The 461,373-nt window shown below is 53.6% G+C and carries 436 protein-coding genes, 6 tRNA genes, 4 rRNA genes, 1 other RNA gene and 15 pseudogenes (2 of these 462 only partly in view); 272 read left to right on the forward strand and 190 right to left on the reverse strand.

The genetic code is table 11. The annotated features are described in order from the left end of the window. From glgX to glgP, 4 genes are all read left to right on the forward strand, one after another. Window positions 1-1,252, forward strand: partial view of a glycogen debranching protein GlgX gene (gene glgX, locus MY052_RS01570; protein WP_248538110.1) — the 3' portion only. 725 nt of this gene lie to the left of the window's left edge; the window shows 1,252 of its 1,977 coding nt (coding positions 726-1,977); the start codon falls outside the window, past its left edge; the stop codon is at window positions 1,250-1,252. 81 nt (window positions 1,253-1,333) lie between these two features. Continuing rightward, window positions 1,334-2,629: a glucose-1-phosphate adenylyltransferase gene (gene glgC, locus MY052_RS01575; RefSeq protein WP_248538111.1), complete on the forward strand. Its 1,296-nt coding sequence runs from the start codon at window positions 1,334-1,336 to the stop codon at window positions 2,627-2,629. Then, window positions 2,629-4,062, forward strand: a complete 1,434-nt coding sequence (gene glgA, locus MY052_RS01580) for a glycogen synthase GlgA (RefSeq protein WP_035892145.1) — start codon at window positions 2,629-2,631, stop codon at window positions 4,060-4,062. The genes glgC and glgA overlap by 1 nt, the downstream gene beginning before the upstream one ends. 17 nt (window positions 4,063-4,079) lie before the next feature. After that, window positions 4,080-6,527, forward strand: coding sequence for a glycogen phosphorylase (gene glgP, locus MY052_RS01585; RefSeq protein WP_248538112.1), 2,448 nt, complete (start codon window positions 4,080-4,082; stop codon window positions 6,525-6,527). Between the two features lie 50 nt (window positions 6,528-6,577). Here glgP and glpD read toward each other — a convergent pair whose 3' ends face one another. Beyond that, the gene (gene glpD / locus MY052_RS01590; RefSeq protein WP_035892141.1) at window positions 6,578-8,086 is read right to left on the reverse strand and encodes a glycerol-3-phosphate dehydrogenase; all 1,509 of its coding nucleotides are present in this window, start codon (window positions 8,084-8,086) and stop codon (window positions 6,578-6,580) included. Between the two features lie 201 nt (window positions 8,087-8,287). Here glpD and glpE point away from each other — a divergent pair, with 201 nt between their 5' ends. The 3 genes from glpE to MY052_RS01605 all read left to right on the forward strand — a co-directional run bounded on the left by glpE (window position 8,288) and on the right by MY052_RS01605 (window position 10,351). Further along, window positions 8,288-8,623 (forward strand): thiosulfate sulfurtransferase GlpE, encoded by a 336-nt coding sequence (glpE, locus tag MY052_RS01595; protein ID WP_035892140.1) that lies wholly within the window; start codon window positions 8,288-8,290, stop codon window positions 8,621-8,623. A 121-nt stretch (window positions 8,624-8,744) separates the two neighbouring features. After that, window positions 8,745-9,575: a rhomboid family intramembrane serine protease GlpG gene (gene glpG / locus MY052_RS01600; protein WP_035892139.1), complete on the forward strand. Its 831-nt coding sequence runs from the start codon at window positions 8,745-8,747 to the stop codon at window positions 9,573-9,575. A 17-nt stretch (window positions 9,576-9,592) separates the two neighbouring features. Continuing rightward, window positions 9,593-10,351: a DeoR/GlpR family transcriptional regulator gene (locus MY052_RS01605; RefSeq protein WP_035892137.1), complete on the forward strand. Its 759-nt coding sequence runs from the start codon at window positions 9,593-9,595 to the stop codon at window positions 10,349-10,351. Between the two features lie 41 nt (window positions 10,352-10,392). Here the strand turns inward: MY052_RS01605 and MY052_RS01610 are convergent, their stop codons facing one another. Both MY052_RS01610 and malT read right to left on the reverse strand, forming a co-directional pair. Then, window positions 10,393-11,760, reverse strand: coding sequence for a glycoside-pentoside-hexuronide (GPH):cation symporter (locus MY052_RS01610; RefSeq protein WP_035892136.1), 1,368 nt, complete (start codon window positions 11,758-11,760; stop codon window positions 10,393-10,395). Window positions 11,761-11,964: 204 nt separating this feature from the next. Further along, entirely contained in the window at window positions 11,965-14,670 is a 2,706-nt protein-coding gene (malT, locus tag MY052_RS01615) for an HTH-type transcriptional regulator MalT (RefSeq protein ID WP_202217053.1), read from the reverse strand. 620 nt (window positions 14,671-15,290) lie between these two features. On the opposite strand from malT, the gene malP reads away from it, so the two are divergent. Together malP and malQ are read left to right on the forward strand one after the other, a co-directional pair. Further along, window positions 15,291-17,681, forward strand: a complete 2,391-nt coding sequence (gene malP / locus MY052_RS01620; protein ID WP_202217054.1) for a maltodextrin phosphorylase — start codon at window positions 15,291-15,293, stop codon at window positions 17,679-17,681. A 9-nt stretch (window positions 17,682-17,690) separates the two neighbouring features. Continuing rightward, on the forward strand, window positions 17,691-19,775 hold the full coding sequence (gene malQ / locus MY052_RS01625; protein ID WP_248538113.1) for a 4-alpha-glucanotransferase: 2,085 nt from the start codon (window positions 17,691-17,693) through the stop codon (window positions 19,773-19,775). 140 nt (window positions 19,776-19,915) lie between these two features. Here the strand turns inward: malQ and gntT are convergent, their stop codons facing one another. The 3 genes from gntT to gntX form a co-directional block, all read right to left on the reverse strand. Then, window positions 19,916-21,232 carry a gluconate transporter gene (gntT, locus tag MY052_RS01630; protein WP_248538114.1) on the reverse strand — a complete coding sequence of 439 codons (1,317 nt, stop codon included), beginning with the start codon at window positions 21,230-21,232 and terminating at the stop codon, window positions 19,916-19,918. A gap of 414 nt (window positions 21,233-21,646) precedes the next feature. Next, a complete protein-coding gene (nfuA, locus tag MY052_RS01635) occupies window positions 21,647-22,222 on the reverse strand; it encodes a Fe-S biogenesis protein NfuA (protein WP_035892128.1) in 576 nt (191 codons plus the stop codon). A 58-nt stretch (window positions 22,223-22,280) separates the two neighbouring features. After that, window positions 22,281-22,955 (reverse strand): DNA utilization protein GntX, encoded by a 675-nt coding sequence (gene gntX, locus MY052_RS01640; RefSeq protein WP_248538115.1) that lies wholly within the window; start codon window positions 22,953-22,955, stop codon window positions 22,281-22,283. A gap of 38 nt (window positions 22,956-22,993) precedes the next feature. On the opposite strand from gntX, the gene bioH reads away from it, so the two are divergent. Both bioH and MY052_RS01650 read left to right on the forward strand, forming a co-directional pair. Further along, window positions 22,994-23,776, forward strand: a complete 783-nt coding sequence (gene bioH / locus MY052_RS01645; protein WP_248538116.1) for a pimeloyl-ACP methyl ester esterase BioH — start codon at window positions 22,994-22,996, stop codon at window positions 23,774-23,776. A 109-nt stretch (window positions 23,777-23,885) separates the two neighbouring features. Further along, the gene (locus tag MY052_RS01650) at window positions 23,886-24,155 is read left to right on the forward strand and encodes a YdgH/BhsA/McbA-like domain containing protein (RefSeq protein WP_035892124.1); all 270 of its coding nucleotides are present in this window, start codon (window positions 23,886-23,888) and stop codon (window positions 24,153-24,155) included. Window positions 24,156-24,204: 49 nt separating this feature from the next. Here the strand turns inward: MY052_RS01650 and feoC are convergent, their stop codons facing one another. The 5 genes from feoC to greB all read right to left on the reverse strand — a co-directional run bounded on the left by feoC (window position 24,205) and on the right by greB (window position 30,369). Continuing rightward, window positions 24,205-24,441, reverse strand: a complete 237-nt coding sequence (gene feoC / locus MY052_RS01655) for a [Fe-S]-dependent transcriptional repressor FeoC (RefSeq protein WP_035892123.1) — start codon at window positions 24,439-24,441, stop codon at window positions 24,205-24,207. 8 nt (window positions 24,442-24,449) lie between these two features. Further along, the gene (gene feoB, locus MY052_RS01660; protein WP_248538117.1) at window positions 24,450-26,768 is read right to left on the reverse strand and encodes a Fe(2+) transporter permease subunit FeoB; all 2,319 of its coding nucleotides are present in this window, start codon (window positions 26,766-26,768) and stop codon (window positions 24,450-24,452) included. 31 nt (window positions 26,769-26,799) lie between these two features. Next, a complete protein-coding gene (gene feoA / locus MY052_RS01665; RefSeq protein WP_035892120.1) occupies window positions 26,800-27,024 on the reverse strand; it encodes a ferrous iron transporter A in 225 nt (74 codons plus the stop codon). Between the two features lie 438 nt (window positions 27,025-27,462). Next, window positions 27,463-29,796, reverse strand: a complete 2,334-nt coding sequence (locus MY052_RS01670; RefSeq protein ID WP_248538118.1) for a Tex family protein — start codon at window positions 29,794-29,796, stop codon at window positions 27,463-27,465. Between the two features lie 99 nt (window positions 29,797-29,895). Then, window positions 29,896-30,369 carry a transcription elongation factor GreB gene (greB, locus tag MY052_RS01675; RefSeq protein ID WP_035892118.1) on the reverse strand — a complete coding sequence of 158 codons (474 nt, stop codon included), beginning with the start codon at window positions 30,367-30,369 and terminating at the stop codon, window positions 29,896-29,898. A 229-nt stretch (window positions 30,370-30,598) separates the two neighbouring features. Between greB and ompR the strand changes: the two genes are divergently transcribed. Next, entirely contained in the window at window positions 30,599-31,318 is a 720-nt protein-coding gene (ompR, locus tag MY052_RS01680) for an osmolarity response regulator transcription factor OmpR (RefSeq protein WP_001157751.1), read from the forward strand. Then, a complete protein-coding gene (gene envZ / locus MY052_RS01685; protein ID WP_202217059.1) occupies window positions 31,315-32,667 on the forward strand; it encodes a two-component system sensor histidine kinase EnvZ in 1,353 nt (450 codons plus the stop codon). Before ompR ends, envZ begins: the two co-directional genes overlap by 4 nt. A 137-nt stretch (window positions 32,668-32,804) precedes the next feature. Here envZ and pckA read toward each other — a convergent pair whose 3' ends face one another. Further along, complete coding sequence (gene pckA, locus MY052_RS01690) at window positions 32,805-34,421, reverse strand: phosphoenolpyruvate carboxykinase (ATP) (protein WP_123650868.1); 1,617 nt, start codon at window positions 34,419-34,421, stop codon at window positions 32,805-32,807. 368 nt (window positions 34,422-34,789) lie between these two features. On the opposite strand from pckA, the gene MY052_RS01695 reads away from it, so the two are divergent. Continuing rightward, entirely contained in the window at window positions 34,790-36,508 is a 1,719-nt protein-coding gene (locus tag MY052_RS01695) for a DUF4153 domain-containing protein (protein WP_248538119.1), read from the forward strand. Between the two features lie 84 nt (window positions 36,509-36,592). Here MY052_RS01695 and hslO read toward each other — a convergent pair whose 3' ends face one another. From hslO to MY052_RS01715, 4 genes are all read right to left on the reverse strand, one after another. Beyond that, on the reverse strand, window positions 36,593-37,471 hold the full coding sequence (gene hslO, locus MY052_RS01700; RefSeq protein WP_248538120.1) for an Hsp33 family molecular chaperone HslO: 879 nt from the start codon (window positions 37,469-37,471) through the stop codon (window positions 36,593-36,595). Between the two features lie 23 nt (window positions 37,472-37,494). Then, window positions 37,495-37,896, reverse strand: coding sequence for a ribosome-associated heat shock protein Hsp15 (gene hslR, locus MY052_RS01705; RefSeq protein ID WP_123650866.1), 402 nt, complete (start codon window positions 37,894-37,896; stop codon window positions 37,495-37,497). 10 nt (window positions 37,897-37,906) lie between these two features. Continuing rightward, window positions 37,907-38,575, reverse strand: a complete 669-nt coding sequence (yrfG, locus tag MY052_RS01710; protein ID WP_035892109.1) for a GMP/IMP nucleotidase — start codon at window positions 38,573-38,575, stop codon at window positions 37,907-37,909. Between the two features lie 67 nt (window positions 38,576-38,642). Next, entirely contained in the window at window positions 38,643-40,790 is a 2,148-nt protein-coding gene (locus MY052_RS01715) for an intracellular growth attenuator family protein (RefSeq protein ID WP_248538121.1), read from the reverse strand. Between the two features lie 303 nt (window positions 40,791-41,093). Here MY052_RS01715 and nudE point away from each other — a divergent pair, with 303 nt between their 5' ends. After that, window positions 41,094-41,657 carry an ADP compounds hydrolase NudE gene (gene nudE / locus MY052_RS01720; RefSeq protein WP_123650864.1) on the forward strand — a complete coding sequence of 188 codons (564 nt, stop codon included), beginning with the start codon at window positions 41,094-41,096 and terminating at the stop codon, window positions 41,655-41,657. A gap of 143 nt (window positions 41,658-41,800) precedes the next feature. On the opposite strand, the gene mrcA is transcribed toward nudE, so the two are convergent. Next, window positions 41,801-44,353: a peptidoglycan glycosyltransferase/peptidoglycan DD-transpeptidase MrcA gene (gene mrcA / locus MY052_RS01725; protein ID WP_248538122.1), complete on the reverse strand. Its 2,553-nt coding sequence runs from the start codon at window positions 44,351-44,353 to the stop codon at window positions 41,801-41,803. Window positions 44,354-44,473: 120 nt separating this feature from the next. Here mrcA and MY052_RS01730 point away from each other — a divergent pair, with 120 nt between their 5' ends. From MY052_RS01730 to trpS, 12 genes are all read left to right on the forward strand, one after another. After that, window positions 44,474-45,253 (forward strand): pilus assembly protein, encoded by a 780-nt coding sequence (locus MY052_RS01730; protein WP_248538123.1) that lies wholly within the window; start codon window positions 44,474-44,476, stop codon window positions 45,251-45,253. Further along, window positions 45,250-45,789, forward strand: a complete 540-nt coding sequence (locus MY052_RS01735) for a PilN domain-containing protein (RefSeq protein WP_248538124.1) — start codon at window positions 45,250-45,252, stop codon at window positions 45,787-45,789. The genes MY052_RS01730 and MY052_RS01735 overlap by 4 nt, the downstream gene beginning before the upstream one ends. Next, complete coding sequence (locus tag MY052_RS01740; protein ID WP_248538125.1) at window positions 45,776-46,243, forward strand: HofO family protein; 468 nt, start codon at window positions 45,776-45,778, stop codon at window positions 46,241-46,243. The genes MY052_RS01735 and MY052_RS01740 overlap by 14 nt, the downstream gene beginning before the upstream one ends. Then, a complete protein-coding gene (locus MY052_RS01745) occupies window positions 46,233-46,670 on the forward strand; it encodes a HofP DNA utilization family protein (RefSeq protein ID WP_248538126.1) in 438 nt (145 codons plus the stop codon). Before MY052_RS01740 ends, MY052_RS01745 begins: the two co-directional genes overlap by 11 nt. Then, the gene (hofQ, locus tag MY052_RS01750; RefSeq protein WP_248538984.1) at window positions 46,552-47,784 is read left to right on the forward strand and encodes a DNA uptake porin HofQ; all 1,233 of its coding nucleotides are present in this window, start codon (window positions 46,552-46,554) and stop codon (window positions 47,782-47,784) included. Before MY052_RS01745 ends, hofQ begins: the two co-directional genes overlap by 119 nt. A gap of 281 nt (window positions 47,785-48,065) precedes the next feature. Next, window positions 48,066-48,587, forward strand: a complete 522-nt coding sequence (gene aroK / locus MY052_RS01755; RefSeq protein WP_035892101.1) for a shikimate kinase AroK — start codon at window positions 48,066-48,068, stop codon at window positions 48,585-48,587. Window positions 48,588-48,643: 56 nt separating this feature from the next. Beyond that, the gene (aroB, locus tag MY052_RS01760) at window positions 48,644-49,738 is read left to right on the forward strand and encodes a 3-dehydroquinate synthase (RefSeq protein WP_123650858.1); all 1,095 of its coding nucleotides are present in this window, start codon (window positions 48,644-48,646) and stop codon (window positions 49,736-49,738) included. A gap of 84 nt (window positions 49,739-49,822) precedes the next feature. Beyond that, entirely contained in the window at window positions 49,823-51,097 is a 1,275-nt protein-coding gene (gene damX, locus MY052_RS01765) for a cell division protein DamX (RefSeq protein ID WP_248538127.1), read from the forward strand. 111 nt (window positions 51,098-51,208) lie between these two features. Further along, window positions 51,209-52,042 (forward strand): adenine-specific DNA-methyltransferase, encoded by an 834-nt coding sequence (gene dam / locus MY052_RS01770; protein ID WP_035892098.1) that lies wholly within the window; start codon window positions 51,209-51,211, stop codon window positions 52,040-52,042. A gap of 34 nt (window positions 52,043-52,076) precedes the next feature. Further along, complete coding sequence (gene rpe / locus MY052_RS01775) at window positions 52,077-52,754, forward strand: ribulose-phosphate 3-epimerase (protein ID WP_035892097.1); 678 nt, start codon at window positions 52,077-52,079, stop codon at window positions 52,752-52,754. Then, window positions 52,747-53,496: a phosphoglycolate phosphatase gene (gene gph, locus MY052_RS01780; RefSeq protein ID WP_202217069.1), complete on the forward strand. Its 750-nt coding sequence runs from the start codon at window positions 52,747-52,749 to the stop codon at window positions 53,494-53,496. The genes rpe and gph overlap by 8 nt, the downstream gene beginning before the upstream one ends. A 4-nt stretch (window positions 53,497-53,500) precedes the next feature. Continuing rightward, a complete protein-coding gene (gene trpS, locus MY052_RS01785; protein ID WP_123650855.1) occupies window positions 53,501-54,505 on the forward strand; it encodes a tryptophan--tRNA ligase in 1,005 nt (334 codons plus the stop codon). Between the two features lie 84 nt (window positions 54,506-54,589). Here trpS and cysG read toward each other — a convergent pair whose 3' ends face one another. The 4 genes from cysG to tsgA form a co-directional block, all read right to left on the reverse strand. Next, on the reverse strand, window positions 54,590-55,963 hold the full coding sequence (cysG, locus tag MY052_RS01790) for a siroheme synthase CysG (protein WP_123650854.1): 1,374 nt from the start codon (window positions 55,961-55,963) through the stop codon (window positions 54,590-54,592). A gap of 143 nt (window positions 55,964-56,106) precedes the next feature. Beyond that, window positions 56,107-56,433 carry a nitrite reductase small subunit NirD gene (gene nirD / locus MY052_RS01795; protein ID WP_035894394.1) on the reverse strand — a complete coding sequence of 109 codons (327 nt, stop codon included), beginning with the start codon at window positions 56,431-56,433 and terminating at the stop codon, window positions 56,107-56,109. Further along, window positions 56,430-58,973: a nitrite reductase large subunit NirB gene (gene nirB, locus MY052_RS01800; protein ID WP_123650852.1), complete on the reverse strand. Its 2,544-nt coding sequence runs from the start codon at window positions 58,971-58,973 to the stop codon at window positions 56,430-56,432. The genes nirD and nirB overlap by 4 nt, the downstream gene beginning before the upstream one ends. Window positions 58,974-59,281: 308 nt before the next feature. Then, window positions 59,282-60,463 carry an MFS transporter TsgA gene (gene tsgA / locus MY052_RS01805; RefSeq protein ID WP_035894392.1) on the reverse strand — a complete coding sequence of 394 codons (1,182 nt, stop codon included), beginning with the start codon at window positions 60,461-60,463 and terminating at the stop codon, window positions 59,282-59,284. A 278-nt stretch (window positions 60,464-60,741) separates the two neighbouring features. Between tsgA and ppiA the strand changes: the two genes are divergently transcribed. The 3 genes from ppiA (at window position 60,742) to argD (ending at window position 63,265) form a co-directional block, all read left to right on the forward strand. After that, a complete protein-coding gene (gene ppiA / locus MY052_RS01810) occupies window positions 60,742-61,314 on the forward strand; it encodes a peptidylprolyl isomerase A (RefSeq protein ID WP_035894391.1) in 573 nt (190 codons plus the stop codon). Window positions 61,315-61,399: 85 nt separating this feature from the next. After that, complete coding sequence (pabA, locus tag MY052_RS01815) at window positions 61,400-61,963, forward strand: aminodeoxychorismate synthase component 2 (protein WP_248538985.1); 564 nt, start codon at window positions 61,400-61,402, stop codon at window positions 61,961-61,963. A gap of 84 nt (window positions 61,964-62,047) precedes the next feature. Continuing rightward, window positions 62,048-63,265: a bifunctional acetylornithine/succinyldiaminopimelate transaminase gene (gene argD / locus MY052_RS01820; protein WP_123650851.1), complete on the forward strand. Its 1,218-nt coding sequence runs from the start codon at window positions 62,048-62,050 to the stop codon at window positions 63,263-63,265. On the opposite strand, the gene MY052_RS01825 is transcribed toward argD, so the two are convergent. Next, window positions 63,258-65,333 (reverse strand): YccS/YhfK family putative transporter, encoded by a 2,076-nt coding sequence (locus MY052_RS01825; protein WP_035894388.1) that lies wholly within the window; start codon window positions 65,331-65,333, stop codon window positions 63,258-63,260. The genes argD and MY052_RS01825 overlap by 8 nt on opposite strands. 55 nt (window positions 65,334-65,388) lie before the next feature. Then, window positions 65,389-66,021, reverse strand: coding sequence for a cAMP-activated global transcriptional regulator CRP (gene crp / locus MY052_RS01830; RefSeq protein ID WP_000242758.1), 633 nt, complete (start codon window positions 66,019-66,021; stop codon window positions 65,389-65,391). 304 nt (window positions 66,022-66,325) lie between these two features. On the opposite strand from crp, the gene MY052_RS01835 reads away from it, so the two are divergent. Next, window positions 66,326-66,730: an OsmC family protein gene (locus MY052_RS01835; RefSeq protein WP_035894387.1), complete on the forward strand. Its 405-nt coding sequence runs from the start codon at window positions 66,326-66,328 to the stop codon at window positions 66,728-66,730. A gap of 96 nt (window positions 66,731-66,826) precedes the next feature. Here the strand turns inward: MY052_RS01835 and MY052_RS01840 are convergent, their stop codons facing one another. From MY052_RS01840 to MY052_RS01850, 3 genes are all read right to left on the reverse strand, one after another. Continuing rightward, window positions 66,827-67,690 carry a phosphoribulokinase gene (locus tag MY052_RS01840; RefSeq protein ID WP_035894386.1) on the reverse strand — a complete coding sequence of 288 codons (864 nt, stop codon included), beginning with the start codon at window positions 67,688-67,690 and terminating at the stop codon, window positions 66,827-66,829. Window positions 67,691-67,755: 65 nt separating this feature from the next. Continuing rightward, window positions 67,756-67,974, reverse strand: coding sequence for a YheU family protein (locus tag MY052_RS01845; protein ID WP_185668968.1), 219 nt, complete (start codon window positions 67,972-67,974; stop codon window positions 67,756-67,758). Further along, entirely contained in the window at window positions 67,971-68,993 is a 1,023-nt protein-coding gene (locus MY052_RS01850; protein ID WP_202217072.1) for a hydrolase, read from the reverse strand. The genes MY052_RS01845 and MY052_RS01850 overlap by 4 nt, the downstream gene beginning before the upstream one ends. 248 nt (window positions 68,994-69,241) lie before the next feature. On the opposite strand from MY052_RS01850, the gene mdcA reads away from it, so the two are divergent. From mdcA to mdcH, 8 genes are all read left to right on the forward strand, one after another. Next, on the forward strand, window positions 69,242-70,897 hold the full coding sequence (gene mdcA, locus MY052_RS01855; RefSeq protein ID WP_035894383.1) for a malonate decarboxylase subunit alpha: 1,656 nt from the start codon (window positions 69,242-69,244) through the stop codon (window positions 70,895-70,897). Continuing rightward, window positions 70,897-71,754, forward strand: a complete 858-nt coding sequence (locus MY052_RS01860) for a triphosphoribosyl-dephospho-CoA synthase (protein WP_123650848.1) — start codon at window positions 70,897-70,899, stop codon at window positions 71,752-71,754. Before mdcA ends, MY052_RS01860 begins: the two co-directional genes overlap by 1 nt. 9 nt (window positions 71,755-71,763) lie before the next feature. Then, the gene (mdcC, locus tag MY052_RS01865) at window positions 71,764-72,063 is read left to right on the forward strand and encodes a malonate decarboxylase acyl carrier protein (RefSeq protein ID WP_035894381.1); all 300 of its coding nucleotides are present in this window, start codon (window positions 71,764-71,766) and stop codon (window positions 72,061-72,063) included. After that, window positions 72,056-72,889 carry a biotin-independent malonate decarboxylase subunit beta gene (locus MY052_RS01870; protein ID WP_248538128.1) on the forward strand — a complete coding sequence of 278 codons (834 nt, stop codon included), beginning with the start codon at window positions 72,056-72,058 and terminating at the stop codon, window positions 72,887-72,889. The genes mdcC and MY052_RS01870 overlap by 8 nt, the downstream gene beginning before the upstream one ends. Then, complete coding sequence (gene mdcE, locus MY052_RS01875) at window positions 72,889-73,689, forward strand: biotin-independent malonate decarboxylase subunit gamma (RefSeq protein WP_035894397.1); 801 nt, start codon at window positions 72,889-72,891, stop codon at window positions 73,687-73,689. The genes MY052_RS01870 and mdcE overlap by 1 nt, the downstream gene beginning before the upstream one ends. A gap of 122 nt (window positions 73,690-73,811) precedes the next feature. Continuing rightward, window positions 73,812-74,771 carry an AEC family transporter gene (locus MY052_RS01880; protein WP_035894379.1) on the forward strand — a complete coding sequence of 320 codons (960 nt, stop codon included), beginning with the start codon at window positions 73,812-73,814 and terminating at the stop codon, window positions 74,769-74,771. A 3-nt stretch (window positions 74,772-74,774) separates the two neighbouring features. Then, a complete protein-coding gene (locus tag MY052_RS01885; RefSeq protein ID WP_248538129.1) occupies window positions 74,775-75,392 on the forward strand; it encodes a malonate decarboxylase holo-ACP synthase in 618 nt (205 codons plus the stop codon). Further along, window positions 75,392-76,288, forward strand: coding sequence for a malonate decarboxylase subunit epsilon (gene mdcH / locus MY052_RS01890; RefSeq protein ID WP_035894377.1), 897 nt, complete (start codon window positions 75,392-75,394; stop codon window positions 76,286-76,288). The genes MY052_RS01885 and mdcH overlap by 1 nt, the downstream gene beginning before the upstream one ends. Window positions 76,289-76,377: 89 nt before the next feature. On the opposite strand, the gene MY052_RS01895 is transcribed toward mdcH, so the two are convergent. Then, a complete protein-coding gene (locus tag MY052_RS01895; RefSeq protein ID WP_035894375.1) occupies window positions 76,378-77,310 on the reverse strand; it encodes a LysR family transcriptional regulator in 933 nt (310 codons plus the stop codon). Between the two features lie 16 nt (window positions 77,311-77,326). Then, window positions 77,327-79,234, reverse strand: a complete 1,908-nt coding sequence (locus MY052_RS01900) for an ABC transporter ATP-binding protein (RefSeq protein ID WP_248538130.1) — start codon at window positions 79,232-79,234, stop codon at window positions 77,327-77,329. A gap of 172 nt (window positions 79,235-79,406) precedes the next feature. Between MY052_RS01900 and kefG the strand changes: the two genes are divergently transcribed. The 4 genes from kefG to slyD all read left to right on the forward strand — a co-directional run bounded on the left by kefG (window position 79,407) and on the right by slyD (window position 82,666). After that, window positions 79,407-79,958 carry a glutathione-regulated potassium-efflux system ancillary protein KefG gene (kefG, locus tag MY052_RS01905; RefSeq protein WP_035894373.1) on the forward strand — a complete coding sequence of 184 codons (552 nt, stop codon included), beginning with the start codon at window positions 79,407-79,409 and terminating at the stop codon, window positions 79,956-79,958. Beyond that, window positions 79,958-81,763 (forward strand): glutathione-regulated potassium-efflux system protein KefB, encoded by a 1,806-nt coding sequence (kefB, locus tag MY052_RS01910; RefSeq protein ID WP_202218061.1) that lies wholly within the window; start codon window positions 79,958-79,960, stop codon window positions 81,761-81,763. Before kefG ends, kefB begins: the two co-directional genes overlap by 1 nt. A gap of 9 nt (window positions 81,764-81,772) precedes the next feature. Continuing rightward, the gene (locus MY052_RS01915; RefSeq protein ID WP_035894371.1) at window positions 81,773-81,973 is read left to right on the forward strand and encodes a YheV family putative zinc ribbon protein; all 201 of its coding nucleotides are present in this window, start codon (window positions 81,773-81,775) and stop codon (window positions 81,971-81,973) included. 96 nt (window positions 81,974-82,069) lie between these two features. Then, complete coding sequence (gene slyD, locus MY052_RS01920) at window positions 82,070-82,666, forward strand: peptidylprolyl isomerase (RefSeq protein WP_248538131.1); 597 nt, start codon at window positions 82,070-82,072, stop codon at window positions 82,664-82,666. 62 nt (window positions 82,667-82,728) lie between these two features. On the opposite strand, the gene MY052_RS01925 is transcribed toward slyD, so the two are convergent. After that, a complete protein-coding gene (locus MY052_RS01925; protein ID WP_035894369.1) occupies window positions 82,729-82,947 on the reverse strand; it encodes a protein SlyX in 219 nt (72 codons plus the stop codon). A 223-nt stretch (window positions 82,948-83,170) separates the two neighbouring features. Between MY052_RS01925 and fkpA the strand changes: the two genes are divergently transcribed. The 11 genes from fkpA to bfr all read left to right on the forward strand — a co-directional run bounded on the left by fkpA (window position 83,171) and on the right by bfr (window position 91,397). Further along, window positions 83,171-84,016, forward strand: coding sequence for an FKBP-type peptidyl-prolyl cis-trans isomerase (gene fkpA, locus MY052_RS01930; RefSeq protein ID WP_035894368.1), 846 nt, complete (start codon window positions 83,171-83,173; stop codon window positions 84,014-84,016). 165 nt (window positions 84,017-84,181) lie between these two features. After that, on the forward strand, window positions 84,182-84,904 hold the full coding sequence (locus tag MY052_RS01935) for a helix-turn-helix transcriptional regulator (protein WP_035894367.1): 723 nt from the start codon (window positions 84,182-84,184) through the stop codon (window positions 84,902-84,904). Further along, window positions 84,904-85,290, forward strand: a complete 387-nt coding sequence (gene tusD, locus MY052_RS01940; RefSeq protein ID WP_035894366.1) for a sulfurtransferase complex subunit TusD — start codon at window positions 84,904-84,906, stop codon at window positions 85,288-85,290. Before MY052_RS01935 ends, tusD begins: the two co-directional genes overlap by 1 nt. Continuing rightward, complete coding sequence (gene tusC / locus MY052_RS01945) at window positions 85,290-85,649, forward strand: sulfurtransferase complex subunit TusC (protein ID WP_035894365.1); 360 nt, start codon at window positions 85,290-85,292, stop codon at window positions 85,647-85,649. Before tusD ends, tusC begins: the two co-directional genes overlap by 1 nt. Window positions 85,650-85,656: 7 nt before the next feature. Next, the gene (tusB, locus tag MY052_RS01950) at window positions 85,657-85,944 is read left to right on the forward strand and encodes a sulfurtransferase complex subunit TusB (protein ID WP_202217079.1); all 288 of its coding nucleotides are present in this window, start codon (window positions 85,657-85,659) and stop codon (window positions 85,942-85,944) included. Window positions 85,945-86,068: 124 nt separating this feature from the next. Next, window positions 86,069-86,443 (forward strand): 30S ribosomal protein S12, encoded by a 375-nt coding sequence (rpsL, locus tag MY052_RS01955; RefSeq protein WP_000246815.1) that lies wholly within the window; start codon window positions 86,069-86,071, stop codon window positions 86,441-86,443. A 90-nt stretch (window positions 86,444-86,533) separates the two neighbouring features. Continuing rightward, entirely contained in the window at window positions 86,534-87,004 is a 471-nt protein-coding gene (gene rpsG, locus MY052_RS01960) for a 30S ribosomal protein S7 (protein WP_035894363.1), read from the forward strand. A 96-nt stretch (window positions 87,005-87,100) separates the two neighbouring features. Continuing rightward, window positions 87,101-89,215 carry an elongation factor G gene (fusA, locus tag MY052_RS01965; protein WP_035894362.1) on the forward strand — a complete coding sequence of 705 codons (2,115 nt, stop codon included), beginning with the start codon at window positions 87,101-87,103 and terminating at the stop codon, window positions 89,213-89,215. Window positions 89,216-89,284: 69 nt separating this feature from the next. Then, window positions 89,285-90,469 carry an elongation factor Tu gene (gene tuf, locus MY052_RS01970; RefSeq protein WP_046491013.1) on the forward strand — a complete coding sequence of 395 codons (1,185 nt, stop codon included), beginning with the start codon at window positions 89,285-89,287 and terminating at the stop codon, window positions 90,467-90,469. A 184-nt stretch (window positions 90,470-90,653) separates the two neighbouring features. After that, the gene (gene bfd, locus MY052_RS01975) at window positions 90,654-90,848 is read left to right on the forward strand and encodes a bacterioferritin-associated ferredoxin (RefSeq protein WP_035894970.1); all 195 of its coding nucleotides are present in this window, start codon (window positions 90,654-90,656) and stop codon (window positions 90,846-90,848) included. Window positions 90,849-90,920: 72 nt separating this feature from the next. Continuing rightward, the gene (gene bfr, locus MY052_RS01980; RefSeq protein ID WP_123650842.1) at window positions 90,921-91,397 is read left to right on the forward strand and encodes a bacterioferritin; all 477 of its coding nucleotides are present in this window, start codon (window positions 90,921-90,923) and stop codon (window positions 91,395-91,397) included. Here bfr and MY052_RS01985 read toward each other — a convergent pair. Then, entirely contained in the window at window positions 91,381-91,860 is a 480-nt protein-coding gene (locus tag MY052_RS01985) for a prepilin peptidase (RefSeq protein WP_276522982.1), read from the reverse strand. The two genes, bfr and MY052_RS01985, sit on opposite strands and share 17 nt — an antisense overlap. A 380-nt stretch (window positions 91,861-92,240) precedes the next feature. Between MY052_RS01985 and rpsJ the strand changes: the two genes are divergently transcribed. The 31 genes from rpsJ to MY052_RS02140 all read left to right on the forward strand — a co-directional run bounded on the left by rpsJ (window position 92,241) and on the right by MY052_RS02140 (window position 107,071). Continuing rightward, window positions 92,241-92,552, forward strand: a complete 312-nt coding sequence (gene rpsJ / locus MY052_RS01990; protein WP_001181005.1) for a 30S ribosomal protein S10 — start codon at window positions 92,241-92,243, stop codon at window positions 92,550-92,552. A gap of 32 nt (window positions 92,553-92,584) precedes the next feature. After that, complete coding sequence (gene rplC / locus MY052_RS01995; RefSeq protein WP_035894971.1) at window positions 92,585-93,214, forward strand: 50S ribosomal protein L3; 630 nt, start codon at window positions 92,585-92,587, stop codon at window positions 93,212-93,214. Window positions 93,215-93,224: 10 nt separating this feature from the next. Continuing rightward, entirely contained in the window at window positions 93,225-93,830 is a 606-nt protein-coding gene (rplD, locus tag MY052_RS02000; protein ID WP_035894974.1) for a 50S ribosomal protein L4, read from the forward strand. After that, the gene (rplW, locus tag MY052_RS02005) at window positions 93,827-94,129 is read left to right on the forward strand and encodes a 50S ribosomal protein L23 (protein ID WP_035894975.1); all 303 of its coding nucleotides are present in this window, start codon (window positions 93,827-93,829) and stop codon (window positions 94,127-94,129) included. The genes rplD and rplW overlap by 4 nt, the downstream gene beginning before the upstream one ends. Window positions 94,130-94,146: 17 nt before the next feature. After that, entirely contained in the window at window positions 94,147-94,968 is an 822-nt protein-coding gene (gene rplB, locus MY052_RS02010; protein WP_035894977.1) for a 50S ribosomal protein L2, read from the forward strand. A gap of 16 nt (window positions 94,969-94,984) precedes the next feature. Continuing rightward, window positions 94,985-95,263, forward strand: a complete 279-nt coding sequence (gene rpsS / locus MY052_RS02015) for a 30S ribosomal protein S19 (protein WP_001138117.1) — start codon at window positions 94,985-94,987, stop codon at window positions 95,261-95,263. 14 nt (window positions 95,264-95,277) lie between these two features. Then, on the forward strand, window positions 95,278-95,610 hold the full coding sequence (gene rplV, locus MY052_RS02020; RefSeq protein ID WP_035894978.1) for a 50S ribosomal protein L22: 333 nt from the start codon (window positions 95,278-95,280) through the stop codon (window positions 95,608-95,610). A gap of 17 nt (window positions 95,611-95,627) precedes the next feature. Continuing rightward, window positions 95,628-96,326, forward strand: a complete 699-nt coding sequence (gene rpsC / locus MY052_RS02025) for a 30S ribosomal protein S3 (RefSeq protein ID WP_006817277.1) — start codon at window positions 95,628-95,630, stop codon at window positions 96,324-96,326. Window positions 96,327-96,338: 12 nt separating this feature from the next. Further along, window positions 96,339-96,749 carry a 50S ribosomal protein L16 gene (gene rplP, locus MY052_RS02030; RefSeq protein ID WP_035894979.1) on the forward strand — a complete coding sequence of 137 codons (411 nt, stop codon included), beginning with the start codon at window positions 96,339-96,341 and terminating at the stop codon, window positions 96,747-96,749. Continuing rightward, a complete protein-coding gene (gene rpmC / locus MY052_RS02035) occupies window positions 96,749-96,940 on the forward strand; it encodes a 50S ribosomal protein L29 (protein ID WP_002919754.1) in 192 nt (63 codons plus the stop codon). The genes rplP and rpmC overlap by 1 nt, the downstream gene beginning before the upstream one ends. Continuing rightward, a complete protein-coding gene (gene rpsQ, locus MY052_RS02040; protein WP_035894980.1) occupies window positions 96,940-97,194 on the forward strand; it encodes a 30S ribosomal protein S17 in 255 nt (84 codons plus the stop codon). The genes rpmC and rpsQ overlap by 1 nt, the downstream gene beginning before the upstream one ends. Window positions 97,195-97,357: 163 nt before the next feature. Then, window positions 97,358-97,729 (forward strand): 50S ribosomal protein L14, encoded by a 372-nt coding sequence (gene rplN, locus MY052_RS02045; protein ID WP_000613954.1) that lies wholly within the window; start codon window positions 97,358-97,360, stop codon window positions 97,727-97,729. A gap of 10 nt (window positions 97,730-97,739) precedes the next feature. Then, window positions 97,740-98,054, forward strand: a complete 315-nt coding sequence (gene rplX / locus MY052_RS02050; protein WP_035894981.1) for a 50S ribosomal protein L24 — start codon at window positions 97,740-97,742, stop codon at window positions 98,052-98,054. Window positions 98,055-98,068: 14 nt separating this feature from the next. Further along, complete coding sequence (gene rplE / locus MY052_RS02055; RefSeq protein WP_035894982.1) at window positions 98,069-98,608, forward strand: 50S ribosomal protein L5; 540 nt, start codon at window positions 98,069-98,071, stop codon at window positions 98,606-98,608. 14 nt (window positions 98,609-98,622) lie between these two features. Then, entirely contained in the window at window positions 98,623-98,928 is a 306-nt protein-coding gene (gene rpsN, locus MY052_RS02060) for a 30S ribosomal protein S14 (RefSeq protein WP_035894983.1), read from the forward strand. 30 nt (window positions 98,929-98,958) lie between these two features. Next, complete coding sequence (rpsH, locus tag MY052_RS02065) at window positions 98,959-99,351, forward strand: 30S ribosomal protein S8 (RefSeq protein WP_003031127.1); 393 nt, start codon at window positions 98,959-98,961, stop codon at window positions 99,349-99,351. Between the two features lie 12 nt (window positions 99,352-99,363). Further along, window positions 99,364-99,897 carry a 50S ribosomal protein L6 gene (rplF, locus tag MY052_RS02070; RefSeq protein WP_035894984.1) on the forward strand — a complete coding sequence of 178 codons (534 nt, stop codon included), beginning with the start codon at window positions 99,364-99,366 and terminating at the stop codon, window positions 99,895-99,897. A 9-nt stretch (window positions 99,898-99,906) separates the two neighbouring features. Next, window positions 99,907-100,260, forward strand: a complete 354-nt coding sequence (rplR, locus tag MY052_RS02075; protein ID WP_000358960.1) for a 50S ribosomal protein L18 — start codon at window positions 99,907-99,909, stop codon at window positions 100,258-100,260. 14 nt (window positions 100,261-100,274) lie between these two features. Further along, window positions 100,275-100,778: a 30S ribosomal protein S5 gene (gene rpsE / locus MY052_RS02080; protein WP_015962744.1), complete on the forward strand. Its 504-nt coding sequence runs from the start codon at window positions 100,275-100,277 to the stop codon at window positions 100,776-100,778. A gap of 3 nt (window positions 100,779-100,781) precedes the next feature. Then, the gene (rpmD, locus tag MY052_RS02085) at window positions 100,782-100,961 is read left to right on the forward strand and encodes a 50S ribosomal protein L30 (protein ID WP_003863301.1); all 180 of its coding nucleotides are present in this window, start codon (window positions 100,782-100,784) and stop codon (window positions 100,959-100,961) included. Window positions 100,962-100,964: 3 nt separating this feature from the next. Continuing rightward, a complete protein-coding gene (gene rplO, locus MY052_RS02090) occupies window positions 100,965-101,399 on the forward strand; it encodes a 50S ribosomal protein L15 (RefSeq protein WP_035894986.1) in 435 nt (144 codons plus the stop codon). A gap of 7 nt (window positions 101,400-101,406) precedes the next feature. After that, the gene (gene secY, locus MY052_RS02095; RefSeq protein ID WP_035894987.1) at window positions 101,407-102,738 is read left to right on the forward strand and encodes a preprotein translocase subunit SecY; all 1,332 of its coding nucleotides are present in this window, start codon (window positions 101,407-101,409) and stop codon (window positions 102,736-102,738) included. Between the two features lie 31 nt (window positions 102,739-102,769). After that, the gene (gene rpmJ, locus MY052_RS02100) at window positions 102,770-102,886 is read left to right on the forward strand and encodes a 50S ribosomal protein L36 (protein WP_000868187.1); all 117 of its coding nucleotides are present in this window, start codon (window positions 102,770-102,772) and stop codon (window positions 102,884-102,886) included. 146 nt (window positions 102,887-103,032) lie between these two features. After that, a complete protein-coding gene (gene rpsM / locus MY052_RS02105; protein ID WP_013364454.1) occupies window positions 103,033-103,389 on the forward strand; it encodes a 30S ribosomal protein S13 in 357 nt (118 codons plus the stop codon). A 16-nt stretch (window positions 103,390-103,405) separates the two neighbouring features. Further along, window positions 103,406-103,795 (forward strand): 30S ribosomal protein S11, encoded by a 390-nt coding sequence (gene rpsK / locus MY052_RS02110; protein WP_001029758.1) that lies wholly within the window; start codon window positions 103,406-103,408, stop codon window positions 103,793-103,795. 33 nt (window positions 103,796-103,828) lie between these two features. Next, a complete protein-coding gene (gene rpsD, locus MY052_RS02115) occupies window positions 103,829-104,449 on the forward strand; it encodes a 30S ribosomal protein S4 (protein WP_035894991.1) in 621 nt (206 codons plus the stop codon). A 25-nt stretch (window positions 104,450-104,474) separates the two neighbouring features. Further along, window positions 104,475-105,464: a DNA-directed RNA polymerase subunit alpha gene (locus tag MY052_RS02120; protein ID WP_002919219.1), complete on the forward strand. Its 990-nt coding sequence runs from the start codon at window positions 104,475-104,477 to the stop codon at window positions 105,462-105,464. A gap of 40 nt (window positions 105,465-105,504) precedes the next feature. Then, window positions 105,505-105,891: a 50S ribosomal protein L17 gene (rplQ, locus tag MY052_RS02125; protein ID WP_035894993.1), complete on the forward strand. Its 387-nt coding sequence runs from the start codon at window positions 105,505-105,507 to the stop codon at window positions 105,889-105,891. Window positions 105,892-106,000: 109 nt separating this feature from the next. After that, entirely contained in the window at window positions 106,001-106,369 is a 369-nt protein-coding gene (locus MY052_RS02130; RefSeq protein WP_035894994.1) for a DnaJ family domain-containing protein, read from the forward strand. Between the two features lie 2 nt (window positions 106,370-106,371). Then, window positions 106,372-106,785 carry a Zn(2+)-responsive transcriptional regulator gene (zntR, locus tag MY052_RS02135; protein ID WP_035894995.1) on the forward strand — a complete coding sequence of 138 codons (414 nt, stop codon included), beginning with the start codon at window positions 106,372-106,374 and terminating at the stop codon, window positions 106,783-106,785. 70 nt (window positions 106,786-106,855) lie between these two features. Beyond that, complete coding sequence (locus MY052_RS02140; RefSeq protein WP_035894997.1) at window positions 106,856-107,071, forward strand: alternative ribosome-rescue factor A; 216 nt, start codon at window positions 106,856-106,858, stop codon at window positions 107,069-107,071. On the opposite strand, the gene mscL is transcribed toward MY052_RS02140, so the two are convergent. From mscL to def, 5 genes are all read right to left on the reverse strand, one after another. Beyond that, a complete protein-coding gene (gene mscL, locus MY052_RS02145) occupies window positions 107,072-107,482 on the reverse strand; it encodes a large-conductance mechanosensitive channel protein MscL (protein WP_035894999.1) in 411 nt (136 codons plus the stop codon). Between the two features lie 148 nt (window positions 107,483-107,630). Further along, window positions 107,631-109,007 carry a Trk system potassium transporter TrkA gene (gene trkA, locus MY052_RS02150; RefSeq protein WP_035895001.1) on the reverse strand — a complete coding sequence of 459 codons (1,377 nt, stop codon included), beginning with the start codon at window positions 109,005-109,007 and terminating at the stop codon, window positions 107,631-107,633. Between the two features lie 21 nt (window positions 109,008-109,028). Continuing rightward, complete coding sequence (gene rsmB / locus MY052_RS02155) at window positions 109,029-110,318, reverse strand: 16S rRNA (cytosine(967)-C(5))-methyltransferase RsmB (RefSeq protein ID WP_248538132.1); 1,290 nt, start codon at window positions 110,316-110,318, stop codon at window positions 109,029-109,031. Window positions 110,319-110,371: 53 nt separating this feature from the next. After that, window positions 110,372-111,319 (reverse strand): methionyl-tRNA formyltransferase, encoded by a 948-nt coding sequence (fmt, locus tag MY052_RS02160; protein ID WP_248538133.1) that lies wholly within the window; start codon window positions 111,317-111,319, stop codon window positions 110,372-110,374. Between the two features lie 14 nt (window positions 111,320-111,333). Next, entirely contained in the window at window positions 111,334-111,843 is a 510-nt protein-coding gene (def, locus tag MY052_RS02165; protein ID WP_035895006.1) for a peptide deformylase, read from the reverse strand. Between the two features lie 129 nt (window positions 111,844-111,972). Between def and dprA the strand changes: the two genes are divergently transcribed. From dprA to MY052_RS02195, 6 genes are read left to right on the forward strand one after another with little or no spacing between them, the layout of a single operon-like run. After that, window positions 111,973-113,097, forward strand: coding sequence for a DNA-protecting protein DprA (dprA, locus tag MY052_RS02170; RefSeq protein ID WP_202217085.1), 1,125 nt, complete (start codon window positions 111,973-111,975; stop codon window positions 113,095-113,097). Further along, window positions 113,069-113,542: a DUF494 family protein Smg gene (smg, locus tag MY052_RS02175; protein WP_123650834.1), complete on the forward strand. Its 474-nt coding sequence runs from the start codon at window positions 113,069-113,071 to the stop codon at window positions 113,540-113,542. Before dprA ends, smg begins: the two co-directional genes overlap by 29 nt. 26 nt (window positions 113,543-113,568) lie before the next feature. Beyond that, window positions 113,569-114,123, forward strand: coding sequence for a DNA topoisomerase family protein (locus MY052_RS02180; protein WP_072011405.1), 555 nt, complete (start codon window positions 113,569-113,571; stop codon window positions 114,121-114,123). After that, a complete protein-coding gene (tsaC, locus tag MY052_RS02185) occupies window positions 114,116-114,688 on the forward strand; it encodes an L-threonylcarbamoyladenylate synthase type 1 TsaC (RefSeq protein WP_248538134.1) in 573 nt (190 codons plus the stop codon). The genes MY052_RS02180 and tsaC overlap by 8 nt, the downstream gene beginning before the upstream one ends. A 3-nt stretch (window positions 114,689-114,691) precedes the next feature. Next, entirely contained in the window at window positions 114,692-115,510 is an 819-nt protein-coding gene (gene aroE / locus MY052_RS02190) for a shikimate dehydrogenase (RefSeq protein WP_248538135.1), read from the forward strand. Further along, window positions 115,507-115,764 (forward strand): DUF1488 family protein, encoded by a 258-nt coding sequence (locus tag MY052_RS02195; RefSeq protein WP_035895012.1) that lies wholly within the window; start codon window positions 115,507-115,509, stop codon window positions 115,762-115,764. Before aroE ends, MY052_RS02195 begins: the two co-directional genes overlap by 4 nt. Here MY052_RS02195 and MY052_RS02200 read toward each other — a convergent pair. Next, a complete protein-coding gene (locus MY052_RS02200; protein WP_035895013.1) occupies window positions 115,740-116,294 on the reverse strand; it encodes a gamma carbonic anhydrase family protein in 555 nt (184 codons plus the stop codon). The genes MY052_RS02195 and MY052_RS02200 overlap by 25 nt on opposite strands. Window positions 116,295-116,761: 467 nt before the next feature. Between MY052_RS02200 and MY052_RS02205 the strand changes: the two genes are divergently transcribed. From MY052_RS02205 to rrf (MY052_RS02230), 6 genes are all read left to right on the forward strand, one after another. Continuing rightward, window positions 116,762-118,301: ribosomal RNA gene (locus MY052_RS02205) — 16S ribosomal RNA — on the forward strand. Window positions 118,302-118,386: 85 nt separating this feature from the next. Beyond that, window positions 118,387-118,462 (forward strand) — tRNA-Glu (locus MY052_RS02210). Between the two features lie 219 nt (window positions 118,463-118,681). Continuing rightward, window positions 118,682-121,589: ribosomal RNA gene (locus MY052_RS02215) — 23S ribosomal RNA — on the forward strand. Window positions 121,590-121,683: 94 nt separating this feature from the next. Beyond that, window positions 121,684-121,799: ribosomal RNA gene (rrf, locus tag MY052_RS02220) — 5S ribosomal RNA — on the forward strand. A 14-nt stretch (window positions 121,800-121,813) separates the two neighbouring features. Next, a tRNA-Thr gene (locus MY052_RS02225) sits at window positions 121,814-121,889 on the forward strand. 39 nt (window positions 121,890-121,928) lie between these two features. Beyond that, window positions 121,929-122,044: ribosomal RNA gene (gene rrf / locus MY052_RS02230) — 5S ribosomal RNA — on the forward strand. Together the 16S, 23S and 5S rRNA genes with 2 tRNA genes alongside form the textbook arrangement of a ribosomal RNA operon. Window positions 122,045-122,489: 445 nt before the next feature. Here the strand turns inward: rrf (MY052_RS02230) and MY052_RS02235 are convergent. The 3 genes from MY052_RS02235 to MY052_RS02245 all read right to left on the reverse strand — a co-directional run bounded on the left by MY052_RS02235 (window position 122,490) and on the right by MY052_RS02245 (window position 127,292). Then, complete coding sequence (locus MY052_RS02235; protein ID WP_035891258.1) at window positions 122,490-122,711, reverse strand: lipoprotein; 222 nt, start codon at window positions 122,709-122,711, stop codon at window positions 122,490-122,492. A gap of 318 nt (window positions 122,712-123,029) precedes the next feature. Next, entirely contained in the window at window positions 123,030-126,140 is a 3,111-nt protein-coding gene (locus MY052_RS02240; protein ID WP_248538136.1) for an efflux RND transporter permease subunit, read from the reverse strand. 12 nt (window positions 126,141-126,152) lie between these two features. Further along, entirely contained in the window at window positions 126,153-127,292 is a 1,140-nt protein-coding gene (locus MY052_RS02245; protein ID WP_248538137.1) for an efflux RND transporter periplasmic adaptor subunit, read from the reverse strand. Window positions 127,293-127,647: 355 nt separating this feature from the next. Between MY052_RS02245 and envR the strand changes: the two genes are divergently transcribed. Further along, the gene (gene envR / locus MY052_RS02250) at window positions 127,648-128,301 is read left to right on the forward strand and encodes an acrEF/envCD operon transcriptional regulator (protein WP_248538138.1); all 654 of its coding nucleotides are present in this window, start codon (window positions 127,648-127,650) and stop codon (window positions 128,299-128,301) included. A gap of 121 nt (window positions 128,302-128,422) precedes the next feature. Beyond that, the gene (locus MY052_RS02255) at window positions 128,423-129,256 is read left to right on the forward strand and encodes an MBL fold metallo-hydrolase (protein ID WP_248538139.1); all 834 of its coding nucleotides are present in this window, start codon (window positions 128,423-128,425) and stop codon (window positions 129,254-129,256) included. A 71-nt stretch (window positions 129,257-129,327) separates the two neighbouring features. On the opposite strand, the gene fis is transcribed toward MY052_RS02255, so the two are convergent. The 12 genes and pseudogenes from fis to acuI form a co-directional block, all read right to left on the reverse strand. Next, complete coding sequence (fis, locus tag MY052_RS02260) at window positions 129,328-129,624, reverse strand: DNA-binding transcriptional regulator Fis (RefSeq protein WP_000462905.1); 297 nt, start codon at window positions 129,622-129,624, stop codon at window positions 129,328-129,330. Window positions 129,625-129,647: 23 nt separating this feature from the next. Next, window positions 129,648-130,613 (reverse strand): tRNA dihydrouridine synthase DusB, encoded by a 966-nt coding sequence (dusB, locus tag MY052_RS02265; RefSeq protein WP_123651690.1) that lies wholly within the window; start codon window positions 130,611-130,613, stop codon window positions 129,648-129,650. Between the two features lie 265 nt (window positions 130,614-130,878). Beyond that, window positions 130,879-131,100 (reverse strand): annotated as a pseudogene (locus MY052_RS24225) (carbonic anhydrase family protein); the annotation flags it as partial. 268 nt (window positions 131,101-131,368) lie between these two features. Continuing rightward, entirely contained in the window at window positions 131,369-132,250 is an 882-nt protein-coding gene (gene prmA / locus MY052_RS02275) for a 50S ribosomal protein L11 methyltransferase (RefSeq protein WP_035891243.1), read from the reverse strand. A gap of 11 nt (window positions 132,251-132,261) precedes the next feature. Next, window positions 132,262-133,713 (reverse strand): sodium/pantothenate symporter, encoded by a 1,452-nt coding sequence (panF, locus tag MY052_RS02280; protein WP_248538140.1) that lies wholly within the window; start codon window positions 133,711-133,713, stop codon window positions 132,262-132,264. Next, complete coding sequence (locus MY052_RS02285; protein WP_248538141.1) at window positions 133,703-133,948, reverse strand: YhdT family protein; 246 nt, start codon at window positions 133,946-133,948, stop codon at window positions 133,703-133,705. The genes panF and MY052_RS02285 overlap by 11 nt, the downstream gene beginning before the upstream one ends. Window positions 133,949-134,058: 110 nt before the next feature. Further along, window positions 134,059-135,408 carry an acetyl-CoA carboxylase biotin carboxylase subunit gene (gene accC / locus MY052_RS02290; protein ID WP_035891229.1) on the reverse strand — a complete coding sequence of 450 codons (1,350 nt, stop codon included), beginning with the start codon at window positions 135,406-135,408 and terminating at the stop codon, window positions 134,059-134,061. 10 nt (window positions 135,409-135,418) lie between these two features. After that, on the reverse strand, window positions 135,419-135,877 hold the full coding sequence (gene accB, locus MY052_RS02295; protein WP_035891227.1) for an acetyl-CoA carboxylase biotin carboxyl carrier protein: 459 nt from the start codon (window positions 135,875-135,877) through the stop codon (window positions 135,419-135,421). Between the two features lie 22 nt (window positions 135,878-135,899). Further along, window positions 135,900-136,352: a type II 3-dehydroquinate dehydratase gene (gene aroQ / locus MY052_RS02300; RefSeq protein ID WP_248538142.1), complete on the reverse strand. Its 453-nt coding sequence runs from the start codon at window positions 136,350-136,352 to the stop codon at window positions 135,900-135,902. 234 nt (window positions 136,353-136,586) lie between these two features. After that, window positions 136,587-137,186, reverse strand: a complete 600-nt coding sequence (gene msrQ, locus MY052_RS02305) for a protein-methionine-sulfoxide reductase heme-binding subunit MsrQ (RefSeq protein ID WP_123651686.1) — start codon at window positions 137,184-137,186, stop codon at window positions 136,587-136,589. After that, entirely contained in the window at window positions 137,186-138,184 is a 999-nt protein-coding gene (gene msrP / locus MY052_RS02310) for a protein-methionine-sulfoxide reductase catalytic subunit MsrP (protein ID WP_035891270.1), read from the reverse strand. The genes msrQ and msrP overlap by 1 nt, the downstream gene beginning before the upstream one ends. A gap of 76 nt (window positions 138,185-138,260) precedes the next feature. Then, window positions 138,261-139,235 carry an acrylyl-CoA reductase (NADPH) gene (acuI, locus tag MY052_RS02315; protein ID WP_248538143.1) on the reverse strand — a complete coding sequence of 325 codons (975 nt, stop codon included), beginning with the start codon at window positions 139,233-139,235 and terminating at the stop codon, window positions 138,261-138,263. Window positions 139,236-139,455: 220 nt separating this feature from the next. On the opposite strand from acuI, the gene csrD reads away from it, so the two are divergent. From csrD to tldD, 8 genes are all read left to right on the forward strand, one after another. Beyond that, a complete protein-coding gene (gene csrD, locus MY052_RS02320) occupies window positions 139,456-141,396 on the forward strand; it encodes an RNase E specificity factor CsrD (protein WP_035891220.1) in 1,941 nt (646 codons plus the stop codon). Between the two features lie 305 nt (window positions 141,397-141,701). Then, window positions 141,702-142,745, forward strand: coding sequence for a rod shape-determining protein MreB (mreB, locus tag MY052_RS02325; protein ID WP_000913396.1), 1,044 nt, complete (start codon window positions 141,702-141,704; stop codon window positions 142,743-142,745). A gap of 68 nt (window positions 142,746-142,813) precedes the next feature. After that, window positions 142,814-143,821, forward strand: coding sequence for a rod shape-determining protein MreC (gene mreC, locus MY052_RS02330; RefSeq protein WP_035891216.1), 1,008 nt, complete (start codon window positions 142,814-142,816; stop codon window positions 143,819-143,821). Beyond that, the gene (gene mreD / locus MY052_RS02335; RefSeq protein ID WP_035891213.1) at window positions 143,821-144,309 is read left to right on the forward strand and encodes a rod shape-determining protein MreD; all 489 of its coding nucleotides are present in this window, start codon (window positions 143,821-143,823) and stop codon (window positions 144,307-144,309) included. The genes mreC and mreD overlap by 1 nt, the downstream gene beginning before the upstream one ends. Window positions 144,310-144,316: 7 nt before the next feature. Further along, window positions 144,317-144,910: a Maf family protein gene (locus tag MY052_RS02340; RefSeq protein WP_123651682.1), complete on the forward strand. Its 594-nt coding sequence runs from the start codon at window positions 144,317-144,319 to the stop codon at window positions 144,908-144,910. Then, window positions 144,900-146,369, forward strand: a complete 1,470-nt coding sequence (rng, locus tag MY052_RS02345) for a ribonuclease G (RefSeq protein ID WP_035891210.1) — start codon at window positions 144,900-144,902, stop codon at window positions 146,367-146,369. The genes MY052_RS02340 and rng overlap by 11 nt, the downstream gene beginning before the upstream one ends. 33 nt (window positions 146,370-146,402) lie before the next feature. After that, window positions 146,403-150,209 carry an AsmA2 domain-containing protein YhdP gene (gene yhdP / locus MY052_RS02350; RefSeq protein WP_202217097.1) on the forward strand — a complete coding sequence of 1,269 codons (3,807 nt, stop codon included), beginning with the start codon at window positions 146,403-146,405 and terminating at the stop codon, window positions 150,207-150,209. Between the two features lie 101 nt (window positions 150,210-150,310). Continuing rightward, window positions 150,311-151,756, forward strand: a complete 1,446-nt coding sequence (gene tldD / locus MY052_RS02355) for a metalloprotease TldD (protein ID WP_115073702.1) — start codon at window positions 150,311-150,313, stop codon at window positions 151,754-151,756. Window positions 151,757-151,807: 51 nt separating this feature from the next. Here the strand turns inward: tldD and MY052_RS02360 are convergent, their stop codons facing one another. Both MY052_RS02360 and aaeR read right to left on the reverse strand, forming a co-directional pair. Then, a complete protein-coding gene (locus tag MY052_RS02360) occupies window positions 151,808-152,422 on the reverse strand; it encodes a YagU family protein (protein ID WP_035891208.1) in 615 nt (204 codons plus the stop codon). 239 nt (window positions 152,423-152,661) lie between these two features. After that, window positions 152,662-153,588 (reverse strand): HTH-type transcriptional activator AaeR, encoded by a 927-nt coding sequence (gene aaeR, locus MY052_RS02365; RefSeq protein ID WP_035891206.1) that lies wholly within the window; start codon window positions 153,586-153,588, stop codon window positions 152,662-152,664. A gap of 129 nt (window positions 153,589-153,717) precedes the next feature. Between aaeR and aaeX the strand changes: the two genes are divergently transcribed. From aaeX to aaeB, 3 genes are read left to right on the forward strand one after another with little or no spacing between them, the layout of a single operon-like run. Next, window positions 153,718-153,921 (forward strand): p-hydroxybenzoic acid efflux pump operon protein AaeX, encoded by a 204-nt coding sequence (gene aaeX / locus MY052_RS02370; RefSeq protein WP_035891204.1) that lies wholly within the window; start codon window positions 153,718-153,720, stop codon window positions 153,919-153,921. A 7-nt stretch (window positions 153,922-153,928) separates the two neighbouring features. Further along, the gene (gene aaeA, locus MY052_RS02375; protein ID WP_035891203.1) at window positions 153,929-154,861 is read left to right on the forward strand and encodes a p-hydroxybenzoic acid efflux pump subunit AaeA; all 933 of its coding nucleotides are present in this window, start codon (window positions 153,929-153,931) and stop codon (window positions 154,859-154,861) included. Window positions 154,862-154,866: 5 nt separating this feature from the next. After that, on the forward strand, window positions 154,867-156,834 hold the full coding sequence (gene aaeB, locus MY052_RS02380; RefSeq protein WP_035891202.1) for a p-hydroxybenzoic acid efflux pump subunit AaeB: 1,968 nt from the start codon (window positions 154,867-154,869) through the stop codon (window positions 156,832-156,834). Window positions 156,835-156,911: 77 nt separating this feature from the next. On the opposite strand, the gene MY052_RS02385 is transcribed toward aaeB, so the two are convergent. Then, window positions 156,912-158,240: a CoA transferase gene (locus MY052_RS02385; RefSeq protein ID WP_248538144.1), complete on the reverse strand. Its 1,329-nt coding sequence runs from the start codon at window positions 158,238-158,240 to the stop codon at window positions 156,912-156,914. A gap of 148 nt (window positions 158,241-158,388) precedes the next feature. Here MY052_RS02385 and MY052_RS02390 point away from each other — a divergent pair, with 148 nt between their 5' ends. Beyond that, window positions 158,389-159,843, forward strand: a complete 1,455-nt coding sequence (locus tag MY052_RS02390; protein WP_123651677.1) for an NAD-dependent succinate-semialdehyde dehydrogenase — start codon at window positions 158,389-158,391, stop codon at window positions 159,841-159,843. A gap of 26 nt (window positions 159,844-159,869) precedes the next feature. Beyond that, window positions 159,870-160,145: a barstar family protein gene (locus MY052_RS02395; protein ID WP_035891198.1), complete on the forward strand. Its 276-nt coding sequence runs from the start codon at window positions 159,870-159,872 to the stop codon at window positions 160,143-160,145. 54 nt (window positions 160,146-160,199) lie between these two features. Here MY052_RS02395 and yhcN-B read toward each other — a convergent pair whose 3' ends face one another. From yhcN-B to argR, 3 genes are all read right to left on the reverse strand, one after another. After that, the gene (yhcN-B, locus tag MY052_RS02400) at window positions 160,200-160,466 is read right to left on the reverse strand and encodes a DUF1471 family stress response protein YhcN-B (RefSeq protein WP_035891197.1); all 267 of its coding nucleotides are present in this window, start codon (window positions 160,464-160,466) and stop codon (window positions 160,200-160,202) included. A gap of 107 nt (window positions 160,467-160,573) precedes the next feature. Next, the gene (gene yhcN, locus MY052_RS02405; RefSeq protein WP_035891196.1) at window positions 160,574-160,837 is read right to left on the reverse strand and encodes a peroxide/acid stress response protein YhcN; all 264 of its coding nucleotides are present in this window, start codon (window positions 160,835-160,837) and stop codon (window positions 160,574-160,576) included. A 377-nt stretch (window positions 160,838-161,214) separates the two neighbouring features. After that, on the reverse strand, window positions 161,215-161,685 hold the full coding sequence (gene argR / locus MY052_RS02410) for a transcriptional regulator ArgR (protein WP_035891195.1): 471 nt from the start codon (window positions 161,683-161,685) through the stop codon (window positions 161,215-161,217). Between the two features lie 455 nt (window positions 161,686-162,140). Here argR and mdh point away from each other — a divergent pair, with 455 nt between their 5' ends. Next, complete coding sequence (gene mdh / locus MY052_RS02415; protein ID WP_035891194.1) at window positions 162,141-163,079, forward strand: malate dehydrogenase; 939 nt, start codon at window positions 162,141-162,143, stop codon at window positions 163,077-163,079. Between the two features lie 54 nt (window positions 163,080-163,133). Here mdh and degS read toward each other — a convergent pair whose 3' ends face one another. The 4 genes from degS to zapG all read right to left on the reverse strand — a co-directional run bounded on the left by degS (window position 163,134) and on the right by zapG (window position 167,589). Next, window positions 163,134-164,201: an outer membrane-stress sensor serine endopeptidase DegS gene (gene degS, locus MY052_RS02420; RefSeq protein WP_248538145.1), complete on the reverse strand. Its 1,068-nt coding sequence runs from the start codon at window positions 164,199-164,201 to the stop codon at window positions 163,134-163,136. A 181-nt stretch (window positions 164,202-164,382) separates the two neighbouring features. Continuing rightward, the gene (locus tag MY052_RS02425) at window positions 164,383-165,534 is read right to left on the reverse strand and encodes an integrase core domain-containing protein (protein WP_248537482.1); all 1,152 of its coding nucleotides are present in this window, start codon (window positions 165,532-165,534) and stop codon (window positions 164,383-164,385) included. Between the two features lie 141 nt (window positions 165,535-165,675). Further along, the gene (gene degQ / locus MY052_RS02430; protein ID WP_248538146.1) at window positions 165,676-167,052 is read right to left on the reverse strand and encodes a serine endoprotease DegQ; all 1,377 of its coding nucleotides are present in this window, start codon (window positions 167,050-167,052) and stop codon (window positions 165,676-165,678) included. A gap of 138 nt (window positions 167,053-167,190) precedes the next feature. Continuing rightward, a complete protein-coding gene (zapG, locus tag MY052_RS02435; RefSeq protein WP_035891191.1) occupies window positions 167,191-167,589 on the reverse strand; it encodes a Z-ring associated protein ZapG in 399 nt (132 codons plus the stop codon). Window positions 167,590-167,787: 198 nt separating this feature from the next. Between zapG and zapE the strand changes: the two genes are divergently transcribed. From zapE to sspB, 5 genes are all read left to right on the forward strand, one after another. After that, on the forward strand, window positions 167,788-168,912 hold the full coding sequence (zapE, locus tag MY052_RS02440; protein ID WP_248538147.1) for a cell division protein ZapE: 1,125 nt from the start codon (window positions 167,788-167,790) through the stop codon (window positions 168,910-168,912). 324 nt (window positions 168,913-169,236) lie between these two features. Next, complete coding sequence (rplM, locus tag MY052_RS02445; RefSeq protein WP_035891189.1) at window positions 169,237-169,665, forward strand: 50S ribosomal protein L13; 429 nt, start codon at window positions 169,237-169,239, stop codon at window positions 169,663-169,665. Between the two features lie 15 nt (window positions 169,666-169,680). Beyond that, the gene (gene rpsI / locus MY052_RS02450; RefSeq protein WP_000829815.1) at window positions 169,681-170,073 is read left to right on the forward strand and encodes a 30S ribosomal protein S9; all 393 of its coding nucleotides are present in this window, start codon (window positions 169,681-169,683) and stop codon (window positions 170,071-170,073) included. Window positions 170,074-170,372: 299 nt separating this feature from the next. Further along, a complete protein-coding gene (gene sspA, locus MY052_RS02455) occupies window positions 170,373-171,011 on the forward strand; it encodes a stringent starvation protein SspA (protein ID WP_185667785.1) in 639 nt (212 codons plus the stop codon). A gap of 4 nt (window positions 171,012-171,015) precedes the next feature. Next, window positions 171,016-171,516, forward strand: a complete 501-nt coding sequence (sspB, locus tag MY052_RS02460) for a ClpXP protease specificity-enhancing factor (RefSeq protein WP_035891185.1) — start codon at window positions 171,016-171,018, stop codon at window positions 171,514-171,516. Window positions 171,517-171,552: 36 nt separating this feature from the next. Here sspB and MY052_RS02465 read toward each other — a convergent pair whose 3' ends face one another. The 3 genes from MY052_RS02465 to gltB all read right to left on the reverse strand — a co-directional run bounded on the left by MY052_RS02465 (window position 171,553) and on the right by gltB (window position 178,726). Continuing rightward, complete coding sequence (locus MY052_RS02465; protein ID WP_248538148.1) at window positions 171,553-172,638, reverse strand: PDDEXK nuclease domain-containing protein; 1,086 nt, start codon at window positions 172,636-172,638, stop codon at window positions 171,553-171,555. Window positions 172,639-172,837: 199 nt separating this feature from the next. Further along, window positions 172,838-174,256 (reverse strand): glutamate synthase subunit GltD, encoded by a 1,419-nt coding sequence (gene gltD, locus MY052_RS02470; protein ID WP_035891183.1) that lies wholly within the window; start codon window positions 174,254-174,256, stop codon window positions 172,838-172,840. Between the two features lie 9 nt (window positions 174,257-174,265). Beyond that, entirely contained in the window at window positions 174,266-178,726 is a 4,461-nt protein-coding gene (gene gltB / locus MY052_RS02475) for a glutamate synthase large subunit (protein ID WP_202217104.1), read from the reverse strand. Between the two features lie 685 nt (window positions 178,727-179,411). On the opposite strand from gltB, the gene mnmL reads away from it, so the two are divergent. The 3 genes from mnmL (at window position 179,412) to mtgA (ending at window position 183,801) form a co-directional block, all read left to right on the forward strand. Further along, window positions 179,412-180,335 (forward strand): tRNA modification radical SAM protein MnmL/YtqA, encoded by a 924-nt coding sequence (gene mnmL / locus MY052_RS02480; RefSeq protein WP_248538149.1) that lies wholly within the window; start codon window positions 179,412-179,414, stop codon window positions 180,333-180,335. Window positions 180,336-180,517: 182 nt separating this feature from the next. Then, window positions 180,518-182,857, forward strand: a complete 2,340-nt coding sequence (gene arcB, locus MY052_RS02485) for an aerobic respiration two-component sensor histidine kinase ArcB (RefSeq protein WP_248538150.1) — start codon at window positions 180,518-180,520, stop codon at window positions 182,855-182,857. Between the two features lie 224 nt (window positions 182,858-183,081). Next, on the forward strand, window positions 183,082-183,801 hold the full coding sequence (gene mtgA / locus MY052_RS02490; protein ID WP_248538151.1) for a monofunctional biosynthetic peptidoglycan transglycosylase: 720 nt from the start codon (window positions 183,082-183,084) through the stop codon (window positions 183,799-183,801). A 111-nt stretch (window positions 183,802-183,912) separates the two neighbouring features. On the opposite strand, the gene npr is transcribed toward mtgA, so the two are convergent. From npr to MY052_RS02545, 11 genes are read right to left on the reverse strand one after another with little or no spacing between them, the layout of a single operon-like run. After that, window positions 183,913-184,185, reverse strand: a complete 273-nt coding sequence (npr, locus tag MY052_RS02495) for a PTS phosphocarrier protein NPr (protein WP_035891174.1) — start codon at window positions 184,183-184,185, stop codon at window positions 183,913-183,915. Continuing rightward, window positions 184,182-185,036, reverse strand: coding sequence for an RNase adapter RapZ (gene rapZ / locus MY052_RS02500; RefSeq protein WP_035891172.1), 855 nt, complete (start codon window positions 185,034-185,036; stop codon window positions 184,182-184,184). The genes npr and rapZ overlap by 4 nt, the downstream gene beginning before the upstream one ends. Window positions 185,037-185,069: 33 nt before the next feature. Then, a complete protein-coding gene (gene ptsN / locus MY052_RS02505; protein WP_035891171.1) occupies window positions 185,070-185,558 on the reverse strand; it encodes a PTS IIA-like nitrogen regulatory protein PtsN in 489 nt (162 codons plus the stop codon). Between the two features lie 55 nt (window positions 185,559-185,613). Then, window positions 185,614-185,901, reverse strand: coding sequence for a ribosome hibernation promoting factor (gene hpf / locus MY052_RS02510; protein ID WP_035891170.1), 288 nt, complete (start codon window positions 185,899-185,901; stop codon window positions 185,614-185,616). Between the two features lie 22 nt (window positions 185,902-185,923). Continuing rightward, entirely contained in the window at window positions 185,924-187,357 is a 1,434-nt protein-coding gene (gene rpoN, locus MY052_RS02515; protein ID WP_248538152.1) for an RNA polymerase factor sigma-54, read from the reverse strand. A 45-nt stretch (window positions 187,358-187,402) separates the two neighbouring features. Beyond that, window positions 187,403-188,128: an LPS export ABC transporter ATP-binding protein gene (gene lptB, locus MY052_RS02520; RefSeq protein ID WP_035891167.1), complete on the reverse strand. Its 726-nt coding sequence runs from the start codon at window positions 188,126-188,128 to the stop codon at window positions 187,403-187,405. 6 nt (window positions 188,129-188,134) lie between these two features. Further along, a complete protein-coding gene (gene lptA / locus MY052_RS02525) occupies window positions 188,135-188,689 on the reverse strand; it encodes a lipopolysaccharide ABC transporter substrate-binding protein LptA (protein ID WP_035891165.1) in 555 nt (184 codons plus the stop codon). After that, complete coding sequence (lptC, locus tag MY052_RS02530) at window positions 188,658-189,233, reverse strand: LPS export ABC transporter periplasmic protein LptC (RefSeq protein WP_035891163.1); 576 nt, start codon at window positions 189,231-189,233, stop codon at window positions 188,658-188,660. The genes lptA and lptC overlap by 32 nt, the downstream gene beginning before the upstream one ends. Next, entirely contained in the window at window positions 189,230-189,796 is a 567-nt protein-coding gene (gene kdsC, locus MY052_RS02535) for a 3-deoxy-manno-octulosonate-8-phosphatase KdsC (RefSeq protein WP_035891161.1), read from the reverse strand. The genes lptC and kdsC overlap by 4 nt, the downstream gene beginning before the upstream one ends. 15 nt (window positions 189,797-189,811) lie before the next feature. After that, window positions 189,812-190,798 carry an arabinose-5-phosphate isomerase KdsD gene (gene kdsD, locus MY052_RS02540; RefSeq protein WP_035891159.1) on the reverse strand — a complete coding sequence of 329 codons (987 nt, stop codon included), beginning with the start codon at window positions 190,796-190,798 and terminating at the stop codon, window positions 189,812-189,814. A 14-nt stretch (window positions 190,799-190,812) separates the two neighbouring features. Next, window positions 190,813-191,787, reverse strand: coding sequence for a calcium/sodium antiporter (locus MY052_RS02545; protein ID WP_035891156.1), 975 nt, complete (start codon window positions 191,785-191,787; stop codon window positions 190,813-190,815). A 188-nt stretch (window positions 191,788-191,975) separates the two neighbouring features. Between MY052_RS02545 and mlaF the strand changes: the two genes are divergently transcribed. The 7 genes from mlaF (at window position 191,976) to murA (ending at window position 196,799) form a co-directional block, all read left to right on the forward strand. Continuing rightward, on the forward strand, window positions 191,976-192,788 hold the full coding sequence (mlaF, locus tag MY052_RS02550) for a phospholipid ABC transporter ATP-binding protein MlaF (protein ID WP_035891154.1): 813 nt from the start codon (window positions 191,976-191,978) through the stop codon (window positions 192,786-192,788). A gap of 7 nt (window positions 192,789-192,795) precedes the next feature. Next, a complete protein-coding gene (gene mlaE, locus MY052_RS02555) occupies window positions 192,796-193,578 on the forward strand; it encodes a lipid asymmetry maintenance ABC transporter permease subunit MlaE (protein WP_035891153.1) in 783 nt (260 codons plus the stop codon). A gap of 4 nt (window positions 193,579-193,582) precedes the next feature. After that, window positions 193,583-194,137 (forward strand): outer membrane lipid asymmetry maintenance protein MlaD, encoded by a 555-nt coding sequence (gene mlaD / locus MY052_RS02560; RefSeq protein WP_123651666.1) that lies wholly within the window; start codon window positions 193,583-193,585, stop codon window positions 194,135-194,137. Between the two features lie 18 nt (window positions 194,138-194,155). Continuing rightward, window positions 194,156-194,791, forward strand: coding sequence for a phospholipid-binding protein MlaC (mlaC, locus tag MY052_RS02565; RefSeq protein ID WP_035891146.1), 636 nt, complete (start codon window positions 194,156-194,158; stop codon window positions 194,789-194,791). Then, window positions 194,791-195,081: a lipid asymmetry maintenance protein MlaB gene (mlaB, locus tag MY052_RS02570; protein WP_035891143.1), complete on the forward strand. Its 291-nt coding sequence runs from the start codon at window positions 194,791-194,793 to the stop codon at window positions 195,079-195,081. The genes mlaC and mlaB overlap by 1 nt, the downstream gene beginning before the upstream one ends. Window positions 195,082-195,219: 138 nt before the next feature. Next, complete coding sequence (ibaG, locus tag MY052_RS02575) at window positions 195,220-195,474, forward strand: BolA family iron metabolism protein IbaG (protein ID WP_035891140.1); 255 nt, start codon at window positions 195,220-195,222, stop codon at window positions 195,472-195,474. 65 nt (window positions 195,475-195,539) lie between these two features. Then, window positions 195,540-196,799 carry a UDP-N-acetylglucosamine 1-carboxyvinyltransferase gene (gene murA / locus MY052_RS02580; protein WP_035891138.1) on the forward strand — a complete coding sequence of 420 codons (1,260 nt, stop codon included), beginning with the start codon at window positions 195,540-195,542 and terminating at the stop codon, window positions 196,797-196,799. Between the two features lie 54 nt (window positions 196,800-196,853). Here the strand turns inward: murA and sfsB are convergent, their stop codons facing one another. Together sfsB and ispB are read right to left on the reverse strand one after the other, a co-directional pair. After that, complete coding sequence (gene sfsB, locus MY052_RS02585) at window positions 196,854-197,126, reverse strand: DNA-binding transcriptional regulator SfsB (RefSeq protein WP_035891135.1); 273 nt, start codon at window positions 197,124-197,126, stop codon at window positions 196,854-196,856. Between the two features lie 194 nt (window positions 197,127-197,320). Next, entirely contained in the window at window positions 197,321-198,292 is a 972-nt protein-coding gene (gene ispB, locus MY052_RS02590; protein WP_035891132.1) for an octaprenyl diphosphate synthase, read from the reverse strand. 256 nt (window positions 198,293-198,548) lie between these two features. On the opposite strand from ispB, the gene rplU reads away from it, so the two are divergent. The 4 genes from rplU to cgtA all read left to right on the forward strand — a co-directional run bounded on the left by rplU (window position 198,549) and on the right by cgtA (window position 201,407). Next, entirely contained in the window at window positions 198,549-198,860 is a 312-nt protein-coding gene (gene rplU / locus MY052_RS02595; RefSeq protein ID WP_003025032.1) for a 50S ribosomal protein L21, read from the forward strand. Between the two features lie 19 nt (window positions 198,861-198,879). After that, window positions 198,880-199,137 (forward strand): 50S ribosomal protein L27, encoded by a 258-nt coding sequence (gene rpmA, locus MY052_RS02600; RefSeq protein WP_035891128.1) that lies wholly within the window; start codon window positions 198,880-198,882, stop codon window positions 199,135-199,137. 113 nt (window positions 199,138-199,250) lie between these two features. Next, window positions 199,251-200,216, forward strand: coding sequence for a DMT family transporter (locus MY052_RS02605; RefSeq protein WP_248538153.1), 966 nt, complete (start codon window positions 199,251-199,253; stop codon window positions 200,214-200,216). A 15-nt stretch (window positions 200,217-200,231) separates the two neighbouring features. After that, complete coding sequence (gene cgtA, locus MY052_RS02610) at window positions 200,232-201,407, forward strand: Obg family GTPase CgtA (protein ID WP_248538154.1); 1,176 nt, start codon at window positions 200,232-200,234, stop codon at window positions 201,405-201,407. Window positions 201,408-201,529: 122 nt separating this feature from the next. Here the strand turns inward: cgtA and dacB are convergent, their stop codons facing one another. Continuing rightward, a complete protein-coding gene (gene dacB / locus MY052_RS02615; protein WP_248538155.1) occupies window positions 201,530-202,963 on the reverse strand; it encodes a serine-type D-Ala-D-Ala carboxypeptidase in 1,434 nt (477 codons plus the stop codon). Window positions 202,964-203,209: 246 nt separating this feature from the next. Here dacB and greA point away from each other — a divergent pair, with 246 nt between their 5' ends. Then, window positions 203,210-203,686 (forward strand): transcription elongation factor GreA, encoded by a 477-nt coding sequence (gene greA, locus MY052_RS02620; protein ID WP_035891119.1) that lies wholly within the window; start codon window positions 203,210-203,212, stop codon window positions 203,684-203,686. 153 nt (window positions 203,687-203,839) lie between these two features. On the opposite strand, the gene yhbY is transcribed toward greA, so the two are convergent. Further along, complete coding sequence (gene yhbY / locus MY052_RS02625; RefSeq protein ID WP_035891263.1) at window positions 203,840-204,133, reverse strand: ribosome assembly RNA-binding protein YhbY; 294 nt, start codon at window positions 204,131-204,133, stop codon at window positions 203,840-203,842. A gap of 126 nt (window positions 204,134-204,259) precedes the next feature. Between yhbY and rlmE the strand changes: the two genes are divergently transcribed. The 6 genes from rlmE (at window position 204,260) to MY052_RS02655 (ending at window position 209,853) form a co-directional block, all read left to right on the forward strand. Continuing rightward, on the forward strand, window positions 204,260-204,886 hold the full coding sequence (rlmE, locus tag MY052_RS02630) for a 23S rRNA (uridine(2552)-2'-O)-methyltransferase RlmE (protein ID WP_035891117.1): 627 nt from the start codon (window positions 204,260-204,262) through the stop codon (window positions 204,884-204,886). A 103-nt stretch (window positions 204,887-204,989) separates the two neighbouring features. After that, window positions 204,990-206,921 carry an ATP-dependent zinc metalloprotease FtsH gene (ftsH, locus tag MY052_RS02635; RefSeq protein WP_035891115.1) on the forward strand — a complete coding sequence of 644 codons (1,932 nt, stop codon included), beginning with the start codon at window positions 204,990-204,992 and terminating at the stop codon, window positions 206,919-206,921. 95 nt (window positions 206,922-207,016) lie between these two features. Beyond that, a complete protein-coding gene (gene folP, locus MY052_RS02640) occupies window positions 207,017-207,865 on the forward strand; it encodes a dihydropteroate synthase (protein WP_115073705.1) in 849 nt (282 codons plus the stop codon). Then, window positions 207,858-209,195 carry a phosphoglucosamine mutase gene (glmM, locus tag MY052_RS02645; protein ID WP_035891112.1) on the forward strand — a complete coding sequence of 446 codons (1,338 nt, stop codon included), beginning with the start codon at window positions 207,858-207,860 and terminating at the stop codon, window positions 209,193-209,195. The genes folP and glmM overlap by 8 nt, the downstream gene beginning before the upstream one ends. Before the next feature lie 225 nt (window positions 209,196-209,420). Next, complete coding sequence (secG, locus tag MY052_RS02650) at window positions 209,421-209,753, forward strand: preprotein translocase subunit SecG (RefSeq protein ID WP_035891109.1); 333 nt, start codon at window positions 209,421-209,423, stop codon at window positions 209,751-209,753. Window positions 209,754-209,766: 13 nt separating this feature from the next. Next, window positions 209,767-209,853: transfer RNA gene (locus MY052_RS02655), tRNA-Leu, on the forward strand. Window positions 209,854-210,003: 150 nt separating this feature from the next. Here MY052_RS02655 and MY052_RS02660 read toward each other — a convergent pair. Further along, a complete protein-coding gene (locus MY052_RS02660; RefSeq protein ID WP_248538156.1) occupies window positions 210,004-210,540 on the reverse strand; it encodes a carboxymuconolactone decarboxylase family protein in 537 nt (178 codons plus the stop codon). A 116-nt stretch (window positions 210,541-210,656) separates the two neighbouring features. Between MY052_RS02660 and MY052_RS02665 the strand changes: the two genes are divergently transcribed. Next, entirely contained in the window at window positions 210,657-211,562 is a 906-nt protein-coding gene (locus tag MY052_RS02665) for a cupin domain-containing protein (RefSeq protein WP_248538157.1), read from the forward strand. Window positions 211,563-211,621: 59 nt separating this feature from the next. On the opposite strand, the gene argG is transcribed toward MY052_RS02665, so the two are convergent. Next, window positions 211,622-212,965, reverse strand: a complete 1,344-nt coding sequence (gene argG, locus MY052_RS02670; RefSeq protein WP_035891104.1) for an argininosuccinate synthase — start codon at window positions 212,963-212,965, stop codon at window positions 211,622-211,624. Between the two features lie 334 nt (window positions 212,966-213,299). Here argG and MY052_RS02675 point away from each other — a divergent pair. The 12 genes from MY052_RS02675 (at window position 213,300) to mtr (ending at window position 227,163) form a co-directional block, all read left to right on the forward strand. After that, window positions 213,300-213,376: transfer RNA gene (locus MY052_RS02675), tRNA-Met, on the forward strand. Window positions 213,377-213,584: 208 nt separating this feature from the next. Continuing rightward, entirely contained in the window at window positions 213,585-214,037 is a 453-nt protein-coding gene (gene rimP / locus MY052_RS02680; RefSeq protein ID WP_035891101.1) for a ribosome maturation factor RimP, read from the forward strand. A gap of 28 nt (window positions 214,038-214,065) precedes the next feature. Further along, on the forward strand, window positions 214,066-215,553 hold the full coding sequence (gene nusA / locus MY052_RS02685) for a transcription termination factor NusA (RefSeq protein WP_202217112.1): 1,488 nt from the start codon (window positions 214,066-214,068) through the stop codon (window positions 215,551-215,553). A 24-nt stretch (window positions 215,554-215,577) separates the two neighbouring features. Next, entirely contained in the window at window positions 215,578-218,271 is a 2,694-nt protein-coding gene (gene infB, locus MY052_RS02690; RefSeq protein WP_248538158.1) for a translation initiation factor IF-2, read from the forward strand. 101 nt (window positions 218,272-218,372) lie between these two features. Next, a complete protein-coding gene (gene rbfA / locus MY052_RS02695) occupies window positions 218,373-218,777 on the forward strand; it encodes a 30S ribosome-binding factor RbfA (RefSeq protein WP_035891095.1) in 405 nt (134 codons plus the stop codon). Continuing rightward, window positions 218,777-219,721 (forward strand): tRNA pseudouridine(55) synthase TruB, encoded by a 945-nt coding sequence (gene truB / locus MY052_RS02700; RefSeq protein WP_035891093.1) that lies wholly within the window; start codon window positions 218,777-218,779, stop codon window positions 219,719-219,721. The genes rbfA and truB overlap by 1 nt, the downstream gene beginning before the upstream one ends. Window positions 219,722-219,873: 152 nt before the next feature. Continuing rightward, entirely contained in the window at window positions 219,874-220,143 is a 270-nt protein-coding gene (gene rpsO / locus MY052_RS02705; RefSeq protein ID WP_035891092.1) for a 30S ribosomal protein S15, read from the forward strand. A gap of 357 nt (window positions 220,144-220,500) precedes the next feature. Continuing rightward, window positions 220,501-222,636: a polyribonucleotide nucleotidyltransferase gene (gene pnp / locus MY052_RS02710; RefSeq protein ID WP_248538159.1), complete on the forward strand. Its 2,136-nt coding sequence runs from the start codon at window positions 220,501-220,503 to the stop codon at window positions 222,634-222,636. A 111-nt stretch (window positions 222,637-222,747) separates the two neighbouring features. Beyond that, a complete protein-coding gene (gene nlpI, locus MY052_RS02715; RefSeq protein ID WP_035891088.1) occupies window positions 222,748-223,632 on the forward strand; it encodes a lipoprotein NlpI in 885 nt (294 codons plus the stop codon). Between the two features lie 106 nt (window positions 223,633-223,738). Then, window positions 223,739-223,819 carry a protein YrbN gene (gene yrbN, locus MY052_RS02720; protein WP_100249910.1) on the forward strand — a complete coding sequence of 27 codons (81 nt, stop codon included), beginning with the start codon at window positions 223,739-223,741 and terminating at the stop codon, window positions 223,817-223,819. Continuing rightward, window positions 223,812-225,773, forward strand: coding sequence for a DEAD/DEAH family ATP-dependent RNA helicase (locus MY052_RS02725; protein WP_202217114.1), 1,962 nt, complete (start codon window positions 223,812-223,814; stop codon window positions 225,771-225,773). Before yrbN ends, MY052_RS02725 begins: the two co-directional genes overlap by 8 nt. Window positions 225,774-225,918: 145 nt before the next feature. Then, on the forward strand, window positions 225,919-227,163 hold the full coding sequence (gene mtr / locus MY052_RS02730; RefSeq protein WP_123651651.1) for a tryptophan permease: 1,245 nt from the start codon (window positions 225,919-225,921) through the stop codon (window positions 227,161-227,163). Window positions 227,164-227,250: 87 nt separating this feature from the next. On the opposite strand, the gene MY052_RS02735 is transcribed toward mtr, so the two are convergent. The 3 genes from MY052_RS02735 to ubiU form a co-directional block, all read right to left on the reverse strand. Beyond that, window positions 227,251-228,258 (reverse strand): luciferase-like monooxygenase, encoded by a 1,008-nt coding sequence (locus MY052_RS02735; RefSeq protein ID WP_123651650.1) that lies wholly within the window; start codon window positions 228,256-228,258, stop codon window positions 227,251-227,253. 135 nt (window positions 228,259-228,393) lie between these two features. Beyond that, window positions 228,394-229,272, reverse strand: a complete 879-nt coding sequence (locus tag MY052_RS02740; protein ID WP_035891078.1) for a U32 family peptidase — start codon at window positions 229,270-229,272, stop codon at window positions 228,394-228,396. An 8-nt stretch (window positions 229,273-229,280) separates the two neighbouring features. Beyond that, a complete protein-coding gene (gene ubiU / locus MY052_RS02745) occupies window positions 229,281-230,276 on the reverse strand; it encodes a ubiquinone anaerobic biosynthesis protein UbiU (RefSeq protein ID WP_035891076.1) in 996 nt (331 codons plus the stop codon). A gap of 220 nt (window positions 230,277-230,496) precedes the next feature. On the opposite strand from ubiU, the gene ubiT reads away from it, so the two are divergent. Then, a complete protein-coding gene (gene ubiT / locus MY052_RS02750; RefSeq protein WP_035891075.1) occupies window positions 230,497-231,021 on the forward strand; it encodes a ubiquinone anaerobic biosynthesis accessory factor UbiT in 525 nt (174 codons plus the stop codon). After that, window positions 231,015-231,518 (forward strand): GNAT family N-acetyltransferase, encoded by a 504-nt coding sequence (locus MY052_RS02755; protein WP_035891073.1) that lies wholly within the window; start codon window positions 231,015-231,017, stop codon window positions 231,516-231,518. The genes ubiT and MY052_RS02755 overlap by 7 nt, the downstream gene beginning before the upstream one ends. On the opposite strand, the gene MY052_RS02760 is transcribed toward MY052_RS02755, so the two are convergent. Further along, window positions 231,505-231,789, reverse strand: coding sequence for a GIY-YIG nuclease family protein (locus tag MY052_RS02760; protein WP_035891072.1), 285 nt, complete (start codon window positions 231,787-231,789; stop codon window positions 231,505-231,507). The genes MY052_RS02755 and MY052_RS02760 overlap by 14 nt on opposite strands. A 54-nt stretch (window positions 231,790-231,843) precedes the next feature. On the opposite strand from MY052_RS02760, the gene MY052_RS02765 reads away from it, so the two are divergent. Continuing rightward, on the forward strand, window positions 231,844-232,269 hold the full coding sequence (locus MY052_RS02765) for a YhbP family protein (RefSeq protein WP_248538160.1): 426 nt from the start codon (window positions 231,844-231,846) through the stop codon (window positions 232,267-232,269). On the opposite strand, the gene MY052_RS02770 is transcribed toward MY052_RS02765, so the two are convergent. From MY052_RS02770 to MY052_RS02780, 3 genes are all read right to left on the reverse strand, one after another. Further along, window positions 232,266-233,711 carry a Cu(+)/Ag(+) sensor histidine kinase gene (locus MY052_RS02770; protein WP_248538161.1) on the reverse strand — a complete coding sequence of 482 codons (1,446 nt, stop codon included), beginning with the start codon at window positions 233,709-233,711 and terminating at the stop codon, window positions 232,266-232,268. The genes MY052_RS02765 and MY052_RS02770 overlap by 4 nt on opposite strands. After that, the gene (locus tag MY052_RS02775) at window positions 233,701-234,384 is read right to left on the reverse strand and encodes a copper/silver response regulator transcription factor (protein WP_035891067.1); all 684 of its coding nucleotides are present in this window, start codon (window positions 234,382-234,384) and stop codon (window positions 233,701-233,703) included. The genes MY052_RS02770 and MY052_RS02775 overlap by 11 nt, the downstream gene beginning before the upstream one ends. Window positions 234,385-234,494: 110 nt before the next feature. After that, window positions 234,495-235,781, reverse strand: a complete 1,287-nt coding sequence (locus tag MY052_RS02780) for an ABC transporter substrate-binding protein (protein ID WP_248538162.1) — start codon at window positions 235,779-235,781, stop codon at window positions 234,495-234,497. A 509-nt stretch (window positions 235,782-236,290) separates the two neighbouring features. Here MY052_RS02780 and MY052_RS02785 point away from each other — a divergent pair. The 5 genes from MY052_RS02785 to MY052_RS02805 are packed head-to-tail and all read left to right on the forward strand — an operon-like array spanning window position 236,291 to window position 243,122. Next, window positions 236,291-237,676 carry a Cu(I)/Ag(I) efflux RND transporter outer membrane protein gene (locus MY052_RS02785; RefSeq protein WP_248538163.1) on the forward strand — a complete coding sequence of 462 codons (1,386 nt, stop codon included), beginning with the start codon at window positions 236,291-236,293 and terminating at the stop codon, window positions 237,674-237,676. Window positions 237,677-237,700: 24 nt separating this feature from the next. Beyond that, window positions 237,701-238,045, forward strand: coding sequence for a copper-binding protein (locus MY052_RS02790; protein WP_035891064.1), 345 nt, complete (start codon window positions 237,701-237,703; stop codon window positions 238,043-238,045). Further along, the gene (locus MY052_RS02795; protein ID WP_248538164.1) at window positions 238,045-239,280 is read left to right on the forward strand and encodes an efflux RND transporter periplasmic adaptor subunit; all 1,236 of its coding nucleotides are present in this window, start codon (window positions 238,045-238,047) and stop codon (window positions 239,278-239,280) included. The genes MY052_RS02790 and MY052_RS02795 overlap by 1 nt, the downstream gene beginning before the upstream one ends. A 10-nt stretch (window positions 239,281-239,290) precedes the next feature. After that, window positions 239,291-242,434, forward strand: coding sequence for a CusA/CzcA family heavy metal efflux RND transporter (locus MY052_RS02800; protein WP_248538165.1), 3,144 nt, complete (start codon window positions 239,291-239,293; stop codon window positions 242,432-242,434). A 49-nt stretch (window positions 242,435-242,483) separates the two neighbouring features. After that, on the forward strand, window positions 242,484-243,122 hold the full coding sequence (locus MY052_RS02805; protein ID WP_248538166.1) for an NAD(P)H-binding protein: 639 nt from the start codon (window positions 242,484-242,486) through the stop codon (window positions 243,120-243,122). Window positions 243,123-243,146: 24 nt separating this feature from the next. Here the strand turns inward: MY052_RS02805 and dolP are convergent, their stop codons facing one another. Genes dolP through MY052_RS02825 form a run of 4 tightly spaced genes read right to left on the reverse strand, consistent with a single transcriptional unit; the run spans window position 243,147 to window position 246,779 of the window. Beyond that, window positions 243,147-243,722, reverse strand: a complete 576-nt coding sequence (dolP, locus tag MY052_RS02810) for a division/outer membrane stress-associated lipid-binding lipoprotein (protein WP_035891058.1) — start codon at window positions 243,720-243,722, stop codon at window positions 243,147-243,149. Between the two features lie 9 nt (window positions 243,723-243,731). Next, window positions 243,732-244,322: a DnaA initiator-associating protein DiaA gene (gene diaA / locus MY052_RS02815; RefSeq protein WP_035891056.1), complete on the reverse strand. Its 591-nt coding sequence runs from the start codon at window positions 244,320-244,322 to the stop codon at window positions 243,732-243,734. A gap of 16 nt (window positions 244,323-244,338) precedes the next feature. Next, window positions 244,339-244,728 carry a YraN family protein gene (locus MY052_RS02820; RefSeq protein WP_248538167.1) on the reverse strand — a complete coding sequence of 130 codons (390 nt, stop codon included), beginning with the start codon at window positions 244,726-244,728 and terminating at the stop codon, window positions 244,339-244,341. Beyond that, window positions 244,686-246,779 carry a penicillin-binding protein activator gene (locus tag MY052_RS02825; protein WP_248538168.1) on the reverse strand — a complete coding sequence of 698 codons (2,094 nt, stop codon included), beginning with the start codon at window positions 246,777-246,779 and terminating at the stop codon, window positions 244,686-244,688. Before MY052_RS02825 ends, MY052_RS02820 begins: the two co-directional genes overlap by 43 nt. Before the next feature lie 62 nt (window positions 246,780-246,841). Here MY052_RS02825 and rsmI point away from each other — a divergent pair, with 62 nt between their 5' ends. Both rsmI and MY052_RS02835 read left to right on the forward strand, forming a co-directional pair. Then, a complete protein-coding gene (gene rsmI / locus MY052_RS02830) occupies window positions 246,842-247,705 on the forward strand; it encodes a 16S rRNA (cytidine(1402)-2'-O)-methyltransferase (RefSeq protein WP_035891050.1) in 864 nt (287 codons plus the stop codon). 2 nt (window positions 247,706-247,707) lie between these two features. Next, entirely contained in the window at window positions 247,708-248,709 is a 1,002-nt protein-coding gene (locus tag MY052_RS02835) for a Fic family protein (protein WP_248538169.1), read from the forward strand. 44 nt (window positions 248,710-248,753) lie between these two features. Here MY052_RS02835 and MY052_RS02840 read toward each other — a convergent pair whose 3' ends face one another. Together MY052_RS02840 and malX are read right to left on the reverse strand one after the other, a co-directional pair. Further along, entirely contained in the window at window positions 248,754-249,920 is a 1,167-nt protein-coding gene (locus tag MY052_RS02840; RefSeq protein ID WP_248538170.1) for a MalY/PatB family protein, read from the reverse strand. A 13-nt stretch (window positions 249,921-249,933) separates the two neighbouring features. Continuing rightward, window positions 249,934-251,352 (reverse strand): annotated as a pseudogene (gene malX, locus MY052_RS02845) (maltose/glucose-specific PTS transporter subunit IIBC); the annotation flags it as partial. Window positions 251,353-251,407: 55 nt separating this feature from the next. On the opposite strand from malX, the gene MY052_RS02850 reads away from it, so the two are divergent. After that, a protein-coding gene (locus MY052_RS02850) for an IS1 family transposase (protein ID WP_248537139.1) occupies window positions 251,408-252,105 on the forward strand; the annotation gives its coding sequence in 2 pieces (ribosomal slippage) (window positions 251,408-251,657 and window positions 251,657-252,105; 699 coding nt in all). Window positions 252,106-252,119: 14 nt separating this feature from the next. Here the strand turns inward: MY052_RS02850 and MY052_RS02855 are convergent. From MY052_RS02855 to kbaZ, 9 genes and pseudogenes are all read right to left on the reverse strand, one after another. Beyond that, window positions 252,120-252,281: pseudogene (locus MY052_RS02855) on the reverse strand (PTS maltose transporter subunit IICB); the annotation flags it as partial. A 122-nt stretch (window positions 252,282-252,403) separates the two neighbouring features. Further along, window positions 252,404-253,276 carry a tagatose-bisphosphate aldolase subunit KbaY gene (gene kbaY / locus MY052_RS02860; RefSeq protein ID WP_035891042.1) on the reverse strand — a complete coding sequence of 291 codons (873 nt, stop codon included), beginning with the start codon at window positions 253,274-253,276 and terminating at the stop codon, window positions 252,404-252,406. Between the two features lie 12 nt (window positions 253,277-253,288). Continuing rightward, the gene (locus MY052_RS02865) at window positions 253,289-254,443 is read right to left on the reverse strand and encodes an SIS domain-containing protein (RefSeq protein WP_248538171.1); all 1,155 of its coding nucleotides are present in this window, start codon (window positions 254,441-254,443) and stop codon (window positions 253,289-253,291) included. 301 nt (window positions 254,444-254,744) lie between these two features. Beyond that, window positions 254,745-255,878, reverse strand: coding sequence for an N-acetylglucosamine-6-phosphate deacetylase (gene nagA, locus MY052_RS02870; protein WP_248538172.1), 1,134 nt, complete (start codon window positions 255,876-255,878; stop codon window positions 254,745-254,747). After that, window positions 255,875-256,309 carry a PTS galactosamine/N-acetylgalactosamine transporter subunit IIA gene (agaF, locus tag MY052_RS02875; protein WP_035891037.1) on the reverse strand — a complete coding sequence of 145 codons (435 nt, stop codon included), beginning with the start codon at window positions 256,307-256,309 and terminating at the stop codon, window positions 255,875-255,877. Before agaF ends, nagA begins: the two co-directional genes overlap by 4 nt. 17 nt (window positions 256,310-256,326) lie before the next feature. Beyond that, complete coding sequence (agaE, locus tag MY052_RS02880) at window positions 256,327-257,205, reverse strand: PTS N-acetylgalactosamine transporter subunit IID (RefSeq protein WP_123652330.1); 879 nt, start codon at window positions 257,203-257,205, stop codon at window positions 256,327-256,329. Beyond that, window positions 257,195-257,974 (reverse strand): PTS N-acetylgalactosamine transporter subunit IIC, encoded by a 780-nt coding sequence (gene agaW, locus MY052_RS02885; protein WP_035891034.1) that lies wholly within the window; start codon window positions 257,972-257,974, stop codon window positions 257,195-257,197. The genes agaE and agaW overlap by 11 nt, the downstream gene beginning before the upstream one ends. 10 nt (window positions 257,975-257,984) lie before the next feature. Continuing rightward, window positions 257,985-258,458 (reverse strand): PTS N-acetylgalactosamine transporter subunit IIB, encoded by a 474-nt coding sequence (agaV, locus tag MY052_RS02890; protein WP_035891033.1) that lies wholly within the window; start codon window positions 258,456-258,458, stop codon window positions 257,985-257,987. A 19-nt stretch (window positions 258,459-258,477) separates the two neighbouring features. Then, window positions 258,478-259,755, reverse strand: a complete 1,278-nt coding sequence (gene kbaZ / locus MY052_RS02895; protein ID WP_248538893.1) for a tagatose-bisphosphate aldolase subunit KbaZ — start codon at window positions 259,753-259,755, stop codon at window positions 258,478-258,480. Between the two features lie 281 nt (window positions 259,756-260,036). On the opposite strand from kbaZ, the gene MY052_RS02900 reads away from it, so the two are divergent. Then, window positions 260,037-260,846: a DeoR family transcriptional regulator gene (locus MY052_RS02900; protein ID WP_035891030.1), complete on the forward strand. Its 810-nt coding sequence runs from the start codon at window positions 260,037-260,039 to the stop codon at window positions 260,844-260,846. A gap of 54 nt (window positions 260,847-260,900) precedes the next feature. Here MY052_RS02900 and garD read toward each other — a convergent pair whose 3' ends face one another. Continuing rightward, complete coding sequence (gene garD / locus MY052_RS02905) at window positions 260,901-262,472, reverse strand: galactarate dehydratase (protein ID WP_248538173.1); 1,572 nt, start codon at window positions 262,470-262,472, stop codon at window positions 260,901-260,903. A 412-nt stretch (window positions 262,473-262,884) separates the two neighbouring features. On the opposite strand from garD, the gene MY052_RS02910 reads away from it, so the two are divergent. The 7 genes from MY052_RS02910 to MY052_RS02940 all read left to right on the forward strand — a co-directional run bounded on the left by MY052_RS02910 (window position 262,885) and on the right by MY052_RS02940 (window position 270,794). Beyond that, window positions 262,885-264,225 carry an MFS transporter gene (locus MY052_RS02910; protein ID WP_035891026.1) on the forward strand — a complete coding sequence of 447 codons (1,341 nt, stop codon included), beginning with the start codon at window positions 262,885-262,887 and terminating at the stop codon, window positions 264,223-264,225. A 26-nt stretch (window positions 264,226-264,251) separates the two neighbouring features. Further along, window positions 264,252-265,022: a 2-dehydro-3-deoxyglucarate aldolase gene (garL, locus tag MY052_RS02915; RefSeq protein WP_035891260.1), complete on the forward strand. Its 771-nt coding sequence runs from the start codon at window positions 264,252-264,254 to the stop codon at window positions 265,020-265,022. A gap of 30 nt (window positions 265,023-265,052) precedes the next feature. Then, a complete protein-coding gene (gene garR / locus MY052_RS02920; protein WP_035891024.1) occupies window positions 265,053-265,943 on the forward strand; it encodes a 2-hydroxy-3-oxopropionate reductase in 891 nt (296 codons plus the stop codon). 95 nt (window positions 265,944-266,038) lie between these two features. Beyond that, window positions 266,039-267,184 (forward strand): glycerate 2-kinase, encoded by a 1,146-nt coding sequence (garK, locus tag MY052_RS02925; protein ID WP_123652326.1) that lies wholly within the window; start codon window positions 266,039-266,041, stop codon window positions 267,182-267,184. A 32-nt stretch (window positions 267,185-267,216) separates the two neighbouring features. Then, window positions 267,217-267,597: RNase P RNA component class A (gene rnpB / locus MY052_RS02930), an RNA gene on the forward strand. 547 nt (window positions 267,598-268,144) lie between these two features. Beyond that, window positions 268,145-269,470: an SLC5/6 family protein gene (locus MY052_RS02935; protein WP_035891018.1), complete on the forward strand. Its 1,326-nt coding sequence runs from the start codon at window positions 268,145-268,147 to the stop codon at window positions 269,468-269,470. A gap of 19 nt (window positions 269,471-269,489) precedes the next feature. Beyond that, on the forward strand, window positions 269,490-270,794 hold the full coding sequence (locus MY052_RS02940; RefSeq protein WP_248538174.1) for an L-cysteine desulfidase family protein: 1,305 nt from the start codon (window positions 269,490-269,492) through the stop codon (window positions 270,792-270,794). 34 nt (window positions 270,795-270,828) lie between these two features. On the opposite strand, the gene MY052_RS02945 is transcribed toward MY052_RS02940, so the two are convergent. Both MY052_RS02945 and MY052_RS02950 read right to left on the reverse strand, forming a co-directional pair. Further along, complete coding sequence (locus MY052_RS02945) at window positions 270,829-270,990, reverse strand: hypothetical protein (RefSeq protein WP_167540424.1); 162 nt, start codon at window positions 270,988-270,990, stop codon at window positions 270,829-270,831. A 26-nt stretch (window positions 270,991-271,016) separates the two neighbouring features. Continuing rightward, complete coding sequence (locus tag MY052_RS02950; RefSeq protein ID WP_035896411.1) at window positions 271,017-271,718, reverse strand: pirin family protein; 702 nt, start codon at window positions 271,716-271,718, stop codon at window positions 271,017-271,019. A gap of 104 nt (window positions 271,719-271,822) precedes the next feature. Here MY052_RS02950 and MY052_RS02955 point away from each other — a divergent pair, with 104 nt between their 5' ends. After that, window positions 271,823-272,719, forward strand: a complete 897-nt coding sequence (locus tag MY052_RS02955; RefSeq protein WP_035896412.1) for a LysR family transcriptional regulator — start codon at window positions 271,823-271,825, stop codon at window positions 272,717-272,719. A 114-nt stretch (window positions 272,720-272,833) separates the two neighbouring features. Here MY052_RS02955 and MY052_RS02960 read toward each other — a convergent pair whose 3' ends face one another. The 11 genes from MY052_RS02960 to MY052_RS03010 all read right to left on the reverse strand — a co-directional run bounded on the left by MY052_RS02960 (window position 272,834) and on the right by MY052_RS03010 (window position 280,073). Then, window positions 272,834-273,199 (reverse strand): DUF805 domain-containing protein, encoded by a 366-nt coding sequence (locus MY052_RS02960; protein ID WP_035896413.1) that lies wholly within the window; start codon window positions 273,197-273,199, stop codon window positions 272,834-272,836. A 130-nt stretch (window positions 273,200-273,329) separates the two neighbouring features. Next, window positions 273,330-274,316 (reverse strand): glutathione S-transferase family protein, encoded by a 987-nt coding sequence (locus MY052_RS02965; protein WP_248538175.1) that lies wholly within the window; start codon window positions 274,314-274,316, stop codon window positions 273,330-273,332. A 72-nt stretch (window positions 274,317-274,388) separates the two neighbouring features. Next, window positions 274,389-274,781, reverse strand: a complete 393-nt coding sequence (locus MY052_RS02970; RefSeq protein WP_035896415.1) for a DoxX family protein — start codon at window positions 274,779-274,781, stop codon at window positions 274,389-274,391. 194 nt (window positions 274,782-274,975) lie between these two features. Beyond that, window positions 274,976-275,266, reverse strand: coding sequence for a YqjK-like family protein (locus MY052_RS02975; protein WP_123652323.1), 291 nt, complete (start codon window positions 275,264-275,266; stop codon window positions 274,976-274,978). Further along, a complete protein-coding gene (locus MY052_RS02980; protein WP_035896417.1) occupies window positions 275,263-275,661 on the reverse strand; it encodes a phage holin family protein in 399 nt (132 codons plus the stop codon). Before MY052_RS02980 ends, MY052_RS02975 begins: the two co-directional genes overlap by 4 nt. A 2-nt stretch (window positions 275,662-275,663) precedes the next feature. Next, entirely contained in the window at window positions 275,664-275,969 is a 306-nt protein-coding gene (locus MY052_RS02985) for an ElaB/YgaM/YqjD family protein (protein ID WP_035896418.1), read from the reverse strand. A gap of 26 nt (window positions 275,970-275,995) precedes the next feature. Further along, window positions 275,996-276,364: a DUF1090 domain-containing protein gene (locus tag MY052_RS02990; protein WP_035896419.1), complete on the reverse strand. Its 369-nt coding sequence runs from the start codon at window positions 276,362-276,364 to the stop codon at window positions 275,996-275,998. A gap of 147 nt (window positions 276,365-276,511) precedes the next feature. After that, on the reverse strand, window positions 276,512-276,892 hold the full coding sequence (gene mzrA / locus MY052_RS02995; RefSeq protein WP_202217144.1) for an EnvZ/OmpR regulon moderator MzrA: 381 nt from the start codon (window positions 276,890-276,892) through the stop codon (window positions 276,512-276,514). A gap of 2 nt (window positions 276,893-276,894) precedes the next feature. Further along, complete coding sequence (gene yqjA / locus MY052_RS03000) at window positions 276,895-277,557, reverse strand: DedA family general envelope maintenance protein YqjA (RefSeq protein ID WP_185667873.1); 663 nt, start codon at window positions 277,555-277,557, stop codon at window positions 276,895-276,897. Between the two features lie 305 nt (window positions 277,558-277,862). Then, window positions 277,863-278,639: a transcriptional regulator ExuR gene (gene exuR, locus MY052_RS03005; protein WP_035896422.1), complete on the reverse strand. Its 777-nt coding sequence runs from the start codon at window positions 278,637-278,639 to the stop codon at window positions 277,863-277,865. A 129-nt stretch (window positions 278,640-278,768) separates the two neighbouring features. Next, the gene (locus tag MY052_RS03010; RefSeq protein ID WP_035896423.1) at window positions 278,769-280,073 is read right to left on the reverse strand and encodes an MFS transporter; all 1,305 of its coding nucleotides are present in this window, start codon (window positions 280,071-280,073) and stop codon (window positions 278,769-278,771) included. A gap of 476 nt (window positions 280,074-280,549) precedes the next feature. On the opposite strand from MY052_RS03010, the gene uxaC reads away from it, so the two are divergent. The 3 genes from uxaC (at window position 280,550) to MY052_RS03025 (ending at window position 284,097) form a co-directional block, all read left to right on the forward strand. Beyond that, window positions 280,550-281,962 carry a glucuronate isomerase gene (gene uxaC / locus MY052_RS03015; protein ID WP_185667876.1) on the forward strand — a complete coding sequence of 471 codons (1,413 nt, stop codon included), beginning with the start codon at window positions 280,550-280,552 and terminating at the stop codon, window positions 281,960-281,962. Between the two features lie 14 nt (window positions 281,963-281,976). Next, the gene (locus MY052_RS03020) at window positions 281,977-283,464 is read left to right on the forward strand and encodes a UxaA family hydrolase (protein WP_248538176.1); all 1,488 of its coding nucleotides are present in this window, start codon (window positions 281,977-281,979) and stop codon (window positions 283,462-283,464) included. An 81-nt stretch (window positions 283,465-283,545) separates the two neighbouring features. Further along, window positions 283,546-284,097 carry a YgjV family protein gene (locus tag MY052_RS03025; RefSeq protein WP_123652317.1) on the forward strand — a complete coding sequence of 184 codons (552 nt, stop codon included), beginning with the start codon at window positions 283,546-283,548 and terminating at the stop codon, window positions 284,095-284,097. A 19-nt stretch (window positions 284,098-284,116) separates the two neighbouring features. Here MY052_RS03025 and sstT read toward each other — a convergent pair whose 3' ends face one another. The 4 genes from sstT to MY052_RS03045 all read right to left on the reverse strand — a co-directional run bounded on the left by sstT (window position 284,117) and on the right by MY052_RS03045 (window position 288,449). Beyond that, window positions 284,117-285,364, reverse strand: a complete 1,248-nt coding sequence (gene sstT, locus MY052_RS03030; protein ID WP_202217146.1) for a serine/threonine transporter SstT — start codon at window positions 285,362-285,364, stop codon at window positions 284,117-284,119. Between the two features lie 284 nt (window positions 285,365-285,648). Continuing rightward, window positions 285,649-286,617 carry a TerC family protein gene (locus tag MY052_RS03035; RefSeq protein WP_248538177.1) on the reverse strand — a complete coding sequence of 323 codons (969 nt, stop codon included), beginning with the start codon at window positions 286,615-286,617 and terminating at the stop codon, window positions 285,649-285,651. A gap of 272 nt (window positions 286,618-286,889) precedes the next feature. Further along, entirely contained in the window at window positions 286,890-287,876 is a 987-nt protein-coding gene (locus MY052_RS03040; RefSeq protein WP_202217147.1) for a Gfo/Idh/MocA family protein, read from the reverse strand. 72 nt (window positions 287,877-287,948) lie between these two features. Then, the gene (locus MY052_RS03045; RefSeq protein ID WP_248538178.1) at window positions 287,949-288,449 is read right to left on the reverse strand and encodes a YgjP-like metallopeptidase domain-containing protein; all 501 of its coding nucleotides are present in this window, start codon (window positions 288,447-288,449) and stop codon (window positions 287,949-287,951) included. A gap of 82 nt (window positions 288,450-288,531) precedes the next feature. Between MY052_RS03045 and rlmG the strand changes: the two genes are divergently transcribed. Beyond that, window positions 288,532-289,668: a 23S rRNA (guanine(1835)-N(2))-methyltransferase RlmG gene (rlmG, locus tag MY052_RS03050; RefSeq protein ID WP_248538179.1), complete on the forward strand. Its 1,137-nt coding sequence runs from the start codon at window positions 288,532-288,534 to the stop codon at window positions 289,666-289,668. A gap of 70 nt (window positions 289,669-289,738) precedes the next feature. Here the strand turns inward: rlmG and MY052_RS03055 are convergent, their stop codons facing one another. Together MY052_RS03055 and ygjG are read right to left on the reverse strand one after the other, a co-directional pair. After that, the gene (locus MY052_RS03055) at window positions 289,739-291,757 is read right to left on the reverse strand and encodes an NADPH-dependent 2,4-dienoyl-CoA reductase (protein WP_248538180.1); all 2,019 of its coding nucleotides are present in this window, start codon (window positions 291,755-291,757) and stop codon (window positions 289,739-289,741) included. A gap of 144 nt (window positions 291,758-291,901) precedes the next feature. Next, window positions 291,902-293,293, reverse strand: coding sequence for a putrescine aminotransferase (gene ygjG / locus MY052_RS03060; protein ID WP_248538181.1), 1,392 nt, complete (start codon window positions 293,291-293,293; stop codon window positions 291,902-291,904). A gap of 365 nt (window positions 293,294-293,658) precedes the next feature. Here ygjG and MY052_RS03065 point away from each other — a divergent pair, with 365 nt between their 5' ends. Continuing rightward, window positions 293,659-295,179, forward strand: a complete 1,521-nt coding sequence (locus tag MY052_RS03065) for a methyl-accepting chemotaxis protein (RefSeq protein WP_248538182.1) — start codon at window positions 293,659-293,661, stop codon at window positions 295,177-295,179. On the opposite strand, the gene MY052_RS03070 is transcribed toward MY052_RS03065, so the two are convergent. Continuing rightward, entirely contained in the window at window positions 295,176-295,757 is a 582-nt protein-coding gene (locus tag MY052_RS03070; RefSeq protein WP_035897187.1) for a PadR family transcriptional regulator, read from the reverse strand. The genes MY052_RS03065 and MY052_RS03070 overlap by 4 nt on opposite strands. A gap of 236 nt (window positions 295,758-295,993) precedes the next feature. Here MY052_RS03070 and MY052_RS03075 point away from each other — a divergent pair, with 236 nt between their 5' ends. The 3 genes from MY052_RS03075 (at window position 295,994) to MY052_RS03085 (ending at window position 299,265) form a co-directional block, all read left to right on the forward strand. Next, entirely contained in the window at window positions 295,994-296,758 is a 765-nt protein-coding gene (locus MY052_RS03075) for a siderophore-interacting protein (RefSeq protein WP_202217152.1), read from the forward strand. Window positions 296,759-297,208: 450 nt separating this feature from the next. Then, on the forward strand, window positions 297,209-298,762 hold the full coding sequence (locus MY052_RS03080; RefSeq protein WP_248538183.1) for a peptide MFS transporter: 1,554 nt from the start codon (window positions 297,209-297,211) through the stop codon (window positions 298,760-298,762). A 203-nt stretch (window positions 298,763-298,965) separates the two neighbouring features. Then, on the forward strand, window positions 298,966-299,265 hold the full coding sequence (locus MY052_RS03085) for a DUF1889 family protein (protein WP_221181515.1): 300 nt from the start codon (window positions 298,966-298,968) through the stop codon (window positions 299,263-299,265). A 99-nt stretch (window positions 299,266-299,364) separates the two neighbouring features. Here MY052_RS03085 and prpR read toward each other — a convergent pair whose 3' ends face one another. Beyond that, window positions 299,365-300,966, reverse strand: coding sequence for a propionate catabolism operon regulatory protein PrpR (gene prpR, locus MY052_RS03090; protein WP_248538184.1), 1,602 nt, complete (start codon window positions 300,964-300,966; stop codon window positions 299,365-299,367). A 247-nt stretch (window positions 300,967-301,213) separates the two neighbouring features. Here prpR and prpB point away from each other — a divergent pair, with 247 nt between their 5' ends. From prpB to prpE, 4 genes are all read left to right on the forward strand, one after another. Further along, window positions 301,214-302,095, forward strand: a complete 882-nt coding sequence (gene prpB / locus MY052_RS03095; RefSeq protein ID WP_248538185.1) for a methylisocitrate lyase — start codon at window positions 301,214-301,216, stop codon at window positions 302,093-302,095. A 108-nt stretch (window positions 302,096-302,203) separates the two neighbouring features. Then, window positions 302,204-303,373 carry a bifunctional 2-methylcitrate synthase/citrate synthase gene (gene prpC, locus MY052_RS03100; RefSeq protein ID WP_248538186.1) on the forward strand — a complete coding sequence of 390 codons (1,170 nt, stop codon included), beginning with the start codon at window positions 302,204-302,206 and terminating at the stop codon, window positions 303,371-303,373. Window positions 303,374-303,413: 40 nt separating this feature from the next. Beyond that, window positions 303,414-304,865, forward strand: coding sequence for a bifunctional 2-methylcitrate dehydratase/aconitate hydratase (locus MY052_RS03105; protein ID WP_248538187.1), 1,452 nt, complete (start codon window positions 303,414-303,416; stop codon window positions 304,863-304,865). A 39-nt stretch (window positions 304,866-304,904) separates the two neighbouring features. Next, entirely contained in the window at window positions 304,905-306,794 is a 1,890-nt protein-coding gene (prpE, locus tag MY052_RS03110; RefSeq protein ID WP_248538188.1) for a propionate--CoA ligase, read from the forward strand. Between the two features lie 58 nt (window positions 306,795-306,852). Here the strand turns inward: prpE and MY052_RS03115 are convergent. Further along, window positions 306,853-306,928: transfer RNA gene (locus MY052_RS03115), tRNA-Ile, on the reverse strand. Window positions 306,929-307,054: 126 nt separating this feature from the next. Between MY052_RS03115 and mug the strand changes: the two genes are divergently transcribed. Further along, window positions 307,055-307,561, forward strand: a complete 507-nt coding sequence (gene mug, locus MY052_RS03120; protein WP_248538189.1) for a G/U mismatch-specific DNA glycosylase — start codon at window positions 307,055-307,057, stop codon at window positions 307,559-307,561. Between the two features lie 93 nt (window positions 307,562-307,654). Here the strand turns inward: mug and rpoD are convergent, their stop codons facing one another. The 3 genes from rpoD to rpsU form a co-directional block, all read right to left on the reverse strand. Beyond that, window positions 307,655-309,499: an RNA polymerase sigma factor RpoD gene (gene rpoD / locus MY052_RS03125; protein ID WP_035893681.1), complete on the reverse strand. Its 1,845-nt coding sequence runs from the start codon at window positions 309,497-309,499 to the stop codon at window positions 307,655-307,657. Between the two features lie 153 nt (window positions 309,500-309,652). Beyond that, window positions 309,653-311,395, reverse strand: coding sequence for a DNA primase (dnaG, locus tag MY052_RS03130; RefSeq protein ID WP_248538190.1), 1,743 nt, complete (start codon window positions 311,393-311,395; stop codon window positions 309,653-309,655). A 238-nt stretch (window positions 311,396-311,633) separates the two neighbouring features. Next, on the reverse strand, window positions 311,634-311,849 hold the full coding sequence (rpsU, locus tag MY052_RS03135) for a 30S ribosomal protein S21 (RefSeq protein ID WP_001144069.1): 216 nt from the start codon (window positions 311,847-311,849) through the stop codon (window positions 311,634-311,636). A gap of 236 nt (window positions 311,850-312,085) precedes the next feature. On the opposite strand from rpsU, the gene tsaD reads away from it, so the two are divergent. Continuing rightward, a complete protein-coding gene (gene tsaD / locus MY052_RS03140; RefSeq protein ID WP_202217157.1) occupies window positions 312,086-313,099 on the forward strand; it encodes a tRNA (adenosine(37)-N6)-threonylcarbamoyltransferase complex transferase subunit TsaD in 1,014 nt (337 codons plus the stop codon). A 94-nt stretch (window positions 313,100-313,193) separates the two neighbouring features. Here the strand turns inward: tsaD and plsY are convergent, their stop codons facing one another. Beyond that, a complete protein-coding gene (plsY, locus tag MY052_RS03145; RefSeq protein WP_123652351.1) occupies window positions 313,194-313,814 on the reverse strand; it encodes a glycerol-3-phosphate 1-O-acyltransferase PlsY in 621 nt (206 codons plus the stop codon). Between the two features lie 107 nt (window positions 313,815-313,921). On the opposite strand from plsY, the gene folB reads away from it, so the two are divergent. Then, entirely contained in the window at window positions 313,922-314,281 is a 360-nt protein-coding gene (gene folB / locus MY052_RS03150) for a bifunctional dihydroneopterin aldolase/7,8-dihydroneopterin epimerase (protein ID WP_035893690.1), read from the forward strand. 92 nt (window positions 314,282-314,373) lie between these two features. Further along, the gene (gene bacA / locus MY052_RS03155) at window positions 314,374-315,195 is read left to right on the forward strand and encodes an undecaprenyl-diphosphate phosphatase (RefSeq protein ID WP_035893692.1); all 822 of its coding nucleotides are present in this window, start codon (window positions 314,374-314,376) and stop codon (window positions 315,193-315,195) included. A gap of 10 nt (window positions 315,196-315,205) precedes the next feature. Here the strand turns inward: bacA and MY052_RS03160 are convergent, their stop codons facing one another. Together MY052_RS03160 and MY052_RS03165 are read right to left on the reverse strand one after the other, a co-directional pair. Next, window positions 315,206-316,447, reverse strand: coding sequence for a multifunctional CCA addition/repair protein (locus MY052_RS03160; RefSeq protein ID WP_248538191.1), 1,242 nt, complete (start codon window positions 316,445-316,447; stop codon window positions 315,206-315,208). A gap of 68 nt (window positions 316,448-316,515) precedes the next feature. Continuing rightward, on the reverse strand, window positions 316,516-317,136 hold the full coding sequence (locus tag MY052_RS03165) for a TIGR04211 family SH3 domain-containing protein (protein WP_035893696.1): 621 nt from the start codon (window positions 317,134-317,136) through the stop codon (window positions 316,516-316,518). 234 nt (window positions 317,137-317,370) lie between these two features. Here MY052_RS03165 and MY052_RS03170 point away from each other — a divergent pair, with 234 nt between their 5' ends. From MY052_RS03170 to hldE, 3 genes are read left to right on the forward strand one after another with little or no spacing between them, the layout of a single operon-like run. Then, entirely contained in the window at window positions 317,371-318,672 is a 1,302-nt protein-coding gene (locus MY052_RS03170) for a CYTH domain-containing protein (RefSeq protein WP_248538192.1), read from the forward strand. A 21-nt stretch (window positions 318,673-318,693) separates the two neighbouring features. After that, window positions 318,694-321,534: a bifunctional [glutamate--ammonia ligase]-adenylyl-L-tyrosine phosphorylase/[glutamate--ammonia-ligase] adenylyltransferase gene (glnE, locus tag MY052_RS03175; RefSeq protein WP_248538193.1), complete on the forward strand. Its 2,841-nt coding sequence runs from the start codon at window positions 318,694-318,696 to the stop codon at window positions 321,532-321,534. 47 nt (window positions 321,535-321,581) lie between these two features. Beyond that, window positions 321,582-323,015 carry a bifunctional D-glycero-beta-D-manno-heptose-7-phosphate kinase/D-glycero-beta-D-manno-heptose 1-phosphate adenylyltransferase HldE gene (hldE, locus tag MY052_RS03180; protein ID WP_035893702.1) on the forward strand — a complete coding sequence of 478 codons (1,434 nt, stop codon included), beginning with the start codon at window positions 321,582-321,584 and terminating at the stop codon, window positions 323,013-323,015. A 71-nt stretch (window positions 323,016-323,086) separates the two neighbouring features. On the opposite strand, the gene ubiK is transcribed toward hldE, so the two are convergent. After that, window positions 323,087-323,356, reverse strand: a complete 270-nt coding sequence (ubiK, locus tag MY052_RS03185) for a ubiquinone biosynthesis accessory factor UbiK (RefSeq protein ID WP_035893703.1) — start codon at window positions 323,354-323,356, stop codon at window positions 323,087-323,089. Between the two features lie 499 nt (window positions 323,357-323,855). On the opposite strand from ubiK, the gene ribB reads away from it, so the two are divergent. Continuing rightward, entirely contained in the window at window positions 323,856-324,509 is a 654-nt protein-coding gene (gene ribB, locus MY052_RS03190) for a 3,4-dihydroxy-2-butanone-4-phosphate synthase (protein WP_035893704.1), read from the forward strand. 64 nt (window positions 324,510-324,573) lie between these two features. On the opposite strand, the gene zupT is transcribed toward ribB, so the two are convergent. Beyond that, the gene (zupT, locus tag MY052_RS03195) at window positions 324,574-325,347 is read right to left on the reverse strand and encodes a zinc transporter ZupT (RefSeq protein ID WP_202217162.1); all 774 of its coding nucleotides are present in this window, start codon (window positions 325,345-325,347) and stop codon (window positions 324,574-324,576) included. 195 nt (window positions 325,348-325,542) lie between these two features. Between zupT and ygiD the strand changes: the two genes are divergently transcribed. Further along, entirely contained in the window at window positions 325,543-326,331 is a 789-nt protein-coding gene (ygiD, locus tag MY052_RS03200) for a 4,5-DOPA-extradiol-dioxygenase (protein ID WP_248538194.1), read from the forward strand. Between the two features lie 3 nt (window positions 326,332-326,334). On the opposite strand, the gene MY052_RS03205 is transcribed toward ygiD, so the two are convergent. The 3 genes from MY052_RS03205 to tolC all read right to left on the reverse strand — a co-directional run bounded on the left by MY052_RS03205 (window position 326,335) and on the right by tolC (window position 329,786). Further along, window positions 326,335-327,495, reverse strand: a complete 1,161-nt coding sequence (locus tag MY052_RS03205) for a glutathionylspermidine synthase family protein (protein WP_035893708.1) — start codon at window positions 327,493-327,495, stop codon at window positions 326,335-326,337. A gap of 5 nt (window positions 327,496-327,500) precedes the next feature. Beyond that, window positions 327,501-328,181, reverse strand: coding sequence for a DUF1190 family protein (locus MY052_RS03210; RefSeq protein WP_035893710.1), 681 nt, complete (start codon window positions 328,179-328,181; stop codon window positions 327,501-327,503). Between the two features lie 180 nt (window positions 328,182-328,361). Continuing rightward, window positions 328,362-329,786 (reverse strand): outer membrane channel protein TolC, encoded by a 1,425-nt coding sequence (tolC, locus tag MY052_RS03215; protein ID WP_035893723.1) that lies wholly within the window; start codon window positions 329,784-329,786, stop codon window positions 328,362-328,364. A gap of 210 nt (window positions 329,787-329,996) precedes the next feature. Between tolC and nudF the strand changes: the two genes are divergently transcribed. From nudF to MY052_RS03255, 8 genes are all read left to right on the forward strand, one after another. Then, entirely contained in the window at window positions 329,997-330,629 is a 633-nt protein-coding gene (nudF, locus tag MY052_RS03220; RefSeq protein WP_035893711.1) for an ADP-ribose diphosphatase, read from the forward strand. Beyond that, a complete protein-coding gene (locus tag MY052_RS03225; RefSeq protein ID WP_035893712.1) occupies window positions 330,626-331,051 on the forward strand; it encodes a DUF1249 family protein in 426 nt (141 codons plus the stop codon). Before nudF ends, MY052_RS03225 begins: the two co-directional genes overlap by 4 nt. Window positions 331,052-331,143: 92 nt before the next feature. After that, entirely contained in the window at window positions 331,144-331,971 is an 828-nt protein-coding gene (cpdA, locus tag MY052_RS03230; RefSeq protein ID WP_248538195.1) for a 3',5'-cyclic-AMP phosphodiesterase, read from the forward strand. Beyond that, window positions 331,971-332,546 (forward strand): esterase YqiA, encoded by a 576-nt coding sequence (gene yqiA, locus MY052_RS03235; protein ID WP_035893716.1) that lies wholly within the window; start codon window positions 331,971-331,973, stop codon window positions 332,544-332,546. The genes cpdA and yqiA overlap by 1 nt, the downstream gene beginning before the upstream one ends. A 27-nt stretch (window positions 332,547-332,573) precedes the next feature. After that, complete coding sequence (gene parE, locus MY052_RS03240; RefSeq protein WP_035893717.1) at window positions 332,574-334,469, forward strand: DNA topoisomerase IV subunit B; 1,896 nt, start codon at window positions 332,574-332,576, stop codon at window positions 334,467-334,469. A 287-nt stretch (window positions 334,470-334,756) separates the two neighbouring features. After that, on the forward strand, window positions 334,757-335,734 hold the full coding sequence (locus MY052_RS03245) for a TRAP transporter substrate-binding protein (RefSeq protein ID WP_202217165.1): 978 nt from the start codon (window positions 334,757-334,759) through the stop codon (window positions 335,732-335,734). A 57-nt stretch (window positions 335,735-335,791) separates the two neighbouring features. Next, the gene (locus tag MY052_RS03250) at window positions 335,792-336,340 is read left to right on the forward strand and encodes a TRAP transporter small permease (protein WP_248538196.1); all 549 of its coding nucleotides are present in this window, start codon (window positions 335,792-335,794) and stop codon (window positions 336,338-336,340) included. 12 nt (window positions 336,341-336,352) lie between these two features. Then, window positions 336,353-337,642, forward strand: coding sequence for a TRAP transporter large permease (locus MY052_RS03255; RefSeq protein WP_248538197.1), 1,290 nt, complete (start codon window positions 336,353-336,355; stop codon window positions 337,640-337,642). On the opposite strand, the gene MY052_RS03260 is transcribed toward MY052_RS03255, so the two are convergent. Continuing rightward, complete coding sequence (locus tag MY052_RS03260) at window positions 337,639-338,496, reverse strand: AraC family transcriptional regulator (protein ID WP_035896935.1); 858 nt, start codon at window positions 338,494-338,496, stop codon at window positions 337,639-337,641. The genes MY052_RS03255 and MY052_RS03260 overlap by 4 nt on opposite strands. Before the next feature lie 152 nt (window positions 338,497-338,648). Between MY052_RS03260 and MY052_RS03265 the strand changes: the two genes are divergently transcribed. The 3 genes from MY052_RS03265 to MY052_RS03275 all read left to right on the forward strand — a co-directional run bounded on the left by MY052_RS03265 (window position 338,649) and on the right by MY052_RS03275 (window position 343,069). Next, window positions 338,649-340,487, forward strand: a complete 1,839-nt coding sequence (locus MY052_RS03265; protein WP_248538198.1) for a DUF2264 domain-containing protein — start codon at window positions 338,649-338,651, stop codon at window positions 340,485-340,487. 97 nt (window positions 340,488-340,584) lie between these two features. Next, window positions 340,585-341,853, forward strand: coding sequence for an oligosaccharide MFS transporter (locus tag MY052_RS03270; RefSeq protein WP_123652364.1), 1,269 nt, complete (start codon window positions 340,585-340,587; stop codon window positions 341,851-341,853). A gap of 25 nt (window positions 341,854-341,878) precedes the next feature. After that, window positions 341,879-343,069 carry a glycoside hydrolase family 88 protein gene (locus MY052_RS03275; RefSeq protein WP_248538199.1) on the forward strand — a complete coding sequence of 397 codons (1,191 nt, stop codon included), beginning with the start codon at window positions 341,879-341,881 and terminating at the stop codon, window positions 343,067-343,069. Window positions 343,070-343,186: 117 nt separating this feature from the next. Here MY052_RS03275 and MY052_RS03280 read toward each other — a convergent pair whose 3' ends face one another. Then, window positions 343,187-343,501, reverse strand: coding sequence for a putative quinol monooxygenase (locus MY052_RS03280; protein WP_035896943.1), 315 nt, complete (start codon window positions 343,499-343,501; stop codon window positions 343,187-343,189). A gap of 30 nt (window positions 343,502-343,531) precedes the next feature. Continuing rightward, window positions 343,532-344,113: an NAD(P)H-dependent oxidoreductase gene (locus tag MY052_RS03285; RefSeq protein ID WP_035896944.1), complete on the reverse strand. Its 582-nt coding sequence runs from the start codon at window positions 344,111-344,113 to the stop codon at window positions 343,532-343,534. Between the two features lie 234 nt (window positions 344,114-344,347). Here MY052_RS03285 and MY052_RS03290 point away from each other — a divergent pair, with 234 nt between their 5' ends. From MY052_RS03290 to MY052_RS03300, 3 genes are read left to right on the forward strand one after another with little or no spacing between them, the layout of a single operon-like run. Further along, entirely contained in the window at window positions 344,348-344,827 is a 480-nt protein-coding gene (locus tag MY052_RS03290) for an Hcp family type VI secretion system effector (RefSeq protein WP_248538200.1), read from the forward strand. Window positions 344,828-344,829: 2 nt separating this feature from the next. After that, window positions 344,830-345,540 carry a hypothetical protein gene (locus MY052_RS03295; protein ID WP_248538201.1) on the forward strand — a complete coding sequence of 237 codons (711 nt, stop codon included), beginning with the start codon at window positions 344,830-344,832 and terminating at the stop codon, window positions 345,538-345,540. Between the two features lie 6 nt (window positions 345,541-345,546). Beyond that, window positions 345,547-345,879: a DUF2645 family protein gene (locus tag MY052_RS03300; RefSeq protein WP_202217171.1), complete on the forward strand. Its 333-nt coding sequence runs from the start codon at window positions 345,547-345,549 to the stop codon at window positions 345,877-345,879. A 50-nt stretch (window positions 345,880-345,929) separates the two neighbouring features. On the opposite strand, the gene qseC is transcribed toward MY052_RS03300, so the two are convergent. Both qseC and qseB read right to left on the reverse strand, forming a co-directional pair. Further along, complete coding sequence (gene qseC, locus MY052_RS03305) at window positions 345,930-347,279, reverse strand: quorum sensing histidine kinase QseC (protein WP_248538202.1); 1,350 nt, start codon at window positions 347,277-347,279, stop codon at window positions 345,930-345,932. Further along, window positions 347,276-347,935 carry a quorum sensing response regulator transcription factor QseB gene (gene qseB, locus MY052_RS03310; protein ID WP_115073713.1) on the reverse strand — a complete coding sequence of 220 codons (660 nt, stop codon included), beginning with the start codon at window positions 347,933-347,935 and terminating at the stop codon, window positions 347,276-347,278. Before qseB ends, qseC begins: the two co-directional genes overlap by 4 nt. 150 nt (window positions 347,936-348,085) lie before the next feature. Between qseB and MY052_RS03315 the strand changes: the two genes are divergently transcribed. From MY052_RS03315 to MY052_RS03340, 6 genes are all read left to right on the forward strand, one after another. Beyond that, window positions 348,086-348,478 (forward strand): YgiW/YdeI family stress tolerance OB fold protein, encoded by a 393-nt coding sequence (locus MY052_RS03315; RefSeq protein WP_035896950.1) that lies wholly within the window; start codon window positions 348,086-348,088, stop codon window positions 348,476-348,478. Between the two features lie 74 nt (window positions 348,479-348,552). Next, complete coding sequence (locus MY052_RS03320) at window positions 348,553-349,419, forward strand: AraC family transcriptional regulator (protein WP_248538203.1); 867 nt, start codon at window positions 348,553-348,555, stop codon at window positions 349,417-349,419. A 110-nt stretch (window positions 349,420-349,529) separates the two neighbouring features. After that, the gene (gene parC, locus MY052_RS03325) at window positions 349,530-351,788 is read left to right on the forward strand and encodes a DNA topoisomerase IV subunit A (protein WP_123652368.1); all 2,259 of its coding nucleotides are present in this window, start codon (window positions 349,530-349,532) and stop codon (window positions 351,786-351,788) included. A gap of 180 nt (window positions 351,789-351,968) precedes the next feature. Beyond that, the gene (plsC, locus tag MY052_RS03330; RefSeq protein ID WP_035897533.1) at window positions 351,969-352,706 is read left to right on the forward strand and encodes a 1-acylglycerol-3-phosphate O-acyltransferase; all 738 of its coding nucleotides are present in this window, start codon (window positions 351,969-351,971) and stop codon (window positions 352,704-352,706) included. A gap of 99 nt (window positions 352,707-352,805) precedes the next feature. Beyond that, window positions 352,806-354,218 (forward strand): cell division protein FtsP, encoded by a 1,413-nt coding sequence (gene ftsP, locus MY052_RS03335; protein WP_035897532.1) that lies wholly within the window; start codon window positions 352,806-352,808, stop codon window positions 354,216-354,218. Window positions 354,219-354,366: 148 nt separating this feature from the next. Further along, window positions 354,367-356,538, forward strand: a complete 2,172-nt coding sequence (locus tag MY052_RS03340; RefSeq protein ID WP_123652370.1) for a YgiQ family radical SAM protein — start codon at window positions 354,367-354,369, stop codon at window positions 356,536-356,538. A 120-nt stretch (window positions 356,539-356,658) separates the two neighbouring features. Here the strand turns inward: MY052_RS03340 and dkgA are convergent, their stop codons facing one another. Beyond that, the gene (gene dkgA / locus MY052_RS03345; protein ID WP_123652371.1) at window positions 356,659-357,486 is read right to left on the reverse strand and encodes a 2,5-didehydrogluconate reductase DkgA; all 828 of its coding nucleotides are present in this window, start codon (window positions 357,484-357,486) and stop codon (window positions 356,659-356,661) included. 103 nt (window positions 357,487-357,589) lie between these two features. Further along, window positions 357,590-358,753 (reverse strand): alcohol dehydrogenase, encoded by a 1,164-nt coding sequence (yqhD, locus tag MY052_RS03350; protein WP_123652372.1) that lies wholly within the window; start codon window positions 358,751-358,753, stop codon window positions 357,590-357,592. Window positions 358,754-358,950: 197 nt separating this feature from the next. Between yqhD and MY052_RS03355 the strand changes: the two genes are divergently transcribed. Beyond that, the gene (locus MY052_RS03355; protein WP_035892087.1) at window positions 358,951-359,844 is read left to right on the forward strand and encodes an AraC family transcriptional regulator; all 894 of its coding nucleotides are present in this window, start codon (window positions 358,951-358,953) and stop codon (window positions 359,842-359,844) included. Window positions 359,845-359,886: 42 nt separating this feature from the next. Here the strand turns inward: MY052_RS03355 and yghB are convergent, their stop codons facing one another. Beyond that, window positions 359,887-360,546, reverse strand: a complete 660-nt coding sequence (yghB, locus tag MY052_RS03360) for a DedA family general envelope maintenance protein YghB (protein ID WP_035892085.1) — start codon at window positions 360,544-360,546, stop codon at window positions 359,887-359,889. 247 nt (window positions 360,547-360,793) lie between these two features. Beyond that, window positions 360,794-361,981 (reverse strand): cystathionine beta-lyase, encoded by a 1,188-nt coding sequence (gene metC / locus MY052_RS03365; RefSeq protein ID WP_202217175.1) that lies wholly within the window; start codon window positions 361,979-361,981, stop codon window positions 360,794-360,796. A 250-nt stretch (window positions 361,982-362,231) separates the two neighbouring features. Here metC and exbB point away from each other — a divergent pair, with 250 nt between their 5' ends. The 5 genes from exbB to MY052_RS03390 all read left to right on the forward strand — a co-directional run bounded on the left by exbB (window position 362,232) and on the right by MY052_RS03390 (window position 368,202). After that, window positions 362,232-362,963, forward strand: a complete 732-nt coding sequence (exbB, locus tag MY052_RS03370; RefSeq protein WP_035892083.1) for a tol-pal system-associated acyl-CoA thioesterase — start codon at window positions 362,232-362,234, stop codon at window positions 362,961-362,963. Window positions 362,964-362,969: 6 nt separating this feature from the next. After that, complete coding sequence (gene exbD, locus MY052_RS03375) at window positions 362,970-363,395, forward strand: TonB system transport protein ExbD (protein ID WP_035892082.1); 426 nt, start codon at window positions 362,970-362,972, stop codon at window positions 363,393-363,395. A 231-nt stretch (window positions 363,396-363,626) separates the two neighbouring features. Continuing rightward, window positions 363,627-365,078 (forward strand): methyl-accepting chemotaxis protein, encoded by a 1,452-nt coding sequence (locus MY052_RS03380; protein ID WP_420828629.1) that lies wholly within the window; start codon window positions 363,627-363,629, stop codon window positions 365,076-365,078. Window positions 365,079-365,279: 201 nt separating this feature from the next. Beyond that, entirely contained in the window at window positions 365,280-366,659 is a 1,380-nt protein-coding gene (locus MY052_RS03385) for a glycoside-pentoside-hexuronide (GPH):cation symporter (RefSeq protein WP_369708641.1), read from the forward strand. 10 nt (window positions 366,660-366,669) lie between these two features. After that, the gene (locus MY052_RS03390; protein WP_248538205.1) at window positions 366,670-368,202 is read left to right on the forward strand and encodes a glycoside hydrolase family 43 protein; all 1,533 of its coding nucleotides are present in this window, start codon (window positions 366,670-366,672) and stop codon (window positions 368,200-368,202) included. On the opposite strand, the gene MY052_RS03395 is transcribed toward MY052_RS03390, so the two are convergent. Together MY052_RS03395 and MY052_RS03400 are read right to left on the reverse strand one after the other, a co-directional pair. After that, a complete protein-coding gene (locus tag MY052_RS03395) occupies window positions 368,175-368,618 on the reverse strand; it encodes a hypothetical protein (RefSeq protein WP_051910718.1) in 444 nt (147 codons plus the stop codon). The two genes, MY052_RS03390 and MY052_RS03395, sit on opposite strands and share 28 nt — an antisense overlap. A 2-nt stretch (window positions 368,619-368,620) precedes the next feature. Next, on the reverse strand, window positions 368,621-369,016 hold the full coding sequence (locus tag MY052_RS03400; RefSeq protein ID WP_035892078.1) for a hypothetical protein: 396 nt from the start codon (window positions 369,014-369,016) through the stop codon (window positions 368,621-368,623). 103 nt (window positions 369,017-369,119) lie between these two features. On the opposite strand from MY052_RS03400, the gene MY052_RS03405 reads away from it, so the two are divergent. Beyond that, window positions 369,120-369,629, forward strand: a complete 510-nt coding sequence (locus MY052_RS03405; protein WP_248538206.1) for an ESA_00282 family adhesion-associated protein — start codon at window positions 369,120-369,122, stop codon at window positions 369,627-369,629. 70 nt (window positions 369,630-369,699) lie between these two features. After that, window positions 369,700-370,194: a TIGR00645 family protein gene (locus MY052_RS03410; protein ID WP_035892075.1), complete on the forward strand. Its 495-nt coding sequence runs from the start codon at window positions 369,700-369,702 to the stop codon at window positions 370,192-370,194. A 117-nt stretch (window positions 370,195-370,311) separates the two neighbouring features. Here MY052_RS03410 and MY052_RS03415 read toward each other — a convergent pair whose 3' ends face one another. After that, window positions 370,312-371,352: an aldo/keto reductase gene (locus MY052_RS03415; RefSeq protein WP_123652377.1), complete on the reverse strand. Its 1,041-nt coding sequence runs from the start codon at window positions 371,350-371,352 to the stop codon at window positions 370,312-370,314. A gap of 202 nt (window positions 371,353-371,554) precedes the next feature. Here MY052_RS03415 and MY052_RS03420 point away from each other — a divergent pair, with 202 nt between their 5' ends. Next, a complete protein-coding gene (locus tag MY052_RS03420) occupies window positions 371,555-371,845 on the forward strand; it encodes a DUF2623 family protein (RefSeq protein ID WP_035892073.1) in 291 nt (96 codons plus the stop codon). A 28-nt stretch (window positions 371,846-371,873) separates the two neighbouring features. Here MY052_RS03420 and yghU read toward each other — a convergent pair whose 3' ends face one another. Both yghU and MY052_RS03430 read right to left on the reverse strand, forming a co-directional pair. Further along, window positions 371,874-372,743: a glutathione-dependent disulfide-bond oxidoreductase gene (gene yghU, locus MY052_RS03425; RefSeq protein WP_248538207.1), complete on the reverse strand. Its 870-nt coding sequence runs from the start codon at window positions 372,741-372,743 to the stop codon at window positions 371,874-371,876. A 51-nt stretch (window positions 372,744-372,794) separates the two neighbouring features. After that, window positions 372,795-373,343 carry a DsbA family protein gene (locus MY052_RS03430; protein ID WP_248538208.1) on the reverse strand — a complete coding sequence of 183 codons (549 nt, stop codon included), beginning with the start codon at window positions 373,341-373,343 and terminating at the stop codon, window positions 372,795-372,797. A gap of 156 nt (window positions 373,344-373,499) precedes the next feature. Between MY052_RS03430 and gss the strand changes: the two genes are divergently transcribed. Beyond that, a complete protein-coding gene (gss, locus tag MY052_RS03435) occupies window positions 373,500-375,365 on the forward strand; it encodes a bifunctional glutathionylspermidine amidase/synthase (protein WP_248538209.1) in 1,866 nt (621 codons plus the stop codon). Window positions 375,366-375,496: 131 nt separating this feature from the next. Next, complete coding sequence (locus tag MY052_RS03440) at window positions 375,497-376,678, forward strand: aminotransferase-like domain-containing protein (RefSeq protein WP_035892067.1); 1,182 nt, start codon at window positions 375,497-375,499, stop codon at window positions 376,676-376,678. A gap of 160 nt (window positions 376,679-376,838) precedes the next feature. Here the strand turns inward: MY052_RS03440 and MY052_RS03445 are convergent, their stop codons facing one another. Continuing rightward, window positions 376,839-377,024, reverse strand: coding sequence for a P-loop NTPase family protein (locus MY052_RS03445; RefSeq protein ID WP_035892066.1), 186 nt, complete (start codon window positions 377,022-377,024; stop codon window positions 376,839-376,841). A gap of 333 nt (window positions 377,025-377,357) precedes the next feature. On the opposite strand from MY052_RS03445, the gene MY052_RS03450 reads away from it, so the two are divergent. The 10 genes from MY052_RS03450 (at window position 377,358) to MY052_RS03495 (ending at window position 388,866) form a co-directional block, all read left to right on the forward strand. Next, window positions 377,358-379,646, forward strand: a complete 2,289-nt coding sequence (locus MY052_RS03450) for an FdhF/YdeP family oxidoreductase (RefSeq protein ID WP_248538210.1) — start codon at window positions 377,358-377,360, stop codon at window positions 379,644-379,646. Between the two features lie 151 nt (window positions 379,647-379,797). After that, the gene (locus MY052_RS03455) at window positions 379,798-380,139 is read left to right on the forward strand and encodes a TehB family protein (RefSeq protein WP_035892065.1); all 342 of its coding nucleotides are present in this window, start codon (window positions 379,798-379,800) and stop codon (window positions 380,137-380,139) included. A gap of 248 nt (window positions 380,140-380,387) precedes the next feature. Further along, window positions 380,388-381,017 (forward strand): deoxynucleoside kinase, encoded by a 630-nt coding sequence (locus MY052_RS03460; protein WP_248538211.1) that lies wholly within the window; start codon window positions 380,388-380,390, stop codon window positions 381,015-381,017. Between the two features lie 1,305 nt (window positions 381,018-382,322). Continuing rightward, window positions 382,323-382,874, forward strand: coding sequence for a type 1 fimbrial major subunit FimA (gene fimA / locus MY052_RS03465; protein WP_035892063.1), 552 nt, complete (start codon window positions 382,323-382,325; stop codon window positions 382,872-382,874). Window positions 382,875-382,943: 69 nt separating this feature from the next. Then, window positions 382,944-383,483, forward strand: a complete 540-nt coding sequence (gene fimI, locus MY052_RS03470) for a type 1 fimbrial minor subunit FimI (RefSeq protein WP_248538212.1) — start codon at window positions 382,944-382,946, stop codon at window positions 383,481-383,483. Window positions 383,484-383,500: 17 nt separating this feature from the next. Then, on the forward strand, window positions 383,501-384,217 hold the full coding sequence (locus tag MY052_RS03475; RefSeq protein ID WP_081918521.1) for a fimbria/pilus periplasmic chaperone: 717 nt from the start codon (window positions 383,501-383,503) through the stop codon (window positions 384,215-384,217). A gap of 72 nt (window positions 384,218-384,289) precedes the next feature. After that, window positions 384,290-386,890: a fimbrial biogenesis usher protein gene (locus tag MY052_RS03480; RefSeq protein WP_248538213.1), complete on the forward strand. Its 2,601-nt coding sequence runs from the start codon at window positions 384,290-384,292 to the stop codon at window positions 386,888-386,890. A 10-nt stretch (window positions 386,891-386,900) separates the two neighbouring features. Then, entirely contained in the window at window positions 386,901-387,428 is a 528-nt protein-coding gene (gene fimF / locus MY052_RS03485) for a type 1 fimbrial adaptor subunit FimF (RefSeq protein WP_248538214.1), read from the forward strand. A gap of 12 nt (window positions 387,429-387,440) precedes the next feature. Continuing rightward, the gene (gene fimG, locus MY052_RS03490) at window positions 387,441-387,944 is read left to right on the forward strand and encodes a type 1 fimbrial minor subunit FimG (RefSeq protein WP_248538215.1); all 504 of its coding nucleotides are present in this window, start codon (window positions 387,441-387,443) and stop codon (window positions 387,942-387,944) included. Window positions 387,945-387,960: 16 nt separating this feature from the next. Further along, complete coding sequence (locus MY052_RS03495; RefSeq protein ID WP_248538216.1) at window positions 387,961-388,866, forward strand: fimbrial protein; 906 nt, start codon at window positions 387,961-387,963, stop codon at window positions 388,864-388,866. A gap of 74 nt (window positions 388,867-388,940) precedes the next feature. Here the strand turns inward: MY052_RS03495 and MY052_RS03500 are convergent, their stop codons facing one another. The 21 genes from MY052_RS03500 to MY052_RS03595 all read right to left on the reverse strand — a co-directional run bounded on the left by MY052_RS03500 (window position 388,941) and on the right by MY052_RS03595 (window position 399,809). Continuing rightward, window positions 388,941-389,177 carry a hypothetical protein gene (locus tag MY052_RS03500; protein WP_181638371.1) on the reverse strand — a complete coding sequence of 79 codons (237 nt, stop codon included), beginning with the start codon at window positions 389,175-389,177 and terminating at the stop codon, window positions 388,941-388,943. Between the two features lie 11 nt (window positions 389,178-389,188). After that, window positions 389,189-390,034 carry a DUF4942 domain-containing protein gene (locus MY052_RS03505; protein WP_181638370.1) on the reverse strand — a complete coding sequence of 282 codons (846 nt, stop codon included), beginning with the start codon at window positions 390,032-390,034 and terminating at the stop codon, window positions 389,189-389,191. Between the two features lie 69 nt (window positions 390,035-390,103). Then, a complete protein-coding gene (locus tag MY052_RS03510) occupies window positions 390,104-390,307 on the reverse strand; it encodes a hypothetical protein (RefSeq protein WP_181638369.1) in 204 nt (67 codons plus the stop codon). A 32-nt stretch (window positions 390,308-390,339) separates the two neighbouring features. After that, window positions 390,340-390,831: a DUF5983 family protein gene (locus MY052_RS03515; RefSeq protein ID WP_181638368.1), complete on the reverse strand. Its 492-nt coding sequence runs from the start codon at window positions 390,829-390,831 to the stop codon at window positions 390,340-390,342. After that, window positions 390,828-391,205: a TA system toxin CbtA family protein gene (locus MY052_RS03520; RefSeq protein WP_181638367.1), complete on the reverse strand. Its 378-nt coding sequence runs from the start codon at window positions 391,203-391,205 to the stop codon at window positions 390,828-390,830. Before MY052_RS03520 ends, MY052_RS03515 begins: the two co-directional genes overlap by 4 nt. A gap of 51 nt (window positions 391,206-391,256) precedes the next feature. Beyond that, the gene (locus MY052_RS03525; RefSeq protein ID WP_181638366.1) at window positions 391,257-391,616 is read right to left on the reverse strand and encodes a type IV toxin-antitoxin system YeeU family antitoxin; all 360 of its coding nucleotides are present in this window, start codon (window positions 391,614-391,616) and stop codon (window positions 391,257-391,259) included. A gap of 22 nt (window positions 391,617-391,638) precedes the next feature. Next, window positions 391,639-391,860, reverse strand: coding sequence for a DUF987 domain-containing protein (locus tag MY052_RS03530; protein WP_181638365.1), 222 nt, complete (start codon window positions 391,858-391,860; stop codon window positions 391,639-391,641). A gap of 13 nt (window positions 391,861-391,873) precedes the next feature. Next, window positions 391,874-392,353, reverse strand: coding sequence for a RadC family protein (gene radC, locus MY052_RS03535; protein ID WP_181638364.1), 480 nt, complete (start codon window positions 392,351-392,353; stop codon window positions 391,874-391,876). A gap of 10 nt (window positions 392,354-392,363) precedes the next feature. Next, window positions 392,364-392,849, reverse strand: a complete 486-nt coding sequence (locus MY052_RS03540; RefSeq protein WP_181638363.1) for an antirestriction protein — start codon at window positions 392,847-392,849, stop codon at window positions 392,364-392,366. A 16-nt stretch (window positions 392,850-392,865) separates the two neighbouring features. After that, window positions 392,866-393,120 (reverse strand): hypothetical protein, encoded by a 255-nt coding sequence (locus MY052_RS03545; protein WP_101700259.1) that lies wholly within the window; start codon window positions 393,118-393,120, stop codon window positions 392,866-392,868. Continuing rightward, entirely contained in the window at window positions 393,120-393,938 is an 819-nt protein-coding gene (locus MY052_RS03550; RefSeq protein ID WP_181638362.1) for a DUF932 domain-containing protein, read from the reverse strand. Before MY052_RS03550 ends, MY052_RS03545 begins: the two co-directional genes overlap by 1 nt. Window positions 393,939-394,049: 111 nt before the next feature. Further along, window positions 394,050-394,283, reverse strand: coding sequence for a DUF905 domain-containing protein (locus MY052_RS03555; RefSeq protein ID WP_101700257.1), 234 nt, complete (start codon window positions 394,281-394,283; stop codon window positions 394,050-394,052). A 56-nt stretch (window positions 394,284-394,339) separates the two neighbouring features. Further along, the gene (locus tag MY052_RS03560) at window positions 394,340-394,561 is read right to left on the reverse strand and encodes a hypothetical protein (RefSeq protein WP_101700256.1); all 222 of its coding nucleotides are present in this window, start codon (window positions 394,559-394,561) and stop codon (window positions 394,340-394,342) included. A gap of 79 nt (window positions 394,562-394,640) precedes the next feature. Beyond that, on the reverse strand, window positions 394,641-395,153 hold the full coding sequence (locus MY052_RS03565) for a DUF4234 domain-containing protein (RefSeq protein ID WP_181638361.1): 513 nt from the start codon (window positions 395,151-395,153) through the stop codon (window positions 394,641-394,643). A gap of 45 nt (window positions 395,154-395,198) precedes the next feature. Beyond that, window positions 395,199-395,669: a hypothetical protein gene (locus MY052_RS03570; RefSeq protein ID WP_181638360.1), complete on the reverse strand. Its 471-nt coding sequence runs from the start codon at window positions 395,667-395,669 to the stop codon at window positions 395,199-395,201. A gap of 46 nt (window positions 395,670-395,715) precedes the next feature. After that, the gene (locus MY052_RS24175) at window positions 395,716-395,844 is read right to left on the reverse strand and encodes a hypothetical protein (protein WP_276522979.1); all 129 of its coding nucleotides are present in this window, start codon (window positions 395,842-395,844) and stop codon (window positions 395,716-395,718) included. Window positions 395,845-395,884: 40 nt separating this feature from the next. Continuing rightward, a protein-coding gene (locus MY052_RS03575; RefSeq protein ID WP_154298512.1) for an IS3-like element ISEc36 family transposase occupies window positions 395,885-397,113 on the reverse strand; the annotation gives its coding sequence in 2 pieces (ribosomal slippage) (window positions 395,885-396,798 and window positions 396,798-397,113; 1,230 coding nt in all). Window positions 397,114-397,201: 88 nt separating this feature from the next. After that, complete coding sequence (locus tag MY052_RS03580; protein ID WP_248538217.1) at window positions 397,202-397,363, reverse strand: hypothetical protein; 162 nt, start codon at window positions 397,361-397,363, stop codon at window positions 397,202-397,204. A 12-nt stretch (window positions 397,364-397,375) separates the two neighbouring features. Then, window positions 397,376-397,933: an HTH domain-containing protein gene (locus tag MY052_RS03585; protein WP_248538218.1), complete on the reverse strand. Its 558-nt coding sequence runs from the start codon at window positions 397,931-397,933 to the stop codon at window positions 397,376-397,378. A gap of 261 nt (window positions 397,934-398,194) precedes the next feature. After that, window positions 398,195-398,491, reverse strand: a complete 297-nt coding sequence (locus MY052_RS03590) for a hypothetical protein (protein WP_181638359.1) — start codon at window positions 398,489-398,491, stop codon at window positions 398,195-398,197. Window positions 398,492-398,840: 349 nt separating this feature from the next. Next, window positions 398,841-399,809: a hypothetical protein gene (locus tag MY052_RS03595; protein WP_181638358.1), complete on the reverse strand. Its 969-nt coding sequence runs from the start codon at window positions 399,807-399,809 to the stop codon at window positions 398,841-398,843. A gap of 1,660 nt (window positions 399,810-401,469) precedes the next feature. On the opposite strand from MY052_RS03595, the pseudogene MY052_RS03600 reads away from it, so the two are divergent. Next, a pseudogene (locus MY052_RS03600) lies at window positions 401,470-401,586 on the forward strand (transposase); the annotation flags it as partial. A 225-nt stretch (window positions 401,587-401,811) separates the two neighbouring features. On the opposite strand, the gene MY052_RS03605 reads toward MY052_RS03600, so the two are convergent. Continuing rightward, window positions 401,812-402,828 carry an IS110 family RNA-guided transposase gene (locus tag MY052_RS03605; RefSeq protein WP_181638724.1) on the reverse strand — a complete coding sequence of 339 codons (1,017 nt, stop codon included), beginning with the start codon at window positions 402,826-402,828 and terminating at the stop codon, window positions 401,812-401,814. A gap of 66 nt (window positions 402,829-402,894) precedes the next feature. Between MY052_RS03605 and MY052_RS03610 the strand changes: the two are divergent. Beyond that, a pseudogene (locus tag MY052_RS03610) lies at window positions 402,895-403,877 on the forward strand (IS3 family transposase); the annotation flags it as partial. A gap of 139 nt (window positions 403,878-404,016) precedes the next feature. On the opposite strand, the gene MY052_RS03615 reads toward MY052_RS03610, so the two are convergent. Continuing rightward, window positions 404,017-404,829: a hypothetical protein gene (locus MY052_RS03615; RefSeq protein WP_181638473.1), complete on the reverse strand. Its 813-nt coding sequence runs from the start codon at window positions 404,827-404,829 to the stop codon at window positions 404,017-404,019. Window positions 404,830-405,126: 297 nt separating this feature from the next. Here MY052_RS03615 and MY052_RS03620 point away from each other — a divergent pair, with 297 nt between their 5' ends. The 7 genes and pseudogenes from MY052_RS03620 to MY052_RS03650 form a co-directional block, all read left to right on the forward strand. Further along, entirely contained in the window at window positions 405,127-405,696 is a 570-nt protein-coding gene (locus MY052_RS03620; protein ID WP_181638474.1) for an inovirus Gp2 family protein, read from the forward strand. A 152-nt stretch (window positions 405,697-405,848) separates the two neighbouring features. Beyond that, window positions 405,849-406,088 (forward strand): helix-turn-helix transcriptional regulator, encoded by a 240-nt coding sequence (locus MY052_RS03625; RefSeq protein ID WP_028016384.1) that lies wholly within the window; start codon window positions 405,849-405,851, stop codon window positions 406,086-406,088. Between the two features lie 288 nt (window positions 406,089-406,376). Continuing rightward, the gene (locus MY052_RS03630) at window positions 406,377-406,799 is read left to right on the forward strand and encodes a putative zinc ribbon protein (RefSeq protein ID WP_181638475.1); all 423 of its coding nucleotides are present in this window, start codon (window positions 406,377-406,379) and stop codon (window positions 406,797-406,799) included. Next, window positions 406,787-407,203: a putative zinc ribbon protein gene (locus MY052_RS03635; protein WP_181638476.1), complete on the forward strand. Its 417-nt coding sequence runs from the start codon at window positions 406,787-406,789 to the stop codon at window positions 407,201-407,203. The genes MY052_RS03630 and MY052_RS03635 overlap by 13 nt, the downstream gene beginning before the upstream one ends. 78 nt (window positions 407,204-407,281) lie before the next feature. Further along, window positions 407,282-407,830, forward strand: a complete 549-nt coding sequence (locus tag MY052_RS03640; protein WP_181638477.1) for a YagK/YfjJ domain-containing protein — start codon at window positions 407,282-407,284, stop codon at window positions 407,828-407,830. Window positions 407,831-407,921: 91 nt separating this feature from the next. Beyond that, window positions 407,922-408,578 carry a DUF2913 family protein gene (locus tag MY052_RS03645; RefSeq protein ID WP_248538219.1) on the forward strand — a complete coding sequence of 219 codons (657 nt, stop codon included), beginning with the start codon at window positions 407,922-407,924 and terminating at the stop codon, window positions 408,576-408,578. A gap of 27 nt (window positions 408,579-408,605) precedes the next feature. After that, a pseudogene (locus tag MY052_RS03650) lies at window positions 408,606-408,976 on the forward strand (ECs1377 family protein); the annotation flags it as partial. Between the two features lie 454 nt (window positions 408,977-409,430). On the opposite strand, the gene MY052_RS24230 reads toward MY052_RS03650, so the two are convergent. Further along, complete coding sequence (locus MY052_RS24230; RefSeq protein WP_420828635.1) at window positions 409,431-409,604, reverse strand: helix-turn-helix transcriptional regulator; 174 nt, start codon at window positions 409,602-409,604, stop codon at window positions 409,431-409,433. A gap of 1,619 nt (window positions 409,605-411,223) precedes the next feature. Here MY052_RS24230 and MY052_RS03655 point away from each other — a divergent pair. The 13 genes and pseudogenes from MY052_RS03655 to MY052_RS03715 form a co-directional block, all read left to right on the forward strand. Further along, a pseudogene (locus MY052_RS03655) lies at window positions 411,224-411,535 on the forward strand (transposase); the annotation flags it as partial. Continuing rightward, window positions 411,536-411,763, forward strand: a pseudogene (locus MY052_RS03660) (transposase); the annotation flags it as partial. It abuts the pseudogene before it with no gap. A 45-nt stretch (window positions 411,764-411,808) separates the two neighbouring features. Beyond that, window positions 411,809-412,747, forward strand: a pseudogene (locus MY052_RS03665) (group II intron maturase-specific domain-containing protein); the annotation flags it as partial. Window positions 412,748-412,827: 80 nt separating this feature from the next. Continuing rightward, window positions 412,828-413,304, forward strand: a pseudogene (locus MY052_RS03670) (IS3 family transposase); the annotation flags it as partial. Window positions 413,305-413,672: 368 nt separating this feature from the next. After that, the gene (locus MY052_RS03675) at window positions 413,673-414,653 is read left to right on the forward strand and encodes an IS5-like element ISKpn26 family transposase (RefSeq protein ID WP_248538220.1); all 981 of its coding nucleotides are present in this window, start codon (window positions 413,673-413,675) and stop codon (window positions 414,651-414,653) included. A gap of 271 nt (window positions 414,654-414,924) precedes the next feature. Next, window positions 414,925-417,933 carry an autotransporter outer membrane beta-barrel domain-containing protein gene (locus tag MY052_RS03680; RefSeq protein ID WP_248538221.1) on the forward strand — a complete coding sequence of 1,003 codons (3,009 nt, stop codon included), beginning with the start codon at window positions 414,925-414,927 and terminating at the stop codon, window positions 417,931-417,933. A gap of 2 nt (window positions 417,934-417,935) precedes the next feature. After that, window positions 417,936-418,520, forward strand: coding sequence for an OmpA family protein (locus MY052_RS03685; protein ID WP_248538222.1), 585 nt, complete (start codon window positions 417,936-417,938; stop codon window positions 418,518-418,520). A 520-nt stretch (window positions 418,521-419,040) separates the two neighbouring features. Next, a pseudogene (locus MY052_RS03690) lies at window positions 419,041-419,948 on the forward strand (IS3 family transposase); the annotation flags it as partial. 90 nt (window positions 419,949-420,038) lie between these two features. Further along, window positions 420,039-420,479 (forward strand): transposase, encoded by a 441-nt coding sequence (locus MY052_RS03695; protein WP_004189163.1) that lies wholly within the window; start codon window positions 420,039-420,041, stop codon window positions 420,477-420,479. After that, a complete protein-coding gene (gene tnpB / locus MY052_RS03700) occupies window positions 420,476-420,826 on the forward strand; it encodes an IS66 family insertion sequence element accessory protein TnpB (protein ID WP_127791836.1) in 351 nt (116 codons plus the stop codon). The genes MY052_RS03695 and tnpB overlap by 4 nt, the downstream gene beginning before the upstream one ends. Before the next feature lie 30 nt (window positions 420,827-420,856). After that, window positions 420,857-422,449, forward strand: coding sequence for an IS66-like element ISKox1 family transposase (locus MY052_RS03705; RefSeq protein WP_004902302.1), 1,593 nt, complete (start codon window positions 420,857-420,859; stop codon window positions 422,447-422,449). A gap of 32 nt (window positions 422,450-422,481) precedes the next feature. Continuing rightward, window positions 422,482-422,898: pseudogene (locus MY052_RS03710) on the forward strand (transposase); the annotation flags it as partial. Between the two features lie 318 nt (window positions 422,899-423,216). Continuing rightward, the gene (locus MY052_RS03715; RefSeq protein WP_248538224.1) at window positions 423,217-423,429 is read left to right on the forward strand and encodes a KTSC domain-containing protein; all 213 of its coding nucleotides are present in this window, start codon (window positions 423,217-423,219) and stop codon (window positions 423,427-423,429) included. 511 nt (window positions 423,430-423,940) lie between these two features. On the opposite strand, the pseudogene MY052_RS03725 reads toward MY052_RS03715, so the two are convergent. From MY052_RS03725 to MY052_RS03740, 4 genes and pseudogenes are all read right to left on the reverse strand, one after another. Next, window positions 423,941-424,246: pseudogene (locus tag MY052_RS03725) on the reverse strand (TA system toxin CbtA family protein); the annotation flags it as partial. Between the two features lie 24 nt (window positions 424,247-424,270). After that, entirely contained in the window at window positions 424,271-424,681 is a 411-nt protein-coding gene (locus MY052_RS03730; RefSeq protein WP_248538225.1) for a hypothetical protein, read from the reverse strand. 50 nt (window positions 424,682-424,731) lie between these two features. Continuing rightward, window positions 424,732-424,917, reverse strand: a pseudogene (locus tag MY052_RS03735) (IS3 family transposase); the annotation flags it as partial. Between the two features lie 165 nt (window positions 424,918-425,082). Beyond that, window positions 425,083-425,487: an acyl-CoA thioesterase gene (locus tag MY052_RS03740; RefSeq protein WP_050849761.1), complete on the reverse strand. Its 405-nt coding sequence runs from the start codon at window positions 425,485-425,487 to the stop codon at window positions 425,083-425,085. A 145-nt stretch (window positions 425,488-425,632) separates the two neighbouring features. Between MY052_RS03740 and MY052_RS03745 the strand changes: the two genes are divergently transcribed. Continuing rightward, window positions 425,633-426,556 carry an IS5 family transposase gene (locus MY052_RS03745; RefSeq protein ID WP_248538226.1) on the forward strand — a complete coding sequence of 308 codons (924 nt, stop codon included), beginning with the start codon at window positions 425,633-425,635 and terminating at the stop codon, window positions 426,554-426,556. A 55-nt stretch (window positions 426,557-426,611) separates the two neighbouring features. On the opposite strand, the gene MY052_RS03750 is transcribed toward MY052_RS03745, so the two are convergent. Then, entirely contained in the window at window positions 426,612-427,550 is a 939-nt protein-coding gene (locus tag MY052_RS03750) for a hypothetical protein (RefSeq protein WP_248538227.1), read from the reverse strand. Between the two features lie 674 nt (window positions 427,551-428,224). Between MY052_RS03750 and MY052_RS03755 the strand changes: the two genes are divergently transcribed. The 13 genes from MY052_RS03755 to MY052_RS03810 all read left to right on the forward strand — a co-directional run bounded on the left by MY052_RS03755 (window position 428,225) and on the right by MY052_RS03810 (window position 451,188). Then, window positions 428,225-428,800 carry a rolling circle replication-associated protein gene (locus tag MY052_RS03755; protein WP_142515619.1) on the forward strand — a complete coding sequence of 192 codons (576 nt, stop codon included), beginning with the start codon at window positions 428,225-428,227 and terminating at the stop codon, window positions 428,798-428,800. A 140-nt stretch (window positions 428,801-428,940) separates the two neighbouring features. After that, complete coding sequence (locus tag MY052_RS03760) at window positions 428,941-429,147, forward strand: helix-turn-helix transcriptional regulator (protein WP_142515618.1); 207 nt, start codon at window positions 428,941-428,943, stop codon at window positions 429,145-429,147. A gap of 401 nt (window positions 429,148-429,548) precedes the next feature. Further along, window positions 429,549-429,653, forward strand: coding sequence for a hypothetical protein (locus tag MY052_RS24235; protein ID WP_420828636.1), 105 nt, complete (start codon window positions 429,549-429,551; stop codon window positions 429,651-429,653). Window positions 429,654-429,891: 238 nt separating this feature from the next. Then, entirely contained in the window at window positions 429,892-431,352 is a 1,461-nt protein-coding gene (locus MY052_RS03765; protein WP_142515616.1) for a DUF262 domain-containing protein, read from the forward strand. Beyond that, window positions 431,353-433,374 carry a DUF262 domain-containing protein gene (locus tag MY052_RS03770; RefSeq protein ID WP_142515615.1) on the forward strand — a complete coding sequence of 674 codons (2,022 nt, stop codon included), beginning with the start codon at window positions 431,353-431,355 and terminating at the stop codon, window positions 433,372-433,374. 462 nt (window positions 433,375-433,836) lie between these two features. Then, window positions 433,837-434,889 carry a DNA cytosine methyltransferase gene (locus tag MY052_RS03775; protein ID WP_142515614.1) on the forward strand — a complete coding sequence of 351 codons (1,053 nt, stop codon included), beginning with the start codon at window positions 433,837-433,839 and terminating at the stop codon, window positions 434,887-434,889. Between the two features lie 49 nt (window positions 434,890-434,938). Beyond that, window positions 434,939-438,079 carry a DISARM system SNF2-like helicase DrmD gene (gene drmD, locus MY052_RS03780; protein ID WP_142515613.1) on the forward strand — a complete coding sequence of 1,047 codons (3,141 nt, stop codon included), beginning with the start codon at window positions 434,939-434,941 and terminating at the stop codon, window positions 438,077-438,079. After that, on the forward strand, window positions 438,076-442,155 hold the full coding sequence (locus MY052_RS03785; protein WP_182014160.1) for an Eco57I restriction-modification methylase domain-containing protein: 4,080 nt from the start codon (window positions 438,076-438,078) through the stop codon (window positions 442,153-442,155). Before drmD ends, MY052_RS03785 begins: the two co-directional genes overlap by 4 nt. Continuing rightward, the gene (locus MY052_RS03790; RefSeq protein WP_142515612.1) at window positions 442,155-444,278 is read left to right on the forward strand and encodes a KAP family P-loop NTPase fold protein; all 2,124 of its coding nucleotides are present in this window, start codon (window positions 442,155-442,157) and stop codon (window positions 444,276-444,278) included. Before MY052_RS03785 ends, MY052_RS03790 begins: the two co-directional genes overlap by 1 nt. Window positions 444,279-444,290: 12 nt before the next feature. Further along, window positions 444,291-448,268, forward strand: coding sequence for a DISARM system helicase DrmA (drmA, locus tag MY052_RS03795; protein ID WP_142515611.1), 3,978 nt, complete (start codon window positions 444,291-444,293; stop codon window positions 448,266-448,268). Window positions 448,269-448,270: 2 nt separating this feature from the next. Then, window positions 448,271-450,130, forward strand: a complete 1,860-nt coding sequence (gene drmB, locus MY052_RS03800; RefSeq protein ID WP_142515610.1) for a DUF1998 domain-containing protein — start codon at window positions 448,271-448,273, stop codon at window positions 450,128-450,130. A gap of 1 nt (window position 450,131) precedes the next feature. Continuing rightward, a complete protein-coding gene (gene drmC, locus MY052_RS03805) occupies window positions 450,132-450,893 on the forward strand; it encodes a DISARM system phospholipase D-like protein DrmC (RefSeq protein WP_142515609.1) in 762 nt (253 codons plus the stop codon). 46 nt (window positions 450,894-450,939) lie between these two features. After that, window positions 450,940-451,188, forward strand: a complete 249-nt coding sequence (locus tag MY052_RS03810) for a hypothetical protein (protein WP_248538228.1) — start codon at window positions 450,940-450,942, stop codon at window positions 451,186-451,188. Here MY052_RS03810 and MY052_RS24200 read toward each other — a convergent pair. The 3 genes and pseudogenes from MY052_RS24200 to MY052_RS03820 all read right to left on the reverse strand — a co-directional run bounded on the left by MY052_RS24200 (window position 451,095) and on the right by MY052_RS03820 (window position 453,553). Continuing rightward, window positions 451,095-451,352: pseudogene (locus MY052_RS24200) on the reverse strand (hypothetical protein). The gene MY052_RS03810 and the pseudogene MY052_RS24200 overlap by 94 nt on opposite strands. Next, on the reverse strand, window positions 451,289-452,269 hold the full coding sequence (locus tag MY052_RS03815; protein WP_048269854.1) for an IS5-like element ISKpn26 family transposase: 981 nt from the start codon (window positions 452,267-452,269) through the stop codon (window positions 451,289-451,291). The pseudogene MY052_RS24200 and the gene MY052_RS03815 overlap by 64 nt, the downstream one beginning before the upstream one ends. 163 nt (window positions 452,270-452,432) lie before the next feature. After that, window positions 452,433-453,553 (reverse strand): IS3-like element ISSen4 family transposase gene (locus MY052_RS03820; protein ID WP_248537866.1). Its coding sequence is split into 2 segments (ribosomal slippage): window positions 452,433-453,295 and window positions 453,295-453,553, totalling 1,122 coding nucleotides; the frame shifts between segments, so codons are not numbered across the junction. A gap of 21 nt (window positions 453,554-453,574) precedes the next feature. On the opposite strand from MY052_RS03820, the gene MY052_RS03825 reads away from it, so the two are divergent. Beyond that, a complete protein-coding gene (locus MY052_RS03825) occupies window positions 453,575-453,934 on the forward strand; it encodes an HNH endonuclease (protein ID WP_248538229.1) in 360 nt (119 codons plus the stop codon). A gap of 181 nt (window positions 453,935-454,115) precedes the next feature. Here the strand turns inward: MY052_RS03825 and MY052_RS03830 are convergent, their stop codons facing one another. The 4 genes from MY052_RS03830 to MY052_RS03845 form a co-directional block, all read right to left on the reverse strand. Then, on the reverse strand, window positions 454,116-455,375 hold the full coding sequence (locus MY052_RS03830) for a tyrosine-type recombinase/integrase (protein ID WP_181522345.1): 1,260 nt from the start codon (window positions 455,373-455,375) through the stop codon (window positions 454,116-454,118). 308 nt (window positions 455,376-455,683) lie between these two features. Next, entirely contained in the window at window positions 455,684-456,868 is a 1,185-nt protein-coding gene (locus MY052_RS03835; RefSeq protein ID WP_248538230.1) for a tyrosine-type recombinase/integrase, read from the reverse strand. A 175-nt stretch (window positions 456,869-457,043) separates the two neighbouring features. Further along, window positions 457,044-457,119 (reverse strand) — tRNA-Phe (locus MY052_RS03840). Between the two features lie 105 nt (window positions 457,120-457,224). Further along, a complete protein-coding gene (locus MY052_RS03845) occupies window positions 457,225-457,932 on the reverse strand; it encodes a DUF554 domain-containing protein (RefSeq protein ID WP_202217187.1) in 708 nt (235 codons plus the stop codon). 418 nt (window positions 457,933-458,350) lie between these two features. Between MY052_RS03845 and MY052_RS03850 the strand changes: the two genes are divergently transcribed. Then, window positions 458,351-460,486, forward strand: a complete 2,136-nt coding sequence (locus MY052_RS03850; protein WP_248538231.1) for an ornithine decarboxylase — start codon at window positions 458,351-458,353, stop codon at window positions 460,484-460,486. 29 nt (window positions 460,487-460,515) lie between these two features. Here MY052_RS03850 and MY052_RS03855 read toward each other — a convergent pair whose 3' ends face one another. Continuing rightward, window positions 460,516-461,208 carry a response regulator gene (locus MY052_RS03855; RefSeq protein WP_248538232.1) on the reverse strand — a complete coding sequence of 231 codons (693 nt, stop codon included), beginning with the start codon at window positions 461,206-461,208 and terminating at the stop codon, window positions 460,516-460,518. Further along, window positions 461,198-461,373 carry the final stretch of an ATP-binding protein gene (locus MY052_RS03860; protein ID WP_248538233.1) on the reverse strand. Its footprint extends 1,462 nt past the window's final position, so only the last 176 of its 1,638 coding nucleotides appear in the window; its start codon lies off the right edge, out of view; the stop codon is at window positions 461,198-461,200. Before MY052_RS03860 ends, MY052_RS03855 begins: the two co-directional genes overlap by 11 nt.

The raw sequence follows: 461,373 nt of genomic DNA on the forward strand, positions 1-461,373 counted from the left end.
TGAGTTTCGCGATGCGGTAAAAGCGCTGCACAAAGCCGGTATTGAAGTGATCCTGGATGTGGTGTTGAACCACAGCGCCGAGCTGGATCTGCATTGCCAGACCTTCTCGCTGCGGGGGATTGATAATCGTAGCTATTATTGGTTACGGGAAGACGGCGATTATCACAACTGGACGGGCTGCGGTAACACTCTGAACCTCAGTCACCCTGGCGTCGTGGAATACGCGCGTCAGTGCCTGCGTTTCTGGGTCGATGTCTGCCACGTTGACGGTTTTCGTTTTGATTTAGCGCCGGTGATGGGCCGTACGCCGGGCTATCGGCAGGATGCGCCGCTGTTCAACGCGCTTCATGACGACCCGGTGCTCTCCACGGTGAAGCTGATTGCCGAACCGTGGGACATCGGTGAAGGCGGCTATCAGGTAGGGAATTTCCCGCCGGCCTTCAGCGAATGGAACGACCATTTCCGGGATGCCATGCGTCGCTTCTGGCTTGAAGAGTCGCTGTCGCTGGGGGATTTTGCCCAGCGCTTCGCCGCTTCTAGCGACGTGTATGCGCATCAGGAGCGTCGCCCTCGCGCGACGATAAATCTGGTGACCGCCCACGATGGATTCACCCTGCGCGACTGTGTCAGCTTTAACGGCAAGCACAACGATGCTAACGGTGAAGAGAATCGTGACGGCACTAGCAATAACCATAGCAATAATCATGGTATCGAAGGATTGGAAGCAAACCTGGAAGTAATGGCACGTCGGCAAAAAAGCGTTCAGGCGCTGCTGACAACGCTGCTGTTATCGCAGGGAACGCCAATGTTGCTGGCCGGTGATGAACACGGTCACAGCCAGCAAGGTAACAACAATGCCTACTGTCAGGACAATACGTTGACCTGGCTCGATTGGGAAAACGCAGATGACGCGCTGACGGACTTTACCGCCGCCCTGATTCACCTGCGCCAGCAGATCCCCGCGTTGACGGACGACTGCTGGTGGCAGGAAGGAGATGGCAATGTCCAGTGGCTCAATCAGGATGCGCAACCGCTGTCTGCCGAGGAATGGCAGCACGGCGCGCGCCGGATGCAGATTCTGCTTTCCGATCGTTGGCTCATTACGCTCAATGCGACGCAAGACGCGACAAACTTGACGTTACCCAAGGGGGAATGGTGCGCCGTTCCTCCATTCACCGACGCTGGCACGTCGGTCGTCGTGGCTGTCTGGCATGGGCCCGCGCACGGAGTGTGCGTATTTCAAAGGTCATAGTCTCTGAATTACCCGGAACCCCGCGTTATCGCGCGAGGACACCTCATTACCCGGAAGGACGAGCAACAAAAGGAGTTAATCATGGTTAGGCTAGAAAAAAACGATCCCTTAATGCTGGCTCGCCAGTTACCTATTAAATCCGTCGCCCTAATTCTGGCAGGCGGACGCGGTACGCGACTCAAGGATCTGACCAACAAGCGGGCAAAACCCGCAGTACACTTTGGCGGCAAATTCCGCATTATCGACTTTGCTTTATCTAACTGCTTGAACTCCGGGATTCGCCGTATTGGCGTTATCACCCAATATCAGTCCCACACGCTGGTCCAGCACATCCAGCGCGGATGGTCCTTCTTCAGTGAACAGATGAACGAATTTGTGGATCTGCTGCCCGCTCAGCAGCGGATGCACGGTGAAAACTGGTATCGCGGTACCGCTGATGCGGTGACCCAGAACCTCGATATTATTCGCCGCTACAAGGCGGAGTATGTGGTTATCCTGGCCGGTGACCACATCTACAAACAAGACTACTCGCGCATGCTTATCGACCACGTCGAAAAAGGCGCGCGCTGCACCGTAGCGTGCATTCCGGTGCCCATTGAAGAGGCAACGGCGTTCGGCGTGATGGCGGTTGACGAAAACGACAAGATTATCGACTTCGTGGAAAAACCGGCGAAGCCACCGGCCATGCCAAGCGACCCAACCAAGGCGCTGGCGAGCATGGGGATCTATGTCTTTGATGCTGATTACCTTTATGAGCTGCTGGAACGCGACGATGTAAACGAAAACTCCAGCCACGACTTTGGCAAAGATTTAATTCCGCTGATTACCAAAGCTGGCGCGGCTTATGCACATCCATTCCCGCTGTCCTGCGTACAGTCTGACCCGCAAGCGGAACCGTACTGGCGCGATGTGGGTACGCTTGAAGCGTACTGGAAAGCGAACCTTGACCTGGCATCGGTGACGCCTGAGCTGGATATGTACGACCAGGACTGGCCTATTCGCACGCACATGGAGTCTCTGCCGCCGGCGAAGTTCGTCCAGGACCGCTCTGGTAGCCACGGTATGACCCTGAACTCACTGGTTTCCGGTGGCTGTATTATTTCCGGCTCCGTGGTGGTGCAGTCAGTGCTGTTCCCACGCGTGCGCGTGAATTCATTCTGTAACATTGATTCGGCAGTCTTACTGCCAGATGTCTGGGTTGGTCGTTCCTCACGCCTGCGTCGCTGCGTTATCGATAGGGCCTGTGTGATCCCAGAAGGGATGGTGATTGGTGAAGATGCGGAAGAGGATGCACGCCGCTTTTACCGCTCGGACGAAGGGATCGTGCTGGTGACGCGCGAGATGCTGCGTCAGCTTGGCTACAAACAGGAGCGATAATGCAGGTCTTACATGTTTGTTCTGAGATGTTCCCGTTATTAAAAACGGGCGGTCTGGCGGATGTGATTGGCGCGCTGCCGGCGGCACAGATTGCCGAAGGAACCGATGCACGTGTGCTGTTACCTGCATTCCCGGATATCCGTCGCGGTATCCCGGATGCCAAAGTGGTTAGCCGTCGCGATACCTTTGCCGGGCGCATGACGCTGCTGTTTGGACATTATAACGGCGTGGGCATCTACCTGATTGATGCGCCTCACCTCTACGATCGTCCGGGGAGTCCGTATCACGACACCAACCTGAACGCCTACGTGGATAACGTGAAGCGCTTTGCGCTGTTAGGCTGGGTCGGCAGTGAAATGGCCTGCGGTCTGGACCCGTTCTGGCGACCTGATGTTGTTCACGCCCATGACTGGCATGCGGGCCTGGCTCCGGCCTATCTGGCGGCGCGCGGGCGTCCGGCGAAGTCGGTCTTTACCGTACACAACCTGGCCTATCAGGGGCTGTTCTACAGCCACCACATGGAAGAGATTCAGCTGCCAGGTGAGTTCTTCAACATGCATGGCCTCGAATTCCACGGACAGATTTCGTTCCTGAAAGCGGGGCTCTACTACGCCGACCACATTACGGCGGTGAGCCCGACCTATGCGCGAGAAATTACCGAACCGCAGTTCGCCTACGGGATGGAAGGACTGCTGCGTCAGCGCCATCAGGAAGGGCGTCTGTCGGGGATCCTCAACGGCGTTGATGACAACGTCTGGAGTCCGGAAAAAGACCTGCTGCTACCGGCAAGCTACAGCCGCGACACGCTGGAGCGGAAAGCGGAAAACAAACGCCAGCTTCAGACGGCGATGGGGCTGAAGGTGGATGACTCCGCGCCGCTGTTTGCGGTGGTGAGTCGACTGACCAGCCAGAAAGGGCTGGATCTGGTGCTCGAAGCGCTGCCGGGCCTGCTGGAGCAGGGCGGTCAGCTGGCGCTGCTTGGCGCGGGCGACCCGGTATTGCAGGAAGGTTTTCTCGCCGCCGCCGCGGAACATCCGGGGCAGGTGGGCGTACAGATTGGCTACCATGAAGCGTTCTCGCACCGCATTATCGGCGGCGCAGATGTGATTCTGGTGCCGAGCCGCTTTGAACCGTGTGGCTTAACGCAGCTTTATGGGTTGAAGTACGGCACGTTGCCGCTGGTTCGCCGTACCGGTGGCCTGGCCGACACCGTTGCGGATAGTTCGCTTGAGAACCTTGCCGATGGCATCGCCAGCGGCTTTGTGTTCGAAGACAGCAATGCCTGGTCGCTGCTCCGCGCTATCCGCCGTGCTTTCGTATTATGGTCTCGTCCGTCTCTCTGGCGCTACGTGCAGCGTCAGGCGATGAACATGGATTTTAGCTGGCAGGTTGCTGCGCACGCGTATCGTGAGCTTTATCAACGCCTGATCTAACTACGGGGATCTTAGTTATGAATGCACCTTTTTCGTATGCATCACCGACTCTCAGCGTTGAGGCACTGAAGCACTCTATTGCCTATAAGCTGATGTTTACCATCGGGAAAGATCCGGCTATCGCGAATAAACACGAATGGCTGAACGCCACGCTGTTTGCCGTGCGCGATCGCTTGGTTGAACGCTGGCTGCGCTCTAACCGCGCGCAGCTTTCCCAGGAAACTCGCCAGGTTTACTACCTGTCGATGGAGTTTTTGATTGGCCGCACGCTTTCCAATGCGCTGTTGTCGTTAGGTCTTTATGACGACGTGAAAAACGCGCTGGAAGGAATGGGGTTAGACCTGGAAGAACTGATCGACGAAGAGAATGACCCAGGGCTTGGCAACGGTGGCTTAGGTCGTCTGGCAGCCTGCTTCCTCGACTCGCTGGCAACCCTGGCGCTGCCGGGCCGCGGCTACGGCATTCGCTACGATTACGGCATGTTCAAACAGAATATCGTCGACGGTCGTCAGAAAGAGTCTCCGGACTACTGGCTGGAATACGGTAACCCGTGGGAGTTCCCGCGCCACAACACGCGCTATAAGGTTCGCTTCGGCGGCCGCGTGCAGATGGAAGGCAAAACCAGCCATTGGCTGGAAACAGAAGAGATTCTGGCGGTGGCTTACGACCAGATTATCCCGGGCTACGATACCGACGCGACCAACACGCTGCGTCTGTGGAACGCTCAGGCCAGTAGCGAAATCAACCTCGGTAAGTTTAACCAGGGCGACTATTTCGCGGCGGTGGAAGATAAAAACCACTCCGAGAACGTGTCCCGCGTGCTCTACCCGGATGACTCGACCTACTCTGGACGCGAACTGCGTCTGCGTCAGGAGTACTTCCTGGTTTCGGCCACGGTGCAGGATATTTTAAGCCGCCACTACATGTTGCATAAAACCTATGACAACCTGGCGGATAAAATTGCCATTCACCTCAACGACACCCACCCGGTGCTGTCGATTCCTGAGCTGATGCGCCTGCTGATTGACGAGCACAAGTTTAGCTGGGATGAGGCGTTTACCGTCACCTGTCAGGTCTTCTCGTACACCAACCACACGCTGATGAGCGAGGCGCTGGAAACCTGGCCGGTCGATATGCTTGGCAAGATTCTGCCGCGTCACCTGCAGATTATCTTCGAGATTAACGACTACTTCCTGAAAACATTGCAGGAGCAGTACCCGAACGATACCGGGCTGCTGAGCCGCACGTCGATCATCGATGAGTCCAACGGTCGTCGCGTGCGTATGGCGTGGCTGGCGGTGGTGGTGAGCAAGAAGGTCAACGGCGTTTCCGAGCTGCACTCGAACCTGATGGTGCAGTCGCTGTTTGCTGACTTCGCCGCCATCTTCCCGATGCGCTTTACCAACGTGACCAACGGCGTGACGCCACGTCGCTGGCTGGCGCTGGCGAACCCGGCGCTCTCTGATGTGCTGGATGAAAATATCGGTCAGACCTGGCGTTCTGACCTGAGCCAGCTGCAAGAGTTAGAGCAGCATATCGACTATCCGAAAGTGAATCAGGCGGTGCATCACGCCAAGCTTGAGAACAAAAAGCGTCTCGCGGCCTTTATCGCCCAGAATCTCAACGTGGTGGTGAACCCGAATGCGCTGTTCGACGTGCAGATAAAGCGTATTCACGAGTACAAGCGTCAGTTGATGAACGTGCTGCATGTGATTACCCGCTACAACCGCATCAAGGCCGATCCGGATGCGAAGTGGGTACCGCGTGTGAACATCTTCGCGGGTAAAGCGGCTTCCGCGTACTACATGGCGAAGCACATTATCCACTTGATCAACGATGTGGCGAATGTGATCAACAACGATCCACAAATTGGCGACAAGCTGAAAGTGGTCTTTATCCCGAACTACAGCGTGAGCCTGGCGCAGATGATCATCCCGGCGGCGGATCTCTCCGAGCAGATCTCGCTGGCGGGCACCGAGGCATCCGGCACCAGTAACATGAAGTTCGCGCTTAACGGGGCGTTGACGATTGGTACGCTGGACGGGGCCAACGTTGAGATGCAGGAGCACGTTGGGGCGGATAACTTCTTTATCTTCGGTAACACCGCTGAAGAGGTGGAAGCGCTGCGTCGCAAAGGCTATAGCCCGCGCGACTACTACGAGCAGGATGAAGAGCTGCGTCAGGTTCTGACGCAAATCGGCACTGGCGTGTTCAGCCCGAGCGAGCCTGGCCGCTACCGTGACCTGGTGGATTCGCTGATTAACTTCGGTGACCACTACCAGGTGCTGGCGGACTATCGCAGCTACGTGGACTGCCAGGACAAGGTTGACGAGCTGTATCAGGAACCTGAAGAGTGGACCACCAAAGCGATGCTCAACATCGCCAACATGGGCTACTTCTCTTCTGACCGCACGATTAAAGAGTATGCTGAGCATATCTGGTATATCGAGCCGGTGAGGCTGTAAAAATAAAACGGGGCCGATTGGCCCCGTTTTTTTCCCGGCGTCACATTACCTCACGACGCCAACGACATTTCAGGCTTTCCCAGCGTTTTCACCAGCCATTCGCTAATACGCGACTGCTGCTCGGCGTTGAGCCACATCCCCTGTTTGGTCCGACGCCAGATTGCATCGTCCAGACGGCGGACCCACTCGTGTTCGACCAGGTAGCGCAGCTCGGCTTCATAAAACTCATGGCCGAAATCTTCACCCAGCCCGGCGATATCCTTCGCCTCGCCAATAATCAGCTCACTGTTGCTGCCGTAGGTACGGGCAAAGTGGCGGGCCAGCGATTCGGTAATGAATGGATAGCGACGGCGCAGCTTCGCCGCGTAGTCATCGCGGTCATTGCCAATCTCACCGCCCGGCAGCACGGCGCCTTTGGTCCAAGCTGGGCCAATGCCGCTGTAGTACGGCGCCAGTTTCTCCAGCGCGTGCTCGGCGAGCTTACGATAGGTGGTGAGCTTACCGCCAAAGACCGACAGCAGCGGGGCTTTACCGTGGTCGTCGTGAATGTCCAGCGTGTAATCGCGGGTGATGGCCTGTGGCGAATCGGACTCGTCATCGCACAGTGGGCGCACGCCGGAGTAAGTCCAGACGATATCTTCACGGGCGAGCTGCTTTTTAAAGTGGCCGTTGTAGACCTTCAGCAGATAGTTAATTTCGCTCTCGTCGATCTCAACGTTTTTCGGATCGCCGTGGTACTCCACGTCGGTGGTGCCGATGATCGAGAACTCATCCATCCACGGGATCACGAAGACAATACGCTTATCTTCGTTTTGTAAAATATAGGCCTGCTTCTGGCTATGCACGCGCGGTACCACGATATGGCTGCCTTTAATCAGGCGAATGCCGTACGGCGATGGCAGGTGCATGCCGTCGTCAAAGAACTGTTTCACCCATGGACCGGTGGCGTTCACCAGGCCGCGAGCCTGCCAGCGGAATTTTTCACCGCTGTCGATATCTTCCGCTTCGACGACCCACAGGCCGTTTTCACGTTTTGCCGAGATGGCGCGGGTGCGGGTACGGACTTCACCGCCTTTCTTAACCACCATCTGCGCGTTGGCGAGCACCAGGCGCGCATCGTCGACCCAGCAGTCGGAATATTCGAAACCGCGCACGATCTCCGGCTTCAGTACGGATTCTGCGCCAAAACGCAAACCGGTAGAGGCCGGCAGACTGGTTCGTTTGCCCAGATGATCGTACATAAACAGGCCGGTGCGAATCATCCACGCCGGGCGCAGGTGTGGGCGATGCGGCAGGCGGAAACGCATCGGGATAGCGATATGCGGGGCCATTTTCAGCAGGACTTCACGCTCGGCCAGCGCTTCGCTTACCAGGCGGAATTCGTAGTGTTCAAGGTAGCGCAGACCGCCGTGGATCAGTTTTGAGCTCGCGCTGGAGGTGGCGCAGGCCAGGTCTCTGGCTTCCAGCATCAGTACGGATAACCCGCGTCCTGCTGCATCTGCCGCAATGCCTGCACCGTTAATGCCGCCACCTATCACAATCAGATCTTTGGTTTCCATTATTGCTACCTCTGAGACTTTCGTTATAGCTCATTAATGTTCGTTATCGCTCATAATAGCAAGTAAACGCGCTTTTGGTAACATAGAAAAAACATTTTAGAGTGATGTGCATAACATATTGGCGTTTACGCACCGTGAAGACGTACACTTGGCGGTAAAATGTCGTCAGCAAGACACCTGCCATAACGATAAGAGAGCACCATGGATCAGTTTGAATGTATTAACGTAGAACAGGCGCACCAGAAGCTTCAGCAGAATAATGCGGTGCTGGTGGATATTCGCGACCCGCAGAGCTTTGCCATGGGTCATACCCCAGGCGCATTCCATCTGACCAACGACACGCTTGGCGCGTTTATGCGCGATAACGATTTCGAAACCCCGGTGATGGTGATGTGCTATCACGGCAACAGCAGTAAAGGTGCGGCGCAGTACCTGTTACAGCAGGGCTACGACCAGGTTTACAGCGTCGACGGTGGCTTTGATGCCTGGCATCGCCACTTCCCGGCTGAAGTGGTACACGCCGGTTTCCAGGACTGAACTCGTTTTTCCCTTCCAGATGCCGTCTCCCGTTGGGCGGCCTTTGCACGCCGCTGCAACGCATCCGTAAGGGTTTGGGTATATACTGTCCCCTTTTGTGTGGAATAGAAGCGACCTGCTGATGTTGATGATCACCTCTTTTACCAACCCTCGTGTTGCCCAGGCTTTTGTTGACTATATGGCAACACAGGGCGTTATTCTGACTATCCAGCAGCATGCGCGAAGCGATGTCTGGCTTTCCGATGAATCGCAGGAAACGCGCGTACGCGAAGAGCTGGAACGTTTTCTGGCGAATCCGGCCGATCCGCGTTATCTGGCGGCAAGCTGGCAATCCGGGCAGACCAACAGTGGCCTGCACTACCGTCGTTTCCCTTTCCTGGCCGCGCTAAAGGCCGGTGCTGGTCCGGTGACGATGACCATCATGGCAGCCTGCATTCTGGTGTTTATCCTGATGAGCGTGCTGGGCGATCAGGCGGTGATGATCTGGCTTGCCTGGCCGTACGATGATTCGCTGAAATTTGAGCTCTGGCGCTACTTTACCCACGCGTTAATGCATTTCTCATTCGTCCATATCCTCTTCAACCTGCTATGGTGGTGGTACCTCGGCGGTGCGGTTGAAAAGCGCATTGGCAGCGGCAAACTGGTGGTGATTACCGTGATAAGCGCCTTGTTGAGCGGCTTTATTCAGCACCAGTTCAGTGGCCCGTGGTTTGGTGGCCTTTCCGGTGTGGTGTATGCCTTAATGGGCTATGCCTGGCTGCGCGGCGAGCGTGACCCGCAGAGCGGTATTTTCCTGCCGCGCGGGCTGATTATGTTTTCACTCATCTGGCTGGTTGCCGGATGGTTTAACGTTTTTGGGATGTCCATTGCGAACGGCGCGCACGTCACCGGGCTGGTGATTGGCCTGGCTATGGCTTTCGTCGATACGATTAATGTGCGCAAGCGAGCATAATTTTCCAGGGATTCATCATGAAACAAACACAACGTCATGACGCGATAATCGAGCTGGTAAAACTTCAGGGGTACGTGAGTACCGAAGAGCTGGTGGAGCATTTTTCCGTTAGCCCACAGACCATTCGTCGTGATTTGAATGACCTTGCGGATCAGAAAAAGATCCTGCGTCACCACGGTGGTGCGGCGCTGCCGTCCAGCTCGGTGAACGCCTCCTGGCATGACCGTAAGGCGACCCTGGCGTTAGAAAAAGAGCGTATTGCCCAGAAGGTGGCAAGCCAGATCCCGAACGGCTCCGCGCTGTTCATCGATATCGGCACCACGCCGGAAGCGGTGGCTCATGCGCTGCTCAATCACAGCGATCTGCGTATTGTGACCAACAACCTGAACGTGGCCAACACGCTGATGGTGAAAGAAGATTTCCGCATTATCCTGGCTGGCGGCGAGCTGCGCAGCCGGGACGGTGGGATCATCGGGGAAGCGACGCTCGACTTTATCTCTCAGTTCCGCCTGGATTTTGGCATTCTGGGGATAAGCGGTATCGACAGCGACGGTTCGCTGCTGGAGTTTGACTACCACGAGGTGCGCACCAAGCGCGCGATTATCGACAACTCCCGCCACGTGATTCTGGTCGTCGACCATTCGAAATTTGGTCGTAACGCGATGGTAAACATGGGCAGCATCAGCCTGGTGGACGCCGTCTTTACCGACGTTTTGCCACCGCCGGGCGTGATGCAGGTGATTGCGGAAAATGATGTGCAGCTAGAGCTGTGCTGAATTTTGTAGCCCGGCGTCACGACGTGACGCCGGGCTATATTTTAAGACATTTGCTGCTGGAATTTACCTTCGCTGAGATCGGCCACAATGTGGTTCATGCGGTCTTCCGTCAGGCGGTAGTAGCGGATAGAGATAGCGGTAATCAGATAGAAGATGGCCGGCAGTACCGTAAACAGGATTAATACCCCGCGGATGGCTTCCGCTGATTGTTGCTCAACCCCCGCCTGATACCCATAGAACGCCAGGCCCCAGCCGGTCAGTGCACCGCCGATGGCGACGCCCAGTTTGATAATAAAGATATTTGCTGCCACGTTCATGCCGGTAATACGACGCTGGGTTTTCCATTCACCGTAGTTATTTGCATCGGTAATCATTGACCACTGCAGCGGAGCGTTAATGCCCTGAAGAATATTAAGGACGACGTGGACGATAAACGCGGGCATCCAGTATTCTGTTGGCAGTACAAGGAACAGCAAACCAAATAACGCGCTGAGGATATTAACCCACACCGAGGCGCGGATTTTACACATCCACGAGCCAATATATTTTGCCATCAGGCTGCCAACGACGGCGGCAATAGTGGTGGCTAGCATAAAAATGGAAATAACGCTGCTGCCTTGTTGCAAAATATATTGTACGAAATAAACCAGCAGGCTACCGCGAACCACGACGCCACAGAGCATTGCCAGGTTATATACCGACAGCACGCACCACTGATCGTTTTTCATCAGAATGCGCACATCGCGCAAAATGTTCAGGTTCTCCTCTTTCACCGGCGTAATACGTTCGCGGGTGGTCATAAAGCAGATCAGGAACATGATGCAGCCGATAACGCCGAAAATCCCCATCGCCCACTGCATACCGGTCGCTCTGTCGCCGGGAGCAATCAGGTCTGCCAGCGGCAGAATCAGCGCGGTGCCCATTGCGCCGCCAATTGGCGCGACGGCAAAGCGCCAGGATTGCAGGGAGAGGTTTTCTCGTGGGTCTGCGGTAATGGCCGCGCCCAGCGAGCAGTATGGAATATTAATTGCCGTATACATAAGGGTCATAAATATATAGGCAATAACGGCGTAGACAATTTTCCCGGTTTGTTCGAAGTTTGGCGTGGAATATACCAGTACGCAGCTAACGGCAAACGGAACGCAAATAATCAGCAACCATGGGCGGAAACGGCCCCAGCGGCTTTTGGTCTGGTCAGCAATGGCGCCCATAATCGGGTCGGTAATGGCGTCCAATACCCTGACAACTAAAAATAACGTCCCCATTACCGCTGGGGGTAATCCATAGATATTCGTATAGAAATAAGCAAGAATGGCAACGGAAGAGTCGAATACGATATGGCTGGCGGCATCGCCCAGACCAAATCCAAACTTCTCTTTGTTACTGATTTTTTCGGTTAATGCCGACATAGGGTCACCTTTTATTATTACGTGCCAACATACGACACTATTTATAAAAGGTGGCCTTCAGCCTGAGTATTCTAATTTTTCACTTTGGGCTTATGTTAATTCTCTAATGTGACGCAGCTATCTCTTTGCTATTTGATGTAAGCCACGTCTTATCGGGGCTACAACGTATGTAGGCCCGATAAGCGCCGCGCCATCAGGCACAAATTACACGCCGTAGCCCATCATCTTCAGCAGGTTCTGTGCGTGCTGTACCGCGTCCTGACGGTGCGCCACGCCGAGCTTCTGATAGAGATTGCGGATATGCGTTTTGATGGTGGTTGCCGCCACATCCAGCTCGCCGGCAATCTGCTCGTTGCTGTAGCCCGAGTAGATAAGCCCCAGAACCTGCCACTCACGCTGGGTGAGCGGGCTGGTGCGGATAAGCTCCGGCACTTCCGGATGATTCAGCAGGCGTTCGACGAAGCTTTCATCGAAGTGGGCAAACTTGTGACGGTGGTGCTGGTTAATCTCACGCAGAATGCGCTGGGCGCGGTGCTGGTCGAGCTCCGGCAGCGTATTGAGCTGAATTAGCTGACGTAGCTGCTGCGCCATCGCTTCACCTTCAATCACGAAGTGACTGATAAACCCGGTGCGGTTAGCAAGCTGCAACGCTTCCAGCAGTACGCGCTGGGCTTCATTCTTGTTACCCGCCTGCCAGTGCAGCTGGTTGAGCAGCAGCAGGTTGCGGTTGAGATCGCTCATTAAGCGCAGCGCGCGCGCATTCTCGTTTAACTCTTCCAGCACCATCTCGGCGGAGTCGAACTCGCCAAGCAGGATCTGCGCACGGGCGATGTTACGCCACTGGCCCTGCAGGAAGTGGTTATTGGCAAACTCTGGCTTTGGCGTATGGCGCAGCCAGTTAGCCGCCGCTTTTTTGTCGCCAACCATCTGCCAGTAAATGACCCGTACTTTATCGGCGTTGGAGACCCAATCGCTGTGGTACGCGCCGTTACCGAGCAGGTTTTCAAGGCGGTTCAGGTGATTGCGGGCATTATCCAGGTCGCCGCGTGCCAGCGAGCACTGTACCTGTAGCGTTAGACACTGGAGCTGCTGCTGCGGCTGGAATCCGCTCAACACTTCGATACCGGTACGTGCAGCGGTTTCGGCTTCATCTAGACGCGCCCAGGCCCACAGCAGCTGTGCGCGGATGCGCAACAGGAATTCATGCATTGGCAGCTGTTCAAGATGCTGCTCGTGGATCAGCTGGAAGCCTTTTTCCTGACACTCCCAGGCGGCCTGCAGGAAGCCCTGAGCAAACAGGATTTCGCTTTGCTGGATAAGGCTCCACAGCGCGTAATGCCAGATATCATGGCGGCGCGCCATCTGTTCGGTTTGCTGCATCACGGCAATAGACTGGCTCAGCAGACCTTTGCAATGCAGCACCTCACCGTGTACCGAGGTGGCAACGATGCGGCTATAAAAGTTCGCCAGCGGCAGCTCTTCGAGCGCGACCGTAGACAGGCGTTCCGCTTCGTCCTGGTCACCGTCGTTAATCGCCACCTGGGCGCGCAGGGCGTTGAAATCGCCGTGCAGGGAGGAGTCCATTTCAAAGGTCATCTCCTGCTCGGCGCGGGCCAGCAGGGTGTTGACTTCGCTGTAGCGGTGCTGGCTCTGCATCAGCCAGGCTTGCAGCAGCACCAGGCGCGGGTTCTCCAGCAGGCTTTCCCACGGCAGAGCCGAGAGTGACTCTTCCAGTAGAGCCAGTTCGCTATGGTGGAACAGGCCCCAGGCGTGGTTGAGCAGAATATCGCGCAGCATGGTTGGGTCGCCCGCCGCCAGCGCGTGATGAATGGCCTCGCTTGGGAAGCCTTGCGCCATCCAGCTTTCCGCCGCCGCGCGGTGAATGTCCGGCAGCTCGGCGGCCAGTTCCCACTGGCAGCGTTGGCGCAGGAAACTACAAAACAGCGGGTGGTAGTTGAACCACTCGCCGGAATTATCCATGCGCTGCACAAACAGCCCCTGACGCTCAATTTCCTCCAGACGCATCTGACCATTCTCTTCACCGGTTACCCGGGCGATCAGCGAGTCGTTCATTGAACGTAGCAGCGAGCTTTTCAGCAGGAAGTTGCGGGTCTGTGGATCAACGTTATCCAGCACTTCATCCACCAGATAATCGGACAGGTGGCTGGCGTTAATGCCTGCCAGACGACGCGCGGAGTGCTGCGTGGCGTTGTTACGCTGACGTGCGGAGAGCGCAATCAGCTGAAGCGCGGTGGCCCAGCCGGCAACGTCATCGCACAGACGGCTGCTTTCTGCGGCCTCAATCGGCGCGGCTAAGCGGCAGTCGAAGAACTGTTTGGTTTCTGCATGAGTAAACGACAGCTGTTGGCTGCCAATTTCCAGCAGTTGGTCACGCACGCGAAGGTTGGCAATACCCAACTGCGGCAGGTTACGTGACAGCACCACCAGCGTCAGATTTTCTGGCTGATGACGCAGGAAAAAGCGCATCGCGTCGTGGATGACAGGGTTCGTTATCAGGTGATAGTCATCAATGACCAGGTATAGCGGTCGCTGCCATTCGCTTAATTCAATGAATAGCTGAGAGAATAGGGAGCTCAGGCTGGCGTACTGGCGCTTTTGCACCATATTTTCGCTGGCCTCGCAGTGTCCTCCAGTTGCCTGCTGGATAGCGGCAATGAGGTAACTGGCAAAACGTTCCTGCTGGTTATCGCCTTCATCGAGAGAATACCAGCCCAGGTCGCTCATCCCTGCTGCCCATTGTGAAATAAGCGTTGTCTTTCCATAGCCAGCCGGACTGGTAATCAGCGCCAGACGATAATTGTTCGCGCCGGAAAGTTTCGCCAACAGCCTGTCGCGAATCACGGTGTGATCGAGACGGACGGGTCGACTGAGTTTTGACGGAATCAACATAGCTAATCACTTCACTGTGAGGATTGGAAAACGAGATTTTTTTTGCGCTTCGTAATTAATCCATACAAAGGTCGGTCAAATGACTATGTATTGCAAGTTATGTCCTGTTTTGATGTCTTCTAATTTGCTATATGTCACAATTTTTTCTATTTAATGCCATCTTCGTAGAATGCCGCTCAGGGTGCGTAAACCTTGGCTTACATAACCTGTTGTAGTTACGAGTGAAATAATATTTGAGAAAGAACTCAAATAAATGGCGTTAAAAAAAATTCAGTTCACGTAAATTTCCGTAGAAATAATACGTATTAATTTGTTGCTTATTTAGTGACGAAATCATTTCCTTATTTACATATTTATCGCAAAACGCCATTTCATTTTATGACCCGGCCCGAAGATATCTTTGATGCGATCCGCGACACTGACCTCCTGAACAAGGATGCTCCTTGCTGTTTGAAAGTTGAGCGAAATTACCGCCAACGGCTAACGTTATAGTGGCGGCGATCACACTTTTCGCTCATCCCTGCGACTCCTCCCTGTCTAATCCTGGACGGGATGAGGAAGTCCATCATTCAGCCAGGCACACTAACGCCAATGTCTATGTAAAAGGATTCGAATTCGCTATGTCACAGCCTACTTTCAATCACGATTCATTCCAGGCTGCCCTGACGCGTCAGTGGCAGCGATTTGGCCTGCAGGCCGCCACCGAGATGACGTCCCACCAGTGGTGGCAGGCTGTGAGCGGTGCGCTGGCAGAACAGCTCTCCGCGCAGCCGGTAGCGAAACCGGAGAAAGGTCAGCGCCACGTGAACTACATCTCAATGGAGTTCCTGATTGGCCGCCTGACCGGCAACAACCTGCTTAACCTCGGCTGGTATGAAGGGGTGAGCGAGGCGCTGAAAGCCTACAACATCAACCTGACCGACCTGCTGGAAGAAGAGACTGACCCGGCGCTCGGCAACGGTGGTCTGGGCCGTCTGGCCGCCTGCTTCCTTGACTCGATGGCGACCGTGGGCCAGTCGGCGACCGGCTATGGTCTGAATTATCAATATGGCCTGTTCCGTCAGTCCTTCGACGACGGTCATCAGATGGAAGCGCCGGATGACTGGCAGCGCGGCAGCTACCCGTGGTTCCGTCATAACGCCGCGCTGGACGTGCAGGTGGGCATTGGCGGTAAAGTTGTCAAAGGGGAATGGCAGCCGGCGTTCACCATTACCGGTGAAGCCTGGGATCTGCCGGTGCTGGGTTACCGTAACGGCGTAGCGCAGCCGCTGCGTCTGTGGCAGGCCAAGCACGCGCATCCATTTAACCTGACCAAATTCAATGACGGTGATTTCCTGCGCGCTGAGCAGCAGGGTATCGACGCCGAAAAGCTGACCAAAGTGCTGTACCCGAACGACAACCACACCGCGGGTAAAAAGCTGCGCCTGATGCAGCAGTACTTCCAGTGCGCCTGCTCCGTGGCTGACATTCTGCGCCGTCACCATCTGGCGGGCCGTAAGCTGCATGAACTGGCTGATTTTGAAGTTATCCAGCTTAATGATACGCACCCAACCATCGCCATTCCTGAACTGCTGCGCGTGCTGATTGATGAGCACCAGATGAGCTGGGACGATGCGTGGGCGATTACCAGCAAAACCTTCGCCTACACCAACCACACCCTGATGCCAGAAGCGCTGGAGTGCTGGGATGAGAAACTGGTGAAAGCGCTGCTGCCGCGTCACATGCAGATTATCAAAGAAATTAACGACCGCTTTAAGAAGCTGGTTGATGCCACCTGGCCGGGCGATGAAGCCGTCTGGGCGAAACTTGCCGTGGTGCACAACAAGCAGGTGCGCATGGCGAACATGTGCGTGGTGAGCGGTTTTGCGGTTAACGGTGTCGCAGCACTGCACTCTGACCTGGTAGTGAAAGACCTGTTCCCGGAATATCACCAGCTTTGGCCGAACCGTTTCCACAACGTGACCAACGGCATCACGCCGCGTCGCTGGATCAAACAGTGCAACCCGGCGCTTGCCGCGCTGCTGGATAAATCGCTGAAAAAAGAGTGGGCGAACGATCTCGATCAGCTGATCAATCTGGAAAAATATGCGGACGATGCGAAGTTCCGTAAGCAGTACCGCGACATCAAGCTGGCGAACAAAGAGCGCCTGGTGAAGTTTGTTAAGGCACGCACCGGCATTGAGATTTCCAGCAACGCGATTTTTGATATTCAAATCAAACGCCTGCACGAGTACAAACGTCAGCATCTGAACCTGCTGCACATTCTGGCGCTGTACAAAGAAATCCGTGAAAACCCAGAGGCCGACCGCGTACCGCGCGTGTTCCTGTTCGGGGCGAAGGCGGCACCGGGCTACTATCTGGCGAAGAACATTATCTTTGCTATCAACAAAGTGGCCGAAGCCGTCAACAACGACCCGAAAGTGGGCGATAAGCTGAAAGTGGTCTTCCTGCCGGATTACTGTGTATCCGCGGCGGAGATGCTGATTCCGGCGGCGGATGTCTCTGAGCAGATCTCCACGGCGGGTAAAGAAGCTTCCGGTACCGGCAACATGAAGCTGGCGCTCAACGGCGCGCTGACCGTCGGTACGCTGGACGGTGCGAACGTGGAAATCGCCGAGCAGGTCGGTTCTGAGAACATTTTTATCTTCGGCCATACCGTCGAGCAGGTGAAAGAACTTAAAGCCAAAGGCTACGATCCGCTGAAATGGCGTAAAGCCGACAAGCTGCTGGACGCGGTGCTCAAAGAGCTGGAAAGCGGCAAATACAGCGACGGCGACAAACACGCTTTCGACCAGATGCTGCACAGCATTGGCAAGCAGGGCGGTGACCCGTACCTGGTGATGGCGGACTTTGCGGCTTATGTTGAAGCGCAGAAGCAGGTTGATGTGCTCTACCGCGATCAGGACGCGTGGACCCGTGCGGCAATCCTGAACACCGCTCGCTGTGGCATGTTCAGCTCTGACCGTTCTATCCGCGATTATCAGAAACGCATCTGGCAGGCAAAACGCTAAGGACAGGCCATGGAGAGCAAACGCCTCGATAATGCCGCGCTAGCGGCGGGTATTAGCCCAAATTACATCAATGCCCACGGCAAGCCGCAGTCTATTGGTGCCGACACCAAACGGCGTTTGCTTGACGCAATGCATCATACCGCCGCCACGGACGTGGCGGCCACGCCGATACCCAACGTGATGGTCTGGACGTATGGTAAGAAGATGACGCTGGCGGTGGAGGGGAAGGGCGAGTTTAGCTGGATCCTCACCACCGAAGAGGGCAAGCAGTATCATGGTCAGGCGGCGGGCGGTAAAACGCTCAGCCTGCCGACCCGGCTGCCGGAAGGGTATCACTCGTTAACCCTGACCCAGGGCGATCAGCGCTGGCACTGCCGGGCGATTATTGCTCCCGAACGTTGTTATGAACCGCAGCCGCTGAAAGAGGCGAAAAAGCTGTGGGGTGCCTGCGTGCAGCTCTACACCCTGCGTTCGGATAAAAACTGGGGTATCGGCGACTTCGGCGACCTGAAGGCGATGCTGCCGGAAGTGGCGAAGCGCGGCGGGTCGTTTATCGGCCTCAACCCGATTCATGCGCTCTACCCGGCCAATCCGGAAAGCGCCAGCCCGTATAGCCCATCTTCGCGCCGCTGGATGAACGTTATCTATATCGACGTGAACGCCGTGGAAGACTTTGCGCTGAGCGACGAGGCGCAGGCATGGTGGAAGCTGCCGGCAACTCAGAAGAAGTTGAAAGCGGCACGCGACGTGGAGCAGGTGGATTACACCGCGGTGACCGAACTGAAAATGACGGCGCTGCGTATGGCGTGGAAACGCTTTGCCAAACGCAACGATGAGCAGATGGCGACCTTCCGTTACTTTGTCGATAAAGAAGGGGAGAGTCTTTACTGGCAGGCGGCGTATGACGCGCTGCACGCCCATCAGGTGAAAGAAGATAAGCTGCGCTGGGGCTGGCCTGCCTGGCCGAAGGCATATCAGAATATTGAAAGCTCGGACGTGCAGTCGTTCTGTAAGAAGCATGCCGATGACATAGATTTCTACCTGTGGCTGCAATGGCTGGCGTATACCCAGTTTGCCGACTGCTGGGAGACCAGCCAGAGCGATGCCATGCCGATTGGCCTCTACCGCGACCTGGCGGTGGGTGTGGCCGAAGGCGGCGCGGAAACCTGGTGCGACCGCGAGCTGTACTGCCTGAAAGCCTCCGTCGGCGCGCCGCCGGATATCCTCGGCCCGCTGGGGCAAAACTGGGGCCTGCCGCCGATGGATCCGCATATCATCGCCGCGCGTGCCTATGAGCCGTTTATCGAACTGCTGCGTGCCAACATGAAGAACTGCGGCGCGCTGCGTATTGACCACGTGATGTCGGTGCTGCGTTTGTGGTGGATCCCGTATGGTGAAACCGCCGATCACGGCGCTTACGTGCAATATCCGGTGGATGCGCTGCTGTCGATTCTGGCGCTGGAGAGTAAACGTCATCGCTGTATGGTGATTGGCGAAGACCTTGGCACCGTACCGGTGGAGATTGTCGGTAAGCTGCGCAAAAGCGGCGTTTACTCGTACAAAGTGCTCTACTTTGAAAATGATAGTGAGAAGAACTTCCGCGCGCCGAAAGCCTATCCGGAGCAGTCGATGGCCGTGGCAACCACCCACGACCTGCCGACGCTGCGCGGTTATTGGGAAGGTGACGACCTGGCCCTCGGAAATACATTAGGGCTTTATCCTGATGCGGACGTGCTGCTTGGGCTTTATCAGGATCGCGCCCGGGCGAAGCAGGGCCTGCTAGATGCATTGCACAAGTACGGCACGCTGCCGAAACGTGCGGGGCATAAGGCGTCATTGATGTCGATGACGGCAACGCTGAGTCGCGGAATGCAACGCTATATCGCCGACAGCAACAGCGCGCTGCTTGGGCTTCAGCCGGAAGACTGGCTGCAGATGTCCAGCCCGGTCAACATCCCTGGTACCAGCTCTGAATATCCGAACTGGCGACGCAAGCTCTCCACTTCGCTGGAGGCGATGTTTGCCGATGACGGGGTGAACAAGCTGATTAAGGATTTGGACAAGCGGCGGAAAGCGGCGAGTAAGAAGAAGTAAAAAGAAAAACGCCGGGGATTTCCCCGGCGTTTTTGTATCTGTTGTTTCTGAACCTCCCCGGAGTCGGTGCTATTGCACCTCGTCCGGGCTATGACCGTAACGGTAGCCCGGACGAGCGGAGCGACGGCGGGAATGCAGCGTTACACCACCATCCCCAGCAGCAGACAACCTACCAGACCGCAAACCGAGATAATGGTTTCCAGCATCGACCAGGACTTGATGGTCTCGCCGATAGTCAGGTTGAAGTACTCCTTGAACAGCCAGAAGCCTGGATCGTTCACGTGGGAGAAGATAACGGAGCCGGAACCGACGGCGATAACCATCAGCTCAGGGCTAACCCCGGTGGTGGCAATCAGCGGCGCGGCGATACCGCCAGCGGTAATAGCGGCAACGGTGGCAGAACCCAGCGCAATACGCAGCACGGCGGCGATAGACCAGGCCATAAACAGCGGAGAAACGTTGGACTCGTGCATGATAGACGCGATGTACTTATCAACACCGGAGTCGACCAGTACCTGCTTGAAGGCACCGCCACCACTGATGATCAGCAGCATCATGGCGATAATTTTAATGGAGGAGATCAGCGTATCGTTGATGTCATCCATAGAACGGCCACGGTTCAGGCCGAAGGTGAAGATAGCAATCAGCACTGCAATCAGAGTTGCCATCACCGGGTCGCCGAAGAACTCAGCGGCAGGCAGCAGGGCGTGGCCCTTTGGCAGCACCATTTCAGCGATAGCGCGCAGCGCCATCAGGATGACCGGCACCAGAGAGGTCCAGACGCTCACGCCGAAGGACGGCATCTCTGCATCGGTGAAGGTTTTCGGGTTGTGCAGACCTTCCGGGATCGGCTTGTCGATGCTTTTCAGGCAGCGCGCATAAACCGGGCCCGCCAGGATCACGGTTGGGATGGCCAGCAGCGTACCGTACAGCAGGGTTTTACCCATATCCGCGTGGAAGATGGTGGCGATAGCCGTAGGGCCCGGGTGCGGCGGCAGGAAGCCGTGGGTCACGGAGAGCGCCGCGGCCATTGGCACACCAACGTACAGCAGCGGAATACGTGCGTTAGCGGCGATGGTGAATACCAGCGGCAGCAGCAGCACGAAGCCCACTTCATAGAACAGCGCGAAGCCGACGGTGAAGCCGGTCAGGACGACGGCCCACTGAATGTGCTTACGACCAAATTTGTCGATAAGGGTGGTGGCGATACGCTGTGCGCCGCCGCAGTCTGCCAGCATCTTACCGAGCATGGCGCCGAAGCCCATAATCAGCGCCAGGCTGCCGAGGGTGCCGCCGACGCCGTTTTTAATGGAGACGATAACTTTGTCCAGGGGCATGCCCTGCATTAGCCCGACGGCCAGAGCCACCAGAACCAGAGCGATAAACCCGTTCATTTTGAAACGGATCATCAGCAGTAATAAGAGGATAACCCCGATAGCTACGATGATTAATGGCATAATTTATCCAGCCTTTAATTTGTTATGGGTAACGTCACTGTTGTTGCGACAACGTCCAATTGCCCCTACAGAGGGAATAGGTACTGACTTCTCCACGCCACCTTGATGTTGTATGACTCAGCAAAGAATAGCTGGCTATTTATTTAACGCGGTGGTGTGTGTTGCGATGATACGGGTAACATGTGGAGGTTGAGAATAACCCTGGGCATGGAAATGTGAAATCTGCGACGGTAGTCAAATTATTGGTAGGGTTATTGCAGTGCGTCGAGCGGGAATTTGGGAGGAATGTTGCGCGGTAACATGATGTCGTGGGGAGAAGTACATCCCCGTGGTCGGCGTAAACGCCTCGTCCGGGCTACAAACATAGGTAGCCCGGCCAAGCGAAGCGCCGCCGGGGATGAGCGCGGAGCGAACTTAGTAGTAAGAGTGCTCGCCGCGCTGGTGCTCGGTCAGATCGCGCACGCCTTTCAGTTCCGGGAATTCAGCCAGCAGCTGCTTTTCGATACCGTCTTTCAGGGTGACATCAATCATTGAACAACCGTTACAGCCGCCGCCAAATTGCAGGATGGCGTAGCCGTCGTCAGTGATTTCCATCAGCGACACGCGACCACCGTGGCCAGCCAGCTGAGGGTTCACCTGCGACTGCAGCATGTATTCAACGCGCTCCATCAGCGGTGCATCGTCGGACACTTTACGCATTTTCGCGTTTGGCGCTTTCAGGGTCAGCTGAGAACCCAGCTGATCGGTGACGAAATCAATTTCCGCATCTTCGAGATACGGAGCGCTCAGCTCGTCGACATAGGCGGTGAGCTGTTCAAATTTCAGGGCAGTATCACTTGCTTCCACCGCATCCGGCGGGCAATAAGAAACGCCGCATTCTGCGTTAGGCGTACCAGGGTTAATCACAAATACACGGATCTGTGTCCCTTCTTCCTGATTTTGCAGAAGTTTGGCAAAGTGCGCTTGCGCAGTATCGGAAATACGGATCATAGCTTTGACCTAATAGTTGACTACTTTAGTTGGTTATAATACGCCCATAGATGGGGGTCTACAAGGTGCGACACAGACACCATACCTGAACGCTCGCCGCGCCATTTCGCAAAAGAAGCCGGGAAATCTCGGCAACGGTGCTGCCCGTGGTGACGACATCATCCACAACAACCATATGGCGACCCTGAACCGGTAATTCAAGCTGGAACGCATTTTTCAGGTTCTTCTTGCGCAGCCGCGCGCTGAGCTGATGCTGCGTCGCCGTTGGGCGGGTACGGGTAAGCGCGCGCGAGTTGAACTCACAGGGCAGCCATTTTGCCAGCGCCTGGCAGAGCAGCTCGCTCTGGTTATACCCCCGACGCCAGTGACGGCGTTGCCACAGCGGCACGCTGATAAGCTGTTGCGGCATAGGTCGCGTGGCGTTTTGCCGCACGGCCAGCAGCAGTAGGCGCGCCAGTGCAGGAGCCAGCTCTGCCTGACCGCTAAACTTGAAGTGATGAATCAAGGTACTGAGCGGCGGTTGATAGTCGTTAATCGCGACCAGCCGTTGCCAGGGCGGCGGTTTTTGCAAGCAGCGCCCGCAGGGGACGTTTCTGTCGGCTGAAGGTAACCCGCACTGTGGACAAAGACAAATGCGGAGAGTGACCGCGCCGGTGCAGCGCGAGCAGATACCCCACGCCGGTAGCGCCAGCGGCATTTTGCATAGCCAGCACGAGCCGTGGACTGTTAGCATAATCGCCTCCTGAACTGATAAAACGAGAACAATAGCTGATGAACGACATCTGGTGGCAAACCACGGGCGAAGGAAATTGTCATCTTGTGCTGCTGCACGGATGGGGGCTGAATGCCCAGGTCTGGGATTGCATCACGCCGGAATTAGGCGCGCATTTTACGCTGCATCTGGTGGACCTACCGGGCTATGGTCGCAGCGGCGGATTTGGTGCACTTTCGCTGGAAGAGATGGCCGATCGCGTGCTGGAAAAAGCGCCAGCAAAGGCTATCTGGCTTGGCTGGAGCCTGGGAGGACTGGTGGCAAGCGAAGTGGCATTACGCCACCCGGAACGCGTTGAGGCGCTGGTCACCGTCGCATCGTCACCATGTTTTAGCGCGCATGAAGAGTGGCCGGGCATTAAGCCTGAGGTGCTCGGCGGGTTCCAGCAACAGCTTAGCGAAGACTTCCAGCGCACCGTAGAGCGTTTCCTGGCGCTGCAAACGCTGGGCACTGAAAGCGCCCGTCAGGATGCCCGTGCGCTGAAGCAGACGGTGCTATCCCTGCCGATGCCCTCTTCCGAGGTACTGAACGGCGGGCTGGAGATCCTTAAAACCGCTGACCTGCGCCAGCCGCTCGCCGCGCTGACGGTACCGTTCCTGCGTCTATACGGTCGGCTTGATGGATTGGTTCCAAGAAAAATTGTACCGCTGCTGGATGCCCAGTGGCCGCAGAGCGAATCGCTGGTGTTTGATAAGGCGGCTCATGCGCCGTTTATTTCGCATCCGCAGGCATTCTGCGAACCGTTGCTGGCGCTCAAACAACGCTTACGGAATAATTTTTAGCCTGACGTGGTAAATGGCAAATTTGTAGCAATACTTAACTTGTTACGGTGGCTGGCTATTTCGGCGGGCCACTGTCACCTACGAAAATAACTGAATGGAGTGTAGGCCTATGAAACTTGTTACAGGTATTGTTGCATCTCTGGTTATCGGTTCGCTTTCATTTGGCGCATTTGCGGCCAAGGAAATCACTAAAGAAGACGTTGCTAAGATGAATCTGACCAAAATCGGTAACATCACTACGTCAAACACGACCTCGCCAATGGATGCTAAACACGATCTGTCTAAAAAGGCGGATGAGCTGGGCGGCAAGTACTATGTGATCATTGCGGGTGAGAAGAACGAGAAAACCGTTCACGGTAATGCGGACGTCTATAAGTAAGTCGGTCGAACATGTTATTCCCGGCGTTTGTTCACGCCGGGAATACGTTTTAGCGTAGCGCCCACCACTGACGTAAGCAGGCTTTTCCTTCCGGGCAGCTTTTACAACTGCCGGTCAGACATCCATCAGGTTCTTCGTCAATTTTCATGACTTTCCCCATGGCTTCCAGGCGACTCAGCATGGCATCGATCAGCGGCTGCGGCGTATGCAGTTGGGCGCTGAGCTGTGAAGCTTCCATGCGTCCCTGCAATGCCAGCATATCGCGTACTTCAATCAATGATGCCATGTTGACTCCTAGTGACAATCGCCTGCCGGGCTAGAGCAGCAGGATGTCGGGGTTTTGCTTGTCGCCAGCAGGGAAACATCCACCCGGCTACGGGCACGGCGCAGCAGACCAATCACCACCACGTTGAACAGAATCACCGCCAGGATGCACACCAGGCTGTAGCGTGGGTGCTGGCTGAAGCTCACCGCCTGGTAGTACAGAGTAGACAGTGAGTAGGCGATGTTCAGACCCCACAGAATGGAGAAGGTCATCCAGCCGCGGCTCGACTCACGGGCAATCGCCCCCATCACCGAGATGCACGGAACATAGAGCAGAACGAAAATCAGGTAGCTGTAGGCTGCTGCCGCGCTGCCGAATTTACTGCTCATCACGCCCATGGCACCGGTTTCCATATTACCGTCGCCTTTACTGGCTTCGATTGGGTTAGCCAGTACGCTCAGACTAAAGGTGCCTTTCAGCCCTTGCCAGGTTTCATCCGCTGCGGCGAGCAGCTCTTCACCGAGGCTGAATTCCTGTGGATTAAACTCTTCGTTCTGAATGTTTTCGGCGGTGTAGAGGGTGTTCAGCGTACCGACCACCACTTCTTTCGCCATCGCACCGGTAAACAGACCCACGGTGGCCTGCCAGTTATCATCATGCACGCCAATCGGTTTAAACACCGGGGTGATCGCGCGGCTGACGGAGGCCAGTGCGGAATCGTTGATGTTGTCGACGATTTTGCCGCTGAACGAGAAGCTGTTCAGCGCGCTCAGGAAGATACTGACGATAACGATAACTTTACCGGCGCGCAGTACGAAGCCTTTCAGGCGCTGCCAGGTCTGGATAATCAGGCTCTTAATGTGCGGTACGTGGTACACCGGCAGTTCCATCACGAACGGCGACGCTTCACCGCGCATGATGGTGTATTTGAGCATCAGGCCGGTCAGGATGGCGATAACAATACCCAGCACGTACAGGGAGAAGACCACCAGCGCTCCGCCCTGGCCAAAGAAGGCGGCGGCGAAGACGGCGAAGATAGCCAGACGCGCGCCACAGGACATAAACGGCGCCATCATGATGGTCATCAGACGTTCACGCGGGGCATCGAGGGTACGTGCGCCCATGACCGATGGTACGTTACAGCCGAAGCCGACGATCAGCGGTACGAATGATTTACCCGGCAGACCCAGAGACTGCATCAGACGGTCCATGACGAATGCGGCGCGCGCCATGTACCCGGAGTCCTCAAGGAAGGAGAGGAACAGGTACATCATGCCGATCTGCGGCACGAGCGGCAGCACGGTGTTGATACCGCCACCGATACCCTGCGCCAGGAAGACCGTCAGCCAGTCCGGGAAATGCATCTGGTAGCCAATCCATTGAATACCGTGGATAAAGATGGCAACGGAGCCGCCGTCGAAGATTGGCTGCAACGCACCGCCGATGTTAATCGCCAGCAAGAACATCAGGTACATCACGAACAGGAAAATCGGCAAGCCCAGCACGCGGTTGAGGACGATTCTATCCATCGCGGCGGTGAAGCGGCTTGGCTCGGCGGTCAGGGTGTTGCTGACGGCATCGCAAATCGCGGCAATGCTCTGGTAGCGCGCGTCGGCGATGTGCAGTGCGGGGTCGTCCATCTCTTCGCTAAGATGCGCCAGGGAAACGTCCAGCTTGTGTGCGGCATCACCGGCGTAGGCGCTGCTATAGATGTCACCTTCGAGCATCTGCATACCCAGCCAGTGGCGCTGACGTTCAGGGATTTCCTGCGACATCTCTTTTGCCAGGTTATCGGCTTCGCGCAGCAGCGGCTGCGGGTAATGCACCAGTTCAACCTGTTGGTTGCCCTGATGGCGGTCAATGGCCATTTTCAGCGCTTCAATTCCGCGAGCGCGGGTGGAAACCAGCGGTACAACCGGGCAGCCGAGGCGGGCAGAGAGCGCATCCACGTCGATGCGGATTTGCTGTTTCTCGGCAATGTCGAGCATGTTCAGCGCCACCACGCACGGAATGCCCAGTTCGAGGAGTTGCAGCGTCAGGTAAAGGTTACGCTCGAGGTTGGAGGCATCGACCACGTTAATCAGCAGGTCGGCGTCGCCGCTCAGAATGTAGTGACAGGCAATTTGCTCATCCAGCGAGGTTTGCGACGAAATGGTGGTCAGCGAGTAGGTGCCCGGCAGGTCGACAAGGGTGACCTGATGATCGGTGGTGGAGAATGCACCTTCTTTACGCTCAACCGTTACCCCGGCCCAGTTGCCCACGCGCTGGCGCGCGCCGGTGAGCTGGTTAAATAAGGTTGTCTTGCCGGAATTAGGATTACCAATTAAACCGATGGTTAATTTTTTCATTTTTCAGACTCTTAGTGCCGGGCTGAAGTTATTACGCGATGGATTCTAATTCTATTAGCGCGAGATCTTTTTTACGTAGCACCAGGCTGACGCGGCGAGTTTCAATATGAATAGGATCGCCGAGTGGTGCAACGCGAACCACATTAAAGGACGATCCCGGCAGCATACCCAGTGACAGCAGTTTCTGACGATAGGCTGGGCTAATTTCGCGGGAGAAACCGACAATCTTCCACGCAGTATCAGGTGTAAATTGCATAGAACCTACTTGTATATCGCTAGCTGAACGAGAGGGAACCCGCGTGCTGCCTGGCGGCAGTCGGGGCATCGTCACAGAATAAAAGAATAAAGCTTACTGAATATGATGATAATGAGAATGGTTTTTATCATCAATACATATTATGCGATCGGTGGGAATTTCGAACGGAATTTGCACTTTTTTTGATATGACGCAAGCAACGCATTGTAGCTGTGAATGAATTAAATATTATTTTCTTCGCTTAATGTTTAATTAAGGTTTCATTGGTTAATAAAATAAAACGTGATGAGGCTTATTATTAAAAGCTGAACGGAAGATAATAATGGCTGAGATATGCCAAATAAGCGGCAGACCGGTCGAGGCGTTTTAACGCCGACGTCGGGGAGGCTCTGGAGCGGTTCCCGGCGTCGCTGTGCTCGGCCGGGCTACTGGTTTCGATTAGCGTGTTTTGCCCATGGCGGCTGCCAGCGCATCCATCATCGCGCTGTTGCCCGCAGGCTGCGCTTCGCGTCCGCGAGGTTTTGCCGCTTTCGCTGCCGGGCGGTTGTTGCTCTGGCTGCGATCGTTACCGCCACCGCGACGGGCGTTGGTTTCACCCGGCTGCTCGTCAAGGCGCATGGTCAGCGCAATGCGTTTACGCTGCAGATCCACTTCCAGCACCTTCACTTTGACGATATCGCCCGCTTTCACCACGGTGTGTGGGTCTTCGACAAACTTATCTGCCAGCGAAGAGATGTGGACCAGGCCATCCTGATGCACGCCAATATCCACGAACGCACCAAAGTTGGTGACGTTGGTAACGGCGCCTTCGAGGATCATTCCCGGAAGCAGGTCGTTCATGGTTTCTACACCATCGGCAAACTTCGCGGTTTTGAACTCAGGACGCGGATCGCGGCCCGGTTTTTCCAGCTCTTTGATGATGTCGGTAACGGTTGGCACACCGAAACGCTCGTCGGTGAATTCAGAGGCTTTCAGATTTCTGAGCTCACTGCTGTTGCCCATTAAATCCTTCAGCGCCTGCTGCGTGGCGGCCAGAATACGCTCGACCACCGGATAGGCTTCCGGGTGAACGGTTGAGGCATCCAGCGGGTTGTCGCCGTGGTTAATGCGCAGGAAGCCAGCGCACTGCTCAAACGCTTTTGGCCCCAGACGACTCACCTTCAGCAACTGCTGGCGATTCTGGAACTGACCGTTCTCGTCGCGCCAGGCGACGATGTTCTGCGCCATCATGCGCGTCAGGCCCGCTACGCGGGTCAGCAGCGGCACGGAGGCGGTGTTCAGGTCTACGCCGACGGCGTTTACGCAGTCTTCTACGACTGCATCAAGCTTACGCGCCAGCTGAGTCTGGCTAACGTCATGCTGATATTGGCCGACCCCGATGGATTTCGGGTCGATTTTCACCAGCTCTGCCAGCGGATCTTGTAAACGACGGGCGATAGACACCGCGCCGCGCAGGGAAACGTCTAGGTCCGGGAACTCCAGCGCCGCCAGTTCAGAGGCAGAGTAGACGGATGCGCCAGCTTCGCTGACGATCACCTTCTGGGCGGTGACTTTCGGGAACTGCTGCTGTACGTCGAGGAAGAAGCGTTCGGTTTCGCGAGATGCTGTCCCGTTACCGATAGCCACCAGTTCTACGTTGTGCTTTTCGCACAGTGCGGCGACGACAACCGCGGCTTTCGCCGCCTGACCGGTATGCGGATAAATGGTGTCGGTGGCGACCAGCTTGCCGGTACCGTCAACTACTGCCACTTTGACGCCGGTACGCAGGCCCGGGTCAAGGCCCATGGTGGCACGCAGGCCAGCCGGTGCAGCCATCAGCAGGTCGTGCAGGTTGCGGGCGAAGACGTTAATTGCCTCATCTTCCGCACGTTCGCGCACGGTGCCCATCAGTTCGGTTTCGAGGTGCATCAGCACCTTGATGCGCCAGGTCCAGCTCACCACGCCTTTACGCCAGCTGTCCGCCGGCGCGTTGTTCAGGCGCAGGCCGAGGTGGTCGATAATAATCTGTTCGCAGTAGCTCTCTTTCGGCGGCTCGTCGAACTGCGGGTCGGCGTTGAGAGAAAGTTGCAGCACGCCTTCATTACGCCCGCGGAACATCGCCAGCGCGCGGTGGGAAGGGGTGGTGGAAATAGGTTCGTGGTGGTCGAAGTAGTCGCGGAACTTAGCGCCTTCCTCTTCTTTACCGCTGACCACTTTGGCAACCAGATGGGCGTTCTTCCATAGGTAGTCACGCACTTTCGCCAGCAGGCCTGCATCTTCCGCGAAGCGCTCCATCAGGATATAGCGTGCGCCATCAAGGGCCGCTTTGGTGTCCGCAACGCCCTTATCGGCATCGATAAATTTAGCGGCTTCGGTTTCCGGATCGTGGGACGGCTCGCTCCACAGCAGGTCGGCCAGCGGCTCAAGGCCCGCTTCAATGGCAATCTGCCCGCGGGTGCGGCGCTTTTGTTTGTAAGGTAAGTAGAGGTCTTCCAGCTCGGTTTTGTTGAGCGTGCCGTTGATGGCTTTTTCCAGCGCCTCGGTCAGCTTACCTTGCTCACCGATGGATTTCAGAATGGCCTGACGGCGGTCTTCCAGCTCACGCAGATACCCGAGGCGGGTTTCCAGATTACGCAGCTGCGTATCATCCAGTCCGCCGGTGATTTCCTTACGATAACGTGCAATAAACGGCACGGTGTTCCCTTCATCAAGCAGGCGAACGGCGGCTTCCACCTGTTCGGCTCTGGCCTGAAGTTCACCCGCAATAATGCGGCAGAGCGAATCATTCATCATGGCTTGGTTTCACTGTTAGGTCATAAAATCAGGGGACAGTTATACGGATTGACTGGCAAAAATGCCAGTCATCAGCAGGGGCTTCGGATTGTTCCGGTCTTATTTTACGTATTCGATCTCATTCACGTACCAGCTTGCTTCACCCGCCGGGGTGTTGACCACCGCCAGGTCGCCGACCTCTTTCTTCAGCAGCGCGCGGGCCATCGGCGAGTCGATGGAGATATAGTCCTTGCGACCAAAAATCTCATCGTAGCCGACGATGCGAAAACGCTTGGTATCGCCGTCGTCGTTTTCTATCTCAACCCAGGCGCCGAAAAAGACTTTGCCTTCCTGCTGCGGCGAATAATCGACAATGCGCAGATTTTCCAGGCATTTGGTCAAATAACGAACGCGTCGGTCAATCTCCCTTAAGCGTTTCTTATTATACTGATAGTCAGCATTCTCACTGCGATCGCCAAGGCTTGCGGCCCAGGTCACCTTCTTTGTGACCTCCGGGCGCTCTTCGCGCCAGAGATAATCCATCTCTTTTTTGAGTTTTTCGTACCCTTCACGGGTGATCAACTGTGTTTTCATGTTCCGTGCTTACCTGCTGCCGAGGAAAGAATACGCACAATACGTATTACGCGAGTATGCCGACAGAATAAATAATGTGTATTAAGATTCATTGTATACTTAACTCGCTGTTAAATATGCTTTGTAACAATTTAGCCTGGAATTTATACCAGATTTAGCTGGTCGCAAGCGCAGGCTTTTTTGAGAATACATGCTGAATAATTGTTGCGAACCTTTGGGAGTAAAAACAATGCAAGAGAATTATAAGATTCTTGTTGTGGATGACGATATGCGCCTGCGCGCGCTGCTGGAACGTTATCTGACCGAGCAGGGTTTCCAGGTTCGAAGCGTAGCTAACGCCGAACAGATGGACCGATTACTGACTCGTGAATCATTCCATCTGATGGTTCTGGATTTAATGCTGCCAGGCGAAGACGGTCTGTCGATTTGCCGTCGTCTGCGTAGTCAGAGCAACCCGATGCCGATCATCATGGTGACGGCGAAAGGGGAAGAAGTTGACCGTATCGTGGGCCTGGAAATCGGTGCCGACGATTACATTCCGAAACCGTTCAACCCGCGTGAACTGTTGGCCCGTATTCGTGCGGTGCTGCGTCGTCAGGCGAACGAACTGCCGGGCGCGCCTTCTCAGGAAGAAGCGGTTATCGCCTTCGGTAAGTTCAAGCTGAACCTCGGTACTCGCGAAATGTTCCGCGAAGATGAGCCTATGCCACTCACTAGCGGTGAGTTTGCGGTACTGAAAGCGCTGGTCAGCCACCCGCGTGAACCGCTGTCTCGCGATAAGCTGATGAACCTGGCCCGTGGTCGCGAATACTCGGCGATGGAACGTTCCATCGACGTGCAGATTTCTCGCCTGCGCCGCATGGTGGAAGAAGATCCGGCTCACCCACGCTACATTCAGACCGTTTGGGGTCTGGGCTACGTGTTCGTCCCGGACGGTTCTAAAGCATGAGGCGACTTCGCTTCTCGCCTCGAAGTTCGTTTGCCCGCACGTTACTGTTGATTGTCACCCTGCTGTTTGTCAGCCTGGTGACAACCTATCTTGTGGTGCTGAACTTCGCGATTTTGCCAAGCCTGCAGCAGTTTAATAAGGTCTTAGCCTACGAAGTCCGTATGCTGATGACCGATAAACTGCAGCTGGAAGACGGCACGCAGCTTGTCGTGCCGCCGGCATTTCGCCGCGAGATCTATCGTGAACTGGGTATCTCACTCTATTCCGATGAAGCCGCTGAAGAGGCCGGTTTACGCTGGGCTCAACACTACGAGTTCTTAAGTCAGCAGATGGCCCAGCAGTTGGGCGGGCCGACTGAAGTGCGCGTTGAAGTCAATAAAAGCTCCCCGGTGGTCTGGTTGAAGACCTGGCTGTCACCCAATATCTGGGTGCGCGTGCCGTTAACCGAAATCCATCAGGGAGACTTCTCTCCGCTCTTCCGCTATACCCTGGCGATTATGCTGCTGGCGATAGGCGGCGCGTGGCTGTTTATCCGCATCCAGAACCGACCCCTGGTCGACCTGGAGCACGCCGCGCTTCAGGTCGGGAAAGGCATTATTCCTCCGCCGCTGCGTGAATACGGTGCGTCTGAGGTGCGTTCGGTTACCCGAGCCTTTAACCATATGGCCGCAGGCGTGAAGCAGCTTTCCGACGACCGTACGCTGTTGATGGCCGGTGTCAGCCATGACCTTCGCACGCCGCTGACGCGTATTCGCCTGGCGACGGAGATGATGGGTGAAGAGGATGGTTATCTCGCTGAATCTATCAATAAAGATATTGAAGAGTGCAACGCCATCATCGAGCAGTTTATTGACTATCTGCGTACCGGTCAGGAGATGCCGCTGGAGTCTATCGACCTCAACACGGTACTGGGTGAAGTGATCGCAGCGGAAAGCGGCTACGAGCGCGAAATTGATACCGCATTGTTCAACGACGAGATCCCGGTAAGGGTGCATCCGCTGTCTATCAAGCGTGCGCTGGCCAATATGGTGGTGAACGCCGCGCGTTATGGCAACGGCTGGATTAAAGTCAGCAGCGGTCGTGAAGCGCATCGTGCCTGGTTCCAGGTAGAAGACGATGGCCCGGGCATTAAACCCGAGCAGCGTAAGCACCTGTTCCAACCGTTTGTTCGTGGCGATAGCGCCCGTACTATCAGCGGAACAGGTCTGGGGCTGGCCATCGTGCAGCGTATTATCGATAACCACAACGGGTTGCTGGAGCTTGATACCAGCGAACGCGGCGGGTTGCTGATACGCGCCTGGCTGCCAGTGCCGGGAAGTCGTCCACCGACGCCGACGAAAGAGAGCTAAAAAAAACCGCTGGGGGAAACCCCGGCGGTTTTTGTTTGTGTGGTGCGGTGTGTTGTCCCGGCGTCGCTTCGCTCGGCCGGGCTACATTAGAAACAAGTAGCCCGGGCGAGGCTGATACGCCGACTCCGGGGATGCCGTTACAGCTTCGGCCCTGCGCTCACCAGCGCGGCGCCTGCCGGGGTATCGGTGTATTTCTCGAAGTTTTCAATGAACAGCTTCGCCAGCGCTTGTGCTTTTTCCTGCCACTGCTCCGGCGAACCGTAGGTGCTGCGCGGGTCGAGGATGTGGGTGTCTACGCCCGGCAGTTCCGTTGGGATCTGCAGGTCAAACATTGGCAGGGTGAAGGTTTCTGCGTTGTCCAGAGAACCGTCGAGGATGGCATCGATAATCGCGCGCGTATTCTGGATAGAGATACGTTTGCCGGTGCCGTTCCAGCCGGTATTCACCAGGTAAGCCTGTGCGCCTGCGGCCTGCATGCGTTTTACCAGCACTTCAGCGTACTGCGTCGGGTGCAGCGACAGGAACGCCGCGCCGAAGCAGGCGGAGAAGGTTGGGGTCGGCTCGGTGACGCCGCGCTCGGTACCTGCCAGCTTCGCGGTGAAGCCAGAAAGGAAGTGGTACTGCGTCTGATCGGCGGTGAGGCGCGATACTGGCGGCAGAACCCCGAAAGCATCGGCGGTCAGGAAGATAACCTTGGTGGCGTGGCCCGCTTTCGACACCGGCTTCACGATATTGTCGATGTGGTAAATCGGGTAGGAGACGCGGGTGTTTTCCGTTTTGGAACCGTCGTTAAAGTCGATAGTACCGTCGGCCAGCACCACCACGTTTTCCAACAGCGCGTCGCGACGGATCGCGTGATAGATATCCGGCTCAGCGGCTTCGGAGAGCTTGATGGTCTTCGCGTAGCAGCCGCCTTCAAAGTTAAACACGCCGTCATCATCCCAGCCGTGTTCGTCATCGCCAATCAGACGACGTTTTGGATCGGTGGAAAGGGTGGTTTTACCGGTGCCGGACAGGCCGAAGAAGACCGCCACGTCGCCTTTCTCGCCGACGTTAGCGGAACAGTGCATAGAAGCAATGCCCTGCAGCGGCAGCAGGTAGTTCATGATAGAGAACATCCCTTTTTTCATTTCGCCGCCGTACCAGGTCCCGCCAATCAGCTGGATGCGCTCTGTCAGGTTAAACGCGACAAAGTTTTCCGAGTTGAGACCTTGTTCTTTCCACTGTGGGTTAGTGCATTTTGCGCCGTTCATCACGATGAAGTCTGGTTTGAACGTCTTCAGTTCTTCATCAGTTGGACGGATAAACATGTTCTTCACGAAGTGCGCCTGCCAGGCGACTTCCGTAATAAAGCGGACGGACAGGCGTGTGTCTTCGTTCGCGCCGCAGTAGGCATCGACGATAAACAGGCGCTTGCCGGAAAGCTGCTGGGAGACCAGGCCTTTAAGATGTTGCCAGATTTCAGGTGACAGAGGCTTGTTGTCATTTTTTCCGTTGCCCTTATCAGACCACCATACCGTGTCGCGCGTCGTGTCGTCGCGAACGATATATTTGTCCTTCGGAGAACGGCCGGTAAAGATACCGGTGTCGACAGAAATTGCGCCCAGATTTGTTAAGACACCGCGCTCATAACCTTCCAGGTTAGGATCGAGTTCTTCTTGATACAATGTATCGTAATCGGGGTTGTAGACGATATCCTGTGCGTCGTTAATACCATAAGCCTTGAGGTCCTGCGGGGTTATACCGTTGCGCATTTCACTGCTCCTTAGCCAATATGTACTGCTATAAATTCTATGGGTATTTTAGGGGTGTTGACCGCGACCAGGCTCATAGATTTACGTATCCCGACAAACGTCTTACTTACGAAAACATTGTGACTCCTGTCACGAAGCGACTCGGATTATGACAGGAAAAGCCCCAAAATTGGCACGAATGTTCTTAAATGGTTACAAAATGGTTTAATGGACAGCATAAATGTGAAATTAATCGCATTTATGAAAGAAAATTACGTAATGCTTTCAGGTAAAAAATCGATTCACCACGCTGAGCAAAATCTACATTTAACGTTCTAATCGGTGCGCAAAACGCGCTTTTTCCTCACTTCTGGGATGAGAATATCGAAATGGATGCTGTGACTCCTCTTTCACCGCCAACTCGCTGGGGTATGGCGCTAACCGGCATAGTACAAGGGCTCGTGTGCTATTTGCTGACCCTCTATTTGATCCCAAAAGATAGCGGCTGGATGTTTTACGCTTTGCCGGGAAGCCTGGCATTTTCCTCTGTGCTGCTGTTCACCGTGGTCTCTTTTAAACAGCGTGCGCTGTGGTGTTGGTTGGCGGTGGTACTGGTTGTCGTGCTGGGAATGGGAGGCTGGCTAAAGCTCAACCTTAATGAGGAAGACCAATGGCGGCAGTATGACGCGCTATGGACCTACGGCTGGTGTCTGCTGCTGATGGCACTGCTGGCGCTGCCGTGGCTGCAATACCGTATTCAGCCTGCGACGGGCCTCCCGCGATATGCGTACTTTTATGCTCAGCAGTGGCAAAACGTGCTGACGTTGTTGCTGATTGGCGTAGCCAACGGCCTGGTCTGGCTGGTTTTGCTGCTCTGGAGCGGGCTGTTTGAACTGGCCAATATCACCTTCTTCTCGCGGTTGTTCTTCGATACGCGGTGGTTTGTCTTTGTCTGCATTGGATTGGTGACGGCACTGACGGTTATCCTTGCACGCCAGAATGAACGACTGATTACCGCTATCCACAAGCTGCTGGCGCTGATTGCTACCGGTCTGCTGCCGTTGGTCTCGCTGCTGGCGCTGTTGTTCCTGGTGACGCTGCCGTTTGCAGGCGTGACGGCAATTTCCCAGCGCTTCTCTGCGGCGGCATTGCTCTCGGCGCTGGCTTTTGTGCAGTTGTTGCTCACCGCGATGGTCTGGGAACCCAATGCTACGCGTCTTGGCTATCCGCGTCTGCTGCGGCTGTTGATTCAGACGGCAGTGATGCTGACGCCGGTCTACGTGCTGATTGCCGGTTGGGCGCTATGGGTACGTATTGGGCAGTATGGCTGGACGTCGGATCGCCTGCACGGCGTGCTGGTGGTGGCGGTGCTGCTGGTCTGGTCGGTTGGCTATCTGATTGGCCTGCTGCGCCGTCGTGAAGATCCTTCACCTCAGTTAGGGCGGGTCAATCTGGCGGTCTCATTACTGGGGCTCGCGCTACTTTTCTTGCTTTATACCCCGGTGCTGGATAGCTGGCGCATCAGCGTGAATAGTCATATGAGCCGTTACCATAGCGGTAAAATCAATGCCGACCAGGTGAGTCTGTATATGCTGTCGCACAGCGGCAAGCCTGGGCGCGCGGCGCTGCTTGAGCTACAGCAAGATAAAGCGTTCACCCAGGATGCGAAGCGTCAGCAGCAGCTTAAGCGGTTGTTGAGTGGCGATCTGAGTCCGACGATAAAACTGACCGCCGAAGCACTGGCGAAAAACGTGACGATCCTTCCGGGCCGCATGCCGCCAGATAATGCGCTATGGGCCGCGGTGATTGAGCAACGCTACAGAGTGGAGTCGTGCAGCGAGGTTGGCAGCTGCGTGCTGGTGAGTCAGGATCTGAACGGTGATGGGAAGGCGGAGCAGGTGCTGTATGCCTTTGGCGATCGTACCGTGTTGGTCTTTGCTCAGGGCGAGAAAGGCTGGGAATATAAGGCGAGTGCGTCGCTGCCGTCCGGCTTGAACAAGTCGAAGCTGCTTCAGGCGGCGAAGGATGGAGCGTTAGGGGCAAAACCGAAGGCGTGGAAAGATATTACGCTGGGGGATGAGACGGTAGTGCTGGAGTATCGGCGCTGATTTTTCCCGGCGGCGCTGCGCTTGGCCGGGCTACAAACTTTCGTAGCCCGGCCAAGCGAAGTGACACCGGGAAAGGCTCAGAACTTAATGAACCTGCGGGTCAGACGGTGCCGCGTTATTGCGAATCTCTGCAATATCCATGGCATTGAACACATAGTGGCTACCGCAGTAATCACAATGCATATCAATTTCGCCTTCCTCTTCGAGGATGCTGTTAACTTCCTCGTCCGGCAGGGTTTTCAGCGCGCCAGCGCAGCGTTCGCGGGAACAGGTGCACTTGAATTCCACGTCCTGCGGGTCATACAGGGTGACTTCTTCTTCGTGGTACAGACGCCACAGCACATCGTTGGCCGGCAGCGTGAACAGCTCTTCGGCCTTGATGGTGTCGGTCAGCGCCGCCAGGTGCTCAAAATCTTCCGGCTGTGCGTTCTGCGCTGGCATCACCTGCAGCAACATACCCCCAGCAGCTGGTTTACCGTCGGATTCGCCGGTACGGATAATCAGTCGCGTTGGCAGCTGTTCGGAACGCTGGAAGTAATCTTCCAGGCAGGCCGCCAGCGTATCGCCTTCCAGACCAACGACACCCTGATAGCGCTCGCCTTCGGCCGGGCTGATGGTAATCACCAGATAACCGTTACCGATAAGCGTTTTCAGGTCTGCATCTGCCGGGATATCACCCTGCACGCGCGCGACGCCGCGCAGCTGCTGATGGTTGTTGCCGTTGATGACCGCCAGCGTCATCGGGCCATCGCCCTGTAGCTGAACGGTGATATCACCTTCAAACTTCAGCGTTGCGGTCAGCAGGCTGGTGGCGACCAGCAGCTCGGACAGCACGTTTTTTACCGGCTGCGGATAGTTATGGCCTGCCAGGATCTGTTCGAGCGTTTCGGATACGGTGACCAGTTCGCCACGCACGGCGTAGTTTTCAAACAGATAGCGATGTAATTGATCGTGTTGAGTCATAATTTTCTCTCTTGGGGTGGCAGTTATTCACTGTCGCCGTATTTAAATCTCATCAGGTCGCGCCGCTCTTTTTTATCCGGACGTCTGTCCGGGTGCGGCATGGTCAGCGCATTCAGTTTGCGCGCCAGGGCGACTTTTTCGCGCTTCTCGATACTTTCCGCCGTCTCTTCATAGAGCGTGACGGCCTCCGTTGCCGGACGTCGCTGCTCCGTGATGCCTTTCACCACCACGGTGCGCTCGTCGTTTCCCTGGCGAAGCGTCAGCAGGGCGTTCAGTTCAACCACTTTGCTGGGCTTACTGCGCTGCCCGTTATAGTGAACTTTGCCGCCTTCAATCATCTCTCGGGCGACGGCACGCGTTTTATAAAAACGCGCCGCCCAGAGCCATTTATCCAGCCTGACGCCTTCGGTAGGCTTCTCTTTCATGGTCGCTCCTTCACTGAAGTGAGGGGATCAGACGACGGTAATCGTTAAGCGCGGGATGACGCAGGTACTGCTTTTCCGCAAGGCCGGAGTCGGGGTTGGTCACACCGAGGCAATAGCGGATCCCAAAGTGGGCGGCGGCATCCAGAATGGGCTCGCTATCGTCGATAAATAACGTGCGCTCGGCATCCAGACCCGTATGTTTCTCAACTGCCCGCCATAACCGCTGATCCTCTTTCGGATAACCAAATGTATGGGTGGAAAGTAATAAATCAAGGTGCTCGCCAAGACCGGTGTGTTCCAGCTTAACCGCCAGGTTATGCGGATGCGCATTAGTCAGCAGGATACGTCGCTTTCCGCTCGCTTTAAGCGCGTTCAGAAAAGGGATGGTGTCTTCACGCAGCACGGCGCGCGGGCCCTGCTCGCTGGTCATCGAACGGATATCCAGGCTCAAACGCTCGCTCCAGTAATCCAGACAGTACCAGTTTAGCGTATGTTGTACCGCATGGTACTCCTGACGAATGGCTTCCTGTGCCGCCTGAGGCGTGATACCCAGCTTTGCGCCATAGGTTTCTGGCACCAGTTTTTGCCAGAAATAGTTATCAAAAGCGAGGTCGAGCAGCGTGCCATCCATGTCCAGAAGAACGGTGTCTACCTCGCGCCAGGCGATATCAAAATGCATGGTGAGTCTCCAGACGGAAGAAATGCGCGACAGATTAACATAACCTGTCGCGAACTACGCAGTGGGCTTATTTTGTCGGAAAGTCAGACTTGAACTCTTCCGGGGCGGAAAGCAGCACGGGGTTGATGCAGCTCTCATAGTATTTCTGAATCTCGGCCAGTCGCTCACGATGGCGATGATAGCGACGCAGCGCCTGCACGCCGTTGTAAACCGCACAGACTATCATGGCCAGCATCAGCAACGTGGTGGCCAGATAGTGCCACAGCCCGCTGCTGTCCGGCATGCGGTGCAGGTTAATGTGCTGTGTCCCGTTGGCGTCGGTATAGAGATTGGTCACGATGCCTTCCGCATGGAATGGCGTGTGCATCAGCATGCCCGCCAGACGCTGAAACTCGTTCCACTGCTCACTGGCAGGATAGTCGTACAGCGTCGTGCTTGGGTAAGGCTGGCTGACAAAATCGCTGCCTTCATCGCTGGTTATCAGGAAACCACCCGGCGCTGGGCTATTGAGCGCCTGCGCCGCGCGTGCGGTTTCACGCAGGATAAACGGCGCGGTGGAGGTGTCGACAAGGTTATCCAGTGACTCGGCGCTGACCGGACGCAGCAGAACGTTTACACCGTCCAGTTTGCCGGAGTTCGCGCGCTTAACCAGCGCATCCCAGTCACGAGTATTACCCAGGTTCACCAGGGCATTTTTCAGACGTACACAGTCGTCGGTCGCCGAGCAAAGATCTTTCGTTTTCAGCACGATATCGGCAAAGTCATCCAGCAGCACCATGCCCGATTTCTGAATCGCCGAGCGCAGAGCCGGGCTGACGCGGGAATCATCGTCCGCCGTTGGATGCAGCTGGCGGTTGACGGCCTGAACCAGCGCGGTCGCCTTATTGACGGTTTCAGACTCCGGCAGCGGCAGGCGAGGGGCGTCGTTCCAGAGGATTTGCGAGCAGTCGAATGGCAGGAATGGCGAGCTTTCCTGCGCGGTCCAGGTGCCAGGAGAGTGGATATTACACATCCCGGTTCCGCTGATGTGGAGGGTATCACCCACGCGAACGCCGGCCTGTTCTAGCTGGCGAACGTCTTTGGCCTCAATGGTTTGCGCTCCTTTTAGCCAGGAGAGCGTAAATTTGAGTGGCATATTCAGCGGTACGCTGACCCACATCATGATAGCGATCAGCAGCGCGCCGCCGCCGATGACGGCGCTGCGTAACCAGTGCTGAAGCGGGAAGTTTTTCACCTCGTCATGCAAAGAGAGGAAGTGTCCCTGGCGCACTACGTGTCTATCAAGGTAGATATCGATATCTGTTTTTTGCCCCAGGTCCTGGGCGACATACGGCTGCCAGTGGCGAGGGTAGATTAAATCGATGATCCCAAGAGAGATGTTGTTGATCTGCTCCTGATCGTTTTCACCGAACAATCCCCAGCGTTTTGGCGTACCGCGCAGGCAGTGGATCTCTCTCAGCGACGACTTCGTCGGCGGTGCAAACAGCCCCCAGAGCCCGCCGCACAGTAGCAGAAATGCGCTGGCGAAAATCCATGGCGTAAAGACCGCTGGGGCGATAAGCCCGCAGTAAAACAAGACAAAAGCGGCGACAATCAACAGCGCCTCACGCAGTCCGTCAGGGCGACTAAGCGCGTGTTCTTCATAGGTTTCCTGGCGGATGTTGAGCAGCTCGATTTGCTCGCTCTCTTCACCGCGGATAGAAGCCTGCGTCGATGAAGGTGACTCCAGCGCAAAGCTTTTATTTTCAGGCGAATAGGTCTTCAGCGAATGGCCGTTCAGACCAATAACCAGCGGCACATCATCAGTCTCGATAAGCTCAATACTGTTCTCATCGGTAATATGCTGTTCCCAGAACGGCGGTAGATGCACTTCCACGGAGTCGAGGAAGTAGCGCCATTTGTTGGGTTCATCGGTGGTGATGCCGTAGCGGGTAATGGCGCGCGTCAGCATAAAAACGGTATTGCTCTGCGCTGTGAGCGTCAGCACCGCAGGGGCAATGGTCGCGCCGGACGCAGGCACGCGCTGATCCTGATTAAGATAATCGAGGTAGTTTTCAATGCCCTGACGCTCTTCATTGGTCAGTTTTCGGGTGGTTGCCCCCGGAAACTGATGGAGCCACGGCAGGTGAAGACGTTTTGTCCGTTTACGCAAAAGCCAACCGGCCAGCACGGCGCAGATCAGTATCGCTACGGTAAAGATCATCAGTGTGCCCATGCTTTTCCCATCATACTTATCTTAGAGGTCTCTTCGTTGCCTGCTTTTCGTATAAACCATTGGCACGTATTACGCATTCATAAAATGAGTCTATAGACTCTCGCAAAACGTAAGCATAACAAACCCATCGGCTGGCGAGTATCAGTAAATTCCCAATTGTAATTCAACCTCTTGACATTTATCCATAAATGAGAGATGAAAAGCAAAAGGTTGCAACAATGTAAATAAAGAGCTTTATGCATTGCTGGAACCTCATCGCTATCGCACAATAATAAAAGTCATTACAGCAAAGACCCCGGCCCAATGAGCAAATCATTACAGAAACCTACTATTCTCCATGTTGAAACCGTCGCGCAATCACGCCTTTTTAACGTGGAAAGCGTCGATCTAGAGTTCAGCAATGGCGTTCGTCGCGTTTATGAGCGTATGAAACCGTCCTCACGCGAAGCGGTGATGATTGTGGCTATTGTCGACGACCACCTGATTTTAATCCGCGAGTATGCGGTGGGCACCGAATCTTATGAACTCGGTTTCTCGAAGGGGCTTATTGACCCCGGTGAAACGGTGATGGAAGCCGCGAATCGCGAGCTGAAAGAAGAGGTGGGCTTTGGCGCACGTCAAATGACGTTCCTTAAGAAACTGGGGATGGCACCGTCCTATTTCTCCAGCAAAATGAACATCGTTGTGGCGGAAGATCTCTATCCGGAATCGCTGCCAGGGGACGAACCAGAGCCATTGCCGCAGGTTCGCTGGCCGCTGGCAAACATGATGGCGCTGCTCGATGAGCCGGATTTTAATGAAGCGCGTAACGTGAGCGCGTTGTTCCTGGTGCGCGAGTGGCTAAAAGAGCAGGGCAGATTGCCATAAGTAAGTTTGGTCGCTGGACCCCGGAGTCGGTGCGGCGAGTGATGGGGAAAATGTGTTGTAGCCCGGCCAAGCGAAGCGCCGCCGGGGATGCCCCGGAATCAAAGCAACGAGCCAGAAAAAAGGCGCCATCGGCGCCTTTTTTCTTAGAACAACTCGTGGGTTTCCCCGTTATCAATTATCTCAGTCCCCACCTCGTGAACCGCCTGCTGCGTAGGCTGTGTCCCGTCGATGAAGTACTCCTGACGGCTGCTGCCACCGTTGGCTAACTGCCCGGTGCTGCGGTCGATATTGACCGTCACCACGCCTGGCGGCGGCGTTAGCGGCTGCTCAGGCACGCCTGCCAGAACCTGTTTCATAAAGGCATCCCACGCCGGTTGCGCGCTCTTCGCGCCGCCTTCGTAGCCGGAGATTTGATCCTTAATGGCGCCGGACGCCGTAGTGCGTCCTAGATCGCGACGGTGATCGTCAAAGCCAATCCACACTGAGGTCACCACGCCAGGGCCGTAGCCAGAGAACCAGGCATCTTTCGAACTGTTGGTGGTCCCGGTTTTACCGCCGATATCATGACGACCCAGATCGCGACCAGCGCGCCAGCCGGTACCCTGCCAGCCCGGTTCGCCATAGATGTTGGTGTTCAGCGCGCTTTTAATCAGGAACGTCAGCGGCGTGTTAATCACATGCGGTGCGTACTCCTGAGCACCGGTCTGAGCGACCAACTGCTGGTTAGCCTGTTCAAGCGCTGGCATCGGTACGGTAGAGTTCTGCGGCATCTGAGAAACGGCAACGTCTTCCACGTCGTTGTTTTCCAGCACGTTAGATTTCTGCGTATCGCCATAGATAACCGGGATATTGCAATCAGGACAGGCGATTTTCGGCTTCGCTTCAAACAGTACGCCGCCCTGATCGTTTTCAATCTTGCTGATGTAGTACGGGTCAACCAGGAAGCCGCCGTTGGCCATCACCGCATAGCCGCGAGCGACCTGCAGCGGGGTGAACGATGCTGAACCCAGCGCCAACGATTCGGTATGCACGATGTTTTCTGCCGGGAAGCCGAAGCGCTGCAGGTATTCCGCGGCGTAGTCCACGCCCATCGCACGCATTGCACGCACCATCACCACGTTTTTCGACTGCCCAAGACCCTGACGCAGGCGGATTGGGCCAGCATACTCCGCCGGGGAGTTTTTCGGCTGCCAGTCAGAACCCGCGCCAGCATCCCAACGGGAGATAGGCACGTCGTTGAGTATACTGGCGAGCGTTAAGCCCTTATCCATTGCGGCGGTGTACAGGAACGGTTTGATGTTAGAGCCAACCTGACGCAGCGCCTGAGTGGCGCGGTTAAACTTGCTCTGGTTGAAATCAAACCCGCCCACCAGCGCAATAATGGCACCGTTTTGTGGGTTGATGGAGACCAGCGCGGAGTTGACGTCCGGCACCTGTGCCAGCCACCAGCTATCGCCGTTCTGACGAATCCAGATCTGCTGCCCCGCCGCGACGACATCGGTCACCTTACGTGGCGTTGGCCCTTGTGCCGTGTCCGAACGGTACGGTCGCGCCCAGCGCATACCTTCCATGCCTAATGACACCGAAGTGCCATCGGCCAGTTCGACGGTTGCTTCCTGCGGATTCGCTGCGGTGACAACGGCTGGCACTAACGGGCCATAGGATGGCAGCGGACGCAATGAAGCACGAATCTTCTTGCTATCCCACGCGGCTTCACCAGCTTTCCACAGCACGTTGGACGGGCCACGGTAGCCGTGGCGCATGTCGTAATCCATCACGTTATTGCGCAGTGCCTGTTGAGCCGCCTGCTGATTCTTGCGGGTAATGGTGGTGTACACGCGATAGCCGTCTTCATAGGCCTGTTCGCCGTACTGTTTCACCATATCCTGACGCACCATTTCCGTTAAGTACGGCGCAGAGAAGGCAATCTCTGGGGCATGGTAGTTGGCATCAATCGCTTCGTTGCGCGCCTGATCGTACTGTGCCTGGGTGATATAGCCTTCACTCAGCATACGCGACAGCACCACGTTGCGACGGGCGGTGGCGCGATCTAACGAGTAGAGCGGGTTGAAGGTTGACGGTGCTTTTGGCAGACCGGCAATCACCGCCATTTCGCTTAGGCTTAGCTGGTCAACGGGCTTACCGAAATAGACCTGTGCGGCCGCGCCGACGCCATAGGCGCGATAGCCGAGGTAAATCTTGTTCAGATACAGCTCAAGGATCTCGTCCTTACTCAGCAGTTGCTCAATGCGAATGGCAAGGAACGCTTCCTTTACTTTACGCATCAGCGTCTTTTCAGGGCTGAGGAAGAAGTTACGTGCGAGCTGTTGGGTAATGGTACTTGCCCCCTGCGAGGCGTGGCCGGAGAACATGGCCACGCTTGCCGCACGGAAAATACCAATCGGGTCAATCCCGTGGTGCTCGTAGAAACGGCTGTCCTCGGTCGCAATAAACGCTTTCACCATTTCTGGTGGGATCTGGTTGAGGGTCATTGGAATACGGCGTTTTTCACCGTACTGCGCAATAAGCTCACCGTCCGCGCTATAAACCTGCATTGGCACCTGCAGGCGCACGTCTTTGAGCGTCGCCACGTCGGGCAACTGGGGCTCAATATATTTGTAGAGGCCGTAGATCGAGCCTGCTCCCAGCAGAATGCAACAGACTGCAAGGATGAATAAATACTTTACGAACTTCACCGGAGATTTCCCATTAAGTGTCATTTGGGCAGTTTATAAACAAACGCGCGGTAGTATAAAGGCAAGCCTGATGCATTGATATAGTCGTCACTGTGATGGTGACGTAAGGATAATCGTGAAATGGCTTTCAGATGCTGGCAAATGGGTCTTCATATTCAGCAGGATAACGTCTTTATCGTCGCCCTTCAGCGAACGCGTAGCGGCTGGGGTCTTCGCCGCTGGTGGCAGCTACCGCTACCGTCGTCAGCGCAGCATGATGATGCGGCGTTGCTGGCGGTGCTCAAGCCGTGGCGGCGGGAACTCCCCTGGCAACATGAGGTCCGCGTTGCCTTTCCCGCCCATAGAACGTTACAAAAAAACCTTCCTCTGGCGTCAATGACGCTACGTGACGCTGAACAAACGCAGTGGATTGCTAGCGCGATGTCGCAGCAGCTTGAAATGAACGCCGAGTCGCTCTGCTTTGACTATCATCTGGCGGAATCCGCTGCGCGCTGGAATGTGACCGCCGCTCAGCAAGGCGATGTCGCGCGTTTGCACCACCTGGCAACGGCGTTACGTCTACAGGTGACGAGCATTACGCCGGATGCCTGTGCGCTACAGGTGTTGGTAGCACAGTCAGAGGTGCAGGATGCGGTTTTGGTTTGGCCTGACCATCAACAGTGGCTATGGGCAAGCCGGGAAGGCTGGGGGCACTGTACATTTCACGATGCTCCGTCGCTTACGCAACTGGCTGATTGGCTAGGCATCAACCCGCAGCGCCTGGTGCGCTGCTCATCTCTCGCCGCTGAAGCACGGTGTTTTGACCCCTGGAGCGCGGTCGTGCAGAAACATCCTCCGCTACCTGCTAACGGCGATGATTTTGCCGTGGCGCTTGCGCTAGCCATGGGGGCCTCGAGATGAAGGCATCTCCGGTGAACTTCCTCCCCTGGCGTCGGATGCGCTTTCAGAGGCAGATACGCTGCTGGGGCCTGCTGGTCGGCGGGGTCTGGCTGGTATCCTGTGCGGTAACATTAATCATGCGCGAAGGCTGGTCTTCTGCTGGGGCGATAAGCGACGCTCATGCGTCTGCTGAGCAGCAGATAGCCCGGCAGCTGGCGCGAAAAGAGCCGCTTTTGCAGATGGAAATGCAACGGCAATCGGTGCTCAGAAAGCGTCAGCTTTCCCGGCTAGCGACCGAGGCCTGGGCATTGCGGCTACAGACGCTAGCAGAGCATCTTCCCGCCTCGGCCTGGCTAAAGGAGTTCAGCTATCGTGACGGTACGCTGTCGCTCTCGGGGGTTTTAACGCAGTTTTCTGCGCTGGGCGAGGTGGAAAAGATGCTCCGCGCCTTTCCCGGGTTCCGCCTGAAGCCGGTAGAAAAAATTGAGCGGGATAGCACCGGGCGCTGGCTATTCCAGTATTCCTTGCGTGAGGAGGCTGACCATGCCGCTCCTTGAGCGCATCGGGCGGTTATCCCCGGTAATACAAGTGAGAGCGGGGGCTCTGCTGGCTATTCTGCTCGCCGTATATGGGGGATACCTGGCAGGACATCAGGCTTATCTTTATGCTGAGCAACGTCGTGGCGCGCAGTTGACTCAGCACCGACAATATCTGGCTATTTTACAGAGTGTTATGCGTACCAAAGCGGAGATGTTATCAACGCCGAGGCTGGATGAGAAAAACACGTTACCGTTCACCCCGGTTGATTTTCAACGCGCGGGCGCGCGCCTCACCGGGTGGCAACCTACGGATGCGGGCGGTGAAATGTCGCTGGAAACTCCCTGGCAATCCGTTCCCTCTACCTTCCCTCTGCTCGCCGAACGCGGTATGCAGGTCACGGCCTTTGTGCTGATGGCGCATAACGATGTGCTGCGTTTTACGTTACAGCTGGTGCGCGACGATGAATCCTGAACGCGCGTTTCTTTTATTACTCATCGTCCCGCTACTTTGCGGCATGCGAGATCCGTTTGCCCCAGCAATAGACACCTGCCAGACCGCGCAGCTTGCCAACTGGCACTACCGGGGCGGAACGCAATCGGCGCAGCGTTTGATTGCTGTGATGCAGAATAATGATGGCCGCTGGCAGCGGGTTGAAGCAGAGCAGATGCTCAGCGCAGGCTGGCGAATTAAAGCAATAACGTTAGATAGCCTGACCGTGGAGACGGGCGAGGGGTGTGAGCCTCTGCGTTGGCAATGGAAAAGAGAAGGAACGACGGATGATCAAAAGGATAAGCCTGTTCGTACTGACGCTGTTGCTGCCAGCGTTGAGCCCAGCGAAAAACATTACGCTGGTGGTGGACGACGTACCGGTCGTGCAGCTGCTTCAGAGCCTCGCTGACCTGGAGCAGAAAAATATGGTGATTTCCCCCGATGTTCAGGGAACGCTCTCTCTACAGCTACGTAACCTGCCGTGGCAGCAGGCACTGCAAACGGTCATCAACAGTATGGAACTGGTGCTAAGGCAGGAGAACGGCGTTTATTACGTCCACACACAGCGCTGGCGTGAGGAAAAACAGGCGCTGGTGCGGCAGGAAAATGAGAAACGTCAGTTGGCGCTACCGCTGATGAATCGCAGCCTGGTGCTGCACTATGCTGATGCCGGTGAGCTAGCAAAGGCGGGCGATAAATTGCTGAGCCCGCGAGGCGCACTCACCGTTGATAAGCGTACCAACCGCTTGATTGTCCGCGATGACCGTGAGCACCTTCCGGCTCTGGAAGCGTGGGTTAAGGAGATGGATATCCCTGTGGGGCAGGTCGAACTGGCGGCGCATATTGTGACCATCAACGAAACCAGCCTACGAGAATTAGGGGTGAAGTGGAATCTTGCTGATGCCGCAGGAGAGACGGGGGCAGGAAAAATCACCATCTTAAGCAGCGCGCTCGACGTCTCTGATGCGACGACGCGTGCCGGTTTCAATATCGGAAAAATCAATGGTCGCCTGCTTGAGCTTGAACTCTCGGCGCTGGAGCAAAAACAGAAGGTGGATATTATTGCGAGCCCGAGATTGCTGGCCTCGCACTTGCAGCCCGCCAGTATCAAACAAGGTAGCGAGATCCCCTACCAGGTCTCCAGCGGTGAAAGCGGGGCGACTTCGGTGGAGTTTAAAGAGGCCGTGCTTGGCATGGAAGTTACCCCTACCGTCCTGCAAAATAACCGCGTTCGCCTGAAGCTGCGCATCAGTGAAAATATGCCAGGACAGGTGCTGCAGCAGGCGGATGGCGAAGTGCTGGCGATTGACAAGCAGGAGATTGAAACCCAGGTTGAGGTCAAAAGCGGTGAAACGCTGGCGCTGGGCGGCATTTTTTCGCAGAAGAATAAGAACGCCCGCGATAGCGTCCCATTTCTTGGCGATATCCCCTTGTTAGGCCATCTTTTTCGTCATGATGGGAAGGACAATGAGCGACGCGAGCTGGTGGTGTTTATCACCCCGCGTATTATTTCTGCACAGTAGCGACGGGTAAACGTGCTGATTTGGTGAATAAGGTGTTTCCCAAGTTTGACGTGGGGCCGGATTTAGCATACAAGGAGTACCGATTTGAGCGTCAGTGAATAACGTTCCTTCCTCCTGAAGTCTGCTGATTTAATCTGTTGCCAAACCAGCCGGAGTATTGAGATAATTTTCAGTCTGACTCTCGCTCTATTGCATAAGAGGTTTCAGTTCATGTCCAGCGACGCGCGAACGACTGCGGCGCGGATTTATCATTAACGAATAGTCTTAGTAGTACCAAAAAAATGGCAGAGAAACGCAATATCTTTCTGGTTGGGCCTATGGGTGCCGGCAAAAGCACCATTGGGCGCCAGCTGGCTCAACAGCTCAATATGGAATTTTACGATTCTGATCAAGAGATTGAGAAACGAACAGGCGCTGACGTGGGCTGGGTCTTTGATGTCGAAGGCGAAGAAGGTTTCCGTGACCGCGAAGAAAAAATCATCAATGAGTTAACGGAAAAGCAGGGTATTGTTCTGGCAACAGGCGGTGGCTCTGTAAAATCACGTGAAACGCGCAATCGTCTCTCCGCTCGTGGCGTCGTCGTCTATCTGGAAACGACCATTGAAAAGCAGCTAGCACGTACTCAGCGTGATAAAAAGCGCCCGCTGCTGCAGGTCGAAACGCCTCCGCGTGAAGTGCTTGAAGCGCTGGCTGACGAACGTAACCCGCTGTACGAAGAGATTGCGGATGTCACCATCCGTACTGACGATCAGAGCGCAAAAGTTGTCGCTAACCAGATTATCCATATGCTGGAAAGCAACTAATACTGGCCCAGAATAGAACGCCAGCGAATAAAAGTAACTAAGGTGGACGTCGCGTTATGGAGAGGCTTACTGTAACTCTCGGGGAACGTAGTTACCCGATAACCATCGCGGCTGGTTTGTTTAACGATCCAGCTTCCTTCTTACCGCTCAAGTCTGGCGATCAGGTCATGCTGGTCACCAACGAAACGCTGGCACCGCTCTATCTGGACCAGGTCCGTTCTGTGCTGGAGCAGGCGGGCGTGAAGGTTGATAGCGTCATTCTGCCAGACGGCGAACAGTATAAAAGCCTGGCCGTCATGGACACCGTCTTTACTGCGCTTTTGCAAAAACCGCACGGTCGCGATACGACTCTCGTTGCTTTAGGCGGCGGCGTTATTGGCGACTTGACCGGTTTTGCAGCGGCGAGCTATCAGCGTGGCGTGCGTTTTATTCAGGTTCCAACCACCTTGTTGTCTCAGGTGGATTCTTCGGTTGGCGGCAAAACCGCGGTCAACCATCCTCTCGGTAAAAATATGATCGGCGCATTCTGGCAGCCAGCCTCCGTGGTGGTTGACCTGAATTGCCTGAAAACGTTGCCGAAACGCGAACTCTCCTCCGGTCTTGCTGAAGTGATCAAATACGGCATCATTCTTGATGCGCCGTTCTTTGACTGGCTGGAAGAAAACATCGATGCGCTGATGGCGCTCGATGAAAAAGCGATGGCGTACTGTATTCGCCGTTGTTGTGAGCTGAAAGCGGATGTTGTGGCAGCCGACGAGCGCGAAACCGGGTTACGTGCTTTACTCAATCTTGGGCATACGTTCGGCCATGCGATCGAAGCCGAGATGGGTTACGGCAACTGGCTGCACGGTGAAGCCGTTGCGGCCGGTATGGTGATGGCTGCGCACACATCAGAACGTCTGGGGCAGTTTGCTGTCGAAGACACGCAGCGTATTATCGCGCTGCTCAAGCGCGCAGGCCTGCCGGTTACTGGCCCGCAGGAAATGTCGGCAGAGGCGTATCTGCCGCACATGATGCGAGATAAAAAGGTTCTCGCTGGCGAAATGCGGTTAGTGTTGCCGCTGGCCATCGGGAAGAGTGAAGTACGCGGTGGCGTATCTCACGATGTGGTTCTTGGCGCTATTGCTGATACTCAGCGAGCGCAACTATAAGAAAGGTCAAGCCGCGTTCGCGCGGTGTTTTAACTTCAGGTGATATGCAATTGTCGTGGCATAAGCCTTTTAGTGGGGTGTTAAATGGATGAATTTAAACCAGAAGACGAGCTGAAACCCGATCCCAGCGATCGTCGTACTGGTCGCTCTCGTCAGTCTTCCGATCGTGACAACGAGCCGCAGATCAATTTTGATGATGTGGATCTCGATGCTGATGAGCGTCGTCCTTCCCGTAGTCGCAAAGCACGTGAAGAAGCTGAGCCGGAAGACGAATACTATGAATCTGATGAAGCCGAAGAAGGCGATGCAGAGGAAGTTGTAGAGCGCCGCCCGCGTAAACGTAAAGCCGCTGCACCGCGTAAGCCTGCTTCCCGTCAGTACATCATGATGGGTCTGGGGGTTGTGGTGTTGCTGGTTCTGATTGTGGGTATCGGTTCGGCACTGAAAGCGCCGTCCCCTGCTGACCAGAGCGCCTCTTCTGAGAAGAGCATCTCGCTTTCTGGTGATACCAATACCGATCAGGCTAACACGACTCAGCCAGCGCAGGAAAACAACCCGCAGCAGCAACAGGATGTCTCTCTGCCACCGATTTCCTCTACCCCAACTCAGGGTCAGGAAACGGCTGCACCGGATGGACAGCAGCGTGTTGAAGTTCAGGGCGACCTGAATAATGCGCTGACGCAGCAGCAGGGCCAGATCGACAACGCCGTTGTTAACTCCACGCTGCCAACCGAACCGGCAACCGTCGCGCCAATCCGCAACGGTGCTCGTCCGGCTGTTACTGCACCGGAAGCGCCTCGTCAGACGGCGACCACGCCGCGTCCAGAACGCAAACACACGGTTATCGAAACGAAGCCACAGCCAATGGCAACGGCGAAAACGACCGCGCCAGCGACGCAGACCAAACCTGCTGCTGAAGCGAAACCTGTCGTTACCGCGCCGAAGCACACCGAAACTGCAGCGACTGCAGCACCGGTGAAAGCACCAGTGGCCGCAACCGAAACCGCGAAACCGGCGGCGACTACGACTGCACCAGCGGCTACGGCTGCCACGGCAGCTACGGGCAAATCTGCGGGCGACGTAAACTCGCTGAAAACGGCCTCAGGCTCACACTACACGCTGCAGCTCAGCTCTTCATCTAACTACGACAACCTGAACGGTTGGGCGAAGAAAGAGAATCTGAAAAACTACGTGGTGTATCAAACCTCACGCAACGGTCAGCCGTGGTACGTGCTGGTTAGCGGCATCTACGCATCGAAAGATGATGCGAAGCGTGCTGTCAGCGCTCTGCCAGCTGATGTCCAGGCGAAAAACCCATGGGCGAAACCGCTGCATCAGGTACAGACTGACCTGAAATAATCGTTATTAAGATAACCCGAACCGCACCGTCGTGTGCGGTTCGGGGATAGAAGCGCAGGATGCTGTCGGAGCTTTCTCCACAGCCGGAGAAAGTGTAATTAGTCAGGCCGCATGAAAAAAAATCGCGCTTTTCTGAAATGGGCGGGAGGCAAGTACCCTCTGCTCGACGATATTCGAGATCATCTGCCTGCTGGCGATTGTCTGGTTGAACCCTTTGTTGGTGCTGGATCGGTATTCCTGAATACCGATTTTTCGCGTTATATTCTTGCTGACATTAACAGCGATCTCATCGAACTCTACAAAATAGTCAAAACCCGTTCCGATGAGTACATCGACCGGGCGCGCGCTATGTTTGTGCCTGAGAACAATGACGCTGACCGCTATTACCACCTGCGTGAAGAGTTCAACCGCAGTACCGATCTGTTCCAGCGCGCAGTGTTGTTTTTATACCTCAACCGCCACGGCTATAACGGCCTGTGTCGCTACAATTTGCGCGGCGAGTTTAACGTCCCATTTGGACGCTATAAGAAGCCTTATTTCCCGGAAGCGGAACTGCGTCACTTCGCTGAGAAAGCGCAGAATGCCGAGTTCTACTGCGAGTCGTATGAAACCTGCATGACGCGCGCGGATGCACGCTCTGTTGTGTATTGCGACCCGCCGTATGCACCGCTATCGGCAACGGCAAACTTCACGGCGTATCATACCAACAGCTTCAGCCTCGAACAGCAGGCGTTTCTGGCGAACAAAGCCGAAGAGCTGGTCGCGAAGCGAATTCCCGTGCTGATTTCAAACCACCGTACGCCGTTGACGCTCGAGTGGTACAAAAATGCGGCGGAAACGTATACCGTAAAGGTTCGACGCAGCATTAGCCGCAACGGCGGCACACGTAAAAAGGTGGACGAACTGCTGGCCCTATATCGCCCGCCTGGAAAAAAACAACGTTAAAAGACCCTAATGGATAGGCTCTGAGGAGATGCGGATGAAACAGTACCTGATTGCCCCTTCAATTTTGTCGGCCGATTTTGCCCGTTTAGGCGAAGATACTGCCCGCGCACTGGCTGCCGGGGCGGATGTGGTTCATTTCGATGTTATGGATAACCATTACGTACCGAACCTGACTATCGGCCCGATGGTGCTGAAATCGCTACGTAATTACGGCATCACCGCACCCATCGACGTTCACCTGATGGTGAAACCGGTAGACCGTCTGGTCCCTGATTTTGCCGCCGCAGGCGCCAGCATTATCACTTTCCACCCTGAAGCTTCCGAACACGTAGACCGCACGTTACAGCTGATTAAAGAGCACGGCTGTAAAGCGGGCCTGGTGTTCAACCCAGCAACGCCGCTGACCTACCTTGATTACGTGATGGATAAGCTCGACGTCATTCTGCTGATGTCGGTTAACCCAGGCTTCGGCGGCCAGTCCTTTATTCCTCATACTCTCGATAAACTGCGCGAAGTGCGTCGTCGCATCGATGAGTCCGGCTATGACATCCGCCTGGAAGTGGACGGTGGTGTGAAGGTAAACAACATTAGTGAAATCGCAGCGGCTGGCGCAGACATGTTTGTTGCCGGCTCGGCGATTTTTGACCAACCAGACTACAAAAAAGTCATTGATGAAATGCGCAGTGAACTGGCAAAGGTAAGTCATGGATAAATTGCAGACCATTCGCGGCGTCGCGTTTGACCTCGATGGCACGCTGGTAGACAGCGCGCCGGGGCTGACCGCTGCCGTTGATAGCGCGCTTTACGCGCTTGAGCTTCCCGTTGCAGGTGAAGACCGTGTCGTCACCTGGATTGGTAATGGCGCTGATGTTCTGATGGAACGCGCGCTCAACTGGGCTCGTCAGGAACGTGCGAGCCAGCGTGCCGCTCAGGGTAAACCGTCGGTGGATAGCCACGATATCCCTCAGGACGAGCAGCTTCGCGTGCTGCGCCGCCTGTTCGATCGCTACTACGCCGAATTCGCCGAAGAGGGCAGTTTCCTGTTCCCTCACGTGGCCGATACCCTGGCTGCGCTGCATGCTAACGGTCTGCCGCTGGCGCTGGTGACCAACAAGCCTACGCCGTTTGTGGCCCCGATTCTCGAATCTTTAGGTATCGCAAGCTACTTCACCGTGGTGATTGGCGGCGATGATGTGAAGAACAAGAAGCCGCATCCGGAACCGCTGCTGAAAGTCGCGGAGAAGCTGGCCCAGGCACCGGAAACGCTGCTGTTTGTTGGCGACTCCCGTAACGATATTCAGGCAGCTAAGGCGGCGGGCTTTGTCTCCGTCGGCCTGACCTACGGCTATAACTATGGCGAAGCCATCGCGCTCAGCGAGCCGGATGTTATCTTCGACCACTTTAATGAACTTTTGCCCGCTCTTGGGCTTCCGAATAGTGAAAATCAGGAATAATGATATGAACAAGCCCATCGTATTTAGCGGCGCACAGCCGTCAGGCGAACTGACTATTGGCAACTACATGGGTGCGTTGCGTCAGTGGGTCAACATGCAGGACGACTATCACTGCATCTACTGCATCGTGGACCAGCACGCGATTACCGTCCGCCAGGACCCGCAGGCGCTGCGTAAAGCGACGCTGGACACGTTAGCGCTGTATCTGGCCTGTGGCATCGACCCGGAAAAAAGCACCATCTTCGTACAGTCTCACGTGCCGGAGCACGCACAGCTGGGCTGGGCGCTGAACTGCTACACCTATTTCGGTGAACTGAGCCGTATGACGCAGTTCAAGGATAAATCTGCCCGCTACGCGGAAAACATCAACGCCGGTCTGTTTGACTATCCGGTACTGATGGCGGCGGATATCCTGTTGTATCAGACTAATCAGGTGCCGGTGGGTGAAGACCAGAAGCAGCATTTAGAGCTGAGCCGCGATATTGCCCAGCGTTTCAACGCCATCTACGGTGACGTGTTCAAAGTGCCTGAGCCGTTTATTCCGAAGTCCGGCGCGCGCGTGATGTCTCTGCTGGAGCCGACGAAAAAGATGTCTAAGTCGGACGATAACCGCAATAACGTAATTGGCCTGCTTGAAGACCCGAAATCGGTCGTGAAGAAGATCAAACGTGCGATGACCGACTCTGAAGAGCCACCTGTGATTCGTTACGATCTGAAAGAGAAAGCGGGCGTTTCTAACCTGCTGGATATTCTCTCCGGCGTGACCGGCCAGAGCATTCCTGAGCTGGAAAAACACTTCGAAGGCAAGATGTATGGCCACCTGAAAGGCGAAGTGGCAGAAGCCGTTTCCGGCATGCTGACCGAACTGCAGGAGCGTTATAACCGCTTCCGCAACGACGAAGCATTCCTGCAGAAAATCATGAAAGACGGTGCGGATAAAGCCAGCGCGCGTGCTTCTGAGACGCTGAAAGCGGTGTACGAGGCGATTGGCTTCGTGGCTAAGCCGTAAGTATCGGCACAGCTTTATTCGAGCTATAAGCGTGACATAAAAAACCGGGATAATCCCGGTTTTTTTATATCTGTGATGTGACCATCAGTGATTCGAGAACCAGTTCAGCTTGCCACGCAGCCCCACCACGCGGCCGACGATAATCAGCGCCGGGCTCGCCATTTGCTCTGCCAGTTCGCCAAGTTGCGACAGCTTTCCGTCTACCACGCGCTGGTTTATCGCGGTGCCGTTCTCGACAATGGCCACCGGCATATCAGCCTGCATACCGTGTTCAATCAGCTTTTGCTGGATAGTGGCGGCCTGATTTAGCCCCATATAAAACACCAGCGTCTGTTTCTCTGCCGCCAGGTTTTCCCAGTCCAGCTCGCCGCCGGTTTTCAGGTGCCCGGTGACCAGGCGAACGCTCTGGGCGTAATCCCGGTGGGTCAGTGGAATACCTGAGTAGGCAGAGCAGCCGGAGGCGGCGGTAATGCCCGGTACGACGGAGAAAGGAATGCCCGCGTTGCACAGGGTTTCCAGTTCTTCACCGCCGCGGCCAAAGATAAACGGGTCACCGCCTTTCAGGCGAACCACACGCTTGCCCTGCTGGGCTTCGCGCAGCAGAATCTGGTTAATCTCTTCCTGCGGTACGCAGTGGTAGCCTGCGCGCTTACCCACGAACACGCGGTCTGCGTCGCGGCGAACCAGATTCATAATGTCGTCGGAGACCAGGCGGTCGTAAACCACCACGTCAGCCTGTTGAATCTGCTGTAGGCCTTTCAGCGTCAGCAGACCGGCATCACCCGGACCGGCGCCAACCAGTACGACTTCGCCACGATGATCCAGCGGTGCGTTCAGCAGTTGTTCGGTGGTGTCATCAATGGCCTGTTGATCCTGATTGGCCAGCGATTGCGCCAGGCGGTCATTCTCAAACAGTTTTTCCCAGAAACGACGACGCTCGCCCATCGTGGCGAACTGTTTTTTCACCCGTGCGCGCAATTGTCCGGCATAGGCGGCAACTTGTCCAAGATGCTGCGGCAGCATCGCTTCCAGCTTCTCGCGCAGCAGGCGTGCCAGCACCGGGGAAGTGCCGCCGGAGGAGACGGCAACCATCAGCGGTGAGCGGTCGATAATCGACGGCATGATAAAGCTCGCCGCTTTGGGCGCGTCGACCACGTTGCAGAAAATACGTCGCGTTTCGGCGGCGTCGCTGACCTGCTGGTTCACTTCGTCATCATCGGTCGCGGCAATCGCCAGCCAGCATGGGTCGAGCAGCGCGGGTTGGAAATCCCCCTGCACCAGCGTCAACATGCCCGCTTCGGCCCAGACGTGGAACTGCGGAACGTAATCCCGTGCGTTTACCGTCAGACGAGCGCCCGCGTCCAGCAGCAAACGTGCTTTACGCTCGGCGACATCGCCGCCGCCGACCAGCAAACAGTCACGATCGCGCAGTTGGCAAAAGATAGGTAAGTGATCCAAGGGGCAACCTCACGGAATAGATAAATGCGGGGGATGAATAATGCAGGTAAGGATAACAGCAGTCATCGTATGGAATATACGAATTTTCCCGCTGTTACCCCTTTAAGGTCATAAGTTTTTGGTATTACTTATGCCCAAAACGATCAGGCTTTCAGCTGCACCTGGCCGTCTTTAACGCGAACTTCATAATGCGGGATGGAGTGGCTTTCGTCCTCCATGCACAGGCCGTCGCGCAGGCGGAAGCGCTGTTTTTTCAGCGGGCTTGCCACCCACAGTTCGCCCTGGTGTTCGGCAATCAGTCCGCGCGACAGCACGCTCGACTCAAAGAACGGGTCGATGTTGCTGATGGCGAAGACCTGGTTGTCGGCATACGGACGGAACACGGCGACCTGCTGGTTGCCCAGCAGCGCACAGACGCCTGTTGCTGGCAGAATAGCGTCAATCTTGCAGATATTTACCCACTGGCTCATGCGTTTTCCTCCACCAGAGTGACCGGAATACGTTCATACGGCGTAGCAGGGCGATGCTGGGCACGCTCGGCAACCACCTGGACGTTCGGGTCACGTTGTTCGCTGTTGATAAAGTGTTTGAAGCGTACCTGAGCGGCCGGGTCGTTTACGGTCTCGGTCCATTCGCAGGCAAACGCTTCGCGCAGGCGGGCGATCTCTTCTTCCAGATGCTGGTTCAGCCCCAGTTTGTCGTCGATGATAACGGAACGCAGGTAGTCGATACCGCCTTCCAGGTTATCCAGCCACGGCGCGGTACGCGTCAGCTTATCGGCGGTGCGGATGTAGAACATCATGAAGCGGTCGAGGTATTTCACCAGCGTATCGCGGTCAAGGTCAGCGGCCAGCAGGTCTGCGTGGCGCGGCTTCATCCCGCCGTTACCGCAAACGTACAGGTTCCAGCCTTTCTCGGTGGCAATGATACCCACGTCTTTGCCCTGAGCTTCCGCACATTCACGGGTACAGCCTGATACACCAAATTTCATCTTGTGCGGCGTACGAATGCCCTTGTAGCGGTTTTCCAGCTCAACGCCGAAGCCTACGCTGTCGCCCACGCCGTAACGGCACCAGGTGCTGCCTACGCAGGTTTTCGCCATACGCAGCGCTTTGGCATAGGCATGACCGGTTTCGAAGCCTGCTTCAATCAGCTGGCGCCAGATTTCCGGCAAGTCATCCTTTTGCGCACCGAACAGGCCGATACGCTGGGAGCCGGTGATTTTGGTATACAGATTGAATTCACGCGCGATACGGCCGACGGCAACCAGGCCTTCCGGGGTGATTTCACCGCCCGCAGAACGTGGGATTACCGAGTAGGTACCGTCTTTCTGGATGTTCGCCAGGAAGTTGTCGTTAGTATCCTGCAGCGGCGTGTGCTGTGGCTTCAGGATGTATTCATTCCAGCAGGAAGCCAGCAGGGAACCGACGGTTGGCTTACAGACTTCACAGCCGTAACCTTTGCCATATTTCGCCAGCAGCTCGTCAAAGGTTTTGATGCCTTCTACGCGAATCAGGTGATACAGCTCCTGACGAGTAAAGGCGAAGTGTTCACACAGGCTGTGGTTGACTTCGATACCCTGTTTCGCCAGCTCGGCGTTTAGCACCTGGGTCACCAGCGGAATACAGCCACCGCAGCCGGTACCGGCTTTGGTTTCGGCTTTCAGCGCGGCAACGGTGTGGCAGCCTTTGTTGATAGCGGCAATCAGGTCGCCTTTGGAGACGTCAAAGCAGGAGCAAATCTGCGCGCTGTCCGGCAGCTTATCGACGCCGATAGACGGTTTACCGCTGCTGGCGTGCGCTGGCAGAATCAGCGAATCCGGGTTTTCCGGCAGTTCGATAGCGTTCAACGCCAGCTGCAGCAGGTTGCCGTAGTCGCTGGTATCGCCGACCAGTACCGCGCCGAGCAGGGTTTTGTTGTCTTCGCTTACGATCAGACGTTTGTAGACTTCTTTGCTTTCGTCGAGGTAGACGTAGCTACGCGCGCCCGGCGTACGGCCGTGAGCATCGCCGATACCACCGACGTCTACGCCCAGCAGCTTCAGCTTGGCGCTCATATCCGCGCCCTGGAAGGCGTTTGGCGTACCGAGGATATGGTCAACGGCGACCTGCGCCATTTTATAACCCGGTGCGACCAGGCCATAGACGCGGTTTTTCCAGCTGGCGCATTCGCCGATAGCGTAGATATCCGGGTCAGAGGTCTGGCAGCTGTCGTTAATCAGGATACCGCCGCGCTGGCCGACTTCGAGGCCGCACTGGGTGGCCAGTTTGTCGCGTGGGCGAATGCCGGTAGAGAAGACGATGAAGTCGATTTCCAGCTGGCTACCGTCGGCAAAACGCATAGTTTTGCGGGCGTTTTCGCCTTCCTGAACAATCTCTTTGGTGTTTTTGCTGGTGTGAACTTTCACACCCATGCTTTCAATTTTACGCTTGAGCTGTTCGCCGCCCATCTGATCGAGCTGTTCAGCCATCAGCATTGGGGCGAATTCAATCACGTGGGTTTCCACGCCAAGGTTTTTCAGTGCGCCGGCTGCTTCGAGGCCAAGCAGGCCGCCGCCGACCACCGCACCGCGTTTGCTACGGCGGGCACAGGCTTCAATGGCGTTCAGATCTTCAATCGTACGGTAAACGAAGCAGTCCTGAGTTTCAGACCCTTTGATTGGCGGGATCCATGGGTAGGAGCCGGTTGCCATAATCAGTTTGTCGTAAAACACGGTACGGCCCGCGCTGGAGTGGATCACCTTCTCTTTACGGTTGATGGTGATGGCGCGTTCGCCGACCAGTACCTTCACGCCGTGCTTCTCGTAGAAGCCTTCGCGCACCAGCGACAGCTCTTCTGCCGTGTGATGGGAGAAGTAGGAGGAGAGGTGGACGCGGTCGTAGGCGATGCGGGGTTCTTCACAGAAGACGGTGATATCGAACTGGCTTGCGTCGGACTTATCGAGAAGATCCTCGATAAAGCGGTGGCCGACCATGCCGTTACCGATAATTGCGAGTCTGACTTTGCTCATTTTTGCCTCGATTTCTATTCTAATACTGCCTACCTTAACGATTCAGCTATTGGGATTATTGATACAAATCAATTTAGCCTTTACCTACCCCTTAATGAGTAGAGTTATGATTTTTAAGTAGTTTTGTAAGTTGCGGAAAATACTCAACTTTATGCAGTGTTTGTTTTTTGAGCGAAAAGAGTGAAAAATCGGCGGGGAGAGGGGAGCGTGAGGATGCGTAATGTTGGTTGGCGCTGGGAGGGTTCCGTTCACTTCACGTCATGTTCAACAGAACGTGCAGTGAACGGAATTTCTTGCCGGACTGACTATTAGTGGGAAGCGCTCGCCGCATGCTGGCGATGGCGGCTCACAAAGCCCAGAACAAGACACATCACGAACACCACAGCGTACAGACCATTTGCAGTGGTCAGCGCCGCCAGAGGGCCGCTGTGGGCAACGATAGGCCCGGTGACCACGAAGGTCAGCATGGTGCCGATGGTGCCGCAGGTCAGAACAAAGTTAACCAGTTTTGGTGAGGCAATTTTGGTCTGCAATGAACCCAGCGTAATGATGGAGGTATAGATAGCGCTGGAGAAGAAGCCCAGAGTCAGGATGAACCAGGCCAGATGCTGCGGCTCGCCGTGGTTGAACAGGTACATCATCACGGTCGCAATACCGGCCAGAACGGTCAGAATACGTTGCAGATCGAAGAAGCGCAGAATGAAGCTGAAGGCCCACATACCGAACATATAAGACATCCAGAAATCGCTGACCAACTGGCCTGCGTCGTTCAGGCTCATGCCCAGACCTTTGGCGTATTCCGGTACCCAGGAGATAAAGCCCAGCTGGCCCAGGATGTAACACAACGCCGCGATGGACAGGAACAGCACGCCGATGCCCCACTTCTCTTTCACTACCGGCTGGTCGCTGGTTTGCGCTTTTTTACCCAGAACCGGGAATTCACAGCCCAGGGTCAGCACGAAGATAGCAACATAGATGAGGCCGATGCAGGCATAAACCCAGTACCACTCAATAGTACGCGCCAGCAGCCAGGCTGCGAGCATTGGGAAGATCATCCCGGCCATGCTGAAGAAGGAGTCGGTGAACAGCAGACGCGCGCCGCGCTGACGACCTTCATACATATGGGTGATCAGGAAGGTACCAATGGACATGGTGATCCCGCTGACCAGGCCAAGCACGAACATCGCCGCAGAGAACAGCGCCAGGCTATGGCTGGTCATCAGCCCGATCACCGCCAGCACCATCAAAATAAAGCCGAAGCGCAGCTGGGTTTTCAGCGGCACAATTTCCATCAGCCAGGCATTGAGGAAAATAGAGATCAGGATCCCTGCGTTCAGGAAGGTAAAAGTGTTACTCATGCTGGAAACGGGCAGATTAAAGTAATCGGCGATATTTCCCATCACCATCCCGGTGACGATTACCAACGCACCGGTAAGGGCGTAGGAGAAGAAGCTGATCCATGTGAGCTTGGTACGATTGCTGTTAGTCATGACTGGCCTGTGAATAGTTGTGTAAAGCGCGTTGACTCTGCGCTGAGCGAGCAGATTTTAGTCATTGACGTGATGCATTCATAGTTTTATTACGCAAAACTTTCTTTATTACATTTTTCAATGTGATCATGATCACATAATTAAATTTATACATTCTTACCCTGATCATTATTAACCGTTTCAGTCACGTAAACTTAAGTAAAGCACTGGCCTGAGGGGCTATCCCTCTTTAGAATCAAGCCACTTGCTTTCTCTACTGCACCGTTAAAGGAATTCTCATGCTCAAATCCACTCTGGCGGCCATGGCGGCTGTGTTTGCACTCTCTGCGGTTGCGCCTGCGGCGTTAGCGGCGAAAAACGATCCGCACGTGCTGCTGACCACTTCTGCTGGCAACATCGAGTTGCAGCTGGATAGCCAGAAGGCGCCGGTCTCCGTTGAAAACTTCCTGAACTACGTTAATAGTGGCTTTTATAACAACACCACGTTCCACCGTGTGATCCCAGGCTTTATGGTTCAGGGCGGCGGCTTTAACGAACAGATGCAGCAGAAGCAGCCGAATCCACCTATCAAAAATGAAGCCGATAACGGCCTGCGCAATACCCGTGGCACTATCGCCATGGCGCGTACCGCTGACAAAGACAGCGCAACCAGCCAGTTCTTTATCAACGTTGCGGACAACGCTTTCCTGGATCACGGCCAGCGTGACTTTGGCTACGCGGTGTTTGGTAAGGTTGTGAAGGGGATGGACGTGGCAGACAAAATTGCTCAGGTGCCGACCCACAACGTCGGGCCATACCAGAATGTTCCTTCCAAACCGATTGTGATCCTGTCGGCGAAAGTCCTGCCGTAATCAGTACGGGGCGGCATCTGCATGAGGCTGCCGCCCCGTCACTAAAGTTGGTAGAATGGCGGCAGATTGAATGACCGGAGCCGCCATGATCCTGCTGATTGATAACTACGATTCCTTTACCTGGAACCTCTACCAGTATTTCTGTGAGCTGGGTGCCAGCGTGACGGTCAAACGTAATGATGACATCACCCTTGATGACATCGACGCGCTCTCCCCAGAAAAAATCGTCATTTCCCCAGGTCCCTGCACGCCGGATGAAGCCGGTATTTCTCTTGATGTTATCCGTCGCTATGCCGGTCAAACGCCGCTGCTTGGTGTCTGCTTGGGCCATCAGGCCATTGCTCAGGCATTCGGCGCGCGTATTGTTCGTGCCGAAAAAGTGATGCACGGCAAAACCTCTCCGATTACCCATCAGCAGCAGGGCGTATTCCGCGGCCTGAATAACCCGCTCACCGTGACGCGCTACCATTCGCTGCTGATCGATCCCGCAACGTTGCCCGACTGCTTTGAGGTGACGGCCCGCAGTGAAACGGGTGAAATTATGGGTATCCGCCACCGCGAATGGGATTTGGAAGGCGTACAGTTCCACCCGGAAAGCATTCTCAGCGAGCAGGGCCACGCGCTACTGGCAAACTTCCTCACGCGATAGTAGTTGCCATGACGTGATTTTTTATGCATATTTTGTGGATAAATTCTCACAATCATTGCTTCATCGTTTGCAGAAGGGCATGACATGGAAACCAAACAACCTGCTATTACCCGCGCGACCTTCGACCAGGTCATTTTGCCAATCTATGCACCAGCGGAATTTATCCCGGTGAAGGGCAAGGGGAGCCGCGTATGGGATCAGCAAGGCAAAGAGTACGTTGATTTCGCCGGCGGTATCGCGGTGACTGCGCTGGGCCACTGTCATCCGGCGCTGGTTGAAGCGCTGAAAACCCAGGGTGAGACGCTGTGGCACACCAGTAACGTCTTCACTAACGAACCGGCGCTGCGCCTTGGTCAGAAACTGGTGGACGCAACCTTCGCCGAGCGTGTGGTGTTTATGAACTCCGGAACGGAAGCTAACGAAACGGCTTTCAAGCTGGCACGTTACTATGCATCCACCCGTCATAGCCCGTACAAAACGAAAATCATCGCTTTCCATAATGCTTTCCACGGCCGTTCGCTGTTTACCGTCTCCGTTGGCGGGCAGCCGAAGTATTCCGACGGCTTTGGCCCGAAACCAGCGGATATCGTCCACGTGCCGTTTAACGACCTGCACGCGGTGGAAGCGGTCATTGATGACCATACCTGCGCTATCGTAGTTGAGCCGATTCAGGGGGAAGGCGGCGTACTGGCGGCTACGCCTGAATTCTTACAGGGCCTGCGTGCGCTGTGCGATAAGCATCAGGCGCTGTTGGTGTTTGATGAAGTGCAAAGCGGCATGGGGCGTACCGGGTCGCTGTTTGCCTATATGCACTATGGCGTGACGCCGGATATTCTCACCAGCGCCAAAGCGCTGGGCGGCGGTTTCCCGGTGAGCGCGATGCTGACCACCAACGACATTGCCAGCGCGTTCCACGTCGGCTCACACGGCTCCACCTACGGCGGTAACCCGCTGGCCTGTGCCGTTGCGGGTGCGGCATTCGATATTATCAACACTCCGGAAGTGCTTAACGGCGTGAACGCCAAGCGCGAGCGCTTTGTGCAGCACCTTCAGCATATCAACGCGAAGTACGATGTCTTTAGCGACGTGCGCGGCATGGGTCTGCTGATTGGCGCGGCGTTGAACGAGAAATACAAAGGCCGGGCGCGTGATTTCCTCTACGCCGCGGCGGACGTCGGTGTCATGGTACTGAACGCCGGGCCGGACGTGATGCGCTTTGCACCATCGCTGGTGGTGGAAGAGGTGGATATCGACGAAGGGATGCAGCGTTTCGCTCAGGCGGTCGCTAAAATCGTTAGCTAGCCCGTCGTTTTAACCAGCCTCCATGACGGGGGCGCTGTCGCCAGGCCACCGACGAGATGGTGTGCATGGTGCTCAGATGCCCCAGAATACGCTGAAGATGCTGTTCCATGGTACTTAACGGCCCATGGGACAGCGCGTCCGGCGATTCCATAATATTCACTTCACCGCTGCTTCCCGCCTCATCGTACTCCAGACGCTGTTGACAGCGCTGAAGGGCAATCTCACAGGATTCCAGATACTGCTGCGCGAGATCCGGCGTCAGCATGTTGTGCTCGCGTGCCAGCGTGGTCATGGCGTTGATATGCTCGACGATAAACTGACTGTGGGTGACCCACAGCTTCATATCTTCCAGATAGCGCGAGTTAAAGCCCGGTTCCTGCATGGCCTGGTTGAGCGTGTTGTAGAGCGTGTTGTGCGCCTGGTTTACGCGCATACGCTGATAGGCAAGCTTAGGCGCCTGCGGGTCGGGGCTCAGGATAAGACGAATGGCTTCCTGGTCGGCTTCCAGTGCCGCCTGAGCGTTTTGTCGAAGCTGACCGCTTTGCCACTGCGGCCACAGCCAGATCATCCCGCCAAAGGCAATCAGACAGCCGATGATGGTGTCGATAAAGCGCGCGACGATAAACTGCTCGCCGTTCAGCGTCAGAATTTGCAGGGTATAAACCGCGGTAATCGTAAAGCCGACGGTGGCCCAACCGTAGTGGCGACGGATTATCAGGTAGCTCCCCAGCGTGACGATAAGCATACCCGCTAACGCCAGTCCTTCTGAGATGTGGAAGTGCAGAACGACGGCGGCAATCACTAACCCTGCCAGCGTACCCGCCGCACGATGGAAAATACGTACGCGAGTTGCACCGTAGCCGTTCTGCGTGACCAGCAGCACCGTCATCAGGATCCAGTAAGGCTTTGGCAGATGCAGCGCGGCGCCCATCAGGCTGGCGATACTGAGCATTACGCTGAGCCGGGCGGCATTACGTAGCGCCGGAGATTTCAGCGACAGGTAGTTTTTGAGCGCCGCGAATAGCGGCAGGCGGCGCTCTTTATCGGCCATCAGGTTGCGCGGGTAGAGCGGGCGCTGGGAGCGCAGCACGCGGGCAATGCGGCTGAAGTGCCAGGCGCAGAACTGGCCAACCGGGTTATCTGGATGCTGGTCGGCAATTTTTTCCAGCGCGCCTATCTGCTTGTCCATATTGAAGCGGGTAGGGTAGCGGTGATAGAGAATATCGTCAGCCAGTACCCTCAGGCGTGACGCCACGGTCTGGGCGTTCCAGCGGATCACCGCTTCGGCGTGGCTGCGTTCAACCAGCTTTTGTACCTCTTCCGGCTGGTGCAGGCTGACGGAGATATGTTCTTGCAGGTCGAGCCCCACCTGGAAGGCGCGCAGCAGGCGCTTATAGTCGTTGTGCTGATTCGCGGCGAGCATATGCAGTTGCTGGTAGCACTGAGAGATGAGATCCACCACCTTCTGTTGACGAGTGAGCAGCGGCGGCAGCGCGGTGCTCGGGTCAGTGTGCTGGGTCAACAGGCTATATTTGGCTTCGCAGTACTCGGCGAGCTGTCGGTAGAGCAGGCTCAGCGATTCCCTCAGCGGCTGCTCGCGCCATATCCAGAACCACCACCAGTTAAACAGCCCATACCACAGCGTGCCGAACGCGTAGAGCAGTAGCGGCTCCCAGATGGGCATATTGCCCGCCAGGCTTAAGGTGAAGATAGAAGCAATCAGCGAGGCGGGCAGTAACCGCCCGTGCAGCGCGCTGATTTCCGCCGTGACGCCCAGCAGCAGCGCCAGCCCGGTGAGAATCAGCGGTAAGGGGATATCGCGCGCCAACAGCAGCTGTACGGCAAGGCTACATCCGGCAAACAGACAGCCACCGATAATCAGGCGTTTAAAGAAGCGCTTATGTGGGGTATCGAGGCCGGCGATATTGCAGCAGGCAGGCACCAATGAAAACAGCAGACCCTGCTGGAGATGGCCGAACAGAAGCCCGATGGCAACCGGCAGGCATAACACCAGCGTTTGCCGCAGTGCATAGTTGACTTCGGGGTGGTAAATCAGCCTGCGCCACATAGGGGGAAAAACAAAAATGGCGTATTGCTTTTACAATACGCCATTTTGGGCTGGATTAGCGGGTTCCGTAGACGACAATGGTTTTGCCGTGCGCGGAGATCAGGTTCTGATCTTCCAGCATTTTCAGAATACGGCCCACGGTTTCACGGGAGCAGCCAACGATCTGACCAATTTCCTGACGGGTGATTTTGATCTGCATACCGTCCGGGTGGGTCATAGCGTCCGGCTGTTTAGCCAGGTTCAGCAGGGTCTGAGCGATACGACCGGTTACGTCCAGGAAGGCCAGGTTACCAACTTTTTCAGAGGTGACCTGCAGACGACGCGCCATCTGAGAAGAGAGACGCATCAGAATGTCCGGGTTAACCTGGATCAGCTGACGGAATTTTTTATAAGAGATTTCAGCAACTTCACAAGCGGTTTTTGCTCGTACCCATGCGCTGCGTTCCTGGCCTTCTTCGAACAGGCCCAGCTCACCGATAAAGTCGCCCTGGTTAAGGTAAGAGAGGATCATCTCTTTGCCTTCTTCATCCTTGATGAGTACAGCCACTGAGCCTTTTACGATGTAATACAGCGTCTCTGCTTTTTCACCCTGGTGAATCAGCGTGCTCTTCGATGGGTACTTATGAATATGGCAATGAGACAAGAACCATTCGAGAGTAGGGTCTGTTTGCGGTTTGCCAAGCACCATGCGCGGTTATCCTCTGTTATAAGCTCTTCCCAGCGGCAAAAACATTGCAGCCACTGGTTGCAATAGTATCCTTCCCGTTACCTGGGAAGTCGGCTGTCGAATAGGGTCGCAGCCTGTAATGTGATGTCCTCTGCATACATGCAGTACGTTTATGTATTACCGTAGCATCCCGACTGTTTTAGCATAGCTTTAGCCGTGTGTCTCCTGGTGTCTCGCTTCAGCATGACGGCGATCGCCTTCCATTGCGAGAATTGTTATGTGCGCGTAATCTGAGAAGAAAATTGCAACCTGGGAGTTAAATATTATGCAAGCACGTGTGAAATGGGTTGAAGGGTTAACCTTCCTCGGTGAGTCTGCTTCTGGCCACCAAATTTTGATGGACGGTAACTCCGGCGATAAAGCGCCGAGCCCGATGGAAGTCGTGCTGATGGCCGCCGGTGGTTGCAGTGCGATTGACGTCGTCTCTATCCTGCAAAAAGGTCGCAATGACGTGACCGACTGCGAAGTGAAGCTCACTTCTGAGCGCCGTGAGGAGGCCCCGCGTCTGTTTACGCACATCAACCTGCACTTTATCGTCACCGGTAAAGCGCTGAAGGATGCGGCGGTATCGCGTGCGGTCGATCTGTCTGCTGAGAAATACTGCTCAGTTGCGCTGATGCTCGAAAAAGCGGTCAATATCACTCACTCTTACGAAGTGATTGAAGGCTGATTGCATGCTAGACGTAGCCCGGCCGAACGCAGTGACGCCGGGGACATTCCCGGCGTCGGTGCTTGCGCACCTCGTCCGGGCTACCTGGTCTTGATGCTAGTTCCGACCTTCCATCAGCCGCTGCACCAGCGGCGTCATGATTAATTCCATCGCCAGCACCATCTTCCCGCCGGGAACGACCAGCGTATTCATATGCGAGATAAATGAACCCTGCAACATGGCCAGTAACCACGGGTAGTCGATGTGCTCGAGATTACGGAAGTGAATCACCACAAAACTCTCGTCCAGCGACGGAATGCTTTTGGCTGCAAACGGGTTAGAGGTATCGACCGTTGGTACACGCTGGAAGTTGATATGGGTGCGGGAGAACTGTGGGGTGATGAAGTTGATATAGTCTTCCATTGAGCGCACTACGGAATCCATCACCGCCTCGCGGGAGTGACCGCGCTCACTGGTGTCACGGATCATCTTCTGGATCCACTCCAGGTTAACAATCGGCACCACGCCAACCAGCAGATCAACATGCCGCGCGACATCGTGCTGCGGTGTCACCACGCCGCCGTGCAGTCCTTCATAGAACAGCACATCGGTCGGTTCCGGTAACGGCTGCCACGGCGTAAACGTGCCGGGTACCTGGTTCCAGGGAACCGCTTCATCATAGGTATGCAGGTATTTGCGCGACTTCCCCTGCCCGTTCAGGCCGTAGTCGCGAAAGGTTTGTTCCAGCAGGCCAAAGTCGTTGGCATCCGGGCCGAAATAGCTGATGTGGCGGCCAAGATCACGGGCCTTGCGGATAGCCATATCCATTTCCGGACGGGTGTAGCGGTGAAAGCTGTCGCCTTCGACTTCCGCCGCGCGCAGGTTGAGCTGAGCAAAGATTTTACGAAACGCGAGGCTGGTGGTGGTGGTTCCTGCTCCGCTGGAGCCGGTAACGGCAATGACCGGATGTTTGGCAGACATGCGAATAACTCCCTGAACAGACGACAACGGAAGCGGGGTAAACGCTTCCTGTCGTTAGAGTATAGTTAACCGCGAAATTGGTTACGGGGCATGATGTTGACGGTCTCGTGAAGTTCAGACCACACCAGCACCGCTTCGCCCGTTTGTAGCTGGTGTTTGACGTCGGCGACCTTTTGCGCAAGTGAACGTTCATATTCACCATAATCAGTGCCTTCGCGCAAGACAAAGCTTTCAATCAGATTATCCAGCGTCTCCGGGTCGATATCCTGCCAGGGAATCATCATGCTTTAGTCCCTAGCCACGGCATCAGCCAGGCGGGGATGCGTTTTTCCAGCCACATTTCCGGGTGGCGCAGCGTGCCGCCGATAAACCCGACGTGCCCGCCGTACTCGGTGAGCTGATAGACGACGTTGTCCGGCAGCTCTTCCTGGGCTGGAATGGAGTGGTGGTCCATAAACGGATCGTCTTTCGAGTGGATGATCAGCGTCGGTTTGGTGATTTTGCTTAAGATAGGCATCGCACTACATTGACGGTAGTAATCAATCGCATCGGCGAAGCCGTGGATCTTCGAGGTGATCGAATCGTCAAACTCGCGGATGCGGCGCATGCTTTTCAACTGACGCAGATCCACCGGCAGCGAGCCAGGATAGGCTTTGAGCTTGCGGGCGGCGTTGCCTTTCAGCAGGTTCAGCAGATAGCGCTGATAGACCCGCGAGAAGCCTTTATCCATGTGGTAGCTGCAGGCTTCCAGCATAAACGGCGCGGAGACAATCACCGCCGCATCGATCGGCACGTCGTCACCTTCTTTGGCCAGCAGGCAGGCCAGCATGTTGCCGCCCAGCGAGTAGCCGACCGCCGCCGTTGGCGCTTTACCGTATTCACGCTGTAGCCAGTTCAGGAACCAGGTGCCGTCTTCCGTTTCACCGGAGTGATAAATACGGTTCAGGCGGTTTGGCTCGCCGCTGCAGCCGCGAAAATGCATGACCACGCCTAGCCAGCCTTGCGCTTTCGCCGCGTTAATCAGGCCATGCGCGTACGGGCTGTGTAAGCTGCCCTCCAGACCATGAAACACCACCAGACGAGGCTTATGCAGCGCACCGGCCGGGTCTTCACTCCATGCTAAATCGACGAAGTCGCCGTCCGGCAGCTCAAGGCGTTGCCAGTGTGGGGTGAATTGCAGCTTGCGACGAAGCAGGCGTGGCAGCATCGTCTGAAGATGACGATTGCTTATGCCGCGCATGGGCACGAAGTCCGCGCTGCTTGAGGTGTCGATACTGAGATCGTGGTGGGTTGTTTCAGTCATAACTCGGCGATGTTTACCTGGAATCTGCGCCTACTATACCGTCACTTTGCCATCGTGTTTATGAAAATGAGGCATCGGTAGTCGTTTTTCTCCCATCAGGATCTGATCCTAATCACAATTTGTTACTTCAATTATTACTCTCAGGCTAATGATTCTCTCCTACGCTTAATTGATGACTTTCTCACCAGGGTGCACACTCTTTTCAGTGTTAAGCAATCAAAATGATTAGCTGAATCAGGAGGTTAATAATGTTATCTGGGCAAACACCAGCACGCGTCTGGAACACACGCCGCACCGAAAAACAGCGGCGTCTGGCTTCCGTTCCGGTGCAGGGCAAGGTTCTGCCAACCGCAGACCTGACCGCAATGCTGGAAAAACTGATCGCGCCGGGTGACCGCGTGGTATTAGAAGGGAATAACCAAAAGCAGGCAGATTTCTTATCCCGCATGCTGGCCGAGGTTAACCCGCAGATTGTGCACGACCTGCACATGATCATGCCGAGCGTCGGCCGCAGCGAGCATCTGGACATCTTCGAAAAAGGGATCGCCCGCAAGCTGGACTTCTCCTTCTCCGGTACTCAGAGCCTGCGTATTTCGCAGCTGCTGGAAGATGGTCAGTTGGAAATCGGCGCCATCCACACCTACATCGAACTCTATTCCCGTCTGTACGTTGACCTGTCGCCGAACGTGGCGCTGATTGCCGGCTTCAAAGCCGACCGCAAAGGTAACCTCTACACCGGGGCGAGTACCGAAGATACCCCAGCGCTGGTTGAAGCCGCCGCGTTCCACGACGGTATCGTCATCGCACAGGTGAACGAGCTGGTGGACGATGAATGCGACCTGCCGCGCGTGGATATCCCTGGCTCCTGGGTTGATTTCGTGGTTGTGGCCGACAAACCGTTCTTTATCGAACCGCTGTTCACCCGTGACCCGCGTCTCATCAAACAGGAACACATCCTGATGGCGATGATGGCGATTAAAGGCATCTACGCGGAACACCAGGTCCAGTCACTGAACCACGGTATCGGCTTTAACACCGCGGCTATCGAACTGCTGCTGCCAACTTACGGCGAACAGCTCGGCCTGAAAGGCAAAATCTGTAAACACTGGACGCTGAACCCGCATCCAACGCTGATTCCGGCGATTGAGAGCGGCTGGGTTGAAAGCGTGCACTGCTTCGGCGGCGAGCTGGGGATGGAAGAGTACATCCGCGCCCGTCCTGACATCTTCTTTACCGGTTCCGACGGCTCGATGCGTTCTAACCGCGCCTTCTGCCAGCTGGCAGGTCAGTACGCGGTGGATATGTTCATCGGTTCTACCTTACAGGTTGATGGCTACGCCAACTCCTCTACCGTGACCCGCGGTCGTCTTTCTGGCTTCGGTGGCGCGCCAAACATGGGTCATGACCCACACGGTCGTCGTCATGCTACGCCAGCCTGGCTGAACATGATCACCGAACCGGACCCAATGCAGCGCGGTAAAAAACTGGTGGTGCAGATGGTCGAAACCTTCCAGGCGGGCGTGAAGCCAACCTTCGTTGAAAAACTGGACGCGGTTGATGTGGCGAAAGCCTCCGGCATGCCGCTGGCACCGGTGATGATCTACGGCGACGACGTGACCCACGTGCTGACCGAAGAAGGTATTGCTTACCTCTACCGCGCCAAAGATCTTGAAGAACGCCGTGCGATGGTGGCTGCGGTCGCGGGTATCACCGATATCGGTCTGGGCGTTGACGCGAAACGCGTAGCCGAGCTGCGTCAGAGCGGCAAGGTTGTCTATCCGGAAGATATGGGCATTCGTCGTACCGATGCCACCCGTTCGCTGCTGGCAGCCGGTAGCGTCGCTGACCTGGTGGAATGGTCCGGCGGTCTTTACAACCCACCTGCGAAATTCCGGAGCTGGTAATGAAACTTCTGCCCCAGATTCAGGTTGAAGGCGGTGCCGAATGGCTGGCGCGAACCGCCACGCAGTGTCTGATTGACGAAGCACGATTAAGCCCGAAACCCGGTCTGGTGGACAGTCGGGGGAACGGTGCGCACCACGATTTATCGCTTGCGCTAATGGAGCGCTCCGCGCACAGCCTGACCCCCACGTTTCAGGCGCTGGCGCAACAAAGCTGGCAACGTCCGGCGGATATTGCGCTTAGACAAACCATAGGGCGACTCGGCCGCGAAGGCGAGCAACAGATGATGGCGGCCACCGGCGGGGTCAATACCCACCGAGGTGCGATTTGGGCACTGGGACTGCTGGTGAGCGCCGTGGCAATGCATGGCGGAGCGGGCAACGCGAAACAGGTTGCCGCGACCGCCGCCGAACTGGCGAAGCTGCCAGATGCCGCGGCCCCAAAAGTGTTTAGCAAAGGGCTGCGCGCCACCCACCGTTATCAGGTGCCGGGCGCGCGTGAAGAGGCGCAGCAGGCGTTTCCACATGTGATGCAGCGTGCGTTGCCGCAGCTACGGCTAAGCCGACTTAACGGCAGCAGCGAAGCCCATGCGAGGCTCGACGCGCTGATGGCGATCATGACCTCACTGACCGATACCTGCGTGCTGTCCCGCGCCGGGTTGGAAGGGTTGGACGCTATGCAGGACGGCGCTCGCGCAGTGCTGAACGCGGGCGGAAGCGCCCATCCGGCGGGTCAGGCGGCATTGGCCGCGCTTGATAGCCACATGCTATCGCTGAACGCCTCGCCGGGCGGTGCCGCTGATTTGCTCGCCGCCACCCTGTTTCTCGATCGCATCGAATCGCCTTATTTCAAGCATTAAGAGGATGTTATGGAACACATTACGTTAACCGTACCGGCCAGCCGCACCTTAAGCGGCAAAGCGCTGGCAGGCGTTGTGGGCTCCGGGGATATGGAGGTGTTATTCACCGCCGACCAGGGCCAGACGTTAACCATTGATATCACCACTTCTGTCGATAACAGCCGCAGCCGCTGGGAAGCGCTGATTAACCGTCTGCAAACGGTCAGCAGCCTGCCTGCCGGCAAACTGACCATCCACGACTTCGGCGCGACGCCGGGCGTGGCGCGCATCCGTATCGAACAGGTTTTTGAAGAGGTGAGCTATGCGTGATGATCGCAGTTTTATCGAATTAAAAGCACGCCAGCGTGCGCATGCGCTGCTGGATGAAGGCAGCTACCGTGAACTGCTCGACCCGTTTGAAGGCGTGATGTCGCCGTGGCTGGGCGCGCAGGGCATTGTCCCACAGGCCGATGATGGCATGGTCGTGGCAAAAGGCACCATCAATGGTAAACCGGCCGTTGTGGTGGCGATTGAAGGCGCATTTCAGGGCGGCAGCATGGGCGAAGTGTCCGGTGCCAAAATGGCGGCGGCGCTGGAGCTGGCGGCGGAAGATAATCGTAACGGCATCCCAACTCAGGCCGTTCTGAGCCTGGAAACCGGCGGTGTACGTTTACAAGAAGCGAACCTGGGCCTGGCGGCGATTGCCGATATCCACGCGGCGATTGTTGACCTGCGTCGTTACACCCCGGTGATCGGCATTGTGGCCGGTACCGTGGGCTGCTTCGGTGGGATGTCTATCGCGGCGGCGCTGTGTAGCTATCTGATTGTGACCCGCGAAGCGCGTCTTGGCCTCAACGGCCCGCAGGTCATCGAACAGGAAGCCGGGATTGAAGAATACGATTCCCGCGACCGTCCGTTTATCTGGAGCATGACCGGCGGCGAAATTCGCTACGAAAGCGGTCTGGTTGAAGCGCTGGTCGGTGACGGCGTTAACGCGGTGAAAGCCGCCATGAACGATGCGCTGGCGAAAGGCGTTCCGGCGAAACATCGCACCGATAACTATGCCTGGTATCTCGACCGTCTGACGAATTTCGATACCCGCAAACAGGCGGATACCGAACAGATTCATGCGCTCTTCGCCCGGGAGGTGAAATGATGAGTAACGCAATTAGCCGTGGCGAATTATGGCTGGAAACGCTGGTTCCGAACGCCAAACGAATCGAAGGGCTGTGCCCGTCTGTGCAGGCCGCTGACGGTGAACTTAACGGTGAAACGGTACGTTTTGTTGCCGTGGTGCCGGATGCCAATAACCACTTCCCGCGCGCAGCGAAAGGGGAAGTCGGTCTGCTGGAAGGCTGGACGCTGGCAAAAGTGGTCAGTGAAACCATCGCCGCAGACGCTGATAAAGCGGTGAAACGTCCGATTGTGGCGGTGATTGATGTACCAAGCCAGGCCTACGGTCGCCGTGAAGAAGGTTTCGGTATTCACCAGGCGCTGGCCGGTGCCGCCGCGGCGTATGCCAACGCGCGTCTGGCGGGCCACCCGGTGATTGGCCTGATTGTCGGTAAAGCGATGTCCGGTGCGTTTCTGGCGCACGGCTACCAGGCGAATCGCCTGATCGCCTTCAACGACAAAGGCGTGCTGATTCACGCCATGGGTAAAGAGTCGGCGGCGCGTATCACCCTGCGTACCGTTGACGCGCTGGAAAAACTGGCGGCGACTATTCCGCCAATGGCGTATGACATCAGCAACTACGCCACGCTGGGGCTGCTGGAAAATCTGCTGGATATCAGCAACCCAGATGCGCCATCTGCAAACGATCTGACGCTGGTGGTGAACACCTTGCAACAGGCCATCAAAGACGCTCGTCAGGACCCGACGCTGAAAAGCCGTCTGGGTGCTGACAACCGCCGCAGCTCTGCCCTCGTACGCGAACGCATGCGGGCAAGCTGGTAAGAAAAAAGAGACCTGCCGGATGTACGGCTCCATGGGCGCTTCCCAGCGCCCATGTGGGCACTTGCATCTGAAAAATAATAATCATCGCGCCAGTGCTAACTTTTTTTCATTACAGGTGAAATATGACTTACGTAATTGTTCATGCTCTTGCTCCGATTTTCGTCATCATGCTGCTGGGATTCTGGGCCGGTAAGGCCAAAATGGTCGACAATAAAAACGTCTCCCTGCTTAACATCTTCGTCATGGACTTTGCTTTACCCGCTGCGCTGTTTAGCGCGACGGTACAAACCCCATGGGCCGGTATTGTTGCTCAGTCGCCGTTGATTCTGGTACTGACGCTGGCGATGTGGATCACCTACGCCGCTATCTACTTTATGGCGACCAAGTTGTTCAACAAATCACCGCAGGATGCCGCCGTGTTGACCCTGACCGTGGCGCTGCCAAACTACGCTGCGCTGGGCCTGCCGATTCTGGGGAGCGTGCTGGGTGAAACCTCGTCGACTTCGCTTTCCGTTGCCGTTTCCATCGCCTGTGGTTCTGTGTTGATGACGCCGTTCTGCCTGCTGATTCTGGAACGTGAAAAAGCGCGTGCCGAAGGCGGTAACTCCGGTTCTACGCTGTCTATGCTGCCGGTACTGATGTGGCGTTCGATTAAAAAACCTATCGTGATGGGCCCGCTGCTGGGGGTTATCCTCTCCGCGATTGGCATCAAAATGCCGGAGCTGGTGCTGGCGGCCATTAAACCGCTGGGCCTGTCTGCGACCGCCGCTGCGCTGTTCCTGACCGGCGTTATCCTCTCTGCGCGTAAACTGCAGATCAACACCGTGGTGATTACCTCAACCATCGCTAAGCTGCTGATTCAACCGGCCATTGCCTGGGGCATCGTGCTTATTTTTGGCCTGCATGGTTCCGTGGCGATTACCGCTATCCTGATGATTGCGCTGTCTGCAGGCTTCTTCGGCGTGGTATTCGGTAACCGCTTTGGCGTGCAGTCGCCGGATGCAGAAGCCGTGCTGCTGTTGAGCTCCGTACTGTGTATCCTGTCGCTGCCGCTGTTTATCTCGCTGACTTCAGGAATCTAAATCATGAGCACAACATTACGTCCACACGACCTTATCTGGCTGAATGCGCGCGACGCGCTTGAAGATGTCACGGAATCCTGGGTGGATACCGTCTGGCATAGCGGCCTGCCGGTAGTGGTGCGACGTGATGTTGATGCGCAGGGGCGCATTCCCGTGGGCGTCCGCGGGATGAAGCGCGATCAGCGCGCCGCCGGTTGGGTGAAAGCAGAGTCGGTCGTCCGTGTCTGCTCGCCGGAATCGCTGGTGGACCCGCTGTCGCTGCTGCGCTCGCCCTTTATCTCTCAGCCACCGGTCCAGGTGGCTTTGTTATTGGCGCAGCAGACATGGCCGTGGACGTGGGGCATTACTGGCAGTACCGGCTATGCGCTGGCAACCGGGATCCCGGTTATCCATGCGGCAAGCGATCTGGATCTGTTGATCCGCGCGCCGCAGCCGCTCTCCCGTGAAGCGCTGGAAACGTGGCAGCAGCAGCTAACGGCCGGACTTTGCCGGGCGGATACCCAGGTGGATACGCCGCGCGGCGGCTTTGCTCTCAATGAATGGCTGCGCGATGGAAAAGCATTATTAAAAACCTCTCAGGGGCCGCAGTTGGTTCGCGACCCGTGGGGCAGGGAGGAGTGATGAAAATTCTGTTTACCTTCCCGGGGCAAGGAACGCAGCACGCAGGAATGCTGCAAAACCTTCCGGGGACGGAACTGGCCCAGGCGCGTGAGGCGCTTGGCGCTGAGGTTGATACGCTGGATACCCCTGAGGCGCTCAAACATACCCGAGCCGTTCAACTGTCTCTGCTGATTGCTGGCGTTGCATGGGCGCGCGAGCTAGAGCGTCGTGGTGTAGCGCCTGATATCGTCAGTGGACTCTCCATTGGCGCGTACCCGGCGGCGGTAGTTGCCGGTGCGCTCGACTTCGCCGACGCGCTGACGCTGGTGGCGCTGCGAGGTGACTTAATGGAGCAGGCCTATCCGCATGGCTACGGCCTGACGGCGATTATGGGGCTGACGCTGAGTCAGGTGGAAAGCCTGGTAGAAGGCAGCGGCACCTATATCGCTAACCTGAACGCTGAGACGCAGATTGTGATTGCCGGTCCTGATGAAGCGATGGCCGACGTGGCGAAACGCGCGATGGCCAAAGGGGCCAGTAAGGCGCCTCGCCTGGCGGTGAGCGTGCCGTCGCATTGTGAACTGTTGGCCGAGCCCGCGCACAAGCTGGTTGAGGCGTTCAGCCATGTGACGCTTTCCCGCCCGCGCTTCGCCTACCTGAGCGGCAGCACCGGTCGCGTGCTGTGGCAGCCGGAACGTATTGCTGACGATCTGGCGATGAATATGGCACGCACGGTGCGCTGGCAGGAGGCGGTTATCTCCGCCAACGAACGTGAAGCACGGCTGGCGATTGAAATGCCGCCCGGTGGCATACTGACCTGCTTAACGCGTCAGGCGGCGTGGGAAGGGGAATCTATCTCTCTTGAGCGCAGCGGCGTGGAGGTTGCCGTGCACCTGGCGAGACGCCTTCGTGCGTGATGTGATTGCCCGATGGCGCTGCGCTTATCGGGCCTACAACTCGCACCTGATGTAGGCCGGATAAGACGCGTAGCGTCGCCATCCGGCAATCAGGCATTCTGGTTCAGCGTTCTGGCATACATGCGCCCTTCGGCGGCCAGTGCCAGCAGGCTTGGGTCGCGCTCGCGGTTACGGGCAAACACAATCGCGATAAGCTGCTGCATCTGATAGGGCTCAGCGAGCTTTTGCAGCTTCACGGTATTCTCATACATCTTCTTCATTCGTCCGGGCATCAAACAGAAGCCAACCCCAGCCTGTACCAGACTGAGCATCGAGAAAATGTCGTTTACGCGGGTGACGATTTCAGGCTCGAACCCCGCAATATGAAACGCTTCCTGGAAACCCGCGTAGGTCGCAAACCCTTCCGCCAGCGACACAAATTTCTCATTGCGATAGTGGCGCAGATCCGCCTTAAGGGTGGCGTCAAGCGTAGCGGTCATAGGTGCGGCGAGGTAGATATCGTCGTGGAACAGGGGGAGTACTTCGAGGCTGTTGCGGTCGATTTCACTTTCAGAAATGGAGATGAGGATCGCGTCCAGCACGCCGTCTTCCAGCATCTTCAGCAGCGCTTCGTTGGAACCCATGGTGAGATCCAGTTCCAGGTCCGGGCGACGCAGTTTCATGCCCATAATCAGGTGCGGCACCGTCTCCAGCGTCAGCGAGTAAAGAGTTCCAACGCGTAACCGACCCTGGCCTACGCCTGCCGTTTTGCGCGTTTCTTCCAGACCGCGCTCCATCAGTTGGGTGACTTCCTGGCAGTACTCCAGCAGCGTCCATGCCGCGGGCTGGGCGATAAGATTACGCCCTTTGTGGACGAACAGCGGACAACGAACGTTCTCTTCCAGCGTGTGCAGCGCCCGGTGTACGCTGACGCCGCTGATATTCAGCGCCTCAGCGGTGCGGGCGATGTTGCCCTTCTCCATAAAGGTCATGAAGATGGTCAGCTTGCGGAAGGTAATATCGTCGGTGATTGATAGGTTCATCGCCCGCTCCCGTGGCTTAGTCGTTTTGCATCATCTGCTCAAGCTGCTCCTGCGCCTCGAGCCACGCCATTTCGCACTCTTCCAGCCCGGATTTGGCGCTGGCCTGAAGCTGTAAGCATTCGGTCATTTCGGCTTTACGGCCTGGTTCATACAGGCTGCTGTCGCCGAGCTTCTCTTCCGCCTGCGCCAGCTGTGCATTGAGCTTCTCCATCTCTTTTTCCAGACGGGTAATCTCTTTACGCAGCGGCTGCGTCAGGGTGCGCAGTTCCGCTTCGCGGCGCTTCTGGTCTTTACGCGACTGCGCGCTATTGGCGTTGTTCTCTTTCGGCGTGTCATCGGCCTGGTTTTCCAGCTTCTGCACGTCGCTTAGCCACTGCTGATAATCTTCCAGATCGCCATCGAACGGCTCGACTTTTTTGTCGTGCACCAGATAGAGATCGTCGGTAGTGGAGCGGATCAGGTGACGGTCGTGCGAGACCACAACCAGCGCGCCTTCGAAATCGATTAAGGCTTCGGTCAGCGCCTGACGCATGTCGAGGTCAAGGTGGTTAGTCGGTTCATCGAGCAGCAGCAGGTTCGGACGCTGCCAGACGATAAGCGCCAGCACCAGGCGGGCCTTCTCGCCGCCAGAGAAGCGAGCGATCTGCTCGGTGACTTTATCGCCCTGGAAGCCGAAGCCGCCCAGGTAGTCACGCAGCTTTTGCTCTAACTCCTGCGGCGCCATGCGCGCCAGATGCTGCAACGGCGATTCATCCGCGCGCAGGAATTCCAGTTGATGCTGAGCGAAGTAGCCCAGCTTAATGCCTTTGGCGAGGCCGATTTCACCGTGCAGCGGCTCAAGTTCGCCCGCCAGCAGTTTAATCAGCGTCGATTTACCCGCACCGTTGCGACCCAGCAGTCCGATACGCGAGCCCGGCACCAGGTTCAGTTTGATCGACTCGAGGATCGTGCGGTCGCCGTAACCCGCGCTGACCTTTTCCATTTTCAGTAATGGGTTCGGCAGGCTTTCCGGCGCGCGGAAGCTGAAGTGGAACGGGTTATCGACGTGGGCCGGGGCAATTAGCTCCATACGCTCAAGCATCTTGATACGGCTCTGTGCCTGCTTGGCCTTCGTAGCCTTCGCACGGAAACGGTCGATATAGCTTTGCAGATGCGCCACGCGCTCCTGCTGACTTTCGTACATCGCCTGCTGTTGAGCCAGGCGGGTGGCGCGCTGCACCTCAAACGAGCTGTAGTTGCCGGTGTACTCGAACATAGTTTCCTGTTCGATATGAATAATTTTGTCGATAACCGGGTCAAGGAAGTCGCGGTCGTGGGAAATCAGAATCAGCGTGCCCTGATAACTTTTGAGCCATCTTTCCAGCCAGATAACCGCATCGAGGTCGAGGTGGTTAGTCGGTTCATCGAGCAGCAGCAGGTCGGAGCGGCAAATCAGCGCCTGCGCCAGGTTAAGGCGCATACGCCAGCCGCCCGAAAAGTCGCTGACCGGGCGGTCGAGCTGTTCATTGCTGAAGCCCAGACCGTGCAGCAGGCTGGAGGCGCGAGAGCGGATAGTCCACGCGTCAATCGCGTCCAGCTTGCCATGAACGGTGGCGATGGCATGGCCATCATCGCGTTCGTTGGCATCGTTCAGTTGGGCTTCAAGCTGGCGGTATTCACGGTCACCGTCAATGACATAGTCCAGAGCAGGCTGAGGCAGGGCAGGGGTTTCCTGGTTTACCCACGCCAGTTGCCAGCTGCTCGGATAGGTAAAGTTGCCGCCATCGGCGCTTATCTCGTTTTTCAGCAGCGCGAGCAGCGTGGATTTGCCGCAGCCGTTTTTGCCCACCAGGCCGACTTTCTGCCCTGGGTTGATGGTGGCCGATGCGTTATCCAGCAGGACACGCACGCCGCGACGAATTTGTAACGAGGAGAAAACAATCATAAGGCGCCGTATGTTCTGAATATGTTAAATTGTCATTGTGGTAATGTAGTGTGGTAAGCGAATCGCTAGACCGGGCCGCAATGGTAGCCCAAAACGATGACTATACACAAAATCATTCAGGTTGCGTCCCGCTACCAGAAAGAGGATGTGATTGACGCCCGGGAGGGGAATGATGTCACAGACGGCGAAAGTCCTGCTTGTCTATGCCCATCCGGAATCACAGGACTCGGTGGCTAACCGGGTTTTGCTTAAACCGGCTTCGCAGTTAAGCAACGTAACCGTGCACGATCTCTACGCGCACTATCCTGATTTTTTTATTGATATTCCTCGCGAGCAGGCGCTGCTGCGCGAGCACGATGTCATCGTGTTTCAACATCCTCTTTATACCTATAGCTGCCCGGCTTTGCTCAAGGAGTGGCTGGATCGCGTGTTAAGTCGCGGTTTTGCCAGCGGCATTGGCGGAAACCAGCTGGCGGGTAAGTACTGGCGTAGCGTGATTACGACCGGGGAACCGGAAAGCGCCTATCGCCACGACGGGCTCAATCGCTACCCGATGAGCGATATTCTGCGCCCGTTCGAACTGACGGCTGCCATGTGCCATATGCACTGGCTGAGCCCAATCATCATCTACTGGGCGCGGCGTCAGCCGCCCGATGAACTAGCAAGCCACGCGAAAGCCTATGCCGACTGGCTAGCAGCGCCGATAACGGCAGGGGGGCGATGATGGAAGGTTCTGATTTATTACTGGCCGGAGTGCTGTTTCTTTTCGCGGCGGTGGCCGCGGTGCCACTGGCAGCGCGGCTGGGTATCGGTGCGGTATTAGGCTATCTGTTAGCGGGTATCGCCATCGGCCCGTGGGGGCTTGGGTTTATCAGCGATGTGGATGAAATTCTCCACTTCTCCGAGCTGGGCGTGGTGTTCCTGATGTTTATCATCGGCCTGGAGCTGAATCCGGCCAAGCTGTGGCAGCTACGACGCCCTATCTTCGGCATTGGCGCGGCGCAGGTGATGTTCAGCGCGGTGATCCTCGGCGGGCTGTTGATGTTGACTCACTTCTCCTGGCAGGCGGCGGTGATTGGCGGGATCGGCCTTGCGATGTCATCGACCGCGATGGCGCTACAACTGATGCGTGAGAAGGGGATGAATCGCAGCGAATCCGGGCAGCTAGGCTTCTCGGTGCTGTTATTCCAGGATCTGGCGGTCATTCCCGCGTTAGCGCTGGTTCCGCTGCTGGCCGGTGCGGGCGATGAACATTTTGATTGGCAAACCGTTGGCCTGAAAGTATTGGCCTTTGGCGGAATGCTGATTGGCGGGCGTTACCTTCTCCGCCCGGTATTTCGTTTTATTGCCAGCTCAGGCGTGCGTGAAGTGTTTACTGCCGCGACGCTGCTACTGGTGCTGGGGTCGGCGCTGTTTATGGACGCGCTGGGGCTCTCGATGGCGCTGGGCACTTTCATTGCGGGCGTGCTGTTGGCCGAAAGTGAATATCGCCACGAGCTGGAAATTGCTATCGAGCCGTTTAAAGGGCTGTTGCTGGGGCTGTTCTTTATCTCGGTGGGGATGTCGCTCAACCTCGGCGTGCTCTACACCCATCTGCTGGTAGTGATTGGCAGTGTGGTCCTGCTGGTGGCGGTGAAAACCCTGGTGCTGTACCTGCTGGCGCACCTTCACGGTATGCGCAGTTCGGAGCGGATGCAGTTTGCCGGCGTGCTGAGCCAGGGCGGTGAGTTTGCCTTTGTGCTCTTCTCGGCGGCCTCGTCATTTAAAGTCTTTAAGGGCGACCAGATGTCGCTGCTGCTGGTGGTGGTGACGCTGTCGATGATGACCACGCCGCTGCTGATGAAGCTTGTGGATCTTACGCTGTCGCGCCGCTTTAACGGGCCGGAAGAAGAAGACGAAGCGCCGTGGGTGGACGACGATAAGCCGCAGGTGATTGTGGTGGGCTTTGGGCGCTTCGGACAGGTGATTGGTCGCCTGCTGATGGCCAACAAGCTGCGGATCACGGTGCTGGAACGCGACATCAGCGCGGTCAACCTGATGCGTAAATACGGCTATAAGGTTTATTACGGCGATGCAACCCAGGTTGAACTGTTACGTTCGGCAGGCGCTGAGCAGGCGCAGTCGATAGTGATTACCTGTAACGAGCCGGAAGACACCATGAAGCTGGTGGAAATCTGCCAGCAGAACTTCCCGCACCTGAAGATTATGGCTCGTGCGCGAGGACGTGTGGAGGCGCACGAACTGCTGCAGGCGGGCGTGGTACAGTTTTCCCGTGAGACTTTTTCCAGTGCGCTGGAACTGGGGCGAAAAGCGCTTATCTCCACCGGTATGCACCCGCATCAGGCGCAACGCGCACAGCTGCACTTCAAGCGTCTGGATATGCGCATGCTGCGTGAACTGATGCCGGTACATAGCGATACCCAACAAATTTCTCGCGTGCGGGAAGCGCGGCGAGAGCTGGAGGAGATCTTCCAGCGCGAAATGCAACAAGAGCGGCGGCAGCTGGACGGCTGGGACGAATTTGAATAGAAGGTGAGTATGGCGGTACGTAAACGTTTTATCGCGGGCGCGAAATGCCCGTCGTGTCAGGCGCAGGACTCTATGGCGATGTGGCGCGAGAATAATATCGATGTGGTTGAGTGCGTTAAGTGCGGACACCAGATGCGAGAAGCGGATAAAGAAGCCCGCGAACACGTTCGCAAAGAGGAACAAGTGATCGGTATTTTTCATCCGGAGTAGCGATCCGTGCTGTCTTTTTTTAAGCTTATGGGTACACGGGTGTAGAATTCCGCTACAATCTGCGCCACTAAAATATTCCCATGCTCAGGAGATATCATGAAAGTAGCAAAAGACCTGGTGGTCAGCCTGGCCTATCAGGTACGTACAGAAGACGGTGTATTGGTTGATGAGTCTCCGGTAAGTGCACCGCTTGACTACCTGCATGGTCACGGTTCCCTGATCTCCGGCCTGGAAAACGCGCTGGACGGTCACGAAGTTGGTGATAAATTCGACGTAGCTGTTCAAGCTAACGACGCTTACGGTCAGTACGACGAAAACCTGGTGCAGCGCGTTCCTAAAGACGTCTTCATGGGCGTTGACGAACTGCAGGTTGGTATGCGCTTCCTGGCTGAAACCGACCAGGGTCCAGTACCGGTTGAAATCACCGAAGTTGAAGACGACCACGTTGTGGTTGACGGCAACCACATGCTGGCTGGCCAGAACCTGAAGTTCAACGTTGAAGTTGTTGCTATCCGCGAAGCTACCGAAGAAGAACTGGCTCACGGCCACGTTCACGGTGCGAACGGTCACGACCACGATCATGACCACGACGGTTGCTGCGGCGGTCACGGCCATGACCACGGTCACGACCACGGCGGCGAAGGCTGCTGCGGCGGTGGCGGTAAAGGCCACGGCGGCTGCGGTTGCCACTAATCCCTCTCGTTCTGTAGAACGATGGATACAAAAAAAGCGGGGAAACCCGCTTTTTTTACGCCTCAATAGTGAGGTGGTGGCGTCTCTTCTGACTGAGATGCCATATTTGACGGCTGACTGGCCTTGAGTTTTTCCGTCAGCAGTCGCAGATGTTCGCGAAGCTTTGCCATCTCCATTTCATGAGCTGTGACCGTCATGTTAAGGTCATCGATGGTGATCTCCTGAAAGGCCAGACGGCTCTCAAGCTCTGCCAGACGCGCTTCGATAGTCGTTTCTTGCATGATGTCCTCTCTACTGTTATCACCGCAATCGCCGCGGATTCTACGCAACTTTGCTCAGCCGTGCAGCCCCTCTTTAATGAGGCTGGAAACTAATTTAAACAAAAAGAGTCTGAAAAGAGTCGATATGAGAAGCGTTCATATGTAGATTTCCTCTACAACGTTCTATAGTACGCTTCTCATTTAGTTAACATTGGGGCGAGAGGCCCCGGCCCTGGAGAGATGGATGAAATCACTGTTTAAAGTAACGCTTCTGGCAACCACAATGGCCGTTGCACTGAATGCTCCTCTGACCTTCGCAGCTGACGCGGCTGCTAAAGCTGCACCAGCAGCTGATGCGAAAGCGGCTCCGGCAGCAGGCAGCAAAGCTGCATTCAAAAATGACGACCAGAAATCTGCCTATGCGCTGGGCGCATCGCTGGGTCGTTACATGGAAAACTCTCTGAAAGAACAGGAAAAACTGGGTATCAAGCTGGATAAAGACCAGCTGATCGCCGGTGTTCAGGATGCGTTTGCTGATAAGAGCAAGCTGTCCGATCAAGAGATCGAACAAACTCTGCAGGCGTTTGAAACTCGCGTGAAGACCTCCGCTCAGGCGAAGATGGAAAAAGACGCCGCTGATAACGAAGCAAAAGGTAAGGCTTTCCGCGACAAGTTCGCCAAAGAGAAAGGCGTGAAAACCGCTAAATCTGGCCTGCTGTACAAAGTAGAGAAAGAAGGTACCGGCGACGCGCCGAAAGATAGCGACACCGTTGTCGTTAACTACAAAGGTACGCTGACCGACGGTAAAGAGTTCGATAACTCTTACACCCGTGGTGAACCTCTCTCCTTCCGTCTGGACGGTGTTATCCCGGGCTGGACTGAAGGTCTGAAAAACATCAAGAAGGGCGGTAAAATCCAGCTGGTTATCCCACCGGATCTGGCTTACGGCAAAACCGGCGTTCCGGGTATTCCGGCTAACTCCACCCTGGTGTTCGATGTTGAACTGTTAGACATCAAACCGGCACCGAAAGCCGATGCGCAGCCAGACGCTGCACCGGCTGACAAAGCGGCCGACGCCAGCAAAAAATAAGATAGCGAAAGCCGCCGCCCAATGGGCGGCGGCTTTTTATTATCTACAGGATATAATTAATGCTGGAAAGCGCCTTATGCGCTGTATTACTTTAGATGCCCCTAATAGTGATGAGCCTGCCCTGACAACATAACGACAGGCTCCTGAAAAGGAGTGCTTTTTTTCATGTCCAGGTCGCTTTTAACCAACGAAACCAGTGAACTTGATTTACTGGATCAACGTCCTTTCGATCAAACTGACTTCGATATTCTAAAATCCTACGAAGCGGTTGTGGACGGGTTGGCGATGCTCATTGGTTCCCACTGCGAAATCGTGTTGCATTCACTTCAGGATTTAAAATGCTCGGCGATACGCATCGCGAACGGCGAACATACCGGGCGTAAAATCGGTTCTCCGATTACCGATCTCGCGCTCCGCATGCTGCATGATATGACCGGGGCAGATAGCAGCGTTTCCAAATGCTATTTTACTCGCGCCAAAAGCGGCGTACTGATGAAGTCCGTTACCATCGCAATCCGTAACCGTGATCACCGGGTTATCGGCTTACTGTGCATCAACATGAACCTCGATGTCCCGTTCTCACAGATAATGAACACCTTTATCCCGCCGGAAACGCCGGAAGTGGGTTCTGCGGTTAACTTCGCGTCCTCCGTTGAGGACCTGGTCACCCAGACGCTGGAGTTCACCATCGAAGAGGTGAACGCCGATCGCAACGTTTCCAATAACGCCAAGAATCGCCAGATCGTGCTCAATCTTTATGAGAAAGGGATCTTTGACATCAAGGATGCGATTAACCAGGTCGCCGACCGTCTGAACATCTCCAAACACACCGTCTATCTCTACATTCGTCAGTTCAAGAGCGGTGATTTCCTGGGGCAAGATAAGTAATGCGTTTTGCCCTGATGGTGACCGGCCCCGCCTATGGCACCCAGCAGGCGAGCAGCGCGCTGCAGTTTGCCAAAGCTGCACTGGCGGAAGGTCACGAGATAGCCTGCGTATTTTTCTATCGGGAAGGGGTCTATAACGCGAATCAGCTGACTTCTCCTGCCAGCGATGAATTCGATTTGGTCCGCGCCTGGCAATCATTGCATGATGAAAATGGCGTGGCGTTGCATATCTGCGTAGCCGCCGCGCTGCGTCGTGGCGTTACCGATGAAACCGAGGCCCGGCAGCTTGGCCTGCCGACGTTTAATCTCCAGCCCGGTTTTTCGCTGAGCGGATTAGGCTCGCTGGCCGAAGCCGCGCTAACCTGCGATCGAATGGTACAGTTCTGATGAAACGAGTTGCCTTTGTTTTTTCCTCTGCCCCGCATGGCAGTAGCGCCGGCAGGGAAGGGCTGGATGCGTTGCTAGCGACATCAGCCCTGAGCGAAGACCTCGGCGTGTTCTTTGTGGGTGACGGCGTGTTTCAAGTACTCAGCCAGCAGCAGCCTGGGGTTATTCTCGCTCGCGACTACATTGCCACTTTCAAGCTGCTTTCGCTCTACGATATCGAGAACTGCTGGATCTGCGCGGCATCCCTGCGAGAACGTGGACTGACGGTGGAGACGACGTTTGTCACCGACGTTGAACCGCTGGAAGCGGATGCGCTGCGCCAGCGCCTTAACGACTACGATGTGATCCTGCGCTTCTGAGGCCCTCATGCTGCATACGTTACGCACTTCTCCCTGGCACGCCGACATTAGCGAGATGACCCGCCTGATGGATGATGGCGACGACCTGCTGCTGATCGCCGATGGCGTGTTAGCTGCGGTGGAAAACAGCCGTTTCCTTGAAATTCTCCGCGCAGCCCCCATATCCATCCACGTGTTGAATGAAGATGTGCAAGCGCGCGGTCTTTGTGCTCAAATTTCGAGCGATGTCATCATGGTCAGCTATACTGACTTCGTCAGGTTAACGGTAAAACACGCTGCTCAGATCGCCTGGTAGTGTCTTTGCCGTTGTATATTTCTTGACACCCTTTCGGCATAGCCCTAAAATTTCGCGTCCTCATATTATATGAGGCGATTTATTACGTGTTTACGAAGCAAAAGCTAAAACCAGGAGCTATTTAATGGCAACAGTTAACCAGCTGGTTCGCAAACCACGTGCTCGCAAAGTTGCAAAAAGCAACGTGCCTGCACTGGAAGCCTGCCCGCAGAAACGTGGTGTATGTACCCGTGTATATACCACCACTCCTAAGAAACCAAACTCCGCACTGCGTAAAGTATGCCGTGTGCGTTTGACTAACGGTTTTGAAGTTACCTCCTACATTGGTGGTGAAGGTCACAACCTGCAGGAACACTCCGTGATCCTGATCCGTGGCGGTCGTGTAAAAGACCTTCCGGGTGTTCGTTACCACACCGTTCGTGGTGCGCTTGACTGCTCCGGCGTTAAAGACCGTAAGCAAGCTCGCTCCAAGTATGGCGTGAAGCGTCCTAAGGCTTAATGGTTCTCCGTTAAGTAAGGCCAAACGTTTTATATTAATGTCAAACTCTTTGAGTTTTGGACAATCCTGAATTAACAACGGAGTATTTCCATGCCACGTCGTCGCGTCATTGGTCAGCGTAAAATCCTGCCAGATCCTAAGTTCGGATCAGAACTGCTGGCTAAATTTGTCAACATCCTGATGGTAGATGGTAAAAAATCTACTGCAGAATCAATCGTATACAGCGCGCTGGAGACCCTGGCTCAGCGTTCTGGTAAAAATGAACTGGAAGCATTCGAAGTTGCGCTCGAAAACGTGCGCCCAACTGTCGAAGTTAAGTCCCGCCGCGTAGGTGGTTCTACTTATCAGGTTCCAGTTGAAGTTCGTCCGGTCCGTCGTAATGCTCTGGCAATGCGTTGGATCGTAGAAGCTGCTCGTAAACGCGGTGATAAATCCATGGCTCTGCGCCTGGCGAACGAACTTTCTGACGCTGCAGACAACAAAGGTACTGCAGTTAAGAAACGTGAAGACGTTCACCGTATGGCAGAAGCCAACAAGGCGTTCGCACACTACCGTTGGTAATCCCTTCGGAGTATTAGTCACCAGGCGGGCGCTTCAGCGAAGCTGCCCGCTTTGGGTTACTTAACTGAACGCCTAAAAAGATAAACGAGGAATCAAATGGCTCGTACAACACCCATCGCACGCTACCGTAACATCGGTATCAGTGCGCACATCGACGCCGGTAAAACCACTACTACCGAACGTATTCTGTTCTACACCGGTGTAAACCACAAAATCGGTGAAGTTCACGACGGCGCCGCTACCATGGACTGGATGGAGCAGGAGCAGGAACGTGGTATTACCATCACTTCCGCAGCGACTACTGCATTCTGGTCTGGTATGGCTAAGCAGTATGAACCGCACCGCGTAAACATCATCGACACCCCGGGGCACGTTGACTTCACTATCGAAGTAGAACGTTCCATGCGTGTTCTTGACGGTGCGGTAATGGTTTACTGCGCAGTTGGTGGTGTTCAGCCACAGTCTGAAACCGTATGGCGTCAGGCTAACAAATACAAAGTTCCACGTATCGCGTTCGTTAACAAAATGGACCGTATGGGTGCGAACTTCCTGAAAGTTGTTGGTCAGATCAAAACCCGTCTGGGCGCGAACCCTGTTCCGCTGCAGCTGGCAATTGGTGCTGAAGAAGGTTTCACCGGTGTTGTTGACCTGGTGAAAATGAAAGCCATCAACTGGAACGAAGAAGACGCAGGCGTTACCTTCACTTATGAAGATATCCCAGCAGACATGCAGGACCTGGCTGACGAATGGCACCAGAACCTGATCGAGTCCGCTGCAGAAGCTTCAGAAGAGCTGATGGAGAAATACCTGGGTGGTGAAGAACTGACTGAAGAAGAGATCAAAAAAGCTCTGCGTCAGCGCGTTCTGAACAACGAAATCATCCTGGTAACCTGTGGTTCTGCGTTCAAGAACAAAGGTGTTCAGGCGATGCTGGATGCGGTAATTGATTACCTGCCATCCCCAGTCGACGTACCTGCGATCAACGGTATCCTGGACGACGGTAAAGACACTCCGGCAGAACGTCACGCAAGCGACGATGAGCCGTTCTCTGCACTGGCGTTCAAAATTGCTACCGACCCGTTTGTTGGTAACCTGACCTTCTTCCGTGTGTATTCCGGTGTGGTTAACTCTGGTGATACCGTACTGAACTCCGTGAAAACTGCACGTGAGCGTTTCGGCCGTATCGTACAGATGCACGCTAACAAACGTGAAGAGATCAAAGAAGTTCGCGCGGGCGATATCGCTGCTGCAATCGGTCTGAAAGACGTAACTACCGGTGACACTCTGTGTGACCCAGATGCGCCTATCATTCTGGAGCGTATGGAATTCCCAGAACCGGTAATCTCCATCGCTGTAGAACCGAAAACCAAAGCTGACCAGGAAAAAATGGGTCTGGCTCTGGGCCGTCTGGCTAAAGAAGACCCATCATTCCGCGTATGGACTGATGAAGAATCTAACCAGACCATTATCGCCGGTATGGGTGAGCTGCACCTCGACATCATCGTTGACCGCATGAAGCGTGAATTCAACGTTGAAGCGAACGTCGGTAAACCTCAGGTTGCTTACCGCGAAGCGATTCGCGCGAAAGTTACCGATATCGAAGGTAAACACGCTAAGCAGTCTGGTGGTCGCGGTCAGTACGGTCATGTTGTTATCGACATGTACCCACTGGAGCCGGGTTCTAACCCGAAAGGCTACGAATTCATCAACGACATCAAGGGTGGTGTAATCCCTGGCGAATACATCCCTGCCGTTGATAAAGGTATCCAGGAACAGCTGAAATCTGGCCCGCTGGCTGGTTACCCGGTTGTTGACATGGGTGTTCGTCTGCACTTCGGTTCTTACCATGACGTTGACTCCTCTGAACTGGCGTTTAAACTGGCAGCTTCTCTGGCGTTTAAAGACGGCTTTAAGAAAGCGAAACCAGTTCTGCTTGAGCCTATCATGAAGGTTGAAGTAGAGACTCCTGAAGAGAACACTGGTGACGTTATCGGTGACTTGAGCCGCCGTCGTGGTATGCTCAAAGGTCAGGAATCCAACGTTACTGGCGTTGTGATCCACGCTGAAGTTCCGCTGTCCGAAATGTTCGGTTATGCAACTCAGCTGCGTTCACTGACCAAAGGCCGTGCTTCTTACTCCATGGAGTTCCTGAAGTACGACGATGCGCCGAACAACGTTGCTCAGGCCGTTATTGAAGCCCGTGGTAAATAATCCACAGGATTAAAACCTAAGTCCCGTGCTCTCTCCAAAGGGGAGAGCACTATAGTAAGGAATATAGCCGTGTCTAAAGAAAAATTTGAACGTACAAAACCGCACGTTAACGTCGGCACCATCGGCCACGTTGACCACGGTAAAACTACCCTGACTGCTGCAATCACTACCGTACTGGCTAAAACCTACGGCGGTGCTGCTCGTGCTTTCGACCAGATCGATAACGCACCAGAAGAAAAAGCTCGTGGTATCACCATCAACACTTCCCACGTTGAATATGACACCCCGACTCGCCACTACGCACACGTAGACTGCCCAGGCCACGCCGACTATGTTAAAAACATGATCACCGGTGCTGCGCAGATGGACGGCGCGATCCTGGTTGTTGCTGCGACTGATGGCCCTATGCCACAGACTCGTGAGCACATCCTGCTGGGTCGTCAGGTAGGCGTTCCTTACATCATCGTGTTCCTGAACAAATGTGACATGGTTGATGACGAAGAGCTGCTGGAACTGGTTGAAATGGAAGTTCGTGAACTTCTGTCCCAGTACGACTTCCCAGGTGATGATACCCCAATCATCCGTGGTTCTGCTCTGAAAGCGCTGGAAGGCGAAGCAGAGTGGGAAGCGAAAATCATCGAACTGGCTGGCTTCCTGGATTCTTACATCCCAGAACCAGAACGTGCTATCGATAAGCCGTTCCTGCTGCCAATCGAAGACGTATTCTCCATCTCCGGTCGTGGTACCGTTGTTACCGGTCGTGTAGAGCGCGGTATCATCAAAGTTGGTGAAGAAGTTGAAATCGTTGGTATCAAAGAGACTGCTAAGTCTACCTGTACCGGCGTTGAAATGTTCCGCAAACTGCTGGACGAAGGCCGTGCTGGTGAGAACGTTGGTGTTCTGCTGCGTGGTATCAAACGTGAAGAAATCGAACGTGGTCAGGTTCTGGCTAAGCCAGGCTCTATCAAGCCGCACACCAAGTTCGAATCTGAAGTGTACATTCTGTCCAAAGACGAAGGCGGCCGTCATACTCCGTTCTTCAAAGGCTACCGTCCACAGTTCTACTTCCGTACTACTGACGTGACCGGTACCATCGAACTGCCAGAAGGCGTTGAGATGGTAATGCCAGGCGACAACATCAAGATGGTTGTGACTCTGATCCACCCAATCGCGATGGACGACGGTCTGCGTTTCGCAATCCGTGAAGGCGGCCGTACTGTAGGTGCGGGCGTTGTTGCTAAAGTAATGAGCTAATTATTGATTAATTAGTTTTGCACTTGAAAAGGGCACTTCGGTGCCCTTTTTGTTTTTTGTTATTCGTCCCCACTATATTTTCCGCACGATTTGATCCCTTATTTCGCGTGACTTCTCGCGTCTGGCTATTGTAATCATAATTATTCTCACTTACACTTTGTTCAGAAATTGAACGGGAGTGGTTATGTACGTTTGTTTGTGTAATGGCGTCAGCGATAAAAAAATTCGCCAGGCAGTGCGCCAGTTTCATCCGCAGTCTTTCCAGCAATTAAGAAAATGCATTCCTATTGGAAATCAATGCGGTAAGTGCGTTCGTGCTGCACGCGAGGTGATGGAAGACGAATTAATGCAAATGCCAGAGTTCAAAGAGATCGCCTAAGCTCGGATTTCTTTTTTGACATCCCTGTAGCCCGTTCTACGCTTCAATAAGTGGAAGCGGAGGGTCTATATAATGAAAGGTGATGTTAAGATAATAAATTATCTCAATAAATTATTGGGAAACGAGCTTGTCGCAATCAACCAATACTTTCTCCATGCGAGAATGTTCAAAAACTGGGGCCTGATGCGCCTCAACGATATTGAATATCACGAATCCATAGATGAAATGAAACACGCCGATCAGTACATCGAGCGTATTCTATTTCTTGAAGGGATCCCCAACCTGCAGGACCTTGGCAAGCTGCACATCGGCGAAGACGTCGAAGAGATGCTGCAATCAGATTTAAAGCTTGAGCTGGACGGTGCGAAGGATTTGCGCGAAGCCATTGCCTACGCCGATAGCGTTCATGACTATGTGAGTCGCGATATGCTGATTACTATCCTCACTGAAGAGGAGCATCACATAGATTGGCTGGAAACCGAGTTGGATCTGATTAGCAAAATTGGTCTGCAAAACTACCTGCAATCACAAATTAAGGTTGAAGGCTAAACGCCGACATCCCCGCCATAATAAAACCCGCAGCCCCCAGAAATGGGCCAAACGGCAGCGGGTTTTTTATCTCTGTCACAGAGTGCCGGTAGCAGGCTACGCCAACAATGTAGGCGATGGCCATTACGCTTGCCGTCAGGAGTAATCCCGGCAGTTGATGCCAACCGTGCCATGCCCCGAGTGCTGCCAGGTACTTAACGTCGCCATATCCTAATCCTTCACGCCTGCGAATTCCTCGGTATACCCAATACAAAAAAGCCATAAAACCGTAACCAGCAAGAGCGTCCCACAGGGCATTCACGACATCCGCAGTGGGGTTCAGGCAGAGCTGAAAAAGCAGCCCTGACCACAGCAAAGGGCAGGTGAGCCGATTAGGCAGCAGGCCGGTGCGCACGTCGTGCCAGCAAAGCGAGGCGTTTAGCACCATATAAATAAAAAAGAAGGGGAGGGCGGGTAAACTCATGTCGTCAGCACCGTTGGCGGGAAGGATGCGGGCAGTGTGCGCAGGCAAGAGGAGATGAGCAAAAGGCATTCACTGCATTCGCGAAGCGCTATCCAGATAACTTCGATGGATTGCATTTTTACACACTCGTCTGGGAACGACTGCGCAGGAAACAGTGATTAATTTATAAACACGAGTTGCATCGCATGGGTATTTGTGTATAATGCGCGGGCTTGTCTAATATTGACAGCGGTTCGATATGAGCCACCGGTACTGCGAAAGCGATACCAGACAATGTTCCCAATTGGGGAACTCTGTAAGAACGGTTACACTCTCCCATCAATCGTAATGGGTTTGAGGAGTAACTATTTCGTCTATAAAATAATTGGAGCTCTGGTCTCATGCAGAACCAAAGAATCCGTATCCGCCTGAAAGCGTTTGATCATCGTCTGATCGATCAATCAACCGCGGAAATCGTCGAGACTGCTAAGCGCACTGGTGCGCAAGTCCGTGGTCCGATCCCGCTGCCGACCCGCAAAGAGCGTTTCACCGTTCTGATCTCCCCGCACGTCAACAAAGACGCGCGTGATCAGTACGAGATTCGTACTCACAAGCGTCTGGTTGACATCGTTGAGCCAACTGAAAAAACCGTTGATGCTCTGATGCGTCTGGACCTGGCTGCCGGTGTAGACGTGCAGATCAGCCTGGGTTAATCAGGTCATCGAGCGATTGAGAGGTTGATACAATGATTGGTTTAGTCGGTAAAAAAGTGGGTATGACCCGCATCTTCACTGAAGATGGCGTATCTATCCCAGTAACCGTTATCGAAGTTGAAGCAAACCGCGTTACTCAGATCAAAGATCTGGCTAACGATGGCTATCGCGCTGTTCAGGTTACCACTGGTGCTAAAAAAGCTAACCGTGTAACCAAGCCGGAAGCTGGTCACTTCGCTAAAGCTGGCGTAGAAGCTGGCCGCGGCCTGTGGGAGTTCCGTCTGGCAGATGGTGAAGAATACACCGTTGGTCAGGACATTAGCGTTGAACTGTTTGCTGACGTTAAGAAAGTTGACGTAACCGGTACCTCTAAAGGTAAAGGTTTCGCTGGCACCGTTAAGCGCTGGAACTTCCGTACCCAGGACGCTACTCACGGTAACTCCTTGTCTCACCGCGTTCCGGGTTCTATCGGTCAGAACCAGACTCCGGGCAAAGTGTTCAAAGGCAAGAAAATGGCAGGTCAGATGGGTAACGAACGTGTCACCGTTCAGAGCCTTGACGTAGTACGCGTTGACGCTGAGCGCAACCTGCTGCTGGTTAAAGGTGGTGTTCCGGGTGCGACCGGTTGCGACCTGATCGTTAAACCAGCTGTGAAGGCGTAAGGGGATAGCAATGGAATTAGTATTGAAAGACGCGCAGAGCGCGCTGACTGTTTCCGAAACTACCTTCGGTCGTGATTTCAACGAAGCGCTGGTTCACCAGGTTGTTGTTGCTTATGCAGCTGGTGCTCGTCAGGGTACTCGTGCTCAGAAGACTCGTGCTGAAGTAACTGGTTCAGGCAAAAAGCCATGGCGCCAGAAAGGTACCGGCCGTGCGCGTTCAGGTTCTATCAAGAGCCCGATCTGGCGTTCAGGTGGCGTGACCTTCGCTGCTCGTCCACAGGACCACAGTCAAAAAGTTAACAAAAAGATGTACCGCGGCGCGCTGAAAAGCATCCTGTCCGAACTGGTACGTCAGGATCGTCTGATCGTTGTCGAATCATTCTCTGTAGAAGCGCCTAAAACTAAGCTGCTGGCACAGAAACTGAAAGACATGGCTCTGGAAGATGTGCTGATCATCACCGGTGAGCTGGACGAAAACCTGTTCCTGGCTGCGCGCAACCTGCACAAGGTTGACGTACGCGATGTAACTGGTATCGACCCGGTTAGCCTGATCGCCTTCGACAAAGTCGTAATGACTGCTGATGCTGTTAAGCAAGTTGAGGAGATGCTGGCATGATTCGTGAAGAACGTCTGCTGAAGGTGCTGCGTGCACCGCACGTTTCTGAAAAAGCGTCTGCTGCGATGGAAAAAAGCAATACCATCGTTCTCAAAGTTGCTAAAGACGCGACCAAAGCAGAAATCAAAGCTGCTGTGCAGAAACTGTTTGAAGTCGAAGTCGAAGTCGTTAACACCCTGGTAGTTAAAGGGAAAGTTAAACGTCACGGACAGCGTATCGGTCGTCGTAGCGACTGGAAAAAAGCTTACGTCACCCTGAAGGAAGGCCAGAATCTGGACTTCGTCGGCGGCGCTGAGTAAGTCGGAGGAGTAATACAATGGCAGTTGTTAAATGTAAACCGACATCTCCGGGTCGTCGCCACGTCGTTAAAGTGGTCAACCCAGAGCTGCACAAGGGCAAACCTTTTGCTCCGCTGGTTGAAAAAAACAGCAAATCCGGTGGTCGTAACAACAATGGCCGCATCACCACTCGTCACATCGGTGGTGGTCACAAGCAGGCTTACCGTATTGTTGACTTCAAACGCAACAAAGATGGTATCCCGGCAATTGTTGAACGTCTTGAGTACGATCCGAACCGCTCCGCGAACATCGCGCTGGTTCTGTACAAAGACGGCGAACGTCGTTACATCCTGGCCCCTAAAGGCCTGAAAGCTGGCGACCAGATTCAGTCTGGCGTTGATGCTGCAATCAAAGCAGGTAACACCCTGCCGATGCGCAATATCCCGGTTGGTTCTACCGTTCATAACGTAGAAATGAAACCAGGTAAAGGCGGTCAGCTGGCACGTTCCGCTGGTACTTACGTTCAGATCGTTGCTCGCGATGGTGCTTATGTCACCCTGCGTCTGCGTTCTGGTGAAATGCGTAAAGTCGAAGCAGAATGCCGTGCGACCCTGGGCGAAGTTGGCAATGCTGAGCATATGCTGCGCGTTCTGGGTAAAGCAGGTGCTGCACGCTGGCGTGGTGTTCGTCCTACCGTTCGCGGTACTGCGATGAACCCAGTCGACCACCCACATGGTGGTGGTGAAGGTCGTAACTTTGGTAAGCACCCGGTATCCCCGTGGGGCCTGCAGACCAAAGGTAAGAAGACCCGCAGCAACAAGCGTACTGATAAATTCATCGTACGTCGCCGTAGCAAATAATTTTAGAGGATAAGCCATGCCACGTTCTCTCAAGAAAGGTCCTTTTATTGACCTGCACTTGCTGAAGAAGGTAGAGAAAGCGGTGGAAAGCGGAGACAAGAAGCCCCTGCGCACTTGGTCCCGTCGTTCAACGATCTTTCCTAACATGATCGGTTTGACCATCGCTGTCCATAATGGTCGTCAGCACGTTCCAGTATTTGTAACCGACGAAATGGTTGGTCACAAACTGGGTGAATTCGCACCGACTCGTACTTATCGCGGCCACGCTGCTGATAAAAAAGCGAAGAAGAAATAAGGTAGGAGGAAGAGATGGAAACTTTAGCTCAACATCGCCATGCTCGTTCTTCTGCTCAGAAGGTTCGCCTTGTTGCTGACCTGATTCGCGGTAAGAAAGTGTCGCAGGCGCTGGAAATTCTGACCTACACCAATAAGAAAGCGGCTGTACTGGTCAAGAAAGTTCTGGAATCTGCCATTGCTAACGCTGAACACAACGATGGCGCTGACATTGATGATCTGAAAGTTACGAAAATTTTCGTAGACGAAGGCCCAAGCATGAAGCGCATTATGCCGCGTGCTAAAGGTCGTGCAGATCGCATCCTGAAGCGCACCAGCCACATCACTGTGGTTGTGTCCGATCGCTGAGACTCTGGAGACTAGCAATGGGTCAGAAAGTACATCCTAATGGTATTCGCCTGGGTATTGTAAAACCATGGAACTCTACTTGGTTTGCGAACACCAAAGAATTCGCTGACAACCTGGACAGCGATTTTAAAGTACGTCAGTACCTGACTAAGGAACTGGCTAAGGCGTCCGTATCTCGTATCGTTATCGAGCGTCCGGCTAAGAGCATCCGTGTGACCATTCACACCGCTCGCCCGGGTATCGTTATCGGTAAGAAAGGCGAAGACGTAGAAAAACTGCGCAAAGTCGTAGCTGATATTGCTGGCGTTCCTGCCCAGATCAATATCGCCGAAGTGCGCAAGCCTGAACTGGACGCAAAACTGGTTGCTGACAGCATCACTTCTCAGCTGGAACGTCGTGTTATGTTCCGTCGTGCTATGAAGCGTGCTGTACAGAACGCAATGCGTCTGGGCGCTAAAGGTATCAAAGTTGAAGTTAGCGGCCGTCTGGGCGGCGCGGAAATCGCACGTACCGAATGGTACCGCGAAGGTCGCGTACCTCTGCACACTCTGCGTGCTGACATCGACTACAACACCTCTGAAGCGCACACCACTTATGGTGTAATCGGCGTTAAGGTATGGATCTTCAAAGGTGAGATCCTGGGTGGTATGGCTGCTGTTGAACAACCGGAACCGGCTGCTCAACCTAAAAAGCAGCAGCGTAAAGGCCGTAAATAAGGAGCGTCGCTGATGTTACAACCAAAGCGTACAAAATTCCGTAAAGTGCACAAAGGCCGTAACCGCGGTCTGGCGCAGGGTACGGATGTTAGCTTCGGCAGCTTCGGCCTGAAAGCTGTTGGCCGTGGTCGTCTGACTGCACGTCAGATCGAAGCAGCACGTCGTGCAATGACCCGTGCAGTTAAGCGTCAAGGTAAGATCTGGATCCGTGTATTCCCGGACAAACCGATCACCGAGAAACCGCTGGCAGTGCGTATGGGTAAAGGTAAAGGTAACGTGGAGTATTGGGTTGCCTTGATCCAGCCGGGTAAAGTCCTGTATGAAATGGACGGTGTCCCGGAAGAGCTGGCCCGTGAAGCATTCGGCCTCGCTGCAGCGAAACTGCCGATCAAAACCACCTTTGTAACTAAGACGGTGATGTAATGAAAGCAAAAGAGCTGCGTGAAAAAAGCGTTGAAGAGCTGAACGCTGAGCTGCTGAACCTGCTGCGTGAGCAGTTCAACCTGCGCATGCAGGCTGCAAGTGGCCAGCTGCAACAGACTCACCTGCTGAAGCAGGTACGTCGTGATGTTGCACGCGTTAAGACTTTACTGACTCAGAAGGCGGGTGCGTAATGACCGATAAAATCCGTACTCTGCAAGGTCGCGTAGTTAGCGCAAAAATGGAGAAATCCATTGTTGTTGCTATCGAACGTATGGTGAAACACCCGGTATACGGCAAATTCATCAAACGTACGACCAAACTGCACGTACATGACGAGAACAACGAATGCGGTATGGGCGACGTGGTTGAAATCCGCGAATGCCGTCCGCTGTCCAAGACTAAGTCCTGGACGCTGGTTCGCGTTGTAGAGAAAGCGGTTCTGTAATACAGTACTCGTTCTCGATACGAATAAACGGCTCAGCGATGAGCCGTTTATTTTTTCTACCCTTATCGTTGAAGCGGTGTTATAATGCCGCGCCCTCGATATGGGGCTTTTTAACGACCTGAATTCGGGTCTCAGTAGTAGTTGACATTAGCGGAGCACTAAAATGATCCAAGAACAGACTATGCTGAACGTCGCCGACAACTCCGGTGCACGTCGCGTAATGTGTATCAAGGTTCTGGGTGGCTCGCACCGTCGCTACGCAGGCGTAGGCGACATCATCAAGATCACCATCAAGGAAGCAATTCCACGTGGTAAGGTCAAAAAAGGTGATGTGCTGAAGGCGGTAGTGGTGCGCACCAAGAAGGGTGTTCGTCGCCCGGACGGTTCTGTCATTCGCTTCGATGGTAATGCATGCGTTATTTTAAACAATAACAGCGAGCAACCTATCGGTACGCGTATTTTTGGGCCGGTAACTCGTGAACTTCGTAACGAGAAGTTCATGAAAATTATCTCTCTGGCACCAGAAGTACTCTAAGGAGCGAATCATGGCAGCGAAAATCCGTCGTGATGACGAAGTTATCGTGTTAACCGGTAAAGATAAAGGTAAACGCGGTAAAGTTAAGAATGTCTTGTCTTCCGGCAAGGTCATCGTTGAAGGTATCAACCTGGTTAAGAAACACCAGAAGCCGGTTCCGGCTCTGAACCAACCAGGCGGCATTGTAGAGAAAGAAGCAGCTATTCAGATCTCTAACATTGCACTGTTCAACGCGGCTACCGGCAAGGCTGACCGTGTAGGCTTTAGATTCGAAGACGGCAAAAAAGTCCGTTTCTTCAAGTCTAACAGCGAAACTATCAAGTAATTTGGAGTAGTACGATGGCGAAACTGCATGATTACTACAAAGACGAAGTAGTCGCTAAACTCGTTTCTGAGTTTAACTACAATTCTGTCATGCAAGTCCCTCGGGTCGAGAAGATCACCCTGAACATGGGTGTTGGTGAAGCGATCGCTGACAAGAAACTGCTGGATAACGCAGCAGCTGACCTGACAGCAATCTCCGGTCAAAAACCGCTGATCACCAAAGCACGCAAATCAGTTGCAGGCTTCAAAATCCGTCAGGGCTATCCGATCGGCTGTAAAGTAACTCTGCGTGGCGAACGCATGTGGGAGTTCTTAGAGCGCTTGATCACTATTGCTGTTCCTCGTATCCGTGACTTCCGTGGCTTGTCCGCTAAGTCTTTCGACGGTCGTGGTAACTACAGCATGGGTGTCCGTGAGCAGATCATCTTCCCAGAAATCGACTACGATAAAGTCGACCGCGTACGTGGTTTGGATATTACCATCACCACTACTGCGAAATCTGATGAAGAAGGCCGTGCTCTGCTGGCTGCCTTTGACTTCCCGTTCCGCAAGTAAGGTAGGGTTACTGAATGGCTAAGCAATCAATGAAAGCACGCGAAGTAAAGCGCGTAGCTTTAGCTGATAAATTCTTCGCTAAACGCGCTGAACTCAAAGCTATCATCTCTGATGTGAACGCAACCGACGAAGATCGTTGGAATGCTGTTCTGAAGCTGCAGTCTCTGCCGCGTGATTCCAGCCCGTCTCGTCAGCGCAAGCGCTGCCGTCAAACTGGTCGTCCGCATGGCTATGTGGGCAAGTTCGGGTTGAGCCGTATCAAGCTTCGTGAAGCCGCTATGCGCGGTGAAGTACCAGGCTTGAAAAAGGCTAGCTGGTAATTACCAATTGAATCACGGGAGTAAAGACAGATGAGCATGCAAGATCCGATCGCGGATATGCTGACCCGTATCCGTAACGGTCAGGCCGCGAATAAAGCTGCGGTCACCATGCCTTCCTCCAAGCTGAAAGTGGCAATTGCCAACGTGCTGAAGGAAGAAGGTTTTATTGAAGATTTTAAAGTTGAAGGCGACACCAAGCCGGAACTGGAACTGACTCTTAAGTATTTCCAGGGTAAAGCTGTTGTAGAAAGCATTCAGCGTGTTAGTCGCCCAGGTCTGCGTATTTATAAGCGCAAAGACGAGCTGCCAAAAGTTATGGCTGGCATGGGTATCGCGGTTGTTTCTACCTCTAAAGGTGTTATGACTGATCGTGCAGCGCGCCAGGCTGGTCTTGGTGGCGAAATTATCTGCTACGTAGCCTAATCGGAGGAAAAAATGTCTCGTGTTGCTAAAGCACCGGTCGTTGTTCCTGCCGGCGTTGATGTAAAAATCAACGGTCAGGTTATTACGATCAAAGGTAAAAACGGCGAGCTGACTCGTACTCTCAACGATGCTGTTGAAGTTAAACATGCAGATAATGCCCTGACCTTCGGTCCGCGTGATGGTTACGTAGACGGCTGGGCTCAGGCTGGTACCGCGCGTGCCCTGCTGAACTCAATGGTTATCGGTGTTACCGAAGGCTTCACTAAAAAGCTTCAGCTGGTTGGTGTAGGTTATCGTGCAGCGATCAAAGGGAATGCAGTAAACCTGTCCTTAGGTTTCTCTCACCCTGTTGAACATCAGCTGCCTGCAGGTATTACTGCTGAATGTCCGACTCAAACTGAAATCGTGCTGAAAGGCGCTGATAAGCAGGTGATCGGCCAGGTAGCAGCTGATCTGCGCGCCTACCGTCGTCCTGAGCCTTATAAAGGCAAGGGTGTTCGTTACGCCGACGAAGTCGTGCGTACCAAAGAGGCTAAGAAGAAGTAAGGTAACACTATGGATAAGAAATCTGCTCGTATCCGTCGTGCGACCCGCGCACGCCGCAAGCTCCAGGAGCTGGGTGCAACTCGCCTGGTGGTACATCGTACCCCGCGTCATATTTACGCACAGGTAATTGCACCAAACGGTTCCGAAGTTCTGGTAGCTGCTTCTACTGTAGAAAAAGCTATCGCGGAACAACTGAAGTACACCGGTAACAAAGACGCTGCAGCAGCTGTGGGTAAAGCTGTCGCTGAACGCGCTCTGGAAAAAGGCATCAAAGATGTGTCCTTTGACCGTTCCGGGTTCCAATATCATGGTCGTGTCCAGGCACTGGCAGATGCTGCCCGTGAAGCTGGCCTTCAGTTCTAAGGTAGAGGTGTAAGATGGCTCACATCGAAAAACAAGCTGGCGAACTGCAGGAAAAGCTGATCGCGGTAAACCGCGTATCTAAAACCGTTAAAGGTGGTCGTATTTTCTCCTTCACAGCTCTGACTGTAGTTGGTGATGGTAACGGTCGCGTTGGTTTTGGTTACGGTAAAGCGCGTGAAGTTCCAGCAGCGATCCAGAAAGCGATGGAAAAAGCCCGTCGCAATATGATTAACGTCGCGCTGAATACCGGCACCCTGCAGCACCCAGTTAAGGGTACTCACACGGGTTCTCGTGTATTCATGCAGCCGGCTTCTGAAGGTACCGGTATCATCGCCGGTGGTGCAATGCGCGCCGTCCTGGAAGTCGCTGGGGTTCGTAACGTTCTGGCTAAAGCGTATGGTTCCACTAACCCGATTAACGTGGTTCGTGCAACTATCGATGGTCTGGAAAATATGAAATCTCCGGAAATGGTCGCTGCCAAGCGTGGTAAATCCGTTGAAGAAATTCTGGGGAAATAAACCATGGCAAAGACTATTAAAATTACTCAAACCCGCAGTGCAATCGGTCGTCTGCCGAAACACAAGGCAACGCTGCTTGGCCTGGGTCTGCGTCGTATTGGTCACACCGTAGAACGCGAGGATACTCCTGCCGTTCGTGGTATGGTCAACGCGGTTTACTTCATGGTTAAAGTTGAGGAGTAAGAGATGCGTTTAAATACTCTGTCTCCGGCCGAAGGCTCTAAAAAGGCGGGTCGCCGTCTGGGTCGTGGTATCGGTTCTGGCCTCGGTAAAACCGGCGGTCGTGGTCACAAAGGTCAGAAGTCTCGTTCTGGCGGTGGCGTACGTCGTGGTTTCGAGGGTGGCCAGATGCCACTGTACCGTCGTCTGCCGAAATTCGGCTTCACTTCTCGCAAATCAGCGATTACAGCGGAAGTCCGTCTGTCTGACCTGGCGAAAGTGGAAGGCGGTATTGTTGACCTGAACACGCTGAAAGCAGCTAACATTATCGGTATTCAGATCGAGTTCGCGAAAGTGATCCTGTCTGGTGAGGTTTCTACCCCGGTAACTGTTCGTGGCCTGCGTGTTACTAAAGGCGCTCGTGCTGCTATCGAAGCTGCTGGCGGTAAAATCGAGGAATAAGTAGCAGATGGCTAAACAACCGGGATTAGATTTTCAAAGTGCCAAAGGTGGCTTAGGCGAGCTGAAACGCAGACTGTTGTTTGTAATCGGTGCGCTTATTGTGTTCCGTATTGGCTCTTTTATTCCGATCCCTGGTATTGATGCCGCTGTACTTGCCAAACTGCTTGAGCAACAGCGAGGCACCATCATTGAAATGTTCAACATGTTCTCTGGTGGTGCACTCAGCCGTGCTTCTATCTTTGCTCTGGGTATCATGCCGTATATTTCGGCATCGATTATTATCCAGCTGCTGACGGTGGTTCATCCAACGCTGGCAGAAATTAAGAAAGAAGGGGAGTCTGGTCGTCGTAAGATCAGCCAGTACACCCGCTACGGTACTCTGGTGCTGGCGATATTCCAGTCGATCGGTATTGCTACCGGTCTACCGAATATGCCTGGTATGCAGGGCCTGGTAATTAATCCAGGCTTTGCATTCTATTTCACCGCTGTTGTTAGTCTGGTTACAGGGACTATGTTCCTGATGTGGCTCGGCGAACAGATTACTGAGCGTGGTATCGGTAACGGTATCTCAATCATTATCTTCGCTGGTATCGTTGCGGGACTCCCGCCAGCCATTGCCCATACTATCGAGCAAGCGCGTCAAGGCGACCTGCACTTCCTCCTGTTGCTGTTGGTTGCAGTATTAGTGTTTGCAGTGACGTTCTTTGTTGTATTTGTTGAACGTGGTCAACGCCGCATTGTGGTAAACTACGCGAAACGTCAGCAAGGTCGTCGTGTCTATGCTGCACAGAGCACACATTTACCGCTGAAAGTGAATATGGCGGGGGTAATCCCAGCAATCTTCGCTTCCAGTATTATTCTGTTCCCTGCGACCATCGCGTCATGGTTCGGGGGCGGTACCGGTTGGAACTGGCTGACAACAATTTCGCTGTATTTGCAGCCTGGGCAACCGCTTTATGTGTTACTCTATGCGTCTGCAATCATCTTCTTCTGTTTCTTCTACACGGCGTTGGTTTTCAACCCGCGTGAAACAGCAGATAACCTGAAGAAGTCCGGTGCATTTGTACCAGGAATTCGTCCGGGAGAGCAAACGGCGAAGTATATCGATAAAGTAATGACTCGCCTGACTCTCGTTGGTGCGTTGTATATTACTTTTATCTGCCTGATCCCGGAGTTCATGCGTGATGCAATGAAAGTGCCGTTCTACTTCGGTGGGACATCGCTGCTGATCGTTGTTGTCGTGATTATGGACTTTATGGCTCAAGTGCAAACTCTGATGATGTCAAGTCAGTACGAGTCTGCATTGAAGAAGGCGAACCTCAAAGGCTATAGCCGCTAAAAGGTCGCCCGAGAAGTTACGGAGAGTAAAAATGAAAGTTCGTGCTTCCGTCAAGAAATTATGCCGTAACTGCAAAATCGTTAAGCGTGATGGTGTCATCCGTGTGATTTGCAGTGCCGAGCCAAAGCATAAACAGCGCCAAGGCTGATTTATTCGCATATTTTTCTTGCAAAGTTGGGTTGAGCTGGCTAGATTAGCCAGCCAATCTTTTGTATGTCTGTACGTTTCCATTTGAGTATCCTGAAAACGGGCTTTTCAGCATGGTGCGTACATATTAAATAGTAGGAGTGCATAGTGGCCCGTATAGCAGGCATTAACATTCCTGATCAGAAACATGCTGTGATCGCGTTAACCTCGATCTACGGCGTCGGCAAGACCCGTTCTAAAGCCATCCTGGCTGCTGCGGGTATCGCTGAAAATGTTAAGATCAGTGAGCTGTCTGAAGGACAAATCGACACGCTGCGTGACGAAGTTGCCAAATTTGTCGTTGAAGGTGATCTGCGCCGTGAAATTAGCATGAGCATCAAGCGCCTGATGGATCTTGGTTGCTATCGCGGTTTGCGTCATCGTCGTGGTCTCCCGGTTCGCGGCCAGCGTACCAAGACCAACGCACGTACCCGTAAGGGTCCGCGCAAACCGATCAAGAAATAATCGGGGTGATTGAATAATGGCAAAGGCACCAGTTCGTGCACGTAAACGTGTAAGAAAACAAGTCTCTGATGGCGTGGCTCATATCCATGCTTCTTTTAACAACACCATCGTAACTATTACCGATCGTCAGGGTAATGCGCTGGGTTGGGCAACAGCCGGTGGTTCCGGTTTCCGTGGTTCGCGTAAATCAACTCCGTTTGCAGCTCAGGTTGCAGCAGAGCGTTGCGCAGACGCCGTTAAAGAATACGGCATCAAGAATCTGGAAGTTATGGTTAAAGGTCCGGGTCCAGGCCGCGAATCTACTATTCGTGCTCTGAACGCCGCTGGTTTCCGCATCACTAATATTACTGATGTGACTCCGATCCCTCATAACGGTTGTCGTCCGCCGAAGAAACGTCGCGTATAACGCTTCGTTTTCCAGGTTTGTTGGAGAAAGAAAATGGCAAGATATTTGGGTCCTAAGCTCAAGCTGAGCCGTCGTGAGGGCACCGACTTATTCCTTAAGTCTGGCGTTCGCGCGATCGATACCAAGTGTAAAATTGAACAAGCTCCTGGCCAGCACGGTGCGCGTAAACCGCGTCTGTCTGACTATGGTGTGCAGTTGCGTGAAAAGCAAAAAGTTCGTCGTACCTACGGCGTGCTGGAGCGTCAGTTCCGTAACTATTACAAAGAAGCAGCACGTCTGAAAGGCAACACCGGTGAAAACCTGTTGGCTCTGCTGGAAGGTCGTCTGGACAACGTAGTATACCGTATGGGCTTTGGCGCCACTCGTGCTGAAGCACGTCAGCTGGTTAGCCATAAAGCAATCATGGTAAACGGTCGTGTTGTTAACATCGCTTCTTATCAGGTTAAAGCGAATGACGTTGTTAGCATCCGTGAGAAAGCGAAAAAGCAATCTCGCGTTAAAGCCGCTCTGGAGCTGGCTGAACAGCGTGAAAAGCCAACCTGGCTGGAAGTTGATGCTGGCAAGATGGAAGGCACGTTCAAGCGTCAGCCTGAGCGTTCTGATCTGTCTGCGGACATTAACGAACACCTGATCGTCGAGCTTTACTCCAAGTAAAGCTTAGTACCAAAGAGAGGACACAATGCAGGGTTCTGTGACAGAGTTTCTAAAACCGCGCCTGGTAGATATCGAGCAAGTGAGTTCGACGCACGCCAAGGTGACCCTTGAGCCTTTAGAGCGTGGCTTTGGCCATACTCTGGGTAACGCACTGCGCCGTATTCTGCTCTCATCGATGCCGGGTTGCGCGGTGACCGAGGTTGAGATTGATGGTGTACTTCATGAGTACAGCACCAAAGAAGGCGTTCAGGAAGATATCCTTGAAATCCTGCTCAACCTGAAAGGGCTGGCGGTGAGAGTTCAGGGTAAAGATGAAGTTATTCTTACCTTGAATAAATCTGGCATTGGCCCTGTGACTGCAGCCGATATCACCCATGATGGTGATGTCGAAATCGTCAAGCCGCAGCACGTGATCTGCCACCTGACCGATGAGAACGCAGCTATCAGCATGCGTATCAAAGTTCAGCGCGGTCGTGGTTATGTGCCGGCTTCTGCCCGAATTCATTCGGAAGAAGATGAGCGCCCAATCGGCCGTCTGCTGGTCGACGCATGCTACAGCCCTGTAGAGCGTATTGCCTACAATGTTGAAGCAGCGCGTGTAGAACAGCGTACCGACCTGGACAAGCTGGTCATCGAAATGGAAACCAACGGCACAATCGATCCTGAAGAGGCGATTCGTCGTGCGGCAACCATTCTGGCAGAACAACTGGAAGCTTTCGTTGACTTACGTGACGTACGTCAGCCGGAAGTGAAAGAAGAGAAACCAGAATTCGATCCGATCCTGCTGCGCCCTGTTGACGATCTGGAATTGACTGTCCGCTCTGCTAACTGCCTCAAGGCAGAAGCTATCCACTATATCGGTGATCTGGTACAGCGTACCGAGGTTGAGCTTCTTAAGACGCCTAACCTGGGTAAAAAATCTCTTACCGAGATTAAAGACGTGCTGGCTTCACGTGGTCTGTCTCTGGGCATGCGCCTGGAAAACTGGCCACCAGCAAGCATTGCTGACGAGTAACCGGATCACAGGTTAAGGTTTTACTGAGAAGGATAAGGTCATGCGCCATCGTAAGAGTGGTCGTCAACTGAACCGCAACAGCAGCCATCGCCAGGCTATGTTCCGCAACATGGCAGGTTCACTGGTTCGTCATGAAATCATCAAGACGACCCTGCCTAAAGCGAAAGAACTGCGTCGCGTAGTTGAGCCGCTGATTACTCTTGCCAAGACTGATAGCGTTGCTAATCGTCGTCTGGCATTCGCCCGTACTCGTGATAACGAGATCGTGGCAAAACTGTTTAACGAACTGGGCCCGCGTTTCGCGAGCCGCACCGGTGGTTACACTCGCATTCTGAAGTGTGGCTTCCGTGCAGGCGACAACGCGCCGATGGCTTACATCGAGCTGGTTGATCGTTCAGAATCGAAAGCAGAAGCAGCTGCAGAGTAATCTGTAGTAAAGTAAAAAAACCCGCCTCGGCGGGTTTTTTTATATCCTCACTACCCCCACCCTTCTACAATAGTCGTATCTTTTCTGTTCATTTCTCCGGAGTAGTTGTATGTGGTTACTGGATCAATGGGCCGAACGTCATATTGCCGACGCACAGCGCAAAGGTGAGTTTGATAATTTGCCTGGCCAGGGTGAACCACTGGCGCTTGACGATGACTCAGCCGTACCCGAAGCGTTACGATCTGGCTACCGATTGCTGAAGAATGCAGGGTGTTTGCCTCCGGAACTTGAGCAGCGTAAGCAGGCCGTTGAATTGGCCGATTTGCTGAAAGGTATTCGTCGGGAAGATGAGCGCTACCAGGAACTGAGCCGTCGGCTGGCGCTGATGGAGCTGAAGTTGCAGCAGGCAGGATTAAGCACCGATTTTTTGCGCGGTGACTATGCCGATAAGCTGATGAGCAAAATTAACGAGGAGTAGCTATGTACCGGATTGGTGAGCTGTCAAAACTCGCTGGCGTCACGCCGGACACCGTGCGCTATTATGAAAAACAGCAGATGATGAGCCATGATATTCGCACTGAAGGCGGCTTCCGTCTTTATACCGCGGACGATCTCCAGCGTCTGAAGTTTATCCGCTATGCCCGACAGCTGGGGTTCACCCTTGAGTCGATCCGCGAGCTACTCTCGATCCGCGTGGATCCCGCGCATCATACCTGCCAGGAATCGAAAGGGATCGTTCAGGCTCGCTTGAGTGAAGTGGAGTCACGCATTGAAGAGTTACAGGCGATGCAGCGTGCACTGAAGCAGCTGAATGATGCCTGCTGTGGGACTGCGCATAGCAGCCAGCACTGTTCTATCCTTGGCATTCTTGAAGAGGGTGCGGGCGCATCGTAAAATGCGAGTTGAGTGTTCACATAATTGGGTCTACACTCGCCGCGTAATAAACACACAATCAGGAGATGTTATGAGCCGCTATCAGCATACGAAGGGGCAGATTAAAGACAATGCCATTGAAGCCCTATTACATGATCCGCTGTTTCGTCAGCGCGTAGAAAAAAATAAGAAAGGGAAAGGTAGTTATCTGCGGAAAGAAAAACACGGCAAGGGGTATGGACGGGAGGCCAGTGGCAAACAAGCGATGCGCTTTTTTACCACTGGCTTTCTGCTTTCTGCGGTCTGATTAAGAACGGTTGTTCTGTTCTTTCAGCAGGTCGCGAATTTCAGACAGCAGCACTTCTTCTTTGCTTGGTGCAGGAGCGGCAGCTGGCTCCTCCTTCTTACGGTTAAGCTTGTTGATAAGCTTAATGGCCATAAAGATGGCGAAAGCAACAATCACAAAATCAAAAATGTTCTGAATGAATACGCCGTAGTGCATGACCACTGCTGGTACATCGCCCTGCGCGTCGCGTAGTGTTACTGCGAACTGTTTGAAATCAATCCCGCCAATTAATAGCCCGAGTGGTGGCATGATGATGTCCGCAACTAAAGACGATACAATCTTGCCAAACGCTGCACCAATAATGACACCCACTGCCAAATCGACAACATTTCCTCGCATCGCGAATTCGCGAAACTCTTTAATAATGCTCATTTTATTCTCCCTTGTGCTAGCTGACGTTTATAAGTTTAACAAATGTTTATTTAATTTCCATTGGGGATAATAAATATGCTGGCATTAATTAACCCTTAAATAATAGAAGGTTAATAAAAAAGGCGCTCTGTTGAGCGCCTTTGCGAAATTAGAGGAAGAAGGGACTTGGCTGGAACAGGCGTTCCACATCCGAAATATATTTTTTATCGGTCAGGAACATTATCACGTGATCCCCTTGCTCAATGCGTAAATTGTCATTGGCAATCATCACGTCATTTCCACGAACGACAGCACCGATAATTGTGCCTGGTGGCAGCTTAATTTCATCAATAACACGGCCAACCACGCGTGACGTGCTTTCATCACCGTGCGCAACGGCTTCAATGGCTTCGGCAACGCCGCGGCGCAGAGATGACACGCCGACGATATCGGCTTTACGCACGTGGCTCAGCAGGGCTGAGATCGTGGCCTGCTGCGGGGAGATCGCAATATCGATAACGCTGCCCTGCACCAGATCAACGTAGGCTTTACGCTGAATCAGCACCATCACTTTCTTGGCGCCCATTCGCTTGGCCAGCATTGCCGACATGATATTTGCTTCGTCATCGTTGGTAACGGCAATAAACAGATCCACTTGATCAATATGCTCTTCCGCCAGCAGTTCTTGATCCGACGCATCGCCAAAGAAAACGATCGTATTCTGCAGTTTCTCAGCAAGCTCTGCCGCACGTTGTTGATTACGTTCAATCAACTTCACGCTGTAATCTTTTTCCAACTGGCGAGCCAGACCTGCGCCGATGTTCCCGCCGCCAACCAGCATAATGCGCTTGTACGGTTTCTCCAGACGCTGAAGCTCGCTCATTACCGCCCGAATATGCTGTGATGCGGCAATAAAGAAGACCTCATCCCCAGCTTCCACGATCGTTGAGCCCTGCGGGCGAATTGGACGATCGTGACGGAAAATGGCCGCAACGCGAGTATCGATATGCGGCATATGTTCGCGCATGGTTGAGAGAGCATTACCAACTAACGGCCCACCGTAATAGGCCTTAACCACCGCCAGACTCACTTTACCTTCGGCAAAGTTGACGACCTGCAGCGCCCCCGGATATTCAATCAGGCGGTAAATATTGTCGATAACCAACTGCTCTGGCGCAATCAGGTGATCGATAGGCACGGCATCGCTGTGGAACAGTTTTTCTGCATCGCGTACGTAGTCCGGAGAACGGATACGTGCGATACGGTTCGGTGTGTTGAACAGCGAGTAGGCGACCTGACAGGCAACCATATTGGTTTCATCTGAACTGGTCACCGCGACGAGCATATCGGCATCATCGGCGCCCGCTTCGCGCAGTACCCGGGGATGAGAGGCGTGACCCTGCACAACGCGCAGGTCGAATTTGTCCTGCAGGCTGCGCAGACGCTCACCGTTAGTATCGACAATCGTGATGTCGTTATTTTCGCCGACCAGGTTTTCCGCCAGCGTGCCGCCAACTTGCCCGGCACCCAGAATGATAATTTTCATCAGTTGCGACCCGTTATCTCATCACTTCTTGATTAGCTTAGCGTAGAAGAAACCATCGCCTTCTTCTGCGCCCGGTAAATTCTGCTGGCCTGGCTGTTCAGCGGTTCCCGTATCGCTGAGCACGGCATCCGGCGTACGCGCCAGGAACGCAGCAATCTGCTGCTGGTTCTCTTCCGGTAAAATAGAGCAGGTCGCATAAACCAGCGTCCCGCCCGGCTTCAGACGAGCCCAGGTGGCGTTGAGAATTTCAGCCTGCAGCTGAGCCAGCTCAGGGATATCGCGATCGCGGCGCAGCCACTTGATGTCCGGGTGGCGACGGATTACCCCGGTGGCGGAGCATGGTGCATCCAGCAGAATGCGATCGAACAGCTGCTCTTCGCACCATTGCTCTGGATAGCGGCCATCACCCTGCTTAACGGTGGCTTTCATGCCAAGGCGTTTGAGGTTGTCGTAAACGCGCGACAGGCGTTTTTCATCAACATCAACAGCCAGCACCTCAGCCTGTGGTGCGACTTCCAGAATATGGGTGGTCTTGCCTCCAGGCGCGCAGCACAGGTCGAGGATCTGTTCACCGTTCTCCGGCTGTAGATAGCGCATGCAACCCTGAGCGGACGCATCCTGTACGGTAACCCAGCCCTGCTCGAAGCCTGGCAAAGCTAACACCGACGCAGGCGTTTCCAGCCGCACGGCATCCGGATAGTCCGGGTGCGGGAAACCGGTCATGCCGGCTTCGGTTAATAATGCTAACCAGGCATCACGAGAATGGTGGTTACGGTTAACGCGCAGCCACATCGGCGGGCGTTGGTTATTGGCCTCAAGAATGGCTTCCCACTGCTGTGGATAGGCATTCTTGATGCGCTTGACCAGCCAGGAAGGATGCAAGAATCGCAGATCGCTTTGCGAAAACTCAGAAAGCAGCTCTTCCTGGCGACGTTGAAACTGGCGTAATACCCCGTTGATCAGCCCTTTAAGCTGTGGACGTTTGATAACCACGGCGCCTTCAACGGTTTCGGCCAGAGCAGCGTGCGGTGGAATACGGGTATGCAACAACTGATAGAAGCCGACCATAATCAGGTAGTGAACGGTGCGCTGTTTGCCCGTCATTGGGCGTTCCATCAGCTGCTGAATCATCCACTCAAGCTGAGAGAGCGTACGAAGCACGCCGAAGCAAAGCTCCTGCAGCAGTGCTTTGTCTTTATCGGCGACTTTTTGCTGCAATGCAGGCAGTACGTTGCTCAACGACTGCCCCTTTTCGACGACCTGTTCTACGGCCTGAGCCGCCATGCTGCGTAAATTAAGATGTTTTTTCATAACCGTAAAAATAAAAATGCCCGGAGACTCCGGGCTTTAAAAGGTATGAACCGTCAGAGTAGACGGTTGCCGGGTACAAACCATTCCCGGCGTGAGTTCAGCAGATCCTGCGCGCTCATCGCCTTCTTACCCGCAGGCTGCAGCGAGATAAGGTTCAAAATCCCATCGCCAGTAGCGACCTGAATCCCCTGGCGCGTGGCTTCGAGGACGGTGCCTGGCTCAGCTCCCGCCGGTTTATCAATCACCGTTGCCTGCCAGATTTTTACCGGCTGCTCATCAATGACGATGTAGCTCATTGGCCACGGGTTGAAGGCGCGGATGCAGCGCTCGAGCTGTGCTGCGCTGAGCGTCCAGTCAACAAGCGCTTCTTCTTTGCTGAGCTTCTCGGCATAGCTGACCAGCGCTTCATCCTGCACTTCAGGCTTCGCGGTACCCGTTGCTAGCAGATGTAGCGTATGGAGTAGCCCCTGAGGTCCCAGCTCTGCCAGTTTGTTGTAAAGACTCGCGCTGGTATCTTCAGCGGTAATCGGGCAGGAGAGCTTATGCAGCATATCACCCGTATCCAGGCCAACATCCATCTGCATAATGGTCACACCGGTTTCCGTATCGCCAGCCCACAGCGAACGCTGAATAGGCGCTGCGCCGCGCCAGCGTGGGAGCAGAGAACCGTGGACGTTGATGCAGCCAAGGCGTGGCATAGCCAGCACGGCTTTTGGCAGGATAAGCCCATAGGCGACCACGACCATCACGTCAGCCTGCAGGTCTGACACCAGCTTCTGGTTTTCTTCTGGGCGCAGCGAGACCGGCTGGAATACCGGAATGCCTTTCTCTTCGGCCAGTACTTTGACCGGGCTTGGCATCAGCTTCTTGCCGCGACCGGCAGGGCGATCGGGCTGGGTAAATACGCCAACGACCTGGTGCTCAGACGACAACAGCGCGTCAAGATGACGCGCTGCAAAGTCAGGGGTACCCGCAAAAATAATACGTAGTGAATCTGACACGTTAATCCTTATCCTTAGGCACGCGCGTTCAGGCGATCCAGTTTCTCAACTTTCTGACGAATACGTTGCTGTTTTAACGGAGAAAGATAATCGATAAACAGTTTACCGACCAGGTGGTCCATCTCGTGCTGAATACAGATAGCCAGCAGGCCGTCAGCCTCGAGCTCAAACGGGTTGCCATTACGGTCGAGAGCGCGAATTTTCACGCGTTCGGCACGTGGCACTAGCGCTCGCTGTTCAGGGATAGACAGGCAGCCTTCTTCAATCCCGGTATCGCCGTCTTTTTCCAACAGCTCAGGGTTGATCAGCACCAGTTGTTCGTCACGATTTTCAGAAACATCGATAACGATAATGCGTTGATGGATATCGACCTGCGTTGCTGCGAGACCAATACCTTCCTCGGCGTACATTGTCTCGAACATATCGTCGACAATTCGCTGAATTTCTTCATTCACTTCTTTTACCGGAGCCGCGACTTTGCGAAGACGCTCGTCCGGGATATGTAACACTTGCAAAACTGCCATAAATATCCAGAGTTCTGTTCAGGAGTAGGAAAGATTATTACCTCTATTCTAGACAAAACCCCCTCTAATTGACAGCATCACTGACCAATCGCAAGGATTGCTGGTGCCGCATGTGGCAAGGAGGAAAGGATGTCCCCAGAAGAGATAGCCTTCCGGCTGGTGAAGGTAAATGATTTATACGGCGATGAGATGCTGCAGGTCATGTGCGCACTTCGCCAGGCACGAGAAATTACCCGGCAGACGCTTCATTTAGCAGGTTTAAATGTCAAACAGACTGAACGTTTTTTCTCGTTAACTTCTGCGGATATGGCGTTAGCCCTGGCGTGGCTCGCAACGCCGGGTAATCATTTGCTGTTTGCGGACTCACCCTATTATCCTGCTCCGCTTCGCGCTATCCGTGATTATCCTGCGGTACTGTGCGTGCGAGGGAGTCTGGCGTTGCTAAGTACACCCCAGCTTGCCGTCGTCGGCAGCCGTCAGCATTCCCACTATGGCGAACGATGGGGGCGTTATTTTTGTGAAGCGCTGGCGCATCTTGGGATCACTATCACAAGCGGCCTGGCATTGGGCATTGATGGTGTTGCCCATCGAAGTGCCTTACAAGCCGACGGTAAAACGATCGCGGTCCTCGGGAGCGGCCTGAACCACATTTATCCCCATCGACACAGGGCGCTTGCCGACAACATTGTTGGGCGCGGCGGCGCACTGGTGTCAGAGTTCTCGCTGAATGCCACGCCTGCGCCTTACAACTTCCCGCGTCGTAACCGTATTATCAGCGGGCTAAGTCGCGGCGTATTCGTGGTGGAAGCGGCGTTGCGCAGTGGTTCGTTAGTCACAGCGCGATGTGCTCTGGAGCAGGGGCGAGAGGTTTACGCGCTCCCGGGGCCGCTGGGTAACTCGGGCATGGAAGGGCCGCATTGGCTTATTAAGCAGGGTGCCATGACGGTAACGGAACCTGAGGATTTTCTGGCGCTTTTTCCAGAATTAAACAGACATTTGTCCGATAAGCCAGAAATGATAAATAATTGCGCAGATAAGGAATGTGTAGCATTGCCATTTCCTGAGCTCCTGGCTAACGTAGGAGATGAGGTAACACCTGTTGACGTCGTCGCTGAACGTGCCGGCCAACCTGTGCCAGTAACCGTGGCTCAGCTACTTGAACTGGAGTTAGCAGGGTGGATCGCAGCTGTACCCGGCGGCTATGTCCGATTAAGGAGGGCAGGCCATGTTCGACGTACTAATGTATTTGTTTGAGACCTACATCCATACCGAAACAGACATGCGCGTAGATCAGGACAAACTCACTCGAGATCTCACCGATGCAGGGTTCGAACGTGAAGACATCTTCAACGCGCTGATATGGCTGGAAAAGCTCGCCGACTATCAGGAAGGCCTCGTAGAACCGATGCAGCTTGCGTCCGATCCTCTCTCCGTGCGTATTTTTACCGAGGAAGAGAGTCAACGACTGGATGCTAGCTGTAGGGGATTCCTGTTATTCCTTGAGCAGATTCAGGTGCTGAACCTCGAAACGCGGGAGATGGTTATTGAACGCGTCATGGCGTTAGATACAGCAGAGTTTGAGCTGGAAGAGCTGAAATGGGTCATTTTGATGGTTCTATTCAATCTTCCGGGCTGCGAAAACGCCTATCAACAAATGGAAGAATTACTCTTCGAGACGAATGAAGGTATGCTGCATTAATTCATTTTGTGGCATCAAGAGTTGTTATGGTCAAATCTGCACTGTTTACGGTGCCTAAACACGAGCCCTGCCCACAGTGCGGGGCCGAACTGGTCATACGGTCCGGTAAACACGGGCCGTTTCTTGGCTGTTCCCATTATCCGGAATGCGATTACGTTCGTCCCCTGAAAAGCCAGGCGGACGGACATATCGTCAAAATTCTGGAGGGGCAGTCTTGTCCTGAGTGTGGTGCCGTGCTGGTGTTGCGCCAGGGGCGCTTTGGCATGTTCATCGGATGCAGTCAGTATCCTGAATGTGACCACACTGAAGTTATTGATAAGCCAGATGAAACGGCCATCGTCTGCCCCGCGTGCCAACAAGGTCACCTGGTACAGCGCCGCTCTCGCTATGGCAAAAACTTTCATTCCTGCGATCGCTATCCGGATTGCCAGTTCGTCATTAACTTCACACCGGTAGCGGGGGAGTGCCCCGAGTGCCATTACCCGCTGCTTATCGAAAAGAAAACGGCGCAGGGCGTAAAACGCTTTTGTGCCAGTAAACAATGTGGAAAGCCGGTACCGGCGAAACAAATCAGTGAATAAAAACCTGCCATCAGAGGCCGTACAGCGTGCGGTTGTTGCTCTGAATAATAAAGAAGTCATCGCTTATCCAACCGAAGCCGTGTTTGGCGTCGGCTGCGATCCCGATAGTGAAGAAGCCGTCATGAATCTGCTGGCGTTGAAACAGCGCCCGGTAGAGAAAGGTCTCATCCTTATTGCTGCGAGCTTCGAACAACTTAAACCTTATATTGACGACAGCATGCTGACCGATGAGCAGCGCGCCACCGTGTTTGCCCGCTGGCCAGGTCCGGTGACCTTCGTTTTCCCGGCGAAATCCAACACGCCAGGCTGGCTGACCGGTCGCTTTAGCTCGTTGGCCGTTCGCGTCACGGATCACCCGGTGGTGATTGCGCTCTGCGAGGCTTACGGTAAACCGTTGGTTTCTACCAGCGCCAATCTGACGGGGCTGCCACCGTGCCGGACAACCGCAGAAGTGCTTGCGCAGTTTGGCACTGACTTCCCGGTAGTTGATGCGCCGACGGGAGGCCGCCTCAACCCATCTGAAATTCTTGATGCCCTGACGGGCGAACGTTTCCGCCAGGGGTAAACCGTGGAAAGCTACGTTGTTTTTGGTAACCCGATAGCGCACAGCAAATCGCCATTCATTCATCAGCAGTTTGCTGAACAGCTGGGCATTATTCACCCTTACGGGCGCATGTTGGCACCGCTGGATGGTTTCGTTGAAACCCTGGAAACTTTTTTCAAGCAGGGAGGAAAAGGGGCAAATGTCACCGTTCCTTTTAAAGAAGAAGCGTTTGCCCGCGCAGATGAATTGACGGAGCGTGCTGCGCTGGCGGGGGCGGTCAACACGCTTAAGCGTCTTGATGACGGACGAATTCTTGGGGATAACACCGACGGGATTGGTCTGCTGAGCGACCTTGAACGACTGGGGCTGATTAAACCAGGTTTTCGCGTGCTACTTATTGGTGCTGGTGGTGCGGCCCGTGGCGTACTGCTGCCACTGCTCTCTTTAGACTGTAACGTGACGATTACCAACCGTACGCATGCCCGAGCTCAGACACTAGCTGAGCTATTCCGACATACTGGTAGCGTGAGCGCGCAGGCGATGTCTGAACTTTCCGGGCAGGAGTTTGACCTTATTATTAATGCCACCTCCAGCGGTATTGCGGGGGAGACGCCACCCATCCCCGCTTCACTGATTAATAGTCATGTTTGCTGTTATGACATGTTCTATCAGAAAGGAGATACAGCCTTTCTGGCATGGTGTGTTCAGCACGGCGCAAAACGCTATGCCGATGGGCTAGGTATGCTGGTGGGGCAAGCGGCGCATGCCGTTTTACTGTGGCACGGTATTCTGCCAAACGTTGAACCGGTCATTGCTTCTCTTAAACGCGAGTTGGGCGTATGAATCAGGCTATTCAGTTTCCTGAACGGGAGGAATGGCGAGAGGATCTACAGGCGGTCTGCTTCCCGGCGTTGGTAAATGGTATGCAGCTCATGTGTGCGCTCAGGGCCGATGTCATGACGCGCCGTTTTGGCGGAGAGCAGCCCCAGCAGTGGTTATCGCTATTCCGTGAGAATCGCTGGGATCTGGAAGAAGAAGCCAGCGATCTTATTCGTGAGCAGCAGGAAGACAATCACGGTTGGGTGTGGTTGTCCTGATCCAGATAGTCGTTTTTCCACTTCACATAGTTATTGGCCGAATAGCGTAACCCTTCGAGTTCGGCCTCTTTCAGCGGACGGATCTGCTTAACCGGGCTTCCCAGATAAAGATAGCCACTCTCCAGGCGCTTATGCTGCGGAACCAGGCTGCCGGCACCAATCATCACATCGTCTTCTACTACTACGCCATCAAGCAATATAGAACCCATCCCCACGAGCACGCGGTTACCGATAGTGCAGCCGTGCAGCATGACCTTATGGCCGACCGTGACATCCTCGCCAACGATCAGCGGGTTTCCATCTGGGTTTTTCGCCGATTTATGCGTGACGTGAAGGACGCTGCCATCCTGGATATTGCTTCGCGCGCCAATCTGGATGTAGTTAACGTCACCACGTGCGGCTACCAGTGGCCAGATGCTGACATCATCGGCTAAACGAACGTCGCCGACGATAACGCTGGAGTCGTCGATCATCACGCGATCGCCGATGACGGGGAATAAATCTTTATAGCGGCGTAAAACGGCAGACATGTTTACCTCTTTAAAACGGTGTCATGATGAGATTTCTTCCCATTATTGACCCAATCTGTGCGTTTCTCATCTCAAAATTTAAGCAAATTGCGCACTTACAGCGCAAAAAGTGTGAAAAAGCGACACTTAGAAAAAAAAGTGAGAAAAGGGGTTGTGTGAAAAACAAAGTTCCCTATAATGCGCACCCACTGAGACGGCAAACGTGAATTACTTCACACTAACTAGCCGGTTCGGTTGAAGAGAAAAACCTGAAAATGAGGGTTGACTCTGAAAGAGGAAAGCGTAATATACGCCACCTCGCAACAGTGAGCGAAAGCCGTGTTGCACTGCTCTTTAACAATTTATCAGACAATCTGTGTGGGCACTCGAAGATACGGATTCTTAACGTCGCAAGACGAAAAATGAATACCAAGTCTCTGAGTGAACACGTAATTCATTACGAAGTTTAATTCACGAGCATCAAACTTAAATTGAAGAGTTTGATCATGGCTCAGATTGAACGCTGGCGGCAGGCCTAACACATGCAAGTCGAACGGTAGCACAGAGAGCTTGCTCTTGGGTGACGAGTGGCGGACGGGTGAGTAATGTCTGGGAAACTGCCCGATGGAGGGGGATAACTACTGGAAACGGTAGCTAATACCGCATAACGTCGCAAGACCAAAGTGGGGGACCTTCGGGCCTCACACCATCGGATGTGCCCAGATGGGATTAGCTGGTTGGTGAGGTAATGGCTCACCAAGGCGACGATCCCTAGCTGGTCTGAGAGGATGACCAGCCACACTGGAACTGAGACACGGTCCAGACTCCTACGGGAGGCAGCAGTGGGGAATATTGCACAATGGGCGCAAGCCTGATGCAGCCATGCCGCGTGTATGAAGAAGGCCTTCGGGTTGTAAAGTACTTTCAGCGAGGAGGAAGGCATTAAGGTTAATAACCTTAGTGATTGACGTTACTCGCAGAAGAAGCACCGGCTAACTCCGTGCCAGCAGCCGCGGTAATACGGAGGGTGCAAGCGTTAATCGGAATTACTGGGCGTAAAGCGCACGCAGGCGGTCTGTCAAGTCGGATGTGAAATCCCCGGGCTCAACCTGGGAACTGCATTCGAAACTGGCAGGCTAGAGTCTTGTAGAGGGGGGTAGAATTCCAGGTGTAGCGGTGAAATGCGTAGAGATCTGGAGGAATACCGGTGGCGAAGGCGGCCCCCTGGACAAAGACTGACGCTCAGGTGCGAAAGCGTGGGGAGCAAACAGGATTAGATACCCTGGTAGTCCACGCCGTAAACGATGTCTATTTGGAGGTTGTTCCCTTGAGGAGTGGCTTCCGGAGCTAACGCGTTAAATAGACCGCCTGGGGAGTACGGCCGCAAGGTTAAAACTCAAATGAATTGACGGGGGCCCGCACAAGCGGTGGAGCATGTGGTTTAATTCGATGCAACGCGAAGAACCTTACCTACTCTTGACATCCAGAGAACTTAGCAGAGATGCTTTGGTGCCTTCGGGAACTCTGAGACAGGTGCTGCATGGCTGTCGTCAGCTCGTGTTGTGAAATGTTGGGTTAAGTCCCGCAACGAGCGCAACCCTTATCCTTTGTTGCCAGCGGTTCGGCCGGGAACTCAAAGGAGACTGCCAGTGATAAACTGGAGGAAGGTGGGGATGACGTCAAGTCATCATGGCCCTTACGAGTAGGGCTACACACGTGCTACAATGGCATATACAAAGAGAAGCGACCTCGCGAGAGCAAGCGGACCTCATAAAGTATGTCGTAGTCCGGATTGGAGTCTGCAACTCGACTCCATGAAGTCGGAATCGCTAGTAATCGTAGATCAGAATGCTACGGTGAATACGTTCCCGGGCCTTGTACACACCGCCCGTCACACCATGGGAGTGGGTTGCAAAAGAAGTAGGTAGCTTAACCTTCGGGAGGGCGCTTACCACTTTGTGATTCATGACTGGGGTGAAGTCGTAACAAGGTAACCGTAGGGGAACCTGCGGTTGGATCACCTCCTTACCTTAAAGAAGCGTTCTTTGAAGTGCTCACACAGATTGTCTGATGAAAAGTAAATAGCAAGGCGTCTTGCGATTGAGACTTCAGTGTCCCCTTCGTCTAGAGGCCCAGGACACCGCCCTTTCACGGCGGTAACAGGGGTTCGAATCCCCTAGGGGACGCCACTTGCTGGTTTGTGAGTGAAAGTCGCCGACCCCAATATCTCAAAACTTACCTTCGGGTGACGTTTGAGATATTTGCTCTTTAAAAATCTGGATCAAGCTGAAAATTGAAACAGCACACTGAATTCTGTTCTCCGTAATAAGAACAGACTGAGGTGTGTTTGAGTCTCTCAAATTTTTGCAGCACGATGATGAATCGAAAGAAACATCTTCGGGTTGTGAGGTTAAGCGACTAAGCGTACACGGTGGATGCCCTGGCAGTCAGAGGCGATGAAGGACGTGCTAATCTGCGATAAGCGTCGGTAAGGTGATATGAACCGTTATAACCGACGATTTCCGAATGGGGAAACCCAGTGTGTTTCGACACACTATCATTACGTGAATACATAGCGTAATGAAGCGAACCGGGGGAACTGAAACATCTAAGTACCCCGAGGAAAAGAAATCAACCGAGATTCCCCCAGTAGCGGCGAGCGAACGGGGAGCAGCCCAGAGCCTGAATCAGCATGTGTGATAGTGGAACGGTATGGAAAGGCCGGCGATACAGGGTGATAGCCCCGTACACAAAATTGCATGTGTTGTGAGCTCGATGAGTAGGGCGGGACACGTGGTATCCTGTCTGAATATGGGGGGACCATCCTCCAAGGCTAAATACTCCTGACTGACCGATAGTGAACCAGTACCGTGAGGGAAAGGCGAAAAGAACCCCGGCGAGGGGAGTGAAAAAGAACCTGAAACCGTGTACGTACAAGCAGTGGGAGCATCCTTCGGGGTGTGACTGCGTACCTTTTGTATAATGGGTCAGCGACTTATATTCTGTAGCAAGGTTAACCGAATAGGGGAGCCGCAGGGAAACCGAGTCTTAACTGGGCGTTAAGTTGCAGGGTATAGACCCGAAACCCGGTGATCTAGCCATGGGCAGGTTGAAGGTTGGGTAACACTAACTGGAGGACCGAACCGACTAATGTTGAAAAATTAGCGGATGACTTGTGGCTGGGGGTGAAAGGCCAATCAAACCGGGAGATAGCTGGTTCTCCCCGAAAGCTATTTAGGTAGCGCCTCGTGAACTCATCTTCGGGGGTAGAGCACTGTTTCGGCTAGGGGGTCATCCCGACTTACCAACCCGATGCAAACTACGAATACCGAAGAATGTTATCACGGGAGACACACGGCGGGTGCTAACGTCCGTCGTGAAGAGGGAAACAACCCAGACCGCCAGCTAAGGTCCCAAAGTCACAGTTAAGTGGGAAACGATGTGGGAAGGCTCAGACAGCCAGGATGTTGGCTTAGAAGCAGCCATCATTTAAAGAAAGCGTAATAGCTCACTGGTCGAGTCGGCCTGCGCGGAAGATGTAACGGGGCTAAACTGTGCACCGAAGCTGCGGCAGCGACACTATGTGTTGTTGGGTAGGGGAGCGTTCTGTAAGCCTGCGAAGGTGTCCTGTGAGGGATGCTGGAGGTATCAGAAGTGCGAATGCTGACATAAGTAACGATAATGCGGGTGAAAAACCCGCACGCCGGAAGACCAAGGGTTCCTGTCCAACGTTAATCGGGGCAGGGTGAGTCGACCCCTAAGGCGAGGCCGAAAGGCGTAGTCGATGGGAAACAGGTTAATATTCCTGTACTTGGTGTTACTGCGAAGGGGGGACGGAGAAGGCTATGTTAGCCGGGCGACGGTTGTCCCGGTTTAAGCATGTAGGCGGGAAGTTTAGGTAAATCCGGACTTCTTTTAACGCTGAGGTGTGATGACGAGGCACTACGGTGCTGAAGTAACAAATGCCCTGCTTCCAGGAAAAGCCTCTAAGCATCAGGTAACATCAAATCGTACCCCAAACCGACACAGGTGGTCAGGTAGAGAATACCAAGGCGCTTGAGAGAACTCGGGTGAAGGAACTAGGCAAAATGGTGCCGTAACTTCGGGAGAAGGCACGCTGATATGTAGGTGAAGTGATTTACTCATGGAGCTGAAATCAGTCGAAGATACCAGCTGGCTGCAACTGTTTATTAAAAACACAGCACTGTGCAAACACGAAAGTGGACGTATACGGTGTGACGCCTGCCCGGTGCCGGAAGGTTAATTGATGGGGTTAGCGGCAACGCGAAGCTCTTGATCGAAGCCCCGGTAAACGGCGGCCGTAACTATAACGGTCCTAAGGTAGCGAAATTCCTTGTCGGGTAAGTTCCGACCTGCACGAATGGCGTAATGATGGCCAGGCTGTCTCCACCCGAGACTCAGTGAAATTGAACTCGCTGTGAAGATGCAGTGTACCCGCGGCAAGACGGAAAGACCCCGTGAACCTTTACTATAGCTTGACACTGAACACTGGTCCTTGATGTGTAGGATAGGTGGGAGGCTTTGAAGCGCGGACGCCAGTTCGTGTGGAGCCAACCTTGAAATACCACCCTTTAATGGCTGGTGTTCTAACGTAGACCCGTAATCCGGGTTGCGGACAGTGTCTGGTGGGTAGTTTGACTGGGGCGGTCTCCTCCTAAAGAGTAACGGAGGAGCACGAAGGTTAGCTAATCCTGGTCGGACATCAGGAGGTTAGTGCAAAGGCATAAGCTAGCTTGACTGCGAGAGTGACGGCTCGAGCAGGTGCGAAAGCAGGTCTTAGTGATCCGGTGGTTCTGTATGGAAGGGCCATCGCTCAACGGATAAAAGGTACTCCGGGGATAACAGGCTGATACCGCCCAAGAGTTCATATCGACGGCGGTGTTTGGCACCTCGATGTCGGCTCATCACATCCTGGGGCTGAAGTAGGTCCCAAGGGTATGGCTGTTCGCCATTTAAAGTGGTACGCGAGCTGGGTTTAGAACGTCGTGAGACAGTTCGGTCCCTATCTGCCGTGGGCGCTGGAGAATTGAGGGGGGCTGCTCCTAGTACGAGAGGACCGGAGTGGACGCATCACTGGTGTTCGGGTTGTCATGCCAATGGCATTGCCCGGTAGCTAAATGCGGAAAAGATAAGTGCTGAAAGCATCTAAGCACGAAACTTGCCCCAAGATGAGTTCTCCCTGACTCTTTAAGAGTCCTGAAGGAACGTTGAAGACGACGACGTTGATAGGCTGGGTGTGTAAGTGTAGCGATACATTGAGCTAACCAGTACTAATGAACCGTGAGGCTTAACCTTACAACGCCGAAGATGTTTTGGCGAAAGAGACATCGATATTCAGCTTGATTACAGATTACATCGACATGCTAAAGCGTGTTGATAACAGAATTTGCCTGGCGGCTGTAGCGCGGTGGTCCCACCTGACCCCATGCCGAACTCAGAAGTGAAACGCCGTAGCGCCGATGGTAGTGTGGGGTCTCCCCATGCGAGAGTAGGGAACTGCCAGGCATCAAATTTAGTGTGCTGATATGGCTCAGTTGGTAGAGCGCACCCTTGGTAAGGGTGAGGTCCCCAGTTCGACTCTGGGTATCAGCACCAGTTTTTCGGGTTAAAGTTTGGCACTTAGTAAAGAATTTGTCTGGCGGCTGTAGCGCGGTGGTCCCACCTGACCCCATGCCGAACTCAGAAGTGAAACGCCGTAGCGCCGATGGTAGTGTGGGGTCTCCCCATGCGAGAGTAGGGAACTGCCAGACATCAATTTAGTAAAAAAGCCCATCCTGACGGATGGGCTTTTTTACGTCTGTGGGAAATGAAAGCGCTGTGAAGTCCCGGGGTCGCTGCGCTCGCCCGGACTACAGACGGTAATAATGTGCACGTATAATACCCAGTCCGTAGCCCGGGCGAGGCGTTTTACGCCGACTCCGGGATGGTGCACTTTGCCCGATGGCGACGTTAACGCCTTATCCAGCCTACAAAGACGCTCTATCTCCTGCCTCAACAAAATATTCCATTCGAAGCAAGTACGGCGCTGAAAATAAGACAACGTTCGCTATCTCTTTATTATGATGAGCTATTTAGATTGTCGACGGGAATTAAAAGAGGTGGGTTTTGTTGATAATAAAATTGACGGCGATGTCATCCTGACGATGACAATAAGCGCAGAGACGGCCAGAAAGCATGCACTTTCTGGCCGTTGTGTTATTTGGTCAGTGCAACGATACCCAGCGTCAGGCCCGCCAAAGCAGCAGCGCCACCGGCGATAGCACCTGCGGTTTCCCAGTTGTCCTGTGTGGTCCCTTTCATGCAGGTGTTGGTGTGAACCAGACGGCCCTGATCGTCATAAACAGGTACACAAGGTGAGTCATGCGCGCAGCCAGCAAGCAGTGTTGCCAGCAGCGTCACCAGAATAAATTTTTTCATGATGTAGCCTCTAAATAATCCGTTTCATTACGCCAGAAATAGGCCGTATTACGGAATGGCTTATTTTATCACCTGTGCTATAGCCCATTGGTAGGGGAAATAATCTCAATTTATGTGGTTCGTAAATATCGTGGAGAAGGGAGCCTGAAAACGGTGGGATTATGTAGAAATGATGCAGAAGAAAATAACGAAATGGTGCGCTACGAAGCGTAACTGATGGTGGCACAGCCTAACGTATTGAGCCTGCACCACTAAACTTCCTGATTACCGAACAAAAAGAAAGGCGCCCGTAGGCGCCTTTTATCCTGAGTGATTGCGTTACTCAGAGTGTTTGGTAAAGCGACGTCTCACGACAACGAAGAATACTGGCACGAAGAAGATGGCCAGCAGCGTCGCGGTCAGCATCCCGCCCATGACGCCGGTACCAACTGCGTTCTGCGCACCACTACCTGCACCGCGGCTGATAACCAGAGGCATAACGCCGAGGATAAAGGCCAGAGAGGTCATCAGAATAGGGCGCAGACGCATACGTGATGCTTCGAGCGTTGCTTCAATGATCCCTTTACCTTCTTTATCCATAAGATCTTTAGCAAACTCAACGATCAGAATGGCGTTCTTCGCCGATAGACCAATGGTTGTCAGCAGACCTACCTGGAAGTACACGTCGTTATTCAGACCTCGTAATGAGGCGGCCAGAAGCGCTCCCACAACACCTAATGGCACTACTAACATAACGGAGAACGGAATAGACCAGCTCTCATAGAGTGCGGCCAGACACAGGAAGACGACAATCAATGAGATGGCGTACAGCGCTGGCGCCTGGTTGCCGGACAGACGTTCCTGATAGGACATTCCCGTCCAGTCAAAGCCAATGCCTGAAGGCAGTTTGCTGGCCAGTTGTTCCATCAGGGCCATCGCCTCACCGGTACTTTTACCTGGAGCCGCTTCACCGAGGATCTCCATTGATGGCAGACCGTTATAGCGTTCCAGACGTGGAGAGCCATACACCCAACGTGAAGTCACGAAGGCGGAGAATGGCACCATCTCACCGTTTGAGCTGCGTACGTACATATTGTTGACGTCGCTTGGCAGCATGCGGAACTTTGCGTCAGCCTGAACGTAGACCTTTTTCACGCGACCGTGGTCAATAAAGTCGTTGACGTAGTACCCGCCCAGCGCAGCAGAAATGGTCTCATTGATATCGGACAGCGAAACGCCTAATGCCTGCGCTTTTTCCTGATCGACATCGAGTTTGAACTGCGCGGTATCTTCCAGGCCGTTTGGACGCACACGAACCAGCTGATCGGGATGCTGCTGCACCATACCCAGAAGCTGGTTACGGGCTTGGGTCAATGCGGTATGACCGAGGTTACCCTGGTCAATCAGCTCGAAGTCGAAACCGGTCGCCGTGCCCAGCTCGATAATCGCCGGCATGTTGAACGGGAACACCATCGCATCTTTAATCTGGCTGAAGGCCATCGTGGCACGCTTGATGACGGATTCAGCACTATTTTCTTCCCCGCTACGTTCATCCCAAGGCTTCAGGCTCACAAACGCCATACCGGAGTTCTGACCCTGGCCGCTAAAGCTGAAGCCGTTAACGGTAAAGACGCTCTCAACGTTCGCCTTCTCGTTATTGAGGTAATAGTGGGTCACCGTATCCAACACCTTCTGCGTGCGCTCCTGTGTCGCACCAGCAGGAAGCTGAACCATGGTCAGGAATACCCCCTGGTCTTCGTCCGGCAGGAAGGACGTTGGCAGGCGCATAAACAGCACCGCCATACCGACAACAATCAACACATAGATAAGCAGGTAACGCCCAGTGGAACGCAAGATACCGCTGACGCTATTGGTATAGTGGTTAACGCTCTGGTCAAACTTATTGTTAAACCAGCCGAAGAACCCTTTCTTCTCGTAGTGATCCACAGAAGCGGGTTTCAGCAGCGTGGCGCACAGCGCAGGGGTGAGGATCAGGGCAACCAGTACCGACAGCGCCATTGCGGAAACGATGGTTATCGAGAACTGGCGATAGATAGCCCCGGTTGAGCCGCCAAAGAAGGCCATCGGTACGAATACCGCTGACAGCACCATCGCGATCCCAACCAGCGCGCCCTGGAGCTGCTCCATCGATTTCTCGGTGGCCTCGACGGGCGATAGCTTCTCCTCAACCATCACGCGCTCGACGTTTTCCACCACCACGATGGCATCATCGACGAGCAGACCTATCGCGAGCACCATCCCGAACATGGTTAGGGTGTTTATCGAGTAGCCAAACATCGACAGTACGGCGAAGGTCCCGAGCAGCACTACCGGGACGGCGATAGTTGGAATAAGCGTCGCACGGATGTTCTGCAAGAACAGGTACATGACGAGGAAGACGAGAATAATCGCCTCAAACAGCGTCTTAATAACTTCGTGAATCGAGATGGTCACGAACGGCGTGGTGTCATACGGATAGACCACCTTCATCCCCTGCGGGAAGAAGGGTTGTAGCTCCGCGAGCTTGGCTTTGATGGCGTTGGCGGTATCCAGCGCGTTCGCGCCGGTCGCCAGCTTGATCCCAAGCCCCGATGCCGGTTTACCGTTAATACGTGCGACGACGTTGTAGTTCTCACCGCCGAGTTCAATACGCGCGACGTCGCTCAGATGTACCACCGAACCATCGGCGTTCACACGCAGAGTCACTTTACCGAACTCAACCGGATCTTTTAAACGCGTCTGCGCAATAATTGAGGCATTCAACTGCTGGCCTTTCACCGCTGGCGTACCGCCCAGCTGGCCTGCCGCAATCTGGTCGTTCTGTACCTTTAACTGATTAATGACATCAACCGGCGTCAGGTTGTATTTGTTCAGCAGGTTGCCGTCGAGCCAGATACGCATCGCATACTGCGCACCAAAGAGCTGCACGTCACCCACGCCGTTCAGACGACTGATAGGGTCCTTAACGTTAGAGGCGATGTAGTCAGAAATATCGTCCTGTACGGTCGTTGGGTTATCAGAGATAAACCCGGCTACCATCAGGAAGCTGCTGCTCGACTTCTCAACGCTGATACCCTGCTGCTGCACTTCCTGCGGCAGCAGCGGTGTTGCCAGAGAGAGCTTGTTCTGAACCTGAACCTGGGCGATATCCGGATCGGTGCCTGACTTAAAGGTCAGGGTGATGGTCACGGAACCTGCGGAGTCACTGGTTGAGGACATGTACATCAGGTTATCGATACCGTTCATATTCTGTTCGATAACCTGGGTGACGGTATCCTGCACGGTTTGCGCATCAGCACCTGGATAGGTTGCTGAAATCGCCACGGCAGGTGGAGCGATCGTCGGGTACTGCGCGATTGGCAACTGCAGGATGGCAAGACCACCCGCAATCATCATGATGATGGCCAGAACCCAGGCAAACACCGGTCGATGGATAAAAAACTTAGACATGTGGTCGGTACCTTATTTCGCAGCAGGCGCTGCGGTATCCTCTTCAGCCTTCACGGTTGCGCCCGGGCGCACTTTCTGCAGCCCGCTGACAATCACCTTATCGCCCGCTTTCAGGCCGCTGGTAATCAGCCACTGGTCGCCAATCGCCTGGGCGGCAACGACGCTGCGTGTTTCGACCTGGTTTTTATCATTCACCAGCAGGACGGTGGCATCACCGCGAGGCGTACGAGTGACGCCCTGCTGTGGAACCAGCATGGCATTTGGGTTCACACCTTCATCGATGCGCGCACGAACGAACATCCCTGGCAGTAGTACATGCTGCGGGTTAGGGAAAATGGCGCGAAGAGTGATAGAGCCGGTGCTTTCATCCACGGTAACGTCTGTGAACTGCAGCGAACCTTTCAGCGCGTAGGCCTGACCGTTTTCCATCAACAACTGTACGCTTTTGGCGTCGCCGCCCTGCTGCAGGCTTTCTTGCTTGAGGCGCATAAAGTCGCTGCTGGACTGGGTGACATCGACGTAGATAGGATCCAACTGCTGTACCGTTGCCATGGCATCCGACTGCCCGTTGGTCACCAGAGCGCCTTCAGTCACGCTGGATTTACCAATGCGGCCAGTGATTGGCGAGGTCACTTTGGTATAGGCCAGGTTAATACGTGCGGTCTCAACGGTGGCTTTCGCCGCCATGACGTCCGCATCGGCCTGGCGTGCTGTTGCTACCGCCTGGTCATAGTCCTGTTGGCTGATGTATTTGGTGCCTAGCAGAGGAACATAGCGCTTCACGGTCAGGTGAGCGATGACCGCAGCGGCTTCAGCTTTCGTCTGATCGCCTTTCGCGCTGTCATAGGCCGCCTGGTAGGTGGCTGGGTCTATTTGATAAAGAGACTGACCGGCCTCTACATCACTCCCTTCCACAAAGTTGCGTTTCAGGATAATGCCGCTGACCTGTGGACGAACTTCAGCGACGCGAAACGCAGAGGTACGGCCTGGTAATTCGGTAGTGATGGACAATGGCGCATTGTTAACGGTGTGAACGGTAACCTGAGGCATTGGCGCATGCGCTTGTTGGCTTCCAGAATTATCACAGCCGCTAAGTAATGCTGCTGAGATAATTAAGCTGGATAAAAGTGTAACCCTGGCGTGACTCGTCATTGCTGTTCCTTATAGATTGATAGCCTGGTTTGACTAAAAATCTGTGAAAGAAAGGGTGAATAAAAAATGCAGTTCGTTATCCTACAAATAAACATCGGTGGATGTAAGAGATAGTTATTTTTGAACGATCACCAAAGGCACGGAAACGCAAAAATAGCAGGATTAGAGAATCTGAAAAGTGGTGTGATGAAATCATGCATTCATAATGTGAATATAAATTAATTAAATATATGTTTAATGGATTTATTGATTTTTAGTACTTATCAAACTTTTTGGTAAATACTGTTGTTAGCCTAAATGGTAAATTAAATTGATTTTCCATCCACCGCGAAGTTTGCGGTAAGTGACGTAGGCTATGGCCAGAAAAACGAAAGAAGAGGCGCTCAAGACGCGCCAACTGCTGCTTGATTCAGCCATTGAGCAGTTTGCGCTGCGGGGCGTGAGTAACACCACCCTGACCGACATTGCGGATGCTGCCGGGGTAACTCGCGGTGCGGTTTACTGGCATTTTGCCAGCAAAAGTGAATTATTTAATGCGATGTGGGAAGAACAACTACCGCTGCGCGACCTAATCCATCATAAATTGATACAAATAGACAGCACCAATCCACTATTAAACTTAAGAAATAAATTTGTCGTTGGTTTGCAATATATTGCTGAAACGCCGCGGCAGCGCGCGCTGATGCAGATCCTGTATCATAAGTGTGAGTTTAGTAGCGATATGGTGCCGGAGCATGAAATTAGAAAGAAAATAGGCTTTAGCTATGATTCCATGCGAAATGAATTGCAGGCCTGCGTGCGTAACAAAATATTACCTGCTGATACAGACATTGAAATTATATTGATTGTCTTACATAGCGCATTTAGCGGCATTATCAAAAATTGGCTGATGGACCCACTGCAGTTTGATCTCTATCAACAGGCTCCGCTGCTTGTCGACAATATTATGGCGACCGTTTGTGCTCAACATCTGTGGGCTACCCGGCCTACGCTGGTTGTTAACCAGTAACTGCGTATCCTCTCAGGCAGGGAAGCCTGAAGATTATTCATCTGGCCCTGCTTCTGCTGTCCTCTGCTTTCGGCTTCTGTCATCTTATTCTTCTACTCATCATCCCCGTAACGAGGTGTTTATGAACGCGATTTCTCGCCAGATTGGCGACTTTTTGGTGACGCCGCTCAGCGACGGTAATATGGCAGCGAGTCTCGAACTCCTGTCCGGTATTAGCACGACAGAGGCCGGGGAGATCCAGAAGCAGGCTGGGATTACCGAGCCTGGAAATCTGCATATCTATGGTTATCTTATCCGTGGGCGCGGGCGAACGATTCTGGTGGATTCAGGAACCGGCGGCGCCAATAACGTGGGCGGGCAGTTGAAAGCCAATTTGCAGGGTGCTGGCGTCCAGCCTGAAACGGTGGATACCGTGTTGCTGACTCACGCTCATCCTGACCATCTGGGGGGCTTGCTGGATGAGGAAGGCATGGCGGTTTACCCTAACGCCGCTCTCTACCTGCATCCGCTTGAGAAGGCGTTCTGGCTGGATGATGCACGGTTTGCACAGGCTAACGAACGTCAGCAGCGTAACTTTATCCGCGCGCGCCAGACGCTAGCCACCTATGGCGAGCGTGTTCGCCTGCTGAGCGATGCGCCGATTGCCGAGGGAATTCATCCCGTCCCTCTGCCAGGGCACACGCCGGGGCATACGGGGTTCAGAATTGATACTCCGGAAGCTTGCCTGATTATCTGGGGTGACATTGTTCACTTCCCCTATATTCAGACCGCGCACCCCGGGGTAAGCATTGCTTTTGATATCGATAGCGAACAGGCGAAAGCATCACGTAAACGTATTCTGGCGCAGGCGGCGGCAGAAAAGCTGCTGGTGGCGGGGATGCACTTCGGTGGGTCGGGCTTTGCGCGGGTTATTCCTGAGGATCAGGGCTACCGTATCGTCTACGCTGAGGCGTAAAACAGGCAATAAAAAAGGCGCTTCCCCATGCCGAGTAGCGCCTTCAAAATCAAGCAATTAACTGATTAGTATCAGTTCATGCCGTATTTTTTCAGTTTCTTACGCAGAGTACCACGGTTGATGCCCATCATCAGGGCTGCGCGGGTCTGGTTACCACGGGTGTATTGCATCACCATGTCCAACAGGGGCTGTTCTACTTCAGCCAGTACCAGCTCATACAGGTCATTAACATCCTGACCGTTCAGTTGAGCAAAATAGTTCTTCAGTGCCTGTTTAACCGAGTCACGCAGGGGTTTTTGAGTTACCTGATCCTGAGAGTTAACGGTAGAAACGGTCAGTACGTCAGAATTTACGCGTTGTTCGAACATAGTTCTGTCAGCTCTTTATTTCATTACGCAAGATTTTCGAAGTATGCCTCCAACGCCTCCAGCTGTACGCTGGCATCCTCTATGGCGTTGAATGTGCGCCGAAACTGGTCATTTGGAGCGTGCTCCTGGAGATACCAGGATACGTGTTTACGCGCGATTCGGTACCCTTTTGCCTGACCATAAAAGTCATGCAGTTCCCGAACGTGCGCACAAAGCAAGCGCTTAACCTCTGCCAGTGGCAGTGGGGCAAGCAGCTCCCCAGTGTCCAGATAATGCTGGATTTCCCGAAAGATCCAGGGTCTTCCCTGAGCGGCACGTCCTATCATCAGGGCATCAGCCCCCGTATAGTCGAGTACAGCTCTGGCTTTAAGCGGGTCAGTAATGTCACCATTCGCGATAACCGGAATGGAAACTTTCTGCTTAACTGCCCGAATGCTGTCGTATTCAGCTTCACCATTGAACAAACAGGCGCGTGTGCGTCCATGAATGGTCAGGGCCTGAATGCCACAGTCTTCGGCCAGTTGGGCAATCTCTACACAGTTACGGTGTTCCGGCGACCAACCCGTGCGAATCTTTAACGTAACAGGAACGTCCACTGCGCTGACAACCGCCGTCAGGATTGACTTCACCTGGTCGGGGTATTGCAGAAGGGCTGAACCTGCAAGCTTGCGATTCACTTTTTTGGCCGGGCAACCCATATTGATATCAATAATCTGGGCGCCACTTTCCACGTTGATACGCGCGGCATCTGCCATTTCTTCAGGTACGCTTCCGGCAATTTGCACGGTACGAATACCTGGTTCATCAATGTGCACCATCCGAAGGCGGGACTTATCGCTTTCCCAGACCTGCGGGTTAGACGACATCATCTCGGAAACGGTTAAACCTGCTCCCATCTCGTAGCACAGCGTCCTGAACGGCCGGTCGGTAATACCTGCCATAGGTGCTGCGATCAGTCGATTTCTGAGCTGGTGTTGTCCGATACGCATGAGTTAAGAAATGACCATACTGTGACTGCAAGGCGGCGTATATTACGCATTTTTTGCACGAGATGAAAGGCCAAACTTTAACCAATCCTCTGAGGTGGATCAAAGAATCGCAGTAAGCGATGTCACCACTAAAGAATTAATTATATAAATCATCTAATTAGAAAATTATGGCGATTTTATCTACATCTATATTTTTGAGTAACTTCTCACTTTTTCTTCGACTCAGGGAGATCTGGCAAGATAATCTGCTGATTTAATCAGCAGATTATTGTGACATAGTGTGACAATGCTCGCATTTCAGGACATGATCCCGGCACTCTTCTGCCGCGTATTCGACAACTACACGGCCATTGAGCGGCTGTGCCGGTCGGTTATTGTCATGGTGCATCGTGTGGGTGAATTTTTTCAGCTGCGCTTCTGAAAGCGTCATGGGCTGCTTCAGGACAATCCAGGTCACACCCTCGGAGCAGGGTGGTGTGGTCAGAGAACGTCATCAATCGTCGGTGAAAGATGTGCTTTGAGTGTGGTCTCGATGTTAATCGGGGATTGATTCATCCCGGCTTGACAGGTTTTATACTCCTTGCTGAGCGAGCCCAGTGCTAGGGAGACCCTTCGCCTTCATATCGTCCATTGAATGGTTTGCGTTTTTTATTTTTTAACTTTAATGAGTTAAGTCGATGTTTTAACGCATGGATGGGGTGAGGGACGTACAAAAAGCGGGAAGCTGTGGCCTCCAGAGAGGCCACGGGAAGGAATTATTTTTTGCGACCAGTAATACGGCACCACTCTTCTTTCTCGACGACGGCGTCGAGGTCAAAGAGATCGGCATAGGCTTCGCAGACGCTTTCCGCTTGGCTTGCCAGGATACCAGAAAGCCCCAGCAGGCCGCCTGTAACCGGCAGCACGCTGATTAACGGAGCCAGCTCGCGTAATGGGCCAGCCAGGATGTTTGCGACCACGACATCGGCTTTCATGGCTTCTGGCTGATCCTGTGGCAGGTACAGTTCCAGACGTTCAGAAACGCCGTTACGCTGTGCGTTATCTCGGCTAGCCTGAATGGCCTGCGGATCGATATCGATCCCGATTGCTTTCGCAGCACCCAACTTCAGCGCGGCGATCGCGAGGATCCCGGAGCCACAGCCAAAGTCGATAACCGTTTTGCCGGTTAAATCCAGCCCGTCCAGCCACTGTAAACACAGGGAGGTGGTTGGGTGCGTACCGGTGCCGAAGGCCAGGCCTGGATCGAGCATCACGTTAACGGCGTTAACGTCCGGCACATCGCGCCAGCTTGGGCAGATCCACAGGCGTTCGCCAAAGCGCATCGGGTGGAAGTTATCCATCCACTCGCGCTCCCAGTCTTTATCTTCCAGCTGCTCAATCTTGTGGGCGAAGCCTTCACCCAACAGCGGATGCTGTTCCAGGATGGCAACCACTTCTTTCATGTCGGTTTCTGCATCGAACAGGCCGATAACGTCGGTATCGCCCCACAGACGCGTTTCACCCGGCAGCGGCTCAAAGACCGGCGTGTCATGCGTATCCTGGAAGGTGATGGAGACCGAACCGGCTTCCATCAGCGCATCGCTAAGATCTTCGGCATTCTCGCCGGTTGTGTTCAGTTTCAGTTGGATCCACGGCATGGCAAAACTCTTTATTTATCAGAAGAAATTACGGCAGCCTGTGGGACGGGTTGACCAAAACGGTTCCCGACCACAAACGCCAGCAAACTTAGCAGTAACGAGGGCACAATCGGATGGAAGCCCAGGTACTGAACGTTAAATGTGGCCAGCACGGCATACAGCACACCGCCGACAATCATGGCACTCAGCGCGCCGACAGCGTTCGCACGCTCCCAGTACAGTCCGAGCACTAATGGCCACAGGAATACCGCTTCCAGCCCGCCGAAGGCGAGCAGGTTCAGCCAGATAATCATTTCCGGCGGACGCCAGGCGGCGAGCAGCAGCAACGCCCCTAAAATCAGCGTAATCACCGCCGACATACGCTTCAGGCGACGTTCATTCTGTAACTGTTCCGGATGCAGGTTCAGATAGAGATCTTTGATGATCGTAGCGGAACTTTGCAGTAATTGGGCATTAATTGTCGACATAATTGCCGCCATGGGGGCGGCCAGGAAGATCCCCGCGGCGAAGGGTGGTAGCACCTTCACCATCAGCGTAGGGATCACCAGGTCGGGTACGGTGAGGTCGGGAATCACTGCCCGTCCCAGCGCCCCGGCAAGGTGCATACCAAACATCAGGATAGCGACCACGATGGTTCCGACGACGATTCCCCGGTGGACGGCTTTACTGTCTTTATAGGAGATACATCTTACGGCGGTATGTGGCAGACCGATAACGCCAAAGCAGACCAGCACCCAGAATGAGGTCATAAAGGTTGGCGACAGAATATCTCCTGCTCCCTGCGGCGATACCAGTTTAGGATCAATGGTTTCTAAAGTATGTACTGCATGACCTATCCCGCCCGCGGCGTGAACGACGCCGACCAGCAGGACAATGGTGCCAATCAGCATCACCAGCCCCTGCATCGTGTCGTTCAGCACGCTGGCACGGAAGCCGCCAAATGCGGTGTAAAGCGCGATACTGATGCCGAAAATCAGCAGACCGGTTTCATAAGGGATGCCTGCTGCTGTTTCCAACAGACGCGCACCTCCGATGAACTGCACCGTCATCGCCCCCACAAAGGCGACCAGCAGGCTAAGACTAGCCAGCCAGACCAGAAGCCTGCTTTGATAACGAGCGAACAGCATATCGTTGAGCGTCACGGCGTTGTAGCGACGGGCGAGAATAGCAAATTTCTTGCCCAGTACCCCTAACGAAAGCCAGATAGCCGGTAGCTGGATCATCGCCAGCAGCACCCATCCTATTCCGTATTTATAGGCCGCACCTGGTCCGCCGATAAACGAGCTGGCGCTGATATACGTGGCGGTCAGCGTCATCGCAAGGACGATGCCTCCCATTGAGCGACTGCCAAGGAAGTATTCATTGAGGAAGTTACCCGTCACGCGTTTGCGCATGGCGTAGATCGATATACCAAACACCACCAACAGATAGGCGATAAGCGGCAGAATGACTTCAAGCTGCATGGTCGTCATCCTCCAGTGGAATATCGCGGTAGACAAACTTCACCATCAGCCAGCAGAGCAAAATAAAAACCAGCGGCATCAGCAGGCAGGCCATTTCAAACCAGTGCGGCAGACCGGTGATACCCTGCGTGGAATCAGGTAAGTAAGCACACGCTAACCACGCAGCAAGATAGAGAAGGGTTAGCCAAAGCGCCCAGCGCGCCTCTTTATGGGCCTGAACAAAACGCTTGTCCATTTTTTGTCCCTTGTGGATGAAGAAAGCGGGGATTGTACCGCAAGGAAAAGATGAGGGGAGAGAAAAAGAAAAAAGGCCGGAAAATCCGGCCTTTTGCTGCGATAACAGGATTATTTTTCCTGTAATCCGAGTTTTTTCTCCAGGTAGTGGATGTTGGTACCACCATGCTGGAAGTTCTCGTCGGTCATGATACGCATCTGCAGATCAACGTTGGTTTTGATACCGTCGATGATCAGTTCCTGCAGCGCGTTCTTCATGCGAGCAATGGCCACGTCGCGGGTCTCACCGTAGCAGATGAGTTTGCCGATCATTGAGTCATAGTACGGTGGTACGGTGTAGCCAGCGTAGATATGAGATTCCCAACGAACGCCAAAGCCGCCCGGCGCGTGGAAGCGGGTAATTTTACCCGGGCTTGGCAGGAAGGTGTCTGGGTCTTCGGCGTTGATACGGCATTCTACCGCATGGCCACGGACATGGACTTCTTCTTGCTTGATGGACAGCGGCTGACCGGCAGCGATACGCAGCTGCTCTTTGATAAGGTCAACGCCGGTGATCATCTCAGTAACCGGATGCTCTACCTGGATACGGGTGTTCATTTCAATGAAATAGAACTCGCCGTTTTCGAACAGGAACTCGAAAGTACCCGCGCCGCGGTAGCCGATATCCACACACGCTTTCGCGCAGCGTTCGCCGATGTAGCGACGCAGTTCCGGAGTGATGCCCGGTGCTGGTGCTTCTTCGACAACTTTCTGGTGACGACGCTGCATAGAGCAGTCACGTTCAGCCAGATAGATAGCGTTGCCCTGACCGTCAGCCAGTACCTGAATCTCGACGTGGCGAGGATTTTCCAGGTATTTTTCCATATAAACCATGTCGTTGCTGAAAGCTGCTTTAGCTTCCGCTTTGGTCATGGCAATGGACTGCGCCAGGTCTGCGTCGCTGCGCACTACGCGCATGCCGCGACCGCCGCCGCCGCCGGAGGCTTTGATGATAACCGGGTAGCCGATGCGTTTAGCATGAGCGCGGTTAACATCCATATCTTCGCCCAGCGGGCCGTCAGAACCTGGAACGGTTGGTACGCCTGCTTTCTTCATCGCGGTGATCGCGGACACTTTGTCACCCATCAGGCGAATAGTGTCGGCTTTCGGGCCGATGAAGATGAAGCCGGAACGTTCAACCTGCTCGGCAAAGTTGGCGTTCTCAGAGAGGAAGCCGTAGCCTGGGTGAATCGCAACAGCACCGGTGATCTCAGCAGCGCTGATGATAGCCGGGATGTTCAGGTAGCTTTTTACGGACTGAGCCGGGCCAATACAGACCGTTTCATCCGCCAGCAGTACGTGTTTTAAATCGCGGTCCGCAGTGGAGTGCACAGCCACGGTCTTGATGCCCAGTTCTTTACAGGCACGAAGAATACGCAGTGCGATCTCGCCGCGGTTGGCGATGACAATTTTATCCAGCATCTTCGCCTCGTTACTCGATGACGACCAGAGGCTCGTCAAATTCAACTGGCTGACCGCTTTCTACCAGGATTGCTTTCACAGTCCCTGCTTTGTCAGCTTCGATCTGGTTCATCATTTTCATCGCTTCAACGATGCACAGGGTATCGCCTACGTTTACTTTCTGACCAACTTCCACGAAGGCTTTCGCGTCCGGGCCTGGGGTGCGATAGAAAGTACCAACCATTGGGGAACGTACGATGTGACCACTGATTTCAGCTTTAGCCGGAGCTTCAGCAGCAGCTGGTGCTGCAGCAACAGGTGCTTGCGCTTGCATGACAGGCGCTGCGTAGGCCTGCTGCATCACTGGAATACCGGTGTTCGGAGCAGAGCGGCTGATGCGCACTGACTCTTCACCTTCAGAAATTTCCAGTTCGTTGATGCCAGACTCTTCGACCAGCTCGATCAGTTTTTTAATCTTACGAATATCCATGAGTGGGTTCCGTACTCTTTGTTTAGTTTGATTGTGACAGGCGTTTTACCGCCGTCTGTAAAGCGTATGAATAGCCGTCAGCCCCGAGTCCGCAGATAACGCCAGAAGCGATATCAGACAGATACGAATGATGGCGGAATGGTTCGCGCGCATGAACGTTGCTCAGGTGGATCTCGATAAACGGGATGCTCACCGCCAGCAACGCATCGCGAAGGGCAACGCTCGTGTGCGTGAACGCGGCCGGATTAATCAGGATATAGTCAATATTGTCTTTAGCCTGATGAATACGGTCGATGAGGACGTACTCGGCGTTGGATTGCAGGCTGTCGAGCGTGACGTTCAGGATTTCAGCTTCCGCGGTTAAGCGGCTTACGATCTGGGAAAGCGTCAGCGTGCCGTACTTCTCTGGCTCACGGGTGCCTAACATATTCAGGTTCGGACCGTTCAAAAGCAAAATGCGAAACTTGTCAGTCATTGTGCTGCTATCTCCTGCAATTCTCGGGTAAAAAACAAAATATACCTTCGATGCGCGATTGTCACCCTTTCAGGGGGTTAAAAACCCGGTCGGGAAAACCAAGGTCGCACATTATAACTATTTCGTAGCATTTGGCAGCTAAATACTGGTCTTATCAGGGAAGATTATCAACTGCTATCGTGTAAAGAACGTCTGACTATAAGAGAATTGCGGTAAACCGCACATATCACGAAACTAGCGCCACCACTGGCGAAACTTCTTATAACGGCAGGCTAAAAGCACGACGGCGATGGCCGCGTAGATAACCGGTTGTGGTGAGATAATCTTTACCGACCACAAGAAATGTATCGGTGCGAGGATCGCGACAAGATAGACGAAGTTATGCAAAAGCTGCCAGCGTCGGCCTAATTTTCGCTGCATCGCTTGAGTAGACGTCACCGCCAGGGCCAATAAAATCAGCCAGCAGGCAAATCCCAGCAGAAGATAAGGACGTGTGGCGATTTCCTGGCCTAATAGCGACAAATTCTGAATCCCCAGTTCCAGAACGCTATAGCTGGTGAGGTGAATAGTCGCCCATGCAAAGCACCACAATCCCAGTAATCGCCGGGTGCGAATCAGCAGCGGTTGTTTAGCGTAGCGCGCCAGCGGGGCGACCAACAAGGTCGCCAGCAGTAATTTCAGAGCCATCCTACCGGTAAAATGCTGAATATCTTTCACTGGATCAGCACTTAGCTGCCCCTGTGATACGGCCCAGAACAGCCAGACAAACGGCAAAAAAGCCGCAAGATGCAGGAAAACCTTCAGCCAGGTGACCTGTTTTGCCGTTAAACGCATCAAAAATTCTCCCGCAAATTCATTCCACGATAGAGCGAAGCCACTTCATCCGCATAGCCGTTAAACAGTAGCGTTGGCTGTCGCTGAACATCAAGAATACCGCCAGAGCCAATAAAACGCTCCGTCGCCTGGGACCATCGAGGATGATCGACGTGCGGATTCACGTTGGCAAAGAACCCGTATTCGTCCGGGGCGGCGAGGTTCCAGGTGGAATCCGGGCGCTCACGGGTCAGCATGATACTGACGATAGACTTTATCCCCTTAAAGCCGTACTTCCACGGAACCGTCAGACGGATTGGCGCACCGTTTTGCGGCGGCAGCGCTTTGCCGTAGACACCGACGGTGAGTAGCGTTAGCGGGTTCATGGCTTCGTCCAGGCGCAATCCTTCTATATAAGGATACGCAAGACCACCGCCGATAAATCGGTCTTTCTGCCCGGGCATGTTTTCCGGGGAGTAAAGCGTCTTAAATGCCACGTACTTTGCATTGCTGGTGGGCTCGACGGCTGCCAGTAGTTTATGCAGTGGGAAACCAATCCACGGTACTACCATCGACCAGGCCTCGACGCAGCGCATACGGTAGATGCGCTGTTCCAGCGGGAAGCGTTTGGTTAAATCGTCATGATCGAGCGTCATCGGCTTTGCGACTTCACCGCCAATGGTGAGTTTCCATGGGTCGATGGGGAGGCTACCGGCGTTAGCGGCGGGGTCGGCTTTATCGAGGCCAAACTCATAGAAGTTGTTATAGCCGGTGACTTTGTTTTCTGGCGTCAGCGTGAGCTTGTTCTGCCATTCATCTGGCTTGCTGAACGTCAGCGGCTTTCCCGCCGGGGCTGGCGGTCGGTCGTTACCTTTAAACCAGTCTGTCAGACTGGAGGCGTGCAGTGGAAGTGAGGCGGCAGCGGTGCTGATACCAAGCATCTTCAGCACCTGGCGGCGCTGAAGCATAAAAACAGACTCGGCGGTGACGTCTGCTTCAGTTAATTTACGGGATTTCATGACTTCCTCCGGCAGGCTTTTATTAAGCATGGCGGAGGAGTCAAATTAACGCGAGTGCGCCTTGAAAAATAAGTGCTTAGTCGATTTTCACCAGAGTTCGGCCCTGAATCTGGTTGCTGATGATTTTATCTGCAAATTCAGGCGCTTGAGAAAGACTTATCTCCGTTGCGCTCTGTGCGAAGAAGGACTCAGGTAAATCGGTAACCAGACGTTTCCATGCTTCCGCGCGGCGTGCCGCCGGTGTCATCACTGAATCCACGCCCTGCAGACGAACGTTACGCAGGATGAACGGCATCACGGTAGTCGGCAGCGCAAAGCCACCGGCCAGGCCGCAGGCCGCGACGCAACCGCCGTAGTTCATCTGCGCCAGCACTTTGGCCAGCACTTTATCGCCAACGGTATCAACCGCACCGGCCCAGATCTGTTTTTCCAACGGACGGGTTTCCGCGAACTCATCACGGCCCAGAATGCGGTTTGCCCCCAGCGCGCGAAGGTAGCTATGGGTGCTTTCACGACCAGACACCGCCGCGACCTGATAACCCAGTTTGTGCAGCAGGGCGATAGCGGTACTGCCCACGCCACCGCTGGCGCCGGTCACCACGATCTCGCCGTCTTCAGGGCGCACACCTGCATCTTCCAGCGCCATCACGCACAGCATCGCGGTGAAGCCCGCGGTGCCGATGATCATGGCTTTGCGTCCATCCAGGCCAGCGGGCAGCGGTACTAGCCAGTCGCCGTTGACGCGTGCGCGCTCGGACAGGCCGCCCCAATGGTTTTCGCCCACGCCCCAACCGGTCAGCAGCACCTGCTGGCCCGGCGTAAAGCGCGCATCATCGCTGGTGTGAACCGTCCCGGCAAAGTCGATGCCTGGCACCATCGGGAAGTTACGAATGATTTTCCCTTTTCCGGTGATAGCGAGAGCGTCTTTATAGTTCAGGCTGGACCACTGGATATCGACAGTGACGTTACCCTGCGGCAGCAGACTGTCGTCAACGGCCTTCACTGCGGCGATAGTTTTACCATCCTGCTGTTCTAAGATGAGTGCCTGCATAACCCTTCCTTACATGGACTGATAGTGAAAAAATTTACCGGGGACTATACTCGTTTATCATTATTTGTTGGCGATTTGGCGCAATAAATTGCCAGATCCGCCAGGTTTGGTAGTATGCCGACCTGGTTTGATATGTTAGTGCTTACTTCTGATAGTAATGTGCGAACACAGGCGCCCGGCTCTCTGTCGGGGACGATTAACCTACGGAGTTAACACAGGGATGCGATTAACGACGAAGTTCTCAGCCTTTTTTACGCTCTTAACTGGGCTTACCATCTTTGTGACGTTAATTGGCTCCTCACTGAGTTTTTATAACGGCATACAGTACAAGATAGCCAATCGCGTGCAGGCCGTGGCAACGGTATTGGATAACCGCCTCATTAACACACCGTTCGATAAGCTCGACCATCAGCTTGATGAAATCATGGTGCCGCTCGATATCGTCCGTATCGATTTCACGCTGAATGGAAAGGCGCTGTTCCACCATAGCCGCACTAGCAGCTATCAGCCAGTTGGCAGCCACTATCAATTCCGCGAAATGGAAGTTCCATCGCTCAAGCACCCCGGCATGAAGATTCATCTGGTCTATCAGGACCCGATGGCCAACTACTTCCGCTCGTTGATGACCACCGCGCCGTTGACCATTACGATTGCCTTTATGGTGCTGGTGGTCTTTATCGCCGTGCGCTGGCTGCGTCGACAGCTTGCGGGGGAAGAGCTGCTGGAGCTGCGCTCTATTCGTATTCTTAACGGCGAGCGCGGGCCGAAAGCCAAAGGTAATATCCATGAATGGCCCGCCCGCACCAGTTCGGCACTGGATATGCTACTTTCTGAAATTCAGTTTGCCGGAGAACAGCGCAGCCGCCTGGACACACTGATTCGCTCCTACGCGGCTCAGGACTCGAAAACTGGCCTCAGCAACCGACTGTTCTTTGATAATCAGCTCGCGACGCTGCTCGACGACCAGGAAAACGTCGGCTCTCACGGTATCGTGATGATGATCCGCCTGCCGGACTTTGACTTCCTGCGCGACAACTGGGGCCGGGCCGCGGCGGAAGAACATGTCTTTACGCTCATCAACCTGCTTTCTACCTTTATTATGCGTTATCCCGGTGCGCTGCTGGCGCGCTATCGCCGCAGTGACTTTACCGTCCTGCTACCGCATCGCACCTTAAAAGAAGCCGACAGCATCGCCGGGCAACTGCTCAAAGCCATTGATGGCCTGCCGCTGGCGAAAATCCTCGATCGCGATGACATGATGCACATCGGTATTTGCGCCTGGCGCGGCGGGCAGACCACCGAACAGGTGATGGAACACGCCGAGGCGGCGGTACGCAACGCGGTGCTACAGGGCAGCAACAGTTGGGCGATATACGATGACTCGCTGCCGGAGAAAGGGCGCGGCAACGTCCGCTGGCGCACTTTGATTGAGCAGATGCTCAGCCGCGGCGGCCCGCGCCTTTACCAAAAACCGGCGGTCAACCTCGACGGCAGCGTTCATCACCGAGAACTGATGTGCCGTATTTTTGACGGTAAAGAAGAGGTTATCGCCGCGGAATATATGCCGATGGTGCTGGAGTTTGGCCTCGGTGAAGAATACGACCGCCAGCAGATCACTCGTCTGATCCCATTCCTGGGGTTTTGGCCTGAGGAAAATCTGGCAATTCAGGTGACGGTCGAGTCGCTTATTCGCCCGCGTTTCCAGCGTTGGCTGCGTGATACTTTGATGCAGTGCGAGAAATCTCAACGTCGACGGATTATTTTTGAACTTGCAGAGGTAGATGTCTGTCAACATATGACGCGTTTACAGCCAGTCGTACGTTTAATTCATGCATTAGGCGTTCGGGTTGCGGTAACGCAGGCAGGTTTAGCTTTAGTCAGTACCACCTGGATTAAGCAGCTTGAGGTTGAGCTGATTAAGCTAGATCCGGTACTGGTGCGCAATATTGAAAAACGCAGTCAGAACCAGCTGTTGGTTCAAAGTCTGGTTGAGGCCTGTAAGGGAACGTCGATTCAGGTTTTCGCCGCCGGAGTCCGCAGCCGGGGCGAGTGGCAAGAGCTGACCAAATGCGGAGTTTTCGGCGGTCAGGGGGATTTTTTTGCTGCTTCCCAGCCACTTGACTCAAATGTGAAAAAATATTCGCAAAGATATTCGGTTTGACCTGCTGTTTAACGTGTTTATCACGTAGAATAACGCGCGCGGTTTTTTTCGGGAGTGTGCATGTCTGCTCGCCGGAAAAAAGATGCACACATGCATGTGTCGACCTTTGACAGGGACAAATCCAGGATGGAGCGGCAGTGAGTATTCCTGCACTGAAGGACTCAGGTTGGATTTGTAACAAAGGTAACGAACTGCACTAATTTTCACCGTTGCAGATGATTTTTGCGCCTTGTCGCTGCTGCGTGTGGTTGGTAAAGTAAGCGGATTTTATTTTTCCGCCCCAGCTTTCAGGATTATCCCTTAGTATGTTGAAAAAATTTCGTGGCATGTTTTCCAATGACCTGTCCATTGACCTGGGTACCGCGAATACCCTGATTTACGTAAAAGGACAAGGCATCGTATTGAATGAGCCTTCCGTGGTCGCCATTCGTCAGGATCGTGCCGGTTCACCGAAAAGTGTGGCCGCTGTAGGTCATGACGCAAAACAGATGCTGGGCCGTACGCCAGGTAACATCGCGGCGATTCGCCCGATGAAAGATGGCGTTATCGCTGACTTCTTCGTCACCGAGAAAATGCTCCAGCACTTTATCAAACAGGTTCACAGCAACAGCTTTATGCGCCCAAGCCCGCGCGTACTGGTTTGTGTACCGGTTGGCGCAACTCAGGTTGAACGCCGTGCGATCCGTGAATCCGCTCAGGGCGCTGGCGCTCGTGAAGTGTTCCTGATTGAAGAGCCAATGGCAGCTGCAATTGGTGCAGGCCTGCCGGTTTCTGAAGCAACCGGCTCTATGGTTGTGGATATCGGCGGTGGTACCACTGAAGTTGCCGTTATCTCCCTGAACGGTGTGGTTTACTCCTCCTCCGTACGTATCGGTGGTGACCGCTTCGATGAAGCGATTATCAATTATGTTCGCCGTAACTACGGTTCTCTGATTGGTGAAGCTACCGCAGAACGTATCAAGCACGAAATCGGCTCCGCTTACCCGGGTGACGAAGTGCGTGAAATCGAAGTGCGTGGCCGTAACCTGGCAGAAGGTGTTCCACGTGGCTTCACGCTGAACTCCAACGAAATTCTCGAAGCGCTGCAGGAGCCACTGACTGGCATCGTGAGCGCAGTCATGGTTGCACTGGAACAGTGCCCGCCAGAACTGGCTTCCGACATCTCCGAGCGCGGTATGGTTCTGACCGGTGGTGGCGCGCTGCTGCGCAACCTTGACCGCCTGTTAATGGAAGAAACCGGTATTCCAGTTGTCGTTGCTGAAGATCCGCTGACCTGCGTAGCGCGTGGCGGCGGCAAGGCGCTGGAAATGATCGACATGCACGGCGGCGACTTGTTTAGCGAAGAGTAGTCAGCATGAGGTTCAGGGTAGCCAGAAGGCTACCCTCAATTTCACTGACACGAGAATACGCATAGCCTATGAAGCCCATTTTTAGCCGTGGCCCGTCGCTGCAGATTCGCCTTATTCTGGCGGTGCTGGTGGCGCTGGGTGTCATTATCGCCGACAGCCGCCTCGGTATGTTCAGTCAAATCCGAACATACATGGATACTGCCGTCAGTCCTTTCTACTTTGTTTCCAATGGTCCTCGTGAACTGCTTGATAGCGTTTCTCAAACGCTGGCTTCACGCGATCAGCTCGAGCTCGAAAACCGTGCACTGCGTCAGGAACTGCTGCTGAAAAATAGCGACCTGCTGATGCTCGGTCAGTACAAACAAGAAAATGCCCGTTTACGTGAACTGTTAGGTTCACCGCTGCGCCAGGACGAACAAAAAATGGTGACGCAGGTGATCTCAACGGTTAACGATCCCTACAGCGACCAGGTGGTTATCGACAAAGGCAGCGTAAACGGTGTTTACGAAGGCCAGCCAGTGATCAGCGACAAAGGCGTTGTGGGTCAGGTTGTGGCCGTCGCCAAGCTCACCAGCCGCGTGCTGCTGATTTGCGATGCCACCCACGCACTGCCGATTCAGGTTCTGCGTAACGATATTCGTGTGATTGCCGCCGGTAACGGCTGCACTGACGATCTCCAACTGGAGCATCTGCCAGCCAATACCGACATTCGTGTCGGCGATGTGCTGGTGACATCCGGTCTGGGCGGTCGTTTCCCGGAAGGTTATCCGGTTGGCGTGGTGTCGTCTGTTAAGCTGGATACGCAGCGCGCGTACACGGTGATTCAGGCGCGTCCAACGGCGGGTCTGCAGCGTTTGCGCTATCTGCTGCTGCTGTGGGGCGCGGATCGTAACGGCACCAACCCGATGACGCCGGAAGAGGTGCATCGCGTCGCCAACGAGCGTCTTATGCAGATGATGCCTCAGGTACTACCGTCTCCTGAAACCATGGGGCCGCAGCTTCCCGCGCCGGCAACCGGGTTAGCCACACCGCCTGCGGGTACGCCGCCACCACAACCCTCTGCAGGAGGGCAATAGTGGCAAGCTACCGTAGCCAGGGACGCTGGGTAATCTGGCTCTCGTTTCTTATCGCACTGCTGCTACAGGTTATGCCCTGGCCGGACGACCTTACCGTCTTCCGGCCAAACTGGGTGCTGCTTATTCTGCTTTACTGGTCACTGGCGCTGCCGCACCGCGTGAATGTGGGTACGGGTCTGGTGATGGGTGCCATACTTGATCTCATCAGTGGATCAACGCTTGGCGTGCGCGCGCTGTCGTTGAGCATTGTAGCGTATCTGGTGGCGCTGAAATATCAGCTGTTCCGCAACCTGGCGCTCTGGCAACAGGCGTTGGTGGTTATACTGCTCTCGCTCGCGACGGATATTATTGTTTTCTGGGCAGAGTTTTTAGTGATCAACGTCTCTTTCCGACCTGAAGTGTTCTGGAGTAGTGTAGTAAACGGCGTGCTCTGGCCGTGGATATTTCTTCTGATGCGTAAAGTTCGCCAGCAATTTGCCGTTCAATAAGGTCGTTATGGTATCTCTCTATCTTGCTTCAGGTTCCCCGCGTCGCCAGGAACTTCTCACTCAGCTAGGCATGACGTTTGAGAAAGTGGTTCCCGGTATCGAAGAACTGCGTCGCCCACAGGAGCCGGCGCAGCAATACGTGGCGCGTCTGGCGCGAGAGAAAGCGCAGGCGGGCGTTGCGTTAACCCGTCACGACCTCCCCGTTCTGGGGGCTGATACGATTGTGGTGCTTAACGGTGAAGTGCTGGAAAAACCTCGCGATGCGGCGCATGCCGCCGCGATGCTGCGTAAGCTATCAGGGAATACCCATCAGGTGATGACCGCCGTTGCGCTGGCAGATAGCCAGCATACGCTCGACTGCCTGGTCGTGACGGAAGTGACCTTCCGGATGCTTTCCGAGGAAGACATTGCAGACTATGTTGCGAGCGGCGAACCTTTAGATAAAGCAGGTGCATACGGTATTCAAGGGCTGGGTGGCTGTTTCGTCAGGAAGATAAATGGCAGCTATCACGCCGTAGTCGGCTTACCGCTGGTGGAAACGTATGAGTTGCTGAGTAACTTTAACTCGCTACGTGAAAAAAGGGATACACATGACGGCTGAACTATTAGTGAACGTGACGCCATCGGAGACGCGAGTGGCGTATATCGATGGCGGCATTTTGCAGGAAATTCATATTGAGCGTGAAGCGCGACGCGGAATAGTAGGCAATATCTACAAAGGTCGTGTTAGTCGTGTCTTACCAGGTATGCAGGCGGCTTTTGTAGATATTGGTCTCGATAAGGCAGCGTTCCTTCACGCTTCCGACATCATGCCGCATACCGAATGTGTGGCGGGTGAAGAGCAAAAGCAGTTCACCGTCCGCGATATTTCTGAACTGGTGCGTCAGGGCCAGGACCTGATGGTACAGGTGGTGAAAGATCCCCTGGGAACCAAAGGCGCGCGTCTGACTACCGACATCACGTTACCTTCCCGTTATCTGGTCTTTATGCCCGGCGCTTCGCACGTCGGCGTGTCGCAGCGTATTGAAAGTGAAGCCGAGCGCGATCGCTTAAAGAAAGTGGTCGCGGATTATTGCGATGAGCAGGGCGGGTTTATCATCCGTACCGCGGCAGAAGGGGTGTGTGAAGAGGATTTAGCCTCTGACGCCGCCTATCTTAAGCGCGTCTGGACCAAAGTGATGGAGCGTAAGAAGCGCCCGCAGACCCGCTACCAGATGTACGGTGAGCTGGCGCTGGCGCAGCGTGTCCTGCGCGACTTTGCGGACGCTCAGTTGGATAAAATTCGCGTTGATTCCCGTTTAACCTACGAAGCGTTAATGGAATTCACGGCTGAATACATGCCTGAAATGACCAACAAGCTTGAGCATTACAGTGGCCGCCAGCCTATCTTTGATCTGTTCGACGTTGAGAATGAAATCCAGCGAGCGCTGGAGCGTAAAGTTGAGCTCAAGTCCGGTGGTTATCTGGTTATCGACCAGACCGAAGCGATGACCACCGTCGACATCAACACCGGGGCTTTTGTTGGGCACCGTAATCTTGATGACACCATTTTCAACACCAATATTGAAGCGACTCAGGCGATTGCGCGTCAGCTGCGCTTGCGTAACCTTGGCGGTATTATCATCATCGATTTTATCGATATGAATAACGAAGACCACCGTCGTCGGGTACTGCACTCGCTGGAGCAAGCGTTGAGCAAAGACCGCGTGAAAACCAGCGTTAACGGCTTCTCGCCGCTGGGGCTGGTAGAGATGACCCGTAAGCGTACGCGCGAGAGCGTCGAACACGTGCTCTGCACCGAATGCCCGACCTGCCATGGGCGTGGTACGGTGAAAACCGTTGAGACGGTGTGCTATGAGATTATGCGTGAAATCGTGCGCGTGCATCACGCTTATGATTCCGATCGCTTCCTGGTGTACGCTTCTCCATCCGTGGCCGAAACGCTGAAAGGTGAAGAGTCTCACGCGCTGGCAGAAGTGGAAATTTTTGTCGGCAAGCAGGTTAAAGTCCAGATTGAACCGCTCTATAACCCGGAGCAGTTTGATGTGGTTATGATGTAATTACGCAGCCTGCTGCGACCCAAGGAGAGATGCGTGAGGCGATTGCCGGGGATTTTACTGCTCACCGTTGCCACACTGATTGTCGTTGTCGCGCTGCTGGTGAGCGGCCTGCGTCTCGCCTTGCCACATCTGGATAAATGGCGCCCTGAACTGCTGACCAGAATTGAAGCGGTCACCGGGCTGCCGGTTTCCGCCTCTCAGATCCACGCCAGTTGGCAAAACTTCGGCCCGACGCTGGACGTGCGCGATATCCACGTTGCGATGAACGACGGCGGCGAACTGTCTATCAAACGTGCTTCGATGGCGCTGGATGTCTGGCAAAGCCTGCTGCACATGCGCTGGCAGTTTCGCGAGCTGACCTTCTGGCAGCTGCAAATTCATACCAATACGCCGCTACAGAATAACGACGGCGGCGATGGCCTGAAGGGCGACCGCGTCGGCGATCTGTTCTTACGCCAGTTTGACCACTTCACCCTGCGCGATAGCCATCTCAGCTTCCTGACGCTCTCCGGCCAGCGTGCTGAACTTGCCATTCCGCAGCTCACCTGGGTCAACAATGACAACCGTCACCGCGCCGAAGGGGAGCTTAGCCTCTCGAGCCTCACCGGGCAGCACGGGGTGATGAAAGTGCGTATGGATCTGCGTGATGAAAATGGTCTGCTGAATAAAGGCCGCATCTGGCTCCAGGCTGACGACATCGATGTGAAGCCGTGGCTGGGACAGTGGATGCAGGACAATATCGCGCTGACCAGCGCTCGCTTTAGCCTTGAAGGCTGGGCTTCGCTGGATAAAGGCGAAATCGCCAACGGCGATGTCTGGCTGAAACAGGGTGGCGCCAGCTGGCAGGGCGACCAGCAGGATCACCATCTGGCGGTGGATAACCTCACCGCGCACCTGTCGCGTGAGAAACAGGGCTGGGAGCTCCGCATTCCCGATACCCGTATCACGATTGACGATACGCCGTGGCCTCGCGGGGCGCTGGCGCTGGCATGGATCCCGGCTCAAGAAGTTGGGGGGCCGAACAATAAGCGGAGTGACGAACTGCGCATCCGCGCGAGCCATCTCTCACCGGCTGGCTTAAACGGCCTGCTGCCGATCGCTGAAAAACTTTCACCTGACGTCGCCGACATCTGGCGCACCGCACAGCCTGCGGGCATGGTCGATGCTCTGGCGATTGATATCCCGCTTCAGGATACGGGCAAAACCCGCTTTAACGCGAGCTGGAATAACCTCGGCTGGAAGCAGTGGAAACTTTTGCCTGGCGCTGAGAACGTCTCTGGGTACATTGCCGGTAGCCTGGAAAATGGCTCGCTGCATGTTGCGATGAAAGACGCGAAGATGCCGTACGAACACGTCTTCCGCGCACCGCTGGAGATTGCCAACGGCGTTGCGACCCTGAACTGGGTCAATGACGGTAGAGGCTTCATGCTCGATGGGCGTGATATCGATGTCACGGCGACGGGCGTTCGTGCCGCGGGCGGTTTCCGCTATCTGCAGCCGAAGGACGACCAGCCGTGGCTGGGGATTCTGGCCGGTATCAGTACTGACGACGGTGGGCAGGCGTGGCGTTACTTCCCTGAAAACCTGATGGGGAAAGCGCTTGTTGACTACCTGAGTGGTGCTATCAAGGCGGGTAAAGCGGAGAACGCCACTCTGGTTTACGGCGGTAACCCACACCTGTTCCCGTACGAGCATAACGAAGGACAGTTCCAGGTCTATGTGCCGCTGCACGATGCGACCTTTGCCTTCCAGCCGGACTGGCCGGCGCTGACCAATCTGAATATCGAGCTTAACTTTATCAATGCTGGCCTGTGGATGAAGGCGGATAAAGCGGCGCTTGGCGGCGTGACCGCCAGCAACCTGAATGCGTCGATTCCAGACTACGCCAAAGAGAAGCTGCTGATTGATGCCGATATTAACGGTCCTGGTAAAGCGGTTGGCCCGTATTTCCAGCAGACGCCGCTCGACAAATCCCTGGGTGCGACCCTCGAAGAGCTCCAGCTTGATGGCGATGTGAGCGCTCGCTTACATCTTGATATCCCGCTGGATGGCGAGCTGGTGAAGGCCACGGGTAACGTCGCGCTGAACAATAATAGCCTGTTTATCAAACCGCTCGACAGCACGCTGCATAACCTCAAAGGCCGCTTCAGCTTTGATAATGGCAACCTGACGAGCGAGCCGCTGACCGCCACCTGGTTCAATCAGCCGCTGAACGTCGATTTCACCACCAATGAGGGAGAGAAATCCTATCAGGTGGGCGTCAATATGCAGGCGGACTGGCAGCCAGCGAAAACGGGCGTGCTGCCAAAACAGCTTAACGACGCGCTTAAAGGCAGCGTACCGTGGAAAGGTAACGTTGCTATTGAGCTTCCTTATCACGGCAGCGCGACCTACAAGGTCGGTATCACCAGCGACCTGCAAAATATGAGCAGTAGCTTACCGTCTCCGGCGGATAAAGCGGCGGGGAAATCGCTGCCGGTTAAGCTCAACGTCGACGGGAATCTGCATAGCTTCACTCTGACCGGCAACGTGGGGCCGGATAACCACCTGAATAGCCGCTGGCTGTTGGGGAAAAAGCTCACGCTTGAGAGCGCTATCTGGGCCTCGGACAGCCGTACTATCCCGCCGCTGCCGCAAACGGCGGGCGTGGAATTGAATATGCCGCCGATGGACGGCGCGCAGTGGCTGGCGCTGTTCCAGCACGGCGCGGCCGACGGCGTAAGCTCTGCTGCCGCCTTCCCGCAAAACGTGACGTTGCGTACGTCGTCGTTGACCTTTGCAGGCCAGCAGTGGAATAACCTGAGCGTGGTGTCCCAACCAACGGCAGACGGCACGCGGGTGGAAGCTCAGGGACGCGAAATTAACGCCAGCCTGACGATGAAAAATAGCTCACCGTGGCAGGCCGCCGTTCGCTACCTTTATTACAACCCGTCGGCTAATCCGCTGGCGCAGACCGCTGCTACAGGCCCGCTAAGCAACACCTCAAGCAGCAGTGCGATAGATTTCCACAGCTGGCCCGATCTTCAGCTTCGCTGCGCCGAATGCTGGCTGTGGGGGCAGAAATATGGCCGTATCGATGGTGACTTCAGCGTGAAGGGCGATACCCTGACTCTGGCTAACGGGCTGGTGGATACCGGCTTTGGCCGCTTAACCGCCGATGGCGTTTGGGTAAACTCACCGTCCGGGCAGCGCACCTCGCTGAAGGGGAAAATTCACGGAAACAAGATTGATGAGGCTACGGCTTTCTTCGGGGTTTCAACGCCGATTCGCGATTCTTCCGTTGATGTAGACTACGATTTACATTGGCGTGATAAACCGTGGCAGCCTGATGTTGCGTCGCTGAACGGTATTCTGAAATCGCGCGTTGGCAAAGGGCAGTTTACCGATCTTTCCACGGGCCATGCCGGACAACTGCTGCGTCTACTGAGCGTCGATGCGCTGCTGCGTAAGCTGCGCTTTGACTTTAGCGACACCTTCAGTGAAGGCTTCTACTTTGATTCTATTCGCAGTACCGCGTGGATCAAAGACGGCGTGCTGAATACTGATGATACGCTGGTTGATGGTCTGGAAGCCGATATCGCCATGAAAGGGTCGGTCAATCTGGTGCGACGCGAGCTGGATATGGAAGCCATCGTCGCGCCGGAAATTTCGGCGACGGTCAGCGTGGCGACGGCTTTCGCGGTGAACCCGATTATCGGCGCGGCGGTGTTTGCGGCGACGAAAGTACTTAGCCCGCTGTGGAACAAAGTCTCTATCCTGCGTTATCGCATCACCGGCCCGATTGATAAGCCACAAATTAACGAAGTGCTGCGCCAGGCGCGCAGCGACAAAAAGCCATGATTTGACGCAAGCCTTGAATTGCCTCAATCTCATAAGACAAACACCCGGAATACCGGCTCGAAATGCGTGAAGCGCGCGGGCCATTAACGAGTAGCGAAATAATGAGTCTAAACCTGGTAAGTGAACAATTGCTGGCAGCGAACGGCCTGAATCATCAGGATCTGTTCGCCATTCTTGGTCAACTCACGGAGCGTCGTCTGGACTATGGCGATCTCTATTTTCAGTCCAGCTACCACGAATCCTGGGTTTTAGAAGATCGCATCATTAAAGATGGTTCTTATAACATTGACCAGGGCGTGGGGGTTCGTGCGGTAAGCGGCGAGAAAACCGGTTTTGCCTATGCCGACCAGATCAGCCTGCTGGCGCTAGAGCAGAGCGCACAGGCGGCGCGTACCATTGTGCGTGAAGCGGGTAACGGCAAAGTGCAGACGCTGGGCGCGGTAGAGCACTCAGCGCTTTATACCTCGCTGGATCCGCTGCAAAGCATGACCCGCGAAGAGAAGCTGGATATCCTGCGCCGCGTGGACAGCGTGGCGCGTGCCGCAGACAGCCGCGTGCAGGAAGTGACGGCGAGCCTGACCGGCGTATATGAATTGATTCTGGTTGCCGCGACGGATGGCACGCTGGCGGCCGACGTGCGCCCGCTGGTACGTCTGTCGGTGAGCGTGCAGGTGGAAGAAGATGGCAAACGTGAGCGCGGCGCCAGCGGCGGCGGTGGCCGTTTTGGCTACGACTACTTCCTCGCTGACCTCGACGGTGAAGTTCGTGCCGATGCTTGGGCGAAAGAAGCCGTACGCATGGCGCTGGTGAATCTCTCTGCGGTCGCCGCTCCGGCGGGTACGCTGCCGGTGGTGCTGGGCGCGGGCTGGCCTGGCGTACTGCTGCACGAAGCGGTGGGCCACGGTCTGGAAGGCGACTTTAACCGTCGCGGCACGTCGGTCTTCAGCGGCCAGATGGGCCAGCTGGTGGCTTCTGAACTCTGTACTATCGTTGATGATGGCACCATGTCTGACCGCCGTGGCTCTGTAGCAATCGACGATGAGGGGACGCCGGGTCAGTACAACGTGCTGATCGAAAACGGGATCCTCAAAGGCTATATGCAGGACAAGCTTAACGCACGCCTGATGGGTGTTGCGCCAACCGGTAACGGCCGCCGTGAATCATACGCGCACCTGCCAATGCCGCGTATGACGAATACCTACATGCTGGCCGGGAAATCCACGCCGCAGGAAATCATTGAGTCCGTTGAATACGGCCTCTACGCGCCAAACTTTGGCGGCGGTCAGGTGGATATCACCTCCGGTAAGTTTGTCTTCTCCACCTCAGAAGCCTACCTGATTGAAAACGGTAAGGTGACCAAGCCGGTGAAAGGGGCGACGCTGATTGGTTCCGGTATCGAAACCATGCAGCAGGTGTCTATGGTCGGTAACGACCTGAAGCTGGATAACGGCGTTGGCGTCTGCGGCAAAGAAGGTCAGAGTCTGCCGGTTGGCGTGGGTCAGCCGACGCTGAAGGTGGATAATTTGACGGTGGGCGGTACTGCTTAACCTGAACAAGGCGTCATCTAAAAAGCGCACCTCATTGAGGTGCGCTTTTTTTTATCGCAAATGCGTTAGCGGTATTTCAGGATCGGGTTCGTGAGTGATGCGGTTACGTAAATCACGACGGATAATTTCAATCGACCAGAACCAAATCAGGTGGCCCACGATCTCTGATACATGTTCATACCACGGCAGTTCAAACAGCGGTGGCGTCAGCCCCATCAGCGGGAAGGAGATCATGTGGACAAAAAGCTGAGCTAAAGCACCGGCAAGCAAACCCTGCCAGAGTTTTATTTTCGGGAAGACTTCAGCAACCACGCAATAACCCACAGCGAAGACGATGGAGAAAATAATATGCGTTACGCCGACCCAGTTAAATATATGTCCAGCAAAAGTGTAAACGGCGGCATTGGGGTCTGCGACGCCCAACCAGTCGCGAAGAAATACATACGGGGGGTTGAGAAAATTACGGGAACAATCGATTTGGCTCGCGGCTCTTATTAACTGTTCAGGCCCGCATGCACCGGTAAATAAATCGGTAGGGCTGCGCGGAGGAAGAGGCACTTCTGCACCCCATTTCACAAACGCGGAGACGATCCCTGCGATTAACCCTATGAACGCGGCAAGCCCATAACGCCTGCGTGAAGGCGGTGTTTGTTCGAATAGATTCATTCTGAGTCCTTGGTTAAAATGGTCCTGTTCAATGCATTCTGTTTTTATATTTTAATTAAATGCAACCGTCTGAGCATCAGACGTAATACAAGATAATAGTCAGACGGCCACGGTGTCAATTAGCCAAACTTAATAGTACGAATGACTTATTCCTGAATTACCGCTACTGTAGTTCAGGAAATATTTATGCCAAATATCTTTAGTCGGGATGTTCAGTTTCGGAATATATATGACCTTGCTTATTCTTTCCTTCTTCCACGCATCCCCTGAAACAGCTCCGCGACTTTAACAAAATAGTCGGTCAGATAGTTAATACAGACCTGCACCTTGAGCGGCAGCTTGTCCTTTTCGGTATACAGGGCGTACACCGGGCGCGGATCGGACTGATAGCGTGGGAATAAGATCTCGAGTTCACCGCTGTTGATCTCATTGATCACCCACATCAACGGGACGTAGGCAATGCCGGCACCGGCGACCAGCCAGCGAGAGATGGTCATCGGGTCGTTGGTGACAAATCGCCCCTCTGGCAGCAGTTTAGTCGACAACCCTTCTGGGGCAATCAGCTCAAACTCGTTATCCGGACGAACGCTATATTCCAGCCACGAATGGTTACTCAAATCCGCCGGTTTTTCGGGCACGCCAAACTGCGCGAGGTATTTTCTGGACGCACAAACGACCATCGGCATGCTGCCCAGACGGCGAGAGAAGAGGCTGGAGTCTTGCAGCGCTCCGACGCGGATAACCACATCCAGACCATCGGCAATCAGATCCGGCGCTGGAATGCCCGTCACCAGATTTACGGTTAATCCTGGATACTCTTTGAGCATTTCCGCCGTCATGGCAGCGAGTACATTTTGTGCCATAGTTGAAGAACAGCCGATGCGCAGCGTACCAATCGGCGTGTTGTTAAAGGCATAAAGCTGTTCGTGTACATCCTTCACTTCGAACAGCATTCGGCGGCAACCTTGATAGTAAATTTTACCGGCTTCGGTTAAGCCAATGCTGCGGGTGCTGCGGTTAAGCAGTTTGACCTGCAGCTCATCTTCCAGTTTAGAAACAGTCTGGCTGATGGAAGAAACGCTCATCTGTAGCTGACGTGCCGCGGCAGTAAAGGAGCCTTGCTCGACAACTTTGGCAAAAACCGACATCCGTTTTAGTCGTTCCATTGTTCACTCTGGCTTAAAAGTGATTTGCATCACACTATGTAGATAAGGCTATAACAGTTACGTTAAAATACTGTTAGCTGAATAATTAAAGTTCCAATCTCACCTGCACGCTAGTTTAGTAAGGTCAACATGAGCCTGTTTCCTGTCATCGTGATTTTCGGTCTCTCATTCCCGCCGATCTTCTTTGAGCTGCTCTTATCGCTCGCCATTTTTTGGTTGGTGCGTCGCGTGCTGACGCCAACCGGGATCTATGATTTTGTCTGGCATCCCGCGTTGTTCAACACCGCACTGTATTGCTGCCTGTTTTATCTAATATCACGTTTGTTCGTCTGAGGTAGATGTGAAAACACTAACAAGAAATATCTCCCGTACCGCTATTACGGTGATACTGGTCATCCTGGCATTCATCGCTATTTTCCGTGCCTGGGTCTATTACACCGAATCTCCGTGGACGCGTGATGCGCGTTTTAGCGCGGACGTCGTCGCCATTGCTCCTGACGTATCCGGCCTGATTACCGATGTTCAGGTCAAGGATAACCAACTGGTTAGCAAAAATCAGGTTCTGTTTATTATTGACCAGCCGCGCTACCAGAAGGCGCTGGAAGAAGCGAATGCTGACGTTGCCTACTACAAAGCGCTGGCGGATGAGAAAAGCCGAGAAGCCGGGCGCCGTAACAAGCTGGGCGTGATTGCCATGTCTCGCGAAGAGATAGACCAATCCAATAACGTGCTGCAAACCGTGCTGCACCAGTTAGCGAAAGCGCAAGCCACGCGCGATCTGGCGCGTCTGGATCTGGATCGCACGGTGATTCGCGCGCCAGCGGATGGCTGGGTGACTAACCTGAATGTCTACGCCGGTGAATTTATTACCCGTGGTTCTACAGCGGTAGCGTTGGTGAAACAGCACTCCTTCTATGTGATGGCCTACCTTGAAGAGACCAAGCTCTCAAGCGTACGTCCGGGTTACCGCGCTGAAATTACCCCGCTGGGCAGCAACCATGTAATTAAAGGAACCGTTGATAGCGTTGCGGCGGGCGTCACCAACGCCAGTAGCAGCGTCGACAGCAAAGGGATGGCGACCATCGACTCCAACCTGGAGTGGGTTCGTCTGGCTCAGCGTGTACCGGTGCGTATCCGTCTGGATGAACAGACAGGTAACCTGTGGCCTGCGGGTACGACCGCCACGGTGGTCATTACCGGTGAGAAAGACCGCGATGCCAGCCGCATGAGCTTCTTCCAGAAGCTGGCGCTGCGTCTGCGTGAATTCGGTTAATTGCCATGGGCATTTTTAGCATTGCCAACCAGCACATCCGCTTTGCCGTCAAACTGGCCTGTGCGGTGGTGCTGGCCTTGTTTGTCGGCTTCCACTTTCAGCTTGAAACGCCGCGCTGGGCGGTGCTGACTGCCGCTATTGTGGCGGCCGGTCCGGCCTTCGCTGCGGGTGGAGAACCCTACGCGGGGGCAATCCGCTATCGCGGGATGCTGCGTATTGTCGGGACCTTTATCGGCTGTATCGCCGCGCTGGTGATTATCATCACCATGATCCGTGCGCCGCTGCTGATGCTGCTGGTTTGTAGCATCTGGGCCGGTTTCTGTACCTGGATCTCTTCGCTGGTTCGCGTTGAAAACTCCTACGCCTGGGGGCTCTCCGGCTATACAGCGCTGATTATCGTTATCACGATTCAGGCCGAACCGTTGCTGACGCCGCAGTTTGCCGTGGAACGCTGCAGCGAGATCGTGTTGGGGATTATCTGTGCGATCGTCGCCGATCTCCTGTTTTCACCGCGATCGATCAAAAAAGAGATCGACAACGAACTCGATGCCATCCTTATCGATCAATATCGCCTGATGCAGCTGTGCATCAAGCATGGCGATAGCGATGAGATGGACAAAGCCTGGTTGGCGCTGCTGCGTCGCACCGCTGCGTTGGAAGGGATGCGCGGCAACCTGAATATGGAGTCCTCACGCTGGGCTTGGGCCAACCGTCGCTTGAAGGCGCTGAACACCGTTTCGCTGACCATGGTGACTCAGGCTTGTGAAACCTTCATCATGCAAAACTCGCGGCCTGAGCTGGTCACTGACGCTTATCGTGAGTTGTTCGAAGAGCCGGTTGAAACGGTGCAGGATGTTCACCGCCAGCTTAAACGAATGCGCCGCGTGCTGGCGTGGACGGGTGAGCACGATACGCCGGTAACAATTTACAGCTGGGTAGGGGCCGCCACGCGTTATCTGCTGCTCAAACGCGGCGTGATTGGTAATACGAAAATCAGCGCCCGCGAAGAAGAAATTCTGCAAAGCGAAGTGGTCGTGCGACCGGAGTCTGCCGAACGTCACCACGCGATGATCAACTTCTGGCGTACCACGCTCTCCTGCGCGCTGGGCATTCTTTTCTGGCTGTGGACCGGCTGGACATCGGGTAGCGGTGCGATGGTGATGATTGCCGTGGTTACCTCACTGGCCATGCGTTTACCGAATCCGCGCATGGTGGCGATAGACTTTATCTACGGCACCATTGCGGCGCTGCCGCTGGGAGCGCTCTATTTCCTGATTATCATCCCCGCGACGCAACAAAGTATGCTGCTGTTGTGTATTAGCCTGGCGGTCATGTGCTTCTTTATTGGCATTGAAGTGCAAAAGCGCCGGTTGGGATCGATGGGGGCACTGGCCAGTACCATCAACATTCTGGTGCTGGATAACCCGATGACCTTCCACTTCAGCCAGTTCCTCGACAGTGCATTAGGGCAGATTGTCGGCTGCTTTATGGCGTTTATCGTCATTCTGCTTATCCGCGATAACTCCCGCCTGCGTACCGGGCGCGTGCTGCTGAACCAGTTTGTGTTTGCGGCGGTGTCGGCGATGACCACCAATATGGCTCGTCGAAAAGAGAACCACCTGCCGGGACTCTACCAGCAGCTGTTTTTGCTGCTGAACAAATTCCCGGGGGATATTGCGAAGTTCCGCCTGGCGCTGACGCTTATCATTGCGCATCAGCGCCTGCGCGATGCGCCTATTCCGGTGAATGACGATCTGTCGGCCTTCCACCGTCAGCTGCGCCGCACCGCTGACCGAGTGATTTCAGCAACCAGCGATGACAAACGCCGTTATTACTTCACGCGTTTGCTGGAGGAACTCGGGGTTTATCAGGAAAAACTGCGCGTCTGGGAAGCTCCTGAGCAGGTTACTCAGCCGGTTGAGCGGCTGGTGACGATGCTGCATAAATATCAGGGCGCGTTGACCAGTAGCTGAGTGTTTTCCCGGAGTCGCTGCGCTCGTCCGGGCTACCTGTGATTGTAGCCCGGACGAGCGCAGCGACTCCGGGAGCCTTACCACCATTCCGCGCGATGCGCACCTAAAGGCATGGCCGGCATCGCAAACGCCATCGGCGTTTGTGCAAGCTCCAGCGCGCTGTTGAAATAGCGCAACTCACCGAACGGCCCCTCTTCGCTTACCATACAACGCGCGATCGCCGTCTCGTCTGGTGGGGCAATCGTCTGATAATCCGCAATACTCCCCAACTGCTGCAGCCACGTTGCTGTCCGGCACAATGACACGTCTACCCGCCATGCTCCGCCTTCATTACGCTGACGCTCCAGCGCCATCAGCACGCCCAGCGTGGCGAGATAGCCGCTGAGATAATCATTGGGGTAAGTTGGCCCCAGCACCGGTTGCCCGGTGCCGCCCTGTGCAACCGCCATACCGGTGACGGTCTGAGCAAGCTGCTCAAAGCCAGGTCGGTCTTTCCATGGCCCGCGGTGGCCGTAGCAGTTCAGATTAACTGTAATGATCTGCGGATTAATCTGCGCCATCTCTTCATCGCTCAGCCCATAGCGGGCGAGAGCGCCGGGGCGGTAGCTTTGGACAAAAACATCACCGTCACGCACCAGCTGTGCCGCCGTTGCGCGGCCCTCTGCGGTGGAGAGTTCAAGATAAGCGTTGCGCTTGCCGTGGTTGGTATCCACATCAAACGGCAGAATACGCGGGCGATAAGGCGACGACAGATGCAGCACATCGGCTCCCATCTGCGCCAGCCCGCGGGTTGCCGTTGGCCCGGCAATAACGTGAGTGAAGTCGAGAACGCGTAGCGGCTTCAGTACCCGTGGCGTATCGTAACGACGGTTTTTGGGCGCGCTATCGGTTAGCCGTGTCAGACGAATGAGCGGCTCCTGGCTGACCGCAAGCCCCTGAGGATGAGCCAGCCACTCTTTATGGCTACGCGCGATAGCGGTGCATAGCCCTGCTTCGGCGATGGTCTCCTCCAGCTTTTGCGCTTCCCACTGCGCGACCGCCTGCGCCACCCGATGACGGCTATTTGGCACATCGAGGATATCGAGGATCCCATCACGTAAACGCGGGTAGCCGCCGTGCAGGAATATCCAACGATTGTCGGCAGTAAGATAGAAATCGGTTGTGGGGTAATCCGGATCGTTGTACTGCCAGTTAAAGCCGTTCTGCTGCTGGAAGGTCACCGCATGCGTTGAGGCGGCGGCGCTGTGACAATCGACGGTAATCGGCTGCTGCTTGCCGCGAAGCACATCAAGCATCATGCCCTGTAGCGCCAGCACCGAGGCTGCGGCTTCACCAATGGCAAAAGGGGTAGGATAGACCGGCGTGTTGTGGGTAAATGACACCCTCTCAACGGCCAAATGTGTCATACCAAGGTCGTGACACAGCTTATTGAAAACAGGATTGTCGCGCTTCACCGCAGGTTCCTTATCGTTAATAAGACTTTCGTTATTCTGACAACTATTACGCCAAAAGCGATAGCTATACTTAAATGGAAACACTATTCAGGAGGGTGTAATGACCACGCAAGCATGGCAGGACAACGATCTTTTCCAGACGGGCTACCTGGTGAACGGCGAATGGCATCAGCTCGACACCACCTTTGATGTACTCAACCCCGCGACGGGCGAGGTTGTCGCCAAAGTCGCGAAGGCCGGGAAACAGGAGACGGAGCAGGCCATTGCCGCCGCAGCGCGCGCTTTCCCGCTATGGCGGGCAAAAACGGCGAAGGCGCGTTCAGAACTGCTGTATCGCTGGTACCAGCTCATCATCGAACATAAAAGCTGGCTGGCGAAACTGATGACCATCGAGCAGGGCAAGCCGTTGAAAGAGGCTGAAGGCGAGGTGGATTACGCGGCGAGTTTTATTCAGTGGTTTGCCGAACAGGGCAAAAGAGCGAACGGCGAGATTATTCCGCCGGCTAAACCGGGTTCACGTATTCTGGCAACCCGCGAGCCAATCGGTGTTGTCGCGGCTATCACGCCGTGGAACTTCCCGATGGCAATGCTCACCCGCAAGCTGGGGCCTGCGCTGGCCGCGGGCTGTACCGGTGTTATCAAACCCGCGAATAACACGCCGCTATGCGCGTTCGCACTGCTGGCGCTGGCGAAGAAAGCGGGGATCCCTGATGGCGTACTGAATGCGGTAGCAGGGAATACGTTGGAGATAAGCGACGCTATTATGGCGAGCCATGACGTGCGCAAAATTTCCTTTACCGGCTCGACATCGGTCGGGAAGACGCTGGTGCGTAACGCGGCCGAAACCATGAAGAAAGTCTCCATGGAGCTCGGGGGGAATGCACCGTATATCGTTTTTGAAGATGCTGATATCGATGCTGCGGTGAAGGGGGCGATAGCCAACAAGTTCCGCAATGCCGGGCAGGTATGCGTGAGCGTGAACCGTTTTTATATCCATGACAGCGTGTATGAGCGTTTTGTCAGCCAGCTTGCTGCCGCAGTGAAAGCGTTAAAAGTGGGGAACGGATTGGATGACGGTGTCGTTGTTGGGCCACTGATTGAGCCTGCTGCGGTTAAAAAGGTGCGTGAGCACGTTGAAGATGCGGTATCGAAAGGGGCGAAAGTATTAGCCGGCGGTCAGCCGCATGCGCTGGGGGGAAACTTCTGGCAACCGACGGTATTGGGAGATTGTCAGGAAACGATGCTGCTGGCGCAGGAAGAGACTTTTGGCCCGCTGGCGGCCTGTTTCCGCTTTAGCGACGAAGAGGATGTTATTCATCGCGCGAATAATACACCTTACGGACTGGCGGCCTATTTCTATACCCAAAACCTCTCCCGCGTCTTCCGTGTCTCGCAGGCGCTGGAAAGTGGGATGATCGGCATTAACGAATGCGCGGTTTCAACCGAGCTGGGGCCGTTTGGTGGCGTGAAAGAGTCCGGGCTTGGCCGCGAAGGTTCGGTGCTGGGGTTGGAAGAGTACCTCGAAGTGAAAACGTTGCACATTGGGGGACTTTAGTCAGTTGAATGGGATGAGGGCGTAAGATGAAAATCTATACTTTTGATTTTGACGAGATAGAGGATCAGGGCGATTTTTACCGGGAGTTCGCCCGTCTCTTTGCCCTCGATCGCGAGAAAATACGCGATCTGGACACGTTGTGGGATGTGGTGACCAGCAAAGAAATACCGTTACCCGTGGAGATTGAGTTCCTGCATCTGGACGAAAAGCAGCGACGACGTTACGGCGCGCTTATTTTGCTCTTTGATGAAGCAGAAGAAGAGCTGGAAGGGATGCTGCGCTTTAACGTCCAGCGCGGATAAAAAAAAGCCCTCGCCAAAAAGCGAGGGCAAGTCGTCGGTCAAGACGACGAGGGTTTATTTGTACAGCTCAGCTGTAGCGTGCCAATGGTCACCGGTACGTGCTTCGATAATACGATAGCTGCTAGCACCTTCTTTCTCTGCTTTTGCGGCTAGCTCACTACGCATATCCATCGGGTCGCTACCAACCTGTGAAACAGAGATGGTGCCCATTGATTGCAGGTTCTGTGCCTGGTCCTGACTTACCTGGTGTGCTGCGGCGCTTGCGCCGAAAGAAAGTACAGATGCCAGACCAAGGGATGCGATGATAATTGCGCTTTTCATATTCTTACTCCTCACCTTATTTTGCAGCGGTGAGAGGATGTTGTTGCTGATTCCTGGGACCGCTGTGGAAATTTTTACTGAATGCCGACGTATTGCTTCACACTAACTTATTTGTACAGTTCTGCCGTTGCGTGCCAATGGTCACCGGTACGCGCTTCAATGATGCGATAAGAAGATGCACCTTGTTCTTCTGCTTTTTTGTTCAGCATTTCATGCATGTCCATCGGGTTTGAACCGACAGAGCCGACAGATACGGTGCCGATTGCTTGACGGGTTTGTGCCTGGTCGCTGTTGATAGAGTCAGCGGCGAAAGCGCCAAACGAGATAACAGATAGGATGCTCAGAGCGGCAACGGTTGTTTTGATTTTCATGATACTCACCTCGTCGTATTTTTTTGGAGGGCCTTTGTTTTGTGACCCTCATCACGAAATTAAGTATACACTAATCACGAAAAATATTAATACCCAGCTAATTGTTTCTCGTGTAATTAGTTGTCAGGAATCGTCATTTTTAGAAGATATACGTATAAAAAAACGCATATTTTGGCAAAGTTCGTCGTCAATAATGCGTAAAATCAAACGGATAGGATAATTTGATGTTTTGTGCGGTTAAGTTGGGATATATTCACTGAAACTATGGTTTAGGGTGGAAAATCGCACTAAATGTTAACGAAGCGGCAGAAGAAACGGCGGGTGAGTCGGTGGGAAAGCGGACTCCTCCGGAGGGACCAGAGGAGTATCACGAGGGATTACAGCTCCTGTTCAAACAGAACCTGAATGGCCTCGTAGAGATCTTTAACAGTGAAGCCTCGAGCCGGTGTGGTGAAGATAGTGTCATCACCGGCAATGCTGCCGAGAATACCTTCAGCCTTGCCTAAAGAGTCCAGAAGGCGCGCGATAAGCTGTGCGGCGCCTGGGCTGGTATGAATCACAACGACTGCGTCATTGTAGTCGATATCCAGAACCAGATTCTTCAACGGGCTGGTGGTGGTCGGTACACCCAGTTCTGCTGGCAGGCAGTAAACCATCTCCATTTTGGCGTTGCGAGTTCGCACTGCGCCAAACTTCGTCAGCATACGAGAGACTTTGGATTGGTTGATATTATCGAAGCCTTCTTCTTGTAAGGCCTGAACAATTTCGCCCTGAGAGCTAAATTTTTCTTCCTTCAGTAACGCTTTAAAGGCTTTAACTAATTCTTCTTGTTTAGTTGAACTTCGCATAAGTCACCCGAGTATGGTGGTGAAATTAACATTATTATGCATATAGGTGAATTTTTATGCAAAACAATTTATCCCAAGAGGCTAGGCCAAATAGAGAAAGGCCGGATTTTAGCAAAAATTAGACCTAAGAAACATGCCTATATCACGGGATCTAAATAAGTTAAAAGTAAATGAATTGTTATTAAATTGCTGTTGTTTTACGCAACGTGCTGAGTATATTGTAATCGATAGTTGATGAAAGTTTGGTTTCGTAGATAGACCTTTTTCTGGGAGTAGTGCGGTAACGCCAGCAATGCTGCTGTCATACCCGCATTCTGTAAGCAATTATATTGTAATTATTTACCTTGTGAATTAAGGTCGCCGCAACGGAGTAACAACAGGTATCTCTTGCGTCGGTTATGCGGTCCACGACAGGTTATTACCTGAATGTCATTAACCATAATAAGGAGTTTAGGATGAAAGTCGCAGTCCTTGGTGCCGCCGGCGGTATTGGCCAGGCGCTTGCCCTACTACTAAAGACCCAACTGCCTTCAGGTTCAGAACTCTCCCTCTATGATATTGCCCCCGTCACGCCTGGCGTGGCTGTCGATCTCAGCCATATTCCTACTGATGTCAAAATCAAAGGATTCTCTGGTGAAGATGCGACGCCTGCGCTGGTAGGGGCGGATGTTGTCCTGATCTCTGCTGGGGTAGCGCGTAAGCCCGGTATGGATCGCTCCGATCTGTTTAACGTTAACGCCGGGATTGTCAAAAACCTGGTGCAGCAAATCGCAAAAACCGCGCCTAAAGCCTGTATTGGCATTATTACCAACCCGGTCAACACCACCGTGGCCATTGCCGCTGAAGTGCTGAAAAAAGCGGGCGTATACGACAAAAACAAACTGTTTGGCGTCACGACGCTGGACATCATCCGCTCCAATACCTTTGTGGCTGAGCTGAAAGGTAAAAAATGCGGTGACGTCGAGGTCCCGGTTATCGGCGGCCACTCCGGCGTAACGATTCTTCCTTTGTTGTCGCAAATCCCAGGCGTCAGCTTCTCTGAACAAGAAGTCAATGACCTGACCAAGCGTATCCAGAATGCGGGTACCGAAGTGGTTGAAGCAAAAGCCGGTGGCGGCTCAGCAACCCTGTCCATGGGCCAGGCTGCTGCACGCTTTGGCTTGTCCCTGGTTCGCGCTCTGCAGGGTGAGAAAGGGGTAGTTGAATGCGCCTATGTTGAAGGCGATGGCGAATATGCTCGTTTCTTCTCACAGCCGCTGCTGCTGGGTAAAAATGGGATTGAAGAACGTCAGTCTATCGGCAAACTGAGCGCTTACGAACAGCAGGCGCTGGAAGGAATGCTGGATACGCTGAGAAAAGATATTCAGCTTGGCGAAGATTTTATCAATAAATAAGATCTGACCGCTGAATATAACAAAGGGGCCGAGGGCCCCTTTGCTTTTGGTCGTTTAGTTGGACGCTGGGTATTCCTGAATCGTTACCTGCATCGTTAACTTCTTATCGTCACGCATGACCACGACTGGAATCACTGAACCCGGGCGGATCTCCGCGACCTGGTCCATGGTCTCTAGTGCGGAAACCGCCGGTTTACCGTTCACCGAGATAATCACGTCGTTGTTCTGAATACCGGCTTGCGCAGCGGGGCCGTCTGGCGCAATTTCGTTAACCACAATCCCCTGAATCTGATCGATACCGCCGCCTTGCGCGCGCAGCGGTGCGATTTCGCGGCCGCTGATACCGATGAAACCACGAATCACGCGCCCGTCACGGATAAGCTTATCCATAATCTTAGTTGCCAGCTGGAATGGGATGGCAAAGCTTAGCCCTTCTGGCGTTTCGCCATCGTTGCTCTTATCGAACGAAAGGGTATTGATGCCCATGAGCTCGCCCAGCGAGTTCACCAGCGCGCCGCCGGAGTTACCGTGGTTGATGGAGGCATCGGTTTGCAGGAAGTTCTGTCGACCGCTTGGGTTCAGGCCGATACGACCGGTGGCGCTGATGATCCCCTGCGTGATGGTCTGCCCGAGGTTATACGGGTTGCCGATAGCCAGTACCACGTCGCCAATGTGCGGCACGCGGGTTGGGTTAATCGGAATGACCGGCAGACCGCCGGTGGCGTTAATCTTGAGGACCGCGAGGTCGGTCAGGCTATCGGAGCCGACGAGCAGCGCTTCAAACACGCGACCATCCTGCAGTGCGACAATAATCTGGTCCGCATCGTTAATGACGTGCTTATTGGTAACGATGTATCCGCGCTGATCCATAATCACGCCGGAACCGAGGGTTTTAATCTCGAGTTGGGTGTTGGTATTGCTGTTCAGACTACGGTTATAGACGTTAACCACCGCAGGAGCGGCACGGCGCACCGCCGAGTTGTAGCTGGCAGGAGTTTCGTCCGTGCTGCTAAAGCGCTGAGTGGCGAGCGGGTTCCACTGGCGCAAAGACGGGACGGTAACAATCAATATGCCGCCAACCAGTAAGCCTAGTGCGACGGAACGTAAGAGCTTTAGAAGCATGATACAGGCATCGTTTATGAGGAAACTGGGCGAAGCATACCACGACTTTACCAGACATACATTCCACACGATTTCCAATGCGGGTCCGTTAAGGGTTTTGGTGAGCTGTAGGCCGGATGGCGCTTTTGTACGACCGGATACATAGGTAACACTTCAGACCGGGAACATAGGTAACACTTTCCTAGTCTATCCGGATAATACTACGGCTTTTCCGGTCATAGTAAGCAAGCGTTATTCCGTTAAAGATGATGGCCTCAACGCCATCATCTTTTTCTTCCAGCATGATGTATTCTCCCAGCAGCGCCTCGCTCAGGAACACTTCCTTACCGATGTGTATTACTCCTTTCGACATCACCCTGTACAGCCGTGCCCCCTCAGGCCACTCATATTCAGGGACCTTTCCATCCCAGCGACGCGATGAAGGCCGCCATACCTGGCCCGGCGTACTTCCTCCCAGTGCCTCATGCGGACGCTCCTGGTTAAACTCTTCTCTGTAATGACTGAACCAGGCCTGTTGCTCCTCCTGCGTTCTGAAGATATTCCCGTGCTTCAGCGCACTTTTCAGCGAGCGGTGCATGCGTTCATGACGACCATTTTCTTCCGGATGTCCCTTCCTGATGCGCTCGGGTCTGACGCCCAGCTTGATAAGCCAGACTGACAGACGGCTGAGACCCGCTACCCCGACACCTGCAAAGGGCTGCCCGTTATCGGTTCGCAGTACATCCGGCAGACCATATTCAAGGAAGGCATCAGTGAGGCACTGCCGGGCGAACACGGTGTTCTCGTGATGGTTACCCCGGCAGCTCAGAAGGTAACGACTGTGGTTATCCGTTAGCGTAAACGGATGGCAGTATTCCCGGCTCAGCAGTCTGAACTTCCCTTTAAAATCAGCGCTCCAGACCTGATTAATATTCTGGACAGTGGTCAGCGGCTGACGATTACCGGGGGTTCTGTGTTTGCGTTTTCTGTCCGGAACCAGCCCCTGGCGTTTGAGGATGTCACCGATGGTGCTGGCAGCCGGGACCGGGAAGTCGACCTGATGATTAAGGAGCCACATCCGCAGCTTTTTCGGCCCCCAGTCAGGGTGTTTTTGTCGTAACGCCATCAGATGGGCAGCAATATCTGGCGGGATGGTGCGGGAATGTGAGTGTGGTGCGCGTGAGCGGTCAAAAAGCGTCGCAGGCTCTGAGGGCTCAAAACGCCCGAGCCATTTATAGCCCGTTTTACGGCTGATGCCGAAGAGGCGGCAGAGCGCGGAGAAAGACATCGTGCCAGTCTGGCTGGCACGGATAAAATCAAGGCGTTGCATAGGTCGGGTCTCAGTCCAGGGCATAGCGAGTCTCCTCTTCTATGCCAGTTATAACTGTTACCCATGTATCCGGTCTAAAGTGTTACCTATGTTTCCGGTTTGTACCCTTTGCCTATCCGGCCTACAGCACATGATTTCACTTATCCGCTTTCCGGCTTTTAAGGATTAACGCATCAGCAGGTAAATGCTCTCGTTGCCGCGCATAACGTTCAAGGCAATCACCGCCGGTTTGGTTTCCAGCACCTTACGTAGTTCAGCAATTGACCCGGTCTGCTGGCGGTTGATGCCGATGATGACATCATCTTTATGCAGGCCAACCTGAGCCGCCGGGCTGCCTTTCTCGACGTTGGAGATGACCACGCCTTTGGTACCGCTTTTCGCCTGGCCGTCGCTCAGCGTTGCCCCTTCCAGCGCCGGAATAATGAGCTGTGCGCTGGCGGTGGACGACGTACTTTTATCCAGCGTCACTTCCACTTCAAGCGGTTTGCCATCGCGAAGCAGGCCCAGTTTGACCTTCGAGCCCGGTTCAGTGGTGGCGATTCGGGAGCGCAGTTCGGCAAAGCTGTTGAGCGGTTTACCGTTCAGGCTGGTTATGACATCGCCGGACTTAATCCCGGCTTTGGCTGAGCCCGAGTTTGGCAGCACTTCACTGACGAACGCGCCGCGCTGTACATCAAGGTTGAACGCTTTCGCGATATCGGCCGTCATCTCCATGCCGCGAATACCGAGCAGACCACGTTTGATTTCACCAAACTGAATCAGCTGCTGCGCCAGGGTTTGCGCCATATTGCTCGGGATAGCAAAACCGATACCGATGCTGCCGCCGCCCGGCGCCAGAATGGCGGTGTTGATACCAATCAGCTCGCCGTTCAGGTTAAGCAGCGCACCGCCGGAGTTACCGCGGTTGATGGCGGCATCGGTCTGAATAAAGTTTTCCAGCCCTTCGAGGTTCAGCCCGCTGCGACCCAGCGCTGAAACAATCCCGGAGGTTACGGTCTGACCGAGGCCGAACGGGTTGCCGACGGCGACGGCGAAATCGCCTACGCGCAGCTTATCGGAGTCGGCAATAGCAATTTGCGTTAGATGGCTGGCTTTCTGGATTTGCAGCAAGGCGATGTCGCTCTGGTCATCGCTGCCGATAAGTTTGGCCTCAAATTCGCGACCATCGTTGAGCTGCACGCTGATCTTCTGCGCGTCGCTCACCACATGATTGTTGGTCAGCACATAGCCTTTAATGGCATCGATGATGACGCCGGAACCCAGCCCTTCAAACTGCTGCGTTGGCTCATTGGCCGGATTGCTGCCGTCATCACCAAAGAACTTCTTCAGTTCATCCGGAACCTGCTGATTCACCGGTGCGGAACCTTCAACCTTCACGCTCACCACGGCAGGCAGAACTTTCTCCAGCATCGGCGCGAGGCTTGGCAGACTACCCTGACCCGGAACCTGCGTTGGCAGCGAGGCCAGTACCGGTGCCGGTACGGCAAGCGATAATCCAATGCTTAATGCCAATGCACTTAACAGTAAAGTCGATTTCTTCATTGATGCTGGCCCTCATGACCCTGGATGCAAGGACAATACTTCCCGAAAAGACTGATGTTATTGAAGTAAATATAGTCGGCGTGAGCAGAAGAGGACGGGCGCAAGTGATGCGCCCGTGAAATATTTATGGAATGCAGATTAATCGCGTTTTGCGCTACCGCGGAGCAGACCGGATGCGCCGTCAGAATAGTCGCGCGGCATCTGAACCGGCGCCTGGTCGTTACCCGCTTCGGATTCGGCCAGACGGTTACGGAACGGGTTGGCATCCGGAGACATGCCCGGCAGCAGGTTGCTGGAGCTTTTCGCCATATGTTGATAAATCTGGCGATAGTCATCTGCCATGTTATCAAGCAGTTCTGCACTGCGCGCAAAATGGCTCACCAACTCTTCGCGGTACTCTTCCAGCTCGGCTTTGTTTTTCTCCAACTCGTACTGCAGCGCCTGCTGCTGACGTAATTTGCTATTACCAAAACGCATGGCCACGGCACCGATGATGATACCGACAACTAACCCAATTAGCGCGTATTCCCAGGTCATGAACATCTCCCGTTGTTTTATAGTTCCATAGGGTATTGGCGGCTTCGGCAACTCCATGCCAGCGCCCGATAGTGCCACTATAACCGCTAATCCCGTAGAAGTGGAATCCTGACGCATCATCGCGTAGTGTAGAACGGACTTTTTTTAGTCAATCGTGAAGTAAGACATACCGGTTTTCAAAGGAATAACAATTAGATCATGCAAAGCCAGTCCCCCACATCGCGCTATCTCCAGGCTCTCGAAGAGGGCAGTCATCAACCTGATGACGTTCAGCGTGAGGCGGTTAACCGCCTCGACACCATTTACCAGGAACTGCAAAACAAAACGTCCGCCCCCGTATCTGGCGGTGGCCTGCGTGCGCGTTTTGGTAAGCTGCTGGGTAAAAAAGAGTCCGACACACCGCTTGCCGTTCGCGGCCTCTATATGTGGGGCGGCGTAGGACGAGGCAAAACCTGGCTGATGGATATGTTCTATCAAAGCCTGCCTGGCACGCGTAAGCAGCGTCTGCATTTCCACCGTTTTATGCTGCGGGTGCACGAAGAACTGGGGGAGTTGCAGGGGCACAGCGATCCGCTGGAAATCGTGGCGGAGCGTTTTAAGGCCGAAACGGACGTGCTCTGCTTCGATGAGTTTTTTGTCTCTGATATTACCGATGCGATGCTGCTGGGTGGCTTGATGAAGGCGCTGTTTGCTCGCGGTATTACGCTGGTGGCGACCTCCAACATTCCGCCGGATGAGCTCTATCGAAACGGTTTGCAGCGCGCGCGCTTCCTGCCGGCAATTGAAGCCATTAAAGAGCACTGCGACATCATGAACGTGGACGCAGGCATCGACTACCGACTGCGAACGTTAACGCAGGCGCATCTGTGGCTTTCCCCGCTGAATAACGACACCCGCCAACAGATGAACAAACTGTGGCTGGCGCTGGCGGGCACGCCGCAGCAAAACCAGACGACGCTTGAGATAAACCACCGTCAACTGCCAACGCTCGGCGTGGAGAATCAGACGCTGGCGGTATCGTTTACCACGCTGTGCGTCGATGCGCGTAGCCAGCACGACTATATTGCGCTCTCACGGCTGTTCCATACCGTGATGCTGTATGACGTGCCGGTGATGACGCCGCTGCTTGAGAGCGAAGCCCGACGCTTTATCGCGCTGATCGATGAGTTTTATGAACGTCACGTGAAGCTGGTGGTGAGCGCTGAAGTTGAGCTTTACAACATCTATCAAGGGGAGCGGCTGAAGTTTGAGTTCCAGCGCTGCCTGTCGCGTTTGCAGGAAATGCAGAGCGAAGAGTACCTCAAACGCCCACACATGCCATAAATGCATAGCCCATGTAGCCCGGGCGAGGCGTTCACGCCGACCCCGGGAAACCCCTACGCGAATTCCCGGTGCCGCTTCGCTCGGCCGAGCTACGTGGGCAAACAAAACCCGCGGCAAATCACATAAAGGGGTCGATCTTTGACCCCGACTTCTCTATAATCTTGCGACCCCACGTTACAAGAGAGTTTTTTTCCCAAAACTTTCTCTGCGCCGGCATAGGCTATTCGAAGGGGTAGGTTTGCTGGACAATGTCGTGTGAACCTCAACTGACAAAACGTTTGGGTGTTCACCAACGTGTAACTAATTTATTTGGGTAAGCTTTTAATGAAAACTTTTACAGCTAAACCAGAAACCGTAAAACGCGACTGGTATGTTGTTGACGCGACCGGTAAAACTCTGGGCCGTCTGGCTTCCGAACTGGCTCTGCGCCTGCGCGGCAAGCACAAAGCGGAATACACTCCGCACGTGGATACTGGTGATTACCTCATCGTTCTGAACGCTGATAAAGTTGCTGTAACCGGCAACAAGCGTACTGACAAAGTGTACTATCGCCACACCGGCTACGTTGGTGGTATCAAAGAAGCGACCTTTGAAGAGATGATTGCTCGCCATCCTGAGCGTGTGATTGAAATCGCGGTTAAAGGCATGCTGCCAAAAGGCCCGCTGGGTCGTGCAATGTTCCGTAAACTGAAAGTTTACGCAGGTAACGAGCACAACCACGCGGCACAGCAACCGCAAGTTCTTGACATCTAATCGGGATTATAGGCAATGGCTGAAAATCAATACTACGGCACTGGTCGCCGCAAAAGTTCCGCAGCTCGCGTTTTCATCAAACCGGGCAACGGCAAAATCGTTATCAACCAACGTTCTCTGGAACAGTACTTCGGTCGTGAAACTGCCCGCATGGTAGTTCGTCAGCCGCTGGAACTGGTCGACATGGTTGAGAAACTGGATCTGTACATCACTGTTAAAGGTGGTGGTATCTCTGGTCAGGCTGGTGCGATCCGTCACGGTATCACCCGCGCTCTGATGGAGTACGATGAGTCCCTGCGTGGCGAACTGCGTAAAGCTGGCTTCGTTACTCGTGATGCTCGTCAGGTTGAACGTAAGAAAGTCGGCCTGCGTAAAGCACGTCGTCGTCCTCAGTTCTCCAAACGTTAATTTGTTTCTGCTTCGGCAGACAACAATTGGCGAAAAAAACCCGCTCAGGCGGGTTTTTTTATGCCTGTAAACCAGAAGCCAGTGGGCTCTTTTTCCGCTTTTCCGGAATCCCCTCACCACAAGCCGTTCAAAATCTGGTAGACTATCATCCAATTTTCTGCCCAAATGCGCGCGATTGTTCATTTTTTGTTTAATTCGTAAACGGGAATGTCGTACAGCGTGCAGATAAGGCTAATCATCTGGCTGGCCGCCTTTGCGGCTGGTAGCAGTAAAAATTCTGAATATACCTGGAGGTTTTCATGGCTGTCGCTGCCAACAAACGTTCGGTAATGACGCTGTTTTCTGGTCCTACTGACATCTATAGCCATCAGGTCCGCATCGTGCTGGCTGAGAAAGGCGTCAGCTTTGAGATAGAGCATGTGGAAAAGGACAATCCACCGCAGGATCTGATTGACCTCAACCCGAATCAAAGCGTACCGACACTGGTGGATCGTGAACTGACTCTGTGGGAGTCACGCATCATTATGGAATACCTGGATGAGCGTTTCCCTCATCCGCCGCTGATGCCTGTCTACCCGGTCGCACGCGGTGAAAGCCGTCTGTACATGCACCGCATCGAAAAAGACTGGTACTCACTGATGAACACCGTGATGAACGGTTCTGCTGCTCAGGCGGATGCTGCACGTAAGCAACTGCGTGAAGAGCTGCTGGCGATTGCGCCGGTCTTCACTCAGAAGCCATTCTTCCTGAGCGACGAGTTCAGTATTGTCGATTGCTACCTGGCTCCACTGCTGTGGCGCTTGCCTGTCATGGGTATCGAGCTGGTTGGTGCCGGTGCGAAAGAGCTGAAAGGCTATATGACTCGCGTCTTCGAACGTGATTCTTTCCTCGCCTCTTTAACGGAAGCCGAGCGCGAAATGCGCCTTGGCCGGGGTTAATTGAATGGAAGTTTCACAGCTTTCTCCACGCCGCCCGTACCTGCTGCGTGCGTTCTACGAGTGGCTGCTGGATAACCAGCTGACGCCGCATCTGGTGGTCGATGTCATGATGCCAGGCGTGAACGTACCAATGGAGTACGCGCGCGATGGACAGATCGTATTGAATATCGCGCCACGCGCGGTGGGCAATCTTGAACTGGCCAACGATGAAGTGCGCTTTAACGCGCGCTTTGGCGGCGTACCGCGTCAGGTTAATGTGCCGCTGGCTGCCGTGCTGGCTATCTATGCCCGTGAAAACGGCGCTGGAACCATGTTCGAACCTGAAGCCGCGTACGATGAGAATGCGGACAGCTTCAACGACGATGAAGCCGTGGATAACGGTGGAAGCGAAACGGTGATGTCGGTGATTGATGGCGATAAGCCTGATATTAGCGATGACAACGATCCGGATGATACGCCGCCACCGCCTCGCGGTGGGCGACCGGCGCTGCGCGTTGTGAAGTAAGATGAGAACAGGCCCTTTGGGGCCTGTTTTGTTATGTCAGTTTGATAATAAGTTACCCTGCGCGGCCAATGCCTTTTGTGAGCGAATCAGCTCATCTGCCAGCCGCTTTTCATCAGGCAGCTGTACTCTGTATTCGCTTGCCATCACGGTATTGGGTAAACCATTCAATGAATAGTGCGCTTCCCCAGCCCCTTTCGCCGCGCACAAGATTAACCCCACGGGCGGGTTCTCTCCCGGCATAGTCCAGTGCTCTTTCGCATAGTTCAGGTACATATTCATTTGTCCTGCATCGGCATAGCTGAATTTGCCTACTTTCAGGTCGATAACCAACAGACAGCGTAATTTCCGGTGGAAAAATAGCAGGTCGATGCGAAACCAGCTGTCGTCAATCCGCAAGCGACGCTGACGGCCTACAAATGCAAAATCATCACCGAGTTCCAGCATAAAATCCATCAGATGGTTGAGCAGGGCCTCTTCAAGATCGGACTCTGAATACTCGTCTTTCAGGTCCAGAAATTCCAGAATGAACGGGTCGCGTATTGCCTGCTCTGGCGTCACCTCGGCGGTGGCGGGCGCACTCTGTTGTAGCATGGCCGTTTTATCGCGGGACAGCAGTATCCGCTCGTAAAATTGTGTGGCAATTTGCCTGTCTAACTGCCGCACCGACCAGCCACAACGCAGCGTCTCTTTCTCGTAAAAGCTGCGCGCATCGGGACTTTTAACCGACAGGAGGCGGACGTATGCAGACCAGGGAAGTGGGAAAAACTTGGCCAGCTGTATGAGATATTGAGATTCTGCAGACACTGTCTGCGGAATTTCAATGTGTTGAAAACAAATGTAAAAATTGCGTATTTGCCACAGGATTCTTGTAGAAAAACCGCGTTTATACCTTTGGCTTAAATCCTGCGATAAACGATCAATGAGCTGTTCACCATAAGCCGCTCTGGTTTCACCGCCTTGCTCAAATTCGACAATGCGTCGGCCAATTTCCCAGTATGTCGCGGTCATGAGTGCGTTAACGCTGCGAACTATTTCAGTTCGTGCGCAATCGACCAGATGAATAATACCGTCATGGATCTGCTGATAATCATCTGCGTTTTGAGGTGACGTCGGCGTGTTCATATTTCATCCCTGTAGTGATAGTCGCAATGTGAAATTTTGCCGCTATCAATACGCCCGGGCGCTGAAGTGATCAATCCGCGTTCTAATAATTACAAAGACTTGCAGTCTGAATTGCGAGTAGCTTTCAAAGAATGGCGGGGATATACGAAGAAAAAAGCCCCTGTCTGCAAATGTGGACAGGGGCCATAGAAGAGTCTTCTTACACTTCCAGCCAGTTCATAATCCCGTCAGCCGCCTTACGGCCTTCGGCAATCGCTGTCACCACCAGATCCGAACCGCGCACGATGTCACCACCGGCGAAGATTTTCGGGTTGCTGGTCTGGAAGGCATTTTCGTGACCTTCGGGCGCAATGATGCGGCCCTGAGAGTCCAGCTCAACGCTGTGTTTCGCCAGCCATTCCATGCTGTGTGGACGGAAGCCAAACGCCATCACGACGGCATCGGCCGGGATGACATGCTCGGAGCCGGCGACAATTTCCGCGCGACGGCGGCCTTTCGCATCCGGCTGGCCCATTTCGGTACGCGCCATCTTCACGCCGCTCACTTTGCCATTAGCATTCACTTCAATGCCCAGCGGCTGGATGTTGAACTGGAATTCCACGCCTTCTTCACGCGCGTTTTTCACTTCGCGTTTCGAACCTGGCATGTTCTCTTCGTCACGACGATAAGCACAGATAACGTGAGCCGCATTCTGACGAATGGAGGTGCGCACGCAGTCCATCGCGGTATCACCGCCGCCCAGTACCACCACGCGCTTGCCTTCCATGCTGACGTACGGTTCTTCGGCGGTTTCACCAAAGCCCATAATCTGCTTGGTGTTGGCAATCAGGAATGGCAGAGCGTCGAATACGCCGGACGCGTCTTCGTTCTCCAGGCCGCCGCGCATGGACTGATAGGTGCCCACGCCGAGGAAGACGGCGTCGTAATCCTTCAGCAGGTCGTCCAGTTGCACATCACGGCCCACTTCGACGTTGAGTTTGAACTCAATGCCCATGCCTGTGAAGATTTCACGGCGGCGGGTCATCACCTCTTTTTCCAGCTTGAAGGCCGGGATACCGAAGGTCAGAAGACCGCCGATTTCAGGGTGACGGTCAAAGACCACAGCCTTCACGCCGTTACGGGTCAGCACGTCGGCGCATGCCAGGCCCGCAGGGCCCGCACCGATGATGGCGACTTTTTTGCCGGTTTGCTTCACGCCGGTCAGGTCTGGACGCCAGCCCATCTCGAACGCTTTATCGTTGATATAGCGTTCGATGTTGCCGATGGTCACTGCGCCGAACTCGTCGTTCAGCGTACATGAACCTTCGCACAGGCGGTCCTGCGGGCAAACGCGCCCGCAAACTTCCGGCAGGGTGTTGGTCTGGTGCGACAGCTCGGCTGCCTCAAAAATACGTCCCTCGTTGGCGAGCTTCAGCCAGTTCGGGATGTAGTTATGTACCGGACATTTCCACTCGCAGTAAGGGTTACCGCAGGACAGGCAGCGGTCTGCCTGTGCTTTGGCCTGTCCTTCGGAAAACGGCTCGTAGATCTCAATAAATTCGATCTTGCGGATCTTCAGCGGTTTCTTTGGCGGATCAACGCGCTGCAGGTCGATAAATTGATAAACGTTCTGACTCATGATGACCTCTTACTGCGCCTGCACACGCAGCTCAGCTGCGCTACGACTACGGTGACCCAACAGGGCTTTCACATCACTGGACTTCGGCTTAACCAGCGCGAACTTCGCGGAGTAAGACGGCCAGTGCGCCAGGATCTCTTCGCCGCGGGAAGAACCGGTTAACTGCACGTGTTCGGTAATCAGACCGCGCAGGTGCTCTTCGTGAATCGCCAGCGAGTCGACATCCAGCACTTCCACCAGTTCCGGGTTCACGCGTTTACGGAAATCACCGTCTTCATCCAGTACGTAGGCGAAGCCGCCCGTCATACCGGCGCCGAAGTTAACGCCCGTTTTGCCCAGCACGCAGACGATGCCGCCAGTCATGTATTCACAGCCGTTGTCGCCAATACCTTCCACCACGGTAATCGCCCCGGAGTTACGTACGCCGAAACGTTCACCCGCACGCCCTGCGGCGTACAGACGACCGCCGGTCGCACCGTACAGGCAGGTGTTACCGATAATGCTCGCTTCATGGCTGCGGAAGGAAGAACCCACCGGAGGACGAATCGCCAGCAGACCACCCGCCATACCTTTACCGACGTAGTCGTTGGCATCGCCGGTCAGGTACAGCTCAACGCCGCCTGCGTTCCACACGCCGAAGCTCTGACCTGCGGTGCCGCTGAAGTGCGCTTTAATCGGATCCGATGCCAGTCCCTGGTCGCCGTGCGTCTGGGCAATATAGCCAGACAGCGACGCGCCTACGGAACGGTCGGTGTTGCGGATGTCGAACCAGAAGGTTTTGCTCTGGCGGTCATCAACAAACGGTTTCGCCTGCTGTAGCAGCTGTGCGTTCAGTACGCCGTTATCAAACGGCGGGTTGTTCTCGGTGCAGTACAGCGCTTTACCTGGGTGCGGCTCAGCGGTTTCCAGCAAACGAGACAGCTCCAGCTTCTGCTGCTTGGCGGTGAAGCCATCCAGCTCTTTGAGCAGGTCGGTGCGGCCAATCAGGTCAACGAGGCGGGTTACGCCCAACTCGGCCATCAGCTCGCGTACTTCACGGGCGATAAATTCAAAGTAGTTAGTCACTTTGAACGGCAGGCCGTGATAGTGGTTCTTACGCAGTTTGTCATCCTGAGTTGCAACACCGGTTGCACAGTTGTTCAGGTGACAAATACGCAGGTATTTACAGCCCAGCGCGACCATTGGACCGGTGCCGAAGCCGAAGCTTTCTGCGCCGAGGATCGCTGCTTTAATGATGTCGACGCCGGTTTTCAGGCCGCCGTCTACCTGCAGACGAATCTTGTGACGCAGGCCGTTAGCAACCAGCGCCTGCTGGGTTTCCACCAGGCCCAGTTCCCACGGGCAGCCCGCATATTTGACGGAAGACAGCGGGCTTGCGCCGGTGCCGCCGTCATAGCCAGCGATGGTAATCAGGTCAGCGTAAGCTTTCGCTACCCCCGTGGCGATAGTGCCGACGCCCGGTTCGGAAACCAGCTTCACGGAGATCATCGCTTTCGGGTTGACCTGTTTCAGGTCGAAAATCAGCTGCGCCAGATCCTCGATAGAGTAAATATCGTGGTGCGGTGGCGGAGAAATCAGCGTCACGCCCGGTACGGAATAGCGCAGTTTGGCGATGTACGGGGTGACTTTATCACCCGGCAACTGACCGCCTTCGCCTGGCTTCGCGCCCTGGGCAACTTTAATCTGAATCACGTCGGCGTTAACCAGATACGCTGGGGTCACGCCAAAGCGACCGGAAGCCACCTGCTTAATGCGCGATACTTTGTTGGTACCGTAACGCGCCGGGTCTTCGCCGCCTTCGCCGGAGTTCGAGTTACCGCCGATGCTGTTCATCGCTTCAGCCAGCGCTTCGTGTGCTTCCGGGCTCAGTGCGCCGATAGACATCGCTGCGGTGTCGAAACGTTTGAACAGGTCGCTTGCTGGTTCAACGTCGGCCAGGTTGACGGTTTCCCCGTTCGGGGTGATCGCCAGCAGATCGCGCAGCGTTGCCGCCGGACGGTTGTTCACCAGCTCGGCATATTCTTTGTAATCGCTGTACTCACCGCTCTGTACTGCCTGTTGCAGAGTACGCACCACGTCCGGGTTATAAGCGTGATATTCACCGCCGTGAACGTATTTGAGCAGGCCGCCCTGATCCAGCGGTTTACGCGCCAGCCAGGCACGTTTCGACAGGTTCAGCAGGTCCTGCTGGAAGTCGTCGAACGATGCACCGCCGATGCGGCTAACCACGCCCTGGAAGCAGTTCTCAACCACGTCATCGTGCAGACCCACGGCTTCAAACAGCTTGGAGCAGCGATAGGACGCGATGGTCGAGATGCCCATTTTGGACATGATCTTGTACAGGCCTTTATTGATGCCGTTACGGTAGTTCAGCATCACCGTGCGGTAGTCTTTCTCGATAGCATGCGTATCAATCAGACGTCCCAGGGTTTCATAAGCCAGGTACGGGTAGATTGCCGTGGCGCCAAAGCCGAGCAGTACCGCAAAGTGGTGCGGGTCGCGGGCGCTGGCGGTTTCGACGATGATGTTGGCATCGCAGCGCAGGCTCTTATCAACCAGACGAGCCTGAATGGCGCCTACCGCCATCGGTGCCGGTACCGGCAGACGATTTTTGGCGATGTTACGGTCAGAAAGCACCAGCAGAACGGTACCACTGCGTACCATCTCTTCGGCTTTGTCGCACAGCGCTTTCACCGTCTCTTCAAGGTTGGTTTCCGTCACATCGAAGGTGATATCCAGCGTATCGGCGCGGTAGTGCTCCTCTTTCATCGTGGTGAGCTGATTGAAATCGGAGTACAGCAGAATCGGTGATTTGAAGCTCAGACGGTGCGCCTGGCCTTCCGCTTCGCAGAAGACGTTCATTTCACGGCCGATGCTGGTCGCCAGCGACATCACGTGCGCTTCACGCAGCGGGTCGATTGGCGGGTTGGTCACCTGCGCAAACTGCTGACGGAAATAGTCGTAAATAATACGCGGCTGGCTGGAGAGCACGGCAAACGGGGTATCGTCACCCATTGAGCCGACCGCTTCCTGGCCATTTTCGCCGAGCACGCGGATAACGGAATCCAGCTCTTCGGCGCTGTAGTTAAACTGTTTCTGATAGCTGGCAAGCGTATCGTCGTCCAGCTCACGGCTGCCAACGCGGTCATCGGCCAGATCTTCAAACGGCACCAGGCGGCGAACGTTCTTCTCCATCCACTCTTTGTACGGGTGGCGGCTTTTCAGATCGTTGTCGGTTTCAGCAGAGTGCAGAATGCGGCCACTGCGGGTGTCGATAACCATCAGCTCGCCTGGGCCTACGCGGCCTTTTTCCACCACTTCGTCAGGCTGGTAATCCCAGATACCGACTTCAGAAGCGCAGGTGATGAGCTTGTCTTTGGTGATGACGTAGCGCGCCGGGCGCAGACCGTTACGGTCGAGGTTACAGGCGGCATAGCGACCGTCAGACATGACGATACCTGCCGGGCCGTCCCACGGCTCCATGTGCATGGAGTTAAAGTCGAAGAACGAACGCAGGTCCGGGTCCATATCCGGGTTATTCTGCCAGGCCGGTGGTACCAGCAGACGCATGGCGCGAATGATGTCCATCCCGCCTGCCAGCAGCAGCTCAAGCATGTTATCCATGGAGCTGGAGTCGGAGCCGGTTTCGTTAACGAAAGGCGCAGCGTCGTGCAGATCCGGGATTAGCGGGGTCTGGAACTTATAGGTACGCGCGCGCGCCCACTGGCGGTTACCGGTGATGGTGTTGATCTCGCCGTTGTGCGCCAGGTAGCGGAACGGCTGAGCCAGCGGCCAGCGTGGAACGGTGTTGGTGGAGAAGCGCTGGTGGAACAGGCAGATGGCCGACTCCAGACGCAGGTCCGCGAGGTCCAGGTAGAAGCGCGGCAAATCCGCTGGCATACACAGACCTTTATAGATGTTGACCAGGTTCGACAGGCTACAAACGTAGAAGTCTTTATCTTCCTGGAGGCGTTTTTCGATACGGCGACGGGCGATAAACAGACGGCGTTCCATATCGCGTGGACGCCAGCCCGCAGGGGCGTTAACGAAAATTTGTTCAATGCGAGGCAGAGAGGAGAGGGCGATTTCACCCAGCACGCCTTCATTGGTTGGCACATCGCGCCAGCCGACGATAGACAGGGTTTCACGCTGCAGTTCTTCTTCTACAACACGGCGAGACGCCGCAGCCAGTTCAGGATCCTTATTCAGGAACAGCATCCCAACGGCATAGTTTTTCGCTAAGCGCCAGCCGCGCTCTTCGGCGACGATGCGAAAGAAACGGTCAGGTTTTTGCAGCAGCAGGCCACAACCGTCACCGGTTTTACCATCGGCGAGTATTGCGCCGCGGTGCTGCATTCGTGCCAGTGCGTGTATCGCGGTACGCACTACCTTGTGGCTAGGTTCGCCTTCTATGTGGGCGATCAGGCCGAAACCACAGTTATCCCTCTCAAGGGATTTATCGTACAACATATCAGTGAACCTCCCCAGGCTCTACGGGACGCCCCCTTAATCGATTGCGCGCAAGGCACAGCAAGAGCATGGCGACGGGGTATGGCATTCATCTGCCTAACCTCGCATTCGCCCTCTTTTATCCTTTTCGCGTAGGTCGCACAAGTTTGAGGACTTGCTTAAGAGGGAATCTCAATTACTGCATAAATATGATGAGCAGACTGCTCATCCAGAAAGCTTCCAGCGGATTCCCAACTTATCGGGAATCGATACATAGGTCAAATGGCAATCTTATTTATACAAAAATGTGCTATAGCGCAATTAACGCAATGATATATAAGAAAAATATGACATTTTAGGCTGGCGTTAACCGCGCTGAAGGGGATTCGCGAGTGTGATCTGTCTCACTATCTGAAAGCGCTGTTTTAATCGTCATGCACTGTTTATTCTGCAATAAGTAGCATTTAATGCTGGCATGGAGTGTGGGGGTATAGGATCACTCTGTTTTTCAACGGCAGATAGATTATTGCAAATTAGCCGCTGAACATAAGTAAAAATAATCTATATGGCTTTGAATGAAATTGCAGTTGTTTTGATTTGTTATGCAATGGGATAAAAGGTCTACATGGCGATTGATCCAGGTCATCGCCGATCGAGACTAAAAGTGGCAGGCTTGGCCCCTTTCTTCAGGCCGGTCTATCAGATTATGCAGTTACAAAAATTAGTCAATATGTTTGGTGGGGATCTTACGCGTCGTTATGGCGAAAAGGTTCATAAACTGACGCTGCATGGTGGATTTAGCTGCCCAAACCGCGATGGCACCATCGGCCGCGGCGGCTGCACGTTCTGTAACGTGGCCTCGTTTGCTGATGAAGAGCAGCAGCATAAATCGATTGCCGAGCAGTTAGCGCATCAGGCGCAGCTGGTGAACCGCGCAAAACGCTATCTGGCCTATTTCCAGGCCTATACCAGCACCTTTGCCGAAGTGCAGGTGCTGCGTTCGATGTATCAACAGGCGGTAAGCCAGGCAAATATTGTTGGGCTGTGCGTTGGCACGCGCCCGGACTGCGTGCCGGAGGCGGTACTCGACCTGCTAAGTGAGTACCACGAGCAGGGCTATGAAGTGTGGCTGGAGCTCGGCCTGCAAACGGCGCACGATAAAACGCTGCACCGGATTAACCGTGGCCATGATTTCGCCTGCTATCAGAACACCACGCGTCTGGCGCGCGAGCGCGGGCTAAAGGTGTGTAGCCATCTGATTGTCGGCCTGCCGGGCGAAGGGCAGAGCGAATGCCTGGAGACGCTCCAGCAGGTGGTTGAAACCGGTGTTGACGGCATTAAGCTGCATCCGCTGCATATTGTTACCGGCAGCATCATGGCCAAAGCCTGGGAAGCCGGGCGCCTGAACGGTCTTGAGCTGGACGACTATACGATAACCGCGGGCGAGATGATTCGCCATACGCCGCCGGAGGTGATTTATCATCGTATTTCCGCCAGCGCACGTCGTCCGACGCTGCTGGCTCCGCTGTGGTGTGAGAACCGCTGGACAGGAATGGTCGAGCTGGATAAATACCTGAACGAATATGGGGTGCAGGGCTCGGCGCTGGGCACTCCGTGGGTGCAGCCATAGCGCCCATTGCCGGATGGTGGCGCTGCCTTGGCAATGTAGCCGTGTAGCCCGGCCAAGCGAAGCGCCGCCGGGAATGGCACCGTGCCCCAATTAGCAGATAATCCCCGCATTTTTCGCACAACCTACCGCGCCACGCTCAGAATTGGGTATTATTGAACGACGTTGTCGTTAAGGAATCCCTTATGAAGCAAATCCGTATGCTGGCGCAGTATTACGTCGACCTGATGATGAAGCTGGGTCTGGTACGTTTCTCCATGCTGTTGGCGCTGGCGCTGGTGGTGTTGGCCATTGTGGTACAAATGGCGGTAACCATGGTGCTGCACGGCCAGGTTGAAAGCATTGATGTTATCCGTTCTATCTTCTTCGGTTTGTTGATTACGCCCTGGGCGGTCTACTTCCTTTCGGTCGTGGTTGAACAGCTTGAAGAGTCACGACAACGTCTCTCCCGGCTGGTGGAGAAGCTTGAAGAGATGCGCGAGCGCGACCTCAAGCTGAACGTCCAGCTCAAAGACAATATTTCGCAGCTCAATCAGGAGATTAGCGATCGCGAAAAAGCCGAGGCCGAGCGCCTTGCGACGCTAGAGCAGTTGCGTATTGAGGTACAGGAACGCGAAGAAACGCAGATCCGCCTCGAGCAACAATCCTCCTTCCTGCGCTCTTTCCTCGATGCTTCTCCGGATCTGGTTTTCTATCGCAATGAAGATAAAGAGTTCTCCGGCTGTAACCGGGCGATGGAACTGCTGACCGGCAAAAGCGAGAAGCAGTTGATTCACCTGCACCCGGAAGATGTTTATGCGCCTGAAGCAGCGGCGAAAGTCATTGAAACCGATGAAAAAGTCTTCCGCCACAACGTCTCGCTCACCTACGAACAGTGGCTCGATTATCCCGACGGACGCAAAGCCTGCTTCGAGATTCGTAAAGTGCCGTATTACGACCGCGTGGGTAAACGCCACGGCCTGATGGGCTTTGGCCGCGATATTACCGAGCGTAAGCGCTATCAGGATGCGCTTGAGCGTGCCAGCCGCGATAAGACTACCTTTATTTCTACCATCAGCCATGAGCTGCGTACGCCGCTGAATGGCATCGTCGGCTTAAGCCGCATTCTGCTCGACACCAACCTGACGGCTGAACAAGAAAAATACCTGAAAACCATCCATGTCTCGGCGGTCACGCTGGGTAATATCTTCAACGATATTATCGATATGGACAAAATGGAACGTCGCAAAGTCCAGTTGGATAACCAGCCGGTCGATTTCACGGGTTTCCTGGCCGACCTGGAAAACCTCTCCGGTCTGCAGGCGCAGCAAAAAGGTCTGCGCTTCGTGATGGAGCCAACGTTACCGCTGCCGCATAAGGTGATTACCGACGGCACCCGACTGCGCCAGATCCTGTGGAACCTTATCAGCAACGCCGTGAAGTTTACCCAGAAGGGCAGCGTGACGGTGCGCGTGCGCTATGACGCAGGCGATATGCTTCACTTTGAAGTCGAAGACTCTGGTATCGGTATCCCGCAGGAAGAGCAGGATAAAATCTTCGCCATGTATTATCAGGTTAAAGACAGCCAGGGCGGTAAACCGGCCACCGGGACCGGCATTGGCCTTGCGGTCTCTCGTCGTCTGGCGAAAAGCATGGGCGGCGATATTGAAGTCTCAAGCCAGGCCGGACACGGTGCGACCTTCACCTTGACGGTGCATGCGCCAGCGGTGGCGGAAGAGGTTGAAGATGCGTTTGAGGACGATGAAATGCCGCTGCCGGCGCTGCACGTGCTGCTGGTCGAAGACATTGAATTGAACGTGATTGTCGCCCGTTCGGTGCTAGAGAAACTGGGCAACAGCGTGGATGTCGCCATGACCGGCAAAGATGCGCTGGAGATGTTTACGCCGGGCGAATATGACCTGGTGCTGCTGGATATCCAACTGCCGGATATGACGGGGTTGGATATCTCCCGCGAACTGACGCGTAAATACCACGCCGACGACCTGCCTCCGCTGGTTGCGCTGACGGCTAACGTACTGAAAGATAAGAAAGAGTATCTGGAAGCCGGGATGGACGATGTGCTGAGTAAACCGCTCTCGGTACCGGCCCTGACCGCGATGATCAAGAAGTTCTGGGATACCGTTGAAGACGAAGAGGAGAGTACCGTGACCCCTGTTGAAAGCAGCAAATCGCAGCAGCTACTGGATATTCCGATGCTGGAGCAGTACCTCGAACTGGTTGGGCCGAAGCTGATTACCGACGGTCTGGCGGTCTTCGAGAAAATGATGCCGGGCTACCTCGCGGTACTGGAATCGAACCTGACCGCGCGCGACCAGAAAGGCATTGTTGAAGAAGGTCATAAGATTAAAGGCGCGGCCGGTTCCGTCGGCTTGCGTCACCTGCAACAGCTGGGGCAACAGATCCAGTCTCCCGACCTTCCGGCCTGGTGGGATAACGTCGGTGAATGGGTTGAGGAAATGAAATCCGAGTGGCAGCAGGATGTCGCGGTATTAAAAGCCTGGGTGGCGAACGCTGATAAAAAATGACCCCGGCTAGACCGGGGTGCGCGAATACTGCGCCAACACCAGGGAACTGGTGGCTGCGTCAGATGATTAGCTTGTTTTTTGTTGATGACACAACCTGAAATACGATTGCACGCTCAATAAGATAGCAAAACTTAAAATGTTTGTTACGTGAATCAGTAAAATGTGTGAAGCATAACGACTTAATCAGAAATATTAATCGGCGTCAGAGAGTTAGCGTGAAGAAGATGGCTTTAAGGAAAGTAGCGGGGCTAAAACAATTGTTCTGGCGACTGTTGCTGTTGCTGGCGCTTTTCTGGGGCGGCGGCATCGCCGCGTTCAGTTTTTTGCCGGTTCCATTTTCCGCAGTGATGATTGAGCGTCAGCTTGGCGCCTGGATGACGGGCGACTTTGGCTACGTGGCACACTCTGATTGGGTCAGCATGGATGCTATCTCGCCGTTTATGGGGCTGGCGGTGATTGCCGCTGAAGACCAAAAATTCCCGGATCATTGGGGGTTTGACGTCTCGGCGATTGAGAAAGCGCTGGCGCACAACGAGCGCAATGAAAACCGTATCCGCGGAGCTTCTACGCTCTCGCAGCAAACGGCGAAAAACCTGTTCTTGTGGGATGGCCGTAGCTGGGTGCGTAAAGGGCTGGAAGCGGGTCTGACGCTGGGCATGGAAACAGTCTGGAGTAAGAAACGCATCCTGACCGTGTACCTGAACATTGCTGAATTCGGTGACGGTATTTTTGGCGTGGAAGCCGCGTCTCAACGCTATTTCCACAAGCCCGCGAGCAGGTTGACGATGGCCGAAGCCGCACTGCTGGCCGCCGTGTTGCCGAACCCGATCCGTTTTAAAGCCAGCGCGCCGTCAGGGTATGTGCGTAGTCGCCAGGCGTGGATATTACGTCAGATGCGTCAACTGGGCGGGGAAGGGTTTATGCGGGAGAATAAGCTGTATTAACCGCAGGTTGCGGTGAATTTCGTAGGCCTGATAAGCGTAGCGCCATCAGGCATTGTAAGGCGCCGCTGTATCGCCGGATGGCGGCGTAAACGCCTTATCCGGCCTACGAGACTAGTCTTCGTCGAACCCGGCGTTAAACAGCGCAATCACCGCGGCCAGTGCTTCTTCTTCCTGCGGCCCGGTGGCTTCGACTTCAATCTGGCGACCCTTGGCTGAGTCCAGCATCAGCAGCGCAATCACGCTATTTGCCTCCGCTTCGGTCCCTTCATCGTTACGCAGCAGAACTTCTGCGTCGAAATGTTGCATCAGCTCAAACAACTTCATCGCCGGGCGAGCGTGCATGCCCAGCTTGTTGGTTATCTCAACGGTCTGCTTTACGGTCATGATTTGCGTTTTTCCAGCGTCCGGTGACGAGACTGCACGTTCTTACCGCGCGAGCGGAAGTAGTCAGCCAGCTGTTCGGCAACGTAGACCGAACGGTGTTTACCGCCAGTACAACCGATAGCAACGGTCAGATAGCTACGGTTGTTGGTTTCCAGCATAGGTAACCATAGCTCAAGATAGCTGCGCGTTTGATAGATAAAATTGTGAACTTCCGTGTGCCTGTCGAGGAACGCGGCGACCGGTTTATCCAGGCCAGTCATCGGACGCAGCTTAGGATCCCAGTGCGGGTTTGGCAGGAAGCGTACGTCGAAAACGTAGTCAGCATCGATCGGAATGCCGTGCTTGAAGCCAAAGGATTCGAACACCATCGTTAGCTCACGCTCGCGTTTACCCAGCAGGCGAGTACGCAGCATCTCGGCCAGTTCATGAACTGACATTTCGGAGGTGTCGACGATAAGGTCGGCGCGAGAGCGCAGCGGTTCCAGCAGGTTACTCTCTTCATCAATGGCGCTTTCCAGCGACAGATTCTTACTGGAGAGTGGGTGCAGGCGGCGGGTATCGCTGTAGCGGCGAATTAGGGTGTTGCGATCGGCATCAAGGAACAACAGCTGCGGGGAGAAGTTATCCGGCAGGTTTTCCATTGCCCGCTCAAAGATTTCCGGTGATTCGGGCATGTTACGCACGTCAATGCTGACGGCGGCGGATATCTCTCGGTCGGCAAGCGTTTTTGCCAGTTCCGGCAGCAGCACGACCGGCAGGTTATCGACGCAGTAAAAGCCCATATCTTCCAGCGCGCGCAGGGCGACCGATTTTCCGGAGCCTGAGCGGCCGCTGACGATCATCAGTACCATGTACCGTTTCTCCTCAGTACGACGTGATGTCCATTATGCATCATCGTGGGTTTCCGTATCGGTGATGATTTGATACAGCTCTTCGTCGCTCTGCGCAGCACGCAGGCGACGGCAAATGGTTTTATCCGCCAGGCGTTTTGCCACCAGAGAAAGCGTATGCAGGTGGGTTTTGGTCTGGTCTGCCGGCACCAGGAGCGCAAAGAGTAAATCGACGGGCTGATTGTCGATGGCGTCGAAGGCGATCGGGGTTTCCAGCTGCACAAACACGCCAACCGCGCGCAGCGTATCTTCTTCCAGCTTGCCGTGAGGAATAGCGATACCGTTACCAATACCGGTACTGCCCATCTTCTCGCGGGTCAAAATTGCCTCAAAGACAACCTGCGGAGGCAGGCTCAGCTGTTTTGCCGCCAGTTCGCTGATGATTTCCAGCGCGCGTTTTTTACTCTGACAGTGCACAGCACTGCGGGTACATTCCTGGTTAAGGACATTGCTCAGTTGAAGAGCCGAATCGTTATTTGTCATAATTTCACCTAAGCATCGCCCGGTATGCGGGCATATCGGGCGACTGCTCGGACAATCAATGTTGTTTTAGTTTATCTTTATGCTTGTTTAACTGTCTCGCCAGTTTATCAATCAAACCGTCGATGGCGGCGTACATATCCTGCCCTTCCGCGCTGGCATGAAGTTCGCCTCCGTTAACGTGCAATGTGGCGTCCGAGATGTGCGTCAATTTCTCCACCTTTAACACAATGTAGACCTGATTGATCCTCTCGAAATACTGTTCGAGCTTAACGAATTTCGCATTCACAAATTCGCGCATCGCATCGGTAATTTCGACGTTGTGTCCAGTGATGTTGAGCTGCATAGTGTCTTCCTTATCAGTTGTGTCAGACCAGTTGTTTACGCTGGTTAGACGGCGGAATGGATAAAGACTCTCGGTACTTTGCAACGGTACGCCGTGCCACCATGATACCCTGTTCAGAGAGCATGGTGGTCAGTTTACTGTCGCTCAGTGGTTTTGCGGGGTTCTCCGCGGCAATTAATTTCTTAACCAGCGCACGAATCGCCGTGGACGAAGCTTCGCCACCGCCCTCGGTGCTGACGTGACTGGAAAAGAAATACTTAAGCTCGAAAATGCCTCGTGGGCTATGCAAATACTTTTGCGTGGTAACACGCGAAATCGTGGACTCGTGCATTTCGACGGTCTGGGCGATGTCCGCCAGCACCATCGGTTTCATATACTCTTCGCCGAGATCGAAAAAGGCCTGCTGCTGCTCGACGATGCAGCGACTTACCCGCAGTAGCGTATCGTTACGGCTCTCAAGACTCTTAATCAGCCACTTCGCATCCTGCAGGTTGCTGCGGATAAACTGGCTGTCGGCGTCATTACGGGCGTTGTTACACATGCCCGCGTAGTGCTGGTTGATTTGCAGGCGCGGGATGCTGTCGGCGTTCAATTCAACGGCCCAGCGGCCGTTTACCTTGCGCACCAGCACGTCAGGGATCACATACTCCGGCTCGCCGGTCTGGATCGATTGACCTGGGCGCGGATCCAATGATTGGATCAGATCCATCGCCTCTTTCAACACGTCTTCTTTCAGACGCGTGACGCGCATCAGCGAGCGGAAGTCATGATTAGCGAGCAGATCGAGATGATCGCTGATAATCAGGCGGGCTTCGTCGATGCGCGGCGTAGTAGGAGAGAACTGAGAGAGTTGGATCAGCAGGCAATCGCGGAGATCTTTAGCGGCGACGCCGACCGGATCGAATCGTTGGATCCGTTTGAGCACGGCTTCCACTTCATCGAGACCAATCTCGTCATCGCCGATGCCTTCATGAATGTCTTCCACCGTGACGGTGAGATAGCCGGTATCGTCTACCGCGTCGACAATCGAGGTCGCAATGGCCCGGTCGGTATCGGTAAACGGCGTTAGCTCAACCTGCCACATCAGATAGTCTTGCAGTGACTGAGTGGTTTCGCCCTGATACACCGGCAGTTCATCGTCCTGATAATCAGCCCCGGTTCCGGAAGGGGTTCCGGCGGTGTAGATTTCATCCCAGCTGGCGTCGAGCGGCAGCTCTTCGGGCATATCGGGCTTTTCCAGCGCGTCGACGCTGTCCAGCGTTTCGTTATCGACGGTTTCCTGGGTCTCAACTTCTTCGTGAAGATCGGTTTGCTCAAGCAGGGGGTTGCTCTCCAGCGCTTGCTGGAGTTCCTGCTGAAGTTCCAGCGTAGACAGTTGCAACAGACGGATTGCCTGCTGCAGCTGTGGCGTCATGGCAAGCTGTTGGCTGAGCCTTAATTGCAAACCTTGCTTCATGTTCAGAACGAATATCTCCCGCTAACGTCGTAAACCACTACCCTATCAGAGTCTGAAGTCTTCCCCAAGATACACGCGTTTAACATGTTCGTCTTGTAGGATCTCCTGCGGGGTGCCGTGGGCAATCAGGTGCCCCTGGCTGACGATATAGGCGCGTTCACATACGGCCAGCGTTTCACGTACGTTGTGGTCGGTGATAAGCACGCCAAGGCCGCTGTCACGGAGGTGTTCGATGATGCGTTTGATATCGATAACGGAGATCGGGTCAACGCCGGCAAACGGTTCATCCAGCAGGATAAATTTAGGGTTTGCCGCCAGTGCACGGGCGATTTCAACGCGGCGACGTTCACCGCCGGAAAGCGCCTGGCCCAGGCTATCGCGCAGATGCTCGATGTGAAACTCTTCCATCAGCTCTTTGGCGCGGTCTTCGCGCTGCTCGTTGCTCAGATCGTCACGGATCTGCAGCACCGCCATCAGGTTGTCATAGACGCTCAGACGACGGAAAATCGAGGCTTCCTGCGGCAGATAGCCGATGCCGCGACGCGCGCGCGCGTGCAGCGGCAGCAGGCTGATGTCTTCATCGTCGATGATGATATTGCCGGCATCGCGCGGCACGATCCCAACGACCATGTAGAAGGTGGTGGTTTTGCCCGCGCCGTTTGGCCCAAGCAGGCCCACAATCTCACCGGAATTCACGGTCAGACTGACATCTTCCACGACGCGGCGGCCTTTGTAGGCCTTTGCCAGATTTTTTGCAGTTAATGTCGCCATAACGAATTAGTTACTCTTCTTCTGTGCCGGAGCCTGGTCTTTGGATTTGTCCTGCAGCTGCGACGGAACCAGAACGGTGGTCACGCGTTTGCCTTTATCGCTAAACGCCTGCATTTTCTGCTCTTTGACCAGATAGGTGATCTTGTCGCCTTTGATGTTGCTATCCAACTGCTCAAGGTAAGCATTGCCGGTCAGTACGACGAAGTCGTTCGCCAGCTCGTAATGCATTTTCGAGGCGCGGCCTTTTACCGGCTTGCCGTTGTCCTGCATCTGGTAGAAGGTGGCCGGGTTACCGTAGCCGTCGATGACTTCTTTACCTTTCTGGTCCGCTGGACGAGTCACGACGACCTTATCGGCATTGATTTTGATACTGCCCTGGGTCACCACGACGTTACCGGTGAAGGTGACGATGTTGCCCTGCATATCCAGCGACTGCTGATCGGATTCAATATGAATCGGCTGATTGGTATCGCCAGTAAGCGCCATGGCCGGCAGGCTGGCGGCCAGCAAAGAACCGGCAAGTGCCAGCTTAAGGCTGAGTTTGTTTGTTCTGAATTTCATAAGAGGTTCTAACCTTTTCAATCAACTCGGCGTTCTTGCTGCGTAAATTGCCGCGCATTTTCAGGCCGCTGGAATTAAATGTTGTTCCGTATAACGTCACCAGATCGTCAGAGGAAACATCCTGAGTCGTCAGGTTCACCTGGGCATTATCCGTCGTAATCTTACGCAGTTGTGCGTCTTCTGTCAGCGCGTTGATTTCAACGTGCCCATAGAGATAGAGCATGCGGTCGTTAGTCAGCTTGGCTTTATCGGCTTTAATCGACCAGGTTGGTACTTTATTTGCGTCAAAGGTGGTCAGGAACGGGTGGGTAAACCACGATATTGCCTGATCGGAAAAATACTCCACATGCTCGGCGGTTAACCGGTAGCTCAGTGCGCCTTCGGGGCTGTACACCACGGTATCGGTATGTTCGCTTTTATAGGTTGGATCGTTTGCGTTAATCACGACCTGGCTGCTGTCGTCTTTATCGGCAAGGTTCAGGCCGATCAGGACAAGCGCAACCAGCGATAGCACAATGATAACCCAACGTCTGGTTTTACTCATATCGATTGCCCTTTGGCTTCTTCCAGCTTCCCTTGCGCCATCAGCAGCAGGTCGCAGACTTCACGAACGGCACCGCGGCCGCCTGCAATACGCGTCACATAGTCGGCGCGAGGCAGCAGCAGCGGGTGTGCATCCGCCACCGCTACGCTGAGGCCAATTTCCGCCATCACCGGCCAGTCAATCAGATCGTCGCCGACGTAGGCGACCTCTTCCGGCTGGAGGTTCAGCGTGGCGAGCAGTTCACGGTAGGCGATCAGTTTATCTGACTGCCCCTGGTAAAGATGGGTGATGCCAAGCGTCGCACAGCGGTCTTCTAACAGTTTAGCTTTTCGCCCGGTAATTATCGCCACTTCGATATCTGAAGTGAGCGCACAGCGTACGCCATAGCCGTCGCGGACGTTAAACGCTTTGAGTTCTTCACCGCTGTTGCCCATGTAAATCAGGCCGTCAGAAAGCACCCCGTCGACGTCGAGGATAAGCAGACGGATTTTCTCCGCCTTCGCCATAAATTGTGGACTCACCGGGCCATAACAGGTGGCGACCGATGCGACAGCATTACTCATTCTTTATATCCTTGATTACACTACGCCTGCGCGCAGTAGGTCGTGCATATGTATCACACCTAGCAGATGGTCGCCATCGGCAACCAGCACGCAGGTGATATGACGGGATTGCATCAGGTTCAGCGCATCGACCGCCAGCATGCCGGGGCGAATACGAATGCCGCCCGGCGTCATGACATCGGCAATGCCGAGGCTGCGCACATCGGCACCGGTATCGAAGATGCGTCGCAGGTCGCCGTCGGTGAAAATACCTTTGATCTGCATGTTGTCATCGCAGATGGCCGTCATACCCAGATTTTTACGGGTAATTTCCAGCAGGGCATCGCGCAGCGAGGCATCAACGCTGACGTGGGGTATCTCATCGCCAGTGTGCATAATATCGTTAACGCGCAGCAGAAGCTTGCGGCCTAATGCGCCACCGGGGTGGGAAAGCGCAAAATCTTCTGCGGTAAAGCCGCGCGCTTTCAGCAACGCAACGGCCAGCGCATCACCCATTACCAGCGCTGCGGTGGTGCTGGACGTCGGGGCGAGCCCTAACGGGCAGGCTTCACGCGGGACTTTGACGCACAAATGAATATCCGCCGCGCGGCCCATGCTGCTGTCTGGTCGGCTGGTCATACAGATAAGCGGTACGCGCAGACGTTTTAATACCGGGATCAGCGCCAGAATTTCATTGGACTCGCCGGAGTTGGATAGGGCAATCACCACATCCTGGGGTGTTACCATGCCTAAATCGCCGTGTGCAGCCTCACCAGGGTGAACAAAAAAGGCAGAAGTCCCGGTGCTGGCGAAGGTAGCTGCCATCTTGCGGCCAATATGCCCGGATTTGCCCATTCCCATGACGACCACTTTGCCGGTGCAGTAGAAGATCTTCTCGCAGGCTTCGCTAAAGTCCTGATTAATGTATTGATCAAGCTGTTCCAGCCCTTCCCGTTCAATCGCCAGAACGTCTCTTCCTGCCTGCTGGAAGTCGAAATCTGACGGCAAATCTATTTGCGACATAATGTTATCCCAGTTCAATCGATGAAAAGCGGCGTGCCCCAGTAAAGCAGCGCCAGCCATAACACAAACCCGCTGATTAACAGTAAACCGGCGACGCGGCCAACCTGGCGTCGACGCCAGCAAAGCAGAGCGAAGACCACGCTGACCAGCATCATTACGCCATAGTCACGGGTAAACGCGAGGGGATTAAACGTTCCCGGCGCGATGAGGGCGGGGATCCCCAGTACGATAGCAATATTAAAGAAGTTCGAGCCGATAATGTTGCCGACGGCAATATCGTTTTCACCTTTACGCACGCCTGCGATAGCGGTTGCCAGCTCTGGCAGGCTGGTGCCCAGCGCGATAACCGTTAGTCCAATGGTCAGTTCGCTCATGGCGAAGTAGTTCGCCAGCACGGTAGCGTTATCGATGACCATTCTGGTCGCCATCGGCATGACAATCAGCGCGACGCCAAGCCATAAACAGGCGACGGGCAGAGAACCGTCGCGCGGCAGTTCGGATAACTGCTCCTGGGTAAATTTGTCGTTACCCTGACGTTCAGCGAGACGGGCTATTTTAATGATAAACAACAGCCATAATCCGGCCAGAATAAATAAAAAGACACCGTCAAACCAGGACAGTTCTCCATCATACAGAACATACCCAGCGACCAGGCTTACGACCAACATTAGCGGTAATTCGCGGCGCAGAATATCAGAATGCACGGTAAATGGGTGGAACAGGGCGGTGAGCCCAAGAATGAGCAGAATGTTGACGATATTAGAGCCGACGGCGGTGCCGATGGCCAGATCGACCTGCCCGTGCAGCGAGGCGGCCGCGGAGACGATGATTTCCGGCAGTGAGGTACCGATGCTGACAACGGTTATACCTATAATCAGGGGGGGGACACCTAAAGCACGGCACAGAATGGAGGCGGAATACACGAGGCGGTCGGCGCTGTAGACCACCAGAAGTAAACCAATAATTAACAGAGCCGTGGCTAAGAGCATCAAAAGTCCTTTATTCGGGTATAATCGCCGGTCCGCACGTCTGGACGTAACGAATTCCTAATTTTGACTTTATGCGCAGGAAAAGTAAAACAAATGCCAGATTTCGTTAACCAGAGCGGTTAGGATTCTGTAAGAATGCGGGGGCAAGCAGGAGTTTGCCCTACTTAAGGACCTGGAAAGGTAAGCCTATGAGCCAAAATATCGAGAATCTGGTCGAGGTGCGAGATGTCACGTTTTCGCGTGGCAATCGGGTCATCTTTGACAATATCTCGCTGTCGGTACCGCGCGGAAAAATTACCGCGATTATGGGGCCGTCGGGGATTGGCAAGACCACGCTGTTACGCCTGATTGGCGGGCAGATCCCCCCGGATAGCGGAGAGATCCTCTTTGACGGTGAGAACGTGCCGAAAATGTCGCGCTCTCGCCTGTATACCGTACGCAAGCGTATGAGCATGTTGTTTCAGTCCGGTGCGCTGTTCACCGACATGAACGTGTTTGATAACGTGGCGTATCCCATTCGTGAGCATACCCGCTTACCGGCGCCGTTGCTGAAAAGCACGGTAATGATGAAGCTGGAGGCCGTTGGCCTGCGCGGTGCTGCAACGCTGATGCCATCGGAGCTCTCTGGCGGTATGGCCCGCCGCGCTGCGCTGGCGCGTGCTATTGCCCTGGAGCCAGATCTCATCATGTTCGACGAACCTTTCGTCGGCCAGGACCCGATTACCATGGGCGTGCTGGTGAAGCTGATTTCTGAACTCAACAGTGCGCTGGGTGTCACCTGTATTGTGGTTTCTCACGATGTGCCGGAAGTACTGAGCATTGCGGATTACGCTTATATCGTGGCGGACCAGAAAATTGTCGCGCACGGCAGCGCCTCTTCATTGCAGGAAAATAGCGATCCTCGAGTGCGTCAGTTCCTCGACGGTATTGCCGACGGCCCGGTGCCGTTCCGTTATCCTGCGGGCGACTATCGCCGCGATCTCATCGGCACAGGGAGTTAATCGACTTATGCTGTTAAATGCACTGGCAGCGCTTGGACATCGCGGGATCAAGACCGTCGCGACGTTTGGGCGAGCTGGGTTAATGTTATTCAATGCCGTTATCGGCAAGCCGGAGTTCCGCAAACACGCGCCGCTGCTGGTGCGCCAGCTGTACAACGTCGGCGTGCTTTCTCTGGTTATCATCATCGTGTCGGGCGTATTTATTGGCATGGTGCTGGGGCTGCAGGGTTACCTCGTGCTGACCACCTACAGCGCTGAGACCAGTCTCGGCATGCTGGTGGCGCTGTCGCTGCTGCGTGAACTGGGGCCGGTGGTTGCCGCGCTGCTGTTCGCCGGGCGCGCGGGTTCTGCGCTGACCGCGGAAATCGGCCTGATGCGCGCCACCGAGCAGCTCTCCAGCATGGAGATGATGGCGGTGGATCCGCTGCGCCGCGTTATCTCCCCTCGCTTATGGGCTGGCGTCATTTCGCTGCCGCTACTGACCATTATCTTTGTGGCCGTCGGCATCTGGGGTGGTTCACTGGTTGGCGTAAGCTGGAAAGGTATTGATGCCGGGTTCTTCTGGTCGGCGATGCAAAATGCGGTGGACTGGCGTCTTGATCTGGTGAACTGCCTGATCAAGAGCGTTGTTTTCGCCATTACGGTGACATGGATTGCGTTATTTAACGGTTACGATGCGATCCCCACTTCTGCCGGAATTAGCCGGGCGACGACGCGCACCGTGGTGCACTCCTCGCTGGCGGTTCTTGGGCTGGACTTTGTGCTGACGGCACTGATGTTTGGGAATTGAGTGAATGCAAACGAAAAAGAGTGAAATCTGGGTCGGTATTTTTCTGTTGGTTGCCCTGCTGGCGGCGCTGTTTATCTGCCTGAAGGCGGCGGATGTTTCGTCAATGAAATCAGAACCAACCTACCGCATTTACGCCACCTTCGATAACATCGGCGGCCTGAAAAACCGTTCACCGGTGCGGATTGGCGGTGTAGTGATTGGCCGCGTCGCGGATATTGAACTGGATCCGAAAACGTACTTACCGCGCGTCGCTATCGACATCGAAGATCGCTATAACCACATCCCCGATACCAGTTCCTTGGCCATTCGTACTTCTGGCCTGCTTGGGGAACAGTATCTGGCGCTGAACGTCGGTTTTGAAGATCCCGATCTCGGAACGTCTATCCTTAAAGATGGCGGTACCATTCAGGACACCAAATCGGCGATGGTACTGGAAGACCTGATTGGCCAGTTCCTTTACAACAGCAAGGGCAGCGACAATCAGAATTCTGGCGATGCGCAGGGTTCTACAGAAGGACATACTGGTACGACGACGCCTGCGACTGGCGCGACGAATTAATCTCAGGAGATACTCGACATGTTTAAACGTTTACTGATGGTCGCCATGCTGGTGATTGCGCCGTTAACGGCAGCCACTGCGGCAGACCAAACCAACCCTTACAAGCTGATGAATGAAGCGGCGCAGAAGACGTTCGATCGCCTGAAGAATGAACAACCGAAGATTCGTTCTAACCCGAACTACCTGCGTGACGTGGTCGATCAGGAACTGCTGCCGTATGTTCAGGTAAAATACGCCGGTGCGCTGGTACTAGGCCGCTACTACAAAGATGCCACGCCCGCTCAGCGTGAAGCTTACTTCACCGCTTTCCGCGAATACCTGAAGCAGGCGTACGGTCAGGCGCTGGCGATGTACCACGGCCAGACCTACCAGATTGCGCCAGAACAGCCGCTGGGCGATGCGACCATCGTGCCTATTCGTGTGACCATCATCGATCCGAACGGCCGTCCTCCGGTGCGTCTTGACTTCCAGTGGCGTAAAAATACCCAGACGGGTAACTGGCAGGCATACGACATGATTGCGGAAGGGGTGAGTATGATCACCACCAAGCAGAACGAATGGAGCGACCTGCTGCGTACCAAAGGCATTGACGGCCTGACCGCACAGCTGAAATCTATTTCTGCACAGCCAATCACCCTGGATCAGAAAAAATAATGGCCGAACAGCTAAGCTGGAAGCGCGATGGTGAACGCCTGGCGCTGCACGGTGAACTGGATCAGGATTTTCTGGTATCCCTGTGGGATGCCAGAACCGAGGCTACGCAGGGAGTATCCATTATCGACCTCAGCGGCCTGAGCCGCGTCGATACGGCAGGCCTGGCCCTGCTGGTGCATCTGGTTGAACTTATCCGCGCGCAGGGTCGTACGCCGAGCCTGGAAGGGGTAAGCGAAAAAGTCGCGACCCTGAAAAGCTTATACAACCTGCCAGAAGGTATGATCCCCTAACAGTTTCAGCACGTTACTGTCATGGTTTCTGATAAAGCCCCATCAATCTCAACGATGGGGCTTTTTGCTTGTTTAAGACCGCGCCACTTTCCTCTAAGATGTGGGGCTTGTTTTCACTCTCAAATGAAATGCGAACCTATGGAAAATAATGAAATTCAGACCGTGCTGATGAATGCACTCTCCCTTCAGGAAGTTCTCGTTTCTGGCGATGGCAGCCACTTCCAGGTTATTGCCGTGGGTGAGATGTTTGATGGCATGAGCCGCGTCAAGAAGCAGCAGACTATCTATGGCCCGCTGATGGAATACCTTGCGGATAACCGCATCCATGCCCTGTCGATCAAAGCGTATACCCCGCAAGAGTGGGCACGCGATCGCAAACTTAACGGTTTTTGAGCCAGGGGAAAAGTGCGTGCACTTTTCCGGTGGCGAACGTGAATACTTAACAGAGATTAGATTTGATGGATAAATTTCGTGTGCAGGGGCCAACCCGCCTTCAGGGCGAGGTCACCATTAGCGGTGCAAAAAACGCTGCCCTGCCGATTCTTTTTGCCGCGCTGTTGGCAGAAGACCCGGTAGAGATCCAGAACGTACCGAAGCTGAAAGACGTTGATACTTCCATGAAGCTGCTGACGCAGCTGGGTGCCAAAGTTGAACGTAACGGCTCGGTTTGGATTGACGCTGGCCCGGTCAATGTTTTCTGTGCGCCGTACGAGCTGGTGAAAACCATGCGTGCGTCTATCTGGGCGCTGGGGCCGCTGGTGGCTCGCTTTGGTCAAGGGCAGGTTTCTCTACCGGGCGGCTGCACCATTGGTGCGCGCCCGGTTGACCTGCACATCTCTGGCCTTGAGCAACTGGGCGCAGAAATTAAGCTGGAAGAAGGTTACGTCAAAGCGTCCGTCAACGGTCGTTTAAAAGGCGCGCATATCGTCATGGACATGGTCAGCGTTGGCGCGACCGTTACCATCATGACGGCCGCGACGCTGGCGGAAGGCACCACCATCATCGAAAACGCCGCGCGTGAACCGGAAATCGTCGATACGGCGAACTTCCTCAACGCGATGGGCGCGAAGGTGACGGGGCAGGGTACCGACCGTATTACCATCGAAGGCGTGAAGCGTCTGGGCGGCGGCGTATACCGCGTTCTGCCAGACCGTATCGAAACCGGCACCTTCCTGGTGGCAGCGGCTATCTCCGGCGGCAAAATTGTCTGCCGTAACGCACAGCCTGATACGCTGGATGCTGTACTGGCTAAGCTGCGTGAAGCCGGTGCTGACGTTGAAGTGGGCGAAGACTGGATTAGCCTCGACATGCACGGCAAGCGCCCGAAAGCGGTGAACGTGCGTACAGCTCCACACCCGGCGTTCCCGACGGACATGCAGGCGCAGTTCACGTTGCTGAATATGGTCGCGGAAGGTACAGGGGTTATCACTGAGACGGTATTTGAAAACCGCTTCATGCACATTCCTGAACTTATTCGTATGGGTGCGCGTGCGGAAATCGAAAGCAACACCGCGATTTGCCACGGCGTTGAGCAGCTTTCCGGTGCTCAGGTAATGGCGACTGACCTGCGAGCTTCTGCGAGCCTCGTGCTGGCGGGTTGCATCGCTCAGGGCACGACGATCGTTGACCGTATCTACCACATCGATCGTGGTTATGAGCGCATTGAAGATAAACTGCGTGGTTTAGGCGCGAATATCGAGCGTATCAAGGGCGAGTAATCGCTGCCGTGAATAAAGCGCCCGCTATTGATGGTGGGCGCTTCTCTCCCTCTGCTATTTTTCCTGCTTACCGCTGCGAATAGCCTGTGTTCTATCGATAAACGCATGGGTTATTGGATCGTGATAACGTGACGGCCAAATCACCCAGGGTTCAGTCCCCAGGGCTTTTGCTACGATCATCTCTCCTTTCGGCCATGGACGAGAAAGGACGTTAGCTAACGTCGATGAGCTAAGTCCGTTTTTGCGTGACTCTGCAGCCATCGATGTGCCTCTCTTTCGTAAACCCGCGATGATGTCTGCGGGATGCCAGTCGCTAAACCTCTCCATACTTCCTCCCTGAAAGCCGTCGTTAACTCGTTACGCTAAGTGAGGAAGATACTGTATCTCTCTTTTTTATAAGTTCATAAAGAGTTCGAGTAAGTTTCTTTAAATTAGGAAAACATCAAATTTCTGGTAAAAAAAAGCGCCTTCAGGCGCTTTCAGGAATGTACCCGCACGGTTGCGGGTAGGGCATTCTGGGGCTATCGGTCGCGTTGAACGGCGATATGGGCGAGGCCGATAAGCGCATCGCGCCATGGTGTATCTGGCAGAGAAGCCAGAGAAGCAATCGCCTTATCGGCTTCTTCTTCGGCACGCTGGCGCGTCCATTCCAGAGAACCACAGGCGGCCATTGCATCCAGTACGGGCTCCAGGAGATGGCGACCGTTACCTTGTTCGATAGCACCGCGAATGAGCTGAGCCTGTTCTGGCGTGCCGTTACGCATGGCGTGCAGCAGCGGTAGGGTCGGCTTACCTTCGTTGAGATCGTCGCCTACGTTTTTACCCAGCGTCTCTCCGTCGGCGCTGTAGTCGAGCAGGTCATCAATCAGCTGGAAAGCGGTGCCGAGATAGCGGCCATAGTCCTGCAGCCCTTTCTCTTGCTCAGACGTACAACCCGCCAGCAAACCAGAACATTGCGCCGCCGCTTCAAACAGACGCGCCGTTTTGCTGTAGATAACGCGCATATAGTTCTCTTCGGTGATGTCCGGATCGTTGACGTTCATCAACTGAAGGACTTCGCCTTCGGCAATGACGTTAACGGCTTCTGACATCACTTCCAGCACCTTCAGTGAACCGAGGCTGGTCATCATCTGGAATGCACGCGTATAGATAAAGTCGCCAACCAGTACGCTGGCCGCGTTACCAAAGGCTGCATTGGCCGTTGCTTTGCCGCGGCGCATATCGGACTCATCGACAACATCATCATGCAGCAGCGTCGCGGTATGAATAAATTCGATCAGCGCGGCGATAGTGACGTGGGCGTTTCCCTGATAGCCAACGGCGCGGGCGGCCAGGACGGCGATCATTGGACGAATCCGTTTTCCGCCGCCGCTGACGATATAATAGCCAAGCTGGTTGATCAATTGGACGTCCGAGTTGAGCTGCTCAAGAATCGTCGCATTGACACCCGCCATATCCTGCGCGGTTAACTCATTGATTTTTTGTAAATTCATCGCAAAAGCCGGGCTTAATGTCCTGTTTACCACTTATCCATACGGGATAACGAAGGTTTTACGTTAGAGTTGTACCTACGATTGTACTGAAAAAACGGCTCAGATAAACGTTGCCGTGCAGGTTGTATTTTTTTTCTGCATCTATTGATGCTAGCACTTGTCAAAGGCTCGCGTTTTGCGTAATATTCGCGCCCTATTGTGAATATTTATAGCGCACTCTGAATCACACGAAGAGGTGCGCGGAAGCGGAGTTTATATGTACGCGGTTTTCCAAAGTGGTGGTAAACAACACCGAGTAAGCGAAGGTCAGACCGTTCGCCTGGAAAAGCTGGACATCGCAACTGGCGAATCTGTTGAATTCGCTGAAGTTCTGATGATCGCAAACGGTGAAGAAGTCAAAATCGGCGTTCCTTTCGTTGATGGCGGCGTTATCAAAGCTGAAGTTGTTGCTCACGGTCGTGGCGAGAAAGTTAAAATCGTTAAGTTTCGTCGTCGTAAACACTACCGTAAGCAGCAGGGCCATCGTCAGTGGTTCACTGATGTGAAAATTACTGGCATCAGCGCTTAAGTTAAGGGGAGCAGATTAAATGGCACATAAAAAGGCTGGTGGCTCGACTCGTAACGGTCGCGACTCAGAAGCTAAACGTCTGGGCGTAAAACGCTTCGGCGGCGAATCCGTTCTGGCTGGTAGCATCATCGTTCGTCAACGTGGTACTCAGTTCCACGCTGGTTCTAACGTAGGCTGCGGCAAAGACCACACTCTGTTTGCTAAAGCAGACGGTAAAGTGAAATTCGAAGTGAAAGGCCCGAAAAACCGTCGTTATATCAGCATCGTTGCTGAATAAGTTTTTCGCGTCCCGGTAACGGATGAAAGCCCCGCAACGTGTTGCGGGGCTTTTTACATTCGACGCCAGGAAAATGATGGGTTGTACCACCGTTTCAGGGCAGGGAATCCGGAATGAAGCAGCAGGCGGGCATCGGTATCATGTTGGCGCTTACCACAGCGATTTGCTGGGGGGCACTGCCAATTGCCATGAAACAGGTTCTGGAAGTCATGGAACCGCCCACCATCGTCTTCTACCGCTTTTTGATGGCAAGCTGTGGCCTTGGCCTCATTTTGTCCTGGAAGCGCAAGCTGCCCTCTTTGCGGCTGTTTCGCAACCCGCGCTGGCTAGTTCTGCTGCTTATCGCAACCGGCGGGCTGTTTGGTAACTTCGTGCTGTTTAGCTCATCGCTGCAGTACGTAAGCCCTACGGCGTCCCAGGTTATCGGCCAACTCTCGCCCGTTGGGATGATGGTTGCCAGCGTCTTTATCCTCAAGGAGAAGATGCGCGGTACGCAGGTAGTGGGCGCACTCATGCTTATCTGCGGGCTGGTCATGTTCTTTAATACCAGCCTGATTGAAATTTTTACCCGCCTGACCGATTACACCTGGGGTGTGATTTTTGGGGTTAGCGCGGCGATGGTCTGGGTGAGTTACGGTGTCGCGCAAAAGGTGTTATTGCGACGCCTGGCATCACAGCAGATCCTCTTTTTATTGTACGCTTTATGTACAATTGCACTGCTGCCGTTAGCAAAACCTGAGGTTATTGGGCTGCTGAGCGACTGGCAGCTAGCCTGTCTGATCTTCTGTGGTCTGAACACACTGGTCGGTTATGGGGCGCTCGCGGAAGCGATGGCGCGCTGGCAGGCGGCACAGGTGAGCGCGTTAATCACGCTGACTCCTCTGTTTACCCTGTTATTTTCAGATTTATTATCAATGGCCTGGCCCGATTTCTTCGCCAGACCGATGTTGAACCTTATTGGTTACCTCGGTGCGTTTGTCGTGGTTGCGGGCGCGATGTATTCCGCCATTGGTCATCGTCTATGGGGGCGGTGGCGTAAGCGTGAAGCGGTTGTTCCGTTACCCCGCGCAGGCGAATGATTTACGGAGAGTAAAATGAAGTTTGTTGATGAAGCAACGATCCTGGTCGTAGCAGGTGATGGCGGTAATGGTTGCGTAAGCTTCCGCCGTGAAAAATATATTCCTCGTGGTGGTCCTGACGGCGGTGACGGCGGTGACGGCGGTGACGTCTGGATGGAAGCCGACGAGAACCTGAACACCCTGATTGACTACCGTTTCGAAAAATCTTTCCGCGCTGAACGTGGCCAGAACGGTGCGAGCCGTGACTGTACCGGTAAACGTGGTAAAGACGTCACCATCAAGGTGCCGGTGGGTACCCGCGTTATCGATCAGGGCACTGGCGAAACCATGGGCGATATGACCAAACACGGTCAACGTCTGATGGTCGCTAAAGGCGGCTGGCACGGTCTGGGCAACACCCGTTTCAAATCTTCCGTGAACCGTACGCCGCGTCAAAAGACCATGGGTACGCCGGGCGATAAACGTGACCTTCAGCTCGAACTGATGCTGCTGGCGGACGTGGGTATGCTGGGTATGCCGAACGCCGGTAAATCCACGTTTATCCGCGCGGTGTCTGCGGCGAAACCAAAGGTGGCTGACTATCCGTTTACCACCCTGGTACCAAGCCTTGGCGTTGTGCGTGTCGATAACGAGAAGAGCTTCGTGGTCGCCGACATCCCTGGTCTGATTGAAGGCGCATCTGAAGGCGCTGGCCTCGGTATCCGCTTCCTGAAGCACCTTGAGCGCTGCCGCGTGCTGCTGCACATCATCGATATCGATCCAATCGACGGTTCCGATCCGGCTGAAAACGCCAAAATCATCATTGGTGAACTTGAGAAATACAGCGAGAAGCTGGCGAATAAGCCACGCTGGCTGCTGTTTAACAAGATCGACACCATGGATAAAGCGGAAGCTGAAGCGAAAGCCAGAGCGATTGCCGAAGCGATGGGTTGGGAAGATAAGTACTACCTGATCTCCGCAGCAAGCCAGGTTGGCGTGAAAGATCTGTGCTGGGACGTGATGAACTTCATCATCGAGAACCCAATTGCTCAGGCTGAAGAAGCTGCCCAGCCAGAGAAAGTCGAGTTCATGTGGGATGACTACCATCGCCAGCAGCTCGACGAAGTCGCCGCAGAAGCGGAAGACGAAGAGTGGGATGACGACTGGGATGAAGACGACGAAGAAGGCGTTGAGTTCATCTACAAACGTTAATTCAACGTCCTCTGTAGCCCGGCCGAACGAAGTGACGCCGGGATCCCCGGAGTCGGTGTTATCACACCTCGTCCGGGCTACAAATATCAAATAAAAAGGGCCGCGTCTGCGGCCCTTTTTTATCAGTTGTTCTGATAAATATCCTTGTACAACCGGCTCTCAAAGCGTACCAGCGGAATACGTCGATTACGCTGATCCGCAGGCGGCACGGCGTACCCTGACAGATACTGCACAAACGCCATACGCTGCCCGCTGGCGGTAGTAATAAAGCCCGCCAGGTTGTATACACCCTGCAGTGAACCGGTCTTCGCCGAAACCTTACCATCTACGCCCGCCTGATGCAGGCCCGCGCGGTACTGTAATGAACCGTCGTGGCCGGCAAGCGGTAGCATGGAGATGAAGTCCAGCTCGCTATCGTGCTGGGCAATATACTGCAACGCCTGCATCATGGTGGCTGGCGCGATCAGGTTATGTCGCGATAGGCCGGAGCCGTCGGCAATGATCGTATTACCCAAATCTACGCCTGCCTGCTGACGCAGGATCTGGCGAACCGCATCTGAGCCCGCTCGCCAGGTGCCTGGCACGCCAAAGCGCGAATGGCCAATCATACGAAACACGGTGTCGGCGATCATGTTGTCCGATTTTTTCAGCATGATCTTCAGTAAATCGTGCAGCGGCGCTGACTGCTTGCTCGCGATCACGGTGCCGGGCTCATTCACCAGCGTCTGGCGCAGCAGCGTACCGGTGTATGTGATCCCGGCCTGCTTGAGCTCATCTTTAATAATCGCCCCGGCATAGCTTGCGCCATCCTGAATGGCGAACGCCAGCGGCAGCGGGTCTGTACGCTGTGGCAGACAGCCGGTGAGCGTGTAGCGGTTCAGGTCGCCAGGCACCACATCCAGCTCGCAGTATTGAGCTTCCGGCGAGCCTTTGGCCAGCGTACGCACCTGGCTGAACATCGTCACCGGGTAGTAAGAGGCAATGCGGATGAACGCCAGGTCGTTAGCTTTCTGGGCGCTATAAAGTGAAATAGAGAAGCAGTTGCGGTCGATAATCGCGGCAGCGGGCGGTGCACTGAAGCACTGCGTCAAATCGTTCCATGGCCAGCCTGGTGCTTTATCGTGGCTGGCGAAAATGGACGTGTCGATCATGACGTTGCCATCAATATTCTGTACGCCAGCCTTTTTCAACGCCGCGACCATATTGCGAATATCCTGGCGTTTTAGCGTAGGATCGCCACCAAATCTCGCAATAAGGTCGCCTTTAAGAGTGCCGTTATCCACGCTGCCTTTACTTTCAAGCGTGGTGGTAAAGCGGAAATCCGGGCCAAGCTGGAGCAGGGCTGCCAGCGCGGTAAGTACCTTTTGGGTACTGGCCGGTAGCGCCATCTGCTGGCCGTGATAATCAATCAGCGGCGCGGGGGCGCCCACTTTCTGTACCAGAAGCGCGAGGTTGGCCCCGTCGGGCAGCTGATTGATATATTCATCAACATTCGCGGCCTGAACGCTAAACGCTATACTGGTAGTCAATCCGATGATAAATCTGGAAAATCGCATAATCTCGCGCTAACAACCTGGAAACAAGCCGTCATACTACGGCGCAACGCCCTGTAAAGTAAACGATGACCCGTAGTGAACTTCGGGGTAAAATGCGTATCAAATTAAAAATTGCTGCTGACCTGGGGCTTCGTACCCGGGTCGGTTTTCTTTTGCTTCTGGCCTGGTGTTGATAGCGACTCAGGCGGGCTTAGCAGCCGGAGCGGGGCGAACCGCTCCCAACAGGAATGTTTAAGAGGTATAACAATGCAAGCTATTCCGATGACCCTTCGTGGTGCAGAAAAACTGCGTGAAGAACTGGACTTTCTGAAGTCCGTACGCCGCCCAGAAATCATTGCGTCCATCGCCGAAGCGCGCGAGCACGGCGATTTGAAAGAGAACGCGGAGTACCATGCTGCCCGTGAGCAGCAGGGCTTCTGTGAAGGACGTATCAAAGATATCGAAGCGAAGCTGTCTAACGCGCAGGTTATCGACATCACCAAGATCCCGAACAATGGTCGCGTGATTTTCGGTGCTACCGTGAAGGTGTTGAACCTGGATAACGACGAAGAGCAGACTTACCGCATCGTGGGCGACGACGAAGCTGATTTCAAACAGAACCTGATCTCCGTTAACTCACCAATTGCCCGTGGGTTGATTGGCAAAGAGCAGGATGACGTGGTCACTATCCGCACCCCGGGTGGTGAAGTTGAATTCGAAATCATCCACGTGGATTATCTGTAAGATTTGTTCAACACTGAATTGTTGAACAAGTGTAAAGATAAGAAAAAGGCCGCATAGCGGCCTTTTATCAAGCATAAGAGCGTGGCATGTTGCTAGCCCTTGTATAGAAAATCCCTCATTTAACACAATGTTGTGTCAGAAATTAGGATATTCTTAACGTGGCAGCGAGATTTTACGTTCTTTACCAGGGCGATAAAGCACCAGCATCTTACCGATGACCTGTACATTACAGGCGCCGGTTTCGCGAACGATAGCGTCCACAATCAAAGTTTTGGTCTCTCTGTCTTCCGAGGCGACTTTCACCTTGATAAGTTCATGGTGCTCTAACGCTTGTTCAATCTCGGCCAGTACCCCTTCGGTCAAACCATTGTTGCCAAGCATAACGACAGGCTTGAGCGGATGTGCGAGACCTTTTAGGTGCTGTTTTTGTTTAGTACTCAGATTCATCGTATATTTTTGCTTACGTTGGGATTGAAAACGGGTCATTCTACCGCCATCTCCCATATATCGCCAAACAGTGCGTAGAAATTTACGCCGAAAGGCTACGATGAACTGCCCCGATGGGAATGTTAAATGACAGGTAAAAAGCGTTCTGCCAGTTCAAGCCGCTGGCTTCAGGAACACTTTAGCGATAAATATGTTCAAGAGGCACAGAAAAAGGGGTTACGTTCCCGTGCCTGGTTTAAACTTGATGAAATACAGCAAAGTGACAAACTTTTTAAACCGGGGATGACGGTAGTCGACCTCGGTGCTGCTCCAGGAGGCTGGTCACAGTACGTGGTCACGCAGATTGGCGGCAAAGGCCGCATTATCGCTTGCGATCTTTTACCTATGGATCCAATCGTTGGTGTGGACTTCCTTCAGGGCGATTTTCGTGATGAACTCGTGATGAAGGCATTACTGGAACGCGTGGGTGACAGTAAAGTACAAGTTGTCATGTCAGATATGGCACCAAACATGAGCGGAACGCCGGCGGTTGACATCCCCCGGGCCATGTATCTGGTGGAACTGGCGCTTGAAATGGCTCGTGATGTGTTAGCGCCGGGCGGAAATTTTGTAGTGAAAGTGTTCCAGGGCGAAGGCTTCGATGAGTACCTAAGGGAAATTCGCTCCCTGTTTACGAAGGTTAAAGTTCGTAAGCCGGACTCTTCGCGTGCGCGTTCACGTGAAGTGTACATTGTAGCGACCGGGCGAAAATGATAGACGGTGGTTTTTCAAACGAAAGTTTGAAAGAAGCTGGATATAGAGTATCCTGACGCTGTTTTTAACACAGTTGTAATATGAGGTTAATCCCTTGAGTGACATGGCGAAAAACCTAATACTCTGGCTGGTCATTGCCGTCGTGCTGATGTCAGTATTCCAGAGCTTTGGGCCCAGCGAATCGAACAGCCATAAGGTGGACTACTCTACCTTCCTGCAAGAGGTCAATAACGACCAGGTTCGCGAAGCGCGTATCAACGGACGTGAGATCAACGTTACCAAGAAAGATAGTAACCGTTACACGACTTACATTCCGGTTAACGATCCGAAGCTGCTTGATAACCTGCTGACGAAAAACGTCAAAGTGGTTGGTGAGCCGCCTGAAGAACCAAGCCTGCTGGCTTCTATCTTCATTTCCTGGTTCCCGATGCTGCTGCTGATCGGCGTCTGGATCTTCTTCATGCGCCAAATGCAGGGCGGTGGTGGCAAAGGTGCCATGTCGTTCGGTAAGAGCAAGGCGCGTATGCTGACGGAAGACCAGATCAAAACCACCTTTGCCGACGTTGCAGGCTGCGACGAAGCGAAAGAAGAGGTGGGTGAGCTGGTTGAGTACCTGCGTGAACCGAGCCGTTTCCAGAAGCTGGGCGGTAAAATCCCGAAAGGTGTGCTGATGGTTGGCCCTCCGGGTACCGGTAAAACGTTGCTGGCAAAAGCGATTGCTGGCGAAGCGAAAGTTCCGTTCTTCACCATTTCCGGTTCTGATTTCGTAGAAATGTTCGTCGGTGTTGGTGCATCTCGTGTGCGTGACATGTTCGAACAGGCTAAGAAAGCGGCACCATGCATCATCTTCATCGATGAAATCGACGCCGTAGGCCGCCAGCGTGGCGCAGGTCTGGGCGGTGGTCACGATGAACGTGAGCAAACGCTGAACCAGATGCTGGTTGAGATGGATGGCTTCGAAGGTAACGAAGGTATCATCGTTATCGCAGCAACTAACCGTCCAGACGTACTTGACCCAGCGCTGCTGCGTCCAGGCCGTTTCGACCGTCAGGTTGTGGTTGGTCTGCCAGACGTTCGTGGTCGTGAACAGATTCTGAAAGTGCATATGCGTCGAGTGCCGCTGGCACCAGATATCGATGCGGCAATCATTGCTCGTGGTACTCCTGGTTTCTCCGGTGCAGACCTGGCGAACTTAGTGAACGAAGCAGCGCTGTTTGCAGCTCGTGGCAACAAGCGCGTGGTATCGATGGTTGAGTTCGAAAAAGCGAAAGACAAAATCATGATGGGTGCGGAACGTCGCTCCATGGTGATGACGGAAGCGCAGAAAGAATCCACCGCTTACCACGAAGCAGGCCACGCGATTATCGGTCGCCTGGTACCGGAACACGATCCGGTGCACAAAGTGACGATTATCCCACGCGGTCGTGCGCTGGGTGTGACCTTCTTCCTGCCTGAAGGCGACGCGATTAGCGCCAGCCGTCAGAAACTGGAAAGTCAGATCTCCACCCTGTACGGCGGCCGTCTGGCAGAAGAAATTATTTATGGCGTAGAACATGTTTCTACCGGTGCATCGAACGACATTAAAGTCGCGACGAACCTGGCACGTAACATGGTCACCCAGTGGGGCTTCTCCGACAAACTCGGTCCGCTGCTGTATGCGGAAGAAGAGGGCGAAGTATTCCTGGGCCGCTCTGTCGCCAAAGCGAAACACATGTCCGATGAAACCGCGCGTATCATCGACCAGGAAGTGAAAGCGCTTATCGAACGTAACTACGCTCGTGCTCGCCAGCTCCTGAACGACAACATGGATATTCTGCATGCAATGAAAGATGCGCTCATGAAATATGAGACCATCGATGCACCGCAGATTGACGACCTGATGGCTCGCCGCGACGTGCGTCCGCCAGCAGGCTGGGAAGAACCGGGTTCATCCAACAACTCTGGCAACACGGGGAAACCAAGTGCGCCGCGTCCGGTTGATGAACCGCGCGCTCCGGACTCTGGCACCATGTCAGAGCAGCTGGGCGACAAATAAGTTATCCCATCGTTGATGACTGTGCTTCACCTGAAACCCTGGGGCTTGCTCCAGGGTTTTTTTATGTCACAAATAACAAATAAGAAGGAATCGCTATGAAACTCACCGCCCAGGGCTCCATCCTGGATCTTTCCCATCCGCACGTGATGGGGATCCTCAACGTAACGCCGGACTCGTTCTCTGACGGCGGCACGCACAATACGTTGGTTGAGGCGGTGAAACATGCGAACCTGATGATTAACGCCGGCGCGACGATTATTGATGTGGGTGGAGAGTCCACGCGTCCTGGCGCGCTGGATGTCAGCGTTGAAGAAGAGCTGGAACGCGTTATCCCGGTGGTGGAGGCGATTGCCCAGCGCTTTGAAGTATGGATTTCTGTCGATACCTCAAAACCTGAGGTTATCCGTGAATCCGCCCGCGTCGGGGCACACATCATCAATGATATTCGCTCACTGAGCGAGCCGGGTGCGTTGGAAGCGGCGGCGGAAACCGGGTTGCCGGTGTCGTTGATGCACATGCAGGGTAATCCAAAAACCATGCAGGAAGCGCCGAAATACGACGATGTTTTTGCCGAGGTGAATCAGTATTTTGCGGAGCAGATCGCGCGCTGTGAACGTGCTGGGATCGCAAAAGATAAATTGTTGCTCGACCCGGGGTTCGGTTTCGGTAAAAATCTCTCCCATAATTACGCATTACTCGCTCGCCTGTCAGAATTCCACCACTTCGGTTTGCCACTGTTTGTCGGCATGTCGCGGAAATCGATGATTGGCCAACTGCTGAACGTGGGGCCATCAGAACGCCTCAGCGGCAGCCTGGCGTGTGCGGTGATTGCAGCTATGCAGGGCGCGCATATCGTTCGCGTCCACGATGTCAAAGAAACTGTTGAGGCGATGCGTGTGGTTGAAGCCACGCTGTCTGCGAAGGGAAAAAAACGTTATGAGTAATCGCAAGTATTTTGGTACCGATGGGATTCGCGGTCGCGTAGGTGATGCGCCAATTACCCCTGATTTTGTGCTGAAGCTCGGTTGGGCGGCGGGTAAGGTGCTGGCAAGTCACGGCTCACGTAAGATCATCATTGGTAAAGATACCCGTATCTCCGGCTATATGCTGGAGTCAGCGCTGGAAGCCGGTCTGGCGGCAGCGGGGCTCTCTGCCTCCTTCACCGGTCCGATGCCAACGCCTGCGGTTGCTTATCTGACCCGCACCTTCCGCGCAGAAGCGGGTATCGTTATCTCGGCATCACATAACCCATTCTATGACAATGGCATCAAATTCTTCTCCATTAATGGCACCAAACTGCCGGATGAAGTTGAAGAGGCGATTGAAGCCGAAATGGAAAAAGAGATCACCTGCGTGGACTCTGCTGAGCTGGGTAAGGCGAGCCGTATCGTTGACGCCGCTGGCCGTTATATTGAGTTCTGCAAAGGGACATTCCCTAACGATCTTAGCCTGAACGGTTTAAAAGTCGTGGTCGATTGTGCCAACGGCGCAACCTATCATATCGCGCCGAACGTGCTGCGCGAGCTGGGCGCGACCGTTATTGCCATTGGCTGCGAACCGAACGGCGTGAACATTAACGAAGAAGTTGGGGCAACCGATGTGCGTGCGCTGCAGGCGCGCGTGCTGGCGGAAAAAGCCGATGTCGGTATCGCGCTGGACGGTGACGGCGACCGCGTCATTATGGTTGACCACGAAGGTAACAAGGTCGATGGCGATCAGATCATGTACATCATTGCTCGCGAAGCGCTGCGTCAGGGGCAACTGCGCGGTGGTGCCGTGGGCACGCTGATGAGCAATATGGGTCTGGAAGTGGCGCTGAAGCAGCTGGGTATTCCGTTTACCCGCGCGAAAGTGGGCGACCGCTACGTGCTGGAAAAAATGCAGGAGAAAGGCTGGCGTATCGGGGCGGAAAACTCCGGTCACGTGATCCTGCTGGACAAAACTACCACGGGCGACGGTATTGTTGCTGGCCTGCAGGTGGTTGCGGCGATGGTGCGTAACCACATGAGCCTGCACGATCTGTGCAGCGGCATGAAGATGTTCCCGCAGGTGCTGGTCAACGTGCGCTATACCGATGGAAAATCTAACCCGCTGGAAAATGATGCGGTTAAAGCGGCGGCTGCAGAAGTGGAAGCGGCGTTGGGTAACCGTGGTCGTGTTTTACTGCGCAAATCCGGCACCGAGCCGCTGATTCGCGTCATGGTTGAAGGTGAAGAAGAAGCGCAGGTGACCGCGTTTGCCCACCGTATTGCCGATGCAGTAAAAGCGGTATAATAGTTATCTAAGTCACTCAAAAGGCGGCGCTTGCCGCCTTTTTATTGTTGATTACACGTTGTTTTGCTGTTTTTTTCCGCAGTTGATACAATGTGTCAAAATTGCCCTTGCGAAGGTCATTCGCTTTGGTTAGTATTCACACCCGCTTCAGTGGGAAACATAAACATCCCGCTTTATTGGTTGAAGCACTTGGTACGCGGTGTCCCCGCAAGGAACAGGTTGATTATGTACGAAGCTCTTTTAGTTGTTTTCCTTATTGTAGCGATTGGCCTTGTGGTCCTCGTTATGCTGCAGCAAGGTAAAGGCGCTGATATGGGAGCCTCCTTTGGAGCAGGCGCTTCCGCTACACTGTTTGGTTCTAGTGGTTCTGGTAACTTCATGACCCGTATGACCGCCGTGTTTGCGACGCTGTTCTTCATTATCAGTCTGGTACTGGGCAACATCAACAGTAACAAGATCAATAAAGGAAGCGAGTGGGAAAATCTGACTGCGCCTAAGACTGAGCAAACGACTCAGCCAGCGGCACCGGCCCAGCCGACCAGCGATATCCCGCACTAATAGCAGTATCTGTACCGAGGTGGTGGAATTGGTAGACACGCTACCTTGAGGTGGTAGTGCCCTAACGGGCTTGTGGGTTCGAGTCCCATCCTCGGTACCAATATTCCGAAAGAAAGACGCTGAAAAGCGTCTTTTTTTTCGTCTGTATAAAACCACGTGAATTCGTAGATCGAATAAGGCAACGCCACCATTCGGCTTTCTGCGTTGCCTTGTCTGATGGTGCTACGCTTATCAGTCCTTTAGGACTGGGTTAGTCAGCCTTAGGAAAATCGATAACAGTGTCGTTCACGCGGTTCACCATGTTGGTGAACAGAATGGCGCTGATGGTGCTGATGGCTTCAATCACCTGACGGTCGCTGAATCCGGCGTCACGCAGCGCTGTGACATCAGCTTCCGGCAACGTACCCGTGGTGGTCACCAGCGTCTGCGCAAATTTTGCCAACGCGTCGAGATGCGCATCTTCAGCGTACTGCCCGCGGCGCAGTTCACGAATCTGCTCGCTGCTGAAGCCGGCCTTTTTCGCCATCATGCTGTGTGCGGCCAGGCAGTAATCACACCCGGTGGCTTCGCTGACGGCAAGGTTGATAGTCTCCAGTTCTTTCGCATTCAGGCTGCCTTTGTGCAGCATCGTATTATGCGCCAACGCCTGTTGCAGTGATTCAGGTGAATGCCCGCCAATGGTCAGATAGGTATTCGGCACTTTCCCCATCGCTTTTTTGATACCGCCAAAAATCTCTGCGGCTTTCCCTGTTACGTCTTGTTCACGGATTTCAGCTAAACGGCTCATGTCATACTCCTGTTACTAGAGGGTTTGTAGTGGCAATGACGTCATCTTAGTCGCAAGGACCGTGCTAGACTGGCGCTCTTCGTCTCATCTTTTTGTCTTATCGTCTCAGGAGTGATATGGACAGTCTTAGCCATCTCTTGACGCTGTTAGCCCCGCGCTGCGAAGTGAATCTGCACTGCCGTTTTGGCGGACGCTGGCAGGCAGGGCACGAGCAGATGCGTTCCGGCATTGTGCCCTGGCATTTTGTGTTGCGGGGGGAAGGGCGCCTCACCGTGGGGAGCCAAACCCGGCATATGCGCGCGGGAGATGTCATTTTGTTGCCACACGGTTCGCCGCATCTGATGGAGAGTCTGGTTGAGTGGGGACAAGTGCTGCCTGTTGCTCATCGCTTTAACGGTACGCTGACCGAAATGCGCACCGGCAGTGAAAGTGACGCGCTGGAGATGCTGTGCGGTGAGTTTTATTTTGGCCCGCACGTTAGCTGGCTTTTTGCCGAAGAGTCAGAGCTTATTCATCTGCACACCGATGAGCGGGAAGATTGCCCAGAGCTGGAGATTCTGCTCAACGTACTGGTGCGCGAGAGTCTGGCCGAGCATCCCGGTGGCAGCGCCATTGTCCGAAGCCTGGGGGACACGCTGTTGGTGCTGCTTCTCCGTACGCTGCTGGGGGCAGAGGAGCCACCGGGGGGATTGTTGCGCCTGATGGGGGATGAACGGCTGATGCCCGCGGTGCTGGCCGTTCTTGCCTCGCCGGAACAGCCCTGGACCATGGAAAGCATGGCAGCGCGCGCCTTTTTATCGCGCGCGACTTTTGCCCGCCACTTTGCCCGCGCTTATCACCTGACGCCGCAGGCCTGGCTGACGCAACTGCGCATGGCGATGGCGGCGAGATTGCTGCATCAGGACAGACAGGCCCGGCTCGACCTGATTGCCGAGCGCTGTGGATTTCAGTCGCTGGCATCGTTCTCAAAGACTTTCAAAAAGCACTATGGCCTGACCCCGGGAGAATGGCGGCGCCGGTAGACCAGTCCCCAGACGTAAAAAAGGCCGCATAGGCGGCCTTTTTTATTCCCAACGCAGGCTTATTTGCCTTTGTTTTCCAGGTTCTCGACCTGCGGCAGGCCGGTTGCGGAAGAGGCGGTCAGCAGACCCGCTTTCGCGTAACCGAACAGCTTCTCGCGGGTATCGGTGATGTCGAGGTTACGCATGGTCAGCTGGCCAATACGATCGTCTGGCGAGAACACGGACTCACCTTTTTCCATGGTCAGACGCTCAGCCTTATAGGTCAGATTGTCAGACACGGTATTCAGGATGGAGTAGTCATTACCGCGACGCAGTTCCAGCGTCACTTCACCGGTTATCTGACTGGCGACCCAACGCTGCAGGCCGTCACGCAGCATCAGCGCCTGGGAATCGAACCAGCGGCCCTGGTACAGCAGTTTGCCCAACTGACGGCCATGAGAGTGATACTGCTCGATGGTATCTTCGTTGTGGATACCGGTCAGCAGACGCTCGTAGGCAATGTGCAGCAGCGCCATCCCCGGGGCTTCGTAGATGCCACGGCTCTTCGCTTCGATAATACGGTTTTCAATCTGGTCGCTCATGCCCAGACCGTGACGGCCGCCGATGCGGTTCGCTTCCAGCATCATCTCAACGTCGTCGCTGAAGGTTTTACCGTTCAGCGCGACCGGATGTCCCTGCTCAAAGCGCACGGTGACTTCTTCCGCTGGGATCTTCACGTTTTCGTCCCAGAACTTCACGCCCATGATTGGGTTAACGATCTTCACGCTGGAGTTCAGGAACTCAAGGTCTTTTGCCTCGTGCGTTGCGCCCAGCATGTTGGAATCGGTGGAATAGGCTTTTTCGACGGACATTTTGTAGTCGAAGCCGCAGGCTATCATGAATTCAGACATTTCATGACGGCCGCCGAGCTCGTCGATAAAGTCGGTATCGAGCCACGGTTTGTAAATTTGCAGTTCAGCGTTGGTCAGTAGGCCGTAACGATAGAAACGTTCAATATCGTTACCTTTATAGGTGCTGCCGTCGCCCCAGATGTTCACGCCATCTTCTTTCATGGCGGCAACCAGCATAGTACCGGTTACGGCGCGGCCCAGCGGGGTGGTGTTAAAGTAGGTCAGGCCACCGGTAGTGTTGTGGAAGGCACCACACTGAATCGCGGCGATACCTTCAGCAACCAGTTGTTTGCGGCAGTCGATCAGGCGAGCATTCTCTGCGCCATATTCCATAGCACGACGAGGGATCGCATCATAATCTTCTTCGTCAGGCTGGCCCAGGTTTGCAGTATATGCATAAGGGACAGCGCCTTTTTGTCGCATCCACAGCAGCGCTGCGCTGGTGTCAAGACCGCCAGAGAAGGCGATACCAATACGTTGACCTGCTGGAAGATGCTTGAGAATCGTCGTCATAAAGTAAAACCCTGCTTGATTGACTGAAGGAGAAATTGCTTTCGCTGTCAGTGAATTTTTATGCAAAATAAATGAGTTTTCATTTAATCATGTTTTGACTGGCATCGGAAGAGATTCATGCATTTTTATTCAAAAAATCCGCGCCGTCAGTGATGATCGCCGGTAATACCATACCGCGACGGCTTACGCATTTCTTCTGCATAGAATGTGAGGTTGACAAGCTGTGAGCGAGATCACTATACTAAAGGCCGATTTTACGTCCCGTCCTCGGTACCAAATCCCAGCATTATTTGCACTTTTTACTCAAAACGAGTAAAATTTGCCACGTTTCAGGCGCGGGGTGGAGCAGCCTGGTAGCTCGTCGGGCTCATAACCCGAAGGTCGTCGGTTCAAATCCGGCCCCCGCAACCACTTTCCCTTAGAGTTCATTTTCAAATATACTGTGAAGACTTAGGCCTTCGTAGCTGGATTTGAAAAAAAATTCTTTCGGAAGGTTCTCCAGGCCGCAGTTGCGGCTATAGGGTTCAGTTATCTAAAGCCCCGATTTATCGGGGTTTTTTGTTATCTGACTACAGAATAACTGGGCTTTAGGCCCTTTTTTTATGTCTTGGGGGTGGGTTTGTCCACATTAGAGCAAAAATTAACAGAGATGATTACAGCGCCGGTTGAAGCCCTAGGCTACGAACTGGTCGGCATCGAATTTATTCGTGGTCGCACATCAACACTGCGCATCTATATTGATAGTGAAGATGGCATTAATGTTGATGATTGTGCTGATGTGAGCCACCAGGTAAGTGCGGTGATGGACGTTGAAGATCCTATTACTGTGGCTTACAACCTGGAAGTTTCCTCTCCGGGCCTCGACCGTCCTATGTTCACTGCTGAACACTATGTGCGTTTCATGGGTGAAGAGGTTACGCTGGTCCTGCGTATGGCGGTTCAGAACCGTCGTAAGTGGCAGGGCATTATTAAAGCGGTAGACGGTGAGATGATCACCGTGACAGTCGACGGTAAAGATGAAGTGTTCGCGCTGAGTAACATCCAGAAGGCGAACCTGGTTCCCCACTTTTAACAGTCTGGATTGAGGTGAAAAGCCCGCGATGAACAAAGAAATTTTGGCCGTTGTTGAAGCCGTTTCCAACGAAAAATCACTGCCACGCGAGAAAATTTTTGAAGCGCTGGAAAGTGCGCTGGCTACAGCAACGAAGAAAAAATACGAACAAGAAATCGACGTTCGCGTTGAAATTGACCGTCGTAGCGGTGATTTCGACACCTTCCGTCGTTGGGTTATTGTCGAAGAAGTGACCCAGCCGACTAAAGAAATCACTCTCGAAGCGGCACGCTTCGAAGACGAAAGCCTGAACGTGGGCGAATACGTTGAAGACCAGATCGAATCTGTTACCTTCGACCGTATCACGACCCAAACTGCAAAACAGGTTATCGTACAGAAAGTACGTGAAGCTGAACGCGCAATGGTTGTTGACCAGTTCCGTGAGCATGAAGGTGAGATCATCACCGGCGTGGTTAAGAAAGTTAACCGCGACAACATCTCTCTGGATCTTGGTAACAACGCTGAAGCGGTTATCCTGCGTGAAGACATGCTGCCGCGTGAAAACTTCCGCCCAGGCGACCGTATCCGCGGTGTTCTGTACTCCGTACGTCCGGAAGCGCGCGGTGCGCAGCTCTTCGTCACCCGTTCTAAGCCAGAAATGCTGATCGAACTGTTCCGCATTGAAGTGCCAGAAATCGGTGAAGAAGTTATCGAAATCAAAGCTGCTGCTCGCGATCCGGGTTCTCGTGCCAAAATCGCTGTTAAGACCAACGACAAACGTATCGACCCAGTCGGTGCTTGCGTTGGTATGCGCGGCGCGCGCGTTCAAGCGGTCTCTACCGAGCTGGGCGGCGAACGTATCGATATCGTGCTGTGGGACGACAACCCAGCGCAGTTCGTGATCAACGCGATGGCTCCGGCTGACGTGGCATCTATTGTGGTTGACGAAGACAAGCACACCATGGATATCGCGGTTGAAGCGGGCAACCTGGCGCAGGCGATTGGCCGTAACGGTCAGAACGTCCGTCTGGCTTCTCAACTGAGCGGCTGGGAACTCAACGTTATGACCGTTGATGACCTGCAGGCGAAGCACCAGGCTGAAGCACACGCGGCTATCGATACCTTCACTAAATATCTCGATATTGATGAAGATTTCGCTACCGTGCTGGTTGAAGAAGGCTTCTCCACGCTGGAAGAACTGGCCTATGTGCCAATGAAAGAGCTGCTGGCTATTGATGGCCTGGATGAAGACACCGTTGAAGCACTGCGCGAGCGTGCTAAAAACGCACTGACCACTCTGGCACTGGCCCAGGAAGAAAGCCTCGGTGATAATAAACCGGCTGACGATCTGCTGAATCTGGAAGGATTGGATCGTGAGATGGCCTTCAAACTGGCTGCCCGTGGTGTTTGTACGCTGGAAGATCTCGCCGAACAAGGTATTGATGATCTGGTGGATATCGAAGGCTTAACCGACGAAAAAGCCGGTGAGCTGATTATGGCTGCCCGTAATATCTGCTGGTTCGGTGATGAAGCGTAATAAACTGTAGCAGGAAGGAACAGTATGACAGATGTAACCGTTAAAACGCTGGCTGCAGAAATACAGACCTCCGTGGATCGCCTGGTACAGCAATTTGCTGATGCGGGCATCCCGAAGGGTGCTGATGATTCTGTGTCCGCGCAAGAGAAGCAAACCTTACTGGCGCACCTGAACCGTGAAAATGGTTCTGCCCCAGATAAGTTGACTTTGCAGCGCAAAACGCGCAGTACTCTCAACATTCCAGGTACCGGTGGAAAAAGCAAATCGGTACAAATCGAAGTCCGCAAGACACGCACCTTTGTGAAACGCGATCCGCAAGAGGCTGAACGCCTGGCCGCGGAAGAGCAGGCGCAGCGTGAAGCGGAAGAGCAAGCCCGTCGTGAAGCTGAAGAAGCAGCTAAACGCGAGGCGCAACAAAAAGCTGAACGTGAGGCCGCAGAAAAAGCTAATCGTGAAGCCGCTGACAAAGCGAAACGTGAAGCTGCGGAAAAAGACAAAGTGAGCAATCAACAGACCGACGATATGACCAAAACTGCCCAGGCCGAAAAAGCCCGCCGTGAAAATGAAGCTGCCGAACTGAAGCGTAAAGCGGAAGAAGAAGCACGCCGCAAGCTTGAAGAAGAAGCGCGCCGCGTAGCGGAAGAAGCTCGCCGTATGGCAGAAGAAAATGAGAAGAATGGTGTGGATAACGCTGAACCTGTTGAAGATGCCAGCGATTATCACGTCACGACTTCTACCCATGCTCGCCAGGCTGAAGACGAAAACGACCGCGAAGTTGAAGGTGGCCGTGGCCGTGCGCGTACTGCATCTAAAGCAGCGCGTCCTCAGAAGAAAGGCAATAAACACGCTGAATCTAAAGCTGACCGTGAAGAAGCGCGTGCAGCGGTTCGCGGTGGTAAAGGCGGCAAACAGCGTAAAGGTTCCGCGCTGCAGCAGGGCTTCCAGAAGCCAGCTCAGGCCGTTAACCGTGACGTTGTGATTGGCGAAACCATCACCGTTGGCGAACTGGCTAACAAGATGGCGGTGAAAGGCTCTCAGGTCATCAAAGCGATGATGAAGCTGGGCGCAATGGCCACCATCAACCAGGTCATCGACCAGGAAACCGCACAGCTGGTTGCCGAAGAGATGGGCCACAAAGTTATCCTGCGTCGTGAAAACGAGCTGGAAGAAGCGGTAATGAGCGACCGTGACACCGGTGCTGCGGCTGAACCGCGCGCACCAGTTGTGACCATCATGGGTCACGTTGACCACGGTAAAACCTCTCTGCTGGACTACATTCGTTCTACGAAAGTGGCCTCTGGCGAAGCGGGCGGCATTACTCAGCACATCGGTGCTTATCACGTTGAAACTGAAAACGGGATGATCACCTTCCTGGATACCCCAGGCCACGCCGCGTTTACCTCCATGCGTGCTCGTGGTGCGCAGGCAACGGATATCGTTGTTCTGGTTGTGGCAGCAGACGACGGCGTGATGCCGCAGACCATCGAAGCAATCCAGCACGCGAAAGCGGCGCAGGTGCCTCTGGTTGTTGCTGTGAACAAAATCGATAAGCCAGAAGCCGATATGGACCGCGTTAAGAACGAACTGTCTCAGTACGGCGTTATGCCGGAAGAGTGGGGCGGCGAATCGCAGTTCATCCCTGTATCTGCAAAAGCGGGTACCGGTATCGACGACCTGCTGAACGCTATCCTGCTGCAGGCTGAAGTTCTGGAGCTGAAAGCGGTTCGTAAAGGTATGGCGAGCGGCGCGGTTATCGAATCCTTCCTGGATAAAGGTCGTGGCCCAGTCGCTACCGTCCTGGTTCGCGAAGGTACCCTGAACAAGGGCGATATCGTACTGTGTGGCTTCGAATACGGTCGCGTTCGTGCGATGCGTAACGAACTGGGTCAGGAAGTGCTGGAAGCGGGTCCGTCCATTCCAGTGGAAATCCTGGGTCTGTCCGGTGTTCCGGCTGCCGGTGACGAAGTGACCGTCGTTCGTGACGAGAAGAAAGCGCGTGAAGTTGCTCTGTACCGTCAGGGTAAATTCCGTGAAGTTAAACTGGCTCGTCAGCAGAAATCTAAACTCGAGAACATGTTCGCCAACATGACCGAAGGCGAAGTTCACGAAGTGAACATCGTACTGAAGGCCGACGTACAGGGTTCTGTGGAAGCGATCTCCGACTCCTTGCTGAAACTGTCTACCGACGAAGTGAAAGTGAAGATCATCGGTTCTGGCGTAGGTGGTATCACCGAAACCGACGCGACCCTGGCTGCAGCATCTAACGCTATCCTGGTTGGCTTCAACGTACGTGCTGATGCCTCTGCACGTAAAGTTATCGAGTCAGAAAGCCTGGATCTGCGCTACTACTCCGTCATCTATAACCTGATCGACGAAGTGAAAGCGGCAATGAGCGGCATGCTGTCTCCAGAACTGAAACAGCAGATCATTGGTCTGGCTGAAGTACGTGACGTGTTCAAATCACCGAAATTCGGTGCGATCGCGGGCTGTATGGTTACCGAAGGTACCATCAAGCGTCACAACCCAATCCGCGTTCTGCGCGACAACGTGGTTATCTATGAAGGCGAGCTGGAATCCCTGCGCCGCTTCAAAGATGACGTTAACGAAGTCCGTAACGGCATGGAATGTGGTATCGGCGTTAAGAACTACAACGACGTTCGCGTTGGCGATATGATCGAAGTGTTCGAAATCATCGAGATCCAACGTACCATCGCTTAATCTTCGTTAAGATTGTCGATTGTAGGCCGGGAAAGCCTCGTGCAACCCGGCAATTATTTCAAAAGGGGCTGATAGCCCCTTTTTTGTCTGGAGAATTTATTATGGCGAAAGAATTTGGTCGCCCGCAGCGCGTGGCCCAGGAGATGCAAAAAGAGATCGCAATCATCCTGCAGCGCGAAATTAAAGATCCTCGTCTGGGCATGATGACTACCGTTTCCGGTGTCGAAATGTCTCGTGACCTGGCCTATGCCAAAGTGTTTGTCACCTTCCTCAACGACAAAGATGAAGCGGCGATTAAAGCCGGCATCAAAGCGCTGCAGGAAGCCTCTGGCTTTATCCGCTCCCTGCTGGGGAAAGCGATGCGCCTGCGTATCGTGCCGGAACTGACCTTCTTCTACGACAACTCGCTGGTTGAAGGTATGCGCATGTCTAACCTGGTGACCAGCGTGGTGAAGCATGACGACGAACGTCGTGTGAACCCAGCGGACGACAGCAAGGAGGACTGATGAGTCGTCCTCGTCGTCGCGGCCGTGATATTCACGGCGTATTGTTGCTGGACAAACCGCAAGGCGCGTCCAGCAATGATGTGCTACAGAAGGTAAAGCGTATTTATAACGCCAACCGCGCCGGGCATACCGGCGCGCTGGACCCGCTGGCTACCGGCATGTTGCCGATTTGCCTCGGTGAAGCCACCAAGTTTTCTCAGTATCTTCTGGACTCCGACAAGCGTTATCGTGTGATTGCCCGCCTGGGTCAGCGCACCGATACCTCGGATGCCGATGGTCAGATCGTGGAAGAACGTCCGGTGACCTTCAGCGATGCACAGCTGGCTGAGGCGCTGGAGAGCTTCCGTGGAGACACCCAGCAGGTGCCATCCATGTACTCGGCGCTGAAGTACCAGGGTAAAAAGCTTTACGAATATGCACGTCAGGGCATCGACGTACCGCGTGAAGCCCGCCCGATTACCGTCTATGAGCTGCTGTTTATCCGCCACGAAGGTAACGAACTGGAGCTGGAGATTCACTGCTCGAAAGGCACCTATATTCGTACCATTATCGACGATCTGGGTGAAAAGCTCGGCTGCGGCGCGCACGTGATTTTCCTGCGTCGTCTGGCGGTCAGCAAATACCCGGTCGACCGTATGGTTACGCTGGAGCAACTGCATGCGCTGGTCGAACAGGCTGAGCAGCAGGGCGTTCCGGCAGCGGAACTGCTCGATCCGCTATTAATGCCAATGGACAGTCCGGCTTCAGACTATCCGATAGTCAATATTCCTTTAACCTCATCGGTCTACTTTAAAAATGGTAACCCGGTGCGGACGTCAGGCGCGCCTCTGGAAGGTCTGGTACGCGTGACGGAAGGTGAAGAAGGCAAATTTCTTGGCATGGGTGAAATCGACGACGAAGGCCGCGTGGCACCACGCCGTCTGGTGGTCGAATACACCGAGTAAGTCAGATTGTGTGGCTTGCGATAACAGAGCGCTGCGAGTAGAATATCGCGGCTTAACGCCTGCTTAATTGTTTAACAATTGGCAAGCGTTACATCAGGGGTTGCTGAATTAGAGATCGGCACCCTTTCTTTCTTTTAAATTTGGAGTTCAAAATGTCTCTAAGCGTTGAAGCTAAAGCACAAATCGTTTCTGAGTTCGGTCGTGGCGCTAACGACAGTGGTTCTACCGAAGTTCAGGTTGCACTGCTGACTGCACAGATCAACCACCTGCAGGGTCACTTTGCAGAGCACAAAAAAGATCACCACAGCCGTCGTGGTCTGCTGCGCATGGTTTCTCAGCGTCGTAAACTGCTCGACTACCTGAAACGTAAAGATGTTGCACGCTACACCGCGCTGATCGAGCGTCTGGGTCTGCGTCGCTAATTCTAGCGAGTTTCAGAAAGAGGGGCCTTTACGGCCCCTTTTTTCCACCAGACAACGCCAATTTAAGAGAACAGAGTGCCCGTAGAAACGCTGTTTGTGCCCCGGTAATCCTCCCTGTCTACGTCTTGTTTAGACAAAATTGAGCTGAAATTACCGACACAGCAGTATTTTGAAAGATAACGGGTATAATGTATTGTTGTTGTGCATATTCTTCGTTGCAGAGGTTCGCGCGGCTAATGAGAGGCTTTACCCGCATCGGGTTAGGGTTGTCATTAGTCGCGAGGATGCAAAGAAGATCGGTTTCATCGGTCGGTACGCCAGAGGGTGTGCCGCCATTTAATAAGAAAGGATAGAATTTTGCTTAATCCGATCGTTCGTAAGTTCCAGTACGGCCAACACACCGTAACGCTGGAAACCGGCATGATGGCGCGTCAGGCAACTGCTGCTGTTATGGTTAGCATGGATGACACTGCGGTATTCGTTACCGTTGTCGGTCAGAAAAAAGCGAAACCAGGCCAGGACTTCTTCCCGCTGACCGTTAACTATCAGGAGCGTACCTACGCTGCTGGTCGTATTCCAGGTAGCTTCTTCCGTCGTGAAGGCCGCCCAAGCGAAGGCGAAACCCTGATCGCGCGTCTGATTGACCGCCCGGTTCGCCCGCTGTTCCCAGAAGGCTTCGTTAACGAAGTTCAGGTTATCGCGACCGTGGTTTCCGTTAACCCACAGGTTAACCCAGACATCGTTGCTATGATTGGCGCATCTGCTGCCCTGTCCCTGTCCGGTATTCCGTTCAACGGTCCAATCGGTTCTGCTCGCGTGGGTTACATCAATGACCAGTACGTGCTGAACCCGACTCAGGACGAGCTGAAAGAAAGCAAGCTGGACCTGGTTGTTGCCGGTACCGAAGCTGCTGTACTGATGGTTGAATCCGAAGCAGAACTGCTGAGCGAAGACCAGATGCTGGGCGCCGTAGTATTCGGTCACGAGCAGCAGCAGGTTGTTATCAAAGAAATCAACGAGCTGGTTAAAGAAGCCGGCAAACCACGTTGGGATTGGCAGCCAGAAGCCGTCAACGAAGCGCTGAACGCGCGCGTTGCTGCGCTGGCAGAATCTCGCCTGAGCGACGCTTACCGCATCACCGACAAACAGGAGCGTTATGCTCAGGTTGACGTGATCAAATCTGAAGCTATCGCTCAGCTGACTGCAGAAGACGAAACCCTGGACGCTAACGAACTGGGTGAAATCCTGCACGCTATCGAGAAAAACGTTGTTCGTAGCCGCGTACTGGCAGGCGAGCCGCGTATTGATGGTCGCGAAAAAGACATGATCCGTGGTCTGGACGTACGTACTGGCGTTCTGCCACGTACTCACGGTTCCGCACTGTTCACCCGTGGCGAAACTCAGGCGCTGGTTACGGCGACCCTGGGCACCACCCGTGATGCACAGAACCTCGACGAACTGATGGGCGAGCGTACTGATAACTTCCTGTTCCACTACAACTTCCCTCCGTACTGCGTAGGTGAAACCGGTATGGTCGGTTCTCCTAAGCGTCGTGAAATTGGTCACGGTCGCCTGGCGAAACGCGGCGTGCTGGCGGTAATGCCAGAGCTGGACAAATTCCCGTACACCGTTCGTGTGGTTTCTGAAATCACCGAATCTAATGGTTCTTCTTCCATGGCTTCCGTTTGTGGTGCTTCCCTGGCGCTGATGGACGCAGGCGTGCCAATCAAAGCTGCCGTTGCGGGTATCGCGATGGGTCTGGTGAAAGAAGGCGACAACTTTGTTGTTCTGTCTGACATCCTGGGCGACGAAGACCACCTGGGCGATATGGACTTCAAAGTTGCGGGTTCCCGCGACGGTATCTCTGCACTGCAGATGGATATCAAAATTGAAGGTATCACCAAAGAGATCATGCAGGTTGCTCTGAACCAGGCTAAAGGTGCACGTATGCACATCCTGGGCGTGATGGAACAGGCGATTAACGCGCCGCGTGGCGACATTTCTCAGTTCGCTCCACGTATCCACACCATCAAGATCAATCCAGACAAGATCAAAGACGTTATCGGTAAAGGCGGTTCTGTAATCCGTGCCCTGACCGAAGAAACCGGCACCACCATCGAAATCGAAGATGACGGTACCGTTAAGATCGCAGCGACCGACGGTGAGAAAGCGAAATTCGCTATCCGTCGTATCGAAGAGATCACTGCAGAAATCGAAGTAGGTCGTATCTACAACGGTAAAGTGACCCGTATCGTTGACTTTGGCGCGTTCGTTGCCATCGGTGGCGGTAAAGAAGGTCTGGTACACATCTCTCAGATCGCTGACAAGCGCGTTGAGAAAGTGACCGACTACCTGCAGATGAACCAGGAAGTACCGGTTAAGGTTCTGGAAGTTGACCGTCAGGGCCGTATCCGTCTTAGCATTAAAGAAGCAACCGAGCAGTCTCAGCCTGCCGCCGCACCGGAAGCTCCGGTAGCGGAACAGGGCGAGTAAGGTTTGCCTTTTGCCCTCCGCGTTTGCGGAGGGCACATTTAGCTGGCAGGATGCCTTGTTTGCAGGCGGGGGACAGGACGTTCATCCAATTGTTGTCTTCGGGAGTGGGAAATGAAGCCTTTTTTGCGCTGGTGTTTCGTTGCGACAGCACTCACGCTGGCAGGATGCAGCAACTCTGCCTGGCGTAAGAGTGAAGTCCTCGCAGTGCCATTGCAACCGACGTTACAGCAGGAAGTGATCCTGGCACGCATGGAACAAATACTTGCCAGTCGGGCTTTAACCGATGACGAACGCGCACAGCTTTTATATGAGCGCGGAGTGTTGTATGATAGTCTCGGTCTGAGGGCATTAGCGCGTAACGATTTCTCGCAAGCGCTGGCAATCCGACCTGATATGCCTGAAGTATTCAATTACTTAGGCATTTATTTAACGCAGGCAGGCAATTTTGATGCTGCCTATGAAGCGTTTGATTCTGTACTTGAGCTTGATCCAACTTACAATTATGCGCACTTGAACCGCGGCATCGCGCTTTATTACGGTGGCCGTGCGAAGTTAGCGCAAGATGATCTGCTGGCGTTTTATCAAGACGATCCCAATGATCCTTTCCGCAGTCTGTGGCTTTATCTCGCTGAGCAGAAGCTCGATGAGAAGCAGGCGAAAGATGCGTTGAAGCAACGCTTCGACAAATCGGATAAAGAACAGTGGGGATGGAACATTGTCGAGTTCTACTTAGGCAACATTGACGAAAAAACGTTAATGGAGCGCCTGAAGGCGGACGCAACGGATAACACCTCGCTCGCTGAGCATCTCAGTGAAACCAACTTCTATTTAGGTAAGTATTACCTAAGTCTTGGGGACAAGAACAGCGCTACGGCACTGTTCAAACTGGCGGTTGCCAACAACGTACATAACTACGTTGAGCACCGATACGCATTGTTGGAATTATCGCTCCTGGGCCAGGACCAAGATGACCTGGCAGAATCGGACCAGCAATAGCTGACGACTACATCAGCCCGTAATCTTTTTTGATTGCCATCACCTTCGCGGGTGAGGGCGTTGTTGTTCGTTAATACACCTACTTTGAGCCGGTTCACACTTTTCAATGAAAATTGCAGATCAATTTCATGATGAGTTATGTAGACTGGCCGCCATTAATATCGAGGCACTTGTACTACATGGCTGAATTCGAAACCACTTTTGCAGATCTGGGCCTGAAGGCTCCTATCCTTGAAGCCCTTACCGATCTGGGTTACGAAAAACCATCTCCGATCCAGGCTGAGTGCATTCCGCACCTGCTGGGCGGTCGTGACGTTCTGGGCATGGCCCAGACAGGTAGTGGTAAAACCGCAGCGTTTTCCCTGCCACTGCTGAACAATCTTGATCCTGAGCTGAAAGCACCACAGATTCTGGTGCTGGCACCGACCCGCGAACTGGCGGTTCAGGTAGCTGAAGCCATGACTGAGTTCTCTAAACATATGCGCGGCGTAAACGTGGTTGCCCTGTACGGCGGCCAGCGTTATGACGTGCAGTTACGTGCCCTGCGTCAAGGGCCACAGATTGTCGTCGGTACCCCAGGTCGTCTGCTGGACCACCTGAAGCGCGGTACTCTGGATCTCTCTAAACTGAGCGGTCTGGTACTGGACGAAGCTGATGAAATGCTGCGTATGGGCTTTATCGAAGACGTTGAAACCATCATGGCTCAGATTCCAGAAGGTCATCAGACCGCTCTGTTCTCTGCAACCATGCCGGAAGCTATCCGTCGTATTACCCGTCGCTTTATGAAAGATCCACAGGAAGTACGCATTCAGTCCAGCGTAACGACCCGTCCTGACATCAGCCAGAGCTACTGGTCTGTGTACGGCATGCGCAAAAATGAAGCGCTGGTACGTTTCCTGGAAGCTGAAGATTTTGATGCGGCGATTATCTTCGTTCGTACCAAAAACGCGACCCTCGAAGTGGCTGAAGCCCTGGAACGTAGCGGCTACAACAGCGCCGCACTGAACGGTGACATGAACCAGTCCCTGCGTGAGCAGACTCTGGATCGTCTGAAAGACGGTCGTCTGGATATCCTGATCGCAACCGACGTTGCGGCACGTGGTCTGGACGTTGAGCGTATCAGCCTGGTCGTTAACTACGACATCCCGATGGACTCCGAGTCTTACGTTCACCGTATCGGTCGTACCGGTCGTGCGGGTCGTGCTGGCCGTGCGCTGCTGTTCGTTGAGAACCGCGAGCGTCGTCTGCTGCGCAACATCGAACGTACTATGAAGCTGACCATTCCAGAAGTTGAGCTGCCAAACGCAGATCTGCTGGGCAAACGCCGCCTGGAAAAATTCGCCGCGAAAGTACAGCAGCAGCTGGAAAGCAGCGATCTGGATCAGTACCGTGCACTGCTGGCGCAAATCCAGCCGACCGCGGAAGGCGAAGAGCTGGACGTTGAAACGCTGGCCGCTGCGTTGTTGAAAATGGCACAGGGCGAACGTTCTCTGATCGTTCCACCAGATGCGCCAATGCGTCCTAAGCGTGAGTTCCGTGACCGTGACGATCGTTTCGAACGTCGTGACCGTAACGACCGTGGTCCACGCGATCGTAATGACCGTGGTGGCGAAGATCGTCCTAAACGCGAACGTCGTGACGTTGGCGATATGGAACTGTACCGCATTGAAGTGGGCCGTGATGACGGCGTTGAAGTTCGTCACATCGTTGGCGCTATCGCGAACGAAGGCGACATCAGCAGCCGTTACATCGGTAACATCAAGCTGTTCGGTACCCACTCTACTATCGAACTGCCAAAAGGCATGCCGGGCGAAGTGCTGCAGCACTTTACTCGTACCCGCATCCTGAACAAACCGATGAACATGCAGCTGATCGGCGACGCGCAGCCTCGTCCAGAGCGTAGCGGTCGTAGCTTCGGTGGCGAACGTCGCGAAGGCGGCCGTAGCTTCGGTGGCGAACGTCGTGAAGGCGGTCGTGGTTTCGGCGGCGAGCGTCGTGAAGGCGGTCGTGGTGATGGTCGTCGTTTCAGCGGCGAACGTCGTGACGGCGGTAGCCGTGCGCCGCGCCGTGATGATGCTGGTACTTCTGCTCCACGTCGTGATGACTCTACCGGTCGTCGTCGTTTCGGCGGTGACGCATAAGCCTCACGGTTTAAAAGCGTAAAGTAATATATACAGCCCCGATCGTCATGATTGGGGCTTTTTTTATTTCATTTGTACTCGTGTACTGGTACAGTGCGACACATTAAAATGCAGTAGCAAAACAATACACTGGAGAAAAGGCTGTATGGCGACACTAACCACCACCCAAACGTCACCTTCACTGCTTGGCGGCGTGGTGATCATCGGCGGCACAATCATTGGTGCGGGGATGTTCTCTCTGCCGGTGGTCATGTCCGGTGCGTGGTTCTTCTGGTCGATGGCGGCGCTGGTGTTTACCTGGTTCTGCATGCTGCACTCCGGGCTGATGATCCTCGAAGCGAACCTGAACTACCGTATTGGCTCGAGCTTCGACACCATCACTAAAGATCTGCTGGGCAAAGGCTGGAACGTGGTAAACGGTATCTCCATTGCCTTCGTGCTCTATATCCTGACCTACGCCTATATCTCGGCGAGCGGCTCCATTCTGCATCACACCTTCGGTGAGATGTCGCTGAATGTTCCCGCGCGTGCGGCAGGCTTTGGCTTTGCGCTGCTGGTGGCGTTCGTGGTGTGGTTGAGCACCAAAGCGGTAAGCCGTATGACGGCTATCGTACTGGGCGCTAAGGTGATTACCTTCTTCCTGACCTTCGGTAGCCTGATGGGCCACGTCACGCCCGCTACGCTGTTTAACGTAGCGGAGACGCATGCCAGCTATACGCCTTACCTGCTGATGACGCTGCCGTTCTGTCTGGCCTCGTTTGGCTATCACGGTAACGTACCGAGCCTGATGAAGTACTACGGCAAAGATCCGAAGACCATTGTTAAGTGCCTGGTCTACGGTACGCTGCTGGCGCTGGCGCTTTATGCCGTTTGGCTGCTGGGGACGATGGGTAACATACCGCGTCCGGAGTTTATCGGTATTGCGCAGAAGGGCGGCAACATTGATGTGCTGGTGCAGGCGCTGAGCGGAGTGCTCAATAGCCGTAGCCTGGACCTGCTGCTAGTGGTGTTCTCCAACTTCGCGGTGGCGAGTTCATTCCTCGGCGTGACGCTGGGTCTGTTCGACTACCTGGCGGATTTGTTCAAATTTGATGATTCTGCGCTGGGCCGTTTCAAAACCGCGCTGCTGACCTTCCTGCCGCCGATTATCGGTGGCCTGCTGTGGCCGAACGGTTTCCTGTACGCTATCGGCTATGCCGGGCTGGCGGCGACCATCTGGGCGGCGATTGTACCGGCGCTGCTGGCACGTAAATCCCGCAAGCGCTTTGGTAGCCCGAAATTCCGCGTCTGGGGCGGTAAGCCGATGATTGCGCTGATTCTGGTGTTTGGTGTGGGTAACGCGCTGGTGCATGTGCTGTCGAGTTTTAATCTGCTGCCGGTTTATCAGTAAGGTATTCGCCTGGTGGCGCTACGCTTACCGGGCCTACGTTCTTGTGTAGGCCGGATAAGGCGAAGCCGCCATCCGGCACAAACCACACTACCCCAACAATTCTTTCTTCACATCCATCGCCAACCCAAACGAATGCAGTCGCGCCTGATGATCGAAAATCTGGCCGTTGACCATAATCTCATCCGCCTGCGTCTCCCGCAGAATTGACTCCAGTCCGTGGCGCACCTTCGCCTTATCGCCCACCAGCGACATCCGCAGCGCCTGATCCACGCCGTATTTCTCCGATGGTGACCAGAAATGTTCCATCTGCTGAATCGGTGGCGGTAGCTGCCCGGTTTCACCACGGCGCAGTTTGGTGAACGCCTGCTGCATCGAGGTGAAGAGGAATTCGGCATCTCGGTTGCTGTCGGCGGCGATGATATTGATGCACACCATCGCGTACGGTTTCTCCAGCCGCGCCGACGGCTTGAAGTTGGTGCGATAGAGATGCAGCGCCTGGAAGAGCATATCCGGCGCGAAGTGTGATGCGAAGGCAAACGGCAGACCAAGCTGCGCGGCAAGCTGCGCGCCGTACAGGCTGGAACCGAGCAGCCACACCGGAATCTTCTCGCCATAGCCCGGTACCGGGCGCACCTGTGGGTCAGGGTCGACCGCATCAAACCAGTCCACCAGCTCCGCGACGTCACGCGGGAAGTTATCGATATCGCCGCTCATATGACGGCGCAGCGCGCGCATCGTCGGCTGATCGCTGCCCGGCGCACGCCCCAGACCGAGATCGATACGGCCAGGATAGAGCGTATTGAGCGTACCGAACTGCTCGGCAATCACCAGCGGCGAGTGGTTAGGCAGCATCACGCCGCCGGAGCCCAGATGCAGCGTGGTGGTGTGGGCGGCGAGATAGCCAATCAGTACCGAAGTTGCCGCGCTGGCGATACCTACCATATTGTGGTGTTCCGCCAGCCAATAGCGGTGGTAGCCGCGCTTTTCAGCGAGCTGTGCGAGATCGAGCGAATGGGAGAAGGCTTCTCGCGCGGAGGAACCCTGAGGGATCGGCGCGAGGTCGAGCACCGAGAATGCAACGGTTTTGTCAGTCATAAAGGCTCACTTTGCTACAGCATAGTCATCAGATTGAAGGTCTTGTTCCAGCCGGGATATCCCCGGCCAGAAAAGCTGCATCTTTAATAATGCATTAAAATCTGACCATTGTTGTTAACAAAGTGAGCGGTTTTATCAGGCCTGCAATTCCAGCCCGGCCAGACGCTTCCAGTAACCGTTACAGTCGCTATTGGCCGTCAGCGGCAGCGGAGCATTGCCATTTTCGTTGGCGCGGAAGGCGTCGAGCATGGCGAAGGTCTCATTGCCCATCGGTGACAGACGCACCATATCAACCAGCCCATGCATCGATGTCAGTTCGTTGCCGAGGTTGTAAACGTAGCCGCTCATGGTCTGAATACCGTTCAGCACGAACACCTGCTGATTCTCCTGCGACAGCATGCTGCGCCCGTTCGGGTACTTGATACAGCAGGTCTCACACTCATCCTTTGGCTTATCTTCCGAGCGCGCGGTAAAGCAGCGGGCGGAGTAGGCCAGCGGCAGATGACCGTAGCTCAGCACTTCCACTTCAAACTTATCGCGGATGCCCAGCTCTTCGCACTGATTAAGCAGGTTCACCAGCCAATCGCGAGAGAGTTCAACCGGCATGCACCAGCGCACCATGCCCTGTTTTTGCAATATCCGCAGGGTGACGGCGTTGTAGCAGTTCAGTGCATGGCCGGCGACAAACGGCAGCTTGCGCTCGGCGCACAGGTTCACCACCCCAAGGTCGCTGGCTTCAATCAGAAAATCGCCGTTCTCCACGTAGCGCTTGAGTTCGCCCAGTTCGGACGATGCCTGAACCAGCGCCAGCGTAGAGAGCACCACCTGTTTGCCGCTGCCCGCGAGGGATTTTGCCATATCCAGCCAGTCGCCCACTTTGGTGGCGCGGCGCTTGCTGCATACCGCTTCACCGAGATAAATGGTATCGGCGTGGCTCGCGGCGGCCTGCTGGTAAAAATCTTCCAGCGTCTCTTTTGACCAGTAGTAAAGCACTGGCCCTAATGAATATTTCATTGCTGTTCCTACTGCCATTTACGGTGATATGCGCCAAGTGTGGTCTGAGTGCCTTCCGACATCGATCCGAGCGTTTCCATCCACGCCGCCTGCGGGGCAAAGTTCTGCGGGTCCGCCATGCAGCGATCGATCGCCTGACGCCACACTTTTGCCACCTGGCTGACGTACGCCGGGCTACGCTGACGGCCTTCGATTTTCACCGAGGCAATATTGGCGGCCAGCAGCTCCGGCAGCAGCTCCAGCGTGTTAAGGCTGGTTGGCTCTTCCAGCGCGTGATAGCGCTCGCCGTCGACCAGATAACGACCTTTACACAGCGTCGGGTAGCCCGCGTTTTCGCCGTCCTGATAACGGTCGATCAGCACTTCATTAAGGCGAGATTCCAGCCCCTGTGGCGTTTGCTGCCAGCGAACGTAGCGCGCAGGCGAACAGGCGCCGACGGTATTTGGTGACTCACCGGTCAGATAAGAGGAGAGGTAGCAGCGGCCTTCGGCCATGATGCACAGGCTACCAAAGGCGAACACCTCCAGCGGCACCGGCGTGACGCGGGCTAACTGTTTCACCTGATGAATAGAAAGTACGCGCGGCAGTACTACGCGGGCCACGTCAAAGTTGCGATGGTAGAAATTAATCGCCTCTTCATTGGTCGCCGATGCCTGAACGGAGACATGACGCTCAATATGCGGGTAGCGCTCTGCGGCATACTCAAGCATGGCAAGGTCGGCGAGGATAAGGGCGTCGGCACCCAGCTGGGCGGCCATATCTACGGCACGCTGCCAGCGGACGTAGCCGTCCGGGTGCGCAAAAGTATTGATCGCGATGTGCAGCTTACGTTTATGCTGGTGTACGAAGTTCACCGCTTCCTGCAGCTTTTTCTCGGTGAAGTTCAGACCGGCGAAATGGCGGGCGTTAGTATCGTCCTTCAGCCCGATATACACCGCATCGGCACCGTTTTCGATAGCCGCCTTAAGCGCCGGAAGGTTTCCGGCAGGGCAGAGCAACTCCATAATTCTTCCTGAGTTTGCGGCCCGGCTGGGGCGCATTATTGTTAATGAATGGAGATTTTAGTTAACCTATCGCTAATCATTTTTGATTTGAGGCAGACAAAAGCGTATTGATGACGCCAATAATCCCTCTACCTCACGACATAATTGTTGATTTACGCCGCTATGTCGTTTAACTGATATGGCAAAATAACGGAACTATTGCATTCAGGGAGTAAAGCTTGTGTTGGATAAACTGCGTTCACGTCTGGTCCATGTCGCACCGACTCTGATGAGCGTTCCGGTGAAATTCACGCCGTTCGCGCTTAAACGGCAGGTCCTTCAGCAGGTACTAAGCTGGCAGTTCCGCCAGGCGCTGGATGACGGTGAACTGGATTTTCTCGATGGCCGCTGGCTGAGTATTGAGGTGCGTGATATTGGCCTCACCTGGTTTACCTCCGTTGAGAACGGGCGGTTGGTTGTCAGCGACGCCGCTCAGGCGGACGTGAGCTTCAGCGCGGATGCCAGCGATCTGTTAATGATCGCCGCGCGCAAACAGGACCCGGATACGCTCTTCTTCCAGCGCCGGCTGGTGATTGAAGGGGACACGGAGCTGGGTCTCTATGTCAAAAACCTGATGGATGCCATTGAGCTTGAGCAGATGCCAAAGGCGCTGCGCATGATGCTGATGCAGCTGGCCGATTTCGTTGAGGCTGGCCTAAAATCACCATCAGAAACTAAACATACATCGGTAGGTGAGCCATGCTGATTCGAGTAGAAATTGGAATTGATGCGCCGGGCATCGACGCGCTGCTGCGTCGAACCTTTAAGCGTGACGGTGAAGCCAATCTGGTGCGCGAGCTGCGTGAAGATGGCTTGATCACGCTCGGGCTGGTCGCGACGGACGATGAAGGTCACGTCGTGGGCTATGTGGCCTTTAGCCCGGTCAGCATTGAAGGTGAAGAGCTGCAGTGGGTGGGCCTGGCTCCGCTGGCGGTTGACGAAGAATACCGCGGTCAGGGGCTGGCGCGTCAGCTGGTCTATGAAGGGCTGGATTCACTGAACGAATTTGGCTACGCGGCGGTAGTGACGCTGGGTGAACCTGAACTTTACGGTCGTTTCGGCTTTGAGCGTGCGGCACAGTACGATCTGCGCTGCCGTTGGCCGGGCACCGAAGACGCGTTTATGGTACATCGTCTGGCGGACGATGCGCTGAACGGCGTTCACGGGCTGGTGGAGTATTCTGACCACTTCAATCGTGTTTAAGGCTGCTCAGTAACGTTTCGAATGAACCGTCACCGGCAACGAGGCGCTCTTTCTGGCGCTTCGTTAGCTGCTTAATGCGATACTCGAGGCGCAGCGCCAGCGAGTGCTCGCCGACCTCACCGGAAAACGCCAGGCGCAGTTCGCCTTTGCCGCGCAGCGCTTTCGCCCCTTTACCGCTTTGATGCTGGTGGAACCGTCGCTCAACGTCGGTAGTGATACCGGTATACAATTTGTCGTCCTCGGTACGGACGAGATACAGAAACCAACGCACGTGCGGCAACCTGTCTATGTGTGTGAACGCACCATAGCATAACGGAGAGAACAGATGGAAACCCTCACTGCTATTAGCCGCTGGCTGGCAAAACAACACGTTGTCAGCTGGTGCGTGGCGAAGGAAGGCGAGCTGTGGTGTGCGAACGCGTTCTACGTGTATGACCCCCAGCGCGTAGCGTTTTACCTGCTAAGTGAAGAGACCACACGCCACGGCCAGATGACGGGCCAACAGGCGCCGGTGGCGGGCACAATCAACGGCCAGCCAAAGACCGTCGCGCTGATTCGCGGCGTGCAGTTCAAGGGTGAAATTCGCCTGCTGAGCGGTGAAGAAGCCGAAGAAAAACGCGCGCTCTACGTCAAACGCTTTCCCGTTGCCAGGATGCTCTCCGCGCCGGTGTGGGAACTGCGCCTCGATGAACTGAAGTTCACCGATAACACCCTCGGCTTCGGCAAGAAGCTGCACTGGCTGCGCGACTAAACCTTCAGTTTTGGCAATTCAATGATAAAGCGCGTGGCGACGGTATCGGACGTCACGCTAATCTTCCCGTGATGGGCGCGAATAATCGACTTCACGATAGCCAGCCCAATCCCGCTGTTTTCCCCTTTCCGCTGCCGTGAAGGATCAACCCGGTAGAAGCGATCGAACAGGCGCGGCAGATGCTCATCTGAAATCGGTGTCCCCGGATTTTCCACGCTGTAGATAACCTTATCGTCCTGCGAACTTACCTGCACGGTCACCGACATTCCGCGTGGGGTGTAGCGAATAGCGTTGGAAAGCAGGTTGTTGATCACCCGGCGGATCATCAGCGGATCGCCCATCACCAGCGACGGCTGCCCGACAAAGCGGAGCGTCACGTCGCGCTCTTCCGCCCAGGCTTCGAAGAACTCAAATACCTTTATGGTTTCGGTTTGTAGATCCAGCGGTACGCTCTCCGGCACCAACAGATTTTCATCCGCCTGCGCCAGAAACAGCATGTCGCTGACCATTTTTGCCATCCGGTTGTACTCTTCGAGGCTGGAGTAGAGCACGTCTTCCAGCTCTTTCACCGTGCGCGGATGGCTTAAGGCGATTTCAGTCTGGGTCACCAGGTTGGTGATTGGCGTGCGAATTTCATGGGCGATATCGGCGGAGAAGTTGGCCTGACGACGGAACACGTCTTCGATCCGGCCGATCATCTGGTTAAACGAGATAACCAGTTGCTCCAGTTCGATCGGCACGCGCGTGGGATCCAGCCGCACGTCGAGATTTTCCGAGGTGATATTTTTGATCTCCAGGCTGACGTCGCGCAGCGGCTGGTGGCCTTTACGTACCGCGATCAGCACGATCACCACGATAAGCAGGCTGATGACGGCGGCGATCATCATCAGGTTGCGCTTGAGCTCTTTGAGATAGTGCAGATGGAAGTCTATCGACAGCGCGGTGAGCAGCGTATAGCGATGGGTATCGCTCTGAATCGTTGACGCGATAACCCGGTAGGTCGTCGTCGGCAGAGCGCTGGCCTCATGGCCTGCCATCGCAGGCATACTGCTGCCAACCCAGCGGAACATGCGTTGAGATTTCAACGCCTGCGAAAACTGGGGAGATGCAAAGATCGGCGACAGATCGGGTCCGGTCGGTGAGCGGTAAAGCTGCGGGTTATCTTCGCTTCTCAGTAGCACGACAATATTGCGATACCCCGCCAGCGCGCTCTGGACGTTGGCCATTTTCTCGGCTTCCGGCGTATCCGGAGCGGTGAGCTGCGCGTTAAGCGTCGCGTTCACCTGCTTCAGGTCGTTCACATCCTGCTCGGCGAAGTGTTTTTCCACCGAATACAGCATCATCCCGGTGAAGGCGGCAAACGCGATAATGGTCGCCAGGCTGATGAAAAAGGTCAGGCGGGTAGCCAGCGAGAACGGGCGGCGGCGCGCGTTAGCCTTCATCGCGAACCTCAAGCACGTAGCCCACGCCGCGTACTGTCTGAATCAGCTTCGGCGTAAAATCGTTATCCATTTTGGCGCGCAGGCGCTTGATGGCAACGTCGATGGCGTTGGTGTCGCTGTCGAAATTCATATCCCAGACCTGGGAGGCTATCAGTGAACGTGGCAGCACCTCGCCCTGATGGCGCAGAAAGAACTCCAGCAGCGTAAACTCTTTACTGGTCAACGTGATGCGGGTGTCGCCGCGCGTGACTTTACGGGAGACGCGGTCGAGGGTCAGGTCGGCAACCTGTAGCTGACTTTCCACTATCACCGCGGCTCCGCGGCGCAGCAGCGTTCGAACGCGCGCCAGAAGCTCGGCGAAGGCGAAGGGTTTCACCAGATAATCATCAGCGCCCAGCTCTAGCCCTTTTACGCGGTGTTCAATAGTACCGAGCGCGGTGAGCAGCAGAATCGGCATGCCTTTGTTAGCGGCGCGGAGCATGCGAACAATATCCCAGCCGTTGACGTCAGGTAGCATAATATCCAGCACAATCAGGTCGTAATCGGCGGTCATCGCCAGGTGATAACCGTTGAGGCCGTTGTCGGTGTGGTCCACCACAAAGCCCGCTTCCGTCAGCCCTTTTGCCAGGTACTCGCCCGTTTTGATCTCGTCTTCCACCACCAGAATTTTCATCTGCCCTCCATCGCCGCTGCGTGATGGAGCCATTCTAATGGAGCGAACGTTGATGGCAACGACCGAGGCCTTAAATGACAGCATTGTCATTTAAGGCCAAATCGTCCCGGTTACTCCGCCCATGCGTTCTGGCGCTTCAGCTCCTCGTTCACCTTACCGTTGATCTCCTTCAGTACGGCGGGAATATCGCCATCGCAGCTGGCGTAGATTTTATTAAAGCCGTCGGCGGTGATTTGCCGCACCGGGATCCAGTTTGGGATCTGCGGCATGTAGCGCCCCTCTTTGGCGTAGGTTTCCGCAAACACTTCCCAGCGCGGATCGTCGTGGTAATCCTTGATGTTCAGCGTCTTGTTAATCGGCAGGCGAACGATCGGCATTGACGCGCTGTCGGTCGCCATGCCGATCTTCTGCCCCTCTGGCGAGATCAAAAACTCGAGGAACCGCTTTGCCGCCGCTTTATGCTGGCTGGTTTTCATCAGGAATGCCGTGGTGCCCTCCGCCATAGAGATGGCGCCGCCGGGGCCGGCCGGTGGCGGTACGACGGTGTAGGTTTCTTTACCAGGATCTTTATCGAACAGCGCAATGTGATAAGGGCCGGAAGAGTACATCCCGGTCTGCCCCGAACGGAACGAGGTGTTGGCGTCGGCGGTGGTGTGGTTAATTGCCCCCGGCTGCGCTAGCCCTTCGCAGACCATTCCACGCATAAACGTCATCGCGGTGACCATCTCTTTGCTGTCCAGCGCCGCTTTAAATTTCCCTGGTTGAGTCGCGACCAGGTAGTTAGCGCCCGCCTGCCATAGGTAGGACGACGAGAACGAGCTAGCGTAGCCACGAGTAGTGGCTAACGGCATGGTAAAGCCATAGGTGTCATTTTTACCGTTGCCGTCCGGGTCGTCATGGGTAAACGCCTTCGCCACGTTTTTCAGCTCCTCCCAGGTGCCAGGCGCTTTCAGGTTGAGCTTATTCAGCCAGTCCTGACGGATAAACAGCGCGTAGGTGTGCGCGGAGGTCGGGACGCCGTAATATTTGCCGTCTGGCAGTTGGGTGGATTTCCACGCCGCCTCATAAACATCGCCGCCGCCCTTTAACTCGCCAGGCTTGATTTCATCTACGATGCCGAGCTGCACCATCTGGCCGACGATAATCGCATCATTAAACACCACGTCCGGCAGCGCGTTGCCGGTGGCCGCCCGTGCCAGACGCTGGTCGAAATCGGTCACCGCGTTGAAGTATTTAATCGATATCCCGGTCTCTTTTTTAAACTGGTCCGCCAGCTGTTGGTAAATCACTTTTGAATCGTTGCTGGCGCGGATCCAGACATCCAGTTCTTCGCTGAAGGCATTATGTGAAAGACTAATTAACAGGGCCAAACCCAGCGCTTTGGTTTTGAATTGCATATATTGACTCCGATTTTTACGGTAGATATTTGCCATCCCTGAACAGAGGTAAGGATTGGTGAAAAAAGGAACGAAAATGATGATAGGAGTGGGGCGAGGATGAAACAATGTTTTGAAAATGTGATTCCTGAAATATCAGATGATTATGTGGTTGGGTTCACAAGGAAAATAACTCTCTGTTTATTCTTAATAATATAACCTCATGAAAATATTAACGTTGGTGTTTCCCGCTAAATATATCCGGTGGCTGGAAAAAGAATAAACCTGTGAGCGAGCTAGCCTTTTTCCGCTAAAACGTGATCGCCAATGAATATTGCAGTAAAAATGAGCATTTTATTCGCCCGTTATTATTTTCCTACGCTATGACGGCTCATTTTTTGCCATACCGATCACGCGTCGCTGCGCTTAAATGACAGCTTTGTCATTAACCCGTCACGTTGCAAACAGAGTCACCTCCGTAAAGTAGTCGCATAGCCAGCCTCTTTTGATTCGGCTGAACAGGACGTGACATGTTTAAAGTAAAGCAACTGACGCTGGTGATGGCGTTTATTCTGGCCGGATGCACTTCGCTGGCACCGGACTATCAGCCGCCAGAAAACGTGGTGCCGCAGCAGTTTTCACTCGCGAAGGGCACGCTGGTGCCAACCGGCGGCCAGTGGCAGGAGACCGGCTGGCAAACCTTCTTTGTTGACCCTCAGGCGAAGCGTCTGATTGACGTCGCCCTGCACAATAACCGTGATTTACGCATGGCAGTGCTGAACGTTGAAGCCGCGCGTGCGCAGTACAACGTGACCGATGCCGGGCGCTACCCGCAGCTTGATGGCTCGACGGGCGGCAGCTATGAAGGCAACCTACAGGGAAAAAACGCCACCGCCAAAAGCTACAGCGCGGGTCTTAATCTGAGTTTTGAACTCGACTTTTTCGGCAAACTGAAAAACATGAGCGAGGCGGACAGGCAGAACTTCTTCGCCAGCCAGGCCGCCCAGCGCGCGGCGCAAATTGTGGTGGTGACCAACGTCTCGCAGGGATACTTCAACCAGCGGCGGCTGGCCGCGCAGTTAGCCATCGCCAAAGAGACGCTGCGCAACTACCAGCAGTCCTACGCGTTTGTAGAACAGCAACTGGTCACCGGCAGCACCAACGTACTGGCGCTGGAGCAGGCGCGTGGGGTCATTGAGAGCACTCGTGCGGATATCGCCCAGCGGGAAGGTGAACTGGCGCAGGCCAATCATACGTTGCAGCAGCTGCTGGGGACCTACAGCACATCGCTCGACGACGGTGAACGCAATAGCGCAGCGGTTAAACTCGTGCCGCTGCCGGCAAACCTGCCGTCGACCATTCTGCTACAGCGCCCCGATATCATGGAAGCCGAGCACCAGCTACGCGCGGCGGATGCCAATATCGGCGTGGCCCGCGCGGCCTTCTTCCCCTCGATAACGTTAACCAGCGGCATATCCAGCAGCAGTTCATCGCTCTCCAGCCTGTTCAACGCGGCCAGCGGCATGTGGAACTTCGTGCCGAAGGTGGATCTACCCATCTTCAACGCCGGGCGTAACGAAGCCAACCTGGCGCTCGCCAACGTGAAGCAGCGTCAGGCGGTGGTGAACTACGAGCAGAAAATTCAGGCGGCTTTTAAAGCGGTGGCGGATGCGCTGTCGCTGCGTGAAAGCATCGAAGGCCAGCTGGTGGCGCAGCAGCGCTATTTAGCCTCGCTGCAAATTACCCTGCAACGCGCCCGTGGATTATATGCCAGCGGTGCGGTGAGCTATATCGAAGTGCTCGATGCCGAGCGCTCTATCTTCACCACGCAGCAGGCGATCCTCGATTTAATTTATTCCCAACAGGTTAACGAAATTAATTTATTCACCGCACTAGGTGGCGGCTGGAAAGCGTAACCCTTTATTCAGGAGATTCTCGATATGCGTAATGTAACGATGCTGGTTGGCGGAATGTTGATGGCGATGACGCTGAGCGTTCAGGCCGCCGAAATGCAGCATGACGGACATGGACAGATGATGGAGATGAACGCCGAGCAGGCGGTTATTCAGGGAACCGGCGTGGTGCAGTCGGTGGATAAAACGGCGAAAAAAATCACTATCGCCCACGAAGCCATTCCCGCCATTGGCTGGCCGGCAATGACCATGCGCTTTACCTACACCGAGCCCACCGAAGCGATTAATCAGCTAAAAGCAGGCAGCCACGTGAACTTCTCCTTCATTCAGCAGGGGAACCTCTCGCTGCTTCAGGATATTAAGTCAATCTGATGGCTACCTTAAAATATACCGCCGTCATTGCCTGTAGCCTGATTATCGGCGGGCTGGCGACGGCCACAATAAGCCGCATTATTGCGCCAAGCGCCCAGGCTGAATCTCAAGCTGCCGAGCGTAAGGTGCTCTACTGGTACGATCCGATGAAGCCCGACGTGCGTTTCGATAAGCCGGGTAAATCGCCGTTTATGGATATGGACCTGGTGGCGAAATACGCCGACGAGGGCGGGGATACGCAATCGAGCGGCGTCCGTATCGACCCTACTCAGGTGCACAATCTGGGGCTGCGCACGGAGAAAGTCAGCAAGGGCCGCCTCAACTATGGCCAGACCCTTCCCGCGAACGTCAGCTACAACGAGTACCAGTTTGTGATTGTTCAGGCGCGCGCCGAAGGATTTATCGAAAAGGTCTCTCCGCTGACGGTGGGCGACAAAGTGCGTAAAGGCACGCCGCTGGTTGAGGTGACCATTCCTTCGTGGGTGGAAGCGCAGAGTGAATACCTGCTGCTGGCGAGCTCAGGCGGCACGGCAAGCCAGCTGGATGGCGTGCTGGAACGTCTGCGTCTGGCGGGCATGCCGGAAGCGGATATCCAGCGGATGCGCAGCACGCGACGCGTACAGACGCGTTTTATCCTCACCGCGCCTATCGATGGTGTGCTGACGGCTTTTAGCCTGAAAAGCGGCATGAATATCGCCAAAGACAGCGTGGTGGCGCAGATTCAGGGTATGGATCCGGTGTGGATCACCGCCGCCGTACCGGAGTCTATCGCCTGGCTACTCAAAGACACCACGCAGTTTACGGTGGCTATCCCGGCTTACCCGGATAAAACCTTCCCGATCCAGAAATGGTCTATTTTGCCGAGCGTCGACCAGACCACGCGCACGCTGCAGGTGCGCCTGCAGGTCAATAACCCGGATGAGCTGTTGAAGCCGGGGATGAACGCCTACCTGAAGCTGAACGCGCAAAGCGACGAGATGCTGTTGATTCCGTCTCAGGCGGTGATTGATACCGGCGACGAGCAACGGGTGATTACCGTTGCGAGCAACGGTGAGTTCGTGCCGAAAAAAATCCAGGTGCTGCATGAATCCCAGCATCAGGCCGGAATTGGTGCGGGGCTGTCGGAAGGGGAATCGGTGGCGCTGAACGGCCTGTTCCTGATTGATTCCGAAGCCAATATCAGCGGCGCGCTGGACAGAATGCGGCATACCGCTGACGCCCACGCCGGGCATTAAGGAGACGGTGATGATTGAATGGATTATCCGGCGCTCGGTCGCCAACCGTTTCCTGGTGATGATGGGCGTGCTGTTTTTGAGCCTCTGGGGCGGCTGGACCATTGTGAATACGCCGGTGGATGCGTTGCCGGATCTCTCTGATGTGCAGGTGATTGTTAAAACCAGCTATCCGGGGCAGGCGCCGCAAATTGTCGAGAATCAGGTGACCTATCCGCTCACTACCACCATGCTGTCGGTGCCGGGCGCGAAAACGGTGCGAGGCTTCTCGCAGTTTGGCGACTCCTACGTGTACGTGATTTTTGAGGATGGCACCGACCTCTACTGGGCGCGCTCGCGCGTGCTGGAGTACCTCAATCAGGTGCAGGGCAAACTGCCGCAGGGCGTCAGTTCGGAGATTGGCCCGGACGCCACCGGCGTGGGCTGGATCTTTGAATACGCGCTGGTAGACAAAAGCGGCAGGCATGACCTTGCCGAACTGCGTTCGCTGCAGGACTGGTTCCTGAAATATGAGCTGAAAACTATCCCTAACGTGGCGGAAGTGGCTTCCGTCGGCGGCGTGGTGAAGCAGTATCAGGTGCAGGTCGACCCGATGAAGCTCACCCAATACGGCATCAGTCTTAGCGACGTGAAGCAGGCGCTGACCACTTCCAATCAGGAGGCGGGCGGTTCATCGGTGGAGATGGCGGAAGCGGAATATATGGTGCGGGCCACCGGCTATCTCAAAAGCCTGGAGGACTTTAACCATATCGTTCTGAAAGCCGAAGCGAACGGCGTGCCGGTCTACCTCAAGGACGTAGCGCGGGTGCAGGTTGGCCCGGAAATGCGCCGTGGTATTGCTGAACTGAACGGTGAGGGTGAAGTAGCCGGCGGCGTGGTGTTGTTGCGCTCGGGTAAGAACGCCCGAGAAGTGATTTCGGTGGTGAAAGAGAAGCTCGCCTCGCTGCAAAAAAGCCTGCCGGAAGGGGTTGAGGTGGTAACCACTTATGACCGCAGCCAGCTGATTGACCGGGCCATCGACAACCTGCGCTCCAAGTTGATTGAAGAGTTTATCGTGGTGGCGGTGGTCTGCGCGCTGTTCCTCTGGCACGTGCGCTCGGCGCTGGTAGCGATTGTCTCGCTGCCGCTGGGGCTGTGCATTGCTTTTATCGTCATGCATTTCCAGGGGCTGAACGCCAACATCATGTCGTTGGGCGGGATAGCGATTGCCGTCGGTGCGATGGTGGACGCAGCGATCGTGATGATCGAAAACGCCCACAAACGGCTCGAGCACTGGCAGGATGCGCATCCGGATGAACAGATGGACAACGCCACTCGCTGGAAAGAGATAACCGATGCGGCGGTAGAAGTGGGGCCTGCGCTGTTTATCAGCCTGCTGATTATCACGCTGTCGTTTATCCCGATCTTCACCCTTGAAGGGCAGGAAGGGCGTCTGTTTGGCCCGCTGGCGTTTACCAAAACCTACGCCATGGCCGGGGCGGCGGCGCTGGCTGTCGTGGTGATCCCTATCCTGATGGGCTTTTGGATCAAAGGTAAGATCCCGGCGGAATCGCGCAATCCGTTGAACCGCTTCCTGATTGCGATTTACCACCCGCTGCTGCTGAAGGTACTGAAATGGCCGAAGCTCACCTTGCTGGTGGCGCTGCTGTCTATTTTCACCGTCGTGTGGCCGCTCAGCAAAGTGGGCGGTGAGTTTCTGCCAAAAATTAACGAAGGCGACCTGCTTTATATGCCTTCGACGCTGCCGGGGATTTCGCCGGGGCAGGCGGCGGTGCTGCTCCAGCAAACCGATAAGCTGATTAAGACGGTGCCGGAAGTGGCATCGGTGTTCGGGAAATCGGGGAAAGCGGAAACCGCCACCGACTCCGCGCCGCTGGAGATGATTGAAACCACTATTCAGCTCAAGCCGCAGGATCAGTGGCGGCCGGGAATGACGCTCGACAAAATTATCGACGAGCTGGATGCCACCGTACGGCTGCCGGGGCTGGCGAACCTGTGGGTGCCGCCGATTCGTAACCGTATTGATATGCTCTCCACCGGGATTAAGAGCCCGATTGGTATTAAGGTCTCCGGCACGTCGCTGGCAGATATCGATGAAGCCGCCCAGCATATTGAAACGGTGGCCAAAACCGTGCCGGGCGTGGTCTCCGCGCTGGCAGAACGGTTGGAAGGTGGGCGCTATATTGACGTTGATATCAACCGGGAGAAAGCCGCGCGTTACGGCATGACGGTGGGCGATGTGCAGCTGTTTGTCTCGTCGGCTATCGGTGGGGCGACGGTGGGCGAAACGGTAGAGGGCGTGGCGCGCTACCCTATTAATATTCGCTATCCGCAGGGCTTCCGCGACGGCCCGACGGCGCTGCGCCAGTTACCGATTCTCACGCCCGCGAAGCAGCAAATCACCCTCGGCGACGTGGCGGAGGTGAAGGTGGTTTCCGGCCCGACGATGCTGAAAACCGAGAATGCGCGCCCGGCGAGCTGGATTTACATCGACGCCCGCGACCGCGATATGGTCTCCGTCGTGCATGACCTGCAAACGGCGATTAGCCGCAGCGTGACGCTGAAGCCGGGCACCAGCGTGGCGTTTTCCGGGCAGTTTGAGCTGCTGGAGCATGCCAATAAGAAGCTCAAGCTGATGGTGCCGATGACGGTGATGATTATCTTCATCCTGCTCTATCTGGCCTTCCGTCGGGCGGATGAAGCACTGCTGATCCTGATGAGCCTGCCGTTTGCGCTGGTGGGCGGTATTTGGTTCCTCTACTGGCAGGGGTTCCATATGTCGGTGGCGACGGGAACCGGGTTTATCGCCCTGGCGGGGGTGGCGGCCGAGTTTGGCGTGGTGATGCTGATGTATCTTCGTCACGCCATTGAAGCCGAGCCGCGACTGCAAAACGCCGATACCTTTAGCCCGCAGGCGCTGGATGAAGCGCTGTATCACGGGGCGGTGATGCGCGTGCGGCCAAAAGCGATGACGGTGGCCGTGATTATTGCCGGGCTATTGCCCATACTATGGGGAACCGGGGCCGGTTCCGAAGTGATGAGCCGCATTGCCGCGCCGATGATTGGTGGCATGATCACCGCGCCGCTGCTGTCGCTGTTTATCATTCCGGCGGCCTATAAATTGATATGGTTGTATCGTCACCGATGCAGCCGATAAGGTAGCCCGGCCGAGCTTTGCGACGCCGGGAAATACACGGAGCTTCTCCATGCACCACGTCCTCATTACCGGAGCCACCGGCCTTGTTGGTGGGCACTTACTTAACTTACTTCGCCGGGAGTCGCAGGTTGAATCGATCGTTGCGCCTACCCGCCATCCGCTGGAGCATGCCTTCGGTATCGCCAACCCACACGACCCCGATCTCAGCGCTGCGCTGGCGAAGGTCACATCGCCTGTCGATACCGTTTTCTGCTGCCTCGGCACCACGATACGCGACGCAGGCTCTAAAGCTGCTTTCAGCCACGTCGACTGCGATCTGGTGCTGGAAACTGCCCGAACCGGCCTGCGCTTAGGCGCTCAGCAGTTGCTGGTGGTCAGCGCAATGGGTGCCAATGCCCGCTCACCTTTTTTCTACAATCGCGTGAAAGGAGAAATGGAAGCGGCGCTGATAGACCAGGGCTGGCCGCGTCTGGTTATCGCACGGCCTTCAATGCTGCTCGGTCAACGCGGTACGCCGCGCCTGAACGAGCGTCTGCTGGCACCGCTGTTTAGCCTGCTGCCGGGAAACTGGAAGGCGATTGAATCACATGATGTGGCGAAAGCCATGTTGAGAGAAGCCAGACACCCCGACACGGCGCCGGTTAAGGTGTTATCGTCGCGTAAGCTCAGGGAAATAGCCCGGCAGTGAGCCTGCCGGGCGGATAGTAAGGACTTACTGGATATAGGTGAACGCGGTCGTTACGCGTTTAACGCCGCTAACGCGACTGGCGATATCGGCCGCCGCTTTACCTTCACGGTCGGTGACCAGACCCATCAGGAACACTTCACCGTTCTCGGTGGTGACCTTCACGTTGGAGGATTTGACCTGGTCGCTCGCCAGCAGCTGGGAGCGGACTTTGGTGGTAATCCAGGTATCGGAAGACGATGTCCCGAGGCTAATTGGCTGCCCCTGGCGCACTTCGTTGAACACTTCTGTTGCGCCATCAACGCCCACGGCTATCTGTTTCGCGCGGGTAGCCAGGCTTAGATCCGGTGCCTGACCGGTCAACAGGACTTTGCCCTGGTAGGCGGTCACGTTAATACGCGCTTCTTTCTTAATTTGTGCATCTTTAGACAGGGCATTGTTCACACGAACTTCCAGCGTACCGTCATCCACTTGAGTGCCTACCGTACGTGGGTCAGTTGCGGCTTTGGTACCGACTGCAGCCGTGCCGACAACGGCGGCTGCAATGCATCCCTGGAGCAGCAGTGCGGAAATAAGGACCGCGAGGGTCGAAATCACCTTCATTTGTTCTCCTTAGTCGTCCTGGTGTGGGAAAAGGGTGTTATCAATCAAATCACACAGACAGTTTACCGTGAGCATGTGCATCTCCTGGATACGCGCACTGCGGTGCGACGGAATGCGGATCTCCACATCCTGTTGCCCAAGCAGGCCCGCCAGTTCGCCGCCGTCATAGCCGGTCAGGGCGACGATGGTCATGTCACGCGTGACAGCCGCTTCCACCGCTTTCACGATATCTCGGCTGTTACCACGGGTTGAAATAGCCAGCAGAACATCACCGGCGTGGCCCAGCGCGCGCACCTGCTTGGCATAGATTTCATCATGCAGGCGATCGTTCGCTATTGCCGTTAAGACCACATTATCGGAATTAAGTGCAATCGCAGGTAAACCGGGACGCTCTGTTTCATAACGATTAATCATGCAGGCAGCAAAATGCTGTGCGTTGGCGGCGGATGAACCGTTACCACAACAGAGAATTTTGTTGCCGTTCAACAGCGACTGTACCAGGGTCATCGCAGCTCGGGAGATGGCGTCCGGGAGCGCTTCTGCCGCGGCGATTTGGGTTTGAATGCTTTCGGTGAAGCACACTTTGATTCTTTCGAGCACGATATCCCTTTACATTCTATGAGCTAAAAGCGTTTGAAAACCATTCGATTTCATTGCCCGTGAAGGCTATCACATCGAAACGGCAATCCACAGTATCAAAACTCCCATTATGGCGGGCAAGCCACAAGCGGGCAGTCTGTAACAGTTTGTTTTGTTTGCTCCGGGTCACACTGGCGGCGGCACCGCCGAATGCGCCCGAGGCGCGGAAACGAACTTCCACGAAAACCGTGACCGTTCCTTCTCGCATAATCAAATCAATCTCGCCGCTACGCTCACGCACGTTGGCGGCGATAAAGCCGAGTCCCTGGCCTTCAAGCCAGCGACGCGCGCGCTGTTCCGCGGCGTCGCCAACCTGTTTTGTCGTTAACTGGCGGGGACTATCTGCCCTTGCTGGTATTTGAGCCATGATAACTTCCTGTTAATCACGCAGTCTGGTGTAGCGCTCAGATCGCCGGTGTTGCCGTTCAGCTCGAAGCCAGGCACGCCGCGCATCTGTGCAAAGTGATTCGCCAGCGCCCAGGCATCCGCACCCATGGCATAGAGACGAGCCAGTGAATAGTCATTGTTTACCGCACGCAGCGCCTGCTGCATCAGCGCCGGGTTGCTGCCAGCAAGCATTGGGATTTCGCTGTACTGCAGGCCTTCCATTTCCAGACGGAAATCTGGGCCAGCGGTGCCTTGTGCGCTGCGGGAGCTAGCGTACAGCATGGAGCCGCTCTGGCTGCCGTTGCGCATCACAATCATCGGTTTGATGAAGGCGATCTCTTCCGGGGTTGCCAGAATATAGGCCGCGTCTACTTTGCTGCTGCCGGTGATTTGCGCGTCGGTCGGTGCGGCTGGAATGGTCAGGTTACCGATGGTGACGCCCTGCGGCTGAGACTGCGCGGAGATAACCGGTGTACCGGACAGTGAGATACCGGAACCACCGTTCACGCCGCCTTTCAGCTCGGACAGTGAACCAAATTTCTGCTGTAAGACCGTACCGCCGCCGATTTTGTGCCACTCATCGGCGAAGGCCTGAGTCACGCGTTCGCCGAGGGCGTTGCGCGGTACCAGCAGCAGCGGAGACTGTTTACCCTGATCGTGAATATGACGCGCCGCATCGCGGGCTTCATCTTCCGGCGACAGCGCGAAGTAGCAGATGTTCGCGCGGTTGCTCACCGCTTCCGGCTGGTTCAGCGCCAGCACGTTAAGCGTGGTGTTGCTCTTCATCAGCTCTTCAACGTTGTTTTTCAGCAGCGGGCCAACCACCAGGCTGACGCCATCCTGCTGCGCCTGCGCCAGGATCTGGTTCAGCGGCTGGGAAGAGGTGTCGTAGATTTTCAGCTCTGCCGATGGGTTTGCTGCCACGCTAGCAACGGGCTGCACCGCTGGTGTTTGAGCTGGAGCTGCATCGGCCGCTGGTGCCTGAGTTGCTGGTACGGTTGCACTACTGGTCTGTGCGGCCTGAACCGGCGCAGCTTCTGGAGCCTGAACGGGTGCCTGATTTTGTGGCGTGGTCAGATCGGTCACTTCTGCCTGAGACGGGCTCACTACGGCAGTGGTCGCAGCCTGCGCGACCTGTTCAGGTACCGCGCTGCCGCTCACCGGCATGGTGCCGTTTTTCGCCGCTTCAAAGCCCTGTTGAATGGTACGGCCAAAGACTGATGCCTGGCCGTTTAACGGCAGCAGCAGAGCGATTTTGTTGACCGACGCTGGCTTAAAGTTCTGCACGTTCGCCAACTGCGACGGCAGCATTTTCGCGCCTGGGTTCTGCGGATAGCGGGTCTGCCAGTCTTTAATACCAGCTTTCAGCATATCGGGATCGTTACGGTTATCAAACCAGACGCGCTGCAAATCAAGCCAGCCTTGCAGTACGTTCTCATCGGCGTTGATCACCAGCGCGTTGGCCTGCTCCTTGGTCATGGAGGAAAGCGCCTGCCAGGTGGCATCGATGTTTTGCTGTTTTTCCGGCTGAGTGGTCAACAGCGGCGCTTGGGCAATCAGGGCGCGCAGCAGCGTCAGGGATGGTTTACCCTGCTCAGCGCTGATGGTGTCCTGCCAGAAGCGCGCCTGCAGCGCATTATCGAAATCATCGGCCTTCAGCTTTTGCAGCAGCGCCTGAGCCCCGGCGTAGTCTTTCTGCGCCAGCTTCAGTTCCACCGCCAGCAGCGCCTGTTCCTGACGCTGGGCAGCGTTCAACTGCTGAGGAAGCTGATTGAACAGCTCCAGCGCCTGCTGGCTCTTACCTTCCTTCAGTAATGAACGAATGGCGAGTAATTGCCAGTTGGTCTTGCTATCATTCGAGCTTTGCTGCATCTGCTGCAGATAAAAGCCGGAGTCAGCCTGCGTCGCGCCCTGAAGTTGGGCTGCACTCTGATCGGGGGCCTGGGTGCCACAGCCTGCAAACAGCAGCGCTGCCAGGAGTACCGGCAGACAGCGCGCGGCTTTCATACGAGAAAATGTTGAGGGTACCATTCTGTATCCAGTAATATTTTTTACGCAATGCTCAATATTAAATCGGCAATACGGACGAAACAATGAAACAACACGAATCGGCGGATAATTCTCAAGGCCAACTCTTTATTGTACCTACTCCTATCGGAAATTTGGCTGATATTACCCAACGAGCGCTCGAAGTATTGCAAGCTGTTGATTTAATTGCGGCTGAAGACACTCGCCATACGGGTTTATTGCTGCAACACTTCGCCATTAACGCCCGTTTGTTTGCCTTACACGATCACAATGAGCAACAAAAAGCCGAAACGCTGGTGGCAAAACTGAAGGAAGGGCAGAACATCGCATTGGTTTCCGATGCCGGTACGCCGCTCATCAATGACCCAGGCTACCATCTGGTGCGCACCTGCCGTGAAGCGGGTATCCGCGTGGTGCCGCTGCCGGGCCCGTGCGCGGCGATTGCCGCCCTGAGCGCCGCCGGTCTGCCATCTGACCGTTTCTGCTACGAAGGCTTCCTGCCAGCCAAGTCAAAAGGCCGTCGCGATACGCTGAAGGCTATCGAAGCGGAACCGCGCACGCTGATTTATTACGAATCCACCCACCGTCTGCTCGACAGTCTGGAAGATATGGTCGCCGTCTGGGGGGAATCTCGCTACGTGGTGCTGGCGCGTGAGCTGACCAAAACCTGGGAAACCATTCACGGTGCGCCGGTGGGCGAGCTGCTGGCGTGGGTCAAGGAAGATGAAAACCGCCGTAAAGGTGAGATGGTGCTGATTGTTGAAGGGCACAAAGCGCAGGAAGACGAACTGCCTGCCGATGCGCTGCGCACGCTGGCGCTGCTGCAGGCTGAGCTGCCGCTGAAGAAAGCGGCGGCGCTGGCGGCGGAAATCCACGGCGTGAAGAAGAATGCGCTGTATAAGTATGCGCTGGAGCAGCAGGGGGAGTAAGGATGAGCGCCTACCAACCACCGTTTGTCATTAGCCCAGGAATACTCAGCCAGGTTGTTGAGATTGGTGAGTTAATGGGCCATTGGGCTTCGATGGCGGGTCGGGCATCTCCTTTGCTGCGTAAAGAAAACCGAATTCGTACTATTCAGGCTTCGTTGGCCATTGAGCACAACTCTCTCACTGCCGGGCAGGTCACTGCGTTGATGGAAGGGAAGCGAGTGCTAGCACCGGCGAAAGATATCCAGGAAGTCAGAAATGCCCTTCTGGCTTATGACCATATGTCGGAATGGAAAAGCCATCGTTTACCGGATTTGCTCAAAGCACATCGGATCTTAATGACAGGGCTGGTTGATGCCCCTGGCCAGCTACGCGCAGGCGATGTTGGTGTCTATCGTGGTCAGAAGCTGGTCCATATGGCACCACCCGCCTCGCAAATTGCACGTTTGATAGATGAACTGCTGCAGTGGCTGAAAACAACAGATATTCATCCGCTAATTGCTAGCGCAGTGTTCCACTACGAGTTCGAATTTATTCACCCTTTTGCCGATGGTAACGGACGGATGGGGCGCCTGTGGCAGACGTTGATTCTCAGCGAGTGGCGTAGTGAGCTTGGTTGGTTGCCTGTTGAGACGCTTATTCATTACCAACAAGATCGTTATTATCAAGTGCTGGGGCAGTGCGATCGACAGAGTGATTGCACGCTGTTTATTGCGTTTATGCTGGAAAACATCGCTGCTGCGCTAAAAGAAGGGCTGGAAAAACCGACGACAATGTCGGAAGAAATGTCGGAAGAAATGTCGGAAGAAAGTGTTATCGATTTCACTGCAATAGAAAAACAGATTTTACAGATTTTATCCGTCCGACCTGCGAGTTCGGCAAAGAATATGGCCCAGGAATGCGGAGTTTCAGCGAGAACGATTGAGCGATACCTTAAGGTATTACAGCAAAAAGGGGCACTACAGCGTATTGGCGCCACTAAAGGTGGCATCTGGCGGATATGTTAGTTTCTGTGAAAACCACACCCTAAGGGTGTGGTTTTCACTTAATACTACTTTTGCATCCTCTCTATCGCTCGCTCCAGCCAGTACCGCTGTGTACCGAAGTTAATGCGAATAAAGCGTTCCCCATCCTGAACATAATGACTGCCGTCCTCAATGATCACCCCCGCGTGGCGAGCATAATGATTCACCACTTCGCTTGCGGTGCAGCCGCTGCCGCTGACATCAATCCACGCCAGATAAGATGACTCCGGCGTCATCATTTTCCATGCCGGGAAATGCGTCTGAATAGTATCGGCAAGATAGTGGGCGTTACTACGTAAATAGTCATTGAGTGCATCAAGCCACGGCAGCCCATGCTGATAGGCAAGCGTAATCCCCCATACTCCAAAAATATTCGGAGAGGTGATGGAGTTCTGTTCCAGGCGCTGACGGAAGCGCGCTCTCAGATGCTTGTCCGGGATGATGGAATAAGAGGTCTTTAGCCCCCCCAGGTTAAACGCCTTATTGGGTGAGGTTAGCAGGATGAGATTATCCTGCGCGGCGCAGCCAGAGGCCAGACAGCTGGTAAATTCACCTCCCAGAAGGTGTTCAGCATGAACCTCATCAACCACCAGAATAACGCCATAGCGCTGGCATAACTCGGATGCCTGACGAATTTCACCCTGCGTCCATATGCGCCCGGACGGATTATGCGGCGAGCACAGAAACCACAGTTTAGGCTTGTGCTGCTTTAGCTGGGTTTCGATAAGCGTAAAGTCCAGGTGATAGCGATTATCTTCAATCTTCAACGGATTCGCCAGAACCTGAACGCCCTGGCGCTGTGTTGCCATGGCGAAAGGATCGTAGACCGGCGTATTCATCATGACGTAGTCACCCGTCTGGCAAAAGGCTTGCACCAGATAGTGGAGCGTCGAGACGGTGCCATAGCTGAGTGTTATCCAGTCTCGTTCGACGTTGACATAATGACGGTCGCGCTGAAATCCGATCACGGCATCGTAAAATTCATCAAAACTGTAGGTGTAACCAAAAGTCCCGTGCTCAACAATACGCTGGAAGCCTTCGATAACCGCAGGAGGTGACGTGAAATCCATGTCGGCAATCCACAGCGGAATAAAGTCCTGCGGAACTTCACCGAAGCGAGAGCAGACAAATTGATGATCCCATTTACGACACTTATCGCTTTTACGCTCGATGATTTTATCGAAATCGAACATGGCTAACTCCTGATTAAATTAAGGCTTCAATGCCGGTTTTTACGCTCTGTACCTGAGGGCCGATGATTACCTGCACGCTATGCGCATCGAGAACGACCACGGAAAGTGCACCCGCATTTTTTAAGGTCTGCTGATCGACCTTTGTCATGTCCTTCACGACCAGGCGAAGTCGGGTGATACAGTTATCCAGGGAACTGATGTTTTCTTTGCCGCCGAGCGCATTTAAAATCACGCCATGGTCGTATTTCGATTTACCGCGGGCTTTAGTGTTTGCAGCGACAGCCTGCGCAGCACCATCAGATGAATCTTCACGGCCCGGTGTTTTAATGTCGTGTTTTAAGATGTACCAGCGGAATACCAGGAAGTAGACGGCAAACCAGACCACGCCGACCGGGAACAGTAAGTACCATTTGGTTGATGTTCCTTGCATCACGCCAAAAATTAACAGATCCAGAATGCCGCCATCGGTATTACCAATGGTAACACCAAGAATTGCCATTACCATTAATGCCAGACCTGACATAATAATATGGAATACATATAGCGCAGGTGCGATAAACAGGAATAAAAACTCAATAGGTTCGGAAATACCGGTAATCACGGAAACTAACACGCCGGAAAGTAACAGCCCTTTAATAATCGATCTGTTTTCTGGTTTCGCCGTGCGATAGATAGCATAGGCGACGGCAGGTAAACCAAAAATAAAGGTCGGCATAAAGCCTTGTGATAAAAATGCGGTAACATGTGGGCTGAACGGCAGGCCAGCTTTAAGTTCAGCGTAGAATATATTTAACGCGCCAGCCACTTCGTGTCCGTTGACCATTTCAATACCGCCTGCAGGGGTGAAACGTACCATTGCGAGCAGAATATGGTGGAGTCCAAAAGGCTTGAGCAGTAGCACCCCTACACCGTATAGGAACGGGCCGAATACGCTGGTACTTTGAATGATATGGCCAATACCGGCAATACCCATGGCCACGTAAGTCCAGAGAATAGGGAGTGCCAGGCCGACGATGGAGAGCGTCAGTGAGGTAATGATAGGGACAAAGCGGATGCCGCCAAAGAAGGCAAAGGCATCATGCAATACGGTGTCCTGAAAGCGCTCGTGCAGAAAATAGGTGATTACCCCGGCAATGATACCGCCTAACACCCCCATTTCTAACGTCTGTACACCCAATACAACCGACTGTCCTACCTGTTTCATGGTAGCGGCATCGGCAAGCTGATGGGTGGCTGTCAGATAATAGTTAATGCTCATATTCATCAGCATATAGCCGACAAATCCTGAATAAGCGCCTACTGCTTTATTTCTTTTTGCCATGCCGAATGGAATCGCGATGGCGAACATCACCGGTAAATAGGTGAAAGCAAAGCCCCCGACGGTAGCAATAAATCCAAAAGTTAATTGTGTTAGCTCACCACCTAAAAATGGGGTAATGCTGCCAACTTACTGATTTAGTGTATGATGGTGATTTTAAGGTGCTTGCGTGGCTTCCATTTCCATCAGATGTCCCACTTGTTCAGCTACCGAAGGCGTCGTGCGTAACGGTAAAAGCACTGCCGGACATCAGCGCTATCTCTGCTCTCACTGCCGTAAAACATGGCAAATCAGCTTCACTTACACCGCCTCTCAACCCGGTACACATCAGAAAATCATTGATATGGCTATGAATGGGGTTGGGTGCCGTGCCAGTGCCCGCATTATGGGCGTTGGCCTCAACACGATTTTACGGCACTTAAAAAACTCAGGCCGGAGCCGGTAACATCGCGCATACAACCGGGCAGTGACGTCATTGTCTGCGCGGAAATGGACGAACAGTGGGGCTACGTCGGGGCTAAATCATGTCAGCGCTGGTTATTTTACGCCTATGACAGGATGCGCAGGACGGTGGTGGCACACGTCTTTGGTGAGCGTACTCTGGCCACACTGGAGCGTCTTCTGGAGCTGCTGTCGGTCTTTGATGTGGTGGTATGGATGACGGATGGCTGGCCGCTTTATGAATCACGCCTGAAGGGAAAGCTGCACGTTATCAGCAAGCGTTACACTCAGCGCATTGAGCGACATAACCTGAATCTGAGACAACATCTGGCAAGGCTGGGACGGAAGTCACTGTCGTTCTCAAAATCGCTGGAGCTGCATGACAAGGTCATCGGGCATTATCTGAACATAAAACACTATCAGTAAGTTGGAGTCATTACCAAAAATGGGAAGCTTTTAATTGTTGAAGGGCTAGTAATTGAACTGCCGACTCCTAATAATAATCCCATGAACGCCAATAAGGAGACGGGGAACATAAATGTTTTGCCGAGGCTTTGAAAAAACTCCCATACTCGTGACTTTATGGAATTTTCCTGTGTCATGTAGAGTACTCCATTATTTCCATTAGTATAATATGAAGGTCATGAGAAATTAATCATGACCTTTTCAAAATGAGAGGTAAGTTGTTATTAATATATTTTATGAGTAAATCTGTTAACGGATATTAATCATGCAGCGTAGGTAGCAACCGTTGAGAAGAACCGCACACATTGATTTTACTGCGCACCACTTCTTTCATAGCGTTCATACCGACGCGCATGTAATAACGCGGATCGTTCCCCTGTGGGTTTTCAATAAACCACGCTTTGACTGCATCAGCGAAAGCTATTTTCAATTCGGTCGCGACATTGACCTTACACACGCCGAGCTCGATGGTGCGGCGCACATATTCATCCGGTACATCACTTGCGCCATGCAGCACCAGCGGAATATCAACCACTTCACGAATCTCCGCCAGGCGCTGGAAATCGATTTTTGGTTTTTTGGTATAGAGGCCATGCGCAGTGCCAATGGCGACGGCAAGGCTGTCTACGCCAGTACGTTCGACAAAGCGTTTTGCTTCCATAGGGTCGGTCAGGAAAGCACTTTCCGCATCGACGCTCATGTCGTCTTCCACGCCGCCTAAACGTCCGAGTTCAGCCTCTACGCTGCAATCATGGGCATGACAGAAATCCACTACCGATTTCACGAGCTTCACATTCTCTTCAAACGGAGAGTGGCTGCCATCAATCATGGCGCTACGTACGCCTGCATTCACTTTGTGGCGGATATCATCCAGGGATTCATGGTGATCAAGATGAAGCGCCAGCGGCATATCGTAGGTATTGGAGTAAGCGCGGCACAGTGCATAGATCTCTTCCAGCGCAATATGTTTAAACGTACCTGGCGTGCCGGCCAGGATCACCGGCGACTGCATTTCGCTGCAAACTTCGAGAATTGCCTGGATAGTTTCTGCGTTATGAATGTTGAATGCAGGCACCGCGTAGCCTTTTGCCTGGGCGTCTTGCAGAAGATATTTGGTAGAAATAATGCTCATGATGTATTCCTCTTAAGCCAACCAGGGATGAATAACAACGCCTTGTACTACACGGTTAACCGTGCCGTTGGCGGATGGGGTATCTGGTGTATTACCAACATGAATTGACTGCGTCAGGGCAAAGATCTGGGCGTACGTCAGGAAGCAGAATGCCTGCTCCATATCGATAAAGTGGCGTGCTGGCGGTAGCAAAATATGCGGGCCAGCTTCGATGACGGCATCCGTTTCCGCCGCAATCGCGACCACGCGCATTGCCTGTCGATCGCGGCGAAGCTCTGCGAGGAGATCCAGATCGTATTGGCGCGTGTAAGGGTGGCTAGAGATGTACACCACGATAAGCGTTTCGCTATCGACCAGTGATTTTGGCCCGTGGCGGAAACCGGTTGGTGAGTCATAGAATGCTGCCAGTTTACCGGCCGTAAGCTCGAGCACCTTCAGGGCTGACTCACGCGCAACGCCTTGTAATCCACCACTACCGAGATAGACGATTCGTTTCCAGGCTTCGTGGCCGAAGACACCGTGGCTGAAGTTACCCAGTGAGGTCAGGATGGCCTGGCAGCGGTCGGCGACGTCGCGGAAGGTCTCGCTATTGATGACCTGGGGTGCAAACACGGCCAAACAGCTTGCCATCATCGTGGTGATGCTGCTGGTCATGGCAAAGCCGCGATCGTGGGTTTCTGCTGGCATCAGCAGAGCGAACGCGTTGTCGCAATTGACCGCGTTTTTATACAGGCTGCCTGCTTCGTTGCAGGTAATCGACAGGTGGTAGCACTCAGGTACGAATTGATTCGCCAGTTCAACGGCGGCGACGCTCTCCGGGCTATTGCCGGAGCGAGCAAAAGAGACCAGCAGCAGCGGATGCGCCGGGTTCAGGTAATCCATTGGGTTAGTGACAAGATCGGTGGTTGGTACTGCACTGATGTTCTGGCCGGTATGGCTGGCGAGCCAGGGGGCGATTATCTCGCCGATAAATGCAGAGGTACCAGCTCCGGTCAGTACGATCCGCAGATCGTGCTTATAAAGTAATGGTGCAAGAAACCCGTCAATATCGGATCGGATGCTGGAGATATTATTCAGTGAGCGGATCCAGCTGTTAGGCTGCTGGCGGATCTCTTCTTCGGTCCAGGTACCGGTTGCAGCGGGCGCGGGGGTATAGATTTCTGGCATAACTCAGTCCTTAGTCTTGTGAAGTCCACATCCGACGCAGGCAAAATGTCGTTGTCTTTCGTTTCGTTTCACTTTTTCGCGTATCAGTTAATTAAAATCTATAGAAAAGAAATCGAAAGTTCAATGATGCAAAATGAAATAAAACGAAAACTGTGATCAATGAAACGCTGTTGTTTTCTATCTTATTGATTTGTAATGCATAGATAAAACCATTAGCGGATTAGTGGTTTGATTAAAAGAAAGGAAAAGAAAGGCCTTCGTTCGATGAACGAAGGCCAGGTAATCTCATCGTAAAGGCGGGTTAAAAGGAGAGGTGCTGACCCTGAATCCAAACGCGCTGCACATGCAGCCCGCCGTCGAGGGCGATAATACTGGCGCGTTTACCTGCCTGTAGTGAACCAAGCTGTTGGTCTACCCCCAGAAGGCGGGCAGGGTGCAGAGAGGCCATATGGATTGCCTCTTCAGGAGAAACCCCGGCGAGCTCAACCATATTACGCACGGCGGCATCCACCGAGAGCGTACTCCCTGCCAGACCGCCGGAAACGGTTCGTACAATGCCGCCGCGCATCTCGACCTTTTCACCGCACAGCGTGTAGGGGCCGTCAGGCATACCCGCAGCCTGCATGGCATCGGTAATCAATACGACCCGATCTTTTGCACAACAACAGCAGAGTTTCATCGCGGCTGGGTGAACGTGGTGCCCGTCAGCAATCAGTTCGAGCCACGCGCGCGGGTCGGTTAACCCCGCACCGACCATGCCAGGTTCCCGATGGTGTAAGCCGGTCATACCGTTATAGCAGTGCACGAGACCGTCTGCTCCAGCATCGAAAGCGGCGCTGGTCTGCGCCCAGGTTGCCGCACTATGCCCCAGCATTACCCGCACGCCTTGTCGTTTAAGATGTTGAATAGCCCGTATCGCGCCTGGTTTTTCCGGCGCGAGGGCGACCACCCTCAGCGTGCCCTGCGAGAGGGCTATTAGTTTATCCAGCTCGTGGATGTCCAACTCCCGGAACAAATCAGGAGGATGAGCGCCCTTATTCTGTGGTGTGAAGTAAGGGCCCTCAAGATAGCTACCTAAAACCTGAGCACCAGGGCCGCCAGCATGGAAGCATTGGGCAATACGCTCCAGCGCGCGATGGATCTGCTCAATCGGAGCTGTAACGGTGGTGGGGAGCCAGCTACCCACCCCTTCACGCGCTTTATACATTGCCAGCTTGTTGAGCGTGTCCGGTGCTTCATCCATGACATCGACACCCGCACCACCGTGGACGTGGGTATCGATGTAGGCTGGACAAAGCAGCTCAGCATCGCGCTGCGGGCTGCCTGAAGGTATGGGAGTGATGGCGGTAATGATACCGTCATCAATGCTTATCTGATGATCGTCAAGCCAGCCCCGTTCCGTCAGCAAGCGTCTGGCGCGAAGGATTTGCGTCATATCCCTTCCTCTGCTGGAACCTCTTCACGACAGCGCCCCAGCTCATCAACCAGGCTTGTCAGGCCGCGGTGCCCGCACTCCAGCGCCTGTAGGCGAAAGTCTTCGCTGCTCAGGCCTTCACGCTCCAGCACCATTTCCAGCAGGAGCTGCAGGTTAGTGCCGGTAATCACCTCTCTGCCGGGTTTTTGCATCGCCAGCGTTGAGGCCACGCGGAATGGCGTGCCGCCAAGGAGGTCGGTCAGAAACACCAGACTGTCCTCGCTATCCAGCGTGTTTACGGCTTGTTCAAGCTGCGACGTGAGCAGCGCGGTGGTGGAGGTTTCTGGAAAATCGATGGCGATAAACTGCGTTTGTTCGCCGAGGATCTGCTTCATCGCTTTTTCCATTCCGCTGGCAAATCCGCCATGCCCGGTCAAAATAATTCCCAACATCTCAGACCTCTTTTGTTTTACAGGAAGTGGCAGAATTTACCGACGACACCCAGTACAACGGTGATGCCGATGAGGCGCAGCGGGCTCCAGCCACGACGAACCAGCCAATACATGGTCAGGGTATACACCAGCGGTAAAAAGGCCGGCATCAGCTTATCGATAACATCAGCCTGCAGTTTAACGACGGCATCACCCGCTTTAATTTCAAGCGTGGTATTCAGACGAACGTAGGTGGCAACAAGCGCGCCGATGACGGTCATACCGACGATTGATGCGGCATGCCCCACCTTTTTGGTGTTGGCTTTGATTAGCGGAATCGCCGCGACACCCATGCGATAAGCATAGTGGGCCAGACCAAAACGCAGGCCGAGATGCACCACGTTGAACATCACAATGAAGACAATCGCGCCGAGGATGGAACCCTGAAGCGCCAGGCTCGCACCAATGCCGCCGCAGATAGGCAGCAGCGTCAGCCAGAACATGGCGTCGCCAATGCCGCCGAGCGGCGCGCCTACGGCAATCTTAGTGCTTTGAATGCTGTTCACGTCCTGCTTCGAACGCTCCATCGCCAGAATAATGCCAATCACAAAGGTCACCAGGAACGGGTGGGTGTTGAAGAAACCCATGTGGCCTTTCATGGCACGGGCGAGGTCGCGCTTGTTGGTATGGATCTTTTTCAGCGCGGGCAGCAGGCCATAAAGCCAGCCGGAAGCCTGCATACGTTCATAGTTAAAAGAGGCCTGTAACAGCATGGAACGCCAGGCCACGCGGTTAATATCTTTTTTAGTCAGATCTGCGCCAATGCGCTGATCTTCATAAACGTTTTCGTTAACTCCGGTCAGCAGCGTCTCTTCGTTATCGGAAACACTCGGCAGGGTCTGTTGATTAGATGCCATCTTCGAATTCCTCTTTCTGTGCCGCAGGTTGAGTCGGTTCAGGGGATTTACGTAGCAGGTCAATGAGCGCCATGGCCAGCGCGGCGGCGGCTATGGCCAGGACCGGAAGCTTGAGCCAGGCTGCGGCAACGAAACCAATGATGAAATAAGGGATGTAGACGTTTTTCATCATGATTTTCAGCAGCACGGCAAAACCGATCGCTGGCATGATGCCGCCCGCGACGCCCAGCCCATCAATCAGACGTTCTGGCAGGACATCAATGGCGGTTTTCGCATGTTCCGCGCCGAAGTAAATCGGCAGGAAAGCGCAGAGGAAGTAGAAAATGCCTAACGCCAGCAGAGCCAGATAGTTGACCCGTTCAATACCTGCGGTATCGGCATTGGCCGCCATACGGTCGCAGCGGGACATGACGCCGGACATGACGGAGAACAGGAAAGTAATGCCCATTTGCACGGCGACGGCAAACGGCACCGCAACGCCGACGGCAACATCAGGCTTCACGCCGGTGGTAATGGCAAACGTTGTACCGACAATGGTACCGATAATGACGTTAGGCGGTTGGGCACCGGCTAACGGTGCCAGACCCATCCACACCAACTCCAGCGTACCGCCGGTAAGAATACCGGTGTGCAGATCGCCCAGAATCAGACCAACCAGTGGGCCCAGCACTACCGGGCGGTGCATATGCGTTAACCCGTTGAACATATCCAGGCCTGCAATAAAGGCGAGAATGCCTAGTGCAAAAGCCTGTAACAGACTAATTTCCATTGTGAATCCCTCAAAGTAGTTTAAAGAGATCCAAAGCAGGTTCTGTCGGAACGCCCTGAACGAAGCATTCCACTCCGGCGGCCTTCAGGCCGTTGAACGCGTTGATATCATTGGCGTCGACAGAAACGGTTTTGGCAATTTGTTGTTTACCTTCGGCGTAGTGCATGTTGCCTACGTTGATGCGGGTGACGGGAACGCCGCCTTCAACCAGCTTGAGAAAATCAGCTGGCGTTCTGCACACCAGCAAGATTTTCTGTCGGTCAGCAGCGCGGTGAATATTGTCGATAACTTTCTGTAGCGACCAGAAACGCACGGCTATCCCTTCAGCCAGTACCATTTCCATGAGGTTTTGCTGCACGGTGTCTTCTGCGACTTCGTCATTGGCGACCAATACCAGATTTGCCCCCGCAAACCCGACCCACTGCACGCCGACCTGACCATGAATCAGTCTTTCATCGATGCGGCTGAGTACGATATTTGGCATAGCGCTTTCCTCTTTGTTGTTATTCGTTATGGGACGGAACGCCCTGACAGGCGGCGTGGTACTGCTGAAGTATGTCCTGAATATGGTTAATGATGAGTTCACGCGGTGTAGCGTTGAGATCTCCCTCGCGTACTTTTACGTACTGTAAAGGGAGGTACTGGCTAATGAGCGGCAAGGGAATAGGTTCGTCCGCCAGATTGCGCACCAGTCTTTCAAAGGCTTCATCAATTTGGCTGTCTGGCCAGTAGTAGCGAACGCGGTCAGAGTAGCTATAGCCACGGGCCAGACGGCGAGCGTTGCCATCGCCGTGGTAGTGGCTTTGCCAGTATTCCGGGCGATCGAGCATCACGGTTTCAAGAACATGGCGCAGGCCAGAGCAGGCTTTGGCGGGAAGCAGTTCTTCTTCAATCGCCGCCAGTGAGAACAGCGCTTCGCGCAGGGCGAAGGTCAGCCCAGGGCCAACTTTCAAAATAGCGAAATGATCTTTCACTAACTGACGCAGCGACTGCGGTGTCTGATAATCCGTGGAGTGTGCTTCGAAGACCAGCGTGTCATAGGCTTCCACCATCTTGCTCAGTGCGACCGCTTTCTGCGGCTGATAATCAATAATGTGGGTGTGGTCAAACTCAACGCCCGGCTGGACAACCAGCGCAATGATGCGTGGCCAGATGGTATCCAACCCTTGCTTTTCAAACGCATGGTGGTGCGCTTCCAGCGTGGCACGAGCGGCATCAGGCGTCGTGACGGCGAGTTCAGTTAATGCTTCATGGGCACCGCCAGGGACGGGAACTTCTGTGCCAATAACGTAAACAAGATCCGATTCACCAAAGTGTTCAGCACAGGTTTGCTCGGCAATTTTAGCCAGACGAGCAGCGCGCTCGGCGACGATCGCATCGGTTAATGGAACGGGATCGCCCTCGCAGGACATGCTGCAATCGAGGTGGATCTTTTTAAAGCCAGCTTCCACATAGCTTTTAATCAGATCGTCGGCGTTATTCATTGCTTGATCGGCCGGCAGGTTTTGCCAGCGGTTAGGGCCAAGGTGATCGCCCCCCAGAATCAGACGATCCTGCGGGAAGTTCAGTGAGTCAGCCAACTCACAGACAAAGCGGCGAAAATCAGCCGGGGTCATGCCGGTATAGCCACCGAACTGATCGACCTGGTTCGACGTTGCTTCAATGAGCAGCGGAGACTGTTTTGCCAGGGCATAACGAATGGCGGATTCCAGGACCAGTGGATGCGCGGAACAAACGGCATAAATTCCGTTTGTTTTTCCCCGTTTGTGCTGCTCCACCATAGTTGTAAGATATTTCACTTTCCTCTCCAACTCAGATTGTAATGATACTTATCTTTCGTTTTGTTTCATTTAATACTGCGTTACGTGGATTTAAAAATAAAATGAAAGATTTCCATTTTCGGATCTGTTTCACAAAAGAAACAAAATGAAAGGTGTGTTGAGGGGGTTTGTCGCCATGCGAGGCCTTTTTAAGGCTTGCATTCCGAGAAAAGAAAGGTGTTAATAAGCAAAAAGAAATGAAACGAAAGAATCAATCAAAGGAATCAATCAAAGGAATCTCTATGAGCAACACCGACTCTTCTGCCGATAAGCGTGTGACGGGAACCAGTGAAAGACGCGAGCAGATTATCCAGCGGTTGCGGCAGCAGGGTAGCGTGCAGGTAAACGATCTTTCTGAATGGTTCGGCGTATCGACGGTAACGATCCGTAATGATCTTGCCTTCCTGGAAAAGCAGGGCATTGCCGTGCGCGCATATGGCGGCGCACTCATCTGCGATAGCAATACGCCAGCGACCGAACCTTCTGTCGAAGACAAAAGCTCTCTGAATACGGCGGTGAAGCGTAGCATCGCGAAAGCCGCCGTTGAGCTGATTAAACCCGGCCATCGCGTGATTCTTGACTCCGGTACCACTACCTATGAGATTGCCCGGTTGATGCGCCAGCATACGGACGTCATTGCCATGACTAACGGCATGAACGTTGCGAATGCGTTGCTGGAGTCAGAAGGCGTTGAGCTGCTGATGACCGGTGGCCACCTGCGTCGTCAGTCGCAGTCGTTTTATGGCGACCAAGCGGAGCAGTCGCTACAGAATTATCACTTCGATATTCTGTTCCTTGGCGTCGACGCCATTGATCTCGAGCGTGGCATCAGCACGCATAATGAAGACGAAGCCCGGCTTAACCGCCGGATGTGTGAAGTGGCTGAGCGCATTGTCGTTGTCACGGACTCCACGAAATTTAACCGCTCCAGCCTGCATAAGATCATTGATACCCAGCGTATTGATGTGATTATTGTTGATGAGGGCGTGCCGAATGAAAGTCTGGAAGGGTTGCGTCGGCAAGGCATTGACGTGATTTTAGTGAGTGCATAAAAAATCGGGAGGCATGATAGCCTCCCGATAACCTTTTTCTTGAATATCACGTAATCAAGTCACCGGAGCCGGGTTAAACACCGCCAGCTGGTTATGCAGACCCCACTGATCTGAGAAGGTTTTCTTACGCCCGCTCGCCACGTCCAGAATGAACTCAAACAGCTTCGTGCCCACATCCTCAATCGTCTCTTCGCCCGTGGCAATGGTCCCGGCGTTGATATCCATTAAGTCATACCAGCGATTCGCCAGCTCGGTGCGGGTGGCCATCTTGATGACCGGTACGGCCATCAGACCGTACGGCGTACCGCGGCCGGTGGTGAAGACCTGTACGGTAATGCCGGAAGCGACCTGCTGGGTGCCGCAGACAAAATCGCTTGCCGGGGTGGCGGCATAAATCAGGCCGCGCTTGGTTGGGCGTTGGCCTGGTGAAAGCACTTCCACGATGGCGCTCTTGCCGGATTTAGCGATAGAGCCCAGCGCTTTTTCCACCACGTTTGCCAGTCCACCTTTTTTGTTGCCCGGAGACGGGTTGGCGCTGCGGTCGGTCTGGCCCATATCGAGGTAGTTATCGTACCAGGCCATCTCTTCCTGCAGGCGTTTGCCCACTTCTTCGTTGATGACGCGCGGCGTGAGCAGGTGGATAGCGTCACGTACTTCGGTTACTTCCGAGAACATCACGGTTGCGCCGCAGCGCACTAGCAGGTCAGACGCGTAGCCTACCGCCGGGTTTGCCGTCACGCCGGAGAACGCATCGCTGCCGCCGCACTGCATACCGACGACCAGTTCAGAGGCCGGGCAGGTTTCGCGCTGGCGCTTGTTGAGTTTTTCCAGGTGACGTTCGGCCACCTGCAAAATGTCGTCGACCATTGAGCGAAAACCAACATGCTGTTCATCTTGCAAACGTACGATGCTGGCGCTGTCGACCGGGATGCTCTGTACATCTTCGGTACCTTGAAGCAGGCGCTCTGGCTGTAATTTTTCACAGCCGAGGCCCACAATCATCACTTCGCCGCCAAAGTTAGGGTTCAGGGCGATGTTGTGAATGGTGCGAATGGGCACGATGGCCGCCGGGGCGTTGATCGCCACACCGCAGCCGTACAGGTGATTGAGGCCAACCACGCCGTCGACGTTGGGGTATTTGGGCAGCAGATCGCGTTCAATAATTTTGACCACATAATCCACCACGCCCGCCACGCAGTGTACGCTGGTTGAAATACCCAGCAGGTTTTTGGTGCCCACGCTGCCGTCGGCGTTGCGGTAACCTTCGAAGGTATAGCCCTCCAGCGGTGGCAGCGGCTCTGGCACTCGGGTTGCCAGCGGTAAGGTATTCAGCGGCGGTGCCTTTGGCAGAATAACCATGGACTCATCAATCCAGCTCCCTTTAACGATGTCGCGAACGGCGTAACCGATGACCTCGCCGTAGCGGATAATTTCGCCATTGTGGGGAATATCCACCAGGGCCACTTTATGCCCTTGAGGAATATGCTCAATTAATTCCAGACCATCAGGAAAGCGGGTTCCTGCTTTTAATCCATTATCGTTAACAATAATCGCGACATTGTCTGTATCGTGCACTTTAATATAAAAGGCAGTCGGCGATTCTTGTCTGATTTCGATGTTAGCCATTGTCCAGCATTCTCCAGCCAGTGGGTAAAATAATAAATGTTATAAGTGTCAGGTTATTCAATGTGGAAAATAAGAACACTTTGATTATGGAATAAAGCATGTCAGGTGTTGGAATCTAAAAATGTGATAAAGATCACCTATTGTCGTCATGCCTTGTGGCGCAAGGGTATCAAAAATTGAAATTGTGCATCAGCGCCCAGTGTTATGTGCATATGAATAACTAAAAGATTTTATAAGGCTATCAAATTGTGTTTTTGCACAATGTATGGCTATCGTTTCCTGATTATACTGAATCTCGATTTCATGGCGTATTATCGATTTATTAAGATTGCCAGTTATCAATAAATAATCAGCGAAATAGACCTTAATAATAAAAATATAATTAAGGTTCTCTGTGCCCGAGGATAATAAAATGATACACGATACAGCTGATGTTTCTGGATCAACAAAAGGAATGCATACCCGTTATTTAATTCTTTTAGTTATTTTCATTGTTACGGCCGTTAACTATGCGGACCGCGCCACGCTCTCCATCGCCGGTACGTCGGTGGCAAAAGAGCTAGGTCTGAGCGCGGTCGAAATGGGGTACATCTTCTCTGCGTTCGGTTGGGCTTATTTGCTCATGCAGATCCCCGGTGGTTGGTTACTGGATAAATTTGGTTCGAAGAAAGTCTATACCTATAGTCTGTTCTTCTGGTCGCTGTTTACTTTCCTGCAGGGCTTTGTTGGCTTCTTCCCACTGGCATGGGCGGGTGTCTCAATGTTCTTCATGCGCTTTATGCTGGGCTTCTCTGAAGCGCCTTCCTTCCCGGCTAACGCCCGTATCGTAGCGGCCTGGTTCCCGACCAAAGAGCGCGGCACGGCGTCCGCTATCTTTAACTCCGCGCAGTACTTCTCTTTAGCGCTGTTCTCGCCACTGTTGGGCTGGTTAACCTTCGCCTGGGGCTGGGAGCACGTCTTTACCGTGATGGGTGTGATTGGTTTCGTGTTGACCGGGATGTGGGTGAAGTTCGTCCATAACCCAACCGACCATCCGCGCATGTCCAAAGATGAGCTGAAGTTCATTGCGGATAACGGTGCCGTGGTCGATATGGACCATAAAAAGCCGGGCAGCGATGCGGCAAAAGGTCCGAAGCTGGATTACATCAAGCAGTTGCTGAGCAGCCGTATGATGTTAGGGATCTTCTTCGGTCAGTACTTCCTGAACACCATTACGTGGTTCTTCCTCACCTGGTTCCCAATTTACCTGGTGCAGGACAAAGGCATGTCGATTCTGAAAGTAGGGCTCGTGGCGTCTATTCCTGCATTGTGCGGCTTTGCCGGTGGCGTGTTGGGCGGGTTGTTCTCCGACTACCTGATTCGTCGTGGCTGTACGCTGACCTTTGCCCGTAAGCTGCCTATCGTATTGGGCATGCTGCTGGCATCGACGATTATTCTGTGTAACTACACCGATAACACCGCGCTGGTGGTTACCCTGATGGCGTTGGCATTCTTCGGTAAAGGTTTTGGTGCACTCGGCTGGCCGGTTATCTCCGACGTGGCGCCAAAAGAGATTGTAGGGCTGTGCGGCGGGCTGTTTAACGTCTTCGGTAACGTGGCGTCTATCGTCACGCCGCTGGTGATTGGCTATATCGTAAGTGAGCTGCACTCCTTTAATGGCGCACTGATTTTTGTAGGCTGCTCTGCGCTGATGATGATGGTTTGCTACCTGTTCGTGGTTGGCGACATCAAACGTCTGGAACTGCGTAAGTAAGCCACGACTAACTTAAGGTAATGAAAATGGATAACGCGATTTTCCCTAACAAATTCAAAGCTGCGCTGGCGGCAAAACAGGTTCAGATTGGCTGCTGGTCCGCACTTTCCAGCCCAATCAGCACTGAAGTGTTAGGACTGGCCGGTTTCGACTGGCTGGTACTGGACGGTGAACATGCGCCGAACGATGTGACGACGCTCATCCCGCAGCTGATGGCTTTAAAAGGCAGCGCGAGCGCACCGGTTGTGCGTATCCCGACCAATGAGCCGGTGATTATCAAGCGCATGCTGGATATCGGTTTCTACAACTTCCTGATTCCGTTTGTGGAAACCGAAGAAGAAGCCGCGCAGGCGGTCTCTTCGACCCGTTATCCGCCAGAAGGCATTCGCGGCGTGTCCGTTTCTCATCGCGGCAACATGTTTGGCACCGTGCCGGATTACTTCGCGCAATCCAATAAAAACATCACCATCCTGGTGCAGATCGAAAGCCAGCTGGGCGTCGACAACGTTGATGCCATTGCCGCCACAGAAGGCGTAGATGGCATCTTTGTTGGCCCAAGCGACCTGGCCGCGGCGTTAGGCCATCTGGGTAACGCTTCTCACCCGGAAGTACAGCAGGCGATTCAACATATTTTCGCCCGTGCCAAAGCGCACGGTAAGCCAAGCGGCATTCTGGCACCAGTAGAAGCCGATGCGCGCCGCTATCTGGAGTGGGGCGCGACCTTTGTGGCGGTTGGCAGCGATCTCGGCGTGTTCCGCGCCGGTACGCAGAAACTGGCTGACGCCTTCAAGAAGTAACCACCACCGAATACATACACATTTGAGGAAATGACGATGAAAGTTGGTTTTATTGGCCTGGGTATCATGGGTAAACCGATGAGTAAAAACCTGCTGAAAGCGGGTTACTCGCTGGTGGTTTCTGACCGTAATCCTGAAACGATTGCCGAAGTGATTGCCGCCGGTGCTGAAACGGCGACCACGGCAAAAGCGATTGCTGAACAGTGTGATGTGATCATCACCATGCTGCCAAACTCGCCACACGTGAAAGAAGTGGCACTAGGTGAAAACGGCATTATCGAAGGCGCGAAGCCGGGCACCGTGCTTATCGACATGAGCTCGATTGCACCGCTAGCCAGCCGTGAAATTAGCGACGCGCTGAAGGCGAAAGGCATTGATATGCTCGATGCGCCGGTGAGCGGCGGTGAACCAAAAGCTATCGACGGTACGCTGTCGGTGATGGTCGGCGGTGATAAAGCCATCTTCGATAAATATTACGATCTGATGAAAGCGATGGCGGGTTCCGTGGTGCATACCGGCGATATTGGTGCGGGCAACGTGACCAAGCTGGCAAACCAGGTGATCGTGGCGCTAAACATTGCGGCAATGTCCGAAGCGCTGACGCTGGCGACCAAAGCGGGCGTTAACCCGGATCTGGTCTATCAGGCGATTCGTGGCGGACTGGCGGGCAGCACCGTGCTGGATGCGAAAGCACCGATGGTGATGGATCGTAACTTCAAACCAGGCTTCCGTATCGACCTGCATATTAAAGATCTCGCGAATGCGCTGGATACCTCGCACGGCGTGGGTGCACAGCTGCCGCTGACTGCCGCGGTGATGGAGATGATGCAGGCGCTGCGTGCAGATGGTCTTGGAACCGCCGACCATAGCGCTCTGGCGTGCTATTACGAAAAACTGGCGAAAGTGGAAGTCACTCGCTAAGGGCGTTGTGCCCGGTGGCGCATTGCGTGCCGGGCTTACAGGGTAGGCCGGAGCTGTGAAACGCCCTCCGGCGTCGTGCGCTAATAGGCTCAGATATGAAAATCGTAATCGCCCCAGACTCTTATAAAGAAAGCCTTTCTGCCACTGAGGTAGCTCAGGCCATAGAAAAAGGATTTCGGGAAATCTTTCCGGAAGCGCAATTCGTGTCAGTGCCGGTCGCCGACGGGGGAGAAGGAACGGTTGAGGCGATGATTGCGGCAACGCAGGGTCGTTCAGTGACGTCAACGGTCACCGGTCCGCTTGGCGAAGCCGTGGAAGCACAGTGGGGGATCTCCGGCGACGGGAATACCGCTTTTATTGAAATGGCGGCGGCAAGCGGGCTGGCATTAGTGCTGCCAGAGCAGCGCAACCCGCTGATTACCACCTCTTACGGCACCGGGGAGCTGATCCTTCAGGCGCTGGAGAGCGGGGCGAAAAACATTATTATCGGCATTGGTGGCAGCGCAACCAATGACGGCGGTGCCGGTATGGTGCAGGCGCTGGGCGCGAAGCTGTGCGATGCCAGCGGCACGGAAATCGGTTTTGGTGGCGGTAGCCTGATGAGTCTCAACCATATTGATATTTCCGGTCTTGATGCTCGCCTGAAAAACTGCGCGATTCGCGTGGCCTGCGATGTGACGAACCCGCTGACCGGACCTTTTGGCGCATCCTGTATCTTTGGCCCGCAGAAAGGAGCGACGGAGGCGATGATCGTCGAGCTGGATCGTAATCTGGCGCACTACGCGGACGCGATTAAGAAATCGCTGCGCATTGACGTAAAAGAAGTGCCTGGTTCCGGCGCGGCTGGCGGGATGGGGGCGGCGCTGATGGCGTTCCTTGGCGCGGAGCTGCGCAGCGGCATTGAGATTGTGACCCAGGCGCTGAACCTTGAAGAACATATCCATGATTGCACGCTGGTGGTGACCGGTGAAGGCCGCCTCGACAGCCAGAGCATTCACGGCAAAGTGCCGGTAGGCGTAGCCAGCGTGGCGAAGAAGTACCACAAGCCGGTTATCGGTATTGCCGGTAGCCTGACGCGGGATGTTGGCGTGGTACACCAGTACGGGATTGATTCGGTATTCAGCGTGCTGAACCGCATTGGTTCACTGGAAGAAGCCTTCCGCGATGCGGCGGAGAATATTTACCACACTTCCCGGAACATCGCCGCCACAATTCAGGTCGGGATGCGGATCGAAGGGTGACATCGACGCGCAAACCCTCTATACTTCGCGCCGAAGCTGACCAGACAGTCGCCGCTTCGTCGTCGTCCTCTTCGGGGGAGACGGGCGGAGGGGAGGAAAGTCCGGGCTCCATAGGGCAAGGTGCCAGGTAACGCCTGGGGGGTGTAACAGCCCACGACCAGTGCAACAGAGAGCAAACCGCCGATGGCCCGCGTAAGCGGGATCAGGTAAGGGTGAAAGGGTGCGGTAAGAGCGCACCGCGCGGCTGGTAACAGTCCGTGGCACGGTAAACTCCACCCGGAGCAAGGCCAAATAGGGGTTCATAAGGTACGGCCCGTACTGAACCCGGGTAGGCTGCTTGAGCCAGTGAGCGATTGCTGGCCTAGATGAATGACTGTCCACGACAGAACCCGGCTTATCGGTCAGTTTCACTCTTTAAAGAAAACCCCGCCTCGGCGGGGTTTTTGCTTTTCAGCATCTGGCAAAGCACTCTCTGCATCGTAGCGTAATATTCTGATTGTTTACCATATCCATACAAACAATGGAGTTATTCACTAAATCGAGGCGTTGGTGTGATAGCCATCATTTTTTGCCTTTCTTTAACGTCACATCTTATTAACATGGCGCGTTGTGCTATCTCACAAAACCCTCGCAGCGCTCAACGTTTCAGAAATCATTATCAAGTTAAAATTACTTAAAAAACAATTAATTATAATTATCCATTCGAAAGCAAAAACCACCGAAATCTCTCTTTTATTAGTAAAAGAGAAATACATTGGTTAATTTTGCGCTAATCATAGGAATATTTTCTATTTTCAGCGTTTCCCTACGTAAAGAGTTGCAAGCTTTTTCTCCTGAACCCGCGTTATCATTTTCTTACTCTAAAAAAGGCAGTGAATAAGCCTGTAATATTCGGACTATCCGGAACATCAAACTGTAATAAAACAATAAACCCCTACACACTAAGAGTGAGAATTTGTTATGGAAACAATCTCAGTTGCACCCGCACAGACGTCGTCTGCGGCCGCTCGAGCGGGCATGTCAGAAAGTGAATGGCAGGAGGCAATAAAATTCGACAGTACCGACGTTGGCTGGGTCATTATGAGTATCGGGATGGCTATCGGGGCGGGGATCGTGTTCTTACCCGTTCAGGTTGGCCTGATGGGGCTGTGGGTCTTCCTGCTCTCCTCCATCGTCGGCTACCCGGCGATGTACCTGTTCCAGCGTCTGTTTATTAATACGCTTGCTGAATCACCGGAGTGTAAAGACTACCCGAGCGTTATCAGCGGCTACCTCGGCAAAAACTGGGGGATCTTGCTCGGCGCGCTCTACTTCATCATGTTGGTTATCTGGATGTTCGTTTACTCCACGGCGATTACCAACGACAGCGCCTCTTATCTGCATACTTTCGGCGTCACCGATGGGCTGCTCTCGGAAAACCCATTCTATGGTCTGGTGCTTATCTGCGTGCTGGTGGCTATTTCGTCGCGCGGTGAAAAGCTGCTGTTTAAAGTCTCCAGCTTTATGGTGCTGACTAAGCTGCTGGTCGTGGCGGCGCTGGGTGTATCGATGGTGGGGATGTGGCATCTGTACAACGCCGGCACGCTGCCGCCGATGGGGTTGCTGATTAAAAACGCCATCATTACGCTGCCATTTACCCTGACCTCTATCCTGTTTATTCAGACCCTGAGCCCGATGGTTATCTCTTATCGCTCAAAGGAGAAATCCCGCGAAGTGGCGCGCCACAAAGCGCTGCGGGCGATGAACATTGCCTTCGGTATTCTGTTCGTGGTGGTCTTCTTCTATGCCGTCTCCTTTACGCTGGCGATGGGCCACGATGAAGCGGTGAAAGCCTATGAGCAGAACATCTCGGCGCTGGCGATTGCCGCCCAGTTTATTAATGGCAGCGCGGGTGCATGGGTCACCGTGGTGAGCGTCATCCTCAATATCTTTGCCGTGATGACCGCGTTCTTTGGCGTTTATCTGGGCTTTCGCGAAGCGACGCAGGGGATTGTTATCAACCTGCTGCGCCGCAAAATGCCGGAAGACAAAATCAATCAGAAGCTGGTTCAGCGCGGGATTATGATCTTCGCCATCCTGCTGGCCTGGAGCGCCATTGTGCTCAATGCGCCGGTGCTGAGCTTCACCTCTATCTGTAGCCCGATTTTCGGCATGGTGGGTTGCCTGATTCCGGCCTGGCTGGTCTACAAAGTTCCGGCGCTACACAAATACAAAGGCGTCTCGCTGGTGATTATCATCATTACCGGCCTGCTGCTCTGTGTCTCTCCATTCCTGGCATTCTCCTGATTTACGCGTGGTAACGAATATGGTTGAAGTAACAATGAATCCGCTGTGGGACGATATGATTCTGGCGGTAAAACAGAATGTGAAGCCCGCAATGGGCTGCACCGAGCCGGTCTCGCTGGCGCTGGCAAGCGCGATTGCGGCTTCTCACCTGGCGGGGCGTATCAGCCATATTGAGGCTAAGGTATCGCCAAACCTGATGAAAAACGGCATGGGCGTTACCGTACCGGGCACGGGAATGGTTGGCTTGCCGATTGCCGCCGCGCTGGGTGCGCTGGGCGGTGATGCACAGGCTGGGTTAGAGGTCTTGAAGGGCGCGTCGGTGGAGGATATTACGGCGGCCAAGGTTCTGCTGGCCAGCGGTAAAGTGTCGGTGACCATGGAAGACCCGTGCGATGACGTGTTGTACGCCAGCGCAACGGTTCATACTCTCGACGAATCGGCCACGGTGACCATTGCTGGCGGTCATACACGCGTCATTCGCATCGTGAAAAATGGCGTGACGCTGCTGGATGCCAGCAATTGCGAGGGAGCAGAGGAGGAGCAAGCCACCTCGCTTGAGCACGTCACGCTGGAGCAGGTTGTTGAGTTTGCCGAGCAGGTGCCGTTTGAGAAAATTAGCTTTATTCTCGATGCGGCATTGCTGAACAGCGCGCTCTCCCACGAAGGTCTGCGTGCGCCGTACGGTCTGCATATTGGCGCGACCCTGCAACGTCAGCGTGAGCGCGGGCTGCTGGCAAAAGATCTGCTGAGCGACATTATTATTCGAACCTCGGCGGCCTCGGATGCGCGCATGGGCGGCGCTTGCCTGCCTGCCATGAGCAACTCGGGCTCGGGGAATCAGGGCATTGCCGCCACCATGCCGGTGGTGGTGGTGGCGGAACATCTGGGCTGTTCCCAGGAGAAAATGGCCCGCGGGCTGATTCTCTCGCACCTGACGGCTATCTATATTCATCACCAACTGCCGATGCTGTCGGCGCTCTGCGCGGCCACCACGGCCTCGATGGGAGCGGCGGCCGGTATCTGCTGGCTTATCGATGGCAGCTATCGCAGCATCTCAATGGCCATCAGCAGCATGATTGGCGATGTGAGCGGCATTATCTGCGATGGCGCGTCCAACAGCTGCGCGATGAAAGTCTCGACCAGCGTGTCGTCGGCGTGGAAAGCGGTGCTGATGGCACTGGATGAAACGGCGGTAACGGGAAATGAGGGAATTGTGGCGAACGACGTGGAACAGTCGATTAGCAACCTCTGCTCGCTGGCCTGTCACTCTATGCAGCAGACGGACAAACAGGTGATTCAGATTATGGCGAGCAAGCTCGCGTAAAAAAATAGCCCCGGTTTCTGGCCGGGGCACTTTCTCAGGCAGCGTGTTCTTCTTCCTGATGACGCTCTGCTTCACAAACGATCGCTTCGAGCTCGTTCAGCATCTCTTCAAAACCAAACGTTTTAGGCGCGATGACCGGCTGTGGTGCGTTAACGACGACGGCCTTGTGCTGCTTCTTGTTGTTTCGCTTACTCATAGTGTCTTCGGTGTCCCTGAAAATCGTTACACCGGTAAATCTATCAGCAAAGCGCGCAGCGGGGTATCAGCTACGAGTGTGATATTGCTCTCATCGCGGATAAATGCCCCATCGCCGCAGGTCAGAGACTGCTTCTCAGCCTCGTGCGCCAGCGCATGAACCGTACCATGAATCGACTGCAAATAGGCGCGCGGCCCGTGCAGCTGCAGGCTTACCTGCTCACCTTTCGCCAGCTCAATATGGTGCAACCATACCTGCTGACGCAGCTGTAAACTATGCTGGCTGCCGTCCGGTGAGGCTAACAGTTGGTGGTTCGTCTCTTTCAGTTTGATCTTCTGCACGCGCGAATTTTCGCGTTCTGGGCAGGCGTCGAGCCAGATTTGCATCCGGGTTAACGGCTTGTCTTTACTCAGATTATGCTCGCTGTAGCTCACGCCTTGCTGCGTGGCAATCAGCAGCGCTTCACCGGCTTTGGCATGAATATGATGGCCTTCGCTATCGCGGTACTCCGCTTCACCTTCCAGGATGATATTCAGGATATCGACTTTTGGATAGGTACGTGGCTGGAAGGCGGCACCCGGTGCGAGCACTTCCTGATTCAACACGCGCAGTGAGGCGTAGCCCAGCAGCTTCGGATCAAAGTAGTGTCCAAAAGAGAAGGTATAGCGAGCCTGCAGCCAACCGAAGTCTGCCTGTCCGCACTGTTTCGCTGTTCTTGTGGTAATCATCTTCTTGACCCTCCTTTACACTAAATCAATGGTAAAGGTATGGACGCTGCATTGTTAGCCAGATATTCTGCCCGGTATGTTCAAATTTACTGAATGAGCACGCTATGGCCAAAGAGAGAGCGCTGACGCTAGAAGCACTACGAGTAATGGACGCGATTGATAGACGCGGGAGCTTTGCCGCCGCGGCTGATGAGCTTGGTCGCGTGCCTTCGGCATTGAGCTACACCATGCAAAAGCTGGAAGAAGAGCTGGACGTGGTGTTGTTTGACCGTTCGGGTCATCGAACAAAATTCACTAACGTCGGGCGTATGCTGCTGGAACGCGGTCGTGTTCTGCTGGAAGCCGCTGACAAGCTGACCACCGATGCCGAAGCGCTGGCCCGAGGCTGGGAAACCCACCTCACCATCGTGGCAGAGGCGCTGATCCCAACTTCGACGCTGTTCCCGCTGGTGGAAAAACTCGCGACCAAATCTAATACTCAGTTGTCGATCATTACCGAAGTGCTGGCGGGTGCCTGGGAGCGCCTGGAGCAGGGTCGGGCGGATATCGTGATTGCGCCGGATATGCATTTCCGCTCATCGACCGAGATTAACTCCCGTAAACTTTATTCGGTGATGAACGTTTATGTGGCCGCGCCGGATCATCCTATTCATCAGGAAGCCGAACCGCTGTCGGAAGTCACGCGCGTGAAGTATCGCGGCGTGGCGATTGCCGACACCGCTCGCGAACGTCCGGTGCTGACGGTACAGTTGCTGGATAAGCAGCCGCGTTTGACGGTCACGTCGATGGAAGAAAAACGTCAGGCGCTGTTAGCCGGTTTGGGGGTCGCAACGATGCCGTATCCGATGGTTGAAGAGGATATCGCCCAAGGCCGCTTACGCGTGGTGAGCCCGGAATATACCAGCGAAATTGATATCATCATGGCCTGGCGCCGTGACAGCATGGGCGAAGCGAAGTCCTGGTGCCTGCGCGAGATCCAAAAGCTGTTAACTGCGAAATAAAGTTGTAGGCCGGATAAGGCGTTTACGCCGCCATCCGGCAATCAGCACTGAATTGCCTGATGGCGCTACGCTTATCAGGCCTACAAGATTTGCATTGTTGCCGCCCGGCCGGGATCAGGAAAGACGTTTCGGATCTGGTCCAAAACGGTTGTTGCCTGGCGTTCCGTTCTGGCAGTTAAAGATAATAATCACCAGCCAGCCAATCACCGGAATCAACAGCAGGAGCAGCCACCACGCCGAGCGATCGGTGTCGTGTAGTCGGCGGAACTGTACTGCCCACCACGGAAGAAAAACCAGAATGCCGTAAATGGTGGTGAGGATCCCTTCGCCGCCAGCGCGCTGCCAGCCCAGCATCTTATCCACCACGCTCAGCACTGCCGTCAAAATGACGTTCACCAGAATGAACATCCAATACTCTTTGCGACGAGCGCGGCCACCAAATCCAATGTAATTACGTAGAACGTTGAGATACCAATCCATTTTTATGCCTCAGTTGATCATTAATCACTTGTTTTTTAAGCGATCAAGCTAAGGATAGTCGTGAATGAAAAAGTGGTAAATATTGATGATGTGAAATTAATTGGGCATCGAGGATCGATGCCCAATGGGTTTAGCGGAAACGTTCGTCGCGGCCGTGTGGTTCGTCCAGATCCTGCCATGGCCCGATGGAGATAATCCCGGTCGGGTTAATGGTTTTGTGGCTGCGGAAGTAGTGGTTGCGGATATGGTCGAAGTCGACGGTTTCCGCAATGCCCGGCATCTGGTAGATATCGCGCAGGAAGCCGTGCAGGTTCAGGTAATCGCTGATGCGATGCTTATCGCACTTGAAGTGGGTCACGTAGACCGGATCGAAGCGGATAAGCGTCGTCCACAGGCGAATATCGGCTTCGGTCAGCTGATTACCGGTCAGGTAGCGATGCTGACCGAGGATCGTTTCTAGACGATCCAGCGAGCTAAAGACCTTATCAACGGCTTCATCATAGGCTGCCTGGCTGGTGGCAAAACCGGCTTTATAGACCCCGTTGTTCACCGTGTCGTAGATCCAGCTGTTCAGCTCATCAATCTGATCGCGCAGCGCGGCTGGATAGTAATCGCCCGCTTTGGCACCCAGTGCATCAAATGCAGTATTGAACATGCGAATGATTTCCGCTGATTCATTGCTGACGATGGTCTGATTCTTTTTATCCCACAGTACCGGCACGGTTACGCGCCCGGAGTAGGTGGAATCGGCATGCTGATAGAGCTGATACAGGAATTGATGCTGGTAAAGCGTATCGCCCGTTGCGGCCGGGAAATCGGCATCGAAGGTCCAGCCGTTTTCCAGCATCAGCGGGTTGACGACGGATACGGAGATGAACGGTTCCAGTCCTTTGAGCTTACGCAGGATAAGCGTGCGGTGCGCCCACGGACAGGCAAGAGAGACGTACAGGTGATAGCGATCTTTCTCAGCGGCAAAACCGCCGTTGCCGGTAGGGCCGGGCTCGCCGTCGGCGGTCAGCCAGTTGCGAAATGCAGAAACTGAACGCTGGAAACGTCCACCGGTGGATTTGGTGTCATACCAGACGTCTTGCCAGACGCCATTGATCAATTGTCCCATGATGTGCTCCTCCAGATAGCAAAAGCGAGGAGATGTCTCCTCGCTTTTTTGTTCATTCAGTATAGTGCGTTCTTACCATTTTTTATTCAGCACGCGGTCGATGCTGAATGCGCCTGGACCGGTGATACCCAGCAGCAGGTAGCCGCCAGCGATGGTCAGGTTTTTCATAAACATCAGCGAGTTCACACCTTCAGCAAAGTTGCTGTGGAAGATGAAGGCGGTCAGCAGGGTGAAGCCTGCGGTGAACAGCGCGGTGGTGCGAGTCAGGAAACCGAATAGAATCGCCAGACCGCCGCCAAACTCAAGCAGAATGGTCAGTGGCAGCAGGAAACCTGGGACGCCCATTGCTTCCATATACTGCTGCGTACCCGCATACCCGGTGATTTTGCCCCAGCCAGCGGTGATAAACAGAATCGGCATCAGAATACGTGCGACCAGGAAACCAATATCTTCTAATTTTTTCATCTTTCTCTCCAGAGAACCTTGCGGGCAGTTAAACCGTTTTATTGAGCATTTACACGCTGATAGCGCGTAGCTGCTGTCGATGGAGAGAAATATAACTGTGACGTATAACAATTGTTAGCAAGGAAAACTGTTGAAGTTCTTCAAAGAATCTGAGCAATGATGTATGGCAGTGGGGAAATCGGGACGGCGAACGATTAAAAGGATTTACGCGCGATATTCCTGACCATGCGCCAGGTGCTCCAGATACCCACGCCGCGGCGGGCCCAGCGCACCAGAAAGCGCGGATGACGCAGTGAAACTACCGCCATGGCGCTGCTGGCGACCATGAACCACGAACGCAGACTGACAAGCTTGCTCCAGCCGCGATCGTAGGGTTGGGTGGCGTCCAGCCAGTCGCGACGGCTGGCGCTAAGGTCCAGCCGCTGCTGCTGAATTTGCCGTAGCAGATACGCTTTGCGTGCTTCTCGTTCCTGTCGTGGACTCATGGTTCATTATCCTCCAGCAGGGTGCGATCGTTGGCCAACTCGTGGCGAGTATGGCGTAACAGCGTTGAGCGACGTGCTTTGCTCAGCGTCCATATTCCGCCAACGATAGCGAGGAGCAACAGCGTCGCGGTAGTCGCTACCATGACGATGAGGCGATACTGTGGGTCAACGGCCCACATTATGAGCACCAACAGGCTCATCAGGCCGAAAGCGGTAAACAGCAGGGTAAGCCCTGCCATTAACAGGAGCTGAATGAGGTTTGCCTTCTCCTCTTCCAGCTCCACGACCGCTAAGCGCAGCCGCGTTTCGACCATCTGAACCACGAGGGTAACAATGCGCTGGCCAATGCCGAGAATGTTCTTTCCCGGCCCCTGCGCCTGGTGAGAATCGCTCATGCTTAACGACGCGTCAGCAGAACGCCCAGTACCAGCCCGACGGCTGCACCAATACCGACGCCGGTCCATGGGTTTTCACGCACGTAGCCATCGGCTTTGGCCGCCGCTTCACGTGTCTGCTTAGATAAGACTTCGCCTGCTTCGCCCAGGCGGTCACGGCTCTCTTTCAGCGCGCTTTCCGCTTTACTACGCAGCTTGCTCATCTCCTCTTTGGACTTGTCGGTGGAAGCATTCAGGACCTCTTCCAGAGTATCGGACAGGGCTTTCAGCTCTGCGCGTAATTGATCTGATGTCGTATCTTTAGCCATCGTATCTCTCCTGTAAGTATTTCCACTCAATATGCGCGGGATTCCAGCGCGTTAAGTTCTTTCTTGGCTTCCTGCAGCTTATGTGCGCGTTTCGCCACTTTGTCCGCATCGCCTTTCTGTTTTGCTTCCTTCAGATCCTGCTCGCGCTCGCGAACTTCATCCTTTTGTTCGGCAATTTTTTCCTGATGATCGGCGCGAAGCTTGCTGTCAGTACAGTGTGCCTGGACTTCGCTCAACGCCTTTTTCAGGCCGTCGATACGGTTCTGATTGTTATGCTTCTCGGCATAGCCAATCTCGCGCTGAATGTCCTGCTCTTTTTCCTGACACAGTGATGTTGCTGCTGCGCTCGCACTGAGAGACGCGAGAGCAAGGGCAAGAACGATGCGGTATTTCATGTATGAACCTTCCATTGTGCATAGTACATCGAGCATGTACTGTTCCGGTCTGTGAGCAACGCCGTTGCGTCACCCACAATACTAAGCATAGTAACGAAAATACAAAATCACCAAAGCTGGTGAAATTATTCGGATTCCTGGAAGTGGCTAGCCAAATCGATGCGAGGTATCACGAAGAAGAGACAGCCAGCTTGCCGGGTTGTTATCTTCATCCTGCAGCGCTATCACGTAGACATGCGGCAGGCTGTTATCCAGTACGCGCTTTGCCGCGGCGCTCTGTTCACTGGACTCAAAGGTAATCAGCAGCGCATCATCCTTCGGGGTGATGCTCTTAAAACGAATGCCGTTAGCATCCAGATGGTGAGAGATGGAAAAACCATCTGGCATGCTCGCCTGGTTGATAGGGCGAATGGCAAGCGTAGACTCTTCGCGCTGAAGCGCAGCCCACAGCCAGAGCAGGATGCAAAGCATCAGCACCATGCCCAGGCTAAGGGTAAATCGACGTAGCAGAATACGGTTTGGCACCATAGTTACCCTCGATTACCGTATTTCTTCTTCCACACGACGGCCAGTGAGCCTATCAGGCCAACAACCAGCAGTACCACCGGCAGCAGCATCAGGCAAGACATCAGCGCGTCTTCGTACTTCTGGAATACCGGTGTTTTACCCAGCAGGTAGCCAAGGGTGGTCAGAATCAGCACCCACAGCAGGCCGCTCATCCAGTTGAAGAACTGGAAGCGCGCGTTGTTCAGACCGGAGATCCCGGCAATGGTCGGCAGCAGGGTACGCACGAAGGCGATAAAGCGGCCAATCAGTAGCGCGGAAAGCCCGTGTTTATGAAACAGATGGTGCGCGCGCTGGTGGTAGTGGGCGGGAAGGTGCGAAAGCCAGTTCTGAACGATACGCGTATTGCCAAGCCATTTGCCCTGAATATAGCTAAGCCAGCAGCCAAGGCTTGCGGCAACGGTAAGCAGAATCACCGTTTGTGGGAAGCCCATCGCGCCTTTGGCAATGAGTACGCCGACCAGTACCAGCAGGCTATCGCCCGGTAAAAATGCGGCAGGCAGCAAACCGTTCTCAAGGAACAGAATCATAAATAAGACAAAATAGAGCATGCCGATCATGGACGGATTAGCGAGGGTTTCGAAATCCTGGCTCCACAAGGCATTTAAGAGTTGGGTTAATAGTTCCATTCACGATTCCTGGTACATCGATTAACGTAATGCCTGAACGCGCTGCGACGGTCTTCTCTTGTTTCTATTTTAATAGCATCGCGGTAAATACGCGCTGAACAGTCCCTGTTTTGGCGAAATAATCTATTGCTGAACAACAAAAAGGCAAATTGCATGCAATTGTAACAAATGACGTGGTTTTACGTCATAGAAATTGCAATTTGTTGCAGTTCGATTTTGCGTTTTCGAGCGGGGAGTGGCTAGGGGATTTACAAAGGCTTACCCACGCGAAATGTCAGGTAAGCCCTGGAAAGAGGACCGCGCGATTATTTGCCGCCGATAGCGACCGTATCGAGGTGAACGACCGGGTTTTCGGCAAACAGATAGCGGTCGGCGTTGAATTCGAAATCATCGCTGGTTTCGTTGAACAGCATCAGCTTGGTGTTTTCCAGGTGCTGCCACATGGCAATTTTCGCCGCGTGAGGATCTTTGCGAATCAGCGCTTTCAGAATCTGGTCGTGATCGTCACACCAGTTGTCGACGGTGCGGGCATCGATATGGTCGTGGAGTTTTTTCCAGTACGGGTTGTGTACGCGCTGGGTCCACATTTTTTCGACAATAGCGGCAAGGGCGGTGTTCTGGGTTGCCAGAGCAACCTGCACGTGGAACTGGAGATCCCACTCTGAATCACGGAAGCATTTTTCCTGGCGCGCCTTTTCCTGGATCTCCATCAGCTTCATGATGTCCTGCTTGGTGACCTGGGTGGCGGCAAACTCCGCGATGTTACTCTCAATCAACTGACGTGCCTGCAGCAGCTCAAACGGGCCGTAGTTGGCAAACTCTTGCGACTCGTCTGGGGTCTGATGGTATTTCGCCTGATTAGAAATGACGTGAATGCCGGAGCCTTTGCGGACTTCAACATACCCTTCCACTTCCAGCATAATGATGGCTTCGCGAACAACGGTACGGCTGACGCTCTTTTCATCGGCAATAAAACGCTCTGCAGGCAGTTTATCGCCCACAAGGTAGACGCCTTGCTCAATGCGTTCTTTTAGCTCAGCGGCCAGTTGCTGATACAAGCGACGTGCGTCGGCGATTTCCATATGCTCTCCAGGCAGGGTACGGCAGATTAAATTTGTTATACCACTTTTACGAGCAGCTAACCATATTATGACATGAAAAAAGCCGCCTGAAACAAGGCGGCTTTTGTGAAAACAGACATTCGTTACAGTTTAGTTTTGCGTCGCCTGTTGAGTAGGGCGATTGGCGCCAGACTCACCGTCGTCAGCCTGCTTGTTCTGCAGGACGGTCCAGATAACCAGCGCACCCAGCAGGTCGAAGATAGCCAGGACGGCAAACAGTGGGCTGAAGCCGATGGTATCTGCCAGCGCACCGACGACCAGAGCAAACATGGTGCTCGCCATCCACGCCGCCATACCGGTCAGACCGTTCGCGGTGGCCACTTCGTTACGACCGAAGACGTCAGAAGAGAGCGTAATCAGCGCACCGGACAGGGACTGGTGAGCGAAGCCACCGAGGCACAACAGGGCGATAGCAACGTATGGGCTGGTGAACAGACCGATCATCCCTGGGCCAATCATCAGCAGTGCGCCCATGGTGACAACCATTTTACGAGAAACAATCAGGTTCACGCCAAACCAGCGCTGGAACAGCGGCGGCAGGTAGCCACCCAGTACGCAACCTACGTCAGCGAACAGCATTGGCATCCACGCAAACATCGCGATTTCTTTCAGGTCAAAGCCGTAGACTTTGAACATGAACAGTGGGATCCAGGCGTTAAAGGTACCCCAGGCTGGCTCAGCCAGGAAGCGCGGCAGAGCGATACCCCAGAAGCGACGGGTCTGAATGATCTGCCATGGAGACATTTTCTTCGCGTTGTTGGTCTGGTGCTGTGCTTCCTGACCACCAATGATGTAATCACGTTCTTCGTCAGTTAATTTTTTCTGATCGCGTGGGTGTTTGTAGAAGATGAGCCAGGACATTGCCCAGATGAAGCTCAGCGCACCGGAGATAATGAACGCCATCTGCCAGCTATGCATCACGATAGCCCAGACAACCAGCGGTGGCGCAATCATGCCGCCGATAGAAGAACCGACGTTAAAGTAACCTACTGCAATAGAACGCTCTTTAGCCGGGAACCATTCGGAGCTCGCTTTCAGACCCGCAGGGATCATGGCCGCTTCAGCAGCACCTACCGCACCACGTGCGACGGCCAGACCGCCCCAGCTGCCTGCCAGCGCAGTCGCGCCGCAGAAAACTGCCCAGGCAACGGCGAAGAAGGCGTAGCCGATTTTGGTACCCAGAATGTCCAGAACGTAGCCGGCAACCGGCTGCATCACGGTATACGCTGCAGAGTAAGCAGCGATGATGTAAGAGTATTGCTGTGTGGAAATGTGCAGCTCAGCCATCAGAGTTGGCGCTGCTGCCGCCACGGTATTACGTGTCAGGTAGCCCAGCACGGTGCCCATCGTCACCAGTGCGATCATGTACCAACGTAACCCTTTAATTTTACGCATGTAAACCTCATCGTGTTGTTATAACTGCGAGTCCTGCAGCCATCCTCCTGTGTTGCCGGAAGATGTCATTCTCGAAGGGGCTTACCGGTGTAATGCTTCCCGGTACGACCCGAACTTGCCAGTAAGTACGCGTGCTGAATTCGGTATCCGTACCGCTCAATCAGGTGTCTTTATCGACCACGGCTACTACATTCCGTCGTTCAATGTGTTTCGACGGGGTGCAAGATAACTTGTCATACAACTTTAAAAGGTGAATACCGTCACAAAAGAGGTATTTCCCGTACGGTTAAAGGGGTAGATACACCAGGCCAGGCATGGCGCGGCCTGTAGGGGCGTTTCGTCATTTTTTCTGTCATTTTTTGTCAAGGTTTATTGATCTAACTCACGAAAAAATCTTCGGCCGAACGAAATTGGTGTGATAACTTTGACAGCATTACAGATAAACATCTGACCCACTCGTTGAGAGGAAGACGATAATGACCCCGTTCATGACTGAAGATTTTCTGTTAGACACCGAATTTGCTCGCCGTCTGTACCACGACTACGCAAAAGATCAGCCGATTTTCGACTATCACTGCCACCTGCCGCCACAGCAGGTTGCTGAAGACTATCGTTTTAAAAATCTGTATGACATCTGGCTGAAAGGCGACCACTACAAGTGGCGCGCGATGCGTACTAACGGCGTAGCAGAACGCCTGTGTACCGGCGATGCGTCTGACCGCGAGAAGTTTGACGCGTGGGCTGCAACCGTACCGCACACCATCGGCAACCCGTTATACCACTGGACTCACCTCGAGCTGCGTCGCCCATTCGGCATCACCGGTAAACTGCTGTCACCGTCTACCGCTGGCGAAATCTGGGATGAGTGCAACGAGCTGCTGGCGCAGGACAAATTCTCCGCGCGCGGCATCATGAAGCAGATGAATGTGAAAATGGTCGGCACCACTGATGACCCAATCGATTCTCTGGAGCACCACGCAGCCGTCGCCAAAGACGGTTCGTTTGACGTGAAAGTGCTGCCAAGCTGGCGCCCGGATAAAGCTTTCAACATCGAGCTGGCCACCTTCAACGATTACATGGCAAAACTGGGTGAAGTGTCTGACACCGACATTCGCCGTTTTGCTGACCTGCAGACCGCGCTGACCAAGCGTCTGGATCACTTCGCCGCTCACGGCTGTAAAGTGTCCGACCACGCGCTGGACGTGGTGCTGTTCGCGGAATCTAACGAAGCGGAACTGGATAGCATCCTGGCACGTCGCCTGGCCGGTGAAACGCTGAGCGAGCACGAAGTTGCCCAGTTCAAAACCGCCGTTCTGGTCTTCCTGGGCGCAGAATACGCACGTCGCGAATGGGTACAGCAGTACCACATCGGCGCGCTGCGTAATAACAACCTGCGTCAGTTCAAACTGCTGGGTGCGGACGTCGGCTTCGACTCCATCAACGACCGCCCAATGGCTGAAGAACTGTCCAAGCTGCTGAGTAAGCAGAACGAACAGAACCTGCTGCCAAAAACCATTCTGTACTGCCTGAACCCACGCGATAACGAAGTGTTGGGCACCATGATCGGTAACTTCCAGGGTGAAGGCATGCCTGGCAAAATGCAGTTCGGTTCCGGCTGGTGGTTCAACGATCAGAAAGACGGTATGGAACGTCAGATGACTCAGCTGGCACAGCTGGGCCTGCTGAGCCGCTTCGTCGGCATGCTGACCGATAGCCGTAGCTTCCTGTCTTACACCCGCCACGAATACTTCCGTCGTATTCTTTGCCAGATGATTGGCCGCTGGGTTGCTGCGGGCGAAGCGCCTGCCGATATCCAGTTGCTGGGTGAGATGGTGAAAAACATTTGCTTTAACAATGCGCGTGACTATTTCGCCATTGAACTGAACTAAAGTCTGGGGTTGGTATGCAATACATCAAGATCCATGCGCTGGATAACGTCGCGGTAGCGCTCGCTGATTTGGCCGAAGGAACCGAAGTCACCGTTGATGGGCAGGTGATTACCCTGCGTCAGGCGGTAACGCGTGGCCACAAATTCGCCTTACGCGACATCGCGAAGGGTGAAAACGTCATTAAATACGGTTTACCTATTGGCCATACGCTGGTGGATGTGGCAGCGGGCGAGCATATCCATGCTCACAACACGCGCACGAATCTCAGCGATCTGGACACGTATAGCTACCAACCCGATTTCCAGGCCGAGGTTGCTCAGCCCGTCGATCGTGACGTGCAGATTTACCGCCGTGCTAACGGTGATGTGGGCGTGCGTAACGAAATCTGGATCCTGCCGACCGTTGGCTGCGTGAACGCCATGGCTCGCCAGATGCAGAACCGTTTCCTGAAAGAGACCAACGATGCCGAAGGTATCGATGGCGTTCACCTCTTCAGCCACACCTACGGTTGCTCACAGCTCGGTGACGATCACATTAATACCCGTACCATGCTGCAAAACATGGTGCGTCACCCGAATGCGGGCGCGGTGCTGGTGGTTGGCCTGGGTTGTGAAAACAACCAGGTTGACGCTTTCCGCGAAACCCTTGGCGAGTTCGATCCTGAGCGCGTTCACTTCATGGTCTGCCAACACCAGGAAGACGAAGTGGAAGCCGGGATCGAACATCTCCATCAGCTGTACAGCGTGATACGCAATGACAAACGCGAGCCGGGTAAACTGAGCGAGCTGAAGTTTGGTCTGGAATGCGGTGGGTCTGACGGCCTGTCCGGTATTACCGCCAACCCGATGCTGGGTCGTTTCTCCGACTACGTGATTGCCAACGGCGGCACCACCGTGCTGACCGAAGTACCGGAAATGTTCGGTGCTGAGCAGCTGCTGATGAGCCATTGCCGTGACGAAGAGACTTTCGGCAAGCTGGTGACCATGGTCAATGACTTCAAGCAGTACTTCATTGCGCATGACCAGCCTATCTACGAGAACCCATCGCCGGGCAACAAAGCGGGTGGTATCACGACGCTGGAAGACAAATCACTGGGCTGCACGCAGAAAGCGGGCTCCAGCAAAGTGGTTGACGTGCTGCGCTACGGCGAACGCCTGAAAACGCACGGTCTGAACCTGCTGAGTGCACCGGGCAACGATGCAGTAGCCACCAGCGCTCTGGCGGGTGCGGGCTGTCATATGGTGCTGTTCAGTACCGGTCGCGGTACCCCTTACGGTGGTTTCGTGCCGACGGTTAAAATTGCCACCAACAGCGAACTGGCTGAGAAGAAGAAACACTGGATCGACTTCAATGCTGGCCAGCTGATTCACGGCAAAGCCATGCCTCGGCTGCTGGAAGAGTTCGTGGACGTTATCGTCGACTTCGCCAACGGCAAGCAGACCTGCAACGAGCGCAATGACTTCCGCGAGCTGGCTATCTTTAAGAGCGGCGTCACGTTGTAATAAAAATGTGATCTGATACGATAAAACGGCGTTTCATTGTCTGAAACGCCGTTTTTTTATGCTGTTTAACAAGGACCTCTCATGACGGCGTATTGGCTGGCCCAGGGCGTTGGCGTTCTGGCATTTATCATCGGGATCACCACCTTCATCAACCGCGATGAACGGCGCTTCAAGTTTCAACTTTCGCTCTACAGCGCCACCATCGGCGTGCACTTTTTCCTGATGGGCGCGATCCCCGCCGGGATGAGCGCGGAGCTAAACGTCATTCGAACGATCATTTCGGTCTACACGCGCCGGATCTGGGTGATGTTTGTCTTTATCGCGCTAACGCTAATCCTCGGACTGAGCAAACTGCACCATGCCATGGAACTGCTGCCGATTGCCGGCACGGTGGCCAGTACCTGGGCGCTGTTCCGCTGTAAAGGGCTGACGGTACGCTGCGTCATGTGGTGTTCCACACTGTGCTGGGTTATCCATAATTTCTGGCTCGGCTCGATTGGCGGCACGATGATTGAAGGCAGCTTCCTGGTGATGAACGGCCTGAACATCATTCGCTTCTGGCGGATGCAGCGTAAGGGGATTGACCCGTTCAAGGTCGAGAAGAAAGTTCAGGAACAGAACCCCTCCGCCTGATGGCGAAGGGGCTGATAGATTAGCTACGCAGGGCGTTCTTTTCCAGACGAGCATCTTCCGCCTGGCAGGCTGCCGCGGTGAACAGCACGTCGGTGGATGAGTTGAGTGCGGTTTCACAGGAGTCCTGCAGTACGCCGATAATAAAGCCGACAGCCACGACCTGCATGGCAATGTCGTTTGGAATACCGAACATATTGCAGGCCAATGGAATCAACAGCAGCGAGCCACCGGCAACGCCGGATGCCCCACAGGCGCACAGTGATGCCACAACGCTCAACAGCAGCGCGGTCGGCAAATCAACCGGGATCCCAAGCGTATGAACTGCCGCCAGAGTCAGTACGGTGATGGTAATGGCAGCACCGGCCATGTTGATCGTGGCGCCAAGCGGAATGGAAACGGAGTAGGTATCACGGTCCAGATTCAGCTTTTCACACAGCGCCATATTCACCGGAATGTTGGCAGCTGAGCTACGGGTAAAGAAGGCGTATACACCGCTTTCACGCAGGCAGGCCATGACAAGCGGGTATGGGTTGCGGCGAATCTTCCAGAAGACCAGCAGCGGGTTAATCACCAGCGCAACCAGCAGCATACAACCGATCAACACCAGCAGCAGCTGTGCATAACCCCACAGGGTTTCAAAGCCAGTAGTGGCAAGCGTCGAAGAGACTAAACCGAAGATCCCGAGTGGCGCAAAACGAATCACCACTTTGACGATAAAGGTTACCGCATGGGAGACATCGTTAATCAGATTTTTGGTGGTGTCATTACCGTGGCGCAGCGCAAAACCTAAGCCGACTGCCCATACCAGGATACCAATGTAGTTCGCATTCATCAGCGCTGTTATTGGGTTCGCCACCATGCTCATCAGCAGCCCGCGTAACACTTCCACAATATCAGAAGGCGGGGCAATATCCTCTGCGGCGGCGCTGAGATGCAGCGTAGAAGGGAAGAGGAAGCTAAAGAGTACCGCAGTCAGCGCGGCGGCAAAGGTTCCCAGCAGATACAGGAACAGAATCGGGCGAATATTGGTTTTTTGCCCCTGCTGGTGATTGGCAATCGAAGCCATAACCAGCATGAGTACCAGTACCGGTGCGACGGCTTTCAGCGCGCCAACGAACAGCGTTCCCAGCAGGCCTGCGGCAATAGCCGCCGGTTTGGAAACGACGGCCAGCAGAATCCCCAGGATCAGCCCAACCAAAATCTGTTTAACCAGACTGCCGCTGGTTATAAAACGCAAAAAGCCGGGTGATGCGGATGGTTTTGTCATCAATGCATTCCTTAAGTGATGTGTGTTGTCTTTCCAGCGACGTATTATTTGTTACGTTTATGTCTGGATGTAAAAAAGTGTTTGCTCGATCGAGTATAAGGAAAGTCGCGGTTTGGGGAAGTACAAAATGCTGGAATTTACGCCACACGTCATATTATTTAACCAATAATTTACAATGTGTGACGTAATTAGCAGGATGGAGGTAGCCCGGGCGAGGCGTTTACGCCGACCCCGGGGAGGCTCGGAGCTGCTCCCGGCGTCGCTGCGCTCGGCCGGGCTACGGGTTACATTTTTTGCTTTTTCAGGTCGTTACGATGGTTAACCCACGCATTAAGGAGCAGGGTGAATGCCAGGATCCCGCCGACCACGCCCAGCGATACCGAAATCGGGATATGGTAGAAATCGACGATCAGCATCTTGATGCCGATAAATACCAGGATAATCGACAGCCCGTATTTCAGCATGGAGAAGCGCTCGGCCACACCTGCCAGCAGGAAGTACATCGCGCGAAGACCGAGGATCGCGAACAGGTTAGAGGTCAGCACGATAAACGGATCGGTGGTGACCGCAAAGATAGCCGGGATGCTGTCGACTGCGAAGATAACGTCGCTCAACTCCACCAGAATCAACACCAGCAGCAGCGGCGTCGCAAACAGCACGCCGTTTCTACGGGTAAAGAAGTGCTCGTTCTCGATTTTGTCGGTCATCCGCAGATGCCCGCGCAGCCAGCGCACCAGCGGTTTATCGCCAATTCCGCCTTCATCTTCTTTCGCCAGCGCCATCTTAATCCCGGTGAACAGCAGGAACGCGCCGAAGAGATAGAGCAACCATTCAAACTGGGAGATAAGCCAGCTTCCTGCGAAGATCATGATAGTACGCAGCACGATCGCACCCAGCACGCCGTAGACCAGCACGCGGCGCTGCAATGCCGCAGGCACAGAGAAGTAGCTGAACAGCATCAACCAGACGAAGACGTTGTCCACTGCCAGCGATTTCTCAATCAGATAACCGGTGAGGAAGGCTAGCGCCTGCGGGTCAGCCACCGCGCGGCCCTGGGTTTGTGCCAGATACCACCAGAACGCAGCGTTAAACAGTAATGAGAGGGTGACCCACACCAGAGACCAGGCTGCCGCCTGCTTCATGGACATGGTGTGCGCGCCGCGACGGCCCTGCAGGAACAGGTCGATAGCGAGCATAATCACCACGACGACAGCGAATCCGCCCCACAGCAACGGTGTGCCGACTGTATTCATAGAATTTTCCTTACGCATAAAAAAACGGCTAACGTCAGAAGACGATAGCCGCTGCTTTTTTATGCATAGACCTCGCCTTCCGGCAAGGTCTCACTTACAACTAAAAACGAATGCGGTAGCGCATTCGTTTTCCGTTGCTCGGCGACCGGATACGGTTTTGCACGTATCGTAATGACGATCCACCGACAAGGAAGTTACTCCCCTTTGCACGTAACAAAATATGACAGGCCATTGATTTCGTCAATGGCCTGCAACATGTGCTTTACGTTGTTTTACGCGGCAGGCGCATCCGCCGGGAAGACAACGCCGGTCTGGCGACGAATTTCCGTCTGAACCTTCGCGGTGATACGGCTCACTTCAAGAGCAGGGTGGTCCACTTCGTTGTTTTCGACCAGGCGCGCAAACTCCTCGGCTTCATACAGCATAGTATTAATATGCTGAGGCTGGCTGAGATCCTGCGCCTTGCTGCCGCGCGGGATGAAAGCGACTTTCTGGCACTCGGAGATCCTCTCAATCACCAGCGCGCCCGCTTCACCCTGGATTTCGCTCGGCAGGGTAGAGTCGCTGACCTTAGAGTGCTGCAACGTCACGCTGAAATCACCATAGTCGAGCACCGCGATACCGTGCGCATCAACGCCGCTATCGAGCAGGCTGGCAGAAGCCTGCACCTGTTTCGGCTCACCCCACAGCGCTACCGCAGAGGCCAGGCAGTAAAAACCGATATCCATGATTGAGCCGTTAGAGAAGGCCGGGTTAAAGGTGTTCGGGTTTTCGCCGTCCAGATAGCGCTGGTAGCGCGAGGAGTACTGGCAGTAGTTAATAAACGCCTTACGAACCGGGCCGACTTTCTCCAGCGACTGCTGCAAAATCTGGAAGTTAGGCAGGCTGGCGGTTTTGAACGCTTCAAACAGCACCACCTGATTTTCCCGGGCGAGGGCGATAGCCTGCTCGACTTCATGCAGGTTGGAGGCCAGCGGCTTCTCGCAAATCACATGCTTTTTATGCTGTAAAAACAGCTTAGTCTGCGGGAAGTGGAGCGAGTTAGGGCTAGCGATATAAACCGCGTCAATGTCTTCGCTTTGCGCCATGGCGTCCAGCGACGTAAACAGATGTTCGACGGGATAATCGTTGGCGAAGGTCTGCGCCTGCTCAAGGCTGCGGGAATAGACGGCGGTCAACTTGTACTTGCCGGTCTCATGCGCGGCATCGACAAACTGGCGGGTGATCCAGTTTGTCCCAATCACTGCGAAACGTATCATAAACGCCTTCTGGCTCCATAAAGGGATTCTTTCGTCAATGTAACACGCCTTTATGACATTGCCAGTGGGCGACTACGCAGTTTCCTTTAACGAAAGGTGCGTCAGCCACAAGCGGGTATCAAACTCCAGCTGGTGGTACTGCGGCTCCATGTAGCAGCACAGCTGATAGAACGCTTTGTCATGCTCTTTTTCTTTCAGATGCGCCAGCTCATGCACGACGATCATCTTCAAAAAGGCTTCCGGCGCGTTGCGAAATACGGTGGCCACGCGGATCTCGGCTTTCGCCTTCAGCTTACCGCCCTGCACGCGTGATACCGCAGTGTGCAGCCCCAGCGCGTTCTTCAGTACGTGGATCTTATTGTCGTACATCACTTTATTGATCGGCGGCGCGTTACGCAGGAACTGGCTTTTCAGATCCTGGGTGTACTGCCAGAGGGCTTTATCGGTGGCGAAATCGTGGGTGCCCGGATAGCGTTTTTCCAGCACCGCCCCCAGACGCCGTTCGGTAATCAATGTACGGACCTGAGCAAGCAAGTACTCGGGGTAGCCCTGGAGGTAAGTTAGTTGGTTCATTCATGTCCACGCAAATCATAAAAGTGTATACTCACGCACCCTTTTCAGGGATACGCCGAAATTTTACCATTCAGGAGGGCCGATGAGCCACACAGACAACGGTTTCCGTTCACTGACACTTAAACGTTTCCCGGAGACGGACGACGTTAACCCACTGCTGGCGTGGGAAGCAGCCGATGAATATCTGCTGCAACAGCTGGACGATACTGAGATTCGCGGCCCGGTGCTTATCCTGAATGATACCTTCGGTGCGCTGGCCTGCGCGTTGGCGGAACATACGCCGTACAGCATTGGCGACTCCTACTTAAGCGAGCTGGCGACGCGTGAAAACCTGCGCCACAACGACATTGCTGAGTCTAGCGTGAAATTCCTCGACAGCACCGCGGAATACCCGCAGGCGCCGGGCGTCGTACTGATTAAGCTGCCGAAAACCATGGCGCTGCTGGAGCAGCAGCTGCGTGCGCTGCGCGAGGTGGTCACGCCAGAAACGCGCATTATCGCCGGCGCGAAGGCGCGTGATATTCATACCTCTACGCTTGAGCTGTTTGAAAAAGTGCTGGGCCCAACCACTACCACGCTGGCATGGAAAAAGGCGCGCCTGATTAACGGCACCTTTACTAAACCGGCGCTGGCTGAAACGGCTCAGACCCTGAGCTGGAAGCTGGAAGGCACCGACTGGACCATTCACAACCATGCGAACGTCTTCTCCCGTACCGGGCTGGATATCGGCGCGCGCTTCTTTATGGGGCACTTGCCGGAGAACCTGGAAGGCGAGATTGTCGATCTTGGCTGCGGTAACGGTGTGCTGGGCATGACGCTGCTGGCGAAAAACCCAGAAGCTAGCGTGGTATTCGTTGATGAATCACCGATGGCGGTCGCTTCCAGCCGTCTGAATGTGGAAACCAACCTGCCGGACGCGCTGGATCGCAGCGAGTTTATGATTAACAACGCGCTCTCTGGCGTAGAACCGTTCCGCTTCAACGCGGTGTTCTGTAACCCGCCGTTCCACCAGAAGCATGCACTGACCGATAACATCGCATGGGAGATGTTCCACCACGCTCGTCGCTGCCTGAAAATTAACGGCGAGCTGTATATCGTGGCGAACCGTCATCTGGACTACTTCCACAAGCTGAAGAAGATTTTTGGCAACTGCGAAACTATTGCCACCAACAACAAGTTTGTGATCCTGAAAGCGGTGAAGTTGGGTCGTCGTCGTTAATGAGATAGCGCCTTCCCAGCGTCGCGTTCGTAGCCCGGCCGAGCGAGCGCGACGCCAGGGGCTGGCTGGCTTAAATACTTAGCGCCAGCTTCGTCCCCTGCGCAATCGCCCGTCGGGCATCCAACTCGCTTGCTACGTCACAACCGCCGATAAGATGCACCGTCTTACCCGCCGCCAGCAGTGGTTCGTGCAACGTACGGTTTGGCTCCTGACCGGCACAGATAATCACATTATCAACCGCTAACACCTGCGCTTCGCCGCCTATCTCAACGTGCAGCCCCTCATCGTCTATCTTCTGGTAGCTGACCGCCGGGATCATCTTCACGCCGCGTGAAAGCAGAGTGGTGCGGTGGATCCAGCCGGTGGTTTTGCCTAATTCTTCGCCCGGCTTGCTGGCTTTACGTTGCAGCATCACAATCTGCCGCGGGCTGCGGGCCAGATGCGGCCCTTCCGGGCGCAGGCCGCCTGACTGCAACAGGCTGGTATCGATACCCCATTCCACGCAAAACTCGGCGATATTCTGGCTGGTGGAGTCGCCGGGCTGGCTTAAGTACATCGCCGTATCAAAGCCGATGCCGCCGCAGCCGATAATTGCCACGCGTTGCCCTACCGGTGCTTTATCGCGCAGAACGTCCAGATAGGTCAGCACTTTAGCATGTTCGATCCCCTCGATCGGCGGCTTGCGCGGTGCGATCCCGGTCGACAGGATCACTTCATCAAAACCGAGGAGATCGTCGGCGCCGACGCGCTGGTTAAGCTTCAGCGTGACGCCGGTGACGTCGAGCATCCGGCGGTAGTAGCGCAGCGTTTCGTAAAACTCCTCTTTGCCGGGGATCTGCTTGGCGATATTAAACTGCCCGCCAATTTCTGCGCTGGCGTCAAATAGCGTGACCTGATGACCGCGTGCGGCAGCATTGATAGCAAAGGCCAGCCCCGCCGGGCCCGCGCCGACGACCGCCAGGTTTTTACGTGTGGTGGCAGGAAGGATCGGCATTTTGGTTTCGTGGCAGGCGCGCGGGTTGACCAGGCATGAGGTCACCTTACCGACAAAGATCTGATCCAGACAGGCCTGGTTACAGCCGATGCAGGTGTTGATCTCATCGCTGCGCCCCGACTGGGCTTTTGACAGCAGCTCGGCGTCAGCGAGGAATGGACGCGCCATCGATACCATGTCGGCATCGCCGCGCGCCAGAATATCGTCCGCCACCTGCGGATCGTTAATGCGGTTGGTGGTAATCAGCGGGACGGTCACCAAACCTTTTAACTTGCGTGTCACCCAGCTAAACGCGCCGCGCGGCACCGGCGTGGCGATGGTCGGGATCCGCGCTTCGTGCCAGCCGATGCCGGTGTTGATGATCGTTGCGCCCGCGGCTTCGATCGCCTGGGCGAGGCGTACGGTTTCATCAAAGGTACCGCCGTTGTCCACCAGGTCGAGCATCGACAGGCGGTAGATAATAATAAAGTCTTTCCCGACGCGCTGGCGCACGGCGCGCACCACTTCTACCGCGAAGCGCATGCGGTTGTCGTAGCTGCCGCCCCATTGATCGTCGCGCTGGTTAGTGCGGGCGGCGAGAAATTCGTTAATCAGGTAGCCTTCCGAGCCCATCACCTCCACGCCATCGTAGCCTGCTTCCCGCGCCAGTTGGGCGCAGTGGGCGAAGTCGTCGATAAGCGCCAGAATGCCTTCGTGCGTGAGTTCGCGCGGCGTAAAGCGGTTGATCGGCGCCTGAAGCGGGGAAGGGGCGACCAGATTTGGCTGGTAGCTGTAGCGGCCGGTATGCAAGATTTGCAGCGCAATTTTGCCGCCTTCCTGATGTACGGCATCGGTTATCGTACGGTGGTGTGGCAATTGACTCACATCGTTCAGCATCGCGCCGCCCGCCATCCCTACGCCGGTCGCATCCGGGGCGATACCGCCGCTGACGATCAGCGCCACGCCGTGGCGCGCGCGCTCGGCGTAGAACGCCGCCAGACGCTCCGCGCCATCGGGATACTCTTCCAGCCCGGTATGCATCGAGCCCATCAGCACGCGGTTTTTCAGCTGGGTAAAACCAAGATCGAGCGGGGCGAACAGCGACGGATAGCTCATAAGGATGTCCAGTATGTGAAATTATTGTTATGTGGTCGGATGAGTTACTAATTTAGCCGTCGGCGGGAAAAAGGGAAAAGGGGAATGCGATGATTGTGATGGGATTCAAAGAACGCCCCCAACCAAACGGTAGGGGGCGTGAGTTTACTGCTCGGTGGCAACCTGATTCTGGCTGACGCGCAGGGCCGCCAGCGCGTTACGCGCCGCCTTAAGCACCTGGTCGCACTGTTCCATCGTTAAGGTCAACGGTGGCTCGATGCGAATGGTCTTGGCGTTGTTGAGCGTTCCGGCAACCAGCACGCGCTGGCGGAACATCTCGCTGGCAAAGTTATAGCCGATTTCGTTATCGACAAACTCAATGGCCATCAGCATGCCTCTGCCGCGCGCTTCACGGACCAGATCCGGATATTCACGCGCCATGCTGCGGAAACCGTCCAGCAGAATATCGCCTTTCTGTTCCGCCTGAGCAGGCAGGTTTTCGGTCAGCAGCACGTTGATGGTCGCCAGCGCGGCCGCACAGGCCAACGGGTTACCGCCAAAGGTGGTGGTGTGCAGGAACGGGTTATCGAACAGCACCGAGAACACCTCTTCGGTGGCGATGGTCGCGCCAATCGGCATTACGCCGCCGCCGAGTGCCTTCGCCAGGCACAGAATGTCCGGCTGAACGTTCTCATGCTCGCAGGCAAACATCTTGCCGGTGCGCCCCATACCGGTTTGCACTTCGTCGAAGATAAGCAGCGCGCCATACTCATCGCACAGCTTACGCACGGCCGGCAGGTAGCCCTGCGGTGGCAGAATCACGCCACCTTCACCCTGGATGGGCTCGAGGATCACTGCTGCAACGTCATCGCCGGTTTTCTGGCATTCGCTGAGCATCGTGCGCATGGCGTCGAGATTGCCGAACGGCACGTGGCGGAAGCCCGGCAGTAACGGCATAAACGGCTTGCGGAACGTTGACTTAGCGGTGGCCGACAGCGCCCCGAGCGATTTCCCGTGGAATGCGCCGCTGGTGGCAATAAAAGTGAACTTGCCGCGCGGTGACTGGTACGCTTTCGCGAGCTTCAGCGCCGCCTCTACGGATTCGGTGCCGCTGTTGCTGAAGAAGCTGTACTTCAGTTTACCCGGTGCCAGTGCCGCCAGGGTTTTGGCGAGCATCGCCCGTAGCGGGTCGAGCAGTTCCTGGCTGTGAAGCGGTTGTTTAGCGAGCTGATTCTGTACGGCGGAAACCACCACTGGATTACGGTGCCCCACGTTGAAAATACCAAAACCGCCCAGGCAATCGAGAAACTCCTGACCCTGGGTGTCGACAAGCGTATTTAATCCTCCCGCCTGCCACTCTACGGCTCCGTAATCCCCACCGGCTGTTACAGATTTTCGGTACTCTAAAAACCCTGGATTCACATGCTCTTTAAAGTATTCCCTGACCTCCTGGTTAAGAGCTTTCATCTCCTCATGGTCAAGCGTTCGCTTTTCAATGAGATTCAGTGCGTGCGCGCTGCAGGCCAGAGCCGATGCGCTGGAAGGTAACCTGTTCAAAATAAGCTCCTGGGGATCACGTATCACACGATACTGATTTAAGTATTGCAGGGATTACGCCATCTCAGCGTTGGCGGTGAAAATCGGGATAAACGCCAGGGGAAATCGCGTTTGTACAATATTTAATCGTCCAGCGAAGCGAGAGAGTGTGAAAGCGGTCACGAGGCAGTGCGTGGTTGTCGGGCGTATTGCCCCACAAAAGGGCAGGTTTTGCGCCAGGGATGAGCAGCAAAGAATGACGTGAGAAAAGTAGGGCTTTTGTCTATTTTGCGATCTAACGCAAAATTAACAATTAAGGTTAATTTAATATCCTCCGATATAACAATTGTAATACATTTCTCTTAGCACCTGAAAAGGATGTCCGTATGTCTACCCTGCCCGACCAAAACTCGTCCGAATCGCTGATGGACGACCACACCACGTTGATGTCCACCACCGATCTCAACAGCTATATCACCCACGTAAACGATGCCTTCGTGAAGGTGAGTGGCTATAGCCGCCACGAGATGCTGAGCCAGCCGCACAATATGGTGCGTCATTCCGATATGCCAAAAGCGGCTTTTGCCGACATGTGGCGAACCCTGAAGCAGGGCGAGCCGTGGAGCGGTATCGTCAAAAATCGCCCGAAACACGGCGGCCATTACTGGGTGCGCGCGAACGCCATCCCCCAGGTGCGTAATGGTAAAACGATTGGCTACATGTCGATTCGCACGAAAGCCAGTGAGGAAGAGGTGGCGGCGGTTGAGCCGCTGTATCAGGCGCTTCGTGAAGAACGCAGCAATAAGCGTCTTTATAAAGGACGTGTTATCAGCAAACGCTGGTGGGGCAAGCTGTCGGCTATCCCGCTCCGTTGGCGGGTCAGAAGTATTATGTCGGCGTTCTACCTGCTGCTGGCCGCCAGCCTGCTGGCCCTGAGTGCGCCGGTCATAGCGGTGCTGGCGTCGGCGCTGATTTTGCTGCTAACCACGATGGTGCTTGAGTGGCAAATTGTTCGCCCGGTGGAAAACGTGGCGCGACAGGCGCTCTGCGTGGCGACCGGCGAGCGTAACAGCGTTGATCCGCTGCCGCGCAGCGATGAACTGGGGCTGACGCTACGTGCGGTCGGTCAGCTCGGTCTGATGTGCCGCTGGCTGATTAACGATGTCTCGACGCAGGTGAATAGCGTGAGCGATGGCAGCGATGTGCTGGCACGCGGCAACGAAGATCTGAATCAGCGTACTCAGGAAACGGTCGTTAACGTACAGCAAACCGTGGCGACCATGAGCCAGATGGCGGCGTCGGTACAGAATAACTCCCAGACGGCGGCCGAAGCCGATAAGCTCTCGCTGGCGGCCAGCGGTGCGGCGGCGCAGGGCGGTCAGGCGATGCACCGGGTGGTGCAGACCATGGAAGATATTGCTGACAGTACGCAGCGCATTGGTTCTATCACCACGTTGATTAACGATATCGCGTTCCAGACCAATATTCTGGCGCTGAACGCCGCTGTCGAAGCGGCGCGCGCGGGCGAGCAGGGGAGAGGGTTTGCCGTGGTCGCCGGGGAAGTTCGCCATCTGGCGAGCCGTAGCGCGACGGCGGCAAACGAGATTCGTCAGCTGATTGAGGCCAGCGCCAGCAAGGTGCAGTCGGGCTCCGAGCAGGTTCACGCTGCCGGGCGCACGATGGATGACATTGTCTCGCAGGTACAGAATGTCACCCAGCTGATTGCGCAGATTAGTCAATCTACGTCTGAACAGGCCACGGGGCTGTCTGATTTAACGCGTGCCGTGGCGAAGCTGGATGAGATCACCCAGAAAAACGCCGGACTGGTGGCAGAAAGCGCCAACGTATCGGCGATGGTAAAACACCGCGCCAGCCGTTTACAGGATGCGGTCACCGTCCTGCATTAATCCAACTGCGAGATCTCGAGCGCCGCGCGGTCGATAATGCCGACAATCTGCTTCAACTGCGCGTCGCTTGTCTCGCCCTGATTCACCTTCAGGTCTAGCACGGCTTTAAAGTTATCCAGCGCCCGTTTCATCTGCGGGTTTTTGCGCAGTTCATGCCCCACCATGCGGGACTTCAGGCGCGCCTGAATGTGTTCCAGATGTTCCTGATTTTCTTCCAGCGTCTGGGTGCCTTCGGCGGTAATAGCGATTTTTTTACGCCCGCCGTCCTCTTCATGCACCGTAATCAGCCCCTGGTCCTGGAGCAGGTCGAGCGTCGGGTAGATAACGCCGGGACTTGGGCTGTAATTGCCCTCGGTCAGGGCTTCAATCGCTTTAATCAGTTCATAGCCGTGGCTGGCGTTATCCTTCAGGATGCTGAGGACCACCAGACGCAGCTCGCCGTGGCCGAAGAAGCGCTGGCGACGTCCGCCGCCGCCGTGACCTTCGCCACGCCCGCCACGATGTTCACACTCACCGCGTTCACCGCGATGTCCACGACCACCACGGCCGCGATGTTCAGAATCAGAGAAAGGTCTCATGATGTTTATCCTTACGTTGTTTAGATATATCTAACTTATATCTAAATGTATATCTTTAGCAATATCGAAAACGTGTTATTTTTTATTGTGTTGATTTTTAATGATTTTAATTTTGTGTTCGGATTTTTTGTGCGCCGCTGTTCATATATCTTAAAAATAGCTTGCTTTCTGTTTAGTTGGCAATCATTATCATTTGCAAATGATTTAGATATATCTATTTGTGAGAGAGACGCCAAATGAAAGAGAACAAATACCCACAGCGCGTGCGCAATGAACTTCGTTTTCGTGAACTGACCGTCCTGCGCGTGGAGCGCGTGGGTGAAGCCTTCCAGCGCGTGGTGCTGGGCGGTGAGGCGCTGGAAGGTTTTAGTTCGCGCGGCTTTGACGATCACACCAAGCTGTTTTTCCCGCAGGCCGGTAGCACCCTGACGCCACCAACGATGACCGATGAAGGGATTGTATGGGCAGAAGGCGTGCGCCCGCAGGCCCGCGACTATACGCCGCTCTATAATGCCGAGCGCCACGAGCTGGCCTACGATTTCTTTATTCATGACGGCGGCGTCGCCAGCCAGTGGGCAATGGAAGCAAAAGCGGGCGATACGCTGCTTATCGGCGGCCCGCGCGGTTCGTTGGTGGTGCCGGAAGATTATGCCTGGCAGCTGTACGTTTGCGATGAAACCGGTATGCCGGCGCTGCGTCGCCGTCTGGAAGCGCTGCAGACGTTAGCGGAGCGTCCGCAGGTGACGGCGCTGGTGATGGTAAAAGACGATGCGGATAAAGCCTATCTGGCCGGGTTCGATGGCTTCAATATCGAGTGGATTTCCGGCTACGATGTGGCCACCGTCGCCGCGCGCCTGGCACAGCTCACGGTGCCGGAATCGGATTACTTTATCTGGCTGACCGGTGAAGGGAAGGTGGTAAAAAGTCTGACCGACGGTTTTGTGACCGACGCTATCGACCCGCAGCTGGTGCGTTCAAGTGCCTACTGGCATGCGAAATAACTAAATTCTGGTTGCGCTATACGATGATGTGATAGCGCGACCCCATTCCTGCCCTCTCTCTCCTCGTGATTTATCCAGATCTCCCCTCATCATTATGATGAACATCCTGTTTTCCACACTTTTTATACGATTATTTTGCCCCGTATTTGGGGCTGTATTTGATGATTATTTATTATCTAATTAATTGTTTTTAATGAATTAACTGTGAGTAAAATCGTGGTTATGTGATGTCAATCACTACATTCATGTTTCCAATACAAAATCTGTAAAACTAGAACTTTGTCGACTTTTCGTCTAAAAATACCGGGTCCAGGGCTAGACACGACCACGCAATGGTTATCAAATGGTTAAAAAATACCGTGTCAGATGTTAATCATCGACAAAATTAAAAAATGGTTAGCCCGCATACACGACTTACCTGCGTTACGACGCACCTTCTCTGGAGAAACTATGCATTCCTCTGTTAATAAAAACGAAAGCCGGACCTTTTTCGGTCATCCGTACCCGCTGGGTTCGCTGTTCTTTACCGAAATGTGGGAGCGATTCTCGTTTTACGGTATCCGCCCGTTACTGATCCTGTTTATGGCGGCAACCGTCTATGACGGCGGCATGGGACTGGCGCGTGAAAACGCCTCGGCGATTGTAGGTATCTTCGCGGGAACGATGTACCTGGCGGCGCTGCCGGGCGGCTGGTTGGCTGATAACTGGCTCGGCCAGCAAAAAGCGGTGTGGTACGGCTCTATTCTGATTGCGCTGGGCCACCTGTCGATCGCGCTGTCGGCCTTTATCGGTGACAACCTGTTCTTTATCGGCCTGATGTTTATCGTACTGGGCTCGGGTCTGTTCAAGACCTGTATCTCAGTGATGGTCGGCACGCTGTATAAAAAGGGTGATGCCCGTCGTGACGGCGGCTTCTCGCTGTTTTATATGGGCATCAACATGGGGTCATTTATCGCGCCGCTGATTTCCGGCTGGCTGATTAAATCCCACGGCTGGCACTGGGGCTTTGGCATCGGCGGTATCGGGATGCTGGTGGCGCTGGTTATCTTCCGCGTGTTTGCCGTTCCGGCAATGAAGCGCTACGACAGCGAAGTGGGCCTCGACTCTACCTGGAACAACCCGGTGGCGAAGAAAAACGGCGTTGGCGCATGGCTGCTGGCGTTAGCGGTGGGTGTAGCAGTGATTATCACCCTGATTGCCCAGGGCATCATTGTGATTAACCCGGTGGCCGTTGCCAGCGTGCTGGTGTACGTGATTGCGGCTTCCGTGGCGCTGTACTTCATCTACCTGTTTGCCTTCGCGGGTTTGAGCCGTAAAGAACGTGCGCGCCTGCTGGTGTGCTTTATTCTGCTGGTCTCCGCGGCGTTCTTCTGGTCTGCCTTCGAGCAGAAACCTACGTCGTTCAACCTGTTTGCCAACGACTATACCAACCGTATGATCGGTGATTTCGAGATCCCAGCGGTATGGTTCCAGTCAATTAATGCCCTGTTCATCATCCTGCTGGCGCCGGTATTTAGCTGGGCCTGGCCTGCACTGGCGCGTAAAAACATTCGTCCTGGCAGTATCACCAAGTTCGTTATCGGTATTCTGTGTGCGGCAGCGGGCTTCGGTCTGATGATGCTGGCAGCGCAGAACGTGCTGAGCAACGGCGGCGCTGGCGTATCACCGATGTGGCTGGTGGGCAGTATCCTGATGCTGACGCTCGGCGAGCTGTGCCTGAGCCCGATTGGTCTGGCGACCATGACGCTGCTGGCACCGGAAAGAATGCGCGGTCAGATGATGGGGCTGTGGTTCTGCGCCAGCGCGCTGGGCAACCTGGCGGCGGGTCTGATCGGTGGTCACGTGAAGGCCGATCAGCTGGATATGCTGCCGGACCTGTTCGCTCGCTGCTCCATTGCGCTGCTGATCTGTGCCGCGGTGCTGTGCGTACTGATTGTGCCGGTTCGCCGGATGCTGGAAAACGCCAAATCCAGCGCGGAACAAACGCCGGTCAGCAACGCGTGATAGCGTTCTGACTACTGAGCCGGTACATGTTGTACCGGCTTTTTTTTGCGCAATGCGCACCGTTTCTTGCGCAAAACGGGTATAAAACGTGATTTCTGATCGAGAATAAATGCAATAACGTGAGCGGTTCCTTTGAAATTGCGCTGGATTCCGGTCCATAGTATAGACTTGTTTACTACGTGGTTAATTTTAAGGACAAGCATATGCCAGCAGTCATTGATAAAGCTTTGGATTTCATTGGTGGTATGAACACGTCTGAGCCAGTACCACAGTCCATGGATGAGAGTACAGCGAAGGGAATTCTGAAATATTTAAAAGAGTTAGGTGTTCCTGCAAGCTCTGCGGCGGTGGTTGAACGTGGTCATCAGGACGGCTGGAGCGACGGGTTTACAGACAAAGTGGCAGGATGGGCCGAGAAGGTCGAATCCGGCGAGCATATGGTGATTAAGAACCCTGAATTCTTCTCTTCCTACATGCGTGAAGAGCTCCGCTCACTGGTGTGAGTTAACCCTGTTTAAAGTCCAATAGCCTATCCCGGATGCTTTCACCGTAAGTGTGACAGCATCCTGCTTTACTCCCCTTAGCTTTCACAGCCGCACGGGCTAATCTCCGACCTTGAGTCTGCGCCAGAACGTCGTACGGCTGATGCCCAGATAGCGCGCCGCCGCGGTTTTATCGCCATTGAACTGGGCGAGCACCTGTTGCGGGCTTAATGAGTCTGGTGCTGGTGGCGCCAGATTTTGCGCGACGAGTTCAGGCAGGCACTGCCGTAAAAAATCGCTATCCAGCATGGGTTGCGGCTCAACGCTTAAAAAAAGCGCCATCCGTTCCATCATATTACGCAGCTCGCGGACGTTGCCGGGCCAGCTATAGCGCAGCAGAACCGACTGGCTTTGCATCATCCCGTTGCGTAGCGCCTCGCTAAACGGTACCCCTAAGGCCGCCAGCGACTGCACCAGAAACGCCTCCGCCAGCGGCACAATGTCTGCCAGGCGCTCGCGCAACGGTGACAACTTCAGGCGTAAGATGCTGAGGCGATAAAACAGGTCATTGCGAAATTGCCCGCGTTTCATCTCCGCTTCCAGATGACAGTGGGTGGCGCTAATCACCCGTACCTCGACGGGAATGGGATGGTGACCGCCTACGCGCGTGACCTCTTTTTCCTCCAGCACGCGCAGCAGGCGCGTCTGCAAGGGGAGGGGCATCTCGCCAATTTCGTCCAGAAACAGCGTCCCCCCATGGGCAATTTCAAACAGCCCGGCCCGCCCGCCGCGCCGTGAGCCGGTAAACGCGCCTTCTTCATAGCCAAACAGTTCGGCCTCCAGCAGTGATTCGGCAATGGCACCGCAGTTCACGGCGACAAACGGCGGGAAGGATTTGCCGTGGCGGTGGCCCAATCGCGTGAAATATTCGCGATGAATGGCCTGTGCCGCCAGCTCTTTCCCCGTACCGGTTTCTCCCTGAATCAGCACTGCCGCACGAGAGCGCGCATAGAGCATGATGGTGTGGCGAACCTGTTCCATTGGCATCGATTCCCCGCGCATATCGTCCAGCGCATAGCGTGTGCGCAGACTGCTGCCAGCCGCAGGGTAGACGCTTTGCCGCAGCGTCAGGCGGGTCATCTCCAGCGCATCGCTGAAGGCCTGGCGGACGGTGGCTTCGGAATAGATAAAGATGCCGGTCATGCCTGCCTCTTCGGCGAGGTCGGTAATTAGCCCTGCGCCCACGACCGCGTCTATGCCGTTGGCCTTCAGTTCGTTGATTTGCCCTCGGGCGTCTTCTTCAGTGACGTAGCTACGCTGCTCAAGCTGCAGGTTAAACGTCTTTTGAAAGGCGATAAGTGCAGGCAGCGTCTGCTGATAGGTCACGATGCCGATGGAGGAGGTGAGCTTTCCGGCTTTTGCCAGCGCCTGTAGTACGTCAAAGCCGCTGGGTTTAATCAGGATAACCGGCACGGAGAGGCGGCTTTTCAGGTACGCGCCGTTGGAGCCCGCGGCGATGATGGCGTCGCAGCGTTCGGTCGCCAGCTTCTTGCGGATGTAGTTCACCGCCTTTTCGAAACCAAGCTGGATGGGGGTAATGGTCGCCTGATTATCGAATTCGAGGCTGATATCGCGAAACAGTTCGAACAGACGAGTGACCGAGACCGTCCAGATAACCGGCCTGTCGTCATTCACTCTCGGTGGAAGCGATGTGGCTGCCATAGCGTGCTCAAAAAAGGGGCCGAATATTGGGTTTAGACTTGTTTCATAAATGTTGCAATAAAACGAGATGGAACGTTTTGTGAAACGTTAGCTGACACGTTTTAATCGATGCTAAAAATGAAGAGACTAATTAATTATTTGTTATTAAAAGACTTAAATAAATAACGCTCAGAAAACAGGCGTTGGCATATCCCTTGCTTTATTTGAATCAACCGATAGTAACAAGTTGATAACAAGAGGACGGGATATGTCTCTACACTCTCCAGGCCAGGCTTTCCGCGCTGCGCTGACCAAAGAAAACCCCTTGCAGATTGTCGGCACGATTAATGCCAACCACGCGCTGCTGGCCCAGCGTGCCGGGTATCAGGCTATTTATCTTTCCGGCGGCGGCGTGGCGGCCGGTTCCCTCGGACTACCGGATTTGGGGATTTCTACCCTTGATGACGTGCTGACCGACATCCGCCGTATTACCGACGTCTGCCCGTTGCCGCTGCTGGTGGACGCGGATATTGGTTTTGGCTCGTCGGCGTTTAACGTCGCGCGCACCGTGAAGTCCATCAGCAAGGCCGGGGCCGCGGCGCTGCATATTGAAGATCAGATTGGCGCTAAGCGCTGCGGGCATCGACCGAACAAAGCGATCGTTTCTAAAGAGGAGATGGTCGACCGCATTCGGGCGGCGGTCGATGCGCGTACGGACCCGGACTTCGTGATCATGGCGCGTACCGATGCGCTGGCGGTGGAAGGGCTGGAGGCGGCTATCGATCGCGCTCGCGCCTATGTGGAAGCGGGGGCCGACATGCTGTTCCCGGAGGCTATCACTGAGCTTTCAATGTATCGCCGGTTTGCCGACGCGGTGCAGGTGCCGATCCTTGCCAATATCACCGAATTCGGCGCGACACCGCTGTTTACCACCGATGAACTGCTCAGCGCCCACGTGGCGATGGCGCTTTATCCGCTCTCGGCTTTCCGCGCGATGAATCGCGCCGCCGAGCAGGTCTATAACGTGCTGCGTCAGGAAGGTACGCAGAAAAGCGTTATCGACATGATGCAGACGCGCAACGAGCTGTACGAAAGCATCAACTACTACCAGTACGAAGAGAAGCTCGACGCGTTGTACACCAAAAAGTAGGCCTGATAAGGCGTAGCCGCCATCAGGCAATGCCGGATGGTACTGCGTTTATCCGGCCGACTCGAACACCCTCAGCACCCTACCTATGACAATAATGACGAGGACAACATGAGCGACACATCGATCCTGCAAAATAGCACCCATGTCATTAAGCCTAAAAAATCCGTCGCCCTTTCCGGCGTACCGGCGGGGAATACCGCGCTGTGCACCGTCGGCAAAAGCGGCAACGACCTGCACTATCGTGGTTACGATATTCTCGATTTAGCGGAGCACTGCGAGTTTGAAGAGGTGGCCCATCTGCTGATTCACGGCAAGCTGCCAACCCGCGATGAGCTGCAAGCCTACAAGATTAAACTCAAGGCGCTGCGAGGCCTACCAGCTAACGTGCGCACCGTGCTGGAGGCGCTTCCTGCGGCCTCGCATCCGATGGACGTGATGCGCACCGGCGTGTCGGCACTGGGCTGCACGCTGCCAGAGAAAGAGGGGCATACCGTTTCCGGCGCGCGCGATATCGCCGACAAGCTGTTGGCCTCGCTCAGCTCAATCCTCCTCTATTGGTATCACTACAGCCACAACGGCGAACGCATCCAGCCGGAAACCGACGATGATTCGGTCGGCGGTCACTTCCTGCATCTGCTGCATGGCGAAAAACCGTCGGCAAGCTGGGAAAAGGCGATGCACATCTCGCTGGTGCTGTACGCCGAGCACGAGTTTAACGCCTCCACCTTTACCAGTCGGGTGATTGCCGGGACCGGTTCTGACGTTTATTCAGCGATTATTGGTGCGATTGGCGCGCTGCGCGGCCCGAAACACGGCGGGGCTAACGAGGTGTCGCTGGAAATTCAGCAGCGTTACGAAACCCCGGACGAAGCCGAAGCGGATATCCGCAAGCGCGTGGAAAACAAAGAAGTGGTGATTGGCTTTGGTCACCCGGTTTACACCATTGCCGACCCGCGTCATCAGGTCATTAAGCGCGTTGCCAAACAGCTTTCTCAGGAGGGCGGTTCGCTCAAAATGTACAACATCGCCGACCGTCTGGAATCGGTGATGTGGGACACCAAAAAGATGTTCCCCAACCTCGATTGGTTCTCGGCGGTCTCCTACAACATGATGGGCGTGCCGACCGAGATGTTCACCCCGCTGTTCGTCATCGCCCGCGTGACCGGCTGGGCGGCGCACATTATTGAACAGCGCCAGGACAACAAAATTATCCGTCCTTCCGCCAACTACACCGGCCCGGAAGAGCGCGAGTTTGTCCCGCTGGATAAGCGTCAGTAATCCCAAACCGCTAACGATAAAAAAACAGGAAAAGTACCCTATGTCCGCTCAGATGATGAATATTCGCCCGGAGTTTGACCGTGAAATCGTGGATATCGTGGATTATGTGATGCACTACGATATCACCTCCAAAGTGGCCTATGACACCGCCCACTACTGCCTGCTTGATACGCTGGGCTGCGGGCTGGAAGCGCTGGAGTATCCGGCCTGCAAAAAGCTGATGGGGCCGATTGTTCCGGGCACCGTGGTGCAGAACGGTGTGCGCGTGCCGGGCACTCAGTTCCAGCTCGACCCGGTGCAGGCGGCGTTTAATATTGGCGCGATGATCCGCTGGCTTGATTTCAACGATACCTGGCTTGCCGCCGAGTGGGGACATCCTTCTGATAACCTCGGTGGGATCCTGGCGACGGCGGACTGGCTGTCGCGTAATGCGGTGGCCGCAGGCAAAGCGCCGCTGACCATGAAGCAGGTGCTGACCGGCATGATAAAAGCCCATGAAATTCAGGGCTGTATTGCGCTCGAGAACGCTTTCAACCGCGTGGGGCTTGACCACGTGCTGCTGGTGAAAGTGGCCTCTACCGCGGTGGTGGCGGAGATGCTGGGGCTGACGCGCGATGAGATCCTTAACGCCGTCTCGCTGGCGTGGGTCGACGGTCAGTCGCTGCGCACCTATCGCCATGCGCCGAATGCCGGCACGCGTAAATCCTGGGCGGCAGGTGACGCCACCTCGCGCGCGGTGCGGTTGGCGCTGATGGCAAAGACCGGAGAGATGGGCTATCCGTCAGCGCTGACGGCGAAAACCTGGGGCTTCTATGATGTCTCGTTTAAGGGCGAAGCGTTCCGCTTCCAGCGCCCTTACGGCTCCTACGTGATGGAGAACGTGCTGTTTAAAATCTCCTTCCCGGCGGAGTTCCACTCGCAGACGGCGGTAGAAGCGGCGATGACGCTGTATGAGCAGATGCAGGCGGCGGGCAAAACGGCCGCCGATATCGAGAAGGTGACCATCCGCACTCACGAAGCCTGTATTCGCATCATCGATAAAAAAGGTCCGCTGAATAACCCGGCCGACCGTGACCACTGCATTCAGTACATGGTGGCGATTCCACTGCTGTTCGGCCGCTTAACCGCGGCGGACTACGAGGACAACGTGGCCCAGGATAAACGTATCGACGCTCTGCGCGAGAAGATTAGCTGCTTTGAAGACCCGGCGTTTACCGCCGACTACCACGCGCCGGATAAGCGGGCCATCGCCAATGCCATTACCCTCGAATTCACCGACGGCACGCGTTTTGAAGAAGTGGCCGTAGAGTACCCGATTGGCCACGCCCGCCGCCGCACAGACGGTATTCCGAAGCTTATCGATAAATTCAAAATCAACCTGGCGCGCCAGTTCCCAACCCGCCAGCAGCAGCGCATTTTGGATGTCTCCCTCGACAGAACTCGTCTGGAGCAGATGCCGGTGAATGAGTATATGGATCTGTTCGTTATCTGAAACACGACTCATCAGGCGTAAGTTCAACAGGAGAGCATTATGTCTTTTAGCGAGTTTTATCAGCGTTCCATTACCGAGCCGGAGACGTTTTGGGCCGAGCAGGCCCAGCGTATCGACTGGCAGATGCCTTTTACGCAGACGCTGGATAGCAGCCATCCGCCGTTTGCCCGCTGGTTTTGCGGCGGCACCACCAACTTATGTCACAACGCTATCGACCGCTGGCTGGACCAGCAGCCGGACGCGCTGGCGCTGATCGCGGTTTCGTCGGAGACCGAAGAGGAGCGTACATTTACCTTTCGCCAGCTGTATGACGAAGTGAACGCGGTGGCGTCGATGCTGCTGTCGCTGGGCGTGCAGCGCGGCGACCGGGTATTGGTTTATATGCCGATGATTGCCGAAGCGCAGATAACGCTGCTGGCCTGCGCGCGCATTGGTGCCATTCACTCGGTGGTGTTCGGCGGCTTTGCCTCGCACAGCGTGGCGGCGCGTATTGATGATGCCAGACCGGTGCTGATTGTCTCGGCGGACGCGGGCGCGCGCGGCGGCAAAATCATGCCGTATAAAAAGCTGCTCGATGATGCCATCGACCAGGCGCAGCATCAGCCACGTCACGTACTGCTGGTGGATCGCGGGCTGGCGAAAATGGCGCGCGTTGCCGGGCGCGATCTCGATTTCGCTACGCTGCGTCAGCAGCATGAAGGGGCGCGAGTACCGGTCGCCTGGCTTGAGTCCAACGAGACGTCCTGCATTCTCTATACCTCTGGCACCACCGGCAAACCGAAAGGCGTACAGCGCGACGTGGGCGGCTACGCGGTGGCGCTGGCAACCTCGATGGCGACCATTTTCGGCGGCAAAGCGGGCGGCGTATTCTTCTGCGCCTCGGATATCGGCTGGGTGGTCGGCCACTCTTATATTGTCTACGCACCGCTGCTGGCGGGCATGGCGACCATTGTCTACGAAGGCCTGCCGGTTTATCCCGACTGTAGCGTGTGGTGGAAAATCGTTGAGAAGTACCAGGTCAACCGCATGTTCTCAGCGCCAACCGCTATTCGCGTGTTGAAGAAGTACCCGACCGCGCAGATTCGCCACCACGATCTCTCCTCGCTGGAGGCGCTGTATCTGGCGGGAGAACCGCTCGACGAACCGACCGCCGCGTGGGTGACCGAGGCGCTGGGCGTTCCGGTAATCGACAACTACTGGCAGACCGAATCCGGCTGGCCGATTATGGCGATTGCCCGTGCGCTGGACGACAGGCCCTCACGCCTTGGCAGCCCCGGCGTGCCAATGTACGGCTACAACGTCCAACTGCTCAACGAAGTGACCGGTGAACCGTGCGGCGTTAACGAGAAAGGAATGCTGGTGATCGAAGGGCCGCTGCCGCCGGGCTGCATCCAGACTATCTGGGGCGATGACGAACGCTTTGTGAAAACCTACTGGTCGCTGTTTTCTCGCCAGGTCTACGCCACCTTTGATTGGGGCATCCGCGATGCCGACGGCTATTATTTCATTCTTGGCCGTACCGACGATGTGATAAATGTTGCCGGGCATCGTCTGGGAACGCGCGAGATAGAAGAGAGTATTTCCAGCTATCCGAACGTCGCGGAAGTGGCGGTGGTTGGTGTCAAAGATGCGCTAAAAGGGCAGGTGGCAGTGGCGTTTGTGATCCCGAAACAGAGCGACAGTTTGGACGATCGCGACGTCGCCCATTCGGAGAAAGAAGCGATCATGGCGCTGGTGGACAGCCAGATAGGTAACTTTGGCCGCCCGGCGAACGTCTGGTTTGTCTCGCAGCTGCCGAAAACGCGATCCGGCAAGATGCTGCGCCGTACGATCCAGGCAATATGCGAAGGGCGCGATCCGGGGGATCTGACGACGCTCGACGATCCGGCTGCGCTGCAACAGATTCGGCAGGCAATTGAGGCGGGGTGATAGGGTTGATGTTATCAACGTAAAAGGGCTGACGATTTCTCGTCAGCCCTTTTTTATCTGGTGGCCCCTGTTGGGTTTGAACCAACGACCAAGCGATTATGAGTCGCCTGCTCTAACCACTGAGCTAAGGGGCCGGGTAGCGGACGATTATAAAGTAACAGCGAGCGCCAATCCAGCGTTAAGCGTGCACATGCTGTTTTTATAAACAATGCATTTTCAATTCGTTATACTGATCTCACGATGTATTGATCGAGAATATTATGGTTAAGGACATTATTGATTCGGGGCTGCGGGTGCTGTTCTGCGGTATTAACCCGGGGCTGTCATCTTCTTCTCTGGGCTATCCCTTTGCCCATCCGGCAAACCGCTTCTGGAAGGTGCTGCACCTTGCGGGGTTTACCGAGCGTCAGCTGAAGCCGGAAGAGGCGGAGCAGATGCTGACGTTCCATTGTGGCGTCACTAAGCTGGTTGAGCGCCCGACGGTGCAGGCGAGTGAGGTCAGTCTGCAGGAACTGCGCAGCGGCGGGCAGGCGCTGATTGAGAAGGTTGAGCATTACAAGCCAGCTGCGCTGGCGGTGCTCGGCAAGCAGGCATTTGAGCGCGGCTTAGGGCAGCGCGGGGCGACGTGGGGTAAGCAGACCTACATGATTGGTGATACCGAGGTATGGGTGTTGCCGAACCCGAGCGGGCTGAGCCGGATTACGCTGGATAAGCTGGTAGAGGCGTATCAGGAACTGGATGTGGCGTTGAAAACGCGCGGCCTGTAGCCCGGCCAAGCGTAGCGCCGCCGGGAAATGCACCGAATTACAGGCAAAAAAAAGCTCCCATCAGGGAGCTTTTTTACGTTCTTACCGGGGCGATTAATCGTCCAGGAAGCTACGCAGCACTTCAGAGCGGCTTGGGTGACGCAGTTTACGCAGCGCCTTCGCTTCGATCTGACGGATACGTTCGCGGGTAACGTCAAACTGTTTACCCACTTCTTCCAGCGTGTGGTCGGTGTTCATATCGATACCGAAACGCATACGCAGGACTTTCGCTTCACGGGCGGTCAGGCCAGCCAGAACATCGTGGGTGGCAGCACGCAGGCTCTCGGTGGTTGCAGAGTCCAGCGGCAGCTCGAGGGTGGTATCCTCGATGAAATCACCCAGATGCGAATCTTCATCGTCGCCGATTGGCGTTTCCATGGAGATTGGCTCTTTGGCGATTTTCAGCACCTTACGAATCTTATCTTCCGGCATCAGCATGCGCTCGGCCAGCTCTTCTGGCGTCGGTTCACGACCCATCTCTTGCAGCATCTGGCGGGAGATACGGTTAAGCTTGTTAATGGTCTCAATCATATGCACCGGAATACGGATGGTGCGCGCCTGGTCTGCGATAGAACGGGTGATCGCCTGACGGATCCACCAGGTTGCGTAGGTGGAGAACTTGTAGCCGCGGCGGTATTCAAACTTATCTACCGCTTTCATCAGGCCGATGTTGCCTTCCTGAATCAGGTCAAGGAACTGCAGACCACGGTTGGTGTATTTCTTCGCGATAGAAATAACCAGACGTAAGTTTGCTTCAACCATCTCTTTCTTCGCACGGCGGGCTTTCGCTTCACCGATGGACATACGACGGTTGATATCTTTAACCTGCTCGATGGTCAGGCCGGTCTCTTCTTCAATCTGCTGCAGTTTCTGCAGGCTGCGCATAACGTCTTCTTTTACGTCGTGCAGCTTTTCAGACCACGGTTTGTTCATCGCGATAGCCGCGTTGAACCAGGTTTCGCTGGTTTCATTGCCGGTGAACAGAGTGATGAAGTTTTTCTTCGGCATTTTGCACTGTTCAACGCACATCTTCATGATGATACGTTCCTGGGTACGCACGCGGTCCATCATGGTACGCATGCTGTTTACCAGGTAGTCGAACTGCTTCGGTACCAGACGGAACTGCTTGAACACTTCAGACAGCTTCAGGATCTCTTCCTGAGCGCTGGCATGGCTACGGCCTTTTGCTTTGATCGTGTCGCGAGTGATTTCGTACTGAGTACGCAGCTCGCCAAATTTCTCACGCGCCAGCTCTGGGTCGATGCTGTTGTCATCGTCGCTGCTATCGTCGCTGTCGTCGTCTTCGTCTTCATCGTCGTCATCCATCTCTTCCTGAGACAGTTCGGAACCGACGTGAGTGGCGGTAGGCGCCATATCTTCTTCAGCGTTCGGGTCAACAAAACCGGTGATCAGGTCAGACAGACGCGCTTCTTCAGCTTCAACGCGATCGTACTGTTCCAGCAGGTAGGTAATGGCTTCTGGGTATTCGGCAACGGAGCACTGAACCTGGTTGATCCCGTCTTCGATGCGTTTAGCGATGTCGATTTCGCCTTCGCGGGTCAGCAGTTCTACCGTACCCATTTCGCGCATGTACATACGCACCGGGTCGGTTGTACGCCCGATTTCGGATTCCACGCTGGACAGAACCTGTGCAGCCGCTTCTTCCGCGTCTTCATCAGTGTTGTTGGAGGTTTCAGCCAGCAACAGATCATCGGCATCCGGCGCTTCTTCCATCACCTGAATGCCCATGTCGTTGATCATTTGGATGATGTCTTCGATCTGATCTGAATCGACGATATCTTCCGGCAGATGGTCATTGACCTCGGCATAGGTCAGATAGCCTTGCTCCTTACCACGCTGGACAAGAAGCTTGAGCTGTGACTGCGGGTTTTGCTCCATAAGACGGTATCCACACTTAATTCATTTGATTGGTGTCGGTCGGCGAACGAACCGCCGACATTTAAAGCGAGGGCGTACTTATATTAGTGCCGCTGCGCCTCGAGCGGCTGTCGGGGGCTTCCCGATCGGTATTCGGCAGTTAAGCCGTTAAATTCATTTTTTTTCCAGGGCCTGTCTGATTTCCCAGAACTCCCTGCGTTCTTCACTGCTTAAACCGTGCGTGCGATCGCGAGCTATCAACTCTTCCTGTCGCTGTTCAAGCATTGAATCAAAAATTCGGTTGAGCGTATCGGTGAACATTTTTTCAACGTTCTCATCCTTTATATCGTTCCAGGCTGAGAGTTTTTCAAGTGTTGAGTACTCACTTGTTCCACGATAGTTCTCTAAAAGCTGGCCCGTTGTCAGGCCCGGTTGCGCAACGCACAGGTTCACCAACTGAGTGAACAGGCTGAGACCTGGTAGCTTTGTCTGAGCCAGCCCATGCATAGGAGGTACAAGTGGTGCCAGATTTGGGTTTTGCACCAGTAGCCCTATAAGTATACGCATAGGCGTCTGTTTTATCTGCTGAGTCGGGCGAACAACGCCACTTTCTGCCTGTTTAGGCATTAAACGATCAAGTTGTGCATCGTCAAAGATGCCTAGCTTCAGACCCAGCGTCTGGCGCAGCTGAATGCGGTGCGCATCGCCCGGTACCTTGCTGATTAACGGGAGCGCCAGGGCAGCGAGCTGCGTGCTGCCGTCTGGTGTGCTCAGGTCAACCTGTGGCAGGAGGCTATTAAATAAGAACACGGAGAGCGGTTGAGCATGCTCCATCCGGGCTTCAAAAGCCTCTTTGCCTTCTTTACGAACCAGCGTGTCCGGGTCTTCACCGTCGGGCAGGAACATAAAGCGTAGCTGACGACCGTCGGTCATGTAAGGCATGGCCGTTTCCAGCGCACGCCATGCGGCATCGCGCCCGGCGCGGTCGCCGTCGTAACAGCAAATTACGTTATTCGTCGCACGGAACAGCATATGCATGTGGTCGGCTGTGGTTGATGTACCCAGTGAAGCCACCGCGTAGTTAATACCGTATTGCGCCAGAGCGACGACATCCATATAGCCTTCGACAACCAGCAGGCGCTGGGGTTCCGCGCTGTGCTGCTGGGCTTCATAAAGGCCATAAAGCTGGCGACCTTTATGGAAAATATCGGTTTCCGGGGAGTTGAGGTATTTCGGCGTATCGTTACCTAATACGCGACCTCCAAATCCAATAACCCGGCCTCGTTTGTCGCGAATCGGGAACATTACGCGATTGCGAAAACGGTCGTACGTTCTTCCCTGGTCGTTGTTGACCAGCATTCCGGCATCGAGCAGCAGCTTTCTGTTGTCGACATTACCGCCGAAACGTTTTAAGGCGTTGTCCCAGCCTGGCGGTGCAAAACCAATAGCAAAACGCTGGACAATCTCGGCACTCAGGCCGCGTTGCTCCAGGTACTGGCGTGCAGGCTCGGCGATGGGTTGTGTGAAGGATTGCTGATAAAAATCATTTAATCCTTCCATGAGTTGATAGAGATTTTGTCGTTGATGACGCTCTATCTGGCTCAGGCCTGTTCCGGCTTCATACGGCACTTCAAGATTGTGCATGGCCGCCAGTTCTTCAACGGTTTCAACGAACTCGAGCTTGTCGTAGTTCATCAGAAAGTCGATGGCATTGCCGTGTGCGCCGCAGCCGAAGCAGTGATAAAACTGCTTATCACCGTTTACGGTGAAAGAGGGGGTTTTCTCGTTATGGAACGGACAGCACGCATGGTAATTCTTGCCCTGTTTTTTAAGCTTCACCCGGGCATCGATCAGATCGATGATGTCGGTGCGTGCCAGCAGGTCATTGATGAATACGCGTGGGATTCGTCCAGCCATAAGCCCCGTTTATTTACACTTCATCCTTCAAACTGTCTCTGCGTTGGCCGCGTTCGTTCACCCCTGTCACTTACTTATGTAAGCTCCGGGGATTCACTCACTTGCCGCCTGGACACAGCATGAATGATTTTGTGTAAATGCTGATTTATAAACGAAAACAAGCCGCGCATTCCTTTCGGAAGCACGGCCTTGCAACTACAACTCGGTCTGACAATTGAGAGCCGATGCTCTCAAAAGATTAGTACAGACGAGTACGGCGTGCGTTTTCGCGAGCCAGTTTCTTCGCGTGACGTTTCACTGCAGAAGCTTTAGCGCGCTTACGTTCGGTAGTCGGTTTTTCATAGAACTCACGACGACGAACTTCCGCCAGAACACCTGCTTTTTCGCAGGAACGCTTGAAGCGACGCAGAGCTACGTCGAACGGCTCGTTTTCACGTACTTTAATTACCGGCATGTGCCTCTCACCTTTGATTAATTCGGTTTGCTGCTGGCATCAGCGCCAGCTTATTTCAAAATGGTGCGGAATTTTACTGCAACTACTGCTGCTTTGTAAAGCACCGGTGCCTTTTTTGAAATGAACTTTTTAAGGGTGAGGAGTATACACGAGGCAGCTTCCTGGGGCGAACAATGTTTTACAAGCCGGGATAGAAAACCTAAACTGCGCGATATTGAAACGAGGTAAATATAGCCATGCGTGTACTGGGTATTGAAACATCCTGCGATGAAACCGGCATCGCAATTTATGACGACGAAAAAGGTCTGTTAGCCAACCAACTGTATAGTCAGGTGAAATTACACGCTGACTACGGCGGCGTGGTGCCTGAACTGGCTTCGCGCGACCACGTGCGTAAAACGGTGCCGCTGATTCAGGAAGCCTTAAAAGAGGCTAATCTGACGGCTAAAGATATTGATGCTGTGGCCTATACCGCTGGTCCGGGTCTGGTCGGAGCGCTGCTGGTTGGGGCAACGGTTGGGCGTTCGCTGGCGTTTGCCTGGAACGTGCCGGCTATTCCTGTACACCATATGGAAGGACACCTTCTGGCACCGATGCTGGAAGATAACCCACCTGAATACCCGTTTGTGGCGCTGCTGGTTTCTGGTGGCCATACGCAGCTGATTAGCGTGACCGGTATCGGTGAATACACGCTGCTCGGCGAGTCGATTGACGATGCGGCGGGCGAAGCCTTTGATAAGACGGCGAAGCTGCTTGGTCTGGACTACCCTGGCGGCCCGATGCTGTCGAAACTGGCGTCGCAGGGCACGGAAGGGCGCTTTGTCTTCCCGCGTCCGATGACCGATCGCCCAGGGCTGGACTTCAGCTTCTCTGGTCTGAAAACGTTCGCGGCCAACACCATACGTAATAACGAGGCTGACGACCAAACTCGTGCCGATATCGCTCGTGCATTTGAAGATGCGGTGGTGGATACGCTGATGATCAAGTGTAAACGCGCGCTGGATCAAACCGGCTTCAAGCGTCTGGTGATGGCGGGCGGCGTGAGCGCCAACCGTACGCTGCGAGCGAAGCTGGCAGAAATGATGCAAAAACGTCGCGGCGAAGTGTTCTATGCACGCCCTGAGTTCTGTACCGATAACGGCGCGATGATTGCCTATGCGGGGATGGTGCGTCTGAAAACCGGCGTGAATGAATCGCTGGGTGTGACCGTTCGCCCGCGCTGGCCGCTGGCTGAACTGCCAGCCGCATAAGATATGCCCGATGGTAGCCCGGGCGAGGCGGTTACGCCGACCCCGGGGCTGTCCCGGCGTCGCGAAGCTCGGCTGGGCGACGTCAATTCCTCTGCTACTCTTCTTCTTTCTTCTGCTTACGCTTTTTCAAACGTGCCCAGATTTTTGTCTCCTGACGTCGCCATAGGCGCTGAATATTGTCATGATGACGCAACAGAATCAGGCATGAGAGCATCGACACCGGGAAGGTGTACTGAGGTTTAAACCACCAGACGTAAAACGGCGCGACCAGCGCGCTGACGATGGCGCCAAGCGAAGAATAGCCGCTGAGCAAAATAGTCAGCAGCCATGTCCCGGCCATCACGCCGGTGAGATCCCAGCCGATAGGCGCAATGGCGCCGAAAGCGGTAGCAACGCCTTTACCGCCCTGGAAATGGAAAAATACCGGCCAGATGTGGCCCAGACAGGCGGCAATCGCCACCAGGCCTAGCCAGAATGGGGAAAGGCCAAGGGCATACGCGCCCCAAACGGGCAGCATCCCTTTCAGGATGTCGAAAATCAGCACGGCTGCGGCTGCGCCTTTTCCGCCGATGCGTAACACGTTAGTGGCCCCGGGATTACCGGAACCACTGGTGCGAGGGTCAGGTAACCCCGCGATGCGGCAGACCAGAATGGCGCTGGAAATTGAGCCGCAAAGGTAGGCGAGGAGGATCATTCCAGGCTCGATTGCACTCATAACGCTGTTCCATTTTGAAAATGTCGAAGTATTCTCTGCATCTGTGGATAATACGCATAATTCGCCGGAAGTGGTATCCGGTTTAGCCTAAAACCAAGCAGGTCGTGATGGATATTGTATTTATAGAGCAACTTTCGGTAATCACCACTATTGGTGTTTATGACTGGGAACAAACCATTGAACAGAAGCTGGTGTTCGATATCGAATTAGGCTGGGATAACCGTAAAGCCGCCGCCAGCGACAACGTGGATGACTGTCTGAGCTACGCGGATATCAGCGAAGCGGTGGTTAAGCATGTCGAAGGCAGCCGTTTTGCGTTGGTCGAACGCGTGGCGGAAGAAGTCGCCGAGCTGCTGATGTCTCGCTTTAACTCCCCGTGGGTGCGCATCAAAGTGAGCAAACCGGGTGCCGTCGCCCGCGCGGCGAACGTCGGCGTTATTATTGAGCGTGGCCATAATCTGAAATAAAAGTATCAGCAGTAATATTATTTAAACCAATGTGATTTATACCGGTCATAGTGCCGGGTTTATTTTATTGTTTACTTTTTAAGGGTTTATTAATGAGCGATATACACTCGCTGCTGGTCGCGGCAATTTTGGGTGTGGTCGAAGGACTGACGGAGTTTCTGCCCGTATCCAGTACCGGACATATGATAATCGTAGGTCATCTACTGGGGTTTGAAGGAGAAACGGCGGATACCTTTGAAGTGGTTATCCAGCTAGGTTCGATTCTGGCCGTGGTGGTGATGTTCTGGCGCCGCCTGTTTGGGCTGATTGGCATCAACTTCGGGCGTCCGCCGGTTCACGAAGGTGAAGGCTCCGGGCGTTTATCGCTGATTCATATTCTGCTTGGCATGATCCCCGCGGTGGTACTGGGATTAGTGCTGCACGATAAAATTAAATCGCTGTTTAACCCGGTTAACGTAATGTACGCCCTGATTGTGGGCGGCCTGCTGTTAATCGCCGCCGAGTTGCTGAAACCGAAAAAACCAAGCGCGGTGGGCATTGATGATATGAGCTACCGTCAGGCCTTTGCGATTGGCTGCTTCCAGTGTCTCGCGCTGTGGCCAGGCTTTTCCCGCTCCGGGGCGACGATTTCCGGCGGTATGCTGATGGGCGTGAGTCGCTACGCTGCCTCTGAGTTCTCGTTCCTGCTGGCGGTGCCGATGATGATGGGCGCGACGGTGCTGGATCTCTATAAGAGCTGGCACTTCCTGACCGCCGCCGACATCCCGATGTTCGCGGTAGGCTTTGTGATGGCTTTCCTGGTTGCGCTGGTGGCGATTAAAACCTTCCTGCAGCTCGTGAAACGGATTTCGTTTATTCCGTTCGCTATCTACCGCTTCATTGTGGCGGCCGCCGTCTACGTGGTCTTCTTCTGATGAAGAGCCCTCAGTCTTTGGGCTGAGGGCAGCGCTTTTCCTTCCAGTTTGCTACCGCCAGAATACGACGGCGCGTCAGTTCTTCACGAATCTCCGGCCCTTTAAAGCCATCGTCGATAACTTCTTTATTACCCACGGCTTTCGCCGCCAGCCAGGCTTCGCGGAGCAAGCGCCCTTGCGGATAATCACAGGCTTCAAAGTGGGTTCTACCCCGCACGTCAGCCTCGCTGGTCAGCGCAATCTGCTCAACGCGCTGCGGCTTGCGCCAGGCGTCGATCGAGTCAAACAGCTTCACCAGCGTTTTGGGCTGCAGAATAGGCAGGGTATGGATGAGGTCGTGGAACTCGGCAACCAGCTTTGCCAGGTCGCGCATCTCGTTGGGCACCTTCAGGCGCTGGCAGAGCTGTTCAACCAGCTTCACGCCCGCCGGGCCGTGGCCATGATGACGCGGCCAGAATTCTTTTGGCGTGAGGCCTTTGCCTAAATCGTGGCACAGCGTGGCGAAGCGCACATCAATTTCCGGGCTCAGCATTGCTGCCATCGTCAACGTCATTAACGTATGCACGCCGGTATCAATTTCCGGATGCCATTTTTCTGGTGCCGGTACGCCATACAGTGCATCAATTTCCGGGAATAAAACCTTCAGCGCGCCGCAGTCGCGAAGCGTCTGGAAGAAGACCTGTGGGTTACGCGTGCCGAGCGCATTTTCTGTTTCTTTCCATACGCGTTCTGGCGTCAGATGGGCGAGCTCGCCAGCGTCGGTCATTTCGCGCATCAGCGTCATGGTTTCATCGGCAATACGGAAACTCAGATGGGCATAGCGCGCGGCAAAGCGCGCGACGCGCAGCACGCGAAGTGGGTCTTCACCGAAAGCAGGGGAAACGTGGCGCAGAATGCGCTGCTGGAGGTCGTTCTGGCCGCCGTAAGGGTCGATAATAGTGCCGTCGGCATCCTGAGCCAGCGCGTTGACGGTTAAATCGCGGCGCAGCAGGTCCTGCTCCAGCGTGACGTCCGGCGCGGCATAGCAGGTAAAGCCGGTATAGCCCGAGCCCGATTTACGCTCGGTGCGGGCAAGCGCGTACTCTTCGTGGCTTTCTGGGTGGAGGAATACAGGGAAATCGCGGCCTACCTGCTGGTAGCCCGCGTCGAGCATTTGCTGTGGCGTAGCGCCAACCACCACCCAATCTTTATCTTTGACCGGTAGTCCTAACAACCCGTCCCGAACTGCACCACCGACCAGATAACTCTTCACGCCACGCTTCTCCTCGACATTATTCTTTCTGGATAATACGAAAGAAGCACTGAGAACGCGAATCGGGGTTAGTTCATCCAGCGATCTTTACGCTTACGGCTCGGAATGATGTGCGGCAGAACCAGACCCAGGAGCAAGCCCATACCCAGCACACCGCCACCGTACATAAACCACTGCATAATGATGGTGCGTTGTTTGTCATCCAGCTGCAGGTTAGCGGCGTTCACTTTTTTCTGCGCGACAATAAGCTCATTCTTTAGCTTCTGGTTTTCATTTTTTAAACCATTAATCACGCTATCACTCTGGGCGACCTTTTTCTGCATTTCTGCGGTGCGCTGGTTCCAGGTGGTGTCGATATTGTTGAGCTTATCGGTCAGGGTTTTGACCTGATTTTCCAGATCCGGCACGCGGGTACGCAGGCTAGGCGTAGCGGTCAGTTCTTTCAGCGGGATCCATGCGGTGCGGCCGTTGCTGTCGCGAACCTGACCGTACTGGGTCGCATCGTTGGTCTGCAGCAGGGTCACTTCTTCGCCCGCATTCACCGTGCCCGCCAGGCGGTAATTATCACCCGGGCCGCTGCGGACCCAGGTGTTCAATTCGTCGGAAACGTAGCGCTTTTCATCAGCGTGCGCGATGGTGGAAGCGGTAAGTGTCAGTAAAGTAATGGCAATTAAGCGTAATTTTGGCATCAGATCATCGTTTTTGTCATAAAAGTGGAACGATAGTAGTGGCAACAGTCTGACGACGCAAAGCATTCTGCGGCAATCAGAATCCTCCAGGAGGAAAAAACGCCATCAGCGATTAGCCCGACAAATTGCGCATTGCATGGCAATTTGTCGCAAAATACTATCTACTGACAAAAAGAATACCTGTAAGTTCGCCACAAAGGTATTTCCGGGCAACGAAACCACAAGAATTCAATCATGGCTCAAGAAATCGAATTAAAATTTATTGTCGATAACGCTGGCGTTGAGACGCTGCGTAATCACCTTAACACCCTCGATGCAGAGCACACGCCTGCAACTCAGTTACTGAATATCTACTACGAAACCGCCGATAACTGGCTGCGCCGCCACGATATGGGGCTGCGCATTCGCGGCGATAACGGTCGCTATGAGATGACGATGAAAATCGCCGGGCGCACCGTGGGCGGGCTGCACCAGCGCCCGGAATACAATATTGATATCAGTACTCCCGAGCTGGCGCTCGATAAGCTGCCGGCAGAAGTCTGGCCGAACGGTGAAATGCCGGAAGGGCTAGCGGAGCAGGTGCAGCCGTTGTTCAGCACCGATTTCCTTCGCGAGAAGTGGGTGGTGTCACAGGGGAAAAGCCGCATTGAGGTCGCGCTGGATCTGGGCGACGTTAAAGCCGGTGAGCATCAGGAAGCTATCTGCGAACTGGAGCTTGAACTGCTGAACGGCGAGACCGCCGACGTGCTGGCGCTGGCGAAACAGCTGGCGGAAACCGGCCTGCTGCGTCAAGGCAGCCTGAGCAAAGCCGCTCGCGGATACCATCTGGCGCAGGGCAATGAAGCGCGCGCGATGAAACCGCTGACCATTCTTTCACTGCCGCCGAAAGCGACGGTAGGTCAGGCGCTGGAAGCTGCGCTGGAAAAAGCGCTCGCCCACTGGCAGTACCACGAAGAACTGTGGCTGCGCGGCAACAAAAAGGCAAAAGTGGAAGTGCTGAATGCGCTGGGCCTGGTGCGCCATATTCTGACGCTGTTTGGCGGCATTGTGCCGCGTAAGGCCAGCGCCGCGCTGCGCGATGGGCTAACCCAGATTGATGCGCTGATGGCGAGCGAGGCATCCGCACACGACGCGGTATTCAGCCGTGAGACGGCGCTGACGAAGCTTGCTTACACCGAATGGCTGGTACTGCACGGCTGGGAGGCATTCCTGGACGCTAAAGCAGAAGCCAAAATGGCCGACTCATTTAAGCGCTTTGCCGATATTCATCTTTCTCGTCAGGCAGCTGAGTTGCGCACCGTTTTTGCTTACCCGTTGGGTGATGCTTACGGCGATCAACTGCCACGTTTGATCCGCGATATAAACACCGTTCAACTGCTGGCGGGCTATTACGATACCGACCAGGCTGAACGCTGGCTGGCGAACTGGCAGGGCTTGCGCCACGCGATTGAAACTCGCCAGCACATTGAAATTGAACATTTCCGTAATGAGGCTCTGTCGGTCGAACCATTCTGGCTACACAGCGGAAAACGTTAATTAACTTCAGGGAACCCGCGTATGACGCCGCTTTCTTCGCAGTTACAGCAGCACTGGCAAACGCTCGTAGAGCGAGCCCCGGATGATTTTCCTATCGGGTCGCTTGGCGTTGAAGCGCAGGCTGTTTTCACCTTTAGTGATTTTGTTCAGCAAAGTGTAACGGCGCACCCCGAGTGGCTGGCGTCGCTAGAAAGCGACCCGCCGCAGGCGGATGAGTGGCGGCAATATTCGGGTTGGCTCCAGGCGGAGCTGGCTGAGGTGTACGATGAAACGGCGCTGATGCGCGTCTTGCGGCTGTTTCGCCGCCGGGTGATGGTACGCATTGCCTGGGCGCAGGCGCTGTCGCAGGTCTCCGAAGAAGATACGCTCCAGCAGTTGAGCCATCTGGCGGAAACGCTGATCGTCAACGCGCGCAACTGGCTCTACGAGGCCTGCTGTCGCGATTGGGGCACGCCGTGCAGTGCGGATGGTGTGCCGCAGCCGCTGCTGATCCTCGGTATGGGCAAGCTGGGCGGCGGAGAGCTGAATTTCTCCTCCGATATCGACCTGATCTTTGCCTGGCCAGAACACGGCAGTACCCAAGGCGGGCGTCGCGAACTGGATAACGCCCAGTTCTTTACCCGCCTCGGCCAGCGCCTGATTAAGGTGCTGGATCAACCGACGCAGGACGGTTTCGTCTACCGCGTTGATATGCGCCTGCGGCCGTTTGGCGACAGCGGCCCGCTGGTGCTGAGCTTTGCCGCGCTGGAAGATTATTACCAGGAGCAGGGGCGTGACTGGGAGCGCTATGCCATGGTTAAAGCGCGGATCATGGGCGATGACGACGGCGTGTACACCAGCGAGCTGCGGGCCATGCTGCGGCCGTTTGTCTTCCGCCGCTATATCGACTTTAGCGTGATCCAGTCGCTGCGTAATATGAAAGGGATGATCACCCGCGAAGTACGCCGCCGGGGTTTGAAAGATAACATCAAGCTTGGCGCGGGCGGCATTCGCGAAATCGAGTTTATCGTTCAGGTCTTTCAGCTGATCCGCGGCGGGCGTGAGCCGACGCTGCAAAGCCGCTCGCTGCTGCCAACGCTCAAAGCCATTGAAACCCTGAATCTGCTGTCGGAAACCGACGCGCAGGCGCTGCGTGAGGCGTATCTATTCTTACGCCGCCTTGAAAACCTGCTGCAAAGCATCAACGACGAACAGACGCAGACGCTGCCTGGCGATGACCTCAACCGCGCCCGTCTGGCGTGGGGAATGCATTTTTCCGATTGGGCCTCGCTGACCGAGCGGCTGGATACTTTGATGGCGGAAGTGCGTCGCGTCTTTAACGAGCTTATCGGCGACGATGAAGAGCCCTCGCAGGAAGAACAGCTTTCGGAGTCCTGGCGTGAGCTATGGCAGGATACCCTGCAGGAAGATGATTCTCCGTCGGGGCTGGTGCATCTGAGCAACGACGACCGCCACCGCGTGCTGTCGCAGATTGCCGACTTCCGTAAAGAACTGGATAAGCGCACCATTGGCCCGCGTGGGCGTCAGGTACTGGACTCGCTGATGCCGCATCTGCTGAGCGAAGTGTGCTCGCGTGAAGATGCCACGGTATTGCTTACGCGCATTACTCCGCTGCTGAGCGGCATTGTTACTCGTACCACTTACCTCGAACTATTAAGCGAATACCCCGGCACCTTAAAGCATCTTATCCGCCTGTGCGCCGCGTCGCCGATGGTGGCAAGCCAGCTTGCGCGCTACCCGCTGCTGCTGGATGAGCTGCTTGACCCGAACACGCTCTATCAGCCGACGGCGACCGATGCTTATCGTGACGAGCTGCGTCAGTATCTGCTGCGCGTACCGGAAGAGGACGAAGAGCAGCAGCTGGAAGCCCTGCGTCAGTTTAAGCAGGCGCAGTTGCTGCACATTGCCGCCGCCGATATCGCCGGTACGTTGCCGGTGATGAAGGTCAGCGACCACTTAACCTGGCTTGCGGAAGCGATGATTGATGCCGTGGTCCAGCAGGCGTGGGTGCAGATGGTGGCGCGCTATGGACAGCCAACCCATCTTCGGGAGCGTCACGGGCGCGGGTTTGCAGTGATTGGTTACGGCAAGCTCGGCGGATGGGAGCTGGGCTATAGCTCAGATTTGGATCTGGTCTTCCTGCACGACTGCCCGATGGACGCCATGACCGACGGCGAACGGGAAATCGACGGTCGTCAGTTCTATCTGCGTCTGGCGCAGCGCATTATGCACCTGTTCAGCACGCGTACTTCGTCTGGCATTCTGTATGAAGTCGATGCGCGTCTGCGCCCCTCCGGCGCGGCGGGTATGCTGGTAACCACCGCTGAATCGTTTGCTGATTATCAGCAAAACGAAGCGTGGACTTGGGAGCATCAGGCGCTGGTGCGCGCCCGCGTGGTCTACGGCGACCCGCAGCTGCAGCAGCAGTTCGACGAGATCCGTCGACGTATTCTGACCACTTCGCGCGAGGGTACGGCGCTGCAAACCGAAGTGCGCGAGATGCGTGAAAAAATGCGCGCGCATTTGGGCGGCAAGCAGCGCGACCGTTTTGATATTAAAACCGATGCGGGTGGGATAACGGATATTGAATTTATCACCCAGTATCTGGTGCTGCGCTATGCCCACGAGAAGCCGAAGCTGACCCGTTGGTCGGATAACGTGCGTATTCTCGAACTGCTAGCGCAAAACGACATTATGGACGAGCACGAAGCACAGGCACTCACCCGTGCCTACACCACGTTGCGCGATGCGTTACATCACCTGGCGCTTCAGGAGCTGCCGGGAAATGTCGATTTATCAAGCTTCGTGCGGGAGCGTGAACTAGTCAGTGCCAGTTGGCAGAAGTGGCTGGTTCAACCGTGAAATGTGCTATTATCGCGCCAAAATTTTGATTCTCTCAGGAGACAAGAATGAAAGTAACGCTGCCGGAATTTGAACGCGCAGGAGTGATGGTGGTTGGCGACGTCATGCTGGATCGCTATTGGTATGGTCCAACCAGCCGTATTTCCCCGGAAGCCCCGGTCCCCGTAGTGAAGGTGGAAACTATAGAAGAACGCCCGGGCGGCGCGGCAAACGTGGCGATGAACATTGCGTCCCTGGGGGCAGGTTCACGTCTGGTCGGTCTGACCGGTATCGATGATGCCGCACGCGCATTGAATAAAGCGCTGGCCGACGTCAACGTGAAATGTGACTTCGTTTCCGTACCGACGCACCCGACGATCACCAAGCTGCGCGTACTGTCGCGTAATCAGCAGTTGATTCGTCTGGACTTTGAAGAAGGCTTTGCCGGCGTTGATCCACAGCCGCTGCATGACCGCATTCAGAGCAGTTTGCCGAGCGTAGGCGCACTGGTACTGTCTGACTACGCTAAAGGCGCGCTGGAAAGCGTTCAGCAGATGATTCAGCTGGCGCGCAAAGCAAATGTGCCAGTGCTTATCGATCCGAAGGGCACCAATTTCGAACGCTATCGTGGCGCAACGCTGCTGACGCCGAACCTCTCTGAGTTTGAAGCGGTGGTTGGTAAGTGCAAGGACGAAGCGGAGATCGTTGAACGGGGCATGAAGCTGATTGCTGATTACGATCTCGCTGCGCTGCTGGTGACACGTTCCGAGCAGGGTATGACGCTGCTGCAGCCGGGCAAAGCGCCGTTGCATCAGCCAACGCAGGCTCAGGAAGTGTACGATGTGACCGGTGCAGGCGATACCGTTATCGGTGTACTGGCGGCGACGTTGGCCTCTGGCAAAACGCTGGAAGAGGCCTGCTTCTTTGCTAACGCTGCGGCGGGTGTCGTTGTGGGCAAACTGGGTACTTCTACCGTTTCGCCAATCGAACTGGAGAATGCTGTGCGCGGTCGCGCGGATACCGGTTTTGGCGTAATGAGCGAAGAAGAGCTGAAAAATGCGGTTGCCGCTGCCCGTCGCCGTGGCGAGAAAGTGGTGATGACCAACGGCGTGTTCGATATTCTGCACGCGGGGCACGTCTCCTATCTGGCTAACGCGCGTAAGTTGGGCGATCGTCTGATTGTTGCGGTAAACAGCGATGCTTCTACCAAACGTCTGAAAGGTGAAACCCGCCCGGTTAACCCGCTGGATCAGCGCATGATTGTGTTGGGCGCGCTGGAGTCCGTGGACTGGGTCGTATCATTTGAAGAAGATACCCCGCAGCGTCTGATTGCCGAGATCCTGCCGGATCGTCTGGTCAAAGGCGGCGACTATAAGCCAGAGCAAATTGCCGGTAGCGAAGAAGTGTGGGCGAATGGCGGTGAAGTGCTGGTGCTGAACTTTGAAGATGGTTGTTCTACGACCAATATTATCAAGAAGATTCAGAAAGATAGCGAGAAGTAGTGCGCTAAATTTCCCCCTCACCCTAACCCTCTCCCCGTGGAGGATAGGGCCGGGGTGAGGGGGCTGTATTCTTACTCTTTGTCGTCTACGACCGGTGCCGCAGCGCGGTTTTCCAGCTCGCTAATCCGCTGTTCCAGCAGCGCCAGCTTCTCACGCGTACGCAGCAGAACCTGAGTCTGCACGTCAAACTCTTCACGGCTCACCACATCAAGACGCGTCAGCTGTGACTGGATCACCTGACGAACTTTCTTTTCAATATCATCCCCGAACTCACGCAGGCCTTTCGGCATGGATTCGTGGACCTGGCGGGCGATTTGTTCAATTTTTTTCGGGTCGATCATCTCTTGTTCCCTGATTCTGTCGGCATGAACGTTATTGTAGTGTCTTATCCCGGTGCGATAAACCAGAATTGTTCGAAGCTTATGCATTGCCGAAGATAGTCATTGGCGTTATAGTAAGTACGCTTATTCTCAGGGCGGGGCGAAATTCCCCACCGGCGGTAAATCAGCAACATCCAAAGAAGTTCGCGTTGCAGCAAGGCGGCAACTGAGCGAGTCACCAGGAGTTTAGTCAACTAAATGACTGGTGTGAGCGAAGGCAGCCAACGCAGCGGCAGCGTGAAATTCGAAGGATTGGCTGAAAGCCCGCGAGCGCTTCCTATGAACATGGGAAGGTCAGCAGATCCGGTGTAATTCCGGGGCCGACGGTTAGAGTCCGGATGGGAGAGAGTAACGATTCAGTTGGGTCAAGAGCCCGCTCGCGTTATCCATTTGCCGTTTATCGGCACTCCTAAGACTGCCCTGATTCTGGTAACCATAATATTAATGAGGTTTTTTTACCATGAATCAGACGCTACTTTCCTCTTTTGGTACTCCGTTCGAACGCGTTGAAAACGCGCTGATTGCTCTGCGCGAAGGTCGCGGTGCGATGGTGCTGGACGACGAAGATCGCGAGAACGAAGGCGACATGATCTTTGCCGCCGAAAACATGACCGTTGAACAAATGGCGCTGACTATCCGTCACGGTAGCGGCATCGTTTGTCTGTGTCTCACCGACGAACGTCGTAAACAGTTGGATCTGCCGATGATGGTAGAAAACAACACCAGCGCTTACGGCACCGGCTTTACCGTCACTATCGAAGCGGCTCACGGCGTGACCACCGGCGTTTCCGCCGCTGACCGTCTGACTACCGTTCGCGCGGCAATTGCCGACAACGCGAAACCTTCCGACCTGAACCGTCCTGGCCACGTTTTCCCACTGCGCGCGCAGCCGGGTGGCGTGCTGACCCGTGGTGGTCACACGGAAGCGACGATCGACTTGGTTTCTCTGGCAGGTTTTAAACCGGCTGGCGTACTGTGTGAACTGACCAACGACGACGGCACCATGGCGCGTGCGCCAGAATGCATCAAGTTTGCGAAAGAACACAATATGGCGCTGGTCACCATTGAAGACCTGGTGGCATACCGTCGTGAGCACGAGCGTAAAGCCAGCTGATTTTAGCGGCCTACGTGATAAAGCCCGGTTTGCGATACGCACCGGGCTTTTTTATTGTCTGTCGTCAGCCAATGCCCATCGATTGCAGAATCACCAGGCTCATTCCCATCACCGACATTCCGCACAGGACGCCGTAGCTTGGGTTATTGTTAGGGTCTATTTCTTTGGCCAGCGGCATGAGTTCATCCACGGAAAGGGCGACCATAATCCCGGCGACCGCCGCCATAATCGAGGCCATCAGCACCGGTGACACCATGCTGCCGAGAATCGCCCACGCCAGCACGCCGCCCAGTATTTCCGCCATACCGGAAATCCCCGCCCAGAAAACGGCTTTACGCTTTGAACCCGTTGCGGCATAGACCGGCCCGGCGACCGCCAGCCCTTCAGGAATATTGTGCAGTGCTACGGCGAGTGCGATACCAAAGCCTAGCTCGAGATTGTTGCTGGCAGTGACGAAGGTCGCGATGCCTTCCGGGAAGTTGTGCAGGCTGATGCCAAGGGTCAGCAAAATGGCGGTGCGGCGAATATTGCGCGGCAGCGGCTGGGTGTTTTTCTGCATCAGATCCTGCGGATGCGCGTGCGGTAGGGCGCGATCGAGGGCGAAATAGCCAATCAGCCCAATGACAAACATTCCGTAACCCAGCACTGGCGACATCCCCGGCGCGTCAAGCGCGGCGGGCAGCATCTCCATTAAGGAGATAAGCAGCATAATGCCGGCAGCAAAGCCGAGTGAAAAGGCGAGTACCCGGTTGGACGGTTTTTGCCCGATAACCCCGAGAATTGCACCGATAAAGGTGGCAGCTCCTGCCAGTAATGTCAGAATCAGCGGTACCGACATCGCTTACTCCTTATGATAATGATTATCATTCATGATATTGAAAATCGTCGCGGCTGGCGAGAGGCGACGTTAATCTTTACTTCATCCTTACATTCAAATTTTCTGAAGATCATCATCACGCTTATCTGAGTTTATCCTCACTGAAAACAGGTTAATGTGGTGTTATTCAATTATTCCCTCTGGAAGGATAACATCATGTCTCGTAGCCGAATGCCAGCACTGTTTTTAGGTCACGGTAGCCCGATGAACGTACTGGATGATAACCTCTATACCCGTACCTGGCAGCACCTGGGCGAAACTTTACCGCGTCCAAAAGCGATCGTGGTGGTGTCTGCGCACTGGTTTACCCGCGGCACGGGCGTGACGGCGATGGAAACCCCGAAAACGATCCACGATTTCGGCGGCTTTCCGCAGGCGCTTTACGATACCCATTACCCGGCTCCGGGCTCCCCGGCGCTGGCGCAGAAGCTGGTAGAGCTGCTGGCTCCTGTTCCGGTGGCGCTGGATAAAGAGGCCTGGGGCTTTGACCACGGCTCCTGGGGCGTGCTGATTAAGATGTACCCGAATGCGGATATCCCGATGGTACAGCTGAGTATCGACAGCACAAAACCGGCGGCGTGGCACTTTGAAATGGGTCGTAAGCTGGCAAGCCTGCGTGATGAAGGCATCATGCTGGTGGCGAGTGGCAACGTTGTGCATAACTTGCGTACGGCGAAATGGCACGGTGATTCAACGCCTTATCCATGGGCGACGTCGTTCAACGATTATGTGAAGGCAAACCTGGACTGGAAAGGGCCGGTAGAACAGCATCCGCTGGTGAACTATCTGTCACACGAAGGCGGTTCGCTGTCGAACCCAACGGCGGATCACTTCCTGCCGCTGCTTTATGTGCTGGGTGCCTGGGATGGCGAAGAGCCCATCACGATCCCGGTAGACGGTATCGAAATGGGCTCCCTGAGTATGCTGTCGGTATTAATCGGCTAGCAATTATTCAACGAAAATGTGGGGATAGAAGCGTGACAGATCCTGCGTGATCAGCGCTCTGTCCTCACGAATGCCAATCCCGGCCGGTTCGTCGTTAATCAGCCAACTGCCAATCAACATATAGCTATCGCCAAACTTCGGCAGCGGATGGAACTGTTGCACAATCATTCCTTCTTCGCCGTAAGGCCCTTCCACCTGCTCGATGGTTTTGCCGTTCTCAACGATCGAAATGTTGGCGCCTTCGCGGGAGAAGATCGGCTTCACCACGAATTTGTCCATCTCCGGATGATTGTCTTCGGCAAAGTAGGCCGGCAGCAGGTTCGGGTGATCCGGGAACATTTCCCACAGCAGCGGCAGCAGCGCTTTGTTAGAGATAATGCTCTTCCAGGCCGGTTCCAGCCAGCGCACGCCAGCGTCTTCGAGCTTGGTGGAGAACATCTCGCGCAGCATATATTCCCACGGGTAGAGCTTGAACAGGTTACTGATAACCTGATCCTGAAGATCGGTAAACTGGCCTTTCTCGCCCAGACCGATCTCATCAATATAGAGGAACTCGGTCGCCACGCCCGCTTCAGCGGCGCAGTCTTGCAGGTATTGCACGGTACCGCGATCTTCTACGGTGTCCTGACAGCAGGTCAGGTGCAGTAGCTGGAAACCGTGCTGTTCGCGCAGCACGTTGAAGCGCTCGATGATCTTTTCCTGCAGGCTGTTGAACTGATCGCTGCCTTCTGGCAGGTTGCCTGCGTTGATCTGATCTTCAAGCCAGATCCACTGGAAGAACGCGGCTTCGTACAGTGAGGTTGGGGTATCGGCGTTATTTTCCAGCAGCTTCGGTTCACCGGTGCCATCCCACGCGAGATCGAGGCGCGAGTAGAGCGACGGCTGCTGTGTTTGCCATGATTGGCGCACGAAAGTCCAGGTGTGCTTCGGAATGCGGAACTTCGCCATCAGCTCATCGCTGGCGATGACGCGCTCAACCACTTTCAGGCACAGCTGATGCAGTTCGGCTGTGACTTCTTCCAGTTTTTCAACCTGCGCCAGCGTCAGCTTGTAGTAGGCTTCTTCGCTCCAGTACGGCTCGCCGTACATGGTGTGAAAGTTGAAGCCGTACTCCGTCGCCTTTTCACGCCAGTCCGGGCGTTCAGTAATGCTGATTCTTTCCATGTTAATTAGCCGCCCATTGAACGGGTGGTGGTGCCTGATGCGCTACGCTGCATGGTGGACTGCTTGGCAACGGACTCACCGAAGCCGCCACGGGTCACGGTGCTGGTGGTCGCCGGTTTTGGCGCCATAGCGGTTTTCGGTACGTTCATCGAACGGCCCGGCTGCGCTGCACCGTAGTTTTTACCGCTGGCATCGGTGTATTTACCGTAGGCCGGGCTGGATGGATTCTTCGAGGTGAAGACCGGCTGCTGCTGGTAGCCACCCATGCCACCGCTCATCATACGACCCATCATGTAGCCCGCCATCAGCGGCATCCAGAAGCTGCCGCTGCTTTGAGCCTGCGCCTGGTTTTCACCGCTGGCTGGTGCCATGCCTGCCTGTGCAGGTGCCTGCTGACATTGGCCTTCGCCAAATTCAGCGACGCAGTCTTCACGGCTGGCGTATTTCGGCGCGGTACGTTCGGCTTCTTTCAGGGCGTTATCGAAGGTGGTTTTACACTCGGCGCTTTTGCCCGGATTCGCCGCAGAGCAGTCGTCCGCGTTTTGATACAGCGTGACGGTTTCGTCAGTTTTTTCACAGCCCGCCAGCATGAATACCGCGGTAACGGCTAATGCGACCGGAGTGAGGTGACGCGCGCCCCAGCTTTTACGAAAGGCGGCGTGTTGAATATTGTTCGTCCGTTTCATTGTGTTCTTCCTGGACCCAGTAGAGTGGTATTGCAATAACGCTCAGGATAGTGGATGAGTGGTTGAAAATGAAGCGAAGAAGGGCGTAAAGCGGCGGATCTTTACGTTGCCTTACGTTAGCGCAAGAGAATAAAAAAAGGGCCCGCATAAAGCGGACCCTTTTCGGTACGGCGTGAAGCCTTAGCGCAGACGCGCTTTGCTGGTCGCCGGAGAGGTGTAGCCATCCGCCGAGGCGTCCTGCTGCGGGTTCTGCGGCGCAACGCTGTCGGTAGACGTGGCAACGTTTTTACCCAGCGTATTGTTCAGCGCAAGCAGATCCTGCTCGTTGAGCGTACCCAGCGCATTTTTGATATTCAGCTGGTTGATCAGGTAGTTATAACGCGCGCTGGAGAGCTGTTGCTTAGCGTTATACAGCGTGGTGGTCGCATCCAACACGTCAACGATAGTACGCGTACCCACGGAGTAACCCGCTTCCATCGCGTCTAAAGAGCTCTGTGCAGAGACAACGGCTTGTTTATAGGCGTTGATGCTGCTGATAGAGGCGTTGATGTTGTTGAAGGAGGAACGCACGGTCTGTACGACGGAGCGGTGCGCGCTTTCCAGCTGCTCGCTCGCGCCGACGAAGTTGTACTGTGCCTGTTTCACCTGCGAGTTAACCATCCCGCCCTGGTACAGCGGCAGGGAGAAGCTCAGGCCAATTTTGTTCTGGCCAGCATCGTTGTCGTTGTACTGTGAACTGTTGGTTTTAGAACCGCTGTAAGAGGTGTTGGACACCCCGGTAGAGGCGGTTAAATCCAGCGTCGGCAGGTGGCCGTCCTGCGCCTGGCGAATTTGTTCACGCGCCAGATCCTGGTTCAGACGAGCCTGAAGCAGCGAAAGGTTGCGGTTTTCCGCTTCTTTCAGCAGCGAGTTAACGCCCTGCGGCTTGTCGGTTTTAAAGCTGTCGACGTTCAGAGAAGCCAGCTCTGGGTAGTAGTTACCGGTGACCTGACGCAGCGCTTCAACGGCGTTGTCGAGGTTGTTACGCGCGGTTACTTCGTTCGCCAGTACGGTATCGTACTGTGAACGGGCGTTCTGCACGTCGGTAATCGCCACGAGGCCAACGTTAAAGCGCTGAGTGGTTTGATCCAACTGGCGGTAAATCGCCTGTTTCTGCGCTTCGGTGTAGGAGAGCGAGTCAATCGCGCTCAGCACGTTAAAGTACGCGGTGGCGGTATTCAGGATCAACGTCTGCTGATCGGTCTGGTAGGTGACGTCCTGAATGCCTGCTGCTTTTTCCTGCAGGGTCAGAGCGCGCCATTTAGACATATCGAACAGCGACTGCGTTAACTGCAGTGAACCGCTGGTCACGTTGGAGTTCACGCCGTTGCTGTCGCGGAAGCCATTGGTATAGGTATAATCGGCACCCAAACCCAACTGCGGTAACAGCGGGCTACGCGCTTCGTTGATCTTTTCGAATGCAGCATCGCGGTCTGCTGCTGATTTACGGAGATCTGGGTTACTGGTACGTGCCTGCTGATAGACCTGTAACAGGTTCTCTGCCTGGCTCATTGTACTGAAACCCGTAAGGCTCAGACCAATAAGGATGGGGAGCAATTTCTTCATTTGCATGTGCATTCCTTGTTGTGAAGCTTAGCGCTGATCTAATTCACAGAAAAAATATTCGCCGATTGTACCAGAGTCTGCCACGTTAAAAAGTTGTCGTAATGTGCCATCTGGCGTTAATTTGCACCAATCTACCACAGAGAGTGTGGAACCTAAGATAAACGGACTTTAAATCCACGATTTCACCACAATTACAGCATAGGCAAGGCCATGACAAAATCATGTAACCCGGTGGTTACCCTCTCGAAAAACGATGTAGAAATTATTGCACGAGAAACAGTATATCGCGGTTTTTTTTCAATAGATGTGTACCGTTTTCGCCATCGTTTATTTAACGGTGAGATGAGCGGCGAAGTTCGACGCGAAATTTTTGAGCGCGGTCACGCTGCAGTCTTGCTACCCTTTGACCCAGTGCGTGATGAAGTAGTGCTGATTGAGCAAGTTCGCATTGCGGCTTACGACACCAGTGAGACACCCTATTTGCTGGAAATGGTTGCCGGCATGATTGAAGAGGGCGAGAGCGTAGAAGACGTGGCTCGCCGCGAATCAAAAGAAGAAGCTGGTCTTGAACTCGGTCGGGTTAAAGAGTGTCTGAGTTATCTGGCAAGCCCTGGCGGCACCAGCGAGCGCCTGACCATTATGGTCGGTGAAGTGGATGCAACAACGGCCAAAGGTATTCATGGCCTGGCGGATGAACACGAAGATATCCGGGTTCATGTGGTAAGCCGGGAGTACGCTTATCAATGTGTTGAAGAGGGAAAAATTGACAACGCAGCGTCTGTCATCGCTTTGCAATGGCTACAGCTGCATTATCAGGACTTACGAAAAGAGTGGATCAAATGAAGCGTTATACACCTGACTTCCCTGAAATGATGCGCCTGTGCGAAACCAACTTCGCACAATTACGTCGATTACTGCCGCGCGTTGATGAAGCCGGCGAAATGGTGAACTATCAGGTGGCCAATGCGCAATATCGGTTAACGATAACGGAATCAACTCGCTACACTACGTTGGTCACAATTGAACAGACGTACCCGGCGGTGAGCTACTGGAGCCTGCCATCGATGAGCGTACGGCTGTATCACGATGCGATGGTGGCTGAAGTGTGTTCAAGTCAGCAGATCTTTCGCTTCAAAGCGCGATATGATTATCCAAATAAAAAGTTGCATCAACGCGACGAAAAGCATCAAATTAATCAGTTTTTAGCTGATTGGCTAAGATACTGTTTAGCACATGGAGCGATGGCGATTCCGGTTTGTACATAGCACCTTTCAGGTTGTCTCTGAGGCGCTGCCAGCGATGACGCAGCATGAAAGGATGATGTGTATGTTTGCATCGTGAAACCTAAGGACACCATTTGGAAAGCCTTTTAAACCTTCCTCTGGCTGGTGGGGCCAGTGTCAGGGTACTGCAAATTACTGATACTCACCTGTTTGCTAAGAAAGATGAAACGCTGTTAGGCGTGAACACCTGGGAAAGCTATCACGCTGTTTTGCAGGCGATTCATGCCTCGGCGCGCGACGCAGACCTGGTGGTTGCGACGGGCGATTTAGCACAGGATCACTCATCCGCGGCCTATCAGCACTTTGCTGATGGCATCGCGAGCTTTTCTGCGCCCTGCGTTTGGTTGCCGGGTAATCATGACTTCCAGCCATCCATGTACAGCACGCTTCAGGACGCGGGGATCTCCCCGGCCAAGCGCGTAATGGTAGGCGAGCACTGGCAGATCCTACTACTGGATAGTCAGGTCTTTGGTGTGCCTCACGGCGAACTAAGCGATTTCCAACTCGAGTGGCTCGAGAAACGACTCGCTGAAGCACCGGAACGACACACGCTGCTATTGCTGCACCACCATCCGCTGCCGGCGGGTTGCAGCTGGCTCGATCAGCACAGCCTGCGTAACGCCGCTTCGCTGGATAACGTGCTGATACGCTATCCGCGCGTGAAAAACCTGCTTTGTGGACACATCCATCAGGAGCTCGACGTTGACTGGAATGGCCGTCGTATCATGGCGACGCCATCGACCTGCGTGCAGTTTAAGCCGCACTGCGCCAACTTCACGCTGGATACCGTTTCCCCTGGATGGCGCTGGCTGGAGCTGCATGCCGATGGTTCATTAACCACCGAAGTTTGCCGTCTTGCCGGGTGCGAATTCCATCCTGATACCGCATCTGAAGGCTATTGATGGCGACGCTTCTTTATCTGCACGGATTCAACAGTTCTCCATGGTCTGCCAAGGCTACTGCGCTTAAGCAGTGGCTGGCGGAGCACTATCCCGACGTGAACATGGTTATTCCCCAGCTACCGGCTTACCCGGCGGAAGCTGCGGAGATGCTTGAAGCGTTGGTGCTGGAATATGGCGGGGAGCCGCTGGGCATTGTGGGGTCATCACTGGGCGGTTATTACGCCACCTGGCTGTCCCAATGCTACATGCTGCCAGCCGTGGTCGTGAACCCGGCGATACGCCCGTTCGAGCTGCTGGTGAATTTCCTCGGGCCGAACGAGAATCCCTACACCGGGCAGCAATATGTGCTAGAGTCACGCCATATTTACGATCTCAAAGTCATGCAAATTGACCCACTGGAGGCGCCGGATCTTATCTGGTTGCTTCAGCAGACCGGCGACGAAGTGCTTGATTACCGCCAGGCCGTGGACTATTTCGCCTCCTGCCGACAAACGGTAGAGGAGGGCGGTAATCACGCATTTACCGGCTTTGAAGATCACTTCACACAGATTATCGATTTCCTGGGGTTGCATTAAGCAACGCCAACTACCTACGAATAGATCATGACGCAATCTTCTTATAACGCTGATGCCATTGAGGTACTCACCGGGCTTGAGCCGGTTCGCCGCCGCCCGGGGATGTACACAGATACCACACGTCCTAACCACCTTGGTCAGGAAGTGATTGATAACAGTGTGGATGAAGCGCTTGCCGGGCACGCAAAGCGTGTTGAGGTTATTCTTCATGCCGATCAATCACTGGAAGTGATTGACGACGGCCGCGGTATGCCCGTCGATATCCACCCGGAAGAGGGCGTGCCCGCCGTTGAGCTGATCCTCTGCCGTCTGCACGCGGGCGGTAAGTTCTCCAACAAAAACTACCAGTTCTCCGGCGGCCTGCACGGCGTGGGGATCTCGGTGGTTAACGCCCTGTCAAAGCGCGTTGAGGTGAACGTACGCCGCGATGGTCAGATCTACACCATTGCCTTTGAAAACGGCGACAAGGTTGAAGACCTGCACGTGACCGGCACCTGCGGCAAACGCAATACCGGGACCAGCGTCCACTTCTGGCCGGACGAAAGCTTCTTCGACAGCCCGCGTTTTTCCGTTTCCCGCTTAAGCCACCTGCTGAAAGCGAAAGCGGTACTCTGCCCTGGCGTTGAAATCGTCTTTAAAGACAAAGTAAACGACACCGAACAGACCTGGTGCTATGCCGACGGTCTGAACGACTATCTCTGCGAAGCCGTGAATGGCCTGCCGCTGCTGCCGGAAAAACCGTTTGTTGGTAACTTCTCCGGCGATACTGAAGCGGTAGACTGGGCGTTGCTGTGGCTGCCGGAAGGCGGCGAACTGCTGACCGAAAGCTACGTCAACCTGATCCCGACCATGCAGGGCGGGACGCACGTTAACGGTCTGCGTCAGGGCCTGCTCGACGCAATGCGCGAGTTCTGCGAATACCGCAACATTCTGCCGCGCGGCGTGAAGCTGTCGGCGGAAGATATCTGGGACCGCTGCGCCTACGTGCTGTCGGTGAAAATGCAGGATCCACAGTTCGCTGGGCAGACGAAAGAGCGTCTCTCTTCCCGTCAGTGCGCGGCGTTTGTCTCCGGCGTGGTGAAAGATGCCTTCAGCCTGTGGCTGAACCAGAACGTCCAGGCCGCTGAACTGCTGGCCGAAATGGCTATCTCTAGCGCCCAGCGTCGTCTGCGCGCGGCGAAAAAAGTGGTGCGTAAAAAGCTCACCAGCGGCCCGGCGCTGCCGGGTAAACTGGCCGATTGTACCGCGCAGGATCTCGCTCGCACCGAACTGTTCCTCGTCGAAGGTGACTCCGCAGGCGGTTCTGCCAAACAGGCGCGCGATCGTGAATATCAGGCGATCATGCCGCTCAAAGGTAAGATCCTCAACACCTGGGAAGTCTCTTCTGATGAAGTGCTGGCCTCGCAGGAGGTGCACGATATTTCCGTGGCGATCGGTATCGATCCGGACAGTTCGGATCTCAGCCAGCTGCGCTACGGCAAGATCTGTATCCTCGCGGATGCGGACTCCGATGGTCTGCACATCGCGACGCTGCTGTGCGCGCTGTTTGTGAAGCACTTCCGTGCGCTGGTGAAAGAAGGTCACGTCTACGTGGCGCTGCCGCCGCTGTACCGTATCGATCTGGGCAAAGAGGTGTATTACGCCCTGACCGAAGAGGAAAAAGCGGGCGTGCTGGAGCAGCTTAAGCGCAAGAAAGGCAAGCCGAACGTACAGCGCTTTAAAGGTCTGGGTGAAATGAACCCGATGCAGCTGCGCGAAACCACGCTTGATCCGAATACCCGCCGTCTGGTACAGCTGTACATTACTGATGAAGATGAGCAGCAGACCGATGCCACCATGGACATGCTGCTGGCCAAGAAGCGTTCGGAAGACCGTCGTAACTGGCTGCAGGAAAAAGGCGACATGGCGGAGCTGGAAGCCTGATAAATTGCCGGGTGGCGCTTCGCTTACCCGGCCTACAATAAAAAAGGAGACGCTTGCGTCTCCTTTTTTATTGCCTGAACCACCCCTTAATTAATCGATTCAATTCTAATTTCTACGCTATTTGAAATGCCATTTTAAAATTTGGTATGACAGGTCACAGTTTAGTTGTATGACTTCTACCATATTCTTTCGCTGGATATAAAACATACTTCTGAACATGGACGTCAATCTGTGCTGGCTATTGATTTGCATGGTGAATTTTATCTTTAATCAAAAGAGAATCGTCTATGTTAAGAACAAAACTAGCAGTAAGCGTTTTATCTTTCTCGTTACTGATGGGGTCTGCGGCGGCGATGGCAAAAACGGTGTTCATCGCCTCGGATGTACACCCGGCTGATTATCCGACTACGGCGGCGGTGATTCACATGGGTGAAAAACTCAGCCAACAAACCGATGGGCGGCTGTCCATCCGTATGTTCCCAAGTGGTCAGATGGGTGACGAGAGCACTACGCTCGAGAAAACCCGTGCGGGCGCTATCGATATTCTGCGCGTTTCCATGGCCCCGGTCGGTGGCATCCTTCCTCAGGTGAGCGTCTTCAACATGCCGTTTGTGTTCCGCGATACCGATCATCAGCACAAAGTGCTGGATGGCGATATTGGCAACACGCTGGCCAAAGAGATCTCCGACAGCAACCTTGGCCTGGTCTTCCTTGGCTGGATGGACGCGGGCTCGCGCAGCCTGATCACCAAAAAGCCGATCACCAGCCTCGACGATCTGAAAGGGGTGAAGATCCGTCTGCAAAACAACCCAATCGGCCTCGATACCTTTAAAGCGCTGGGCGCGAACCCGATCGTCCTGCCGGTCGGCGATGTCTTTGCCAGCCTGCAAACCGGGGTGATTGACGCTGCGGAAAACAACGAACCGACCTTTGATACCGAAAACTACGTGGTGGCCGGGACCAAATATTTCGATCTCACCGAACACTTTATGATCCCGGAAGTCCTTGCTTTCTCGAAGCGTAAATGGAGCAAACTCTCGGCGGACGATCAGGCACTGATCATGAAGCTGGCAAAAGAAGCCCAGGCGGAAGAGCGTGTGCTGTGGGCGGAGTACGTGGAGAAATCCAAACAGCGTCTGCAAAGCCAGGGCGTCAAATTCCTTCCGGTAGACAAAAAGCCATTTGTTGATGCCACTGCACCGGTTCGCGAGAAATACGGCAAGCAGTTCAGCGACTTAATGCAGCAAATTCAGGACACCAAATAATCCACTTAGCGGCGGGCCAGCGTGGGTTGGTCTGCCCGTTTTAATCTGGGGATAACAATGAAAAATTACTATGTCCTGGCGATGGATGCTGTATATCGGCTCTGTATCTGGCTGTCAGGGATCAGCCTGTTATTTATGACGTTTATTTATCTGGTGGGGATCTATGCCCGCTTCCGTCCTGACTTTCCCGAGTGGATGAGCTTTCTGCCACACGCATCAACCAGTTGGCCGGAGCCTTTATCTCAGATCTGTATGATCACTTTCTCCTTCGTGGGGGCCGCGGCGGCCTATCGGGCCGGGAGTCATATCGCGATCACCATGCTGGTCGATCATATCAACCCATTGATGAAAAAAGGGCTGGCGGTGTTTGTCGATCTGGCGATGCTCGCGACCTGTCTGTTTATCATCCGCTGGGGGATCATCGGTTGTATGGATGCCTGGGAAGATGTGGTGCCGTCTTTGCCGTTTTTAACCTCCGGGATAACCCATCTGCCAATTCCGCTGGGCTCGTTCTTTACGCTGCTGTTCGTGGTTGAAAAACTGCTGTGCGGCCCGCAAACGCATCGTGAGCTGGTGCAGTTTGGCTCGCCGAAAGTCGGCCACTAAGGAGCGAGAATAATGGACTTAACGCTGATTATTTTTGTCGTCACCTTCGTGACGTTAATGGCGATTGGTATGCCGGTTGCCTACGCCGTTGGCTTGACCGCGGTTGTGGTCACTGCCTTCGCTGATTTCTCCCTCGACGGGCTTATCATCACCATTTTCCACAGTACCGATAACGTTAACCTGCTGACGATTCCGTTCTTCGTTTTTGCCGGGGCGATAATGGCGGAAGGCGGTATGGCGCGGCGGCTGGTGGACTTTGCCGGCTTATTTGTGGGCTGGATACGCGGTGGCTTGTCGCTGGTGAATATTCTCGCTTCGACGCTGTTTGGCGCCATCTCCGGGTCATCGGTGGCGGATACCGCCTCGATCGGATCGGTATTGATCCCGGAAATGGAGCGTAAAGGTTACCCGCGCTCATTCGGCGCGGTGCTGACCGCCAGCGCCTCGGTGCAGGCGATCCTCGTGCCGCCGAGTCATAACTCGGTGCTGTTTGCTATCGTGGCGAACACCGCGGCGGTGACCATTCCGGCGATGTTCCTTGCCGGGATCATCCCGACGCTGGTGCTGTGCGTGACGCTTATCGTCATGTGTCTGATTGCCGCACGTAAAAATAACTACCCGAAAGAAGAACGCGTCGAACTGAAGCGCAAGATAAAGATAGCCTCGGATGCCATCTGGGGGCTGGTGACTATTGTGATCATCTCCGGCGGCATTCTCTCCGGTTTCTTTACGCCAACGGAGTCTGGCGCTATTGCGTGTATCTGGGCCATGTTCGTGACCTTCTTTGTTTATCGCGAATATAAGCTTAAGGATTTCCCGAAGCTGATTCACCGCACTATCAAAACCGTCACTATGGTGATGGTGCTGATTGCCTTCGCCGCCGCTTTTGGCTCGGTGATGACGCTGGTGGGGCTGCCGCAGGAGATTTCCGCCGCGCTGCAGTCACTGTCGGACAATAAGTACGTCATCCTGTTGATTATCAACATTATGTTACTGCTGTTAGGCTGTCTGATGGATATGGCGCCGTTAATTCTGATCCTGACGCCGATTCTGCTGCCGGTGGTGGTCGCGCTGGGAATCGACCCGGTGCACTTCGGCATCATCATGATGATGAACCTAGGGATTGGCCTCATCACGCCGCCGGTTGGCTCTGTGCTGTTTGTGGCGAGCGCCGTGAGCGGGCAGAAAATTGAAACGGTAGTGAAGGCGATGATCCCGTTCTACTGCGTACTGTTCCTGGTGCTGGTTGCCATCACCTATATTCCGATGATTTCTCTGTGGCTGCCGGGACGTTTCCACTAGGCCCGGGCGACGTGATTTTTTCGATACTGTAAGGGGGTCTCACCGATCCCCTTTTTAAATGAGCTAATAAAGTAGGTCACCTCAGAAAAGCCCACTTGACCCGCAATCTCACTTACCGGCAGCGCGCTGTGCAGCAGCAGCTCGCAGGCTCGCCGCAGCCGGATGGTGTTGAGATAATCGTGAATATTCTCGCCCGTCTCAGCGTGAAAGCGGCGCGACAGATAGCTACGTGATTTCCCCAACTCCTGCGCCAGCGCATCGAGGCTGAACTTCTGTCGATAGTTTTCCTCAATCCAGAACATGACGGAACTGGCGATACCGCGCGCGGATTCCGGCATTTTTTCTTGCGCAGGCGGCAGCATATTGAACAGCGTCATCAGCATGCAGGTGATTTGTTCGGTGCTGAGCCCGGAGGCGTGGGACATAGAGGCATACAGGCTGAACAGGTGATCAATGTGCGCGTGCTGGTCGGCCAAATCCGCCACGAATGCCGGGCGGCCGCGAGCCGAAAGCGCCTGTAGGCGGCGATGATTCTCCGGAAAGTGGCGCAGCAGCGTTGCGATGGCGTGCTGATCGACATGGATAATCGTCCGCCGGTAACTATCCTGCGCTTTCTCATCGACCATGATTTTATGCAGCGTGAACGGCGGGAAGAAAAAGAGCCTGCCGGGGCGCATGGTGTACTGGCGATTATCGACGATCACCACGCCAAACCCTTCTTCGACATAGAGAATTTCCAGACACTGATGCCAGTGCTGATAGCGTACGGTATTGGCAAAAAGGCGACTAAACGACGCCACCGCGTCATTTAGCGTGATCAGCTCCAGATGTTCGGCGTTCCAGGACGAAGTCATGTGCAATAAATTTAAATTTTTGCCGGGTTAATCTTACTACTAAACCACTGTTTTAAATTTTATCAAGCGGCGGTTCATTGAATAGTATCAGTTGTGACCGGGTTAACATTTCTACGCTACCCCGATTCTCTATGCTTTAGCCACTTTCGAGGATGGTTAAATTAGGGGTCAGGACAGTGGCGGAAATATCAAAAATATTGTCATCACGACAGGACGTAGCGGATACGCTAACGGCGATGCTGAGCGCTCTCGATAAACAGTTTCCCGCCAACGTTGCACAGTTCTCGCTGGGGAAAACCTGCGCGCACTACAGCACGGATATCGCGGAAATGGAGGGCTTATCGAGAGCGCTTTGGGGCCTGTTCCCGCTGCTGGCGGGGGGCGAAACGCTGCCGTTTAGCGATAAGTACCTCACGGCGATTAAATTAGGTACCGACCCGCAAAGCCCGTCCTACTGGGGCGAAACCGGGCCGTACGACCAGCGTCTGGTTGAGATGGCGGCCTACGGACTCGGTCTGGCGCTGTTGCAGGACAAGCTGACCCGCCACTTTAGCGCCACCGAGCTTGAAAACCTGCACCGTTGGTTGAACCAAATCACCGATGCCCAGATGCCGGACAGCAACTGGAACTACTTCGCGATTATCGTGCAGTTGGGCTTTAAACGTGCCGGACTGCCGTATGACCAGGCCGCTATCGACCGCCGCTTTACGATGATGGAAGCCTACTATCTGGGCGGTGGCTGGTACTCCGATGGTCCGGGGCGTCCGAAGGATTACTACATCTCGATGGCGTTCCACTTTTACGGCCTGATTTATGCCACGCTGAACGCGGAGGATGACCCAGCGCGCGCCGCGACGCTGCGTGAACGCGCCTGCCTGTTTGCCAAAGATTTTATCTATCTTTCCGCTGCCGACGGAGCATCTGTACCGTTTGGCCGCAGCCTGACCTACCGCTTTGCGATGGTCGCTTTCTGGAGCGGCGTGGCCTTCGCCGGGCTCGACGTGTTCCCACCGGGCGTGGTGAAAGGCATTATCTTGCGTCACCTGCGCTGGTGGCTTGAACAGCCGATTTTTGACCGCGATGGCATCCTGACGCTGGGCTTTGCCTACCCGAATCTGGCGATGTGCGAGGACTACAACTCGCCGGGCTCGCCGTACTGGGCGCTGAAGGTATTCCTGATCATGGCGCTGCCGGAAACCCACGCTTTCTGGCAGGCGAAAGAGCTGCCGCTGCCGAGTCTGGCACCGGTGCATGCGATTGTACCCGCCCAGCAAATTTTGCAGCACAGCGACAACTCGCAGCATGTGGTGATGCTCACTTCCGGTCAGCTCGAGCTGAACAACTACGTCAACACCGAGGCCAAGTACACCAAATTTGCCTACTCCACGCGCTTTGGCTTCACCATCGAGCGGGGACGTTACGGCATTAAGCACGCGGCCTGTGACTCGATGCTGCTGCTGTCGGATAACGACAACTACTGGCGCGGTCGCCGCGAATGCGAGAGCGTTGAGATGCTGGATGGCGCGATTTACTCACGCTGGCTGCCGTGGCACGACGTGCAGGTGGATACCTGGCTTATCCCATGCGGCGATTGGCACGTTCGCGTTCACCGCGTGAATACGGCGCGTCGCCTACAGACGGTAGAAGGGGGGTTTGCGGTGATGAAAGCCGAGGCGGAGCTAACCGTGCATCAGAGCCTGGTGAACGCGGCCAACGGCGTGAGTGCGGTGGTGGATCTCTCGCCTCAACCCGTTCGCGTTGCCGATAGCGTCATTACCCCGCCGAACAGCAGCGTGATGTTTGCTGAATGCGCGGCGATCCCAACGTTAACGGGTGAGATAGCACCCGGTGAACACTGGCTATGCTGCGCCGTGGTGGCAAGCGGTAACCACAATATGCTGTTGCCAGCATTGCCAACGCTGCATATTGAAAATAATACGCTGAACGTGACGGATAAAGTCAGTGGAAAAATAACAACGCTGAATTTTTAAATACCCGGATAAAACAATAAACCGGAATACCTCCTGACAAACTCTGTATCACCATGATGCAGAGTTTGTACCCCTACATCGTCTTGTCGAGGACCGTATGGAAAAACTATCGTCAACAAACAGGCTGGAATACTACAAAATAAGTTCATTTATCTTTTTATATTTCTTTACCTGGTCTGCCAGTATTGGTTTATTTGCCATCTGGCTTGGACAAAAAGCAGAACTCAGCGGTGCGGTAATTGGTACCGTGTTTGCCGTAAACGGCATATTCTCCGTTATTCTTAAACCGATTTACGGCTACATCCTCGATAAAATAGGGATGAGTAAATATCTGCTCTATTTTGTGGTGGTAATGTCCGCCCTGATGGCGCCATTCTTTATTTATGTCTACCAGCCGCTCTTGCTCTCCTACACCACCGTGGGGATTATTGTTGGTGCTATTTATCTGAGCTTCGCGTGGTATGCCGGCGTGGCGGCCTGTGAATCCTATGCCGATCGCTACAGCCGTCTGAATAGCATGGAGTTTGGCCAGATTCGTATGTGGGGCTCGCTCGGCTGGGCGGTGGCGTCATCGTTCTCCGGCCTGCTGTTTAATATCTCCCCGGCCTACAACTTTATTCTCGGCAGCGTGGCATCGCTGGTCATGTTGGCGGTGTTAATCAGCCTGAAAGTGGATACTGAAACCAGCAACGCCAGCGCGGTTATCTCTAAGGATAAGATTGTCCTGAAAGACGTGTTCGACCTGCTGAAAAGCGGCAAGTTCTGGGCTTTCTGCCTGTATGTGGCAGGCGTAGCGTGGATGATGTTTGTAGCTGAGCAGCAGTTCTCACGCTACTTTGTCACCTTCTTTAGCGATGTGCACGAAGGCAACACTATCTTCGGTCTACTGGGAACCGTGCAGTCCGGCACCGAGTTCGTGATGTACATCTTTATGCCGATGTTCGTTAACTATATTGGCGCAAAACGCGGCCTGATCATTGTAGGGGCGCTCGTTGGTGCTCGCCTGGTGATTTCCGGCCTGTGCGACTCACATCTGTTGATTTCGGTTATTAAACCGCTGTACGGCCTGGAAATTTGTCTGCTGCTGGTATCGGTCTTTAAATATATTGCCGAGCATTTCGATAAACGCGTCAATGCCACCATGTATTTATTGGGTTATCAGGCCATGTTGTATATTGGCAACGTGGTGGTCTCTTCCCCAGCAGGTTTATTATACGACCGCATCGGATTTGAAAAGACTTATATTATTATGGGCGGAATTGCGCTGTTCTTTACGCTGGTGTCCGCATTCACTTTATCCGCCTGTAAACGTCAGAATCATCGCCAGCCTGCACTTGATGTCGCTGAAAATGGTATTTCTAAATAAGCCTTACTGAATGAAGGAACCGAATATGTTAAACCCTATCGTTGAGGAAACCCTGCGCGAATTTCCGGGTGCACCCGTTAATCTTCAGACGTTTAACGATGAGCTGTGCTCGGCGCGTAGCCACGTCCTTAAGCTGATTAGCCGTCATTTAACGGATTTCGGTGATAAATTCCCGGGTGAAGCCTGCGTGGACGGCTATTATCCGCTCACCGAAAATGTCGAGTGGACGACCAGCTTCTGGACCGGGCAGCTGTGGCTGGCCTGGGAGATGACCGGTGAAGAGAAATACCGGGCGTTGGCGGAAAAACACGTGCGCTCGTTTGGCCTGCGTATTGCGGGCCGCTGCGACACCAACACGCATGACCTGGGCTTCCTGTACACGCTTTCCTGCGTGTCAGCGTGGCGCTTGACCGGCAATCGCGATGCGCGCGGCTTCTCTTTGCAGGCAGCGGAAGCGCTGCTGGAGCGCTTCCATCGTAAAGCGGAAATTATCCAGGCCTGGGGCGTACTGACTGACCCGGAGCAGGCGGGGCGCATGATTATCGACTGCACCATGAACCTGCCGCTGCTCTACTGGGCCACTGAACAAACCGGCGATCCAAGATTCGCCGATGCCGCACGCGCCCACGTGCGCCAGTCGGCGAAGTATCTGGTGCGTGAAGATGCCTCGACTTACCACACCTACTATATGGACGTGCAGACCGGCGCGCCGCGCTTTGGCAAAACTCAGCAGGGCTATGCGGATGATTCCTGCTGGTCGCGCGGTCAGGCGTGGGGCATTTACGGTTTCATGCTGAGCTTCCTCTATACCGGCGATAAAGAACTGATTAGCCTGTCGAAAAAGCTGGCGAACTACTTCCTCAATCGCCTGCCGGAAGACCACGTATGCCACTGGGATCTGGCGTTGGTGGGCACCGACGCGCTGCGGGATTCATCCTCGGCGGCGATTGCGGTGTGCGGCTTGCTGGAGCTGGTGAAGCATCTGCCGACCACCGATCCGGATCGCGAGCGCTATCAGCAGTGGGCGATGGGCATTATGTCGTCGCTGTCGAAACATTATCTGATGGGCGTGGACGAGCCGGGTACCGGCGTGCTGAAACACTCGGTGTATCACTTCGCTAGCGATAAAGGTGTGGATGAGTGCTGTAGCTGGGGGGATTATTTCTATGTGGAAGCGCTGGTGCGCATGACGCAGAGTTGGAAGCTCTACTGGTAGATAAAACAGGCCTACGGAACGGTAGGCCTGATAAGCGCAGCGCCATCAGGCGTGGTGCTGCGCGAATGCCGGATGGCGACGTTCCGTCTTATCCGGCCTACTACGACACTCGGAGGATTAAACGCCCGCTTCCAGAATACGAATCGTCGTATCCAACACGTCGCCTTTCACTGCTTCGCTCCAGGCTTTCATGTGCGGCGTCTGCAGGTGCGCTTCAAGGTGCGCTACGCTTTCCCACACTTCAACCATCACGATGGAATCTGGTGCTGTGGTCTGGAAGCTCACGCCTGCGGCGTGGTCCACCATCGGCGCGTAGCCGTGGCAGCCGTCTTCTTTCAGTACGGTTGGGATAATTTTGGTGAACTGTTCCAGTACCGCCTGACGATGATGTTGGCCCGGACGAGTACGGATTTCAGCAATAACTGTCAACATGATTAACTCCTTCTAATTCCAGGTTACCAGTTAACCAAAAATCTTCGCAAGATGCTCGCGGTATTCTGCAACGTAACGTGGAATGTCAGGCATTTTAATCACGTCGTTGGCGATAAAGGTCGGCAGTGCTTCCATTCCCAGGAACTGGTTGGCTTTGTGGAACGGCAGGTAAACGCCGTCAACGCCCACGCCGTGGAAGAACTGCTCTTTATCGGTAAAAGCTTCCATTGGGGCATTCCAGGTCAGGGACAGCATATAGGTTTTGCCCTGGATCAGACCGCCGGAACCATATTTTTTGCTGGCGTCGGAGCGGGTACGGCCATCGCTGGCGTACAGAGAACCGTGGCCTTCGGTGAACACGTCATCGATATATTTTTTGACGGTCCACGGCGCGCCCATCCACCAGCCCGGCATCTGCCAGATAACGGTGTCGGCCCACAGGAAGTTTTGGACTTCGGCTTTTACGTCATAATCGCTATCGGCGCGAACCACTTTAACATCATGCCCGAGGTCGCGCAGGAAGGTCTCCGCGACTTCAGTCATGGTGTCGTTCAGTTGGCCGTTAGAATGGCCGAATTTCTTCGCACCGTTGATAATCAGGATGTTGCTCATGATGAATCCTCAAAAGTTGGCTTTTGAGGGGCATGATACTCGCCTTGCTGTAACGATTAAATGTGCAAAATGTGCAAAGTCTTTTGCTGAATTAGCAATAATGGTTTGAGCGTTTAAGCCATTACACGAATGGGGTAAATAATTTCTGAATTATGAGTAAATGACAGGCTTGAACCCTTTTTAATTGCTGAGACGGGATAAGCTATTCAAAACTGATAATTCATGAGGTTAATCATGGCAAATATAATATATGCATCGATTACAGGTGAAAAACAAGGTCTAATTTCAGCAGGTTGTGGAACTTCTGATTCTATTGGTAATAAGTATCAAATAAACCATGTAGATGAGATTTTTGTTCTGCAATTCGATCATTCCATAAGCCGAGAGCGTAATGTTACTCACCATCCGGTGAAGTTCTACAAACCCATCGATAAGTCATCTCCTTTGTTAAATTCTGCAATTTCAGCAAATGAAGCATTATCTGTCGTATTCAACTTTTATAGAACAATTCGGAATGGTGGTATTGAAAGATTTTATACGGTTGAGTTACAAAAGGCTCACTTATCTAACATATCATCGTGTTACCCTCATGTACTTAATCATGCCGGTAATCAACCCGAAGAGGTTGTTATTCTGAACTATGAGAATATTACCTGGAAACATTTATCAGCGAGTACGGAATCATACAGTTTTTGGAATGAGCGGATTTTCTAACGATGAAAAACAACATGGTGATAAGAAACCGTTTCTGTTCTGTCTCTGAAGCTAAATTTCGTAAGTGGGATGAAATTGATGTTCTGTTTTGGAAGTTGGGGCGAAATGACGTAAAAGGACGTTCAGGGGGATTTTATTTGAATGCCTACAAGGACGCATATGTGCAGTATAATAGGGATAAAATCATTCATTATGCAAATGTAGCCGGTATTCGGCCTGACTTACTTGGTGGTGTGGCCTGGATTGAGTCAGGAGGAATGCCAGAAAATTTTAAATTCCAGGTTTTTGAGGCTAAAAGGATGTTCCCATGGTTAGGAAAACCGAAGGAGGCCACCTCATTTGGCTCTGTTGCTGTACAGATACGAGTGGCAGCCGTTACGTTGGGCCTTGATCCCGCAGAGTTGACAACCCGGGATCAGTTAGAGTTAGCAACTTGCCTAATGGAAGATGATTTTAACCTTCAGGTATCTGCAACTTATTTACGAGATCTTTTTTTGTATGACTATCCCGACTCAGCATCGCTCTATATGTCTGATGAACAGTACATAATGACGGGTATTCGATATAATCGAGGTGTCCAGCGGAAATTGGGCGATTTTCTTCAGTTAATAAAAAATGTACCGCAGAAAGGTACAGATGATTATAGTTTTATATCTTATGGAATGAGACTGCTAGAAATAAGACCACACATTAGAATATTGCTTAAAGAGTAGCCATATATGTCAAAAGAACGGTTAATATCCATATTTGAAGTATTCATATATATCATCCTGGCTTATTGGCTAATGAATACATTCTTTGCATTTAATAAATATAGCTGGATGATGGCACCCGGCGATACCGTTTGTAGCATTCCAAAAACATCAGGATATGATCGTATCCTCCAAGCCTGTTTTTCGGCTTTTATCATACTTACACCGCTTGTTATTATTCTTCTCCGAAAACTGTATACGAGGAATTGGTTTGGGGTCTGGCTGAATTTTTTTGCTGTATTGGCCTGTCTTTGCGCGGGTTGGTGGGTTTTTTGGGGGCGCAATATATTTTGTATATAAACTCTCTGTGCGGATAGAGGGTATTCTGATATCTCCTTTATCCGCGCCAGCTACCATTTTACTGAGGCTTCAAACCCACCTTTAACCGCGTTAGCAAACGTCGCCGCCATCCCATGCAGCGTCGCAATCCGCTGAACAATCGACAGACCAAGTCCGCTGCCGGTTTCATCCTGCCCCGGCGGGCGATAGAAGCGCTCGCCGATGCGTGCCAGCGCTTCCGGCTGAATGCCCGGCCCGTTATCGCGGACGCTGAAGCCGTGGCTGTCCAGCGTGACGTCAACGACGCTACCCGACGGGCTGTAGCGCACGGCGTTATCCAGCAGATTACGCACCAATAGGCTCATCAGCAGCGGCTGGGCGGTGCGGGTAACCTGCTGCGCGTTCAGGTGCAGGCGAATTTCAATGCCCGCCTTTTGCGCGGCGTGATAGATATCCATTACCGAGGATTGCAGCAGATCGCCAAGATTCACCGTCTGCACATCGGCGAGTTGTTCTAACGAATCAAGGCGGGAAAGCGTCAACAGTTGCTCGACCAGGCGAGTGGCGCGGTCGATACCCGCGTGCAGCTGCATCAGCGCTTTTTGCTGGCTTTGCGGATCGTCCTGCGACAGCTGTGCTACTTCGGCCTGCACCCGCAATGCGGTGAGCGGGCTGCGCAGTTCATGGGCGGCATCGGAGGTGAAGCGCCGCTCGCGAGTCATCATATCGTGGGTTTTGCGGAACAGCAGATTCAGCGCATCCAGCATTGGGCGCACTTCGTTCGGCACGCCCTGGGTATCCAGCGGCTCGCCGGAGTCTGGGTGGCGCTGGCGCAGGGTGCGGGTTAATTTTTTGAGCGGCGCTAGCTCGCGGCTAATCAACAGAATCAGCAGTAAAAAGGTCACCGGCAGGGCAACCAGCCACGGCGTTAGCTGGCCGGTGATGATGTCCAGCGCCATCTCCTGACGGTAGTCCCACTCCTGGCCGACTACGATCCGGTATTTCTTATCGGCGGTAGTCAGCCACAGAAACCGCCAGCTATCGTCATCGTTGCTCAAGGGACCGTCGTCAAAGCCTTCCCGGCGGTAGTGATAGGGAATGAACGGTCCGTTCTCGCCGTCGTGCAGCACCATTTTGCCGTCGACGGTATAGATGGCGAACGCCAGCGCGTCTTCATCAAGATGCCCGTGTTTAACCTTCTTCGGCGCGCGAATCCACTGGCGGGACGTCGGCAGGTCGGCGAAATCCATCGCGCTGATGCGTTTGGCAAACAGCATTTGCTGGGTATCAAACAGCTTGTCCAGCTTATCGGTGGTTTGCTTCCAGGCGATGACGCTGGCAAAACACCAGGCCACGGCGGAGAGCAGCATAAACAGCAGCGTCAGGCGAACGCGCAGACTCAGGCGGCGGAACAGGTTCATTGGTCACCCAACGTGTAGCCGATACCGTGGACGGTACGAATAAACGGGCTGCCGAGCTTGCGGCGCAGATGGTGGACGTGTACTTCAATGGCGTTGCTGGTGACCTCTTCATCCCAGCTGTAAAGCTTCTCTTCGATGAGCTTACGCGGCAGTACTCGCCCGGCGTTGCGCAGCAGCAGCTCCAGCAGGGCAAACTCTTTCGGCTTCAGTATCAGCGGCTCGTTTTTAAACGTGGCGGTCAGATGGTTTGGGTCAAGCTCCACCTCGCCGTGGCGCAGTACGCTGCTCGGTTGGCCGTGGGCGCGGCGAATCAGCGCTTCCAGTCGGGCGGCGACTTCAATCAGCGCGAACGGTTTGCAGAGGTAGTCGTCAGCGCCTAAGCGCAGCCCTTCTACGCGCTGGCTCAGCGCATCGCGAGCGGTAAGAATGAGCACCGGTTCGCGGCGGGATTTTTCGCGCCACTCGCGCAGAATGTCCAACCCGTCGATGCCGGGCAGGGTGAGATCCAGGATCACCGCATCGTACGGGGCGCTATAGAGCGCAATTTTGCCCTCTTCACCGCGGGTAAACCAGTCAATGCTGAAGCCCATTTTGCCGAGCCCGGTTTTGATGCCATCGCCGATAAGCTTGTCATCTTCCACTAATAAAATGCGCATCTGCTGCTCCTTGCCTGCTGCTCTGTATGCCAAGTAAACCGCGCCCTTGCGGTTACTGTACAGCAAAAATAAATCTTTTTTCCCCTTAAGAAGTTGTTAAGAAATGGCGGGTGTAATAGTCCCCATACAACACAAAAGGGAGAACACATCATGAAGAAACTTGCTGCTATCGCCGCTATCCTTGCTCTGGCTTCTGCACCGGCATTGGCTGCCACTCAGGGCGGGTTTTCCGGCCCGTCTACCACGACGACGCAGGCCGGCGGCTTCGTTGGCCCTAACGGCACCGTGACCACCGCGGCGAACGCCAAAACCATGCGGGATGACACCTGGGTCACGCTTCGTGGGAATATTATCGAGCGCGTCTCTGACGATCTGTATATTTTTAAAGATGCCAGCGGCACCGTAAACGTGGATATTGACCACAAACGCTGGAACGGCCAGACCATCACCCCGCAGGATGTGGTTGAAATCCAGGGCGAAGTGGATAAAGACTGGAACTCCGTTGAAATCGACGTGAAGCAGATCCGCAAAGTGAATCCGTAATCCCCCAGAACTGCGCAAGATCGGTCAGGATTCACTGCGGCCAGGCGGGCAGAATGTCCCGCAAGGAGGCAGTGATGAGTGACTTATTAAGCGCGGCTTATTCCGAACGTCTGCGGCGCGTTTGCGACCACATTGAGCGTCATCTGGATGAGCCTCTCTCGCTTGAGGCGTTAAGCCGGATGGCGCACAGTTCGCCATTTCATTTCCATCGGCAATTTACCGCCTGGAGCGGCCTGCCGCTGTATCGCTATATCCAGTGGTTACGCCTGCGCCGCGCTTCCTGGCGGCTGGCGTTTAACCCACAGGATAAGGTTATCGATATTGCGCTGGAGGCCGGGTTTCAGAACCCGGAGTCGTTCACTCGTGCCTTTAAAACCGCGTTTGGCCAAAGCCCGCGCCAGTTCCGCCAAAAACCGAACTGGGCGGCCTGGCACCAACGCGTACCTAAACTGGCATTACAGGAGCAGAACGTAATGGACGTAAAAATCGTTGAATTTCCGCATACCAACGTCGCCATGTTGACCCATCAAGGGCATCCGGATCGGGTGAACGACAGCGCGGCAACCTTTATTGAATGGCGACGCAGCACCGGGTTTTCTCCGGTGAAAAGTAGCCAAACCTACGGCATTGCCTGGCACGACCCGCAAACGACGCCGCCGGAGCAGTTTCGCTTTGATATCTGCGGCAGCGTCGCAGCACCGATACCGGAGAACGCGTTTGGCGTGGTTAACGCTGAAATCCCCGGCGGGCGCTGCGCGGTGGTGCGTCATCAGGGCTCGCTGGATTCACTGCCTGACAGCGTCTGGTATTTGTTCCGCGAGTGGCTGCCGGGCAGCGGTGAGACGCCGCGCGACTTCCCGGTCTTTTTCCAGTACCTCAACTTTGTTCATGAGGTGCCGGAACATGCGCTGCTGACGGATATTTATTTGCCGCTTCGTTAACCCGCTCTCAACCTATCTCACGGTTTGTGACTCAGACCGTGAGATAGGTTATTATCTGCGGCAATATTGCCGTCCGAACGGTCAGCATGCAGATTGAGGATCCACTGTTAATGAGCGATATGGCAGAGCGCCTTGCGCTACATGAATTTACGGAAAACGCCTACTTAAACTACTCCATGTACGTCATCATGGACCGTGCGTTGCCGTTTATTGGCGATGGCCTGAAACCGGTGCAGCGCCGCATTGTTTACGCAATGTCGGAACTGGGGTTGAACGCCACCGCGAAATTTAAAAAATCCGCCCGTACCGTCGGTGACGTACTGGGTAAGTACCATCCGCACGGCGATAGCGCCTGTTATGAAGCGATGGTGCTGATGGCGCAGCCGTTCTCTTACCGTTACCCGCTGGTCGATGGCCAGGGGAACTGGGGGGCACCGGACGATCCGAAATCGTTCGCGGCGATGCGTTATACCGAATCCCGCCTGTCGAAATATTCCGAGCTGCTGTTAAGCGAGCTGGGGCAGGGCACGGCTGATTGGGTGCCAAACTTTGACGGCACCATGCAGGAGCCGAAAATGCTGCCTGCGCGCCTGCCTAACATCCTGCTGAACGGCACTACCGGCATCGCCGTGGGTATGGCGACGGATATCCCGCCGCATAACCTGCGTGAAGTGGCGAAAGCCGCGATTACCCTGATTGAAAAACCGCAGACCACGCTCGACGAGGTGCTGGATATCGTTCAGGGCCCGGACTACCCGACCGAGGCGGAAATCATCACCTCGCGCGCGGAAATCCGCAAAATTTACCAGAATGGCCGTGGCTCCGTGCGCATGCGTGCGGTGTGGAATAAAGAAGACGGCGCGGTGGTGATTACCGCACTGCCGCATCAGGTTTCCGGCGCCAAGGTGCTGGAACAGATAGCAGCGCAGATGCGCAATAAAAAGCTGCCGATGGTCGATGACCTGCGCGACGAATCCGACCACGAAAACCCGACTCGTCTGGTTATCGTGCCGCGTTCCAACCGCGTAGATATGGAACCGGTGATGCACCACCTGTTCGCCACCACCGATCTGGAAAAGAGCTACCGCATCAACCTGAACATGATCGGGCTGGATGGTCGTCCGGCGGTGAAAAACCTGCTGGAGATCCTCACCGAATGGCTGGCGTTCCGCCGCGACACCGTACGTCGTCGCCTGAACTACCGCCTCGAGAAAGTGCTCAAACGCCTGCATATCCTCGAAGGTTTGCTGGTGGCGTTCCTCAACATCGATGAAGTGATCGAGATTATCCGTCACGAAGATGAGCCGAAGCCGGCGCTGATGTCGCGCTTTGGCATCAGCGAAACCCAGGCGGAAGCGATCCTCGAGCTGAAATTGCGCCACCTGGCGAAGCTCGAAGAGATGAAGATCCGCGGTGAGCAGGATGATTTAGCCAAAGAGCGCGATCATCTGCAGTCGATCCTGGCGTCCGAACGCAAGATGAGCAACCTGCTGAAGAAAGAGCTGCAGGCCGATGCCGAAGCCTTTGGTGACGATCGCCGTTCCCCACTGCATGAGCGCGAAGAAGCGAAAGCAATGAGCGAACATGACATGCTGCCGTCTGAACCTGTCACCATCGTGCTGTCGCAGATGGGCTGGGTACGTAGTGCGAAAGGTCATGACATTGACGCTCAGGGGCTGAACTATAAGTCTGGCGATAGCTGGAAATCGTCGGTGAAAGGCAAGAGCAACCAGCCGGTGGTGTTCGTCGATACCACTGGTCGCAGCTACGCCATCGACCCGATTACGCTGCCGTCTGCGCGCGGTCAGGGCGAGCCGCTAACCGGCAAGCTGACGCTACCGCCGGGAGCGACCGTTGAGCACATGCTGATGGAAGGCGACGATACCAAGCTGCTGATGGCGTCTGATGCGGGCTACGGTTTCCTGTGCACCTTCAATGACCTGGTGGCGCGTAACCGTGCCGGTAAAGCGCTGATTTCCCTGCCGGATAACGCTCGCGTGATGCCGCCGGTGGTCATCGAGGACGAGAGCGATATGCTGCTGGCTATCACCTCGGCGGGCCGTATGCTGATGTTCCCGCTGAGCGACCTGCCGCAGCTATCGAAAGGTAAGGGTAACAAGATTATCAACATCCCGGCGGCGGAAGCGGCCAGCGGCGTCGATAGTCTGGCGCATCTGTATGTGCTGCCGCCGCAGAGTACGCTGACCTTCCACGTGGGCAAACGTAAGATCAAACTGCGCCCGGAAGAGCTGCAAAAAGTCACGGGTGAGCGCGGTCGTCGCGGTACCCTGATGCGTGGCCTGCAAAAAATCGATCGCATTGAGATTGATTCACCGCGGCGCGCTTCGGCGGGTGACAGCGAAGAGTAATCATCTCCCCCGTCGTCAGGCGGGGGAAAAATTACCGTGAAACCGTTGTTAATTCAGCCGTTGCGATTAACAATACCCCTTTGCAGGGGTCTGCAAGTAACAAAGCCCTGTCCGGTATATATCCTGTCGGCACCCGCCTGATCGGTAACATTCTAAGTGGTTCAGGGTTCAGAGGACGCTATGCTATTTATTTTACGTGTCATTATTGTCGTCATTTATTGCATCCTGGTATGCATCTTTGGCTGCATCTATTGCCTGTTCAGTCCGCGTAACCCAAAACACGTCGCCACCTTTGGCCATATGTTTGGCCGTATGGCGCCCGTGTTCGGTTTAAAGGTTGAAACCCGCAAACCGGCTGACGCGGAGAACTATGGCAACGCGATTTATATCGCCAATCACCAGAACAACTACGATATGGTGACGGCGGCGAACATCGTCCAGCCGCCAACCGTAACGGTCGGTAAAAAGAGCCTGGTTTGGGTTCCGTTCTTTGGCCTGCTGTACTGGCTGACCGGCAACCTGCTGATCGACCGTAATAACAAAGCGAAAGCGCACAGTACTATTGCGGAAGTGGCGGATACCTTTAAGAAACGCAAAATTTCCATCTGGATGTTCCCGGAAGGTACCCGCAGCCGTGGCCGTGGTCTGCTGCCGTTTAAAACCGGTGCGTTCCATGCGGCTATCGCCGCTGGTGTGCCAATTATCCCGGTGTGTGTGTCGAATACTTCCAATAAGATTAAACTCAACCGCTGGAATAATGGTCTGGTGATTGTGGAAATGCTGGAGCCAATCGACACCAGCGCGTGGGGTAAAGATCAGGTTCGTGACCTGGCGAAGCACTGCCGTGAAGTGATGAAGGCTAAAATCGACGAGCTGGACCAGGAAGTGGCCCAGCGTGAGTCTGCCGGTAAAAAGTAATATCTGCTGATGGCGCGGGTGAACGCTCGCGTCGCATGCTGTTTTACTGTCGGGAAAATGATTTCCCACGTTTGATTTGTTCGTTTTGATGGAGCTTATATGTCACTCAGTCGGCGTCAGTTTATTCAGGCCTCGGGCGTTGCGCTATGTGCGGGCACCGTGCCGCTGAGGGCTCAAGCCGCAGGGAAGCAGCCCGCATTGCCGGTGCCTCCGCTGCTGGAGTCTCGCCGTGGGCAACCGCTATTCCTAACGCTGCAACGTGCGCACTGGTCGTTTACCCAGGGCACGCGCGCGTCCGTCTGGGGCGTCAACGGTCGCTATCTTGGGCCGACGATCCGTGTCTGGAAGGGTGACGATGTCAAACTCATCTACAGCAACCGTCTGACTGAAAACGTCGCCATGACCGTGCGCGGCCTGCAGGTGCCGGGGCCGCTGATTGGCGGTGCGGCGCGCATGATGACGCCAAATGCCGACTGGGCGCCGGTGCTGCCGATTCGCCAGAGCGCATCAACGCTGTGGTATCAGGCCAATACGCCGAACCACATGGCGCAGCAGGTCTATAACGGCCTGGCGGGCATGTGGCTGGTGGAAGATGAGGTTAGTAAGTCCTTACCATTCCCTAACCACTACGGCGTCGACGACTTCCCGGTCATCATTCAGGATAAGCGCCTGGATAACTTTGGCGCACCGGTGTACGACGAGCCGGGCAGCGGTGGCTTTGTTGGCGATACGTTGCTGGTCAACGGCGTACAGGGGCCGTACGTGGAAGTGTCACGCGGCTGGGTGCGCCTGCGCCTGCTGAACGCCTCTAACTCTCGTCGCTACTCGCTGCGGATGAGCGATGGCCGTGCGCTGCATGTGATTTCCAGCGATCAGGGCTTCCTGCCCGCGCCGGTCTCCACCACGCAAATCTCCCTGGCACCGGGCGAACGTCGCGAAGTGCTGGTCGATATGACCAACGGTGACGAAGCGTCGATCACCTGCGGTGAGTCAGCCAGCATCATGGAACGTATTCGCGGCTTCTTTGAACCATCGAGCATTTTGATCTCAACTCTAGTGCTGACCCTGCGTCCGACGGGGCTTCTGCCGTTAGTGACCGATAACTTACCAATGCGCATACTGCCAACGGAAGTGCTCAGCGGCACGCCGATTCGCAGCCGTGACATTCTGTTGGGCGACGATCCGGGCATCAACGGCCAGCTGTGGGACCCGCAGCGTATTGATATCACCGCGCAACAGGGAACCTGGGAGCGCTGGACGGTACGCGCCGATGCGCCGCAGTCGTTCCATATTGAAGGGGTAATGTTCCAGATTCGCAACGTCAACGGCGCGACGCCGCTGCCGGAAGACCGCGGCTGGAAAGATACGGTCTGGATTGATGGCCAGGTAGAGCTGCTGGTCTATTACTCACAGCCGTCATGGCCGCACTTCCCGTTCCAGTACGCCAGCCAGACGCTGGAGCTTGCTGACCGTGGTTCTATCGGACAGATTCTGGTGAACCCGGCGCCGTAATCAAAAACCCCCGGCGTCTTTGTATCCCGGCCGAGCGCAGCGACGCCGGGACTCACACCTCGTTAAAAATTCCCACTTCATTAGTAGGGCGATCGGGCTTATAATCCCCGGCCTTTGTCTATTTTTTTGCCAATTTTTCGGAAGCAATATGAGCGCTATCTCCCTGATCCAACCGGATCGCGACCTTTTCTCCTGGCCGCAGTACTGGGCTGCCTGTTTTGGGCCGGCTCCGTTTTTGCCGATGTCACGTGAAGAGATGGATCAACTTGGCTGGGATAGCTGCGACATCATTCTGGTAACCGGCGACGCCTACGTTGACCACCCGAGCTTCGGGATGGCGATTTGTGGCCGTATGCTGGAAGCGCAGGGCTTCCGCGTGGGGATCATTGCTCAGCCGGACTGGAACAGCAAAGACGACTTTATGCGCCTGGGCAAACCGAACCTGTTCTTCGGCGTCACCGCGGGCAACATGGACTCGATGATCAACCGCTACACCGCAGACCGCAAGCTGCGCCATGACGATGCCTATACCCCAGACAACGTCGCGGGCAAACGCCCGGACCGCGCCACGCTGGTCTATACCCAGCGCTGTAAAGAGGCGTGGAAAGATGTGCCGGTCATTCTCGGCGGCATCGAAGCCAGCCTGCGTCGTACCGCGCACTATGATTACTGGTCCGATACCGTGCGCCGTTCGGTGCTGATTGACGCCAAAGCCGACATGCTGATGTTCGGCAACGGCGAGCGTCCGCTCGTTGAAGTGGCGCACCGTCTGGCGGCGGGCGAACCCATCGCGCAGATTCGCGATGTGCGTAACACGGCGATTATCGTCAAAGAAGCGCTGCCGGGCTGGTCTGGCGTCGACTCAACCCGCATCGACACCCCGGGGAAAATCGACCCGATTCCGCATCCGTACGGCGACGATCTGCCGTGTGCTGACAACAAACCGGTAGCACCGAAAAAACAGGAAGCCAAAGCCGTTACCGTGCAGCCGCCGCGCCCTAAGCCGTGGGAGAAAACCTACGTGCTGCTGCCGTCTTTTGAGAAGGTTAAAGGCGACAAGGTATTGTACGCCCATGCCTCCCGTATTCTGCACCACGAAGGAAACCCGGGCAGCGCCCGTGCGCTGATGCAAAAGCAGGGCGACCGCTATATCTGGATTAACCCGCCTGCAATTCCACTCTCCACCGAAGAGATGGATAGCGTGTTTGCGCTGCCGTATCAGCGCGTTCCGCATCCGTCATACGGTAAGGCGCGTATTCCGGCGTACGATATGATTCGTTTCTCTATCAATATCATGCGCGGCTGCTTCGGCGGCTGTTCCTTCTGCTCCATCACCGAGCATGAAGGCCGTATTATTCAGAGCCGCTCCGAAGATTCGATCATCAACGAAATCGAAGCTATTCGCGATACGGTACCGGGCTTTACCGGCATTATCTCCGACCTGGGTGGCCCAACGGCAAATATGTATATGCTGCGCTGTAAGTCGCCGCGTGCGGAGCAAACCTGTCGTCGTCTCTCCTGCGTGTACCCGGAAATCTGTTCGCATATGGATACCGACCACACGCCGACCATCAATCTGTATCGCCGCGCCCGCGACCTGAAAGGCATCAAGAAAATCCTGATTGCCTCCGGTGTGCGTTACGACCTGGCGGTGGAAGACCCGCGCTATATCAAAGAGCTAGCTACCCACCACGTGGGCGGCTATCTGAAGATTGCGCCGGAACATACCGAAGAAGGGCCGCTGTCGAAAATGATGAAGCCGGGGATGGGCAGCTATCACCGCTTTAAAGAGCTGTTCGACACTTATTCGAAGCAGGCCGGTAAAGAGCAGTATCTGATTCCGTACTTTATCTCCGCCCATCCGGGAACGCGCGATGAAGATATGGTTAACCTGGCGCTGTGGCTGAAGCAGCACCGCTTCCGTCTGGACCAGGTACAGAACTTCTACCCGTCGCCGCTGGCGAACTCGACCACCATGTATTACACCGGCAAGAACCCGCTGGGTAAAATTGGCTATAAGAGTGAAGACGTGGTGATCCCGAAAGGCGATAAGCAGCGCCGTCTGCATAAAGCGCTGCTGCGCTATCACGATCCGGCTAACTGGCCGCTGATTCGTACGGCGCTGGAGACGATGGGCAAAAAGCATCTGATCGGCAGCCGTCGTGATTGCCTGGTTCCTGCGCCGACGCTGGATGAAATGCGCGAAGCGCGTCGCCAGAACCGCAATACCCGCCCGGCGCTGACCAAGCACACGCCGGTGGCGCATCAGCGCCAGACGCCTGGCGGCATCAAAAAGCGCCCTAAACCCGCGTCTCGTTGAGCTAAAAAAATACCCGGCAAATGCCGGGTATTTTATGCCTGATGGCTCTGCGCTTATCAGGCCTACTCGATGATTTATAGGCCGGATAAGGCGTAGCCACCATCCGGCACTCAATACAACTTAACCACCAAACTGGTCCGGGTCCGGCCCTAAACGCTTGCCCTGATCCAGCTTCGCAATTTCGCTCAGCTCATCTTTATCCAGACGGAAATCCCACACCGCAAAGTTCTCGGCGATGCGTGACGGCGTGACCGATTTCGGGATAACCACCAGGCCGCTGTCGAGGTGCCAGCGAATCACGATTTGCGCGGGGGTCTTGCCGTATTTATCCGCCAGAGCACGGATAACCTTCTGGTCAAACACCCCTTCACCGCCCTGTGCCAGCGGACTCCAGGACTCGGTCTGGATTTTGTGCGTGGCGTTCCAGGCGTTCAGCTGACGCTGCTGCATCAGCGGATGCAGCTCAATCTGGTTGATAACCGGCGCAACGCCGGTTTCATCAATCAGCCGCTGCAGGTGAGGCACCTGAAAGTTACACACGCCGATGCTCTTAATCAGCCCCTGTTTTTGCAGTTCAATCAGGCTCTTCCACGCATCGATATAATGGTCGGTTGCAGGAACCGGCCAGTGGATCAGATACAGGTCGAGATAGTCCAGCTGCAGGTGCTCCAGGCTCTCCTGCAGGGCATCCGCCGCGCGGAGATGGGAGTCATTCCACAGCTTGGTGGTGATGAACAGATCCTCACGAGCAACGCCCGCGCTCTTAATTGCTTTACCGACTCCCGACTCATTTTTGTAAGCGGCGGCGGTATCAATGGAACGGTAGCCCACCTCGAGCGCTTTATGGATCGCGGTGACGACTTCCTCATTCGTGGCCTGCCATACCCCGAGGCCGAGCTGCGGCATTACATTGCCATCGTGCAGTTTAATCACGGTTGGATGTGTCATGCATTTCTCCTTTTTACGAGCTTACCAGGGCATAACCCTGGCAAGGTTTGTAAGAATAAGTCTGGTCGAAATATGCAAAAACGAAAGGTAAAGCGAGAAGCTCTTAGCGTGCAGCTTCGTAAATACGGCGGCTCACGTCCAGGGTAATATCCTGATTTTCACCGAGTTTAGTCATGCCGTGCTCTTCGAGTTTTTTCAGCAGCGCAGGGATAGAGCTGCCGTCCAGACCGTAGTCGGACAGGCGAGTTGGCACGCCCATTTGTTCGAAGAAGCTGCGGGTTGCGGCGATAGCGGCGTCGATACGCGCATCGTCAGAACCTTCGGTGATGTTCCATACGCGTTCTGCGTACTGCAGCAGTTTGGCGCGTTTGGTATCGCGTTTTTCATTCCACAGGGCAGGCAGCACGATAGCTAGCGTCTGCGCGTGATCCAGACCGTGCATTGCGGTCAGTTCGTGACCCAGCATATGGGTTGCCCAGTCCTGCGGTACGCCAGCGCCAATCAGGCCGTTCAGTGCCTGAGTGGCTGCCCACATGATGTTGGCACGTACGGCATAGTTTTCTGGTTCCTGCAGCGCTTTCGGGCCATCTTCAACCAGGGTCAGCAAAATGCCTTCCGCGAAACGATCCTGAATTTTGCCGTCAACCGGGTAAGTTACGTACTGCTCTACGGTATGAACGAATGCATCTACTACGCCGTTAGCGACCTGACGTGGAGGCAGGGTGTAGGTGTAAACCGGGTCCAGAATCGCAAACAGCGGCTGCACGTGTGGAGACATAAAGGCGCGCTTGTCACCGGTCGTTTTACGGGAGATAACGGCACCTTTGTTGGACTCGGAACCGGTCGCTGGCAGCGTCAGTACGGAACCCATAGGGATCGCGCTGTTGACGTTGCTGCCGTAGGTTTCCAGAATTTCCCACGGGTCGATGTTGGTATCGTAATGCGCGGCAGCGGCGATAAACTTGGTGCCATCCAGTACGGAACCACCGCCAACGGCCAACAGGTAGGTGACTTTCTCTTCGCGGGCAATTTTCACCGCGTTCATCAACGTCTCGTAAGATGGGTTTGGCTCAATCCCGCCGAACTCCAGCACGTCCAGACCTTGCAGTGCGCTCAGCACCTGGTCCAGCACGCCGGTTTTTTTCACGCTGCCGCCGCCGTAGGTAATCAGCACGCGAGCGTCAGCGGGGATCTGAGCGCGCAGGTTTTCGATAGCGCCTTTACCGAACAGAATGCGGGTCGGGGTATGAAGATCAAAATTAAACATTGCTCGTTCCCTATATGGTGGGTGGAAAAAGAGGGCGGTGAGGGGTCATCGCCGAATGACATCATTGTGGTCTTCGTTGTCGTACCTCTCAATGCACATTCCTGCGATTGTCTTGCCCATTTCTCCATAGCTCTGGAGAAATACGTTAAACAACGCCACAATGGCAGCGTCGGAAAAGGTATCAGGAGCCTCCGTTGATGAACCGTGAAGAGATCTGTTTGCTGCTGACAGATAAAATTAAGCAGCTGAAAAGTAACGAACAAAATCTGCGAGCCCTGCTGCCGGATATTCAGCTTATCTATGGCACTCAGCCAAGCGGGCGCACTCCGGTGATGTATCGGCCGGGCATCGTGTTTCTCTTTTCCGGCTATAAGATTGGTTATATCAACGAGCGTACCTTCCGCTACGATGCCAACGAATATCTGCTGCTGACGGTACCTTTACCCTTCGAATGTGAAACTTTTGCGACTGAGGACGCGCCGCTGGCAGGATTACGGCTTGATGTCGATATTCTACAACTGCAAGAGCTGCTGATGGATATCGGTGAAGACCCGCTGTTTCATCCTTCATCGATGGCAGAAAGCGGCATCAACTCGGCGACGCTCTCAGAAGAGATTCTCTGTGCCTCCGAACGCCTGCTGGATGTGATGGAACGCCCGCTGGACGCTCGTATTCTGGGAAAACAGATTATTCGTGAAATGCTCTACCACGTGCTGACCGGGCCACGCGGCGGCGCGCTGATGGCGCTGGTCAGCCGCCAGACCCATTTCAGCCAGATTAGCCGGGTGCTCAAACGCATTGAAAGCCAGTACACAGAAGCCTTAAGCGTGGACCAGCTCGCCGCCGAGGCCAATATGAGCCTGTCGGCGTTTCACCATAACTTTAAGTCGGTGACCAGCACGTCGCCGTTGCAGTACCTGAAGAGCTACCGTCTGCACAAAGCGCGGATGATGATGGTGCATGACGGGCTGAAGGCCAGCGCCGCGGCGATGCAGGTTGGATACGAAAGCGCTTCGCAGTTCAGCCGTGAGTTTAAGCGTTATTTCGGCATGACGCCGGGAGAGGATGCCGCGCGACTGCGGGGAATGTAATTCGTAGCCCGGCGTCGCTGCGCTTGGCCGGGCTACGAGATATTATGCGTCGCAATACTTCTTCTTAATCACCACAATCACCGTGCCCAGAAGCCCGGCGACCAGCAGGACAATCGGTAGAACCATCAGGAAGGTCATCACCTGATCTTCATGACGTTTCACAAACGGAATCATACTGATGGCATAGCCTAAGCTCGTCACTACGCCCACCCACAGCAGTGCGCTCAGCCAGTTGAACACCTGGAAGCGGCGATTCGACAGGCCGGAGATACCCGCCATGGTTGGCAGCAGGGTACGCACAAACGCCAGGAAACGCCCCGCCAGCAGCGCCAGCAGACCGTGACGGTCAAACATGCAGGTAGCCCGCTGATGGTATTTATCCGGCAACTGCGCCAGCCAGCCTTTCACCACGCGGGTATTACCCAACCAACGGCCCTGAACATAGCTCAGCCAGCAGCCGAGGCTCGCCGCGGCAGTCAGAATAGCAATAGTGGGGACGTAGCCCATCACGCCCTTCGCAATGAGCGCGCCCGCCAATAGCAGGAGGCTATCGCCGGGTAAGAATGAAGCGGGAAGCAGGCCATTTTCCAGAAAAAGTGTGGCAAACATGACCAGATAAACGATCCCCACGACGTGCGGATTCGCCAGAGCAGCAAAATCGTGCTGCCAAAGCGCGGCGACAATATCTTGAATAACGACCATGAACATTCCTGTGGAACAGCGTTTTCGCTTATTGTACGCCCGAAAGATTAAGAACACCTTGATCGCGTGCGCAACTACTGAAGCCGCGCTGTCCTGATTTGCTGACAACAACGCGGAAACGGTTTACGCCGACGGTGATCTATCACTTCGGGGACCGACTGTTCTCAACATCGGTGACGCGTCTGACCGACGCATCAAAAACATTGCTAACCCGCCCGACAGCAGAAGATGCCGGGCATCAGGTATGTTACACGATGCGGGCAAATCCTGCCGCTAAATCCGCAATCAGATCGTCAACGTTTTCTAAACCGATATGGACGCGAACCAGCGTGCCGGTGAAATCGATTTTTCCTTCCGGGCGAATGCTGGCGAGTTCCGACGGTTGGTTAGCCAGAATTAACGACTCAAAGCCGCCCCAGGAGTAGGCCATGCTGAACAGCGAGAAGTTATCCAGGTAGTTCGCCAGCTCTTCATCGTTCAGGTGCTTTTTGAGCACAAAGGAGAACAGACCGCTGCTGCCGGTGAAATCACGCTTCCAGAATTCATGCCCTTTGCTGCCAGGCAGTGCAGGGTGATTCACGCGTTCAACCTGAGGCTGCTGCGCCAGCCATTCGGCCACTTTCAGGCTGCTTTCATGGTGCTGACGTAAACGCACGCCCAGCGTACGCAGGCCGCGACTGGTCATGTAGGCGGTATCCGCATCGAGCATCTGGCCCATCAGGTAGGCGTTTTCACGCAGCTGCGGCCAGCAGCGCTCGTTAGACACTGCCGTACCCACCATCGCATCCGAATGGCCAATCAGGTATTTGGTACCGGCTTGAATAGAGATATCGATACCGAAATCGAGCGCTTTAAACAGAATCCCCGCCGCCCAGGTGTTGTCGATCATGATGATGGCTTCAGGCGCGACCCGGCGCACGGCGGCAACAATGGCCGGAATGTCGTGCACTTCCATGGTGATGGAGCCGGGGGATTCCAGGAATACGATTTTGGTATTGGGCTTAATCAGCGCGGCAATCCCTTCGCCGATCATTGGGTCAAACCAGCTGGTGGTTACGCCCAGCTTGCCGAGAATTTTGGTGCAGAAGTCCTGGCTTGGCTCATAGGCGGTGTTGGTCATCAGCACGTTATCGCCCTGTTCAACAAACGCCAGAATCGTATTGGCTACCGCTGCGGCACCGCAGGGGAAGAGGGCACAGCCGGCACCGCCTTCCAGTTCACACATCGCTTCCTGCAATGAGAAGTGGGTGAGGGTACCGCGACGGCCATAGAACAGTTCGCCGTTGGCGCGGTTGTGGGTCGCATGTTTTTTGGCGGCGACCGTATCGAACACCAGCGAAGAGGCGCGCTGAATGACGCTGTTCACCGATCCCTGGGTGTATTTTTTGCTGCGTCCGGCGTTAACCAGCGCGGTATCGAGGTGCTTGTCTGCCATTTTTGTCTACCTGTTTTTATACGTCTGGATGGCTAAATTAACACGATTGCACGCGGGATCTACCGTTTAGTGCGCGAACAGCAGAAAATTTTGCCAAAAAACGGGCGGAAAACTTTTTTACTGCGTAAGCGCAAGGAAAATAAGTGTGATTTGGGTCAATATGTAAATACTAATGAGAACTACTATCAATTCGACGATGTTTTGATATTATTGTTCCCAGAATTTGTGATTTACGTCCTGGAGATACACAGTGGGTAATAATTTGATGCAGGCGGATCTCTCCGTTTGGGGTATGTATCATCATGCCGACATCGTGGTTAAAGTAGTCATGATTGGCTTGATACTGGCATCCGTCGTCACCTGGGCTATTTTCTTCAGCAAAGGTGCAGAGCTTATCTCCCATAAGCGCCGCCTCAAGCGCGAACAAAAACTGTTAGGCGATGCACGTTCCCTGAATCAGGCAAATGAAATTGCGGCCGCTTTTGATGCTCGTAGCCTGAGCACTCAGTTAATCAACGAAGCGCAGAACGAACTGGAGCTCTCTGCGGGTTCGGAAGATAACGAAGGTATTAAAGAACGTACCGGCTTCCGTCTGGAGCGTCGTGTGGCAGCTGTGGGTCGTCATATGGGCCGTGGTAACGGCTTCCTGGCGACCATCGGTGCTATCTCCCCGTTCGTCGGCCTGTTTGGTACCGTATGGGGTATCATGAACAGCTTCATCGGTATCGCCCAGACCCAGACCACTAACCTGGCGGTCGTCGCTCCTGGTATCGCGGAAGCGCTGCTGGCAACGGCAATTGGCCTGTTCGCTGCGATTCCAGCGGTGGTTATCTATAACATCTTCGCGCGTCTGATTGGCGGCTTTAAAGCCAACCTGAGCGACGTTGCGGCGCAGGTTCTGCTGCTGCAAAGCCGTGACCTGGACCTCAGCGCCAGCGGCGTACACCCGGTGCGTACCGCCCAGAAATTACGAGTAGGTTAACGCCCCATGGCAATGCGTCTTAATGAAAATCTGGACGATAATGGCGAAATGCATGATATCAACGTGACGCCGTTTATCGATGTCATGTTGGTACTGCTGATTATCTTCATGGTTGCCGCCCCGCTGGCCACCGTGGATGTCAAAGTGAATTTGCCAGCCTCGTCTAGCCAACCGCAGCCTCGCCCGGATAAACCAGTCTATCTGTCGGTGAAGGCGGACAAATCAATGTTCCTCGGTAACGATCCGATTACCGACGACAACATGGTGACGGCAATTGACGCGCTGACGGAAGGCAAAAAAGATACCACTATCTTCTTCCGTGCGGACAAAACCGTGGACTATGAGACGATGATGAAGGTCATGGATACTCTGCATCAGGCAGGCTATCTGAAAATTGGCCTGGTCGGTGAAGAGACCGTCGCGAAAAAATAAGTATCCCGGATGGCGCGTTCTGCGCCATCCGTTATTATTCCCTCAGTAATATAATATTTCCCTTAAGTCTTATATATTCCAATCCTCTGTTAAATGTTATTAAGCATAGCTTAATGGTAGCGATATATTTTTAACAACTTGCTGGCTAGCCATAAATAACCCCTCTACGCTTAATTCTGAACGCTAACAATAATATGACGTGAAATAACACCTGCGCGGGCGGAATATATCATGGCAATAATGACGTTATGGCAAGCCGATGGCGTACCTCGGGATCTGTTCTCTTTATCCTCTATTCGCCGTAGAGCCGACCGGCTACTGATGGTGCTCGCCTGGGTGATGTGGGGCGTATCGTTGGGCGTGGGAGCGATGAATGGCAACCTCAGTCTGGCGCTGCTGGTGGCCACATTTCTTGCGGTTCTCGGCACGTTCATGACGCTACTTTTTCCCGGCAAGCTCATTACGCGTCTGGTGTACGCGTTTATTATGATGGCCTATTCTGCGCTGCTTATTCAGCTTGGAAATGGCGAAACCGAATACCACTTCTCGGTATTTGTCCTACTGTCCGCATTGTTGGCGTGGCGAGACTGGCGGCCATTAATTATGGGGGCTGCCGTTATTGCTGTGCATCATCTGGTGTTTAACTATTTGCAAGAGTATGGCCTGTTTAATATTACTGTCTTTATGCATACCGGGTTGGAGATGGTGATAATGCATGGACTATACGTTGTCGCGCAGACGATATTCCTCGTGCTGCTGGCGGTGCGGATGGAGCAGGATGCCCGCTCGGCTAGCGAAGTGGCGAAGTTAGCCTCGGTTATCAACCGAGAGACGGGGTATCTGACCCTTGAGCGCGACAGCAAAACCAGCAGCTCCCCGTTTGCCCGCACCTTTAGCCTGACGCTGGATGCGATGCGTAATACGCTTGAGCAAGTGAGCGGCAACGTTTCGCAGCTGATTGAAGCCTCGCAAACGCTCCTCCAGCGCAATACCGCACTTTCTGAACGCACAGATAACCAGGCGCGATCGTTAGCCGTCACCGCCAGCGCCATGGAACAGCTCGCCGGGGCGGCCTCGCTCACCAGCGAGAAGGCCAGCGAGGCTCGGACGCTGGCGGAACAGGCGAGCGGCGTGGCGCAGGAGGGCGGGGAAAATATTCGCTCGGCGATGGTCTCAATGGCACATATCCGCGATGAGTCGCTGAAAATTAACGGTATTCTTGAGCTTATTGACGGCATTGCCTTCCAGACCAACATTCTGTCGCTGAACGCATCCGTCGAGGCCGCGCGGGCGGGTGCGCACGGCAAAGGTTTCGCGGTGGTGGCTGCCGAAGTACGTACGCTGGCGCTGCGTTGTGAAGAAGCCGCGCGCGATATTCGCCAGATGATTGCCACCTCCGTCGAGCGCACCCATCAGGGCGCGGAGCAGGTTGAACGAGCGGGGAAAACGATGGAGTCGATTATCCACAATATCGACAGCCTGCAATCCTGCGTTGACGTGCTGTTCTCAATGAGCGACCAGCAGAAAACCAGCGTGCTGCAGATGAAAGGCAGCATTGCCACTATTGATGCCAGCGTGCAGGAGAACGTACAGCATGTGGCGCAGACGATTCAGGTGGCCCAGCAACAGCAGCACCATACCGGTGAACTGAAGTCGGCGATCTCTGTGTTCCGGCTGGTTTAAGGTCACAAAAATGAAAGCGGTATGACAAATCATCCAGTTGTGTGACAGCTTCCGCAGTTGCCAGAAAACGTAATACCAGTACGAAAAATGACAATAGGATTGTCTTAGGCATCCTCCTACATTGAAGCCTCTTCAATTCCGGAGGACATTCTCGTGGCAAATGACAACAAATTGTCTATCGCAGAAAAGCTGGGATATGGCATGGGCGATGCCGCTTGCGGTATCGTCTACTCTTCTGTAACGATGTTTTTAACCTGGTTTTATACAGATATTTATGGCCTCTCCGCGGCGGCGGTTGGGGTGATGTTTCTGGTGACTCGCGTTCTTGATGCTATCACCGACCCGCTGACCGGCATTGTCGCCGACCGGGTTAAAACCCGATGGGGCCACTTCCGCCCGTGGCTAATCTGGTTTGCTATTCCTTACGCTGTGTTGGCGGTGATGACCTTTACCACGCCGGCTTTCGGCGCATCAGGTAAACTGGTTTACGCCTACCTGACCTATACCCTGCTGATGCTGTGTTACACCTTTATCAACATTCCTTACTGCGCGCTGGGTGGGGTGATCACGCGCGATGAAAAAGATCGTCTGTCGGCACAGTCCTATCGCTTTACGATTTCCTCTATTGCCGGGCTGATGGTCTCCGTTGCGACGCTGTTCCTGGTCGATTATCTGGGCAAAGAGGATAAGCAGTTCGGCTTCCAGGCCACCATGGGCATCATGGGATTGATTGCTATTGTGATGCTCGCATTTTGCTTTTTCTCGACTAAAGAGCGCGTGGCGCCTGCGGTTGAGCAGCAGGGCAGTATTCGTGAAGATCTGCGTTCGCTGTTAGCAAACGATCAGTGGCGGATCGTGGCGATCATTACCTTCTTCTCCAGTATGGCGGGCGTGATGCGCAGTGCAGCCACGCTCTATTACGCCACCTATCTGATGATGGGGGGCGTGGAGTCGGCGGCGGGCACGGCGATGAAATCGGCCTTTGTCTCGACAAGCGTCGTCGGCACCATTATCGGCAGTATCGCCGCGGGCTGGCTGGCGAAGCGTTATCGTGCAGTATCACTGTTTAAAAACATTAACCTGCTGCTGGTCGCAGTAGGCGTAGTGATGTTCTTCGTACCGCCGACCTGGCTGCCGGTCGTGTTCCCGCTCTATTTCCTCGTCGGCTTCTTCCACCAGATGTACCAACCTTTTAAGTGGAACATGATGGCCAACGCCGCCGACTACGGCGAGTGGAAGTTTGGTCGCCGTATTACCGGGCTCTCTTATTCTGGCAACCTGTTTGCGCTGAAAATGGGGATGGCGGTTGCGGGCGCGGTTGTAGGATTCTCGCTGGGGCTGTTTGGCTATCAGGCGGGCGTGAGTGAACAAACGCCGATGGCGACAATGGGCATCGTTGGGCTCCTGACCCTCGGGCCATCACTCTCTTACCTGGTGCTGTGGTGGTTGTCACGCTTCTATAAGCTCGACGACCAGAAAATGGCGGCAATTCAACGTGACCTCTCCGCTCGTCAACAGGCAGGGGCACCAGCGACAACCGCAGAGCCGCAAGCGGTTGACGGCGAATTGAGTAAAGCCTGAGGAGAGTGAGATGACGCAATCTGAGTATCAGAACCCGATTTTGTGCGCGGACTATTCCGACCCGGATATCGTCCGAGTTGGGGACGACTTTTTTATGGTCTCTTCCAGCTTTAACCATATGCCCGCGCTGCCGATTCTGCATTCAACGGACCTGATCAACTGGCAGATTATTAACCACGTCTTTGATGCGCTGCCGCTGCCCGGCTATGACGAATATCAGCCGGGAAAAGGTGTATGGGCCCCATCAATTCGCTGGCATGACAACAAGCTATGGGTGTTTTTCAGCACGCCGGATGAGGGAATCTTCATGTGTCAGACCGACGATCCCTGGGGAACATGGAGCGTACCGTACTGCGTGCAACCGGCGAAAGGCTGGATTGATCCTTGTCCATTCTGGGACGACAACGGTGACGCCTGGCTGGTGCATGCCTTTGCTCATAGCCGCAGCGGCATCAAGCACAAGCTTCAGTTGTTTGCCATGTCCCCGGATGGGACTTCCCTGCTTGGCGAAGGTCGTATCATTTATGACGGTAGCTGCGATCAGCCGACGCTGGAAGGGCCGAAGGTCTACAAGCGCGACGGGTGGTATTACATTTTCGCCCCGGCGGGCAGCGTGGAGACGGGCTGGGAAACTGTGCTGCGCGCCCGCACTATGGCCGGCCCGTGGGAGGCCAGAAATGTGTTGTTCCAGGGCGATACACCGGTGAATGGCCCGCATCAGGGCGGTTGGGTGGAACTGGATGACGGCGAATGCTGGTTTGTGCATTTCCAGGATGCGCACCTCTACGGACGTATTGTCCACCTGCAGCCGATGCGCTGGGAACAGGACGGTTGGCCACGTATCGGTGAGCCGATGGGTGGTGAAGGGGAAGGTCAGCCAGTGATGCGCTGGCCGCGCCCGGCAAGCCTGCCGCCATCGGCACGACGCTTGCCGCAAACCGATGACGATTTTGCGCGAGGCGTGCCTGGTTTACAGTGGCAGTGGCAGGCGAACCCTAATCCTGGTTGGCTGTTGCCGGGAAGTCATCAACTGAATTTACGTTGTTATCCGCTGGTGCAGACTGAGGGTAAAAGTAATCTTTACTGGCAGCCGAATCTGCTTTTGCAAAAATTCCCGGCGTGGCAGTTTACTGCCCGAACGGCGTTGACGCTAAACGCAGCGGGAAATGGCGATAGCGGCGGCCTGATTATTTACGGTGAGCGCTACGCGGCGCTGCTGCTTGAAAAGCAGGGCGGATATCATCAGTTACTTTGGGTCACTGGCTGGATGAGCGATGCCGGCGTGGTGCGCGAAAGCCGTCGGGTCATTGCGCAGATAAATAGCGCATCGTGCGCGTTTAGTGTTAGCGTCACCCACGGAGGCATTTGCAGTTTCGCCTGGTGTGAACAAGGGGGAATCTGGCAGCCGGTGACGCCAGTCTTTGCGGCGGGAAAAGGTAAGTGGGTCGGCGCGAAAATCGGGCTAGTGGCGCTTGCGCTTGAGGCGGATTCACCGCAGGGGTCTTGTGCTTTTGACTATTTCGCGACGGATATCACCGGTTGAACGGGAGGTTTTTCGTCTTCTTTATCCAGTTTAAGGATGACGTTTGAGGTGCGGTAATCACCATCCGCGAGGCCGCGGCTGATTTCAAGCGTTGCGGTTTCGCGGCTCAGCACATGCTGATAGCAGGATTCGGTGTGGGCGAGAATTTTATCGCGCAGGTGCGGGTAACGTTCCATCACTTCGCAAAGGGCTGCGCCAAAGATCTCTTCTTTGACCTGATAGGCATAAATCTCGCGGCGGTTTTTCCACTTCATTTTGACCAGCGCGGCGGTGAGCGGGACGGAAGGGCTGGAGATACGCCGACCCTCAGCGCTTTTTTCGTCGCGCAGCGCCTGAAGGTTACGCTGAAGAAGCGTCTCATCGCTTATCTGTGGGCTTAACGATATATTAGCCTGATTAACATCGACAAGTTTCATACTTACTTATCCGTTAAATTATAAAACAGCGGTGTGACTTTTTCCTGCGTCATTAAATTAAGCCAAATTTCATTGCCATTATCATTTATCTCCTGGGTTTTTAACTCAATAATTTGACTTAACTCCAGTGAAGAGATCTCTCCCTGAACAACCAGGTTATTTAGCATAAGGGCAAAGGCTTCAATTTTCGCGACGCGATATAATCTATCCTTTATATGACGGTCACGCTCTTCCAGCAATGGGTTACGTGATTGGCCACCGCTTATCAATATCTCATCCTGCCAGTCTGCAAGGGTAGCCTTCTCCGGCTCTGCCTGCGTGCTGGCCTTCATATCCTGCGGCTCAGCCTCTATGGCTGGGATACAGAAACGGGCTGGGATAAGGGTTTCAGCAATCATATACCTGTCATCTTTCGAGGGGCTGGAAAGTGTTTTTTATTATAGTGAGGTTCGTTGACATTATCATGGCGCACTTTTAAAATCAAAAAAAGTGGAGAAAACCATGAGCGGTATTATTTATTTTGTGATGGTGTTACTGCTACTCACCGGCGTTATTTTAATTTTTCTGTATGGTCAAAATAACGAGTCATCCGATACCAATAATGAAACCGTTGCCCCTTTGGCCCCTGCGCCGCTCAGCAAAGATGAAGGTGAAAACCATTTTGCCAGCTTGATGAGCAGCATCACTCCCGTGTGGTATTGGCGTATTAATCATGAGTATATCGACTTTCTGCAATCAACCATTAAGCGGATGTCGATAGACGAATTAAAAGAAACCCCAGGGCTGTTTGAAGCGCAGGATCGCTGCCGTAATCTGAACGGGGCGGTTTATGAATATTATGATGAAATCAAACGCCGCTGCCTGAAAGGTGAGCGCGTTGCGCCGGTTGATCCGGTGGTACAGAGTTTAAAACAGTGCTATCAGGAGTTCGCCAACGAAGCCTATCCGGAGCTGGTGGGGCTGGTGTGGCCAGACTATCAGCGACCGTTTATTCGCCCTCATGATGTGTGAATACATCTGTTGTTATGATGTTGCATAGTTGCGATATACTGGGTCGAATTTGACTGACGAACAGGACGCTATGGAACGTTTTCTGGAAAATGCGATGTACGCATCGCGATGGATTCTGGCCCCGGTATACTTTGGCCTTTCGCTGGCGCTGCTGGCATTATCTCTGAAGTTTTTTCAGGAGATTTTTCACGTATTGCCGAACATTTTCAGCATGGCAGAAGCTGACCTTATTCTGATGCTGCTGTCGTTGGTGGATATGACGCTGGTGGGTGGCCTGCTGGTAATGGTGATGTTTTCGGGCTATGAAAACTTTGTGTCGCAGCTGGATATCAGCGAGCACAAAGAGAAGCTTAACTGGCTGGGCAAAATGGATGCCACCTCGTTGAAAAACAAGGTCGCAGCATCGATTGTCGCCATTTCCTCTATTCACCTGCTGCGCGTGTTTATGGACGCCAAAAACGTGCCGGACAACAAGCTGATGTGGTATGTCATTATCCACCTGACGTTTGTACTGTCGGCGTTTGTGATGGGTTATCTCGATAGCCTGACTCGCGGGAAAAAATAACGATATAAATACCTTATCCGGTACGTTTGTAGGCCGGATAAGGCATCGCCGCCATTCGGCAATGTGCGCCGGGCTGCCTGATGGCGCTACGCTTATCAGGCCTACATGTTCATACTTTTACTTATCTGACGACGCCTGCCACAGATTCAACTGCCCATCTGCAACATGCTTATCAATCTGCGCCAGCTCTTCTGCCGAGAAGCTCAAGTTTTCCAGTGCCTTCACGTTCTCTTCAATTTGCTCCGGGCGACTCGCGCCAATCAGCACGGAGGTCACGCGACGGTCTTTCAGCAGCCAGCTTAGCGCCATCTGCGCCATCGACTGACCGCGCTGCTGCGCCATGTCGTTCAGCAAACGCAGGCTGTTGAGATTGCTCTCGCTCAGCATCTTCTCCGTCAGACCGCGCGCTTTTTTGCCTTCCGTCTGCATGCGAGAACCTTCCGGAATACCGTTCAGGTATTTGCCGGTCAGCAGCCCCTGCGCGAGAGGAGTAAAGGCAATACAGCCCACGCCGTTTTGCTCAAGCGTATCCAGCAGGCCGCTCTTATCCACCCAGCGGTTCAGCAGGTTGTAAGATGGCTGATGAATTAACAGCGGAATTTTCCACTCACGCAGCAGTTCCACCATCGCCTGAGTACGTTCGGAAGAATAAGAAGAGATACCGACGTAAAGCGCTTTACCGCTCTGCACCGCCTGCGCTAATGCCGCCGCGGTCTCTTCCATCGGTGTTTTCTCATCAACGCGGTGGGAATAGAAGATATCAACGTACTCTAGCCCCATACGCTGCAGGCTTTGATCGAGGCTCGCCAGCAGATATTTACGTGAACCGCCGGAGCCGTATGGCCCAGGCCACATATCGTAACCGGCCTTGGTGGAGATAATCAGTTCGTCACGATAGCCCGCAAAATCCTCTCGTAGCAGGCGGCCAAAGTTTTCCTCTGCGCTGCCCGGCGGCGGCCCATAGTTATTCGCAAGGTCGAAATGGGTTATACCGCAGTCGAAGGCTTTGCGCAGCAGGGCACGCTGGCCGTCGAGGGCGCTGATATGGCCGAAACTGTGCCATAGGCCGAGGGACAGTGCAGGAAGCTGCAACCCGCTGCGGCCGCAGTAGCGATACTGCATCTGTTCGTAACGGGCTGGGTTTGCTTGCCAGGCCATAAGGTCTCCTTCTCTTTTTATTTTGAAACACTGTTCCTAGCGTACTTATTTTTGTGATTAATGCCCGTTGTGCCGATCACATTGTCGGGGTTGGGATGAAAAAGACGCGCTTTATTCCTCTTAGGGGGTAGCCCTTAAATAGCGCTACCATCGCTCAAAAAATCGCTATATAATTTTATATATAACGATTGAGGGCGTAGAGATGGATAACCATTTTGGCAAAGGGTTAATTGCGGGACTGAAGGCACCTTATGCCGACAGCGCGCAGAAGGTCATCGGTTTTTGCACCGACTATAAGCGTGGCTTTGTGCTGGGTTTTTCGCACCGTATGTTTGAGAAAACCGGCGATCGCCAGCTGAGTGCCTGGGAGGCGGGCGTGTTGACGCGCCGCTACGGGCTGGATAAAGAGATGGTGATGGATTTCTTTAAAGAGCACGATTCCAGCACCACCGTTCGCTACTTTATGGCGGGCTACCGGCTGGAAGGTCAATAAAACCGGGTGCCTGGCACCCGGTTTCTCATCATGATTGCTGACGCTTGTCTTCGGTATTGGTATCGAAGTCACTGGCGTCATGACGCTCGTGCAGCTGTTCGTTCAGCGGGCCGTTGGTGCGGTTAACAATACGACCGCGCTTCACTCCCGGACGGCTGGCGATGTCCTGCGCCCAACGCATGACGTTCTTGTAGCTCTGTGCATCCAGGAACTCGTCCGCCCCATACACGTTGCCCAACACCACGTTGCCGTACCATGGCCAGATGGCGATGTCGGCGATAGTGTACTCTTCGCCCGCCACATAGCGCCCACGAGCCAACTGTTTATCCAGGACGTCTAACTGACGCTTCGCTTCCATGGTGAAGCGGTCAATCGCGTACTCAATCTTCACCGGCGCATAGTTATAAAAGTGACCAAAACCGCCGCCGAGGAACGGGGCTGAGCCCTGTAGCCAGAATAGCCAGTTCAGCGTTTCGGTGCGCCCTGCCGGATCTTTTGGCAGGAAGTGACCGAATTTCTCCGCCAGATAGAGCAGAATATTGCCGGACTCAAACACGCGAGTCGGCGGCGTGGTGGAATGGTCGCTAAGGGCGGGAATTTTCGAGTTTGGGTTTACTTCGACAAAGCCGCTGGAGAACTGATCGCCCTCGCCAATGCGAATCAGCCATGCATCGTATTCTGCCTGCGTAACGCCTGCCGCCAGCAGCTCTTCCAGCATAATCGTGACTTTCTGGCCGTTGGGCGTGCCCAGAGAGTAAAGCTGGAGCGGGTGATGGCCCACCGGCAGCGCTTGTTCATGAGTGGCACCGGAAATCGGGCGGTTAATATTGGCAAATGCGCCGCCGTTGTTTTGCTTCCATTCCCACACTTTGGGTGGCTGATAGGTGTTCTCTGACATAATCGCTCGCCTTATTTTGATGATGTGTTGAGGTAGTGAAGTTTAGCAGCTTCAGGCAAAAATCCGTGCCGCCCAGACGCTGACGTCGTCACCGCTGCCCAGATCCGGCTGTACCAGGCCGTTGACCATAAAGGTGGGGGAGACGTGAATGCCGTTCTGGCGCGCGTATCTAGCGTGCCATTTAATTTCTTTTTGCAGCTCAGGTTCAGCGAACGCCGCGGCTAACGGTACGCCGCTGTAGCGCTCAATCCTCGCGATAATCTCCTGCGGCGTGGCGTCCATATTCGGGCCGCTGCAGTGGTCGGTAAACTCAAACTCTTCGCGATGATCGGCAACCGCTTTCATCACCTTATGCGCCGCCGCTTTACCGTCGGGTAGCGTAGAGGCGGCAAGAATACAGCGCACAATCACGCCGGAAAACAGATGCCACGGCTGCGACTGCAAACGAATTTTGACGCTGACATTCTCTTCACCGACGAGGTCGAGCAGCGCGTCCAGCTTGTTGAAAGTCTTAACGGAAAATGGGCAGGTGGGTTCCAGAAACACTTCGAAGGTACGTGTTCCATGGCCCCAGACTAGCGGCTGTGCCTGTAAACTCATGTGGACTCCTGATGTTTTTAAAGTGCATTTTGGGGATGAAAATTTTTGCCTCTGATGGGTCATCCTCGCATACACGGGTGTATGATTAATCCACTTTTGTTGGATTAATTTCAACGTGCGGGCGAGAAAATCGCACGGTATGTTTGAGGAAGGTTCATGAGCAAGGGAAGTACCAATAGTGACGCCCCATTTGGCACGTTGTTGGGGTATGCGCCGGGTGGCGTAGCGATTTACTCTTCAAATTACAGCAGCTTAAAACCGGGCGACATGCCTGATGACGCATCGTTTCGTAGCTATATCGACAACGAATACATGGGCCACAAGTGGCAGTGCGTCGAGTTTGCCCGCCGTTTCCTGTTTATCAACTACGGATTTGTCTTCACCGACGTTGGCATGGCCTACGAGATTTTCTCGCTGCGCTATCTGCGTCAGGTGGTGAACGACGCCATTCTCCCGCTCCAGGCCTTCGCTAACGGTTCTCGCCGCGCGCCGCTCGTCGGCTCTTTGCTTATCTGGCAAAAGGGCGGTGAGTTTAATGAAACCGGCCACGTGGCGGTGGTGACCCAACTGCTGGGCAATAAGGTGCGTATTGCAGAACAGAATGTGCTGCACTCGCCGCTGCCCGCTGGCCAACAGTGGACCCGCGAACTGACGCTCGAAGTCAAAGACGGTCACTACACGCTGCAGGACACCTTTGACGACACCACCATTCTGGGTTGGATGATTCAGACCGATGATGCGCGCTACGGCCTGCCGCAGCCGGCGATTGCCGGTGAAGCGCTGAAGCTTGACGGGGCGCGCCTTGAGAACAACGGTCAGTTCGACGGCAAATGGCTGGACGAAAAAGACTCGCTCCAGCAGGCGTATATTGCCGCCAACGGTCATGTGATCAACGCCGATCCGTACCAGTACTTCACCATGACGGAAAGCGCCGAGCAGGAGCTGATTAAAGCGACCAACGAGATGCACCTGATGTATCTCCACGCCACCGACAAAGTGATGCGTGATGACAACCTGCTGGCGCTGTTCGACATCCCGAAAATCCTCTGGCCGCGTCTGCGCCTCTCCTGGCAGCGTCGTCGCCACGACATGATCACCGGGCGCATGGACTTCTGCATGGACGAGCGCGGGCTGAAGGTTTACGAATACAACGCCGACTCCGCCTCCTGCCATACCGAAGGTGGCCTGATCCTCGAACAATGGCTGAAAACGGGCTATCGCGGTAACGGTCACAACCCGGCTGAAGACCTGCTGGGCGAGCTGGTGGGCGCGTGGAAACACAGTCAGGCCAGACCGTTTGTGCACATCATGCAGGACAACGATCTGGAAGAGAATTACCACGCCCAGTTTATGCAGCGTGCCCTTGAGCAGGCGGGCTTTGAGAGCAAAATTCTTTATGGCCTCGACGAACTGCGCTGGGATGCCGCCGGTCAGCTGATTGATGGTGATGGTCGTCTGGTAAACTGCGTATGGAAAACCTGGGCGTGGGAAACCGCCATCGAGCAGGTGCGTGAAGTCGACGAAGATGAATATGCCGCCGTGCCGATTCGTACCGGTAACCCGGATAACGAAGTGCGCCTGATTGACGTGCTGCTGCGCCCGGAAGTGATGGTCTTTGAACCGCTGTGGACGGTTATTCCTGGCAACAAAGCCATTCTGCCGGTGCTGTGGTCACTGTTCCCTAACCATCCTTATCTGCTGGATACGGATTTCGAAGTTAGTGAACATCTGGCAAAAACGGGTTATGCGATTAAGCCTATTTCCGGCCGCTGCGGCAGTAATATCGACCTGGTCAGCGGCAACGATCGGCTGCTGGACCAAACCAGCGGTAAATTTGTTGATAGAAAAAATATTTACCAGCAACTTTGGTGCTTGCCAAACGTCGCAGGAAAATATATTCAAGTATGTACCTTTACCGTCGGCGGTAATTATGGCGGCACCTGTTTACGCGGTGACGAATCTCTGGTGATTAAGAAAGAGAGCGATATTGAGCCGCTGGTGGTAATAAAAGATAACGAATAAAGGTGAGTAGCCCGGACGAGGCGTTAAAAACGCCGACTCCGGGGATGTTCCCGGCGTCGCGAAGCTCTGCCGGGCTACGGTAAAAGAAAGCCTGCAATAAACACAACAACAAGACAGAAAAGGAAATGAATATGCACGATCGGCGACTCGCCGTGCGCGCGGGTGAACTCAAACCCTCCGCCGTCCGCGAACTCTTAAAACACAGTAAACTGCCCGGCGTGATTTCTCTTGGTGGCGGCATTCCTGCCCCGGAGCTTTTTGATACCGAAGGGCTGGAGCTGGCGGTGCAGAAGGTGATGAGCGAACGCTTTAACGACGCGTTCCAGTACGGTTTGACCGAAGGCTACCCGCCGCTGCGTCAGGCCGTCAGCGAACTGTGTCAGGCGCGCGGTGTGGCATGTCAGGCAAGTCACGTGTATATCACTTCGGGCTCGCAGCAGTCGCTGGATATCGTGGCCCGCACGCTGCTCGATCCGGGCGATGCGATTGTCGTTGAACGCCCAACCTATCTGGCGGCGCTGCAGGTCTTCCAACTGGCGCAGGCCAACATTCTGAGCGTCGATACCGACGATAACGGCATGCTGGTAGAACAGCTTGCTGAGCTGCTTTCCACCACTCGTGTGAAAGCCGTTTACCTGGTGCCTACCTTTGGCAACCCAGGCGGTAAAACCCTGAGCGATGACCGTCGTCGTCGTCTGGTAGAACTGGCGAAGCAGCATGATTTCGTCATTATTGAAGACGACCCGTACGGTGAAATTAGCTTTACCGATGAAGTACAGCGCCCGCTGTACCAACACGCGGTTGAATTGGGTTGTGAAGATCAGGTGGTCTACACCTCGACCTTCTCCAAAATTCTGGCGCCGGGTATGCGTATTGGCTGGATTGTGATGCCGGACTGGCTGGCGCAGCAGACGGTTATCGTTAAGCAAGCCGCTGATTTGCACACCAATATGTTGTCGCAGGTGATCACCGCCGAGTACCTGAGCCTGGGCCGTCTGGAAAACCAGATTGCGCTCATTCGCGAAGACTACCGTAAGAAGTGTGATGCGCTGGCCGACGCGCTGGAAAGCCGTCTGGGCGAGCATCTGGAGTTCAGTCGCCCTAAGGGGGGGATGTTCCTATGGGCGCGCTTCCGCTATCCGTTCGATACCATGAAATGGCTGGAAAAAACGCTGGAAAACGGCGTGGTATATGTGCCGGGGGAAGCGTTCTATAACGATAATCCAGACACCCGTACTCTGCGCCTGTCGTACTCGACGGTCTCGCAGGAAGGGCTGATGACCGCCGTGGAACGCCTGGCGAAGTCACTGTAATTCTGTTTTGCTCCGCGCTGCTGTTCAGCGCGGAGTCTCTTCTCTTATTCCTGGTCGGCAATCCGGTCATCAAGCCAGATAAGCATCAGCGACGCCAGAAAGGCGGCGGCCCCAGTACCAATAAATAACAACATAAAAATATCCCGATTTATTCTTCTTATTATTCTGCTGTTTCCGCAGCGTGATTATTTCTATCCGTGAGGGTTATTTTAATATCATGTGGGGCGGTGGCGAGGGTAAAGAAACTATCGGCATCAATATCGAAATCAAGAATAATTTCCTTATATTTTCCACTGGAAATTAATTCGTTCGCTTCACTAATACTGTTGGCTGTAATGGTAGACATCGTAGGACCCTATTAGAAAACTCTCAAGAAAATAAGAGCTAGCGCTTATCAGATCAACTACTTTTTCCTGGAGTGTTTATCAGATGAAATCCTGATGATGTTAACGGGCAAAACATAATGTCTGATTTAACTTAAGCGGCAGATTATCGTTTCACTATTGCATTTTTATCCGATGAAATCTGGCCAGAAAAGAGCGCTATCTGCTACCTGAAGGGAACCGTCATCTAACCCGTTCATTGTAGAGTCTGCGTACCTCGTGAAGAGGAAATCTTTACGCCGATGAACTTGCTACCGTATTCCCCATTGTAATTGGGTGCAAAATAAGCGGTAAAAATGAGCAATGTCGTTCCTGGTGTAAGCGGCTATCAAGGGCCAGCGGGTGGATGGGGGGCCGTCAAAGCGGTGGCTGCCTCAGTGTTTTCACAAAAAGCCGTCGCGCGTGACATCATCGCGATGTTCCGCATGAATCAGGTCAAAGGCTTTGATTGCCCGGGCTGCGCCTGGCCTGACCCTGGACACCGTTCACACATGGAGCTTTGCGAAAACGGTGTGAAGGCCGTTTCCTGGGAAACCACCAGTAAGAAAGCTTCGCCGGAATTTTTCCGCCAGCATACGGTTGCTGAGCTGTGGCACTACAGCGACTATGAGCTGGAAAATATTGGCCGTTTGACGCACCCGATGAAGTACGACGCCGCGACCGACACCTGGCAGGCCGTTGAGTGGCAGGTTGCTTTTGCCGACATCGGCGAACAGCTGCGCAATATGGCTTCTCCGGAACAGGTAGAGTTTTATACCTCCGGGCGTACCTCCAACGAAGCGGCATTCCTGTATCAGCTTTTTGCCCGCGAATATGGCAGCAGTAATTTCCCGGACTGTTCCAATATGTGCCATGGGCCGACCAGCGCCGGCCTGACGCCCTCTATTGGTTTGGGGAAAGGCACCGTCGAACTGGACGACTTTGAACACTGCGACCTGGTGATTTGCATCGGGCACAATCCTGGCACCAACCATCCGCGTATGCTCACCACGCTCCGTGAAGTGGCGCAGCGTGGTGCCCGCATTATCTCCATCAACCCATTGGCGGAAAGGGGGCTTGAGCGCTTTAGCTTCCCACAAAGCCCGACGGATATGCTCCAGGGGCACGCGACGACGCTGAGCAACGAGTACTACCAGGTGAAAATGGGCGGCGATGCCTCGCTGCTCAAAGGCGTCATGAAAGCGCTGATTGAGATGGATGAAGCCCGTATTTTGCTTGGCCAGGAACCGTGCCTCGACCGCGCGTTTTTGGCTGAGCATACCCACGGCTATCAGGAACTGTATGACGATCTGCACCGCTGTAGCTGGGCGGAACTGGAACTCGACTCAGGGCTAAGCCGTAGCCAGATGGAAGATCTCGCGGATCGTTACGATAAATCTAACGCCACCATTATTTGCTATGGGTTAGGTATCACCCAGCACAAGAACGGTACCGAGAACGTTCAGCAGCTGGTGAACCTGCTGTTGCTGAAGGGCAATATGGGTAAGAAAGGGGCGGGGATCTGCCCGCTGCGTGGTCATTCCAACGTGCAGGGTGACCGATCGGTAGGCATTAACGAAGCGGCATCAGAAGAATTTCTGGTACGACTGGAAGGACGCTTTAACATCAGCGTTTCTCGCAAACACGGTCGCTCCAGCGTAGAGAGCATTCGCGCCATCGAACGTGGCGATGCTAAAGCGCTGATCTGCATGGGCGGTAATCTGGCGGTGGCGATGCCGAATCCGCAGCGAACCTTCGAGGCGATGAAAAAGCTCGAACTGCAGGTACACGTCGCCACGAAACTTAACCGCTCGCATCTGCTGATGGCGAAGCACAACTATCTGCTACCGGCGCTGGGCCGTACGGAACGTGACATGCAGGCCAGCGGGATTCAGTCGGTTACCGTCGAAGATTCCATGTCGATGGTGCACGCTTCCTGCGGAGCGCTGAAACCGGCCTCGCGTTGGCTGAAATCAGAACCGGCGATTGTAGCGGAAATGGCGCGTGCCACGTTGCCGAACTCTCCGGTGAACTGGGAAGCGATGATCGGCGACTATGCGCTGATTCGCGATGCCATTGCCGATGTTATCCCCGCATTTTCCGGCTATAACGCCCGTATTGCTGAGCCGGGCGGTTTTCGCATGGATACGCCGGCCTCGCGCCGTGAGTGGAAGACGGCAACGGGTAAGGCCAACTTTGTGGTAAGCCGCGAGCGTGCCGTCGAACGTCAGAATCAACCCGCGGATTCGCTGGTGCTGGCAACACTGCGTAGCCACGATCAGTACAACACCACCATTTACGGTATGAATGACCGCTACCGTGGGATCACGGGCCGCCGCGATGTAGCGTTCCTGAGCCAGGCAGAAGCGGATGCTCGCGGGCTGGTGGAAGGTGATGTCATTAATATTCAGGCGTTGGACGATAGCGGTACACCGAGTACCGATCGGGTGATGTATGGGTTAACGGTGGTTATCTACAGCATGGCAGCAGGTTCCATTGGCGCTTATTTACCGGAGGCCAACGTATTGCTGTCGCTCGATGCCGTCGATACGCAGAGTCTGACGCCTGCCTACAAGAGCGTGCCGGTGCTTATCCGTAAAGCATAAGCCTCGTCTTCACCGCCAAAAACCAGCCTTCCGGCTGGTTTTGTTGTTTCTGGACATCGTGCTTTCGGTAATGAGATTAATTCTCAAATAACGCTTTACAGTCAAATTTTAAAGATGTATTTTAAATGCATCTTATGAAGCGGAGGTCATTATGAGCCATCTCAGAATTCCAAAAAACTGGACCATCAAGCGTTCCACCCCGTTCTTTACTAAAGACAACGTGCCTGCCGCACTGCTCAGCCACCACAACACCGCTGCCGGTATTTTTGGCCAGCTCTGCGTCATGGAAGGGACGGTAACCTACTACGGTTTCGCCAACGGCGAGGCCACCGAGCCAGAGGTTAAAGTGGTGATTAATGCCGGTAGCTTTGCAACCAGCCCGCCGCAGTACTGGCACCGTATCGAGATGACCGATGATGCGCAGTTCAACATCAACTTCTGGGCCGAGCCTGAATTCTCCGGCGACGAAGTCTACAGCGCGAAAAAATCCTAACTCTGCGGCTTCCCCATCATTGTTGATGGGGAAGCCCTTCCGATAGTGTAATACGCCATGATGTCATTCTTCACAAACCCATCGACGCGAGTCGATTACGGCGAGCAAGAGTGCTGCCGCGACCAACCTTTACTCCACGCTGCCGAATATCAGGAATATCTATACTGTGAGGGGCCAGCCTGCCCCGCCAGCCACACGGAGCGTCCTGCTGACGCCGCGCCAATTCGTTAATTCATCAGGGTGTCTAAATGAAGATTGTTGCTATTGAGGCAAATATTGCCGCAGGTAAAACCACGCTGCTTGATCCTCTGGCTCAGGCGCTATCCAAGAAAACGGGCGCCAGTTGGAAAGTTATTCGAGAGCCGGTGGATGAAGACCCGGTGTTTCTCGAACTGCTGCAGGTCTTCGTCGAAAATCCCCGCGATGCGGATGTGAGGGTGGCATTCCAGCTTTATATTACCCGCAGTCGACAGGCGCTTTTACAGGATATTCCTGACGGTAACTATGTGATTGAGCGTTCGCTGTTTAGCGATATTGTGTTCTGCCACGTTAACTTCCTGATGACCGAACAGCCTTCGGCTCGCTATATGTCCTATTTCTATCAAATTAAGCATTACCTGAAGCGCTACCCGCAGATTGACCTGGTGGTGTATGTCGACCGGGACGTGGAGTCATGCTTTAACGCCTGTATGGCGCGGGGGCGGGCGGGGGAGAGCGAATATACGCTGGACTATTTTGCCGACCTTAAAGCCTTCCACGATGCCTGCCTGCCGCAGATAACCCGCCAGTACGGATCTAAATTGCTGACGCATCGCGTAGAGTCAGGGTTTGCCTGCCCGGAAACGCTGGCAGATGCCGTCATTGAAAGCCTGAAATAGTAACGATAAATCTATTCCATGGCGCAGCGCCTATAGGGAGGCTGCGCCTGACGTCCTCGATCATTTCCCGCCGTTCTCTATTCCTCCTTGCTGCAAAGCAGCGTCTATACTCCCATTGAGGGGGTTATTACGACAATAACTACCCTTAATAGGCTAAATTTATTGGCTTAATTTGGCGTGGGTCAATAAATGTATTTTTGTTCCATCTTCGTTAATTGATCTAGATCAATTTATATGAATGTGAAAAATAAGTTAAATTATGAATCTGAACACGCTCTTTACATAAAATTACAAATCTGATGGCGGACGTACCAGTAAGCGTAAGATCTTATTAATAGAAAAATCCTAAAAATTGATTATCTATTTCATTGATCTTCTTGTTTTTATTAAATAATTGATCGATTAAGACGATCTATATTCATTAAATCAATTGATTATAACTATCAATAATAATTAATTGATCGTTTTTGACGATATATATTCACTGTGTATATAATTAAACCGAAATTTAGCTAACGGATTTATAGAATCAGGAACAACAAATATTAGATAAAAACTCAGAACAGGACGTTGGGGTAATATATGAGACAATGTGTTATCTCGGATAACAGTTTTTTTCTTTTGGCATTACAGGATGATGATGTTATCCAGGATGGCAACGTTTCAACGATCCACTCTCGGCAATTGCGGTCGAAGTGCTACTTACGCGCATCGGTTCGAGATATCTTCGTTGTTTATATTTCAGATGTTGTAGAGCGACATCGGATACTTAGTTTATTGGCTTCACCGACTTCTCGTTGTCGAATTGTACTGCTATACAAGATGGAAGCTTCTTCCGGGTACGATTTTCAGGGGCCTTTCCCTTGGTTAGTCTCTGAAAAAATAGGGTTTTCAGATCTTTATACATGCCTGTATAAAGCGAGTAAATCTATTTATGACCAGAGGGATTTCTCTGAGAAAGAGCTGATTGTTTTTCGCTACCTATGCGAAGGGTATTCAGTATCCCAAATAAATAAGTTAGAAGGATTCAGTGAAAAACATATTTATTATTTGAGACAGAAAACAAAAAGGATGTTTGGCTTACGCGGAAATAATGCTGCGGCTCTCTCTTTTTATCTCGATATTTCTAAGCTCAATCGACGGTGGTAGTGCCATTGCTGGTGGTCAGCAATGGCACTATTACTGTGAGAAAAGAAATTTCGCTTAAGTAATGAAAAAGTATCTGGTGATATTTCTGCTATCACCATCCATCGCTGTTTTTAACAAAATGAGAATAAGATTCTCTATTAATAAGGAGTAGGTTTTATGGGCATTAATAAGGTTGCGCTGGTCATTATCTCTGCACTGTCTATGGCTTCAACGGCTGCATTAGCAGCGGATACCACGACCGTAAATGGCGGTACCGTTCATTTCAAAGGTGAAGTGGTTAACGCGGCTTGTGCCGTTGATGCCGGTTCTATCGACCAGACGGTACAGATGGGTCAGGTACGCTCCGCAAAACTGGCGACCGCTGGCAGCACCAGCTCTGCTGTGGGCTTTAACATCCAGTTGAACGACTGCGATACCAGCGTTTCGACGAAAGCCTCCGTGGCTTTCTCCGGTGCCGCGATTGATACCACCAACACCACCGTTCTGGCGCTGCAGGGTTCAGCTTCCGGCGGCGCGACTAACGTCGGGATTCAGATCCTCGACAACAAAGGCAAACCGCTGGCATTGGATGGCGCAACCTTCAGCAGCGCGACCACGCTGAACGATGGCACCAACGTCATTCCATTCCAGGCTCGTTACTACGCTACTGGCGCGGCAACGGCGGGTGCGGCGAACGCCGACGCGACCTTCAAAGTACAGTACGAGTAATTCGTCCGGCAAGGATGCCACCAGGGCCAGGAAGGCCCGGTTATTCGTGAAGGGGTGGAGGGAATAAGTATGCAATGGATGAAATGGGGGCTGTTGGTTTCTTTGCTGCCGACCGTTGCTCAGGCTGGGAATCACTGGAACGTCACGGTGCCCGGCGGAAGTATGCGCTTTCAGGGCGTCATTATTGCCGAGGCCTGTAGCGTTGCCGCGAGTGACCGATTGATGACGGTAAAGATGGGGCAGGTTAGCAGCCATCGTTTTCATGCGGCAGGCGAAGAGTCTAATCCGATCGCTTTTGATATCCATCTTGAAGATTGTAGCACCGAGGTCAGCCAGCACGTTGGCGTGTCATTTCAGGGCGTCGCGAGCGGTAAAGACCCCGATGTGCTCTCCGTGGGTGAGGGCGCGGGAATCGCGACCGGTATTGGTATTGCGCTGTTTGATGCTCAAGGCGAGCTCATTCCTCTTAATCAGGAACCCCGTCGTTGGGTACGGCTTAACGATGGAGCGAACACGCTGCATTTTGTAGCGAAGTACCGCTCAACGGACCGTCAGGTCGTCGGCGGCACGGCTAATGCGCAAGCCTGGTTTGCTTTGACTTATCAGTAATTAACCGAACACAGGATATGACGGTGAGTACACCAAGGGTAAATATGAATAAAACGTTGATGATGGTGTTCGGAATGCTGTTTATGGCAGCCGGACTGGTTTCTCCTGCGCAGGCGGGAGTAGCGCTGGGTGCGACCCGGGTGATTTACCCTGCGGGACAAAAACAGGTTCAGCTGGCCGTCACCAATACCGATGAGAACGGCACTTTCCTTATCCAGTCATGGGTGGAAAACGCAGCGGGTACTAAAGACGGGCGCTTTGTGGTGACGCCGCCGCTGTTTGCGATGCAGGGGAAAAAAGAGAATACCCTGCGTATCCTCGACGCCTCAAATAACCAGTTGCCGCAGGATAGAGAAAGTCTGTTCTGGATGAACGTCAAAGCGATTCCCTCGATGGACAAATCAAAGCTCAACGACAACACCCTGCAACTGGCCATTATCAGCCGCATTAAGCTTTATTACCGCCCGGCAAATCTGGCGATGCCGCCGGAAGAAGCTCGCGAAAAGCTGACGTTTCGTCGTAGCGCCGGCAAGCTCACGCTGGTCAACCCTACGCCGTACTATCTGACGGTGACTGAACTCAATGCGGGCACTCGAGTGCTGGATAACGCATTGGTTCCACCTATGGGCGAAACCAGCGTGAAGATTCCGGATGATGCGGGCGCAGAGATTACCTACAGAACCATCAATGACTACGGTGCACTGACGCCGCGCGTTATCGGCGTGATGCGCTAAACAACGGGAACTCCCCGTATCCCTTGAACAGAATAAGAACAGACAGCCGGGCGATGTCGAACCGGAGGGACTATGTCATATCTGAAATTTGGCCTCGACCATTTGCAGGCCCGACGCATACGGCTGACGCAACTCTCCGTTGTGACTTTGCTTGCATCACCGGTCTTTCTGGCTCAGGCGGAGCTCTACTTTAACCCGCGCTTTCTGGCCGACGACCCCTCAGCCGTTGCGGATCTCTCCAGCTTTGAGAAGGGGCAGGAGCTGCCGCCGGGCACCTATCGTGTTGATATTTATTTGAACGATGGTTTTATGACGAGTCGCGATGTCACCTTCAGCGCCGGTGAAGACGGCCACGGTTTGATGCCGTGCCTGACGCGCGGCCAGCTTGCCAACATGGGGCTTAATACGGCGTCGATTAAGGGAATGGATGCGCTGGAGCCTGACGCCTGCGTCCCGTTTACGGCCATGATCAAAGAGGCGACCGTTCGTTTAGACGTGGGTTTGCAGCGCCTGTATCTGACCATTCCACAGGCCTTTATGGGGAATCAGGCGCGTGGATATATTTCACCGGAGCTGTGGGATAACGGGATTACCGCCGGACTGCTGAACTACAACTTCACCGGCAATAACGTCCAGAATCGCGTCGGCGGCAGCAGCCAGTACGCCTATTTGAACCTGCAAAGCGGGCTCAACGTTGGCGCGTGGCGGCTGCGTGATAACAGCACCTGGAGCTACAGCAGCGGTTCGTCGAGCGAGAATAAATGGCAGCACGTCAACACCTGGCTGGAGCGGGATATCACCCCGTTCCGTTCGCGCTTGACGCTTGGCGACAGCTACACCAACGGCGACGTTTTTGACGGCATTAACTTCCGCGGCGCACAGCTGGCGTCCGATGACAATATGCTGCCGGACAGCCAGAAAGGCTTTGCGCCGGTGATTCACGGTATTGCGCGCGGGACGGCGCAGGTCTCTATCAAACAGAACGGCTATGAGATTTATCACAGCACGGTGCCACCGGGCCCCTTCACCATTAACGATCTCTATGCGGCCGGTAACGGCGGCGATCTCCAGGTGGCTATCAAAGAGGCGGACGGCAGCGTTCAGAGCTTCACCGTGCCGTACTCGTCTGTGCCTGTATTGCAACGTGAAGGCCACACGCGCTACGCGCTGACCGCCGGGAAATACCGCAGCGGCAACGATCTCCAGGAAGATCCTACGTTCTTTCAAAGTACGCTGATGCACGGTTTACCGGCAGGATGGACGCTTTATGGCGGCACCCAGCTGGCGGACCGTTATCGCGCCTTTAACCTCGGCGTCGGGAAAAACATGGGTGAGCTGGGCGCGCTGTCGGTGGATATCACCCAGGCCAACGCCACGCTGCCTGATGACAGCCAACAGCAGGGCCAGTCGGTACGATTTCTCTATAACAAGTCGCTCAGCGATCTTGGCACCAATATCCAGCTGGTGGGCTACCGCTACTCTACGCAGGGCTATTACGGCTTTGCCGATACCACCTATCAGCGCATGAGCGGCCATAGCGTGGTGACTGAAGATGGGCCTGTCTACGTGAAGCCGAAATTCACCGACTACTACAACCTGGCTTACAGCAAACGCGGCAAAGTGCAGGTCAGCGTAACCCAACAGTTGGGGCGCACGGCGACCCTGTATTTAAGCGGTAGCCGCCAAAGCTACTGGGGAACCGATAACACGGACGAACAGTTCCAGGCCGGTTTAAATACCGCCGTCAACGACATCAACTGGACGCTGAGCTACAGCTTGACCAAAAACGCCTGGCAGGACGGGCGTGACCAGATGCTGGCCGTGAACGTTAACATTCCGTTCAGCCATTGGCTGCGTTCCGATAGCCAATCCGTCTGGCGTCACGCCAGCGCCAGCTACAGCATGTCTGACGATCTCAACGGTCGCACGAGCAACCTGGCCGGGCTGTACGGCACGCTGCTGGACGATAACAACCTGAGCTATAGCGTGCAGACCGGCTACGCCAGCGGCGGGGAAGGCAGCAGCGGCGGCACCGGCTATGCGGCGCTGAACTATCGCGGTGGCTATGGCAACGCAAACGTCGGTTACAGCCACAGCGACGGCATGAAACAGCTCTATTACGGCATGAGCGGCGGCGTGCTGGCGCATGCCAATGGGGTGACGCTGAGCCAACCGCTGAACGATACGGTTGTGCTGGTCAGCGCGCCGGGCGCGGAAGGGACCAGAGTCGAAAACCAGACCGGGGTGCGCACCGACTGGCGTGGCTACGCCGTCCTGCCGTACGCCACTGAATACCGGGAAAACCGCGTGGCGCTCGATACCAACTCACTGGCCGATAACGTCGATTTAGACGATGCGGTGGTCAATGTGGTGCCAACCCACGGTGCGATTGTGCGGGCGCAATTCAAACCCCGTGTTGGGATGAAGCTGTTAATGACGCTGACCCACAACGGCAAGATGGTGCCGTTTGGTGCGATGGTCACGTCGACTGACAGCCAGAACAGCAGCATCGTGGCGGATAACGGCCTCGTGTACCTGAGCGGGATGCCGCTCGCCGGGAAGGTTCAGGCGGTATGGGGCGAAGGCGACGATGCCCGCTGCGTGGCGGACTACCGCATCCCGAATGAGAGCCAGGAACAGACGCTGATTCAGCTATCGGCCGTGTGCCGCTAAGGACAGAAGAATGAGAACCCCCTTTTACGTATTCAGCGTGTGTTTGGCGCTGACGGCTACCTGCGCGCTGGCGGCGGATAGCACGATAACCATCACCGGCAACGTCAGGGATAACGGCTGCGCCGTGGCGGGCGAGTCGAAGGACTTTACCGTCGACCTGATGAACAACGCTGCCAAACAGTTCAACGCCGTTGGCGCAACCACGCCCGCCGTACCGTTTCGCATCGTGCTCTCGCCGTGCGGCGGGGCGGTTTCCGCCGTGAAGGTTGGGTTTATCGGCGTGGCGGATAACGGCAATACCAGCCTGTTAAAGCTGGACAACGGCGCGTCTGCCGCGGCAGGAATGGGGATTCAGATCCTCGATGGGCAGCAGACCATGCTACCGCTTAACGCCACGTCATCGACCATTGCGTGGACGACGCTCACGCCTGGCCAGACTAACACGCTGAATTTTTACGCCCGCCTGATGGCAACGCAGGTTCCGGTCACCCCCGGCCACGTTAACGCCACGGCGACGTTCACTCTTGAATTTCAGTAAGCGGAGGCGCAGATGAAACGGTTTTATTACGGCTGGCTGTGGGCGTTCGCGCTGGCGGCGGTCTCTTCGGCGCTATGGGCTGCCGATGTCACCATTACCGTTAACGGCAAAGTGGTGGCGAAGCCGTGCACGGTATCGACCACTAACGCCAACGTTGAGCTTGGCGACCTCTATACCTTTAGCCTGCTTTCCGCTGGTTCCGCCTCCGCGTGGCACAGCGTGGCGCTTGAACTCAGCAACTGCCCGGTCGGCACGTCGCGGGTGATCGCCAGCTTTAGCGGCACGGCTGATGCCACCGGCTATTACCAGAACCAGGGGACCGCCAAAAACATCCAGCTTGAGCTACAGGATGACGGCGGAAATACGCTGAACACCGGCGCGACCACGACGGTGACGGTGGAAGAAGCATCGCAGTCCGCGCGCTTCCCGCTAAAGGTGAGGGCACTGTCGGTTAACGGTGGCGCGACCCAGGGAACCATTAAGACGGTCATCAACGTCACCTATACCTACGCGTGACCAGGAGAAGAAAGTAATGAAGAATGTGATAGCTTTACTGACGACGCTGCTGCTGGCTAGCTGGTCGTTTAACGCCTGGTCGTTTGCCTGTAAGACCGCCAACGGTACGACGATCCCCATTGGCGGCGGCAGTGCCAACGTCTACGTGGACCTCGCACCCGCGGTCAACGTCGGGCAAAACCTGGTGGTCGATCTCTCGACGCAGATTTTTTGCCATAACGACTACCCGGAGACCATCACCGACTACGTGACGCTGCAGCGCGGCTCGGCCTACGGCGGGGTGCTGTCGAGCTTCTCCGGCACCGTGAAATACAACGGGACCAGCTACCCGTTTCCTACCACCACCGAAACCTCGCGCCTGATCTATAACTCCAGAACCGACAAGCCTTGGCCTACGGTGCTTTACCTGACGCCAATTAGCTCCGCCGGTGGCGTGGCGATTAGCGCTGGTACGCTTATCGCGGTGCTGATCCTGCGTCAGACCAACAACAAAAACAGCGATGATTTCCAGTTTGTCTGGAACATCTACGCCAATAACAACGTGGTGGTGCCGACGGGGGGCTGTGACGTCTCCGCACGTAATGTGACGGTGACGCTGCCGGATTATCCCGGCTCCACGGCCATTCCGCTGACGGTTTACTGCGCACAGAGCCAAAAGCTGGGCTACTACCTTTCAGGGACGACGGCGGATTCGGCGAACTCTATCTTTACCAACACTGCCTCGGCCTCACCGGCACAGGGGATTGGCGTGCAGCTTACGCGCAACGGCAGCGTGCTGCCGGCTAACAGCACGGTGTCGCTTGGCACGGTGACGACTTCCGCCGTCAGCCTGGGGTTAACGGCCAACTACGCGCGAACCAGCGGTCAGGTGACGGCGGGGAACGTGCAGTCGATTATTGGGGTAACGTTTGTTTATCAATGAGATAGAGAGAGAAGAAGCCATATTTGAAAGTTGCAAACGCAGAAAAGCAAAAACCCAGCCATAGGCTGGGTTCTTTAAATAGTGGTGCCCGGACTCGGAATTGATTTGGTTTTGTTATTTATTTGATAAGTATGGTTTTTACCGTGTTTCATAAAACCAGGGGCCCCCAGTAAGGCCCCCATCTGCAGCGCATCAAAATTTGACGGTTGAACGGGAATTTTTACGTTCATTTGAACTGTTTCTGATGGCATGGTGCTCTGACCATTTACGGAATCGCAGTGAGCATCATCCGTGTTTGAAAATGATACCATAATTTGGTTCCTTACTGTTTAGTGGGCAACGCCCCCGGATAGTGCCGGGCGATGATGTCATTCAGCTTATCGACCAGTTCCGGTCGCTTAAAGGTGATATGCGCCGTTCCCTTCTGAAAGTACTTGATCACAAACATCTCATCTTCATACCGTGGGGCATGCCTGTTTGCATCAATATGATCGCCGAGACGGCGGGTGACATCAGCGCGGTTATCGGGGACAGGCTTTCCATCAAGCAGCATCAGCATGCGCTCAAGGTCAGCTAACCGATCGCGCTGCCAGCCCCAGTTCAGACCAAATCCCCATCTGTCATATTTCACCAGGCCATTCACGATGATCTTTCTCCCAAACCTACAGGGGCTGTTTGTCTTAAAATTCCAGCTCAGACCCTTAAACACATTAATCACGCCACGTTCAAAGACTTCACCTTTATTCAGATGTAATTGTTTAAAAGTGCTAAGGATATTTTCTTCACTGATAGCAGGAATATCGTCTTTCTCCAGGCTGTTGTACCACTCGTTGCGGGCCTGTGCGTCCATGAGCGCCAGCATTCCAGACTTATTCATCAGGTCTTTCCAGATGCTGCGATCGATGTTGTGGGTAATGGCTTTCATCGCTGTTTCAGGTTTCTCCATCAGCCAGCAGTCGTAACGGTATTGCCGTACTCCCCATTCATTTGTTTTACCACCGCCGATGTCGCTGGTCAGCGTCGAGATATCGTCAAGTTGCTGTATCAGCGTTTCAATTTGCGCCAGCGCCGCGTTGCGTCCGGTGACGATACGTTCAATGCTGGTCGAGCAAATTACATCGGTATGGTCAGTTAACACTTCGGATTCGGTGAGAGTCAGTTCTGACATTTTTATTTCCTTTATATAAAGCAAAGCGCCAGCCGGATGAGGGCTAGCGCTGATATGCGTGTACGGGGATTATGATTTTTTGTCGTTGTGCAACTGCCGCAGGAGTCGAAGCGTCCGGACATCATTCCTTGCCTGGCGGACCCAGGGCAATAACATGGCGGAGTCGGTCTGGTCGTCGTCGTTATCGAAAATCAGTGAGCAATCGCAGTCAATGTTGTCCTGAAGCCAGTCAGTCAGAATATTCAGCGCTGCTTCTGTGGTGAGTGTCAGCATGAGATTACCTGTGATTGTATTGAGGGAAAGATTTACCAGTCGAAGGTTTCAAAGCCGGGCAGCAGGTCGCCTGCTGCATCCAGATGCAGAATATCGATCCCGTAACGTCGTATCAGCGTGGTCACTAATCGACGGCAGTCTTTTGAAAGCCCCATTCGCTTCAGTTCCAGCACCGGATATAAGCGAGCGTTGAGTCTGAGCAGATAACCGTAGCGGGTGTACAGTATCCAGTCGTTGTCGCCGCCGTCGTGGTGTTGAAGGGTTACCTGGTCAAGGATAGCGTTATCCTCACAGGTGATATGTGCCGTGCTGCAACACAGGCCAGGCAGACGAACAGAAGGGGGAAGAGGCGTTTCAACAATCAGCTTTCCGGGGGTATCAGCAATACGAAGTGAATAGCCGTTGTCACAGACCACATTGATCAGGTCGGTCAGCTCAATCCCGTCAATATCCACGGCGATCCGGCCCATGTTAAGGGCCAGTACATTAACGGTATCGGCTTCCACCGTCAGGGACAGCTTCATTGCTGCCCCCTGGATGACTGCCCACTGATGGCGCAAGTCACCGCCTTATAGCCGGTACGTTGCATCAGGCCGGTGGCCTTTCTGGCCCGGAGTATGTCAATAGCGCTGATGAACGGAGACTGATGCTGAATGGAGAAACCGGGACGATCAATTCGCACCAGTTCAGACTTTTCAACGAGAAAATTGAGTGCATCTGCCAGTGAAATCCCGGCGTCAATATGCTGATGGATCACATTGCCATCACCAAACTGTGTGTCGTTAAGCGAAAGGCCGTAATGCCTTTCCAGCAGATACGTAAGCAGAGTCTGCCAGATTTCAACGGGCGTCGGGCGTGGTGAGGCCTCCCGCGTTGAGGATAGTTGTCGGGTTTGCATAGCTGGATCTCTTTGTTGACGGGTAAAAACAAGGATAAGGAGTAAGAAACTTTACGCGGTTATTGCTGATGTCGGATAAATCGCCAGGTACACGTACCCATGCGACCCCAGCGTATCTGATTCACAGGTCAGCCCTTTCGCATACAGTGTGACGCAGTGCTGATGTCGGGGATTAAGCTCACCGGAAAGCAGCATCAGCTCCAGCTGCTTCATCAGAACCGGAAACGCCTGGTCGAGATGGCGTAAATCCGCATTGCTGAAGGTTCCTGTAATGCTGGCGCGGTCGGCCAGGTAATGCAGCCGGTTGCCCTCCTGCACTAGACGTGCGCCAAAACACGGGATGACTGCAGGCTTAAGCCCCCACCAGGGTTCGGTAATATCATGGCTTGCTACATTTGTTGGGTTTTGCATTTAAGTAATCCTTAATAGTGTGTTAATTCAGGCTAACACTGCGCAATACGACATAGGGACCGTTGCGGTCCTGACGACGTTCAGCGAAGACCGCGAGCACACCGCTGATATCCTGAACCTCCCGCCCGGCATAGTGGCAGACGCTGCCGGACCATTTATATTTACCCGTGCAGAAGCGAAATAACCGGGACTGCGGGTGCTGGCGGTATATCGCCATTGCCTGACGTTTCGGAATGATTTTCATCGCAATTTTCTCCTTAAAGCCAGCCTCTCTCAGAAAACGAGACGATCTCCATCCCGCCAACAACCAGATGATCCAGCAGGTGAATATCAACCAGATCCAGCGCCTGCTTAAGACGCTCGGTGATCCGCCTGTCCGCATCGCTGGGCTCTGCGTGCCCTGACGGGTGGCAGTGCGCGACGAGAATGGCAGCCGCGTTATGTTTCAGTGCTGCCTTCACCACCTCCCGTGGATGGACCTGTGTATGGTTGATGGTGCCGGTAAAGAGGGTTTCATGCGCAATCAGCCGGTGCTGGTTATCGAGGAAGAGCGCGGTAAATTCTTCACGCTCCTGTGTGGCAAGATGCAGGCGCAGCCAGTCCCGGACGGCATGGCTGGAAGTAAATGACACCCCGGGTTCACGTAGCTGGCGATCCAGCAGGGTGAGTGCCTCCCTGATGGTCTGTTGTGCGGATGCCGGTAATTCGGCGGCAAACAGCGGTAACTGTTGTTCCATGTCGGGACCCTCAGTCGATGATGTGCATGATGGCGCTGCATTCCGGGTGGTTGAGCGCGTAGTCCCGCAGGCGGTAATAGTGCTCCGTCATGGCGTCGCATTCGGTGCGCATGGCGTGGTGGCTATACGTCATCAGACAGACGGCAATTCCGGCAGCCTCAGCGCTGAACTCTCCACCGTTACCGTTCAGGGTGTTGAACAGCGACCATTGTTCATCAGTATCCTCATTCGCTTCCGGGGCCATAAACGCGCCGCCGTTGCTGAGCGTGTAAAACTGCCAGATGCCGCCGCTATAGTCCGCACAGAAGCGGTCCATCCACGCGAAGACAGTCGGCTCGAGGATTATCCACTGCGGTATGCTGCCGAAGTACTGCGGCCAGAAGCTGAGACGCTGTTCGTCCGGTACCGACGTAGCGGTCAGTGCTGGCGCAGAACCGGCATCGGTATGTTGTGGCTGTAACTGGAAGGCATCGTTAAGGTTAATAATGTCGGTCATGTTAGTTTTTCCTTGTTTATTTATCTGGTTGGGGATGCAGGTTCAGCAGGAGTGACGGGCAGGACTGCGTATAGCCATCTTCATCACAGCGTGATGGCCAGTGGCCTTCAGGAAGACTTAAGCAGCACAGGCTGAGCTCGCCGGGCCGATAAAGAAGGTGTGAGCACCAGGCGCACAGGTCGTCATCGGAGATGGAGCGACAGCCCGGCAGACTCAGCAGGACGAACGGATATGGCGTAACCTGATAACTGCCATCAGGGATGTGCGGCATTACTTCAGCGTCTCCAGCAGACTTTCCGCCATCACCCAGAGCGCCCTGTTGAGCTTTACGTCGCCGTCGATGCCGCTAACGGCACGGGTATGGCTGCGTTTACCCTTCGCGGTACGTCCGGGCAGGCCGCCTTTCAGCAGGTTCTCCTGCAGCCTCTGGTACGTTGTCCACAGGTCGTCCTGCCGGTCTTCATACCGTCGTGGCGTCAGCACCTGCGTGGTGGTCACCGGCTGGTGTTCTTCACCAAAACGGTACGTTAGTGCGGCGTTTGCCAGGGCGTGTTGTACGGGTGGTGGTAACTGCAGCGACTGCATGGCGTCACGTTTCTCTTCCACCCTGTCAAAGACACCGAGTACTTCGTAAGCACCCTCAATCACTTTCTCAACGATATTGCCCCGATGCGGAACTCTGATTTCGCCAAACGACTGTCCGCAGACGAGCGAATTCGTGCATACGCTTCTGAAGATTCCTGGTAAGAGCTGAAAACTGGATGCGCCATCGTGCGAATTCAGAATGATGATTTCAGGGACATGTTGTCCATTTATCTGACCAGCCCGGCGTAAGCGGAGCAGGTGCTTTGTGTGCTCACGACGGTCAGGGTCCCGAACGCGTGACTGACAGGCAAAGAAGGGCTGGAACCCTTCGCGCTGCAGGTTTTCGAGCAGGGTTATAGTCGGTATATAGCTGTAGCGTTCTGAGCGGGATGCGTGTTTATCCTCGCCAAAAACGCTGGGTACATGTTGGTGTAATTCTTCGTGGGTCAGTGGACGGTCACGGCGGATTTGATTTGTCCGCCCAAAACGGCTGGCTAATCGCATGGTTAATTTCCTTAGGGTTGATTTTGCGGCATAAACAAAAAAGCCATGCGCCCCGAAGGGAGCATGGCCTGTTAGTCGTGTAACGGGTATTCGGCTGAGGGGCCTGGTGAGTCAGTCCCGGGGTATGCCGTGACTGGCCAGATAGCGGTTGAACCATTCCCCAGCACTGGCTTCAAAATTCCACGCCCGCCAGAGTAACTGCCCCTCGCGGCGACGGATGACGAGGCGAAAATCGGTGCCCTGGTCGTCTTCAGTCGCCACGTTCTGGTACGTCGCCACAATGGCCTCAGCCTGCCTGCGGGTAAACGGACCGGGCGGTAGCAACGGACTGTTGGTGTTGTGCATGTGAATGCTCCTGGTAAACGTCATAAAACCAGATGCCCCGCTCAGTGAGCAGGGCATCAGTGGGTTAAGTGTGTCGCGATGAATTGCAGTATCTGCTCCATCAGGGCCGAGATTAAGGCTCCTGCGAGCAGGGTTGCCGTCTGTCTGGCGATATAAATGCTGTCTTCATCGTGGCCTTCTTCGCGGAAGTGGTCTTCCACAAACTGCTGTGCCCGGCTGCTGGCGCACCACGTCAGCGCCCGCTCCAGCGCAGCGAGCAGTATTTTGAGTAATGTCATTGAGTCAGTCTCAGAGGAGAGCCCGGACGGATGGGGCATTCACGGATGCCCCTGCCGGGTAAGTCAGAGGGGAGTGGCGCTACTGTGCAGATGGCGTTTCCGGTGGCACGGCGGGCTGACCATGAATAATTCGGTGCTTTGCCAGCGCCTGCGGCATGTCATTGATGCAGTACGTGATGTAAAAGACGTTGAGCACCACGGTATAGAACGCATTCATCTTCAGGTCAAAGCGAAAGGTGTTCAGCGCATAGTGGCGGAGCGCGGCTCTGGCCTTAAACGCCCAGACGATGTACATCACGCCACAGGCGAGTGACAGAATGCCGCTTAAGGCCAGTAGCGTGTCGTTGCCCGTGTCGTAGCCGGCGAGGTCCGGTGAGGCCATCACGCCGAACTGGCGTCCGAGCCCGAAGCAGACGGCCAGCCAGATAACGAAGGTATCTCCGCAAACCGGGTAACCGGTGGTGTCGCTGATAATCTGCTGTTTTCGGTACAGCCAGAGTAACGGCCAGATGCCGCAGGTTGCGATGGTGAGCAGCACAAAAGTGAGCGTTGGTGTTGCCAGTCGCTGGCTGAGTGTCGAGATGTCGGTCATATTGCATTGTCCTTGATTGATGTTGCTGTAAACAAGCGGGCGGGGCTACCCGGCGGTCAGTGTCGTGCATTCGGGCATATCAGCCAGAACCTTGTGAACGTTTCCGGCAGAAGGGGAAAAATGCCCCACCTTTTTGTCGTTGACGTAAATCTCAAACGACGTTGCTTTTCTGGTGGCATCAATGAACGACAGCCAGGCGTTGTCGCCGTTACGCCAGCCCAGAGAGGACGGCAGGGGGAACGTCTGGTCATCCGTGACGACGGTGATGGCGGTCTTATCATCCTGTGAATCGGCACCGCTGCCGTCAGGCAGGGTGAGCATGACGTGATGCTGCAGGATATTCTGGTCGTCAGGGTTGCCGGTGCAGTTCAGGTTCATCATCACGTTTTCCGGGCTGGTGATGATGTACTCGGTGACGCCCATACCGAAGCCACTGCTCCACATATTGGGGACCGCCTGTGCCGTGATGGCAAAGGTCAGTAATCCTGCTGACAGGATGGCGTGCATGAATCGCATGGTATTTTTCCTTCTGAGTCAAAAATGTTGTTGAGGGGCAGCCGTGTTACATGAGTTGTTTACCCACGACGATAAGTCCGGCCAGCCAGCCGATACACTGTGGGCCCACAAGCCAGAACAGACGGGCCTTGAGTAATCCGGTCATTCCTTCGCGGGTGTATACCGCATCCGGCATCAGCCATTGTCGAAGAGCAGCACCGACCGTGGATTGGCCCCTATATTTCCATACACTTTTTATCACTTAACCCATTACTGGTTCGCCGCCGCAGATATTCCCGTGGCGAACGATACCCCAGTGCACTATGCGGATGCCATTCGTTGTAATGTTCGAAGGCCTCCGCAAGGTTCTTTACCGCTGTTAACCCGTCGGGTTTCGGCATGATGCTGATGTAATCGCGCTTCATCGTTTTCACGAAGCTCTCTGCCATCCCGTTGCTTTCCGGGCTACGTACCGCCGTATGTTTAGGCTCCAGTCCTACCATTCTGGCGAACTGACGCGTCTGATAAGAACGGTAGGCTGAACCGTTGTCTGTCAGCCACTCAACTGGGGATGTCGGCAGGCTGTTACCGAAGCGACGCTCCACGGCACCCAGCATGACGTCCTGCACGGTTTCACTGTCATATCCACCGTTACTGGCCGCCCAGTAAAGTGCCTCGCGATCGCAACAGTCCAGAGCGAACGTGACCCGCAGTTTTTCACCGTTATCACAGCTGAACTCGAAGCCGTCAGAGCACCACCGCTGGTTACTTTCTCCAACGGCCACTTTCCCTGTATGCGCCCGCTTCGATGGCGGTATTTCCGGTTTACGCTCAAGCAGCAGCGCATTCTGACGCATGATGCGGTATACGCGTTTGGCATTGATCACCGCCATGTCGTCAGTTTCTGATTGTCTGCGCAACAGTGCCCATACCCGACGATAACCATAGGTGGGCAGATCGCCGATAACGGTATGGATACGGGCCAGCGCGTCAGTATCATCAGGCTTGCGCTTGCACCGACGATCCTGCCAGTCCTTCGACCGACGGGCTATGGCATGCAGTTGCGCACGTGAGACCCGGAGGCAACGACTGACAAGGCTTATTCGCCATCCTCCGGTAACAAGGGCACGTGCGCTATCCACTTTTTTTGTCGGCCATATTCAACGGCTTCTTTTAGCAGCTCGTTTTCCATGGTTTTCTTGCCCAACAGGCGCTGCAGCTCTTTAATTTGCTTCATCGCAGATGCCAGCTCCGACGCGGGCACAACCTGTTCTCCTGCGGCAACGGCTGTAAGGCTGCCTTCCTGATACTGCTTACGCCACAGGAACAGCTGACTGGCAGCAACGCCATGCTGACGGGCGACCAGCGACACGGTCATTCCGGGCTCAAAACTCTGCTGAACAATGGCGATTTTTTCCTGAACACTTCGCCGTCTGCGCTTCTCTGGACCTAAAACATCAATCATTCGGACTCCAACGACTAGTCTAAAAACTAGTATTAAGACTATCACTAACTTAAGTGATACCAACTGTCTGGAGATTCATGGGGCCAGTCTAGACCGTCATACCGGCTCCGGGCCCAAGCGTCATCCAGAACAGATATCCCATTCCCTGACCAAAACTGCGTATCTCGCCGGTACTCCCGAACACGTTAAACAGCACGACCACAAGCGCGATGGCGAAGGCAATCGCGAAATATTTAATGACAAGCGCCATGTTCAGATTTCCTTATTTTCTGCACTGCTGAGCAGCGCTCAGCATGTTGTCCATGAAGCGCGGGGGGACATACCAGTGCTGATGCCGGTAAATCAGGCGGTAAGGCTCCTGCTCATCGTGACGGACACCGCCGACCAGCAGACTGGCCACCCGGTGATGACAAATGGCTTCGGCCAGACGATGAAAACTGTCAGCCTGTGTCCATGCTGACGGTAAGTCGTGCCAGATAAAGCAGGGTGAGGTGCCCGTTTCATTCATCAGCAGGTGCATCAGTTGCCGGTTCTGCGACGGGATAATGCGTGCGATACCGGTACTGCGGGCAAAGGAAACGGCCCCCGGAGAGTGATCACGCGTGGCGCTCTCACTGAGCCGATACGTGCCGTTCTCCCCGATAATGTCGAGCTGGACCAGCCGTTGATGTAAGTCACGACGCAGGGTGCGTATCGATACACCAAACTCACCGGACAGTGTCTGAAGGGTCAGCGTTTCTCCGGCCATTAACCGGCTGATAATGACCGACAATCTGACGGCCAGCCGGTCGTAGCGGGCCTCTTCATCGGGTCGTTGCATGGACGCTCCGTGTGCGATAAATAGGTTGATATTTCATGCGGTTATTATGCGGGAGGGGAGGGACACGTTATGTCCATCCCCCGTAATGGCGGAAAAGAAAAAGTAAAATTCATCTTTCAGTAAACAGGAGAATTAACAAAGGGTTAGTGCCAGGTAGCTGAAATGACGACAGCATGCTGACACGCCCTGTCATCAGTCGTGCCGTAGCGAGTACGGTCAGCGGCTCAGGCTTTGTGCTGGATGGGCTGACCCTTATTAACGTTACGGTGCACTGAAGATATGCTCACACTGCGTGCAGTCGTATTCATCAAAGACGGTACCGTCCAGTTGTTCTCCGGCCAGAGAGCCTGCCACCGCACCAGCACAGGCGCCGGACAGAAAACCAATGAGGCCTCCGGCTATCGTACCGACAACCGGAATGACTGAACCTATCAGCGCACCGGTGGAGGCTCCTTCAAGCCCGGCAAGGCCTCCGGCTGTTGCGCCAATGACCCCTCCCGTCTTTTTACCCACATGACGCAGCTGTATATTTTGTGAACCGCAATTCGGACAATGCATTTCCTTCTCCCTTATTACTGGCAATAAATAGCCGCCTTCATGAGCTGGCGGACCGTGTATCAGAGAGACCTGGGTACCGGAACAGAAAGTATAGCTGTGACTTAGCGCGAGAAGCATACGCACGGGTGTTTTGTGGGACAGTTGACCCGGGAGAAGGAATAACGACGGTAACAGGGTATCGGGACCCCGTTTGTTCTTACTGGACACATTAACCTCCGTGAGTGAAATAACAAAACGGCAGCACTTCTGCTGCCGTTCTCACACTGGTAATATAGGTCTGAAATTATTTTGAATGTCATTTCTGGTCTGTATTGCTGTCTCCGCTCACCTTGTTTTCAGTGCAACATCCTCACTCACCACCACAGGTTTTTCGGTAATGGTCATTAATCAGCGTTTCCAGCAAATCGCTGATGCGAACTCCGCTGCGTTCAGCCATAAAGTCCAGTCGTGTTTTTGTGTCGTTCTTCAGGTAGGTATTGAGTGCTTTTTTATCGGTACGAGACTGACGTAATTTTTGCTGGTTCCAGGCTTTATTCAGGTTCAGAAGGAATAAACGCTTTGTATCCGGTGCATCGTCCCATAAATCGAGTGCGGCACGCAGAGCTAAATTGCGTTCAGTATGGCTGAGAGGAGTAAACCAGGTGCTCATTCCTGGCGTTGAAATATTTAATGAGAGCCCGATAGTGGGCGCATTTCTTTCTTCCTGAAGCGATTTGAGGCTGTTCCATGCCCACAGTACCGCGTCTTCTTCATCAGGTAACCATTTCAGCGGAGCTGGTTTGCTGTAAATATTTTTCCACTGGTCTTTCAGCCTGTCCATGACCTGGCGCTTGAGATGATTTACCGGCGGGGTCGGAATAATAATGTTGTCGAAAAAAGAGATGATAATATTAATTCTTTCCTGGTGGCTTGTCGGAGATACACTCAGATTCATTCGCTGATACCAGTTCTTTTCGAACTCTGCATTTGCTGGTTTGTCAATACCAAGTTCGTAGTCTCCGGCCTTGCAAATATACGCCCATAACCAGAATGTTGCCCGTTCATCCTGTTTTAGCCAGTCAAAACTTTCCAGCGGAAGGATGTTTTCATCGCGGGCTGTTTCCATATCAGAAAAAAGTCTTGCCCGCTGTTCTGCATTCGGTATGAACTGATTGATCAGTTTGTTGAGTGCCTGTCGACAACTTTCTGCATCCTGGTGAGGAATGTCACGGGTGTTAATTATTTTATTAACACTCAGCCACCCGGCATAAAAAGCACAGACTCTCAGGTCACGGGTTTTTATAAGATGTTGTCTGCCATTGTCGTAATGTACAACCATTGTGGATACCTGTAATAGTAAACTACATAGTAGTGGTTATGGTGGTGATTTTTGTAGCTAAACAGTATCACGATGATGGTTTTATCGTCACTTAAAAACACATCTGGTAGTCATCGTGAGGTTTTATTGTTGATTTATACTGGTTTTTACAAGGTTTTACCATGGTTTTAAAGTTGTCATTTTCTTTGTTTATCTCTCAGATGCTTCTCTGTTTACTGAATGAGTATCGTCTCAACAGGTTATCTTGTTCTCCTGCATGCTTTCGTTTTCATCCCCATCATGGTGCCTGGTTCGCTTCAGGGGGCATTTCTGGTATCTGATCGGGCTGCCATGAGGTATTTCCATTTTGTTGCTCATAATCAGGATTGAGGGCTTCTGCGGGCAGTGATGATACGGGGTTAATTTGATTGAGGTTATTTGATGTGACGTGGTGTCTATTTTCATGATATTGAAAAAGATAATTCCAGAGTAACTGATGCAGGCGTTTATTGTCGGTAAATGCTGTCTGGCGTGGTTATCTTCATCGTTATTGTTATGCCTGGTGTGTTGGATTGGTATTAATATATTAAAGAAGGGGTTTATCATTTGTAACAGTAATCGATGATGTGTTATCAGTAAGTGGGTTATGCCTGGGTGGTATTATTATCTGAAGGTATTCACTAAGGGGGTAGTACTATTGGATGGTATCCATTGAGCAATCATTGCCATCAGGTAAGCAATACACTATTCAATGTAGTCACAACCTGAATGTTTAGCACTAATTAAAAATCTATCATTAAGAAAACAGAATTGAATTGAGTCGAAATTACCATTGACTAGCCCTCGTCAGGATAAAAGTGAAGATGATTAACATCAGTAATCTAATAATCATAACGGCAGGGTGATTACTGGTTAACATTAACATTTGGGGTGAATGGTCATGCCTGAAAATCAGCAGGTGAGTATCAATGGTTTATTACTGGTCTGCGTATTAGTGATGAGCGTTAAATGCTCAGTCAGTGAACTAACCTGTAGTAAGCCTGTTGGTATTGCTCTGTCTGCCTGATATTGACGCTTACAATACCTGTCAGTTACAGATACTACGGTGACCCATTATCCCTGAAAGTTTTTTGATATGTGTAAACAAGGCCATTGGTAAAGACTGTAAACGGGGCATTATCCGTGTTGGTAATAATAGCCATGATTGTATCGTAAACAGAATAACCCGATTGAGGTGACGTGGAATAGGGTGATTACCAGTAATCACCGCAAGTTATTTAATAAGTAATTGAGCGCTGTAGTGCCTTATACCGCCATAGCTTCCTGTGAGCCTGCATAAGCGCATTGAATAACACGGTAGTGGAAATCTGTGGTTAGTATGAATATGGCGCTCCTGATGCGTTACAGAGCGTTTTAGCAGTAGTCCCGATAACGATTATTTATCGGGCTTATTGAACGGGGTAATAATATCATGATGGCAACGGGGGTTTGGTACAGGGGCTCTTACCCCGGGTATATACATTCCACAGGGGTAATATTTACTTTTCAGGGTAACCACAGCCCCTTTTTAAGCCTGGTCAATACAAAAGGGGGATCGCGATTGATCTCTTCCCTGAAAACAGTACCAGTCTAAACTGAAGTATCCGGTCTTTCTTTCAACAAACAAAGAGGCCATTCCGTCATGAAAAAGACCCGCTATACCGAAGAACAGATCGCTTTTGCGCTGAAACAGGCTGAAACCGGCACCCGGGTGGAGGAAGTGTGCAGAAAGATGGGCATTTCTGAAGCCACTTTTTACATCTATGGACTACCTCCGTTTTGCAAGTACTGAATCTGGTTTTGGGTTGTTGCTTACATCTATCCGGCATCAGGAAAATCTGTGCCCAAATGGGTAATCCGCACACAATCGCCTCAACAACTGGACGGCCTCTGAGGCCAATATAATAGTCAGGTTCCGATTGTGCAGGTGCAACCTGTCACCATTTCTCAGTACGCTGCAACTTTTGCTGGCAGGGGATTAATTTCACACTACCTGATACTCGGTCTCATTTCTCAGCATCGACCAGATTATTCTCGCGTTTTTGTTAGCGACCGCCACGGTCGTTTTATTAAATCCGCGCCGTTCCTTTAACTGGTTAACCCACTGATTCATATGACTATCATTGTTATTCGTGGCAACTCTGACGACAGCGCGGGCACCATGAATAAAAAGTGTTCGCAGATGCTTGTCGCCTTTTTTCGTCATATTCATCAGCACCTGCCTGTCGCCACTCGAATGCTGGCGTGGAACCAGACCCAGCCATGCAGCAAAGTGGCGGCCATTCTTAAATTCAGTTCCTTTGCCAATAGCAGCAATAACGGCCGTGGCCGTTTTAGGGCCAATGCCTTTAACTTTGGCGATACGCTGACAGGCTTCTGATTGCCTGAATACTGTTTCAATTTCCTTATCAAAAAAATGGATCCGACGCTCGAGATCGTTAAAGAGATCATAGAGTTCGGCAATCGTCCTGCGCATTCTAACGCTAAGACCATTTTCAGCATCTTCAAGGATAAGCGGAACAGCACGACGAACTCTTGAGACTGCCGCGCCGATTGTTATTCCCCGATCAAGCAGCAGTCCCCGGATTTGACAGACTGTCGCAGTACGATGATTGACAATACGCTGTCTTGCTCGGTGCAGAGCCTGAATATCCTGCTGTTCAGGGCTTTTCGGTGGAACAAACTGCATCGTAGGTTGCATCAGAGCCACAGCTATCGCCTGCGCATCGTTACCGTCATTTTTTTGCCCCCGGACAAAAGGTTTTACATATTGGGGGCTGATGACTTTTACGTTATGACCCAGTTTCTCAAACTCACGCTGCCAGTAAAATGCCCCGGTGGACGCTTCGATCCCAATCAGACATGCAGGAATAGTTGCCAGCGTCTGGAGCAATTCTTTTCGGCCAGTGCGTTTCGTATAAACCGGTTTGCCGGCCTGGTTTAACCCGCAGATCTGAAAAACATTTTTAGCCAGATCAATACCCAGAAATACGATATTCATGGTGATTCTCCTGGTGAGCACATTTCGTACAGTTAACCGTAGAGGGAGGAGGTAGTCCATCCCATTAACTGGAAGAAAAAGTTTGGCGGGATGGGCGTGACAGAATTGCGCCGTCTGCGGCAACTGGAGGATGAAAATCAGCGGCTCCGTCGTCTGGTGGCAGACCTCAGTCTGGACAAGGAAATGCTCCAGGATGTCATTCGAAAAAAGTTCTGAGGCCCGTCCAGAAAAGGGAAGCTGTGACTTATCTGCTGGACGCCTACCGAATTGGTCTGCGCCGTGGCTGCCGTCTGATGATGCAGAGTCGCACGGTGTACAACTACCGTAGCTGCCGCGATGACAGGGCCCTGACTCAGAGGATAAGAGAGATTGCAGCAGCGCGAGTTCGCTACGGTTGCCAGCGCATTCATATTCTTTTACGACGGGAAGGCTGGTTAATCAATCATAAGAAAACCCATCGGATTTACTGCCTGGAGGGGCTGAACCTGCGGTCAAAACGCCCGCGGCGGCACGTGACGGCCAGGCACAGACGTATCCGCCCGGCAGTGACCGCTGTGGATCAGTGCTGGAGCATGGATTTCGTTGCTGATAATCTGTTCAACGGACGCCGGATCCGGTCCCTGACTGTAGTCGATAATTTTAGTCGTGAATGCGTGGCGATTGAAGTAGGCCAGGGACTTCGCGGTGACGATGTGGTCGCCGTGATGGAACGGATCAGGCAGACACAGCAGCGTGTACCACAGCGGCTACAGACGGACAACGGCAGCGAATTTATCTCGAAAACGCTGGATCGCTGGGCATATGAAAACAGGGTAACGATGGACTTCTCCCGCCCCGGGAAGCCCACTGATAACGCCCTGGTTGAGTCATTTAACGGCAGCCTGCGTGATGAATGTCTGAACGTGCACTGGTTCCTGTCACTGGAAGATGCTCAGGAGAAGATCGAGTGCTGGCGACAGGAATATAACCAGCAACGACCTCATTCATCATTAAACAACCTGACACCGGAGGAATTTATCCGAAGTCTGCAAAAAGGTCCGGACCTCTGATTTAACCTGGCATCGATATTGGGAAGGGATCAAAAGACCGGATACTTCAGTTTAGACTGGTACTGTTTTCAGGGAAGAGATCACGATCATCAAAAGCTTAAGTAAACCTGGCAATGGCTATTACATGGGGCTGGTGGCTTCACCATACCGCGCTAAAACCCTGTTCTTTCAGTCGATGACGGGTACGTTTCACATAAACCGCGTCAACAAGCTCATCCGGTGGAAGGTCGCGTGTGATATTACAAATCGTCGCCAATGCTGCGTCTGAGAGTTTAAAGCTCCGTGGCAAGGCGTAGTAGTCCCCGGTTTTTTGCATACTGATGTTATCGAATAACTCTCTGAAGAAATCCGTCCGTGAAGGCCTACGGGCGTTGATAATCGCCCTAGTTGCTTCATCAGCAAATGTAACCTCAACCTCCTCCATACCCAGCGAACGAATAATCCCGGCCATGTCAGGCCAGTACTTAAGATCGAAACTATTAAGCCGCTGCAGTTCTGGTTTAAGGTGAAGCTGATAATGACCGTTCTTCTCTCCGGCATCATCGATAAATTCGGTGAGTTTACGCATACGCTCGCAATGAAAGTGACCGTTCTCACTAAGCTCAGTACGTCGCTCCAGCATTTCAGCCAGTTTCTGGCTCATGGCGCTGATACTGTCATTCAGGGCCGTAAGCTCCTGATGATCAGCCCGTAGTTGTGCAAAGCGCTCATCGGTTCCAAAGCTACCGGCATGGATAATCTGCTCAAGCAGCACCCAGAGCTGTTGCCTGGAGAGACTGTTGGACGCTATCTCCCTGTAAACCACCACCATCTCGTCATGACGTTCAACCAGCCGGTTAAATACAGGCCAGGTTGAGGGCCAGGATGGCGGAATGGTCTTTTGCCAGTTGTGAAGTATTTCTTTCAACAGTGCCAGCGCGATCGCCGGAGTTTCCTCAACGTCAACAATCATCGTTATTTCCTCTGGTTATCTTCTGTCCATGTCCATTGTTCACTGAAGCCCTGGAGATGTCGGTAACGGGAAGTCTGTTTTTTGGCAGCCTTCAGGTCACCTTGCATCTGAAACGTTGTTATCTCATGGCTCCAGTCGCAGTGCTGTTACCCGTTGCATATATCTCCCTGCCACCCCCGATATTTTATCGAATCCATCCGCCTCTGGGGACCTGCTTAGGGACCCGCTGAAGGCAAAAAGTTATTTTTTACGGCGCTGGTAATGGTTATGAACGATAACCCACCGGAGTCCATTTTAATGAGTTACACATACGACCCTTTCTGGCAGCAACGCATCGCCGATACCTTCAGTTGTGCACTTAACGCTTACACCCGATTACTGGCCCTGCGTGTTGACCTCCGTCTGCCGGATACGCCAGCGGCCACCGATGCGGCTGTTATCTCCCGTTTCACCGATTCCCTGAAAGCCCGGATTGATGCCCTTCAGGCGCGGCAACGTCGCGAGGGCAAACGCGTCTGGCCGACCACGCTGCGTTTTATCTGGGCGCGGGAGTTTGGTGAAATCAAAGGGAAGAAGCACTACCACGCGGTGCTGTTGCTGAACCGCGATACGTGGTGCGGACCGGGAGATTACAAAGACCCGGATTCGCTTGCAGGTATGATTAAACAGGCGTGGTGCAGCGCCCTGAAAGTGGATGCACAGGCGCATGCCGTTCTGGCGCGTTTTCCTGCGAGCCCGGTGTCCTGGCTGACGCGCGGTAATACCACAGAGCTTCAACAGGCGCTGGCGCAGGCCGATTATCTTGCCAAACGCGAAACCAAAGTCACCGGCGATGGTGAACGTAACTTCGGTTGCAGCCGCGGCTGAGCCAGGCATATATCGATTCACCAGGCCTGAACGTACGGGCCTGGTAATTTTTTACAACGTTTCCCTATCCTCTGAGGCGAACCGGTAACCCCATGATTCAACCACTACCGGACGTCTCCCGACAGCCATATCCTCAGAGGGAGAAAAATACCATGACCACGACGAATTCGAACATTAATGCCAGCCCTGACACACTGCTTTCAGCTCAGGACCCGCTTATCGACATGACCTTTATCACCACGTACACCGGTATGACGGACAAGTGGTTCTATAAACTGATTGGCGATGGCCTGTTTCCCAAACCCATCAAGCTGGGCCGCAGTTCCCGCTGGCGCAGAAGCGAGGTGGAAACCTGGATGCAACAGCGTATTGCAGATTCCCGTGGCGCCTGAGCAGATGAGGTCTCTTGATGGGAAAACAACGTCATACCAGATCACAGAACATCCCGGCGCGCTGGAAGTGTCCCCGTTGCCAGCGACAGTACTGTGGTGCCAGACCCTGCCCCGTTTGTTTTCGCACCTCTGTAGTGCCTGCACAACCGTAACCCCGGTGGTCTGCAGAGACTGAATACCACGAATCATCTTCCGCTAAAGCATAACTGACCCGCCATTCACACTGCCATGCTGCCCATAACGGGACGGCTTACGCCTGCGTGTAGTCTGGCGGTAAGGAGCACCACGATGTACGCCAAATCTTTCATAGCCCTTGACGGTAATGGTCGTCCCACCGGAGCCAGAACCGCACAAAGGTATCCGTATGACCGCTACACCTGCCACCTGTGCGGCAGTGCGCTGCAATATCATCCTGAATACGACACTGAGCGACCTTACTTTGAACACCGGTCGGACATGCTGACAGATAACGGGCGACAGCATTGTCCGTATGTCAACCTGGAAGCGAAAGGGACCCGCCATATCCGGCAGCTGCAATGGTATGTACCGGATGCCCGTCCGCTGGTTTACCGCGCCGACTGGCACTGCAGTGGTTGCGACAGCAATTATCACGGTGAGCGCTATTGCCTGACTTGCCGAACCGGTGAGTTCAGCAGGACGCTCTCTGATGCTGAAATCCGGACTGCAGAGGTAACGGCATGCGCGTACTGAAATGTTACCTGGCAAATGACCGTGAAGGTCACTTTGTGACGGCCGGTGAAGCCATGAGCGCACCGGGGCAGGTATGGAGTTGTGCTTCCTGTGGATGTCGTCTGGTGCTGCATGCCGGTGCTTTCAGCGACCCGGCGTGGTTTGAACACGATACGCAGACTGTGGCCCGGGATGTGCTGATGAACTGTGCCCATCTTGACCCGGAAGTGAAAGCTGAGGCCCGGCACAGGAAGCTGCGCAATATGCTCAACGGACTGGATGCAACGGTAATGACGCTGTCCTGGTACTGTGTGTGGTGCGGCGACCATTATCAGGGTATGAAGCACTGTTACCGATGCCAGACCGGTATCTACAGCATCGAAGAAGCGAACTGGCAGAGAAACTACTGCTGCAGCACCGGATAGTCCTCCCTCGCCTTTATGAACCAGATACCGCCGCACTGGCGGGGTCTTCCCTGATTTAACCCAAAGAGAGTCTGCATTGTGAATCATTCTTACACACGGGCTTCTGATGCTGTAAGCGCGGATGCCGTCAGTACGCGTGCATTTCTGCAACAGGCCGTTGACCATTACCCGCGACTGGCGGCATTCAGCTTTACGCTGAAATTGCCGTATCGAGAAACCATGAGCGAATACCGGTCATTGATTCTGCGTTTTCATACTGAAGTCTGGCAGCGCACCGGCGAATATTCGCGCCAGCGTCAGCAGGCGCGCCAGAGTTCACCGCCAACGATCCTGCGATGGATGTGGGAGTCTGCCAGTGCACCAGAGCGCAAAATACTGCTGCTGATGAATCTTGATACGCTGGGGGCCTTGCGCGATGGGGTCGTACAGCAGGACATGAGCAGGATACTCAGAGAGGCATGGTGTGCGGTGATACACACTGATAATAACGTTACCAGCATGTCATCTTTCATCATCAGTCGTTCAGATAAGAACGCTTTTTCCGTGCCGTTTGGCCGGTTGAAGGCCGGAATGGATAACATGGTACCTCCCGTGATTACGGCCAGAACGGGTGTTATTTGCCCATGAGCGTATTGGTTACCGTGATGATGTTCCGTCTGACCCCACACGATCACTTTTTGGTCTTTTCCGGTACCCTCAGCACCGATATAATTCCCTGATGAAAAGAACCCACGATACCCTACCTCCGGAACAAACCGTCGCTGAACTTGCACATTTTGCCTGGTGCGCCCTTGTCGCATTACGTACCGCGCAGCAGGATGGCAAGGCATTGTCGCCACTCAGCACGCATACATTTTTGCTACGCTGGTTAACGATGGCGTATAAGCAAAAACGGTTTCCACGAACCATTGCATCCGATATTGAAGGATTACTGATGCTGGGGCGAAACAACGGCCTGGCTGCCAGTTTGCTTAATCGCCTTGAATATCTGTGGCGTTCCTGCACAGGTTCTGTTTCCGCTCAATCGGATCTGTATCGACTGACTTACGCAATTGAACAACTTAAATCTCAGGGCTGGGTCAATGCGATGGTGAGTGGCAGAGGCTGGGACAGTGAAGGTCTGGCCGAAGAATACAGTGATACTGATGCACTGCTGGTCAGAAAGTCAGCTCTGACCCATGGATTTTCTGATGGGGGCAAGCTGATTGCGCCGATTGAATTTATTGTTATCGGGGATTGTTGCATGGTGGCGGATGTGCTTGATACATGGGAGCTACGTTACGTGGCTGGTGAGCAACACGCGGACTGGTGTATTCTGGCTCTGATGCCGTCAGAAGAGAAGAAAGAGCCCGAAGAGCAGATGGCATTACGTTAACGTAAAGGGAAATGTCGGTGGGGACGAATTGATTATCCAATCGAAAAACACCAGTTTACATGCTCTGACAGAATACCCCGCCTGACTGGCAGTGGGCGGATGTGCCCGAAGAATGCCGACAGCTGTAAGCAGGAGCGGAAGTTCGTCTGCGTATTGCCCTACTGAACGTCGGTTATGTTACCCGTTTTGAATTGCCTTTCCGCTTACTGTTGCTCCGTACATCACAGCTGATTGCCGGTCAGTTTCCGCGCGATGAACTGCAGGTCAGTCAAAAGAATGTAACCTTTAATGGTAAAAACGATGGCTGCATCTGGAGTCTGAATGCCGGTTTAAGCACCGTTTCTGATGCATTTCAGTATCACCTGCCCCGTTACCTTATTCGTACCCTTATACTAGGGGGGAGTCAGCCAGACCCGGCATGATTACTGCCCCAGTTGTCCATGATCTGGGAGGGATGTCACCGGGTCTAGTGGGGCGCTGGTAACCACTAATAGCCCCCCGTATACGTCGAGTGAGCCCGGATGGCGTTTCGGCGGCCCCCTTTCAACAGAATCGCAAAAGGGGTGAAAACACCACGTGAGCGTATCAGGCTGGCACTTGTATCGAACCATGGATCACCGGTGCACAGTACCCAGAATACCCCCTTATAGGGTCTGAATATCTATTATTTGGATTGGCAATAGTCAAAAACATTAATTTCGAACGCGGAAATATCTTCTGCATGCGCAGGGCTTTATCTTTTTATAAATTCAACCATCGCATCAAAGAATACGTTTTTAAATTACATTTTCATTATTGATTTATTTACCCTTCATTTTAAAATACTCGATTGCATTCAATATTAGGCGATGTCTAATTATTATCAGGATAATTTAAAAAACCTCTGGCAAGAAATACTTTTAGCTGACTACTATTAAGGCCCAGTTTCTGAGAAATGTTGGTTTTGTGTATGCTAATTGTTTTTACACTTCTATTCATGGATAACGCTATTTGAGTTAAACTCCACCCCATCGACATCATCATCATAATCCTGAACTCAATTTTTGTTATTTTCTTTTTTGGTGAAGAAAGATCAGCTTTAGAAAAAAAAATGTAAGTGACAAGGGAGTAAAAGCGCTCTCTAAAAACACTTACCGGAGAATCTGAGTCAATAAAAAAAAAGCTTCTACCACACACGATTTCAATCAAATTATGAATTTTTTTTCAGAGAATATTATAACAGACAGTTTGACACTCCGTAATAAACTAGAATATCTCAGAAGGTTACTTTCATCAGGTGAAACAATAATAACATCAGAATCACGAAAATATTTCGGGCTATACAAAATACCGTCACTGGTCAAAGAGGCATGAATAACATCAACAGATAAAAAACCACGAATCAATACCTCCTTTACTCCCTTAAAGGTAAAGTTTGACTCTCCTAAAAAGAAAACCTGGTACATTTATATCCTTATATCCAAATAAAAATGGAATTCTATACATTCCAATTCTGAAACAAATTATATGTAAATTATTTCTTATGAAAATCGTTTATACCTTCAAATAAATGCAAAGGTGATAGGTATTGCCTATTGAAAAATGAAGATGCCATCATGTATAATTACATGAACTAAGACTAATCTTAATAATTAATTTAATAATATGTATATATATCAATGTGCTTTTAAGGTAAAGCATAATAAAAAAACAAAAATAAGAAAAATCCAATATGGCATTAATTTATTGCAAGATATTTATCTTGCAATAAATCACCATGAAAGCAATTAAAGAATTTAAAAGTTAAAAAAAAATAAAATAAAAATAAAATTGTTTTTTTAAAAAAAAAAAGAATAAAACACTATAATTTGCATTTTGTGCTATATCCATACGGGGGGGCAGAATCGGTAGGTATGACAACGAAACGGTTCACACGATAGCGTACCGTTGCTGGCGTATCTTCATGCGCATCTTGCCCAATCTGTCGGCGCTCTGGCTTTTGTGTAGTGGGGGTTCCAGCATTTCTGGCAACCAATATCCTTTTCACCAATGTACCGCTTCGCTACCCATTTCGAACAATGTGGGCAAACGTACCATTCCCGTATCCTGCCCGTGTGGTGTCTGTTCGAATGATCCGCATAACGTCGTTTATTATCATATCGTAGCCATCTGCCAGTCGGAAGCCGTAAAGGGTTCCGCTCTCAGTCTGGCAGGTAAACCCAGCGCAATGGCGTAAATTAGCTAGGAATTGCATACCAATACGGGGTAAATCCGTTGTATAGCCGCGCGTTCTGTCTCTCACTTGCTGGCCTCCTGCGGATCGCTACGCCTCAGATTGCGAATGCGGAAAAATGAATACGAAATAATATGGATATTTTACCGTGAATTGCGCACCGCGTACCACATGAGGCCAGTAACGGCGTGGGTTTCATTTTACGCAGAATCACCTTCCCACGCCGTCAAAGATAACGCGCAAACTGCCATGTAGCCACGGCTACCAGGACGAACAGCGCCACCATAACAGCCCCGGTAATTTGCCTCCCGATACGGAAAAACCACCATGCAGCAAGCGCGATAACCGGAAGCGTAAAGGCGAGCCTGTACATAGATTTGTGTAATTGCCTGATTTTGATATGTTCAATCCAACATCAAAAACAGGTTAATTTATGGACGAAAAACAGTTGCAGGCCTTGGCTAACGAACGGGCCAAAAATCTCAAAACCCCTGACGATCTCAACCAGTTCGATCGCCTTCTGAAAACAATCAGCGTCGAGGTGGTGCTCAACGCCGAAATGACCCATCACCTCGGCTACGATAAAAATCAGCCTAAACCGGCAACCAACGCCCGCAACGGCTACACCCAAAAGACGGTTATCACTGGCGATGGCCCACTGGAGCTGCGCACTCCGCGCGATCGCGATAGTTCCTTTGAACCCCAGCTGGCGAAGAAGAACCAGACCCGGATCACCGGGATGGATATCCCTCCCCGTAAGGGGGCGGGGTACTGGTCAGGTGAATATGCAGACCGTAATCGTGCGGTTGCTAATCAGCGGCTGATCGGTAGCAATGCCCGGTGGAAATGGACAACAGATTACAACCGTCGCTCAATAGCCGAAACAGCCATGTACAGGGTAAAGCAGTTGTTCGGGGGGGCGCTGACGCTACGGGGCTACGACGGCGAGGTTGCAGAGGCTTTGGCCATGGTACCGTCGCACCGACTGCATGCCAGCTTCGGACGGACCGTTTCGATTATCCCCGCGCTGCGGGATCGTATTGTTCAGCGGGCCATGCTGATGGCGATGGAGCCGATCTGGGAAAGTGATTTTCATACGCTCTCGTATGGCTTCCGGACTGAATGCAGTGTCCATCACGCGATCCGCACGGTGAAGTTACAGCTCACCGACTGCGGGGAAACAAGGGGTCGCTGGGTTATTGAAGGTGACCTGTCCAGCTACTTCGACACAGTACATCACCGGCTACTGATGAAACCCGCTGTGGCGTACTGTCGGTATGCCGATGATTTCGTGCTTATCGTCAAAGGCACCAAAGCGCAGGCGGAAACCCTCAGAGAAGAGTGCCGAAGCGTACTTGAAGGCAGCCTGAAACTCAGGCTGAACATGGACAAGACTAGGATCACCCATGTTAATGACGGTTTTATCTTTCTGGGCCACAGGATGATCCGTAAACGCAGTCGCTACGGTGATTTGCGGGTGGTCTCGACGATCCCGAAGGAGAAAGCCAGAAACTTCGCTGCGTCACTAACAGCTTTGTTATCAGGTAATTACAGTGAAAGTAAAATTGATATGGTTGAGACACTCAACCGGAAACTGAAAGGCTGGGCTGCGTTCTATCTGTTCGTTGATTTTAAAGCCAAAGTATTCAGTTACATCGACAGAGTGGTGTTCTGGAAGCTGGCTCACTGGCTGGCCCGAAAATATCGTAAAGGTATTGCATACCTGATGAGGTGGTGGTGTAAATCACCGAAACCGGGTCAGAGTAAAACGTGGGTTTTATTTGGTAAAACCAACCACGGGAAGCTCAACGGTGAAGTACTTTATCGGTTGGTAGGGCAAGGCAAGAAGACGTTCCACTGGCGCTAACCAGAAGGTAACCCTTACCTGAGGACAGAAGTCAGAAACACATGGACATCACGCTTTACTGAAGTGGCAATGGCGTTCGCCAGTGTTTAAATAGAAAGCCGGATGCGCTGAAAGGTGCACGTCCGGTTCGGAGAGAAGAGGCAGGGAAATAGTCCGACTACGCCCTGCCTCTTACTCTACTCAGGACTCACGAAGGCTGGCTGTATCTGGCCGTGGTTGTTGATCTGTTCTCTCGCAAAATTATCGGCTGGTCAATGCAATCCCGGATGACAAAGGACATTGTCCTGAACGCACTGCTGATGGCTGTATGGCGGCGTAATCCGCAAAGACCGGTGCTGGTTCACTGGGACCAGGGCAGTCAGTACACAAGCCATGAGTGGCAGTCGTTCCTGAAATCACACGGCCTGGAAGGGAGTATGAGCCGTCGCGGTAACTGTCACGATAACGCGGTTGCAGAAAGCTTTTTCCAGTTACTGAAACGCGAGCGGATAAAGAAAAAGATCTACGGAACGCGGGAAGAAGCCCGCAGCGATATTTTTGATTACATCGAAATGTTTTATAACAGTAAGCGTCGGCATGGTTCGAGCAATCAGATGTCACCGACAGAATATGAAAAACAGTATTATCAACGGCTCGGAAGTGTCTAGATTATCCGTGGCGATTCACTGTTTTTGTCAAAATCAGTTGTGGAATAACACTTTCCAATTTGATATGTGAGTAAAATGTAGCTACAGTAAGTACGCAATGAAACGTATTGTTACATTAACACTAGTGATCATTGGAACTACTTACTTCGGAAGAAAATGAGAGCATGAGACTCGAGCCTCCCCTTGAACAAAAACGTGCTCCTGAGGCGCAACATCGCGAATGTCGTGATCGTCAAATCTGCGGCATGGTATGTTGCATACTGTTTCCAGCTCAAGGATGGTCTGCCAAAACACAACTAGGGAAGGTGCGAACAAGTTCCTGATATGAGATCATCATATTCATCCGGAGCGCATCCCAGAGGGACATCATGAGCCATCAACTCACCTTCGCCGATAGTGAATTCAGCACTAAGCGCCGTCAGACCCGAAAAGAGATTTTCCTCTCCCGCATGGAGCAGATTCTGCCATGGCAGAATATGACCGCTGTCATCAAGCCGTTTTATCCCAAGGCGGGCAATGGCCGACGGCCCTATCCGCTGGAGACCATGCTGCGTATTCACTGCATGCAGCATTGGTACAACCTGAGCGACGGTGCCATGGAAGATGCCCTGTACGAAATCGCCTCCATGCGCCTGTTTGCCCGATTATCCCTGGATAGCGCCCTCCCGGATCGCACCACCATCATGAATTTCCGCCACCTGCTCGAGCAGCATCAACTGGCCTGTCAATTGTTCAAGACCATCAATCGCTGGCTGGCCGAAGCAGGCGTCATGATGACCCAAGGCACTTTGGTGGATGCCACCATCATTGAGGCACCCAGCTCTACCAAGAACAAAGAGCAGCAACGCGATCCGGAGATGCATCAGACCAAGAAAGGCAATCAGTGGCACTTTGGCATGAAGGCCCACATTGGTGTCGATGCCAAGAGTGGCCTGACCCACAGCCTGGTCACCACCGCGGCCAACGAGCATGACCTCAATCAGCTGGCTAATCTGCTTCATGGAGAGGAGCAATTTGTCTCAGCCGATGCCGGCTACCAAGGAGCGCCACAGCGCGAGGAGCTGGCCGAGGTGGATGTGGACTGGCTGATCGCCGAGCGTCCCGGCAGGGTAAAAACCTTGAAGCAGCATCCGCGCAAGAACAAAACGGCCATCAACATCGAATACATGAAAGCCAGCATCCGTGCCAGGGTGGAGCACCCGTTTCGCATCATCAAGCGGCAGTTCGGCTTCGTGAAAGCCAGATACAAGGGGCTGCTGAAAAACGATAACCAACTGGCGATGTTATTCACCCTGGCCAACCTGTTTCGGATGGACCAAATGATACGTCAGTGGGAGAGATCTCACTAAAAACTGGGGATAACGCCTTAAATGGCGAAGAAACGGTCTAAATAGGCTGATTCAAGGCATTTACGGGAGAAAAAATCGGCTCAAACATGAAGAAATGAAATGACTGAGTCAGCCGAGAAGAATTTCCCCGCTTATTCGCACCTTCCCTAGACGAATCGCTACTGTCGTGCCCTGATATGTTGGGAAAAGAAATGGAAAACGCTGAAAGCATGCTGTATTTTCAGTCAGAATCGTTACCTAGAATAAAATACCATTGGGATAGGAACTAATAATGAACAGAATATATAAATTAATTTGGTCCAAATCACTTAATATCTGGGTTGTTTGTTCCGAATTTGGAAGAAAAACGAAATCATCAACCAAAGCATCAGTTTTATTTGGTGCGGGATTATGTTTAATACCAAGTGCCGGTTTTACTGCTACTTGTGGTGGATATACGGTCCCTGATAATGGATTTACTTGCACTTCTATTTCACAAACAAACACGCCGAATGGAGATTACGGTCTATTAAATAAATCATCTATTTATTACACTCCGGCAGGTGGAGCAGATGGTGGGTATGGAAAAAATTTCGTCCTTGAAAATCAAGACATAAATGTGACCAACGTAAAGTATACATCTGCAGGTGTATTACTGGGGGCCCGCGGTTATGATTCGGCGAATGTTCGTTATAATACATTGACGGGGGATAATTTAACGGTCATTGCAGATGGCATAAATGCTGGGACTAACTCTATTGCAGGATTAGGCGCTGGATTTGGAGGTAGTGTTTACTTTAATAATGTAAATTTAGAGTTTCAAAATGCAAACAATGGCGATATTAATGGTTTAATGGCTGGGCAGGCATATGGTGACCTTGGCAATGCTTCGTCTAACAGTAGAACAAATTATATTGAAATAAATAATAACTACACATTTAAAGCAACAAAATCTAGTTCAACAAATCAAAACCCAGTAACGGGGATTAGAGCTATTCAAAACAATGATGGTTATGGTTCGAGCAAAACAGGGGTTGGTCCGACTGCCCATGTCGTTATTAAGGGTGACTATAATGCTGATATTACATCAGCATACGGTAATGGTGTATATGTTTCAGGACAAGATTCAGCATCCAGACCTATGCCAACTGTAGAATTATTGGGCGATACATCAATTACACTACATGGTGGTGGTAATGCTTTACATATCGGTAAGAAAGATAGATTTGGCTCCATTAATCGCGATGGCTGGGGAGCAGGTCAAATCAACTTTGGTGAAAATTCAACAGTAAGCATAGATCAGTCCGATGCAAAAGGTGAAGCTATTGTCTTAACTTATGGTGGTTCGAGATTAGAAGCGGGTAAAACAAAATCATTTAAAGTACGCTCTAAAGACTCAGCTATTCGTGTCGGAAATGACTTTTTAACTAATTCTGTACAAAATTCAACTGCGGAGATTTCTGCCAATATTAATAATGCCGATTTCGCAATTTCAGATGACAGTTTGACTGCATCGCTACTCAGAATTGATAACAATCAAGCAGATGTGAAATTTGATTTCACTGGCGACAAAACTCAGTTGATTGCATCTAAATCTGGTTCTCTATTACAACTGGGTAACACATCGAATATCGACATGACGGTAAGCGAAGGAAAAATTCAGGGACTTACCGAAATGGGAACCGCATCATCAATTGACTTAACATTGAATGAAGGCGCTTTATGGCAACTGGCCAAAAAAGGCACGGAAACTCAGTCAACATTCACTACTTTAGCATTGAACGATTCGGTTTTAAATGGTTTTGATGTTGATGAAGCAAACTGGGGAACGTCTGAGTTTACACTGAAAGGCCAAAGCATTAATTCAAATAATGGTGTGATTAATCTGGATAATGGAAAAGTTGGTGATTTACTGACTTTAGAAGCTAACTATAACGGTAGTGGGAATGCCATTGTAAAAATGAATACTATCTGGAATGCTCCAGGTAATGAAGATGGTTCAAATTCATCATCTGATGTGTTAAGAATTAAAGGTACTGCAACGGGTATGACTACCGTCATGCCTGTAGGTACTACGGGCACACTCAATTTAATTGATGGGAATGTGACTCAAATTCAAAAAATAATTAATACTGTACCTGTTATCTATGTTGAACAATCAGGAAGTCAATCTTTCCAGGGAAGTGCCCGAACGACTGGCATATCTGAAGTCCAGTTAGCCATGAGAAATAACCAATCAACCAATGTCGATGAATACTATTGGACAGCAAAAGCAAAAGATGTGGATGTAGATATTTATAACCCTGAAACATCCGGTTACGTACAGATGCCGGTGGCAAATATGGAGTTGGGTTATACAACCCTTGCAACATTACATGAACGTCGTGGAGAAAATCAAACGTTAGCATGGGATGAATGTGGAACATGTGTTAATGGTAATGATGGACAAAGCTGGGGGCGTATTGCTGGAGGTCATTTAGATTTAGAGGGTAAAAACCGTTTTAACGTAAGTGGCGAACAATACCTGATACAATTAGGGCATGATTTCATCGTTAGTGAAAATATAGAAAAGCAAACTCGTAATCATACCGGTGCCTATATATCTTATGGGCGTAGCAATATGGATTTTGAAGACCGTTACAGGGCCATTGATGGAAAGGTTGTCGGTAATAAATTCACAGGTAATGGAAAAACCGATGCCTTTAGCCTGGGGTTATACAACACTTACTATGATAAAAATGGTTCGTATTTAGATTTAGTCGGTCAGGTTTCTCATTTACGAAATACGTATAATGCGGATGGATTAGCAGAGGTAAAACAAAACGGCTTTAGCGCAATACTTTCATCTGAAGTTGGTCGACCATATGCATTAACGAAACACAAAGAAAATGAGTCTGGCTGGATGATTGAGCCGCAAGCTCAATTAGTCTATCAGTATTTGGATCTGAGTTCATTTAATGACGGCATCCGTCATGTTGATCAAAATGACCAGCATGGTTTACGGGGACGCCTAGGTGTTCGTTTAGCTCATAATAGTGAAGCTCAAGACTTAAGAACAAATACAGTGTATTTAACAGCCAATTTATTACACGATTTCCTTGATCAAAAAAATATAGATATTGGCTCAGATAGCATACATGAGAAATATAATAACACCTGGGGATCGGTTGGGGTTGGTGTTCAACTACCAATAAGCCAGCATGGCTACGTCTATGCTGACGGGCGTTATGAACATTCATTTACATCAGATAAACGTGAATCATACAAAGGAACGGTCGGCCTTAAGTTTACTTGGAAATAAAAATGGCTTGTTTTTTTAAAAAGGCTCCATTAATAATGGACATAAAAGGCTATAAAATGAAAAAATATTTTTTTATTATATTAAGTTCATTGTTTTTAACTGCATGCGCAGGAAATGTTAATCATAGCTGGTGCCCTTCGGTTGAGGAAGTTAAGGCACAGGCACCGATTGCATATGAAAATCAGACTATTCAACTTTCCGCCGACGCATTGTTTAAATTCAATAAGGCTGGAATTAATGATTTATTACCAAAAGGTAGAACTGAGCTTGATGATTTAATTTTTAGATTAAAAAGTAACTATGTGACCGTAAAACAAATCGATATTACGGGGCATACTGATCGTTTAGGATCAGACCTGTATAATATGCAATTAGGAATGGAGCGCGCTGAAACAGTACGTAAATACTTAGTTAACAATGACATACAGGCAACTTTAAATATATCAAGCCAGGGAAAAAGGCAACCAATAACAACTTCTTGCACGGCTAAAGATGGACTGGAAACATTAAAGGCATGCTTACAACCAGATAGAAGAATTGAGGTGAGGGTAATAGGGATTAAAATAAATCAGGGACACATTAAATAACATTTCATTAGAAGGTTATTTGTTAATAAATACAGCCACACCATGGTGTGGCTGTATTTAAGTTAAAGTTAAGTCTCACTTTTTTCTGTAGCATAAGTATTCGTTGCTGGACAGCCCCAATTTGTTCTATTCCCTATTTGGCGATGATTCTGGCTGATTGATAGTGTTTTATATTCATATAATGCCCAATAACTTTGTAATCTCACGGGGAACTCATATTGACAGAATTATTTTGGCTAATTTCGGTGAGTCGAGCGTCTCAGATTTCAGAGCAGGTACTGACTCCGGTTGAAGCCCCGTGGAGTATGGCTTCGCCACGATCCCTGTGTCGGGTGTTGCACACCTGACGGCAGGTTTTTGGCGGATCGGTCCGTTATTCGCTGAACCTGTATGCCGGGAACGGCAGTAACTCATCCAGCCGATCCTCCTGATGTAGCCCCCCTGAAACACCAGACAGTAGCTGTATCTCCAGATAAGAGATAGGCTTGAATATATGTCTAACACTAACGCTAATTTTGAGATAACCGGGATCCTTTTAGGGCAAGAAGTCCGTAAACGTAAGACTCCTCAGGAGAAAATCGCCATTATCCAGCAGACGATAGAGCCCGGCATGAATGTCTCCCACGTCGCACGCCTGCACGGTATTTAGCCCAGCCTGCTGTTCAAGTGGAAGAAGCAATATCAAGAAGGCAGTCTCACCGCCGTAGCAGCCGGAGAGGAAGTCGTTCCTGCTTCAGAGCTCACTGCTGCGCTGAAGCAGGTCCGGGAGCTCCAGCGCCTTCTGGGCAAGAAGACGATGGAAGTTGAGACCCTGAAAGAAGCCGTGGAGTATGGTCAGTCGCGAAAATGGATAGCGCACGCGCCCTTGTTGCCAAAGGACAAGAAATAGCCCAGGTCAGCCGCACCATGGGCGTGTCGCGTGCGCAGTTATCACTACGGGTTCACCGTTCTGCTGACTGGCAGAACGGTCGCCTCCTCCGGCGAGACGAGGAAGCGGACGCTGAGGTCCTGTCACGCATCCTCGGTATCATCAGCGATATGCCCGGTTATGGCTATCGCCGGGTGTGGGGCATCCCGCGTAAGCAACGTCGCGATGAAGGACTTCCCCCGGTCAATGCCAAACGGGTTTACCGTGTGATGAACGAGCATAATCTGTTGTTGCTGCATGACAAACCACAACGGCCTCAGCGCAAGCATAATGGTAAAATCGCGGTAGCAGAGAGCAACCAGCGCTGGTGCTCAGACGGCTTCGAGTTCGGGTGTGACGACGGCGAAAAGCTGCGAGTGACGTTCGCGCTGGACTGCTGCGACAGAGAGGCCATAGACTGGGCAGCGAGCACTGGCGGCGATGGCAGCGTAACCGTGCAGGACGTGATGCTGGGAGCGGTGGAGAAGCGCTTCGGAGCAATACTCCCGGACAAGCCGGTATCAGTGTAAGCGTCAAGTCACTGCCGCCTGTGATTCCAGTCCCGGGATCGCTAGCTTAGAGCTCCGTCTAATTTAGAAGGAGTTCTGTTCATGGAAAATGCTGCCAACTGGCGAACTGAATCGCGTACCGTCTATTCCAGTGACTTCAAACTTCGGATGGTCGAACTGGCTTCACGACCAGATGCCAACGTCGCACAACTGGCGCGGGAACATGGCGTTGATAATAATCTCATTTTTAAGTGGCTACGCCTCTGGCAGAGAGAGGGGCGAATCTCTCGTCGAATGCCTGCAACTATCGTGGGGCCGGTGGTACCTCAATCTCTTCCGGCTTCTCCGACTCTGTTGTCCGTCGACGTTATCAACGACCCGTTGCCCGCCGCAGAGAATGACACTCTGTGTACGTTCTCCTCCGCTCACGCCAGCGCCACTTCCTGTCATGTTGAGTTCCGCCACGGCAAAATGACGCTGGAGAACCCGTCGTCAGAGTTGCTGACTGTGCTGATCCGTGAATTGACCGGGAGGACACAATGATATCCCTCCCGTCAGGCACCCGCATCTGGCTGGTCGCCGGGGACACGGATATGCGTAAATCCTTCAACGGGCTGGGCGAACAGATACACCACGTTCTGGATGAGGATCCCTTCTCCGGCCATCTGTTTATCTTCCGGGGACGCCGTGGCGATACCGTGAAAATACTTTGGGCTGATGCTGATGGTCTGTGCCTGTTTATCAAACGCCTGGAAGAGGGACAGTTCGTCTGGCCTGCTGTACGCGACGGCAAAATCGCGATCACCCGCTCACAACTTGCCATGCTCCTTGATAAGCTGGACTGGCGCCAGCCAAAAATATCCCGCCTTAACTCACTGACAATGTTGTAAAAAAATCATAACCGCATTATAAAAGCGGTTATGAATCACGACTATCTCGCCCGTATCGCTGCGCTGGAAGACGCGCTTCGCCAGAAAGACAGTCAGCTCAGTCTCGTTGCAGAGACTGAGTCGTTCCTGCGTTCTGCACTGGCCCGCGCAGAAGAGAAAATAGAGAACGAAGAGCGTGAGATAGAGCATCTGCGGGCACAGATAGAAAAACTGCGTCGAATGTTGTTCGGTACCCGCTCCGAAAAACTTCGCCGACAGGTTGAAGAAGCCGAAGCCCTGCTGAAACAGCAGGAGCAGCAAAGCGATCGCTACAACGGACGGGAAGACGATCCGCAGGTACCTCGCCAGTTACGTCAGTCCCGCCATCGTCGCCCGTTACCGGCACACCTTCCCCGCGAGATACATCGGCTGGATCCTGCGGAAACCAGCTGTCCGGAATGCGGCAGCGGTATGGCGTACCTCAGCGAAGTCAGCGTGGAGCAGCTGGAACTGGTCTCCAGCGCCCTGAAAGTGATCCGCACGGTCAGGGTGAAAAAGGCCTGCACCCGATGTGACTGTATCGTTGAAGCACCTGCGCCATCACGTCCCATCGATCGGGGTATCGCCGGGCCGGGTCTGCTGGCCCGCGTGTTAACGGCCAAATACTGCGAACACCTGCCGCTGTATCGCCAGTGCGAAATCTTTGCCCGTCAGGGCGTGGATCTGAGCCGGGCTCTGCTCTCCAACTGGGTGGATGCATGTTGCCGGTTAATGGCCCCGCTGGATGAGGCCCTTTACCACTACGTGATGGACTGCCACAAACTGCATACGGATGACACTCCGGTTCCGGTGCTTGCACCGGGCAGAAAGAAGACGAAAACCGGGCGTATCTGGACGTATGTACGTGACGACAGAAGCGCAGGTTCATCAGATCCGCCAGCGGCATGGTTCGCCTTCTCGCCAGACCGGCAGGGAAAACATCCTCAGCAACACCTTCGCCACTATCATGGTGTGCTGCAGGCGGATGCCTTCGCAGGCTACGATCGGTTGTTCAGTCCGGAACGTGAAGGAGGGCCGCTGACAGAAGCCGCATGTTGGGCCCATGCCCGCCGAAAAATCCATGATGTCTATATAAGCACTCACACAGCGACAGCAGAAGAAGCCCTGAAACGTATCGGTGAGCTGTACGCGATAGAAGAAGAAATACGCGGCCTCACGACAGAAGAGCGTCTGGCAGCCAGACAATCGCAAAGCAAACCACTGCTGGCATCGCTGCATGAATGGCTGGTAGAAAAAAATGAGACGCTGTCGAAAAAGTCCCGTCTGGGCGAAGCGTTCGCTTATGTCCTGAACCAGTGGGATGCGCTGTGCTACTACTGTGAAGATGGCCTGGCAGAGCCTGATAACAACGCTGCCGAACGAGCCCTTCGTGCCGTCTGTCTTGGGAAAAAGAATTTTATCTTCTTCGGCAGCGACCACGGTGGTGAGCGCGGAGCCCTGCTGTACGGACTGATCGGGACGTGCAGGCTGAATGGTATCGATCCGGAAGCCTACCTTCGCCATATCCTGAGCGTACTGCCGGAGTGGCCCAGCAACAAAGTGGCCGAACTGCTGCCATGGAACGTGGTTCTTACCGATAAATAACCGTCAATACGGTGCTCACTTAACGCTTACGTATCAGTCAGCAAAATGAGGATATCCTCAGACTGGAAAGCATACCAGGTATCGGGCCATTGAGCGCTTCCGCCCTGACGGTAGCGCTGGGCGACAGCACTGATTTTCAGAATGGCCGCCACTTTGCCAGCTATCGGAGCCTGATTCCGAAAGAACACAGCAGTGGCGGCAAAGTCAGACTACTTGGGATAACGAAGCGTGGAGACGGTTATCTGCGCGGCTTGCTTATCCATGGTGCCCGCCCAGTGATTTACCGGGTCATCAACCTTCCGGAAGAGCGGTGTGGGGGGCTTCAGCGATGGCTGAAAGGTATTATTGCCCGGAGCGACGTGAATAAGGCCGTTGTGGCGCTGGCGAACAAAAATGCCCGAATAGCCTGGGCGCTTGTAAACCAGAAAACAGAGTATATGACTAAGTAACTAACTGATATTAATAAGTCCAAAGAGTTGATGTGCTGACAGGTAGAACCGACTCTCTGTGAACCTGGTAAATAGCTGGGCTGTAGCAAGCCATGGAGCTAATGAGGCCAGAGAGTACGGATGTTCATCAGGGTTCACGAAGCCGGATATATGTGTGTGGCTACTTTGTCAGAAAAAGGTCTGCCCGTGCTTGCATCGGAGAGATGTCCATATAAGCTATTTTGGTTTGACACGGAAAGTCATATCAGCGTTAAGATAACCGTTTAGCAGAGTTAGCCCGTCAGCTGATCAGGGAACGAAGAGAGTAATTGGATTAATATGCAACATCAATACGTCTCATCATCTAGAATTAAATCAATTGGTTATGACAGAAAACAAAAGATTCTTGAAATAGAATTCTTCGATTTAGGTGTCTATCAATATGTAGGCGTCCCCCTGAATACTTACGAAACATTTTTAAACGTAAAGTCTAAAGGCCGCTTTTTTGATGGAGTGATTGAAGGTAAATTCCTCTGTCGAAAAATGAGGTGATCATCATCAGTACAGCACTTTGGAAAGTTTGTTGTTTACAAAATGAGCGCAAATGACATACCATTTGACATGTAGGAAGTCGCGAGACTGGCTTTGTGTACGTTTATCAAATAATTTTGATAGCCCGCGCTCTGTTGCGGGTTTTTTTACAAAAAAACGGCTTTGTTAAATCAGATTTGGGATAGGTTGCCCTGCAGTCGGTTGTTATTGTCAGGCAATACGCACGCTTTCCGGCACTCCAGCCTTTGTTATTTTGTTCAGCGTACGCACCATGGTCAGAGTCTCTGCTACCGGCTGATGCGGTCAGGAACGCGTGGAACATCGATCAGCGATTCGCGGGTGAATTAGCGATTGATCACCGTGCGAATATGCAGGTGGAACAAATCACATCGGTGTGCCCGGTTAGCACATCGGGTTCAGTAACATTTTTCACGACCATTATTTCTCTCCTTTGTAGTCAGGAAAACGCCAACTGATCAGGGCTGGCGTTTCAGTTCATTTTTCGTCCACATCATCGCCTGTCTGAAGTGCTGGCCTTCGGATGCTGTCCCCGGGTAATGGCCGTCATCTCTTTATAAGTGCCATGATTCATCAGCCCCGTTGCTTTTCTGGCCCGGAGGATATCAATGGCCGTAATAAATGGGGACAGCGGCATGATGCTGACGTCTGGCCGGTCAGTCTGGACCAGTTCATATTTTTCGACAATAAAATTCAGAGCATCAGCCAGCGAGATACCGGCATCAATATGCTGCTGAATCCCCCGTTCATCGCTGAACGGCGTATCATTAAGTCTGAGAGCATAATGTTGCTCTAGGAGGTGCCTACCACGGACCGCAGCAAACTAACATTTGGCACTCTTACTGGTTACTATCGCATCAGTCACATCTTTCGATGCGAATTTTAAGGCTCGATTAAATGCAATAACAGTTACTGGCTTTTCCTTAAACTTGACCCTGTTAGAGTGACTCTGGAAAATATAGATATCATCAGGATATCTTTCCCTGCGCCTCTGTATGAGTTCGCAGATCAGGGGAGGAGCCTCTATCTGCGTCCTTTTAAATCTCTCACCCTTTTCCAGAACCAGATATTTTCCGTCAAAGCCCCTATGTTTTAGGCTAATAACCTGGCCAACACTAACGGGTACGAGGCAAAGAAAAACCCATAAATCAGACCATGTATCACTGATATCTTTAAGCTTATGAGTTATTAGTGCGACTTCTTTGGTGGTAAGTTGATTCATCTGGTAGTTCATTCTGAAGTGGTTCCTTGGACTGACCCCATGACAGTAGACATTTCCTGTCCTCACGACGAGGCCTGTTCGAAGGCCTCCGGACTGACGCCGCCGAGATGACTGTGGCGTCGGGACCGGTTATAGAAGACTTCAATGTAATCGAAGATATCGGCCCGGGCCAGATCCCAGGTTTTATAGATGCGTTTTCTGATCCGTTCTTTTTTCAGTGAACTGAAGAACGACTCGGCCACCGCATTGACGCTCCTATGTCAAGAGCGGGCGATTGGCATATGCCAGGTCCGATTAAGTGGGATACTTACACGTTGACCGGGTTAGAGTTGCGCCAGTTGCTGGCGTGGCTAGAAGTATTGAAGTAAGAACAGGGGCCATTCGTGGCCCCTTTCAGCTATTTACTTATATTATCAATCGAATAATGGCGTTGCCTTGCCTTCTTCATCAATAGCAACAAAGTTAAACTGACCATTAATTACGTCTTTGCGTCCTTCGGAGTACATACTCTCTAACCAGATTGTAACAGTAACCGTTAAACTGGTATGGCCCACGCGAGTAACCTCCGCCACCAATTCAACAATAGAACCGGAGGGGATAGGCGTCTGAAAATTAATTTTTTCGGTAGAAACTGTTACCAGACGTTTTCGACAAAAACGGGTAGCAGCAATGAAGGACACCTCATCCATCCAGGACAACGCAGTCCCGCCAAACAATGTTTCATGATGGTTAACGGTGGTGGGGAAAACGACTTTTGCAACAGAAGTTCGCGACAAACGAATTTGAGTATCAATATGAGATGGATCGCTATTGTTCATAACACCCTCAATACAAGAACCCTCACAAGTGTAACCAATAAATATCTTTATCGATACAACCGTCAACCGGCTTTGTTGAATAAATCGAACTTTTGCCCAATGACGGGATCAGATCACGCATCGTCCTGATAGCGCAGGCAGTAACGTGGCAAAGCAGAAGTTCAAAATCACTAACTGGAAGACCTACAACAAAGCCCTCATCAACCGTGGTTCCATCACTTTCTGGCTCGACGATGAGGCCATTCAGGCCTGGTATGACTCAGCAACTCCTTCATCCCGGGGAAGACCTCTGCGTTATTCTGACCTTGCCATCACCACTGCCCTGGTGATTAAACGCATATTCCGACTGACCCTGCGGGCTGCGCAGGGCTTTATTGATTCCATTTTTGCCCTGATGAATGTTCCGTTGCGCTGTCCGGATTACACCAGCGTCAGCAAGCGGGCAAAGTCGGTTAATGTCTGTTTCAAAGCCCCCACCCGGGGTGAAATTGCCCATCTGGTGATTGACTCCACGGGCCTGAAAGTGTTCGCTGAAGGTGAGTGGAAAGTCAAAAAGCACGGCAAAGAACGCTGTCGTATCTGGCGAAAGCTGCATCTGGCTGTTGATGGCAAAACACATGAAATCATCTGCGCAGACCTGTCGCTGAATAATGTGACCGATGCAGAAGCCTTCCCGGGTCTTATCCGGCAGACTCACCGGAAAATCAGGGCAGCCGTGGCAGACGGGGCTTACGATACCCGGCTATGTCACGATGAACTGCGGCGTAAGAAAATCAGCGCGCTTATCCCTCCCCGAAAAGGTGCGGGTTACTGGCCCGGTGAATATGCAGACCGTAACCGTGCAGTGGCTAATCAGCGAATGACCGGGAGTAATGCGCGGTGGAAATGGACAACAGATTACAATCGTCGCTCGATAGCGGAAACGGCGATGTACCGGGTAAAACAGCTGTTCGGGGGTTCACTGACGCTGCGTGACTACGATGGTCAGGTTGCGGAGGCTATGGCCCTGGTACGAGCGCTGAACAAAATGACGAAAGCAGGTATGCCTGAAAGCGTGCGTATTGCCTGAAAACACAACCCGCTACGGGGGAGACTTACCCGAAATCTGATTTATTCAACAAAGCCTAATGTGACCACAATTTTTTTCTTTCATAATGGGAAAGCTCCTCCTCGACTAATCTGGATATAATGTCATTTATACCATCGCCTGTTTCTTGTTGTATTTGATTAAGCTTTTTTAATGTTACACCATCCAACTTAGGAACCTTTTCCTTTTTCTGACCAGTTCTGTTTCTTTCTCGCCAGTTTTTTTGAGCCCAGGCATTTCTCATTTCCTTAAGGAATTTTGATTTATAATCAAGGCTCTCGCTATCAATCTGAAAGCCCACAACATCCAGGTTATGAATATCACTTTCCTGCTGATCTTTCTTGCTCATTCTCTTTTTGTTTCGGGTTATGATTGAAATCATTTCGGTAAGGTCTCGCTCTGGTAATGTATAAAATGCTGCTTCTATAAATTGCCAGCGCTGGTAGCTATTAATCGGACGCAGTGGAAAGTGAACGAGATTTTTGACCATGTAATCCCATGCCCACTGAATATCCTCTTCACTTTTTTTATTTAGCCAGTCAAAAGGTTGTGGGTGGGTGTTGTACTCTTTTCTCCAATATTGCTGCATCTCTGATAAATATTTTACTTTATCTGTCAAGGGTAATTTGGTTTCGTCGACATACTGCATAATGGCATCCACATAATCATCCCGTGTGATCATATCTATGTCATCGTTTTTCATGGCAGGTTTTTTGGAAAAGTCAGAAATAGTGCATCCATTGCTTGTTATATTGGATTTGTTTTTTGCTGGATGAAACATGATGTAATACAAGGAAAAACACGCAATGCGATCGCTATCGTGCAACCATTGAAAATGCACTTCTGGTAATAATTCATTATTAACCACTGCAGCCAATAAAGTTTCGGCTTCCTTTATCTTTTCTTTGTCAGGAAGGGAGTCAACTATAGCTCTCACCAATTTATAATAGTCACCCCTAGATACCAGTTGTTTCATGTCATTATCCGAAACAGTCCTATTCCATTCATGAACGATATGATCGAGACATTTTTTATACTCTCTAATCTGTCTATAGTTTTTAATCACACCCATATATCAGCCCTCGCCAAAACACGTTTCAATCACAAACGCCCCTCCAACCTCACCATTTTTGCTCATGGTTCGAATCAAGGGAACCTACAAATCATGATATTTAAGTAAGCAATACATAAAATCATAAAATTATTCAATCTTAAAACAGTGGTTTTTTAGTGATTTTTAAGTAATATTTTAGTAATGCACGTTGTTTATTTTCCTAGAAACCATAGCGTTGATGTGCCTGAAACACAGAAATTATAAGGGGAAATGCCTTTGAGGCAAGGGTGGCAAGATTTTTTACATATGGTTGCTATGGTATTGCCCTGTATCAACGAAGGATAGTGTCGGGGTGTGGCTGCAGGTTTTTATCATTTACGCCATGCATGGGACCAGGCAACTGAATCATGCCCACCTCCACGGATACAGTTTCTACCATTAATGCATGTCTATAGAAAAAGGCAAATAAAAAGAAAGAATATAATTAAGGTTAATTAGTTTAATTAATATCCCTTCTAATCCTTACCATCAAACCACCTGACAAAAAAAATACAACACATCCCCTTCCTCTGAACCATAACCCCAGAGGAAACAACATGAACGATAACTACCCATATATTGCCAAATATAAAATGGACTGGTTTTTACATAGCCTGATAAACAATCACCTGAACAATGTCATTGAACGCTATTCAAAGGTGATTGGTATACGACTGGACTTTTCGTACAACCAGAATTCAGAAAGTTACAACAAGGATTATAATTACCTTCAACAGGATCTGCGGAAGCTATTTAAACGAGTTGAACAGGAGTCTGGTGTTGCCGGATTCTTTTGGGTGATTGAATATGGCGAGGACAGTAAATTTCATTCTCATACTGTGGTGTATCTGGATGGGCAAAAAATACGCAAAACATTTCCGATAGCAGAACGCATAGGTGCTTTGTGGAAGGAAATAACTCAGGGAGAAGGTAAATATCATCGCTGTGAATACAAGGGAAGCTATAAGGCAGATATCAACCAGATCATCAGCCACCGGGATACTGATTATATTCAAGGGTTGAGATATATCATCAGCTATCTTGCTAAGCAGGAGCAAAAGTATGGTATGAACATTTACGGGAGCAGTGAAGTACCGCTACCTAGTGGATTAGGTCGTCCAAGAAAATCTTAGGCGCAGTTTTATATCTAGGGGGCATTCCCCTAGATATGCTCCAAACTTTTTTACAACAGAAGCCATTGATGTGGAGGAGCTGGCAGTAAATAATTTTACTAACGGCTCCGGTTATTTATCCTTAATCGGAACACATCATCATGTATACAAAGCCCACATTGCTTGAAGACCAATTTATTGATATGAAATTCATTACCCAACTTACTGGCCTGAGCGACAAATGGTTTTACAAGCTCATACAGGATGGATTATTCCCGAAGCCAATTAAGTTGGGCAGAGCTTCCCGTTGGTTAAAAAGCGATCTGGAAGAATGGTTATATTACCGTATTTATGAATCGAGAAATTAATGCGTTCCAACTTCTACATGTTTTTTAATCTCATTATCAAATTCTAACGCATCTGGTCACTACGCTTCAGGGGCGTCTTGCGCCTGCCTGCAGGAGCCTGTTTATGTTTGCTAAATTCTTTATCACTCTCGGCGGCAACGCTCGTCTGACCGGTACTTAAACGAGACCGCCTCCCTTACGACCGTTATACCTGCCATCTATGCCACTCGACCGCCTTTTACCCCGCCACTCTCAATTAGAAAGCCTGCTTCAGACATATCGGAGCTGACATCAAACCAGAACATATCGCCCGTTATGATTATCTGGAGGAAAGCACAAAAACTCAGGCCCTATTGTAGTTCCTTAAGACGGTTCTGAATGGCGTGGTGTCGCTATTGCCGATGCGTGACTGGCAGTGCGTCATGTGCAGCGTAGATTTTTGCGGTGAGAAAAAATGCCAGGTGTGTAAGACGGGGTCTACTGTCGGAAGTGGGATGTACAGAAGGAATAGCCCCCTAAACTTCTAAATGTTAGCGCCATATCAAGCGATGTTGGATAAGCTCACATTGATACAAAAAATTATATGTTCATTATCATTCCTTGATTCAATAATGTCATGCAACGATGGGGATGTAAAAATGTTTCATAGGGAGCGGACATGAGGACATCAAAAAAAGAGCTGCTGGAAATTGCTTCCTATTTATCAAGATATGGTAAAGAAAAACCGCTAAGTGATCTTACCCAGCAGCCATTGGAGCCACAGTCATGACGATTAAGCAGCCCGTCGAGGTCTGCATGATGGATTTTGCCACTTTGTGCAGCAATGGAGCAACTTTACAGCTCGACCACTACCAACGACCCTATGTTTGGGACAGACACAAGGTCAATCAGTTGCTGGAGGATTTGGACGAGTTCAGGCACAGCGGCAATGGGCAGAAAGTCTATTATCTAGGTACCCTATTGCTGCATCGGAATGACGAAAAAAAAGCCCGCTTTGTGATCGATGGCCAACAGCGCCTCAGTACCCTAGCAGTGCTGTATCATGCCTTGCACAATGAATTACCCAAAGGGTTAGAATTTCATTACCGCTCTCCCATCTCAGCTCGTAATTTGCGAGTAGCACGCAAGCTAATGAGCGAACATCGTGAGTCAGCTCTAGAGCCATCCATCGTTGAGCAATTGTGTTTTACGGTGATCACAGTTGAGCGCGAAGATCTCGCTTTTACCTTTTTTGATACTCAGAATTTTCGCGGAGTACCACTTAAAGCGACTGATTTGCTCAAAGCTTATCACCTGCGGGCTGTGAACGGGCCCAACGTACAGCATGTCGAGTCATTGCAGCAAATCTGTGCTCGACGTTGGGAGCATGTTCAAATGGCAGGCCCTAGGCGGCAGGATTGTGAACAGCAAGATTTTGCACCCGAGCTGTTTCAGTACTATTTGTGGCGTGCCCGCAATTGGCGGGGTAATAAGCAAATGGAGCGTGAAGATCACGATAGTCTGCTGGAAGCCTTTCAACAACAGAGTGTTGGTGGTGGTGAGATTGATGAGATCCCGCTCTATCCGGGTTATCACAACCAATTTGCTAATTCCCTCAAATTGCAAAGCAGCGATGACTATCGCTTGGCATTGAACCCTTTACAAATTAGTGGAAGTGCGGCCAATTTACCATTTACCTTGCGCCAGCCTATTCATAAAGGCATCTGTTTTTTCCTTTATGCTCAAAAATATGCCTCTTTACTTGATGCTCTCTTGTACCAAGAGAATACCTGCCACGAATTAGAGGCATTCCGAGAGTTTTATCGGCGTGTGGTACGTGCTAATGCCTATTACTTACAGGAGCTCTTTAACTTGGCCCTTCTGATGTATGTCGACCGTTTTGGTTATCAACATCTATTAGCCTTTGCAGTGGGTTTGGAACTAGTGTTGGGGGGATTACGGTTGGAGAAAAGTTATATCTTTAAAGAATCACCGCTCAAGTACTTACGTGACGCTCCTTACAATCTGCTTGATGAGATATGTGGAGCCTATCGCCCACAAGAGGTGATGGCATTCTTGCGTTCTGAAATCGAACGTAGTAAGGGATACGGGAATGCTGTCTCCATCGTCCTCTCTAAGGGCGTGCAGGGGCGTTACCTTAATGCGTTGCTGGATTATTTCAATCTTGATGGTATCCCTGAAGGTGACAGTTGGGTACTCAAACGTTGGCTAGGGATGGAAAAGTAGATGCAATATGAATCAAAATTAATGTCACTGGCTCAAATCATTGATGAAAAACGACTTTTCAATATTCCTATCTATCAACGCCTCTATGTATGGGGTAGTGACCAGATCAAAGTATTACTTGATGATCTAGTCTCCGCCTGTAATGCCGACAAGGATGTATTTTACTTGGGTAGTACGCTGGTGATTGAGCAAGGAAGGACAGAATCTGGGCACCCCTTGTTGGATCTGATTGATGGTCAGCAACGTTTTACCACCTTGTGGTTGCTTAGCGTAGTAATCGAGCGGCTGCTCTCATCATCGAAAAACAGTGAGCGAAGCCAAAATCCCCTTTCCTGTTTTCTCTATGCCCAGTTGGGAAATAGTCGTGAACCGCGGATTCGGTTTGCCATTCGCCCTGAGGTAAGCCGTTTTTTTGCAGCCTTACTTGATGGCCGAGCTGCATCTGATGAGCAAAAGGCCGCTGCGTTGAGTTATGCTATGCAGGTCATGGAGGGTTACTTCACCCATAGAACGGATGACACCCACCGGATTGATCTTGTCAAATTGGGTACGTTCATCCGTGATCGGGTTCAACTGGTATTGACCCTGGTACCGGCCAACACGGACCTTAACAAGTTGTTTGAGGTAATCAACAATCGCGGTGTGCAGCTGCAGCACCATGAAATTTTGAAAGCTCGCTTGCTGGCATTACTGCCAGATAGAGCTGAGCGCGAAGCCTATGGTCAGATGTGGGATGCCTGCTCATTTATGGGGGCCTATGTCGAAAAGAACCTTCGTACCGTTAAAGGAATAAAGCTGATCCCGCTTTATAATGTCGAGGATGCTAAACGAGACCGGGAGATGCTCTCTGACCCCTTGGTTATACGTGACGTACTGCTGGAATTAGGTACACAACAAGACCTCAGACACCACTCATTAGACGACATCCTCAATGATGAGACACTCCTGACGGAGCCATCTAACAATGCTTCTGAAAATAACGAGGCCTATGAAGCCGATGATGTACGCAGTATTATCGGCTTTTCCATGCTCTTACAGCATGTTTTACGCCTTTTTTTGTTACATCAGCAACGCGATGATATCAGCAAAATCCTAGACAAAGAGCTGCTACAGATCTTCCATACCCATTGGCTGGCGGGGCTAGCTCAGTGTGAGAAATCAGAACAAGCCAATCAGATACGTCGCTTTATCGAATTGTTGTGGCGTTGCCGCTATCTGTTTGACAAACACATTATCAAATGGATTAGCGATGATGCTAATGAAGAAAATCATGGTATTCGTCGCCTCCGAGTGAATGAAAATCGGAACGGTTACCAAAGCCTTATTCGCGCTAGCCGTGATGCCGATAGCGGGTTTGCTATGTTACAAAGCATGCTCTATCACTCACAGCAATTGACCACCCATTACTGGCTAACTCCCCTGCTTAGTTACCTACTAAATCATGGCGGTGAAGGTGCCCACCGATACCTGCAATATCTGGACAATCACTTGCTTTGCAGTGGCTGTGAACAGCCACTGATCGAACGAACCCGTGCGTTTGTGTTAAATCCATGGTGCGATAGCTATCCGATCCGCGATATGCAGGCAGTGCTGAGAGCTGATGAGGGAACAGGATTTTCTCACTACTGGTTTTACAAGCTGGAATATATTCTTTGGGAGCATAACCGCTTTCAAAAAGGGAGTGCATGGCAGGCATTCCGAATGACGGCCAGGAATTCAGTGGAGCATGTTTCCCCACAGCAGCCTGAGCATTTTGATTCCAACCGAGTAAGCTCTGAAATACTGAACTGTTTTGGTAATTTAGGGCTAGTTTCACGCAGTATCAACTCAGAGTACGGCAACAAACCCTATGTTGAAAAACGGGCTCGTTTCATTGAGCGCAACCAGAGCAGGGTGGACTCTCTCAAGTTGGCACTTATTTATGAAAATGAACAGTGGAATGACGTGCTAGCATTGGCTCATCAGCAACAAATGCTTGAGGAATATAACGCATATTTTTCTGAGGTGGAGCTCGGGAAATAGCCTTCAGTTGAAATCCAATAAGTACGTTCCGCACAATTATAAACCTCGTTGATGGGTACTACATCAGGCAGGCGGACTATCAACCTGCCACTATCTTGTTCAACGCCCACGATCAGGCACCAAACCTGTATCCAGTATTCATTTACCCTGCCAGCTGTTCATGAGATCATATAAGCAAATAACTTCTGGTATGGGGCTTTTCAGTCTAGATCGCTGGTCATCGGTTGAATGAATCATAGAAGACTCTGGTAACAGCAAAATCACCATTTATGTGCAGCCCAAAAATGCTGTATTTTTATACATAAAATACTTCATCATGGAAGTTGTAAGCTAAAGGCGCTCGCAGATGGTTGCATCTTGGACGTTGTGCAAATACTAATGAAGTGGGAATAAGATCTTGATACTCTTGTAGTAATTAATTTATGGGTATCTCTAAGCCTTTGAAAAGATGAGAAGAGTTAAATGAAGAAAGTATCTTGTGTCGATTTGTTTTGTGGTGCAGGTGGATTAACGCATGGCCTTGTACTTGAAGGCTTACCTGTAGTTGCAGGAATTGACATGGATCCGGCCTGCAAATTTCCTTATGAATCAAACAATAATGCCAAATTTATAGAACGGGATATAAGCAAAGTAACAACAACCGAATTAGATGCATTGTTTGGCGATGCTGACATCAAAATTCTCGCTGGCTGCGCGCCTTGCCAACCATTTTCTACCTATACACAACGTTATGAATCGGATGGTAAGGATGGTAAATGGGGGCTCCTGTATGAGTTTGCACGCCTAGCAGAAGGTACTCGCCCAGACGTGATCACGATGGAAAATGTTCCTACTGTGGCTAAACACCAAGTGTTCCACGACTTCGTCGAGGCATTGAAGTGTATTGGCTACAGCGTATGGTTTAGCATTGTTGATTGCACTCATTTCGGTGTCCCACAAACACGTAAGAGAATGGTTTTATTGGCATCACTCCATGGCGAGATAAAAATGTCTTCTCCAACGTGTACAAAACCCAAAACAGTAAGAGAAGCTATAGGCCATCTGCGCGCATTAAATGCTGGTGAAGCCGCTCCAGGAGATAAGCTGCATGTTACCTCCACATTGTCAGAGAAGAATCTGGAGCGTATTAAGGCCTCAAAACCAGGAGGAACCTGGCGTGACTGGCCAGAACATCTTGTTGCCGATTGTCATCGAACAGAAAGTGGCAGAACTTACGCTAGTGTTTATGGCCGTATGGAATGGGACAAACCAGCACCAACCATGACAACGCAGTGCTATGGTTTCGGAAATGGTCGATTTGGGCATCCTGAACAGAACCGCGCAATCTCCCTTAGAGAAGCGGCAATTCTTCAGAGTTTTCCCCGTAACTATGCATTTGTTCCTCATGATGGGCCAGTAAGTTTAAGGATTCTAGGGCGCCTAATCGGGAATGCAGTTCCTGTTGAACTTGGCCGAGCAATTGCACGTAGCATTAATTCACATCTTGCAAATGTGAAAATGGTCACCGTGAAATAAAAACCATTTACCAATCATTTTGTTAGCTGAATTAGAGCCTAGAAACAATATGGAAATTTCTAATACACCTGATATCCGAGTACAGCGAACTATTCCAGAACCCGGTCAGTTGGTTGAGGTCCGTCGGCGTCAATGGATTGTTGTGGAAGTTACTTCATCTCAATTGTTACCTGCCTCAGCTCAACAGCACGCAGTAACTTTGTCATCTATTGATGAAGATGGTTTGGGGGAAGAACTTGAGGTTATTTGGGAAATTGAGGTAGGTGCCCAGATTATTGAGCGAGCTGGGCTGCCCACAATCAGTGGCCAAGACGACTCCAGCACTCTTAATGCTTTCCTTGACGCAGTGCGCTGGGGAGCAGCCACTAATGCTAACCGAGGCTTCCTGCAGGCCCCATTTCGCAGTGGCGTTAGTATAGAAGACTTCCAACTCGATCCATTGGTGCGTGCAATTGATATGGCGCGTGTCAATCTCCTCATAGCCGATGATGTCGGTTTAGGTAAGACTATTGAGGCTGGATTAATCATTCAGGAAATGCTGCTTCGGCATCGAGCCCGTACAGTCCTGATTATCTGCCCTGCATCGCTACAGGAAAAGTGGCGGATGGAGATGCAGGAAAAGTTTGGACTGGAATTTCAAATCGTCGACACTCGCTACATCAAGCAATTACGCCGAGAACGCGGGATCCATGCCAACCCGTGGACATCACATTCTCGACTGATCACATCCATGGATTGGGCCAAAAGTGGCGAAGGCTTGAGAGCTATGCGCGATGTGTTGCCCTTGTATAGCAGCTACCCACGCAAGTTCGATCTATTGGTCATTGACGAAGCACATAATATCGCACCGGCTGCTGGAGCAAACTACGCATTAGAGAGTCAGAGAACGCGCTTCATCCGTTCAATCAGTCCTCACTTCCAGCACAGGTTATTTCTGACCGCTACGCCACATAATGGCTATACCGAATCCTTCACCTCACTGCTCGAACTTCTGGATGACCAACGTTTCGCCAGAAATATACTCCCGGACGATAAGCAGCTCAATCAAGTAATGATTCGTCGCCTCAAGAGCGATCTCGTCGATGCTGACGGCAATCTACTTTACGCCCAACGTAAGCTTGAAGCCTTACCGATCTTATACACTGCCAAAGAACGCGAAATTCACTCAAAACTCAATGACTACTGCAAGAGCCGAGAACTAGGTGCAGAGAAAACCGGTAGCACATTCGGGACTGCTTTCGTGAATCAACTACTAAAAAAACGGCTCTTTTCCTCCCCTGCGGCTTTCGCATCAACACTCGAAAAACACATCGCTAGTCTGACTTATGGAAACTTGCGTAGTGATAATAGTCCGATGGACGATCGCATCTTGCGCAAAGCTATTCTTCGTGTTGATGAAGATTACGCTAACGACCAAGAGGTAGAGAACGCGCAATCTGAGGCTGTTGAAGAAGCTTCATGTCGAGCTCAGCCGCTCACGATCGACCAGCAACAAATGCTGAGTGAACTACGTAAATGGGCACAGATAGCCAGAAACCAAGTCGATTCCAAAGCTAAAGCCGTGCTCAGCTGGCTTGATACCAATCTGAAAACAAACGGTCATTGGAACGAACATCGGGTAATTCTGTTCACTGAATATCGCACTACCCTCCAGTGGATACATGAGGTCCTAGCCAGCCATGGATTTGGTGGGGAGCGCCTTGCGATCCTACATGGTGGTATAGCGCAGGACGAACGTGAGAAAGTAAAAGCAGCCTTCCAGACCGCTCCCAAAGATTCTGCCGTTCGTATTCTTCTTGCTACCGATGCAGCATCTGAAGGTATCGATCTGCAGAACCACTGTAACTGCTTAATCCATCTTGAGATCCCCTACAATCCCAATGTCATGGAACAGCGCAATGGTCGTATTGACCGTCATGGTCAACGCCAGAAAGAGGTGTTGATCTGGCATCCTGTCGATGGCGATGAAAATAGCCAAGCTAGCATTGGAGGCCATAGTGGGGACATCATCCGAGCTCTACGCAAGCTCGAATCTATGCGATCAGACATGGGTAGTGTCAATCCGGTTATCGCGCCACAGATGTCGAAGCTGATTGAAGGATCTATCAGGGATTTTGATACTCGTATTGCAGAAGCTCGGATTGCCAAAACTAAACGATTCGTAAGCGCCGATCGTGAACTGAAAGAGCGGATAGCCCGGTTACATGACCGGCTACTATCCACTCAAAACGATTTCCATCTAACGCCAGAACATATCCTCATGGCTGTAAATACGGGACTTTCTTTGGCAGGCCGACCACATTTGGAGCCGTTTGCTCTACCGGATGCTCCAGCTGGTTCAACATTCAAAATGCCAGCATTGTCAGGATCCTGGGCTCGTTGCCTGGAGGGGCTACGCCATCCCTATACTCTACAAACTCGCCCTATCACCTTTGACCACACCGTGGCGAGAGGACGTGACGATGTCGTACTAGTTCATTTGAATCATCGACTGGTACAGATGTGCCTACGTCTGTTACGAGCAGAAGTATGGGCTCGCGATGACGTGAAGAAGTTGCATCGTGTTACTGTACGTTCGGTGCCCGACACACTAATTGATGGCCTTGCCGTAGTAGTTAGTTCAAGGCTGGTTATCACCGGAGGCAATTACCATCGCCTCCACGAAGAGTTGACAACAGCTGGAGGTTATCTTGGGGATAAATCCTTCCGCCGTGAAGAAGGGGTCAATAAAGTTCAGCTATGGCTAGATAATAGTAAGCCAATGACAGCTTCTGACTCACTATTTGATGACATCCGTATTCGTTTTGAGCGTGCACAACACGCTATTCTACAGTCAGTGAATGCTAGGTCAAAAGACCGGCTCAAAGATTTGAGTAATACTCTTCAGCTCAGTAAGAATCGAGAATTGACGGACATTAGCACAGTGCTTGATGAACTTGAAAAAACCATCTGTATCGAATTAAAAAAAGATCAACAACCTGAGCAATTTTCACTGTTCTCAGAGGATGAACGAACCCAGCTCAAACGTGACACCGCAGCTCTGAAAGCTCGCCTTTCACGTATTCCTGAAGAGCGTGAACAGGAGATCCAAGCCATCGAAACTCGCTACGCTAAACTCGACGATCGTACTTTTCCTGTTGCTGTTACCTTCCTAGTACCTGAATCTACTGTTCAGAGGGGGGAAGCATGAGTATGGCCAGCATACACGATGATTGGCTCTCGCTAATCGACATTTCAGGCCCCTTCCTTGCTGTACCAGTACTAAAAGATGCATTCCCGCAAGGGCTGGAAGAGCTAGACGCTGCTAAGCGCAAACGACTGCGCCAAGCTTACGATGAGTGGCGAGAAGCACTGGAACAAGAAGATCCTCAGTTCAACAAATTGCATTTCGCGTGGATTGAAGAAGTTCTTTCACGTGGCCTTGAGTTTGATGAGGATGGGAAAGGCGATGTACTGAAGGGCACAGACTGGTGCGCCGCCAACTTGAACACTTTTCTCCCTGACCATGGTGTAGCTCTGTCACCAAATCTAGCAATTGTCGATGAGCAATGCGCGAACAAGCCTTTGATGCTCATTCAGACCTATGCGCAAGATATCGATCTTGACGCAACTTTGAAAATAGACGGATGGGCCGCTACACCCACGGAACGTATGGTTCAGCTGTGCCGATCCAAGGAGTGTCGCCTTGGTTTGGTGACCAATGGCGAACGCTGGATGCTGGTAGATGCCCCTGTGGGCGCTGTCACCAGCTTCGCTAGCTGGTATGCTCGACTCTGGAACCAAGAGCCCATCACACTGCAGGCCTTCGTGCACTTGCTCGGTATCCGCCGTTTCTTCGTTGATGAATCCGAACAACTACCCGCATTGTTCGACAGTTCTCTGAAATATCAGGATGAAGTAACCGATGCACTGGGTGAACAAGTACGTCGCGCTGTAGAAGTATTGATCCAGTCCCTTGATAAAGCAGATCAGGATCGCAACCGTGAACTACTGTACAACGTAAAAGAATCCGAACTCTATGAAGCGGCTCTGACAGTGATGATGCGCTTGGTGTTTCTGCTCTCGGCAGAGGAGCGCGGCCTGCTTCTTTTAGGCGATGAGCGATACGAAGCCAACTATGCACTTTCCACCTTACGTATGCAGTTACGCAAGGTACCCGAAGAAATCCTAGAACGACGCTGGGACGCATGGTCGCGTCTGTTGGCGATCTTCCGTGCTGTTTTCTGCGGAGTGGAGCATGAGAGTCTTCGTCTGCCTGCACTGGGTAGCTCACTGTTCGATCCTGATCATTTTCCTTTTCTGGAAGGACGGGCTAAAGGTTCCAGCTGGCGGACAGATATAGCCAAGCCACTACCGATTGATAATCGCACAGTTTTGTTGTTGCTAGAGGCTATCCAGCAATTCCAGGGACGAACCCTCTCATATCGCGCACTGGACGTCGAACAAATCGGTTACGTGTATGAAGGTCTGTTGGAACGCACCGTAAGGCGCACCGATGAAGTCACACTGGAACTGGATGCCACCAAGAAATCACAGTATCCATGGGTCAAACTAGCCGAGCTAGATTCAGCAAGCATGAACAGTACAGAGAAGCTAGTTGAGTTGCTGAAAGAGCGCTCAGGTAGCTCTGTCAGCCGGGTGCGCAAAGATCTGGCCAAGGACGTTGATGATAGCTTGGCTGATCGCCTACTCACTACCTGCCAAGGTGACATCCAGTTACGTGACCGTATCAAACCTTACGCCCATCTGCTGCGCACTGACCCTTGGGGTTATCCGCTAGTCTACCCCGCTGGTGCCTTCATCGTCACAAGCGGTTCCAACCGACGCGAGACTGGCACCCACTACACACCAAAATCGCTTACTGAAAACATCGTTACTGAAACGCTAACACCGATAGCCTACATCGGCCCGGCTGAAGGCACACCGCGTAAAGCATGGCAACTCAAATCCCCCACTGAACTACTCGACCTTAAAATCTGTGACCCTGCGATGGGTTCGGGTGCTTTTCTGGTACAAGCTTGTCGCTGGCTGGCCGATCGCCTCGTCGAAGCCTGGTCGCAGGCTGAAGCAACAGGAAAGATGATAAGTGTGGACGGAGACGTACTGGAGGATCTGGATACTAAGGAGCGGCTACCACGAGATACTGATGCACGTATCGTAATAGCTCGACGCCTCATCGCCGAGCAATGCTTATATGGTGTAGATTTGAACCCGCTGGCAGTCGAGCTTGCCAAGCTTTCCATCTGGCTGGTAACACTGGCGAAAGGGCTGCCCTTCGGCTTTCTTGATCACAGTCTGCGTTGTGGAGACAGTCTGCTTGGTATTCACCGGTTGGACCAGCTCACCAAATTATGCATGACACCAGAACAAAAGGGAAAACGAAGTGACCGTCTGTTTGGCAAAGACATAGAGAGATCTGTACGACAAGCAATCGAACTTCGCCAACGTTTGCGCGCTATGCCAATACGTGACATTCACGACGTAGAGATCATGGCTAGTTTGGATGCTAGGTCTCGTGGCCATCTTGAAGTGCATAAACTAATTGCCGATGCGTTTATTACCGAGGTATTGGTCTCCGGGGGCAATTCGCCCACACTAGAGAATGCGCTTTCCTCACTCTCCATTTTGGCAGACCAGGCAGTAGGTGGAAGCATTGAGGCTACTCAATCTATTGCAAACCGTATTTCCAACTCCTTTACCAGTGATCTGACACTTGGACATGCACGGCGGCCATTCCATTGGCCTTTAGAATTTCCCGAAGTTTTTCTAAGAGAACGATCCGGATTTGATGCATTCGTAGGAAACCCACCATTTCTCGGTAATCGCCTATGGAAAAGTTCAATGGGTGATAAGTTGCAATGGCAATGTCAGATGATTCTAGGAACACCGCCCGGTAAAATCGACTTAAGTGTTGTCTTCCATCGGCGTGTTGTCGATTTGCTTCGAGCAGATGGATGTTATGGTTTGCTGGCCGCAAGCAATATCGCCGAAGGAAGCGCGGTTGCTATTGGTCTGGGTATGATCGTTAAAAACGGTGATATATATTTCTCCAGAAAAGGTATGCCATGGCCTGGTACAGCTTCTGTAGTTGTTTCGATTGTTGTTTTTTTCAAAGGCAGATGGGGTGGTAGCTGTGATTCAGAAGGGAAAATGTGCCAGCGTATAGGAGCACGTTTAGAGCCTGAAGCAATTGACGCTTGGGTGCCAAAAGAGCTTTCAGAGTCGATAGTTAGCTTCCAAGGTGTAGATAATAGCAAGGGAATGGCTTTTGTTATAACTGAGAAAAGCCTTTGGTTTCCCCAGCTAAAAAACGAGCCAAATAGTCTTCTTCGACCATACATCACCGGGGATGATATAACCACTTATGCGCTTAGGAGGACTGACCGTTGGGCACTGGATATTGCAGACAGAAAACTTGAAGACATTGAACAAAACTGGCCCATTGCATTCCAGTTTTTGATTCAAGAAGTTCAACCAACCCGAACGCCTCAAACCTTGAAAAGCTACAAAGGACTCTATGACCGTTGGTGGCAATTCTGGAATCATCGTGCTGGTCTCATGCGGAAATTACGCGAGAAACAGCATTTCATTGGGTTCGCTAAAGCTACAAAATATCCATTTTGCATGACAGCTCCCTCTGAGTGGCTATATACAAACCAAGTTCTGCTCATAGATGAAAGCCGAGTAGATTTGTTTACCATCTGCTTGAGTTCTTTTTTTCGAAACTGGCTTTATGGATTCTCAGTACGCAGCTTAGGTGCCGATACAAATACTCTCAGACTCTCAATTCGAGAAGCTGTGGCGACCTTTGCGCTACCAAATGAGACGGTATCAAGTGTAGGTTGTAATTATGCAACTGAATTTCAAAATATTCTCATAGCATGGAGTGATCAAAATAATTGTGGTTTAACCGAAACGATGAATGCTGTAAACACTCCAAGCTGCAATGATCCAGCCATAATTGAGTTGCGCCAAATCATGGTTGGAATAGACATTGAAGTTGCACAGGCTTATGGATGGAATGATCTCGATATTTCATACGATTATCAGGAGTTCAATAGTGGCTCAGTAAGAGACCCGTGGCGCTGGGCACTTTCAGAAGACCTAACAACAGAGTTGATGCGACGACTTACTGAGCTAAACCGGCAACGTTTTGAGGAGTTTTCGTTGACTCAGAAAAATGCTGCTAATCCAGTTAAACGCGGACGCCGCTCAAAAGCAGACGCTACGGTAAACTTACTTGATTTGTCTGATGGTGCGAACTAATGACTAATCTCTCTACTGATCGTCCAAGCTCAGACCCGATAGAAGACCTGTTCGGGCACGCCCCTTTCGCAGAAAGCCTCGCCAGTAGCATTTGTCGCTATTCGGGTAATGATGGTTTAGTACTGGCCCTTTATGGGCCATGGGGTTCAGGGAAATCTACCGTACTGAGCTATGTGCGTCACTTCCTAGAACAACGCACAGAAGAAGAACAGCCCACTATAGTGACCTTTAATCCATGGTGGTTTTCCGGGCAGGACAACTTAGCTCGCGCCTTTCTTGGTCAAATGCAGGCAGTTCTACCTGCCAAAAGCGAAAAATTCAAGAAACTTGGTGATCTGTTAGGGGATTTTGCAGAAGGTGTAGGTGGCCTAATTGATTTGAGTGGCATGACCGGTGGTGCTGGTAGTAAGTTCGGTAAATTAATTGGAATGGTCACAAAGAGAAAACCCAAAGACGTTCCTGCCTTGAAGTCTGAGATCAGCAAGGTATTGCAAGACGCTGGAAAGCGAATTTTGATAGTGATTGATGATATCGATCGCCTCACTCCCGAAGAAACCCGTCAGTTATTTACCGTCATCAAAGCATTGGCTGACTTTCCAAATGTTATCTATTTGCTCGCCTTCGATCGAGAAGTCGCATCACAGGCCATTGAGCAACAAAGTGGTATGCCTGGAGAGCGTTATCTGGAAAAAATAATCCAGGTGCCATTTGAGCTACCACCTATTGATCGTGTGGCGCTACGAGCAGCTCTGTTTAAGCGCCTTGACGATGTATTAGGAGATACATCAGATGGTCTCTTCGACCATTCCTACTGGACAAACGTTTTTCATAGCGGCCTTGATCCGTTGTTTCAGGTTCCGCGCGATATAGTTCGGTTCACTAATACGTTATCCGTAACCTATCCGGCAGTACACAATGAGGTAAATCCTGTTGATTTCATTGCTCTTGAAGCACTTCGTGTTTTTCTGCCCAACCTGTACGATGTCATCCGCACAAACCAAGACAAGTTTTCCGGCCACAGCAGTGATAACCGATATAATGGTAATCCAGAGGCCACGGTATCCTTCCATGAGCAGTGGGTGCAAGGATTACCTAAACAGTTACGGTCCAGTATTAGTGACCTGCTTGAACGCATTTTTCCAAAGATTGGACGAATAGGTTATGAGGCCGACTGGTTGAGTCAATGGCGGAGGAATCTTCGTGCGTGTCATCCCGACATCTTCCCAACCTACTTTCGTATGACTGTTCCTCCTGGGGCAATTAGACGTAGCGAAATGCTGGCACTGTTAAACTTGGCAGAAACACCACCTGCCTTGGGCGAAGCGCTAATTCGTGCTACGGGTGTGAAGCGTCCAGATGGCCTATCGAAAGCACGGGCTCTGCTTGAAAGGTTGATGGATCACGTTGAGAAAGACATATCCGATAAACACATCTCAGTTTTCATTATTGTACTTCTTGATATTGGTGATTCGCTGATACTGGACAGTGACCATCAAGGTTCATTTGATTTTGGAAACGAATCACGTATTACACGTGTGGTTTATCACCTTCTCAAACGGGTCGACCCAACGCAACGGCATGCTCTCCTTATCTCCGCTATCGACCAAGGCAAAGCCTTCGGAGTACAACATTTTTTTATCGCTGCATTGTCCGGCAACTCTGAAAAAGAGTCGATCATTGATTCAACTACCCTTGATGATCTAAAAAAATGCTGGCTTCAAGGCTTGAAAACGAAGCTCAGCCAGAGCGAAATGCTGGCACACTCACAGCTTGACCGTCTATTGGGTGCATGGTATCGATGGGGAGATGATGTTGAAGTTAAGGCATGGTGTAACGATGCAACTTCTTCGGATGATGGGCTTCTGACTTTCTTATCCAAGTTTTGTACACATACACGTTCACAGACCATGGGTGATTGGGCTGTACATCTTCAACCTCGTTTGAATCCAACCTGGTTAGAACAATATATTGACACTCAAGCTTGCTATGAGCGCCTGATAGGCCTGCGACAAAAAGGCCTCGTTCCAGACTCTGCACGAGAATCGCTAGAACAGTTCCTAAAAGAGTTTGAAATGCTCAAGGCAGGTAAGAATCCAGATGGCATTGGTGCATTTGATGATTGATGGGAAGCACATATGACCGATAACAACAAATCTAGTAAAACACCGAACGCTTGGATCGCCATTGACCATAACTTTTCAAGAGCTCAAGTATTAACATACTACACGCTACAGTTAAAAGGTGAACATTCACTGCACCAAGCCATCTCCGACAATGATTGGATCTTAGTCCTAGATACTACAGGTAATATCACGCGGGTTGGACGAATCCTGCGGATACGTTCTGATCTTGAAACCACAACTATCTTTTTCGATCGAATGTTGCAGGTTAAGCCGGTGGTTTCGATCGGCATAACCCCATTCAAATTTCCTCCCAAAGACAGAGCGGGTCGTATCCAATGGACTGATTTCATTGAGACCTTGCCTAAAGAGTTCCACATAACCATTGCAGACATACCAAAGATCGAGGATCAAACTTACATCCGCGAACTGCTGCAACTGGCTGTGATGGACGACTTGCTTGGCCCTGCTGGTGGCCCTAATGAGCTAATCGTCGATATGGGTGTACGCGACCGCTACCTAGTTGGCAAACTCGCCCCACGTGAAGCAGCCGAAAGAGGACAAGAGTTTCCTGTTGATGCTGAAGATATTGAAGATGAAGAGCCAGACCTGATCGTCAAAGCGAAGACTGCAAAGGTGAACTCTCCCTCAGTCCTTGGTAGCGGCGAAACCGACACGGCAGAAGAGATTGATGCCGCCAGCAATCAGTCATTGGTGCCCAGTAGCCTCGGCATGACTTTCTGCGTGGATGGCGACGTCGATCGGGTTGAGATCGAAGCGCGTTGGGGACGGTATGAGCGTGTGCCAAATGATGAACATCAATTCTTTAAGTCCAATGGGCAAAAAGCTAAGGTGTGGAAACGCATTCCTTGTGGCGGCAAGATCGTTCTCCCCCTGATCGAAGGCTCGATTTCACACAATGCTCCGGATAGTACTTCCCCGGAAGTTAGAGTGCAGGGCTCTATTCGAGCCAAAAATGACAATGGTGATCGACTGATTACACTCTTCCTCGTTAATGCGCAGGAAGAACCGGATACAAACCGTGATACGGCATGGGTGTTTCAACCAGAGCTGATCGTTCGAGCAGAGAAAGATGCTGCCAAGCCTGCCATTTTCAGGCGCAGGCCGGTACTAGATGCAGATGGTATGGACCCAGAGCGCGAAGCACTTGAGATGATCTACCGAGATCGTGTCGAGTTCGCCGTGGGTCATGGAGTTGCAGTTCATGCAGAAATAGCGGATGACGTCACACTAGCCACCGAAGTGCGTACCACAGTGATGCCACAGTACGAAGTTCAGGCAACTGAGACTCCTGGGCTTGAGCTATCCGATCGTCCAGCTATGCGAGAAATGGTCAGCAGTGGTCTGCTTGATATGCAACGACTAGCCACTTTGGACATTGACCCATTAGTTGATGCCTTGAGTGTGCTAACTAATGACTACGCTACCTGGATTGATGAACAGAACTTGAATGTGAGCAGCAAGGCCAAGGGCTTCAAAACCCAAGCCCAAGCGGCCTTAGATCGTTGTCAGGAGATCCATACCCGCCTGCAACAAGGTATCAATACACTTAAGCATAATGAGAATGCTCTGGCGGCCTTCCGTTTCGCCAACCAGGCGATGGCCACGCAGCGTATACGCAGCTTATATGCTCTTGCCATGCGCCGAGGCGAGGACGTTACCCTAGATAAGTTCGATGCTCTGAAGAACCGCAGCTGGCGTCCATTCCAGTTAGCTTTTCTGTTGCTGTCGATTCCATCCCTGGCGGATCCGTGTCACCCAGACCGAGTCAAACCTATTGAGGCTTATGCGGACCTGTTGTGGTTTCCTACCGGGGGTGGTAAGACTGAAGCCTATCTGGGTGTAGCCGCCTTCACCATGGCCATTCGACGTATGCAGGGTAATCTAGGCGGGTACGATAGCTCACGTGGTTTGACTGTGATAATGCGTTACACCCTTCGTTTGCTGACACTGCAACAGTTCCAGCGTGCTACAGCACTTATTTGTGCAATGGAGGTGCTGCGACGCGAGGCACTAAATAAGGGTGATAAGTCCCTCGGAACGGAGCCATTCACTATTGGCCTATGGGTCGGCAATAAAGTGACTCCGGGAACGACTGAAGATAGCCATAATGCTATCGAAAAAACACGTAACCCGGGTAGTTATAATGCGGGAACAGCCTCACCCGTCCAACTGACCAGCTGTCCATGGTGTGGTACCGAAATCATTCCTGGGCAAGATGTCGAAGTTAAAAAGGATAAAGCTGGCGGCCGAACGTTTATCTATTGTGGTGACAAAAAAGGACGTTGCGAATTTTCCAAGGGAAAGTCCAGCAAGCAACTACACCCTGGAATACCAGTACTGGTGGTAGATGAAGAAATCTACCATCGTCCTCCGACAATGATGATTGCCACAGTGGATAAGTTCGCCATGATGGCATGGCGTGGCCAAGTGCGGACTCTTTTTGGCCGAGTTGAAAAAGAATGTGAGCGGCACGGTTTACTCTGGCCTGGGGCCAATTGCACTGGAAACCACCAAGCATTCAAAGGACAACCTTCAGTTAAAGTGAAGGCCATCCCCCCCATCCGACCACCTGATTTAATAATCCAGGATGAGTTCCACCTAATAAGTGGGCCACTGGGTACCATGGTAGGTTTGTATGAAACTGCCGTCGATGAGCTGTGTAGCTGGACGCTCAACGGAAAAACAGTAAAACCGAAAATCATCGCCTCAACGGCGACGGTGCGCAAAGCCAAAGAACAAGTAAATAATGTATTTATGCGTCAAGTTTCGGTATTCCCGCCACATGGACTAGATGTGGAAGATAACTTCTTCTCAGTTCAACGCCACATTAAGGATAAATTTGGCCGACGTTATCTGGGAGTCTGCTCACCCGGTAGCTCGCGCCCAGCAATGCTTATTCGTGTCTATACCGCTTTCTTAACTGCGGCACAGGAACTATTTGACCACTTCGGTGAACCTGCTGATCCTTATATGACTATGGTCGGCTACTTCAACTCTCTTCGTGAACTAGGCGGGATGAAACGATTGGCAGAAGATGATGTGCAGACACGTTCCTATCGCGTGCAAATGAGCATGGTGGAACGGCCTGCATTGGCACAACGTAGTGTCAACAACATCCGCGAATTGACTTCTCGTGTATCCAGCCAGGATATCCCAAAGTACCTCGACAATCTTGAGGTCAAGTTTAAGGCCGAGTTTGATAGCTCTGCAGGTAAATACGTGACGAAGTGGCAGGAGGGTGATACTCGCGCTATTGATGTGGTGCTGGCGACCAATATGCTGTCAGTGGGAGTCGATGTGAATAGACTCGGCCTGATGGCAGTGAATGGACAACCTAAGGGAACGGCCGAGTATATTCAGGCTACCAGTCGTGTTGGACGTTCATTCCCTGGCCTAGTCTGCACCGTACTTACGTGGGCCCGACCGCGTGACCTCTCTCACTACGAAACATTCGAACATTACCACGCCACCTTCTACAAGCATGTTGAAGCACAATCGGTAACGCCATTCTCTCCACGTGCAATGGATCGTGGTTTGACAGGGTCGTTGCTAAGTCTTATGCGTCTGAAGAATAACGAGTTCAGCCCGAATGAAGGTGCGGGTAAATTGGATATGTCAAACCAGAGTGAACTCGCTCATGCAATTGAAATTTTAGCGACTCGTGCAGGCAATGTAGCGGAAGACAATGCACGTAAGTTGTTAGCTGAAAATGAACTGAAAGAGCGTGCCGACGAATGGGCCAAAGAGGCCAGTAAAGGCGGCCGAATTTTGGGATATGAAAAGAGAGGACCCGAAAAAGACAAGACTGTGGCGTTGATCAAATCACCAGGGCTTCAAGCGTGGGACAACTGGACTGTACCTATGTCAATGCGAGAAGTTGAGTCTGGAGTACGCCTGATTATGGACACCAAATTTATCAAGGACGATCACGATTGGAAGCCTCGTCCTGCAACGAATGACGAGGATTGAATATGATCATCAATAACAAAACTCCAGTCGGCGAAGTACGTCCAAGCCAGTTGCTATGGACTTATGGGCCTGGCGCGCTAATCGATCTACCGAGCCTATCTGTAGTGACACTAGGTATTGACCGGTGGGAGCGAGATCGCTGCCAGCCAATTCAAGAGGCCCGGCTTCTTGCTGCTGTGCGGAAGGTACTAGGCCCACAAGTCGAAAATTTGCGAATGCCACCCTTTCAAAAAAGCGAGCTCGTTGACCCTTGGTCAGCCGAGGCCAACATAGGTGTACCTGTTCGACCATTTCCCCGCTGGATGCGCTGTGTAAAGTGTGGCTTGCTATCGCCCTTTGATGATGGTCTGCTTGAGATCAAAGAGGATCGATTCAGAGCCGAACGAACTCGCTTTGTTCACAAAGGCTGTACAGGTTCTAAAGGTAATTTACCCGCTAAGGATGCTGATGCCGTTCCTGCACGTTTTCTGCTAGCCTGTCGTGACGGTCACCTAGATGATTTTCCCTGGCACTACTTTGTCCATGGTGGCAATAGTACATGCAAAGGGACACTGCGCTTCTTTGAGAGTGGTGCATCCTTACAAACCGAAAACCTGTGGGTACGGTGTGATAGCTGTGAGGCGTCACGAAGTATGGCCCATGCCTTCGGCAAAGCAGGTAAAGAAAATCTTCCAGCTTGTCGAGGTCGTCACCCACATTTGGATCAATTCGACATTGACTGCGGTGAAGAACCACGGGCAGTACTGCTAGGAGCCACAAACAGCTGGTTTCCGATTACACTTTCTGCATTGGCCATACCCCAATCAAAGAATCCTCTCAGTCAGTTGATTCAAGACGGATGGCCGTTCTTTGAAGCAATTACAGCTGAAGTCATGGTTCCCATCGTTGTGCAAACACTCAAGCTAACTGGTGGTCTCCCTGGAATCGACAAATATAGCGTGTCAGACATCTGGTCAGCCATCGAAATGCATCGTTCTGGTGGCGATAGCGAATTTGTCGGTGAAGCCGATATCAAAGGTCCAGAATGGGAAGTGCTGACGGAGGCCAACCCTCCCACAGATTATCCACACTTCATGAGTAAGAAGATCGGAACCCCAGCACAATTCATACCGTACATCAGCCGTGTATTACTACTTGAACGACTACGAGAGGTTAATGCTCTGCTTGGTTTTACTCGAGTAGAGGCACCAGAAGGATCCGGAGAGATAAATGAACGTCCTCAGATGGCTAGTTTGGCACGCAATAAACCTGAATGGGTGCCAGCTAACCAGGTGCATGGGGAAGGTATCTTCATCCAATTCGATGAAAAAGCTCTTGTAGCTTGGGAATCACTGGATGCCGTCAAGCAAGTCGACGAGATGCTTCGTGGTGGGCATACCGGTTGGCGCAACTCTCGTAATCTCGATCCGAATGAAGATTACCCAGGTATCCGATATGCCATGCTGCATACCCTATCTCATTTGTTGATCCGTGAACTAGCTCTGGAATGTGGATACAACGCAGCAAGTATTCGTGAACGTATCTATGCTGATACCTCAAACGGCAGTCCACAAGCTGGAATCTTGATCTACACAGCAGCAGCTGATTCTGATGGCACGCTGGGTGGCCTTGTAGATCTTGGTAAACCAGAGAATCTTGGTCGTCTGCTAGTACAAGCATTAAATCGTTCTAAGATCTGTTCTTCTGACCCACTATGTTCTGAACATAACCCGGAGAAAGATCGGTCGTTACATGCCGCGGCCTGCCATGCATGTAGCCTGGTAGCAGAAACCTCCTGTGAGCAAGGCAATCGCTATTTGGATCGATCGCTATTAATACCAACACTTGAGCGTATTCACTCTGCATTTTTTAAGGGTTTTTAACATGGATGAACTCTTAGATGCTGTTACCGTTCTAGTTTGTCTAGTTTCTCCTGAAAAGGTACAAGCGATCGCTACCCGAATTCGACGGACTGAAGCCTGCAAGGCTCTGCTGGTGCTGCCAAGTGCAGTAGGAACTCCCAAGGCAAGTATCGCTATTGAGAGACTAGCAATTGCATGGCAAAACACCATGGTCAGTTCAGATGAACTAGCATCTATGCTTCTCGCTGCAAGCCATGTTTACTTTAAAGTTAGCTCTGAGCAAAGTACTGAACTTGTATGGACTGGCCCAACAACACCTTTTGTATCTGTTCGCCGTACAGAACAAGTGCTGCTACAAATAATCAATGCTGCAAAACAGTCTTTATTCATTACCAGCTTTGTTGCCTATGATGTGTCGAGTATTGTGAATGCATTGAATACAGCTATAAAACGTGGGGTGACCATTACAATGTTGCTGGAATCCTCACAAGAGCATGGTGGTAGTATCAATATTGATATAATCGGTAAGATGTTGGTGCTTATACCTGGCGCACATATTTACGCCTGGAACAATAAAAACAATGAATTTTCAGAGGGTCGTGTGCATGCGAAAGTGATTGTTGCCGATGGTCACACTTGTTTTATTACAAGTGCAAACCTAACTGGGTTTGCAATGGAGAGAAATATTGAAGCAGGAGTGCTCATTACTGGCGGAGGGATTCCAGAAGCACTCAGTGAGCATCTGCACTCCCTTATAAATACAAATATCATTAGTCTGATTTGATTTATTCAGCCTGATATAAAATGAATCTTCGCGCTAAGGATAAAAATTGAATACATCTGAAAGTGGATTATTAGAAGTAGCTTGGTATCTGGCTAAGTATGGAAAAAAAAAGCCTCCTGAATCTCTGGGTGTTGACACATGGAAAGCAGCAATATCACTATTTTATTCAACATTTGGTGCAGGTAAAACGAGAGTTGAATTTTATAACAGTCTAAAAAACCACCGTGATCGTTTTGATTCTTGGCTAAGGAAGGTGCGAATAAGCAGGTCATTTCTTCCCAAGCTGACTCGCTGATTAAAATTTCGCGGATCTGGGCCGATTTTTTTCCCGCAAACACATCGAATCAGCCTATTTAGGCTATTTTTTCCACCATTTCTGGCGTTATTTCAGGTTTTTACTGAGATCTCTCCCTCTGACGTATCATTTGGTCCACCCGAAACAGGTTGGCCAGGGTGAATAACATCGCCAGTTGGTTATCGTTTTTCAGCAGCCCCTTGTATCTGGCTTTCACGAAGCCGAACTGCCGCTTGATGATGCGAAACGGGTGCTCCACCCTGGCACGGATGCTGGCTTTCATGTATTCGATGTTGATGGCCGTTTTGTTCTTGCGCGGATGCTGCTTCAAGGTTTTTACCCTGCCGGGACGCTCGGCGATCAGCCAGTCCACATCCACCTCGGCCAGCTCCTCGCGCTGTGGCGCTCCTTGGTAGCCGGCATCGGCTGAGACAAATTGCTCCTCTCCATGAAGCAGATTAGCCAGCTGATTGAGGTCATGCTCGTTGGCCGCGGTGGTGACCAGGCTGTGGGTCAGGCCACTCTTGGCATCGACACCAATGTGGGCCTTCATGCCAAAGTGCCACTGATTGCCTTTCTTGGTCTGATGCATCTCCGGATCGCGTTGCTGCTCTTTGTTCTTGGTAGAGCTGGGTGCCTCAATGATGGTGGCATCCACCAAAGTGCCTTGGGTCATCATGACGCCTGCTTCGGCCAGCCAGCGATTGATGGTCTTGAACAATTGACAGGCCAGTTGATGCTGCTCGAGCAGGTGGCGGAAATTCATGATGGTGGTGCGATCCGGGAGGGCGCTATCCAGGGATAATCGGGCAAACAGGCGCATGGAGGCGATTTCGTACAGGGCATCTTCCATGGCACCGTCGCTCAGGTTGTACCAATGCTGCATGCAGTGAATACGCAGCATGGTCTCCAGCGGATAGGGCCGTCGGCCATTGCCCGCCTTGGGATAAAACGGCTCGATGACAGCGGTCATATTCTGCCATGGCAGAATCTGCTCCATGCGGGAGAGGAAAATCTCTTTTCGGGTCTGACGGCGCTTAGTGCTGAATTCACTATCGGCGAAGGTGAGTTGATGGCTCATGATGTCCCTCTGGGATGCGCTCCGGATGAATATGATGATCTCATATCAGGAACTTGTTCGCACCTTCCCTAAGTGATCTGGCGGAATGCTGATGGTTCTCCTGGCGAGCTCCCGTTGCCTGCTCAGACTGTTATTGACCTGCCCCCACGATTAGATACAACACTCAGTTAGTAACGTCGGAATCTTCATTCCCAGAATGACCCTTTCTCCAGCCCGCTGCAAATTCAGACGGTGTCTGATAATTCAGCGTGGAGTGCGGGCGGCATTCGTTATAATCCTGCCGCCAGTCATTAATAATTTTCCTGGCATGAACGATATCGCTGAACCAGTGCTCATTCAAACATTCATCGCGAAATCGTCCGTTAAAGCTCTCAATAAATCCGTTCTGCGTTGGCTTGCCCGGCTGGATTAAGCGCAACTCAACACCATGCTCAAAGGCCCATTGATCCAGTGCACGGCAAGTGAACTCCGGCCCCTGGTCAGTTCTTATCGTCGCCGGATAGCCTCGAAACAGTGCAATGCTGTCCAGAATACGCGTGACCTGAACGCCTGAAATCCCAAAGGCAACAGTGACCGTCAGGCATTCCTTTGTGAAATCATCGACGCAGGTAAGACACTTGATCCTGCGACCGGTGGAAAGTGCGTCCATGACGAAATCCATCGACCAGGTCAGATTGGGCGCCGCCGGACGGAGCAGCGGCAGACGTTCTGTTGCCAGCCCTTTACGACGTCTTCTGCGTTTTACGCCCAGGCCACTGAGGTGATAAAGCCGGTACACGCGCTTATGATTAACATGAAGCCCTTCACGGCGCAGCAACTGCCAAATACGACGGTAGCCAAAACGCCTGCGCTCCAGTGCCAGCTCAGTGATGCGCCCTGATAAATGCGCATCAGCAGCCGGACGGTGAGCCTCATAGCGGCAGGTCGACAGGGATAAACCTGTAAGCCTGCAGGCACGACGTTGCGACAGACCGGTCGCATCACACATCAACATCACGGCTTCCCGCTTCTGGTCTGTCGTCAGTACTTTCGCCCAAGAGCCACCTGAAGCGCCTCTTTATCCAGCATGGCTTCGGCAAGCAGCTTCTTGAGTCTGGTGTTCTCTTCCTCAAGCGACTTCAGGCGCTTAACTTCAGGCACCTCCATACCGCCATACTTCTTACGCCAGGTGTAAAACGTGGCATCGGAAATGGCATGCTTGCGGCAGAGTTCACGGGCGGGTACCCCAGCTTCGGCTTCGCGGAGAATACTGATGATCTGTTCGTCGGAAAAACGCTTCTTCATGGGGATGTCCTCATGTGGCTTATGAAGACATTACTAACATCGGGGTGTACTAATCAACGGGGAGCAGGTCAGTTCCCTGCCTGCCCTATAACTGGTATTTCTTTTCAACCGCTGTTAAGGGCTAGCCACATTAAGCCTTGGGCCGTTTGCCAGAATGGTCATGAGCGACTGGATCCTTATAATGGAATAATGCTGGCAGTGCATATTGATGCTCTTTTTGACCAAGGATGGCTGTCATTTAGTAATAATGGGCACCTCTTAATTAGCACTGAACTTGATGTTGAAGTAAAAACACAACTAAACTTACCTAAAAATATCCCGCCATTCTCGGCACAGCATCATCACTATATAAAGTGGCATCGAGAAAACATATTAAGATAACGATATTATTTTCGTGGAAATAGTTGCACAAAAAAAACACGCCAATTAAAAGCAGACATCCAACCATCCTCATGTTCAGATGCCTGCTTTACTAGCAATTTTTTATCAGAGGTCCTCTTGGAGATAGATCGCCAGCAATACTATGTCGTATGTGGCAAATACTATACTCAATCACGCTTATCTATTTCCCTGTATTAATTTTCGCAAAATCAAACGGACTCACTACTCCTTCCCGGTTCGCATCCAGAAAATCAGCCCACCACTGCAGCATCAGTCTGCGCTCATCCAGATGCTCGGCCTTATGAATATACGCCGCACGCACAGAGTTGCGTTCCATATGGCTCATCTGCCGTTCCACTGCATCTCTCGACCACAATCCCGATTCAATCAGCGAACTACAAGCCATTGTCCTGAAACCGTGACCACAGACTTCAACCTGAGTGTCATACCCCATCACTCGCAGAGATTTGTTTACCGTGTTCTCACTCATCGGTTTACGAGGATTATGATCACCAATAAAGATCAGTTCATGATCGCCACTGAATGTCTTAATCTGCTCAAGAATCGACAGAGCCTGTCGGGAAAGCGGTACCAGATGGGGCGTACGCATTTTTGACCCACGCTGCGAGTGCTTTACTCCTTCGATAGCTTCTCGCTCAGCTGGAATCGTCCACATAGATGTTTCAAAATCGATCTCTGTCCAACGGGCAAAACGCAGTTCACTGGAACGAATAAAGACGAGGAGGGTTAGCTCAACGGCAAGGCGAGTTAAAGGCCTACCGCTATAGCTGTCAATTCTTTGAAGAAGCTCAGGGATACGTTTCAATTCAAGAGCAGCTCGATGCTGTCTGTTACTTGAAGCAACGGCACCCACCATTTCCTGCGCGGGATTATAGTCAAGCAAACCGCTCTGAACGGCATAACGCATGATTGCAGTAGTTCGCTGTTGTAGCCGGGAAGCCACTTCTAGTCGCCCCGACAGTTCTACAGCTTTAATAGGAGCTAACAGGTCCCGTGTTTTTAGTTCGGCAATATTACGTTTGCCAATGGCAGGAAAGAGGTTGTCTTCCAGGCTTTTCAGAACTCGTCGGCTATGTTCTTCCGACCACTTTTTATTTGTGGCATGCCACTCAACGGCGAGTTGTTCAAAAGTGCGCGCTTCTTCCAGCTCAACCTTATCATTTTTCTTTTTGTCTCCCGGATCGATGTTGTTTGCCAAAAGCTTACGTGCTTCATCGCGACGAGTTCTGGCATCTGCAAGAGATACGTCAGGGTAAACCCCTAAAGCCAGCATCTTTTGCTTTCCGCCAAAGCGGTACTGCAGACGCCAGTATCTTGAACCATTTGGGTGGACGAGAAGATGCATACCATTGCCATCAGTAAGCTTGTATTGCTTATCCGTTGGCTTGGCTGTTCTGACTTTGATATCTGTTAGAGCCATGCTTATCCCCTCCCTGTTGGTACAAGCATTATCGAACCGGAAATACCATCATCTCTACCAACATGTGTTGGTAGATGTACGTTGAAGTCGGTTGACCTTGAGAGAGTTAATATAGCGAGAAAAGCAGGTAAATGCTGGATTTTAGACATAAAAAAAGACCTCAGTTGAGGTCTATTTACATACATATGGTGCCGAAGGCCGGACTCGAATTGCACACTCACTCCGATGCATAAAAAATTAAAGGATAAAAAGGGAAAGGCCCCGTCATGATGACGGGACCTTTCTATTATGTTTGTTGTGGTTCGGTTTTAAAGGAGATTACTATTCAATGAATCTAGGTAATCAGCGTACCACTGCATCATTTCCCGCCTTCCATCCAGATATTGCGCATGATTATACGTTCCACGGATACTGTTCTTATCCACGTGAGCAAGCTGCATTTCGATCCATGCCGAGTTGAACCCTTGCTCATGTAAAATAGTACTCATAGTGTGCCTGAAGCCGTGGCCGGTAGCCTTGCCATCATAACCGATGCGTTTGATCACCATGTTGATACTGGCTTCACTCATCGGTTTGTTGATATTGCAGCGACCAGGAAATACCAGTTGATAATGGCCAGTATAAGTGCGGAGCTCCTGCAGTATCGCCAGAACCTGGTTTGACAAAGGCACCAGATGTTTGCGGCGCTTCTTCATACGACTTTCTGGGATCGTCCATAACGCATTCTCCAGATCAAACTCATGCCATTCGGCTGCACGTAGCTCAATCGTACGGACCCCCGTCAGTAACAACAAACTGGTTGCCATACGTGTAATGCAGCTACCGTGGTAATCAGCCAGACTGGAAAGGAACGCGGGTAATTCGGATGCTTGAAGGTGAGGGAAGTGTTCTGTCTTTGGTGCGGTCAGCGTCCCGGTGAGTTCAACTGCCGGATTAATCGTTGCACGTCCTGTTGCGATGGCATAGCGGAAGATCTGATTGCAGTACTGCCTGACCTTACGTAATTTTTCCAGCGAACCACGCTTTTCAATCAGACGTAAAACCTCCAGCATCTCCAGAGGCAGGATTTCTGCGACAGGGCGTTTGCCTACATACGGGAAGATATCCTTCTCCAGCGCCTCCAGAACGCTCTCAGCGTAGCTTTCCGACCATGAGATACACTTGTGCTTGTGCCACTCCATAGCGAGCGCCCTGAAGGTATTGACGACAGATATCTTTTTGGCGAGTTTTTCGAGCTGCTTTTTCTCACTCGGGTCGCCACCATCAGCAATCACCTTTCTGGCCTCATCACGTTTTACGCGCGCGTCAGCCAGGGAGACCTCAGGATAAACACCAATAGATAATTTTTTCTCTTTACCGGCGATACGGTATTTCATACGCCAGTAGCGTTTTCCGGTGGTGGTGACAAGGAGAAAAAGGCCACGTTCGTCAGAGAGTTTATAATCTTTCTCTTTAGGCTTCGCGGTCTCGACCTGCCGGGCTGTCAGTGCCATATGGGGGCCTCAAGTTTCATTGAACACAATGAGCCCCCTGAAAAGCCCCCGGATGCAACTTGATTAAGGTAGAGTTGAGTTGAGGTCAGTGGAGTTCGGAATGTTCGAAAGCGATGTATGACAGTGATTATACTTGAGTTTTGTGGAGTTTGGGAGACGTACATAGAAGTGAAAGTGGTGCCCGGACTCGGAATCGAACCAAGGACACGGGGATTTTCAATCCCCTGCTCTACCGACTGAGCTATCCGGGCAACGGGGCGCATTAAACCGTAATCGCCTCGACTCGTCAACGAAATTTATAAAATTTGCGGCGAGTTGCACAATCTATCACCACTTTGCCCGTTTTGCACGCCAGGTCAGGCAAAAAACGCCGTCCAGGCCGCAGAAATCGGCATCGCCAGCAGCAGCGCAGGCAGCATATTCACCACTGCAAACATCTTAATTCCGCAGATGCGCAGGCCCGTTGCCAGCAGCAGCAGACCGCCGACGGCGGTGAAGTCGGCCATCATGGCGGGGGTGGTCAGCGGCAGAATCAGGAATGCGCAGAACGCCAGCGAGAGCTGGATGATAAGCATCGGCACGCTGATGGCGCAGACCGCAAAACCGAGCGAACAGGCAAAGATCATCGCGGTGAAGAAATCGAGGAACGACTTGGCGATAAGAATGGTCGGGTCGCCGGTCATGCCTTCATGCATTGACCCAAAAATTCCCGTTCCGCTGGCGCAGAACAGCACGATAATCGCCACGAAGCTTTGAATAAAGTTCTCATGCTGGCTGCTTTTGCCCGGCTTGAGCATCCGCTTTTGTATGCTAGAAACGGCTTTATTGATGCCTTTTTCCAGAAAGCAAAACTCGCCAATCAGCGCACCAACCAGCGTCGCGAGCACCATCACCGGCATATTGGCGCATTTGATAACGAGCAGCAGGCCAATCCCCAACGAGGCAAGACCAAAAATCGAGGTCATTGAAACACGAATGCGCTCGGGTAAACGCTGGCTGAGCAGCGCGCCGATCAAACCACCGACTAGCACCGCGCCGGCATTAATAAATGGGCCTATTACCACGTTAACTCCTGTTACTTATCGATAAGTCCTGCATTATTATGGACTGATTAATCGGTTCAGTGCTTGTTTCTCCGTGGTATTAGTGCATAAAAATTTCGTCTTGCACCCCCTGGCTAATGGTGCCATGATTGCGCGAATTTTCTCCTTTTCTGAATCGGGGCCGCCTGCAATGACATCTTTGCCATTACATCGCCAATGCCACTTCGCCTGCTCGCGACGGTCTGCCCCTTCCTCATTGCCCACCATGCGGTGAAGCCAACGCACGCTCACTGCAGGACAACAGTAAGATTAGACCATGTCTGCTTTTACTGATGTCTGGCGGTCGGAGCTGTAACCCAGTTGCACCCAGACGCTTTATGGGGCAAAGCCAGCGGCTTTGTCCGGGGCTTTTACTCTCCCTGAGTGGGTCGTTGCGCTTATGAAATCAATGCACATTGCTGCCAGTCGCGAACTGGTTTCCCGTCTCTCAACCCATCGTCGCGTGGTGGCGCTGGACGGCACCGACTTTACCGATGTGGCAGCAGTCGTCATTACGGTGGCGGACAGCCACAGCGGCATCCTGGCATTACTCAAACGGACCGGCTTTAACCTGCCGGTCTTCGTGCTGACGGCGGACGCTATCAGCGCGCCAGAAGGCGTGAATGCGGTTATTAGTGGAAAAGAGCAGGAGTGGCTGGAGCTGGAGGCGGCGGCCTCTCGTTACGAGGAAGATCTGCTGCCGCCGTTCTTCGACACCCTGACCCAGTATGTTGAGATGGGCAACAGTACCTTTGCCTGCCCAGGCCATCAGCACGGCGCGTTCTTTAAAAAACACCCAGCGGGACGTCAGTTCTATGACTTCTTTGGCGAGAACGTGTTTCGTGCCGACATGTGCAACGCCGACGTGAAGCTCGGCGATCTGCTTATTCACGAAGGCTCAGCCAAGCACGCGCAGAAGTTCGCGGCGAAGGTGTTTAACGCCGATAAAACCTACTTTGTGCTGAACGGTACCTCAGCGGCCAACAAGGTGGTGACCAACGCGCTGCTCACCCGCGGTGACCTGGTGCTGTTCGATCGCAACAACCACAAATCTAACCACCACGGCGCGCTGATCCAGGCCGGGGCGACGCCGGTCTACCTGGAAGCGGCACGTAACCCGTTCGGCTTTATCGGTGGCATTGATGATCACTGTTTTGACGATAGCTATCTGCGCGAGCAAATCCGCGAAGTAGCACCAGAGAAAGCCGATGACGCACGGCCGTTCCGTTTGGCGATCATTCAGCTCGGCACCTACGACGGCACGATTTACAACGCCCGTCAGGTGGTGGATAAAATCGGCCACCTCTGCGACTACATCCTGTTTGATTCCGCGTGGGTAGGCTACGAGCAGTTTATCGACATGATGGCGGACACCTCGCCGCTGCTGCTGGATCTTAACGAAAACGATCCGGGGATTTTTGTCACTCAATCGGTGCACAAACAGCAGGCCGGGTTCTCGCAAACCTCGCAGATCCACAAAAAAGACAATCACATTCGTGGTCAGGCGCGCTTCTGCCCGCACAAGCGGTTGAACAACGCCTTCATGCTGCACGCCTCAACCAGCCCGTTCTACCCGCTGTTTGCGGCACTGGATGTGAACGCCAAAATTCACGAAGGGGAGAGCGGCCGCCGACTGTGGGCGGAGTGCGTCGAGCTGGGCATTGAGGCGCGCAAAGCGATCGTGGCGAACTGCAAGATGATCCAGCCGTTTATCCCGCCGATCGTCGACGGTCGCCCGTGGCAGGATCATCCAACTAAAACTATCGCCAGTGAACGTCGCTTTTTTAGCTTTGCGCCAGGCGCACGTTGGCACGGCTTTGAAGGCTACGCGCAGGATCAATACTTCGTCGATCCCTGTAAGCTGCTGCTGACCACGCCGGGTATTGATGCACAAACCGGGGAATACACCGAGTTCGGTATTCCGGCGACGATCCTTGCGCATTACCTGCGTGAGAACGGCATCGTGCCGGAGAAGTGCGATCTCAACTCGATCCTCTTCCTGCTGACGCCAGCAGAATCCGCCGAGAAAATGGCGCAGTTGGTGGCGATGCTCGGCCAGTTCGAACAGCATATTGAAGACGACACGCCGCTGGCCGACGTGCTGCCGACCATCTACAACAAATACCCGGTGCGCTATCGCGATTATACCCTGCGTGAACTGTGCCAGGAGATGCACGACCTGTACGTCAGTTTCGACGTGAAGGATTTGCAAAAGGCGATGTTCCGCAAAGCCAGCCTGCCTGCGGTAGTGATGAACCCGCAGGATGCCAACAGCGAGTTTATTCGCGGCAACGTGGAGCTGGTGCGCATCAGCGAAGCACAAGGGCGTATTGCCGCCGAAGGTGCGCTACCGTACCCGCCGGGCGTGCTGTGCGTGGTGCCGGGGGAAATCTGGGGCGGCGCGGTGCAGCGCTACTTCCTGGCGCTGGAAGAAGGGGTGAACCTGCTGCCCGGCTTCTCGCCGGAGCTTCAGGGGGTGTACAGCGAGAAGGATGCCGACGGTATCAGCCGATTGTTCGGCTATGTACTGAAATAAAGCAGGCCCCTCATCCCGCGGGTGAGGGGTTATGCGGCGCTGCGTCGGTACATCCGGCGCGGGTGTCCAATCTTGCCGTACAGCATTTCCACGCTCAAAAAGCCCGCTTCTACGCAGTGTTCCAGGTAGCGGCGGGCGGTGGTTTTACTCAAGCCCGTTTCGCTGACGACCTCATCCACCGAGAAGCAGTGCGCGGCCTGGTCGTTAAACAGTTTTTGCACCAATCCCAGCGTTTTCTCCTCAATACCTTTGCTGCCGCTGTCCTGGCGATAATTTTTGGCCTGGAGTTGGTAGAGTGAGTCGACGTTTTGCTGGTCGACGATTTTCCATACCCGCTGTTGCTCTGCAAACTGCACAAAGCGTTCCAGCGATTGGCTAAGACGTTTCCATGATACCGGCTTGAGGATATAGTCAAAGGCGCCGTTGCGAATCGCCAGGCTACAGGTGTCCATGTCGCTGGCGGCGGTAATGAAAATCACCGAGCAGTTGGCCTGCACCAGCATGGGGTTGCTGATGAGCGTAATTCCTTTGCCGTCAGGCAGATAGTTATCCAGCAGTAAAAGCTGCGGCTGCTTGCTTTCGAGCTGCGTCTGAGCGTCCGCCAGCGAAGAGGCCACGCCGACGAGCCGCAGGCGCGGGTGTTTACTGATAAGCTCCGCGTGCAGCTGTGCCAGTTCATTTTCATCTTCAACGATCAGTACATCGATAAGTTCATGTTGCATAGTCGGTATCTTCCAGTTCCTGTGAGGTACACCGGGCCGTTCCCGTTGCCGGAATAAACAGTGAGAAAATCGTGCCGCGTGGCGTGTTATCGGCAACTTCGATTAAACCGCCAGCCTGGGTAACATAACTCTCGATCAGGTACAGCCCAATCCCGTGATCGCCCC

This window comes from Kluyvera ascorbata (genome assembly GCF_023195735.1).
In the GTDB taxonomy this organism is placed as follows: Bacteria; Pseudomonadota; Gammaproteobacteria; order Enterobacterales; family Enterobacteriaceae; genus Kluyvera; species Kluyvera ascorbata.

Coding starts and splice junctions, on each gene's coding strand:
- feoC (WP_035892123.1), bottom strand. CDS start 24,441: ATGGCATCATTGATTGAAGTACGCGATATGCTGGCATTGCAGGGACGC.
- drmC (WP_142515609.1), top strand. CDS start 450,132: ATGGATGAACTCTTAGATGCTGTTACCGTTCTAGTTTGTCTAGTTTCT.
- agaF (WP_035891037.1), bottom strand. CDS start 256,309: ATGTTGGGAATTATTTTGACCGGGCATGGCGGATTTGCCAGCGGAATG.
- mlaF (WP_035891154.1), top strand. CDS start 191,976: ATGAGCCAAAATATCGAGAATCTGGTCGAGGTGCGAGATGTCACGTTT.
- MY052_RS02390 (WP_123651677.1), top strand. CDS start 158,389: ATGACCACGCAAGCATGGCAGGACAACGATCTTTTCCAGACGGGCTAC.
- rpsH (WP_003031127.1), top strand. CDS start 98,959: ATGAGCATGCAAGATCCGATCGCGGATATGCTGACCCGTATCCGTAAC.
- rpsS (WP_001138117.1), top strand. CDS start 94,985: ATGCCACGTTCTCTCAAGAAAGGTCCTTTTATTGACCTGCACTTGCTG.
- cgtA (WP_248538154.1), top strand. CDS start 200,232: ATGAAGTTTGTTGATGAAGCAACGATCCTGGTCGTAGCAGGTGATGGC.
- folP (WP_115073705.1), top strand. CDS start 207,017: ATGAAACTCACCGCCCAGGGCTCCATCCTGGATCTTTCCCATCCGCAC.
- MY052_RS03205 (WP_035893708.1), bottom strand. CDS start 327,495: ATGGAAAGAATCAGCATTACTGAACGCCCGGACTGGCGTGAAAAGGCG.
- MY052_RS02725 (WP_202217114.1), top strand. CDS start 223,812: ATGGCTGAATTCGAAACCACTTTTGCAGATCTGGGCCTGAAGGCTCCT.
- MY052_RS03505 (WP_181638370.1), bottom strand. CDS start 390,034: ATGTCAGAACTGACTCTCACCGAATCCGAAGTGTTAACTGACCATACC.
- tldD (WP_115073702.1), top strand. CDS start 150,311: ATGAGTCTAAACCTGGTAAGTGAACAATTGCTGGCAGCGAACGGCCTG.
- MY052_RS03170 (WP_248538192.1), top strand. CDS start 317,371: ATGGCTCAAGAAATCGAATTAAAATTTATTGTCGATAACGCTGGCGTT.
- dam (WP_035892098.1), top strand. CDS start 51,209: ATGAAAAAAAATCGCGCTTTTCTGAAATGGGCGGGAGGCAAGTACCCT.
- MY052_RS03315 (WP_035896950.1), top strand. CDS start 348,086: ATGAAGAAACTTGCTGCTATCGCCGCTATCCTTGCTCTGGCTTCTGCA.
- tolC (WP_035893723.1), bottom strand. CDS start 329,786: ATGAAGAAATTGCTCCCCATCCTTATTGGTCTGAGCCTTACGGGTTTC.
- ispB (WP_035891132.1), bottom strand. CDS start 198,292: ATGAATTTACAAAAAATCAATGAGTTAACCGCGCAGGATATGGCGGGT.
- MY052_RS02965 (WP_248538175.1), bottom strand. CDS start 274,316: ATGGGACAATTGATCAATGGCGTCTGGCAAGACGTCTGGTATGACACC.
- yqjA (WP_185667873.1), bottom strand. CDS start 277,557: ATGGAACTATTAACCCAACTCTTAAATGCCTTGTGGAGCCAGGATTTC.
- mlaD (WP_123651666.1), top strand. CDS start 193,583: ATGCAAACGAAAAAGAGTGAAATCTGGGTCGGTATTTTTCTGTTGGTT.
- nudF (WP_035893711.1), top strand. CDS start 329,997: ATGACAAAATCATGTAACCCGGTGGTTACCCTCTCGAAAAACGATGTA.
- envR (WP_248538138.1), top strand. CDS start 127,648: ATGGCCAGAAAAACGAAAGAAGAGGCGCTCAAGACGCGCCAACTGCTG.
- parE (WP_035893717.1), top strand. CDS start 332,574: ATGACGCAATCTTCTTATAACGCTGATGCCATTGAGGTACTCACCGGG.
- plsY (WP_123652351.1), bottom strand. CDS start 313,814: ATGAGTGCAATCGAGCCTGGAATGATCCTCCTCGCCTACCTTTGCGGC.
- MY052_RS01610 (WP_035892136.1), bottom strand. CDS start 11,760: ATGTCGGCATTAACCGAAAAAATCAGTAACAAAGAGAAGTTTGGATTT.
- MY052_RS02865 (WP_248538171.1), bottom strand. CDS start 254,443: ATGCCAGAAATCTATACCCCCGCGCCCGCTGCAACCGGTACCTGGACC.
- MY052_RS02735 (WP_123651650.1), bottom strand. CDS start 228,258: ATGACTGACAAAACCGTTGCATTCTCGGTGCTCGACCTCGCGCCGATC.
- MY052_RS03850 (WP_248538231.1), top strand. CDS start 458,351: ATGAAATCAATGCACATTGCTGCCAGTCGCGAACTGGTTTCCCGTCTC.
- radC (WP_181638364.1), bottom strand. CDS start 392,353: ATGGAACAACAGTTACCGCTGTTTGCCGCCGAATTACCGGCATCCGCA.
- rplR (WP_000358960.1), top strand. CDS start 99,907: ATGGATAAGAAATCTGCTCGTATCCGTCGTGCGACCCGCGCACGCCGC.
- MY052_RS03445 (WP_035892066.1), bottom strand. CDS start 377,024: ATGTCTACCATTACAGCCAACAGTATTAGTGAAGCGAACGAATTAATT.
- MY052_RS03830 (WP_181522345.1), bottom strand. CDS start 455,375: ATGGCTCTAACAGATATCAAAGTCAGAACAGCCAAGCCAACGGATAAG.
- MY052_RS01605 (WP_035892137.1), top strand. CDS start 9,593: ATGAAACAAACACAACGTCATGACGCGATAATCGAGCTGGTAAAACTT.
- MY052_RS03675 (WP_248538220.1), top strand. CDS start 413,673: ATGAGCCATCAACTCACCTTCGCCGATAGTGAATTCAGCACTAAGCGC.
- MY052_RS02990 (WP_035896419.1), bottom strand. CDS start 276,364: ATGAAATACCGCATCGTTCTTGCCCTTGCTCTCGCGTCTCTCAGTGCG.
- ftsH (WP_035891115.1), top strand. CDS start 204,990: ATGGCGAAAAACCTAATACTCTGGCTGGTCATTGCCGTCGTGCTGATG.
- argG (WP_035891104.1), bottom strand. CDS start 212,965: ATGACGACGATTCTCAAGCATCTTCCAGCAGGTCAACGTATTGGTATC.
- rpe (WP_035892097.1), top strand. CDS start 52,077: ATGAAACAGTACCTGATTGCCCCTTCAATTTTGTCGGCCGATTTTGCC.
- MY052_RS02465 (WP_248538148.1), bottom strand. CDS start 172,638: ATGAACACGCCGACGTCACCTCAAAACGCAGATGATTATCAGCAGATC.
- folB (WP_035893690.1), top strand. CDS start 313,922: ATGGATATTGTATTTATAGAGCAACTTTCGGTAATCACCACTATTGGT.
- pckA (WP_123650868.1), bottom strand. CDS start 34,421: ATGCGCAACGGTATAACCCCGCAGGACCTCAAGGCTTATGGTATTAAC.
- MY052_RS01715 (WP_248538121.1), bottom strand. CDS start 40,790: ATGGGCACACTGATGATCTTTACCGTAGCGATACTGATCTGCGCCGTG.
- MY052_RS02235 (WP_035891258.1), bottom strand. CDS start 122,711: ATGAAAAAATTTATTCTGGTGACGCTGCTGGCAACACTGCTTGCTGGC.
- fusA (WP_035894362.1), top strand. CDS start 87,101: ATGGCTCGTACAACACCCATCGCACGCTACCGTAACATCGGTATCAGT.
- rpmD (WP_003863301.1), top strand. CDS start 100,782: ATGGCAAAGACTATTAAAATTACTCAAACCCGCAGTGCAATCGGTCGT.
- MY052_RS03570 (WP_181638360.1), bottom strand. CDS start 395,669: ATGCGATTCATGCACGCCATCCTGTCAGCAGGATTACTGACCTTTGCC.
- MY052_RS03790 (WP_142515612.1), top strand. CDS start 442,155: ATGACTAATCTCTCTACTGATCGTCCAAGCTCAGACCCGATAGAAGAC.
- rpsQ (WP_035894980.1), top strand. CDS start 96,940: ATGACCGATAAAATCCGTACTCTGCAAGGTCGCGTAGTTAGCGCAAAA.
- rplD (WP_035894974.1), top strand. CDS start 93,225: ATGGAATTAGTATTGAAAGACGCGCAGAGCGCGCTGACTGTTTCCGAA.
- sfsB (WP_035891135.1), bottom strand. CDS start 197,126: ATGGAGAGGTTTAGCGACTGGCATCCCGCAGACATCATCGCGGGTTTA.
- dprA (WP_202217085.1), top strand. CDS start 111,973: ATGTCCCCAGAAGAGATAGCCTTCCGGCTGGTGAAGGTAAATGATTTA.
- dacB (WP_248538155.1), bottom strand. CDS start 202,963: ATGCGATTTTCCAGATTTATCATCGGATTGACTACCAGTATAGCGTTT.
- MY052_RS02765 (WP_248538160.1), top strand. CDS start 231,844: ATGGAAACCCTCACTGCTATTAGCCGCTGGCTGGCAAAACAACACGTT.
- zapE (WP_248538147.1), top strand. CDS start 167,788: ATGCAAAGCCAGTCCCCCACATCGCGCTATCTCCAGGCTCTCGAAGAG.
- rsmI (WP_035891050.1), top strand. CDS start 246,842: ATGAAACAACACGAATCGGCGGATAATTCTCAAGGCCAACTCTTTATT.
- MY052_RS01925 (WP_035894369.1), bottom strand. CDS start 82,947: ATGCAAGAAACGACTATCGAAGCGCGTCTGGCAGAGCTTGAGAGCCGT.
- MY052_RS02935 (WP_035891018.1), top strand. CDS start 268,145: ATGGAAACAATCTCAGTTGCACCCGCACAGACGTCGTCTGCGGCCGCT.
- MY052_RS02545 (WP_035891156.1), bottom strand. CDS start 191,787: ATGCTCTTAGCCACGGCTCTGTTAATTATTGGTTTACTTCTGGTGGTC.
- MY052_RS03440 (WP_035892067.1), top strand. CDS start 375,497: ATGCACGATCGGCGACTCGCCGTGCGCGCGGGTGAACTCAAACCCTCC.
- gph (WP_202217069.1), top strand. CDS start 52,747: ATGGATAAATTGCAGACCATTCGCGGCGTCGCGTTTGACCTCGATGGC.
- MY052_RS03855 (WP_248538232.1), bottom strand. CDS start 461,208: ATGCAACATGAACTTATCGATGTACTGATCGTTGAAGATGAAAATGAA.
- bfd (WP_035894970.1), top strand. CDS start 90,654: ATGTACGTTTGTTTGTGTAATGGCGTCAGCGATAAAAAAATTCGCCAG.
- mlaC (WP_035891146.1), top strand. CDS start 194,156: ATGTTTAAACGTTTACTGATGGTCGCCATGCTGGTGATTGCGCCGTTA.
- uxaC (WP_185667876.1), top strand. CDS start 280,550: ATGACCCCGTTCATGACTGAAGATTTTCTGTTAGACACCGAATTTGCT.
- rplE (WP_035894982.1), top strand. CDS start 98,069: ATGGCGAAACTGCATGATTACTACAAAGACGAAGTAGTCGCTAAACTC.
- MY052_RS03560 (WP_101700256.1), bottom strand. CDS start 394,561: ATGACATTACTCAAAATACTGCTCGCTGCGCTGGAGCGGGCGCTGACG.
- aaeX (WP_035891204.1), top strand. CDS start 153,718: ATGAGCCTGTTTCCTGTCATCGTGATTTTCGGTCTCTCATTCCCGCCG.
- MY052_RS24230 (WP_420828635.1), bottom strand. CDS start 409,604: ATGATGATGATGTCGATGGGGTGGAGTTTAACTCAAATAGCGTTATCC.
- MY052_RS03775 (WP_142515614.1), top strand. CDS start 433,837: ATGAAGAAAGTATCTTGTGTCGATTTGTTTTGTGGTGCAGGTGGATTA.
- dnaG (WP_248538190.1), bottom strand. CDS start 311,395: ATGGCTGGACGAATCCCACGCGTATTCATCAATGACCTGCTGGCACGC.
- ygiD (WP_248538194.1), top strand. CDS start 325,543: ATGTCTCGTAGCCGAATGCCAGCACTGTTTTTAGGTCACGGTAGCCCG.
- envZ (WP_202217059.1), top strand. CDS start 31,315: ATGAGGCGACTTCGCTTCTCGCCTCGAAGTTCGTTTGCCCGCACGTTA.
- hslO (WP_248538120.1), bottom strand. CDS start 37,471: ATGACTCAACACGATCAATTACATCGCTATCTGTTTGAAAACTACGCC.
- mug (WP_248538189.1), top strand. CDS start 307,055: ATGGTTAAGGACATTATTGATTCGGGGCTGCGGGTGCTGTTCTGCGGT.
- MY052_RS02980 (WP_035896417.1), bottom strand. CDS start 275,661: ATGAGCGATTCTCACCAGGCGCAGGGGCCGGGAAAGAACATTCTCGGC.
- argD (WP_123650851.1), top strand. CDS start 62,048: ATGGAAACCAAACAACCTGCTATTACCCGCGCGACCTTCGACCAGGTC.
- MY052_RS03460 (WP_248538211.1), top strand. CDS start 380,388: ATGAAGATTGTTGCTATTGAGGCAAATATTGCCGCAGGTAAAACCACG.
- MY052_RS03500 (WP_181638371.1), bottom strand. CDS start 389,177: ATGGTATCATTTTCAAACACGGATGATGCTCACTGCGATTCCGTAAAT.
- MY052_RS02835 (WP_248538169.1), top strand. CDS start 247,708: ATGAGCGCCTACCAACCACCGTTTGTCATTAGCCCAGGAATACTCAGC.
- tusB (WP_202217079.1), top strand. CDS start 85,657: ATGCTGCATACGTTACGCACTTCTCCCTGGCACGCCGACATTAGCGAG.
- MY052_RS02660 (WP_248538156.1), bottom strand. CDS start 210,540: ATGAGCCGTTTAGCTGAAATCCGTGAACAAGACGTAACAGGGAAAGCC.
- MY052_RS02910 (WP_035891026.1), top strand. CDS start 262,885: ATGATACACGATACAGCTGATGTTTCTGGATCAACAAAAGGAATGCAT.
- gss (WP_248538209.1), top strand. CDS start 373,500: ATGAGCAAGGGAAGTACCAATAGTGACGCCCCATTTGGCACGTTGTTG.
- rplX (WP_035894981.1), top strand. CDS start 97,740: ATGGCAGCGAAAATCCGTCGTGATGACGAAGTTATCGTGTTAACCGGT.
- MY052_RS03480 (WP_248538213.1), top strand. CDS start 384,290: ATGTCATATCTGAAATTTGGCCTCGACCATTTGCAGGCCCGACGCATA.
- malT (WP_202217053.1), bottom strand. CDS start 14,670: ATGTTGATTCCGTCAAAACTCAGTCGACCCGTCCGTCTCGATCACACC.
- MY052_RS02800 (WP_248538165.1), top strand. CDS start 239,291: ATGATTGAATGGATTATCCGGCGCTCGGTCGCCAACCGTTTCCTGGTG.
- yhcN (WP_035891196.1), bottom strand. CDS start 160,837: ATGAAAATCAAAACAACCGTTGCCGCTCTGAGCATCCTATCTGTTATC.
- npr (WP_035891174.1), bottom strand. CDS start 184,185: ATGACCGTAAAGCAGACCGTTGAGATAACCAACAAGCTGGGCATGCAC.
- MY052_RS03065 (WP_248538182.1), top strand. CDS start 293,659: ATGTCTACCCTGCCCGACCAAAACTCGTCCGAATCGCTGATGGACGAC.
- glgC (WP_248538111.1), top strand. CDS start 1,334: ATGGTTAGGCTAGAAAAAAACGATCCCTTAATGCTGGCTCGCCAGTTA.
- glgP (WP_248538112.1), top strand. CDS start 4,080: ATGAATGCACCTTTTTCGTATGCATCACCGACTCTCAGCGTTGAGGCA.
- MY052_RS03255 (WP_248538197.1), top strand. CDS start 336,353: ATGGACTTAACGCTGATTATTTTTGTCGTCACCTTCGTGACGTTAATG.
- drmA (WP_142515611.1), top strand. CDS start 444,291: ATGACCGATAACAACAAATCTAGTAAAACACCGAACGCTTGGATCGCC.
- MY052_RS03055 (WP_248538180.1), bottom strand. CDS start 291,757: ATGAGCTATCCGTCGCTGTTCGCCCCGCTCGATCTTGGTTTTACCCAG.
- gltB (WP_202217104.1), bottom strand. CDS start 178,726: ATGTTGTACGATAAATCCCTTGAGAGGGATAACTGTGGTTTCGGCCTG.
- mscL (WP_035894999.1), bottom strand. CDS start 107,482: ATGAGCATTATTAAAGAGTTTCGCGAATTCGCGATGCGAGGAAATGTT.
- rng (WP_035891210.1), top strand. CDS start 144,900: ATGACGGCTGAACTATTAGTGAACGTGACGCCATCGGAGACGCGAGTG.
- rpsE (WP_015962744.1), top strand. CDS start 100,275: ATGGCTCACATCGAAAAACAAGCTGGCGAACTGCAGGAAAAGCTGATC.
- tusC (WP_035894365.1), top strand. CDS start 85,290: ATGAAACGAGTTGCCTTTGTTTTTTCCTCTGCCCCGCATGGCAGTAGC.
- rpsD (WP_035894991.1), top strand. CDS start 103,829: ATGGCAAGATATTTGGGTCCTAAGCTCAAGCTGAGCCGTCGTGAGGGC.
- rplF (WP_035894984.1), top strand. CDS start 99,364: ATGTCTCGTGTTGCTAAAGCACCGGTCGTTGTTCCTGCCGGCGTTGAT.
- MY052_RS01885 (WP_248538129.1), top strand. CDS start 74,775: ATGAGCACAACATTACGTCCACACGACCTTATCTGGCTGAATGCGCGC.
- MY052_RS02785 (WP_248538163.1), top strand. CDS start 236,291: ATGTTTAAAGTAAAGCAACTGACGCTGGTGATGGCGTTTATTCTGGCC.
- MY052_RS03825 (WP_248538229.1), top strand. CDS start 453,575: ATGAAGACATTACTAACATCGGGGTGTACTAATCAACGGGGAGCAGGT.
- MY052_RS02780 (WP_248538162.1), bottom strand. CDS start 235,781: ATGCAATTCAAAACCAAAGCGCTGGGTTTGGCCCTGTTAATTAGTCTT.
- fis (WP_000462905.1), bottom strand. CDS start 129,624: ATGTTCGAACAACGCGTAAATTCTGACGTACTGACCGTTTCTACCGTT.
- aaeB (WP_035891202.1), top strand. CDS start 154,867: ATGGGCATTTTTAGCATTGCCAACCAGCACATCCGCTTTGCCGTCAAA.
- infB (WP_248538158.1), top strand. CDS start 215,578: ATGACAGATGTAACCGTTAAAACGCTGGCTGCAGAAATACAGACCTCC.
- MY052_RS03715 (WP_248538224.1), top strand. CDS start 423,217: ATGCAACATCAATACGTCTCATCATCTAGAATTAAATCAATTGGTTAT.
- arcB (WP_248538150.1), top strand. CDS start 180,518: ATGAAGCAAATCCGTATGCTGGCGCAGTATTACGTCGACCTGATGATG.
- MY052_RS03400 (WP_035892078.1), bottom strand. CDS start 369,016: ATGATTGCTGAAACCCTTATCCCAGCCCGTTTCTGTATCCCAGCCATA.
- glpD (WP_035892141.1), bottom strand. CDS start 8,086: ATGGAAACCAAAGATCTGATTGTGATAGGTGGCGGCATTAACGGTGCA.
- rlmG (WP_248538179.1), top strand. CDS start 288,532: ATGAGCCACACAGACAACGGTTTCCGTTCACTGACACTTAAACGTTTC.
- MY052_RS02665 (WP_248538157.1), top strand. CDS start 210,657: ATGGACAGTCTTAGCCATCTCTTGACGCTGTTAGCCCCGCGCTGCGAA.
- lptB (WP_035891167.1), bottom strand. CDS start 188,128: ATGGCGACATTAACTGCAAAAAATCTGGCAAAGGCCTACAAAGGCCGC.
- tusD (WP_035894366.1), top strand. CDS start 84,904: ATGCGTTTTGCCCTGATGGTGACCGGCCCCGCCTATGGCACCCAGCAG.
- greA (WP_035891119.1), top strand. CDS start 203,210: ATGCAAGCTATTCCGATGACCCTTCGTGGTGCAGAAAAACTGCGTGAA.
- MY052_RS03785 (WP_182014160.1), top strand. CDS start 438,076: ATGAGTATGGCCAGCATACACGATGATTGGCTCTCGCTAATCGACATT.
- rplM (WP_035891189.1), top strand. CDS start 169,237: ATGAAAACTTTTACAGCTAAACCAGAAACCGTAAAACGCGACTGGTAT.
- mtgA (WP_248538151.1), top strand. CDS start 183,082: ATGGCTTTAAGGAAAGTAGCGGGGCTAAAACAATTGTTCTGGCGACTG.
- yhbY (WP_035891263.1), bottom strand. CDS start 204,133: ATGAATCTGAGTACTAAACAAAAACAGCACCTAAAAGGTCTCGCACAT.
- MY052_RS03035 (WP_248538177.1), bottom strand. CDS start 286,617: ATGAATACAGTCGGCACACCGTTGCTGTGGGGCGGATTCGCTGTCGTC.
- def (WP_035895006.1), bottom strand. CDS start 111,843: ATGGCAGTTTTGCAAGTGTTACATATCCCGGACGAGCGTCTTCGCAAA.
- MY052_RS03280 (WP_035896943.1), bottom strand. CDS start 343,501: ATGTTGACAGTTATTGCTGAAATCCGTACTCGTCCGGGCCAACATCAT.
- yqhD (WP_123652372.1), bottom strand. CDS start 358,753: ATGTTTAATTTTGATCTTCATACCCCGACCCGCATTCTGTTCGGTAAA.
- csrD (WP_035891220.1), top strand. CDS start 139,456: ATGCGATTAACGACGAAGTTCTCAGCCTTTTTTACGCTCTTAACTGGG.
- MY052_RS03740 (WP_050849761.1), bottom strand. CDS start 425,487: ATGAACAATAGCGATCCATCTCATATTGATACTCAAATTCGTTTGTCG.
- MY052_RS03385 (WP_369708641.1), top strand. CDS start 365,280: ATGGGCGATGCCGCTTGCGGTATCGTCTACTCTTCTGTAACGATGTTT.
- fkpA (WP_035894368.1), top strand. CDS start 83,171: ATGAAATCACTGTTTAAAGTAACGCTTCTGGCAACCACAATGGCCGTT.
- rpsL (WP_000246815.1), top strand. CDS start 86,069: ATGGCAACAGTTAACCAGCTGGTTCGCAAACCACGTGCTCGCAAAGTT.
- panF (WP_248538140.1), bottom strand. CDS start 133,713: ATGCAGCTTGAAGTCATTCTGCCGCTTATCGCCTATCTGTTGGTGGTG.
- sspB (WP_035891185.1), top strand. CDS start 171,016: ATGGAAGTTTCACAGCTTTCTCCACGCCGCCCGTACCTGCTGCGTGCG.
- MY052_RS24175 (WP_276522979.1), bottom strand. CDS start 395,844: ATGCCGGATGCGGTATACACCCGCGAAGGAATGACCGGATTACTCAAG.
- MY052_RS03635 (WP_181638476.1), top strand. CDS start 406,787: ATGCGCGTACTGAAATGTTACCTGGCAAATGACCGTGAAGGTCACTTT.
- agaW (WP_035891034.1), bottom strand. CDS start 257,974: ATGGAAATTAGTCTGTTACAGGCTTTTGCACTAGGCATTCTCGCCTTT.
- rlmE (WP_035891117.1), top strand. CDS start 204,260: ATGACAGGTAAAAAGCGTTCTGCCAGTTCAAGCCGCTGGCTTCAGGAA.
- MY052_RS03165 (WP_035893696.1), bottom strand. CDS start 317,136: ATGCCAAAATTACGCTTAATTGCCATTACTTTACTGACACTTACCGCT.
- MY052_RS02195 (WP_035895012.1), top strand. CDS start 115,507: ATGAATCAGGCTATTCAGTTTCCTGAACGGGAGGAATGGCGAGAGGAT.
- MY052_RS01735 (WP_248538124.1), top strand. CDS start 45,250: ATGAAGGCATCTCCGGTGAACTTCCTCCCCTGGCGTCGGATGCGCTTT.
- MY052_RS03040 (WP_202217147.1), bottom strand. CDS start 287,876: ATGATACGTTTCGCAGTGATTGGGACAAACTGGATCACCCGCCAGTTT.
- rpmJ (WP_000868187.1), top strand. CDS start 102,770: ATGAAAGTTCGTGCTTCCGTCAAGAAATTATGCCGTAACTGCAAAATC.
- tsgA (WP_035894392.1), bottom strand. CDS start 60,463: ATGACTAACAGCAATCGTACCAAGCTCACATGGATCAGCTTCTTCTCC.
- MY052_RS03450 (WP_248538210.1), top strand. CDS start 377,358: ATGAGCAATGTCGTTCCTGGTGTAAGCGGCTATCAAGGGCCAGCGGGT.
- murA (WP_035891138.1), top strand. CDS start 195,540: ATGGATAAATTTCGTGTGCAGGGGCCAACCCGCCTTCAGGGCGAGGTC.
- bioH (WP_248538116.1), top strand. CDS start 22,994: ATGAACGACATCTGGTGGCAAACCACGGGCGAAGGAAATTGTCATCTT.
- MY052_RS03355 (WP_035892087.1), top strand. CDS start 358,951: ATGAACCGTGAAGAGATCTGTTTGCTGCTGACAGATAAAATTAAGCAG.
- MY052_RS03475 (WP_081918521.1), top strand. CDS start 383,501: ATGACGGTGAGTACACCAAGGGTAAATATGAATAAAACGTTGATGATG.
- MY052_RS03680 (WP_248538221.1), top strand. CDS start 414,925: ATGAACAGAATATATAAATTAATTTGGTCCAAATCACTTAATATCTGG.
- rpmC (WP_002919754.1), top strand. CDS start 96,749: ATGAAAGCAAAAGAGCTGCGTGAAAAAAGCGTTGAAGAGCTGAACGCT.
- lptC (WP_035891163.1), bottom strand. CDS start 189,233: ATGAGTAAAACCAGACGTTGGGTTATCATTGTGCTATCGCTGGTTGCG.
- MY052_RS01670 (WP_248538118.1), bottom strand. CDS start 29,796: ATGATGAATGATTCGCTCTGCCGCATTATTGCGGGTGAACTTCAGGCC.
- MY052_RS03225 (WP_035893712.1), top strand. CDS start 330,626: ATGAAGCGTTATACACCTGACTTCCCTGAAATGATGCGCCTGTGCGAA.
- ubiK (WP_035893703.1), bottom strand. CDS start 323,356: ATGATCGACCCGAAAAAAATTGAACAAATCGCCCGCCAGGTCCACGAA.
- MY052_RS03020 (WP_248538176.1), top strand. CDS start 281,977: ATGCAATACATCAAGATCCATGCGCTGGATAACGTCGCGGTAGCGCTC.
- MY052_RS02775 (WP_035891067.1), bottom strand. CDS start 234,384: ATGAAAATTCTGGTGGTGGAAGACGAGATCAAAACGGGCGAGTACCTG.
- rplB (WP_035894977.1), top strand. CDS start 94,147: ATGGCAGTTGTTAAATGTAAACCGACATCTCCGGGTCGTCGCCACGTC.
- MY052_RS01825 (WP_035894388.1), bottom strand. CDS start 65,333: ATGTGGCGCAGGCTGATTTACCACCCCGAAGTCAACTATGCACTGCGG.
- agaE (WP_123652330.1), bottom strand. CDS start 257,205: ATGGCATCTAATCAACAGACCCTGCCGAGTGTTTCCGATAACGAAGAG.
- mnmL (WP_248538149.1), top strand. CDS start 179,412: ATGCAGTTACAAAAATTAGTCAATATGTTTGGTGGGGATCTTACGCGT.
- drmB (WP_142515610.1), top strand. CDS start 448,271: ATGATCATCAATAACAAAACTCCAGTCGGCGAAGTACGTCCAAGCCAG.
- greB (WP_035892118.1), bottom strand. CDS start 30,369: ATGAAAACACAGTTGATCACCCGTGAAGGGTACGAAAAACTCAAAAAA.
- MY052_RS03815 (WP_048269854.1), bottom strand. CDS start 452,269: ATGAGCCATCAACTCACCTTCGCCGATAGTGAATTCAGCACTAAGCGC.
- mdcH (WP_035894377.1), top strand. CDS start 75,392: ATGAAAATTCTGTTTACCTTCCCGGGGCAAGGAACGCAGCACGCAGGA.
- MY052_RS03285 (WP_035896944.1), bottom strand. CDS start 344,113: ATGAGCAACATCCTGATTATCAACGGTGCGAAGAAATTCGGCCATTCT.
- nirB (WP_123650852.1), bottom strand. CDS start 58,973: ATGAGCAAAGTCAGACTCGCAATTATCGGTAACGGCATGGTCGGCCAC.
- yrfG (WP_035892109.1), bottom strand. CDS start 38,575: ATGCATTTTGATATCGCCTGGCGCGAGGTAGACACCGTTCTTCTGGAC.
- hldE (WP_035893702.1), top strand. CDS start 321,582: ATGAAAGTAACGCTGCCGGAATTTGAACGCGCAGGAGTGATGGTGGTT.
- MY052_RS03545 (WP_101700259.1), bottom strand. CDS start 393,120: ATGCCGCACATCCCTGATGGCAGTTATCAGGTTACGCCATATCCGTTC.
- MY052_RS02790 (WP_035891064.1), top strand. CDS start 237,701: ATGCGTAATGTAACGATGCTGGTTGGCGGAATGTTGATGGCGATGACG.
- prpC (WP_248538186.1), top strand. CDS start 302,204: ATGAGCGACACATCGATCCTGCAAAATAGCACCCATGTCATTAAGCCT.
- msrQ (WP_123651686.1), bottom strand. CDS start 137,186: ATGCGTTTAACGGCAAAACAGGTCACCTGGCTGAAGGTTTTCCTGCAT.
- MY052_RS02130 (WP_035894994.1), top strand. CDS start 106,001: ATGTGGTTACTGGATCAATGGGCCGAACGTCATATTGCCGACGCACAG.
- sspA (WP_185667785.1), top strand. CDS start 170,373: ATGGCTGTCGCTGCCAACAAACGTTCGGTAATGACGCTGTTTTCTGGT.
- garD (WP_248538173.1), bottom strand. CDS start 262,472: ATGGCTAACATCGAAATCAGACAAGAATCGCCGACTGCCTTTTATATT.
- MY052_RS03525 (WP_181638366.1), bottom strand. CDS start 391,616: ATGCAAAACCCAACAAATGTAGCAAGCCATGATATTACCGAACCCTGG.
- MY052_RS02140 (WP_035894997.1), top strand. CDS start 106,856: ATGAGCCGCTATCAGCATACGAAGGGGCAGATTAAAGACAATGCCATT.
- MY052_RS03760 (WP_142515618.1), top strand. CDS start 428,941: ATGTATACAAAGCCCACATTGCTTGAAGACCAATTTATTGATATGAAA.
- accC (WP_035891229.1), bottom strand. CDS start 135,408: ATGCTGGATAAAATTGTCATCGCCAACCGCGGCGAGATCGCACTGCGT.
- MY052_RS03615 (WP_181638473.1), bottom strand. CDS start 404,829: ATGATTGTTGACGTTGAGGAAACTCCGGCGATCGCGCTGGCACTGTTG.
- rplN (WP_000613954.1), top strand. CDS start 97,358: ATGATCCAAGAACAGACTATGCTGAACGTCGCCGACAACTCCGGTGCA.
- rpsJ (WP_001181005.1), top strand. CDS start 92,241: ATGCAGAACCAAAGAATCCGTATCCGCCTGAAAGCGTTTGATCATCGT.
- exbD (WP_035892082.1), top strand. CDS start 362,970: ATGGCAATGCGTCTTAATGAAAATCTGGACGATAATGGCGAAATGCAT.
- mlaE (WP_035891153.1), top strand. CDS start 192,796: ATGCTGTTAAATGCACTGGCAGCGCTTGGACATCGCGGGATCAAGACC.
- prpR (WP_248538184.1), bottom strand. CDS start 300,966: ATGGCAGCCACATCGCTTCCACCGAGAGTGAATGACGACAGGCCGGTT.
- MY052_RS03835 (WP_248538230.1), bottom strand. CDS start 456,868: ATGGCACTGACAGCCCGGCAGGTCGAGACCGCGAAGCCTAAAGAGAAA.
- rbfA (WP_035891095.1), top strand. CDS start 218,373: ATGGCGAAAGAATTTGGTCGCCCGCAGCGCGTGGCCCAGGAGATGCAA.
- bacA (WP_035893692.1), top strand. CDS start 314,374: ATGAGCGATATACACTCGCTGCTGGTCGCGGCAATTTTGGGTGTGGTC.
- MY052_RS03515 (WP_181638368.1), bottom strand. CDS start 390,831: ATGAAGCTGTCCCTGACGGTGGAAGCCGATACCGTTAATGTACTGGCC.
- secG (WP_035891109.1), top strand. CDS start 209,421: ATGTACGAAGCTCTTTTAGTTGTTTTCCTTATTGTAGCGATTGGCCTT.
- msrP (WP_035891270.1), bottom strand. CDS start 138,184: ATGAAATCCCGTAAATTAACTGAAGCAGACGTCACCGCCGAGTCTGTT.
- rpsU (WP_001144069.1), bottom strand. CDS start 311,849: ATGCCGGTAATTAAAGTACGTGAAAACGAGCCGTTCGACGTAGCTCTG.
- MY052_RS03245 (WP_202217165.1), top strand. CDS start 334,757: ATGTTAAGAACAAAACTAGCAGTAAGCGTTTTATCTTTCTCGTTACTG.
- rsmB (WP_248538132.1), bottom strand. CDS start 110,318: ATGAAAAAACATCTTAATTTACGCAGCATGGCGGCTCAGGCCGTAGAA.
- mzrA (WP_202217144.1), bottom strand. CDS start 276,892: ATGGTGCCAAACCGTATTCTGCTACGTCGATTTACCCTTAGCCTGGGC.
- yghU (WP_248538207.1), bottom strand. CDS start 372,743: ATGTCAGAGAACACCTATCAGCCACCCAAAGTGTGGGAATGGAAGCAA.
- yghB (WP_035892085.1), bottom strand. CDS start 360,546: ATGGTCGTTATTCAAGATATTGTCGCCGCGCTTTGGCAGCACGATTTT.
- MY052_RS01845 (WP_185668968.1), bottom strand. CDS start 67,974: ATGATGATTCCCTGGCAGGATATCGACCCGGAGACGCTGGATAATCTG.
- MY052_RS02825 (WP_248538168.1), bottom strand. CDS start 246,779: ATGGTACCCTCAACATTTTCTCGTATGAAAGCCGCGCGCTGTCTGCCG.
- glnE (WP_248538193.1), top strand. CDS start 318,694: ATGACGCCGCTTTCTTCGCAGTTACAGCAGCACTGGCAAACGCTCGTA.
- glmM (WP_035891112.1), top strand. CDS start 207,858: ATGAGTAATCGCAAGTATTTTGGTACCGATGGGATTCGCGGTCGCGTA.
- rplC (WP_035894971.1), top strand. CDS start 92,585: ATGATTGGTTTAGTCGGTAAAAAAGTGGGTATGACCCGCATCTTCACT.
- rpsC (WP_006817277.1), top strand. CDS start 95,628: ATGGGTCAGAAAGTACATCCTAATGGTATTCGCCTGGGTATTGTAAAA.
- fimI (WP_248538212.1), top strand. CDS start 382,944: ATGCAATGGATGAAATGGGGGCTGTTGGTTTCTTTGCTGCCGACCGTT.
- MY052_RS01870 (WP_248538128.1), top strand. CDS start 72,056: ATGCGTGATGATCGCAGTTTTATCGAATTAAAAGCACGCCAGCGTGCG.
- MY052_RS02985 (WP_035896418.1), bottom strand. CDS start 275,969: ATGGCTAAAGATACGACATCAGATCAATTACGCGCAGAGCTGAAAGCC.
- MY052_RS02950 (WP_035896411.1), bottom strand. CDS start 271,718: ATGATTACCACAAGAACAGCGAAACAGTGCGGACAGGCAGACTTCGGT.
- MY052_RS03620 (WP_181638474.1), top strand. CDS start 405,127: ATGAGTTACACATACGACCCTTTCTGGCAGCAACGCATCGCCGATACC.
- kbaY (WP_035891042.1), bottom strand. CDS start 253,276: ATGAGCATTATTTCTACCAAATATCTTCTGCAAGACGCCCAGGCAAAA.
- yrbN (WP_100249910.1), top strand. CDS start 223,739: ATGAAAATTGCAGATCAATTTCATGATGAGTTATGTAGACTGGCCGCC.
- MY052_RS03380 (WP_420828629.1), top strand. CDS start 363,627: ATGGCAATAATGACGTTATGGCAAGCCGATGGCGTACCTCGGGATCTG.
- ompR (WP_001157751.1), top strand. CDS start 30,599: ATGCAAGAGAATTATAAGATTCTTGTTGTGGATGACGATATGCGCCTG.
- MY052_RS01900 (WP_248538130.1), bottom strand. CDS start 79,234: ATGATTGTTTTCTCCTCGTTACAAATTCGTCGCGGCGTGCGTGTCCTG.
- ftsP (WP_035897532.1), top strand. CDS start 352,806: ATGTCACTCAGTCGGCGTCAGTTTATTCAGGCCTCGGGCGTTGCGCTA.
- aroB (WP_123650858.1), top strand. CDS start 48,644: ATGGAGAGGCTTACTGTAACTCTCGGGGAACGTAGTTACCCGATAACC.
- garL (WP_035891260.1), top strand. CDS start 264,252: ATGGATAACGCGATTTTCCCTAACAAATTCAAAGCTGCGCTGGCGGCA.
- MY052_RS03770 (WP_142515615.1), top strand. CDS start 431,353: ATGCAATATGAATCAAAATTAATGTCACTGGCTCAAATCATTGATGAA.
- MY052_RS01650 (WP_035892124.1), top strand. CDS start 23,886: ATGAAACTTGTTACAGGTATTGTTGCATCTCTGGTTATCGGTTCGCTT.
- MY052_RS02285 (WP_248538141.1), bottom strand. CDS start 133,948: ATGGACAAGCGTTTTGTTCAGGCCCATAAAGAGGCGCGCTGGGCGCTT.
- MY052_RS03625 (WP_028016384.1), top strand. CDS start 405,849: ATGACCACGACGAATTCGAACATTAATGCCAGCCCTGACACACTGCTT.
- trkA (WP_035895001.1), bottom strand. CDS start 109,007: ATGAAAATTATCATTCTGGGTGCCGGGCAAGTTGGCGGCACGCTGGCG.
- prpB (WP_248538185.1), top strand. CDS start 301,214: ATGTCTCTACACTCTCCAGGCCAGGCTTTCCGCGCTGCGCTGACCAAA.
- glgA (WP_035892145.1), top strand. CDS start 2,629: ATGCAGGTCTTACATGTTTGTTCTGAGATGTTCCCGTTATTAAAAACG.
- kbaZ (WP_248538893.1), bottom strand. CDS start 259,755: ATGGTGGAGCAGCACAAACGGGGAAAAACAAACGGAATTTATGCCGTT.
- MY052_RS03530 (WP_181638365.1), bottom strand. CDS start 391,860: ATGAAAATCATTCCGAAACGTCAGGCAATGGCGATATACCGCCAGCAC.
- glpE (WP_035892140.1), top strand. CDS start 8,288: ATGGATCAGTTTGAATGTATTAACGTAGAACAGGCGCACCAGAAGCTT.
- yhcN-B (WP_035891197.1), bottom strand. CDS start 160,466: ATGAAAAGCGCAATTATCATCGCATCCCTTGGTCTGGCATCTGTACTT.
- tsaD (WP_202217157.1), top strand. CDS start 312,086: ATGCGTGTACTGGGTATTGAAACATCCTGCGATGAAACCGGCATCGCA.
- MY052_RS01935 (WP_035894367.1), top strand. CDS start 84,182: ATGTCCAGGTCGCTTTTAACCAACGAAACCAGTGAACTTGATTTACTG.
- MY052_RS01880 (WP_035894379.1), top strand. CDS start 73,812: ATGACTTACGTAATTGTTCATGCTCTTGCTCCGATTTTCGTCATCATG.
- MY052_RS02975 (WP_123652323.1), bottom strand. CDS start 275,266: ATGAGTCCACGACAGGAACGAGAAGCACGCAAAGCGTATCTGCTACGG.
- gntX (WP_248538115.1), bottom strand. CDS start 22,955: ATGCTAACAGTCCACGGCTCGTGCTGGCTATGCAAAATGCCGCTGGCG.
- aroK (WP_035892101.1), top strand. CDS start 48,066: ATGGCAGAGAAACGCAATATCTTTCTGGTTGGGCCTATGGGTGCCGGC.
- MY052_RS03405 (WP_248538206.1), top strand. CDS start 369,120: ATGAGCGGTATTATTTATTTTGTGATGGTGTTACTGCTACTCACCGGC.
- degQ (WP_248538146.1), bottom strand. CDS start 167,052: ATGAAGAAATCGACTTTACTGTTAAGTGCATTGGCATTAAGCATTGGA.
- dusB (WP_123651690.1), bottom strand. CDS start 130,613: ATGCGTATCGGACAACACCAGCTCAGAAATCGACTGATCGCAGCACCT.
- mdcA (WP_035894383.1), top strand. CDS start 69,242: ATGTTATCTGGGCAAACACCAGCACGCGTCTGGAACACACGCCGCACC.
- MY052_RS03495 (WP_248538216.1), top strand. CDS start 387,961: ATGAAGAATGTGATAGCTTTACTGACGACGCTGCTGCTGGCTAGCTGG.
- argR (WP_035891195.1), bottom strand. CDS start 161,685: ATGCGAAGTTCAACTAAACAAGAAGAATTAGTTAAAGCCTTTAAAGCG.
- MY052_RS03565 (WP_181638361.1), bottom strand. CDS start 395,153: ATGACCGACATCTCGACACTCAGCCAGCGACTGGCAACACCAACGCTC.
- agaV (WP_035891033.1), bottom strand. CDS start 258,458: ATGCCAAATATCGTACTCAGCCGCATCGATGAAAGACTGATTCATGGT.
- MY052_RS03730 (WP_248538225.1), bottom strand. CDS start 424,681: ATGAACTACCAGATGAATCAACTTACCACCAAAGAAGTCGCACTAATA.
- MY052_RS02770 (WP_248538161.1), bottom strand. CDS start 233,711: ATGAAGGCTAACGCGCGCCGCCGCCCGTTCTCGCTGGCTACCCGCCTG.
- malP (WP_202217054.1), top strand. CDS start 15,291: ATGTCACAGCCTACTTTCAATCACGATTCATTCCAGGCTGCCCTGACG.
- mdcC (WP_035894381.1), top strand. CDS start 71,764: ATGGAACACATTACGTTAACCGTACCGGCCAGCCGCACCTTAAGCGGC.
- MY052_RS01895 (WP_035894375.1), bottom strand. CDS start 77,310: ATGAACCTATCAATCACCGACGATATTACCTTCCGCAAGCTGACCATC.
- MY052_RS03430 (WP_248538208.1), bottom strand. CDS start 373,343: ATGAGTTTACAGGCACAGCCGCTAGTCTGGGGCCATGGAACACGTACC.
- gntT (WP_248538114.1), bottom strand. CDS start 21,232: ATGCCATTAATCATCGTAGCTATCGGGGTTATCCTCTTATTACTGCTG.
- lptA (WP_035891165.1), bottom strand. CDS start 188,689: ATGAAATTCAGAACAAACAAACTCAGCCTTAAGCTGGCACTTGCCGGT.
- MY052_RS03750 (WP_248538227.1), bottom strand. CDS start 427,550: ATGAAACAACTGGTATCTAGGGGTGACTATTATAAATTGGTGAGAGCT.
- garR (WP_035891024.1), top strand. CDS start 265,053: ATGACGATGAAAGTTGGTTTTATTGGCCTGGGTATCATGGGTAAACCG.
- MY052_RS03260 (WP_035896935.1), bottom strand. CDS start 338,496: ATGACTTCGTCCTGGAACGCCGAACATCTGGAGCTGATCACGCTAAAT.
- ribB (WP_035893704.1), top strand. CDS start 323,856: ATGAATCAGACGCTACTTTCCTCTTTTGGTACTCCGTTCGAACGCGTT.
- ubiU (WP_035891076.1), bottom strand. CDS start 230,276: ATGGAGTTGCTCTGCCCTGCCGGAAACCTTCCGGCGCTTAAGGCGGCT.
- qseB (WP_115073713.1), bottom strand. CDS start 347,935: ATGCGCATTTTATTAGTGGAAGATGACAAGCTTATCGGCGATGGCATC.
- gltD (WP_035891183.1), bottom strand. CDS start 174,256: ATGAGTCAGAACGTTTATCAATTTATCGACCTGCAGCGCGTTGATCCG.
- MY052_RS03025 (WP_123652317.1), top strand. CDS start 283,546: ATGACGGCGTATTGGCTGGCCCAGGGCGTTGGCGTTCTGGCATTTATC.
- truB (WP_035891093.1), top strand. CDS start 218,777: ATGAGTCGTCCTCGTCGTCGCGGCCGTGATATTCACGGCGTATTGTTG.
- rpmA (WP_035891128.1), top strand. CDS start 198,880: ATGGCACATAAAAAGGCTGGTGGCTCGACTCGTAACGGTCGCGACTCA.
- MY052_RS03010 (WP_035896423.1), bottom strand. CDS start 280,073: ATGCGTAAAATTAAAGGGTTACGTTGGTACATGATCGCACTGGTGACG.
- zupT (WP_202217162.1), bottom strand. CDS start 325,347: ATGTCGGTACCGCTGATTCTGACATTACTGGCAGGAGCTGCCACCTTT.
- MY052_RS02240 (WP_248538136.1), bottom strand. CDS start 126,140: ATGTCTAAGTTTTTTATCCATCGACCGGTGTTTGCCTGGGTTCTGGCC.
- MY052_RS03540 (WP_181638363.1), bottom strand. CDS start 392,849: ATGACCGACATTATTAACCTTAACGATGCCTTCCAGTTACAGCCACAA.
- dolP (WP_035891058.1), bottom strand. CDS start 243,722: ATGAAGGTGATTTCGACCCTCGCGGTCCTTATTTCCGCACTGCTGCTC.
- fimF (WP_248538214.1), top strand. CDS start 386,901: ATGAGAACCCCCTTTTACGTATTCAGCGTGTGTTTGGCGCTGACGGCT.
- ibaG (WP_035891140.1), top strand. CDS start 195,220: ATGGAAAATAATGAAATTCAGACCGTGCTGATGAATGCACTCTCCCTT.
- dkgA (WP_123652371.1), bottom strand. CDS start 357,486: ATGACACATCCAACCGTGATTAAACTGCACGATGGCAATGTAATGCCG.
- nudE (WP_123650864.1), top strand. CDS start 41,094: ATGAGCAAATCATTACAGAAACCTACTATTCTCCATGTTGAAACCGTC.
- MY052_RS01835 (WP_035894387.1), top strand. CDS start 66,326: ATGCAAGCACGTGTGAAATGGGTTGAAGGGTTAACCTTCCTCGGTGAG.
- rplP (WP_035894979.1), top strand. CDS start 96,339: ATGTTACAACCAAAGCGTACAAAATTCCGTAAAGTGCACAAAGGCCGT.
- MY052_RS03555 (WP_101700257.1), bottom strand. CDS start 394,283: ATGCACAACACCAACAGTCCGTTGCTACCGCCCGGTCCGTTTACCCGC.
- nagA (WP_248538172.1), bottom strand. CDS start 255,878: ATGACGCAAATCCTTCGCGCCAGACGCTTGCTGACGGAACGGGGCTGG.
- accB (WP_035891227.1), bottom strand. CDS start 135,877: ATGGATATTCGTAAGATTAAAAAACTGATCGAGCTGGTCGAAGAGTCT.
- degS (WP_248538145.1), bottom strand. CDS start 164,201: ATGCTTCTAAAGCTCTTACGTTCCGTCGCACTAGGCTTACTGGTTGGC.
- qseC (WP_248538202.1), bottom strand. CDS start 347,279: ATGAACCTGTTCCGCCGCCTGAGTCTGCGCGTTCGCCTGACGCTGCTG.
- nusA (WP_202217112.1), top strand. CDS start 214,066: ATGAACAAAGAAATTTTGGCCGTTGTTGAAGCCGTTTCCAACGAAAAA.
- MY052_RS03420 (WP_035892073.1), top strand. CDS start 371,555: ATGGATAACCATTTTGGCAAAGGGTTAATTGCGGGACTGAAGGCACCT.
- MY052_RS02740 (WP_035891078.1), bottom strand. CDS start 229,272: ATGAAATATTCATTAGGGCCAGTGCTTTACTACTGGTCAAAAGAGACG.
- mtr (WP_123651651.1), top strand. CDS start 225,919: ATGGCGACACTAACCACCACCCAAACGTCACCTTCACTGCTTGGCGGC.
- garK (WP_123652326.1), top strand. CDS start 266,039: ATGAAAATCGTAATCGCCCCAGACTCTTATAAAGAAAGCCTTTCTGCC.
- MY052_RS02245 (WP_248538137.1), bottom strand. CDS start 127,292: ATGACGAGTCACGCCAGGGTTACACTTTTATCCAGCTTAATTATCTCA.
- mlaB (WP_035891143.1), top strand. CDS start 194,791: ATGGCCGAACAGCTAAGCTGGAAGCGCGATGGTGAACGCCTGGCGCTG.
- MY052_RS03590 (WP_181638359.1), bottom strand. CDS start 398,491: ATGCATTGTCCGAATTGCGGTTCACAAAATATACAGCTGCGTCATGTG.
- MY052_RS01745 (WP_248538126.1), top strand. CDS start 46,233: ATGAATCCTGAACGCGCGTTTCTTTTATTACTCATCGTCCCGCTACTT.
- mreC (WP_035891216.1), top strand. CDS start 142,814: ATGAAGCCCATTTTTAGCCGTGGCCCGTCGCTGCAGATTCGCCTTATT.
- pabA (WP_248538985.1), top strand. CDS start 61,400: ATGATCCTGCTGATTGATAACTACGATTCCTTTACCTGGAACCTCTAC.
- MY052_RS02960 (WP_035896413.1), bottom strand. CDS start 273,199: ATGGATTGGTATCTCAACGTTCTACGTAATTACATTGGATTTGGTGGC.
- MY052_RS02360 (WP_035891208.1), bottom strand. CDS start 152,422: ATGAATCTATTCGAACAAACACCGCCTTCACGCAGGCGTTATGGGCTT.
- MY052_RS03755 (WP_142515619.1), top strand. CDS start 428,225: ATGAACGATAACTACCCATATATTGCCAAATATAAAATGGACTGGTTT.
- tnpB (WP_127791836.1), top strand. CDS start 420,476: ATGATATCCCTCCCGTCAGGCACCCGCATCTGGCTGGTCGCCGGGGAC.
- MY052_RS03265 (WP_248538198.1), top strand. CDS start 338,649: ATGGTTAAATTAGGGGTCAGGACAGTGGCGGAAATATCAAAAATATTG.
- rapZ (WP_035891172.1), bottom strand. CDS start 185,036: ATGGTACTGATGATCGTCAGCGGCCGCTCAGGCTCCGGAAAATCGGTC.
- MY052_RS02840 (WP_248538170.1), bottom strand. CDS start 249,920: ATGTTCGATTTCGATAAAATCATCGAGCGTAAAAGCGATAAGTGTCGT.
- rplQ (WP_035894993.1), top strand. CDS start 105,505: ATGCGCCATCGTAAGAGTGGTCGTCAACTGAACCGCAACAGCAGCCAT.
- MY052_RS03520 (WP_181638367.1), bottom strand. CDS start 391,205: ATGCAAACCCGACAACTATCCTCAACGCGGGAGGCCTCACCACGCCCG.
- MY052_RS02200 (WP_035895013.1), bottom strand. CDS start 116,294: ATGTCTGCCGTTTTACGCCGCTATAAAGATTTATTCCCCGTCATCGGC.
- MY052_RS01740 (WP_248538125.1), top strand. CDS start 45,776: ATGCCGCTCCTTGAGCGCATCGGGCGGTTATCCCCGGTAATACAAGTG.
- ppiA (WP_035894391.1), top strand. CDS start 60,742: ATGCTCAAATCCACTCTGGCGGCCATGGCGGCTGTGTTTGCACTCTCT.
- MY052_RS03390 (WP_248538205.1), top strand. CDS start 366,670: ATGACGCAATCTGAGTATCAGAACCCGATTTTGTGCGCGGACTATTCC.
- MY052_RS03295 (WP_248538201.1), top strand. CDS start 344,830: ATGAAAAACAACATGGTGATAAGAAACCGTTTCTGTTCTGTCTCTGAA.
- exuR (WP_035896422.1), bottom strand. CDS start 278,639: ATGGAAATCGCCGACGCACGTCGCTTGTATCAGCAACTGGCCGCTGAG.
- MY052_RS03085 (WP_221181515.1), top strand. CDS start 298,966: ATGCCAGCAGTCATTGATAAAGCTTTGGATTTCATTGGTGGTATGAAC.
- MY052_RS03645 (WP_248538219.1), top strand. CDS start 407,922: ATGAAAAGAACCCACGATACCCTACCTCCGGAACAAACCGTCGCTGAA.
- feoA (WP_035892120.1), bottom strand. CDS start 27,024: ATGCAATTTACACCTGATACTGCGTGGAAGATTGTCGGTTTCTCCCGC.
- MY052_RS03605 (WP_181638724.1), bottom strand. CDS start 402,828: ATGAATATCGTATTTCTGGGTATTGATCTGGCTAAAAATGTTTTTCAG.
- MY052_RS03320 (WP_248538203.1), top strand. CDS start 348,553: ATGAGTGACTTATTAAGCGCGGCTTATTCCGAACGTCTGCGGCGCGTT.
- MY052_RS03300 (WP_202217171.1), top strand. CDS start 345,547: ATGTCAAAAGAACGGTTAATATCCATATTTGAAGTATTCATATATATC.
- nlpI (WP_035891088.1), top strand. CDS start 222,748: ATGAAGCCTTTTTTGCGCTGGTGTTTCGTTGCGACAGCACTCACGCTG.
- hpf (WP_035891170.1), bottom strand. CDS start 185,901: ATGCAGCTCAACATCACTGGACACAACGTCGAAATTACCGATGCGATG.
- rplV (WP_035894978.1), top strand. CDS start 95,278: ATGGAAACTTTAGCTCAACATCGCCATGCTCGTTCTTCTGCTCAGAAG.
- MY052_RS02395 (WP_035891198.1), top strand. CDS start 159,870: ATGAAAATCTATACTTTTGATTTTGACGAGATAGAGGATCAGGGCGAT.
- kefG (WP_035894373.1), top strand. CDS start 79,407: ATGTCACAGACGGCGAAAGTCCTGCTTGTCTATGCCCATCCGGAATCA.
- MY052_RS02255 (WP_248538139.1), top strand. CDS start 128,423: ATGAACGCGATTTCTCGCCAGATTGGCGACTTTTTGGTGACGCCGCTC.
- MY052_RS03550 (WP_181638362.1), bottom strand. CDS start 393,938: ATGCGATTAGCCAGCCGTTTTGGGCGGACAAATCAAATCCGCCGTGAC.
- MY052_RS01850 (WP_202217072.1), bottom strand. CDS start 68,993: ATGACTGAAACAACCCACCACGATCTCAGTATCGACACCTCAAGCAGC.
- MY052_RS24235 (WP_420828636.1), top strand. CDS start 429,549: ATGTGCAGCGTAGATTTTTGCGGTGAGAAAAAATGCCAGGTGTGTAAG.
- acuI (WP_248538143.1), bottom strand. CDS start 139,235: ATGCAGGCACTCATCTTAGAACAGCAGGATGGTAAAACTATCGCCGCA.
- bfr (WP_123650842.1), top strand. CDS start 90,921: ATGAAAGGTGATGTTAAGATAATAAATTATCTCAATAAATTATTGGGA.
- MY052_RS03415 (WP_123652377.1), bottom strand. CDS start 371,352: ATGGCCTGGCAAGCAAACCCAGCCCGTTACGAACAGATGCAGTATCGC.
- nirD (WP_035894394.1), bottom strand. CDS start 56,433: ATGAGCCAGTGGGTAAATATCTGCAAGATTGACGCTATTCTGCCAGCA.
- MY052_RS02820 (WP_248538167.1), bottom strand. CDS start 244,728: ATGGCTCAAATACCAGCAAGGGCAGATAGTCCCCGCCAGTTAACGACA.
- mdcE (WP_035894397.1), top strand. CDS start 72,889: ATGAGTAACGCAATTAGCCGTGGCGAATTATGGCTGGAAACGCTGGTT.
- MY052_RS02340 (WP_123651682.1), top strand. CDS start 144,317: ATGGTATCTCTCTATCTTGCTTCAGGTTCCCCGCGTCGCCAGGAACTT.
- MY052_RS03510 (WP_181638369.1), bottom strand. CDS start 390,307: ATGCTGACACTCACCACAGAAGCAGCGCTGAATATTCTGACTGACTGG.
- MY052_RS02940 (WP_248538174.1), top strand. CDS start 269,490: ATGGTTGAAGTAACAATGAATCCGCTGTGGGACGATATGATTCTGGCG.
- prmA (WP_035891243.1), bottom strand. CDS start 132,250: ATGCCGTGGATCCAACTGAAACTGAACACAACCGGCGAGAATGCCGAA.
- metC (WP_202217175.1), bottom strand. CDS start 361,981: ATGGCAGACAAGCACCTCGATACCGCGCTGGTTAACGCCGGACGCAGC.
- secY (WP_035894987.1), top strand. CDS start 101,407: ATGGCTAAACAACCGGGATTAGATTTTCAAAGTGCCAAAGGTGGCTTA.
- MY052_RS03395 (WP_051910718.1), bottom strand. CDS start 368,618: ATGAAACTTGTCGATGTTAATCAGGCTAATATATCGTTAAGCCCACAG.
- kdsD (WP_035891159.1), bottom strand. CDS start 190,798: ATGTCGCAAATAGATTTGCCGTCAGATTTCGACTTCCAGCAGGCAGGA.
- ptsN (WP_035891171.1), bottom strand. CDS start 185,558: ATGACAAATAACGATTCGGCTCTTCAACTGAGCAATGTCCTTAACCAG.
- kefB (WP_202218061.1), top strand. CDS start 79,958: ATGGAAGGTTCTGATTTATTACTGGCCGGAGTGCTGTTTCTTTTCGCG.
- MY052_RS02970 (WP_035896415.1), bottom strand. CDS start 274,781: ATGAAAAAATTAGAAGATATTGGTTTCCTGGTCGCACGTATTCTGATG.
- rpsG (WP_035894363.1), top strand. CDS start 86,534: ATGCCACGTCGTCGCGTCATTGGTCAGCGTAAAATCCTGCCAGATCCT.
- MY052_RS03765 (WP_142515616.1), top strand. CDS start 429,892: ATGACGATTAAGCAGCCCGTCGAGGTCTGCATGATGGATTTTGCCACT.
- trpS (WP_123650855.1), top strand. CDS start 53,501: ATGAACAAGCCCATCGTATTTAGCGGCGCACAGCCGTCAGGCGAACTG.
- MY052_RS02945 (WP_167540424.1), bottom strand. CDS start 270,990: ATGAGTAAGCGAAACAACAAGAAGCAGCACAAGGCCGTCGTCGTTAAC.
- MY052_RS02180 (WP_072011405.1), top strand. CDS start 113,569: ATGGTCAAATCTGCACTGTTTACGGTGCCTAAACACGAGCCCTGCCCA.
- MY052_RS01840 (WP_035894386.1), bottom strand. CDS start 67,690: ATGTCTGCCAAACATCCGGTCATTGCCGTTACCGGCTCCAGCGGAGCA.
- MY052_RS02755 (WP_035891073.1), top strand. CDS start 231,015: ATGCTGATTCGAGTAGAAATTGGAATTGATGCGCCGGGCATCGACGCG.
- MY052_RS02385 (WP_248538144.1), bottom strand. CDS start 158,240: ATGACACATTTGGCCGTTGAGAGGGTGTCATTTACCCACAACACGCCG.
- MY052_RS01695 (WP_248538119.1), top strand. CDS start 34,790: ATGGATGCTGTGACTCCTCTTTCACCGCCAACTCGCTGGGGTATGGCG.
- rpsK (WP_001029758.1), top strand. CDS start 103,406: ATGGCAAAGGCACCAGTTCGTGCACGTAAACGTGTAAGAAAACAAGTC.
- MY052_RS03410 (WP_035892075.1), top strand. CDS start 369,700: ATGGAACGTTTTCTGGAAAATGCGATGTACGCATCGCGATGGATTCTG.
- MY052_RS01915 (WP_035894371.1), top strand. CDS start 81,773: ATGGCGGTACGTAAACGTTTTATCGCGGGCGCGAAATGCCCGTCGTGT.
- MY052_RS03580 (WP_248538217.1), bottom strand. CDS start 397,363: ATGGCGCTTGTCATTAAATATTTCGCGATTGCCTTCGCCATCGCGCTT.
- MY052_RS03270 (WP_123652364.1), top strand. CDS start 340,585: ATGGAAAAACTATCGTCAACAAACAGGCTGGAATACTACAAAATAAGT.
- hslR (WP_123650866.1), bottom strand. CDS start 37,896: ATGAAAGAGAAGCCTACCGAAGGCGTCAGGCTGGATAAATGGCTCTGG.
- MY052_RS03595 (WP_181638358.1), bottom strand. CDS start 399,809: ATGGTTGTACATTACGACAATGGCAGACAACATCTTATAAAAACCCGT.
- zapG (WP_035891191.1), bottom strand. CDS start 167,589: ATGACCTGGGAATACGCGCTAATTGGGTTAGTTGTCGGTATCATCATC.
- sstT (WP_202217146.1), bottom strand. CDS start 285,364: ATGACAAAACCATCCGCATCACCCGGCTTTTTGCGTTTTATAACCAGC.
- MY052_RS03705 (WP_004902302.1), top strand. CDS start 420,857: ATGAATCACGACTATCTCGCCCGTATCGCTGCGCTGGAAGACGCGCTT.
- MY052_RS03340 (WP_123652370.1), top strand. CDS start 354,367: ATGAGCGCTATCTCCCTGATCCAACCGGATCGCGACCTTTTCTCCTGG.
- fimA (WP_035892063.1), top strand. CDS start 382,323: ATGGGCATTAATAAGGTTGCGCTGGTCATTATCTCTGCACTGTCTATG.
- MY052_RS02795 (WP_248538164.1), top strand. CDS start 238,045: ATGGCTACCTTAAAATATACCGCCGTCATTGCCTGTAGCCTGATTATC.
- rplW (WP_035894975.1), top strand. CDS start 93,827: ATGATTCGTGAAGAACGTCTGCTGAAGGTGCTGCGTGCACCGCACGTT.
- MY052_RS03585 (WP_248538218.1), bottom strand. CDS start 397,933: ATGCAACGACCCGATGAAGAGGCCCGCTACGACCGGCTGGCCGTCAGA.
- mdh (WP_035891194.1), top strand. CDS start 162,141: ATGAAAGTCGCAGTCCTTGGTGCCGCCGGCGGTATTGGCCAGGCGCTT.
- MY052_RS03290 (WP_248538200.1), top strand. CDS start 344,348: ATGGCAAATATAATATATGCATCGATTACAGGTGAAAAACAAGGTCTA.
- aroQ (WP_248538142.1), bottom strand. CDS start 136,352: ATGACTGACAAGTTTCGCATTTTGCTTTTGAACGGTCCGAACCTGAAT.
- MY052_RS01985 (WP_276522982.1), bottom strand. CDS start 91,860: ATGAGTTTACCCGCCCTCCCCTTCTTTTTTATTTATATGGTGCTAAAC.
- rplU (WP_003025032.1), top strand. CDS start 198,549: ATGTACGCGGTTTTCCAAAGTGGTGGTAAACAACACCGAGTAAGCGAA.
- MY052_RS01860 (WP_123650848.1), top strand. CDS start 70,897: ATGAAACTTCTGCCCCAGATTCAGGTTGAAGGCGGTGCCGAATGGCTG.
- fimG (WP_248538215.1), top strand. CDS start 387,441: ATGAAACGGTTTTATTACGGCTGGCTGTGGGCGTTCGCGCTGGCGGCG.
- zntR (WP_035894995.1), top strand. CDS start 106,372: ATGTACCGGATTGGTGAGCTGTCAAAACTCGCTGGCGTCACGCCGGAC.
- MY052_RS03250 (WP_248538196.1), top strand. CDS start 335,792: ATGAAAAATTACTATGTCCTGGCGATGGATGCTGTATATCGGCTCTGT.
- MY052_RS03695 (WP_004189163.1), top strand. CDS start 420,039: ATGGAAAATGCTGCCAACTGGCGAACTGAATCGCGTACCGTCTATTCC.
- MY052_RS03075 (WP_202217152.1), top strand. CDS start 295,994: ATGAAAGAGAACAAATACCCACAGCGCGTGCGCAATGAACTTCGTTTT.
- rpsO (WP_035891092.1), top strand. CDS start 219,874: ATGTCTCTAAGCGTTGAAGCTAAAGCACAAATCGTTTCTGAGTTCGGT.
- rpsN (WP_035894983.1), top strand. CDS start 98,623: ATGGCTAAGCAATCAATGAAAGCACGCGAAGTAAAGCGCGTAGCTTTA.
- glpG (WP_035892139.1), top strand. CDS start 8,745: ATGTTGATGATCACCTCTTTTACCAACCCTCGTGTTGCCCAGGCTTTT.
- feoB (WP_248538117.1), bottom strand. CDS start 26,768: ATGAAAAAATTAACCATCGGTTTAATTGGTAATCCTAATTCCGGCAAG.
- MY052_RS03275 (WP_248538199.1), top strand. CDS start 341,879: ATGTTAAACCCTATCGTTGAGGAAACCCTGCGCGAATTTCCGGGTGCA.
- MY052_RS02900 (WP_035891030.1), top strand. CDS start 260,037: ATGAGCAACACCGACTCTTCTGCCGATAAGCGTGTGACGGGAACCAGT.
- MY052_RS03105 (WP_248538187.1), top strand. CDS start 303,414: ATGTCCGCTCAGATGATGAATATTCGCCCGGAGTTTGACCGTGAAATC.
- MY052_RS01730 (WP_248538123.1), top strand. CDS start 44,474: ATGGCTTTCAGATGCTGGCAAATGGGTCTTCATATTCAGCAGGATAAC.
- kdsC (WP_035891161.1), bottom strand. CDS start 189,796: ATGAGTAATGCTGTCGCATCGGTCGCCACCTGTTATGGCCCGGTGAGT.
- crp (WP_000242758.1), bottom strand. CDS start 66,021: ATGGTGCTTGGCAAACCGCAAACAGACCCTACTCTCGAATGGTTCTTG.
- MY052_RS03080 (WP_248538183.1), top strand. CDS start 297,209: ATGCATTCCTCTGTTAATAAAAACGAAAGCCGGACCTTTTTCGGTCAT.
- prpE (WP_248538188.1), top strand. CDS start 304,905: ATGTCTTTTAGCGAGTTTTATCAGCGTTCCATTACCGAGCCGGAGACG.
- rpsI (WP_000829815.1), top strand. CDS start 169,681: ATGGCTGAAAATCAATACTACGGCACTGGTCGCCGCAAAAGTTCCGCA.
- plsC (WP_035897533.1), top strand. CDS start 351,969: ATGCTATTTATTTTACGTGTCATTATTGTCGTCATTTATTGCATCCTG.
- MY052_RS03210 (WP_035893710.1), bottom strand. CDS start 328,181: ATGAAACGGACGAACAATATTCAACACGCCGCCTTTCGTAAAAGCTGG.
- rpoD (WP_035893681.1), bottom strand. CDS start 309,499: ATGGAGCAAAACCCGCAGTCACAGCTCAAGCTTCTTGTCCAGCGTGGT.
- rplO (WP_035894986.1), top strand. CDS start 100,965: ATGCGTTTAAATACTCTGTCTCCGGCCGAAGGCTCTAAAAAGGCGGGT.
- MY052_RS02425 (WP_248537482.1), bottom strand. CDS start 165,534: ATGCCCTGGACTGAGACCCGACCTATGCAACGCCTTGATTTTATCCGT.
- MY052_RS02955 (WP_035896412.1), top strand. CDS start 271,823: ATGGCCAAAGAGAGAGCGCTGACGCTAGAAGCACTACGAGTAATGGAC.
- MY052_RS03455 (WP_035892065.1), top strand. CDS start 379,798: ATGAGCCATCTCAGAATTCCAAAAAACTGGACCATCAAGCGTTCCACC.
- aaeR (WP_035891206.1), bottom strand. CDS start 153,588: ATGGAACGACTAAAACGGATGTCGGTTTTTGCCAAAGTTGTCGAGCAA.
- MY052_RS03070 (WP_035897187.1), bottom strand. CDS start 295,757: ATGAGACCTTTCTCTGATTCTGAACATCGCGGCCGTGGTGGTCGTGGA.
- nfuA (WP_035892128.1), bottom strand. CDS start 22,222: ATGATCCGTATTTCCGATACTGCGCAAGCGCACTTTGCCAAACTTCTG.
- MY052_RS03045 (WP_248538178.1), bottom strand. CDS start 288,449: ATGAACCAACTAACTTACCTCCAGGGCTACCCCGAGTACTTGCTTGCT.
- yqiA (WP_035893716.1), top strand. CDS start 331,971: ATGGCGACGCTTCTTTATCTGCACGGATTCAACAGTTCTCCATGGTCT.
- MY052_RS02805 (WP_248538166.1), top strand. CDS start 242,484: ATGCACCACGTCCTCATTACCGGAGCCACCGGCCTTGTTGGTGGGCAC.
- rpoN (WP_248538152.1), bottom strand. CDS start 187,357: ATGAAGCAAGGTTTGCAATTAAGGCTCAGCCAACAGCTTGCCATGACG.
- MY052_RS02120 (WP_002919219.1), top strand. CDS start 104,475: ATGCAGGGTTCTGTGACAGAGTTTCTAAAACCGCGCCTGGTAGATATC.
- MY052_RS02605 (WP_248538153.1), top strand. CDS start 199,251: ATGAAGCAGCAGGCGGGCATCGGTATCATGTTGGCGCTTACCACAGCG.
- parC (WP_123652368.1), top strand. CDS start 349,530: ATGAGCGATATGGCAGAGCGCCTTGCGCTACATGAATTTACGGAAAAC.
- smg (WP_123650834.1), top strand. CDS start 113,069: ATGTTCGACGTACTAATGTATTTGTTTGAGACCTACATCCATACCGAA.
- mreB (WP_000913396.1), top strand. CDS start 141,702: ATGTTGAAAAAATTTCGTGGCATGTTTTCCAATGACCTGTCCATTGAC.
- damX (WP_248538127.1), top strand. CDS start 49,823: ATGGATGAATTTAAACCAGAAGACGAGCTGAAACCCGATCCCAGCGAT.
- malQ (WP_248538113.1), top strand. CDS start 17,691: ATGGAGAGCAAACGCCTCGATAATGCCGCGCTAGCGGCGGGTATTAGC.
- MY052_RS03685 (WP_248538222.1), top strand. CDS start 417,936: ATGGCTTGTTTTTTTAAAAAGGCTCCATTAATAATGGACATAAAAGGC.
- drmD (WP_142515613.1), top strand. CDS start 434,939: ATGGAAATTTCTAATACACCTGATATCCGAGTACAGCGAACTATTCCA.
- MY052_RS03630 (WP_181638475.1), top strand. CDS start 406,377: ATGTACGCCAAATCTTTCATAGCCCTTGACGGTAATGGTCGTCCCACC.
- slyD (WP_248538131.1), top strand. CDS start 82,070: ATGAAAGTAGCAAAAGACCTGGTGGTCAGCCTGGCCTATCAGGTACGT.